The 363314-nt window shown below is 59.4% G+C and carries 351 protein-coding genes, 7 tRNA genes and 2 riboswitches; of the genes, 167 read left to right on the forward strand and 191 right to left on the reverse strand.

Features of this window, described 5'->3' with window-relative positions:
• The first annotated feature begins 279 nt into the window (after positions 1 to 279).
• A complete protein-coding gene (locus tag THS5294_RS07070; RefSeq protein ID WP_058123455.1) occupies positions 280 to 846 on the forward strand; it encodes a tyrosine-type recombinase/integrase in 567 nt (188 codons plus the stop codon).
• A 193-nt stretch (positions 847 to 1039) separates the two neighbouring features.
• On the opposite strand, the gene THS5294_RS07075 is transcribed toward THS5294_RS07070, so the two are convergent.
• Positions 1040 to 2329, reverse strand: coding sequence for a tyrosine-type recombinase/integrase (locus THS5294_RS07075; RefSeq protein ID WP_058123199.1), 1290 nt, complete (start codon positions 2327 to 2329; stop codon positions 1040 to 1042).
• 85 nt (positions 2330 to 2414) lie between these two features.
• Positions 2415 to 5117: a preprotein translocase subunit SecA gene (secA, locus tag THS5294_RS07080; RefSeq protein ID WP_058123200.1), complete on the reverse strand. Its 2703-nt coding sequence runs from the start codon at positions 5115 to 5117 to the stop codon at positions 2415 to 2417.
• A 248-nt stretch (positions 5118 to 5365) separates the two neighbouring features.
• Between secA and THS5294_RS07085 the strand changes: the two genes are divergently transcribed.
• The 4 genes from THS5294_RS07085 (at position 5366) to THS5294_RS18690 (ending at position 8352) form a co-directional block, all read left to right on the forward strand.
• Entirely contained in the window at positions 5366 to 6196 is an 831-nt protein-coding gene (locus tag THS5294_RS07085) for a peptidylprolyl isomerase (protein ID WP_058123201.1), read from the forward strand.
• Positions 6197 to 6201: 5 nt separating this feature from the next.
• Positions 6202 to 7539 carry a bifunctional glutamate N-acetyltransferase/amino-acid acetyltransferase ArgJ gene (gene argJ, locus THS5294_RS07090; protein WP_233486430.1) on the forward strand — a complete coding sequence of 446 codons (1338 nt, stop codon included), beginning with the start codon at positions 6202 to 6204 and terminating at the stop codon, positions 7537 to 7539.
• Positions 7540 to 7559: 20 nt separating this feature from the next.
• The gene (gene mutT / locus THS5294_RS07095; protein WP_058123202.1) at positions 7560 to 7958 is read left to right on the forward strand and encodes an 8-oxo-dGTP diphosphatase MutT; all 399 of its coding nucleotides are present in this window, start codon (positions 7560 to 7562) and stop codon (positions 7956 to 7958) included.
• A 262-nt stretch (positions 7959 to 8220) separates the two neighbouring features.
• On the forward strand, positions 8221 to 8352 hold the full coding sequence (locus THS5294_RS18690) for a hypothetical protein (protein WP_255347910.1): 132 nt from the start codon (positions 8221 to 8223) through the stop codon (positions 8350 to 8352).
• A gap of 28 nt (positions 8353 to 8380) precedes the next feature.
• On the opposite strand, the gene hemH is transcribed toward THS5294_RS18690, so the two are convergent.
• Positions 8381 to 9460, reverse strand: a complete 1080-nt coding sequence (gene hemH, locus THS5294_RS07100; RefSeq protein WP_058123457.1) for a ferrochelatase — start codon at positions 9458 to 9460, stop codon at positions 8381 to 8383.
• Positions 9461 to 9468: 8 nt separating this feature from the next.
• Positions 9469 to 10320, reverse strand: a complete 852-nt coding sequence (locus THS5294_RS07105) for a methyltransferase domain-containing protein (protein ID WP_058123458.1) — start codon at positions 10318 to 10320, stop codon at positions 9469 to 9471.
• 27 nt (positions 10321 to 10347) lie between these two features.
• Here THS5294_RS07105 and THS5294_RS07110 point away from each other — a divergent pair, with 27 nt between their 5' ends.
• The 4 genes from THS5294_RS07110 to THS5294_RS07125 all read left to right on the forward strand — a co-directional run bounded on the left by THS5294_RS07110 (position 10348) and on the right by THS5294_RS07125 (position 12705).
• Entirely contained in the window at positions 10348 to 11064 is a 717-nt protein-coding gene (locus THS5294_RS07110) for a ComF family protein (RefSeq protein WP_058123203.1), read from the forward strand.
• A gap of 86 nt (positions 11065 to 11150) precedes the next feature.
• A complete protein-coding gene (gene grxC, locus THS5294_RS07115) occupies positions 11151 to 11408 on the forward strand; it encodes a glutaredoxin 3 (protein WP_038006295.1) in 258 nt (85 codons plus the stop codon).
• A 9-nt stretch (positions 11409 to 11417) separates the two neighbouring features.
• Positions 11418 to 12248: a carbon-nitrogen hydrolase family protein gene (locus tag THS5294_RS07120; protein ID WP_058123204.1), complete on the forward strand. Its 831-nt coding sequence runs from the start codon at positions 11418 to 11420 to the stop codon at positions 12246 to 12248.
• A 13-nt stretch (positions 12249 to 12261) separates the two neighbouring features.
• Positions 12262 to 12705, forward strand: a complete 444-nt coding sequence (locus tag THS5294_RS07125; RefSeq protein WP_058123205.1) for a MarR family winged helix-turn-helix transcriptional regulator — start codon at positions 12262 to 12264, stop codon at positions 12703 to 12705.
• 92 nt (positions 12706 to 12797) lie between these two features.
• On the opposite strand, the gene THS5294_RS07130 is transcribed toward THS5294_RS07125, so the two are convergent.
• Complete coding sequence (locus tag THS5294_RS07130) at positions 12798 to 13433, reverse strand: VPLPA-CTERM sorting domain-containing protein (protein ID WP_058123206.1); 636 nt, start codon at positions 13431 to 13433, stop codon at positions 12798 to 12800.
• Positions 13434 to 13614: 181 nt separating this feature from the next.
• Positions 13615 to 14352 carry a bifunctional 2-polyprenyl-6-hydroxyphenol methylase/3-demethylubiquinol 3-O-methyltransferase UbiG gene (gene ubiG / locus THS5294_RS07135; RefSeq protein ID WP_038006299.1) on the reverse strand — a complete coding sequence of 246 codons (738 nt, stop codon included), beginning with the start codon at positions 14350 to 14352 and terminating at the stop codon, positions 13615 to 13617.
• A 63-nt stretch (positions 14353 to 14415) separates the two neighbouring features.
• Between ubiG and pip the strand changes: the two genes are divergently transcribed.
• On the forward strand, positions 14416 to 15408 hold the full coding sequence (gene pip, locus THS5294_RS07140) for a prolyl aminopeptidase (protein WP_038006300.1): 993 nt from the start codon (positions 14416 to 14418) through the stop codon (positions 15406 to 15408).
• Here the strand turns inward: pip and THS5294_RS07145 are convergent.
• From THS5294_RS07145 to THS5294_RS07180, 8 genes are all read right to left on the reverse strand, one after another.
• Complete coding sequence (locus THS5294_RS07145; protein WP_058123207.1) at positions 15405 to 15872, reverse strand: hypothetical protein; 468 nt, start codon at positions 15870 to 15872, stop codon at positions 15405 to 15407. The two genes, pip and THS5294_RS07145, sit on opposite strands and share 4 nt — an antisense overlap.
• 52 nt (positions 15873 to 15924) lie before the next feature.
• Positions 15925 to 16404, reverse strand: a complete 480-nt coding sequence (locus THS5294_RS07150) for an RNA pyrophosphohydrolase (protein WP_058123208.1) — start codon at positions 16402 to 16404, stop codon at positions 15925 to 15927.
• Between the two features lie 4 nt (positions 16405 to 16408).
• Positions 16409 to 17743, reverse strand: a complete 1335-nt coding sequence (locus THS5294_RS07155; protein WP_058123209.1) for a S41 family peptidase — start codon at positions 17741 to 17743, stop codon at positions 16409 to 16411.
• A gap of 32 nt (positions 17744 to 17775) precedes the next feature.
• Positions 17776 to 18918: a murein hydrolase activator EnvC family protein gene (locus THS5294_RS07160; RefSeq protein WP_233486431.1), complete on the reverse strand. Its 1143-nt coding sequence runs from the start codon at positions 18916 to 18918 to the stop codon at positions 17776 to 17778.
• Entirely contained in the window at positions 18903 to 20429 is a 1527-nt protein-coding gene (gpmI, locus tag THS5294_RS07165) for a 2,3-bisphosphoglycerate-independent phosphoglycerate mutase (RefSeq protein ID WP_058123211.1), read from the reverse strand. Before gpmI ends, THS5294_RS07160 begins: the two co-directional genes overlap by 16 nt.
• Positions 20430 to 20483: 54 nt before the next feature.
• Positions 20484 to 20954 (reverse strand): 23S rRNA (pseudouridine(1915)-N(3))-methyltransferase RlmH, encoded by a 471-nt coding sequence (gene rlmH / locus THS5294_RS07170; protein WP_058123212.1) that lies wholly within the window; start codon positions 20952 to 20954, stop codon positions 20484 to 20486.
• Positions 20954 to 21382, reverse strand: a complete 429-nt coding sequence (gene rsfS, locus THS5294_RS07175; RefSeq protein ID WP_082644972.1) for a ribosome silencing factor — start codon at positions 21380 to 21382, stop codon at positions 20954 to 20956. Before rsfS ends, rlmH begins: the two co-directional genes overlap by 1 nt.
• 168 nt (positions 21383 to 21550) lie before the next feature.
• Positions 21551 to 22906 (reverse strand): mechanosensitive ion channel family protein, encoded by a 1356-nt coding sequence (locus THS5294_RS07180; RefSeq protein ID WP_058123460.1) that lies wholly within the window; start codon positions 22904 to 22906, stop codon positions 21551 to 21553.
• Positions 22907 to 23194: 288 nt separating this feature from the next.
• Between THS5294_RS07180 and leuC the strand changes: the two genes are divergently transcribed.
• The gene (gene leuC / locus THS5294_RS07185; protein ID WP_038006306.1) at positions 23195 to 24601 is read left to right on the forward strand and encodes a 3-isopropylmalate dehydratase large subunit; all 1407 of its coding nucleotides are present in this window, start codon (positions 23195 to 23197) and stop codon (positions 24599 to 24601) included.
• Between the two features lie 128 nt (positions 24602 to 24729).
• Here leuC and fdhF read toward each other — a convergent pair whose 3' ends face one another.
• Entirely contained in the window at positions 24730 to 27492 is a 2763-nt protein-coding gene (gene fdhF / locus THS5294_RS07190) for a formate dehydrogenase subunit alpha (protein ID WP_058123213.1), read from the reverse strand.
• Between the two features lie 175 nt (positions 27493 to 27667).
• Here fdhF and THS5294_RS07195 point away from each other — a divergent pair, with 175 nt between their 5' ends.
• Genes THS5294_RS07195 through THS5294_RS07210 form a run of 4 tightly spaced genes read left to right on the forward strand, consistent with a single transcriptional unit; the run spans position 27668 to position 31002 of the window.
• Positions 27668 to 28318: a histidine phosphatase family protein gene (locus THS5294_RS07195; RefSeq protein WP_058123214.1), complete on the forward strand. Its 651-nt coding sequence runs from the start codon at positions 27668 to 27670 to the stop codon at positions 28316 to 28318.
• 57 nt (positions 28319 to 28375) lie between these two features.
• A complete protein-coding gene (locus THS5294_RS07200) occupies positions 28376 to 29440 on the forward strand; it encodes a saccharopine dehydrogenase (protein ID WP_058123215.1) in 1065 nt (354 codons plus the stop codon).
• On the forward strand, positions 29437 to 30630 hold the full coding sequence (gene lhgD, locus THS5294_RS07205; RefSeq protein ID WP_233486432.1) for an L-2-hydroxyglutarate dehydrogenase: 1194 nt from the start codon (positions 29437 to 29439) through the stop codon (positions 30628 to 30630). Before THS5294_RS07200 ends, lhgD begins: the two co-directional genes overlap by 4 nt.
• A 42-nt stretch (positions 30631 to 30672) precedes the next feature.
• Entirely contained in the window at positions 30673 to 31002 is a 330-nt protein-coding gene (locus THS5294_RS07210) for a DUF2059 domain-containing protein (RefSeq protein ID WP_058123217.1), read from the forward strand.
• 136 nt (positions 31003 to 31138) lie between these two features.
• On the opposite strand, the gene THS5294_RS07215 is transcribed toward THS5294_RS07210, so the two are convergent.
• Positions 31139 to 32737, reverse strand: coding sequence for a GMC family oxidoreductase (locus THS5294_RS07215; RefSeq protein ID WP_058123218.1), 1599 nt, complete (start codon positions 32735 to 32737; stop codon positions 31139 to 31141).
• Between the two features lie 131 nt (positions 32738 to 32868).
• Here THS5294_RS07215 and THS5294_RS07220 point away from each other — a divergent pair, with 131 nt between their 5' ends.
• From THS5294_RS07220 to THS5294_RS07235, 4 genes are all read left to right on the forward strand, one after another.
• Positions 32869 to 34098: a TRAP transporter substrate-binding protein gene (locus tag THS5294_RS07220; RefSeq protein WP_038006313.1), complete on the forward strand. Its 1230-nt coding sequence runs from the start codon at positions 32869 to 32871 to the stop codon at positions 34096 to 34098.
• Between the two features lie 139 nt (positions 34099 to 34237).
• Positions 34238 to 34906, forward strand: a complete 669-nt coding sequence (locus THS5294_RS07225) for a TRAP transporter small permease (protein WP_058123219.1) — start codon at positions 34238 to 34240, stop codon at positions 34904 to 34906.
• Entirely contained in the window at positions 34906 to 36273 is a 1368-nt protein-coding gene (locus tag THS5294_RS07230; protein WP_038006315.1) for a TRAP transporter large permease, read from the forward strand. The genes THS5294_RS07225 and THS5294_RS07230 overlap by 1 nt, the downstream gene beginning before the upstream one ends.
• A gap of 15 nt (positions 36274 to 36288) precedes the next feature.
• Positions 36289 to 37074: an IclR family transcriptional regulator gene (locus THS5294_RS07235; RefSeq protein ID WP_058123220.1), complete on the forward strand. Its 786-nt coding sequence runs from the start codon at positions 36289 to 36291 to the stop codon at positions 37072 to 37074.
• Position 37075: 1 nt separating this feature from the next.
• Here the strand turns inward: THS5294_RS07235 and THS5294_RS07240 are convergent, their stop codons facing one another.
• From THS5294_RS07240 to THS5294_RS07270, 7 genes are all read right to left on the reverse strand, one after another.
• Positions 37076 to 37375 carry a DUF4387 family protein gene (locus tag THS5294_RS07240; protein WP_058123221.1) on the reverse strand — a complete coding sequence of 100 codons (300 nt, stop codon included), beginning with the start codon at positions 37373 to 37375 and terminating at the stop codon, positions 37076 to 37078.
• Positions 37368 to 38705, reverse strand: coding sequence for an acyclic terpene utilization AtuA family protein (locus THS5294_RS07245; protein WP_233486433.1), 1338 nt, complete (start codon positions 38703 to 38705; stop codon positions 37368 to 37370). Before THS5294_RS07245 ends, THS5294_RS07240 begins: the two co-directional genes overlap by 8 nt.
• On the reverse strand, positions 38705 to 40210 hold the full coding sequence (locus THS5294_RS07250; protein WP_038006319.1) for a tripartite tricarboxylate transporter permease: 1506 nt from the start codon (positions 40208 to 40210) through the stop codon (positions 38705 to 38707). The genes THS5294_RS07245 and THS5294_RS07250 overlap by 1 nt, the downstream gene beginning before the upstream one ends.
• Before the next feature lie 12 nt (positions 40211 to 40222).
• A complete protein-coding gene (locus tag THS5294_RS07255) occupies positions 40223 to 40663 on the reverse strand; it encodes a tripartite tricarboxylate transporter TctB family protein (RefSeq protein WP_038006320.1) in 441 nt (146 codons plus the stop codon).
• A gap of 81 nt (positions 40664 to 40744) precedes the next feature.
• Positions 40745 to 41728, reverse strand: a complete 984-nt coding sequence (locus THS5294_RS07260) for a Bug family tripartite tricarboxylate transporter substrate binding protein (RefSeq protein WP_058123223.1) — start codon at positions 41726 to 41728, stop codon at positions 40745 to 40747.
• Positions 41729 to 41829: 101 nt separating this feature from the next.
• Positions 41830 to 42171 carry a RidA family protein gene (locus THS5294_RS07265; RefSeq protein ID WP_038006324.1) on the reverse strand — a complete coding sequence of 114 codons (342 nt, stop codon included), beginning with the start codon at positions 42169 to 42171 and terminating at the stop codon, positions 41830 to 41832.
• Positions 42168 to 42950: a hydroxypyruvate isomerase family protein gene (locus THS5294_RS07270; protein ID WP_058123224.1), complete on the reverse strand. Its 783-nt coding sequence runs from the start codon at positions 42948 to 42950 to the stop codon at positions 42168 to 42170. The genes THS5294_RS07265 and THS5294_RS07270 overlap by 4 nt, the downstream gene beginning before the upstream one ends.
• A gap of 254 nt (positions 42951 to 43204) precedes the next feature.
• Here THS5294_RS07270 and THS5294_RS07275 point away from each other — a divergent pair, with 254 nt between their 5' ends.
• Genes THS5294_RS07275 through THS5294_RS07285 form a run of 3 tightly spaced genes read left to right on the forward strand, consistent with a single transcriptional unit; the run spans position 43205 to position 45431 of the window.
• Positions 43205 to 43909, forward strand: coding sequence for an ABC transporter permease (locus THS5294_RS07275; RefSeq protein ID WP_038006327.1), 705 nt, complete (start codon positions 43205 to 43207; stop codon positions 43907 to 43909).
• Complete coding sequence (locus THS5294_RS07280; RefSeq protein WP_058123225.1) at positions 43906 to 44619, forward strand: ATP-binding cassette domain-containing protein; 714 nt, start codon at positions 43906 to 43908, stop codon at positions 44617 to 44619. Before THS5294_RS07275 ends, THS5294_RS07280 begins: the two co-directional genes overlap by 4 nt.
• The gene (locus THS5294_RS07285) at positions 44616 to 45431 is read left to right on the forward strand and encodes an ABC transporter substrate-binding protein (protein ID WP_058123226.1); all 816 of its coding nucleotides are present in this window, start codon (positions 44616 to 44618) and stop codon (positions 45429 to 45431) included. Before THS5294_RS07280 ends, THS5294_RS07285 begins: the two co-directional genes overlap by 4 nt.
• A gap of 19 nt (positions 45432 to 45450) precedes the next feature.
• On the opposite strand, the gene THS5294_RS07290 is transcribed toward THS5294_RS07285, so the two are convergent.
• From THS5294_RS07290 to THS5294_RS07310, 5 genes are read right to left on the reverse strand one after another with little or no spacing between them, the layout of a single operon-like run.
• Positions 45451 to 45942 carry a DUF6505 family protein gene (locus THS5294_RS07290; protein ID WP_038006331.1) on the reverse strand — a complete coding sequence of 164 codons (492 nt, stop codon included), beginning with the start codon at positions 45940 to 45942 and terminating at the stop codon, positions 45451 to 45453.
• The gene (locus tag THS5294_RS07295; RefSeq protein WP_058123227.1) at positions 45939 to 46658 is read right to left on the reverse strand and encodes a biotin/lipoate--protein ligase family protein; all 720 of its coding nucleotides are present in this window, start codon (positions 46656 to 46658) and stop codon (positions 45939 to 45941) included. Before THS5294_RS07295 ends, THS5294_RS07290 begins: the two co-directional genes overlap by 4 nt.
• Positions 46655 to 47737 carry an Mrp/NBP35 family ATP-binding protein gene (locus THS5294_RS07300; RefSeq protein ID WP_038006333.1) on the reverse strand — a complete coding sequence of 361 codons (1083 nt, stop codon included), beginning with the start codon at positions 47735 to 47737 and terminating at the stop codon, positions 46655 to 46657. The genes THS5294_RS07295 and THS5294_RS07300 overlap by 4 nt, the downstream gene beginning before the upstream one ends.
• A 1-nt stretch (position 47738) precedes the next feature.
• Complete coding sequence (locus THS5294_RS07305) at positions 47739 to 47927, reverse strand: DUF6494 family protein (RefSeq protein WP_038006335.1); 189 nt, start codon at positions 47925 to 47927, stop codon at positions 47739 to 47741.
• A gap of 51 nt (positions 47928 to 47978) precedes the next feature.
• On the reverse strand, positions 47979 to 49925 hold the full coding sequence (locus THS5294_RS07310) for a 4Fe-4S binding protein (RefSeq protein WP_058123228.1): 1947 nt from the start codon (positions 49923 to 49925) through the stop codon (positions 47979 to 47981).
• Between the two features lie 225 nt (positions 49926 to 50150).
• On the opposite strand from THS5294_RS07310, the gene THS5294_RS07315 reads away from it, so the two are divergent.
• From THS5294_RS07315 to THS5294_RS07365, 12 genes are all read left to right on the forward strand, one after another.
• Positions 50151 to 50717 (forward strand): DUF3305 domain-containing protein, encoded by a 567-nt coding sequence (locus tag THS5294_RS07315; RefSeq protein ID WP_233486434.1) that lies wholly within the window; start codon positions 50151 to 50153, stop codon positions 50715 to 50717.
• Positions 50714 to 51319, forward strand: coding sequence for a DUF3306 domain-containing protein (locus THS5294_RS07320; protein WP_058123229.1), 606 nt, complete (start codon positions 50714 to 50716; stop codon positions 51317 to 51319). Before THS5294_RS07315 ends, THS5294_RS07320 begins: the two co-directional genes overlap by 4 nt.
• Positions 51319 to 51924: a TorD/DmsD family molecular chaperone gene (locus THS5294_RS07325; RefSeq protein ID WP_058123230.1), complete on the forward strand. Its 606-nt coding sequence runs from the start codon at positions 51319 to 51321 to the stop codon at positions 51922 to 51924. Before THS5294_RS07320 ends, THS5294_RS07325 begins: the two co-directional genes overlap by 1 nt.
• Before the next feature lie 70 nt (positions 51925 to 51994).
• Complete coding sequence (locus THS5294_RS07330) at positions 51995 to 52180, forward strand: twin-arginine translocation signal domain-containing protein (protein WP_038006343.1); 186 nt, start codon at positions 51995 to 51997, stop codon at positions 52178 to 52180.
• A gap of 150 nt (positions 52181 to 52330) precedes the next feature.
• Entirely contained in the window at positions 52331 to 55228 is a 2898-nt protein-coding gene (locus tag THS5294_RS07335) for a formate dehydrogenase subunit alpha (protein WP_058123231.1), read from the forward strand.
• 12 nt (positions 55229 to 55240) lie between these two features.
• A complete protein-coding gene (gene fdh3B, locus THS5294_RS07340) occupies positions 55241 to 55834 on the forward strand; it encodes a formate dehydrogenase FDH3 subunit beta (RefSeq protein ID WP_038006347.1) in 594 nt (197 codons plus the stop codon).
• Positions 55835 to 56065: 231 nt separating this feature from the next.
• Complete coding sequence (locus THS5294_RS07345; RefSeq protein WP_058123232.1) at positions 56066 to 57259, forward strand: formate dehydrogenase subunit gamma; 1194 nt, start codon at positions 56066 to 56068, stop codon at positions 57257 to 57259.
• A gap of 12 nt (positions 57260 to 57271) precedes the next feature.
• Entirely contained in the window at positions 57272 to 57397 is a 126-nt protein-coding gene (locus THS5294_RS18695; RefSeq protein ID WP_255347911.1) for a hypothetical protein, read from the forward strand.
• A gap of 401 nt (positions 57398 to 57798) precedes the next feature.
• Positions 57799 to 59355: a class I SAM-dependent DNA methyltransferase gene (locus THS5294_RS07350; protein ID WP_058123233.1), complete on the forward strand. Its 1557-nt coding sequence runs from the start codon at positions 57799 to 57801 to the stop codon at positions 59353 to 59355.
• Positions 59352 to 60713 carry a restriction endonuclease subunit S gene (locus THS5294_RS07355; protein ID WP_058123234.1) on the forward strand — a complete coding sequence of 454 codons (1362 nt, stop codon included), beginning with the start codon at positions 59352 to 59354 and terminating at the stop codon, positions 60711 to 60713. Before THS5294_RS07350 ends, THS5294_RS07355 begins: the two co-directional genes overlap by 4 nt.
• A 143-nt stretch (positions 60714 to 60856) precedes the next feature.
• Positions 60857 to 61405 (forward strand): hypothetical protein, encoded by a 549-nt coding sequence (locus tag THS5294_RS07360; RefSeq protein ID WP_158508585.1) that lies wholly within the window; start codon positions 60857 to 60859, stop codon positions 61403 to 61405.
• Positions 61406 to 61487: 82 nt separating this feature from the next.
• On the forward strand, positions 61488 to 64628 hold the full coding sequence (locus THS5294_RS07365) for a type I restriction endonuclease subunit R (protein ID WP_058123236.1): 3141 nt from the start codon (positions 61488 to 61490) through the stop codon (positions 64626 to 64628).
• 195 nt (positions 64629 to 64823) lie between these two features.
• On the opposite strand, the gene THS5294_RS07370 is transcribed toward THS5294_RS07365, so the two are convergent.
• The 31 genes from THS5294_RS07370 to THS5294_RS07525 all read right to left on the reverse strand — a co-directional run bounded on the left by THS5294_RS07370 (position 64824) and on the right by THS5294_RS07525 (position 91815).
• Positions 64824 to 65225, reverse strand: coding sequence for a hypothetical protein (locus THS5294_RS07370; protein ID WP_058123237.1), 402 nt, complete (start codon positions 65223 to 65225; stop codon positions 64824 to 64826).
• Positions 65226 to 65724: 499 nt separating this feature from the next.
• On the reverse strand, positions 65725 to 66954 hold the full coding sequence (locus THS5294_RS07375; RefSeq protein WP_058123238.1) for a radical SAM/SPASM domain-containing protein: 1230 nt from the start codon (positions 66952 to 66954) through the stop codon (positions 65725 to 65727).
• Complete coding sequence (locus THS5294_RS07380; protein ID WP_058123239.1) at positions 66954 to 67586, reverse strand: hypothetical protein; 633 nt, start codon at positions 67584 to 67586, stop codon at positions 66954 to 66956. The genes THS5294_RS07375 and THS5294_RS07380 overlap by 1 nt, the downstream gene beginning before the upstream one ends.
• 276 nt (positions 67587 to 67862) lie before the next feature.
• A complete protein-coding gene (locus THS5294_RS07385) occupies positions 67863 to 68603 on the reverse strand; it encodes a hypothetical protein (protein WP_058123240.1) in 741 nt (246 codons plus the stop codon).
• Entirely contained in the window at positions 68603 to 69508 is a 906-nt protein-coding gene (locus tag THS5294_RS07390; protein WP_058123241.1) for a hypothetical protein, read from the reverse strand. Before THS5294_RS07390 ends, THS5294_RS07385 begins: the two co-directional genes overlap by 1 nt.
• Positions 69505 to 70791: a tail fiber domain-containing protein gene (locus THS5294_RS18755; RefSeq protein ID WP_058123242.1), complete on the reverse strand. Its 1287-nt coding sequence runs from the start codon at positions 70789 to 70791 to the stop codon at positions 69505 to 69507. Before THS5294_RS18755 ends, THS5294_RS07390 begins: the two co-directional genes overlap by 4 nt.
• On the reverse strand, positions 70788 to 71381 hold the full coding sequence (locus THS5294_RS07400) for a tail fiber domain-containing protein (protein WP_058123243.1): 594 nt from the start codon (positions 71379 to 71381) through the stop codon (positions 70788 to 70790). Before THS5294_RS07400 ends, THS5294_RS18755 begins: the two co-directional genes overlap by 4 nt.
• Before the next feature lie 65 nt (positions 71382 to 71446).
• Complete coding sequence (locus tag THS5294_RS07405) at positions 71447 to 72262, reverse strand: phage tail fiber repeat family protein (protein WP_058123244.1); 816 nt, start codon at positions 72260 to 72262, stop codon at positions 71447 to 71449.
• Positions 72263 to 72466: 204 nt separating this feature from the next.
• Positions 72467 to 72817 (reverse strand): hypothetical protein, encoded by a 351-nt coding sequence (locus tag THS5294_RS07415; protein WP_058123246.1) that lies wholly within the window; start codon positions 72815 to 72817, stop codon positions 72467 to 72469.
• Positions 72818 to 72931: 114 nt separating this feature from the next.
• Positions 72932 to 73207: a hypothetical protein gene (locus THS5294_RS18230; RefSeq protein WP_058123247.1), complete on the reverse strand. Its 276-nt coding sequence runs from the start codon at positions 73205 to 73207 to the stop codon at positions 72932 to 72934.
• Positions 73204 to 74142, reverse strand: coding sequence for a C40 family peptidase (locus THS5294_RS07425; RefSeq protein ID WP_058123248.1), 939 nt, complete (start codon positions 74140 to 74142; stop codon positions 73204 to 73206). Before THS5294_RS07425 ends, THS5294_RS18230 begins: the two co-directional genes overlap by 4 nt.
• 111 nt (positions 74143 to 74253) lie before the next feature.
• Positions 74254 to 74577, reverse strand: a complete 324-nt coding sequence (locus tag THS5294_RS07430) for a hypothetical protein (RefSeq protein ID WP_058123249.1) — start codon at positions 74575 to 74577, stop codon at positions 74254 to 74256.
• Between the two features lie 128 nt (positions 74578 to 74705).
• On the reverse strand, positions 74706 to 74936 hold the full coding sequence (locus THS5294_RS07435; protein ID WP_058123250.1) for a hypothetical protein: 231 nt from the start codon (positions 74934 to 74936) through the stop codon (positions 74706 to 74708).
• On the reverse strand, positions 74936 to 77530 hold the full coding sequence (locus tag THS5294_RS07440; protein ID WP_058123251.1) for a phage tail protein: 2595 nt from the start codon (positions 77528 to 77530) through the stop codon (positions 74936 to 74938). The genes THS5294_RS07435 and THS5294_RS07440 overlap by 1 nt, the downstream gene beginning before the upstream one ends.
• A gap of 3 nt (positions 77531 to 77533) precedes the next feature.
• A complete protein-coding gene (locus THS5294_RS07445; protein WP_058123252.1) occupies positions 77534 to 77941 on the reverse strand; it encodes a DUF6950 family protein in 408 nt (135 codons plus the stop codon).
• Complete coding sequence (locus tag THS5294_RS07450; protein ID WP_058123253.1) at positions 77938 to 78498, reverse strand: hypothetical protein; 561 nt, start codon at positions 78496 to 78498, stop codon at positions 77938 to 77940. Before THS5294_RS07450 ends, THS5294_RS07445 begins: the two co-directional genes overlap by 4 nt.
• A complete protein-coding gene (locus THS5294_RS07455; protein WP_233486435.1) occupies positions 78495 to 79088 on the reverse strand; it encodes a hypothetical protein in 594 nt (197 codons plus the stop codon). The genes THS5294_RS07450 and THS5294_RS07455 overlap by 4 nt, the downstream gene beginning before the upstream one ends.
• Positions 79085 to 81502: a phage tail tape measure C-terminal domain-containing protein gene (locus tag THS5294_RS07460; protein WP_058123254.1), complete on the reverse strand. Its 2418-nt coding sequence runs from the start codon at positions 81500 to 81502 to the stop codon at positions 79085 to 79087. Before THS5294_RS07460 ends, THS5294_RS07455 begins: the two co-directional genes overlap by 4 nt.
• Positions 81495 to 81737, reverse strand: a complete 243-nt coding sequence (locus tag THS5294_RS07465) for a DUF7697 family protein (RefSeq protein WP_233486436.1) — start codon at positions 81735 to 81737, stop codon at positions 81495 to 81497. Before THS5294_RS07465 ends, THS5294_RS07460 begins: the two co-directional genes overlap by 8 nt.
• Positions 81738 to 81820: 83 nt before the next feature.
• Positions 81821 to 82180 carry a phage-derived protein YdaY family protein gene (locus tag THS5294_RS07470; protein WP_058123255.1) on the reverse strand — a complete coding sequence of 120 codons (360 nt, stop codon included), beginning with the start codon at positions 82178 to 82180 and terminating at the stop codon, positions 81821 to 81823.
• Positions 82180 to 83121, reverse strand: a complete 942-nt coding sequence (locus THS5294_RS07475) for a phage tail tube protein (protein ID WP_058123256.1) — start codon at positions 83119 to 83121, stop codon at positions 82180 to 82182. Before THS5294_RS07475 ends, THS5294_RS07470 begins: the two co-directional genes overlap by 1 nt.
• A gap of 24 nt (positions 83122 to 83145) precedes the next feature.
• A complete protein-coding gene (locus THS5294_RS07480; protein ID WP_058123257.1) occupies positions 83146 to 83568 on the reverse strand; it encodes a hypothetical protein in 423 nt (140 codons plus the stop codon).
• Positions 83541 to 84200 carry a DUF6441 family protein gene (locus THS5294_RS07485; protein WP_058123258.1) on the reverse strand — a complete coding sequence of 220 codons (660 nt, stop codon included), beginning with the start codon at positions 84198 to 84200 and terminating at the stop codon, positions 83541 to 83543. Before THS5294_RS07485 ends, THS5294_RS07480 begins: the two co-directional genes overlap by 28 nt.
• A gap of 23 nt (positions 84201 to 84223) precedes the next feature.
• Positions 84224 to 84622 (reverse strand): hypothetical protein, encoded by a 399-nt coding sequence (locus tag THS5294_RS07490; protein WP_058123259.1) that lies wholly within the window; start codon positions 84620 to 84622, stop codon positions 84224 to 84226.
• Positions 84623 to 84656: 34 nt separating this feature from the next.
• Positions 84657 to 85691, reverse strand: a complete 1035-nt coding sequence (locus THS5294_RS07495; protein WP_058123260.1) for a major capsid protein — start codon at positions 85689 to 85691, stop codon at positions 84657 to 84659.
• 28 nt (positions 85692 to 85719) lie between these two features.
• Complete coding sequence (locus THS5294_RS07500) at positions 85720 to 86091, reverse strand: head decoration protein (RefSeq protein WP_058123261.1); 372 nt, start codon at positions 86089 to 86091, stop codon at positions 85720 to 85722.
• A gap of 28 nt (positions 86092 to 86119) precedes the next feature.
• Positions 86120 to 87448 (reverse strand): S49 family peptidase, encoded by a 1329-nt coding sequence (locus tag THS5294_RS07505; RefSeq protein WP_058123262.1) that lies wholly within the window; start codon positions 87446 to 87448, stop codon positions 86120 to 86122.
• Entirely contained in the window at positions 87445 to 87705 is a 261-nt protein-coding gene (locus tag THS5294_RS07510) for a hypothetical protein (RefSeq protein WP_058123263.1), read from the reverse strand. Before THS5294_RS07510 ends, THS5294_RS07505 begins: the two co-directional genes overlap by 4 nt.
• Positions 87705 to 89372 carry a phage portal protein gene (locus THS5294_RS07515; protein ID WP_058123264.1) on the reverse strand — a complete coding sequence of 556 codons (1668 nt, stop codon included), beginning with the start codon at positions 89370 to 89372 and terminating at the stop codon, positions 87705 to 87707. Before THS5294_RS07515 ends, THS5294_RS07510 begins: the two co-directional genes overlap by 1 nt.
• A 3-nt stretch (positions 89373 to 89375) precedes the next feature.
• Positions 89376 to 91406: a terminase gpA endonuclease subunit gene (locus THS5294_RS07520; protein WP_072936660.1), complete on the reverse strand. Its 2031-nt coding sequence runs from the start codon at positions 91404 to 91406 to the stop codon at positions 89376 to 89378.
• Positions 91312 to 91815, reverse strand: a complete 504-nt coding sequence (locus tag THS5294_RS07525) for a hypothetical protein (protein WP_058123266.1) — start codon at positions 91813 to 91815, stop codon at positions 91312 to 91314. Before THS5294_RS07525 ends, THS5294_RS07520 begins: the two co-directional genes overlap by 95 nt.
• 109 nt (positions 91816 to 91924) lie before the next feature.
• Here THS5294_RS07525 and THS5294_RS18700 point away from each other — a divergent pair, with 109 nt between their 5' ends.
• The 3 genes from THS5294_RS18700 to THS5294_RS07535 are packed head-to-tail and all read left to right on the forward strand — an operon-like array spanning position 91925 to position 92590.
• Positions 91925 to 92056, forward strand: a complete 132-nt coding sequence (locus tag THS5294_RS18700) for a hypothetical protein (RefSeq protein ID WP_268873757.1) — start codon at positions 91925 to 91927, stop codon at positions 92054 to 92056.
• Positions 92057 to 92108: 52 nt separating this feature from the next.
• Positions 92109 to 92327, forward strand: a complete 219-nt coding sequence (locus THS5294_RS07530) for a hypothetical protein (RefSeq protein ID WP_058123267.1) — start codon at positions 92109 to 92111, stop codon at positions 92325 to 92327.
• Positions 92328 to 92347: 20 nt separating this feature from the next.
• Positions 92348 to 92590 carry a DUF3489 domain-containing protein gene (locus THS5294_RS07535; RefSeq protein WP_058123268.1) on the forward strand — a complete coding sequence of 81 codons (243 nt, stop codon included), beginning with the start codon at positions 92348 to 92350 and terminating at the stop codon, positions 92588 to 92590.
• Positions 92591 to 93162: 572 nt separating this feature from the next.
• Here the strand turns inward: THS5294_RS07535 and THS5294_RS18235 are convergent.
• From THS5294_RS18235 to THS5294_RS07600, 13 genes are all read right to left on the reverse strand, one after another.
• On the reverse strand, positions 93163 to 93492 hold the full coding sequence (locus THS5294_RS18235) for a hypothetical protein (RefSeq protein WP_139278627.1): 330 nt from the start codon (positions 93490 to 93492) through the stop codon (positions 93163 to 93165).
• A gap of 306 nt (positions 93493 to 93798) precedes the next feature.
• On the reverse strand, positions 93799 to 95097 hold the full coding sequence (locus THS5294_RS07545) for a hypothetical protein (protein ID WP_058123270.1): 1299 nt from the start codon (positions 95095 to 95097) through the stop codon (positions 93799 to 93801).
• 338 nt (positions 95098 to 95435) lie between these two features.
• Positions 95436 to 96749: a site-specific DNA-methyltransferase gene (locus THS5294_RS07550; protein WP_306434209.1), complete on the reverse strand. Its 1314-nt coding sequence runs from the start codon at positions 96747 to 96749 to the stop codon at positions 95436 to 95438.
• Positions 96750 to 97393: 644 nt separating this feature from the next.
• The gene (locus THS5294_RS07555) at positions 97394 to 97651 is read right to left on the reverse strand and encodes a hypothetical protein (protein ID WP_058123271.1); all 258 of its coding nucleotides are present in this window, start codon (positions 97649 to 97651) and stop codon (positions 97394 to 97396) included.
• A gap of 527 nt (positions 97652 to 98178) precedes the next feature.
• The gene (locus tag THS5294_RS07560; protein ID WP_058123272.1) at positions 98179 to 98949 is read right to left on the reverse strand and encodes a hypothetical protein; all 771 of its coding nucleotides are present in this window, start codon (positions 98947 to 98949) and stop codon (positions 98179 to 98181) included.
• A 4-nt stretch (positions 98950 to 98953) separates the two neighbouring features.
• A complete protein-coding gene (locus THS5294_RS07565) occupies positions 98954 to 99376 on the reverse strand; it encodes a YbjQ family protein (RefSeq protein WP_233486437.1) in 423 nt (140 codons plus the stop codon).
• Between the two features lie 364 nt (positions 99377 to 99740).
• Positions 99741 to 100166 carry a hypothetical protein gene (locus THS5294_RS07570; RefSeq protein ID WP_058123274.1) on the reverse strand — a complete coding sequence of 142 codons (426 nt, stop codon included), beginning with the start codon at positions 100164 to 100166 and terminating at the stop codon, positions 99741 to 99743.
• Positions 100163 to 100657 (reverse strand): hypothetical protein, encoded by a 495-nt coding sequence (locus tag THS5294_RS07575; protein WP_058123275.1) that lies wholly within the window; start codon positions 100655 to 100657, stop codon positions 100163 to 100165. Before THS5294_RS07575 ends, THS5294_RS07570 begins: the two co-directional genes overlap by 4 nt.
• Complete coding sequence (locus THS5294_RS07580; protein ID WP_058123276.1) at positions 100647 to 100859, reverse strand: hypothetical protein; 213 nt, start codon at positions 100857 to 100859, stop codon at positions 100647 to 100649. Before THS5294_RS07580 ends, THS5294_RS07575 begins: the two co-directional genes overlap by 11 nt.
• A 9-nt stretch (positions 100860 to 100868) precedes the next feature.
• A complete protein-coding gene (locus tag THS5294_RS07585; RefSeq protein ID WP_058123277.1) occupies positions 100869 to 101570 on the reverse strand; it encodes a hypothetical protein in 702 nt (233 codons plus the stop codon).
• Entirely contained in the window at positions 101558 to 102424 is an 867-nt protein-coding gene (locus THS5294_RS07590) for a helix-turn-helix domain-containing protein (protein WP_058123278.1), read from the reverse strand. The genes THS5294_RS07585 and THS5294_RS07590 overlap by 13 nt, the downstream gene beginning before the upstream one ends.
• Before the next feature lie 8 nt (positions 102425 to 102432).
• Complete coding sequence (locus THS5294_RS07595) at positions 102433 to 102993, reverse strand: hypothetical protein (RefSeq protein ID WP_058123279.1); 561 nt, start codon at positions 102991 to 102993, stop codon at positions 102433 to 102435.
• 142 nt (positions 102994 to 103135) lie between these two features.
• Positions 103136 to 103477 carry a hypothetical protein gene (locus THS5294_RS07600; RefSeq protein ID WP_058123280.1) on the reverse strand — a complete coding sequence of 114 codons (342 nt, stop codon included), beginning with the start codon at positions 103475 to 103477 and terminating at the stop codon, positions 103136 to 103138.
• Positions 103478 to 103512: 35 nt separating this feature from the next.
• Between THS5294_RS07600 and THS5294_RS07605 the strand changes: the two genes are divergently transcribed.
• The 14 genes from THS5294_RS07605 to THS5294_RS07665 all read left to right on the forward strand — a co-directional run bounded on the left by THS5294_RS07605 (position 103513) and on the right by THS5294_RS07665 (position 110905).
• Positions 103513 to 103935, forward strand: a complete 423-nt coding sequence (locus tag THS5294_RS07605) for a hypothetical protein (protein ID WP_058123281.1) — start codon at positions 103513 to 103515, stop codon at positions 103933 to 103935.
• A gap of 340 nt (positions 103936 to 104275) precedes the next feature.
• Positions 104276 to 104533 (forward strand): helix-turn-helix domain-containing protein, encoded by a 258-nt coding sequence (locus THS5294_RS07610; RefSeq protein ID WP_058123282.1) that lies wholly within the window; start codon positions 104276 to 104278, stop codon positions 104531 to 104533.
• Positions 104534 to 104777: 244 nt separating this feature from the next.
• Positions 104778 to 104939: a hypothetical protein gene (locus THS5294_RS18335; RefSeq protein WP_158508586.1), complete on the forward strand. Its 162-nt coding sequence runs from the start codon at positions 104778 to 104780 to the stop codon at positions 104937 to 104939.
• Positions 104940 to 105136: 197 nt separating this feature from the next.
• On the forward strand, positions 105137 to 105514 hold the full coding sequence (locus THS5294_RS07615) for a hypothetical protein (RefSeq protein WP_058123283.1): 378 nt from the start codon (positions 105137 to 105139) through the stop codon (positions 105512 to 105514).
• A complete protein-coding gene (locus THS5294_RS07620; RefSeq protein WP_145974157.1) occupies positions 105511 to 105732 on the forward strand; it encodes a hypothetical protein in 222 nt (73 codons plus the stop codon). Before THS5294_RS07615 ends, THS5294_RS07620 begins: the two co-directional genes overlap by 4 nt.
• A 2-nt stretch (positions 105733 to 105734) precedes the next feature.
• Positions 105735 to 106478 (forward strand): hypothetical protein, encoded by a 744-nt coding sequence (locus tag THS5294_RS07625; RefSeq protein WP_139278628.1) that lies wholly within the window; start codon positions 105735 to 105737, stop codon positions 106476 to 106478.
• Positions 106475 to 107638, forward strand: coding sequence for a recombinase RecT (locus tag THS5294_RS07630; RefSeq protein WP_058123286.1), 1164 nt, complete (start codon positions 106475 to 106477; stop codon positions 107636 to 107638). The genes THS5294_RS07625 and THS5294_RS07630 overlap by 4 nt, the downstream gene beginning before the upstream one ends.
• Positions 107635 to 108015: a hypothetical protein gene (locus THS5294_RS07635; RefSeq protein ID WP_058123287.1), complete on the forward strand. Its 381-nt coding sequence runs from the start codon at positions 107635 to 107637 to the stop codon at positions 108013 to 108015. Before THS5294_RS07630 ends, THS5294_RS07635 begins: the two co-directional genes overlap by 4 nt.
• Positions 108009 to 108242, forward strand: coding sequence for a LexA family protein (locus tag THS5294_RS07640; protein ID WP_058123288.1), 234 nt, complete (start codon positions 108009 to 108011; stop codon positions 108240 to 108242). Before THS5294_RS07635 ends, THS5294_RS07640 begins: the two co-directional genes overlap by 7 nt.
• On the forward strand, positions 108242 to 108715 hold the full coding sequence (ssb, locus tag THS5294_RS07645) for a single-stranded DNA-binding protein (RefSeq protein ID WP_058123289.1): 474 nt from the start codon (positions 108242 to 108244) through the stop codon (positions 108713 to 108715). The genes THS5294_RS07640 and ssb overlap by 1 nt, the downstream gene beginning before the upstream one ends.
• Before the next feature lie 40 nt (positions 108716 to 108755).
• The gene (locus THS5294_RS07650) at positions 108756 to 109274 is read left to right on the forward strand and encodes a hypothetical protein (protein WP_058123290.1); all 519 of its coding nucleotides are present in this window, start codon (positions 108756 to 108758) and stop codon (positions 109272 to 109274) included.
• Entirely contained in the window at positions 109271 to 109525 is a 255-nt protein-coding gene (locus tag THS5294_RS07655; protein WP_058123291.1) for a hypothetical protein, read from the forward strand. Before THS5294_RS07650 ends, THS5294_RS07655 begins: the two co-directional genes overlap by 4 nt.
• A gap of 160 nt (positions 109526 to 109685) precedes the next feature.
• Complete coding sequence (locus THS5294_RS07660) at positions 109686 to 109874, forward strand: hypothetical protein (RefSeq protein ID WP_058123292.1); 189 nt, start codon at positions 109686 to 109688, stop codon at positions 109872 to 109874.
• 8 nt (positions 109875 to 109882) lie between these two features.
• A complete protein-coding gene (locus THS5294_RS07665; RefSeq protein ID WP_072936671.1) occupies positions 109883 to 110905 on the forward strand; it encodes a tyrosine-type recombinase/integrase in 1023 nt (340 codons plus the stop codon).
• A gap of 74 nt (positions 110906 to 110979) precedes the next feature.
• Here the strand turns inward: THS5294_RS07665 and THS5294_RS18340 are convergent.
• Positions 110980 to 111063: transfer RNA gene (locus tag THS5294_RS18340), tRNA-Tyr, on the reverse strand.
• A 137-nt stretch (positions 111064 to 111200) separates the two neighbouring features.
• Between THS5294_RS18340 and THS5294_RS07670 the strand changes: the two genes are divergently transcribed.
• From THS5294_RS07670 to THS5294_RS07680, 3 genes are all read left to right on the forward strand, one after another.
• Positions 111201 to 111986 (forward strand): TrmH family RNA methyltransferase, encoded by a 786-nt coding sequence (locus THS5294_RS07670; RefSeq protein WP_058123465.1) that lies wholly within the window; start codon positions 111201 to 111203, stop codon positions 111984 to 111986.
• 1 nt (position 111987) lies between these two features.
• The gene (locus THS5294_RS07675; protein ID WP_058123293.1) at positions 111988 to 112287 is read left to right on the forward strand and encodes a hypothetical protein; all 300 of its coding nucleotides are present in this window, start codon (positions 111988 to 111990) and stop codon (positions 112285 to 112287) included.
• A 177-nt stretch (positions 112288 to 112464) separates the two neighbouring features.
• The gene (locus THS5294_RS07680; RefSeq protein WP_058123294.1) at positions 112465 to 112887 is read left to right on the forward strand and encodes a CoA-binding protein; all 423 of its coding nucleotides are present in this window, start codon (positions 112465 to 112467) and stop codon (positions 112885 to 112887) included.
• On the opposite strand, the gene THS5294_RS07685 is transcribed toward THS5294_RS07680, so the two are convergent.
• The 11 genes from THS5294_RS07685 to THS5294_RS07735 form a co-directional block, all read right to left on the reverse strand.
• Entirely contained in the window at positions 112884 to 113633 is a 750-nt protein-coding gene (locus THS5294_RS07685; protein WP_058123295.1) for an ABC transporter permease, read from the reverse strand. The genes THS5294_RS07680 and THS5294_RS07685 overlap by 4 nt on opposite strands.
• Positions 113630 to 114373, reverse strand: a complete 744-nt coding sequence (locus THS5294_RS07690; RefSeq protein WP_058123296.1) for an ABC transporter ATP-binding protein — start codon at positions 114371 to 114373, stop codon at positions 113630 to 113632. Before THS5294_RS07690 ends, THS5294_RS07685 begins: the two co-directional genes overlap by 4 nt.
• Positions 114370 to 115062, reverse strand: a complete 693-nt coding sequence (gene tenA / locus THS5294_RS07695; protein WP_058123297.1) for a thiaminase II — start codon at positions 115060 to 115062, stop codon at positions 114370 to 114372. Before tenA ends, THS5294_RS07690 begins: the two co-directional genes overlap by 4 nt.
• Positions 115059 to 115994 carry an ABC transporter substrate-binding protein gene (locus THS5294_RS07700; protein ID WP_058123298.1) on the reverse strand — a complete coding sequence of 312 codons (936 nt, stop codon included), beginning with the start codon at positions 115992 to 115994 and terminating at the stop codon, positions 115059 to 115061. The genes tenA and THS5294_RS07700 overlap by 4 nt, the downstream gene beginning before the upstream one ends.
• A complete protein-coding gene (locus THS5294_RS07705) occupies positions 115991 to 116953 on the reverse strand; it encodes a HesA/MoeB/ThiF family protein (protein ID WP_058123299.1) in 963 nt (320 codons plus the stop codon). The genes THS5294_RS07700 and THS5294_RS07705 overlap by 4 nt, the downstream gene beginning before the upstream one ends.
• On the reverse strand, positions 116950 to 117546 hold the full coding sequence (locus tag THS5294_RS07710; protein ID WP_038006358.1) for a thiamine phosphate synthase: 597 nt from the start codon (positions 117544 to 117546) through the stop codon (positions 116950 to 116952). Before THS5294_RS07710 ends, THS5294_RS07705 begins: the two co-directional genes overlap by 4 nt.
• Positions 117543 to 118316: a thiazole synthase gene (locus tag THS5294_RS07715; RefSeq protein ID WP_058123300.1), complete on the reverse strand. Its 774-nt coding sequence runs from the start codon at positions 118314 to 118316 to the stop codon at positions 117543 to 117545. Before THS5294_RS07715 ends, THS5294_RS07710 begins: the two co-directional genes overlap by 4 nt.
• A gap of 1 nt (position 118317) precedes the next feature.
• Complete coding sequence (gene thiS, locus THS5294_RS07720) at positions 118318 to 118515, reverse strand: sulfur carrier protein ThiS (protein WP_038006360.1); 198 nt, start codon at positions 118513 to 118515, stop codon at positions 118318 to 118320.
• Positions 118499 to 119497, reverse strand: a complete 999-nt coding sequence (gene thiO, locus THS5294_RS07725) for a glycine oxidase ThiO (protein ID WP_058123301.1) — start codon at positions 119495 to 119497, stop codon at positions 118499 to 118501. The genes thiS and thiO overlap by 17 nt, the downstream gene beginning before the upstream one ends.
• Entirely contained in the window at positions 119498 to 120295 is a 798-nt protein-coding gene (gene thiD / locus THS5294_RS07730; RefSeq protein WP_058123302.1) for a bifunctional hydroxymethylpyrimidine kinase/phosphomethylpyrimidine kinase, read from the reverse strand. It lies immediately after the preceding gene.
• 70 nt (positions 120296 to 120365) lie between these two features.
• A riboswitch (TPP riboswitch) is annotated at positions 120366 to 120465 on the reverse strand.
• Between the two features lie 66 nt (positions 120466 to 120531).
• On the reverse strand, positions 120532 to 123780 hold the full coding sequence (locus THS5294_RS07735; protein WP_058123303.1) for a chemotaxis protein CheB: 3249 nt from the start codon (positions 123778 to 123780) through the stop codon (positions 120532 to 120534).
• A gap of 194 nt (positions 123781 to 123974) precedes the next feature.
• Between THS5294_RS07735 and THS5294_RS07740 the strand changes: the two genes are divergently transcribed.
• The 5 genes from THS5294_RS07740 (at position 123975) to betA (ending at position 129254) form a co-directional block, all read left to right on the forward strand.
• Positions 123975 to 124793: a hypothetical protein gene (locus THS5294_RS07740; RefSeq protein WP_058123304.1), complete on the forward strand. Its 819-nt coding sequence runs from the start codon at positions 123975 to 123977 to the stop codon at positions 124791 to 124793.
• Positions 124794 to 124921: 128 nt separating this feature from the next.
• A complete protein-coding gene (locus tag THS5294_RS07745) occupies positions 124922 to 125899 on the forward strand; it encodes a cupin domain-containing protein (RefSeq protein WP_058123305.1) in 978 nt (325 codons plus the stop codon).
• A 3-nt stretch (positions 125900 to 125902) separates the two neighbouring features.
• Positions 125903 to 127360, forward strand: coding sequence for a betaine-aldehyde dehydrogenase (betB, locus tag THS5294_RS07750; RefSeq protein ID WP_058123306.1), 1458 nt, complete (start codon positions 125903 to 125905; stop codon positions 127358 to 127360).
• Positions 127360 to 127593, forward strand: a complete 234-nt coding sequence (locus THS5294_RS07755) for a DUF6552 family protein (RefSeq protein ID WP_058123307.1) — start codon at positions 127360 to 127362, stop codon at positions 127591 to 127593. Before betB ends, THS5294_RS07755 begins: the two co-directional genes overlap by 1 nt.
• A 2-nt stretch (positions 127594 to 127595) precedes the next feature.
• Positions 127596 to 129254 (forward strand): choline dehydrogenase, encoded by a 1659-nt coding sequence (betA, locus tag THS5294_RS07760; RefSeq protein ID WP_058123308.1) that lies wholly within the window; start codon positions 127596 to 127598, stop codon positions 129252 to 129254.
• Between the two features lie 3 nt (positions 129255 to 129257).
• On the opposite strand, the gene THS5294_RS07765 is transcribed toward betA, so the two are convergent.
• The 6 genes from THS5294_RS07765 to phaZ all read right to left on the reverse strand — a co-directional run bounded on the left by THS5294_RS07765 (position 129258) and on the right by phaZ (position 133975).
• Positions 129258 to 130244: a P1 family peptidase gene (locus THS5294_RS07765; RefSeq protein WP_058123309.1), complete on the reverse strand. Its 987-nt coding sequence runs from the start codon at positions 130242 to 130244 to the stop codon at positions 129258 to 129260.
• A 91-nt stretch (positions 130245 to 130335) separates the two neighbouring features.
• Positions 130336 to 130650 carry a hypothetical protein gene (locus THS5294_RS07770; RefSeq protein WP_058123310.1) on the reverse strand — a complete coding sequence of 105 codons (315 nt, stop codon included), beginning with the start codon at positions 130648 to 130650 and terminating at the stop codon, positions 130336 to 130338.
• Positions 130647 to 131393 (reverse strand): SDR family oxidoreductase, encoded by a 747-nt coding sequence (locus THS5294_RS07775; protein ID WP_058123311.1) that lies wholly within the window; start codon positions 131391 to 131393, stop codon positions 130647 to 130649. The genes THS5294_RS07770 and THS5294_RS07775 overlap by 4 nt, the downstream gene beginning before the upstream one ends.
• Positions 131390 to 131938 carry a hypothetical protein gene (locus THS5294_RS07780; RefSeq protein WP_058123312.1) on the reverse strand — a complete coding sequence of 183 codons (549 nt, stop codon included), beginning with the start codon at positions 131936 to 131938 and terminating at the stop codon, positions 131390 to 131392. The genes THS5294_RS07775 and THS5294_RS07780 overlap by 4 nt, the downstream gene beginning before the upstream one ends.
• A 90-nt stretch (positions 131939 to 132028) precedes the next feature.
• Positions 132029 to 132622: a DUF6151 family protein gene (locus THS5294_RS07785; protein WP_058123313.1), complete on the reverse strand. Its 594-nt coding sequence runs from the start codon at positions 132620 to 132622 to the stop codon at positions 132029 to 132031.
• Positions 132623 to 133975, reverse strand: coding sequence for a polyhydroxyalkanoate depolymerase (gene phaZ / locus THS5294_RS07790; RefSeq protein WP_082644974.1), 1353 nt, complete (start codon positions 133973 to 133975; stop codon positions 132623 to 132625).
• Between the two features lie 118 nt (positions 133976 to 134093).
• Here phaZ and THS5294_RS07795 point away from each other — a divergent pair, with 118 nt between their 5' ends.
• The 3 genes from THS5294_RS07795 to phaR all read left to right on the forward strand — a co-directional run bounded on the left by THS5294_RS07795 (position 134094) and on the right by phaR (position 137280).
• Positions 134094 to 135914: a PHA/PHB synthase family protein gene (locus THS5294_RS07795; RefSeq protein ID WP_058123314.1), complete on the forward strand. Its 1821-nt coding sequence runs from the start codon at positions 134094 to 134096 to the stop codon at positions 135912 to 135914.
• Positions 135915 to 136064: 150 nt separating this feature from the next.
• Positions 136065 to 136508: a hypothetical protein gene (locus tag THS5294_RS07800; RefSeq protein ID WP_038006382.1), complete on the forward strand. Its 444-nt coding sequence runs from the start codon at positions 136065 to 136067 to the stop codon at positions 136506 to 136508.
• Between the two features lie 199 nt (positions 136509 to 136707).
• Positions 136708 to 137280 (forward strand): polyhydroxyalkanoate synthesis repressor PhaR, encoded by a 573-nt coding sequence (gene phaR / locus THS5294_RS07805; RefSeq protein WP_038006385.1) that lies wholly within the window; start codon positions 136708 to 136710, stop codon positions 137278 to 137280.
• A 48-nt stretch (positions 137281 to 137328) separates the two neighbouring features.
• On the opposite strand, the gene THS5294_RS07810 is transcribed toward phaR, so the two are convergent.
• Positions 137329 to 138699 carry an aminotransferase gene (locus THS5294_RS07810; RefSeq protein ID WP_058123315.1) on the reverse strand — a complete coding sequence of 457 codons (1371 nt, stop codon included), beginning with the start codon at positions 138697 to 138699 and terminating at the stop codon, positions 137329 to 137331.
• Between the two features lie 171 nt (positions 138700 to 138870).
• Here THS5294_RS07810 and otnK point away from each other — a divergent pair, with 171 nt between their 5' ends.
• The 5 genes from otnK (at position 138871) to THS5294_RS07835 (ending at position 146227) form a co-directional block, all read left to right on the forward strand.
• Positions 138871 to 140136 carry a 3-oxo-tetronate kinase gene (otnK, locus tag THS5294_RS07815; RefSeq protein ID WP_058123316.1) on the forward strand — a complete coding sequence of 422 codons (1266 nt, stop codon included), beginning with the start codon at positions 138871 to 138873 and terminating at the stop codon, positions 140134 to 140136.
• Positions 140136 to 140786 (forward strand): 3-oxo-tetronate 4-phosphate decarboxylase, encoded by a 651-nt coding sequence (gene otnC, locus THS5294_RS07820; RefSeq protein WP_058123317.1) that lies wholly within the window; start codon positions 140136 to 140138, stop codon positions 140784 to 140786. Before otnK ends, otnC begins: the two co-directional genes overlap by 1 nt.
• A gap of 204 nt (positions 140787 to 140990) precedes the next feature.
• Positions 140991 to 142214 (forward strand): NAD-dependent epimerase/dehydratase family protein, encoded by a 1224-nt coding sequence (locus THS5294_RS07825; RefSeq protein ID WP_058123318.1) that lies wholly within the window; start codon positions 140991 to 140993, stop codon positions 142212 to 142214.
• A 97-nt stretch (positions 142215 to 142311) separates the two neighbouring features.
• Entirely contained in the window at positions 142312 to 144339 is a 2028-nt protein-coding gene (locus tag THS5294_RS07830; protein ID WP_058123319.1) for a cellulose biosynthesis cyclic di-GMP-binding regulatory protein BcsB, read from the forward strand.
• A 4-nt stretch (positions 144340 to 144343) separates the two neighbouring features.
• Positions 144344 to 146227, forward strand: a complete 1884-nt coding sequence (locus THS5294_RS07835; protein WP_058123320.1) for a glycosyltransferase family 2 protein — start codon at positions 144344 to 144346, stop codon at positions 146225 to 146227.
• Here THS5294_RS07835 and dtd read toward each other — a convergent pair.
• The 8 genes from dtd to THS5294_RS07875 form a co-directional block, all read right to left on the reverse strand.
• On the reverse strand, positions 146205 to 146642 hold the full coding sequence (dtd, locus tag THS5294_RS07840; protein WP_058123321.1) for a D-aminoacyl-tRNA deacylase: 438 nt from the start codon (positions 146640 to 146642) through the stop codon (positions 146205 to 146207). The genes THS5294_RS07835 and dtd overlap by 23 nt on opposite strands.
• Positions 146639 to 147538: a carbohydrate kinase family protein gene (locus THS5294_RS07845; RefSeq protein WP_058123322.1), complete on the reverse strand. Its 900-nt coding sequence runs from the start codon at positions 147536 to 147538 to the stop codon at positions 146639 to 146641. The genes dtd and THS5294_RS07845 overlap by 4 nt, the downstream gene beginning before the upstream one ends.
• A 3-nt stretch (positions 147539 to 147541) precedes the next feature.
• On the reverse strand, positions 147542 to 148636 hold the full coding sequence (locus THS5294_RS07850) for a TFIIB-type zinc finger domain-containing protein (protein WP_058123323.1): 1095 nt from the start codon (positions 148634 to 148636) through the stop codon (positions 147542 to 147544).
• A 21-nt stretch (positions 148637 to 148657) separates the two neighbouring features.
• The gene (locus THS5294_RS07855) at positions 148658 to 149770 is read right to left on the reverse strand and encodes an SPFH domain-containing protein (RefSeq protein WP_058123324.1); all 1113 of its coding nucleotides are present in this window, start codon (positions 149768 to 149770) and stop codon (positions 148658 to 148660) included.
• Positions 149771 to 149798: 28 nt separating this feature from the next.
• A complete protein-coding gene (locus THS5294_RS07860; protein ID WP_058123325.1) occupies positions 149799 to 150785 on the reverse strand; it encodes a DUF2927 domain-containing protein in 987 nt (328 codons plus the stop codon).
• Positions 150782 to 151975: a toxic anion resistance protein gene (locus tag THS5294_RS07865; protein WP_038006401.1), complete on the reverse strand. Its 1194-nt coding sequence runs from the start codon at positions 151973 to 151975 to the stop codon at positions 150782 to 150784. The genes THS5294_RS07860 and THS5294_RS07865 overlap by 4 nt, the downstream gene beginning before the upstream one ends.
• A 9-nt stretch (positions 151976 to 151984) precedes the next feature.
• Positions 151985 to 152869 (reverse strand): 5-bromo-4-chloroindolyl phosphate hydrolysis family protein, encoded by an 885-nt coding sequence (locus THS5294_RS07870; protein ID WP_058123326.1) that lies wholly within the window; start codon positions 152867 to 152869, stop codon positions 151985 to 151987.
• Positions 152870 to 153064: 195 nt separating this feature from the next.
• Complete coding sequence (locus THS5294_RS07875) at positions 153065 to 153778, reverse strand: glutathione S-transferase N-terminal domain-containing protein (protein ID WP_058123327.1); 714 nt, start codon at positions 153776 to 153778, stop codon at positions 153065 to 153067.
• 118 nt (positions 153779 to 153896) lie between these two features.
• A riboswitch (SAM riboswitch) is annotated at positions 153897 to 153973 on the forward strand.
• Between the two features lie 53 nt (positions 153974 to 154026).
• Between THS5294_RS07875 and metZ the strand changes: the two genes are divergently transcribed.
• From metZ to THS5294_RS07895, 4 genes are all read left to right on the forward strand, one after another.
• Positions 154027 to 155238, forward strand: a complete 1212-nt coding sequence (gene metZ, locus THS5294_RS07880; protein ID WP_058123328.1) for an O-succinylhomoserine sulfhydrylase — start codon at positions 154027 to 154029, stop codon at positions 155236 to 155238.
• 174 nt (positions 155239 to 155412) lie between these two features.
• On the forward strand, positions 155413 to 156510 hold the full coding sequence (folE2, locus tag THS5294_RS07885) for a GTP cyclohydrolase FolE2 (protein WP_058123329.1): 1098 nt from the start codon (positions 155413 to 155415) through the stop codon (positions 156508 to 156510).
• Positions 156511 to 156543: 33 nt separating this feature from the next.
• Positions 156544 to 157797 carry a chromate efflux transporter gene (gene chrA, locus THS5294_RS07890; RefSeq protein ID WP_058123330.1) on the forward strand — a complete coding sequence of 418 codons (1254 nt, stop codon included), beginning with the start codon at positions 156544 to 156546 and terminating at the stop codon, positions 157795 to 157797.
• 48 nt (positions 157798 to 157845) lie between these two features.
• The gene (locus tag THS5294_RS07895; RefSeq protein WP_058123331.1) at positions 157846 to 159294 is read left to right on the forward strand and encodes a TrkH family potassium uptake protein; all 1449 of its coding nucleotides are present in this window, start codon (positions 157846 to 157848) and stop codon (positions 159292 to 159294) included.
• On the opposite strand, the gene THS5294_RS07900 is transcribed toward THS5294_RS07895, so the two are convergent.
• Genes THS5294_RS07900 through THS5294_RS07910 form a run of 3 tightly spaced genes read right to left on the reverse strand, consistent with a single transcriptional unit; the run spans position 159291 to position 162383 of the window.
• Positions 159291 to 159878, reverse strand: coding sequence for a retropepsin-like aspartic protease family protein (locus THS5294_RS07900; RefSeq protein WP_058123332.1), 588 nt, complete (start codon positions 159876 to 159878; stop codon positions 159291 to 159293). The genes THS5294_RS07895 and THS5294_RS07900 overlap by 4 nt on opposite strands.
• Positions 159879 to 159901: 23 nt before the next feature.
• Positions 159902 to 160516, reverse strand: a complete 615-nt coding sequence (locus tag THS5294_RS07905; RefSeq protein WP_058123333.1) for a MarC family protein — start codon at positions 160514 to 160516, stop codon at positions 159902 to 159904.
• 7 nt (positions 160517 to 160523) lie between these two features.
• Entirely contained in the window at positions 160524 to 162383 is a 1860-nt protein-coding gene (locus tag THS5294_RS07910; protein WP_038006670.1) for an ABC-F family ATP-binding cassette domain-containing protein, read from the reverse strand.
• A 124-nt stretch (positions 162384 to 162507) separates the two neighbouring features.
• Between THS5294_RS07910 and ndk the strand changes: the two genes are divergently transcribed.
• Positions 162508 to 162930: a nucleoside-diphosphate kinase gene (gene ndk / locus THS5294_RS07915; protein WP_038006416.1), complete on the forward strand. Its 423-nt coding sequence runs from the start codon at positions 162508 to 162510 to the stop codon at positions 162928 to 162930.
• 57 nt (positions 162931 to 162987) lie between these two features.
• Here the strand turns inward: ndk and THS5294_RS07920 are convergent, their stop codons facing one another.
• Both THS5294_RS07920 and bhcR read right to left on the reverse strand, forming a co-directional pair.
• Entirely contained in the window at positions 162988 to 163317 is a 330-nt protein-coding gene (locus THS5294_RS07920) for a TfoX/Sxy family protein (RefSeq protein ID WP_058123334.1), read from the reverse strand.
• A gap of 358 nt (positions 163318 to 163675) precedes the next feature.
• Complete coding sequence (gene bhcR / locus THS5294_RS07925) at positions 163676 to 164494, reverse strand: HTH-type transcriptional regulator BhcR (RefSeq protein WP_058123335.1); 819 nt, start codon at positions 164492 to 164494, stop codon at positions 163676 to 163678.
• Between the two features lie 178 nt (positions 164495 to 164672).
• Here bhcR and bhcA point away from each other — a divergent pair, with 178 nt between their 5' ends.
• The 4 genes from bhcA (at position 164673) to bhcD (ending at position 169056) form a co-directional block, all read left to right on the forward strand.
• Positions 164673 to 165863, forward strand: a complete 1191-nt coding sequence (gene bhcA, locus THS5294_RS07930) for an L-aspartate--glyoxylate aminotransferase BhcA (RefSeq protein ID WP_058123336.1) — start codon at positions 164673 to 164675, stop codon at positions 165861 to 165863.
• A 5-nt stretch (positions 165864 to 165868) separates the two neighbouring features.
• Positions 165869 to 166837, forward strand: a complete 969-nt coding sequence (gene bhcB / locus THS5294_RS07935; RefSeq protein ID WP_058123337.1) for a beta-hydroxyaspartate dehydratase BhcB — start codon at positions 165869 to 165871, stop codon at positions 166835 to 166837.
• 61 nt (positions 166838 to 166898) lie between these two features.
• A complete protein-coding gene (gene bhcC / locus THS5294_RS07940; RefSeq protein ID WP_038006426.1) occupies positions 166899 to 168059 on the forward strand; it encodes a 3-hydroxy-D-aspartate aldolase BhcC in 1161 nt (386 codons plus the stop codon).
• A 31-nt stretch (positions 168060 to 168090) separates the two neighbouring features.
• Positions 168091 to 169056, forward strand: coding sequence for an iminosuccinate reductase BhcD (gene bhcD, locus THS5294_RS07945; RefSeq protein WP_058123466.1), 966 nt, complete (start codon positions 168091 to 168093; stop codon positions 169054 to 169056).
• A gap of 4 nt (positions 169057 to 169060) precedes the next feature.
• Here bhcD and THS5294_RS07950 read toward each other — a convergent pair whose 3' ends face one another.
• From THS5294_RS07950 to THS5294_RS07970, 5 genes are read right to left on the reverse strand one after another with little or no spacing between them, the layout of a single operon-like run.
• On the reverse strand, positions 169061 to 169414 hold the full coding sequence (locus tag THS5294_RS07950) for a hypothetical protein (protein ID WP_058123338.1): 354 nt from the start codon (positions 169412 to 169414) through the stop codon (positions 169061 to 169063).
• Between the two features lie 25 nt (positions 169415 to 169439).
• Complete coding sequence (locus THS5294_RS07955) at positions 169440 to 170438, reverse strand: endonuclease/exonuclease/phosphatase family protein (protein ID WP_058123339.1); 999 nt, start codon at positions 170436 to 170438, stop codon at positions 169440 to 169442.
• A 3-nt stretch (positions 170439 to 170441) separates the two neighbouring features.
• Entirely contained in the window at positions 170442 to 171128 is a 687-nt protein-coding gene (locus THS5294_RS07960; protein WP_058123340.1) for a molecular chaperone DjiA, read from the reverse strand.
• Positions 171129 to 171140: 12 nt separating this feature from the next.
• Positions 171141 to 171626 (reverse strand): GNAT family N-acetyltransferase, encoded by a 486-nt coding sequence (locus THS5294_RS07965; RefSeq protein ID WP_058123341.1) that lies wholly within the window; start codon positions 171624 to 171626, stop codon positions 171141 to 171143.
• Positions 171623 to 172225, reverse strand: a complete 603-nt coding sequence (locus THS5294_RS07970) for a VOC family protein (RefSeq protein ID WP_058123342.1) — start codon at positions 172223 to 172225, stop codon at positions 171623 to 171625. Before THS5294_RS07970 ends, THS5294_RS07965 begins: the two co-directional genes overlap by 4 nt.
• A 62-nt stretch (positions 172226 to 172287) precedes the next feature.
• On the opposite strand from THS5294_RS07970, the gene THS5294_RS07975 reads away from it, so the two are divergent.
• Positions 172288 to 172845 (forward strand): 5-formyltetrahydrofolate cyclo-ligase, encoded by a 558-nt coding sequence (locus THS5294_RS07975; protein WP_058123343.1) that lies wholly within the window; start codon positions 172288 to 172290, stop codon positions 172843 to 172845.
• Positions 172846 to 173054: 209 nt separating this feature from the next.
• Here THS5294_RS07975 and THS5294_RS07980 read toward each other — a convergent pair whose 3' ends face one another.
• On the reverse strand, positions 173055 to 173285 hold the full coding sequence (locus THS5294_RS07980) for a hypothetical protein (RefSeq protein WP_058123344.1): 231 nt from the start codon (positions 173283 to 173285) through the stop codon (positions 173055 to 173057).
• Between the two features lie 164 nt (positions 173286 to 173449).
• Between THS5294_RS07980 and THS5294_RS07985 the strand changes: the two genes are divergently transcribed.
• The 16 genes from THS5294_RS07985 to trpB all read left to right on the forward strand — a co-directional run bounded on the left by THS5294_RS07985 (position 173450) and on the right by trpB (position 191689).
• Positions 173450 to 174634 (forward strand): MFS transporter, encoded by a 1185-nt coding sequence (locus THS5294_RS07985; RefSeq protein WP_072936664.1) that lies wholly within the window; start codon positions 173450 to 173452, stop codon positions 174632 to 174634.
• Between the two features lie 94 nt (positions 174635 to 174728).
• Complete coding sequence (locus tag THS5294_RS07990) at positions 174729 to 175811, forward strand: Mrp/NBP35 family ATP-binding protein (protein WP_058123346.1); 1083 nt, start codon at positions 174729 to 174731, stop codon at positions 175809 to 175811.
• Positions 175812 to 176396: 585 nt separating this feature from the next.
• Positions 176397 to 176843, forward strand: coding sequence for a division/cell wall cluster transcriptional repressor MraZ (locus THS5294_RS07995; RefSeq protein ID WP_139278629.1), 447 nt, complete (start codon positions 176397 to 176399; stop codon positions 176841 to 176843).
• A 3-nt stretch (positions 176844 to 176846) separates the two neighbouring features.
• Positions 176847 to 177818, forward strand: coding sequence for a 16S rRNA (cytosine(1402)-N(4))-methyltransferase RsmH (gene rsmH / locus THS5294_RS08000; RefSeq protein WP_038006448.1), 972 nt, complete (start codon positions 176847 to 176849; stop codon positions 177816 to 177818).
• Between the two features lie 3 nt (positions 177819 to 177821).
• Positions 177822 to 178247: a cell division protein FtsL gene (ftsL, locus tag THS5294_RS08005; RefSeq protein WP_072936665.1), complete on the forward strand. Its 426-nt coding sequence runs from the start codon at positions 177822 to 177824 to the stop codon at positions 178245 to 178247.
• The gene (locus THS5294_RS08010; protein WP_082644975.1) at positions 178244 to 180097 is read left to right on the forward strand and encodes a peptidoglycan D,D-transpeptidase FtsI family protein; all 1854 of its coding nucleotides are present in this window, start codon (positions 178244 to 178246) and stop codon (positions 180095 to 180097) included. Before ftsL ends, THS5294_RS08010 begins: the two co-directional genes overlap by 4 nt.
• Positions 180098 to 180157: 60 nt before the next feature.
• Positions 180158 to 181606: a UDP-N-acetylmuramoyl-L-alanyl-D-glutamate--2,6-diaminopimelate ligase gene (locus THS5294_RS08015; RefSeq protein ID WP_058123347.1), complete on the forward strand. Its 1449-nt coding sequence runs from the start codon at positions 180158 to 180160 to the stop codon at positions 181604 to 181606.
• On the forward strand, positions 181603 to 183018 hold the full coding sequence (locus tag THS5294_RS08020; protein WP_058123348.1) for a UDP-N-acetylmuramoyl-tripeptide--D-alanyl-D-alanine ligase: 1416 nt from the start codon (positions 181603 to 181605) through the stop codon (positions 183016 to 183018). The genes THS5294_RS08015 and THS5294_RS08020 overlap by 4 nt, the downstream gene beginning before the upstream one ends.
• A 5-nt stretch (positions 183019 to 183023) precedes the next feature.
• Entirely contained in the window at positions 183024 to 184106 is a 1083-nt protein-coding gene (gene mraY, locus THS5294_RS08025) for a phospho-N-acetylmuramoyl-pentapeptide-transferase (RefSeq protein ID WP_038006454.1), read from the forward strand.
• A gap of 108 nt (positions 184107 to 184214) precedes the next feature.
• A complete protein-coding gene (murD, locus tag THS5294_RS08030) occupies positions 184215 to 185624 on the forward strand; it encodes a UDP-N-acetylmuramoyl-L-alanine--D-glutamate ligase (RefSeq protein WP_058123349.1) in 1410 nt (469 codons plus the stop codon).
• 229 nt (positions 185625 to 185853) lie between these two features.
• On the forward strand, positions 185854 to 187533 hold the full coding sequence (gene rpsA, locus THS5294_RS08035) for a 30S ribosomal protein S1 (RefSeq protein WP_038006458.1): 1680 nt from the start codon (positions 185854 to 185856) through the stop codon (positions 187531 to 187533).
• A 194-nt stretch (positions 187534 to 187727) separates the two neighbouring features.
• A complete protein-coding gene (locus THS5294_RS08040; RefSeq protein WP_058123350.1) occupies positions 187728 to 188759 on the forward strand; it encodes a fatty acid desaturase in 1032 nt (343 codons plus the stop codon).
• 293 nt (positions 188760 to 189052) lie between these two features.
• Positions 189053 to 189340 (forward strand): integration host factor subunit beta, encoded by a 288-nt coding sequence (gene ihfB / locus THS5294_RS08045; RefSeq protein ID WP_058123351.1) that lies wholly within the window; start codon positions 189053 to 189055, stop codon positions 189338 to 189340.
• A gap of 3 nt (positions 189341 to 189343) precedes the next feature.
• A complete protein-coding gene (locus THS5294_RS08050) occupies positions 189344 to 189694 on the forward strand; it encodes a LapA family protein (RefSeq protein WP_058123352.1) in 351 nt (116 codons plus the stop codon).
• An 8-nt stretch (positions 189695 to 189702) separates the two neighbouring features.
• A complete protein-coding gene (locus THS5294_RS08055; RefSeq protein WP_058123353.1) occupies positions 189703 to 190350 on the forward strand; it encodes a phosphoribosylanthranilate isomerase in 648 nt (215 codons plus the stop codon).
• Between the two features lie 106 nt (positions 190351 to 190456).
• Entirely contained in the window at positions 190457 to 191689 is a 1233-nt protein-coding gene (trpB, locus tag THS5294_RS08060; protein WP_038006468.1) for a tryptophan synthase subunit beta, read from the forward strand.
• Positions 191690 to 191825: 136 nt separating this feature from the next.
• On the opposite strand, the gene THS5294_RS08065 is transcribed toward trpB, so the two are convergent.
• The 6 genes from THS5294_RS08065 to truA form a co-directional block, all read right to left on the reverse strand.
• Entirely contained in the window at positions 191826 to 192209 is a 384-nt protein-coding gene (locus tag THS5294_RS08065) for a DUF2237 family protein (RefSeq protein WP_058123354.1), read from the reverse strand.
• Between the two features lie 18 nt (positions 192210 to 192227).
• Positions 192228 to 193274: a DUF2332 domain-containing protein gene (locus THS5294_RS08070; RefSeq protein ID WP_058123355.1), complete on the reverse strand. Its 1047-nt coding sequence runs from the start codon at positions 193272 to 193274 to the stop codon at positions 192228 to 192230.
• Complete coding sequence (gene pth, locus THS5294_RS08075; protein WP_058123356.1) at positions 193271 to 193963, reverse strand: aminoacyl-tRNA hydrolase; 693 nt, start codon at positions 193961 to 193963, stop codon at positions 193271 to 193273. The genes THS5294_RS08070 and pth overlap by 4 nt, the downstream gene beginning before the upstream one ends.
• Positions 193964 to 194103: 140 nt before the next feature.
• The gene (locus THS5294_RS08080; RefSeq protein ID WP_038006476.1) at positions 194104 to 194736 is read right to left on the reverse strand and encodes a 50S ribosomal protein L25/general stress protein Ctc; all 633 of its coding nucleotides are present in this window, start codon (positions 194734 to 194736) and stop codon (positions 194104 to 194106) included.
• Positions 194737 to 194909: 173 nt separating this feature from the next.
• Complete coding sequence (locus tag THS5294_RS08085; RefSeq protein ID WP_058123357.1) at positions 194910 to 196076, reverse strand: alpha-hydroxy acid oxidase; 1167 nt, start codon at positions 196074 to 196076, stop codon at positions 194910 to 194912.
• Positions 196077 to 196348: 272 nt separating this feature from the next.
• Complete coding sequence (gene truA / locus THS5294_RS08090; protein WP_058123358.1) at positions 196349 to 197119, reverse strand: tRNA pseudouridine(38-40) synthase TruA; 771 nt, start codon at positions 197117 to 197119, stop codon at positions 196349 to 196351.
• Between the two features lie 96 nt (positions 197120 to 197215).
• Here truA and THS5294_RS08095 point away from each other — a divergent pair, with 96 nt between their 5' ends.
• The 3 genes from THS5294_RS08095 to ileS all read left to right on the forward strand — a co-directional run bounded on the left by THS5294_RS08095 (position 197216) and on the right by ileS (position 202776).
• Positions 197216 to 198616, forward strand: a complete 1401-nt coding sequence (locus tag THS5294_RS08095; protein WP_058123359.1) for a YcjX family GTP-binding protein — start codon at positions 197216 to 197218, stop codon at positions 198614 to 198616.
• 10 nt (positions 198617 to 198626) lie between these two features.
• The gene (locus tag THS5294_RS08100) at positions 198627 to 199664 is read left to right on the forward strand and encodes a YcjF family protein (RefSeq protein ID WP_058123360.1); all 1038 of its coding nucleotides are present in this window, start codon (positions 198627 to 198629) and stop codon (positions 199662 to 199664) included.
• Positions 199665 to 199872: 208 nt separating this feature from the next.
• Complete coding sequence (gene ileS / locus THS5294_RS08105; RefSeq protein WP_058123361.1) at positions 199873 to 202776, forward strand: isoleucine--tRNA ligase; 2904 nt, start codon at positions 199873 to 199875, stop codon at positions 202774 to 202776.
• Between the two features lie 95 nt (positions 202777 to 202871).
• On the opposite strand, the gene THS5294_RS08110 is transcribed toward ileS, so the two are convergent.
• Both THS5294_RS08110 and THS5294_RS08115 read right to left on the reverse strand, forming a co-directional pair.
• Positions 202872 to 206828, reverse strand: a complete 3957-nt coding sequence (locus THS5294_RS08110) for an efflux RND transporter permease subunit (RefSeq protein WP_058123362.1) — start codon at positions 206826 to 206828, stop codon at positions 202872 to 202874.
• Positions 206825 to 208081, reverse strand: a complete 1257-nt coding sequence (locus THS5294_RS08115; RefSeq protein WP_038006485.1) for an efflux RND transporter periplasmic adaptor subunit — start codon at positions 208079 to 208081, stop codon at positions 206825 to 206827. The genes THS5294_RS08110 and THS5294_RS08115 overlap by 4 nt, the downstream gene beginning before the upstream one ends.
• A 223-nt stretch (positions 208082 to 208304) precedes the next feature.
• Here THS5294_RS08115 and THS5294_RS08120 point away from each other — a divergent pair, with 223 nt between their 5' ends.
• The 3 genes from THS5294_RS08120 to der all read left to right on the forward strand — a co-directional run bounded on the left by THS5294_RS08120 (position 208305) and on the right by der (position 211857).
• Positions 208305 to 208952 carry a tetratricopeptide repeat protein gene (locus THS5294_RS08120; RefSeq protein ID WP_058123468.1) on the forward strand — a complete coding sequence of 216 codons (648 nt, stop codon included), beginning with the start codon at positions 208305 to 208307 and terminating at the stop codon, positions 208950 to 208952.
• A gap of 73 nt (positions 208953 to 209025) precedes the next feature.
• Complete coding sequence (locus THS5294_RS08125) at positions 209026 to 210330, forward strand: PQQ-like beta-propeller repeat protein (RefSeq protein WP_058123363.1); 1305 nt, start codon at positions 209026 to 209028, stop codon at positions 210328 to 210330.
• Positions 210331 to 210384: 54 nt separating this feature from the next.
• Positions 210385 to 211857, forward strand: coding sequence for a ribosome biogenesis GTPase Der (der, locus tag THS5294_RS08130; protein ID WP_038006487.1), 1473 nt, complete (start codon positions 210385 to 210387; stop codon positions 211855 to 211857).
• A gap of 436 nt (positions 211858 to 212293) precedes the next feature.
• Here der and THS5294_RS18705 read toward each other — a convergent pair whose 3' ends face one another.
• From THS5294_RS18705 to THS5294_RS08180, 11 genes are all read right to left on the reverse strand, one after another.
• Entirely contained in the window at positions 212294 to 212425 is a 132-nt protein-coding gene (locus THS5294_RS18705) for a hypothetical protein (RefSeq protein WP_268873758.1), read from the reverse strand.
• Between the two features lie 68 nt (positions 212426 to 212493).
• Complete coding sequence (grxD, locus tag THS5294_RS08135; protein WP_038006488.1) at positions 212494 to 212856, reverse strand: Grx4 family monothiol glutaredoxin; 363 nt, start codon at positions 212854 to 212856, stop codon at positions 212494 to 212496.
• Entirely contained in the window at positions 212856 to 213128 is a 273-nt protein-coding gene (locus tag THS5294_RS08140) for a hypothetical protein (protein ID WP_038006489.1), read from the reverse strand. The genes grxD and THS5294_RS08140 overlap by 1 nt, the downstream gene beginning before the upstream one ends.
• Entirely contained in the window at positions 213125 to 213361 is a 237-nt protein-coding gene (locus THS5294_RS08145; RefSeq protein ID WP_058123364.1) for a BolA family protein, read from the reverse strand. The genes THS5294_RS08140 and THS5294_RS08145 overlap by 4 nt, the downstream gene beginning before the upstream one ends.
• A 199-nt stretch (positions 213362 to 213560) precedes the next feature.
• Positions 213561 to 215720 carry a phosphoribosylformylglycinamidine synthase subunit PurL gene (purL, locus tag THS5294_RS08150; RefSeq protein WP_058123365.1) on the reverse strand — a complete coding sequence of 720 codons (2160 nt, stop codon included), beginning with the start codon at positions 215718 to 215720 and terminating at the stop codon, positions 213561 to 213563.
• Positions 215721 to 215795: 75 nt separating this feature from the next.
• Complete coding sequence (locus THS5294_RS08155) at positions 215796 to 216422, reverse strand: DUF1638 domain-containing protein (RefSeq protein ID WP_058123366.1); 627 nt, start codon at positions 216420 to 216422, stop codon at positions 215796 to 215798.
• Positions 216413 to 216961: a thioredoxin family protein gene (locus tag THS5294_RS08160; protein WP_058123367.1), complete on the reverse strand. Its 549-nt coding sequence runs from the start codon at positions 216959 to 216961 to the stop codon at positions 216413 to 216415. Before THS5294_RS08160 ends, THS5294_RS08155 begins: the two co-directional genes overlap by 10 nt.
• A gap of 6 nt (positions 216962 to 216967) precedes the next feature.
• A complete protein-coding gene (locus THS5294_RS08165; RefSeq protein ID WP_058123469.1) occupies positions 216968 to 217672 on the reverse strand; it encodes a cobalamin B12-binding domain-containing protein in 705 nt (234 codons plus the stop codon).
• A gap of 146 nt (positions 217673 to 217818) precedes the next feature.
• A complete protein-coding gene (bmt, locus tag THS5294_RS08170; RefSeq protein ID WP_058123368.1) occupies positions 217819 to 218841 on the reverse strand; it encodes a betaine--homocysteine S-methyltransferase in 1023 nt (340 codons plus the stop codon).
• A gap of 84 nt (positions 218842 to 218925) precedes the next feature.
• Positions 218926 to 220875 carry a phosphatidylglycerol lysyltransferase domain-containing protein gene (locus THS5294_RS08175; RefSeq protein ID WP_058123369.1) on the reverse strand — a complete coding sequence of 650 codons (1950 nt, stop codon included), beginning with the start codon at positions 220873 to 220875 and terminating at the stop codon, positions 218926 to 218928.
• 299 nt (positions 220876 to 221174) lie between these two features.
• Positions 221175 to 221489, reverse strand: coding sequence for a DUF1476 domain-containing protein (locus THS5294_RS08180; protein WP_038006495.1), 315 nt, complete (start codon positions 221487 to 221489; stop codon positions 221175 to 221177).
• Positions 221490 to 221663: 174 nt separating this feature from the next.
• Here THS5294_RS08180 and purC point away from each other — a divergent pair, with 174 nt between their 5' ends.
• The 7 genes from purC (at position 221664) to THS5294_RS08215 (ending at position 231134) form a co-directional block, all read left to right on the forward strand.
• Positions 221664 to 222425, forward strand: coding sequence for a phosphoribosylaminoimidazolesuccinocarboxamide synthase (gene purC, locus THS5294_RS08185; RefSeq protein ID WP_038006496.1), 762 nt, complete (start codon positions 221664 to 221666; stop codon positions 222423 to 222425).
• Between the two features lie 11 nt (positions 222426 to 222436).
• Positions 222437 to 222667 carry a phosphoribosylformylglycinamidine synthase subunit PurS gene (gene purS, locus THS5294_RS08190; RefSeq protein ID WP_038006497.1) on the forward strand — a complete coding sequence of 77 codons (231 nt, stop codon included), beginning with the start codon at positions 222437 to 222439 and terminating at the stop codon, positions 222665 to 222667.
• 58 nt (positions 222668 to 222725) lie between these two features.
• Complete coding sequence (locus THS5294_RS08195) at positions 222726 to 223763, forward strand: zinc-binding dehydrogenase (RefSeq protein WP_038006498.1); 1038 nt, start codon at positions 222726 to 222728, stop codon at positions 223761 to 223763.
• A gap of 12 nt (positions 223764 to 223775) precedes the next feature.
• The gene (gene purQ / locus THS5294_RS08200) at positions 223776 to 224441 is read left to right on the forward strand and encodes a phosphoribosylformylglycinamidine synthase subunit PurQ (RefSeq protein WP_058123370.1); all 666 of its coding nucleotides are present in this window, start codon (positions 223776 to 223778) and stop codon (positions 224439 to 224441) included.
• 90 nt (positions 224442 to 224531) lie between these two features.
• Entirely contained in the window at positions 224532 to 226304 is a 1773-nt protein-coding gene (locus THS5294_RS08205) for a sensor histidine kinase (RefSeq protein WP_082644977.1), read from the forward strand.
• Positions 226305 to 226325: 21 nt separating this feature from the next.
• Positions 226326 to 227654: a sigma-54-dependent transcriptional regulator gene (locus tag THS5294_RS08210; protein WP_058123371.1), complete on the forward strand. Its 1329-nt coding sequence runs from the start codon at positions 226326 to 226328 to the stop codon at positions 227652 to 227654.
• Positions 227655 to 228122: 468 nt separating this feature from the next.
• Positions 228123 to 231134, forward strand: coding sequence for an Rne/Rng family ribonuclease (locus THS5294_RS08215; RefSeq protein WP_058123372.1), 3012 nt, complete (start codon positions 228123 to 228125; stop codon positions 231132 to 231134).
• Positions 231135 to 231201: 67 nt separating this feature from the next.
• Here THS5294_RS08215 and THS5294_RS08220 read toward each other — a convergent pair whose 3' ends face one another.
• Complete coding sequence (locus THS5294_RS08220; protein ID WP_058123373.1) at positions 231202 to 232542, reverse strand: M48 family metalloprotease; 1341 nt, start codon at positions 232540 to 232542, stop codon at positions 231202 to 231204.
• Between the two features lie 52 nt (positions 232543 to 232594).
• Here THS5294_RS08220 and THS5294_RS08225 point away from each other — a divergent pair, with 52 nt between their 5' ends.
• The 5 genes from THS5294_RS08225 to THS5294_RS08245 all read left to right on the forward strand — a co-directional run bounded on the left by THS5294_RS08225 (position 232595) and on the right by THS5294_RS08245 (position 239808).
• The gene (locus THS5294_RS08225) at positions 232595 to 233737 is read left to right on the forward strand and encodes a pyridoxal phosphate-dependent aminotransferase (protein WP_058123374.1); all 1143 of its coding nucleotides are present in this window, start codon (positions 232595 to 232597) and stop codon (positions 233735 to 233737) included.
• A 1-nt stretch (position 233738) separates the two neighbouring features.
• On the forward strand, positions 233739 to 234953 hold the full coding sequence (locus THS5294_RS08230) for an N-acetylmuramoyl-L-alanine amidase (protein WP_058123375.1): 1215 nt from the start codon (positions 233739 to 233741) through the stop codon (positions 234951 to 234953).
• A 142-nt stretch (positions 234954 to 235095) separates the two neighbouring features.
• Positions 235096 to 237612, forward strand: a complete 2517-nt coding sequence (locus tag THS5294_RS08235) for a penicillin-binding protein 1A (RefSeq protein ID WP_058123376.1) — start codon at positions 235096 to 235098, stop codon at positions 237610 to 237612.
• A 73-nt stretch (positions 237613 to 237685) separates the two neighbouring features.
• On the forward strand, positions 237686 to 238810 hold the full coding sequence (prfB, locus tag THS5294_RS08240; protein ID WP_058123377.1) for a peptide chain release factor 2: 1125 nt from the start codon (positions 237686 to 237688) through the stop codon (positions 238808 to 238810).
• A 185-nt stretch (positions 238811 to 238995) separates the two neighbouring features.
• Complete coding sequence (locus THS5294_RS08245) at positions 238996 to 239808, forward strand: DUF2189 domain-containing protein (RefSeq protein WP_052068288.1); 813 nt, start codon at positions 238996 to 238998, stop codon at positions 239806 to 239808.
• Positions 239809 to 239867: 59 nt separating this feature from the next.
• Here the strand turns inward: THS5294_RS08245 and THS5294_RS08250 are convergent, their stop codons facing one another.
• The 4 genes from THS5294_RS08250 to THS5294_RS08265 all read right to left on the reverse strand — a co-directional run bounded on the left by THS5294_RS08250 (position 239868) and on the right by THS5294_RS08265 (position 243201).
• Positions 239868 to 240353, reverse strand: a complete 486-nt coding sequence (locus THS5294_RS08250; protein ID WP_038006509.1) for a bactofilin family protein — start codon at positions 240351 to 240353, stop codon at positions 239868 to 239870.
• On the reverse strand, positions 240343 to 241668 hold the full coding sequence (locus THS5294_RS08255; protein WP_082644978.1) for a M23 family metallopeptidase: 1326 nt from the start codon (positions 241666 to 241668) through the stop codon (positions 240343 to 240345). Before THS5294_RS08255 ends, THS5294_RS08250 begins: the two co-directional genes overlap by 11 nt.
• A 194-nt stretch (positions 241669 to 241862) precedes the next feature.
• Positions 241863 to 242708: a ferritin-like domain-containing protein gene (locus THS5294_RS08260; protein WP_058123378.1), complete on the reverse strand. Its 846-nt coding sequence runs from the start codon at positions 242706 to 242708 to the stop codon at positions 241863 to 241865.
• 34 nt (positions 242709 to 242742) lie between these two features.
• Entirely contained in the window at positions 242743 to 243201 is a 459-nt protein-coding gene (locus tag THS5294_RS08265; protein ID WP_058123379.1) for a peroxiredoxin, read from the reverse strand.
• A gap of 120 nt (positions 243202 to 243321) precedes the next feature.
• On the opposite strand from THS5294_RS08265, the gene THS5294_RS08270 reads away from it, so the two are divergent.
• The 7 genes from THS5294_RS08270 (at position 243322) to uvrA (ending at position 255480) form a co-directional block, all read left to right on the forward strand.
• Positions 243322 to 246687 (forward strand): YhdP family protein, encoded by a 3366-nt coding sequence (locus THS5294_RS08270; RefSeq protein ID WP_058123380.1) that lies wholly within the window; start codon positions 243322 to 243324, stop codon positions 246685 to 246687.
• 24 nt (positions 246688 to 246711) lie between these two features.
• Positions 246712 to 247788 (forward strand): tRNA preQ1(34) S-adenosylmethionine ribosyltransferase-isomerase QueA, encoded by a 1077-nt coding sequence (gene queA / locus THS5294_RS08275; protein WP_058123381.1) that lies wholly within the window; start codon positions 246712 to 246714, stop codon positions 247786 to 247788.
• A gap of 103 nt (positions 247789 to 247891) precedes the next feature.
• Positions 247892 to 249163: an MFS transporter gene (locus tag THS5294_RS08280; protein ID WP_058123382.1), complete on the forward strand. Its 1272-nt coding sequence runs from the start codon at positions 247892 to 247894 to the stop codon at positions 249161 to 249163.
• A gap of 75 nt (positions 249164 to 249238) precedes the next feature.
• On the forward strand, positions 249239 to 249814 hold the full coding sequence (locus tag THS5294_RS08285) for a DUF924 family protein (RefSeq protein ID WP_058123383.1): 576 nt from the start codon (positions 249239 to 249241) through the stop codon (positions 249812 to 249814).
• Positions 249815 to 249904: 90 nt separating this feature from the next.
• Complete coding sequence (lpdA, locus tag THS5294_RS08290; protein ID WP_038006519.1) at positions 249905 to 251302, forward strand: dihydrolipoyl dehydrogenase; 1398 nt, start codon at positions 249905 to 249907, stop codon at positions 251300 to 251302.
• A gap of 99 nt (positions 251303 to 251401) precedes the next feature.
• Positions 251402 to 252532, forward strand: coding sequence for an MFS transporter (locus THS5294_RS08295; protein WP_058123384.1), 1131 nt, complete (start codon positions 251402 to 251404; stop codon positions 252530 to 252532).
• Between the two features lie 89 nt (positions 252533 to 252621).
• On the forward strand, positions 252622 to 255480 hold the full coding sequence (gene uvrA / locus THS5294_RS08300; RefSeq protein WP_058123385.1) for an excinuclease ABC subunit UvrA: 2859 nt from the start codon (positions 252622 to 252624) through the stop codon (positions 255478 to 255480).
• Positions 255481 to 255482: 2 nt separating this feature from the next.
• Here the strand turns inward: uvrA and THS5294_RS08305 are convergent, their stop codons facing one another.
• The 4 genes from THS5294_RS08305 to THS5294_RS08320 all read right to left on the reverse strand — a co-directional run bounded on the left by THS5294_RS08305 (position 255483) and on the right by THS5294_RS08320 (position 258328).
• Positions 255483 to 256400: a cytochrome P450 gene (locus THS5294_RS08305; protein ID WP_306434211.1), complete on the reverse strand. Its 918-nt coding sequence runs from the start codon at positions 256398 to 256400 to the stop codon at positions 255483 to 255485.
• A gap of 239 nt (positions 256401 to 256639) precedes the next feature.
• Positions 256640 to 257371 carry a triose-phosphate isomerase gene (tpiA, locus tag THS5294_RS08310; protein WP_058123387.1) on the reverse strand — a complete coding sequence of 244 codons (732 nt, stop codon included), beginning with the start codon at positions 257369 to 257371 and terminating at the stop codon, positions 256640 to 256642.
• 35 nt (positions 257372 to 257406) lie between these two features.
• The gene (locus tag THS5294_RS08315; RefSeq protein ID WP_038006524.1) at positions 257407 to 257775 is read right to left on the reverse strand and encodes a HesB/IscA family protein; all 369 of its coding nucleotides are present in this window, start codon (positions 257773 to 257775) and stop codon (positions 257407 to 257409) included.
• A 199-nt stretch (positions 257776 to 257974) separates the two neighbouring features.
• The gene (locus THS5294_RS08320; RefSeq protein WP_038006525.1) at positions 257975 to 258328 is read right to left on the reverse strand and encodes a DUF59 domain-containing protein; all 354 of its coding nucleotides are present in this window, start codon (positions 258326 to 258328) and stop codon (positions 257975 to 257977) included.
• 224 nt (positions 258329 to 258552) lie between these two features.
• Here THS5294_RS08320 and tgt point away from each other — a divergent pair, with 224 nt between their 5' ends.
• The 5 genes from tgt (at position 258553) to THS5294_RS08345 (ending at position 263464) form a co-directional block, all read left to right on the forward strand.
• Entirely contained in the window at positions 258553 to 259683 is a 1131-nt protein-coding gene (gene tgt / locus THS5294_RS08325; protein ID WP_058123388.1) for a tRNA guanosine(34) transglycosylase Tgt, read from the forward strand.
• 355 nt (positions 259684 to 260038) lie between these two features.
• A complete protein-coding gene (gene lon / locus THS5294_RS08330) occupies positions 260039 to 262435 on the forward strand; it encodes an endopeptidase La (RefSeq protein WP_038006529.1) in 2397 nt (798 codons plus the stop codon).
• Between the two features lie 207 nt (positions 262436 to 262642).
• Positions 262643 to 262717 (forward strand) — tRNA-Val (locus THS5294_RS08335).
• A gap of 47 nt (positions 262718 to 262764) precedes the next feature.
• Positions 262765 to 263346 carry a histidine phosphatase family protein gene (locus THS5294_RS08340; RefSeq protein ID WP_058123389.1) on the forward strand — a complete coding sequence of 194 codons (582 nt, stop codon included), beginning with the start codon at positions 262765 to 262767 and terminating at the stop codon, positions 263344 to 263346.
• A 42-nt stretch (positions 263347 to 263388) separates the two neighbouring features.
• A tRNA-Val gene (locus THS5294_RS08345) sits at positions 263389 to 263464 on the forward strand.
• A gap of 456 nt (positions 263465 to 263920) precedes the next feature.
• Here THS5294_RS08345 and THS5294_RS08355 read toward each other — a convergent pair.
• Positions 263921 to 264676: an SDR family NAD(P)-dependent oxidoreductase gene (locus tag THS5294_RS08355; protein WP_058123391.1), complete on the reverse strand. Its 756-nt coding sequence runs from the start codon at positions 264674 to 264676 to the stop codon at positions 263921 to 263923.
• Positions 264677 to 264827: 151 nt separating this feature from the next.
• On the opposite strand from THS5294_RS08355, the gene THS5294_RS08360 reads away from it, so the two are divergent.
• On the forward strand, positions 264828 to 265775 hold the full coding sequence (locus tag THS5294_RS08360) for a DMT family transporter (protein WP_058123392.1): 948 nt from the start codon (positions 264828 to 264830) through the stop codon (positions 265773 to 265775).
• A 41-nt stretch (positions 265776 to 265816) separates the two neighbouring features.
• Positions 265817 to 265893 (forward strand) — tRNA-Asp (locus THS5294_RS08365).
• 93 nt (positions 265894 to 265986) lie between these two features.
• On the opposite strand, the gene mmsB is transcribed toward THS5294_RS08365, so the two are convergent.
• The 3 genes from mmsB to THS5294_RS08380 all read right to left on the reverse strand — a co-directional run bounded on the left by mmsB (position 265987) and on the right by THS5294_RS08380 (position 269498).
• Complete coding sequence (gene mmsB, locus THS5294_RS08370; RefSeq protein WP_058123393.1) at positions 265987 to 266859, reverse strand: 3-hydroxyisobutyrate dehydrogenase; 873 nt, start codon at positions 266857 to 266859, stop codon at positions 265987 to 265989.
• A 13-nt stretch (positions 266860 to 266872) separates the two neighbouring features.
• Positions 266873 to 267904: an enoyl-CoA hydratase/isomerase family protein gene (locus THS5294_RS08375; RefSeq protein WP_233486438.1), complete on the reverse strand. Its 1032-nt coding sequence runs from the start codon at positions 267902 to 267904 to the stop codon at positions 266873 to 266875.
• A gap of 94 nt (positions 267905 to 267998) precedes the next feature.
• Entirely contained in the window at positions 267999 to 269498 is a 1500-nt protein-coding gene (locus tag THS5294_RS08380; RefSeq protein ID WP_058123394.1) for a CoA-acylating methylmalonate-semialdehyde dehydrogenase, read from the reverse strand.
• 212 nt (positions 269499 to 269710) lie between these two features.
• Between THS5294_RS08380 and THS5294_RS08385 the strand changes: the two genes are divergently transcribed.
• From THS5294_RS08385 to THS5294_RS08400, 4 genes are all read left to right on the forward strand, one after another.
• Positions 269711 to 270145: a CBS domain-containing protein gene (locus tag THS5294_RS08385; RefSeq protein ID WP_038006541.1), complete on the forward strand. Its 435-nt coding sequence runs from the start codon at positions 269711 to 269713 to the stop codon at positions 270143 to 270145.
• Between the two features lie 114 nt (positions 270146 to 270259).
• A complete protein-coding gene (gene coaD / locus THS5294_RS08390) occupies positions 270260 to 270781 on the forward strand; it encodes a pantetheine-phosphate adenylyltransferase (protein ID WP_058123395.1) in 522 nt (173 codons plus the stop codon).
• 67 nt (positions 270782 to 270848) lie between these two features.
• Entirely contained in the window at positions 270849 to 271361 is a 513-nt protein-coding gene (locus tag THS5294_RS08395) for a peptidylprolyl isomerase (RefSeq protein ID WP_038006547.1), read from the forward strand.
• Positions 271354 to 271902, forward strand: a complete 549-nt coding sequence (locus THS5294_RS08400; RefSeq protein ID WP_058123472.1) for a peptidylprolyl isomerase — start codon at positions 271354 to 271356, stop codon at positions 271900 to 271902. Before THS5294_RS08395 ends, THS5294_RS08400 begins: the two co-directional genes overlap by 8 nt.
• A 68-nt stretch (positions 271903 to 271970) precedes the next feature.
• On the opposite strand, the gene THS5294_RS08405 is transcribed toward THS5294_RS08400, so the two are convergent.
• Both THS5294_RS08405 and tyrS read right to left on the reverse strand, forming a co-directional pair.
• Positions 271971 to 272681, reverse strand: coding sequence for a VPLPA-CTERM sorting domain-containing protein (locus tag THS5294_RS08405; protein ID WP_038006551.1), 711 nt, complete (start codon positions 272679 to 272681; stop codon positions 271971 to 271973).
• 145 nt (positions 272682 to 272826) lie between these two features.
• Entirely contained in the window at positions 272827 to 274080 is a 1254-nt protein-coding gene (tyrS, locus tag THS5294_RS08410) for a tyrosine--tRNA ligase (RefSeq protein ID WP_058123473.1), read from the reverse strand.
• A gap of 64 nt (positions 274081 to 274144) precedes the next feature.
• On the opposite strand from tyrS, the gene THS5294_RS08415 reads away from it, so the two are divergent.
• The 5 genes from THS5294_RS08415 (at position 274145) to THS5294_RS08435 (ending at position 279811) form a co-directional block, all read left to right on the forward strand.
• Positions 274145 to 275239: an anhydro-N-acetylmuramic acid kinase gene (locus tag THS5294_RS08415; RefSeq protein WP_058123396.1), complete on the forward strand. Its 1095-nt coding sequence runs from the start codon at positions 274145 to 274147 to the stop codon at positions 275237 to 275239.
• 133 nt (positions 275240 to 275372) lie between these two features.
• Positions 275373 to 276824, forward strand: a complete 1452-nt coding sequence (gene zwf / locus THS5294_RS08420; protein ID WP_058123397.1) for a glucose-6-phosphate dehydrogenase — start codon at positions 275373 to 275375, stop codon at positions 276822 to 276824.
• The gene (gene pgl / locus THS5294_RS08425; RefSeq protein WP_058123398.1) at positions 276821 to 277495 is read left to right on the forward strand and encodes a 6-phosphogluconolactonase; all 675 of its coding nucleotides are present in this window, start codon (positions 276821 to 276823) and stop codon (positions 277493 to 277495) included. The genes zwf and pgl overlap by 4 nt, the downstream gene beginning before the upstream one ends.
• Positions 277492 to 279090, forward strand: a complete 1599-nt coding sequence (pgi, locus tag THS5294_RS08430) for a glucose-6-phosphate isomerase (RefSeq protein WP_058123399.1) — start codon at positions 277492 to 277494, stop codon at positions 279088 to 279090. Before pgl ends, pgi begins: the two co-directional genes overlap by 4 nt.
• A 103-nt stretch (positions 279091 to 279193) precedes the next feature.
• Positions 279194 to 279811, forward strand: a complete 618-nt coding sequence (locus THS5294_RS08435; protein ID WP_058123400.1) for a LysE family translocator — start codon at positions 279194 to 279196, stop codon at positions 279809 to 279811.
• A 3-nt stretch (positions 279812 to 279814) separates the two neighbouring features.
• On the opposite strand, the gene THS5294_RS18005 is transcribed toward THS5294_RS08435, so the two are convergent.
• The 6 genes from THS5294_RS18005 to THS5294_RS08465 all read right to left on the reverse strand — a co-directional run bounded on the left by THS5294_RS18005 (position 279815) and on the right by THS5294_RS08465 (position 285299).
• Positions 279815 to 280297 carry an acyl-CoA thioesterase gene (locus THS5294_RS18005; RefSeq protein WP_158508587.1) on the reverse strand — a complete coding sequence of 161 codons (483 nt, stop codon included), beginning with the start codon at positions 280295 to 280297 and terminating at the stop codon, positions 279815 to 279817.
• Between the two features lie 84 nt (positions 280298 to 280381).
• A tRNA-Gly gene (locus THS5294_RS08440) sits at positions 280382 to 280455 on the reverse strand.
• A gap of 128 nt (positions 280456 to 280583) precedes the next feature.
• Positions 280584 to 282620, reverse strand: coding sequence for an ASKHA domain-containing protein (locus THS5294_RS08445; RefSeq protein ID WP_058123401.1), 2037 nt, complete (start codon positions 282618 to 282620; stop codon positions 280584 to 280586).
• Positions 282621 to 282962: 342 nt separating this feature from the next.
• The gene (locus THS5294_RS08455) at positions 282963 to 284042 is read right to left on the reverse strand and encodes a methyltetrahydrofolate cobalamin methyltransferase (protein ID WP_058123403.1); all 1080 of its coding nucleotides are present in this window, start codon (positions 284040 to 284042) and stop codon (positions 282963 to 282965) included.
• A gap of 3 nt (positions 284043 to 284045) precedes the next feature.
• Complete coding sequence (locus tag THS5294_RS08460; RefSeq protein WP_058123404.1) at positions 284046 to 284972, reverse strand: methylenetetrahydrofolate reductase; 927 nt, start codon at positions 284970 to 284972, stop codon at positions 284046 to 284048.
• 30 nt (positions 284973 to 285002) lie between these two features.
• On the reverse strand, positions 285003 to 285299 hold the full coding sequence (locus tag THS5294_RS08465) for a virulence factor (RefSeq protein WP_038006575.1): 297 nt from the start codon (positions 285297 to 285299) through the stop codon (positions 285003 to 285005).
• A gap of 335 nt (positions 285300 to 285634) precedes the next feature.
• Here THS5294_RS08465 and THS5294_RS08470 point away from each other — a divergent pair, with 335 nt between their 5' ends.
• From THS5294_RS08470 to alaS, 7 genes are all read left to right on the forward strand, one after another.
• A complete protein-coding gene (locus tag THS5294_RS08470) occupies positions 285635 to 286789 on the forward strand; it encodes a Ppx/GppA phosphatase family protein (RefSeq protein WP_038006577.1) in 1155 nt (384 codons plus the stop codon).
• Between the two features lie 15 nt (positions 286790 to 286804).
• Positions 286805 to 287560 (forward strand): RlmE family RNA methyltransferase, encoded by a 756-nt coding sequence (locus tag THS5294_RS08475; RefSeq protein WP_058123405.1) that lies wholly within the window; start codon positions 286805 to 286807, stop codon positions 287558 to 287560.
• Positions 287561 to 287757: 197 nt separating this feature from the next.
• Positions 287758 to 289209 carry an IMP dehydrogenase gene (guaB, locus tag THS5294_RS08480; RefSeq protein ID WP_058123406.1) on the forward strand — a complete coding sequence of 484 codons (1452 nt, stop codon included), beginning with the start codon at positions 287758 to 287760 and terminating at the stop codon, positions 289207 to 289209.
• Positions 289210 to 289212: 3 nt separating this feature from the next.
• Positions 289213 to 290379 carry an RsmB/NOP family class I SAM-dependent RNA methyltransferase gene (locus tag THS5294_RS08485; protein ID WP_058123407.1) on the forward strand — a complete coding sequence of 389 codons (1167 nt, stop codon included), beginning with the start codon at positions 289213 to 289215 and terminating at the stop codon, positions 290377 to 290379.
• A gap of 99 nt (positions 290380 to 290478) precedes the next feature.
• Positions 290479 to 292899 carry a hybrid sensor histidine kinase/response regulator gene (locus THS5294_RS08490; protein WP_082644991.1) on the forward strand — a complete coding sequence of 807 codons (2421 nt, stop codon included), beginning with the start codon at positions 290479 to 290481 and terminating at the stop codon, positions 292897 to 292899.
• 268 nt (positions 292900 to 293167) lie between these two features.
• A complete protein-coding gene (gene recA / locus THS5294_RS08495) occupies positions 293168 to 294238 on the forward strand; it encodes a recombinase RecA (protein WP_038006587.1) in 1071 nt (356 codons plus the stop codon).
• Positions 294239 to 294370: 132 nt separating this feature from the next.
• The gene (gene alaS / locus THS5294_RS08500; RefSeq protein WP_058123408.1) at positions 294371 to 297028 is read left to right on the forward strand and encodes an alanine--tRNA ligase; all 2658 of its coding nucleotides are present in this window, start codon (positions 294371 to 294373) and stop codon (positions 297026 to 297028) included.
• Between the two features lie 59 nt (positions 297029 to 297087).
• Here the strand turns inward: alaS and THS5294_RS08505 are convergent, their stop codons facing one another.
• The 3 genes from THS5294_RS08505 to gyrA all read right to left on the reverse strand — a co-directional run bounded on the left by THS5294_RS08505 (position 297088) and on the right by gyrA (position 301947).
• Positions 297088 to 298296 carry an NADP-dependent isocitrate dehydrogenase gene (locus tag THS5294_RS08505; RefSeq protein WP_058123409.1) on the reverse strand — a complete coding sequence of 403 codons (1209 nt, stop codon included), beginning with the start codon at positions 298294 to 298296 and terminating at the stop codon, positions 297088 to 297090.
• Positions 298297 to 298409: 113 nt separating this feature from the next.
• Positions 298410 to 299006, reverse strand: coding sequence for a transglycosylase domain-containing protein (locus THS5294_RS08510; RefSeq protein ID WP_058123410.1), 597 nt, complete (start codon positions 299004 to 299006; stop codon positions 298410 to 298412).
• A gap of 196 nt (positions 299007 to 299202) precedes the next feature.
• Complete coding sequence (gene gyrA / locus THS5294_RS08515; RefSeq protein ID WP_082644981.1) at positions 299203 to 301947, reverse strand: DNA gyrase subunit A; 2745 nt, start codon at positions 301945 to 301947, stop codon at positions 299203 to 299205.
• 192 nt (positions 301948 to 302139) lie between these two features.
• On the opposite strand from gyrA, the gene THS5294_RS08520 reads away from it, so the two are divergent.
• Positions 302140 to 302400, forward strand: a complete 261-nt coding sequence (locus THS5294_RS08520; protein ID WP_116903983.1) for an usg protein — start codon at positions 302140 to 302142, stop codon at positions 302398 to 302400.
• Here the strand turns inward: THS5294_RS08520 and THS5294_RS08525 are convergent.
• Both THS5294_RS08525 and THS5294_RS08530 read right to left on the reverse strand, forming a co-directional pair.
• A complete protein-coding gene (locus THS5294_RS08525) occupies positions 302387 to 302971 on the reverse strand; it encodes a nucleotidyltransferase family protein (protein ID WP_058123411.1) in 585 nt (194 codons plus the stop codon). The genes THS5294_RS08520 and THS5294_RS08525 overlap by 14 nt on opposite strands.
• Positions 302968 to 303894 carry a DMT family transporter gene (locus tag THS5294_RS08530; protein ID WP_058123412.1) on the reverse strand — a complete coding sequence of 309 codons (927 nt, stop codon included), beginning with the start codon at positions 303892 to 303894 and terminating at the stop codon, positions 302968 to 302970. Before THS5294_RS08530 ends, THS5294_RS08525 begins: the two co-directional genes overlap by 4 nt.
• 176 nt (positions 303895 to 304070) lie before the next feature.
• Here THS5294_RS08530 and THS5294_RS08535 point away from each other — a divergent pair, with 176 nt between their 5' ends.
• Positions 304071 to 304664, forward strand: a complete 594-nt coding sequence (locus THS5294_RS08535) for a YceI family protein (RefSeq protein WP_058123413.1) — start codon at positions 304071 to 304073, stop codon at positions 304662 to 304664.
• Positions 304665 to 304864: 200 nt separating this feature from the next.
• Positions 304865 to 305452 carry a hypothetical protein gene (locus tag THS5294_RS08540; protein WP_058123414.1) on the forward strand — a complete coding sequence of 196 codons (588 nt, stop codon included), beginning with the start codon at positions 304865 to 304867 and terminating at the stop codon, positions 305450 to 305452.
• A 72-nt stretch (positions 305453 to 305524) separates the two neighbouring features.
• Here THS5294_RS08540 and ilvC read toward each other — a convergent pair whose 3' ends face one another.
• The gene (gene ilvC, locus THS5294_RS08545) at positions 305525 to 306547 is read right to left on the reverse strand and encodes a ketol-acid reductoisomerase (RefSeq protein WP_038002451.1); all 1023 of its coding nucleotides are present in this window, start codon (positions 306545 to 306547) and stop codon (positions 305525 to 305527) included.
• 134 nt (positions 306548 to 306681) lie between these two features.
• Between ilvC and THS5294_RS08550 the strand changes: the two genes are divergently transcribed.
• From THS5294_RS08550 to THS5294_RS08560, 3 genes are all read left to right on the forward strand, one after another.
• Entirely contained in the window at positions 306682 to 307137 is a 456-nt protein-coding gene (locus tag THS5294_RS08550) for an Lrp/AsnC family transcriptional regulator (protein WP_058123415.1), read from the forward strand.
• A complete protein-coding gene (locus tag THS5294_RS08555; protein ID WP_058123416.1) occupies positions 307134 to 307586 on the forward strand; it encodes an Lrp/AsnC family transcriptional regulator in 453 nt (150 codons plus the stop codon). The genes THS5294_RS08550 and THS5294_RS08555 overlap by 4 nt, the downstream gene beginning before the upstream one ends.
• Positions 307587 to 307736: 150 nt before the next feature.
• Positions 307737 to 308876, forward strand: a complete 1140-nt coding sequence (locus THS5294_RS08560) for an aminotransferase class V-fold PLP-dependent enzyme (RefSeq protein ID WP_058123417.1) — start codon at positions 307737 to 307739, stop codon at positions 308874 to 308876.
• Between the two features lie 6 nt (positions 308877 to 308882).
• Here the strand turns inward: THS5294_RS08560 and THS5294_RS08565 are convergent, their stop codons facing one another.
• Together THS5294_RS08565 and THS5294_RS08570 are read right to left on the reverse strand one after the other, a co-directional pair.
• Complete coding sequence (locus tag THS5294_RS08565; protein ID WP_058123418.1) at positions 308883 to 310073, reverse strand: UbiH/UbiF family hydroxylase; 1191 nt, start codon at positions 310071 to 310073, stop codon at positions 308883 to 308885.
• A gap of 64 nt (positions 310074 to 310137) precedes the next feature.
• Positions 310138 to 310800 carry a pyrimidine 5'-nucleotidase gene (locus THS5294_RS08570; protein WP_058123419.1) on the reverse strand — a complete coding sequence of 221 codons (663 nt, stop codon included), beginning with the start codon at positions 310798 to 310800 and terminating at the stop codon, positions 310138 to 310140.
• Between the two features lie 121 nt (positions 310801 to 310921).
• On the opposite strand from THS5294_RS08570, the gene THS5294_RS08575 reads away from it, so the two are divergent.
• Positions 310922 to 311578: a GntR family transcriptional regulator gene (locus THS5294_RS08575; protein ID WP_038002464.1), complete on the forward strand. Its 657-nt coding sequence runs from the start codon at positions 310922 to 310924 to the stop codon at positions 311576 to 311578.
• 14 nt (positions 311579 to 311592) lie between these two features.
• On the opposite strand, the gene THS5294_RS08580 is transcribed toward THS5294_RS08575, so the two are convergent.
• Positions 311593 to 313653 carry a glycosyltransferase gene (locus tag THS5294_RS08580; protein ID WP_058123421.1) on the reverse strand — a complete coding sequence of 687 codons (2061 nt, stop codon included), beginning with the start codon at positions 313651 to 313653 and terminating at the stop codon, positions 311593 to 311595.
• Positions 313654 to 313750: 97 nt separating this feature from the next.
• On the reverse strand, positions 313751 to 314899 hold the full coding sequence (carA, locus tag THS5294_RS08585; RefSeq protein ID WP_038002465.1) for a glutamine-hydrolyzing carbamoyl-phosphate synthase small subunit: 1149 nt from the start codon (positions 314897 to 314899) through the stop codon (positions 313751 to 313753).
• A 176-nt stretch (positions 314900 to 315075) separates the two neighbouring features.
• Between carA and THS5294_RS08590 the strand changes: the two genes are divergently transcribed.
• On the forward strand, positions 315076 to 315528 hold the full coding sequence (locus THS5294_RS08590; protein ID WP_038002466.1) for a GatB/YqeY domain-containing protein: 453 nt from the start codon (positions 315076 to 315078) through the stop codon (positions 315526 to 315528).
• Between the two features lie 177 nt (positions 315529 to 315705).
• On the opposite strand, the gene THS5294_RS08595 is transcribed toward THS5294_RS08590, so the two are convergent.
• Positions 315706 to 316218: a DUF2244 domain-containing protein gene (locus tag THS5294_RS08595; protein WP_058123422.1), complete on the reverse strand. Its 513-nt coding sequence runs from the start codon at positions 316216 to 316218 to the stop codon at positions 315706 to 315708.
• Positions 316219 to 316223: 5 nt separating this feature from the next.
• Positions 316224 to 317897: a cytochrome c oxidase subunit I gene (ctaD, locus tag THS5294_RS08600; RefSeq protein ID WP_038002469.1), complete on the reverse strand. Its 1674-nt coding sequence runs from the start codon at positions 317895 to 317897 to the stop codon at positions 316224 to 316226.
• On the opposite strand from ctaD, the gene THS5294_RS18345 reads away from it, so the two are divergent.
• Positions 317896 to 318066, forward strand: coding sequence for a hypothetical protein (locus THS5294_RS18345; protein ID WP_158508588.1), 171 nt, complete (start codon positions 317896 to 317898; stop codon positions 318064 to 318066). The genes ctaD and THS5294_RS18345 overlap by 2 nt on opposite strands.
• A gap of 65 nt (positions 318067 to 318131) precedes the next feature.
• Here the strand turns inward: THS5294_RS18345 and lipB are convergent, their stop codons facing one another.
• On the reverse strand, positions 318132 to 318854 hold the full coding sequence (gene lipB, locus THS5294_RS08605) for a lipoyl(octanoyl) transferase LipB (protein WP_072936674.1): 723 nt from the start codon (positions 318852 to 318854) through the stop codon (positions 318132 to 318134).
• Between the two features lie 175 nt (positions 318855 to 319029).
• On the opposite strand from lipB, the gene THS5294_RS08610 reads away from it, so the two are divergent.
• Positions 319030 to 319116, forward strand: a tRNA-Leu gene (locus tag THS5294_RS08610).
• 304 nt (positions 319117 to 319420) lie between these two features.
• On the opposite strand, the gene THS5294_RS08620 is transcribed toward THS5294_RS08610, so the two are convergent.
• Entirely contained in the window at positions 319421 to 320077 is a 657-nt protein-coding gene (locus tag THS5294_RS08620; RefSeq protein ID WP_058123424.1) for a GntR family transcriptional regulator, read from the reverse strand.
• Positions 320078 to 320214: 137 nt separating this feature from the next.
• On the opposite strand from THS5294_RS08620, the gene dctP reads away from it, so the two are divergent.
• The 5 genes from dctP (at position 320215) to THS5294_RS08645 (ending at position 325911) form a co-directional block, all read left to right on the forward strand.
• Entirely contained in the window at positions 320215 to 321195 is a 981-nt protein-coding gene (dctP, locus tag THS5294_RS08625; protein ID WP_058123425.1) for a TRAP transporter substrate-binding protein DctP, read from the forward strand.
• Between the two features lie 77 nt (positions 321196 to 321272).
• Entirely contained in the window at positions 321273 to 321818 is a 546-nt protein-coding gene (locus tag THS5294_RS08630) for a TRAP transporter small permease (RefSeq protein ID WP_038002483.1), read from the forward strand.
• Positions 321819 to 321820: 2 nt separating this feature from the next.
• On the forward strand, positions 321821 to 323137 hold the full coding sequence (locus THS5294_RS08635; protein WP_058123426.1) for a TRAP transporter large permease: 1317 nt from the start codon (positions 321821 to 321823) through the stop codon (positions 323135 to 323137).
• Positions 323134 to 324381, forward strand: a complete 1248-nt coding sequence (locus tag THS5294_RS08640) for a malonyl-CoA decarboxylase (protein WP_058123427.1) — start codon at positions 323134 to 323136, stop codon at positions 324379 to 324381. The genes THS5294_RS08635 and THS5294_RS08640 overlap by 4 nt, the downstream gene beginning before the upstream one ends.
• A 9-nt stretch (positions 324382 to 324390) precedes the next feature.
• Entirely contained in the window at positions 324391 to 325911 is a 1521-nt protein-coding gene (locus THS5294_RS08645; RefSeq protein WP_058123428.1) for a malonate--CoA ligase, read from the forward strand.
• Here THS5294_RS08645 and THS5294_RS08650 read toward each other — a convergent pair.
• The 6 genes from THS5294_RS08650 to pepN form a co-directional block, all read right to left on the reverse strand.
• Positions 325908 to 326426, reverse strand: a complete 519-nt coding sequence (locus THS5294_RS08650; protein ID WP_072936668.1) for a pyridoxamine 5'-phosphate oxidase family protein — start codon at positions 326424 to 326426, stop codon at positions 325908 to 325910. The genes THS5294_RS08645 and THS5294_RS08650 overlap by 4 nt on opposite strands.
• Positions 326423 to 327340 (reverse strand): ornithine cyclodeaminase family protein, encoded by a 918-nt coding sequence (locus THS5294_RS08655; protein WP_058123430.1) that lies wholly within the window; start codon positions 327338 to 327340, stop codon positions 326423 to 326425. The genes THS5294_RS08650 and THS5294_RS08655 overlap by 4 nt, the downstream gene beginning before the upstream one ends.
• Complete coding sequence (locus THS5294_RS08660) at positions 327337 to 328509, reverse strand: aminotransferase class I/II-fold pyridoxal phosphate-dependent enzyme (protein WP_058123431.1); 1173 nt, start codon at positions 328507 to 328509, stop codon at positions 327337 to 327339. The genes THS5294_RS08655 and THS5294_RS08660 overlap by 4 nt, the downstream gene beginning before the upstream one ends.
• 80 nt (positions 328510 to 328589) lie before the next feature.
• Complete coding sequence (locus THS5294_RS08665; RefSeq protein ID WP_133244368.1) at positions 328590 to 328979, reverse strand: hypothetical protein; 390 nt, start codon at positions 328977 to 328979, stop codon at positions 328590 to 328592.
• A 66-nt stretch (positions 328980 to 329045) separates the two neighbouring features.
• Positions 329046 to 329480, reverse strand: coding sequence for a hypothetical protein (locus THS5294_RS08670; RefSeq protein WP_058123433.1), 435 nt, complete (start codon positions 329478 to 329480; stop codon positions 329046 to 329048).
• The gene (pepN, locus tag THS5294_RS08675) at positions 329473 to 332007 is read right to left on the reverse strand and encodes an aminopeptidase N (RefSeq protein WP_058123434.1); all 2535 of its coding nucleotides are present in this window, start codon (positions 332005 to 332007) and stop codon (positions 329473 to 329475) included. Before pepN ends, THS5294_RS08670 begins: the two co-directional genes overlap by 8 nt.
• A gap of 196 nt (positions 332008 to 332203) precedes the next feature.
• Here pepN and THS5294_RS08680 point away from each other — a divergent pair, with 196 nt between their 5' ends.
• The 5 genes from THS5294_RS08680 to THS5294_RS08695 all read left to right on the forward strand — a co-directional run bounded on the left by THS5294_RS08680 (position 332204) and on the right by THS5294_RS08695 (position 337447).
• The gene (locus THS5294_RS08680; protein WP_058123435.1) at positions 332204 to 333712 is read left to right on the forward strand and encodes an FAD-binding domain-containing protein; all 1509 of its coding nucleotides are present in this window, start codon (positions 332204 to 332206) and stop codon (positions 333710 to 333712) included.
• A 1-nt stretch (position 333713) separates the two neighbouring features.
• Positions 333714 to 333887: a DUF2256 domain-containing protein gene (locus tag THS5294_RS18015; RefSeq protein ID WP_072936669.1), complete on the forward strand. Its 174-nt coding sequence runs from the start codon at positions 333714 to 333716 to the stop codon at positions 333885 to 333887.
• Between the two features lie 91 nt (positions 333888 to 333978).
• Complete coding sequence (locus tag THS5294_RS08685) at positions 333979 to 336120, forward strand: malate synthase G (RefSeq protein WP_058123436.1); 2142 nt, start codon at positions 333979 to 333981, stop codon at positions 336118 to 336120.
• Between the two features lie 24 nt (positions 336121 to 336144).
• Complete coding sequence (locus tag THS5294_RS08690) at positions 336145 to 336573, forward strand: GlcG/HbpS family heme-binding protein (protein ID WP_038002504.1); 429 nt, start codon at positions 336145 to 336147, stop codon at positions 336571 to 336573.
• A gap of 97 nt (positions 336574 to 336670) precedes the next feature.
• Positions 336671 to 337447, forward strand: coding sequence for a gamma-glutamyl-gamma-aminobutyrate hydrolase family protein (locus tag THS5294_RS08695; RefSeq protein ID WP_058123437.1), 777 nt, complete (start codon positions 336671 to 336673; stop codon positions 337445 to 337447).
• On the opposite strand, the gene THS5294_RS08700 is transcribed toward THS5294_RS08695, so the two are convergent.
• The 8 genes from THS5294_RS08700 to purB all read right to left on the reverse strand — a co-directional run bounded on the left by THS5294_RS08700 (position 337444) and on the right by purB (position 345340).
• Positions 337444 to 338331: an amidohydrolase family protein gene (locus tag THS5294_RS08700; protein ID WP_058123438.1), complete on the reverse strand. Its 888-nt coding sequence runs from the start codon at positions 338329 to 338331 to the stop codon at positions 337444 to 337446. The genes THS5294_RS08695 and THS5294_RS08700 overlap by 4 nt on opposite strands.
• 9 nt (positions 338332 to 338340) lie before the next feature.
• Complete coding sequence (locus tag THS5294_RS08705; RefSeq protein WP_058123439.1) at positions 338341 to 339933, reverse strand: ATP-dependent DNA ligase; 1593 nt, start codon at positions 339931 to 339933, stop codon at positions 338341 to 338343.
• The gene (locus THS5294_RS08710) at positions 339930 to 340946 is read right to left on the reverse strand and encodes a ligase-associated DNA damage response exonuclease (RefSeq protein ID WP_058123440.1); all 1017 of its coding nucleotides are present in this window, start codon (positions 340944 to 340946) and stop codon (positions 339930 to 339932) included. Before THS5294_RS08710 ends, THS5294_RS08705 begins: the two co-directional genes overlap by 4 nt.
• Positions 340947 to 341009: 63 nt before the next feature.
• A complete protein-coding gene (locus THS5294_RS08715) occupies positions 341010 to 341996 on the reverse strand; it encodes a flagellar motor switch protein FliG (RefSeq protein WP_233486439.1) in 987 nt (328 codons plus the stop codon).
• 183 nt (positions 341997 to 342179) lie between these two features.
• Positions 342180 to 342713: a tetratricopeptide repeat protein gene (locus THS5294_RS08720; protein WP_058123441.1), complete on the reverse strand. Its 534-nt coding sequence runs from the start codon at positions 342711 to 342713 to the stop codon at positions 342180 to 342182.
• Between the two features lie 65 nt (positions 342714 to 342778).
• Entirely contained in the window at positions 342779 to 343672 is an 894-nt protein-coding gene (gene argC, locus THS5294_RS08725; protein ID WP_058123442.1) for an N-acetyl-gamma-glutamyl-phosphate reductase, read from the reverse strand.
• Positions 343673 to 343799: 127 nt separating this feature from the next.
• The gene (locus tag THS5294_RS18240) at positions 343800 to 343964 is read right to left on the reverse strand and encodes a chitin-binding domain-containing protein (protein WP_116903986.1); all 165 of its coding nucleotides are present in this window, start codon (positions 343962 to 343964) and stop codon (positions 343800 to 343802) included.
• A gap of 74 nt (positions 343965 to 344038) precedes the next feature.
• Complete coding sequence (gene purB / locus THS5294_RS08730; protein WP_038002517.1) at positions 344039 to 345340, reverse strand: adenylosuccinate lyase; 1302 nt, start codon at positions 345338 to 345340, stop codon at positions 344039 to 344041.
• 114 nt (positions 345341 to 345454) lie between these two features.
• Here purB and THS5294_RS08735 point away from each other — a divergent pair, with 114 nt between their 5' ends.
• Positions 345455 to 345871 carry a DUF6314 family protein gene (locus tag THS5294_RS08735; protein WP_058123443.1) on the forward strand — a complete coding sequence of 139 codons (417 nt, stop codon included), beginning with the start codon at positions 345455 to 345457 and terminating at the stop codon, positions 345869 to 345871.
• Positions 345872 to 346185: 314 nt separating this feature from the next.
• Here THS5294_RS08735 and THS5294_RS08740 read toward each other — a convergent pair whose 3' ends face one another.
• Positions 346186 to 347433 (reverse strand): bifunctional alpha/beta hydrolase/OsmC family protein, encoded by a 1248-nt coding sequence (locus tag THS5294_RS08740; protein ID WP_058123444.1) that lies wholly within the window; start codon positions 347431 to 347433, stop codon positions 346186 to 346188.
• A gap of 112 nt (positions 347434 to 347545) precedes the next feature.
• Here THS5294_RS08740 and THS5294_RS08745 point away from each other — a divergent pair, with 112 nt between their 5' ends.
• Positions 347546 to 348448: an endonuclease/exonuclease/phosphatase family protein gene (locus THS5294_RS08745; RefSeq protein WP_082644982.1), complete on the forward strand. Its 903-nt coding sequence runs from the start codon at positions 347546 to 347548 to the stop codon at positions 348446 to 348448.
• 8 nt (positions 348449 to 348456) lie between these two features.
• Here THS5294_RS08745 and THS5294_RS08750 read toward each other — a convergent pair whose 3' ends face one another.
• The gene (locus tag THS5294_RS08750) at positions 348457 to 349314 is read right to left on the reverse strand and encodes a hypothetical protein (RefSeq protein WP_133244369.1); all 858 of its coding nucleotides are present in this window, start codon (positions 349312 to 349314) and stop codon (positions 348457 to 348459) included.
• An 85-nt stretch (positions 349315 to 349399) separates the two neighbouring features.
• Complete coding sequence (gene dddP / locus THS5294_RS08755; protein WP_058123447.1) at positions 349400 to 350725, reverse strand: dimethylsulfonioproprionate lyase DddP; 1326 nt, start codon at positions 350723 to 350725, stop codon at positions 349400 to 349402.
• Positions 350726 to 350811: 86 nt separating this feature from the next.
• Here dddP and THS5294_RS08760 point away from each other — a divergent pair, with 86 nt between their 5' ends.
• Entirely contained in the window at positions 350812 to 351579 is a 768-nt protein-coding gene (locus THS5294_RS08760; RefSeq protein WP_058123448.1) for a heme-dependent oxidative N-demethylase family protein, read from the forward strand.
• Between the two features lie 93 nt (positions 351580 to 351672).
• On the opposite strand, the gene THS5294_RS08765 is transcribed toward THS5294_RS08760, so the two are convergent.
• The 9 genes from THS5294_RS08765 to THS5294_RS08805 all read right to left on the reverse strand — a co-directional run bounded on the left by THS5294_RS08765 (position 351673) and on the right by THS5294_RS08805 (position 358915).
• Positions 351673 to 352740, reverse strand: a complete 1068-nt coding sequence (locus tag THS5294_RS08765) for a 2'-deoxycytidine 5'-triphosphate deaminase (RefSeq protein WP_058123449.1) — start codon at positions 352738 to 352740, stop codon at positions 351673 to 351675.
• Positions 352741 to 352801: 61 nt separating this feature from the next.
• Positions 352802 to 352878: transfer RNA gene (locus THS5294_RS08770), tRNA-Pro, on the reverse strand.
• 105 nt (positions 352879 to 352983) lie between these two features.
• Positions 352984 to 353772, reverse strand: coding sequence for a MerR family transcriptional regulator (locus THS5294_RS18760; RefSeq protein ID WP_082644983.1), 789 nt, complete (start codon positions 353770 to 353772; stop codon positions 352984 to 352986).
• 60 nt (positions 353773 to 353832) lie between these two features.
• Complete coding sequence (gene ihfA / locus THS5294_RS08780) at positions 353833 to 354135, reverse strand: integration host factor subunit alpha (RefSeq protein WP_038002530.1); 303 nt, start codon at positions 354133 to 354135, stop codon at positions 353833 to 353835.
• A 99-nt stretch (positions 354136 to 354234) separates the two neighbouring features.
• Positions 354235 to 355212 carry a beta-ketoacyl-ACP synthase III gene (locus THS5294_RS08785; RefSeq protein ID WP_058123450.1) on the reverse strand — a complete coding sequence of 326 codons (978 nt, stop codon included), beginning with the start codon at positions 355210 to 355212 and terminating at the stop codon, positions 354235 to 354237.
• Between the two features lies 1 nt (position 355213).
• On the reverse strand, positions 355214 to 356326 hold the full coding sequence (plsX, locus tag THS5294_RS08790; RefSeq protein ID WP_058123451.1) for a phosphate acyltransferase PlsX: 1113 nt from the start codon (positions 356324 to 356326) through the stop codon (positions 355214 to 355216).
• 34 nt (positions 356327 to 356360) lie between these two features.
• The gene (gene rpmF / locus THS5294_RS08795; protein ID WP_038002534.1) at positions 356361 to 356567 is read right to left on the reverse strand and encodes a 50S ribosomal protein L32; all 207 of its coding nucleotides are present in this window, start codon (positions 356565 to 356567) and stop codon (positions 356361 to 356363) included.
• 375 nt (positions 356568 to 356942) lie between these two features.
• Positions 356943 to 357824 (reverse strand): polyphosphate kinase 2, encoded by an 882-nt coding sequence (ppk2, locus tag THS5294_RS08800; RefSeq protein ID WP_058123452.1) that lies wholly within the window; start codon positions 357822 to 357824, stop codon positions 356943 to 356945.
• A gap of 401 nt (positions 357825 to 358225) precedes the next feature.
• The gene (locus THS5294_RS08805) at positions 358226 to 358915 is read right to left on the reverse strand and encodes a dimethylsulfonioproprionate lyase family protein (RefSeq protein ID WP_058123453.1); all 690 of its coding nucleotides are present in this window, start codon (positions 358913 to 358915) and stop codon (positions 358226 to 358228) included.
• A 208-nt stretch (positions 358916 to 359123) separates the two neighbouring features.
• On the opposite strand from THS5294_RS08805, the gene parE reads away from it, so the two are divergent.
• The 3 genes from parE to THS5294_RS08815 all read left to right on the forward strand — a co-directional run bounded on the left by parE (position 359124) and on the right by THS5294_RS08815 (position 362063).
• On the forward strand, positions 359124 to 361082 hold the full coding sequence (gene parE, locus THS5294_RS08810) for a DNA topoisomerase IV subunit B (protein ID WP_058123454.1): 1959 nt from the start codon (positions 359124 to 359126) through the stop codon (positions 361080 to 361082).
• Entirely contained in the window at positions 361079 to 361444 is a 366-nt protein-coding gene (locus THS5294_RS18025; RefSeq protein ID WP_133244370.1) for a winged helix-turn-helix domain-containing protein, read from the forward strand. Before parE ends, THS5294_RS18025 begins: the two co-directional genes overlap by 4 nt.
• A 169-nt stretch (positions 361445 to 361613) precedes the next feature.
• Positions 361614 to 362063 carry a restriction endonuclease gene (locus THS5294_RS08815; RefSeq protein ID WP_199484381.1) on the forward strand — a complete coding sequence of 150 codons (450 nt, stop codon included), beginning with the start codon at positions 361614 to 361616 and terminating at the stop codon, positions 362061 to 362063.
• On the opposite strand, the gene tnpC is transcribed toward THS5294_RS08815, so the two are convergent.
• On the reverse strand, positions 362045 to 363314 hold a 1270-nt coding region (tnpC, locus tag THS5294_RS08820; RefSeq protein WP_058123476.1), incomplete at its 5' end, for an IS66 family transposase. The genes THS5294_RS08815 and tnpC overlap by 19 nt on opposite strands.

Here is a 363314-nt window from a genome sequence, read left to right on the forward strand (position 1 = left end):
TCTGAATCGCAGATCACGCACTATGCCGTAAGTGTGGGGCGGAAACACCGCTTACTGTGGAACTGCGTAGCAGTGACGCAAACAAAAATCCAAATGCAAATACAAACTGTAAAATGAACAGCTATGGCTCAAACTCAAATGTCATAGAATATGTATTGTCTGATATTTACACATAACCAACTGTTATCGAACAGGATTGTTAATCTCAGTATTGTGGTTGCTCATCTGCAATATCAGACTTTACGCTTGTGCTTAACCAACGTGATATTTGAGGTTGATATGGCACAAGCTAAGACACTCACAGACGCTCAGCTGAAGCGAGCCTTACGCTACTGCGCAACTCGCAAACATACGGTGCGTGACAAAACGATACTGCTGTTGGCGATGAACACAGGGCTAAGGGCAAAGGAAGTTGCAGCACTGCGCTTTGGTGATGTGTTTGACGAGGAACAAAAGCCACGCAGCCAGTTCACACTGTCAAAGACACAAACCAAAGGCGCATGTATACGCACAGTGTTTGTAAACAAGCAGCTTAGCCAAGCACTTGCTGAGTATCAGCACTGTACACGCTGCGTAGACGCTGCAGCGCCATTGTTCCGCAGTCAGAAAGGGGGACACTTTAGTGCCAACACCATGTGTCAGCTGTTCCTCAACATATTCCACGCATGTGGATTGCAAGGCGCAAGCAGCCACAGTCCTCGCAGAACATTCATCACACGTTTGGCGAACAAGGGAATTGGAGTTCGTGTGTTGGCTGAACTTGCTGGGCACAGCTCAATAGCTGTCACACAAAGGTATATTGATGTGAATGATGAGCAGATGGCAAATGCTGTGGAGTTGCTTTGATTAGGGCATTGGATTAGTATCTTTTTGGAACTCAATAGATAGGACATCAGTATGCGTAAAATCAGCTCACTACTCATCCTCTGCAGCGTAATCGCTGTGTCAGCTTGCACACCACCAGCCACCACAATGGTTGAGCCAGAGATTACAAGCAACAAGCTATAACATTCAAAAGGGTAGGTTCGAACCTACCCTTTTATCCACCCAGCCTCGTAGCCAATTCCTGCGCAGTAGCGTGTTTGCCGTAGTAACTTTCAATAATCTGCACACTGGTGCCCATGTTACGGGCGATATCAAACACATTAACTTTGCCATGTCTCAGCATCTGCACAGCGTAAAAGTGCCTTAGGCTGTACAGCGTGTATTTCTCACCATCAGCATTATGGGTGATATTTTCACGCTTAAGAACTTCGTTAAATTGATCAATTAGCGTGATAATCTTGTTGCCATCTGGCATTCTAAACAGCCAATCATCATGCTGTGCTGTTTTACGACTGTGTTGTTTTGCACCAACTGCTGCTGTACGTGCCCACTCTTCTTGCCAACGAGAATTGCGTTCAAGTGTACGTTCCACATATCTTGCAGCGTTAGCACGTAGAATAACATAACGCTTTCCAGTCTTACCGTTGACGTTAAATGCGTAGTTTTCTCTACCACGTTCGTCTGTAAATCGCTCTAAGTCGCCAATACGTAGGTTGTTAGCTTCGCCTACACGCATGCCACTGTTGGCAAGGACAAGCACATAGTCACGCAGTAGCTCACGTGTGTAGCGCCAACGAGCATTGTCTTTCTCCTCATGCATCCAGCGCCTAATACCTTTGTACAGCACACTGTATTCACGCAGTGTGAATGCTGGGCGTGTTTTAGTACGCTGTGCTTTGTGCCTAAACGTTGGTGTTGGTTTGTTACCTCTGTATCCACGTTCTTGTGCAAACTTCAGCACAGTGAGCGCAAAGGTTGTTTCCCACTCAAGTGTTTTATCTGCTGGATTTAAGCTGTGGTTCTTTGGACGCTGTTCAACTGGCATGCGATGATAGTAGTCACGTCGCCAATCCACATAGTCACGCAGCAGTGCGTTATCTATCTTATCAACAGGCTTCTTGCCACAATACTCGTGCCAGAACTTGCTCACACGCACTATCTGACGCAGCATGTAATCACTGGTTTGCTGTTGATTGGCTTTGTTACTGTGTTTGTAAGTGCCACGTGCGTTTTGGCTCTCACGCAGTTTGGCATATTCGTTGAGCACATCACTGAAACGTTTAATCTGCAGTGGTAGCTGTTCTTCTTTGCGGAACTCTAACTCGTAGTGCGCACGTACTGCCAAATCACGTGCCTTAGCCAAGTCTCGTGTCTTAAGGCTTTTGTAGATGTACTGACGCTTACCTTTGTACAAACGCACTTGAAAGATGCCATTGCGCGAGAACAGCAGCACCCTTCCGTCAAGCAGCTTTTCTTCAAACTCACCCTCAGTTTTGCCTAACAAATGCCTAACAACCTATGCAAAATCGCCATTTGCATAACATTTTATGCTTTGCAATTGATTGTTAAATCACTGTTATTAAACAGATTTATATGCGCCCGTGACAGTGCTTGAACTTTTTGCCTGACCCGCAGGGGCATTTGTCGTTGCGGCTTGGATTTCCCCAAGTGCTTTGATCGTTCTCGTTAAAGTCCGGTGCCGCAGCTTCGGCTCCGTCAGCCGCCTCTGCCGGGGCGTTTCCTGATGCGGCAGCCTGTTGGGCGGCTTGCTGCGCCATAAGCTGCGCGATCAGGGCTTTTTGCTCTTCCTCCGTGCGGGGGCGGATGGTCGACAAAATCTTTGTCACCTCGGCGCGCAGACTATCAAGCATCGAGGCAAAGAGCTGGAAGCCTTCGGTTTTATACTCATTCAGAGGGTCGCGCTGCGCATAGCCGCGGAAGCCCACAACTGAGCGCAATTGTTCCAGCATCAAAAGATGCTCGCGCCATTTGCTATCAATCGTCTGCAAAAGCACCTGCTTTTCGATGGTGCGCATCGCATCGGGGCCAAACTGAGCCGCCTTCGCAGCCATGTATTCGTCGGCCGCTTTTACGATCCGCTCACGCATGACATCTTGGTCCACGCCGTCTTCTTCGGCCCAGTCTTTGACCGGCATATCGATGTTCAGATGTGCCGTGATATCAGCGTTCAGAGCCTCGGTATCCCACTGCTCCGAATAGCTGCGAGGGGGCATATGCAGGTCGATCAGGTCGTCGATCACCTCATGACGCATGTCGCGCGCCACTTCCGAGATATCCTCGGCTTCCATGATCTCAAGACGCTGCTCAAACACCGCTTTACGCTGGTCATTCATGACGTCGTCGAACTTCAACAACTGTTTGCGGATATCAAAGTTACGGCCCTCGACCTTGGCCTGTGCCTTTTCAAGCGACTTGTTGACCCAAGGGTGCACGATGGCCTCACCCTCTTTCATCCCAAGCGTTGAGAGCACTTTTTCCAGCCTTTCAGAGCCGAAAATCCGCATCAGGTCATCATCAAGTGAGAGAAAAAAGCTGGACCGACCGGGATCACCCTGACGGCCTGAACGGCCGCGCAGCTGGTTATCAATCCGGCGGCTTTCGTGGCGCTCCGTGGCAAGCACAAATAGCCCGCCCGCATCCAGAACCTTCTGCTTTTCCTCAGCGACTTCGGCTTCGATCCGGGCACGGGTTTCCGCAGGATCGGCGTCGGGGGGGTCAGCCATGGCCTGCAAAACGCGCATTTCGACGTTGCCACCCAGTTGGATGTCGGTGCCACGGCCCGCCATGTTGGTGGCAATAGTGACCTGACCCAGTTTGCCTGCGTCCGCTACGATTTGGGCTTCTTGCTCGTGCTGGCGAGCGTTCAAAACGTTGTGCGCGATGCCCTCTTTGGTCAGCAACTGGCTCAGCATTTCTGATTTTTCGATCGAAGTGGTGCCGACCAAAACGGGCTGGCCCTTGGCGTTCGCTTCTTTGATCGAAATTACCACGGCGCCGAATTTTTCTTGTGCCGTGCGATAGATTTGATCGTGCTCGTCTACACGTGCGATGGGCTTGTTGGTGGGCACTTCGATCACGCCCAATCCGTAGATGGACGCGAATTCTTCGGCCTCGGTCGCCGCCGTCCCGGTCATGCCGGACAGTGTGTTGTACAGGCGGAAATAGTTCTGGAACGTCACCGAGGCGAGTGTCACGTTTTCGGGCTGAATTTGGCAGCCTTCTTTTGCCTCAATCGCTTGGTGTAGACCGTCGCCCAAACGTCGCCCGGCCATCATGCGGCCCGTGAATTCGTCGATCAAAACGACCTCGTTGTTGCGCACGATATATTGTGTGTCTTTCAAGAACAGCTTGTGCGCGCGCAGACCCTGATTGACGTGATGCACCAGTGTGACGCTTTCGGGATCGTACAGGGACTGCTCGGCATCCAGAAGACCAGCTTCGTGAAGGATCTCCTCAAGGAATTCGTTGCCTTCGTCAGTAAAGGTCACGTTCCGGGTCTTTTCGTCGAGCGTGTAATGCTCTTCGCGGACCTGTGGGATCAGTTCGTTTACCTTGATGTATAGGTCAGAGCGATCCTCAGAGGGGCCCGAGATCACCAGTGGTGTCCGCGCCTCATCGATCAGGATTGAGTCGACTTCATCCACGATGGCAAAGAAATGCCCGCGCTGCGCCATATCTGATTTGTTGGCGCGCATGTTGTCGCGCAGGTAGTCAAAACCCAACTCGTTGTTGGTCGCGTATGTGATGTCCGCCGCGTAGGCCGCTTGCTTTTCGGCCTCGGGCTGCTGGGGGTAAACGACGCCGGTGGTCATGCCCAATTGCGCGAACACTTTGCCCATCCATTCGGCGTCACGTTTTGCGAGATAATCGTTAACGGTCACGACGTGGACGCCCTTGCCCGCAAGCGCATTCAGGTACGCGGGCAGGGTGGACATGAGGGTCTTGCCCTCACCGGTTTTCATCTCGGCGATGTTGCCTTCGTGCAGGAAAATCCCGCCTAAGAGCTGTACGTCAAAGGCGCGCAGGCCAAGCGCGCGTCGCGCCCCTTCGCGGCAGTTGGCAAAAGCTTCGGGCAGTAGCGCATCCAGGCTTTCGCCGTTCTGGGCCCGCTCTTGCAATGTGCGGGTGCGTGCGATGATCTCTTCGTCTGACAGGGCCTGAAATTCAGGCTCCAGCGCATTGATTTGAGCGACAATCTTGCGGGTTGCTTTTACTTTGCGATCGTTCGGCGTGCCAAAAACCTTTTTGGCAATAGTTCCCATCCCCAACATCAGCGTCGCATCCCCAATCGTAAGTTGCACGCAATCGCATGCGTGCGAAAAGTTTGGTGACAGTCCGCTTGTCCCTGTCGCGCGTGACCAGTATCAATGACATGAGCGCTGTTGATAAGGGCGGACTGACTTCGTCTATCGGCACATAAGCGGCTGTCTATGGGCTGTCAACGTGACGAACCCGACATGTGCGCAGGATTGACACTATCACCTGCGCACCGCGCGGTTCCAAACCTCAAAGGATCTTCATGAAACATCTTCTCGCTTCTGCCGCCATGATCGCCTTTCTTACTGCTCCCGCCGTGGCGCAGGATGCCGACACAGTTCTTGTGACGGTGAACGGCAAGGACATCACCCTTGGCCATATTATTGCGGTTGCCGATAATCTGCCTGCCCAGTTTCAGCAGTTGCCCGATGAGCAGCTTTATAACGGGTTGTTGGAGCAATTGATCCGTCAGGAAGCACTGGCATCGGGCGTGCGCGACGATATGAGCCGGGCGTTGCGTCTGTCGCTAGAGGCGCAGGAAACCGCGCTTATCGCGAATTTCGTGGTGGACCAGGCCGGCAGCGGCGAAGTAAGCGAAGCCGACCTGCGTGCCCAATATGAAGCGCAATTCGGTAACGCGGAGCCCACGCCAGAGTTCAACGCCTCTCATATTTTGGTCGGAACCGAGGCGGAAGCTGCGTCGTTGGTGAGCCAATTGGCTGAGGGTGCGGATTTCGTGGAACTGGCGAAAACCTTCTCGACTGGCCCGTCGGGGCCCAACGGCGGCAACTTGGGCTGGTTTGGTTTGGGCCAGATGGTGCCCCCCTTTGAGGCCGCGGTGCAGGCACTTGAGGTAGGCGAGGTGTCCGCGCCCGTTGAGACCCAGTTCGGCTGGCATGTCCTGATACTGAATGACCAGCGGGAAGTTGGAGGCCCGACCTTTGATGAGGTTCGGGATGCACTGGCCGAGTCTGTACGGGAAGCACGTGTGGCGGCCGCCGTTGAGGGCGCGATGGCTGCGTCGACGGTCGTGCGCGCCGAAGTGGAAATTGATCCCGCCCTTGTCCGCAACAGCGATCTGATCGCTGACTAAAGCCCATGAAAACGGTTGAGCGTCCTGAGATGTCGAAGAAAAAACAGAAAATCAAGGCGCTGAAGGCCGAAGTTAAACGCCTTCGCCGCGCGTTAGAGGCGCCAAAGGGGCCGTTGGTCTCCCCCTTGGCGCCTGCCGCATTTCCGGAATTGCCCATTGTGCCCGGTGTGCGCTTTGCCACGGCTGCGGCGGGTGTTAAATACGCGGGCCGCACGGATGTGATGCTGGCGGAATTGGCGCCGGGAACAGCGGTGGCTGGCGTGTTCACGCGTTCTGCCACGCGGTCGGCGAACGTGCTGGATTGTCAGGCCAAGATCGGTAGCGCGCCTGACGCAGGGGCCGCAATCATCGTGAATTCCGGCAACTCCAATGCGTTCACAGGGGCGGCGGGCGATGCATCAGTCGCGGCGATTTGTGATGCGGTGGCGCAAGGCTTGGCGTTGCCTGTGGACCGGGTCTTTACGGCCTCAACCGGGGTGATTGGGCAGCGTTTGCCACATGATCGGATCACTGCGAAGGTCACGGAATTGGTCGATGCGCTGCATCCGGATGGTGTGGCCCAAGCCGCCGCTGCAATCATGACGACCGATACTTTTGCCAAAGGCGCTAAGGCGACGGCCGACATTGCGGGCACGCCCGTGCAGGTTGTGGGTATCGCCAAAGGCTCAGGCATGATTGCGCCGGATATGGCCACGATGTTGGTCTATATCTTCACCGATGCTGCGATTGCACAGCCCACCTTGCAGGCTATGTTGGCGCGTCTTACGGACCGGACGTTCAATGCGATTACGGTTGATAGCGACACCTCTACCTCCGATAGCTTGATGCTCGCTGCGACTGGTGTGGCTGAACATGCGATGATCGACGACCTCACAATACCTGAAGCCGCCGCGTTTGAAGCTGCTTTGCACACCGTGATGCATGATCTTGCCTTGCAGGTGGTGCGCGACGGTGAGGGCGCGACCAAGCTGGTTGAGGTCCAAGTCACCGGTGCCGCAAGCGAAGCGGATGCCCGCAAAGTGGCCTCTGCGATCGCGAATTCACCCCTTGTGAAGACAGCGATCGCTGGCGAAGACCCCAACTGGGGGCGCATCGTGATGGCCGTGGGCAAGTCGGGCGCGGTTGCGGACCGCGACACGCTTACGATCCGGTTCGGCGATATCGTGGTCGCGGAAAAAGGCTGGGTCAGCCCCGAGTACACCGAGGAAGCAGGCGCCGCCTATATGAAAAACGACCAGATCACTGTCGCGGTCGATCTCGGCGTTGGGGCTGCGCGCGATACAATGTGGACCTGCGATTTGACGTATCGCTACGTCGAGATAAACGCAGACTACCGGTCCTGATCCGGATTTAGGGGAATAGTATGAAGGTCGTTTTGGTTTCGGCCGTCGCGTTGATTGATGTCGATGGGCGGGTTTTGTTGGGGCAACGCCCCGAAGGCAAAAGCATGGCGGGTCTGTGGGAATTTCCAGGGGGCAAGGTTGAGCCCGGTGAGACGCCCGAAGCCGCATTGGTGCGGGAACTAGAGGAAGAACTGGGCATCAACACGTGGTCGTCCTGCTTGGCGCCGTTAACGTTTGCCAGTCATACTTATGAGGATTTTCACCTCTTGATGCCTCTGTTTGCCTGCCGCAAGTGGGAGGGGCAGGCCCAATCCCGTGAAGGCCAGGCGCTAAAATGGGTTCGGCCCAACGCTTTAAAGGATTATCCAATGCCTGCGGCTGATGTGCCGCTCATCCCGATCCTGCGGGATTGGCTGTAGGCCGCAGTTTCAAAATTCACGGACATTTAACCGACCTGAATCGATTTAGGCGTGAGTAAATGTGTATGCCTAATACTGCAGCGGGTGCCTCAAAATAAGGCGATAGTGGCCGGTGTGCATACTAGATGTGCCTCTGAACTATGCGCAGATGCGTTTAAATCGGCAAAAATACGCGCAAAAGGCGAGCGATCGGAACTTAAATTAATAGATGCTTAACTTGTGGGCACTATAACGTTTGTGAGGTTGAGGAGGAGCCTGCACAATGATCAAAACCATAATGATTGGATCGACCGTATCCGTGCAGGGCATCTTCGTGAAGCTGCTTCCCAACAAACTGATGCAGGTCCGGGTCGGTTCTCGGATATTCACGGGGCGCCCAGTGGGGGCTGGCTGACCACGTTTCGTAGTCAGCCGATCGGGATTTAGACCCAGCCACCAAGGTTATCGCGTACGATGTCCGCGAGAGCATCCATGTGGACATCGTCATCGTTCAGGCATGGGATATAGGTGAATTGCTCACCGCCGGCCTCTTCAAAGCTCTCTTTGATCTCCTCGTTGATCTCTTCCAGTGTCTCGATGCAGTCGGCTGAGAACGCGGGCGCGATGACGGCGATCTTCTTCTTGCCGTCCTCTTCCGCAAGGCGCGCGACCTCTTTGACCGTGTAGGGCTTCAGCCATTCTTCAGGACCGAATTTCGACTGGAAGGTCGTCATAATCTCGCTCTTGTCCCAGCCCAACCGTTCGCGCAGCAGACGCGTCGTTTTCTGGCACTGGCAGTGGTAGGGGTCACCCTCCATCAGGTACCGTTTTGGCACGCCGTGATAGGAACAGACCAAGATGTCAGGTCGGTCTTCGATGTTGGCGTAGGCGCGTTCTACGGATTGCGCGAGGGCCTCGATATAGCGCGGGTCGCTCGAATACGCAGAGATTGTGCGCACTGCTGGTTGCCACTTGGGGGCCATCAACGCGCGGAAAAACTGGTCGTTTGCCGTGGCGCTCGTGGCACCTGCGTATTGCGGATAAAGCGGGAAAAACAAGATCTTATCACAGCCAGCGGCCAGCATCTGCTCGACCTTGGATTTGGTCGATGGGTTGCCGTAGCGCATGCAATAATCCACCACCACGCGGTCGCCAAAGCTTTCGGCCATCCTCTGCGCCATTTTTGCGGTTTGCGCTTTGGTGATTGTGGCCAAGGGGCTTTCGCCTTTGTCCTCGTTCCAGATGGATTTGTACGCCGCACCAGAGCTAAAGGGCCGCTTGGTCAAGATCACGAGCTGCAACAGCGGCTGCCACAGCCAAGGGGAATAATCGATGACGCGGCGGTCGCTCAGGAACTCACCCAGGTAGCGGCGCATGGGCCAGTATGTATAGTGATCCGGCGTGCCCAGATTGGCCAGCAGCACACCGACTTTGCCAAACTTCACCTTTGGGTGATCCGCATCGGCATGGGTCAGCGAGCCGTCGGGCTTGAAGTCGGGCAGGGTGTTGCTTGGGGAATGCATCGCGTCTTTCATGTCGTCTCCGGTGGGGGGTAGCTTGTCTCAGTATACTCGACGGTGCCAAGCGCGTCAGCAAGGCGGGCGGTTGCCGAGCCGGGGCGCAGCGGTTTGGGTTGATCGGCAGAGGGTGCCCAGCCGGTTAGAAAGGCCAGCTCAAAGGTCGCCTGGATGCGACCGCCCTCTGCGGGAAAGGCTTGGCTATAAATATGGGCCGCTCGTGGGAAAAGGCCACGTTTGGGCGGTGTTTTGTGTCGATCGGCCAGCGCGTTGGTCTCGCCCATGGCGCGCAGGTCACCGATCAGGTGGGTCAGATCGCGGTAGGTTACGGCGCGTGTCAACACATCGGCCACAGGCAGGGCCAGCCCTGCACGCCCCAAAAGCGCGCCCAGATCACGGATGTCACCCATCGGTGCGACCCGCGGCGATAGCCCGCCCATTTCGGCGGCTTCAGCTTCGGACATCGCGGCGCGCAGTTCGCGCAGGGTTTGCCCGCCAAAGGCCACGCACAACAACAGCCCATCAGGTTTGAGCGCGCGGCGCGCCTGCACCAACTGCCCGACCGGGTCATTGGCCCAGTGCAGGGCCATCGCGTGGATGACCAGATCATGCGCACCAGGCGTCAGATCCAGCTGGTCAGTGTCGGGCACAATATGCGCATCAGGAAAGGCAGGGCCCCAAATTTGCGGGGCACCGGTCACAATCGCAGGCTCTGTAAACGTTCTATTAACGTCGATGAGTCTTTCTTTGATCTCATCAATGGCGTCGTGGTGCAGAAACCACGCGCCGACATCACCGTGCCGGGCGGCGCGCGCACGGGCATGGGCCAGTGCGGTTTCATCGGTTAGTCGGGGCGTTTGGGTCATCATAACCAGCGTAGATAGGAGAAACCTTTGGGTTTGCAAACCGTCATCCGTGCGCTTTTCCCGCCGCAATGCCTTCTGTGTGAGGCGTGGGTGGCAGAGGCGGGTGGTTTATGCCCGGAATGTTGGCGAGAGACAGAGTTTCTGACGGGCGTGCTATGCGACAGTTGTGCCGCCCCTCTGCCGGGCTTGGAGGCTGATATCGCTGTACAATGCGATACGTGCTTGTCCACGCCGCCACCATGGCGACATGCGCGCGCGGTGATGCGCTATTCAGGGCGGGGGCGGCATTTGGTCTTGGCGCTCAAGCACTCCGACAGGACCGATATTGCGCCGGGTGCGGCGAGCATGATGCACCGCGCTGCCCATGACATAATCACCACAGAAAGCGTTTTCGTACCGGTCCCGCTGCATTGGACCCGGTTGGCCAAGCGACGCTATAACCAGGCGGCTCTTTTGGCGCAGGCTTTGGCGAAACAGACGGGCGCTCAGGCAGCGGTGGGCGCGCTGCATCGATCGAAACGAACACGCTCACTGGGTGGGTTAAATGCAGATGCCCGCGCGCGGGAGTTAGATGCCACGATTGTCGTTGCGCAGCCGCAAGCTGTTCTGGGCCGTCACGTCGTTATTGTGGATGACGTTCTGACCTCTGGGGCCACGTTGCGGGCCTGTGCCCGTACGATACTGCAAGCCGGTGCGGCCCATGTTGATATTGTGGTTTTGGCGCGCGCGGCACCTCAGGCCTGATGGCCCTTGTGGCCTCCCGACTGGACCTTTGGGTGCGGCCATGCTTTAGGACTGTGTAACCCAACGCCCCTGCGAGAGGAGTGCACATGCAACCCGTCGAAATCTATACCTCCCCCACATGTGGTTTTTGCCATGCGGCCAAGCGGCTGTTGTCCTCCAAGTCGGTGAATTTTGTTGAGTTCGACGTCTCGCGCACCCCTGAAAAACGTCAAGAAATGATGTCGCGGGCCCATGGTGGCCACACCGTTCCGCAAATTTTCGTCGGCGACATCCATGTGGGTGGATGTGATGATCTTTATGCCTTGGACCGCGCCGGAAAGCTGGACGCGCTACTTGCTGGGTAGCGAAGCCCGATGAGGCTGGGCCTGATCCAACCCACCGCGAGCGATACGCCCGCCGACAACCTTGCGGCCACGCTGGCTGATATTGAGCGGGCGGTTGAGCAGGGCGCCGAATGGGTGCTGACCCCAGAGGTCACCAATTGTGTGTCCGCCAGCCGTACCCGTCAGGTTGAGGTGCTAGAGTTGGAGGAGCATGACACCACCCTGCCTGCTTTGCAAAAAGCGGCGGCGGATCATGGGATTTGGCTGCTGATTGGATCACTCGCGATCAAGACAAACGACCCTGATGGGCGCTTTGCCAACCGATCCTATCTGATTGATCCCTTTGGTGAAATTACGGCCCGCTACGACAAGATCCATATGTTCGACGTAGACGTGTCCGCGACCGAAACCTACCGCGAAAGCGAAGGCTACCGCCCGGGTGACAAGGCTGTGCTTGCGCAAACCCCTTGGGGCGCTGTGGGCATGACGATCTGCTACGACGTGCGGTTTGCGCATTTGTATCGGGGGCTGGCGCAGGCGGGGGCGACGTTCTTGACTGTGCCGTCTGCGTTTTCGCCCGTTACGGGGGCGGCGCATTGGCATGCTCTCTTGCGGGCGCGGGCGATTGAAACGGGCTGTTTCGTGATTGCGCCCGCGCAAACCGGTACGCATCCGACGACGCGCGGCCGCGCGCGGGCTACCTATGGTCATTCACTTGTCGTCACGCCATGGGGCGACGTGGCGCTGGATGCGGGTGAGGCATGCGGTGTATACCTATGCGATATCGCGCCTGAAGAGGCGGCCGCGGCGCGCGCACGCGTGCCCTCAATCACAAAGGATGCGCCCTTTACCGGGCCCTAATGCAGCAAAAAGCATGACGACCGACACCGAAGACCTCGCCGTATCGCTCTTTTCGGAGATGCTCACAGCAGATCAACTGCTGCGCAGTCGGCTGTCAAAAGTGCTGCCCAAGGGGATGGAGTTGAGCCATTTTGCCGTGCTCAACCACCTTGCGCACATCCAAGAAGAGCGGTCCCCCGCGCAGCTGGCTCAGACATTTAATGTCACCCGTGGGGCGATGACCAATACGTTGGGAAAGTTGGAATGGGCCGGTCACGTGCACATTCGCCCCGACTGGGATGATGCCCGTCGCAAGATGATCGCGATCAGCCCCGCCGGGATTAAGGCTCGGGATGCCGCTGTGGCGGCCCTTCTGCCGTTGATTGTGGATTTGGTCGAAAGCATCGGGCGCCAAAAGGCGCGTGCGACCGTGCCGGTCCTGCGGGAGATGCGCAATCGGCTGGCTAGGGACGATTGATCCCATCAGTGCCCGCAGCGTAAAAAGGGCGCCCCGAGGAGCGCCCTTTCTTTAAAATGCATGTCATAAATAATTTTTAGAGGGACCTGAGATCAGGACTTCTTGCGACGGCTCCGCATAAAGGCGATGCCACCCAGACCTGCAAACAGCAGGGGCAGGGATGCTGGCAGCGGAACAGCAGCCATTGTCAGGTTAGCGAATTCAAACGCGGGCAGACCAACCGACTTGAATGTGATCGAGTCGAAACCAGCACCTGTTGTGTCTGTGATCGTGACCAGCACCGCACCACGGCCAAGACCGGGCGAAGGGAAGATCGGCTGCAGAGCAGGGTCCGCACCGTTGATCACAGTCGTGGCGCCGCCACCGGACAATGTGATTTCGAGATCATTGTATGTGTCTGGCGAGCCCCAGATGAACGAAACCACGCCCATCGAGTTACCTGTCAGGCTGTATGTCGCCGTCGAGTCGCGGGAAACCGCCGTGTAAAGTGCGGATGGATCGTCGACATTGATGATGCCTGTCCATGGGCTTAGGCGTTGGTTCGGGAACACGGAGGAGTTACCCACCACGTTCTCGGCCACAAAGCCAGTTGTTGAGTCCGCAAGCGGGTTTGCAACGGGTGTGGTGGGAATGACATTGGATTGCGTGATCGTCACGGCGAATGCCAGTGACGCAGAGGCAGCCAACATCCCCGCAGCAACTAAAGTGGTTTTTAAAGTTTTAAACATGATTTCCTCATCAGTAACTAATCTTAAGATACATTACATGAGGTGTTTAAAATCTTCAACGTTTTCGTGCAAAAACGACCATAACCCTTAAAAATGGACAAATTTGAGTGAAAACAAGGCACTTATAGGGCAAAGTTGCGCAGTCGTTAAGCACATGACGCTTCGTGACGTTAACGTTTTGTTATCTTTTGATACTCGCGGTCACATAATTGACCGAAAGATCCTTGGCGGAGATTCGCCACTTCCACGTTACCGGGTTGAACTGAAATCCCTTGCGATCAACGGGTGTGAGGCCGGATTGTTCAATGAGTTGAAACAGTTCGTCAGGGGTGATGAACTTGCGCCAGTCGTGGGTACCTTTGGGCAGCCAGCGCATCACATATTCGGCGCCGATGATCCCCATGACAAAGCTTTTGGGGTTCCGATTCAGGGTGGAGCAGATCATCAGTCCACCCGATTTCATCAATTGCTGGCAGGCTGTCAGATAGGCGAGGGGATCGGCCACATGTTCGACGACCTCCATGTTCAGAACAACGTCAAACCGGGGCTCATCACTGGCGGCCAAATCTTCGGCCGTGGTGCAGCGGTAATCGATTTCGAGGCCGGATTGCTCTGCGTGTAGCTGTGCCACGGGGATGTTCCGTTCTGCGGCATCAACACCCACTACGGTTGCACCCAACCGCGTCATTGGCTCAGCCAAAAGGCCGCCTCCACAGCCAATATCCAGCAGGCGCAGGCCCTTAAACGGCTCTGGCTGGGTCAAGTCACGGTCAAATTCCATCGCGATCTGCTGGGTGATGTAGTCCAACCGGCAGGGGTTCAGCATGTGCAGGGGCTTGAACTTGCCATTGGTGTCCCACCACTCGGCGGCCATGGCTTCGAATTTTGCGATCTCGGCGGCGTCAACTGTTGTGGTCATGGGGGCAACTCTTCGGTAGGGTTTGTGTGGTGCAAGGTTTCCAAAGGGCTATATAGAGCACCCATGGACAGATACCCGAGTCAAAAGCGCGCAGGCGCATACCTGTACCCGCCGTTGGACCCCTGGGACCAGCGAATGTTAGAGGTAGGCGAGGGGCACCGCATCTATGTAGAGCAGTGTGGCAACCCCGAAGGCGCGCCGGTGATTGTGCTGCATGGTGGCCCCGGTGGCGGCTGTAGCCCATCTATGCGGCGCTATTTCGACCCCAATGTGTGGCGGATCATTCTGTTTGATCAGCGTGGATGTGGCCGCTCGCGCCCCCATGCGGTGGTCAAGGACAATACAACTTGGCACCTTGTGCGCGATATTGAGGCCATTCGAAACACGCTGGGCATCGATCGGTGGGCGGTTTTCGGCGGCTCATGGGGGGCGACGCTGGCGTTGATCTACGCGATCACGCATCCCGAGCGCGTCGGTTATCTCGCGGTGCGTGGTGTTTTCCTTATGATGCAGCGAGAGTTGGATTGGTTTTACGGCGGCGGAGCGGGGCAATTCTGGCCCGAGCAATGGGCGCGGTTTGTCGGCCTCATTCCCGAGGAAGAGCGGGACGACCTGATTGCGGCCTATCATTCTCGGCTATTCTCCGGTGATCTGATGCAGGAGACCCGCTATGCGCGGGCTTGGGCCGCGTGGGAAAATGCGTTGGCCTCGATGGCGAGCCAAGGCCACGGTGGGGATAGCCCCGCGGAATACGCCCGGGCGTTTTCGCGGCTTGAGAACCATTATTTCGTGAACAAAGGTTGGCTCGAATCCGACGGTTGGATCTTGAACAACCTTGGCCGGATTGCAGGCACACCCGGTGTGATCGTGCAGGGCCGGTATGATATGATCTGCCCGCCCTATTCGGCGCAGGCTTTGTCGGATGCATGGTCGGGCAGCACCTTGCATATGATCCCTAACGCAGGCCACGCCCTGTCAGAGCCGGGGATCAGTGAGGCATTGGTCGAGGCGATGAACCGCGCCGGCCAACGGACCAAATCGCTCGGGTTGCTTTAACGCGGGCATTGCCCAGCAAGGCAGGCGCGCACTTCGGCGCGCGCGGCTGGGCTGTCACGGTGGAGTGCGTAATCGGGGCAGGGACCGGACCGCAACACGTGGGTGTCGCCGCGCCGCTCTAGAAACACGATGAACCCGCCTTGGGGCACGGCCCCGCATCGCAGTCCTGCGCAACTCACTTCAACTGTGATGATTTCATTGAAGCGTTGGTTCAGCCCGCCTGCACCTGCGCGAACGCCGGTAAATCGGGCCTTGGCCTCAAAGGATTGCGGCACACCGCGCAGATCCGTGCGTGCGGTGCTTTGCTGTCCACCCAGCCGGTCCACAATGCCAGCCGCAAGCACATAGGCCCGGTCCGAGCCTGCGGCGAAGCGAAAACTGTCCGATAGGGTGGGCGCCTCCCGGCAGGACTGCGCCTGCGCCGAAGACGCGACTATCAGGGCAGTGAAAGCGATGCGCAACATAACGCACAGCCTGCGCGCTCAGAGGGGCGCAGGCCAAGGGGGTATATCGTCGCTACAGCAGTGCGAATTCCCGTAAGACATCGCGGTAAATGTCGCGCTTGAACGGAACGATGGCATCTAGCAGGTCAGGCCCACGCATCCACTGCCAGCGCAGGAATTCCGGGTGCTCGGTTTCGATCACGATGGCCGTGTCGGGCGCGAGCATGCGCATGCGAAACCATGTCTGCTCTTGGCCGCGAAACCGGCCCTTCCAAAGCTTGGGCAACAGATCCAGTGGCAGGTCGTAGCGCAGGGGTGTCGCGGTTTGGCCCAGCACGTCGACCTGATCGGCGCGCAGGCCGGTCTCTTCCTCCAGCTCGCGCAGGCCAGCGGTGCGCAGGTCTTCGCCTGCGTCCACGCCGCCCTGTGGCATCTGCCACGCGCCGGGAGTGTCAATCCGCTCACCCGCCCAGATTAACCCATCAGGGTTGAGAAGGCACAGGCCTACGTTGGGCCTGTACGGCAGCTTGGCTGCGTCTTCTAATGTGATCATCGGTTTATTGCGCCGCCATGTCGATGGCGCTGAGGCCTTTGAGGATATCAACAGCATACGCCAGTTGGTAATCGTCGGTGCGCAGTTGCGCAGCCTGCTCAGCGGCTTCCTGCTCTTGCAGGATTTGCTGTTGCTGATCTTCGCTCAGGCTGTCGTTTGAGATGGACCCACGCAGACCCGCCTCAGAGCGGCGGGGGCGATCATCGGCCTCTTCTTCGGTCTGCTGCACGCGTGGCGGTTGCTGCACGACGATATCGGGGGATACGCCCAAGGCTTGGATCGAGCGACCCGAAGGGGTGTAGTAGCGCGAGGTCGTCAGGCGCATCGCCCCGTCACCCTGCACCGGCATGATCGACTGCACCGACCCTTTGCCAAAGCTTTTGGTGCCCACAACCACAGCGCGGCGGTGGTCCTGCAATGCACCTGCCACGATCTCAGACGCGGAGGCCGAACCACCGTTGATCAACACGACCAGCGGCAGGCCGTTGATCGTATCACCGGGGCGCGCGTTGAACCGGTCGCCGTCACGCGGGTTGCGCCCCCGGGTTGAGACGATTTCACCCTGCTCAAGGAAGATATCGGCCAGTTCGACGCCTGCCGTTAGCAGGCCACCGGGGTTATTGCGCAAATCCAGCACGACGCCGTTGATGCTGTCCAAACCGCCCGCGGCTTCGATCTCACGCTCCATGCCGTCGCGCACGTTGGGCAGGGTCTGTTCGTTAAAGGTCGAGACCCGCACCACGACGCTGTCGCCTTCGGTGCGCACGCGCGCGGCGGTCAGCTTGATGTTACCGCGGGTAACGCCAATCTCCAGCGGCTCCTCTACGCCTTCGCGCCGCACGGTCAGCTCAACATCGGTGCCCACAGGGCCCTTCATCAACTCAACCGCTTCGCCAAGCGTCAGGCCAAGTAGGCTTTCGCCATCTACTGCGGTGATAAAATCGCCCGCCTCAATGCCCGCTTCTAGCGCGGGGCTGCCGTCCATCGGTGTGACAACCTTCACAAAGCCGCTTTCCTGTTGGACCTCAATGCCAAGGCCACCGAATTCACCCCGGTTGTCCACCTGCATGGCCGTAAAGGCCTGGGGCGGCAGGTAGCTGGAATGCGGGTCAAGTGAGGTCAGCATGCCGTTGATGGCGGCTTCAATCAGTTCACCCTCATCGACTTCCTCGACGTATTGGGTGCGGATACGCTCAAAAATTATGCCGAACAGGTCGAGCTGTTCATACACACTCGCTCTATCGCCAGCTTCTTCGGCAAGCAAAGGGCCAGCGATGTAGGTTGTCGCGCCAATCCCGGTAATCGTGCCGACTGCGGCGGCCATGAGCATCTTTTTCATATGATCTCTCTTTTATGCATCAAGCGGCGGGCCTATTGGGCAAACCAATCCGCGGGGTCCACCGGTGTGTTCCGGTCTCTTACCTCTATATAAAGCGTCTCGGAGCGGCCTGCGCCACCACCTTGTCCCACCTCGCGCAGAAAATCCTGCGCGCGTGGCAAGGTGCCGCCCATCACGCCGACGGGTGCGCCTTGGTTCAGGATCGTTCCGGATGTGCCATAAGCCTCTGACATTCCAGCAAGAATGATCAATTCGTTGGGGCTGGGTTCAAGGATGATCACTTGCCCCTGGTCCAACAAGGGCCCAGCATAGCGAATGGTCGCGTCTAACGGAGATGTGACCAAAGCGCCGGGTGTTGTGGCGATAAGCCAGCCGTTGCGGACAATTCCGGCGGCATCTGCCTCGCCAAAGGTGCGCAGCACTTGGCCGGTGACGGGCAGGGGCAGGGCCGTGGTTGCGGCCTCGGGCGCGGGCGTCATGCCTGCACTAGACAACGTGCTCAGCCCATCGGCAAAGCCGGACAAAGTATCGGCGTTTTGCACAAGGGTCGCCATGGCGTCCGCGTCCTGTACAAATCGTTGGGGCCTGTCCGTGCGGTTGGATAGGGCGGTTGCCAGCTCGGTGCGTGCGGTCTGCACCTCGGCCAATCCTGTCTCTAGCGTTGTGCGGGCGTGGTTTTGCAGGTCCCGCAAAAGCGCAAGGTCAGCCAAATCTGTGCTGAGTGTGTCGACCTTTGCCTGTAAGGCGGGGGTGATCGCGGCCACCATTTGCCCCGCTTGGGCCGTGCCAACAGGCCCCGAAGGATGCAGGTTCAAAAGGGGCGCGGGCGTATGCCCAATCCGTGCAAGCACACCCAACAGTTGGGCCACCTCGGCGCGGCGGTCCTCAAATTCAGCCGTTAGCACCCGTTCGCGGGCATTGACCTGCCGCAGGCCATCGCGCAGCGCGGACAGCCCGTCCTCATAGGCGCGAACGGTCCGGGTAAGGGCCGCAATCCGGTCCGAGGCGCGGTTGGCATCCGCAAGCAGATCACCCGCTGCGATCAACTGCTCGGCTGCGGCGCGGGCCGTTTGTTCCAGCGTTTGTGCGCGGGCAGGCCCGATGGATAGCGCGCCCAACGTGCCCGCCAGTGTGGCGGCCATGATGACCGCGCGCAGGGTCATCCGAACAGGCACCGGCCTGTCATTTCGGGCGGTGGTTGCAGCCCCATCAGGGCCAGCACTGTGGGCGCGAGGTCGGCCAAACGCCCGTCCTGCATCGTCGCGCCTGTGGGGCCGCCGACCATGATCACCGGAACAGGGTTGAGCGTATGGGCGGTGTGCGGCGCGCCTGTCGTCGGCTCAACCATGGTTTCGCAATTGCCGTGGTCGGCGCAGATAATCGCGGCGCCGCCTTTGGCTTCTAGGGCCGCTAGGGCCGCACCAAGCCCGGCATCCACCGCTTCGCAGGCCTTGGCTGCCGCCGCGAGGTCCCCGGTGTGGCCGACCATATCGGGGTTGGCGTAGTTCACAACGATCAGGTCATAGCCTGCATTGATTGCGCCGATGAAATGCTCGGTCACTTCGGCTGCAGACATCTCGGGTTGCAAGTCATAGGTCGCGACTGCGGGTGATTTCGGCATGAACCGATCCTCGCCCGGTTCTGGCGTTTCCTTGCCGCCGTTCAAAAAGAACGTGACGTGTGGGTATTTTTCGGTCTCCGCGAGGTGAAATTGCCGTTTTCCGGCCTGAGCCACCCATGCGCCCAGTGTGTTTTCGACCTGTTTTTTGGGGTAGACCGTCGCCATAAAGGCGTTGTGCGCCTCGGAGTAGTCGACCATGCCCAACATATGCAGCGGCGTTTGTGTCCGCGCGAACCCGTCGAACGCAGGATCGGCCAGCGCGCTGAGGATTTCGCGGGCACGGTCGGCACGGAAGTTGAGGCAAAAGAACCCGTCGCCCGCGGCTATCCCGGTGTGACCGGGCAAGACCGTTGGTGCGATAAATTCGTCTGTTTCCCCTTTGGCATAGCTTTGCGCGACGGCGGTGGCTGCATCCGGGGCCGCATCGCCTTTGGCATAGACCATCGCATCATAAGCGCGCTCAACACGGTCCCAGCGTGTGTCACGGTCCATCGCCCAGTAGCGGCCGATGACTGTCGCGATCTGCGCGCCAGAGGGCAGGGCGGATTGAAGTTGGCCAAGAAAGCCATCAGCGGATTGCGGGGCCACATCGCGGCCATCGGTGATGGCGTGAATGGCCACGGGCACTCCGGCTGCGGTGATCGCATCAACGGCGGCGATGATGTGGGACAGGTGCCCATGCACGCCGCCATCAGACACAACGCCCATCAGGTGCGCAGTGCCGCCCGATGCCTTGAGGCTGTCGATCCAAGCCGTCAGAGAGGGCGCGGTGGCAAAGCTGCCATCCTCAACCGCCAGATCAATCTGGCCCAAATCCATCGCAACGACCCGGCCTGCGCCGATATTCATGTGCCCCACCTCTGAGTTGCCCATTTGCCCGCGGGGCAGGCCCACATCAGGGCCATGGGTAATGAGCGTGGCATTGGGGCAGGTCGCCATCAGGCGGTCCATCGTGGGCGTATGCGCCACATCAGGGGCCGATGTTGCGGGCGTGTCGGATAGGCCCCATCCATCCAGAATACACAGGACGACGGGCGCTTTGGCGGGGGTGGTTTGTTTGGTCATGGGCATCTTTTGGACCAAGGACCGTGGCGGGACAAGTCCCGGTAGCGGCGCGGCTTAGACCCTGTGGTAGGGGCTGCCTGCCAAAATGCTTGCGGCGCGGTACATCTGTTCGGCCAGCATGACCCGGACCAACATATGCGGCCAAACCATCGCGCCAAAGCTGAGGGTCATGTCCGCTTGCGCCCTGAGGCTTGAATCGATGCCGTCCGCGCCGCCAATCACAAAGGCCAGATCACCCCGGCCCTGATCGCGCACGCGGCCTAACCGGTCGGCGAACGTAGGTGATGTCATCACCTCACCACGTTCATCAAGACACCAGAGTGCGGCACCGGTCGGCAGCGCACGGCGCAGCAACTCGGCTTCAGCAGCCATGCCGCCGCCGCGTTTATCCTCAACCTCAACGACACGCGCAGGACCCAGTCCTAGACTGCGCCCCGTGCGGTCAAACCGGGTGAGATAATCATCGATTAACGCTTTTTCTGGCCCCTTACGGAGCCGGCCCACAACGCACAGGTGGACGCGCATCAGACCTTCGCGGCGTTCGCCGAGGCGGGGTCAGAGGGGCTGGCTTGCCACATCTTTTCCAGTTGGTAGAACTCGCGCACTTCAGGGCGGAACACGTGGACAATTACGTCACCTGCGTCGAGCAGCACCCAATCACCGGCGCCTTTGCCTTCGATTTTGCAGCTCCGGCCCAGTTGGACCTTAAGAACTTCGGCCAGCTTTTCGGACAGGGCGCTTACTTGACGGGTCGAGCGGCCCGAGCAAACCACCATGTGGTCCGCCATCGAGGTTTTGCCGCGCAGGTCGATCTGCACAATATCTTCGGCCTTTTCGGCCTCCAGCGATGTCAGGATAAGAGCAAGCGTAGCGTCCGAAGCGGCCGTGTCGCTGGTTGCGTGTGGCGCTGTCGTGGCGCCCGGGGTCTGAGCAGACAGGGTCTGATCCTCCAAAAAATGGTGCGCCTCTCGCGCGTCCTGTCCGTAGGCTACCAAAGGTTGAGCCGCAAAACAATGATATCCGCAGGTGTGCGGAAGCGGCCTGATGCCCTGTGATGGGCGGAATGTCCAGCCCCCATGGGTTAAGGCTACTGCGAACGGCGTATCGTGGGGCCTTAAACGTTAGGCCGGTGGTTGATCCGCGTCATGTTGTGCGGCGGGCAGCATCGTGACCTCTCGCTGAGGGAAGGGGATGGAAATGCCATGCTCGCGGAAGGCATCCCACAAAGCCAAGAACACATTGCCGCGAATGTTGGTCAGCCCGCCGGTGGGGTCTTTGATCCAAAACCGCAGGATATAATCCACCGAACTGTCGCCAAACCCCACGACATGGCAAACAGGCGGGCGGTGGCTGAGGACGCGGTCCACACCTTGCGCGGCTTCTATCGCGACCTTGCGCACCAGATGGGGGTCGTCGTTGTAAGCGGTGCCAAAGTGGATATCGAGGCGCACGAACTCATTGGAGTGGGACCAGTTCACCACTTGGCCTGTGATCAGGTCCTCATTCGGGATCAGATATTCCTTGCCGTCGCGGGTGACCACACTGGCGTAGCGCGCACCCAGCGTTTGGATCCAGCCAAAGGTGTCCCCAAGGGAAATCACGTCGCCGGGTTTGATCGACTTGTCCAACAGAATGATGACGCCCGACACAAGGTTCGACACGACCTTTTGCAACCCGAACCCAAGCCCGACGCCGATCGCCCCGGACAAAACCGCAAGCCCGGTCAGGTCGATCCCGACGGTTCCCAACCCGATAAAGATCGCTGCCCCATAAAACACGACTTGGATGACCTTGATGGCCAAAACCCGCATCGAGGGGGACATGTCCTCATTGGTTTGCAGCCGCTCAGCGGTGGTGCGGGTGATAAAGCGTGCGCCCATCACCAGAACCGCCAGAAGGGCCGCGCCTTGCAGGATTTGCCACAAGCTGATGGAGCTATCGCCCATCCCGATGCGGGCACTGTCCAACACGACCTGCGTGTCGTCATCCAGTTGCAGAAGGCGCAGTGTGATCCATATCCAAGCGGCCCAATTCACAATGCGGCGTAAGGCATTGTTTTTGATGAGCCGTGTGGCAAAGGCCACGATCAGCCAAGCGGTGGCCAGATTGGCCGCAATCGCAATCAGGTAGTAGCGCGAAGGAAACCGAAACATCTCTTGCATGATGGCCAAGGCGCCCCACGCAAGAAGGACAAAGACGATCCCACGCAACCGGTTGCGCACCACGACCAGCCAACGCAATTGCCACTTTGGCATGCCCTCGCGGGTGCGGACCCATGCCTCTAGCTTTGGGGTCAGGACCCTGCGCGCGCCTTCGGCAACCAACAACAGCACCACAAGGATTACGATCTGGGTCAGGCTTGAGATGCGCAAAAGTCCCGATGCGAAAAGCTCCGCCTGCCGCAGGATCATCTGCGCCGTGTCGCTGGCGACCTCTAGGGTGGTTGCGTCGGTTTGTGGACTGTCATGATTGGCCATTTGGGCAGAGTGCGCCACAGATGTGCCCGCGGCAAGGGCCATGGCTCCTCAGGTCGGCGCGCCGGATCTGAGGCTTGCGAAGGCGGTGTGAAACGCGTCCCTTGCGAAGGGCGCGATCCGGTTGTATCTCAGCGTCATGACGACCTTTATTCTCATGGATGATCGCGCCCGACTGCGTGAACGCTTTTACGGCGCCTCCATGAGCGTGCGCGCGCGGCTCGGCTGACCCGCCCACCCCTGAACAGACCACAGACGCTCACCAACAACATCACGGGAGAGGACCCCATCATGTCCCCCAAAACGCTCTACGACAAAATCTGGGACGCGCACCTCGCGCATGAAGCCGAAGACGGCACCAGCCTGCTATATATCGACCGCCACCTTGTGCACGAAGTGACCTCGCCGCAGGCGTTCGAAGGCCTACGCCTGACGGGCCGCACGGTGCGCGCACCAGAAAAAACCATCGCGGTGCCTGATCATAACGTCCCGACGACCCCGGGTCGTGAAGACCCCGCCAACATGACCGAGGATTCGGCCATTCAGGTGGCCGCGCTCGACAAGAACGCCAAGGATTTTGGTATTCACTACTATCCCGTATCTGACGTGCGTCAGGGTATCGTGCACATCGTCGGCCCCGAGCAGGGCTGGACATTGCCCGGCATGACCGTTGTGTGCGGCGACAGCCACACCGCGACCCACGGCGCATTTGGCGCGCTGGCCCACGGCATCGGCACATCCGAGGTTGAGCACGTTCTGGCCACGCAAACGCTGATCCAGAAAAAATCCAAGAACATGAAGGTCGAGATCACCGGCAAGCTGGCGCCGGGCGTGACCGCCAAGGACATCGTTCTGACCATCATCGGTGAGACCGGGACCGCAGGCGGCACCGGCTACGTGATTGAATACTGCGGTGAGGCGATCCGCGATCTGTCCATGGAAGGTCGTATGACCATCTGTAACATGGCCATCGAGGGCGGCGCACGCGCAGGCCTGATCGCACCAGATGAAACCACATACGCATATGTCGAAGGCCGCCCCCACGCCCCGAAAGGTGCCCAGTGGGAAGCCGCGATGAACTGGTGGAAAACGCTCTATTCCGACGATGATGCGGCATGGGACAAGGTCCTGACGATCCGGGGCGAAGACATCGCACCGACCGTCACGTGGGGCACCTCGCCCGAGGATGTTTTGCCCATCACTGCAGCCGTGCCATCCGCATCTGACTTCAAAGGCGGCAAGGTCGATGCAGCGCAACGTTCGCTCGATTACATGGGGCTAACTGCGGGCACGCCTCTGGCTGAGGTTGCCATTGATACGGTCTTTATCGGGTCTTGCACCAATGGCCGGATTGAGGATCTGCGTGCCGCTGCCGCGATCCTGAAGGGCAAAAAGAAGAAAGACGGGATCCGCGCGATGGTCGTGCCAGGGTCTGGCCTTGTGCGCGCGCAAGCCGAAGAAGAAGGCTTGGCCGACATCTTCAAAGAGGCCGGTTTTGAATGGCGCCTTGCGGGCTGTTCGATGTGTCTAGCGATGAACCCGGACCAATTGGCACCGGGCGAGCGGTGTGCCGCGACCTCTAACCGTAACTTTGAGGGTCGTCAGGGCCGGGGTGGGCGCACGCACTTGATGTCGCCCGCAATGGCAGCTGCTGCCGCGATTACGGGCCGTCTGACGGATGTCCGCGAGCTGATGTAGGCTCTTATCGGGCGCCTCGTAGGAGGCGCTCTTTAACTGACTAAAGCAAAACGCCGCCCATGATGACATGGGCGGCGTTTTGTATTTTGGCCTTGCTTGATGGGTTAACGGGCAGAGCGCCCATTAGCTTATTCGGCTGCTATCGCCGCCGGCTTTTCGGCTCGCACAGCGCTGAATTTGAACTCGGGGATCTTGCCGTATGGATCAACCGCCGAGTTGGTCAGCAGGTTCGCCGCCGCCTCAACGTATGCAAAGGGCAGGAACACCATGTCCGGGGCCACGGCGCGGTCCGCCCGCGCCATGATCGTGACCGATCCGCGACGTGTGGTCAGTTGCACCATCTCACCGGGGTTTACCCCAATTTTTCTGAGGGTTGAGGGGTGCAGCGATGCGTTCGCTTCCGGCTCAACCGCGTCCAAAACGCTCGACCGCCGGGTCATGGAACCGGTGTGCCAATGCTCAAGCTGCCGCCCGGTGGTCAGGATCATCGGGTAATCCGCATCGGGGGCTTCGGCCGGTGGGATCACATCAGCGGGTGTGAAGCGCGCGCGCCCTTCGGGCCGTGGAAACCCGTCTGAGAAAACAATGGCTTGACCGGGGTCCGTGGGCGAAAGGGACGGGTAAGTCACCGCATTTTCGCCCTCAAGCCGATCCCATGTGATGTTGTCGAGGGACTTCATAAAGCCCTTCATTTCGGCGAAAATCTCGCTTGGATGGGTGTAGGTCCAGTCCAGCCCGCAACGTTTCGCAAGTTCGGTTGTGATCCACCAATCCTCTCGCGCCTCACCTGGAGGTGCGACGGCGGGCCGTCCCATTTGGACCTGTCGGTTGGTGTTGGTCACAGTGCCAGATTTTTCTGCAAAGGCAGAAGCGGGCAGGATCACATCAGCGTAGTTCGCTGTTTCCGTTATGAAAATATCCTGGACCACGAGGTGATCCAGCTTGGCGAGGGCTGCACGCGCGTGATCCACATCCGGGTCCGACATGGCGGGGTTCTCACCCAAGATATACATCGCTTTGATCTGATCGGCGTGGATGGCATCCACAATTTCGGTGACCGTCAGGCCCTTTTCAGCCGAAAAATCGCCGCTGCCCCAAACGTCGGTAAATGCGCTGCGCACACCGTCGTCGGTGACGGTCTGATAGTCGGGCAGGAACATCGGGATAAGGCCCGCATCAGATGCGCCCTGCACGTTGTTTTGCCCACGCAGCGGGTGCAAGCCAGAGCCGGGCCGCCCCACTTGACCGGTCATAAGCGCAAGTGAAATCAAGCACCTAGAGTTGTCTGTGCCGTGGATGTGCTGGCTGACGCCCATACCCCAGAAGATCATCGCGGCTTTGGCGCCTGCGAATGTGCGGGCCACCTCGCGTAGGGTTTCTGCGTCGATCCCGCAGATCGCCTCCATCGCTTCGGGGGCAAAGCCTGCGAGGTGCGATTTCTCCGCTTCCCAGTTTTCGGTGTAGGCGTCGATGTATTGTTGATCGTAGAGTTTTTCTTCCACGATTACGTGCATGATCGCGTTCAGCATCGAGACGTCCGCTCCGGGGCGGAATTGCAGCATGTGGCTCGCGAACCGTTTCAGTGCTTGTCCCCGTGGGTCCATCACGATCAGCTTGCCGCCGCGCTTGGTGAATTGCTTGAAGTACGTCGCTGCAACGGGGTGGTTTTCGATCGGGTTCGCGCCGATGACGATGGCCACATCGGCGTTTTCAATTTCATTGAACGTCGCCGTGACCGCGCCCGAACCCACGTTTTCCAATAAGGCCGCAACCGATGACGCATGGCACAGCCGGGTGCAGTGATCGACGTTGTTATGGCCAAACCCTTGGCGGATAAACTTCTGGAACAAATAGGCTTCTTCGTTGGTGCATTTGGCAGAGCCAAAGCCTGCAACATCGCGCCCGCGTCCCTTGAGGCCCGCGCTTGCGGCCTCTAGCGCTTCTTCCCAAGTGGCTTCGCGGAAGTGTGTTTGCCAGTTTGCTGGATCCACATTCAACCCCTTGGCAGGGGCGTCATCGCGGCGGATTAGTGGTTTGGTCAGGCGATGATCGTGGTGGATATAGTCAAACCCAAATCGCCCTTTGACGCACAAACGCCCTTCGTTTGCGGGACCATCGATGCCCTCAACAAACTTCACGCGGCCGTCTTTGACCTTGAGAGAGACCTGGCAGCCGACGCCGCAGAAGGGGCAAACGCTCTTAACTTCTTCGTCATAATCCTTGCTGTCGCCGACCTGTTCTGCGTCCACCACAGTGGCGGGCATCAACGCGCCCGTGGGGCAGGCTTGCACACATTCACCGCACGCCACGCAGGAGCTTTCGCCCATAGGGTCGGCGAAATCGAACGTTGGATAGCTGTCGTGCCCGCGACCGGCCATGCCGATCACGTCATTGACCTGCACCTCGCGGCAGGCGCGCACGCACAAGCCACATTGGATACAGGCGTCCAAGTTGACGGACATCGCAACGTGGGTGTCATCGAGCAGGGGGATGCGCTCAGCCTCTAGGGTCGGCAGGCGGCTGGTGGTGACGCCATTCGCCTCGGCCATGTCCCACAGGTGGCTGGATTTATCATGGGCCACATCGCGCTCGGGCTGGTCGGCCACAAGCATTTCCATGACCATTTTGCGTGCCGCCACCGGACGCGCCGAGGCAGTATTCACCACCATACCTTCGGCCGGTTCGCGGATACAGGATGCGGCCAAGGTCCGCTCGCCTTCAATCTCGACCATGCAGGCGCGGCAGTTTCCGTCGGGGCGGTAGCCCGGCGCGGGCTTGTGGCACAGATGCGGTATCACGAGGCCGCGGCCATTCGCGACCTCCCAAATCGTCAGCCCAGCGGGTGCCTCGATCTGTTCGCCGTCAAGCGTGAAACGGATGGTGTCGGTCATGTCTAGCGCTCTCCCGGTCGCATTTCGTGAAACCCTAGCCCATTTTTTCACTTCCACAAAAGGACATCCGCGACGCGCCATCGTCCGTTTACGCCCTGTGTGGCAGCTATCGGCCATTGGCTTTTCCGATAAGAAACGGCATGACCCTAAGGGAGCCAAAAGAGGGCAGGAAAAGATGGCAGAAATCGTGTTGGTGCGCCACGGTCAGGCGAATTCAGCGGCAAAAGATGAGCTGAGCTACGACAGGTTGTCGGACCTCGGTCATCAGCAGGCGCGCTGGTTGGGAGAGCATTTGTCCGCCACCAACGGGCATTTTGACAACGTTATTTGTGGCGACATGCGGCGGCATCGTGAAACGGCTGCGGGCATCGGGTTCGACAACCCCCAAGTCGATGCGCGCTGGAATGAGCTGAGCTATTTCGCCCTGTCCGAAGCCCTTGAACGGAAAACAGGCGCGCCCCATCCGGGCGACACGGGCGGGTTTATCACGCACGTGGATGAGGTGTTTTCGCATTGGAAGGCCGATGGGTTGGACGACGTGCCTGAAACCTACGCCAACTTTGATGCCCGCGTTACGGCCGCGTTAGAGGATGCTGCGCAATTGGGTGGGAGGAGCTTGGTGGTGACGTCCACCGGGGTGATCGCGATGGTGTTGCGCCATGTGCTAGACCTAAGCCACCATGGCCACATGAAGATGATCGTGCAGACTGCAAATACATCGCTGCACCGGGTCGAGCGGTTACATGATACGTTTTATGTGGCCGAATACGGGGCGACGCCGCATTTGGATGCGCCAGAACGGCGCGCCGCGCGCACGCACTACTAACGACGGCTGCAACGGATCGCCTTTGCAAAAGGCGGACGCCTTGGGGGAGGAGATCACATGGTACATTTATGGGTACGCGCCGAGAGCCGCGAACATGAACAACGCGTTGGCGTCACGCCAGAGGGCTGTGCAATCCTCATCGCGCGCGGTTTTCAGGTCACGGTTGAGCAAAGCCCAACCCGGATCATCGAGGCCGAAGCATACCGCGCCGCCGGGTGCGCCATCGCACCCGAGGGGGCTTGGACTGGGGCGCCCAAAGATGCGATTATTTTTGGCCTCAAGGAGTTGCCCGAGGATGGCACACCTCTGATCCATCGCCACATCATGTTTGGTCACGCCTACAAGGGACAGCCCGCAGGGCAGGTCTTGTTGCAGCGTTTTCGTACAGGTGGTGGGGCGCTCTATGACCTCGAATATTTGGTCGATGCCCAAGGCCGCAGGGTGGCGGCGTTCGGCTATTGGGCGGGATACGCAGGAGCGGCCGTGGCCTTGATGTGCTGGGTCGCGCAGCAGCGAGGTGCCCTGTGTGGGCCCGTGGATGCCTATGGGACCGCTGACGATATGCGCGCCGCATTGCGCGCGGATTTGGCGGACATCAACGCGGCCCCGCCCACCGCCCTAATCATCGGGGCCTTGGGGCGTGTGGGCGCAGGGGCCGCAGATTTGTGCGCCGCGATGGGCGTGGCCGTGACGAAATGGGATATGGATGAGACCGCCCATGGCGGCCCCTTCCCAGAGGTCTTGGCCCATAACATCTTTCTGAATTGCATCCTTGCACGGCCCGGCACCCCGGTCTTTGTGGCCAGTGACGCAGGTGCCGCGGCACGGCAATTGTCGGTCATCGGCGACATTGCCTGCGACCCGGACAGCGCGTTTTCCCCGATCAAGGTTTATGACCGTGTCACCACGTGGGAAACACCGGCGCTGCGCGTCCACGATGCCCCGGCGTTGGATGTCACAGCTATTGATAACCTTCCCTCTATGCTGCCGCTCGAATCCTCTGAGGATTTTGCCGCACAGCTTTTGCCGGTCCTGATGGGGTTGGATCAGCTGGATGTGGACATCTGGGGGCGGGCGGCACTAGCCTTTCGGGAGGCAATTGGGGGGCTGGGCGCGGAATGAGCCAGATGTACGATTATCTTGTGATTGGCGGGGGTATTGTTGGCGCCTCAACCGCGATGCAACTGGGGCAAACATACCCCGACGCGCGCATCGGCCTGATCGAGAAAGAGCCCGATTTGGCCGCACATCAGACGGGCCACAACAGCGGGGTCATTCACGCAGGCGTCTATTATGCGCCGGGCAGCATGAAGGCGCGGTTTTGCCGGGCGGGTGTGGATGCGACCCTCGCGTTTTCGCGCGCCCACAACATCCCGGTAGAGCAAAGCGGCAAGATGATTGTCGCCACTGAACACAGTGAGCTGGCTCGCATGGCCGACCTGCATGAGCGCGCCACGCAAAACGGGCTTCAGATCACGCGCCTCGGGGCCGAGGAATTGTCGGAGCGAGAGCCTAACGTGCGCGGGGTTGGGGCCTTGTTCGTGTCGGTCACGGGCATCGCGAACTACCCCGCGATCACGGTCGCGATGGGTCGGGAAATCACCGCACAGGGTGGCGATTTGCATCTTGGCCAAACCGTGCGCGCCATCGCAGAGCGGGCCGATAGCGTCACGGTTGAGACGGATATGGCCACGTATCAAACCCGGCAACTGGTCGTGTGCGGCGGGCTGCAAGCGGACCGTTTGGCACGCATGGCAGGCCTTGAGGCGGATTTCGCGATTGTGCCGTTTCGTGGGGAATATTTTCGGCTCGCGCCACGCCATGACGACATCGTTCGCAGCCTGATTTACCCGGTGCCCGATCCGTCGGTCCCCTTTTTGGGTGTGCACCTGACGCGAATGATCGGCGGTTACGTGACGGTCGGTCCGAACGCGGTGCTGGGGCTGTCGCGTGAAGGTTATGCCAAGACAGATGTGTCCTTGCGCGATATGGCCGAGATGGCGGGCTACGCGGGGTTCTGGCGTGTAATGGCCAAAAACCTAAGCCACGGCGTAGGAGAAATGCGCAATTCGCTCAGCCGAAAGCGGTACCTTAAACTGTGCCAGCGCTATGCTCCGGGGTTGGAGCTAGAAGATCTGCAACCCTATCCTGCGGGCATTCGGGCGCAAGCGGTCGCGCGCGACGGTACGTTGGTGCATGACTTCTTGCTCAAGCGGACGGCGCGGATGCTGCATGTGTGCAACGCGCCGTCTCCCGCGGCCACATCCGCGTTACCGATTGGCGCGCATATCGTTGAAACGCTGGCGGGCTGACAAACCCCAAGTCCCAATTTGATGACCGAAAAAGGATATTTCATGAAGCTTTTCCCCTTGGCAGTAGCATTTGCTCTGATGGCTTTTCCCGCGGCGTCGCAAGACAACCGGGCCCTCGCGCAGCAGTATGTTGAGCTGCCCACTGTGCAGAAAATGATGGACGATCTTTTCGCCCCCGAGGCTCTCGCAGGTGGTGTTTTGGCGCAATTGCCGCCCGGCATGCAGGTCAGCCAAGACCAAGCGACCCGGCTGGGTGAGACGATGGCCAAATCAATGGCGAGCCTTCGTCCGCGTATGGTGGAGTTGATGATCACCGGGTCCGCCGCGACGTTTTCGGCCGCTGAGCTAGAGGCGCTGATCGCCTTTTATTAATCCGAACATGGCGCAGAGATCATGGCCAAGATGCCTGTTTTGATGCAGTCCACGATGCAGCAAATGGCCCCAAATATTCAGGCCCTCCAGATGGAGCTCGGCCCCCAGATTGAGGCGATCTTGCGCGAATAGCCGCTTAGTTTACCTCTGATAGGATCAGGTCGGCGCATTTCTCACCGATCATGATCGCGGGCGCGTTTGTGTTGCCCGACACGATTTCCGGCATGATCGAGCAATCCGCCACGCGCAGCCCGTGGATACCGTGTACGCGCAAGGCCGCATCCACCACCGCCGTCTTGTCGGTGCCCATTTTGCAGGTGCCCGTCGGGTGATAGATCGACGCCGTGTTCGAGCGCGCCCAATCAAGCGTCGCGTCATAATCATCCATCGGCAGGTCGGCATTGGGCCGAAACTCTTGCGATATCTTCTCGGTCAGGGGGGCGTGGCGTGCGATCCGGCGGGCGATGTTGACGCCTTCAACCACGGTATCGCAGTCGGTCTTGGTGCTAAGGTAATTGGGGATGATTGCGGGATATGCGCGCGGATTGCGCGACTTGAGCCGAATCTCACCCTTCGATTCGGGGCGAAGCTGGCACACCGACATCGTAAAGGCCGAAAACGGGTCCGCACCTTTGCCTGGGTTTTCGGCCGATAGGGGTTGGACGTGGAATTGGATGTCAGGTGTTTCAACCGTTTCGCGCGTTTTCAAAAAACCAGTCGCAAGGCTTGCGGCCATGGTCATTGGCCCCGTGCGGTTGGCCACATAGCGCAGCCCGATCTTGGCCTGCCCCCAAAGAGAGCGGACCTCGTCGTTCAGCGTCGGCTCGTTGCATTTGTAAACCAACCGCGCCTGTAGGTGGTCTTGCATGTTTTTGCCAACGCCGGGCAGGTCGGCCTGCACCTCAATCCCGTGCTCGGCCAGTTGGGCTGCCTCACCAATGCCCGACAGCATCAGCAGTTGCGGCGAATTGATCGCGCCGCCAGAGAGGATCACTTCGCGCGCAGCTTTGACATGATGCACGACACCGCCGCGATCCGTGTATTCGACCCCTGTGCAGCGGCCGTTCTCTAGCGTGACGCGGTCAACCTGCGCATGGGTGACGATTCGCAGGTTGGGCCGCTTGCGCGCCGGGTTCAGATAGGCCACCGCCGCCGAACATCGCCGCCCATTGCGCGCGGTCAGCTGGAAAAAGCCCACGCCCTCTTGGCTTGCGCCGTTGTAATCGGGGTTGAACGGATACCCTGCGGCCTGCGCGGCCTTGACCCATGCGTCGGTAATCGGGCGCTCAATCCGCATGTTGGAGACGGACAGGGGACCATCGCTGCCGTGAAATTCATCTGCGCCGCGCTCATTGCTTTCGGCGCGTTTGAACAGTGGCAGGACATCATCCCATGACCAGCCTTTGTTGCCCATCTGGGCCCAGCGATCGTAGTCTTGCGCTTGGCCGCGCACGTACAAAAGCCCGTTCAAGGAGGACGATCCGCCTAGCACTTTGCCCCGTGGCCACTCGATTGAGCGGCCATTCAGACCCGGATCGGGTTCGGTTTTGTAGCACCAATCGACTGCCGGATTGTGGATTGTCTTGAAGTACCCAACGGGAATGTGAATCCACGGGTTCAAATCACGTCCACCGGCCTCTAGCAGAATCACGCGATTTTTTGGGTTTGCACTCAATCGGTTAGCGACAACACACCCAGCGGAGCCTGCGCCCACGACTACATAATCTGCTTCCATTGAGAACTTTCCCTCCTCAAAATCGCCTAAAAGTGCGACCTTCTGTCAAAAATCTCTATACAAACCAAAAATCATATACTAGCCTTTTTTGAAACTATAAGTCTCAATAATGGGTCAAATGGGAGGACCACATGAAAGTAAGCGATAAACTCGCGCGCATGACGCGTCGGGATCTGTTTAAGGTCGCGGGGAGCTACGGTATGAGCTCCACGCTGCTGGCGGCAGGGACCTTCGGTGGCGCAATGACGGTTGCTGAGCTGGCGAAAGCGGCTGAGTCGACCTACGAAAAGCGCTTCGCGAAAGAAGCTAAGCACGTGCTGAAGTTTGGCGCGGCTGGCTTTAACCAGCGCAACCTGCTCATCGAGCGGGCTGGTTGTCTTGAGTTCGCACGCGACCTCGAATCCCGCACGGATGGGGAGATCCGTGTTGAATTCATCGGCGACAACCAAATCTGTGGTCAGCTTTCTTGCGTTGAAAAAGCGCAGCAGGGCATCATCGACATCTACGCCGCCTCCACGCAGAACTCTGCTGGTGGTGCGCCTTATCTGAACGTTCTGGATTACGCGTACATGTTCCGTAACCGCGCGGATCAGTACCACTTCCTCTACTCGCCAGAATCGCAGCGCATCCTGCGTGAGCCGTTTGAAAAGCGTCACGGGCTGAAATTCCTGTTCTCGCACGCGGAACTGCGCGGCATCCAGATGGGTCTGGCATGGGAAGATCGTCCCACGATCACCAAACTGGAAGAGATTTTTGGCACCAAAAACCGCGTGACGGGCACCCAGCTGGGTCGGATCGCGATGCAGGCGCTGAACCTCAACCCAGTGCCAATCGCGTGGGAAGAAACCCTCGATGGCCTCAAGCAGGGTCTGATCGATGGTGCTGAGACATGGGCATCCGCCGTGGCATACGCCAACATGGGTCCTGTTGTGTCTCAGTCGGTGAACCTGAACTTCTTCTGCGGTACCGAGCACACAGCCATGAACGCAGAATCGTTCGACGGTCTGTCCGGTGATCTGCAGGATGCGGTGATGGAATCGTCCTACCTTACGCAGGTTCATGTCCAAGCGGCCAACGAAGCCGCCCTCGTGAACACCGTGGGTCAGTCCGATCCGATGCTACCAAACACGATCTTTGCACAAAACAACGTGCGCAACGTGTTCCTGCCCGACAGCGAGATCAAAATGGCCGAGGAAATGTGCTCGCCCGAGTTCCAACCACAGCTCTGGGAGCAGTGGCGTGAGCGGATCAACGGCTGGGCCGGTGGTATCGATACATACCAGGACATCTACAACGAAGTCCGCACCAACACCCACACACTGGCCGAAAACGTCGAACCCCGCCGTTGGTGGAAAGCGTAATCGCCTAAATATGCCAAAGGGCCAATCCCCGTGTGTCGGGGGTTGGCCTTTTTTTTCGGTAAAACCATGATCCGGACAACCGGACGGGTTCGGCCCTGAAAAGGGGCCTTTTTTAGAGTTGGAATAGGAGGGACGACCCATGGAAATGGTGTCGGATATGGGGACCATCATCTCGGCGATGATCTCCGGGGATGTCTGGGCGATCAGGCAGGCGCTGCGGGCGGATGCCGCCTATGCGCTGGGCGCCATTACGGTGACCGTCGCGGGATATGGGATGATGATGCTCTACCGGGCAGTGCCCGTTATCGAGCGTCAGCTGGAACGCACGGTTATGGTGGGCAGCTACTTGGCGATTGCCTACATTATCTTTTCGGGCGTGATCGAGCGGTTTGTGTTTAACGACCAAGAGCCTTGGTCCACGACGATCCCGCCGTTCCTGTTCATGATCATGGCGTGGTTTGGCGCGTCCTATAACGTGCGGCTGCGCACGCACCTCAGCTTTAACGAATTTCGCATGAACATGCCACGTGCCGCACAGTACATGTGCCTGTGGCTGGATGCGGTTTTGTGGTTCGTCTTTGCTGTCATCGTCTTTGTGACGACGGCGCGGCAAACCGCACTTGTGGCCGATAACTTTGCCATCGTGATGGGGACCGACAATGTGATGCAGTGGTGGTTCCTAACGGCCGCACCTATCGCGTTTGTGCTTTTGGTCACCCGTGTCTTCCAAAACCTAAGCGACGATATCCGCGCGTGGCGCAACAATGAGCCGCTGATCAAACAAGCTGTTATCGGGGGGGATACGTAATGGCTGAATGGACTGATGGAACCTGGGTCACGCTGATCTCATTGACGGTGACGTTCCTGTTTATGCTCGGCGTGCCGGTGTTGTTGGTGATCTCGTATTGGATCATTGGCTGCTCGTTCGTGCTGGGCCTGACGCTTGATAACATGGGCGCTGAGCTGTTGAACGTGTTCAACAAGGGCTTTGCGCTTCTGGCGATGCCGCTGTTCATTTTGACGGGGGACCTGATTAACAAATCAGGCATCGCGCGCAGGCTGTCTGATTTTGCGTATTCCTGCCTTGGTTGGCTGCGGGGCGGTCTGGCGATGGCGGCGATTGGGGCCTGTGGTCTGTTCGCGGCGATCTCTGGGTCAAACTCTGCGACGACGGCGACGATCGGCTCGATGCTGCACCCCGAGATGGTCAAAGGTGGCTATGATGAGCGTTTCTCGGCCGCGACTGCTGCGGCAGGCGGCACGGTCGGGATCATCATCCCGCCCTCGATCATCTTCATCGTGTATGGCTTCTTGATGAACCTGCCCATCTCGGACCTGTTCGTGGCGGGCATCTTGCCCGGTGCGCTGATGGTCTTTGGCATGCAGTTCGCCTGCTGGCTGATCTGCCGTGCAAACGGCTGGGGCTACCTGATCCCGATCCAACTGAACCGCATCTTGAAAACGGCGTTCGGAGCATGGCTTGGGTTCTTTGCTATTGGTCTGGTGCTTTGGGGCATCTACACCGGCAAATTCTCACCCACCGAGGCGGCGGGTGTGACAGTGGGCTTCTGCATCATCGCAGGCATCCTCAGCTATTATGCGACTAAGTTCTTGCACGTGGACAACACGCAAGCGCTTGAGCAGAAGAGCTTTGCCTCCATGTTTGTGGTCGAAGGCTTCAATGTGGGTGACATCCCGTCCATCGTGATCCGCTCGGCGCAGATCACCGGCATTCTGGCGCCGCTGATCGCGGTGTCGGTGGTGATGCAACAGATCCTGTCGCTGTTGGGCGCACAGGAGGTCATTGGCGGATTCCTCACGGCGATGGGCGGCTACTACGCGGTTCTGTTCACGGCGATGATCATTGTGTTCATCTCGGGCATGATCCTCGAGTCGCTGCCGGTCACGATTATCCTTGCCCCGATTTTGGCCCCGATTGCGGCCAGCGTGGGGGTCGATCCGATCCACTTTGCGGTGATTTTCTTGGTCGGTGCGTCGATTGGTTTCATCACACCTCCCTATGGTTTGAACCTATACGTCGCCTCCGGAGTGACCGGGGTGCAGTATTTCCGCATCTTGCGGTACATCTTTCCGTACCTTATCGCTCTGATCTCGGTATGGATTTTCGTAGCACTGGTGCCGTCAACGGCTCTGTCGCTGCTGCCCAACAGGTAACTGGGACGCATAGGTATGGCTGAGGACACCGCAAAATCGAATGCGGACGAACATATTCCCACTAACCTCCGGTTGCTTCGGCTGCTGGAGGAGGTGGCCAAAGCGGGCACGCCCGTGACGCCATCTAATGTGAATGATACCCTCGGCCTGCCCAAGCCCACCCTGCACAGGCTGTTTCACACCGCCGAACAGGAGGGCTTTTTACAACGGGATCTCGACGGGCGGAGCTATAGCCCCGGCCGTCGTCTGCGCCACCTCGCGGTGGATACGCTCAGCTCGGAGAGGGTGCGCACCGTGCGCATTGCCGTTCTCCGTTCAATCGTCGATGCCGTAGGTGAGACCTGTAACATCGCCATCGCCGACCGTGACGGAATGTACTACCTCGACCGGATCGAAAGCGCGTGGCCCCTTCGGATCGCTATGCCGGTGGGCACGATTGTGCCCTTCCACTGCACCGCATCGGGTAAACTATATCTGTCGTCGCTTCGGCCGGACTATCTGGATCGCTATCTGCGCAATGCACCGCTTGAGGCGCATACAGGCAACACCGTAACCGATCCGGCTGCGCTCAAGACGAGCATGGCGCAAATTCGGGCGAAAGGGTATTCGGTCGATGATGAGGAATACATGGAAGGCATGTGCGCCATCGCCGTGCCCATCAAAAGCGATCAGGGGCGGCTGCTATGTACCCTATCGATCCACGCTCCGACCCAGCGGCAGTCAGTGCATGATCTGATGCACCACCTCGATCGGTTGATCGACGGCGCCGCAGAACTCGCGTCTGTTGTGTCCGAGGCTTAGGCTAAATCTGCATTTCACCCACAAGGGCGGCCCATGAGGCACCGTGCATGTCGCGGTCTTCAATCGCGCCCTGAATAGTGGGGCGAGGCAGGCTGATTTTGATCACATGCAGGTCTGGAATATCGAAGCGTTTGAACGTTGCGGGATCTTTGTCAAAAACCCGCGCCACAGCCGCCGTGTCCAGCCGGGGCTGCACCACCGTGTAGGCCGCCGCACTGCCGCAGAATATATCAATCGTCAGCCAAAACGGCCCTGCATTCTTGGACCGGACCTTTTGGACGAGGGCGCGTAATTCAGCCATGCTCATGCACCTCTAGGCGGAACGCCTCCATTGGGTCGTTCAATGTCATCGTGTGATGCAGCGTGAACGCATAGGTCGCGCCGCGTTTCATTTCGGGAGGAGAGAAGAGGAAGGCAAACGTGGGCTGCTCTTCTTCTTGGGTCAGCGGGTGATGCAGCAGATAGGGGTTTAGGATCTTGGCGATTTCTTCGGCGCGGGCCTCGGTTGGGGCGGTCACAATGGCGGTGACGCCGATCTCATTCGGGGCGCTGGCCTTGGTTTCCAGCGGGCCAAAGCTGGCGTTCTGGCCAATGAGGCGCAGCTCAATGTGAAAATCGGTGGTGCCGAGCCGGGCCTCAACTTTGGCGCGGGCTTTGGTGGCGATATCATCGGCCCAGACCTGCGCGTTGGCGACATAGCGGGTGTCGCGCAACAGCGCCATGGCCACGACCTGATAGCCTGCCACACGCGCGCCCTCTAACTTAACGGTGTAGTCCTCTGACGGGACCCAAGCCGAGCCTTCGACCCGGACACGGCGATCGTCCAGCGCGGTGTAGGTGGCGTCACGGACATCCAAATAACCGCCCGGTTCATACAGGATAAAGGGGTCAGAATTTTCGTACAGCATATGGGCATAGACCGTGTGTGGCGTGGCGTGGGCCCCGTCAGCAAGCGGCGTGATGGTGAAGCCCGTCGCGTCAAAATCCACCTGCAGAACGCCGGATTGTGGGTTGGTCGCACACAACGCGCCGCATTCGCCGATCTTGGCCCCATGCCATGCCGCGCCCGCGTGGTCGCCCTTTTGCAACGGCAGGGCGGCGATGATGGCCGTGTCCGTCGCCCGGCCACAGATGACGATATCCGCACCTGTGTTCAGGGCCTGCGTGACCTGCTCGGCCCCGGCGAGGGCCACGATGTTGCTGCACGCGGCGATATCCTCGGCCGTGACGTCGGGTGCACCGGGCAGGGGGCTTAGGTTGGCCTTGGCGATGGCCTCCGGGTCTTGGCCGGATTTCAGGGTCGCGATCTTGACGGGCGTACCTTGCTCAGCCGCGATTTCTCGGGTCAGCTCTAGCATCCAGTCGACCGCCGTGTCGGCCCCGCAGGTGCCCGCCGTGCCGATCACCAGCGGCACATCAGCCTTGGCGCGCGCGGCCATCAGCCCCGCCCATTCCACCTTGGTGGAGGCGCGGGCGTATTTCGACACGCCGCGGCCCAGATACGCAGGTCCGCTGTCGGTGCTGCCTCCGTCGATGACGATGATGTCGGGGCCATTGGCGATACCCCGCTCTAACGCGGCTTGGTCATAATTCAGCCCAAGGGCACCGGAGGGGATCAGAACGCGTGTCATCAGTCAGTCGGCAGTTGTGGTTTTTTGAGGAACTTGCGCAGGAACATCGGCGCGATGAAGCCAAGGAACGCCGCCACAAACAGCCCGATGGAAATCCCGCTCGACAGCAGATAGGTCCAGTCGCCGTCGCTTAGGACCATTGCGTCGCGCAATTGTTTCTCCATCTTGCCGCCCAACAGAATGCCAAGGATGACGGGTACCGTAGGGATATCCAACTTGCGCAGGACGTAGCCAAGAATGCCAAACAGGACGACCAAAAGTAGATCAAAGTAGCTGCCCGTGAGCGAGTAAATCCCCACAAAGCTGACCATCGTCACGCCGGGCATCAGGATGGCGGGTGGCAGTTCCAGCAGCTTTACGAACACTTTCACCATTGGCACGTTCATCGCCAGTAGCACAAAGTTCGCGATCAGCAGCGATGCGATCAGCCCCCAAACCACGTCGGGTCTGTCGGTAAACAGCGTCGGCCCCGGGGTGATGTTGAGGGTGACAAGTACCGCGAGCAACACGGCTGTTGTGCCAGATCCGGGCACACCAAGGGTCAGCATCGGCACCAGCGCGCCACCTGCGGCCGCGTTATTGCCGACCTCAGGGGCGGCAATGCCCTTGGCCACACCGGTCCCGAACTTGCCCTTTTCACCGGCAATGGATTTCTCGGTCACATAGGTCAGGAACGAGCCAAGAGAGGCCCCCGCGCCGGGCAAAACCCCAGCAATAAAGCCCAAGACGGAAGACCGCAGCATGACCCAGCGTGTGGACCAAATCTCTAGCCACGGGACAGTGACCTTGTCGATCTTGATGTTGAGCGCGCCCTGTTTGCCGTGCTTTTCGATGAAAAAGAATACCTCGGACACGGCGAACAAGCCGACGATGGCCACAAGGAAATCGATCCCGTCATAAAGGTGCAAATTGCCCCCCGTCAGCCGCGCCATGCCGGAGTTCGGGTCCAGCCCGATCATCGCAATCATGATCCCCAAGCAGGATGCAAAGGCGGCCTTGGCTTGGTTGTTCGAGGCAATGCCCCCCAGTGTGCAGAACGCCAACAGGTATAGGGCGAAATATTCTGCCGGGCCGAATTGATACGCAATCCGCGAAAGTGCGGGTGCCAGCAGCATCAACCCGATGGTTGACAGGAACGCCCCCACAAATGATGCCACGCCAGAGATGACCAAGGCATCACCGGGGCGGCCGTTCTTGGCCATTGGGTGACCATCCAGACAGGTCATCATTGCGGGCTCATCGCCGGGGATGTTCAGCAGGATCGAACTGATCCGTCCGCCGTACATCGCGCCGTAGTAAATAGAGGTCAGCAGGACCAACGCGGCGACCGCATCAAGGCCCAGCGAAAACGTGATTGGGATCATGATCGCCACGCCATTTGCAGGGCCAAGGCCCGGCAGGGCGCCGACGATCGTGCCGATGAAGCAGCCCAAAACGGCCAGCATCAAAGTATAAGGCGACAGCGCGATGCCAAAGCCGAGGGAGAGATTTGCCAAAAGGTCCATGCGCGCGCGCCCTTAAAACCAGCCGCGCGGGAAGCCAAACAGGCTCAACCCCAGCACGAAACGAAATAGAACAAAAAGCCCAACCGACAGGCCCAATCCAGCGAGGATCGCGGGCACAACGCGCGGCGCGATTTGATAGCTCAGGATTGCAGACACGACCGCCGTGGGCAGCAAGAACCCCATGGGCTTGAGCGCGTAGGCATACCCCACCAACGCAATCGTCGCGACCAACAGCGCCCCGAGGGAGGCAAGGCCGGGCCACTCTGGCTCTGCGTCCGGGCGCCAGACCATCATCGCACCGCACAGCGCTGCACAACTGCCCACAATCATCGGAAACGCACGCGTCCCGAGCGGGTCAGAGAAAAACGGGGCGGGGATTTGGGCGGCAGTTGCGACGTAGCCAAGGGCTCCGAGCACGACCACCGCACCGAATATGCGGTCGCTAGCAAGCATGGGATATCTCCAGAGTGTCGGAGGAGGGGGGGGGCTGGGCGCGCACACGAAGGCGCGCCCAGCGTTAGAATAAGCGTGCGCCTATTGGATGATGCCGATTTCTTTGGACAGCTTGGTCACATCGGCCATGTTTTGGGCGATGAAGCTTTCAAAGTCGCCACCGATCACGGTGAACGGGGCAAGGCCATTTGCCTTCATTGCGGCTTGCCACTCGTCGGACTCGCCCACGGCTTGCAGCTTTGCGACCCAGTCGTTGAACCGCTCGTCCGAGATGTCCTTGGGCACGTACAGACCGCGCCAGTTCACGGCGACGACGTCAAAGCCTTGCTCAACAGCCGTTGGGATGTCGTCAAAACCTGGCACACGCTCGTTCGACAGCACAGCCAGTGCACGCACTTCGCCGGTGCCAAGGAAGCCTACGATTTCGGACATGTCGCCGGTCATGCCTTGGGTAAAGCCGCCAACAGTTTGGGTGATTGCGTCTGCGCCACCGTCCACGCCGATGTAGCGGATTTTGGTGACGTCAGCCACGCCGCCCGCTTGGGCCACTTGCAGCACCTTGAGGTGGTCAAAGCCGCCCGCCGCAGAACCGCCCGCAAAGGCCACCGAACCGGGATCAGCCTTCATAGCTGCGACCAAATCGCCGAGGTTTTGGAATGGGCTGTCCGCAGAGACAACAATCACGCCGGGGTCAGCCCCGATGGCGCCCAAAAAGCGCACTTGGTCAGGTGTCGCGCCGCCGTAGGCGTTTTGCGCAAGGCGGGTTGCGGTGGCTTGGCTTGCGGCCACGATCAGGTTCGCATCATCGGTCCGCTCATTGGCAACGGTGCCATAGGCCAGACCGCCGCCGCCACCGGCCATGTTGGTGATCTGTACGGGTGCATCGACAAGACCGATATCGTACATGATTTTGCCGATCTGACGGCAGGTAAAGTCCCAGCCGCCGCCGGGGTTGGCGGGTGCAATACATTCAGCGGCGTGTGCGCTGGTTGCGGTGAAAACACCGCCAGCGGACGCGGCTACTACGGCGCTCGTAAGCACCGCCTTAAAAAGACGTTTGGTCATAGTTTCCTCCCAGATGTTGGCGGGTGGATCCCGCCTTTTGACGTCTGGAAGGTGACTATTGATCTCGCTCGTTGTCAAGCTGTTAGCGGTAACAAGTCCGCCTAGGCTTGCGCTGCGGTCACGATGATTTCGACCTTATATTCAGGGGTTGCCAGCTTGGCTTCGCCGCAAGCGCGGGCCGGGGTGTGACCTTGGGGGACCCATGCATCCCACACGCCGTTCATTTCCGCAAAATCCGCCATGTCCGCGAGCCAAATAACCACCTGCAGCATGTTGGTATTGTCCGACCCGGCCTCAGCCAAAAGGGCGTCCACTTGGGCAAGGCACCCGGCGGTCTGCTCGGCCACGGTCGCGCCTTTGGCGACCTGTCCTGCCAAGTAAACTGTGCCGTTGTGGGTGACGATCTGGCTCATGCGGGGGCCGGATTGGTGGCGGGTGATCATGTGCGTTTCTCCTGTTGTAGCCACGCAAGGGTGGCGTCTGTTGGTCCGTTGGGTTTGTACTCTGCGCCCAGCGGGTGATCCCAGCCAAGGGTCGCGAGGTGGGCGTATATGTGGGGGTAGTGCAGCTCACCGTGATCGGGTGCGCCGCGATCCGGCACAGAGGCGATTTGAACGTGACCAATGTGCGGCAGACATGCTGTGAGGCGACGGCTCAGGTCGCCCTCCATGATCTGAAGGTGGTAGCAGTCAAACATCAATTTCAGGTTGGGCAGGTTCAACCTTTCAATGATTGTAACGGCTTGACGGGATGTCTTGAGGTAATATCCCGGCGCATCGTAGCTGTTGAGCGGCTCGATAAGGATGGTCATTCCCATATCCGCAGCCTTGGAGCAGGCGTAGCGCAGGTTATCCGCAAAGGCGGCGTCGGCCTCGGGGCCTTCGGCAAAACCGGCCATCACGTGGACCGCCCCAGCGCCAATTTCAAATCCATAGGTTAGGGCCTGATCAATGGCTGCGCGGGCTTCATCCTCGCGGCCGGGCAAAGCCGACAGCCCGTTTTCACCGGGATTGCCGCGCACGGTGTTCAGGCCGAGCATGGTTAGGCCCGTTTCTTTCAGAGCCGCCAACACATCAGAGGGGGGCGTGTCATAGGGCCAGTGGCATTCAACCGCGTCAAACCCCGCGGCTTTGGCTGCGCGGATGGCATCGGGCAGGGGCAGGTCTGCCCATAAAAACCCAAGATTGGCCGAAAAACGCTGGTGTTGTGTGTGATTGGTCATATGCGTATCCCCCTGAAAAACTGGGTAAAGCTTGCTTGCCCCTGAGGCAATCCACAAAGGCGACCTAGCGGGCCAAACCGCGTACCTCTGCCGGTGTTTTCACCGTTGAGAGGTGGACACCAGCGACCGCTGCTATATTCCCAGCGCACCACCTAAGTGGCATCCGGTAAGCCATGCAGACGCACGCCATGGTAGATGTTGGCTTCGCCGCGCATTCGGATAAAGTGTAAAACAAAATGGAGGCCCTCGCGCCCATGGCAGATATCTGGCTCGGCTTATCGCAGGCGTTTTGGCTTGTGATCACCTTTGACGCAGAGTTGATGGAAATCACTCTGCGTTCCTTGATGGTGAGCCTGAGTGCGCTTGTGATCGCAAGCGCCATTGCGCTGCCGCTTGCGGCCCTATTGGCCGTTCGGCGGTTCCGGTGGCGGCGCTGGGTGATTGCGATCTTGAACGCGCTTATGGGGCTGCCGCCGGTTGTGGTGGGGCTGATCGTGTATGTGGTCCTCTCGCGCTCCGGCCCGCTGGGCGTGTTGGGCTTGTTGTTCACGCCGACAGCGATGGTCATTGCGCAGGTCATCATTATCGTGCCGCTGATTGCCTCTGTCGCCCATCAGGCACTGCGCGATTTATGGAGCGAATATCACGATCTGCTGATTTCTATGCACGTGACCCAAGGCCAAAAGGTCGCCACGCTTTTGTGGGATGCGCGCCGCGCGCTGCTCACGGCATCGCTGGCTGGGTTCGGTCGCGCGATTGGTGAGGTCGGGGCGATCATGATTGTGGGCGGCAATATCGACAACGTTACCCGCGTGCTGACCACGGCCATCGCACTTGAAACCGGCAAGGGAGAATTCGCGCTGGCTCTTGGCCTTGGCTTTGTGTTGATCGGATTGGCCATTGCGGTGAACCTGTCGATCCACGCGTTGTCGCGCACGGAAGTGGAGGCCCGCTGGTGAGCCACCTTCTGCCACTTACGGTCCAAGGGGCCGAAACGACCCACCGCGGTAAGCGGCTTGTGGGGCCGATTGACCTGACGATCGAAGGGGCCGGGGCCACGGTTATTGTGGGGCCAAACGGTTCGGGCAAAACCACGCTGCTGCGTCTTTTGCACGGGGCGGCACGGCTGACACACGGTGAGATCGCGTGGAATTGTCCGATGGATGAGGCGCAATTGCATCAGGCTTTCGTGTTTCAGCGGCCCGTGATGCTGCGCCGGACCGTGTTGGAAAACCTGATCTATCCGCTCAAGGTGCGGGGCACCTCCAAGCGTGAGGCGCGCAAATCTGCGGTGGCTTGGGCGGCCAAGATCGGCCTGTCCGATATGATTGATCGCTCCGCGCTGGTTCTATCAGGGGGGGAGCAGCAGAAGCTTGCGCTGGCCCGTGCTTTGATCACCGCGCCTAAGGTTCTGTTTCTGGATGAACCCTGTGCCGCTCTTGATGGTCGCGCCACCCGCGAGGTCGAGGTGATCTTGCAAGCGGCCAAGCAAAACGGCACCCGGCTGATCCTATCGACCCACGACATGGGGCAGGCCCGCCGCCTTGCCGATGAAATGCTGTTCATGCTGGGCGGTAAAATCCATGAATTCGGCCCAGCCGATACGTTTTTTGAGGCGGCGCAAACCGCCTCTGCCCGTGCATTCCTAAAAGGAGATATCGTCGAATGAAACGCTTTGTCCTAACCCTTGCGACCCTCGCTATGACCGCAACGGCCAGTGCCGCTGACACCATGAAAATGGCTGTCACGACGTCCTTCCATAATTCGGGGTTGTCTGAGATTTTGCTGCCCGCGATTGAACAAGACCTAGGCCTTGAAGTGCAATTGTTGGTGGTTGGCACGGGCCAAGCGCTGCAATTGGGCCGTTCCGGCGACGTAGACGCGATCCTTGTGCATTCGCGCAGCGCAGAGGAGGCGTTTGTGGCCGAGGGGGCAGGCACCCACCGGCGTGAAATTATGTACAACGATTTCGTTGTGATCGGCCCTTCGGAGGATCCCGCGGATGTGGCGAGCGCCGAAACCGTGCTGGACGCTTTGCAATCCATCGCCGCAAGCGAGGCGCGTTTCGTCAGCCGCGGTGATGACAGCGGCACCCACAAAAAGGAACTCAGCCTATGGGCCGCAGCCAGCCAAACGCCCGAAGGTGCTTGGTACAACGCGGTCGGTGCAGGCATGGGGGCCGCGCTCAACACGGCATCTGGGCTTAACGCCTACATCCTATCGGATCGGGCCAGCTGGCTGAACTTTGGCAACAAGGGTGACCTTGCGCTGTTGTTCTCAGGTGACCCGGTGCTGTTCAACCAATACGCGTTTTTGCCCGTGAACCCAGAGGTTCATGCACATGTGGCCAATGGCTTGGCGCAGAAATTGGAGGGGTGGTTGGTGTCAGATCGCGCAGCCGACCTGATCAATGGCTACCGTCTTGGGGGCGAGCAGTTGTTCGTGTTCAACGCCACGCCGGATGCCAGCCCCCAAGGGTAATGTCCCAACGGACCGCTGGTTATTCGTCCAGCGATCCGTGAATGGCAAATTGGTCGAGCCCGGCATCGTTGGGCTCAATCATTCTAAAGCTTTCGCGCACACCAACGTCAGACAGCTCCCGCAGGACCGTGAGCAGGGTGTTGGGGCCGTGCTCTGCGCATAGGTCGGCCATCTGATCCAGCTCTTCTTGGGCGGTGGGCAGGGCGGCCTCTACGCTGGGTGCGCCGTAGTAGGTGACAAAATGCTCCGCCAACATTTGCGCCAATGACGCCATTTCACCGGGCTCTACCTGGGTGACAGCCACAAATGTGACCCGCCCGCCGGTTTCCAAGCCGAACCAACCGTTCGAGAACGCCTGACGGTTTTTGCCGGACAGATCGCCCTCGGACCAGTTCGAAAACTCAAACCCGCCGGAAATACACCATTCGCCCGTGCGCGCAGGCACGTGAAACACGCGCTGATCGCTTTCGTCAAAGTGAATGGCGCGGGCCAGTTTTAGGGGAGCGGTCATGGCGTTGTCTCCAGCAAGCGCGTCAAGGGAATAAGCTGCGTGGCGCCATCGGCGTCGCGCAAGAGCAGGCCGAAATTCTCGTCCACGCCCAAAAATGTGCCGGTTGTGCCAAGCACGGTGACGTCTTCACCGATTTGCCATGCCAAGCCCCGCCACGCTTCGTGCAGGGGTTTGATCCCGTCATCTTCCCATGAGCGGACCCATGTGAGCGTGTGCCGGGACCACGACTCCAATAGCTGCGGCGCCTGCACATCGGTACAGCCTTCGGCATAGAGGGCGGTATCCTCGGGGTGCTCGCCGGGGGCATCGCTGAGCGGCCAAAGCGGCAGCGTGAGGTCAATCACCATCCAGTCGGGCACTTCAGTGGGGTTATCGGTGCTGGCGTGGATGCCAAACCGGCCACAGCGCGCGGCGTTCAGGCGGATACCGCCATCCCATTCCAGCTGCACGGCGGTTTCGGGTGGGCCGAGCGCACCTAGGGCGTTCTGAAAGCCCACGGCACATAGCGGCAGCATCACAGCCGCCTCCGCCAAGGTCACGTCAGGGGCGAAAACAATCGCCGCCTGAAGGGTGCTTTGCCCAAGGTCATAGGCCACAAGGCCGGCATCACAGCCCTGAATGGCCCGCATCTGCGCGTGTGTGACGGGGTCGGCCGCAGCCTCCCCGTACATCAGCGGCGGGAAGGTCGGCGTATGCGGGGCATCAAGCGTGCTCATGCAACGCCCTTCTCCACGAGGGTGGCCGCGATCGTACGGAACACCTCAGCCTGTGGGCTGTCGGGGGCGCTGGCGACGATGGGTGCGCCACCGTCTGCGGCTTGGCGGATCGACATGTGCAGCGGTACTTCGGCCAGCAGGTCGATGCCCAGCTTTTCGGCCTCGCTTGCGACGCCGCCATGCCCGAACAGATGTTCTTCGTGGCCGCAGTTCGAACAGATATGCGTGGACATGTTCTCGATCATCCCGACAACGGGGATGTTCATCTGGTTGAACATATCCAGACCCTTGCGGGCGTCGATCAATGCTATGTCCTGCGGGGTTGAGACCACCACAGCGCCATCCACCTTGAACTTCTGGCCAAGGGTCATCTGCACGTCACCGGTGCCGGGTGGAAGATCCACGATCAGCACATCCAGCGCGCCCCATTGGACCTGCGTCATCATCTGTTGCAGCGCGCCCATCAGCATCGGTCCACGCCAGACAACGGCTTGGTCGTCATTGGTCATGTAGCCGATCGACATGGAGGTCACGCCATGGTTGCGCAGGGGCAGAATGGTGGTGCCATCCGGGCTTGCGGGACGGCCCGTGATGCCAAGCATCCTAGGCTGCGAGGGGCCATACACATCGGCGTCCAGCAACCCGACCCGGCGGCCTTGCTGCGCAAGCGCCACGGCCAAGTTGGCAGACACAGTGGATTTGCCCACACCGCCCTTGCCCGATGCAATCGCTAGAATGCGTGCCACGCCCGGTACAGGCTGCGGCCCGGCGGGTGCGGTTTTTTGCGGCTTCAGGTCGGGGGGCGCTTCGCCTGTCGGGGCGGCGGGTTTTGACGGCGCGCTGTGGCCCGTCATCACGATTTGCACGGCCTCAACCCCGATCCCTTGCAGGGCGGTTTCGGCAGCGGTTTTGACTGCGCCATAGGCTTCGGCATCCGACGGGGCGATTTCCATCACAAAGCGGACATTGCCCTCATCCACGTTCAACGCCCGAACGACGCCTGACTCTACCAAATCTGTGCCGCTTGGGGTGCTGACACCCTTGAGGGCCTCAAGGACGGCGTCTCTTGTAATTGTCACGTTATTCTCCCGAAACGTCGCCGGTGACTGTGTGTTCCAGCCCCAACTCTTCGCATGTGAGTGTCATCTTCAGTGTGTAGCTTTTGCCCGCTTCGCCTTTGTTGCGCAACGCGGCCTCAATCTCTTGTTGGCTTGTTACGCCGACTTGCTTGAGGAATTTGCGCATCGACATGTTGAACGCATCACTCATTCGCTCTCTCCCTGGTGATCTGGTGTTTGGCCGATGGTGCGGCCCAGAATATCAATGGTCACGACGTTTGCTTAGATAGTCTTCGGTCGTGCGTGGCTTGGGCCGGGGCGCACTGGTGAAGGGGTTGTTCTGGCTGTGCATCTGCGCGCGCACACGGCAGTCATCACACATCTGGATCAGGCGCAACTTATCTTCGTCGAACATGGAATGCCCGGCCAGCCGTTCTGTGATCTTGTCGATGGTGGATTTGACGCCGAACAGGCTGTTGCATTCTACGCAGGCAAACGGCTCTTCTTCGTGGATCACCCGTTGTTCCAACGCGGCGTCCGTCAGGTCCAGACGAGGTTCCAGCGTGATAGCCGTTTCGGGGCAGGCCGAGGCGCAGATCCCGCATTGCAGGCAAGCATCCTCTTGGAAACGCAACTGCGGCAGATCCGGGTTGTCACCCAGCGCGCCCGAGGGGCAAAGCGAAACACACGACAGGCACAGGGTGCAGGCGTCGGTGTCGACCAGAACCGCACCGTAGGGCGCGCCTTCGGGCAGGGGCAGAACCGTGTCCGAGCCGAGTGTGGCGCGCGCGGCCTGCCGGGTGATCTGACGCCGTGTGCCCATGGGGCGGACAGGGCTGTGGGCCGCGTAGGACCGAGGCGCGTCATACAATGCGTCGCTCATGGCGTCGGGGTCTGGCGTATCGATCAGGGTGATCGTCTCCGCGCCAACAATCGCGCGGGCCAGCTCCATCTGGGTGTCCAGCGCATCACGGTCGGAGTTTGGCTCTGGTACGATGCTGACGCGTGTAAATCCGGCACCGTGGGCGGCGACCATCTCGGCATGACCAAACCCGTTTAGCGCGGTGATCTCCATTGGGATGACATGGCTGGGCAGACCGCGCCCAAACCGTGCGGCCATGCGGATCATCTCGGACCCGTTGGAGCCGGTCACCAACAGGTGGGGCGTTGCACCGCCTGCATCCGAATAAGCCTTGGCCAACGTGTTGATGCGGACGAATGTATGGGACGCCGCGGGCGCGTCAAAACTTATCGCGCCAGAAGGGCAGGCGGCGGAACACGCGCCGCACCCGGCACAGACCAGCGGGTCGATGACCACATGTTCACCCGCGGATTGGATCGCGCTTGTGGGGCACAGGTCGAGACAGCGGGTGCAGCCGGTCTGTTCGGCGCGGCTATGGGCGCACAACAGGGGCTCGGATTTGATATGGAGCGTTTTCTCAAAAGTGCCGACCATGTGGCTGGCGGCCAATATCGCGGCGGACACCGATCCGGGATGGGAGGGGTCTGCGCGTAGGTAGCCGTCCCGCTTTTCGGGGGCGGGGAACAGCGGCGTGCCACCGGTTAGGTCCAGCAGAATATCACACTCGGACTGTGCACCGTTGCGAGCAGGCGACAGGGTTGGTGTGCCGCGTCCCTCGGGGGCAGGTTGCTGTAGTGCGTCGATTGAGACCGAGAATTGCCCGAACGAGCCTGTGGCCCGCCGTAGCGTGCCAAAGATGATGTCAGCCTCGGTCGTGCCGGGATGCTCTTCGCCAGGGGCCAGCAAAACCGTTACAGATAGGTAAGGTGTCAATGCCTCGGCCGCGGCAAGGGCGGTTGCAGCTGGCCCAACAATTAAGCATAGTCCGTCGGATACCACGTCGATGGTCTTGTCTGGGTGGGTCGGAAGCAAGCCTTCGGCCACCAAAGCGGCCATCTTGGGACCCGTTGAGGTTGTATCCTCGGTCCAGCCACCCCGGTCGCGGATGTCGATCAATGGGGCGGATGCGACCTCCAGCTCATCGGCCAAAGCGTCGAAAATCGCGCTTTGCTGGGTGCAGCAAATTGCGGCGTCTCCGGCCTGCAATGCGTCCGCCGCAATTTGCAACTGTGAGGTGCAAAGCGCCGTGCAGGTCCGCGGGACCGCAAGTCCGGTCGCTTGTGCAAGTGCGTCGCTATCTACGGTTTGGCTGCCGCCACAATCGCACGTTATCAATGACTTGATCACGTTAATCCTCCCAGATCCGTCCCTTTGGGGCCAGTTGGGCGCCCGCTTTGTTCGCGCAGTTTAGACGTGTTGCGCAGGGGTCTACAACCGCTTTCGCAATTTGCAGTTGTTTGTAATTTTGCATTCAATGCAATTTCAGGCTTCTGATTTCGGAAATTATGGTCTAACAATTTGGTATGCCGTTGTGTCCTGATGGGGGCATGGCGGTTAGGATCGGGAGGGTCCATGATATACAACCCTGACCAGTATTGCGCGTTGCCGTTGGGAATCGTGCTGCGTAGAACGCCCGGCCAGACGCGCTGGGCTAAGTACTACTGGCGAGTCAGTGGTGTCCTTCCGGGTGCGGGGCCTGCCGCCGGGCAGGTTTTGCGGTCCGAGGGCGATGCGGTTGAGGTTCATGCGGCCACCGTTACCCTTGAAATGCACGGCGCCGAGACGGAGGCCTATGTGCACGAGTTGCAAGCCGAGGTTCCCAGCGTGTACGTGATTTTGCGCGAGGGCGACACGCCCGCCGACGCGCCCGAGGCGGTTTTGGCCACGCCCAGCCCCTATGAGGCGCAAGACTACTGTGACAGCGGCGAAGAGCTGGTTGAGAAGATCGCCATGCCCCCATCTGTTCGCGTGGCCGTTGAGGCCTTTATCGAAGATTTCCACGCCGAAGAAACGTTCAAGAAGCGTAAGCGCGACAAGCAGCGCGTTGACCTGAAGGCCGACGGCATCGGGGATCGGCGCATCGCGGGCATGACGGATGTCTATGCATCCCCTGCGCGCAAGCGGGAGCGTCTGATATGATGCGCTCTTGGTCGGATCGTAAAGCCGCCGTCGCCGCAGAGGCGCAGGCTGAGGTTGCTGCCGAAGAGGCGGCACAGGTTGAGGCGTTTGAGGCTGAACAGGCCGAGCGCACAGATGCTGAGATCCTTGAGGAGCTCGGCCTGCCTGATCCCGACACACTAGAGGAGGGGGCCGATTTTAAAGGTTTCCTTAACAAAAACGTCCCCGAGAGGATCAAGACCCGCGCGCTCAGACGCCTTTGGCGACTGAACCCCGTTTTGGCGAATGTCGATGGCTTGGTCGATTACGGCGAGGATTACACCGACGCTGCTTGCGTCATTGAGGGTATGCAAACCGCCTATCAGGTCGGAAAAGGCATGCTGAAGCATATCGAGGCGTTGGCTGAGCAGTCCGAAGCTGATGCCGCCGCGCCCGAGGTAGCCGATGCAGACGCCGAAGACACACCCGAATATGTAACCGGCGAAGCTACCGATCCCGTAGAACCTGCCGAAGACATCCCCGCACCCGTATATTCCGCGGCAGACGTCCTTGAGGATGATGCCGCCGCTGTGGCCCCTCCGTTGCGGCGCCGCATGACATTCACCTTCGAGGAGACCGCCTGATGAACGCCGCCGCCGATGTCACCCTGCCCGAGGAGGACCGCCTGCGCGCGGACCTTTATAACTACCTTGGGCTGATCCTGTCGGCGCCACCCGATCAAACGCTGTTGGACCAAACCGCAAGCCTCGCTGGCGATGAGGGTGATCTGGGGGCGGCGATCAACACGTTGGCCAAGCTGGCGCGCATCACCAAGCCCGCCGCGATTGAGCGTGAGTTCAACGCGCTGTTCATCGGTCTGGGCCGGGGCGAATTGCTGCCCTACGCGAGCTTTTACCTCACGGGCTTTCTTAACGAAAAGCCGCTGGCCGCGCTGCGCCAAGACATGGCGCGCAAGGGTATTGGCCGGTCGGACACAGTGTTTGAGCCCGAAGACAACATCGCCAGCATGATGGAGATGATGGGCGCGATGGTTGCGGGCCGCTTTGGCAAGCCCGTGCCGCTGAACGAGCAAAAAGAGTTCTTCAACAAACACATCGGCCCTTGGGCCCCTCACTTCTTTAGTGATTTGGAAGGTGCGAAAACCTCACTCTTTTACACACCGATCGGAACGATCGGGCGTGTGTTCATGGAGATTGAGGCCGAAGCCTTCCGGATGAGCGCGGAGTAATCCGCATTTCGAGTGGCGCAAGCACCGTAAAGGGCTGGTGTCAGAACCCCATGAAACCCACGGAGATTTCATGACAGAGAAAGCCACAAAGGCATCACGCCGCGACTTTCTGAAACTTGCAGGCACTGCGGCACCCGTTGCTGCGGTTGCAATGGCAGCAGGGGACACGGCTGAAGCCGCGGCACCCGACCTGACCAGCGAGACCATTCAGGATACCGCACACACGCGTGCCTATTTTGAAAGCGCCCGTTTCTAGGCGCAGATGATTTCGGCGTCCGGTTTTCGGGCGTGGGAGGAAACGATCCAAGCGACTGGTTGCGTGACGCCCGACTGCGACAGATCACACTTTAACACCAAGCGCGTGAGGCCCTCGAACGGGGTCGAACAAGCACGGAAGGAATGAAATATGCTTAGGAAAAAGACCAATGGGGTTGCGCGACGCCCCCAGCGGACCACTCTCCTGTCTGAAGCAGCCAACGCCACGGTAGACCGGCGCGCTTTCTTGCGCGGTTCGGGTCTGGCCATCGGCGGTCTGGCGGCCATCGCAGCCACTGGTGGTGCGGTGAAACCCGCATCCGCAGCAGCGGGCGCAGTTTCAGGCAACGTTGAAACCATTAAATCGGTCTGCACCCACTGTTCCGTGGGTTGTTCCGTTGTGGCCGAAGTGTCCAACGGCGTGTGGACTGGGCAAGAGCCCGGCTGGGACAGCCCCTTCAACCTCGGTGCGCATTGCGCCAAGGGGGCCTCGGTTCGTGAGCACGCCCACGGCGAACGCCGCCTCAAGTACCCTATGAAAAAAGAGGGTGGTGAGTGGAAGCGCATTAGCTGGGAACAGGCGATCAATGAGATCGGCGACGGCATGACGTCCATCCGCGAAGAAAGCGGCCCGGACAGCGTTTACTGGCTCGGCTCCGCCAAGCACAACAACGAACAGGCTTACCTGTTCCGCAAGTTCGCAGCCTACTGGGGCACGAACAACGTGGATCACCAAGCCCGTATTTGTCACTCCACGACTGTGGCTGGTGTTGCGAACACATGGGGCTACGGCGCCATGACGAACTCGTACAACGACATCCACAACTCCAAAGCAATCTTCATGATCGGCTCCAACGCCGCCGAAGCGCACCCGATTTCGCTGCTTCACATCCTGAAGGCGAAGGAAGAAAACAACGCACCCGTCATCGTTTGCGACCCGCGCTTCACGCGGACTGCGGCACACGCTGATGAGTACGTTCGCTTCCGTCCCGGCACCGACGTGGCGCTGGTTTGGGGTATTCTGTACCACATCTTCGAAAACGGTTGGGAAGACAAAGAGTTCATCCGCACCCGCGTTTGGGGCATGGACCAGATCCGTGACGAAGTGGCCAAATGGACACCCGAAGAAGTTGAGCGCGTAACCGGCACCCCCGGTGAGCAGCTGCGCCGCGTTGCTAAAACGCTCGCAAACAACCGCCCCGGCACCGTGATTTGGTGTATGGGTGGCACGCAGCACACCAACGGTAACAACAACACACGTGCATATTGCGTGCTTCAGCTGGCGCTGGGCAACATGGGCACGACGGGTGGCGGCACCAACATTTTCCGTGGCCACGACAACGTGCAAGGCGCAACCGACCTTGGTGTTCTGTCGCACACGCTGCCAGGTTACTACGGTCTGTCCAACGGCGCTTGGGGCCACTGGGCCCGCGTTTGGGGTGAAGATCCCGAGTGGCTTGCAGGTCAGTTCGGTTCCATCACTGGCGCCGACGGCAAGGAAAAGTCGCTTCAGAACCTCACGGGTATTCCTGTGTCGCGCTGGATCGATGGTATCCTCGAAGAAAAGGACAACATGGACCAGAACGACAACGTTCGTGCCATGGTGCTCTGGGGCCACGCGCCCAACTCGCAAACCCGTCAGGTCGAGATGAAGACCGCGATGGAGAAGCTGGACATGCTGGTCGTTATCGATCCGTATCCCACCGTCTCTGCCGTTCTGCACGACCGTACCGATGGTGTTTACCTGCTGCCCGCGTGTACGCAGTTCGAAACACGCGGCTCGGTGACGGCCTCCAACCGTTCGCTTCAGTGGCGTGACAAGGTTGTTGACCCTCTCTTCGAGAGCAAAACAGACCACGAAATCATCGGTTTGTTGGCGAAGAAGTTCGGCTTTGCCGACCGTTTCTTCCGCAACATCGAGATGGAAGACGAAGTTACGCCAAACGTTGAAAGCGTCACGCGTGAGTTCAACAGCGGTTTGTGGACAATCGGCTACACGGGTCAAAGCCCTGAGCGGATCAAACTCCACATGGCCAACCAGCACACCTTTGATCGCACGACGCTCAAAGCCGTTGGTGGACCCGCTGATGGGGACTACTACGGTCTGCCATGGCCTTGCTGGGGCACCGCCGACATGAAGCACCCCGGTACGCCCAACCTCTACGATATGTCGAAGTCGGTTGCTGATGGTGGTCTGACCTTCCGCGCACGTTTCGGCGTTGAGCGGGACGGCGACAACCTGTTGGCCGAAGGCGTCTACTCCAAAGACAGTGAGATCAAGGACGGCTACCCAGAGTTCACCATGCAGATGCTGATGGACCTTGGTTGGGACGGCGATTTGACTGCGGACGAACGTGCCGCGATCGACGCTGTTGCAGGCCCCAAGACCAACTGGAAAACCGACCTTTCGGGCGGCATCCAGCGGGTCGCGATCAAGCATGGTTGTGCGCCCTTCGGGAACGCAAAAGCCCGTGCAGTCGTGTGGACCTTCCCTGATCCGGTACCAACACACCGTGAGCCGCTCTATACGCCACGTCGTGATCTGGTTGCGGATTATCCCACCTATGAGGACCGTAAGTTCTATCGTCTGCCGACGATGTACGCCTCGATCCAAAAGAACGACTTCAGCAAGGATTACCCAATTATCCTGACCTCTGGTCGTCTTGTGGAATATGAAGGTGGCGGTGATGAAACCCGTTCGAACCCCTGGCTGGCTGAACTTCAGCAAGACATGTTCGTTGAAATCCACCCACGTGACGCCAACAACCTTGGTGTGCGGGATGGGTCTCAGGTTTGGGTCGAAGGCCCAGAGGGCGGCAAAGTCAAAGTCATGGCGATGGTCACCGAGCGGGTGGGTGAGGGCGTTGCCTTCATGCCGTTCCACTTCGGCGGTCACTTCCAAGGCCAAGACCTGCGAGCGAAATATCCAGAAGGGGCAGACCCCTATGTTCTGGGTGAATCGTGTAACACCGCGCAAACCTACGGCTACGACTCGGTCACTCAGATGCAAGAGACCAAGTCCACGCTTTGCAAAATTATGCCTGCGTAAGGAGAGAGAAAAATGGCAAGAGCAAAATTTCTCTGTGACGCCGAGCGCTGCATCGAATGCAACGCCTGTGTGACGGCCTGTAAGAACGAGCACGAGGTGCCTTGGGGCATCAACCGGCGCCGCGTGGTGACCATCGAAGATGGTAAGCCCGGGGAACGTTCGATCTCGGTCGCATGTATGCACTGCTCGGATGCGCCGTGTATGGCTGTGTGTCCTGTGGATTGCTTCTACCAGACCGATGACGGTGTGGTTCTGCACTCCAAAGACCTGTGCATCGGGTGTGGTTACTGCTTCTACGCGTGTCCCTTCGGCGCGCCGCAGTACCCACAGGCTGGCAACTTCGGTTCGCGCGGCAAGATGGACAAGTGTACATTCTGTGCCGGTGGCCCAGAAGAAACACACTCCACAGCCGAGTTCGGCAAATACGGTCGTAACCGGATTGCAGAAGGCAAACTGCCTATCTGTGCCGAGATGTGCTCTACTAAGGCGCTTCTGGCGGGCGATGGCGACACAGTGTCGAACATCTACCGTGAGCGTATCGTGGCGCGCGGCTTCGGTTCCGGTGCTTGGGGCTGGGGTACAGCCTACGAGCGTAAAGGCGGCTAAGCCGCTCAGACGTTCGGCCCGCTTTGTTCGGGCCGGACTCTGAGATTGGAGAGGCCGCACACAACCGTGCGGCCTTTTTTCGCTGTTTCATGCAGGAGCGTGGCGCGCCTTATCGATCTGGCGTCGCTCTGCTTTCGCAGCCTTTGCGGGGTCTTGTGGTGCTCATACACGGAGCCGACCGCTTGGGTTGTTTGGATAAAAATAGGGGTGGATGACCCCAAGGAGACAGACATGCTGAACCGATTACTATCGATTGCGCTGCTCGTTATGACAGTGTCGGTCACCGGCGTTTGGGCGCAGGATACTGACCGCACGTCGACTGGCGGCGCGCAAACTCTTCAGGACATTCTCGCGCGTCAAAACGCAGAAAAAGTCGACAACTCATTCCGCAGCGAGGCGACGGGTGATCCGTCGATCGCGGCACCGATCACCGAAAACCTTGGCACGCTCGGCGGCCAGTCGGACCCCGAACTGTGGCGTGCGCTCCGCTTTGGCAGTGCCGACGTCACCGTCAGCTCAGGCGGTGAGGTGGCAGAGGTCATCATGCAGGACACAGGCTCTGCTTGGTTGCAGTTCCGCCAAGGCCCGCTGCTGAGCTATGGCGCTTACATCCTTGGCGGCACGCTTTTGGCGCTGTTGGTGTTTTACCTGCTGCGTGGCCCGGTCAAAGTGGATGAGCCCTTCACGGGCCGCACCGTCACGCGCTTCAAGGCGGTTGAGCGGTTTGCGCACTGGCTCTTGGCCAGTTCATTCATCGCGCTGGGTATCACCGGGTTGTTGGTGCTGTTCGGGCGGCTCTACATTGCGCCGTACCTTGGCAAAGATACCAACGCGCTGCTGCTGGGCTATTCCAAGCTTGTGCACAACAGCATTGGCTGGGCCTTTATGGTCGCGCTGGTGATGATCTTTGTGTTCTGGGTCGCGCACAACCTGCCTGACCGTACAGACATCAAATGGTTCGCGCAGTTCGGCGGCATCGTCGGCAAAAACCACCCCCCCGCGAAAAAGTTCAATGGCGGTCAAAAGATTATCTTCTGGTCTGTGATTGTTTTTGGCTCCGTGATCTCGCTAACGGGTGTGTCGCTGCTGTTCCCCTACGAGGTGCAGATTTTTGCGCAGTTCAACCCGCTGATGAACCAGCTGGGTCTGGCTGAGATGATCTGGGGCACCACTCTGCCCGAGGCACCGCTGCCGCACCAAGAAATGCAAGCTTCGCAGATGATGCACACAGGCGCTGCATTGGTTCTGATGGCGATCATCGTGGCCCATATCTACATCGGTACGGTGGGGATGCAGGGCGCGTATGACGCGATGGGTTCGGGTGAAGTCGATGAGGCATGGGCCCATCAACACCACTCGCTCTGGCTCGAAGAAGTAAAAGAAAAAGAAGGCGCGGCACCCAAAAGTGCAACGCCCGCAGAGTAGAAAGACAGATCCATGAAAGCACTTTTACTCGGCGTATTGACGACCTGCGTGATCGGTGTTGTGGCCTATTATGGCCTCAACAACGCAGGCTGGTCGTCGCAGGACGTCTATAGCAGCGAGAACGTGCGCCTCGACTAAACGGGCCACGATCAAGACGAAAAATCAAAGGCGCGGGTCTCTCAGGAGGTCCGCGCTTTTTCGTATGGTCGTAACGGATAAGTGGGCAGGCTTGCGAAAAAGGGTAAACCCCCACAGCCGACCGCAGTCGTCTTTTTCGCAGTATTAACCTGAAAAGGGGGTGGATGGTGGGCGACCCTGCCGGTTAGAAAAGCCCGTTGTTTTCGAAGGTTAGGCTATAGGTGCGGGAGAGTTGGCCCCTTTGAAATCTTTGATGAATTTTCGCGCAGTCCCGCACCCTTATTGGCGGTTATTGCTCCGATAAAAAGGGCCGGATCGCGTGCGTACATATCAGATGGACAGTCAAAGCGGAGTCGGATTAGGCTCCGCTAAGAAGCAGAATAAAATTCGAGAATTAATTTATGTCCAGTCATGCGCGCCAATCCGACCTCGACTTCGCGGCGGATCTCTTCAAAGCAGCCGATAAAATGCGTGGGGGGTTGGAGCCGTCAGAATATAAGCACGTAGCACTTGGCCTGATCTTCCTAAAATACATCTCAGAGGCCTTTCAGGCGATGCATGACAAGCTCGCTGAAGATGAACTCGCCGACCCCGAAGACCCCGAAGAATACTTGGCGGAGCGTGTCTTCTGGGTTCCAGAAACGGCGCGCTGGTCCCATCTCCAGCAAAACGCGCGCTCAGAAAACATCGGTAAAATTATCGATGACGCGATGGAGGCCATCGAAGCCGAACCAGCCAACGAGACACTGAAAGGTGTTCTGCCCAAGAACTATGCGCGCCCAACGCTCGACAAGACCATGCTGGGGGAGTTGGTTGATCTCTTTTCCAATGTCAAAATGCACGACGACGCGGATCGAGCGCGTGATCTCCTTGGCCGGGTCTACGAATACTTCATCTCGGGCTTTGCGAGCGCCGAAGGCAAGCGCGGTGGGGAGTTCTTCACGCCCCGCTCTGTCGTCCGCACGCTGGTCGAGATGCTCGAACCCTACCAAGGCCGCGTCTATGATCCCTGCTGCGGCTCAGGCGGCATGTTTATCCAGTCTGAGAAGTTCATCGCGGACCACGGCGGCAACCCTCTGAACCTCTCGGTTTATGGGCAGGAGATCAACCACACGACATGGCGACTGGCCAAGATGAACCTTGCCGTCCATGGCATAGACGCGGATATCGCCTGGGACAGTGCGGGGACATTTCATAAGGCCGCGCACCCTGGGTTGAAGGCTGACTACATTCTCGCCAACCCACCCTTCAACATCTCGGATTGGGGCGGTGAGCGGTTGTTGGAAGATGACCGCTGGCAATATGGCATCCCGCCCAAGGGCAACGCGAACTTTGGCTGGATACAACACATCATCCACCACCTCGCCCCGCGCGGCCATGCGGGCGTGGTGCTCGCCAATGGCTCCATGTCGTCGCAGTCCAGCGGTGAGGGCGAGATCAGGAAACGCCTAATCGAGGAAGACCGCGTCGATTGCATGGTCGCCCTGCCGGGGCAATTGTTCTATTCCACGCAAATTCCCGTCTGCCTATGGATTTTGAGCCGGGACAAATCTGCCAACGGGCTGCGCGACCGGCGCGGCGAGGTGCTGTTCATCGACGCCCGCAACAAAGGCCATATGGTGGACCGAGTGCGGCGCGAGTTCTCAGACGACGACATAGAGAGTATCGCAGGCACCTACCGCCGCTGGCGTGCCAAGCCCGAGACGCTGGAGGAGAAAGGCTGGGAGGGCTACACCGACACGCCGGGGTTTTGCAAATCCGAAGGGCTGGAGACCATCCGCAAGTTCGACCACGTGCTGACGCCGGGGCGGTATGTGGGCGCGGCGGATGTAGAGAGTGACGGGGTGTCGTTTGAGGAGAAGTTTGGCGTTCTTGCGTCTCAACTGTCGGACCAGATTGCTTCAGGAGATCAACTGTCAGAGCGTATTCGGGATATGGTCAAAGGCGTAGCGCAATGAGCGCCGAAGCTTTGTTCCCTTTGAAGCAAAATTGGGAGGTTACGACGCTCGGTGATGTTGCTGTTCGTGGTGGCGGATCGATACAAACAGGGCCATTCGGCAGTCAACTGCACGCGTCTGATTATGTTGATCAAGGAATTCCGTCGATAATGCCTCAAAACATTACGACGGATCGAATATCGGCAGAAGGCATTGCCCGGATTACCGAGCAAGATGCAAATCGACTATCCAAGTATAGAGTTCGAAAAGGCGACATTGTTTATAGTCGACGTGGTGATGTTGAGCGTCGTGCTTTGGTTCGGCAGGAAAACGATGGGTGGCTTTGTGGCACTGGATGCTTAAAAGTAAGCTTTGGATACGGTGTCGTCGTTCCTGAATATGCAGCGTTCTACTTGAGCCATCCCGCATCCAAAGCTTGGGTCGTGCAACACGCGGTGGGCGCGACCATGCCCAATCTAAATACTTCCATTCTTTCCGCACTACCATTCGTGTTGCCACCAATCGAGATTCAGGAAGATATCGCGGCTGCGCTAAGTACCCTCGAAGACAAGATCGAGCTGAACCGGCAGATGAATGAGACGTTGGAAGAGATGGCGCGGGCGTTGTTTCGGGATTGGTTTGTCGATTTCGGCCCCACCCGCCGCCAGATGGAGGGCGCAACCGACCCCGCCGTCATCATGGGCCAAGCCTTCCCCCCCGAAAAAGCCGCCACCCTCGCGCCGCTGTTTCCTGTAGAGTTGGGGGATGATGGCTTGCCGGTGGGGTGGGAGGAGCGCCCGCTGAGCAGTGTTGTCGAGCAGCAAAAGCAATCAGTTAAACCAGATCAGTACCTCCACGAGGTATTCGAGCATTTTAGCTTGCCAGCCTTCGACAAGGCCAAATGGCCGACGCTCGAAAAAGGTTCAGAGATCAAGAGTAACAAAACGTCAGTTCCGCCAAACGCGCTATTGGTCTCCAAGCTCAACCCACGCATTGAGCGCGTGTGGGTCCCTCAGTCTGCAGGTCAACATCGTCTGATTTGCTCGACTGAGTTTCTGTGCTTCAAGCCGTCATCGGACCTAGGGCTGGCGACGGTAGAAGCGTTGTTCCGCTCGGACAAGATGCGCGAGAAAATGGCCTCAATGGTCACGGGAACGTCGAACAGCCATCAGCGCGTGCCGCCTAAGGTTTTGATGCAGGCGGACGTGTTACTGCCAGAAGACTGCGGAGCGGCATTTGAGGCGGTAGCTTTGCCGCTGCTGCAAAAACGCCAAGCCAACGAACAAGAAAACCAAACCCTCGCCGCCCTCCGCGACCTTCTTTTGCCCAAGCTCATGTCCGGCGAAATCCGCCTGAAAGACGCGGAGGCGCTGGTGTGAGCGTCCCCTCCCCAACGCTTCAGTTACTGCTTCGCCTTGGGTTTGTTGAGCAAGCGCCGGAGTGGGGAATGCCCTGTGTCTCCTACGAGCTGCCACATTTAACCCTGACATGTTGTGATGGGATCAATAAGCATTTTCGGGAGGTGGTTTTAGTTTCAGGCATCTACAATAACGGTCGCTCTCTGTCCGAAATCAGTTATCAAATCCCGCCTGATCTTTCAACGGACGAAAACGCGGCGGCTTGGTTGGTCTACGTCTTGAGACGAGACCTGGACGAGATTGGTCCCTTGCCTGATTGGGTCTCGCTTGGGCGCGCCAATCAGATGCTCGTCCCGATGGTCGCTGAGCAAGAGGCATATAGGAACAGGCCTGCTTGCAACATCGAGGCCGATTTTGCCCGCATTCTCCGTGCGCGTATGACCGCCCTGATTGCGGAACTTGCAAGCGATGCCTCGCTTCGGATCGAGTTTGACGGATCAATGCTGCAAGCTGTTGTGAACAAGGAAGCTGTCAAAGTTCCCGCTGAAGGCATTGCATGGACCGGACACATCGTCGTTCCTAGTGCAAATGCCTTTAAGTTTCCAAAGCGGATAGCGGCGCAGGGAACCACTTTGGACTTTTGGGACGGTTTGATGGGTCTTGGCAGACGAGGTTACCACGCGGAATGGGTGGAGGATGGTGGTCATGGCTGACCTGGTGCGCATATGCTCTCTAGATAGGTGGCAGGGGACAAGAACTAACACCGGCTTGGCCATTTTCTGAGGAGAAACCGATTTGAGCTTCACTGAAGACCTTGTCGAACAAGTGGCTCTGGGCATCCTCCAGGAGTTGGGTTGGCGCTATGAGAACCCTGTTTCGATTGCTCCGGATGGGCCGGAGAGGCTGCGGGTGTCCAACACAGAGACTGTCTTGTCCGGGGTGCTGGAAGCCGCGGCGAGGCGGCTGAACCCAAGCATCCCGGATGACGCTCTACACGTCGCGCTAAAGCAAGTGCAGGTGTCCGAGACGCCATCGCTGATAGAAGAGAACCGCCGCATCCACCGTATGCTCGTAGATGGCGTCGACGTCGAGTATCGCCGCCCTGATGGCTCGATCAAAGGCGACAAGGTGCGTCTGATCGACTTTGGCGAACCTGCCAACAATGACCTGATGGTCACGAACCAGTTCACCGTAGTTGAGGGGGGGCACAATCGCCGCCCGGATGTGGTGGCTTTCGTGAACGGGCTGCCCCTGGTGGTGATCGAACTCAAGAACGCCGCCAGCGAAAACGCGACAATCGAAGATGCTTTCAATCAGCTACAAACCTACAAGGCCCAAATTCCATCTCTGTTCCGCACCAATGCCGCTCTAATCACCTCAGACGGGCTGCTGGCTCGTGTTGGTTCGCTGAGTGCGGGTGAGGACCGTTTCATGCCCTGGCGGACCGTGACGGGCGCGCAGGATGACTTCACACCTGAAGGGCCGAAAGAGATGGAGACGCTCCTTCGTGGTCTCATGCAGCCAGAAAACCTGCTGCAGTTGGTGCGGGACTTCACCGTGTTTGGCGACAAGGGTGATGGAGTTTTCAAGATCATTGCCGGGTATCACCAGTTCCACGGCGCGCGGAAGGCTCTCACCAGCGCAGTCAAAGCGGTGGATGAACACGGAGACCGCAAGGTCGGCGTGATCTGGCACACACAAGGCTCCGGTAAAAGCTTTTTGATGGCATTCTTCGCGGGGCTTCTGGTCAGAGCACCTGAGATGCAAAACCCGACTATCCTTGTTGTCACCGATCGCAATGATCTGGATGATCAGCTTTACGGCACCTTTTCTTTATGTCGTGACTTGGTTCGCCAGACCCCGGAGCAGATCGCAGATAGGGATGATCTACGCCAAAAATTGGATCGGCGATCTGGTGGCGTTATCTTTTCTACGCTGCAAAAGTTTTCGCCGATGGCAGGGGAGGAAGACTTCCCGATGCTCTCTGACCGCCGCAACATCGTTGTTATCGCGGACGAAGCGCACCGTAGCCAATATGGGTTTGATGCTAAGCTAGATCGCACCACTGGCGCCCGCAAATATGGTTATGCGCATTATTTGCGGCAGGCCTTACCAAATGCTTCTTTCGCCGGGTTCACGGGAACGCCAATCGAAGCCGCTGACGTAAACACGCCAGCCGTTTTCGGCGACTACGTCGATGTGTACGACATCAGTAGAGCTGTGGAAGACAAGTCTACCGTTCCGATCTACTACGAGAGCCGTCTTGCGCGGGTAGAGCTCGAAACAGAGAAGCTGCCTGAGATTGACGCCGCCGTTGACGCATTGTTCGACGATGAAACTATCTCTGAACAGGAGAAGGCTAAATCGAACTGGAGCAGCGTAGAGCGCCTTGTTGGCGCACCACCAAGACTGGACATAGTCGCTCAGGACATAGTCGATCATTTCGAAGATCGGCTTGAGGCCATGGCCGGTAAGGGCATGATTGTCTGCATGAGCCGCGCTATTTGTGTGGATCTCTATAGTCGAATAACAGCACTACGCCCTGATTGGCATTCAGAGGATGACAAAGAGGGGGCGATCAAAGTCGTGATGACTGGGTCGGCTTCTGATCCGCTGGAGTGGCAGCAGCATATTGGGAGCAAGATGCGCCGCGACCTCTTGGCTAAGCGAGCGCGCAATCCGGCTGATCCTCTGAAGATGGTGATTGTTCGCGATATGTGGCTGACAGGTTTCGACGCGCCTTGCATGCACACAATGTATATCGACAAGCCGATGCGTGGTCATGGTCTAATGCAGGCGATTGCGAGGGTGAACCGAGTGTTCAAAGATAAGCCCGGCGGGCTTGTAGTGGACTACATCGGTATAGGCCAGAACTTGAAGAAGGCTCTTCAGAATTACACAGCAACTGACCGCGACCAAACCGGAATTGATGAGGAGGAAGCCGTTGCGGCGCTTCAGGAGTTGGTCGAGCGAAGTCAAAACTTCTTTTCAGGCTTTGACTATCGTGCAGGTATCGATGGGGCGCCCCAGGACCGCCTACAGGCCCTCGCTGGAGCCATGGAGTGGGCTTTAGAAAAGCAGAAGGCGCGTGCTGATAGCGCTCGTGACGAGAAGGCCAAGAAAGCGGAGCTGACGTACTACGCCGACTTGGTCTCAAACCTGTCCAAGGCCTTCGCGCTGGGATCGGCTAGCGACTATGCCCAATCGGTCAAAGAGGAAGTTGGGTTTTTCCAAGCCGTGCGTGCGGCTTTGTCAAAGACATCACCAAAGTCTGGGATGAGTAAACGTGAGAAAGAGTTCGCTATTGGTCAGTTGATTTCTGATGCCATAGCGGATGCCAGCATCATCGATGTCCTTGCTGCGGCAGGCATGCGCACGCCTGAAATCTCTGTGCTGTCTGAAGAATTCTTGTCCGAAATCCAAAACATGGAGCACAAAAACCTCGCACTAGAGGCGTTGCGCAAGCTATTGGCTGGAGAAATCAAGGCGCGGCAGCAGAAGAACGTCGTCGAGGCAAAAGCCTTTTCAGAGCGGCTAGAAGCCGCTGTCGCGCGCTATCATGCAAACGCCATCACGAGCCTTGAAATGATCCAAGAGCTGATTGACATGGCCAAGGATTTGCAAGCGTCTGTCCAGCGTGGTGACGATCTTGGCTTGGGCGAGGAAGAGCTAGCTTTCTATGACGCACTTGCTCAAAATGAGAGCGCCGTCGAAATGCTGGGCAACGAAGAATTGCGGAAGATTGCCCACGTCTTGGTCGAGCAGCTTCAGAAAAACGTGACAGTCGATTGGCACCTTAAGGAAAGCGCACGGGCAAAGCTCCGCATCTTAGTCCGCCGTATCCTCAAAAAGTACGGCTACCCCCCGGATTTAGCTCCGATTGCCATCACGACGGTCCTCGGGCAGGCAGAGACGCTGTTGAAGTGGGGCACATGACCCAAACTGTTACCGCTATATTCTTCCTGAACTTCAGTATGAGGTTGCTAGCGAGGTCCGAGGAGCCCCCTCGACCATCTCTCGACAGTTCGATCGGCAGCGCCAGAACCTATAAAGTGTCGGGCCAGTAGCGCAGTGATTACGCAGCCGGCACTCGTGACTATATAATCTACAGTGTTACCGTTTGATTGGCGATCATGACGACACTTTCATCTTTCCGCTAGCTGCCTGTGTACAAGCTGTCGTTACCCACTTCATGCCAATGCCGGCATCGTCGCCCTCAGAAGGCACATGAAAGGAAACGAGAGTGTTTCCACGGAGGCGTGCATAATATTGTTTGTAGCCTACATAGCCGCCCATCGCATTCTTTGCGTTTACGGTACCACAAACTATGATGTCCCCGGCACTAGTTTGGTAAATGACTGCGTCATCTTTGAACCGTGTTGCTTCTGGATCCCTCATTTTGTCGGCTACCAAACTTTGAACTGCCTTAACATGTCGTTGGTCGTTCGTTGGAGTTGTAGTCACCTCGATGGTATTGGGATCCACGCAAGCTGAAACCGTTAAAAGGAATGGTAATAAGAATAACTTTTTCATTATATCTCTCCTCTAAGCTGATACGCACATGAACCTTCTATCTAGTTGATATCAAAATGGTGGTGCGTCGCAACCCTGCGTATAAATTCTTGGCAATAGCGGAACCTTTAATGAAGCGACTGGCACCGTGCTTTGATATCGTAGGGGCTCCGAAGAAAATTATTACGTGATCTATTGCCGTTTTAAACGAAAATTGCTTCTCAGACCCTGCTAGCGAATGCTGACGAAAGTGCGCCAGGAATAATCTAAAGCAAGTTGCCCACTTTATGCGGTCAACTGAAGAGGGGGAAATGAACGCATTAATTTGCGTCGAAAAACTGGCGCATCACTAACATGTTAAGTAGCCGAAACAAAGTGGCTGGGTGGCTTCCCACGGCACGTTCGCCTCGAGACCTGCGTGAGAACAAAGGCCGCCGCGCCTGTTTCTCTCAACCCCAGCCGACTGACTGGACCGAGGGAGAGAAACCCAAAGGCCGCTTAAGAACAACGGTACGGAGCTTTACGCGGCTTTGACGTTTTCGATCTCCACCACAACCATCCCCGTCAGGTGCCACACGGCCGCCATCAAGATCCCCATATTAAACGCAAACTCGTTGGCGCAGCTCTGCTTGAAGAAGTCCCCCTCGAGGAACATGCAGGACCCCTTGCAGAGCTGGACAACGGGGCAAGCCATGCATTCCTCCCGAAACGAAAAGTGCGTCGAGGTGTTTAGCGCAATCGCGTCGAAGTCCTCGACGTGACCGATCTTGTGCTCGCCCTTTGCCCCGGTGTTTTGGCAAGTCATCACATTGCCGCGCAAATCGACCGCGATTGTGTCCTCCCGGTCCATCCCGCATTTCTGCCCGAGGCCATCAATGCTGCGGCGCCGTTGGATCGATTGGTAGAACTCGTCGATACGATCTCCGAGCCCAAAGGCTTGTGGGTCGTTTGCCAAGGCCTCAAACATCGATTGCGTGAGGCCTCGGAGCTGGGCTGGCTCAAACCGTCCTGTGCCGAGCGCTGTGGCCGCGTCGTAGACGTTTACAACGCCCTCAAGGCCCACAAAAGCCTCAGGGCCCACCTTGTTAGCAAACCAATCTTGCAGCTCCTTCAGATCGTGGTGCTGCTGTGTGATCACGGCGTTAAAACCGACCATCCCCGGCCGTTCAGCTAGTAGCGCGTCGATCCAGCGGCGCTTCTCAGGTTCGTCCAAGGGATCAGGCCCGCGCAGATGCTGGCCCGGCCCGTCGTGCGAAATCGTGATGCCGATGTCGTACTTTGCGATGAAGTCGAGCTTTTCGCGGTCAAAGAGCGAGCCATTGGTGATGATGGAAAACCGGGCGTTGGGGAACCGCTCGGCTAGAGCCGGCAAAAGGCGTTTGATCTTTGCCCAGTAAACAAAAGGCTCGCCGCCCCACACCTCGATCTGCTCCGGTGCGTCCATCATCCAGCCTTCGAGCTTCGTGAGGAAGTTTTCAACGTCGCTGAGCTTTGAGATGGTTGCATCGGAGATTTGGAAGGCTTGGTTGCAATAGCTGCAGGCGTAGTTGCACGACAGGCCAAGCTGGATTTTCAACACGCGGGGCGCCCGGGATTTGCCGAGGGGCTTGTCTCTAGCCACCTTCGGCACCGAGGGAAACTCGCCGGGATCGACAGGCAGGGGCAGCCCTTCGCATTCGGAGGTGTGCGCGTTGTAGCGGATGGAACTTCTGGCACCATCAGGCGCCTCGAGGGTCAGATCAAACCACATCAGTCAAAAAGCCTTTCTTCGAGAGCATCTGGTAGGGTGACGCGGAAGTTCGCGACCACCTGCACATGGGGGGTGCAGCCCGCATGGGGGTGCTGGTTGTGAGGAACGTGGGAAGGAAAGAAGACCGACAGCCCAGGTCGCGGATTGACAGAGAACCCATGACGGCTCTCAAAGGGCAGCCGGGCTTCGTCAAAGTAGCGCGAGGGGTCCTCGATCACAAAGCGCGGGGTCCCAACGCTGTTGATAGGCTGGCCTGCTCCACCTCCTGTTAGGAAGTGGACACAAGTCAGATCGCCCTCCCGACTGTCTTTATGCGTGGAGATGAACCCGCCGGGGGCAATAACGAGTGCGCGGTTTTCGCAATGGTCGGGATCGAGGTATTTGGCCCAGGGACCAAGCACGGTCCGTGCACAATCAAAAAGATGGGCCTTGAGCGCTTGGCCAGCATCACTGCGCTCCAAGATCCCGCGCACCCGCCGCTTGGAGGCAGACGGGACGTCATGAGCTTCACTCCAACCAACAGCCGCAATAGCCTCATCCGCCAGCTGTCGGTTCACCGCCCAATCCACGGGCGTCTCAAAGAAGCTAACCCGGGTAGGCCAAAGCTCGAGGCTGGTTCTGCGCACCTCCATGCTCAGCACCGGCAATTACAGTTGCAATTGAAGTATTTCCGAACAGTTGAAACCGTAACCGCGCCACTTGTGCCGCCTCCAGAAAGACTTTCGACGTAGCAGTTTGGAGTGCAATTGCAGTTGCTATTATAATGTTGCGGAATTCGAACGCCTGAACCGGAGTTGCCATTACTAACGCTCACGCTTGTAATGTCACCCGCACCAATGGCTGGCTTCCCGCTGATGCGGGACCAATCGATGGTACCGCTGTCGCTGATCACGATGGTTGAGCCGACTTTATAGGCCATGGGGGCCTCCTTGCGTTTGATGGGCTAGGATCTCGGTGAGCCCAGCCTTGCAGTGAGAATTGGGCAGGTTGATCGAGCAAAGCACCGGAATGCACATGCGCTCTTCACCCTCGAAATACGTGCTGTCGTGGGGCACGTGGCCCTCGAAGACGATCATGGAGCCGGTGCAGGGCTCGACCGCGTACCAGCCGCCGACGTAGGCGTCGGGGTTGTTGCACGGCCAGAGGCGCTTGCCGATGTTTGCCGGATCGTAAAAACGCACTGCGCCTCGATGCAGGGACGTGTCTGGGCAGTCCGCGTCCAGCGTCACCCGGGGATAATAGGTACAAACGATGTCGGTCTGGATATGGGTGTGGGTGTTGATCCCCACGTTTTCCTTGTCAGCCCGGCGCTGCCAAAAGGTGTCGGACATCATCGAGATATCCCCGGTGTGCGCGTATCCATAGGCGAGTTGCAGATATTCGCGCACCGCCGCCGAAACCATTTGTGCAAGAGCTGCGACTTCTGGGCCTTTACGGTCCATCAGGAAGTTGTGGCGTAGATGACCGAGGTGGTTGGTTTGATCCCCCACATTGCGCCCGTCACCGGCGTCTTGAATGCGGTTGGCCACGGCATCCTCGGCCGCCAGCCCATAGAGCCGGTCGTTGAAGCCCTCGGGCATGTCCCAATGCTTGTGCATCACAAAGGCCGGGTAAATCATCTGCAGTTCAGTGGTGGTGGCGATCTCCATCACACGACCTCCACAATGATCTTGCCGATGGCGGTGTAATGTTCGGTGTTCACCTTGACCGAGATCCGGTCGCCGGGGCGGAGGCCCAGAGCCTCAATCGCAAAGCTTCCTTGCCCCTGCGCGTCGGTCGCTAAACGGCGTTTAGGCAAATACCCTGCGTCGCTGTCCAGCTTAAGTGTCAGCGCATGGGGGCAGGGCGCCCCATCCCCGTTCCACTTTAACGTAATGGGCACATCTGCTCGGCCGCCGGCGGGCACAGGCACGACCTCCGTTCCCACCGCGTGGAAGTAGAACTGCTTAAACCAGACCCCATCGTTCGGGATCGTCGCATCATCAATGCGCCCGGCGACCGAGGTTCCGTTCAGCAAGATCGGGTCTTGATCGCAGAGCAACTCGACGCGCGCTCCGGACAATGGCCCGGCGATAGGCATAAAGATCACAAGGGCGTTTGACGCCTGTGTCCGTGCCCGGTGCCGGAAAGAATAGTCCACCTTCTCGCGCGCAGATTGGGCAAAGCGGTTGCGCCACGGCAAAGGGAAGCCGTTGTTGTCGGTCATGATATCGATCAGGGCGTAGTCGGTCAGCTCATCGTGCCCGACCATGCCGTCGAGGAAGATGTAGGAGCGGCCCTTGTAGACCGCGCCACGGGGGCACCCGGGCAGGTCGCGCACAAAGACACCATTGCCCTCCAGATCGACAAAGCCGGCCTTGTTAAAGCTGTCCTGCGGCTTCTCGAGGGCCTCCTTCAAGTCTTGCCAAGCAATCTCGCCGATATAGTCAGGCGCGACCTGACCCTCTTGGCATGGCTCAAAAACACAGATGCCGGCGTAGGTATCCTGAACATCCACCGCGTAATGCAGCCGCGCTGTCGTGTTGTAGATGACGTGCAAACCTGTCTCGATCATCGGTCTTTGCCTTTCAGCTGCTCGACCTCGGCCGAGAGGTCTTTGATTGCCTCGACGAGAAGCCCTACGAGGTTGCCATATGCCAGTCGCAGCACGCCCTCTGCCTCGACGACGGCTTCAGGGGCGACGGCTTGGACGTCCTGAGCGATCAGGCCGATTTCTCGGCTTCCGCCCTCGATCATGTTGTAGGTAACGCCTCTTAGGGCCTGCACCTTTTGGAGCGCGTCAGAGATTGGCGTGACGTTTGTCTTCAGGCGCGCGTCGGAGGACGACACGAAGTTTGGGGCCGTTACGGTGCCGGAAAAGGTGGCACCTGAGAGCCGCGCAAATGAGCCGGCGTGCAGGCCATCTAGCTTGTCGGCATCGATGCCAGAACCAGAGCCGTCCACAGTTTTGAGCTTGTCGCGCACTTGAGCGGCTGTGTCTGGCGATCCGTTTGAACCCGCTGGCCCTTGAGGACCGACGGGGCCGGTCGCACCGGTGTTGCCCTTTGGTCCTGTGGCGCCTGTCGCCCCCTTCAGGTTTACATACCCACCCCAGGTCGATCCGGTGTAGAACCGCAGACTGGTCCCAGACCACTGATGCGCGGGTGTTGGGCCGGTTGCGCCCGTCGCGCCTTGCGGCCCGGTGGCACCGGTGTTTCCTTTCGGACCAGTGGGTCCTGTTGGACCGGCAGGGCCCTGCGGTCCTGTGGGGCCCGTTGCGCCGGTATTACCAGTGCTGCCTTTCGGACCGGTAGCACCCGTCGCGCCCTTGAGGTTTACGTAGGCTCCCCAAGTCGCCCCGTCGTAAAATCTCAGGCTTGTCCCTGACCATTGGTGATCTGGCGTCGGCCCTGTTGGTCCCGTTTGGCCTGTGTTTCCTTTATCACCTTTAGGCCCGGCCGCGCCGGCTGGCCCAACTAGGCCTTGTGGCCCGGTTGGTCCCGCTGCGCCCTGCTGTCCAGTGGCGCCCGTAATTCCCTTAGGCCCGGTTGCTCCAACTGGTCCTCGGGGGCCAATTGGGCCGTCGTCGCCCTTGGCTCCTTTGGCACCGGTGGCACCAGCGGGACCGGTAGCGCCTTGAGGGCCGGTCGGGCCTTGTGGGCCTTGCGGCCCTTGTGGGCCGGCCGATCCCGCTGGCCCTGTTTGGCCGAGTTCAATGATGCTTTCTGAGCCCGCCACTCGCTTGAGAAACAGCTTACCGTCCCGGACGTTGACCGCGAGCTCACCTTCTCCCAATTGGGCGGTGCTGGGAACGCGCCCTGCAACCGTTGTGCGCTTAAGACTGATGGTATTTGTCATCGCGCGTCCTCCTTGAACTTTTCGAATTCAGACGACAGCTCCTTAATCGCTTCGACCAAGAGCCCGACGAGGCTCCCGTAAGCGACCCGGAGCAGGTCATCGACTTCAAAGACCGCCTCGGGGGCGACGGCCTCCACATCTTGCGCGATGAGGCCCATTTGACGGCCTGCGCGGTCGTTCATCAAAAAGGTTGCGCCGGTCAAACGCTTAACCTTCTCAAGCGCGTCGGTGATCTCGGCAATGTCAGACTTCAGGCGAACATCGGACGAAGAGACAAAGTTTGGCGCCGTCACGACACCGGAAAATGTCGCCCCGGAAAGTTGAGCGAAGTCAGCTCCTTGCTTGCCATCCAAAAGGTCAGCATCGAGCCCAGAGCCCGCCCCATCGAGGCCTTTAACTCTGTTGAAGACGTCCTGCGAAGACAACGGCGGCGGGGTCGCATCGACGATGGTCTCCGTGCCGCTGACGTTGCGCTTAAAGAACATCTTGCCGTCGTGCGTGTTGACCGCCAGCTCCCCCAGCTCGAGCTGGGACGTTGTTGGAACCTTGCCCGGCACGGCTGAGCGCCGCATTTTAATCGTGCTTGCCATATGGCTGCCCTCTGGTTTCCCGCATGTGGGATGAAAGGGGCTTTAGCCGGCCCCTTTGTTTGGCTTCAGAATGTTCCGAAGTCGAAGTTGATGCCTTTGATTGCACCGCCCGAGATCGAAACGTTGCTCGAGGACTGCGTTGCCATCGTCCCAAGGCCAAGATTGCCTCGCGCGGCTCCGGCGCTGGTCAGGTCCGAAAGATTGGACGACTTGGACAGCTTTGAGGCCAACGCGTTTGTCACGGTTGCCGCAAAGTCTGGGTCGTCGCCCAAAGAGGCGGCCAGCTCGTTGAGCGTATCCAGCGCACCCGGGGCTGCATCGATCAGGGCGCTTATCGCGGCCTGCACAAACGCGGTGTTGGCGATCTGCGTGGTGTTTGTTCCTGCGGCCGCATTTGGTGCAGTTGGCGTCCCTGAAAGCGCAGGAGATGCTAAAGAAGCCTTGGCGTTGATCGCCGCCTGTAAACCTGACACGTTGCTGATTGCGTGGCCGTGGCTGTTTGCGGCTTTTCCGTCCAGCGCGCCTTGCAGCCCGGAAACTTCGGAAATGCTGTGACCATGGCTTGCATCAGATTTGTCCGCGAGGCCGTTATCAAATTGCGATTTGCGCACAAGGTCTGTGGAGCTCGAAGCATCTTGTGACGAGCGCGGCGCCGACGAAAAGGTCTTGCGACCGCTGATCGCCTGCGAGGTCGTGGCATCGACAAAGGCACCGCGCCCTGCGACGGGAACAACGGAAGTCGCACCGCCGGAGCCATCATCGCCCTTGCCGATGTAGAGCGTGTCATCGACCTCGTTGTGCGCGACTTCGCCTGATTTGAGGGATGCGGGGGCTCCCGCGTTGCCGGATACCCGGCGCTTAAACTGGATCGTGTTGGCCATCAGAAAAAGCCTCCGTTAATTGGTGCATCGGTTGGTAGGATTGTAATGCCCGGCTCGCCTTGGTCGCCGCGTTCGCCCTGTGGCCCCGGCGCTCCGTCTGGGCCCGGAAGGCCAAGAACTTTGACCCTGCTTGCGGCTTGCGCAACGCGTACCTTGACGCGCGAGGCGAGAACTGGGCCGGTTGAAGAAAAAACTTGGATTTCGTCAGTCATTGCGCCCCCGTGTCACTGGAAGCATCACCGGGACCTCGACAAAGAAATTGAGGTGCAACCGCGGTGACAAATCCTCCCGCACGACGTCAAAGATCACGCTGCCCGGCCGGATGTTTTCGGTGTCGGCCGCAGGGATCACAATTCTGATTTCCTTGTCTGAAAGGCGCACGATCCCGCCGTTGTCGGATGTGAGATCAGACGCGATCTGCTCAGAGGAGATCTTCTCCCGAACATGTGCCCGAAACTTACCGGCCTCCGGAAACAAAGCCGCGTCAGCCTCAACTTCAAGCGTGTAGGCGTAACCAATCAGGATGGAGGGGCCTTCAAAGGTGTTCGTGGTCATGGTTCCCATCCGCAATTTTGCTCGCCGAGCTCGTTATGGGCTACGATTTGGCCCATAGTCGTGTCGGTAAGCCGGTCATTTATTGAGGGTCGAATTGGATCAGCCCAGTCGCATTCACTCAGAAGGGGGCGAAGGTCTTTGCACCCAGCGGTTAAGCCTGCGCTTAAGATCAGCGCGATCTGCATTAAGAACCTCATGGCGGGTCTCCTTTGCGGCCTGCATCGCGCGGATGCGCGCGTCAGCCTTCCGAATTGCGAGCTCGGCCTCGGCCTCAAGTCGACCTTTGCGCACAAGCGCCATGGCGGCGAATGCAACGGCCGCTGCGAGCCCGATCCAGAGGGCCGTTTTCCGCCCGATCTCGAGCAAGAAGCTTGCGATCATCATGCTCATAAGGTCCGCCCCGTTCGGTGATCTTGAATGCGCGCGCTTCGCGCCTTCACTGCGTAGAGGATCAGGCCAATAAAAACGGCCGCACCGACCCAAGGCAGTGCCGCCGGCAGCCAAGCATCGAGGCCCAACGCGACGAAAACGCGGCTTGTCACATCGCGGGCGTTTTCTGCTTCGCTTAGCGCTGGGGCGATTTGAGAGCCCATGGAGCCGACAGCGCCGCACAAACCCAGACCAATTTGGGCGTTTGACGCTGCGATGATGCGGCTGTTGACCGGCACGCCGGTCTGGCGCTCTTTTGAAACCGCCCGGGGCTGGGCATTTTGCAGAGCATCCGAAAGCGTCCCGTCTATGATCGGTATAAGAGGCAAAGCATTGTCGTCACGAAACGCGAGGATCGCTGCTCGTGTTCGTGGACCCAGCAGGCCATCAGCCTCGCCCACCTCGTGGTAACCAAGCGCACGCAAGCGCGTTTGCACGCCATAAACGCTCATGGTGGCGGAAGGCGCAACGTTGCCAGCCCGCCGAATGCCTAAGAGCCGTGAGGTCGCGTATCTCTTCACATTGACCGCGTCTCCTTGATTACCACCAAGCACCGCAATGGACGCATCGCCAACCGGCCGAACGAAGAAGGCAACATGCCCCTGCCATCCGCTTGGATCGCCGCGCGAAAAGACGACTATGTCGCCTTCCTGAGCTTCGGAAAGCTCCACCGGCACACCCCAATCGAGATAGGATCGTGCGTTAAGCTTTCGGGTTGAGCGCAACCCTGCTTGCTCGATGCAATGTCCGACAAAAGCCGCGCACCAAGCGACGGCATCGTGCTCGACCCAATCGTGGCCGACCGTTGCGTACATCCCTAGAATTGTGGGGTTATTGGCCGCATCAGGCCCCTCTGTGGTGCCGATGTAGCTCTGGGCGATCTGAAACGGTGTCATGTGATCTCCAATCACCTCAACTGGCCGCTGAAACGGGGCAGGAGGCTGTTTGTGGCCTTTGTTGCATGGGGGTGGGTACGGAAAGCGTAGTGCGAGGCTGTAGAGACGCCTCTAGCGCCGCGAATTGTGGGACCCGTCGGAAAAGCGGTCGAGCAGAAACTCGTAGAGCCGGTCGATCTTGCCCTCGATCCCATCAAAGCGTTTTACGATTGCCGGCTGGTCGATCTTGGCGACCTCGATCTCTAGTGCGACGACCCTGCCACGAATGTCACCGACGTCGGTTTTGATCATTTCAATCTCACGCTCGGTAATGTCGTCGTCTGGCCGAATGGTGTGCCATAATTTGACGATGGCCAGCAGCGCGCCGGCCAAACCCCCAAGTCCGATGATGAAGTAAATCACTGTTGGAATGTTTCCGACCCAATCCTGCCCCATGTCTAAGTCCTTTGTCGTGGAAGTGCCCGCCTGCGCGGGGGTATTGGGGCCGGTCGAGCTGCGCCGGGCCCTCAATCGCCTGCCGCTAAAGGGCAAAGCATCCTTTTGGTGAGTGAAGGGCGGAAGCTTTAATAGCCGCCGCCATCCATTAGCGCTTCAAAGGTACTGTCCGAGCTGTCCCGGTAACGCAGCGTTGGCGGGCTTGTGCTTGTATCAAGCCAAAGCATGCCTGGGGCCGTGTCTGCGGGTTCCTGCGCGCCCGAGCTTAGGGTCTGTAGGGCCGCGATGACTTGATTGAGCTGAGCCCGGACTGCGGCACCGCTGTCGTTGACGATAATAAAGCTGGGCACTTGGGCCATTACGCCACCTCATCCGCTATGAGCCGCAATTCTGAAACGATTGGCGTAAACGCCGGGTCGTTCGTTGAAAGCCGGGCCCGGGCTTCAACCGCCCACGCCTCGATCTCGCTGTTGTCGATGCGCCCCCAAGGCCCCCATGTGGGGTTTGGTTGGCTTGGATTGTCGTCGGTCTCTCTGACTTCAAGAACCACGTCGATTTCAGCGCCGGCGGACCCGTCAAAATCGGCCCATGTGTCGATGTAGGCTGCCCGATCATCGATGAAGTCCGATAGTGCTGCCGCTCCGACCAGAATATCTGACCGCAAACGGATGCGCTTGAGCGCGCCAAAATCAAGGCGGCCTGAGAAGTTGTAGAGCCCCTCTGTCGCTTGAACAATGGGCGAGCCAGTGCCGTCCACGCCTGTTGCCAGCCGCAGCGTATTGGCCGCATCAACAACCCCAACTTTGGCCCCAGCAAAGACCGGGTCCGCCGCGAGAGTGTTGAGCTGGGAAAAGCGCAGGATCTGCACACCCTTGGTCGAGACCGAAGTCATCGGCCCTGCGCGCCCTTCACTATCGACCGCGCGCAGCAGATAGCTGCCCGGCTTGAGGGGCACGACCGCAATCGCCTCGCCCCCTGAAACTTGATCCATCAGCGTTGAATTGGCCCAAGAGGAGCCGACTTCTTTGCTGTGGCGGATGAGCACGTTTCCGCCGACGCGAACGTCAACATCCACAGACCTTTGCCACTTGAGAATGGCAAGTCCGCCCGCGCTTTGAATGGTCAGGCCCTGCAACATCGCTGGTGGCGCGGTTAAACCGACCACCTCGCGCGTGCCCTCTCTCCAGATCGAGGAAACACCAACCACCGAAATTGCTTTAACCCGGAATTCCCATTGGCCGGGGGCAATGTCGCGCAACTCCATTAAAGTGCCTGTTGTTCGCCCGTAGTCTTGCCACGCGCCGCCATTACGCCGCGCTTCAAACTGGTACGTGTCGACAAAGCCGCTCTGCGCCTCTTCCCAAGTTACGCGAAGCAAGACCTTAACGGCCGAGCCGTCTCGCGTGACGTAGAGCTCCTCGGCGCCCGAGGGCCGGCCGGGAGGTGGCACATCGAAAGCCGAGGGCAGGTTTGTGCGCGGCGCGGCCGCATAGATTTGCTCTTCAGAAGCCGACCAATCGTAGACCAGCGGAGAGGTTTCGCGCAGGATCAACTCCGGTGCGATCCGTGCGCCATTGCCGATCTGGGTCAGATCTAGCCGCACAGATTGAACCTCAAAAGGCTTGCCGGCCTGCGTGTGATCACCGGTAAAGCCCCAACGCTTGTATTTAAAAAACGCGGTTTCTCCGGCCGACACCCGCCAAGCTTTCAATTTGCCGCTGATCTTGACCATCTGCTGGCGGCGATTGGTTTCCAGCTCGATCTTTGCGAGCCGTTGTGCGGCCGAAGCCGAGATCGTGAATGGCAGGGAAATGTCTCGCCAAACCTGCTCGCCCTCGTCTTCCTCACGGTAGAAGTCTGAGGCGTAAGCCGGAAAGTCGTCTGGCTGCCAGTTATTCTCCGGGCTCACAAATTGGCCCCGCACCGCGTTGAAGTTGGAGGTGCGGCTTTGCCGTGTGGTTAAGGCAACCCCGCCTTCGCGCACGTCGTCGCTTGTGAGGACTTCTGTGGGGATGCGGTATGCGCCCGCGCGCAGGCGCCACTGCCCGGACTGCCAGACCGTGCGGCCCGCCATAGCGGTCAACATGGCCTCAATAATGGTCTTGGGAGGCTCAGAAAGAGACACTACCCCGTTGCATGTGTAGCGGCGCTCCGTGGAGCCGTCCGATAGGGGGACGGTTTCGTCACAGATGTTGGCTGCTTCCACTAGGCTGTCGGCCTCGATGCCGTCATCCGCGCCAATTCCAGCGCCAATGCCGAATTTCGGGTGCGCCATGTAATCTGCCACGCACAGCGCCGCGTTGCTGGTATAGCTCCGGGTGTTTGTGCGCGGGTCCAGAACGTCGCTTTTGCCCTCCATATCGACCGTGATGTTTGGAATGCCCCCGGGGAAGGCGTCCTGATCGTAGGTCAGGCGCAGATAGATGGCGGCGCACCCGGCGATCCGGTGCTGCTCTGTCCAAAGATCAGGCGCGGCCTCAATAAGACCAGCAAAGGCCTCTTGGTCCAAATCGCCTAAGCGCTTTTCGACAGTGACCTTGTCCTCCCAGCGGCCTTGCGCGGCCCCTTCGGCGTCAACGGCCTCCTCGCCCTCAAAGTAGATCGATCCGATGGATTTTACTTTGTGGCCGGCAAGCACGATCACCAGATGCAGGTATTTGTCTTTCTCCCCTGTCGAATGGAGAAACGTGATCACCCCACCTTTGCGCGCGCGGCCATAAACCAGCTCTCGTGGCATGGCCGGCTGGCGGACGGTGACCGTGCGCGCCTGCATCTCGATCTGGCCCATTGAGGGCTTTGGCATCATCGATGCTGCGGCGGCTGATAACAGCATTGAAGCGCCGAAGTTGGCCGCGAAGGCGATGAGACCGCCAGCCGCGAATGCCGCAGCTACACCACCCGCCGCAATTGCAGCGCCCCCAAGGGCTACAGCTCCAACGACAACAGGGGGCACGTGCTAAGTCCTCCACGCCAAACGGCACTTTGAAAGGGGTAAAAAACTCAGGCCATCAGGCCCGACAAAAGCGACGCCCGCCCCAAGGCAGACGCCGAAAGCCTCAGGATCGCTCCCGAGCACCAGATCCCCACGTTGTGCCAGCAGCACGAACCTGAGGGGGTCTCCGAGTAAATTCCGCCCGCCGGTCTCGAGGTCTGACCACCCAAGCTTGCGCAGGACACGCTGTGCGCCCAAAGGCGTTGTGTATCGGCCGCGCCAAAGGGCGGCATCGTCTGGGCCGCCGGTCAGCTCGCGACGGACGTCAAACGCCCAAGTTGCGCAATCGTGGTTGCCCCATTCAAAGGGCTGAGTGCGCGCGTGCGCCACAGCGGCCGCGAGGCGTTGCTCCCAGTCAGAAAGTCGGCTCATCCTCGGCCCCACGTGATCTCTTTGTCTTGGATTGAAGTGACGTGCTCAAACCCCCGGTCGCCCGGGTGCAGCACCTGCTGGCTTTCATGCGTGTACCGCCAGCTCCGTGCGGTCCCCAAATCGATCAACCGGCTCTCATAGGAGATCGTGATCGTACAAGATGCCCCATCTTCGCTGATCTCCGGCACGTCGAGGCGGCCTGAGAAAGCCTGCACCGGGTTTGCGATAACCTCTCGGTCGGGCGTCAGCATGGCCAGCCAAATGCGGCCGGGCTTGCCTTGACGCGCTTCCTCAATCGCAAGGCCGATCAGGTTCATCGGGACGCCTGATAGCGAAACCGTCGTGCCAGAGGCGACAACCTCAGAGGTCTCCTCTAACGCACCAAGCCCGATCAGCGCCCCGGCGCCGGTCCAAATGTGATCATTCCACTCAATGTCGTGGGGGCCGGTCCACAGTCGCACCCAGCCCGAGGCAAACTCACCCTCAAAGAAGATCGCAGGTAAAAGGTCCCCACTTTCGATTGCCGCGAGATAGCCTTGGGTCGCTTCACGGGTCATAGGGCTTCTCTTGCACTAAAGGTGATTTGATACTTTCCAGCCCGGCCCACCTGCGCGGACACCGGCTCGTTCAAACGGAGCACCGCCTTTGGTCGCCCGACGTTCAACTCAGCGCCCGCCGGTGGAGAGGACCGCAATCTCGGCACAAAGCGCAGCGTGGCTTCGCCGGTGGCGTCTGAGGACACATCCTCGGTCACTTGATAGAGCCGCGTTGCCGCGTCTTGGCCCAGAGAAAAGAAATCGCCCGCCTTCAGCAAAGGCCGCTCCGAAAGCCAGCCCATAGTGAGCAAGGCGTTGCCGGTTTGATTGTTGGCTGCGACCACGCCCTCACCGGTTTGGCCCGGCGGCTCGATGCTTGGGTCATGGAACAAGAACCGGCCACGAGACCCGCCGAGGGCAGCAAAGAAGGCCGACAATCGCCGCCCATCTGCTGGCTTCATAAGGGCCAAAGTGACCTGATATTCCCACCATTCGCCGCCCCAATCTTGCACCTCTTGCGTGCCGGTGAATGGGGAGGTTGTCGCTGTCACGGCAGTGGCCAGCCGGCGGTCAAGCCGGCTGACGAGGTTTAAGGGGAGCTCCGGGATCATACCGCGTATCCTCGCCGACGATTGTCTGCGACATTTTGGGTCGCGATGCGTGCAATCTCGGGCACGGCGGCCCGAAGTTTCAGTTCGATTTGCTCGGCGACGCCCATCTGCGCGCCCCGGGCATCGATGCTGATGCTCATGCCGCCCGCAGACCCAGCGCTGCCATACCCAGCCGCCTCACGGCGATTGAGCACGCGCTCGCCCCTTTGGAGGATCGTAGGAACCTCGTCGGGACGCAGGCCCGCCCAGCCTCCGCTGTGCATCTTAGGAGCCCCGGCAAAGACTGGAGCCGGCACCGAGCGCGTGTGGCCCGAGACCCCGACCATGCCGCCGCTGTGCGAGACCGCAGCCGTGACGTTCGCCCCGCCGCCAAAGACACCGCCCAGAGCGTTAGCAAGAGGTCCCAAGACAGCGTTGCGAAACGCGAGGACCGCGAGGTCCGCAAGAATGGCGCTTACGAAGCTCTTAAAGTTGATCTTGCCGGTTTCGACAAAGCTGCGAAACGCGCTCTCCGCACCGGAAAACGCCTTCGTTAAAACGTCACCGAGGCCCTTGCCCCAATTCATCGCATCGGCGGCATATTGGTGAAGCCTTTGGTTGACCGCATCAAAGCCGGTCAGCTCGGTTTTTGTCTCGTTCGCCTTTTTTCCCGCATTTGCCACAGACGTGCCAAGCCGGTCAGCCGCTGCAGTCGCTTTATCAAGCGCCTCTGCACCTTCCTCGCCACTGCCGGCCACAGCCTCGCGCAATGCCGCCCAGGAGGTCAAAGGCAGCATCGAGCCGGTCGCGAGATCGCTGGCCGCCGTACGATAGGTATTGGCCGTGGCCAAGGCGTCGGATGCGATCACATCCAGCCCCAAATCGGGGCCCGTCAGTGGGTTGTCCTCAAAGGCGCGCTTGAAGGCTTCCGCTGCCGCGGTGCCGGCGTCGCTGGTCGCGCCTGCAAACGGGTTTTCAATATCGCCAAGGCTGATATCGTCGATTTCACCAAAGGTCGTCTCGATCCCGACCGCAGCCAGCGCGTCACGGATTTTGCCAGTGAAGGCATCGATCCGAGAGATTGCGCCATTTAGCATGGCCTCAACGCCGTCGAGCATTCGATTGGCCGCGTTGAATACCAAATCCCCGATGACCGTTGGGAGCCGAGACCAGATTTCCTTGATCGCGTTTAAGGCGCCTTGAAACGTGTTGGCCGTCGCGTTGCCAAATTCCACGATGCGCTCGATGGCAGCGCCCATTCCGGTAGCGGCATCAGATTGCAGATCGTAGAACATGGCCGTGGCCGCAGCTCCTGCGGCAGCGGCACCCATCTTGATCCGGCCCCAGACTTCGGCAGCGACGTCTTTCAAAAGAGCCAGAGCGGCCCCAAAACTACCGGCCCCCGAGACGAGCAAACTGAATTTGTAGACCAGTTCGCCGGCCCCCACGATTAGGGCGCCGATCCCGGTGCGGATGAGCGCACCGCGCAGGACCAAAAGCGTTGTCGCCAGCCCGCGTACAGAAAGCGCTGCTGCGGCAAAGCCCGCGACCCAGCGCCCGGATAGAAAGGCTACAAATGTGCCCGCGATGCTCGCGATGCGGCCGAGGTTGCCAAACAGGCCTTGGATCGCCTGACCCAAAGGACCGGTTGTGCGCGAGATCGCGGCAAAAGCCTCCGCCAATCTTTCCAAAGCAGGCGCCGCAGCGACAGCGAGTTGGTTCGCCAGCCCGCGAAAGATCAGCCCAAGGCGCGAGATCGCATCGTTTGTGCGCTCGATCTGGGCCGCGTCTTGATCAGAAACCACAACGCCGAAATCCTCGACATCTTTGGTCGCTTGGCGAAGCGTCGCGCTGTCCACGCGCGTAAACACAAGACCAGCCCGGTCGCCGAACAATTGCGAGGCAACGGCGGCCCGCTCGGCCTCTGGCACGAATTCACCGAGGGCGTTTTGAATGGCCGCGATCCGCTCGTCGAGCGGCATGGCTTGTAAATCGGAAGCCGAAAGCTGCAAGCGGTCGAGCGCCTTTGCGGCGGGGCCGGCGCCTGCGGCAGCTTGCGACAGACGGCGTGTTAGCTGCAGCGTCGCTTGCTCGATTTCGCCCATGGAAACCCCGGCCAGATCGCCTGCGCGCTCGAGAACCTGAATGCTGGCCACTGTTGTGCCAAGCGAGGCCGCCAGCTTTGCTTGCGCATCGACTGTTTGCAGGCCGGATCGCATCAACGCGACACCTGCCGCCACGCTGGCCGCAGCAGCGGCCGCAGAAGCGACGGCCGCGCGCCGTGCAAAGGCGGCCAGCCGGCGGTTTGCGATCTCCATCTCGGCGCTAAGCCGACCGAAGCCGCGCTTGCCAGCGCCACCGACACCTTCGAGCTCGTTGCGAACCTGACGGCCTCCGGTAGCGGCAAGGCGAACACTGACACGTTTTTCAGCCATCTGCTTCTTCTCCTTGCGCGCTCATTTTACGGACCATCGCCGCCTCTATCGGCGGCAAAAGCTCTCCGATCACGCGCGCCCTAATGCCAAGCGCGGCGCCCAGTTGAAGCGCCGCGCCAATATCCCAGCCGATAACGGCCCCGCCGCCTGCGCCCGAAACGACCCGGAGTTGACCACCAAGCCGCTGGACAAGGTCCCAGACCTGCCAGCCTTCAATCGATTGTGGGAGGTTCACTCTGCCCGGGCACTCGTCGCAGACCCCCGGGCACGATGCGCAATACTCTCCGCCCCCGCCAAATTCCCATTCAGCAAGAGCGGTCAGTCGTTTTTTTCCGCATCTACCATCATTGCGCCGGCTACGACCTCTACTTGGAAGGCTTCGAACATCGGCCAAATGTCGAACAAGGCGTCGACCCATTCCTGCGAAACATCGACAGGGTTGCCGTCCGCATCGCCGACGCCTTCCCATTCCTCAATCAACATCCCGCCGATGATCTTGGCCACCTCAAGCGCCAAGTCCTGATCCGGCTCAGGCGTGTCAACGTCGCCCAAGGCGACAACCCGTGGGTTACTTCTTGCGGCCAGCATCATAGCCGACGAGAGCGGATTGACCTTGATCCTGACGCCGCCCGCAAGGTCGACCCAGCGCGCGTCATCAGAGAGATTTAGCTTGAGCATCAGTAGGTCTCCACGGCGTTTTCCAGAGTGACAGTGACCATCGGTGAGCCGTCCGATTGTTGCGCGGCTTGCCAATCGAAGGTGACCTGAACGCCTTGCGGCCCGGAGATTTCGCGGCGCGGACGAGGCAAAAAGACCCGAGGCACAGAGACCGTCAAAGTCTCCCCTGTGGGGAGCTCATATCCGAAGGTCAAAGCGCAAGAATTGCCCCCGATTGCCTGATTGAGCAAAGTCGTGTCAGCGAAGCGCACGCCGATGCTGCCTGTCATGGCCGCAATGGACGCGTCGGCGCCCTCGATCTTGCCATCTGCCCGAATGGTCTCCACTCGGTCGAGGTTGTTTTGGTAGTTTAATTCGGCGCTGATGATGTTGCCGATATCCACCCCGTCGCGCTTCACAGAGCCGTTGAAATGGCCGAAGCGCTTGAGTGCGAGCGTAGACGGCGTGCCTGCTTGGCTCGATGTGGCCAAGTCTTCGCCCTGCGCAACGATCTCGACCGTTGAGGTCAAAAGACCGGAGCGGGCCATCGACCAGCTAAAGCTGTCGACCATGCAGCCCGAGTACATTGCGAAGCTGGGCACCTCAGGCATCCCCACTTCCACAGAAAAGCTTGGCAGGTTCCAGCTTCCGCTTGTGAAGACGTGCTCAAAGTCGCCGGTACCTTCGGTGGTGGTGGGCGCGCCAAAGGCTCCTTTGAGCCAATACCCGTAAGCCTCCGCATCCAAGGGGACCACGACATTGCCATCGGCCGTTAGAGCGTCCTTGATCGGCTCAACCGGATCTCGGCCGTATCCCAAAAGCTCCGAGGCCAACAATGGCTGCTCGGCGCCCAGCGACGCTGTAGCGAACGGCATCTTGACGTAGCCGCTGGCCGGCGCGGTGCCGTAGGTGGTTTCAAACGCAAGCGCCAACTGCGCCCGTGCACCTTGTGCTCGTGCCATATCAGGTCTCCAATCTTTATAGGTTCAGGCGAGCGGGTCGGCGCTCGTGTAGTGCAAAACAACGGTGATCGACGCGGCCTTGAAGGCCGAAGCCCCCTCAACCGGTAGATCGACTTCCTGAGGCGCCTCGGCCTCAACCCAATCACACAGCCCACCAAGCGTGCGGTCTGCGTGCAGCGCGACGCCAAGCGCCGCGATCATATCGTCAAAGGCCGCGTCCCGATGATCAGCGCCGTGGCGCATGGCCTCGATCTCGGCTTTGTGCTCGTAGTGGTAGGCGAGCGGCGAGAGCGTCACCTCCGGGTCTCCCGGCTCGCCGTCGCGCAGGATGAATAGGCCCGCGCCCGGTAGCCTTTCTGGCAGCGCACCGCCTCGCATCGTGACTTGCGGCAGGGTTTCCATTTTCTGATGCAGCGCCCTTAGGACCTGCTCACGTTTGGTGGCCATTTTGTGCGGTCCTCCACCCATTGTGCGACAATTGCGCTTGGGACCGAGTTAAGAGCGCGGTCAGCGTCACGCTCCAAATCCAGCCGTTTGCGAAGACGAACCTGCGGCACCAAGATAAAAATCGGAGCCGTAACTTGGTTGCGCCCGGTTTTTGACTTCGAAAGGACCGCGAGGCCCTTTTTGTTCATTCGAGCCTTGTCTGCGACCAGAAGGCTTGGCGCACCGCGCCGGTAAACAAAGCGCAACCGGATGCCCCGGCGGCGCTCCCATTCCCCGGGCGACATGCGGCGGCCACCAGCGGCGCGGCCGGCAGCCTCGGTTGGGATCGCAAGGTAGAAGCCGTTTTTGGAGCGGATGGTCGTGCCTTGATCGTGCGCGGAGACGATCTTTGGCGCCTTCGACCAAACAAGAGCGGCAGCCCGCAGACTTTCGCCTGACTTTGGGTAGGTCGCGCTGCGCACGGAGTTTGCGAGCCGTGTGCCAAGGCCAGCGCCGTTAATCTGACGCCGCCAAGCAAGCTTAAGATCGGTCCCGACGTTTGCCATGGCCCGGGTCGTCGCCTTTTCCCCGGCAAGGACCTCTCGGCGCATGGCCTCGGCGATGTCGGGGGAGGTTTTGATCGACAAACGCATCGTGAACCTCTGATTTGGGTGGCTTAGTCTTCGCCGTGTTCCACAAGGATCAAAAGCAGCTCGCCTTGGCTGGTGCGATGGAGCCCTGAAATCATGAAGGCTGGCTGACCCGGCCGCGAGACCATCGAGATTTGGTCGCCTTTCTCAGGCTCAAACGGCAACTGCGCAACATCGCGCGCCGCAATCCAAAAGTCGGCGATCATATCTTGGACAAGCGGAGCGGAGAAATATTGGCCGCCAGAAGCCTTCGCCTCCGGGCCATCCGAAAACACCCCGCGAAAAGAAAACGAGGCGCGATCGACATCAACAGATCGCGCCTCGTAGGATCGTGTTGCCCGCGGAAGGAGAACCGCGACCTCGGCCATAACTTCGCCAATGGCCTCTGAAAGAGACGCATCCAGTTCGTCAAAGATTGAGGCCACGGTTGGTCTCCTTCCGCAAGTTTTAGCGTGCCAATTAGGTGCGCTTGCCGGGGATGAGCACGCGAGGACGGGTACAATATTGCAGGGCATTCATCTGGAATTCCAGATTGACGCCTTTCCCGTTTTGCATCTCGTATTGCTTGGCGTAGAGGCGCTGACCCAGCGTGTTGACCGTCTCGATATAGTCGGCCGGCGCATAGGCGGTGCGGAACAGGCCCGGCACACCCAGAGGGAAGATGTGACACTTGTTGGTGTCGACGCCGATGGAACCGCCACCGCGATAGTTCTCAAAGGTGATCCCGCCGAACTCAAAAGTGCTAAAGCTTGATTGTTGGCCGTTTGCGCCAGCGTATGCGGAGCGCAGGGCAGAGGCTTCTGCATGACCCTTGTAGGTCTCGCGCACCTCGGGGTGGGCGATCAGGTCATCAAAGAAAGCATCGCCGCAGAAAGCGTGGATGCCAGAGTAGGGAAGACCATCCAAAATTGCGGCAACCCGGCGAATCACTTCCGCGCACTTTTTGCGCAGCGCGCCCTCGGTTGGCGTCGCCTTATCCAGATCAAAGTCGACTTCGGCCGGCGCGGATTCATCAAACTCGCGGAAATAGTCGAACATCACACCACCATCTTTGTCGAGGAGCTTGCCGCTCTTGATGATGTTGAGGCGGTGATATTCCTCGGTCAGGGCAAAGCCTTGGCTCACCTCTGCAGCGCGATCAGCAATCTTTTGCTGCAACCGTTCAACGGAGGTCTCCGAGGCGAACGCGCGCACCTGTTGCACTTCATCGGCCATCATCGCATCGTCGACTTGGAAGTGTGGGACCCGAAGCGTGCGCACGGTCCGCTTGTTCTTCCCAAAGGTGTCGCCGACACCACCGCGCGGCGAAGCGCCGACGATGATCTGGTTCTGCTCACGGTCGGTTTCAATCGCAATGTCGAGCGTGTCGATACTGGTCGTCTGGAAGAGGCCCAGCTGACCAATGCGCGACGGCGCGTACTTGATCTCACGCAGGGCATCGGTGAGGCGCAGAACGCTGAATGCGTCCTGCTTGAATACGTTTAATAGAGACATTTAGGTGTCCTTTCTCGATGAGCCGCGCTTAGCGGACAATGATGCCGGCGGCTTCAAGCTGGGTGTTTGCGGCGGTCTTCTCAGAGACCTCGTTTCGGTCGGCGTGATAGGTCAGCACGCTGCCGTTGATTTCAGCGTCGCGGACGATCGCTGCAATGTCTGCAGTCGCGGCGGTCGCGTCGCAGCCATACAAGGCCACGGCGACAGCAGCTTCGGAGCCGTCTTCAGCGGTATTGGAGGAAGCGAGGTACTCGCCGCTGGCTGTGACTTTGCCTAAGACGGTGCCTGGCACGATTACGCCGGCGCCGCTTGCGACGGTGATGTTGCCCCGCGAGCGCTGGCCTTGGGCTTCGCTCATCAGGAATTCGCCGGGGTGCCGGCCTTCGTTCAAAACGGTCATATTGTGATCTCCTCAGACCCTGCTCGGATTAACCGAAGCGCTTGTTTGCGTTGTTGATGGCAGCGGCCCATCCGCCGGCAACTTTGTCAGACGCGGAGCCGAACCCATTGCTGGCATCGCCACCAAATTCCGGCTCGCCGGCTGCGCGGCTTTCGATAGAAGCAACACCGGAGGACTTGGGCGATGTCGCCAGAACCTTCGCCGCATCCTCTGCGCTCATGTCCATATCGAGCGCCAGAACCATAGCCTGCGGCTCGCGGCCTTCAGCTTCTTCGCACGTCAAAATGCTTTTGATGCGCGCACTTGCTTGAGCGGCACCGGTGGCCATGCCTTCGGCACGCGCGGTCTCTACGGCCGCATCCATTTGCGCCTCGGTGATGCCCGCGTTTTCAGCCTGCGGTGCTCCGGCTTGTGTGGTTTTGGTCATACCAAATCCCGTCCTTTGCGTTTGGGGCCCGGGGGCCGTTGTTGATTGTTCAGAAAGCACCGCGTCCAACGTCGCGATGCGGTCGGCAAGGCCTGCATCAATTGCATCCTGTCCGATGTAGGTCCGAGCCTCCGTGCCCCGGATGGTTGTGTCGTTCATGGCTGCGCGGCCGCGATCCACAAGCCCGACAAACTGGTCGTAGAACTTGAGAACTTCGGTTTGGAGATCGGCTTGAACCGCCTCCGACAATCGGCCGAACGCATTCCCGTCGACCTTGTGCTTGCCTGCGTAAATCAGCGTCGCCTTAACGCCTTTTTGCTCAAGCTCTGCCGATCGGTCGAGGTGGGTTAAAACGACCCCAATTGAGCCCACAATCGAAGTTGGAGAGACCACGATCTCGGTTGCGGCGCTGGCGATCCCGTAGGCTGCGGAGGCGGCCATATCGTTGACATAGGCGGTGACAGGCTTGGTTGCCGCAAGCGCGCGCACCTGCTCGGCAATCGTAAACATGCCCGTGGCTTCCCCGCCGGGGCTGTCGATATCCAAAACGACAGCGGTGACGCTCGGATCGGCCGCAGCTTCTCTAAGCTGGTGGCTCAGGCCCTCGTAGGACACCATCCCAGAGTTGGCTCCAATCCAACTGCCTCGGTTGACCAGTGAGCCGACAATCGAGACGATTGCGATGCCATTGGCCACGCGATAGCTTTTGCGCCGCCCCTCGTCGTCCGTAGCGCTGCCCATGAACCGGCTGGCATTGGGCCTCAGGCCCTCCATCTTTGCCCCATCCATTGGCAAACGACCCTGCAAAACCTGCAAGATGATCTCAGCTTTTGTCGGGTGAAGAAGCAGCGGCCTGTTGAGCACCCGAGACGCGATTTGCGTCAAAGAAGCCCCTTCAGCTGCTTGCATAACGATGGGTTGATCATTCATCGGACACCTCCTGTGGCGACCGCACGGCGGGCAGGTTTGAGCCCGCGCAACGCCTCACACTTTTGCTCAAACCCTCGAATGACCATCAAAAGACGCTCTGGGTTTGCCGCGTGATAGGTTGCAGAACGGGAGACGCCGGATGGACCACTTGAAAACGACACGGTTGCGGCTGCCTGCCCAGCAACAAGCCGGATGTAGACCTGGCGGAGCGATTTTGCCGCTGCGCAAGGACTGTCCTCATCGATAGTTAGAGCCATTACAGCGCGTCCTCTTCATCATCAGGATCGTTGTCAGTGTCATCCTCGGCGTCGCCTTCAGGGCCTTCATCGGCCTCTGCTCCGTCGGGTGCCTCCAAGGCCCCACCGGCTGCCCCCATGAGCATTGGATCTGGGAGCCGGTACTCTTGGCGCATATCTCGCTCTTGCGAAATCTGCTGGTAGACGTCGTCCACATCGACGCCGATGTCGTTGCAGATCATTGCGTCGGACATCACACCAAGACGCTTCCACACTTCGTGCGCTTTGGCTTTTTTGAGGTCGTCGGTCGTGGGACGGGCCGCACCCAACCACTCCGCTCGGCAGGCTGCCGCACGATTGGCAAGAAACGCTTGATACCCGCCGGGAAAGGCGATCCGCCCAGATGCGATTTCTTCCTCAAGCCATGCCTCGTAGACCGGCTGGCAAAACGGAGCGACAATGTTCTGTCGCCGCGCCTTGGTGATGGCAAAGATCTCCGTCGTGGCCGCCTGCAATGAGGAATAGGTCGCGCCGTTATTGTCGCCGGTCGCGCTCTCGTAGGTCAGACCAAGGCACCGCGCCAGTTCGCGCAGGAGGTGCATTGAGAAGTCTTTGTAATCCGAGGATGGCTGGTTGCTCGTATGGAACTTGAGCTCTTGCCCGGGGAAAAGGTGCGCTAGCCGGCCATTGATCCCGACGTTGAGCGACGAGCCCTCGTAGTAGCCCGCCACCATGTCGATGTAGGCTTCCATTGGGGCCACGCCTTGGGCCGACATTTGCGCCTGCTCTTGAGGTGTCAAAAGCCCGGCCAGAACTTCCTCGGTCGGCTCGTCCGACGTGATTGTGACGGCAAACAGCGTCTGCACAATCGACGCCATCAAAGTTGCGTCCGCGAGCTGGTCAAACTGCCGCGCGACCTGCAAGGCCGGCGTCATTGGTGAGATGCCGCGGTGCGTACCGGGCAGCCCATCAAAGACGTGGATCACCCGAGGCCGCCCGGCGCGATCCCGTGCGCGAACATCGTACTCGACGTCATACTTAAACATATCTTTGCGGATCGCCAGGTAACCGACAGGCATACCGTCCGCATCGAGGTAGACGCCGTTCACAAGACGCGCCAAGTTTTCTGTTTTGCGCGACAGGCGGTGAGGCGGCAAAAGCCGAACCTTTGTCCCATAGGTGTTCCAAGAGCGGCGGCGAAACGGCAGCTCCGCGAGGATTTCGCCAGAAATCAGCCAAGAGCGGAAAGCCGCGCTTTGCATCTGACCGAAGGTCCGCATCCCTTGGATATCGCATTCCTGGGCGCTGCGAGCCCAGAGCTCAAAACGGCGCTCAACCGTTTTTGACCAATTGGACGCCTCGGTAGAGGACATGCCAAAGGTCTCGTTTTCAGGCAGAGCCTTTAAGCGCAGCCCCGTACCCACGGTGTTGGCAACCGCCTGATCGACCGCGCCGGCAAGCCAGCCGCTGTTGTGGATCAGGTCAGCAACACGCGCTGCGGCATCATCCCAAGCTTCGGAAATGTCGTCTTGGCTTTCTCGCAGAGCGGGGCGCCATCCGGAGAAAGTTACCCCTCGACCACCGCGCATGTACTGGCTGCCATGCCGAGGGGCTGCATCGCCGCTGTCAGCAGGCGCAGTCAAATTTTGACCAACGAGCAGGTCGCGGACTTTTGAAATTATTGACATGGTTTATCCGTTCAGCCTGCTCCCGGATCGTTGGAAGCGGTTACGATACGTGCCACCGCCGCCGCTCTTTTGGGGCGGAGACGGTGGCGGATCACCCTCTGCGGTGTCGGCTTCTGGGGTTAAGGGAGGAGATCCCCCGTCAGACCGTTGAACACCCTCGGGGATGCGTTGGACGTTGAGCGTGTAGCCAATTGCAGCACACAAAGCCTCGCAATCAAGGAGGTGGTTGTCTCGGGATCGCTTGACCCATTGTGGCTTACCCCCCTTGAGGATACGCGCCTCCGACGTGACCTGCCGGCAGTAGTCTTCGTCCACGTCGCTGTGGACGTAAAAGGCCCCGGGCACATCAATTGGCGTCCGCAGCCTCGAAACCACCAGCGACTTGAAAAAGTCAGTCGAAAGTAGGGCAAGATTTACCGAGTAAAGCGCCCGCTTTCCGTCTGGTTTCACCTCGATCTTTGAGATCCGGTAGGGAGGTGTCATGACGTCGCGACCCTTGGTCGGCCAGCAGAGCCACGAAAACCGGCGGCAAAACTCGTAAACCTTGTGCTCGTTGCCCTGCTCGGGCTTGTCCGGCCGGAACCCAGAGTCGATAAAGACCCGCTCGATCTGCATTCCCGCGATCGGCTGAAGCATCATTTCAGCCAGTTGCGACCAGACCTCATCCGTTTCTGTGGGGCCATGCAGCTGGCCATAGTCGACAAGCCAAGAAGTACCTCGGGCGCCGAACGCCCGGATCACAAAGTACAAAGAGAACTTTTGCACATCGACGCCCATAACAAGCCGCAGGCCGCCGGAGGGCACGGTTCCGGGCTCGTAAGGTAACCGGCGCTCCCAAACCTCCTGCCATTCTGGGACATCGCCGGAGGCGGTCATGGAATAGCACTCGCCGAAGCTCGCGTTCATTGCAGTTTGCACGCGGTCTTCATCGCCAGATTGTAGCGCGGTCAAATAGGTTTCAGCGCGCTGTCCCCAAGAAACAAACGGAGAGCACAGACCAGACGTCCACATCGAGAGTGTGGAGCTATCCGTTGGAGCGCCGGTGACTGACGGTCCATCATCGACAAGTGCAATCTGTTGCCCGGGAGCGACCATTGCTCCCCTTGCATTCATCCATTCCTTGTCATCGTTCGTGTGCACACCCCCGCAACGGGGGCAGCTCAAGTAAACAGAACGCTTCGCCTGAGAAGGCGTGGCGCCCTTGGGCCACTGCAACTGACGAAAGCGCGGCACAAAGTATTCGGAACAATGCCGGCATGGCCAAGCCCAATGGTGCCGGGTGCCTTCTTGAAAGAGCTTCCAGATGGGGCTCTCCAGATCGTCCGTGTCCGAGATCCCCCAAAACTCCAAACCCGTGTCTTCGTCCAACTCGACCTCCACGAGCCCCCGAGCTGGCGTGCTTGTGATCGCGGTGACAAAATCCGCATACGTTTCACCGCGCGCTTCAACGAGGCCCAGCACGTCACCTTGGCCTTTGACGTTTGCCATCATCTCGTCAAACTCATCGATCAAAGCGAGCGCCGCTGGGTCTGACTTCAACGCCGACGATGAACCGGCGTGCGCGAGACGGATGCGAACACCGGCTACGTGCTTCAGTGTTTTTTTCATGCGGCGTCCACGAACCACTTTGTTCGTTAGGCTTTCCGCTTCGTCCAAAAGCCCCATGAGGCGGGGCTCAAATTGGTCGGTAAGAAAGTCCTTTGTCGGCCCGACGTAAATGATCGGGGCAGGGCGCTGGTCAAGGCGCGCTCCGATGATGTCGAGCATGCTGTCGGTCTTGCCCGACTGCGCCGAGGTCACCGCGACAACGCGGCGATAGCCCCCGTTGTGGGCCGCAGACGACCATGGGATCATGTAAGGCGTCAGCCACGGGTTCCGGGGGCCCGGAATGCCGGAAGTCTCGGGATAAACGCGATTGTTCGCCGCCCAATCTGCGGGGTCACGCTTCTGACTTGGCCGACAAATCTCGTTCAGGGTCTGCCAGAGCAGCTTCTGATCTTCGCGCCGCTGCTGATATGCGTTCGAACGATCCATTAACTTCCTGTTCCAGCTTGCGCCGCTCGGTCATTTCCCGAGTGTATCTCGCGGGCAAAGCGCCAAACTCTGATTTTACAATAGCTCCGAACTCCAACACCACGGCGCGCGCGTCCTCGACCGCGATCAGTTCGCGACGCCGCTCCGCGATCCGCAGCTCGATTTCGCGCGTGCGCGCCTCGGTTGCCCTGCTGGCCGCCACGGTCTTGCTGCTCTTGGATTGGAGGTCTTCGTAATAGGCGATTACCCCGCGGACCACGGAGACAAGCGTGTATTGGTTCTTGCCCTGCTTCTGGACAAAGCCGTCCTTGACGAGCTGGTGGACCCACTGTGTGCTGCGGCCGCAGAGCGCGGCAACTTGATTGACGGTCAGGGTGTTGCCCCTCGGCTTTTCATCCTCGTTCGTCATGCGATTAAGTCTCTGAAATTAATTATTTTTATGTTGATAAGCGTCGGCGGTAGAGCGAACGTGATTACAGAAGCGCCGCACCCCGCGACGCACCAACACGGAGGTCGCCATGACCCTTTTGCTTTCCGCCACCTGCCTCGCGATTGCCCTCGCAGACGAGCGCGGCGCGATCGAGATCGCCGATAACCTTGAGGCTGCGCAGAAGCGGGTCAACGACCTGCGGATGCGCGCAGCAGCCTGAACTCAAACGGGCCTTGGCAAAAACCGGGGCCGCTTTCGACAGAGACACCGCCATGACCAACACAACCATCCGCATCGCAATCAGCAGTTTGCCTGATTACCTCGACCGCAGCCGCATGGATGCCATTCTCGACGACATTGAAATCACCATTGCCGATGAGGGCGGCGTCTACGGCACGGTCAGCGCCGACAGTAACTTGATCAACATCGAGGTGCCGACCGGCCAGCTTGTGGACGCGGCCGCTGCCCTCGCTGAAGCAAAATACATCTAAATCTGATCAAGGAGATCACTATGTCCCGCCTCCACCTTTCCGAACCTGAAACCAAATCCAAAATGGTCACCAAGCAGCAAACCCTGATCGATATGCTCAAGCGCCAGCAAGGCGCCACGCTGGACGAGATAGTCGAAGCCACAGGCTGGCAAAAGCACACCGCTCGCGGTGCAATGTCGGGGGCCCTCAAAAAGCGCCTCGGGCATTTGATATCTTCTGAAAAAGAAGAGCGTGGCCGCGTGTATCGGATCGAGGAGGCCTAAGCCGCACGGCTTCCTTCTGGGCTGACGTCATTGTCATTTCAACAGACGCGAAGCTGAGGCCCCCTTATGCAGTTTAACCCGCATCCCTTTGGGGCTCGCCTTCAAGGCGGGCAAGCCGGATCAATCGAATCGTGCTGATACACCCACTGAGCCGCTCCTAGACCGCAACGCCAAGCCTGACGATCAGGACATTGCCCTGCGTCTTACCCGTGCTGAGGCGGGGCTTGATGCCGAGCGCGAAAAAACTGCAATGCTAGAGCGTCATCTTGATGCTGTACGTCGAATGTTGCCGCCACCGGATACAAAGCCACGACGTCGCTGGTGGTCGTGGTGAGGGACGACTGAGTCGTCGAAATGGATACTGCCTGCGGTTTCGCCAGTGCTTTCTGGTGGCATACGTCACGCCTACTCGAAGAGTAGAGAGAGAACTACAGCCACGCAAAAATTCCTTGGCATTTTCTAATGCCTCTTTCCCGTCGCTACGGAGTATAGGGTAACGGGGTGAACGCACATATTAATGTCAGCGGGTAAGCTGGCTCAGACTTTATACCTGCAATCCATTTGCGCGAATTTCATTCGCACGTAAACACCGCTGATATTGCTTGCATACGCTGGAAGATCGCTTCTTTGTCATATTCACGACAATGTCTACTGGCCAACGGCTGTGCTGCTCCAGCATCCCATACATTAAAGACGCTGACCCCATTCTCATCACCTGTTACCGACTGAGGAACGAGGCCGAGACCATACACTTGGTTCGGGTTGCCACAGGCTGTGAGCAAGATGCATGTCGAGCAGACAAAGAATAATTTTTTCATGCGAACCTCTAACTTTTGATTTGTTTGGAGGTTGGTGTCCTCTGTTAAACCTGTCAACGCTGGAAATCCAAAATTGCGCATCATTCAACAGCTATCACTGTCCCCATTGTTGGCAGTTTTGACTTCAATCCTAAATTAATTATAAGCCTTTGTTAAATAATATAATTTTTAAATTCAGCTAACACGTAACATAATTTCGCGAGGTCTAAAAATGGGCGTATATGAGGTTTTTGGAGCCTAATAATTTGAATTCGTTGATTAAATCTGAATTCATAATGCGCCTTATTGGCGATTGATGCTCCCTCGCATGTGAGGCGTTATCGCTCAGCAGATTTTATACCAATGATACGAATAAGGGAGCGCAGCGCTCTAGCACGATCATCAGCCTCCTCAATCTGTTGAGCTGTGCTCAAAGCTCCAGCCACTAGCACGATCATCAGCCTCCTCAATCTGTTGAGCTGTGCTCAAAGCTCCAGCCACATCTCCTGCTTTAGCCTGAGCCTCAGAAATGGAGCGCAGCGCTCTAGCACGATCATCAGCCTCCTCAATCTGTTGAGCTGTGCTCAAAGCTCCAGCCACATCTCCTGCTTTAGCCTGAGCCTCAGAAATGGAGCGCAACGCACTAGCACGATCATCAGCCTCCTCAATCTGTTGAGCTGTGCTCAAAGCTCCAGCCACATCTCCTGCTTTGGCCTGAGCTTCAGCAATGGAGCGCAACGCACTAGCACGATCATCAGCCTCCTCAATCTGTTGAGCTGTGCTCAAAGCTCCAGCCACATCTCCTGCTTTGGCCTGAGCTTCAGCAATGGAGCGCAACGCACTAGCACGATCATCAGCCTCCTCAATCTGTTGAGCTGTGCTCAAAGCTCCAGCCACATCTCCTGCTTTGGCCTGAGCTTCAGCAATGGCGCGCAACGCACTAGCACGAGTGGCACCCTCAATCTGCTGAGCTGTGTTCAACGCTCCAGCTACGTCTCCTGCCTTAGCCTGAACCTCAGCAATGAAGTACAGTACCTCAGCACGGCCATCTGCATCTTCAACTTGTTGAGCAGCTTGCAAGGCCAGCGCAATCGTCACACGTGAACCAGACACGTCTCCGGCCTCAGATTGCGCATTAGAAAAAGACGCAAGCGCCACAGCACGGAACCAAGCCCTATCAATCTGCTGAGCTGTGTTCAACGCTCCAGCCACGTCGCCTGCTTCAGCCTGCGCCTCCGCAATGAAAAACAGTGCCTCGGCGCGGCCATCTGCATCTTCAATCTGTTGAGCTGTCAAAATAGTGGCCTTCACCAATGCCACTCGAGCGTTGCCAATCTCGCCGTTTGCAAGATGCGCTTTAGCCATCGTTAGTTGTTCATTGCCGCGAAACACCAGGATTGGTCCTTCAGCTTCTGCAATCTGTTCAGGAAGGTCATCGAGACTCAGCGGCCCAACAGGCCCAATTAAAAGTTGCACAGCGAGATTACTGCTGGGGTTCTCTGTTATGATGAGATTTAAATTCTCATCAACTAAAGTTAACAGATCGAGCCGTTCTTGAGCTTGCTCTAAGCTGTCATTCGTCAGTTGCTCTGATTGTTTCCACGCTTGCATTGCTTCAACGAATAAGCGGTTGGCATCAGCATTTACGTCAGCGCAAGCAGGCATAACACTTGCAATGAGCGTGGCCACTAAAGCGATTAACTTATTCATATGGACACGCACTTCTTCGTCAACAGCTTCAAATTCTGTATCCTATTGATATCAAAAATTTGTGATATGACTACATCTTTTGTACCCTTGGGAAAAAGGAGCGAACAACACACCTCTTCGTGTGTTTTAGCAAACTACCGTGAATGCATTGAAGATACGATATACTCAACGGTGCTGCGGGCGTTTGATTGCAGGCCGAAGCTTCCCTTCCTCATAGTGATTACTGACATCCCCCTGTTTTTTCTCTCGCTAAAATGACTTAGCAGTCTTTGCGTGTCCGCATGGAACATCGACGAACGAACCCATCACGTCCGCTGAGATATGGGATGTCAGAAAACTCATATAGCGGCTTCTCCAAGGCGAGCTGTCAACGTTTCATCAAAAGTTTCCCCGGAAGCCTCTAAGGCTGCAGCTTTGCCGGTGTATTCCTGCCAACGACGGACCGCGACATCGACGTAAGCAGGGTTCAGCTCCACTGCATGACACCGACGGCCGGTCATTTCGGCGGCAATGATCGTCGTGCCTGAGCCAGAAAACGGCTCATAGATCGCGTCGCCTTTGTCGCTGTTGTTTTCGATTGGCCTCTGCATGCACTCGACAGGCTTCTGAGTGCCGTGACCGGTCTCGCTTTTGCGCGGTTTTTCAATCTGCCAAACCGTGACTTGTTTGCGATCCCCGGCCCAGTGCCCGGTTTTGCCCTCGCGCACGGCGTACCAGCAAGGCTCGTGCTGCCAATGGTAATCGCCGCGGCTGAGCACCAGCTGGCCCTTGTCCCAGATGATTTGAGACCGAAGCTTAAACTTGGTCGCAATCAGGCTCTCTCCTACGACGCCTGCGAACAGCCCCGCGTGCCAAACGTAGGCAACGTCCCCGGGGAACAGGGCCCACGCTTCGCGCCAGTCGGCGTTGTCGTCGTTGAGCACTTTGCCCTTTGCGTAGTCACTGCCTGCAACGCCGGCTTTTTCACGCCACCCGGGATCGTATTCCACACCGTAGGGCGGATCGGTCACCATCAGGTGAGGCTTTGCACCGGCAAGAACGGCCTGCACGGTTTTCTTTTCAGTAGAGCTGCCGCAGATGATACGGTGCGCGCCCAAGATCCAAACGTCACCGGGCTGGCTGACCACCTTCGTTTCGTCCGCTTCTGGAGTGTCGTCCGGGTCAGTCAGGCCGCCCGAGGCTTCAAGCAGGGCGTCGGGCAGAACGCCTTTTAGATCATCTTCAGAAAACCCAATCATCGAGAGGTCTTCGCCGAGACCCATCGCGCTTAGCTCATCCCATTCGACCTGCAGGGTTTCGGGGTCCCATTCAGAGGTCTCAGCCAGCCGGTTGTCCGCCAGCGTGTAAATTCGGCGGTCCTCGTCAGACCAGCCCCGCGCCACCATCACCGGGACCTCGGCCATTCCGATTTGCGAAGCGGCCATAAGCCGGCCGTGACCGGCGATGATTGTTCCATCCTCGGCCGCTAGCATCGGCATCGTAAACCCAAAGCGCGACATCGAGGCGGCGATCTGATCGACTTGTTCTTGCGGGTGTGTTCGGGCGTTTCGCGCGTAAGGAATGAGATCTGCAATCTGCCACATTTCGATTTTTGAAGCAGGCCATCGCGACGCATCGGTGCGGTCGCGGGCAGTTTTTGTGGTGGGGCTCACAGTCAACTCCATTGGATTTTTTGAAAAATAAAAAACGCGAAAATATCGGGCCAAGGCGCGCCGCATGCACCTCATGCCCTGGAGGGGACCCAATGGGGGGGCTGCGCCAGCCTGTTGCGCTCTCAGAGCGTCGAGTGCGTTTTTGGTAGGGTGGTTGCTAACGGCTTGTCAGACTCACCAGAGCGCAGGACAGCGCGTCTAGTGTTTGGAGTTTGTGCGAAGGCTAGCGGGCTATGAGGATGCTTGTTGGCTCCCCCATTGTTTAGGCGGCACCAGTCCCCGCACGTGAGGAATGGCTGAAACTGAGGGTCGTTTGCAACAATAGGTGTTTGTGACCTAGCAATCCGAATGCGGTACTTTTGGGCGCATCTGGCCTTTTGGCAATGGCATCTGCATGCGCTCGGGTGCTCTGTAAGGCACCTAGCAATTGGGATGTCCAATATAATTCAGAAACCGGGCGCTTGGGGGCTAGGCCGCCAGACACCTGCGCTGATTCCTGACTAATTCTGTGGATTTACATTCGTCCGTATCAAAATGTTCTTGTCAGACTGCGCGCAGGTTAGGTGAGCAGAACTAAGGCTGGCTCAGATTTTTTTCGAACAAAGTCATTGCCGGTCATATCTTATAAGAACTTGAAATTTTTGTTAAAAAAATGTTTGGGCCACCATCCAAAGAAAACCGCCGCCACCCAAAACTACCGCAGCCACAATTACCATCACACTGCTAGCATTTTCCAGTTTAGACTGATGCTTAATCTCGTCTTGCGTGACCCACTTGTGCTTTGCTGGGTCATAATAACGAGTTACACCATCATCAAACTTTTTTCCCTTTTCGTGAATGCCGCCCAAAATACCCTCCAGCTCTACAAAGTCATGGTCACTTCTCACATACTTAACCGCCATTCGTTACATAGCCTGCCGGTGCATGTCACGATCAACTGAGTCGAGAATAGAAACAAGCTTTTTTTGCCATTCGAGGCCCTTGCAGATGCATGGTTCACTGGACCAAGAAGGATCGAACCACTGGGCTTCTGCCGCTGATTTGGAGGCCTGGCCTTAAGTGCTCCAAGCGAGAATACGTTTGATGCGCTTGCCGCTCCTACAATCCTGATGAAATGGCTGCTATCGCTTTGACTGCCGGTTTTTAAGACCAGATCTTCATATCCAATAGTGGGCTCGTAAAGCAATTAGAGCTTCGTGAGAGGCTTGATGCTTGGTTCTAGCCTGCCATCTTGAATTGTATTGCTTGGTTTTCCCCTAGTTGGTTTGGTTCTGCGTTCCAAACGATGCTTTCCGGTGCAGGTCAGATTGTCTTTTATGTACACTTTCACTTGATCCCACGGAGGATGGTAATGTCGTTGACCCTTGAGGTGGGGTGTGTGGGTTTTTCCCAAGTACGCAGAGGCGTTAGCCGCAGCTAATCCAACGGTTTAATTTGTTTCAAAGCAATCCAGTCTCGTTAGTTCATTTGGATAGTCCAACAAGTTGACATTTGGATCCCTGAGGAAACGTCCCTCGTAGTCTCTAACGTCAACTACTTCCAATTCTATGGATAGTGGTTGTGAAACACGGTCATCATAAAGATCATGAACAAAAATCGTATCGGCAATAGTCTCGTTTGGCTCAATCCCGCCACTCACCTCATTGAAGTAGTAGTCATCGGTTTCCCATGGAACGGTGCGTCCATCGGTGCTCAGTGCATATGATACCGCAAATCCAGATATTGCAAATGGGCCCGTGTTTGTAACTGATACCGTCACCTTGGCGGTTGGGCCCATTAAATCAATAAGTTCAATATCCTTAATTAGTACCGCAACATGTTGGTCTAAGTCGCAGTGTTTTTCATTTGCCACTTGTTTATCTTTGTCACTAGACGTCGTCTTAGTATCTATTGATGAAAGTATTGTCCTTTCAATCTCACTCTGACTTACTCCATCTAACGTCACATGCATCGTTTCGGTTGCCTGTAGTACTCCTGCTAAGCGATCAAACCCGGACAAGTTTGCGGTTAGCGGGTCAGTGTCCATCAACTTTTGAAGTAGAGCCTCGCTAAAAGCTTCTTTCATTTCTGAGCTGGCATAACTGTTGAGCATTTCTTCGATGGATTGCTTGAAAGTCGCTTCAGACGAGCCGTCAATAATCATTTCTGCATGTGCTGGAAGCGTAAGAACAGCCGCTGCTAAAGCTAACACTTTCTTCATACCATTATCCCTCAATCACAACGGCAGTACCACTCGCCACCAGCATCACCATAGACCCTGACGACGACAACTCCACGTAATCCAAATCAACGCCCACAACAGCGTTGGCACCGACTTCGTAGGCTTCCTTCTTGAGCTCATAGAGTGCAGTCCTGCGACTATCACGCATGGTCTTCTGTACAGCCTCAGATCGCCCCCCAACGACATTACGAACCCCTGCGAACAAGTCTTTAAAGACGTTCATTCCAAAGGCACACTCAGCCGTAACGATCTCAATTCGCTTGGAGATGTTCAGGTTCGGGGCTGTTTCTGTCGTAAGGAGGATTGCGTCTATCTGACTGTTTACCTGCTTCGTTTTGCCCTTTGGCCTATCACGCTCTGCACGCTCAGCTTCTGACCGACAAGAGGGGCAATGACCTTGCCTCATCTCCAAGAGCCCAAAACCAGACTTACCACATTTCTGACACGTTGCCATTTTCAATGCCCTCCATCCGTTCAACAAAGCTTAACAGACTACACTCTAATGCCAAGCTGAGACTAAACTGCCCCCTCAGACAGCACAACAGCACCCCCAACATAGCCTCAGCAGCCATTGAGATTCGCCATATTGACCAGTGAGCGGGGGCAGTGTGGGTTGCTAGGGGGGTATGGACTTTGTTGCGCTTATTTGTTTGGGGGGCTGTCTCTAAGCGCTTGGTCCACCGAAAACATGGCGTGATGGCAACGAACCCTAAAATTAAACCACTAGGGCCGCCGAATGATTAAGGCTTAATCCGCCGCCCATGCGCGTATCATAAAGCTTGGCCTTGAGTGTTCCAAGCGAGGATGCGTTGGATCCGCTTGCCTCGCTCAACAAGCTCGTAGGCTAAATCTGGATCCAACCGCGCGTTGGTTTCAACAAGGTCGATCAGCTCGTCGACCACGTCGCAGGCTCGGCGCGAGGCCCAGCGGGCATCATTTTCATCCTCGGGCTCACCTAGCCATGGTATGTTGAGCATGCTTGCAGCCTCCCGATTAGTGATCTTCATTTGCTTGAGCGATTTCCAATCCGCCTCTAGGCGCGCAGGAACATCGCAACCCCGCTTGGCTATGTTTGCCATCCGCTGTAGTCTGTCGTTTTCGGCCTTGAAGCGCTCCCGCGCACGCTGGTCGCGCTTGGCTGCAAACTCAGGGTCCGCGTTAAGGCGTTTCATGTTGTCGGCACGATTGTCAGTCATGGTTTTGATCCTTCACGGTCGAGGCGCTGCGAGATTGTGGAAAGGGCCCGGTCTTTCATCCTGTCGGCATGGCGACGGCTCATGGGGTATCCCCTGGACTTGAGGGCGGCTTCGAAATTGAAGCGATGCACCTTGCACCGAAGCCACAGGTTCAACATTACGGCGTCGCCGGGGCAGTCCTTTGCCAGATACAGCCGGCACCAATCCAAGACCCAAATCATCTCATCGACGCGCTCGGGGGACATTGTGACGCGCTTGCTGCGCTCAGCCTCCGCAACACCCTCTGCCTTTTCTGGGAGGCCCCACCCGTAAGCGAGGTGGTCTTCAAGCGTGGGGGTGTATTCGGGCATCGAGGAGCGGATCTGCGAGGGCCCTGGAGAGCCTGCGTTGTATCGCGCCCAGCGCACGGCCTCGATCATCCGGTCCCGCACCAGCTCAGGTGTCCAAGTGTGCGCTTCCTCCTTAAGGTGCGCGGTTCTGTCACTTCGCATCGCGCCGCCCCCCGTAGAGCCGGTTTGCGATGTTGGTGACGGCCTGCCGGTCCCAATCGCTGACCAAGTCGTCAACCGGGATCATTGCTATGCCGCGCTCGCGCCACGCCTTTTGACTTTGCTCTTGGACAATGCGCGCCCTGCGCTCAGCGGAATAGTCGCTGGGCCCTTTGGAATAGATACCTGAAATAAGTTTGCTCATGAGGCGCCCTCAAGCATAGCGACGCATCGAGGACGAGCGGCGGTCCATTGATCGAGCGGCTGCCTTGAGCTCTTCTTGCCCTTCCCGGAGGACTTCTTCCGAGATCGCGCCATCGCCTTCACGGCGTGACCGGAAAGCCTCCTTTGCCAACCGATGCCGCTCCTTTGCCTCGTCCTCCCAAGTCAGCGCCTTTTGCTCGCCGTAGTGCGCCCTCCGCGTCAAGAAGGCGCCCGACCGGTACTCCCCCATGGTTTCGCTATCGATGAGCCCCCGGGAGATCATCTCCACCGCGTGCGCGCCCCAGAGGAATTGCTCCCCCACGGGTTGCTTGGCCTTCATTGCAGCAGCAGCGGCCTCAAATGGGTCAAGGGGCCCGGAGCGAGCGGTCTTATTGGCTGCCTTGGCTTGAGCTGATGCAGCAACGGCATCCTCGGTTGCGGCAATCATCACCTTAGCGGGGGGCCACCCTTGCGCGCCGTGCCGTCGGCGAACAGCGCCGTTGATTTCGGGGGTCAGCAACGTCATGTCGGTCTCGGCGTAATCACTGGGAATGATCCCGTTGATATCCTCGACCAGCAGATTGACCTCGTCGCGAAGCGCGTTGTCTGAAAGATGCTCAGGGAGGCGGTAGCGGTGCAGCAGCCCGCCCGGGTCGCGGTATAGGAATTCAAAGATCGCGCGCTTTCGCCGCTCATAGGTCATTGCCGCCATGGGTCCATCCTCAGTTCAATTTGTGGGGGAGTGCGTCGTGGACGGGCGATCGCGTCGCACCGGTCCTCCGTGGAAGCTGATCCGAGCCGGTTGAGCCGGTCGGTCGTAGTCTCGGCCCGGTTCCGGGCGTGCGTCTGGTCGTCAAGCCAGCGCTCCTGATTGAGCCACGTTGTGAAGTGAGGGGTTTTCTCGACTGGCGTGCCGCGCTGCAGCTTGATCCAAACGCCGAGCGGGCCGGTGACCTCGGCATAGGTTGCCCGCTTCCGTGCTTTGGCCCATGCCTTCCGAGCCGCGCCCTTGCCCACCTTGCGCGGGTAGTGCTCCCATACCCTTTCGAATTCTTCCTCGATGCTGAGGCAGCCTTCGCGCAGGCCGCCTGATGCCTTCGCGACGTCGCTTCCGATATTTCCTTCAAGGGGAGGTTCCGATACCTGGATTAGACCGCCTTGAGCGGGCTGATCCGCCTTGATCGCCGCATCGCGGTGATCATCTTCTGGTTCAATTCCAAGGTTAATATTTCCAAGGTTATGGGGGTCGCGTTTTGCAACAGGGGCCTGTTGCGTTTTCCCACAGGGGCTGTTGCGTTCTGCAACAGGGGGCAGATGGAGAATATACGCCGTGCTGGTTTGCGATCCATTGTCGCGCTCGCGCCGATTGCGCTTGATCAGCCCCAGCTGTTCCAAAGCCTCGAGGTGCCGCACAACGGTTGATCTGTTCATCTCGCATTTGCGCTCCAGGGTCTTGAGGCTGGGAAAGCATGCGCCTGTTTCGCCGTTGTGGTGTTCAGCCAGCCAATAGAGCACAATCTTTGTGGCGGGTTTCAGGCCAGGCTGCTTCATGGCCAGCGCGGTCATGTAGTGGCTCATTTGGCGCTTTCTGGTTGTGCGCTTCTTGTTTCATGGTCTTTGCTCTGCTGATGGAAAAGAGGCACCGTGGCGGCTGCGTGTGCGCCACACAGGCGCGTGCAGGCGAGATCCCACAAGGCGGCGGCATCAGCCTGATTGTCGTCCTGAGGCGCCCAGCCGCGCTCTTGGCATTCCGCAAGGATCGCGGCTTTCTTTGCGCTGCGTTTCATCTTGCCAGACCCGATGAAATACCGTGCAACGGTTTGCGCTGGGATCAGGTCAAAGGGCACGCCTTTGCGCTCGGCCCAGCTGATCACGTTTGCTGTCAGGCCAATCGTCAAAAGCGTTGTTTCGAAGTTGTTATGGCCTGCTACAAAAGGCTTCTCGATGAAGATTTTGGTGACGTCCATCTCGACGATCAGTCGTTGCGTGAGCCCCTGAATTTCCATCAGCCGGGACGCGTGAAACTTGGCCTCATGCTTTGACTTTAGGTCGAGCGTCCACAGCTCCGGCTGGCCCCCGCAGGGACCAACCGCGACGCCGGTCTTCGTGGCAAGGTCCAGCGCGGCTACGATCATCAGGCAGCCTTCCAGTCGCGTGTCGCGTACAGGGCAAAGGTTTTCACCAGTCCGCAGCGCAAGACGACTTTTTCGCATCTAAGAAGGCGATGCTTGCCCCATCCGGGTTGCTGCGCGAACCGGCCGTGGTAGGAACCCGCCATTAGTTCACCCCCATGTCGGCTTCCATCCCGGAGGACTCCGCGCCCTTGCGGTCGAGTAGGTCGGAGATGCGGCTTTCGGCCTCGATCTTGTAAGCCTCGTAGCAGGCGGACATGGTGCGCCAATAATCAGCGAACTTTTCGTCCGACATGGCGTGCATGGCTCGGAAATCAGCAAAAGCCTTTTTGTGGTAGCCGCGCTCGTCAAGGATGCCCTTGATGTTGGAACGGTGCTCGCCGTTCGCCTCGGAAATCGTTTGAGCCGTGTCGTCGGCGCTGGCGATATCTTGAAGCAGATCTTCAAGCGTGATGGCGAAGCCTTTTTCGTTTTTGGGATAGCTCATGCGTTTATGCCTTTCGTGTTGGTAGGGGTCGTTTCTTGTTTGCTGGGCGTGGGCCGGCCGTACGCTTTGGCGATAGCGTCGAGACGGCGCTGTTCGCCGGCAGGGCGGTGTTCGCCGCATGTGCGGAGGTATCCGCACTTATCTGTTGGTTTTTGCGAACGGGGCCCGGGCCAGCCAAAGCCAAAGGGGGCGACTGGGTTGCCGCAAACAAAGCATTGGCTTGTCATGGCGATGATGCCTCCGGGCTTGGCTTCAAAACCGAAAAAACGACCGGCAGCCAAAGCCACCGCCCTTTGCAGAAGATGTTTTGTTTTGGCGTAACGTGCGGTTTGAAACTTCAAGGCCAATCCCTTGATCGCGCACTGGAAATTGTGCGATCGAAACGCACTGTTTCCATAAAAAAGCTTCATATCCGCGTCGATGCGAGCATGTATGACGTGTCGGAAGGACGTCATTAGGATGGCTTCCCAGTACGTAAAAACTCTCGAGAAGGGAGAAGTTCTAAATGATCATTGCTCTGCGCTCGAAAATTAAACGCGGCCTCTGGGCATATAATCCCTTCAGCCTCGCAGATTTGGCGGATGACGGGGAACCATGCAGGTGGGAACTTGCCCCGTACCACAGCGTTGTTGACTGCAGACGCCCCAACGCCCAATCTCGTAGCGATGCGCCTTTGTCCAAGCTGTGCAGCAATGTATTTTGCTTTGTTCATAGCCCTACTTTCCACAATAAGTGGATTACTACAAGACCACGATTAGTAGATTGCAAAGAAATTCACATTCGGTGGATCAGTAGGCCATGAATGAACGTCCAGAATTTTATGAGATCGGCGTGCGCCTGGAGCGCATACGGCAGGCTTTTTCAGACGACAGCCAAAAGGCTTGGGCTGAGAAGAACCGCTTTAATATAACTCAATACAACAACTGGGAAAAAGGTAACCGCCGAATTCCAGTAGAACGCGCCATGGACCTTTGTGATCGCTACGGTGTTACACTGGATTTCGTGTATCGCGGAAGAAGCGACGGATTGCCGGAAAGCCTGCGGAAGTCACTTTGAGAACACCAGCCCATGTGCTCGACAACATGATCAAGAGGGACGTTAAGTTGATCAGCCACCTCGATCATGCGATCGAGACGGCGGTCTACTTCGGCTTGATGCGCTAAGTCTCCCATGAGAACGAATTAGCAACACGCTGCATTCTTTGTCTAGTCTGAAAAATTAAAATCCACACATTGTGAATTTACACTTGATCAATCCACAATATGTGGATTAATGTTCCTCCAGAACAAGGGGTGAACACATGTTTCTGAAACAGTCCAAAATTACAAAGTACGCGATCAAAGTCCCCCACATCGATTGGCGCGAAATGCGCCTGATCATCGAGGACTGTATCGGCGCAATTTCGATTTTCGGGACCGGCTACTTCATTCTCCTGATCGGTCACGGCCTCGGCCTCAACTAATCCGAGCTTTGGGCGCTCCGGCGCTTAAAACCCACTTCAGAGAGAACAAAGAGATAACATGAGCCAAGGTTTTATAGAAATTTGCGCATTCGCCTCTGCTCGCATCGCGATGATGACTGAGTGGAAGCAGCACCAACGGCATGTAGCCTCTTTCGTCCGCACCGCGCCACATATTTGCGCGCAGAATTAGGCAAGTGATGCGGCAGCCCACCACCCTTGCGCGCCTTTACGCGTGGCATCGCGCCGCGCTGGCCGGAAAGGCCGTCCCAATTCATGAGGGAGAGCCTGAATGCGGATGGTTTAAAACCCGGATGGTTAAGGGAGGGCCTTTTGTCCCGGCCTCGATCAGCGTCAAGCGCGAAGTTGACGAGAACGGTGAGCTGGCCGGCGACGAGCGGATCGTCTGCGAGGTGAATGGCGAGCGCTGCGATCCGGCCAAGGCGTGGCTTTCGATCTGCAAGAACCCAATCAGCAGGGTTGAATACCTCGATCTCCAAGACCTCCAGCGTCGGCATCCCGAGATGGCGGCGACCCACGCACCGATCCGGCTGCGCGCCGGGCAAATCAGACCATGAAAGGAACCAAAATGTTCGTCTCTGTGAAATTCAGCCCGCGGCACCACCGCACCTATACCTACACCTTTGACGGCGACCAGCCGCTGCGCCCCGGCGATATGGTCAAGGTCGAGACCAATGACGGCACTAAGGCCGTCACAGTAGCGGCCGTTGATGTGAAGAAGCCGCCTTTCGCTTGCAAGCCCATCGTTTCCGTTATGGCTGAAGGGGAGCTGTGATTGTGTTTGACAACGAAACCGCTGGCATCGGCCACAACAAGGGCCCTGTTTTCAACGCCGAGATTGTGGAGGCTTTTGCAAAGGAGGCGGCAGAGATTGCTGACGCGGCCAGCGTATGGGGGGAAAAAAACATTTCGACCCCGGCTGAAGCAGGCAAGCTGAAAGACTTTCTCGATACCGCCCGCAGTAGCCTCAAAGAAATTGAGGCGCGTCGCCAAGAGGAGAAAAAGCCGTTTCTTGATGCTGGGCGTGAGATCGACGCAGCTTTCAAGAAGATAACAGGCGTGATTGAAGCGGCCGGCAAGATCGCAAAGGCGCCGCTTCAAGAGTATCTCGACGAGCAGGATCGTATCGCCGAGGAGCAGCGCCGGGCCGAGCAGCAGGCGGCACGTAAGGCTGCCGAGGAAGCGGAAAACGAGCGTCGGATCGCAGAGCGTAACCGCAACGCGGCGGCTATCGCTGAGGCAGAGGAAAAAGCCGCTGCCGCAGTGGAGGCAGCTAAGGCTTCGGAGGCTGAACGCAAAACGCGCATCTCCTCGGCCACCGGAACAGGTAACAATCGCACAAGCCTGCGGACGGTACTTGTTGGGCGCCTAAGCAACATCAATCAAGCGATGCTTCACTACCGGGAGCGCCAAGAACTGCACGATTTAATCGTGCGCATGGCCAATGCCGATATTCGCGCGGCCAAAGGCCAACCAATTAAAATTCCCGGCATTGAAATCTTTGAGGAGAAAAAGCTGTGAGCACGGCGATTGAAAAGGTGAAAACCAAGCCATTGACCCAAGTGACAAACGTCAAAGAGCTGCTTTGGAACGATGCGGCGAAAGCCCAGCTCCAACAGGTCGCGGCGGCGCACATGAAGCCCGAGCGCATGATGCGGCTTATGGCAAACGCTATGCGGACAACGCCAAAGCTTGCAGAGTGCGATCCTATGAGCCTCTTGGGCGGTTTAATGACCTGCGCGGGGTTAGGGCTGGAGCCCAATACGATCATGGGGCACGCCTACCTGATCCCGTTCAAAAACAACCGCAAAAAGATTACCGAGGTCCAGCTGGTGGTCGGCTACAAGGGACTGATCGACCTTGCCCGGCGCTCCGGGCATATCTCGTCCATCTCGGCCAATATCCATTACTCAGACGACGAGGTTTGGGAGTACGAGGAAGGCACGGAGGCGCGCCTACGCCACGTCCCGGGGGCGCAGGAGGGCGACAAGCTGCACGCCTATGCCATCGCTAAATTCCGGGACGGCGGGCACGCTTATGTCGTTTTGCCATGGGCCAAGGTCACAAAGATCAGAAATGGATCCCAAGGCTGGCAGACGGCGGTCAAGTACGGGACGACGGAACGTAACCCTTGGAGCACCCATGAAGACGAAATGGCCAAGAAAACGGCCATTCGCGCGCTTTCAAAGTATTTGCCCCTCTCGGTGGAATTCCGCGACGCAGTAACCGTAGACGGTGGGCAAGCAGACTTTGCGTCCTTTGCGATGAACCCTAGCGAGGCGCTTGATGCGGTCCCGGGTGATCAGGACGGAGAGATGATTGAGGCCGAGGCCGTCCAAACCGCCGAAGACGAGAGCGGCTCCCAATCGGACCACGAGCAAACCGAACAGACGCCCAATGAGGATGCAAAGCCCGCCAAAACACGCGCCGCTGAGGCCAAGCCTGCAAAGTCGGAAGCAATACCCCAGAAGAAGGAAGAGGGCGCCCCTGACCCAGCTGACGAGGCCGCAGCGGGCCTTGTCGCTCGGATCGTCGGTGACCTGGTCGATTGCGAAGATGCTGATGCGGTCGATGCGGTGATGGCCCTTTGGGAAGACCAAATCGCGACGCTTTCCAACGCCGCAAAAGCGCAGGTTAACAAGGCGGCCAACAGCGCAACCAACGGGGGGGTAAATTCATGACCATGGATGCATACCGCAGATCCGAATTGTCTCAAGAAACCTTTGATGACCCGGTGGAGGCCTACAGCAAATACGCAGGCGGCGAGCTAGGAGAGGGGCTTCGCCGCTGGATCCCGGCACACATGCGGGCGGGCCTCGCGCGCTACATCCTACTTGGGATTTTGCCCGGCTCTTTTCTCCGCTCGGTGCTTCAAACCGATTTGATCCAAGCGACAGCCAAAGCCGACGAGGTCAACCGAGAGCAGCTCTACAAGTACGTGTTGTTTTTGGTGAACTACGCTCCTGCCGGATGCTGCGGCTCTTTGGAAGCGATCCAGCAATGGTCGGTGCGTGGCGGTCTCGTCAATCAGCCAGCGCGGGGAGGGGCACCATGCTGACACCCCGCCAGCACGAGGCCCTTGTGTTTCTCGCCGCTTACACCAAGCGCACTGGGTATTCGCCCTCCTTTGGTGAGATCGCCGAAGCGCTCGAGCTCGCTTCAAAGTCTAACGTCCATCGGTTGATTAAGGCTTTGGAAGAGCGCGGCTATATTCGCCGACTTCCGAACCGCAGCCGGGCAATCGAAATCTTGAAAAAGCCGCAAGGCCAAAAGGAGCAGTCATAATGGCGGGCAGCGTCAACAAGGTCATAATTATCGGCAATCTCGGTCGCGATCCCGAGGTCCGCTCCTTCGATAATGGCGGCCAGATTTGCAACCTGCGCATCGCGACCTCCCAGACTTGGAAAGACAAGAACACAGGTGAGCGCAAAGAGCGCACCGAATGGCACTCCGTGACGATCCACAACGATGCGCTCATCCGGTTGGCAGAGCAGTATTTGAGCAAAGGCTCAAAGGTCTACATCGAGGGGCAGCTTGAAACCCGCAAATGGCAAGATCAAAGCGGGCAGGACCGGTACACGACGGAGATTGCGCTCCGGCCCTACCGCGGTGAACTGACAATACTTGACGGCCGCCGGGATGGCGTCGGTGGGTGCGGCGGCCAGGGTGGTGGCTATTCAGCCGGTGCCAGCGGCGGTGGCCGGCCGGGTGGAGACCTGGACGATGAGATCCCCTTTGCCCCGGAGTGCCGCATATGACCGAGCGCTTGGATCTTTGCTTTGAAAAAGGAGCGGCGTGATGGGCTCCCCCTTTTTCATCCGGCGCGACGGAAACGTTTTGGTGCCGACCTCGAAGGCAGGCCAGCTTGCGATAGAAAAGCTGAAGTTTGGCAAGCTCTACAAGATCGATCCCAAGCAGCCGCGCAACATTGATCAAAACCGCATGTTTTGGGCGTTTATGACCTACGTCGCAGAGGCCTTGAACGACGGGCCAGCTAGCGTTGAATGGACGGCTGATAATATCAAGGAGGATCTTCTTGTCGCCACAGGGCGCGCGCGCATCCGCTCGATGACGCGCACAGAGCGCCTGCGCCATGACGTGCCGGAGGATGCCATCGCAATTATTGCGCGCCCGGTGTCGATCAGTTTTGCATCCATGAGCGGCGATGAGTTTTCCGCATTCATAGACGACGCGATGGCCTACGTCCGCGATCACCTCGTCCCTTGGATCGAGGGCAGCGATCACTGGCCAGAGATCGAGAAAATCCTCGTGGCGAGCTTCATGCTCAAAGGCGATCAAAATGGGAGTGCCCAATGAGCATTTCCTCATCCCTTCCGACCCCATTTGAGGGCACAGCCCCGATGCAGCGGCTTTGGAACCCGCAGACTGGCTGCTACTTGCACCTCTCGGGGCACGGCGAGACCAAGGACGAAACCTACTCTTGGCTGGGATACAAATATCAGGCGAACAACCTGCGCATCCAGACACTCAAAAGAGGCGACCCGTGGCCCTACACGCTCCAATCCCGCGAGGATTATGTGCCGGTCAAAGAGTGGGGCGGGGCGTGACGGAAAGCTTCAAAGCGCGCATTACGGTCTCGCCCGCGATCCGCAAGGCCTCGGCCGCGCGTCGTTGCATCGGCCCCTTGGTGCAAAGACATTCTTTCCACGGAGTATCGTTTGCAGAGCCTTGGCGATTGCATGCCTCAATACAGAAGAAGGGCTGACGATGCCACGTAAGCCTGCAACAATTACCCAAGCTGACGTCGCGCGCACCCTTCGCGCGTTTGATCAGGTCGGCATTCCCGTCGAAGTGACCCTTGAGCCAGACGGGCGCGTTCGCTTCACGCCAGTTGTCGACGGTGGGGCGCCGCCTTCGTCGAGAGCGCTTGACTACGAGGCGAGGATTGAGCTGTGACGGACGTCATGCCACGCAAATTGCCACACCTTCACCGCGAAAAAACCCGGCACGGAACGATTACTTGGTACGTCCGGATCGGGCACGGTCCTCGGGTTCGCCTTCGGGCCGCGCCGAACAGTCCTGAGTTTATGGAGCAGTATCGGGCTGCAATTAGCGGTGATGCGCCTTCGCCTGCGTCGGTAAAGCCTTCGGACGATCCGCGCACGCTGACATGGCTGGTGGATCAATGGCGCAAGTCCTCCGATTGGGGCAGCAAGGCCAACGCGACGCGGCGACAGCGTGAAAACCTGCTCCACCACGTGCTTGAGAAAAGCGGGCGGGTGCCGTTTCGGGCGGTGCGCAAGGAACATATTGTCGAGGGCCGCGAGCGGCGGCAGGCAACGCCCTTTGCTGCAAACAACTTCATCAAGACGATGCGGGCTCTCTTTCGCTGGGCGGTTGAGGCCAAGTTTTTAGATGAGGATCCCACGGAAGGCGTGACGTTTATCAAGACCAAGACCGATGGGTTTCTGGCTTGGACGGTAGACGATGTGGAGCGGTTCCGGGCGCGCTGGCCTTTAGGCACGCGGGAGCGGTTGGCCTTGGAGCTGCTTTTGAACACGGGCCTGCGCCGTGGTGATGCGGTACGGCTTGGTCGCCAGCATGTGCGCGAGGGGGTGGCCACGTTGCGGGCTGAGAAGACAGGGGTGGAATTGTTCATCCCGATCCTTCCTGCGCTTGCGGAGGCGTTGAAGCATGGCCCGACGGGGGATTTGACATTTATCTGCGGCGCGAACGGTCGGCCGATGGTCAAGGAGAGCTTTGGGACGTGGTTTAAGAACGCGTGTAAGGCGGCGAAGGTCGCGGGTTCTTCGCATGGTTTGCGCAAGCTCGCGGCGACGATGGTGGCGGATCGTGGCGGTTCAGAGCACGAGTTGCAGGCTCTTTTTGGTTGGCAGACGGGTGATCAGTCGGCGGTTTACACGCGCAATGCGAACAAGCGTAGATTGGCCATTAAGGCGGCGATGCGGCTTGCGAGCGGGGGTTAAAATTCCCGCACCTTGTGCTAGGTGCGGGATTTAGCCGGAAAAATCTAAAGAAATCAAAGGGAGAGGGGGTAGGATGGTGGGCGACCCTGGAATCGAACCAAGCGTGGGTCTCCCCGGCGGAGTTACAGTCCGCTGCCGCACCTTGCAGCCCGTCGCCCATCCTGCGGGTCAGATACAAAGCGGGGCGGGGGGCGTCAATGGTGTTTCGGGTCTTTTCTTGGGGCGGGTCGATTTTTTCGTCACCTTGCCAAAAACGCCCGTCTGGCGCATGAGGGGGCAACAGAAGGATATCACGATGAAAAAGCCCAAGTGGGTTGTTGAGAAAGAACGCAGCAAGCGTGCGGCGGCAGCGGAAACGGTTTGGCTGTTCGGCCTGCACGCGGTGCGTGATGCCCTGCAAAACCCGGCGCGCGACCGTCTGCGCCTAGTTGTGACCAAAAACGCGGCCGATAAACTGGCCGAAGCGATTGCAACCTCGGGCATGGAGCCTGAGATTGCCGATCCGCGCAAATTCCCTGTGCCGCTTGATCCCGGCTCGGTGCACCAAGGTGCGGCCCTAGAGGTCAAGGCGCTGGATTGGGGCGCGTTACGTGATGTGTGCCGCCCCGGTGCGGGGCAATCGCCGCGCGTGGTGTTGTTGGACCGTGTGTCTGATCCACATAACGTGGGCGCGATCCTACGCTCGGCTGAGGTGTTTGGCGCGCGTGCGGTTATCGCTCCCTCGCGCCATTCGGCCCCCGAAACAGGGGCTTTGGCAAAAACGGCCTCCGGCGCGTTGGAACGCCAGCCCTATTTGCGGATCGGGAACTTGGGCGACGCGATGGAGGCCCTGAAGGACTTGGGATACACCATCATCGGCATGGACGGCGAAGCGCCCGAGACATTGGCCGCCCTTGCGCCGCAGATGTCTGACCGGCCCGTCGCGGTTGCGTTGGGCGCCGAGGGGCCCGGCTTGCGCGACCGGACCAAATCGCTTTGCGACTATCTGGTGCGGATCGACCCGGCTGGTGGTTTTGGCTCGCTGAACGTTTCAAATGCGGCGGCAGTGTCCCTATATGCATTGGGCACACAAGGAAGCTAGCATGGCCCATCAGATCAAACTCGCCACGTGTTGTTATTGTGGGCGGCGTACTGCGCTGCGCCCAACGGCACGTGACGGGCATGAACTGGCCTGCGGTGCCTGCGGCGCGCCCCTGCACAACATGAAGGCGATGCCGCTTGACCCTCAGGTGGGGGCTTCGCGCAAAAAGGCATCAGTGCCGAAGCCAACACCGGGCTTCAGCCCATCCGGCAAGAAACGCAAGAAGCCGAAGAAAAGCAAACCTCTGTGGCGCAAAGCCTTGGAGGAGGTTTGGGATGTGGTCGAGGACGTGTTTGACTGACACATAGGGGGGGCGATCACGGCTGCGTGAACCAAGCCTTTAAACCAAGTCCCGCGTGCCTATGTATTGGATATGAAGCGACGAGACTGGAACGTTCGTCACACCTTCACTGTCCCTCGTTCCACACCTATCCGCCCGATGCTTGCGCGTCGGGCTTTTTTTTGGGACGGTCGCGCCATGTTAGAGAACCCCTCAGACGCCGAGATCTATGATCTGCTGGCCACACCGCTCCGCATCGCCCTTGTTGGGGCGTCTCTCAACCCTGCGCGGGCCAGCCATTCCGTGGGGAACATGCTGGCGGGGCGCGGTCACCATGTCGTGGGCGTGAACCCCGGGCATGCGGGCACGCCCCTGTTTGGTCAGCTCATCGTCGCCCGCCTAGAGGACGTGCCCGGACCTGTCGACATGGTGGATGTCTTTCGCCAAAGCGACGCGTTGCCTGCCATTGTTGAGACGGTGATCACCCAGATGCCATCGGTCAAAGTGATCTGGACCCAGCTTGATGTTGTGCATGAAGAGGCCGCTGCCCGGGCGCGTGCTGCAGGGCTTATGGTCATCCAAGACCGCTGCCCCGTCATCGAATACCGCCGGTTGTTCTAACGCAGACGGCGGCCTTCGGAATAGGCCACAAGTTGGCGCGACAGCACCCCAATGGCCGTGTGCAGAAGAACCGTCAGGCAGGCCAGAACGATGAGGCTTGCGAACATCAGGTCGATCTTGGCGCGGCCATTGGCCAGTAGCATCAAGTAGCCAAGGCCCTTCGACGCCCCAACCCATTCGCCGATTACCGCGCCGATGGGCGCATAGACCGCAGCCAACCGGAGGCCCGTGCCAAGCGAGGGCAGGGCGTGGGGCACTTGGATCCGCAAAAGCGTCTGCAAAGGGCGCGCCCCCATTATCTTGGCCTGATCCAGCAGCCCCCGATCCACCCGCGTCAGGCCGTCGTGAAAGGCGGACGTGACGGGGAAATAGATGATCAAGACCGTCATCACGATCTTGGAGGCCATCCCATAGCCGAACCAAAGCGTCAGCACGGGGGCAAGGGCAAAGACCGGCACGGCCTGGGTGAACACAAGGATCGGCAACATCAACCGTTCCGCCGTTTTGGACAGGGTCAGTTGGATGGCCGTGGCCACGCCCAAAAGGGTGCCAAGGATCAGGCCCGCAATGATTTCTTGCAGGGTCACAAGTGCGTTGTCCGCGATCACTTCGCGGCTGTGGATCAGGGCGTTGGCTACTCGCAGGGGCGAGGGCAGGATGAAATGGGGCGCTCCTGTGATCCAGACGAGCGCCTGCCACAGCCCAAGCCCGACGGCGAGGGCGGCCAGTATATCGCGCTTTCTCATGCGGCTTGGACCTCCCGTAGGTGGGCCAAGAGCGCGGATTGGCAGGCAAGGGTGTCTGGCGCTTCGATGGCGCGGATCGGGGGCGTGCTAGGCGCGGGCCAAGGGGTGGCTTCTTGCGCCGACATCACCAAGATCTGATGGCCAAGGCGCGCCGCTTCTGCGGGATCATGGGTCACAAGCAGGACGGTTTTGCCGTGCAAAACCTCGGCGGCCAGCTCCTGCATATCGGCGCGGGTTCCTGCATCAAGCGCTGAGAACGGCTCATCCAGAAGGACGATGGGGCGGTCCTCCATCAAGACACGGGCAAGGGCCGCGCGTTGGCGCATCCCGCCGGACAAAGCCGCGGGTGTTTTGTCGGCGTGGGCGCGTAGGCCGACGCGGTCCAAAAGGGAACGAGCGCGCGCGTGGTCCGGTGCCTCACCACGCAGCTTGGCACCGATCACGACGTTATCCATGACCGAAAGCCACGGCATCAAAAGGTCCGATTGCGCCATATAGCCAAGCCGTCCTTCGATGGGGGCCGCGTCGCTTGCGGTGATCGTACCGTCAAACGCGCCCCCCGTGTCGAGGCCCGCAATCAGGCGCAGGACCGTAGATTTCCCGACCCCAGACGGCCCCAGCAAACAGGTCCATTCGGCAGCCCCTAGCGCGATATCCGCGTCGAACAGCACGCTTTGCGCGATGCCGTGGGTGCCGCACAGCCTGATGCCGGGAGCCGCAGGATCTGGGTTGCGCGTCATGCGCCGCGCAACCCCATGCCCCAAAAGCCAACCTCAAGTTGGGTGGCCAATGTGAACCGCGCTTGAAGAGCATTTGCGCGGGGGCTGGCGTCCAAACACCCCAAACGCCGTGCAACGGCGGCGTCCAACATCCCACCCACTGTGGTGCAGATGCCTTGGTATTCGGCACCTGAATAGGTGTCGATCCAGTCGGTATAGGGCGTGTTGGGGGCAGCCTCTGCCTTGAGCCGCAGGCCGATTTCGCCGTAGCCCATAACGCATGGGGCCAGTGCCGCCATGAGGTCCAAGAAATCCCCTTGTAGGCCCGCGTCCATCACATAACGGGTGTAGGCAAGGTTCTCGGGGGCCTCGGTGGCGTTGAACAACGTGTCCTCGGAGATACCCACGGCGGCACATGTTTTGACGTGCAAGGCCATCTCGTGATTGACGAGCCCATCAACAGTGTTCGCACAAACGGTCATCTCTTCGAGGATTTCTGATTTCACCACGCCGAGCGACCACGCCCGCGCAAAGTGGACTAAGAAAACGTAGTCCTGCACGAGGTATTGGAGGAACGACGCATGTGGCAGGGACCCATCCCGGAGACCTTCGACAAAGGCGTGCCGCGTGTATTGGTGCCAAGGGGCATCGGGGGTCTCACTGGCGCCTGCGCGCCAGTGTTTGAAGGTTTTTCCGTAATCTGGTGTCATTGTGCGGTCACATCGATGGCAAGTTTGGAGACTGGGTTTACGCTGGGGATCAGGCCTGCCTCGAACAAGAATTGCTCATATGTGGCGTAGCGGCCTGCGCTCATGGCTTGGGGACGGGTTGCGAAACGGGGCAGCGTATCGACCCATGCGCGCGCGTTAAGTTCGTCATCCAACTCTTTGGATGTACTGCGGAAAATATCCCATGCAGCCTCGGGGTGGTTGACGATGTACTGCGTGGCTTTTTCCACTGCGCCCAAGAAACGGGTGATTTTGTCGGCATCCATCGTGTTGGGATTGGCCACAAAGATCAGCTCGTCGTAGGCAGGCAGCCCGATTTCCTCAACCGCAAAGCAGCGGCCCGCCACGCCCTCGATATCCATCTGGTTCAGCTCAAAATTCCGATAAGCGCCCAAGACGGCATCCACCTGACCCGACATCAGCGAGGGCGACAGCGACCAGTTCACATTGACCAGCTCGACTTCATCCAGCGCAACGCCGTCCTCGGCGAGGATCGCGGCCAGCATGGCTTCCTCTACGCCGCCCACCGAAAAGCCGATCTTTTTGCCCTTTAGGTCACCGGGGGTTTGGACGGGGCTGTCTTCTAGCACCAAAAGGCAGTTCAAGGGTGTGGCGATCAGCGTGCCAACCCGTTGCAGGGGCAGACCTTCGTGGACCTGAAGGTGCAGTTGCGGCTGGTACGACAGGGCCAGATCACCGCGACCCGCAGCCACCAGTTTGGGTGGGTCCGAGGGGTCCGCGGGGGGAATCACCTCAACCTCAAGACCAGCATCGGCAAAGTAGCCACGCTCTTCGGCAATCACGATGGGGCCGTGGTTTGGGTTCACAAACCAGTCCAGCAGGAGGGTCATTTGATCCTGCGCAACGGCAGGTGTGGCCGCCAAGAATGCGGCGGCTGTCAGGAGGTGTTTCATGATGATGTGTCCTTAGTGACGTGTGTTGTGGTGGCCGCAGCGAGGGCGATTTCGCCCGGCCACGTTTTGGAGAATTCTTCGGCGGTGCGCCAAGCACGCAATCCCGTGGCACAGGCCAAAACGAGGCGGCGTGGGTCGGGCGCGTCGGGCAACGTGCGCCGCGCGCTGGGGTGGACCGGGGTCGGGGCCTCAGCCTCGGGGCGCAGCTCAACGATGAGGTCGCCGGAGCCGGGCGTGACGAAGGCAAAGGCGCGGGTGGGTTCCGGCGCGTCGTGAAAATCCATCCGCGCATGGTGCCAGCCGGTCGTGTTGACCTGTACCAATGTGCCCAGCGGAGACGGCTCCGCACCCAGCAAAACTTGTAGAGACATTTGCGCCTGCATCGCACCGATTTGCGCGACGACCGGGCCCATAACGCCCGCAGTTGCGCAGGACGCGCCGCTGTCGGGCGCATCCGGAAACACGGCGCGCAGACTGGGTGCGCAACCGCAAAATCCACCGACGTATCCGCCGTGGCCCAGCACGGAGGCTGAGATCAAAGGCACCCCTGCGGCAAGGCACAGGTCCGAGGCGAGGTAGCTTGCCGCATAGCTGTCGGCGCAATCCAGTACGATGTCATGATCAGCGATCAGCGCGGGGGCCATGTCGGGGGAAAAGGCGTCCTGCAGAGCTGTGACCGTGATCTCGCTGTTCAAGGCCCGCATCCGCGCGGCGGCGATTGCGGCTTTGGGGGCGCCGACGTCGGCCTCGGAAAATAATGTCTGGCGGTGCAAGTTGCTGAGCGCGACTGTGTCGGGGTCCAGCACAGTGATCCGCCCCACGCCCGCGCCCGCCAACAGCGGCAACGCAGGCGCGGCCAGCCCGCCTGCGCCCACTACCAACACGGACGCCGCAGCCAGCCGTTGTTGGCCGGTGGCCCCCACGGCGGGCAGTTGCATTTGGCGGGCGTAGCGGCTCATTTCGCGACCTCAAGCCACGCGCGCACGCGGGCCTCTGGGTCGGGGTTCAGGGTGATATCCGTCACCGCTGAGACGACGTCGGCCCCGGCGGCAAAGGCCCCCGGCGCGCGCTCAACACTCATCCCGCCGATGGCGACCAAGGGTACGTCTCCCATTTCTGATTTCCAGCGGGTTAAGCGCTCGGTGCCTTGGGGATCCCACTTCATTTGCTTTAAGATCGTCGGATAAACTGGCCCTAACGCTAGATAATCTGGTTTGTGGTCCAAGGCGCGTCGCCGTTCTGGTCCATCGTGGGTGCTGAGGCCAAGGCGCAAGCCTGCGGCGCGGATTGCGTCGAGATCGGCGGTATCAAGGTCCTCTTGGCCAAGGTGCAACCACGCGCAGCCTTCCTCAATCGCGAGCTGCCAATAGTCGTTCACCACCAGCTGACAATCATGGGCGGCGCAGATGGTTTTGGCGCGGCGGATTTCGGCGCGGACCTCATCCAATGTGCGGTCTTTAACGCGCAACTGGACCAGTTTGATGCCCAGTGGCACCAATCGCTCAATCCAATCAGCGCTGTCAAAGATGGGGTAAAATCGCGGCAGGCTCATGACAGGAATGCCTTTCCGATGACGGGTGTCGAAGGGGCAGCCATGTCGCGTGGCTCCATCGGGTCTGCCTCAGCCGCGAGGGTGCCTGCGGCAACGGCCTGCGCAAAGGCCAACGCCATTGCGGCCGGGTCGCCTGCCTTGGCCACAGCCGTGTTCAACAGAACCGCGTCAAAGCCCATTTCCATTGCGGCAGCCGCCTGCGACGGCAGGCCAAGGCCTGCGTCGATCACCAAAGGCACGTCCGGGAAATGCGCCCGCATCGCGCGCAGGCCAAAGACGTTGTTCAACCCCTTGCCCGAGCCGATGGGCGCGCCCCAAGGCATCAAAACCTCGCAGCCTGCGTGCAGCAGGCGGTCGGCCACCACAAGATCCTCGGTCGTGTAGGGGAAAACCTGGAAGCCGTCCTCGGTCAGGATGCGCGCAGCCTCGACCAAGCCAAAGACGTCGGGTTGCAGCGTGTCTTCCTCGCCGATGACCTCAAGCTTGATCCATTTGGTATCAAACACTTCGCGGGCCATATGGGCTGTGGTGACCGCTTCTTTCACGGTGTGGCATCCGGCAGTGTTGGGCAGGACGTGCACGCCCAAGCTTTGAATCATCTGCCAAAAGTCTTGGCCGGCGCGGTCCTGCCCGCTTTCGCGGCGCAAGGATACGGTGGCCACTGACGCGCCTGAGCGTTGGAACGCATCCGCGAGAATGGCGGGGGACGGGGATTGCGCCGTGCCCAGCATGAACCCATTGGAAAGGTGGGTGCCGTAAAATGCGCGCATCTTATCCTCCCTGCATGGGGGCGACAATTTCAACGGCGTCGCCGTCGCGCAGCTCGGTCGTGGCGCGTAGCCCTGCGGGCACAAAGCTGCCGTTGACCGCCGTGGCGACCTTGGCGGTGCCCAAACCTTCCGCGAGCAGCACATCGGTCAGCGTGCGCGCGTCGATCTCGCGGGGGGTGCCGTTAAGCAATAGCTTCATCCATCATCTCCGGAGTGGCGTTTTCAAAAATCACGTCGGCGACCATCTCGCCCAAGGCGGGCGCAAGCAGGTAGCCGTGGCGGAACAGCCCATTGGCGCGGATCACCCGGCCATCCGGGCCATCGCGCCGAATGCGGGGCAGGTTGTCGGGAAAAGCCGGGCGTAGGTCCACACCGACCTCGATCACCTCGGCCTCGCCGAAGGCGGGGTTCAGGGCATAGGCCGCGCTGAGCAGTTCCAGCAAGGATCGGGCGGTGACATGGTCACTGGCAGAGCTTTCGATCATCGTCGCGCCCAGCATAAAGATGCCATCGCCACGCGGCACAACATACAGCGGGATACGTGGGTGCAGCAGGCGCACGGGGCGGGTCAGGTCGACGTCCGGGCAGCGCAGCACGAGCATTTCGCCCTTTACACCGCGCAATTCCGGGGTCGCGTCGCGCGCGGCATAGCCCCGGCAGTCCACGACGAGGCCGTCTTGTGCTTCGAGGGCCACTTCTGCCACCTCAAACTGTGCGCCGTCCTTGGTGACGCTTTCGAAGAGGGCCGCAAGGGCCGCGCGGGGGCTGAGGTGGGCCTCAGTATCAAAAAACAGGCCCCGGCTGAACCGCGTGCCCAGATCAGGTTCGAGGGCTGTGATCTCGGGGCCGGAAACCTCACGAAAATGGTCTGTGCGCCGGGCGAAGCGCTTGAGGTCACTATGGTCGCGGGCCGCACTCACAACCAAAGAGCCGTGGCGCTGGACCAAACCGGTGTGTTTGTCCCACCAATCGGCGGAGCGCTGGCCCAGACGCACGACAGGTTCTTCGGCGCTTTCGCCCTCACAAAACGGGGCAAGCATGCCGCCCGCCCACCATGAACAGCCATGCGCGCCGGGTGGGCCGTTGCGGTCCACCAGCCGCACCTGTGCGCCACGATCCAAGAGCGCGCGTGTAACGGCAAGCCCCGCAACACCTGCGCCAATGACGGTGACTTCGTTCATCTACCAGACCTCATGGAAATGATGCACAGGGCCGTGGCCCGCCCCGATGCTCAGCGTATCGGACGCCACAATCGCCCGGTGCAAGTAGGCGTGCGCCGTGGTCACGGCATCGGTCAGGGCCGCGCCCTTGGCAAGTTCGGCGGCGATGGTGGAGGAATAGGTGCAGCCCGTGCCGTGGGTGTTGCGGGTGTCGATGCGCGCGGCCTCTAGGGGCAGGGGGGCGGCATCGCTCCATAACAGGTCGGTGCATGTGGCGCCGGTGCTGTGCCCGCCTTTGAGCAATACGGCACCGGGTCCAAGGTCCCGCAGGGCCTTGCACTGGGCGACCATCGTTTCATGGTCGGTGGCCTGTGTGGTGCCCAACATTTGCGCGGCCTCGGGCAGGTTGGGTGTGACCAAAGTGGCCAGCGGCATCAAGCGGCGCAAAAGCGTATCTACGGCGGCTTCTTGCAATAGGGCATCGCCGGATTTGGCGATCATCACCGGGTCCAACACGATGGCCCCCGAAAAACCCGAAAGCCGGTCTGCGACAACGTCAATGATGGCCGGGGAAAACAGCATGCCCAGTTTGATCGCTTTGACGTCAAGGTCGCTGAGGACTGCGTCGATTTGGGCCGCGACGACATCAGCCGGGATTTCATGTACCGCCGTCACGGAGGTGGTGTTTTGCGCGGTGACCGCAGTGATCACGCTGGCGCCGTAAACCCCGCGCGCGGACATCGCCTTTAGATCGGCCTGAATGCCTGCGCCGCCCCCACTGTCGGAGCCTGCGATGGTCAATGCGATGGCGGTGGGCATGAACGACGCCTCCTCAAGAATTGGGGGCGTTACGGTCGGTTCGGGAGGTGGGTGTGTCGGGCCATTGATCTGGCCATATGTACCCGTTCCCTACGCCGGCATTGCCCGGATCAGGTTCGACGGGTCAGTGCAAGCACCTCTCAGCCCAATTGGCCCCCCGACGGATGCTCTATACCTAGGGCAACCCATCCAGGGGATCAATGGCAAACGGTCGTGGCTTTGCAGCCGGGCTGGGGCTATTCGTGCGCTTCCACCTCGCGGAAGACACCAATCATTTGATCAACAACACCCTTTTCGTTGGCAATGGGTATCCCCTTTGCCGCGACAGGCACCATTGTGCCATCCCGCCGGACGATGCGCAGTTGAAAATCAAACGGTTCATTCATGCTGATGGCGTTCTCAACGCAGGAGGTCACATGGGCCACGTCATCAGGGTGATAGAACTGGATGCCTTCCTCTAACATCGGGCTGTACGTTTCGGGGTCTTCGCCGTGAATGCGATACACTTCTTCTGACCACGTGACCTTTTGGGTGACCAGATCGAGGCTCCAATATCCAATGCCGGCAAGGTCTTGCAACAGTTCTAGCTGCCTGAGGCGCGATTGCGCTTGGAAGGTCGCGCGCCGCCGTTCGGTGACATTCGTGCCGACCGAGATGACAGAGGGCGCTTCCTCTGGGCCGCGCCGGAACCGGAACCGTTCCATCGACAGCCAGAGTGGGGCGGCATCTTCGTGAAACTGTACTTCGCTTTCTTCGCGGATGGGCTCATCTGAGTCCTTCTCAAGGACCTCTTTGGTCGTTTCCAAAAAGCGTTTAGCGGCTTTTCGTGGCATGATGTCGGCCACGTTTTTGCCGACAGCTTGGTGGCGGTCTACGCCCAGCATTTCTGCGACTTGCTGGCTTAGGCGCAGAATTTCACCGTTCGCGTCGCGGTGGATCACGAGCAGCTGAGAACTGTCGAGGATCGTTTCCATTTCTCGTGCAAGGCCTGTGTATTCGGAGACACACAGCGTCACACCCATGATCTGCCCGTTGGTGTCAAAATAGGGGGCGCAGGTCAGGACAACCCGGTCGGTCCCGGCGGTAAATTCGCGGGTGTCCGTGAGGCCCGTGCCCAAACATTCAAGGCAGATCGGACCCAGTGCCGGGAAGCCATCAGGCAGGGTGCATTGGCTGATGTGGGGTGTGCTGAGCGGGCGGCGCAGGCCAAATCGGTCCCGTGCCTTATAGGTGGCTTGGGTAATTTGAAGCGCCGTGTCCATCACGAGTACGGCAATCGGTGCGTTTTCGAGCACACTTGTCAGTTCCGAGGTACGGTCCCGCAACTCAGAGGCCGTGACCTCTAACTCTTCGTTAACACTGATTAATTCTTCGTTTGTTGATTGCAGCTCTTCGTTGGAGGTTTCCAGCTCTTCGTTGGTGGCTTGCAACTCCTCGTTCGTGGATCGCAGTTCCTCGTTGAGGGATTGCAATTCGTCGTTGGAATTCTCCAACTCCTCGTTGCTTTGCTGCAATGCCTCGCGGGTTGTGTCGACCTCACGTTCCAGCAGTTTGATCCGCTGCTCAACGCTGGTTTCGGGTTCTGACGGGTGGCCGTCGGTCACGTTTTCTTCGGGTGGCTCCACAGGGGTGAACGTCAATAGCGCTACGTTTTCCTCCAGCGCGTCCGAGATGATGGGATAGACATCAAGGCGTACATCGCTCTCACCAGAGGTGTCCAGCAAATGGCGCACACCTGTCCGTTGCTGGTTGTTTTTAAACGCAATTGTCACCAGTGACCGCGCTTCTTCCCGCAAGGGGGGGCGCAACAGGTCAAGGTGCATCTTGAGCGCTGATTTCTCGGTCATCTGCACATAGCCGCTGACGTCACCATAGACCCGTTCAATGCTGAAATCGCGGGTAACCAGTAGCGCGTCTTTGCCCAGCGATTGCGCCAAGCCGTCGAACAGGGCCTTCTCTTTCGCGTCCTCCGGTGGGGGGGCGGGCTTGGTGCGGGTTTTGCGCCGCGATGGTTCCCCCTGATAGGACGCGTATTGCATGGCCCCCGTCAGCCGCAGCCCACGTTTGCGGAAGATATGCGAAGAGGTCCGGTCGGGCATGAACATATGGTCCGAGCCGCCCGCCGTTTCGGCCTTGCCCACGAACAGCAACGCATTGTCCTTGAGCGCGTAGTGAAAGCGCGACATGACCTTGGCCTGCAAAGCCGCCCCAAAATAGATCATCATGTTGCGGCAGCACAGCAGGTCAATTTTTTGGAACGGTGGGTCCTGCGCCACGTTGTGTTCCGAAAACAGAATGACGCCGCGCAGAGGCTCAATGATTTGGACCCCGTCGGGGTGTTGCGTGATGTATTTGTCGGCCAAATCCTTGGGGATATCGTCAAGCACGCTAGCATTATAGACGCCGCGTCGCGCGACTTTGAGAGCATCAACATCAATATCGGTGGCGAAAATCTGGATGTGGGATTTGAGCGCGTCGTCCTGTACGCCAAGCGCTTCGGCCAGCATCATAACGACGGAATAGGCCTCCTCACCGGTGGCGCAGCCAGCAATCCAAACCCGCAGTGGACCTACATCGCGGGTGGCCAACACTGCCGGCAACAGGCGGCGCAGCGATTCAAATTCCTCCGGATCGCGAAAGAACCGCGTGACCGAGATCAGCAGATCCTTGAACAGATCATCCACCGCCTCGGGTGTGTTGCGTAGGAAGGTGGCGTATTCTTCTTTGGTCGGAATGCCCAAAGCCATCATGCGCCGCCCAATCCGCCGCGATACCGTGGTTTGCGCATACTCACGGAAATCCATCCGCGTGCGCGCTTGCACAATTTTCAACACGTCTGAGTTGGTTTGTAGGGGTTCGCGGTTCGAGCGAAGCCCGTCAAAATCACGCGGTACCGCGAGGATTTTTTCCAAATGTTTGCCGATATCCTTTGGTTCCATAACCAAATCAACGCAGCCGGTTTGAACGGCCGCACGGGGCATGCCGTCGTACTTGGCACTATCGTTGTCCTGCGCGATGGTGATGCCCCCGGCCTCATGGACGGCCTGCAATCCGTTGGCGCCATCGCTGCCGGTGCCCGACAGGATAATACTCATCGCGTTCTCACCATAGCTTTCGGCAAGGCTCATCAAAAAGCGGTTCACTGAGGGTTTGGGCGCTGCGGGTTCCACACTGGCAGGTAAAAGGCGCAGTTTCCCATCGGCAATGATAATGTCGTTGTTGGGTGGCGTGATGTAGATCACGTTCGGCCGGGGTACGACGCCGTCAGTGACTTTTTCGACCTCTAGCTGGGTTTGCCGGGCCACCAATTCGGTCATCACCGACTTGTAGTTTGGCGACATGTGCTGAACCACCACGTAGCTGGCGGGCACATCCATCGGCAAAGCCGCAACCAATTCGCGCACGGCCTCTAGCCCCCCCGCAGAGGAGCCTATCCCGATAAGCATTTTTACGGCCCGCATTGGGCTGGTTTCGTCTAAAGTCATGGTCACAATAATCCTTATGAACACATCCTAAGGCGGAGCGCTCGCGGCACACAACAATTTTAATGCGTAATAGTATTGCTGTGTGCAGTTACTGGATACAGTTTGTTAACTATAAAGTGCCAACAGTTTACAGTTTATTAACATATTATCCATATTGTCTTAATGGAATGGTCTTGAAGTAGGGGGTCTCGCCCATGTTGAACGCAAAGCAGATTGCAGAGAGAGCCTTTACCAGCCGAAAGCTCATGATGTCTTTGACGGTAGAGGCTGATGGCACCCCGCGGATCGCATCGTGTGAGGTACTGGGCGACTCGTATCGCAACAGAACCTCTTGGTATCGACCCTGCTTGATCGATGAGGTGATGCAACCCCCCATCGCCGAAACCATTCGCAATTGCCTTGCAAAAATTTCAGGCACCTCCGGGGTCGTCTCGTTGCCGTCGTTGTTGCACGAACAACAAGGCCTTTTGCTCAGTCATGCTCATGTCATCTCGTCAAAAGACGATCACGGCAAACTTTCGGTTATCCTTCGGTTTAAAACTTTTGTCGGCAGCTTGTCAGAGGTTTTTAGACCGCACGTAGATTTGGTCAATGGCCTGCCTGATGCAACGCTGGATCTGGCGGACCGGATCATGATGGACATCTCGATGCCGCTTCTGAACTTCCTCGCGCTGGACGAGGTTGGTGGCGTTTTGGGGCAAGAGGACGCAGAGCGTGTCGTTGCCCAGCTGACCGAACAAAGCCACGCTCTGCGGTTTCAGATTGAATTGATCAAACGCCACGTCGCCCGGCTTGAGGCATCCCGGCGGGCTCCAACCGCACGCTCGCGTGTCGGCGTAAGCGGGACCTTCGAGACGATTGCGGAACTTCCTGCCGATGGCGTTTCGCAAAACGCGCATGATGCGGCTTCCAGCGTGGCCAAAACCGGGCCGCCTCCGAAACAGACTAACGCCAGCAGCCAGAAGCCTGATGATGATATCGCCTATGTTGAGGCACGCCCCTCCGGCAACTGATACCCCCTCGGCACTGTTTTTTGCATACGATTGCATAGCTCCTCAAAATAGCTAATCTACCGGCAACGCCCTGCCAATCGGTCGGGTTTATCCTCGTGTAATTTCGCACGCCCAGCCGGAGCTTTTTCATGACGCCCTCTCTTTCGCCTGCGCAAATGTCTGCGCGCATCGTTCGTTACGGCGAGTTGCGGCCCTGCAAAACCGCCTTCATCGACGCCCATACCCCCGGATCTGATCAGAAAGAGAACTTTACGATCATCGGCGGCGGTGTGTCCGAAAGCCCGGATCAGCATGTGCATATCAACGACACGCCGGGCTTTAACATCGGCGCGGCGGGCCAGCCGCCCAAATGCCGCAACTCGCTCCATTCCCACCGCACGGCCGAAGTATTCTTTGTGCTCAAGGGCCGGTGGCGGTTTTTCTGGGGCCGTTGGGGTACTGCCGGTGAGGTCGTCCTTGAAGAAGGTGATATCATCAACATTCCCACGGGCATCTTTCGCGGATTTGAAAATATTGGCACGGATTACGGGATGATCATGGCCGTTCTGGGCGGTGATGATGCGGGCGGCGGTGTGATTTGGGCACCTCAAGTGATTGAGGACGCAAAGGATCACGGGCTGGTTCTGGGCGACAATGGCGCGCTCTATGACAGCCACAAGGGTCAAGATTTGCCTGAGGGCGTAGCGCCCATGCCCCTGCTGAGCGAGGCAGAATTGCAGTCGTTCCCTGAGCCTACAACCGCTGAGGTCGTGCCCCATCACGTCGCACGTTACTGGGATCTGATGGCGCTGGCGGATCGGCAGCCTGCCAAGGTCATCGGCGCCGACGCTTGCCTGCGCGACCGCCCCGGGTTTGAGGTTGATTTCTTGACCCGTGGCTCCGCCCCCGACGCGGCCGAAACCCATGATACCCACACCGTGTTGATGCCGATGCGTGGGCACTGGCGTCTGACGTGGGATGGTGGCACAGATGTGCTGAACCCCGGGGATACGTGCCTGTTGCCACCGGGTTTGCCGCACCACGTGGCCCCCGCTGTCACCGGCGAGGCGAGCCTTTATCGTGTGCGGGCCACGGATGATCCAGCGGGCGCAACGTTAAGGACCTGATATATGCAAGACCCACAGCCCACCGCGAGCCACTTCGTCAACGGCGCCTATCTAGAAGACACCGCAGGCACCCTGATTGATGTGGTTTATCCGGCCACGGGCGCGGTCATTGCACAGGTCCATGCGGCCACTCCGGCGGTGATCGATGCAGCCCTAGAGGCCGCGGCCGCAGGCCAAAAGGTCTGGGCCGCTATGACAGGGACAGAGCGGGGGCGCATCTTGCGCCGTGCAGCCGATATGATGCGCGACCGCAACCGCGCCCTGTCTGAGCTAGAGACCTTGGACACCGGTAAGCCCATGCAAGAAACGCTCGTGGTCGATGCGACCTCGGGCGCGGATGCGTTGGAATATTTCGGCGGCTTGGCCGGAAGCCTGACGGGCGAACATATCCCACTGGCGGGGGGGGATTTTGTGTATACCCGCCGCGTCCCCTTGGGGGTCTGTGTCGGGATCGGCGCATGGAACTATCCCACCCAGATTGCCTGCTGGAAGGGTGCGCCTGCGCTGGCTTGCGGCAACGCGATGGTGTTCAAACCCTCCGAGACAACGCCGCTGTGCGCGCTTAAGGTTGCCGAAATCCTGCACGAAGCGGGCCTGCCCGCAGGGGTCTATAACGTGATCCAAGGCATGGGGGAGGTCGGCGGCGCGCTCGTGACGGACCCACGTGTGGCTAAGGTTTCGCTCACCGGGTCGGTGCCCACAGGCCGCAAGGTCTATGCCGCTGCCGCTGAGGGCATGAAGCACGTCACGATGGAGCTGGGCGGCAAATCTCCCATGCTGATTTTCGATGACGCAGACCTCGAAAACGCGGTCTCCGGCGCGATCTTGGGCAACTTTTATTCTTCGGGGCAGGTGTGTTCCAACGGCACCCGCGTGTTCGTGCAAAAGGGTATCAAGGAGGCGTTTTTGGCCCGGCTCAGCGAACGCCTCGCGGACGCAAAGATCGGTGACCCGATGGATGAGGACGTCAGCTTTGGCCCCATGGTGTCGGAACGGCAGATGCGGATCGTCGAAGGCTATATCGATGCGGGCCTAAATGAAGGCGCGCGCCTTGTAACTGGCGGCAAACAGCTTGAGCAGGAGGGGTTCTATCTGCCACCCACGGTTTTTGCCGACGTCACGGATGATATGACCATCGCGCGCGAAGAAATCTTTGGCCCCGTCATGGCGGTGTTGGATTTCGAGGATGAGGCCGAGGCCATTGCCCGCGCCAACGACACGCCCTTTGGTTTGGCCGCAGGGGTATTCACCCAGGATCTGACGCGCGGCCACCGGGTCATCGCGGCCCTCGAGGCGGGCACAGGCTATATCAACACCTACAACCTCGCGCCAGTTGAGGCCCCGTTTGGCGGCACCAAAGCATCGGGTGTGGGGCGCGAAAACTCAAAGCTGGCGATTGATCACTATTCCGAGATGCGCTCGGTCTATGTGGCGATGAACGATGTAGAGGCCCCATACTGATGGAGAATGTGAAACGGTTTGCGCCAGTTGATGGCGTCAAATGGGTGGCGACGGCTGTCCAATTGGTGGGCTATGGGCTGACGGGCATGAACCTTGCGCCATGGAATGTGTATGCGTTTATCGTGGGCATTGCGCTGTGGTTTGCTGTGGGCGTCATGTGGAAGGATCGCGCCATTATGGTTGTGCATGTGGGCGCGTTCGTGTCGCTTGTGGCCGGGTACCTGAGCGCATGAGCATGATTGCCGATTACGTTATTGTCGGTGCGGGCTCGGCGGGGTGCGCGATGGCGTACCGGTTGTCAGAGGCGGGGGCCTCCGTTCTGATCATCGAATATGGCGGCACGGATATCGGGCCGTTCATTCAGATGCCCGCCGCCCTAAGCTATCCGATGAATATGTCGCGCTACGATTGGGGTTATCAGTCCGAGCCGGAGCCGCATTTGGGCGGGCGCAAGCTGGCCTGCCCGCGGGGCAAGGTGGTCGGGGGCTCTTCCTCAATCAACGGGATGGTCTATGTGCGCGGGCACGCGCGGGACTTTGACCATTGGGAAGAGAGTGGCGCACAAGGCTGGGCCTATGCCGACGTCGCCCCCTATTACAAGCGCATGGAGACATGGCACGACGGCGGCCACGGTGGCGACGCGAGTTGGCGCGGCACGGATGGTCCGCTGCACGTGAGCCGGGGTCCGCGCCGCAATCCGCTGTTTCACGCCTTTGTCGAGGCGGGACGGCAAGCGGGCTATGAGACAACGGGCGACTACAACGGCGCGCAGCAAGAGGGCTTTGGCCCGATGGAGCAGACCGTGCATAAGGGCCGGCGCTGGTCGGCGGCGAACGCGTATCTGCGGCCTGCTCTTAAACGCGAAAACTGCGACCTTGTGAGTGGATTGGCCCGCCGTATCATCATGGAAGACGGCCGCGCCGTTGGTGTTGAGATTGAGCGTGGCGGCAAGATCGAAGTGATCTCTGCTCGGCGTGAAGTGATTGTGTCGGCGTCCTCGATCAACTCGCCCAAGCTGTTGATGTTGTCGGGTATTGGACCTGCGGCGCATCTGGCCGAGCACGGGATTGAGGTGGTCGCGGACCGCCCCGGGGTGGGCCAAAACCTGCAAGACCATCTGGAGTTGTATATCCAAATGGCCGCCTCCAAGCCGATTACGTTGTATCGGTATTGGAACCTTGTGTCCAAGGCGGGCATCGGGGTGCAATGGTTGCTGTGGAAGGCGGGTTTGGGCACGTCGAACCAGTTCGAGTCGGCCGCGTTCATTCGGTCGCGCGCAGGCGTTGAGTACCCTGATATTCAGTATCACTTCCTTCCGCTTGCGGTGCGCTATGATGGCCAAGCCGCGGCAGAAGGGCATGGATTTCAGGCCCATGTGGGGCCGATGCGCTCTTCCTCGCGAGGGGCGGTGACGCTGTCGAGCAGTGATCCCGCGCAGGCGCCAAAAATCCAATTCAACTACATGTCGGACCCGCAAGACTGGGAGGATTTCCGCACCTGTATCCGCCTGACCCGAGAGATTTTTGGCCAAGACGCGTTCAAACCCTTTGTAAAGCATGAGATCCAGCCCGGTGAAGCCGCGCAGACGGACGCCGAATTGGATGCCTTTATCGCCGAACACGTTGAAAGCGCTTATCACCCCTGTGGCACCTGCAAGATGGGTGCGGTGGATGATCCGATGGCCGTAGTTGATCCGGCATCTCGGGTGATCGGGGTCGATGGTTTGCGCGTGGTCGACAGCTCAATTTTCCCGCGGATTACCAACGGCAACCTGAATGCGCCCTCGATCATGGTGGGGGAAAAGGCGAGTGATTTGATTCTTGGCCGCGACCCGCTGCCCCGCGCGAACGCAGAGCCTTGGGTGCATCCCGATTGGAAAACCGCGCAGCGCTAGGGGCTAAAGGCTGCTCCAACACGGGAGCGTGTCGCCAGGCGCGGGCGTGGCCGCGTGTACGCCACGCGCAATCGCACGCGCAAGGCATGTGGCGGCCGCGTGACCCAGCCGGAGCGGATCCCACACTGGGTCCGGCAAGGGGTACGTACCTGTAGCGGCAGCAAACACAAGATCACCATCCATCGGCGTATGACTGGGTACAAGTGCGCGGGCCATTCCGTCATGGGCGGCTGTGGCCATGCGCTGGGCCTGCGCTTGGGTCAGGACTGCGTCTGTGGCCACGATTGCGATGGTGGTGTTTTCGCCCAAACGGGTCTCGGGGTAGGGTTCTTGGGTTGGGTCGGGCAGGGGACCTTGACCCAAGCCGCCAAATTCTGCGCCCATCTCCCACGGGGCGGCCCAAAAGTGCCGCGTGCCCGGCTGGGTTGCAGAGCCCAATGCGTTGACCGCCACGAGGGCTGCGACGGTCGCGCCGCATTCCAGTATAAGTGACGCCGTGCCCAAGCCGCCCTTGAGCGTTTGGGTTGTCGCGCCCGTGCCTGCGCCAACCGTACCGATGGGAACTGGGCTATCTGATGCGGCGTTGAGGGCTGCGCGGCCGAGGGCCTTGTAGGGGTTTTCAGCCCAGTCCTTGGTGCCGCCGTTAAGGAGATCAAACAGGATCGCTCCGGGAACAATCGGCACTTTTTGCCCGCCCACGTCGAAGCCACGGCCTTTTGCGCGAAGGGCGTCCGCCACGCCGGATGCGGCATCAAGGCCAAAGGCCGAACCGCCCGAGAGGACAAGTGCATCAACCTCTTGTACCATCTTATCTGGTGCAAGGAGGTCCGTTTCGCGCGTACCGGGGGCGCCGCCCATAACATGGACCGAGGCCACGAAGGGCTGCGCGCCGAGCAGGACCGTTACGCCGGACTTAAGCTCTGCGTCCTGCGCGTGGCCCACTGTGAGGCCCTGGATATCAGTGATCGAGTTTTTGGGGCCGGGGCGCATGATGGGCGGATCCTTGTGGTGGGTGATAGGCCGGAACTGGGGGCTCGCCCCCAGACCCCGAGGATATTTGGAAACCAAAGAGGGGTTTGCGTCAGTCTTTGGGGAGCGGCGCGCGAGTGATTTGGGCAGGGAATGTGCCCAAGGGGCGCAGGTGGTCTGTGGGAGCGAGGGGCCCGCCGGATGCGGGCAAAAAGGCGATGAGGGTTTGGGTTGTCGGAATGCTTTGGCATGTGTCGGGCGTGAACCACTGGGCGAGGCGGGCCGGTTGGTTGGACTGGATCACTTCGACATGATCGAGATCAAGGCTGATGCCTTGGGCCTGTGCAGCGTCCAAAAGGTGGGCAAAGGCAAGGGGTTGGGAGGCGAAGGTGCCGCCCATGAGGGTGATATCACACTCGAGTTTCATATGCAGCGTCCTCCGTCGACTTCGAGTGCGACGCCGGTGATCATGCTGGCCTCTGGGGAGCAGAGGAATGCAGCGGCGTTGCCCATGTCTTGTGGTGTTGAGAACCGACCTAGGGGGATTGTGGCGAGGAACTTGGCGCGCATTTCTGGGGTGTCTTCGCCCATGAAGCTGGCCAGAAGCGGGGTATCGCCTGCCACTGGGTTTAAGCAGTTTACCCGGACGCCGAAGGGGGCGAGTTCGACGGCCATGGCCTTGGTTGCTGTGATCATCCAGCCCTTGGAGGCGTTGTACCAGTTGAGATGCGGCCGCGGCGAGACACCTGCGGTGGAGGCAATGTTGAGGATTGCGCCTGTGCCTGCGGCCTTCATATCGGGGACGAAGGTGCGCGCGCTGAGGTAGACGGATTTGGCGTTTACTGCGAGGACACGGTCGAAGTCATCCTCGGTTATCGTCTCCATCGGGGCGGGTAGATGGGTGATGCCTGCGTTGTTAACGAGGATGTCGAGGTGCCCCCAGTGCTGTGCCACAAGGGTTTTGAGGGCTGTCCAATCATCACTAAGGGTCACATCAGCCTGAGCCGCGATGCCGTTGATTTGTTCTGCAATGCTCTGTGCGCCATCGAGGTTGACGTCGGCGATGAGGACGCGCGCGCCTTCTTTTGCAAATGTGCGCGCGATGCCTGCGCCAAAGCCGGAGGCGCCGCCGGTGATGAGGGCGGTTTTGCCACTGAGACGACTGCTCATGTGGGCGTTCCGGCGGTGGGTAAGCGTGTAGCGCGGGCCATTGGGAAGAAGGCGAAGAGGGTGCCGAGAATGCCACCCAAGTAGCTGGCATCGTGCATGAAACCCGCGCGGAAGTATTCCGCCTCAGGGACATTTGCCGGTGGGGTCAATAGATCGAACCCAGTAGCGACGTAGGCAAAGCCCGCGCCCAAGCCCAGCAGCGCACAGATTGCGGCGGTCATCACGACAGTGATGATGGCGCCGATGCCGCCTGCCCAAAGCGCGCCGGTGGTGGGCGCGCGCATCAGCCCATAGCCAAGCACCGGAAGTCCTGCGATGAGGCCCATCCACCAGCTGGCTTGCCATCCGACGAGGGCGGCCCCAGCGCGAGGCGAAAGATCGGGTGGAGTTCCGAATTGAACGAATTTGAAGTCGGTGAAGTAGCCCGGGCCGACAGAATAGCTCAGCTGGTTGTGGACGGCCCCAAAGATGCCTGCTGACAGGGCGGCCAACAGCATCAACACGGCAAATGCGCCGATCTTTCCACCTGGTGTTTGCTTGGACATAATCCACCCCCGTTTATGCCAAACACGCTAGCAAGGCCCCGCGTGTAGGGCAATCGGGCAAAGACTATGGGTCAGGTTAGGCGGGCAAAATCAGGTTTGTGACAGGCCCATGAAGGCTGCGGCGCGTTCTTCGCGGGTCAGGACGCGGGCTTCTCGGACGGGGGTGCCGGTTTCATCGAAAAAGGGCGTGTCACGCCATGTCCCTTTGATCCAGGATTTGCCCATCCGCCCCATCATCGAAGTCAGCATTGGGCGCAGGCCTTCGTGTGTGACCTTGCCGGACGGGGTTTTGATAAAGCCGCGAGCGATAACCGGGCCTAGCTCCGCCTCATGGTTTTTGATGATCTCGGCAGAGACGCCGGTGAACGCCATGCCCCGGCGGCTTGTGGTGTTGAACAGTGGTGTCGAGCAGCATTTGGCGTACCAGCGCATCAACCCTTTGGGCGACAGGCGCAGGAGCGCGAGGTTTTCGCCGCCCTGATCGATTTTGATTTTGTCCGGGGTGGTTTGAAACAATTCAACCCCTTCCGCGCCGGGATCAGTGTGCCCCAGCGCGACTAGATTGGCGCGGCAATCGTTGCAATGGCACACGATGTGTGTGCCGTCGCGCGCGTCCACGTCGACCAGCCGCCCCGCCAGTTCGCCGCAAGAGCAGGCGAAGTGGAGAGTGCGGCCGCCGCTCATTTACTTGACGGCCTTCAGGGTCGGCTTGTCGGTCGTTGCAGGCTCAGGGGCGGTGGCCTCATTGCCCGCGGCTTGTGCAGGCTTTGATTTGGCTTTTGCCTTGGCCGCGGGCTTGGCAACATCCGCGGCGTTTGCGTCGATGAAGTCCAGCACGAGCGGGCGGATGTTGTTGCGCCAGCTTTTGCCCGCAAAGATGCCGTAGTGACCAGCCTCAGGCTCAAGGTAGGAGGCTTTCTTGCTGTCGGGCAAGCCGGTCAGCATGTCGAGGGCGGCCACACATTGGCCCGGGGCAGAGATGTCGTCTTTGCCACCTTCTACCGTTTTCACCGCCACGGTGGTGATTTGGCCGATGTCGATCCGCTTGCCCTTAACGGTGAATTTGTTTTGCGCGATCTCCAGGCCCTTAAAGATACGCTCAACCGTTGAGAGATAGAATTCGGCGGTCATGTCCATCACGGCGAGATATTCGTCGTAGAACTTATTGTGCTTGTCATGCTCGGCGGCGTCGCCGTTGGCCACACGCATCACCTGATTATAGAAAGCTTTTGAATGGGTCTCGGCGTTCATGGACATAAAGGACGCAAGCTGTAGCAGGCCAGGATAGACCTTGCGACCAACGCCTGCGTATTTGAAGCCGACCCGTTGGATCATGCTTTCTTCGAGCTGGCCCATCGTCACGCGGCGGCCAAAGTCGGTCACGTCGGTTGCGGCGGCATCAGGGTCGATTGGCCCGCCGATAAGGGTCAGGGTGCGGGGCTGCGCGGCGGGCTCTTCTTCGGCCAGGTAGGCGGTCGCGGCCAGCGTCAGGGGGGCGGGTTGGCACACGGCGATCACGTTCACGTCGGGGCCAAGGTGTTTCATGAAATCAACGAGATAGAGGGTATAATCCTCAACATCGAATTTACCTGCAGACACCGGGATATCGCGCGCATTGTGCCAGTCGGTCACATAGACCTCTGCATCGGGCAGAAGGGACACAACGGTGGACCGCAGGAGCGTCGCGTAGTGGCCGGACATGGGCGCGACCAACAGGACCTTGCGGGGCATTTCGGCCCGGCCCTGTACTTGGAAATGGATCAGGTCTCCAAAGGGTTTGGCCACGGCGGTTTCGACGTCCACAAGGTGGTCACGGTTGTCGGTGCCCACAACGGAACCGATGTTCCAGTCGGGCTTGACGACCATGCGGTCAAAGCTGCGCTCTGTGACCTCGCCCCACGCAGCCATCATTTTGAACGCTGGATTGGGGACCATCGCAAGCGCGGGGTACGAGGCCATCGCCCGTGCGGACGCACCCATCCATGCGTTGGTGTTGCGCATGGTTTCCATCATTTCGTAGGGAATTAGGTACTTCATCAAGGGGACTCCGGCTTGTGGGGCACCAACTTCTTTACCCCGGGTTAATTCGTCGCTTTGCCCCCTCGCCAAGGCTCTGCTAGTTAGCAGTCGCAGCATTGGGGAAAAAAAGCAAGTCATGACTGACGATTCATCAGCCGACACCGAAACTGGCGACACACAAGATCATGCGGCTTTGTCCCGTTTGAACGAGAATATCCACAAGATGGAGGAGCTGTCCAAGCGGTTGGCCGTTGCTTTGTCGGCGCGGCAAAGCTCCGATCAGGGGCTGCAGGGACCGGGCAATGATGTCTATGTCAAGGCCGCTGCGGCCTACATGGCCGAGATGATGACAAACCCCGGCAAGTTGATTGAGCGGCAGGTGAATTTCTGGGGTCAAAGCCTGAAACACGCCGTTGAAGCGCAGACCGCACTCTCTGAGGGTAAGCCCAAAGCCCCCCACGATGAACAGCCGGCGGATCGACGCTTTTCGAACCCTTTGTGGTCCTCTCACCCCTATTTTAACTTTGTAAAACAGCAATATCAGATCAGTTCGCAAACGATTTCGGACATCGTACGTGACCTTGAGGGGCTGGACCCAGCAGATAAAACGCGGGTTGAGTTCTTTAGCCAACAGATCATCGACCTGTTTTCGCCCACCAACTTTCTGGCGACGAACCCTGATGCGCTTGAGCGTGCGGTTGAAACCGAGGGCGACTCACTTGTGAAGGGGCTTGAGAACCTTGTGGCCGATATTGAGGCGAACAATGGGGACTGGCTCGTCAGCCTTGCGGATCGCAAGGCGTTTGAGGTTGGCAAAAACATCGGCGCGACCGAAGGTTCGGTCGTGTTTCGCAACAAGATGTTTGAGCTGATCCAATACGCGCCCACAACGGACGAAGTGCACCGCACCCCGCTCATTCTGTTTCCGCCGTGGATCAACAAGTTTTATGTGCTGGATCTGAAGGAGCGGAATTCGCTGATCAAATGGATCGTGGATCAGGGTTATACGCTGTTTGTCGTGTCGTGGGTGAACCCGGATGAGACTTATGCCGACGTCAGCATGGAAGACTACATTGAGCACGGGTATCTGGCCGCCGTTGACGTGGTCAAAGAGATCACGGGCGAAAAAGAGGTCAACGCGGTTGGGTATTGTATTGCAGGGACCACGCTGTCGCTGACGCTATCGCTCATGAAAAAGCGGGGCGATACTTCGATCAAATCTGCAACGCTGTTCACCACGATGACGGATTTCTCGGACCCCGGTGAGATGGGCGTTTTCTTGAATGATGATTTCCTTGGCGGGATTGAGCGTGAGGCCGCAAAGCGCGGCTATCTGAGCAAATTCTTCATGTCGCGCACATTCAGCTACCTGCGGTCCAACGACCTTGTCTATGGCCCCGCCATCAAAAGCTACATGCTGGGCGAGGCGCCGCCCGCCTTTGATCTGCTGTATTGGAACGGGGATGGGACCAACCTGCCGGGCAAGATGGTGGTGCAATATCTGCGCGATCTGTGCACCGGCAACCGCTTGGCCGAAGGGACGATTGAATACTTTGGTGAGACGCTATCACTGAAGGATGTGACCGTGCCGGTTTGTGCGATTGCTTGCGAAACCGACCATATCGCCGCGTGGAAATCCAGCTATGCGGGCGTTCGCCAGATGGGGTCGCGTAACAAGACGTTCATTCTATCCCAATCGGGGCACATCGCGGGCATCGTAAACCCACCCAGCAAAAATAAGTATGGCCACTATACCAACGACGGTCCGATGATCGATGATCCGGATGCATGGTTAGAGGACGCGATTTTTAATGAGGGGTCCTGGTGGCCACGTTGGGATGGCTGGCTCAAGAAACGGTCAGGCAAAAAAGTGCCGGCACGGGTGCCCGGAGAGGGTGCGCACAAGGTTTTGGGACCAGCGCCCGGGACATATGTGGTCGCTAAGCCTGCGGAATAATTGATGGATTAGCCCTGCATCGCAGCTTGTCGGTTTGTCGCATGCTGCGGTGCAGAAAAAACTTGAAATGCTGCAGTGCAGCGTGTATCTATATTCCAGACACAGCGAATAACTCGGGTGGTCCGGGTGAATATTCAAGGAGTAGAGACAATGGCTAACACACAAGATTTTACAAAATACATGACCGACATGATGGGTTCTTTCCCCGTAGACACCGCTGCCGTTACGGACGCGATGAAGTCGCAAACGGCCATGGCTGAAAAAATGTCCAAGCTGGCTCTGGAAGCCGCTGAGAAATCCGCTGAGATTTCCAACAAATGGACCAAAGAAACACTGGCGAAAATCGCACCAGTTACGACTGCAAAAGAAGAGCCTGCTGACTACGCAAAAGCAATGACCGACTTCGCATCCGCGACAGCCGAAGTTGCTGCTGAAAACATGGCTGCTTTCGCTGAAATCGCGAAAAAAGTGCAGATGGAAACTGTTGAGCTGATGCTGGCTGCTGGCAAAGAAGCCACCGAAGATGCAACCGCAGCTGTTAAAAAAGCCACAGCTGACGTGTCCGCTGCGACGAAAAAAGCCGCCGCTAAATAAGCGACGCAAGAACACTTCTGCCGACGTCCTCCCTGTCGGCAAAAAAGTGGGGCGGGGTGTTATTAGCACCTCGCCTTTTTCGTTTGTACGCCCAAATGCGGGCTGCGGTGTCCGCTTGGGGCAATCGATTGTGCGCTTGCCTTTTTGCGATGCAGCAGCGTAGGGTTGCTGCACCGCAAAGAAGCCTGGGAGGCACATCGTGGCCGAAACGGACAAACCGCTCCTCATCAAACGCTATGCCAGCCGCCGGCTGTATAATACTGAAACGTCCGACTACGTGACGCTAGAGGATATCGCGGGCTTTATCCGTGCAGGACGCGAAGTGCAGATTGTCGACCTTAAATCCGGGGATGATCTGAGCCGCCAATACCTTCTTCAGATCATCGCAGAGCATGAAAGCCGGGGCGAAAACGTCCTGCCGCTGTCGGTTCTGACGGACTTGGTGCGCAGCTACACGACGCAGGCACAATCGGTTGTGCCGGACTTCTTGGCACAAAGTTTTGATATGCTTCGTTCGGGCCAGTCCAAGATGATTGAGAACGCGAGCGTGATGAACCCATTGGCCAAGATGCCGGGGTTCGAAGTAATGCAGGCGCAGCAAAAGGCGTTTTTTGCAGCGATGACTGGCGGCTGGACCCCGGGTGATGAACCCGCAGCCGAGGCCAAACCTCAACCCGCCGCTGAGGACGAAAGCGCCGCCGAAGAGTTGGACGCGATCAAGAAGCAACTGGCCGACATGCAGGCCATTCTGTCCAAAATGAACAAGACCTAATCAGGTTTGGGGCGGTCTTCGGATCACGAAATCCGCCCCTTTGCAGTGCTAGCCGACCTCTTTGAACACTTGGGTCAGCGCGCCTTCTAGCTTTTCGAACATCTCATCCATGTGCGCGTCGGTCATGATGAACGGCGGGCACAGCACGATGCTTTGGCCCAAGGGGCGGCAGATCAATCCGTGATCGGTGCAGGTGTTCGCGATCCGCTCTGAGATCGACAAGTCGGCAGCAAAGGGCGTGCGTGTGTCCTTGTCGTGCACGGCCTCTAGGGCCCCCATCAACCCCTTGCCACGCCATTCCCCGATATGGGGATGCTTGGCCAATTCAGCCATACCGGCCTCAAACCTGGGGGTCAGGGTGCGGACGTTTTCCATCAACCCCTCGTTCATTACGACGTCAATCGCCTTGAGCGCGATGGCACAGCCCACAGGGTGGCCTGATGCGGTGAACCCGTGGGGGAATTCCTCAATCGCTTCGGCCGCGTTTTGCATCCTGTCGGATAGCTCAGGCCCCAAGATGACCGCCCCCATAGGAAAGAACCCAGCCGTGAGGTTTTTGGAGGAGATCACCGCGTCGGGCATAAAGTCATAGGTTTCGCAGCCCCATGTGTTGCCCGTTCGGCCAAAGCCGCAGATGACCTCATCGCTGATGATCGGGATACCATGACGGCGCAGGATCGGGACGATGGCCTGAAAATACCCCTCGGATGGGGGGATCACGCCGCCCGCTCCCATCACCGGCTCGGCAAAGAACCCCGCGATGGTGTCGGCGCCTTCGCGCGCGATTGTGTCCTCTAGCTCTTGGGCCATGCGGGCGGTGAATTCGGCCTCGGTTTCATTCGGGCGACCTTCGCGCCAATAATGCGGACAGCTGAGGTGGACAAACCCCGGCAAGGGAAGGCCGAAAACGGAGTTGTAGGGCTTGCCCGTCATGGACGCCGAAACTGCTGTGACCCCGTGATAGCCGTTCTTGCGGGTCAGGATTTTGCGGCGCTCCGGCTGGCCCTCTGCGGCCCATAGGAACCACAGCATTTTGACCATTGTGTCGTTCGCCTCAGACCCGGAATTGGTGTAGAATACCTTGCCGCGCTCAAAGGGTGACACCTCAACCAGCTTTTCGGACAGTTGCACTGTTTGATCCGACATCCGCCCAAAGAAGGCGTGATAGCCGGGGAAACGGGCATATTGCGCTTGGGCGGCTTCGATCAAGCCGGGGTGGTCAAACCCCGCGACCATGTTCCAAAGCCCTGAATTCGCGTCCAGATATGTCTTGCCGTTCGTGTCATGGACATACGGCCCTGTGCCGTGGGTCAGCACAACGGTGCCACGCGCGTGGATCGAAGGCAGGTCAGTGAAGCCAAAGAATGAGGCGGCCTCTGCGCGGGCCTCCCAGCTTTGAGGAATGGTGGTGTCGGGCATGATGCGCTCCTGATCGGATTCGCCGCGATGCTACGCCCAACCTGCGGCGCGAGCAATCTCACGCGACTTTGCATTTCTGCATCACTTGTCACAATCGCAGGCGTGGGCAAAAGACAGTTCTTGTGGTTGGCGCGTGCCAGACTACAATTTGTGCGTCCTTGGGAGGGTCTTATGTCAGTGTTTTTTGGCGCTATTGCGGATGATTTTACGGGTGCTACGGATTTGGCCGCCATGTTGGCGCGGGCCGGTGTGGCAGTAAACTTGCGGATTGGTATCCCAGACAGCACCGATGATTTGGCCCCGTTTGAGGTAATCGCCCTCAAATCCCGAACCCTTCCACGCGAGGACGCGGTCAGCCAAGTGCGCGCGGCACTTAAGTGGCTGCGCGGTGCGGGGGCTGAGCGGATATTTTGGAAATATTGCTCAACCTTTGACAGCACGGCGCAGGGCAATATCGGTCCGGTGGCCGAGGCGATGATGACCGACATGGGCGTGAGCCAGACAGTGTATTGTCCCGCGTTCCCCGAAAATGGCCGGACTGTTTATAACGGCTACTTGCATGTGGGCGACCAACTGCTGAGCGAGTCGCCGATGAAGGACCACCCGCTGACCCCTATGCGCGACGCGTCACTCACGCGTCTTCTGCGCCCGCAGGTCCGTCGTGAGGTTGGTGCAATTCACCTGCCCACCATTCGCGCCGGGGCCGAGGCGATTGAGGCCGCGATGATGCGGCTGGCTGAGGCGAATGTGGCCCACGTCGTGGTGGATGCTATCGCGTCCGAGGATCTGGATGCGATTGCTGCAGCCGTTCATGACCTGCCGCTGTTGACCGGGGGCAGCGCGATTGCCCAGAGCCTGCCGGAACTGTACGCGCAGGCCGGCGCGCTTTCGCGACCCGCCGCACCCGCCACTCCGCCCAGTTTGAGCGCGGGGTCGGTGGTCTTGTCGGGCAGTTGTTCGGCCATGACCCGGGTGCAAGTCGGCGCCTATCTGGATCAGGCCAAAGGCTTTCGGTTGGACCCGCTGGAACTGGCCAGCGAAGGCGTGCTGCCCGCGCGCCGTTGGTTGGCCGCGCAGGACATTGACGCCCCAAAGATCATCTACGCCACAGCGGAACCCGCCACAGTGGCCGCGGCCCAAGAAAAATTGGGTGTCGCGCGTGCCGGCGTGTTGGTTGAGGACGCGCTGGCGCAATTGGCGCTGGATGCGCGCAACCTAGGGGTGGGGCGCATCGTGGTCGCGGGGGGCGAAACCTCTGGGGCTGTGACCCGCAAACTGGACATTGATCGCTTGGCCATCGGCCCCGAGATCGCGCCGGGCGTGCCGTGGACGTTCTGCAAAAGCGATGACAAAGACCTCGCGATTACGCTGAAGTCTGGCAACTTTGGCAGCCCCAATTTCTTTGCAGAGGCGCTTGCGCTGTTGGAGCGCGTATAATGTCGGCAGAGGCCAAACTGCGCGAAGATATCTGCACGCTCGCGGCCTCGATGTTCAATCGGGGGCTGACGTCGGGGTCTTCGGGCAACATCTCGGCCCGGTTAGAGGACGGCCGCCTGTTGGTGACGCCGACGGGGCATTGTTTTGGCCGCTTGGACCCCGCCACATTGTCGGTGATTGACGCGGACGGGCGACACCTGGATGGTGATGCGCCCACCAAAGAGGTCCCGCTGCACACCGCATTTTATGAAACGCGTGCCGCGCAGACCGGCGCGGTTGTGCACCTGCATTCGACCCATTCCGTCGCGTTGTCGCTTTTGCCGGAAACGGACCCCGACAACATGCTGCCCCCCCTGACGGCCTACGGGATCATGCGGCTCGGCAAGGTGAAACTGCTGCCCTACTACATGCCCGGAGACCCGGCTATGGGGGATGCGATCCGCGGGCTTGCGGGCAAACGAACAGCCGTGGTTTTGGCCCATCACGGTCCTGTTGTTGCGGGCAAATCGCTTGAGGCTGCGTGCTACGCGATGGAAGAATTGGAAGAGGCGTCCAAGTTGGCAATCCTGACCCGTGGGCTGTCGCCAAAGATGCTCAATGCGGCTGAAATCAACGGATTGGTGACAAAATTTAACGTTGATTGGGACTAATCAAGTCCACCTCTAGCTATCCAGTGCAATAAAGGCCCCACATGTAGTGCGTGCCGCCCGATTAGGGCGGGCGTGAGGCGTGGGCGTCTGAAAAGGCCATAGTTTGGCCGAATAAATTCAAAATTCGTTAACCATACTGATCTCAGCAAGGGCATCGAGGGATGTTCTGACCACTGGGGGCGCTCTGCAATGAAAGGCAGCAGTATGAAGAACGTAGTCATTATCGGGGGAGACGGGTTTTGCGGCTGGCCTACGGCGCTGCACCTGTCGGCACAGGGGCATCGGGTTGCAATTGTGGACAACCTGTCCCGGCGCAAGATTGACCGAGAGTTGGGCGCGTCCAGCCTAACGCCCATCGCTCATATCTCGGAGCGTGTTCAGGCGTGGAAGGAAGTCACGGGCAACCGGATCGACTTTTTCCAGATCGACGTGGCGCGGGACTATGGCGCGCTTGAGGATCTCTTGGCGATGCTCAAACCCGATACGGTTGTGCATTTCGGTGAACAACGCGCAGCCCCATATTCCATGCGCAACGTGTCGGCAAAACGCTACACGGTGGACAACAATATCCGTGGTACGCACAACCTGATGGCTGCTATTGCGGGCCTTGAGTTGGACACGCATGTGGTCCACCTCGGCACGATGGGGGTTTATGGCTACGCGGGCGAAGGCTTTACCATCCCCGAGGGGTATCTGCCCGTAAAGGTCGCCAACGATGAGGGGCAGTGGTCCGAGCGTGAGATCCTGTATCCGACCAATCCTGGCTCGGTCTATCACATGACCAAGTCGATGGATCAGCTGCTGTTTCAATTCTATGCGCGTAATGATGAAATTCGGATCACGGACCTCCATCAGGGCATCGTTTGGGGCACGCAAACCGATGAAACGCGTCTGCATCCCGCGCTGATTAACCGTTTTGATTACGACGGGGACTACGGCACGGTTCTGAACCGCTTTTTGATGCAGGCGGCCGTTGGTCATCCGTTGACGGTGCACGGCACCGGGGGCCAAACGCGCGCGTTCATTCATATCCGCGACACGGTGCGCTGTGTGGCTTTGGCCGTGGCGCATCCCCCCCAAAAGGGCGCGCCGGTCAAAATCATGAACCAAGTGACCGAACAGCACCGGGTACGAGATTTGGCCCATCTGGTGGCTGATCTGACAGGGGCCCAAATTGCGATGGTGGACAATCCGCGCAAAGAGGCCGCCGAGAACGATTTGGTCGTTTGCAACGATAGCTTCCTTAAACTGGGGCTGAACCCGACAACCCTCCGCGAAGGCTTGATGGCCGAAACCGTTGAGATCGCGCAGAAATATTTGCACCGCTTCGATGTCGACGCTGTGCCGTGTGTCTCCACTTGGACGGGTCAACAAAAGGCCGGGATCGTCACTGAAGAGGCGCTGCACCGTCAGATCGCGGCGGAGTAGGGACCAAGGATCGCTCTGTCAGCCCTGCCCCAACAGGCAATCACGCTCTGCGTAACAGGGCAGGGGCGGGCTGGCAGGCGGATGAAAGGAAACGCAGATGAGGCTTTTGGGTTTAGCACTTTTCACGCTCCTTGTGATGGGGCTGATCCAGTTTGCGTTGTGGACGGATCGTGACACGACCTCCCGGGGGCTTGGGCCTTTGGCGCAAGCGGACCGTGTGCTGCACGATTTTGCCTCCGACGTGGGCGGGCGCGATGCGCGTCCCGGCAGCCGTCATCATACGATTGTTGTTCGTGAAGAAGACACTTGGGGCGCGCTGGCTGGGTCACCGGGGTATCATCGCGCGCGGTTTAACCTGCCGCGTGAGGCGCGGGTTGAGGCCGGCACCCTAACGCTTGATCTGACTGCGCAGCTGCAAGAGGAGGGCGTGGCCCGGCTGAAAATCAACATCAACGGTCAGCGCCGGGGTGAATTGGTTCTGCCCGAAGGCAAATCTGAGCACCGCGTCACGCTGAACCTTTTGCCCGCCGACCTGACCCAATCCGTGGTTGAGGTGACGCTTGCCGCCAATGGCCGTTTTCCCACCGCTGTGTGTACGGCGCGGTGGTCGGGCGGGATGGTCCTGCGGGTCGAGCCCACAAGCCATTTGGACATCACGACTGAGGCGCCTTTGACCTCCCTTGGGGATCGGATGCGCGTCTCTGGCGATCCGGCGCGTGTTGTGTGGGACGCGGGGCTTGAGCCAGACACCATGGCACGGATGCTGCGGTTTGCAGTTCACAAAGGTACTCTGGGCGGGAATGTTGGATTTGTTGCACCACAGGCCGCAGAGGGCGGTGCCGTAGTGCTCAGCTCGGATGATCTGGATGTCGCCGATGAACAGGTCGCGGCGACCATCGCCCCCGCGCCGAGCCAGTGGCCCATGCAGCCTGCGGCGGGCTCGTCCCTGTGGGATGCGAAGTTCTTTGAATATCGGACCAACTGGCGCATTCCCTACGATCTGCGCAGCACCCCGAATGGCACGCTGCCCACGCATTTCGATTTTGATATGTCGCTTGTGGGTCTGGATCAGGCCGACCGCTGGATGCTGTCGGTGGTCTTGAATGGCCGCGCGATCCATACCGAACGTCTAAGTGAGAACGTCACGCGGATTGCCCGCAGTGTGGCCCTTCCGGCGGAACATCAGGGTTATGCGAATGTGTTAGAGCTGCGGGTCATGAATGATGAGCCGCGCAGTGGGGTGACATGCCTGTCGGGCACTCCTGTAATGGCCCAGTTAGAGGCCGGGACCCGCCTGCGGGGTGGGGCGTTGTCTGCGGATGCCGACGTCGCCGATTTTGGTGCGGCGTTGCCGGATAATCTATCGCTGGTCGTCGCCTCTGCGTTCAACGCCGCTGAGGCGACGAGTGCTGTGCAGTTCCTGTCTGAAGCGTTTGGCCCAGCGACGCGTTGGACACTGGGGGCAGCCTCTGAACGGCACGCGCCTGGCACAGTACAGCTAATTCTGCGCAATACTTTAGCGCAGGCCGTCGCGCAGGCCCGCGATGCTGGAGCGCACGATCTGTGGGTGTTGTGGCCGCGCTTGGGCGATGAGACGGACGCGCCTTACGCCTTGGTGCGGATTACGCCGGAAACGGATCTTGGGGCACATATCCGTGCGGATGGGGGGCGGATTGCGGCGCTTGTGTCCTTGCGGCCTGTGGTGCAAACGGTAAAGCCCGCGCAAACCGCTGACACGGCCCCAAGGGTGGTGCTGAGCACGCAGGTGGCGCGCCTTTCGGCACCATCAACCGGCTTGGCCCCTCGTGTGCCGGTTGCCGCTGCAGGGGCTTTTCTTGGTGGCGTATTCCCCAAACGGCCTGTGATGGCTGTGTTCGCGTCTAACTTCGCCCCCAAGACCACTGCACACACACGCCGCCCGCGGGCGCTTGGGCTGGGCAATCGGCCGGTTCCTCGGCCCGATGTCTTGGCCACAAAGACCATGATTGCTGCGCCTGATTTGGTCCCGATGCCAAACCCCATACGCCCGCATCTGATCGCGCCGCTTCAGGGGCCGTTGCAGCCGCAAGGGCCTGCGTTCATGGCCACCGTCGCGACACCGCGCACGAAGCCCGTGGTGAACTAGACCCATGATCGCTCAGCGCCCCAAAGATGCCCCTGCCAAACGCTCAACCCATGAGTTTTGGTCCGTGGACAGCGCGCCCAAGCAGTTTTCGCATCAGGTGCCCCAAAGCCGCGCACCACTGTTGTTGGTGGTGTTTTGTGTCCTGTCCACCGCGTCGCTTTGGGGGCTGGGAAATATCCCCTTGCTCGCGGCGCTGTTTCCGCAACACGACATCTACTTTTTCCAAGGATATCAGGGATACTACACCGTTTCGGTTCGGACGTTCATCCTATGCTTTTACATCTCATTCGCTGTCTTCATGGACCGTCGCCCGGGCCATATGTTTGGCATGATGGTGGACATGTGCCTTAGCTATTTGGCGTTCTGTGTTCTGCTCGACGGGGCCTCAGCCGTGATACACCTGTGGTTGGGCGTGGCGTTGCACGTGAATGTTGTGGCCATCGTGTCGGGTGTTGCGGGCTTTGCGATCTATTCGTTCAAGCTGTTGGAACGGGGCCGCATGCCGCCCCCCATCGCAATGGAGATCGACACCCGCCGCAACTGGCAAACCATGGCGACCGTGGGGTGCGTGGCCTTGCTGTGCGCGGGGCTTTCGGTCTGGGTGACGCTGCTGGACCTGAATGCTGTGCACGCGCTGCGCAATATTGCGCTGTTGGGCGGGATCGGGCCGGGGGTTTTCCTATTTTTGCCCAGCTTTTTCGTGACGCTCTATCTGGTGTCCAGCCTGATGCTATTGCGCGACAGGCACCGGACGTTCATGCCACCGGTCACGATCTTTGTGCCCGCCCATAACGAAGCCCACATCATCGCGCGAGTGATCGCCGCCGCCGATGCCTCCGCCGCGCAGTATGCGGATGCGGTGCATATGATCATCGCCAACAACAACTCAACGGATGATACCCATGCCCTTGCGGACCGCGCGCTGGGCGCGTGCGCGCATATGACTGGCGAGGTGTTTCTTGAGACACGGGCCGGAAAATCCCACGCGCTGAACGCAGCGATCGATAGGGTGCAGACCGAGTATATGATCCGGCTCGATGCGGACACGATCATGTTCCCTGATGCGTTGGTCAAGGTCATGCGCCACTTTCGTGACCCTCTTTGCGGAGCGGTAGGCGGGCTGCCATTTTCGCCCGGCGGAGGACTGTTTGACCGCGCCCGGTTCCTAGAGGCACTGGTCAAACATGGCTTCTATTCGGTGGGCTTTACGACGATCAATTCCGTCGTCGGTGTGCCCGGCATGTTCGCGGCCTACTGCACAGAATTGCCGCGCAAACTGGGTGGCTTTGTGAACGGCATGAACGGCGAAGACACCGATATGTCCTTGCGGATCGGGGAATTGGGCTACCGCCTTGTGTGCGACCCGGACGTGCAATTCGAAAGCGAAGTGCCCGGCACATACCACCACATGCGTGAGCAACGGATGCGGTGGTTTCGATCCGTTTATCATATCTCTTCGCGGTGCCGAGCGTTGATCTTTTCGGCGCACGCTACGGTGCGGGGCAAGGTCGTTCTGCCCTATATGCTCGTGAATTCTGGCCGCCGTGCGATGGTTGTCCCGCTCGTTCTGTTTGGGTTGATCGAATACTTCGGCGGGTTTCACACGCTGCGCCCGCTTGAGGTGCAGGCGGTGATCGCCGTGGCGGTGGGCGCACCTGCGTTGTTGGCGTGTTTCGCGTGTTTGATAAACGGCAAGCCAATGGCGCTGTTGTACCTGCCGGAGTATTTGATCTTTCGTATCCTTCGGGCGTATTTCACGCTTGAGTCCATGCTCTCAATCTCAATCAAGAGCTATGCGGAAAGTCTGGATGAACCGGTGCTGGACGTGGCCACAATCCGGGGATGGTTTGGACGGGGTCCCGCGCCTAACGCTCAATCTGAATCGTAACGGGGCCGTCATTCACGAGGCTCACGGCCATATCCGCGCCAAACTGACCTGTCTGGGTTGGAACACCCTGCGCCGCCAATCGTGCGGCAAAGTATTCGTACAGCTTTTCGCCCTCATCCGGGGCGGCGGCTGCTGAAAATCCGGGGCGATTGCCGCGCGATGTATCAGCGGCCAGCGTGAACTGGCTGATCACAAGCGCGCTTCCTTCCGCGTCCAAAAGCGAGCGGTTCATTTTGCCCGCGTCGTCCTTGAAAATGCGCAGCTTGGCGATTTTGTCGACCAGTGCATTGGCGTTGTCGGTCGTGTCGCCTTGCATCGCGCAGACCAAGATCATCACGCCGTGACCGCATTCACCGATCAGCGCGCCGTCCACATGAACCTGCGCGTGGCGGACGCGTTGGACAACGGCCCTCATAGCTCGGACCGGTGGGGCGGGTTGGCGCCTGCGCGCGATACCGTGATGCCGGCCGCCTGTACCCCAAGGGTGAGGGCATTGCCGAGGGTATCATCGCTGAGCGTGGCCAGCGCCGCTTTGGACAGAGCGTTCGCATCCGAAAGCCCCGCCATGAAGCCCGCGTTAAACGTATCGCCCGCGCCGATGGTATCGACGACATCCACGCGCGTTGCAGGCACCGAAACCATTCCCGAGGCGCGGATCGCAACAGCGCCCTCCGGGCCCTTGGTCATCACCAGCATCTTGGGGCCCGAGGCCAAAAGCGCATCGATATCACCGCCGTTCCACCAGTCCAGATCTTCGTCCGACAGCTTGACGATATCAGCCACCGCCATCATTCGGGTCAGCCGCGCGCGGTAGCGGGCCTCATCGCTGATAAACAGGGGGCGAATGTTGGGATCAATCATGACCAGCTTGTCGGGCGCGGCACGGGTGCACAATGTTTCAAACGCGTCGGCGCACGGTTCAACCGCCAATGAAATCCCCCCAAGTGCAACGGCTTGGACATCGTCCAGCGCGGGCAGATCGTCCGCGGTCAGCATCCGCCCTGCGGTGTTCTCATCAAAAAATGCATAGCGCGCGCTGCCATCGACCAGCTCGACAAAAGCCAGCGTTGTTGGCCGGTCAGATGTTGCAGCCCGGTCGCCCACACCCGCCGCCGCCAAAGTGGCACGCAGTTGGTTGCCGAACATGTCCGTCGAAAGCCCCGTGAACAACGACACCGGCGTGTCGAGCCGTGCCAAAGCCACCGCCATGTTCAACGCAGCCCCGCCTGTGCAGGGCATGAATGTGGCCTCACCCAACGCCGTCTGGCGCGGCAACATATCGATCAAGGCTTCGCCCGCACAAAGTATCATAGCTTAAAACCTTCCCTGTTCGCTTAGGGCAATCGCGTAGCCCACTGCCGCCGCAAGTACCAGCCCGGCCAGCACCGCAAAGCCGATTTTCCATGCCGAATAGGGACGCTCCCCCTGCACGCGGCCAGTTTGGCCATTCACCACAAAGCGGTAACTTTTGCCCCTGTATTTGTAGGCTGCCAGCCAAACCGGCAGCAGGACATGTTTGAACGTGACATTGCGCATCTGTGTGCGGGCATGGTCGATCCGTTGTTTGTCACCGCCGATATCAAAGCGGATGTCACGGTTGATCACGGCGTCCATTTGCTGCTTGGCGTCCTCGAAACCGTCCTCAAGCGTGACGGTGTATCCTTCGGCGCGGAACCCGGCCAAAAACTCGGGCGTATAGGGGGTTAGCGCGGACAGATCCCATGGGCTAAGTGCCTTGGTGAACCGCGCCGGAAGCGAGCGAGAGGCCAGCACCAGCACATCATCAAAAAACCGCGCCACCCGCCCCGAGACCGTCCGCCAGCGCGTGCGCGGCACCTGTTTGCGCACAGGTTTGCCATCACGCATGACAGTCACGGTTTGATAGTAAACGGTACCGCGTTGGCCCGTGTAATCCGTCGTCGTATCCGCATCAAACGTCCAGTAGGGCACGTAGATGCCCTGCATTTTGCGTCCCTTGCGGGCATAGGCTTGCAACCCGTTCGGCGCGAACCAAAGGCCGCCCAACCAATCTGACATGGCCTCTTTGGCGGCGGTTTCCTCAAGCGCAAAGGGCAGGACGCCGGCAGGTTTGATATGCCGGTGCGCGCCCGTGTCGGTGACCACCGGGGTGGCGCAAAACGGGCATTCGGCGGCATGGATGTCGGGATCAAACTCGACCTGAGCCGCACAATTGGGGCAGGTGGAAACCCGCGTTTCCTCCATCAGGTCAGAGCCACCTTGGCTGAGGCCTGTGTGCAGGTCAATTTCCTGCAATGTCGCGACACGGCGACCCTCCATCGGGACGGTGTTTCCGCAGTGGTCACAGACCAATTGGCCTGCGGCGGGCGTAAACCGCAGGTCCGCCCCGCAGGCGTCGCAGGGAAATCGGTGGTCGAGAACGTCAGTCATGTGTGGCCGCGTAAAGGCACCCTAGTCGCCGGGGGGCGGAGGTGGCGGCATCACGGTGAACAGCTGCGCCAGTTCGCGCACGTCCTCGGCGCGCAGCCAGCCATCTTGGCCCGGTGTCCAAACATGCGTATCGCGGGTGAGGCTGCCCTCGGTCACCATTTTGCCCATCGCTGCCTTGGAAAACGGCCCCGTTGTCTGGCCATTGCGGGCGATGTGCCAGATATGCTCGACCGGAGGGGGCGGTGGTGGTGGCGCTGCCTGGGGCACAGCCCCCCACGGGCCGCTGCGCGGTTGGGCCATGGATTGCGCCATTCCCATGCCCATGCCCATTCCAAGCCCCGCACCCATGCCAGAGTTCGGCGTGGTCGCGGCCGATTGCATCGCCTCGGCGGTGGCAAAGCGTTGGTATTCCGTAAGATCGCCCAAGACACCCATCGAGGTCCGCTTATCAAGCGCCTTTTCCACCGCCGCAGGAAGCGAGACGTTTTCGATGTATAGCTCCGGCAAGGTCAGCCCATAACCGGTGATGGTTTCGCTGATCTGCTCTGCAATCAGCTTGCCTAGATCGCGGGTATTGGCCGCCATATCCAGCACCGGGATGCGCGAATTGGCCAACGCGCGCGAGGCTTCCTGGACAATGATGTTGCGGATCTGAAAGGTAATCTCATCGGTGGTAAAATCGCCATCCGTGCCCACGATTTCCGTCAGGAACCGGGCAGGGTCGGTTACCTTAACAGTATAGGTGCCAAAGGCCCGCAACCGCACAGCGCCAAACTCAGGATCGCGCAGGGTGATCGGGTTTTTGGTGCCCCACTTCAGGTCAGTAAAGCGGTTGGTGTTGACGAAATAAATCTCAGACTTGAAGGGCGATTTGAAGCCGTGATCCCAGTGCTGAAGACTGGTCATGATCGGCATGTTGTTGGTTTCGAGCATGTAGAGCCCGGGGGTAAACACATCGGCCAGCTGGCCTTCGTGAATGAAAACAGCGGCTTGGCCTTCGCGTACGGTCAGCTTGGCGCCGTATTTGATCTCATGGCCCTCGCGTTCAAACCGGGTGACCATGGTGTCGCGGCTGTCGTCGGTCCAATGAATGACGTCAATAAACTGGCCGCTTAGAAAATCGAAAATGGGCATGCGTGCCTCCTGAGGCGGGAAAATCAGATCAGATGGAGCCGCTGGGCGCACGCTCGCTTGCAAGGCGCGCGACGATGGGGCGGGCTTGGTCAGGGGTCATCCCGGGGCGAAGCCGGGGGTCATACAAAATGCTCAAAAGCCGTTCATCATGTGAGGTCAGAAAGGCGAATTCTTCGTCGTCGTTGAAAATAGAGGGGCGTGCCTTGGGGCTGTCGTTGGCCAGCCCAAGGCCTTGGGCGATTTCCTCATGATAGCACGCGTCGCGCATCAGGTCGGGGTGTTCCGTCCGGATCAGGGCGATGGCCGAGGCATAGACATAGGGTGCCGACCGCGTGGAGGAGGCATAGACCGCGCAGAAATTGTTGCGCGTCAGGCTCGTCATTTCCTTGATGGTTGCCGCGCCCAGCTTGGGTTCAACCGCCTTGATCAGAGCGCCAAGGTTGCGCTGCTCATCCACGCTCACCACGAACACGTGGTAATTCGCGCGCTTGGGGTTGGACACGAGGCTGATCGGGTGGCCAGTGACGCGCGCAAGGCGTTTGACGTAGTTCTGGACAAGGGTTTTGTCACGCGCCTGCTGGGCCTCTGGCAGGCTTGGCCCGAAGTGAAGGGCGATGCGCACAGGACCCTCCCAGCGGCGCAATTGAGCCGCCGTTTGCGCCGCCACAAACCGGCCACCGATTTGTGTGTATTCGTTGAACAAAGCCACGCGTTCAAAATTGCGGCTCAGGTCATCGGCGTCATAGGGCACGTCCGGCCCACCGCCGTCCACGCGCATCAAACCCCGCGCAACCTGCTCTTTTTCGATCCGGGTATAATATTTGCGGGCCGATTTGCTTTCGTATGAGGGGCCGCGCACGGCGGGGATCGCCGGGATCGTGCCGGGGGCCACCATCGGGCTGGTAGCGATCGGCTCGGGCGGGGCACCCGCACAGGCGCACATCAGGGCGCATAGCCCAAACCCCGCGGCAAGCCGCGTCATGGTCGTCGAAAAAGAGCGGCGCGTTAGGATCATTCGATGGGCACCGAAGTCCCTGCCGTGTCGCCCACGCCGTCCTTGCGCGCCTTGGCCGAAGCGAGCGTGTCGCGCAGCTCTGCCTCCATCTTTTGCAGTTCCACTTCGGCGGCTGCGCGGCGGGCTTTGCCCTCATCCGCGATCTGGAGGCTTTCGTTGATCGTGGCGACCAGATCGTCATTGGCCTGTTTCACGGCGTTGATATCAAACACACCACGTTCCATTTCCTCACGCACGATTTTGTTGGTTTCGCGCAAGTTGGCGGCGTTTTGCGTGAGAAGTTGGTTGGTCAAATCGTTGGCCTCGCGCACGGCTTCGGCCGCCTCGCGGGAGCGTTGGATCGTGACGGCTTGCGCCAGTTGGGTTTCCCATAGGGGCACGGTATTCACGAGGGTCGAGTTGATCTTGGTCACCAACGATTTGTCGTTTTCTTGCACCAACCGGATCGAGGGCAGGGATTGCATCGTCACCTGCCGGGTCAGCTTCAGGTCGTGCACTCGGCGTTCCAGATCATCGCGCGCCGCCCGGATATCGCGCAATTCCTGCGCGAGGATCATTTGGTCATCGGGGTCGGCAGCGGCGACCGCAGAGGCCCTGGCAGGAATGACGTTGGTGTCCAGCTCTTTGATTTTCTCCTCACCGGCGGTGATATACAGACCGAGCTCGCGGTAAAAATCTAACGTCTTTTCATAGAGTTTATCGAGGGACTTAATGTCCTTCAGAAGCGTCTGTTCATGGCCCTCAAGGGTCTCGGTGATCTTGTCGATCTGTTCTTGTACGTCCTCATAGCGCGCAAGGAAATTGGCAAAGGGCGCGACCCGCCCGGTGAGCCGTTCCCACCACGAACGTTTGCGCCGCACGTCCAGTTCACTCACGGAGAAACCCCGGATCGTGGTCACCATCGTCCGCAGACTGTCGCCGGCGGGGCCAACGTCCTTGTTCTTGACGTCGGCCAACATGGCTTGGGAAATCTCTTGTAATTCAACCTGCGCAGCAGAGCCAAACGCGATGATGCTGTCGGTATTGTTCAGGTCGATTTCATCCATGCGCTTGCGGATGTCAGCGGCCACGGGGGCCTCGGCAGTGGCCAGCGGGATCAGCTCGGCGGTGGGCTCGGGCAGGACCACGGCACTTATAGCTTCGACCTCTTTGAGGGCGGCTTTTGCTTGTTCGTGTACTGATTTTTCCATGATAAATTCCTAATCGTTAATAAGTAGGCCGTCACGCTTAAGACGGTCTCGTAATACTTCAATTTCAATATCTAAATCACTGCGATCCGCCACTAAAAGTTTTTCGCGTTTGGCTTCAAAGCTGGCCTCTAGGTCGGTGAGTAAAGCATCGTAGTCGGCCAAGGTTTGCGCGTCGCGTGTTTGGGCAAACAGATCCGCGAATTTGACCGTCGCATCACGGGCCGCCACCAGGTAGATGCCCAGAAACTTGCGCGCAGCAGATAGGTCGCGCGGGTCCTCTTCGACGGTGCGAAACATCACGCGGGCCGTGGTTTGAAACCGATCCACCCGCGCCATGACACCGCGGTCACCGGCGCGTAGGGCGGCATCTTTCATCTCGGCCAGATAACCCTCGGCTTTGTCGAGGGCGGTGGCCACGCGCTCGGTCTGAAAGGTATCGATCCCCTCCATGCCTTTGTCGCGCAGGGGGTCGATGCCAAACGAAAAGCTGTGCAAAATTCCGCCGACAATCCCGTAAAGGGCGGCGCCGGGGATGCCAGACAGCCCGTCCATCGTGGCCAAGGCGATGCCGATGCCTGTTAGAACGCTGGCGCATATTTTTCGTGGAAAGGCAGGGCGGCGCGCGATTTTGCGATCATTGAACGCGTTTTCGGCCTTTAGCCCCTCTTGCAACAGCCAAGCGGCAAAGATCAGCGTGGCGGCGGCGGTGAAATCGACGGCCATCGCGAGCGGTGGTTTGCCCAAGCCTAGAAACAACAGCGGTAACGGCAGGAGGAATAGGATCAGCAGTCGCAATCTGTGGCGGCTCGGCTTGGCGCTGGCCAGCGGGCTGGGCTTAGCCCCCGGTTGGCTGCGCCCATCGGGGCTGAATTCTCCACCAAAGCGTTTCGCCATGCTCAGATCTGCCCATCCAGCACGCCAAATGACGCCAAACCCATCAGGATCATCAACGCTACAAAGCCGAATTTCTGCAAACTCTCTGACTGCATAATGCGCCCCACTTAAAATACCTTAACAAAGTTTAATCAGCGCGCCGCCGTTTTGCGAGTCCCCCCGGGCGATTGTGACGTAGCGTGGGCAACTTTCCCCTCACTTTGCCGATTTGAATAGCGTCTTGCTGCGCGCAAGGTCTTTGGCCGCCCCGCGTTTTTCCGCCGCAAGTGCGCGGCCTGCGATCACACCGGGCCGTGCGCCAACCTCTGCGAGCCAGCGGGCAAAGTGGGGCTTGTCGTCAAGCGTTTGCTGCTGCCCCTCCCACAGGGATGCCCATCCCCAGATCGACATGTCCGCAATCGAAAAAAAGTCGCCAGCCACATAGCGGTTGTTGGCGAGCTGCCGATCCAGCACCCCATAAAGCCGTGCCGTTTCCGCGCCGTAACGGTTTTTGGCGTATGGAATGTCGTTGGGCGGATCCATCGCGGGGGCATATTTCATAAAGTGGTGCGCCTGACCCGCCATTGGCCCCAGCCCGCCCATTTGCCACATCAACCATTGCTCAACGGCAATACGTTCCCGTTCGGTCGTGCCGCCGAATTGACCGGTTTTGCGCGCAAGGTATTGCAGGATCGCGCCGGATTCGAAGATCGAGATGGGGCTGCCGTCCGGTCCCTGCGGGTCCACGATGGCGGGCATACGGTTGTTGGGCGCAATCGCGAGGAACTCTGCCGCAAATTGCTCACCGGCGCCGATGTTGATCAGCTTGAGCGTGTAGGGCAGGCCCATTTCCTCTAGCGCGATAGAGACTTTCCAACCGTTCGGAGTGGGCCAGAAATATAACTCAATCGGGTCTTGGGGCGTGGTCATGGCAGTTCCTCCTGTTGGGGCGGAGGGTTGCCCGAATTCATCTGCGCCGCAAGGGCTAGGTGCTGTGCAGGGGTGGCATTGCAGGCAAATTGACACCAACGCCCCAGCCCTTTATGCCAGCTGTCAGAGAGGGGATTTGTACCGGATTGTGGCCCTCTATAAATATGCCGCTAAAGAGGTTGGTCATGGAGCGTTGGCTCCACCCGCACCTCCAATTGCCGGTTTAGGCCAGATGCAGGAGCGATGCCATGAAAGACACACCTCAAACCGCCGCAGGGTCCAAACGCGCGCTGTCCAAGCGGACCCGTGCTGTGCACGCAGGCACCCGCCGCAGCCAATATGGCGAGGTGTCAGAGGCGATGTTCCTGACCCAAGGCTTCGTCTATCCATCGGCTGAAGCAGCAGAGGCGCGCTTCATCAAAAGCGGGCGTGAGGAGTTCATCTACGCCCGCTACGGCAACCCAACCGTCGCGATGTTTGAGGACCGGATCGCCGCGATGGAGGGCACCGAAGACGCCTTTGCCACAGCCAGCGGCATGGCCGCGGTGAACGGCGCGATGATGAGCCTGTTGAAAGCCGGGGATCATGTGGTCTCGGCCAAGGCGCTGTTTGGCTCCTGCTTGTATATCCTCGAAGAAATCCTGACCCGATTTGGGGTTGAGGTGACGTTTGTCGATGGCACCGACCTTGCCGCGTGGCAGGCCGCGATCCGCCCGGATACGAAGGTGGTGTTTTTTGAATCGATCTCGAACCCCGCGTTAGAAGTCATTGATATCAAATCGGTCTGTGATCTGGCGCATGCCTATGATGCCACTGTCGTGATGGACAATGTCTTTGCCACGCCTTGTTTTCAGGATTCGGTGGCGATGGGCGTGGATGTGGTCGTGTATTCCACGACCAAGCACATCGACGGGCAGGGGCGCTGCCTTGGGGGCGTGATCTGTGGCACCCAAGAGTTCGTGCGCAAAACGGCGGAGCCATACCTCAAACACACGGGCGGCGCGATGAGCCCGTTCAACGCTTGGGTAATGCTCAAGGGGCTGGAACATATCGACCTGCGGGTGAATGCCCAAGCCGACACGGCGCTCGCGATTGCATCGGCGCTTGAGGGGCATGCAGCCCTTGAAAACGTCTTGTTCCCCGGTCTGCCGAGCCACCCGCAACACGCGCTTGCGATGCATCAGATGGAAAAGGGCGGCACGGTTTTGGCGCTCGATATCAAGGGCGGCAAAGAGGCGGCTTTCCGGTTCCTGAACGCGCTTGAGATCGTCATTATCTCAAACAACTTGGGTGATGCGAAATCCATCGCGACCCACCCGGCCACGACGACTCACCAACGGCTTAGTGTGGATCAGCGGACGCACTTGGGCATCACAGACGGTTTGGTGCGGCTTTCGGTCGGGCTTGAGGGCACTGAGGACCTGATTGCGGACATTATGGGCGCGCTAGAGGCGGTTTGAAGCGCAACCGGGGTTCCCTTGTTTTTATGGGGAATCCCGCCAAAGGTGCGTTTTTCTCGGAAAAGTGTCGTAAAATTGTAAACCAACTCTGACACTTGGTCGTATATATCACACCATCGCAAAAAGCGGGGGGTGCCCGCACTGCTGATCGCGCGAACCACAAGGGGGGGTGGCATGAACATCCACGCACCGGAAATTGACCGCCAACCGAATGATGATCAAGCCGCCGAGGCGCTTGTAACGCTACAGCGCTGGGCCGCTGCGGCGTCTGAGGCTGAGATTGCCGCTCTTGATCCCAAAATTGCGCAGCTTTTGCCCGGTGCCGAGGCTACGGGCAGGGCGCTGAGCCGTACGTATCCCGATGATTTCCGCGTGGATGATGCGTACCGCGCCACCCTCCCGGACCTGCAAAACGGGCCATCCAGCCTGATCCGTGGAGAAAAGGCGCTCATCCAACACGTTGGTATCTCTAACTTTCGCCTGCCGATCCGTTATCACACCCGTGAGGGCGCCGAACTGACGCTAGAGACGTCGGTCACGGGATCCGTCAGTCTTGAGGCGGAGAAAAAGGGCATCAACATGTCGCGCATCATGCGCACGTTCTATGCCCGCTCCGAAGAGCGATTTTCGCTCGGCGTGATCGAAGCCGCGTTGAGCGATTACAAAACGGACCTCGAAAGCTTTGACGCCCGTATTCAGATGCGGTTCAGCTTTCCGATGAAGGTGGATAGCCTGCGGTCCGGCCTGTCGGGATATCAGTATTACGACATCGCCATGGAGGTCGTGGACACTGGTGGCGTGCGCCAGAAATTCATGCACCTCGATTACGTATACTCCAGCACCTGCCCATGCTCGCTTGAGCTATCGGAGCATGCACGTCAGGCCCGTGGTCAGTTGGCAACACCCCATTCGCAACGTTCCGTGGCGCGTGTGTCCGTTGAGGTGACAGGGCCATCCCGCCTTTGGTTTGAGGACCTGATCGAGATGTGCCGCGCGGGCGTGCCCACGGAAACGCAAGTGATGGTCAAGCGTGAGGATGAGCAGGCCTTTGCCGAACTAAACGCTGCCAACCCGATTTTTGTCGAAGACGCGGCGCGCTCATTTTGTGCGCAACTGAAGGCCGATCCGCGCATCGGGGATTTCCGCGTTGTCGCTAGCCACCAAGAAAGCTTGCATAGCCATGACGCGATTTCGGTCCTGACGGAGGGTGATACGTTCGCCGCCCGCTCGCTTGACCCGCGCTTGTTCCAATCGCTGTTTCACGTCGGCTAATCGGCGCATTTGCCGTGCCGCGTTGACACTGCCATGATCCCGATGTCCGATCTTACGCGGGCCTTTTTGCGCATTGGCCTTTTGTCGTTCGGCGGGCCAGCGGCGCAGATCGTGGTGATGCACGACACGCTTGTCAAAGATCGACAGTGGCTGACGGAGGCGGAGTTTCTGCGCGCCCTCAGCTTTTGCATGATGCTGCCGGGGCCGGAGGCGATGCAGCTGTGTACCTATGCCGGATGGCGGCTGCGGGGCACATTGGGCGGCGTTGTTGCGGGCTTGTTGTTCGTGCTGCCCGGGGCCGTGGTGGTGGGCGCGTTGACGGCGATCTACATTGCATTTGGCGCGCTGCCCGATGTGCAGGCGGCATTTTTGGGCATCAAGGCGGCAGTTCTGGTCATTGTCGCGCTGGCGCTTCGGCGGCTTGCGGCCAAGACTTTGAAGGGCGCGGCGGCCTATCTGCTCGCGTTCGGGGCCTTTGCGGCCCTGTTCGTCTTTCAAGTGCCGTTTCCCGTGATTTTGGGCGTAGCCGCGGGCGTCGGGGCGATTTGGTGTTCGCCCTCGGACGTTTCGGCACCCGCATCCCCGGCCATCCCGTGGCAGGGGACCGTGGTGCGCATCGTCACATGGGGGGCGGTTTGGCTTTTGCCGCTTGGGGCTGTCGCTTTGGCATTTCCACAGACGGTGCTGCCCGAGATCGCGGTGTTTTTCAGCTGGCTTGCCGTCATCACATTCGGCGGCGCCTACGCGGTGCTGGCCTATATGGCGCAGGTCGCGGTTGAGGGGCAGGGGTGGCTGAGCGCGGCCCAAATGGTCGATGGCTTGGGCCTTGCGGAGACGACACCGGGCCCGTTGATCCTTGTGACGCTGTTTGTGGGCATCATGGCCGGTGCATACACATGGGGCATGGGGCTTGCGGCGGGTTTGGTTACGCTGTGGGCGACCTTTGCCCCCTGTTTTCTATGGATATTTGCGGGCGCGCCATACATCGAACGGCTCGCCCACGCGCCGCGATTACAGGGCGCATTGGCGGGGGTGTCCGCCGCTGTTGTCGGGGTGATTGCGAACCTATCGTTGTGGTTTGCGCTGAATGTGGTGTTTGCGGGCGGCGAACGCCTGCAATGGGGGCTGGTCCGGGTGTGGGTGCCTGATTGGGCCGCGTTCGTGCCACTGGCTCTTGTGCTGGCGGGCTTTGCGGCTGTGTTGATGATGTGGCGTGGGTGGGGGTTGGCGCGGGCGCTGCCTGCCTGTGCTGCTGCGGGCTGGGCCTTGGGTGCGATCATCGGCTAGAAGAGCCCCGGCTTGACACCCTCGCGGCCCCGCCCCAAAGCTGCGCGCATGGTAGACGTTCGCCCGGTTGGATATGTCATTGGCCAGCTTTTGGCTGTCTTCGGCCTTGCGATGCTGGCGCCGATGATGCTCGACCTGTGGGAAGAAAACGGCCATTGGATCGTTTTCCTCGAGTCCGCAACCGTGACGTTTTTGATCGGGGTCGGCATGGCGTTGGCTTGTGCGAATGCCCAACGCGCCCGCCTGTCCCTGCAACAGACCTTTTTGCTGACGACGGGCGTCTGGTTCGTTCTGCCGATTTTCGCGGCTCTGCCGTTTTGGATGGGCGCCACAGAGGCCCGCATCGTGGATGCCTTCTTTGAGGCGATGTCGGGCCTGACCACCACCGGCTCCACCGTGTTCACAGGGCTTGAGGCATTGCCCCGTGGATTGCTGTTGTGGCGCGGCATGTTGCAGTGGTTTGGGGGCATCGGGGTGATCGTGGTCGCGATGGTGTTCCTGCCCGAACTCAAAATCGGGGGGATGCAAATCTTCCGCTCAGAGGGGTTTGATACGTTTGGGAAAATCCTGCCGAGGGCCACGCAAATCGCGGGCTCTATTTCGGTGATTTACCTTGGGATTACGGCCGCCTGCGCGCTGGCCTATGCCGCCGCAGGCATGGAGCCATTTGACGCCATCGTCCATGCCATGACCACCGTGGCCACGGGCGGGTTTGCGAACACCGATGCCTCATTCAGCGCGTTTGGGCCGTTGGTGCAATATGTGGCGGTGGTCTTCATGGCGCTGGCGGCTCTGCCGTTTGTGCGGTTCGTACAATTGGCGGCCGGTACGGCGCAGCCGTTGTTGCAAGACAGTCAGGTGCGGTTGTTTTTCGGGATCGCGGGAGTGTTGGTCGCGGTCATGGTTGGGGTGCGTTTGCTGGACCAAGGCCAAATGTCTGAGGCCGCGTTTCGCGCTGCATTGTTCAACTCGGTCTCGATCCTGACCGGGACGGGCTACGCAAGCGCGGACTATATGCAGTGGGGCAGCCTCGCGGTGGTGATCCTGTTCTTTGCAGGGCTGATAGGCGGCTGCGCTGGGTCGACGGCGTGTTCGATCAAGGTCTTTCGCTACCAGTTGCTGTTCAAAGCCATCGTGATGCAGATCCGGCAAATCCACTCGCCCCACGGGATATTCGCGATCCGTTATGACGGGCGGCGCGTGGGGCCGGATGTCTTGTCCTCGGTCATGGCGTTCTTTGTGGTGTTTGTGGTGTCCATCGGAGTGCTGTCGGTGCTGCTGGGGATGACGGGCCTCGATTTCACGACGTCGCTGTCGGGCGCTGCGACCGCCCTTGCGAACGTGGGCCCCGGCTTGGGGGATACCATTGGCCCGGCGGGATCCTTTGTCAGCATCAACGACACGGCCAAATGGCTGCTGGCCGCAGGTATGCTGGTCGGACGGCTTGAGTTAATGGTGGTTTACGCGCTCTTTACGCTGCAATTCTGGCGGCGCTAACGGATCAGCGTCAGGCGGTTGCCCTCAATCTGAATGCGCCCGAATTTTTGCAGATAGGTCATGCCCAAAAGGCTTTCGCGCATGTCGCCTTCGTTGACAACGGCGCGAACGTCTTGATCCGTGATATCACCCAGTTGCACGCTGTCTAGGCGCACGCGGGCCAGACGAACTTGGCCATTCGCGGTGTTCGCAATACTCAGATAGGCAAGTTGTTTGGGGTCCAGCCCAACGCGCGCCGCGTCTTCTTTGGTCAGGACCAAATCCGTGGCGCCTGTATCCACCACAAACCGGATGGGCGCGTCATTGATGATAAGCGACAGGTAGTAGTGGCCATCACGATCCCTAGGGGCGGATACGATCGTGCTGCCATCCGTTTGGATCACGGATTGGCGTGGGAATGACGTTGTGCCCATCTCGCTCCAAAGGCCCGCAACCGTAATGGCCCCGATAAAGATGAACACCCAAATGGCGCCTTGCTGCAGCATTTTAGGCAGGTTCGTGCGGCTGACCGCAATGAAATAGCCGCCGATCACAAGGATCAGAACGGACAGGTAGATGAGGTTTGCAATATCGTCGCCAGTCATGACCCATCATATAGGGCCGCAGATCAGTTTGGCCAAATGGCGAGGATGCCGTTCAGCACGAATTGCACCGAAAGTGCGGCCAAAAGCATGCCCAACAGGCGTGTCACTACGTTAATGCCGGTGGGCCCAAGCAGCCGTTCCACCGGGCTCGCAAGGCTAAAGAGCAGCAAAACACCGCCAAGAACCAAGGCCGCGACCCCCATGACTTGCGCCAAATAAAGCGGATCACCCTGCGCCTGACCGGACAACAAGATCACCGTTGCAATCGCACCGGGGCCTGCGATCAGCGGCATGGCGAGGGGAAAGATCGAGGGGTCTTCTTCCAGCGTATGCGCCTGATCTTCGCGCCGCTTGGTGCGACGGTCGAACAACATGTCGAGCGCGGTGAGGAACAGCAAAATGCCCCCTGCGATCTGAAATGCGGGCAAAGATATCCCGAGGAAATCAAGCACCGCCTCACCCGCGAGGCCGAACAATAGCAAGAGTGCCGCAGCCACTGCGACAGCGCGGGCGCCGATGATGAACCGCGCACGGGGTGCCGCGCCACGGGTCAACGCGATGAACAAGGGGGCCAACCCAATGGGGTCGATGACCACGAACAAAGCCACAAAGGCTGTGATGGCTTCGGCTTGGGTCATGGCCCTGTCACGCGCGCTTCTGCGCGGCGTCTAGCTTTTCTTGCGCCGCAAGCCACATGGCCTCCGCCCGATCAAGCCCGTCCATGACTTCGGCGTATTTCTTGTTCCATGTCTCCAGCTCACCCTTTTTGTCGTCCTCATACAAGGCGGGATCGGCGAGCTTTTTGGCAAGTTTGTCCTGCATCTGGCCAATCTTGCTGACCCGTTCTTCGCATTTGCGCAGCTCGGACTTTAGCGCGAGGATTTGATCGCGCGACGGTTTGGGCGCCTTGGGCTTATCCGTCTTGTTGGGCTTCTGCGGTTTAGTGTCTTTTTGCAGCAAAAGCGCGCGGTAGCTTTCCAGATCACCCTCGTAGGGGGCGACATTGCCGTCTTTGACGAGCCACAGCCGGTCCGCAACAAGGCTGAGCAGGTGCATGTCGTGGCTGACCAAAACCACCGCGCCCGAATACGCGGTCAGCGCCTCAACCAGCGCCTCGCGGCTTTCGATATCAAGGTGGTTTGTCGGCTCATCGAGGATCAGCAGGTGGGGGGCATCAATCGTGGCCAGCAGCAAGGACAGACGTGCCTTTTGCCCACCAGATAGGCGGCCAACCTCGGTGTCGGCTTGGTCGGCCATAAGACCAAAGCCCGCAAGCCGGGCGCGCAGCTTTGGTGGCATCTCGCCGGGGCGCACACGTTGGATGTGCTGAAGCGGGGTTTCTTCGATGTGCAGCTCGTCCACTTGGTGCTGCGCGAAATAACCGATCCGCAGTTTTGACGACGCCGTGCGCTTGCCTTCAATCACGCTAAGTTTGTCGGACAACAGCTTGGAAAGTGTGGATTTTCCTTCACCGTTCTTGCCCAGCAAGGCAATGCGGTCATCTTGGTCAATCCGCAGGTCCATACGGCGCAAAATCTCTACGCCGCCATACCCGGTTGAGGCTCCTTCAAGCCGCACAATCGGCGGGGAAAGCTCTTCGGGTGTGGGGAAAGTGAACACCATCTGGCGCGCTTCTTCGGGCGCTGTGATGGGGGTCATTTTCTCCAGCATTTTGACCCGTGACTGGGCTTGTTTCGCCTTGGACGCCTTGGCCTTGAACCGGTCCACAAAGCTTTGCAGGTGGTCGCGGCGCAGGGCTTGTTTCTTGGCCTCTGCGGCTTGGATCAACAATCGCTCAGCGCGTTGGCGCGCGAATTGATCGTATGGGCCTTGGTAATAGGTGAGCTCTTTGTTTTCCAAATGCAGAATGCCGCCCACAGCGCGGTTCAACAGGCCGCGGTCGTGCGAAATGATAAGCACCGTGTGGGGGTATTTGGCCAGATATGCTTCAAGCCACAACGCGCCCTCAAGGTCGAGATAGTTGGTCGGCTCATCGAGCAGAAGCAGGTCAGGCTGGGCAAACAGAACACCCGCAAGGGCCACGCGCATCCGCCAGCCGCCTGAATAATCCGAACAAGGGCGCAACTGGTCGCTGGGGGAAAAGCCCAGACCGCGCAGAATGGTTGCGGCGCGGGCCTCGGCGGACCATGCATCGATGTCAGCCAAACGTGCCTGGACCTCTGCGATGCGGCCGGGGTCGGTCGCTGTGTCCGCCTCTGCCATGAGCGACGCGCGCTCGGTATCGGCGGCCAGCACCGTGTCGATCAGCGACGTGGATGAAGAGGGGACCTCCTGCGCGACGCCGCCAATGCGGGCCTTGCTGGGCAATGACAGCGCGCCAGAATCGAGCGCCAATTCCCCCCTGATCAAACGAAACAGCGTGGTTTTACCCGCGCCGTTTTTGCCAACGAGGCCCACTTTGTGACCAGCGGGAATGGTCGCGGTCGCGCCCTCAAACAGGGGGCGGCCAGCGATAGAATACGAAAGATCGGAGATTTGGAGCATGGGGGCGGTGTGACGCGGGCGCGTGGGCTTGTCAATTGCAGGCACGCAGGTGATTTCATCTGGCTTTCCATCCGCGTCCGCCAGTGCTAAGGCGCGCGAGACAATTAACCCCGGAGTATGACCCATGGCCATTCAGCGCACTTTTAGCATCATCAAACCCGACGCCACCAAACGCAACCTGACTGGCGCAATCGTCGCCAAGTTCGAGGCCGCTGGCCTGCGCGTCGTTGCATCCAAGCGTATCCAAATGACGCTGGCCCAAGCTCAGACGTTCTACGGCGTCCACAAAGAGCGCCCTTTCTTTGGCGAACTGTGTGAATTCATGATCTCTGAGCCGATCGTTGTTCAGGTTCTCGAAGGTGAAGACGCTATCGCGAAAAACCGCGAAGTTATGGGCGCAACAAACCCAGCCGAAGCTGCCGAAGGCACAATCCGCAAAGAGTTCGCGCTGTCGATCGGCGAAAACTCGGTTCACGGATCCGATGGCGAAGACACAGCTGCAGAAGAAATCGCATACTTCTTCTCGGGTCTTGAGCTGGTTGGCTAAGGCACCTGACGCTTTATAACCGAATAAAAGCGGCGCCTTTGGGCGCCGTTTTGCATTTTAGGGTCGGTCGAGCACGCCGATGGCGTCCATGATGGCCTCAAAGGCCGCGCGGTCGGTGTCATGGTTGGCGGCTTTCACAGCTTCGAACCGAACGCGCAGCGCTTCTTTTTCGCGGCCTTTGCAATCATTCCAGGGTCGGCCCTGTAATGCCATCTCAATCACGTAAAACGGGATGAAGTGTGGGCGCTTGCCAGTGCGCAAGAGCGCCCCGTAGGCCGCGTCCGTGCCCATATCGCGCAAGGTTTCAGCGTCGTGAATGTCAGCTTTCGCAAACATATCCGCCATTGCGGGGCCAATGTTTGGCAGGTTTGTCAGTGGCGTAGGCATGCGTAAGCCTAAGGGCCGTCGCCTATATTTGCCAATGCTGAAATAGGTGTGCGGGGGAAAAATGCGGCTCCGACGAAGCGCTCAATATGCGTTCGAAGGAGCCGCGTAGTCCTGCAAGACACAAGAACAGGCAAGGGAGGAGGAGAAGCTGTTCCGTGCTTGATAACATCAATATTGGGTCTCGGTGCATGTGGGTCAATGCTGCGACTGCATAATTCTCAAAGAATTTTTCTGCAACTGCACGGTGGCGCATTTTACTCTGGCTGGGTGCTCAATATTCGGGCGAGATGCGCCCAAAGCAAGCAGCTAAATCACGCGGCGCACTCAAATTATTACCTAATCTTAACCGCTGGTTGCCCTACGATTCGACCGGCATGGCTGGGCCGCCGATGGCTTCGGTCAGTTTGTGTGCGGCCTCGGTGACGGCGCGGCTGATCTCAGGCACACGGTCCTGCGATATCCGCACCACTGGGCCCGAGATGGACAAACCGGCGATAGCTTCACCCTCAGAGTTGAAAATCGGTGCTGCAATGCAGCGCATTCCCAATGTCCGCTCCTCATTGTCCACGGCGAACCCGCGCGTCCGGGTGAGCGCCAAGTCATCCGTCAGCGCGTCTAGCGTCCCTAGGGAATGGGCTGTGAAATACGTTTCTGCCTCACTCTCAAAGATTTTGTGTACGCGGTCCGGTCCAAAATGCGACAGGATCGCTTTGCCGATGCCCGATGTGTGCATTGGCGCCTGTGTGCCCGGCGGAAAAAACGCTCGGATACTTTCGTGTGTTTCGACTTGCCCCAAAAACAGAACGCGGCCGTTTTTTTCAATCCCGATATTGGCGGTTTCACCTGTGCGCTCCATCAGGTGGCGCATCACGGGGCGGGCCCGTTCCACCAGCGAACTGCGCCGCAAAAACGCGGATCCGAGCCGAAATGCACCGGCACCGATGTGCCAAGTCTGCTCGGCTGGGTCCATTTCCACCATCTGATGGCCCGCGAGTGTCACCAGCACGCGGTAAACCGTGGCTGGTGATTGCTCGAGGGCTGTGGCGATTTCGGTCAGGCTGCGATCCGGGCTTTGGGCGACGTAATTCACCACATGCAAGGCACGGTCCAGCGACTGAATGGTGTTCTGTTCTGTGGTGTCGTGAAAGGCCTTGGGGCGTCCGCGTTTCGACTTCATCTGATGGCATCCAATGATTATTTTTCGCTTAATGAAAAAGTATATCGTAATTTGAAAAATACAAGCCTCTAAAATTGAATGATAATTTCCCACTGTGCATAAATGAAATACTTTTTCAAAAAAATAGACCGATGCCGTGCGGGTCTTTAGAACGGAAAGGGAAGTGGAGGAATTTTCAATGATTAGCCAAAACCCTGTTTTCATCCCGGGCCCGACGAACATGCCCGAAGTTCTGCGTAAATCCTGTGATATGCCCACGCTCGACCACCGGTCCGCGGCGTTTGCTGGCATTCTGCACCCCGCGCTTGAGGGCGTGAAAAAGGTGCTCAAGACGACTTCGGCTGAAGTGTTCGTGTTTCCATCGACTGGGACGGGCGGCTGGGAAACGGCGCTGACCAACACACTCAGCCCTGGTGATACGGTTCTGGTGGGTCGTAACGGCATGTTCTCGCACCGTTGGATTGATATGTGCGAACGCCACGGGCTGGACGTGATTGTTTTGGACACCGCTTGGGGGCAGGGGCTGCCGGTCGATCGCTACGGCGAGGTTTTGGCACAAGACACCGAACACCGGATCAAAGCCGTGCTCGCCACCCACAATGAGACCGCGACCGGCGTTGTGTCCGACATTGCGGGGCTGCGTGCGGCGATGGATGCGTCTGATCACCCCGCGTTGTTGTTGGTAGATGGGGTCAGCTCCATCGGTTCCATGAACTTTGAAATGGACGCATGGGGCGTGGATATCGCAGTCACCGGCTCGCAAAAGGGTTTTATGCTGCCAGCGGGTTTGGCGATCGTTGGGGTGAGCCAGCGGGCCTTGGGGGCGATGGCAACGGCCAAACTGCCGCGCACGTTCTTTGATCTGCGCGACATGCAAAAGGGCTACGCCGTGAACGGCTATCCTTACACGCCACCCGTAGGTCTTTTGAACGGCCTCAAACTGGCGTGTGATATGCTGCTGGAAGAGGGCTTGGAAAATGTGTTTGCCCGCCACCGCCGCATTGCGGATGGGGTCCGGGCGGCAGTTGCCGCTTGGGGCCTCGAGTTATGCGCGGAGCGGCCTGAATGGCAGTCCGATACGGTCAGCGCAGTGCGCACGCCCGAAGGCTTTGACGCGGGCGAAATCGTGACCCACGCCGCCGAGGTCTATGACATGGCCTTTGGTGTCGGCATGGGCGAGGTCGCGGGCAAAGTGTTCCGTATCGGCCATTTGGGCATGTTGACCGAGGCACAAGCGCTTTGCGGTTTGGCCACAGTTGAAATGTGTATGGTGGATCTGGGGCTTGATATTCAGCTCGGCAGCGGCGTTGCTGCGGCGCAGGGTGTGTATCGTCATGGGACACGCCAACAGGCCATGGCAGCGGAGTAATTCGGATGAAAGACTTGGCAGAACTTGTGATCCCGACGTTCGATGATGTGAAGGCCGCGCATGAGCGGATCAAACCGCACATCCACCGCACGCCTGTCCTGACATCAAGCTATTTCAATGAGCTGGTCGGCGCGGAATTGTTCTTTAAGTGTGAGAACTTTCAAAAAGCGGGTGCGTTCAAAGTACGCGGTGCCACGAATGCCGTGTTCGGACTGAGCGAGGAAGACGCGGCCAAGGGGGTGTGCACGCATTCCTCCGGCAACCACGCCTTGTCGCTGTCTTACGCGGCGGGCCGCCGTGGCATCCCGTGCAACGTTGTGATGCCCCGCACCGCGCCAGAGGCGAAAAAAGCCGCCGTGCGTGGGTACGGCGGGATCATAACGGAATGTGAACCCTCGACCACATCAAGAGAGGCCGTGTTCGCCGAAGTGCAGGCCGCAACGGGTGGCAACTTTGTGCATCCATACAACGATCCGCGCGTTATTGCGGGGCAGGGCACGTGCTCGGTCGAGTTTATGGAGCAGACAGGCGGCGTTGATATGATGGTCGCCCCCATCGGTGGCGGCGGCATGATTTCAGGCACCTGCCTGACGTTGTCGAACATCGCCCCCAAGGTGGAGATCATCGCCTCGGAGCCCGAGCAGGCCGATGACGCCTATCGCAGCTTTAAGGCAGGTCACATCATCGCCGACGATGCGCCGGTCACGATTGCCGATGGGCTGAAGGTGCCTCTCAAGGAACTGACGTGGCACTTCGTGAGCAACCACGTCACCGAAATCCAAACCGCCTCGGAGCAGGAAATCATCGATGCGATGAAGCTGACGTGGCAGCGGATGAAGATCGTGATGGAGCCGTCGTGCGCCGTGCCTCTGGCCACGATCCTCAAGAACAAAGACCGCTTTGCCGGCAAACGCGTTGGTGTCATCGTGACTGGTGGCAACGTGGATATGGACAAACTGCCCTGGATGCTCTGAGCACCAGTGGATTTCTGGGTGCGGCCCCCGCCCACCCGTCATGAGTTATGGGAGAGATCAGATGAAAGATATGAACGTAAACGACTTAGAGGTTGGATACGACGTGCCCGCGCTGCCCGGTATGGATGAGGCGGACATTCAAACACCCTGTCTTGTGCTGGATTTGGACGCGCTCGAGCGGAATATCAAAAAGATGGGCGATTGGGCCAAGGCGCATGGCATGCGCCACCGGGTCCACGGCAAGATGCACAAATCCGTTGATGTAGCTTTGTTGCAGGAATGTCTGGGCGGCTCCGTGGGTGTGTGCTGCCAAAAGGTGTCTGAGGCGGAGGTTTTTGCCCGTGGCGGGATCAAGGATGTGCTGGTCTCGAACCAAGTGCGCGACCCGCAAAAGATCGACCGCCTAGCGCGCCTGCCCAAGCTGGGTGCCCGAGCGATCTGTTGTGTGGATGATGTGGCCAACGTCGCGGACCTATCTGCCGCCGCCGTCAAGCATGGCACCCAGATTGAGTGCATCGTGGAAATCGACTGTGGCGCGGGCCGCTGTGGCGTGACAACCACCCCCGCCGTTGTGGAAATCGCCAAGGCAATTGATGCCGCTGAGGGGCTGAAATTTGCGGGTTTGCAAGCCTATCAAGGTGCGATGCAGCACATGGATAGTTACGCGGACCGCAAAGCCAAGATTGAGATTGCCGTGGCACAGGTCAAGGATGCGGTCGATACGCTCAAGGCCGAGGGGCTGGAGTGTGATATCGTCGGTGGTGGTGGCACAGGCTCCTATTATTTTGAGGGCACATCAGGCGTTTATAACGAACTGCAATGCGGCTCTTACGCGTTTATGGACGCGGACTATGGCCGCATTTTGGACGCCGATGGCAACCGGATCGACCAAGGTGAATGGGAAAACGCGCTGTTCATCCTGACGTCCGTGATGTCCCACGCAAAGGCCGACAAGGCGATTGTTGATGCGGGCCTCAAGGCGCAATCCATCGACAGCGGCCTGCCGGTGATTTTTGGGCGTGATGACGTAGAATATGTCAAATGCTCCGATGAACACGGCGTTGTGGCGGACCCCGATGGGCTGCTCAAGGTCAATGACAAGCTGAAACTGGTGCCGGGTCATTGTGATCCAACCTGCAACGTCCACGATTGGTACGTTGGCGTGCGCAACGGCAAGGTCGAAACGCTTTGGCCAATCTCCGCACGCGGGAAGGCATTCTAGAATGGACGGCTCCCCTATGAAATCGCATGAAATTATCATCGTCCCGGAGGCGGAGATCGCCGGGCTGATGACACCAGAGGCCGCGTTTGACGCAGTTGAGGCCATTTTTGGCGCGATGGCGCGCAAAGATGCCTACAACTTTCCCGTCATCCGCGAGGCCATTGGCCATGCTGACGCGCTTTATGGCTTTAAGTCGGGCTTTGATCGGGCAGGTGGGGCGCTGGGCCTCAAGTCCGGTGGCTATTGGCCGGGCAATGAGGCGAAGGGCCTAACCAACCACCAATCCACCGTGATCCTGTTTGACCGGGATACCGGACGGCCCAAGGCGATGGTGGGGGGCAACCTGCTCACTGCGTTGCGTACGGCTGCCGCGTCCGCGGTGTCGATCAAACATCTGGCGCGCGCGGACAGCAAAGTGTTGGGCATGATCGGTGCAGGCCATCAGTCCGCATTTCAGATGCGCGCGGCCCTTGCGCAGCGCCCGTTTGAAAAGGTCATCGGCTGGAACTACCACCCCGAGATGCTCAGCCGGCTGGAGGCTGTCGCGACCGAGGCGGGCTTGCCGTTTGAGGCCGTCGATCTGGACCGTTTGGGCGCGGAGGCTGACGTGATTATCTCAATCACGTCCAGCTTTGATGCCATCCTGCATGACGCCCAAGTCACCGCAGGCACCCACGTTGCCTGCATGGGCACGGACACCAAAGGCAAGCAAGAGGTCGAGGCTGCTCTTGTGGCCCGCGCGACCGTGTTCACGGATGAAATCGCCCAAAGCACCACCATCGGTGAGGCGCAGCACGCCATTGCAAGCGGCCTGATCACGGAGGCCGCGATCACCGAGATTGGCGCCGTGATCAACGGCACCCATCCGGGCCGTACCTCAGCCGAAGAGGTGACGTTGTTCGACGGCACTGGCGTGGGGCTACAGGATTTGGCGGTGGCTGAGGCCGTGGTGGATCTGGCGCTCAAGACCGGCGTCGCGACCCGCGTTCCGTTCTAAAAGCTCACAGCTCAATCGGAGCTTCAATCGGCGCCTCATCCCCTTCGGGTTGGGGCGTCTTTTGCTTTTTGCGTAGGATTATATCGCCATTGGGCAGGATTTCGGGCGGATGATAGGCATTGAGGCCTTCAAAGGCATCGCCAAGATGCTCTCGCAAGTCGTTCACAAAGGGGGCCATCTGTGCGCCCAACTCACCCACGTCGTCCAACAACGGCGCCAGTTCGCCCATCAATCCCTCCATCAACAGGCGGCTGCCCTCGCCCAAACGGTCCAACCCCTCTTGCATCGGGTCGTCGGCATCTTGGGCGATGGCTGGGCTGGCGCAGCTAAGCGCGGCGATCAGAATAAGGTGTTTCATACCCCAAAAGGTGGGTCTGGCTGGGTCAGATGTCAATTTCCACCACAACCGGAAAGTGGTCAGAGGCAAGAAGCAGCGCATCGCGCAAATCCGCGTCATCAAAACACGCAGGGTCGTCAAAAGGGTGAAGTATGCGCCATGTTGTAAGCGGACGTAGGCGCTGTGACACCATCACGAAGTCAATTAACGCATTGAAATAGCGCTTGGTTTGCCTGTTATAAAAGCGCGCAGAGCTGGCCTGTGCCGCGCCGGGCCGCAGGGGAAGCAGCGCGTTGGGGTCATACAGCGGGTGCGCCCCGTCCGCGCCCAAAACGATCTCAACCCCCGAGCGGCCAAACAGCTCTTCGAACTGATCAAGGCCCGGGCCATCGTTGAAGTCACCCAGAACAATCATATCCTCCCCGGCTGCTAAATCCGCATCCAGCCGGGCACGCAACCAAAGACACTGTGCGTGCTGCTTGCGCCGGTTGGCGATGCTGAGCCGCATGGCGTCCGCATCATTCCGCGCGCCGTGGGGGGCTTTGGATTTGGCATGCACGCCGATCAGCCGCAGCGCCGTGCCGCGTGCAGTTGTCAGGGCCAATTCGCAGGGTGGCTTTGACCAAACGACGGTCTCGGGCCTGTCGTCCACATCGAGGTCGCGCTTGAATTTCTTGTCAAACCTTGGGGCGGCCTCACTTTCGCGGGGATCATGCTGGGCGCTCAGCACAGTGGGGTCGAAAAGCAGGGCGATCTCTTGCTGGGTATGGCTTTCAAACCCGGTCACAGCTTTGGTGGTGCGTAGCCCGGCCCATTCCGCAAAACGTTCCAGCGCTTGGGTGCAATTGCGAGAGGGGCTCTGATCAGGGGCCTCAATCACCATCACCGCATCGGCATCCATCGCGTGGAAAACGGATTTCAAAGCCGTCAGTTGTGCCGCGCGCGTGATGTTCCATCTGCCGGACCATTCCTCAGATGGGTCAGGCTTATTTGCATCGGTAAACAGGTTGGAAAACCACTCGATGTTATAAGTGGCCAGCCGCATCGCTTAGGCGTCGGGGTGGGAGTTTGAGATTTTCTCCCACGCGGCGTTGATCGCAATCAGCCGGTTTTCGGCCAGTTTGATCGCCTCTTCCGGCAGGCCACGGGCCATCATCCGGTCGGGGTGGTTTTCACGCACCATGGCGCGCCATGCCGCACGGATTTCGGGCAGGGGGGTGTCGGGGTCTACACCCAGAACCGCGTGGCAATCAGGTTCGGCGCCCGGCACGAAACGGGCTCGGATTGCGGTAAATTCACGCTCCGTCAGGCCAAAGATGTTGGATACAGCGGCCAGAAACTCATCCTCCAGCGGATGGTACTGGCCGTCGGCCATGGCGATGTAAAACAACCCCTCCAGCAGATCGCGTAGCGTTTCGGACCCGGTGGTGAACATGCGCGCAATTTGGCGGGCATATGCATCAAAGCCCGCCACATCTTGGCGCGCGAGGTCAAAAACGCGCGCTGCGTGATCCATTTGTGAGGGCGGGATGGTGAACACGGCGCGAAAGGCGGCGACCTCATCGCGGGTCACTTGGCCGTCGGCCTTAGCCATCTTGGCCCCCAGCGCGATTGTGGCGATGGTAAAGGCCACGGACATCTCAGGCGGGGATCGCAGGCGATCCAACACATCGCGCAGCCCCTCGCCAGAGGCGAGGGCGGCAAGCGCGTCGGCGATGCGGGACCAAATCGACATGTCGGTATGAAACTACGCGCCTTGGGCGGGGGCAAGGGCTTTGGTCATGAAAATCAGATCATGCCATGCGCCTGCCTTGTACCCCACATTTGGCAAGGTTCCTGCCGGGACAAACCCGACTGCGGTGTGAAAGGCGATGCCCGCCGGGTTGCTGCCCGAAATCCCGGCCACGAGGGTGCGAATGTTATCGCGCTGTGCGGCCTCCTCAAGCGTGGACATCAATGCACGGCCAAGCCCGGTCCCATGTGCCGCGTCCGTGATGGCGATGGAATGCTCTGCGGTGTGGCGATACCCGTCCGAGCCGCGAAAGGGACCGTAGGCGGCGTAGCCCACCACATGACCATCGCGCTCTGCGACCCAAGCAGGCCCCGCAATAAGGGCCTCAATCTCGGCGTCGGTCTTGGGGGCCGCGCGAAAGGTTATATGCGGCTGCGCAATCACATCGTTGATCAAGGTCATAAGGGCCGCGTGATCCGAGGGTGTCGCGCGCCGGATCACTGTAGGACCCGTTGCCCGTTGGGGGTGTCGATGATTGCGCGCAGGGCTTTGGCCGGGCCTGTTTCAAACCGCACGCGCGGGTCGTTCAGGGCCAGCTGGGCGGCCAGCGCATCGGCCTGCGGGTGCGTGATGATCAACTCTGCCAGTCGCGCGCCGCTGTCGGGCAGCACGGGTGGCGCGCTTTGCCATGAAATCAACGCCGGGTGCGTATCATCAAACGGTAAGCGCCCTGTGTCAGGCACGGCCATTTGCCACCGCAAATGCGCGCGCGATAACGACAGGGGCGTGCCTGTGCCCGCTGGCGCCTGCGCAAGGGCTGCGGGCAGGTCGGGAGTGCGGCAAATCCAATGGCTCAGAGAGGGGGCCACTGGCCCGCTGTCAAGGTCAAACCAGCGGGTGCGCGCGGGTGCTGGTGCGTTGGGGTCAATCGAGATAACCTCCATGTAAAAATCAGGGCCCAACGAAAGTAGGCGATTGTGCGTGCCCATGTCGGGGTGTTGTCCCCCGGGGCCTAGTGTCATGCCCAATTGTGCTTCGGTATGTGCGACACCCGTTGCAAGGTCGGGGGCGGTGATGGCGATATGATCGAGACTAAGCATGGTTGCACAAAAGCACGTTGTCGGGGCATGAGAAAGCAGATTGGCGCAAGGGAGAGCAGACCATGACATCACAACAGCCCGCAAAGGCTGAATTGCGCGCAGCCACCATGGCCAAACGCGCTGAGGATCATGGCAAGGGCTATGACGCGGCGGCCGTCACGCGGTTGTTGGAATGGATCGGTCCCGTCAAGGGCGCGGTCATCGCGGGTTACATGCCCATCCGGACCGAAATCTCGCCGCTCAACGCCATGTCCGCACTGTCGCAAGATAACACGCTGTGCGTGCCTGTGGTGCAGGGGGCGGGCCTGCCGCTGGTGTTTCACCGCTGGTTCCCGGAGGCCGAAATGATCCCCGGCGCGTTCGGTGCATCGGTCCCCAAATCCGCTGAGGTCGTGACCCCAGACATCGTGATCGTTCCGCTTGTGGCCTTTGATCTGAGCCGGGGGCGCCTTGGCTATGGCGGCGGATTCTATGACCGAACGCTGGAAAAATTGCGCGCGGTTAACGCCAAGCTGCGGGTGGTTGGTTTTGCCTATGATGCTCAACAGGTATCCCATGTTCCGCTGGAGCCGACGGATCAGCCGTTGGATGCCCTGATCACTCCAACACGCTGCCTCTGAATCAAAAAATGGCGACCCCAGGGAGGAGGGGTCGCCACTTTAGGTTTGGACGGGACCCTCAGGGAGGAGGGAGAGTACCATCCGATTGGCCCCAAATGGGAGGAAATCGGGCCAAATGTGTACAGCGCCGCGTGGTAAAGGGAGGAGAACCTCGCTTTGCTGCTATCCCGGGGCAATGGGAGGAGAACCCCGGTATCTCTGCGTTTGCCTCAGACCTGATGACCGTTCCCGGCCACCTGAGTGAGGCGGCGAATGTCCCTGCGTCTGGTGCCCGTCAGGTTGCGGTCGTCCGCACCGAGGGCTTGCAGTTCTTTCACCTTGCCGCGATAGAGACGCCAGCGTGCGTAATCGACACGCGCCTCTGCCACGATTTCCGAAAGGCGGGCTATAAATCCGCCAAACCCGGAGAGCTTTGGGCGCGTTTCTCTGAAAGGGACCATCGTGATGATCCTCGTACCTGAGTTGTGCACCCGTGCCTTGGAGTGACAATGCCCCGAATTGCTGCAGGCGCACAACGCACGTTTTTCGAATGCCGCTATGCAGCAATTGCATGGGTTGCAGAGCGATCAATTTTCGGTTGAGTTGACTTAGGGAGAACACACGTTTGCAGGCTTTGCGCTCACCCATGTTCCGCCGCTACTACGCGGCGTCGGCCGCCTCGGTCCAAGCGCTTTGGGCGCAGCGGGTGGCGTTGGGGTGGCTCGCGTGGGAGGTCAGTGCCTCACCCGCGTATGTCGGTGCAGTGGCCGCGTTGTCGATGGCGCCGACGTTGATCTCGGGGCCGGTGTTCGGCGTGCTAGTGGACCGCGCGGATATCCTGCGCGCGGCGCGGTGGACCACACTGACGATGGCGGTTGTGTTGTTTGTTGCGGTGCTGTGGCAGGCGATGTGGGGCTTTGGGTTGGTGTCGCTGGCGGTGGTGGCTTTGCTGATCGGGGTGATCAGTTCGGCGCATCACCCGGTGCGCATGTCGCTGGCGCCGCGCCTTGTGCCGTATGATCTGGTGGCCAGTGTCGTTGCCTTGAGTTCGGTTAACTTTAACACCGCACGTCTGATTGCCCCGGTCTGGGCAGGGGTGTTGCTGGCGGTTGCTGATCCCGGCTGGACCCTGTTGGCGGCGGCGGTGTTGTACCTGCCGATGATCGTTGTCTTGCCGGGCCTGACGGCGCGGCCCCTGCCAACCCGTAGTGAACAGCCCAGCATTCTGCGCGCCCTTGGCGATGGTATTGCCTACGTGTGGCGCGCGCCGCTGGTGTTGCAGGCCATTATGCTGACGGCTGCCTTTGCGACGATCCTGCGCGGTTTTCTCGAAATTCTACCCGTCTTGGCGGAGGGTGTGCATGGCCGTGGGCCGACGGGCCTTGGCGTGCTGACGGCGTCTGCGGGTGCCGGGGCTTTGCTCGCGGCGGCGGCCAAGACGGCGGGCTGGGGTGTGGTGGCGGACCGGATCACACCGACCCTAAAGGTCATGCTGGTCGCGGGTGTTGGCGCAATGAGTGCAATTGGCCTCGTGCCGCGCTGGGATGTGGCGGTGGGCGTTGTGATGATCCTTGGTTTTGCCTCAACTTACTGCGGTGTGACTTTGCAATCCGTGGTGCAGTCTAATGTGCCCGATGATTTTCGCGGCCGCGTCATGAGCCTTTGGGTCGTCGTCGGCTTTGGTGCTGTGGCGGTGGGTGCGCTGGGGCTGGGGGTGATCTCGGACCTGATCGGCCTGTCCGCGACGCTGATCTGGGCGGGGCTGATTGGCGCGTTTTTGATGGCTGTGCTTAGCCTGCGGAGCGGCTAAACCCCCAATGAACCCGTGCGCTAAATCCGCCGACTTTCTTGTCTTTTCGTTTCACGCGCCCACCTAAGGCGCACGCCAGTTACCGGAGCCTGCAATGCCACTCACCAAAGAAGACATCCACCGCGCCCTTGAGGACATTACGCTTCCGGACGGTGGCACCTTGATCAGCCGCGATATGATCCGCGCGCTGGGGATCGCGGGGGGCGACGTGCGCTTTGTGATCGAGGCCCCCACGGCCGAGGTCGCCAAGATGATGGAGCCGCTGCGCAAAGCCGCAGAAGCCACCGTGGCACGCTTGCCCGGCGCGGGCACGGTGCAGGTTAGCCTGACGGCCCCTGCGCCCGGTGGCATGGGCGCCAAGGCAAAATCACCGTCCAGCCTTAAGATCGGGGGGCATGCCAAACCCCAAGAGGACGGCCAAAGGGTCAAAGGGGTGGCGCGCATTTTGGCCATTGGTTCGGGCAAGGGCGGGGTGGGCAAATCCACGGTTTCGTCGAACCTCGCGGTGGCGCTGGCGCGGCAGGGGCGCAAGGTTGGGCTTTTGGATGCTGACATTTACGGCCCCTCACAGCCGCGCATGATGGGCGTCAATAAACGCCCCGCGTCTCCGGACGGCAAAACCATCATCCCGCTCAAGGCGCACGGGGTGACCATGATGTCGATCGGCTTGATGCTGGCCGAGGACAAGGCCGTGGTCTGGCGGGGGCCCATGTTGATGGGCGCGTTGCAACAAATGCTTGGGCAGGTCGAATGGGGCGAATTGGACGTTCTGTTGGTCGATCTGCCGCCCGGCACGGGCGACGTTCAGCTGACGCTTTGCACCAAGACCGAACTGACAGGGGCTGTTGTTGTTTCAACTCCGCAGGACGTGGCACTTCTCGATGCGCGCAAGGCGCTGGATATGTTCGCGACGCTCAAAACGCCGGTGCTGGGCTTGATTGAGAATATGTCGACCTTCACCTGCCCGCACTGCGGTGGCGAAAGCCATCCGTTCGGGCAGGGCGGCGTCGCCTCTGAGGCGGAGCGTTTGGGCCTGCCTTACCTTGGTGCTCTGCCGTTGGATCTGGACACGCGCATCGCGGGCGATGGTGGCACGCCAATCGCGGCAGGCGAGGGGCCAGTGGCTGACGCCTTTGGCGCGCTGGCCAAGCGGCTGATTGATGGCGGGATGGCCTGACGCCCCTCAACATCCGAATCAAACAGCAAAAGCGGCGGGGGAAACCTTGCCGCTTTTGCCATTTTTGGGCGGCGGTGCAGGCGCGCCACGGGCGCACGTAGAAATCCGATGAAAAAACCTCTGACGTCCGAGTCCATCTGGACACAACATATCGGTGTTTCGCTGATCGGCGGGACTATATGGGCGATACGTTAGGTGTGGGTGTGTCTTTGTGGCAAGAATTGGCATAAAAAACCTTGATTAGGCATAGTCTTCCATGGCACACCATACGTGCAGAGCAGGGTCAAGAACGCGGCGCAGATCGCAGGACCAAAGACCAAAAGGCAGGTTCATACAGGCAATCCCCATACGCTCTGAAATGGAGACCCGCGCGCAGCGAGCAGACATCCCCCCAGGTGGCAGCGCATAGGTCAGACCCGGAGACGGGACAGTGACGGCGGATCGGGCAGTGGCAGCAGCTCGATCCGCCGTTTTCATTCAAGGCCCGGCGGGCCGAAACATTTGATTGAGGGGCACGCGAGGACAGTGATCCGGCGGTTCACAGGGACATCCACCAATAAGGTGGACGCAAAGGGGCGGGTTTCCGTGCCTGCGCCCTATCGTCGTGTGCTAGAGGCGCTTGACCCCGAATGGTCCGAGGGCAAGCAGCCCAGCGTATACCTTTTTTGGGGTGATCCCCGCGCCAAACACCTGACAGCGTATTCTGCCGCCGCAATGCTGGAGATCTGGAAGCAGATCGACCTTTTGCCCCGTGGGTCTGAGGATCGTCGCAGGCTCAACACGCTATACTATAAGATGACGTACCACACGACCGTGGATGACAGCGGCCGTCTGACCCTGCCCAAAGAGCTGCGCGACCGGGTTGAGATTACCGACAGTGCCGCATTCAACGCAGCCGGTGACACGTTTGAGATCATGCGCCCTGAGGCCGACGCCCCCGCCCAAAACGATTTGGACGCTTGGCTTTTGGCGCAGCCTGATACATTTGATCCTGCGTCGTTGCTTCCTCCTCTTCCTCCCGCATCTGAGTAATTCATGGCCACTGCCGACCCCCATATCCCCGTCCTCATCGATGCCCTGATCGAGGCGACTGCACCCGTGTCGGGCGTTTGGATCGATGGCACGTTCGGTGCGGGCGGCTATACGCGCCGCTTGCTTGAGGCGGGTGCTGATCAGGTCATCGGGCTGGACCGTGACCCGATGGTGTTTGAAATGGCCAAGCCATGGGCTGCGGACTATGGCGACCGTCTCAAGATGGTTGAAACAGTGTTTTCCAAGATGGATGAGGTCAGCGCGCCTGTTGACGGCGTCGTACTGGACCTTGGGGTTTCGTCCATGCAGTTGGACATGGCGGAGCGTGGCTTTTCGTTTATGCGCAGCGGCCCGTTGGATATGCGCATGGGGCGGGACGGGATCACTGCGGCTGAGCTGATCGATCAAAGCGATGAGGCCCATCTGGCCGACATTCTGCACCACTATGGCGAAGAGCGCGCGGCGCGCCGCATTGCACGCGCCTTGGTGCGGGATCGCCCGTTTAAGACCACCGCGCAACTTGCGGAAACAATTGAAAAATGTCTGCCACGCAGCAAACCTGGGCAAAGCCATCCCGCGACCCGCAGTTTCCAAGCGCTGCGCATCGCGGTGAATGATGAGTTCGGCGAACTTATCCGTGGCCTCGCCGCCGCTGAGCGTGTGTTGAAGCCGGGCGGTCAATTGGCTGTGGTGACGTTTCACTCGCTTGAGGATCGCGTGGTCAAACGCTTCTTTACCGCACGCTCTGACACAGGCGGTGGCGGTAGCCGCTACGCCCCCGAGACCGCAGCACGTGAGGCTGAGTTCATCCTGACCCCACGCAAGGCCATCGCTCCGCGTGAAGATGAAGTCGCGCGCAACCCGCGGGCTCGCTCCGCCCGCTTGCGGGTCGCAAAGCGTACCGAAAAAATGCCTGGGCCGCTGGATGTCTCCAAGATGGCGCTGCCGAAAATCACCGAAACACAGGGGCTCTAGGGGATGCGCGGGCTGTTCTACATTCTGTCGATCCTAGGCGTGGTTGGGCTGGCCTATTGGGCCTACCACCAAGGCTATGAAACCCGGCAGACCGCCCGCGAGGTTCAGCAGCTTCAACGTGATATCGGCAAGGCGCATGAGCGGTTGGCCGTTTTGCGCGCCGAATGGGCCTATCTCAACCGCCCCGACCGGCTTCGTGAATTGGCCGAAATGAACTTTGAGCGGTTAGAACTGATGCCGCTGTCCGCCGATCAATTCGGGACCATCGCGCAGGTGGCCTATCCGCCCGTCGCCCCACCGGTCGAAACGTTGATGGCAAATTCGTCGGGCCCAAGTGCGCCGCGTGCGGGTCTTGAGCAGGTGCACGGTGCCGATCACCGCTTGATCGCGCCAGAAAAGCCCGTGACCCAGCCAGAGCAGTTTCCATGACCGACGACCGCCGCGAAATCGGGGACACCCATGGGCAAACGCCCGAGGCTGAACCGTTTGAGCGGCGTACGCCTTTGCGGCCTCTTGCGCGGATTTTGCGCGCCCGGGACCGGGGCCAAAACCCCGATGCGATTGAGCGTGAAAACATCCGTTCCCGGCACGAAAGCATGCGCGACACCCTGCGCGCCCGCGCCGAAACGCGTTTGTTCGTGGTGGGCATGGCGTTTTTCATCGGCTTTCTGGTGGTCGCAGTTCGGATGGGGGCCATCGCCTCGACCGAGGCCGAAGAGCCGCGCATTGCCGATAATTCTGGCGCGTCGATCACCGCCGCCCGCGCCGATATCGTGGACCGCAGCGGCCGCGTGCTGGCCACCAATCTGATCACCAATGCGCTTTATGCGCAGCCACATCACATGATCGACCCGGTAGCCGCCGCCGAGGGACTTGGCCGGATTTTCCCCGACCTTGATGTCGAGGACCTGCAAAAGCGCTTCACCGGCAACCGCAAATTTCTGTGGATCAAACGCAATATCTCGCCCGAGCAACAGCAAGCGGTCCATGATCTGGGTGAGCCGGGCCTGCTGTTCGGCCCCCGTGAGATGCGGTTGTATCCCAACGGGCGCTTGGCTGCGCATGTTTTGGGCGGCGCAGGTTACGGGCGCGAAGGTGTGCGTGCCGCCGAAGTTGTGGGCCGTGCGGGTATCGAAAAGTCGTTTGACGCCTACCTGCGGGACCCAATCAATGAGGGCAAGCCCCTCGAATTATCCCTCGATCTGACGATCCAACACACCGTCGAAGAAGTCCTCGATGGTGGTATGCGCTTGCTTAACGCCAAGGGCGCGTCGGCCATTTTGATGGATATTCACACTGGCGAAGTGATCTCAATCGCGAGCCTGCCTGACTATGATCCCAACGCGCGGCCCGGTCCGGTGCAGGGCACGGATCCATCCCTTGATCCGACGTTTAATCGCGCGGTGCAGGGGGTCTATGAGCTTGGCTCGACCTTCAAGATTTTCCCCGTGGCGCAGGCGATGGAACTGGGCATGGTCGCGCCCGAGACGATCATCGACATCAAGGGTCCCATCCGGGTTGGCGGGTTCCGCATTCGCGATTATCGCAACTACGGCAATGAGCTGTCGGTGTCGGATATCATCGTGAAATCTTCAAACATCGGCACCGCTCGGATCGCGATGGAGATCGGCCCGGAACGGCAACAAGATTTCCTGCGTCGCCTCGGCTTTTTTGAACCGACTGATTTTGAACTGATCGAATCCGCGACAGGTCGGCCGCTGTTGCCCAATCCGTGGCGCACGGTGAACACGATGACGATCAGCTATGGCCACGGCCTATCCGCGTCGCCTTTGCACCTTGCGGCGGCCTATGCCAGCACCCTGAACGGTGGCACGTTGATCAAGCCGACGCTTCTGCGCCAAGACGGCCCCCAAAACGGAGAGCGCCTGATCTCGGAGGAAGTGTCCGCCGCGACCCGCGAAATGCTGCGCGACGTTGTTGTCAGCGAAAAGGGGACGGCCTCGATGGCGCGTATGCCTCTTTATACGGTGGGCGGCAAAACCGGGACGGCGGACAAACCCAATCCGCGCGGAGGCTATTACGAAGACAAGGTGATCACAAACTTTGCATCGGTCTTTCCTGCGCTGGACCCGAAATATGTGCTGGTCGTCACACTGGACGAGCCAGAGGATCGCACCGGGCCTGAGCCACGCCGCACCGCTGGCTGGACGGCCGTGCCTGTAGCTGCGGCGATTATTTCGCGCGTCGCACCCTTGTTGGGGCTGCGGCCGGATATTGAACCCTCCGGGGCATTCGCGCTACCAGTGGCGGCGAACTGAACGCACGACAAGGGGCGGCTTGTGGCACACGACAAGGGCAAGAGGCTCTCGGATTTAGGGATGCAGGCACGCGGTGGCGCGGCCCCCGTGATCACCGGGATTTCGGTAGACAGCAGGACGGTTAAGCCGGGGCATCTGTTCGCGGCATTGCCGGGCAGTCGAGTGCATGGTGCGACGTTCATCCAATATGCATTGCGTATGGGGGCAGTGGCCGTTTTGACGGACGCAAAGGGGGCGCAGATCGCCGCCGCCGAGATCGCGGAACATGACCCTGCGGTGGTAATCGCTGAGGACCCGCGTGGTGTTCTTGCAGGGGCAGCGGCCCTGTTTTTCGGTGGCCAGCCCGAGACGATGGTCGCGATCACCGGCACCAATGGCAAAACGTCGGTCGCCAGCTTTACCCGCCAATTGTGGGAGGCCTTGGGCCTGTCAGCGGCCAACATCGGCACCACCGGTGTTGAGGGCGCGTTTTCCGCCCCCGGCGTGCACACCACGCCCGAACCGATCACCTTGCACCGGGTGTTGTCCGAGATGGCTCGCGCAGGCGTGACCCACGCCGCGATGGAGGCATCAAGCCACGGTCTGGACCAGCGGCGCATGGATGCGGTGCATCTGGCGGCGGCGGGATTTACGAATTTCACCCAAGATCATCTGGATTACCACGGCACGTTTGACGCGTACTTCGCGGCCAAATCGGGTCTTTTCATGCGGGTGCTGCCCGAAAATGCCGTGGCCGTTTTGAACCTTGATGACCCAAAGGTCGCGACACTTGTCGCGCAGGTTGAGGCGCGCGGCCAAGAGGTGCTTGGCGTCGGGCATGGGCCTGATGCGCGGCTGCGCCTGCGGGCACAACGGTTCGATGCGACGGGCCAAGAGGTGCTGTTTGACTGGCAGGGGGCGTCGCATCAAGTGCGGCTCAATCTGATTGGCGGGTTCCAAGCGGCGAATGCGCTGATGGCCGCGGCTTTGGTGATTGCGGGTGGTGAACCCGCCGCTGAGGTGTTCGCAGCCTTGCCAAAGCTGGGCACTGTACGCGGCCGGATGCAAAAGGCGGCGGTGCGTGAAAACGGGGCGGCGGTGTTTGTCGATTACGCTCATACGCCGGACGCCGTTGAAACCGCGCTTCGCGCACTGCGGCCCCACGTGATGGGGCGCATCATTGCGATTGTGGGCGCGGGCGGGGACCGCGATACCGGCAAGCGGCCCTTGATGGGGGCTGCGGCCGCTGCTCATGCGGATGTGGTCTTTGTGACCGATGACAACCCACGCTCCGAAGATCCTGGGGTGATCCGTGCCGCCGTAATGGAAGGCGCGCCCGAGGCGACTGAGGTTGCGGACCGGGCTGAGGCGATCCTGCGCGGCGTAGATGCGCTTGGCCCCGGCGACGCGCTGTTGATCGCGGGCAAGGGGCACGAAACCGGACAAATCGTTGGCGACGACGTTTTGCCGTTTGATGATGTGGAACAGGCAAGTGTGGCGGTGGCCGCGCTTGATGGGGGGCTGGCATGACACTTTGGACCGCCCAAGAGGCAGCGGCCGCAACTGGGGGCGAGGCGCGCGGCGATTGGGCCGTTTCCGGCCTGTCGATCGATACCCGCACGCTTGAGCCGGGGGATTTGTTCATCGCGCTCAAGGCCGCGCGCGACGGGCATGATTTCGTGGCCGATGCACTTGGCAAAGGGGCGGGGGCGGCATTGGTGTCGCGTGTTCCAGAGGGTGTGGCGGATGACGCTCCCCTTTTGGTGGTGGCGGATGTGCAATCCGCGCTCGAGGATTTGGCACGTGCTGCGCGGGCGCGCACATCGGCCAAGGTCATTGCGATTACGGGTTCGGTTGGCAAAACCTCTACCAAGGACATGATGGCCCATGCGCTGCGCCCGCAGGCCAAGGTTCACGCGGCGGAGAAAAGCTATAACAACCATTGGGGCGTGCCGCTGACATTGGCGCGGATGCCGCGCGACGCCGCCTACGCCGTGATCGAGATCGGGATGAACCACCCCGGCGAAATCGCGCCTTTGTCGGCGTTGGCCCGCCCGCACGTGGCCGTCGTGACGACGGTTGGCCCTGTGCACCTAGAGGCATTTGAAGACGGCGTGCCGGGGATCGCTCGTGAAAAGGCCGCGATCTTTAGTGGCCTGATTGAGAGCGGCGTCGCGATCTATAATGCGGACTTGGATGTCAGCCCGATTTTGGCGCAGATTGCAGGCGCTGAGGCCGTGTCCTTTGGCGAAAGCGATGGGTGCGATTGGCGTCTGACTGCTCTGACGGCGGGTGCGGCTGGCATTAATTGCGTCGCGCAAGCAGCTGAAGGCAAAATATTTTTCAAGTTGGCGGCGCAAGGCGTACACTTTGGTACAAATGCGCTGAGCGTTCTGGCGGCTTGCCACGCTGCGGGGGCGGACTTGGCGCAATGCACCCTCGCGCTTGGCTCGTGGACACCGCCAGCGGGGCGCGGCGCGCGGATATTTGTCTCGCTTGATCCGGCACATCCAGAGCTGGGCATCGACCTGATTGATGACGCCTATAACGCCAATCCGTCTTCGGTCGGTGCGGGGCTTGCGCTTTTGGCGGCGAGCACGCCGGGGCCGGGCGGGCGGCTCATCGCAATCCTTGGGGATATGAAAGAGCTTGGCCCAACCGAAGTCGCGATGCACGCCGACTTGGCTCGCCACCCTGCGATGGACGCAATCGACACCGTTCATTGCGTCGGTCCGTTGATGGGCGCGCTTCATGCGGAGCTGCCGGGCGATCAACAGGGGCAACATACACCAGATGCGGCCACGCTTGCCGGACAGGCCCATCATCTCGTTGGCCCCCACGATATCGTGTTGGTAAAGGGCTCTTTGTCCATGAATATGGCCCTTCTTGTTGACGCCATCGCGGAATTGGGTCACTCCGAAGGGGCTAATTCAAAGAGGTAGATGCGATGTTATTCTGGTTGACTGAGTTTTCCGACGGCGGAGACGTCTTCAACCTGTTTCGCTATATTACCTTCCGGGCCGGGGGCGCGTTCTTTACGGCGCTCATTTTTGGGTTCCTGTTCGGGCGTCCGCTGATCAACCTGCTGCGCCGTCGCCAATCCAATGGCCAACCCATCCGCGACGATGGCCCCGAAAGCCACTTTGCCAAGGCGGGCACTCCGACCATGGGCGGCGTTCTGATCTTGGGCGCGGTGTGCCTGTCGACGCTGATGTGGGCACGGTTGGACAATGCCTATGTTTGGATCACGCTGTTGGTGACCATGGCGTTTGGCGCGATTGGCTTTGTGGATGATTACGCCAAGGTCTCAGCGGGCAACACCAAGGGCGTTTCTGGCAAAATCAGGCTGGCTCTTGGGTTTACCATCGCCGCTGTTGCAGCCGTCAGCGCGATGCTGCTGCACCCCGAAACGCTGTCGGGATACCTGGCCGTGCCCGTGTTCAAAGACGTGCTATTGAACCTTGGCTGGTTTTTTGTGCCGTTTGTGATGATTGTGATCGTCGGTTCCGCAAATGCGGTGAACCTGACGGACGGTCTGGACGGGCTTGCCATTATGCCGGTGATGATTGCGGCGGGCACGCTGGGCGTGATTGCCTATGCGGTCGGTCGGGTCGATTTCACCTCATACCTTGATGTGCATTACGTGCCGGGCACGGGCGAGTTGTTGATTTTCGCCGCCGGGTTGATTGGCGGGGGCCTTGGGTTTTTGTGGTACAACGCCCCGCCTGCTGCCGTGTTCATGGGCGACACAGGCTCTCTGGCCCTTGGTGGCGCGCTGGGAACCATCGCCGTTATCACCAAGCATGAGCTGGTCTGGGCGGTCATTGGTGGTCTGTTCGTGATTGAGGCCTTGTCGGTCATCATCCAAGTGCTCTACTTCAAGCGCACCGGTAAACGCGTTTTCCTGATGGCTCCGATCCACCACCATTTTGAGAAAAAGGGCTGGGCCGAGCCGCAGGTTGTGATCCGGTTTTGGATCATCTCGCTGATCCTCGCGCTGATCGGTTTGGCGACGCTCAAAATCCGCTAGGATTGGCGTTTGCGGCTGACTTGATCCAACGCCTTTCCCGGGCCAATCTGCGCCTAGATCTAGAGGGTCCCCTGATATGATTTTCAATACAGCCAAAGGTGCGCGCGTATGATCCCGGTCACTGGTTTTGTGGGCGAAACGGTTGCAGTTCTTGGCCTTGGCCGGTCGGGCCTTTCTGCGGCGCGCGCGCTGCGGGCTGGGGGGGCTGAGGTCATCGCGTGGGACGACGGCGAAGCCGGGCGCGCCGCCGCAGAGGCTGAGGGCTTTGTCCTGCGCGATCTGTCCAAGCAGGGCGCTTTGGATGCTGTGACTTGGTTGGTTACGTCACCGGGCATTCCTCACCTGTACCCTGCGCCGCACCCCGCGATCGCCAATGCCCTGCGCGCAGGGGTGCCAGTGGACAATGATATCGGCTTGTTTTTCCGCTCCCTCGGGCAGGGCACTTGGAGCGAGATGGAGCAGCCCCCCCGGGTCGTCGCAATCACGGGCTCGAACGGTAAATCCACCACATCTGCGCTGCTCCATCACATCCTGACGGAGGCTGGTCGCCCGGCGGAACTGGCAGGAAACATCGGGCGTGGCGTTCTGGATCTGGACCCGCCTGAGGACGGTGCGGTCATTGTGCTGGAGCTGTCGAGCTATCAAACCGAGCTTGCGCGCTCTTTGACGCCGGACGTTGCAGTCTTTACCAACCTGTCGCCCGATCACCTTGATCGGCATTACGGTATGGGCGGGTATTTCGCGGCCAAGCGTCGTTTGTTTGCCGAAGGTGGACCGGACCGGGCCGTTATTGGCGTGGACGATCTAGAAGGCCTGTTTTTGGCGGGGCAACTGGCCGAAGGTGCCGCTGATGATCGGGTGATCCGCATCTCAAATACCCAAAAGCTGGGCGGTCCGGGGTGGACGGTTACGGCCCGCAAAGGGTTCCTGAGCGAGATGCGCAAAGGTCGGCAAGTCGCCTCGATTGATCTGCGCAAAATCGCGGGCTTGCCCGGGGCGCATAACCACCAGAATGCTTGTGCGGCCTACGCGGCTGCGCGTGCATTGGGGCTTGGGCCACGCGACATTGAAAAGGGGCTGCACAACTATCCCGGCCTACCGCACCGTTCACAGGTGATCGCGCAGCGGGACGGTTTGACCTTTGTTAACGACAGCAAGGCCACCAACGCCGATGCCGCTGCCCAAGCGCTTGCGGCTTTTCCAAAGGTGCGTTGGATTTGTGGTGGGCTGCAAAAGGAAGGCGGGCTTGATGTTCTCAGGCCGCATCTGGGTCATGTCGTCAAAGCCTATGTCATTGGGCGCGAGGCTGCGGCGTTTGGGTTGCAGCTGGGGGATGTGCCGCAAGATATCTGTGGTGACATGGAAACGGCAGTGGTCCGTGCCAGCGCCGAGGCCCAACCGGGGGAGGTCGTGCTCCTTGCACCGGCAGCGGCCAGCTTTGACCAATATGATAGCTTTGAACGCCGGGGCGCGCATTTTACCGCCCTTGTTTTGGGCGAAACACCGCAGGCCGAATAGGCCGCGATCCGCCATCCAAAAAGGCGGGCGCGGGACCTCTTGCGCCTGATCCCTAGCGCCGCTATACGGCGAGGGTCTTTGGGTCAGGAGTTTTCTGGCCCATTTATCGTTGCACCCTGATGTCAAATCTTAACGGCATCACGAGTATAGGGTGCCAAGACCAACCCCAAAGACCGGCGGAGACAACCGCACGGCCAGTAAACCCAGATGAATAGGAACCGAGAGCCACATGGCCACTAATGCAATGATGGAGGAATTCGAAGCCCTCCTTAACGAAAGCTTCGAAATTGACACACCCCAAGAGGGTTCTGTTGTCAAAGGCAAGGTTATCGCAGTTGAAGCGGGCCAAGCCATCATCGACGTGGGCTACAAAATGGAAGGTCGCGTCGACCTCAAAGAATTCGCAAACCCCGGTGAAGCACCCGAAGTCGCTGTTGGCGACGAAGTGGAAGTGTACCTGCGCACCGTGGAAAACGCTCGTGGTGAGGCAGTTCTGTCCCGCGAAATGGCGCGCCGCGAAGAAGCTTGGGATCGTCTGGAGAAAGCCTACGGCGCCGAAGAGCGTGTCGAAGGTGCAATCTTCGGTCGCGTCAAAGGCGGCTTCACGGTTGACCTCGGCGGTGCAGTGGCATTCCTGCCCGGCTCCCAGGTTGACGTGCGCCCCGTGCGTGATGCTGGCCCATTGATGGGTCTCAAGCAGCCGTTCCAAATCCTCAAGATGGACCGTCGCCGTGGCAACATCGTTGTTTCGCGTCGTGCAATCCTTGAAGAATCCCGTGCCGAGCAGCGCGCAGAAGTCATCGGCAACTTGGCCGAAGGTCAAGCGGTTGACGGTGTCGTCAAAAACATCACCGAGTACGGCGCATTTGTCGACCTTGGCGGCGTTGACGGCCTGCTGCACGTCACCGACATGGCATGGCGCCGCGTGAACGATCCACGCGAAGTGCTCTCCATCGGTGAGACGATCAAGGTGCAAGTCATCAAGATCAACAAAGACACGCACCGCATCAGCCTCGGCATGAAGCAGTTGCAAGAGGACCCATGGAACCTGGTGGAAGCCAAGTACCCACTGGAATCCAACCACACTGGCCGCGTCACGAACATCACCGACTACGGTGCATTCGTCGAGCTGGAGCCCGGTGTCGAAGGCCTCGTGCACGTCTCCGAGATGTCCTGGACCAAGAAAAACGTCCACCCCGGCAAGATCGTCTCCACCTCGCAAGAGGTCGAAGTCATGGTGCTGGAAATCGACAGCGCGAAGCGTCGCGTCTCGCTTGGTCTCAAGCAGACAATGCGCAACCCATGGGAAGTGTTCGCTGAAACACACCCCGAGGGCACGCAGGTCGAAGGCGAAGTCAAGAACATCACCGAATTCGGCCTGTTCGTGGGTCTGCCCGGCGACATCGACGGCATGGTTCACCTGTCCGACCTCACGTGGGAAGGCCGTGGCGAAGACGTCATCGGCGACTACCGCAAGGGCGACATGGTCAATGCAGTTGTGTCCGAAGTCGACGTTGAGAAAGAGCGCATCTCGCTCTCGATCAAAGCAGCGGATGGCGACCCCTTTGCGGAAGCTGTTGGCGGCGTGAAGCGCGGTTCGATCATTACTGTCGAAGTGACCAAGATCGAAGAAGGCGGCATCGAAGTTGCGTACGAAGGCATGACGTCCTTCATCCGCCGCTCGGATCTGTCGCGTGACCGTGCCGAGCAGCGCCCTGAGCGTTTCGGCGTGGGCGACAAGCTCGACGTGCGCGTGACCAACGTGGACAACAAGTCCCGTCGTCTGGGTCTGTCGATCAAAGCCCGCGAAATCGCAGAAGAGAAAGAGGCCGTCGAACAGTATGGTTCCTCCGACTCCGGTGCATCGCTCGGCGATATCCTCGGCGCAGCCCTCAAGGGCGACGAGTAAGTCTTACCGGACTGAAGAAATTAAAGGGGTCCCGCTGGCAACGGCGGGGCCCTTTTTCTTTGAAAAATGAGGGATTTGCGGCGCGGGTGCGTGATGGGAATACAATCATGAATTGACGCGGCTGGGCCAATTCGCTTTTAGATAATAAATCGATGCTATATGCAGCGTACCGAAGCACTAAAAAAAGCAGGCACATGTTAAATACCGCTGAGACGTCGCGCCCCCAGACCGAAACAAAGCCGGCCCGGGACTGGGTTAAAACACTTGCCAAATATCGCGAGCCGAACATGTCGCGCAGTTCCTTTGAACTTGCGGTGACGGTGGGTCCGTTTTTGATGCTGTGGGTTCTTGCGTGGTACGCAATGTCCTACAGCTATTGGCTGACGCTGATGATTTCGTTGGTAAATTCCGCGTTTCTGCTGCGGTTGTTCTGTATTCAGCACGACTGTGGGCATGGCTCGTTCTTTGCGAACCGCACTGTAAACGATTGGCTGGGGCGCGTGATCGGGGTGTTCACGCTGACGCCTTATGATGTGTGGCGCCGGTCGCATTCCATTCATCATAGTGCGGCAGGTAATCTTGCACGCCGCGGTATCGGGGATGTCGCGACTCTGACAGTTGCTGAATACCATGCGCTGCCGCCGTTGAACCGGATGATGTATCGCCTGTACCGGAACCCCATTGTTCTGTTCTGCCTTGGGCCTGGATACTTGTTCTTTATCCAAAACCGGCTGCCGCTAGGCCTAATGGGGCACGTCAAATACTGGGTAAGCGCGATGCTTACGAACCTAGCGATCGTCGCTTGGGTTGCCCTTTTGGTGTATTTCGGCGGGCTCGTTCCGGTGGTTCTGATCTTCTTGCCGTCGACACTGTTGGCCGCAACCGCTGGGGTTTGGCTGTTCTACGTCCAACACCAGTTTGAAACGACACATTGGGAAGTCGAAGAAAGCTGGGACCTGCACGACGCAGCCCTGCATGGCAGCTCGCAATACATGTTGCCCCCGGTTTTGCAGTGGCTGAGTGCGAACATCGGCATCCACCACGTACATCACCTTTATAGCCGCATCCCGTTCTACAGGCTCCCAGAAGTCATCCGAGATCACGGTGAACTGGCTGAGATCAACCGTATGACAATCCGCGAAAGCCTAGCTTGCGTGCGTTTGCACCTGTGGGATGAAAAGGCAAAGCGTCTTGTGTCCTTTGCACAGGTTCGCGCACCAGCCTAGGCAAGTGCCTTGGGCTGCGCGCGGTCGTCGCGCGGCCCCTGCTGAGCGGTGAACTGGAGGGCGACTCACATGGCTGTGATTCTCCCTTTTGACGCCTCAGCGTTCACTGAGATGCCTAGATTTGCTCCCCTAGTGGTTGTATTTGCAGGCAAACCCCTGCGGAACGGCAATTTTTCGGCCCTAAACTTCCATTAGGGCGTTCCGTTAACACGTCAATAATGTCTAAAGTGTTGCAGCAGGACGGGTTCTATTGATCGAACCTCGCCTGGGGTGACTTTGGGAGGACACACCACATGATACGCTCTGAGCTCATTCAAAAAATTGCAGATGAAAACCCCCATCTGTACCAACGGGACGTGGAGCGGATTGTGAACACGATCTTCGAAGAAATCATCGAGGCTATGGCCGATGGTGACCGGGTTGAGCTTCGTGGCTTTGGTGCATTCTCTGTGAAAAAGCGCGATGCACGTTTGGGGCGTAACCCCCGGACCGGTGACGCCGTCGAGGTTGAAGAAAAGCATGTGCCATTCTTCAAAACCGGCAAGCTGTTGCGCGATCGTTTGAACGGACATGAGGACTAAGATATGCGCCTAATCCGCTACGCAGTGTTGGCCGTTATCGCGATTTGCCTGTTGGTGATCGCGCTTGCGAACCGGGGGGAAGTGACCCTCAACCTGCTGCCTGGCGAATTGTTGCAATTCTGGCCCTTCGCGAACTCTGTCACAGTCCCGCTCTATGCGGTGATATTTGCGGGCATCGCGATGGGTGTGCTTTTGGGCTTCGTGTGGGAATGGGTGCGTGAGCATAAGCACCGCGCAGAAGCCTCCCGCGCCAAGAAGGAAGCTGCGAAGCTTCAGCGCGAGATTAAGAAGGTCCAAAAGGCCGATGGCACGACGGCGGATGACGTTCTGGCTATTGTGGATGGGACGCGCTAGGCCGGGCCATGCCAACTGATATTCGTGTAAAGATCTGCGGCTTGTGCCGCCCCGAGGACGTGACTGCCGTAGCAGACGCAGGCGCCTCGTATGGTGGCTTCGTTTTCTTTCCCAAGTCGCCGCGGAACGTTTCAATCGCTCAGGCGCGGGACCTCGCGCTGGGTGCGCCGGTGGGCTTGGCTAAGGTTGCCTTGGTGGTGAACGCGGATGATGCCATGTTGGACGCGATCACCGCAGAGGTGCCGCTGGATATGCTGCAATTACACGGCTCCGAAAGCCCTGCGCGCGTGGCCGAGGTCAAGGCGCGCTATGGTCTGCCTGTGATGAAAGCTGTGGGCGTCGGTGGTCCCGAAGATTTAGCGGCGATCGACGTTTATGCCGAAGTGGCCGATCAGTTGTTGATCGACGCAAAGCCGCCCAAAGGGGCGGACCTGCCGGGCGGCAATGGCCTGGCGTTTGATTGGCAGCTGCTCGCGGGGCGCAAATACTGGTCCGTGCCGTGGATGCTGGCAGGGGGGCTGACGCCCCACAACGCCGCCGAAGCCGTCTTGCGGACCGGCACCCGACAGTTGGATGTATCATCCGGTGTCGAAAGCGCCCCGGGCGTCAAAGATGCCGCGCAAATCGCCGCTTTTGTAGCGGCCGCACAGGCCTAAACTAGGGCACAAAACTCCCGAATATTGCGACCAGTTCACTGCTGGTCCCTTGCCCCCTCGTGCCCGCTGCCCTACACCCAATTCAACGCGCAACGGGGAGACGACCATGGCCGAAGATTTCGTGAATTCCTACTTCACCGGACCTGATGAAAATGGTCGCTTTGGCGACTTTGGGGGGCGTTTCGTATCCGAGACGCTGATGCCGCTGATCCTAGAGCTGGAAGCTCAGTATGAGCACGCCAAGACTGACGACAGTTTCTGGGCCGAGATGCACCACCTGTGGACCCATTACGTGGGTCGGCCCAGCCCGCTTTATCATGCAGAGCGGCTGACCGAGATGCTGGGCGGGGCCAAGATTTACCTCAAGCGGGATGAGCTGAACCACACCGGCGCGCACAAGATTAACAACGTTCTGGGGCAGATCATTCTGGCCCGTCGCATGGGCAAGACACGTATCATTGCCGAAACTGGCGCGGGTCAGCACGGCGTTGCGACCGCGACGGTTTGCGCGAAATTTGGTCTCAAGTGTGTGGTTTACATGGGCGCGCACGACGTGGAACGTCAGGCACCAAACGTGTTCCGCATGCGGCTTTTGGGAGCGGAAGTTATCCCAGTGACCTCTGGCCGTGGCACGCTCAAGGACGCGATGAACGACGCGCTGCGCGATTGGGTGACCAATGTGGCCGACACGTTCTATTGTATTGGTACCGTCGCGGGGCCGCATCCGTACCCCGCCATGGTCCGCGATTTTCAGGCCATTATCGGTCAGGAAACGCGTGAACAGATCATGCAAGCCGAGGGGCGTCTGCCCGACACGATCATCGCGGCCATCGGTGGTGGCTCGAACGCGATGGGCCTGTTCTACCCGTTCCTCGACGACAAAGATGTTGCGATCATCGGGGTTGAGGCTGGCGGCAAGGGCGTCAACGAAAAGATGGAGCATTGCGCGTCGCTTACTGGTGGACGTCCCGGCGTTTTGCACGGCAACCGGACATACCTTCTGCAAGATGACGATGGCCAAATCCTCGAAGGGTTTTCGATCTCGGCGGGGTTGGATTATCCCGGCATCGGACCAGAGCACGCTTGGCTGCATGATATTGGTCGCGCTCAATACGTGTCGATTACGGATGTTGAGGCGCTGGACGCGTTCCAAGTCTGTTGTGCGCAAGAGGGGATTATCCCCGCGCTTGAGCCGTCTCATGCCTTGGCACACGTCCTCAAGATTGCGCCGACCCTGCCCAAAGACCACCTGTTGGTCATGAACATGTGCGGTCGCGGTGATAAGGATATCTTTACGGTAGCTGCCGCCTTGGGCATGGAAATGAACAACGGCGCCTAGGCTTCAAACGAATTGCAGGGTCCATCAGGCGAGTGATGGACCCTGCAACAGGCGCAAGCCTCAGATATCAAACCAGGCTATCCCGGTTGATACGTTCGACTGTACCCACGCAACCCAAGGTTGCAATCCACCAAAATCAAATAATTGAATATTGCTCGAGGATCTCGAGAGGCACGATTTCCGTCGCGGCGAGGTGCGTGCTTGCTAGTTTTACGTGCGGTGCAACGCCTTCATCGTGTGCCTGCATGAACCGCGTGGCGCACAAGCACCATTGATCACCGGCTTTGAGACCTGGAAAATTGAACTCTGGGCGTGGGGTGCTTAGATCATTTCCAAGGTATTTCGAATAGGCCAAAAACGCATCTGTCATCACGGCACAAACCGTGTGACTGCCTCTGTCCAGCAAAGACGTATCGCAGCACCCGTTGCGATAGAACCCGGTCACAGGGTCAAGTGAGCAGGCCTGCAATGTCTCCCCCAAGACGTTGGTCGAGGGAAATGGATCGGTTTGATTTACCATAGTATTTCCTTTTTTGTCTCAGGTAGGCGACGGCAGCGCCCAGTCCACCCAGCGGCCGTGAAAACATGCCCGTCCGGCGGCATAAGTCTCATTCCCGGGCCAGCAGCGTAGCGTGAGGCAGGCCCCCGGCGCCTCTGAGCCATCAGCCTCCATTGCGAACCAGATAAGCGGATCCGCAGCCGTGGCCTTTTCGCCCGCAGCCTCAATCGCGATGCGCGCGCGGTGTTGAACAGGTGCGGGGAAATACTGCCAAGCAATCGTGTGAAAAATCAGCCGTGTAGCCGCCGGGGCGGGGAGGTCCAATTGTGCCTCGATCCAATCTGCCGCGTCGCCTGCGTCCACGTGGGCAGGGGGCAACGCCATCGCCGCGCGGGTGCGGGTCAGTCGCTCAGGCTGATCCGGCCACAGGTAAGCCAACAGTCGCAACCGATCGTCGGCCGCGTGTAGGTTGGGTGGTGCAAGGTCCACACCTCGTCGCGCCATAACAATCGGCTCTGCATTTGGCGGCAGCGCGCCGCGCCAATCGGGGGCTAACTCAACAGGGGCCCCTAGTGGGCCAAAGCGTACATTCTGCGCCTCTAACCCGTATGCGTCCCAGTGCAGGTTTAAACCCGCGCTTGCGCCCAATTCCAACAAATGCAGTGGCAGGCCAAAACGGGCGGCTGCCCACTGGCCCGCGGCCCTTACAACAGCTGCGCGGCGGATTTCGTTGGTTTGCGGAGCAGACTTCATCCAGTCGGTTAACCACGTATCATGCCCCTGAAGTGCCGCAAAAACAGCGGCCCAAAGTGTGCTATCGGCCACTTCATGGGGCGGGTACACCGCCTCTAACTCCGGGGCAATCCCGCGCAAAACAAGCGCATGCAAGCCACCCGCCAGCCGCAGTGGAATGGACGCTCCCGCAGGCCCCACATCACCCGGCCAAGCGTACAGCTTGGCCATCATAGGCGACGTTTCTGGCGCTAATTTCTCGCTGAGTATTGTCATGAGGCGCGCCATAAACGGCGACCCCAATGCGCTGCAATGGGCCGCCTGTGCGGCGAATGCGGCGTTCAGCGGTGTCACTTGAAACGGTCCATCAGCCGCTGCAAAGGAGAGGCGCTTGGGCTATCCCTCTCGGCCTTCGCTTGCACACCAGTTGGCGCATCACTGACCTGTTTCGGCTTCGAGCCGGTTGAGGGGCGCGGCGGTGCCACACGCAAAGCCACCGCATTTGAGAACCGCGCAGGATCGCCCCCCGCCAACGCAGCCGCCCCGTCTGAGCATCCACGCAAGACATCATCCAGCCAATCCGCCTCGGCCTTGGCAAAGTCCGACAACACATAGCCCGACACACGGTCCTTGTGCCCCGGATGGCCAATCCCCATCCGCACACGCTCATATTCGGGCCCAATATGTTGATGGATCGACCGCAGCCCATTGTGCCCCGCATGTCCGCCCCCAACCTTGATCCGCACTTTTCCGGGCGCAAGGTCCAGCTCATCATGGAACACCGTCACATCACCGGGCTCTAGCTTATAAAACCGCATCGCCGCACCGACAGATTGCCCGGACAGGTTCATAAACGTCTCAGGCTTCAACAGAACGACCTTCTCAGATCCAAGCCGCCCTTCACTTACACTGCCCTGAAACTTGCCCCGCCACGGCGCAAAGCCATGATCGTCCGCAATCCGATCTAGCGCCATGAATCCAATATTGTGCCGATTGTGCGCATACTTCGACCCCGGATTGCCCAACCCAACAAACAGACGCATCGCTCACCAATCCTTTGTTCCAGAAATACTCCGGGTGCGCGAGGGCTGGCCCTCGCTCCCGCACTCTACCAAGGGCACACCCAAAGAAAAAGCGCGCGAGGCTGACCTCACGCGCTTTCAAATCTCACAGCCAGAAGCGCTTACGCTTCAGCAGCAGCCTCATCAGACGCTTCGTCGTCAGCTTCGTTGTCAGCGGACCGCAGCCCCGAAGGTGCAGAGATGTTTGCAATCACAAAGTCACGGTCAATCGTTGCTGTGGCGCCTGCGGGCAGGTCCACACCGGAAATCGTCAGTGTGTCACCAACGTCCGCACCTTCCAGATCAACAACGATCTTTTCGGGAATGTCGCCAGCGGTCACAGTCAGTTCGACCTCAGGACGTACAACAGTCAAAACACCGCCGCGTTTGATGCCGGGGGCTTTGTCCTCGTTGATGAACTCAACGGGAATGAACAGCGCGATCTTGGACGTGCGACGCAGACGCATCAGGTCAACGTGTGTGGGCAGGTCTTTGACAACGTGACGCTGAACGCCGCGGCAGATGACGCGTACGTCTTCTTGGCCTTCGACCTTCAGGTTCCAAAGTGTCGACAGGAAACGGCCTGCCTTCAGCTTTTTCAACAGCTCGTTGAACGGGATGTTGATCGCCAATGGATCAGTGCCACCACCGTAAACTACGCCCGGCACCATGCCGTCGCGGCGTGCTTGACGGGCGGCTCCCTTGCCTGTCCCCGTACGTTCGTGTGCGATAAGATCAGGAATCTCTCCGGCCATATCGAATCTCCTTTAAGTTAAGGGCTTCCTCCAGGGTGCAAGCCCATGAAGGGCACGCGTTAGACGCCATTGCCCCATTTTACAAGGCCCATACTGCCCAAACCTGCGCAAAACACTCCAAAAACCAAAGGGCACGCCGCAGCGCACCCTTTCGCAATCCAGATACGGGGGGATCAGGCCTCCCAGCGGCCGCGGAAGTCGGCAGGGATCAACAAGTTGGAACGGCTCAATGCGTTCACGTCTGTCTCCCCACATAGGCCCATCGTGGTGTCCAACTCTTTGTGGATGACCTCCAACGCCTTGGTCACACCCGCCTCACCGGCGGCCCCCAGGCCATAGACAAACGCGCGGCCCACATAGGTGCCCTTCGCGCCCATCGCCATAGCTTTGAGCACGTCTTGGCCCGAGCGGATGCCACTATCCATGTGGACTTCAATCTGCTCGCCCACGGCGTCGACGATATCTGGCAACATACGGATGGACGACAACGCGCCATCCAACTGACGCCCGCCATGGTTGGACACAATAATCGCATCTGCCCCAACATTCACGGCCTTCCGGGCGTCCTCGACGTCCAAGATGCCTTTGACGATTATCTTGCCGCCCCACATCTTGCGCAACTGCGCGATCCGGTCCCAATCGAGCGCTTGATCAAACGCTTGCGCCGTCCATGACGATAGGCTGGATGGATCGGTCACCCCCTTTGCGTGGCCGACGATATTACCGAAAAACCGCCGCTTGGTGCCCAACATTCCAAGGCCCCAGCTCCACTTGGTCATCATGTCCGCAACACTGCGCACGGTCAGCTTTGGCGGAGCGGATAGACCATTTTTCAAATCCTTGTGCCGCTGGCCAAGCATCTGCAAGTCCACAGTAATCACGAGGGCCGAACAATTTGCGGCTCGTGCCCGGTCCATCAGGCGCTGCATAAAATCGTCGTCTTTCAGGGTATATACCTGAAACCAAAACGGCTTGGTCGTATTCTCTGCAACGTCCTCAATCGAACAAATCGACATGGTCGACAGCGTGAACGGCACGCCAAATTTTTCCGCGGCGCGGGCGGCCTTGATCTCACCATCGGCGCTTTGCATGCCGGTCAGGCCCACAGGAGCAAGGGCCACGGGCATTGCCACATCTTCGCCCAGCATCTGCGTTTTGGTCGTGCGGCCGGTCATATCCATGGCTACGCGCTGACGCAGGCGGATCTGATCAAAATCAGTGGTATTTTCGCGAAACGTCTGCTCGGTCCAGCTGCCGCTTTCGGCATAGTCATAAAACATTTTCGGAACGCGACGCTTATAAATACGCTTAAGATCGTCCACAGTCGTGATAACAGCCATTTCTCGCCCCTTAGTCTTAATTGGTAAGCCTATCTAACCAATTATGCCGCTTTCCTCAACGTGACACAAGCGCCGCGCTTTGGCGCAGAGTTCATCATTCCAAATCATGCCCCGCAACAGAAAAACGCGCCACAATCCCCTGTTAACTCAGCCAAAAGTACATTGAAATCCGCGATACGCGCAGCCCAATAGCTCCACGCCGCCTCCTTTGTTCCCAAAATACTCAAAAAACCGCGCAGCGCGTGCATCATGCACCCACCGTGCACAACAGATCAGCTGGCAAACGGGTCCACGTCGTAGCCAACGCCAACAAGGCTCAACCCCTGCGGCGGGGACACAGGCCCGCACCGGCTGCGATCGGCACTGGCCAAAACCTCGGCCACGTCCTCTGGTGCCCACGCACCGGCGCCGACGCGTTCCAAGGTTCCCACCATGGAACGGACCTGATTGTGCAAAAACGACCGTGCGCGGAACCGAAACTGAAATTCGCGACCTCCGGGGTAGGGGTGTTCGGTGACAATGACCTCATCAAGCGTTTTAACTGGCGACTTGGCTTGGCAAATCGACGCGCGGAAGGTCGTGAAATCATGCAGCCCCTCCAACATGCGTCCTGCGGTTTGCATCGGCTCCAAGGACAGGGGCCCCGGCACTTGCCACACGCGTCCTCGGTCGAATGTTACAGGCGCACGGCGCGCGATCAGCCGGAACAGATACCGCCGCTCGCGCGCAGAAAATCTGGCGTGCCAATCATCCGCAACAGGCTCAAGCGCTGTGATCGCGATGGGCGCGGGCTTGAGGTGATAGTTCAGCGCCTCACGCAGGCGAAACGGCTCCCACGGGCGGGTCATATCCGCGTGGGCCACCTGACCCGTCGCATGAACGCCTGCATCGGTGCGCCCCGCCGCCGCAATCGAGGGCACATCAGGGTCAAGCCGCCGCAGCGCTTCCTCCAGCGTTTGTTGCACACTGGCGGGGCCATCTTGGCGTTGCCACCCTGCAAAGGGGCCGCCGTCGTATTCCACTATCATCGCATATCTGGGCATGGCGTGGGCCTAGCCTGCGAAACTGCGCGCGACAAGACCCTACACAAAACCGGCCCCCCATGCTTATGTTCCAATGGGGCCAAAGAAAGGGCTGATATGGTAGTGGATCGAGTGGCGGACGCGCTGTTGCGCGGCGTTGAAGGAGTGTCTGACAAAGTTTCTGGTGCGCTCTTTGAACCGACGATCCGCCTCGGTGTTACTGGGCTCAGCCGCGCGGGCAAAACCGTCTTTATCACCTCACTGATCGCCAATCTGATCGAGCGGGGGCGCATGCCCGGGCTCAGTCCCCAGATTGAAACCGCCTTTCTTCAGCCGCAACCAAACGACACTGTCGCGCGCTTTGACTATGAGGCGCATCTCGCGGCCCTCACCGGTCCCACGCCGCATTGGCCCGAGGGCACGCGCACGGTGTCTGAGTTGCGGTTGTCGATCAAGGTTCGGCCTGGTGGGCTGCTCGGCGGGCTGCAAGGGCCGCGCACCGTACATCTGGATATCGTGGATTATCCCGGCGAGTGGGTCTTGGATTTGGCGTTGCTGGATATGGACTATGCGGCGTGGTCGCATCGTACGATGGCACGGCTGGCCGCGTGGGGGGCAACGGACACGCTTGCGGAGCTGCGCGGTGTCGATAGTGCCGCCAAACATTCTGAGCCAACGGCGCAGAAACTGGCGCAAACCTACACCGCGGCTCTTCATGCGGCGCGCGCGCAAGGCGCCCAAGACTGTACGCCGGGTCGCTTTATTTTGCCCGGTGATCTTGCGGGTTCACCCGCGCTGACGTTTGTGCCGCTTGATGCGCCGACCATGGCGCGCGGCTCATTGGGGCGCGAAATGGCCCGCCGGTATGAGGCTTACAAAGCGCGCGTCGTGCAGCCGTTCTTTCGCGATCATTTTGCGCGCTTGGACCGTCAGATCATTCTGATCGACGTTTTGGGCGCGCTGCACGCAGGCCCGCGTGCGGTGGATGAATTGCGCGTCGCCATGGCCGATCTGCTGGGCGCATTCAAACCCGGGCGCAACGCGTTTCTGAGCCGTTTGTTGATGCGGCGGCGTGTGGATAAGGTCCTTTTTGCCGCGACTAAGGCCGACCATCTTCATCACACACAACACGCGCAATTGACGGCGTTGACCTCCGCACTCGTGCAGGAGGCTCGCGCCCGCTTCGATTTTTCCGGCGCAAGAACCCATGCGATGTCCATCGCGGCCTTACGGACAACATCCGAGGAACTCCGCACCCATGGAGGCCATGAGTTGGGCGTTGTGCGGGGCCATTTGTTGGATACCGGCAAGGAGGCCGCGCTATACCCCGGCCTGTTGCCGGCCAACCCGGATCAACTGCTGAACCCCGCGCGCAGCGGCGCGCCGACGTGGTTGGATGCGGAGTATAACATCATGCGGTTTCAGCCCGCGCCGAACAGCTTGCGGCCCGGTGCCGGCCCCCCACATATCCGCATGGACCGCGCCGCGGAGTTCCTGCTCGCGGATCGGTTGCGGTAAGGAGATCGCGATGCCCAAGTCCAAAGGCCCCAAGTCCGGTCCGGTCTTTTTTGACCTTGATGCAGAGGGTAACGCCGATACGTTTGCAGGCGGACAGTCCCATCCGGCGGACGCGCCGCCCGTGCCCGAGACGATGCCCGAAATGGCCCCCGACGGGCACGCGATGCAGAGTGTCGCAGCATTAGCCGCGCGGCGACCTTCGGTTTTGGCACGGCTGTTCTGGGGCCTGCTCCTGTCGCTTTTGACGTTTGTGATATCAGTTGCGGCATGGGGTTTCGTGACGGACCTATTGGCCGCAAACCCTGTTCTGGGCTGGATCGCGACCGGCTTAGGCGCGTCCTTTGTTACGGTTCTGGCGGTGATCGCGGTGCGCGAGTTCGCGACACTTGCGCGGCTCAAGCGGATCGATGGGATCAAGGCGGCTGCCGCAGAAGTGACCGACCTGACCGCTGCGCGCGCGCTGACGGCGCGGTTGACCGCGCTTTATGCGGGGCGCGCGGATATGCGGTGGGGGCAGGACCGTCTGGCAGAGGCAAACGCCGATGTGTTCGACGCCGACGCGCAACTCGCGCTGGCTGAGACCGCGTTGCTCGCCCCCTTAGATGCCCGCGCCACCCGTGAGGTTGAAGCCGCCGCCCGCCAAGTTGCAACCGTAACGGCCTTGGTCCCGCTTGCGCTGGCGGATGTGGTTGCCGCCCTTGTCGCGAACCTTCGGATGATCCGCCGCATCGCTGAGATTTACGGCGGGCGCGGGGGGGTGCTGGGCAATTTGCGGCTGACGCGCTCGGTGCTCACGCACCTTGTGGCGACGGGGGCGGTGGCGGTGGGTGATGATCTGATCAGCTCGGTCGCCGGGGGCGGGTTACTGTCCAAGGTGTCACGTCGGTTTGGCGAAGGCATCGTGAACGGGGCGCTGACCGCGCGTGTGGGTGTGGCCGCGATTGAGGTGTGCCGCCCTCTGCCCTTTGTGGCGCAATCCCGACCTTCGGTTTCGGGCGTCGTGGGCCGGGCGTTGACTGGGTTGTTCGGGTCTAAAGCCGAAGGCTAATGGCCCATAAAACGGCAGACAGAACTGGCGGTGTTCTTGGGTTGTCGGGTCGCGGATGGGTGCCTATAAGGGCTTCCATGTTGGGTCGCTTGATTATTTTTCGAATTATGTCCCCGGCGCTCTGAACGTTGAGCCGCCGGGCAAAGGCGTATGAGACCTCGCGCCGCCGCACCCCAAAACCCCTTTATGACATTTAGGATGACGCGCGATGACCGCCGAGACCCCCGACACACCCCTTGACTACAAAGACACCCTGAACCTGCCAAAAACGGATTTTCCGATGCGGGCAGGTCTGCCCAAGCGTGAGCCCGAGTGGCTGGCACGCTGGCAAGCGCTTGACGTATATGGCCAGTTGCGCCAGCGCCCGGGCCGCACACCCTTTACGCTGCACGACGGCCCGCCCTATGCCAACGGCAACCTCCACATCGGTCACGCGCTGAACAAAATCCTTAAGGATATGGTTGTCCGTTCGCAGCAAATGCAGGGCCGCGATGCGCGCTATATCCCCGGCTGGGACTGCCACGGTTTGCCCATCGAGTGGAAGATCGAGGAAAAGTACCGCCAGAAGGGCCGTGATAAGGACGCTGTGGATGTCATTGAATTCCGTCAAGAATGTCGGGATTTTGCGCGCGGTTGGGTTGATATCCAGCGCGAAGAATTCAAGCGGCTCGGGATCACGGGCAACTGGGACCAACCCTACCTGACGATGGATTTCCACGCCGAGCGCGTGATCGCAGAGGAATTTCAGACCTTTGTGATGAACGGTTCGCTCTACCAAGGGTCCAAGCCGGTGATGTGGTCCCCGGTTGAAAAAACCGCGCTGGCGGAGGCTGAGGTCGAATACCATGAGCGTCAGTCAGAGGCGATCTGGGTGCCGTTTGAAGTGGTCGCAGGTGGTGCCGATCTGGGCGCGCGGTGCAAGGTCGTGATCTGGACGACCACGCCATGGACCATCCCACAGAACCGCGCGATCTGCTTTGGGTCGCGCATCTCGTATGGTTTGTATGAGGTCACTGGCCGGCCCGAGGAATGCTGGGCTACCATCGGGGCGCGTTATTTGCTGGCTGACGATCTGGCCGAAGAGGCACTGGGTGCCGCCCGTTTGACGCCCGATATGTATCGCCGTGTGCGCGATGTATCGGCGGATGAATTGGCCAAGATCACCTGTGCTCACCCCCTGCGCGGTGCCGAAGGCGCGGCGGGCGAATGGGATTTTGACGTGCCGCTTTTGGCGGGGGATCACGTCACGGATGATGCGGGTACGGGCTTTGTCCACACTGCGCCCAGCCACGGTGACGATGACTATGCCATCGGCGTGACGCACAAACTGCCGATGACCTACAACATCCTTGATGACAGCTCTTTCCGGGCTGACCTGCCGTTTTTCGCGGGCGAGCAAGTGATCCGTCCCAACGGCAAACCCGGTGGCGCGAACAAAGCTGTCATTGCCAAGCTGATCGAGGTTGGGGGCATCTTGGCCTCGCGGCGGATCACGCTGAAGGATGCGCATTCGTGGCGCTCTAAGGCGCCGGTGATCCGGTTGAACCGTCCGCAATGGTTTGCGGCGATCGACGTACCGCTGAACGATGGCATGGACGAGTATGGCAAAACCATCCGCGAACGCGCCCTGACGTCCATTGATCAGTTGGTGACGTGGACGCCTCAAACCGGGCGCAACCGGTTGCATTCGATGATCGAGGCGCGCCCCGACTGGGTGCTGTCGCGCCAACGCGCTTGGGGTGTGCCGCTGACCTGCTTTACCAAGGTCGGTGCGGCGCATGACGATCCCGATTTCTTGTTGCGCAACGCTGAGGTCAACGCCCGCATTAATGCCGCGTTTGAGGCCGAGGGCGCGGACGCGTGGTACAAAGACGGGGCCAAGGAACGCTTCCTTGCGGGGATCGTAGATCCGAATGAATACAATCAGGTAATGGACATTCTTGATGTATGGTTCGATTCCGGTTCGACCCATGCCTTTACCCTGCGCGACCGCACCGACGGCTCGGATGATGGTTTGGCGGATCTGTACCTAGAGGGCACCGATCAGCACCGCGGTTGGTTCCATTCCTCTATGCTTCAGGCTTGCGGTACGCGGGGGCGTGCGCCCTATCGTGGCGTGCTGACCCACGGCTTTACGCTGGATGCCAAGGGCAACAAGATGTCCAAATCTGTTGGCAACACGGTTGCGCCTGAAAAGGTGGTCAAGCAGTACGGCGCCGACATCCTGCGGTTGTGGGTGGCGCAAGCTGACTACACTGTTGATCTGCGCATCGGTGACGAAATCCTCAAGGGCGTGGCCGATAGCTATCGGCGTTTGCGCAACACGATGCGGTTCTTATTGGGGGCGCTCTCGGATTTTTCCGACGCGGATCGCGTGGAGCCGGCCGATATGCCAGAGTTGGAACAATGGGTTTTGCACCGTCTGTCGGAATTGGATGAACAGGTACGCGCGGGTTATGATGCCTACGACTTCCCCGGTGTCTGGAACGCGGTGTTCCAGTTCTGTACGGTTGAGTTGTCGGCCTTCTATTTCGACGTGCGCAAAGATGCGTTGTATTGCGACGGTGATACGGCGCGACGTCGCGCGGCGCGGACGGTGTTGGACATCCTGTTCCACCGCCTGACCACGTGGCTTGCACCTGTGCTGGTGTTCACGATGGAAGAAGTCTGGTTGGAACGGAACCCCGGTGAAGGGGCCTCGGTCCACCTAGAGGACATCCCCGAGACACCCAGCACATGGCGCAATGAAGCGCTGGCCGCGAAGTGGTCCACCATCCGCGCGGTCCGCCGGGTCGTGACCGGCGCGCTAGAGATTGAGCGCCGCGAAAAGACCATCGGTGCGAGCCTAGAGGCGGCCCCGAGCGTGCACGTCGATGCGGCCACCAAGGCCGTGCTGGACACAGTGGACTTTGACGACATCTGCATCACCTCGGCGATCTCTGTCGCGGATGCGGGTGAGGGCGCGTTCACGTTGGACGATGTGCCGGGCGTGTCGGTGACCTTTGCCAAGGCAGAGGGCGAGAAATGCCAGCGGTGTTGGAAAATCCTGCCTGACGTCGGTACCCATGCGCACACCGGCGTGTGTGGTCGGTGTGACGACGCCCTTGGCTGACATCCGCCCAGTGGGCGCGCGCACCGCGCACTCCAAGTGCTTTGATCTCATTGAAAAGGCCCCCAAGAGGTAAACTCTTGGGGGCCTTTGTGTCTTTATTCAGCGGCGCGTAGCGGTGAGGGTGGTTTTGGATCATCAGCCCCCTCGGCCTCTGGCTCTGTGCTTGGCTCGGGCTCTTCGGGTGGTGCCTCTGCAACGGTTTCGTCCTCTGGCTCCTGCGGAGCCTCTTCAGTCGCGGCGTCCTCTGTCCAGATCATTTCGGGCAGGCCCCTGCGGCGGGCTGCGCGGCGTAGGGCAAAATCCTCAGCCGCTTGTGAACTGCGCCCAAGGCTGAGCCGCCCCAATAGACGCGCGAGCGCGAGCACGTAGTGCGTGGCCCAATACCGGATCGCCAGCATTGAGGGGGTAAAGATCAACGTCAGGATCGTTGCGATCCCGAGGCCGAACACCACCGCTGTTGCCAGCTGGATCCACCACAGGGCCGTCGGGCTTTGGAGCGAATACCCCCCGCCGATAAAGTCGAACGACAGGCCGAACATCATGGGGGCAAGGCCCGCCATTGTTGTTAGAGTTGTCAGCAGAACGGGGCGAATGCGTGCCTCCGCCGTGCGGGTGATCGCCTCAATCCGTGGCATGTAGCGCGCGTATTCTTGATAGGTGTCGATCAGCACAATGTTGTTGTTCACGACGATCCCCGCCAACGCGACGATCCCGGTCCCGGTCATGATGATCGAGAATGTCTGCCCCAAAAGCAGCATGCCCCACAACACACCCGCCGTAGACAAGACCACCGCAAGCAGGACCAAAACGGCGTTATAGACTGAGTTAAACTGCGCCAGCAGGATGATGAACATTAGGCCCAAGGCACCGATAAAGGCTTGGCTGAGGAAGGCTTGGCTTTCGGCTTGATCTTCTTGGTCGCCGGTCCATTCCCACGCGACAGTCGCGGGGAATGGATTGGTGTCGAGCCATTCGTTAAGGGTGGCGATCCGCTCATTCGGAGTGAGGGGAACATAAGTAACCTGTGACTTACCATCCGCAACGTCACGGCTGATTTGGTCCAGATTTGCGGTGCCGCGCAGCTCGGTGATGTTGTGATACGCCACGCTGTCCTGTGAGAGGCCCAGCAAGGCGCCGATCCCGGTGGCGCGGGTCACGAGTTGCAGGTTATACGGCTCACCCGCTGCGACCTGTTCGGGCGTCAGTTCGGAGCCCAGCCCGAGCGGGGCGGTGCCATCCTCAAGCGGTGCGCCGTCTGCGTCCAAGGGCGTCAGATCATAGATCAGAACGCCAGTCACGGCATTGGCCTTCACGTCGAAATAGCGTTTGCCGTCAAAGCGGTTGATCTCTGCCAAGCGCGGCACGGGCTGCCGGGTGATGAAGTTGGCAAGGGGCACCAGCCCGCCGGACGTGCGCACCTTGAGGCTATCGAGCGTCGAGAGAACGCGGTCTTTTTCCGGCAGGCGAACGCGGATCTCGATCTCTTCATCGGAGGAGGGGACCCGCATCGTATCGAGCAAGAGCCCCCGCGTGACCAATTGCACCATCGCGCCGACGGTCGCAACGTCCGCGCCAAAGCGGCCCGCCTTTTCGACGTCGACGGTGATTTCCCAGTCGATGCCGGGCAGGGGCAGGCTGTCTTCGATGTCGATGACGCCGGGAGTGGCGTTGAACTGGGCCAGCGTGCTTTGTGTGGCCGCTTGCAGGGCGATGGGATCATCGCCTGATAGCCGCAGGTGGATGGGCTTGCCGCTGGCGGGGCCACGGTCCTGTGCAATCAGGTCGGCCTTGATGCCCGGAATTGCACGCACGCGGGCCAGCAAATCCTCGGCGATTGTGTCCCCGTCAAACGCGGGGTCCACGATGGTTTTGTTCACCGTGTAGCCGATCAGGGGAATGTCGAACCACGGGGCCGAAACGGTTGGGCGATCTTCCCATGGGATCATTTCAATCGAGATTTGGCCGATGGTGTCGCGGGGCGGGGCGGAGCCGCCTGTGTTTTGGTTCAACCCGCCATCACCTGCGAAGGCAAAGGCCGATTGAATGCCCGAGGTTGCAAGCACCTCTGCCTCGGCGCGTTGGAGCAGACGGTCCTTTTCATCGAGCGAAAGGTTCCCGCGGGCACGAACATAAACGATTGCGGCTTCGGTCTCAGATTCGACGAAGAACTCAACACCGTTGTTGTTTTTGCCAAAGTAGCTGAACGTCGAAACCACAAAGATGATCACAGCCATCACCGCGACAATCGGCATGACAGGGTTGCCGACGATAGCGTGCATCAGCGTGCCAAAGGGCGTGCGGCGATAGCCCTGCACCTTGCGCGCCTTGCGGGCAATCGTGACCGAGCCAAGCGCCGTCGACATCAGCATCGCAGAAGCCACAAACAACAGCGCGCCGGGCAGGGTGGCGAGGACCGCAGGGGTCTCAGGCGATATGCCCAGGATGTAGCCGGGGTTGATGGTTTGCAGCGCAAAGGTGAACATCAGCCAGCCCGCAAAGACCGCGAGGATCAGGCGCGCCCAATAGGGCAGGATAGCCCGCAGGACGGCTGAGCCGCGCTCAAAAATGCGGCTAAGGCGGGCTGAGACGCCCCCGATCACAGGCAAGTAAACCAGGGCCACCACAAGGCTCGCCGAGAGGACGAAGATCAGCGTGACGGGCAGCATCCCCATGAATTCGCCGGGAACGCCGGGCCAAAATAGCATCGGAAGGAAGGCGCAAAGCGTGGTGGCAGTGGAGGAAACGACGGGCCAGAACATTCGCTTGGCCGCCTCGACAAAGGCCTGCATTGGGCCTTTGCCCTCTTGGATTTTCTTATCCGCGTATTCGACCACGACAATCGCGCCGTCCACGAGCATGCCGACCGCAAGGATCAGCCCGAACATCACGATGTTGGAAATCGCGATGCCCATGACTGCCAGAAGCGCAAAGCACAACAGGAATGAGGTCGGGATCGCGAAGCCCACCAGCAAAGCGGACCGGGTGCCTAGTGACGCCAGCACCACGATCATCACCAGTGCGATGGCCGTCAGGACCGAGCCTTCGAGCTGGGAGATCATCGAGCGGACCGTGCGTGACTGGTCCAACGTGGCCGAGACGCTGACCGCGCGTTGCAATTCGGTGGGCCATTGGGCGACTTCTGCGTCCACAACCGCGCGCACTTCGGCGGCGGTATCCATGATGTTGAACCCCTTGCGCTTGATCACCTGCAACGCAACCGTGGGCGCGCCGTTGTAGCGCGCGGTGCTGATGGGGTCTTCGAACGTCAGGTTGATCTGCGCCAGATCACCGAGTGTTACGACACGGTCGCCGTTGGTTTTGACCGGCAGGTTATAGACGTCTTCGGGGGCATCGAAGGAGGACGGGATTTTGACCGGGAACGCGCCTTGGTCGGTTTCTACCGCGCCCGCTGGCACCAAAAGGTTGTTGTTGGTTACGACGTTGATCAACTCACCAGCGGTGACGTTGTAGGCCTCTAGGGCGAGGGGGTCGATAATGACCTCCAGCATCTCATCGCGGTGACCGGCAAGTCCAACCTCAAGCACCGCGCCCATGCCTTCCAATTCTGTCTGTAGGTCTTGGGCCAGCCGCAGCAGGGTGCGTTCGGGCACCGGACCCGAGAGGCTGACGACCAGAATGGGGAACTCGGAGAAGTTAATCTCAGAGATTTCGTATTGCTCGCCACCCTCGGGGAATTCCGCCTCGGCTTGGTTCATCTTGTCGCGCACATCGGCGATGGTCGCGCTTTTGTCCCAGCCGAATTCGAACTCAAGGAAGATGCCCGCAAAACTCTCAGATGCGGTGGCCGTCATGCTTTGTAGGCCGTCTAGCTCTTTGAGCTTGGTTTCCATCGGCTTGACCAGCAGCTTTTCGCTGTCCGTGGCCGAGATGCCGGGGAAGGGGACCGAGACGAAGACGCCCGGAATGTCGATGTCCGGCTCACCCTCTTTGGGCAGGCCCACATAGGCCAACGTGCCCGCCATGATCGACAGGATCACGAAGGCTATGACCATGCGGGCCCGTTCAGCGGCCCAATCGACGATGCCTGTCATTGGCTGAGTTCCTCAAAACTGGGCACGACGGGCACGCCATCGGTCACGTATTCCTGACCGATCAGGATGACGTCTGCCGCCTCTGGTAAACCGCTAACCCATACGCCGTTGACTGTGTCGCGGATGACGGTGACGGCGGCAAACTGTGCGCGGCGTTCGGCATCAATGATGCGCACGCCCAGAACGCCCCGGTCATCCAGCGTCAGGGATGAGGCGGGCAAAAGATGCGCGCGCATCCCGCCCCCGGTGATCACGATTTCGGCCGTTTGGCCGTCACGCAGGGACCAGTCGGGGTTGGGCACGGTGACTTCGACGCGGAAGGTGCGGGTGGTTTCATCCGCCGAGCGGGCCAGAAACGTAACGTTGCCGCGCAAATCCTCGCCAGAGGCAAGCTGTGCGCCGGCATTCGCCCCGACCTCAATGAGGCCAAGCTGCGTTTCAGGGACAAAGCCCACCAGTTTAATGGGGTCCAACTGGATGACAGTGGCGCAAGGGTCACCCGCCTGCAAAAGCGATCCCAACTCGGCGCTATCGCTTTCCAACAGGCCAGAGAACGGTGCGCTGATGTCGAGTTTCCCGAGATCATCCTGCGCGCGGTCCACGGTGGCTTCGGCGGCACGGATACCCGCACCCGCACTTTCGAGGCCCGATTTGGCGGCACTCAGCGTGGCCTTGGCAGAGCTAAGCGCGGCTTCGGCGTTGGCCACGCGGGTGGCAGAGGCAAAGCCGCCCTCGGACAATTGGCTCGCTGCGACTTCATTGATTTCGGCTTCATGGACGCGGGCTTCCGCTTCGGCCACGCGTGCGGCGGCTTCTGGGACGCGGGCGCGAGCTTCGGCCAAACGCGCCTCGGCTTCCGCCAGTGTCGCGCCGCGGGTGCCGGGATCAAGGCGGCACAGCAATGTGCCCTGATCGACCCGGGCGCCCTTGCGCAGGGGTTCGGAGACAACCGTGCCACTCGTTTCGGCGCGCACGATAACATCGCGAGCCGCTTCGGTCTGACCGCGCAACAAAACAGCGTTTTCGATGTTCTGCGCGACAGAGGCGCGGGCCATCACGGCAATACCACCCGCTTCTGCGGTGCTTGAATTCGTCTGGGCGACCGTCTGCTGCGGTTGCGGTGCGGGCCCCTCAGGCGCGGCCTCTGCATCGGTATCCCGCCCGGCGAAATCAAACAGCACGTCCCGCTGGAGGACTGCAAAGAACAAAATAACGGTCACAAGAACGGCTGTAACCAGCGGAAAGAATTTCATTTAGGGCTCCAACGTAGGCGTTATGGCACGACCCGTGGGCTCAGGGTGCGGCTAAGCCTGCACTTTCTGAACCGGTCAGTTCAGGTTTATGCACTGTTGTCGTTTTTTGCAAGGTGTCGCGACGGATGCCTTTCGCCTTGGCATCCTTATGCCGGCTGGGCTAAATGCGAGATGAGGATCGGGTGGCCCAAGGGGCTGTCTCGTGGCGTTTGGGGAGCAGATCATGTCCAATACAGACAGTTTTATCGAAGAAGTCACCGAAGAGGTGCGCCGCGACAAGCTGTTTGCGCTGATGCGTAAATGGGGCTGGCTTGCGGGATTGATCATTTTTGGCCTCGTTGGCGGGGCAGCATATAATGAATGGAGCAAGGCGCGCGCCCAAGCGCAGGCGCAGGCCTTTGGGGACGCGGTTTTGGCCGGGCTGGCCGGGGATGCAAACCCAACCTTGCTAGAAGAATTGCCCACCGCCGACGCGAACCAAGAGCTGGTCAAGACCTTGCTGTTGGCCAGCACAGGGGCGGTGGATGGGGCTGATCGTGCTGAAACGGCTGCGGCTCTACAAGCCTTGGCCGAGACGGATGGCCTGCCGCCGCTGTATCGCCAATTGGCACTGTTAAAGGCGCAGATGTCGGGCGGCACCGGTGACGGGGCACGGGACACACGCATTCTTGAAGAATTGGCCACACCGGGCACGCCGTTCCGCCCGCTGGCGATCGAGCAACAGGCTTTGCGTCAGCTTGAGGCGGGCAATGCTTCTGGTGCGATCACATTGTTGCAACAACTGCTAGAAGAGCCGGGCGCGACAGACACCTTGCGCCGCCGTGCGTTGCAGGTGATTGTTGCACTTGGGGGCAACCCAACACCTGCATAACGCAGTATCGGGGGTCACACCCGGGGATGAAACCGCCGCGTGACGGCAAAGACGACGAACCGAGGGCACAGGCATGAAACACGTAGCGATCCTAGGGGTGGCCTTGGTGCTGATGTCGGCATGCTCACAGCGTGCCACGATCCTGCCGGGCACACGCGAACCGGTGCGGGCGGATACGGCCGTAGCGCTCAGCCAAGAGGCCCTTGCGCAGGTGCAGGCCACAACGCTTCCGGCGGCTCAAACCATTGATGCTTGGCCTGTGCGGACTGGCTCTGCGGCAGGGGTGATGCCCCATGCCGCGCTGTCATCTACGCCCGAACGCGTCTGGTCGGTTGGGATCGGCAAAGGCAATGGGCGCCGCACGCTTTTGACGGTTGATCCTGTCGCAGCGGATGGTCGGATTTTTGCGATGGATGCAGAGGGCGCAGTCACGGCCGTGTCTGAGGCCGGTGATGTGCTTTGGCGCGCTGATCTGACCCCTGCGTATGAGCGTGATGGCGATGCATCGGGCGGTGGGCTTGGGCTGCACGATGGTGTGCTCTACGCGACCACGGGATTTGGTAATTTTCACGCGCTGGACCCTGAGACGGGGGCAGAGCAATGGGTGCAACGTCTTGATGCGCCGCTGACCTCACCCACGTTTGGTGGTGGGTTCGCCTATCTGGTTAGCCGCGATAGCCGGGCTTGGGCGATTGATTTGAGCGATGGCCGCATCCGCTGGGAATTGCCCGGCGCGCCGGTTGTTGCAACACTTGCAGGTGCGCCTGCACCCGCTTTGACGGATCGTTTGGTTATTTTTCCGCTTGGTTCGGGTGAGTTGATTGCCGCCCTGCGTCAGTCCGGCATCCGCGTTTGGGGCAGCACCGTTGCCGGCAACCGCCGTGGCGTGGCCTATAGCAACCTGTCGGACATCGCGTCTGATCCCGTGGTCGCGGGCCGCACGCTGTACGCGGGCACGCCAGCGGGCCGCATGGTTTCGATGGATGCGTTCTCGGGCGCCCGCAACTGGACAGCGACCGAGGGTGCGCTGAGCCCGGCACTGCCCGTGGCGGGTTCGGTCTATTTCGTGACTGACCGCAACCAACTCGTCCGCCTTGATGCCGAAACAGGCGCGCAAATCTGGGCCGCTGATCTGCCTTTCTTTGCGGCCAATCGCCTGAACCGCCGCAAAACCGTTTACGCCCACTTTGGGCCTATCCTTGCGGGCGGACAGGTGTGGCTGGCCGCAACGGACGGTGTTTTGCGCGGATTTGACCCCGAAACTGGGGCCCAGACCCACGAAAGCGACATTCCCGGTGGCGGCGCGTCCCGTCCGATTGTGATGAACGACACGCTCTATGTGCTGGGTGGTCGCGGGACTTTGCACGCCTACCGTTGAGATCGCCGCAGGAGTGGGGTAAGGGCGGGGTCTTATTCCTGCAGTGAGTCCATCATGTCTCTGACCCTCGCCATTGTCGGCCGCCCCAATGTGGGTAAATCGACCCTGTTTAACCGCCTTGTGGGCAAACGTCTTGCGTTGGTCGATGACCAGCCGGGTGTGACCCGCGACCTGCGTGAAGGTGAGGCACGGCTCGGTGATCTGCGCTTTACCGTGATCGACACGGCAGGCCTAGAAGAGGCGACCGACGACAGCCTGCAGGGGCGCATGCGCCGCCTGACGGAGCGCGCGGTTGAGATGGCCGATGTTGCGCTGTTCGTGATTGATGCTCGCGTGGGCGTGTCGCCTGCGGACGAAGTGTTTGCCGACATTCTGCGCCGCAAAGGGGGCACCGTTTTGCTCGCTGCCAACAAGGCGGAGGGCCGTGCCGCTGAGGCCGGTCTGCTAGAGGCATATGCGCTTGGTCTCGGGGAGCCGCTTGCCTTGTCGGCTGAGCACGGTGAGGGGATGGCCGAGTTGGCCGGCATGCTGCGTCCGCTGATTGAGGCCGCCGAAGAAGCTGCCGAAGTTGATGAGACCGAGACAGATGTCGAGATTGATTGGGACATTGAAGACGGCGAAGAGCTGCCCGATTTCGCCCCAACCGTAAAGAAGCCGTTAAAAATCACGGTTGTAGGGCGGCCGAACGCAGGCAAATCAACACTGATTAACAAAATCATCGGTGAAGAGCGTTTGCTGACCGGTCCTGAGGCGGGGATCACGCGTGATTCTATCGCGCTGCCTTTCGATTGGGACGGTGTCCCAATGCGGATTTTCGACACCGCCGGTATGCGTAAGCGCGCCAAGGTCGTGGAAAAGCTCGAAAAGCTTTCGGTGTCCGACGGGTTGCGTGCGGTCAAGTTTGCGGAGGTTGTTGTTGTTCTGCTGGACGCGGAAATTCCGTTTGAACAACAGGACTTGCGTATCGCCGATCTGGCCGAACGTGAGGGCCGTGCCGTTGTTGTGGCTGTGAACAAATGGGACATCGAGCCAAACAAACAAGAAAAGCTGCGCGACCTGAGAGAGCAGTTTGAGCGTCTCTTGCCGCAGCTGCGGGGCGCGCCGCTTGTGACAGTTTCGGCCAAGACTGGGCGTGGGTTAGACCGGCTGCAACAGGCCATCATGAAAGCCCATTCGGTTTGGAACCGCCGCGTCAGCACATCGCAATTGAACCGCTGGCTCACGGGCATGGTTGAGGCGCACCCGCCCCCCGCGCCACAAGGAAAACGTATTAAACTCCGCTACATGACCCAGGCAAAGACCCGTCCGCCGGGCTTTGTGGTGATGTGTTCGCACCCTGACAAAATGCCCGCAAGCTATACGCGTTACCTTGTTAACGGTCTGCGTGAGGATTTTGATATGCCCGGCACACCTGTACGGTTGTTCCTGCGGTCGCAGTCGGATGCTAACCCCTTCAAAGGCAAGACAAGATCGACGCCGTCACGTTTGCGCAAGCACCTTGGCAAAGGCCGCGCGGACGAAAGATAGGGCTCAATGCGGTCGGGCAGCTGAGTAACCTTGGTAAAGAAGAAAAATGCCCGACTTAGAGGTTCATTAAGCATGAGGGGCTAGGCCTGTGGCAGTGATTGACTGCCGCGACTGAGGGAGCCCCCATGCGTGCCTTTTTACTACTTGGATGTATGTTTCTACTGGCGTGGCCTGTGCAGGGTGCGGCGTCTCTAATCCAGCCTGACGTTGGTGCGAGTTGGCAGGTGCCTGACCCTTTCTCAGTTACCAAAAAACGTGGTCGTGCGGAATTGGTCCGGAAGGGACGGGGGGCTGATGCTAAACCGGTCGCCCACCATTCAGTGAAGCATTACGCGCAGCGGCCTGCGGGAGTTGATCGTTTAGGCGCGGGGAAATGGGGGCTGGCAAAGGGGCTCATCTTTTCGGATAGCCACCGAAAAGGGATATCGCTGATCGGTCAGATCCAGCTCTTGCCACCACCCGACGGGCCGTTTTCGGCACCATCGCCGTGGAATTTCGGTGTGGTTCGGGTGATTGCAGCAGTCGTTGTGGGCGTGTTGGGATTAACCACGATCGGACTTTTGGCCACGCACAAACCCGTTCGGTATCGTCGCCGAAAACGCGGGCCATATACACGGCCCGCGCACAGCCCACATGCTAGGCGTTGGCTTCGCGAATCTTATCCGCAGCCTCTTTGTTGAAGGTCACGCCGTTTTCTTCCAGCATGCTGTCCAACTCACCCGACAGGGTCATCTCGGTGATGATATCGCAGCCGCCCACGAACTCACCTTTGACATAAAGCTGAGGGATTGTTGGCCAGTCGGAAAAGTCCTTGATGCCTTGGCGGATATCTTCGTCCGCAAGCACGTTCACATCGGTATATTCAAGGCCCATAAAGTTGAGCACACCGGCCACGCGGCTGGAAAAACCGCACTGGGGCATGGACTTGGTCCCCTTCATGAACAGTACAACGTCACTGCTTTTGACCAGTTCTTCGATCTTGGTGTTGGTGTCAGACATCAGTCGTTCCTCTCATTTGGTCCGTCTTGGGACGCATCCTTTGGCACAAAGGCCTTTGCATATTCCTGCGGGTCTTTGGGGACCCGGATTGTCGTAGAATGGCCACCGCCACCGCCGCCCGAAGCATAGTTAACGTCGATTAAGGTGTCGCCACGGCCCGGATCGATCCCGCGCTTTGACTTGTGTTCGGTGCGCACGGCTTGAACGGCGCGGGCGGCCAGTAGGACCAGCACGAGAACGCTCATGCCTGCCAGAAGGCCGCCAAGTGTCATTCTGGTGCTTTTGTGGTTAACGCCAGAGCATGCAGCTCCCCGGAGGGGCCGTCCATTTTGCCTTTGAGCGCGGCATAAACGGCGCGCTGCTGTTGTACGCGGTTTTTGCCCTTGAAAGAGGCATCAACGACCATGGCGGCCATATGCACGCCGTCATCGCCCTGCACTTCGATGGTCGCGTCGGGAAAACTCTCACGCAGTAGGCTTTCAATTTCATGGGCTTGCATTGGCATGTGCGGTCTCCGGATGTTGCCTGCCCTAGATGTAGATGGGCAAGCGCGGCCCCGCAAGGGGATGGGGCGCGACTTCCGGCGCGGGTGGGGCCATATACGGATAAAAAACCGTGACCCCAAAGCCGGGAAACGAATGAGTGGCCTGCAACTGCTGATGGAGTAGGGCGCACCGCCTAAAGGCGCGCCCGAGTATGCTGTGTTAAGCGAAAGTAGCCGCGAACGTAGTGCGATACACCTCAGCGAGTTCGGCCAGCGGGACACTGGTGCCACCAAGGGTCACGTCGCTGCCCGCGAAGCGGCCAACTGTCGTGAGCGGAACCCCGGCTTGAGCTGCGGCAACCATCAAAGCTTCGGCCTTGTCGAAGGAGCAGGCGATCAAGTATCGAGCTTGGTCTTCTCCGAACAAGGTCGGGGTATCGCTCGCGTCCAATGTCACGCCAACGCCGCTGGCTTCCGCCAACTCAAATGCCGCCATCGCGAGGCCACCATCGGACAAATCGGTACACGCATTGATGTTCGCGGCGTTGTCGAGGATGAACTGACCATTGCGCGCCTCGGCCTCTAGGTCGACGTGGGGCGCATCGCCGTCTTCACGGTTAAACACCTCAGCCAAAAGGGCGGATTGCCCCAAATGACCCGTCGTTTCACCGACCAAGATCGCCATGTGGCCTTCGCGGACATCACCGAGGATCGCATCGTCGAGCGAGTTGAGCAGACCCACAGCGCCAATCGTAGGCGTGGGCAAAATCCCTTGACCGTCGGTTTCATTATAAAGCGACACGTTACCCGAAACGATGGGCATGTCGAGCGCGGCGCAGGCGGCACCGATCCCTTTGATCGCGCCCACAAATTGGCCCATGATCTCGGGCTTTTCGGGATTGCCGAAGTTCAGGTTGTCGGTGCTGGCCAGCGGTTTGGCGCCCTTTGACACAAGGTTGCGATAGGCTTCGGCGACGGCTTGTTTGCCGCCTTCTTCGGGGTTGGCTTTGACGTAGCGCGGCGTCACGTCAGAGGTGAACGCCAGCGCCTTGTCGGTGCCATGCACCCGGATCACGCCCGCGCCTGTGCCTGGAAGGCAGGCACTGTCGGCCATGACCATAGTGTCGTATTGCTCAAATACCCAGTTGCGGGCGCAATAGTTGGGGGATGCCAAAAGCGCCTTGAGGCCATCAATTGGGTCGATCCCGGGCACATCCTCCAACGGTTCAGCGGCTGGTGTGGGCACCCAAGGGCGGTCATATTCAGGGGCCGAGGACGCCAGCTTTGACAGCGGCAGATCAGCCTTAGTTTCACCGTTATGCATGATCAAGAAACGGTCTTCGGCGATAGTTTCACCCACGATCGCAAAGTCGAGGTCCCATTTGTCGAACACGGCCTTTGCCTCGGCCTCAAGCTCAGGCTTGAGAACCATCAGCATCCGCTCTTGGCTTTCGGAGAGCATCATTTCGTAGGCCGTCATTGCGTTTTCGCGGACGGGCACGCGCTCTAGGTCGAGGCGGACGCCAAGCCCGCCTTTATCGCCCATTTCAACGGCCGAGCAGGTCAGACCCGCAGCGCCCATATCTTGGATTGAGATAACAGCGCCGGTTGCCATCAACTCTAGCGTGGCTTCCATCAGGCGTTTTTCGGTGAATGGGTCACCGACCTGAACCGTTGGGCGTTTTTCTTCGATCGTGTCGTCGAACTCAGCCGAGGCCATTGTCGCCCCGCCAACGCCGTCACGCCCGGTTTTCGCGCCCAAATATACCACTGGCATTCCTACGCCGGAGGCTGCCGAGTAAAAAATCTTGTCCGCATCCGCGAGGCCCGCGGCGAACGCGTTCACCAGGCAGTTGCCGTTATAAGCTGCGTGGAACCGGACTTCGCCGCCAACGGTTGGCACGCCAAAGCAGTTGCCGTAGCCGCCGACGCCTTCGACGACGCCGTGAACCAATTGGCGGGTTTTATGGTGTGCGGGTTCGCCAAAAGATAGCGCGTTCATCGCGGCAATCGGGCGGGCGCCCATTGTGAACACGTCCCGCAGGATGCCGCCAACGCCGGTCGCAGCACCTTGGTAGGGTTCAATGTAGGACGGGTGGTTGTGGCTTTCCATCTTGAAAACAACGGCTTGGCCGTCGCCAATATCCACGATGCCAGCGTTTTCACCGGGGCCACAAATGACTTGGGGGCCCTCGGTGGGCAGGGTGCGCAGCCATTTCTTGGAGGATTTGTAGGAGCAATGCTCATTCCACATCGCCGAGAAAATACCTAGCTCGGTGAAGGTCGGCGCGCGGCCGATGATGTCCAGAATGCTGTCGTATTCGTCGGGCGTAAGGCCGTGGGCTGCGATCAGGTCTGGGGTGATGGCTGGCTCTTGCATGTCGGCTCCCGCGTCTGTGTGCGGGCCTTCTAAACCGGGCGTGGCCCGAGGGAAAGGGGCAAGCGCATCCAGCTTCTAAAGTGCGCGCAGAACAGGGTCCAAATCGCCATAGCCGGTAAAGCGCCGCTCAAACCGCAGCCCAAGGCGGTCGGCACAGATTTGCGCCTTTTTTGTTAGCTCGGGATCGTCGGTTTGGGCCTGATATACGAGCGTTTCATAGTGGGCGAAGTACATTTCGCGCAGTTCGGGGTGGTGATCGAGGCCAAGGGGCTTGGTCACAAAAGCGTCGAATTGGCGCACAAGGAAGTCCGTCAAGTAGAAGGCCGTGAACTCTTCGCGGGCGGCAAAAGCGGCGTTGCCCTCAAAAAAGCTGTAGCAATGGGGGCCCTCGATCATCTCAACCCCAAGCTCGGCACAGGCCTTTTGCAGCATCCCGCCAGTGCCGCAATCCGCATAGACAACCAAGATCGTCTCATACCCGGCGCGGTGTTTTTCCACGGCCGCACGCACAGCATCGGGGATGCGGTCCGGTGTGTTGTGCAGGATTGCAGGCAGGCAGTGCAGATCCATGTGATCCCACCCGTTGGCATCGCGCAGGTCGATCAGCTCACGCGCCAAAGCCCCGCAGGCCAACAGCAGAATGCGGCCCGCGCCCTTGGCGGTGAGCCCGTGATCGGTCAGTGCATCATCATCTAACGCCATTTGAGTGAACATCCCATTGAAGCGATTTGATCCCGTGGCCCGGTGCCCGTATCCGCGATTTGGAGCATGGCATCGCGCAGTTCCGGACGGCGTGGGGCATTGGCCCCGTGTCCGCCATCATCTAGCCGCCCGCGGTACTGCAACGCGCCGATGGCGTTAAAGCCAAAAAAGTCGGGCGTGCAGACGGCCCCGAACGCGCGCGCAACCGATTGATCCGTATCCACGAGATAAGGAAAGTCGAAGCCATGCCTTTGGGCAAAAGTGGCCATCTTGTCCGGAGTATCTGCGGGGTAGGTGTCATAGTCATTGGACATGATCGCCGCGACGCCCACGCCCTGTCCCTGAAGGGCATTTAGGTCCATCGCAAGCCGCTCTGCGATGCAAATAACATAGGGGCAGTGATTGCAAATGAATGCGACCAATAAGCCGCCGGGGCCCATAAGGTCCCGGCTGTCGTATAATTTTCCGCTTGGATCGCTGAGTGCGAAGCGCGGGGCGGGCCAGCCAAAGTCGCAGACAGGTGTATCTGCCAGCGCCATTGCGCCTTAGCCTGCGGCCATTTGGTTGTGCTTGCGCGCGACCCATTCCTTGGCCGTTTCGACGGCGACAGCCGCATCACGGCAGTAAGCGTCCGCACCGATGGCCTTGCCGAATTCCTCGTTCAAAGGCGCACCCCCCACGAGGACGATGTAATCGTCGCGGATCTGCTTTTCGACCATCGTGTCGATGACGACCTTCATATAGGGCATTGTCGTGGTCAGCAGGGCGGACATGCCAAGGATGTCGGGCTTTTCGGCTTCGAGCGCCTCAAGGTAAGTCTCAACAGCGTTGTTGATGCCTAGGTCGACAACCTCAAAACCCGCGCCTTCCATCATCATGGATACGAGGTTTTTGCCGATGTCGTGAATGTCACCTTTAACGGTGCCAATAACCATTTTGCCGACGCGGGGCGCGCCGGTTTCGGCCAGAAGCGGCTTGAGGATGAACATCCCACCCTTCATGGCATTCGCGGCCAGCAAAACCTCTGGCACAAACAAGATACCGTCGCGGAAATCGTTTCCGACAACGGTCATGCCGCCCACCAAAGCCTCGGTCAGAATGCGGTAAGGGGCCCATCCGCGTTCCAGCAGAATTTCAACGGCTTCCTCAATCTCTTCCTTCAGGCCATCGTACAGGTCGTCGTACATCTGTTGGACGAGTTCATTGTCATCCAGTTCACTCAGGATGATGTCATCTTCTTGTTCAGACATGGCGCGGTCTCCCCCTAGCGCGATTGGGTCAGGTTCGGTGTGCCGGAGTGTCGCAGAAACGACGCTCTCGTTTGCGACATTGCCCGTTCTCGCACCGACGCTTTCGGTCATTTTGATGTGTATTTCATGCTTTCCGTCACGCCAACTTAGGCGCGGCGGCGGCGGCGTGTGGGTCGCGGCTGGGGCGTTGTGTCTGCGTTGGTGCCGTCGCTTTCGGATGAAAACCCACCCAAGGCCTGCGCGATGGCGTCCATGTCCGGCGCGTCGCTTTTGGGCTGTGTTTCAAGTGCTTGGCGCATGGCGCGCAGGTGTTCGGGCATGGTCCCACAGCAGCCACCAATGATGTGCGCGCCACTGTCGCGGGCCATTGTTGCATAGGTGGCCATCACTTCGGGCGTGCCGTCGTAGTGGATGTGCCCATCATGGTATTTGGGGATGCCTGCGTTGCCTTTGGCGATGATCGGGCGGGTCGTGCCGGTGGCCGCAAACCCTTGGACGGTTCGTAGCAAGTCCGATGCGCCAACCCCACAATTTGCACCGAATGCCACGGGTGGATGGTCCAATTTTTCGACCATCGCTGCCATCGCGTTTGAGGTCATGCCCATCATTGTGCGTCCTGCGGTGTCAAAGCTCATGGTGCCGCACCACGGCATACCGGCCAGTTTCGCGGCCTCGGCGGCAGCGGCGTATTCCTCGGGGGCCGAGATCGTCTCAACCCATAAAACGTCTGCGCCGCCTTCCTTCAGGCCCTCTGCCTGTTCATGGAACATCTCGACCGCGTCTGCGTGGGTGAGGGGGCCGAGGGGGGCCATGATTTCGCCCGTTGGCCCCATTGAACCCGCAACGATTACTGTCCGCCCGGAGGCATCTGCGATGTCACGGCCAATTTCAGCTGCGATGCGCGACAGTTCACGGGCGCGGTGGCCTGCGTCGTGCAATTTAAGCCGCGCTCGGTTGCCACCGAATGAGTTGGTCAAAAAGATATCCGAACCCGCATCGACCGCGCCGCGATAAAGCGTGCGGATATTTTCTGGGTGTGTTTCGTTCCACAACTCGGGCGCATCACCAGATTGCAGCCCCATGTTGAATAGGTTCGTGCCGGTCGCACCATCCGCCAAAAGCCAGTCGCGTTCGGACAAAAGTGTGGTGAAGGCATTGCGGTCGGTCATGGGGGAGGGCTTTCTAAATACGTCGGCGTTGGCCGTGCCTGCCATGCACCACATCATGCATCAAGTGCATATTGTGCATGATTATTATGAGTTAGGTTGGGATTGGGTGTGAGGGCGGCTTTGGGAAGTGGGCCGCAAAGCCTTACCGATCTCAAAACACCCAAGCAGCAATCCGCCGGGTCCCTTTACCATCAAGTACCGAGGTGTCCACAAAGGTGCAAAGCTGTTTTTGAATTGCAACAAGCCGCGCGCGCCGGGTGATCGTTTGTGCGCCCAATTAAAAATACGGGCCGTGATACCCTTTGCTGAAGGCGCATGAAATGGCACGCAATCGAGCGAAAGTTGGGCGATGTTTTGATCGGCGGCATCAGTGATTGCTGTGCAAATAAGCGCGTGCATCGTCCCATCGGGGCAAGTTTTGGTGTGCCGCACTAGGTCCAGCATCCAGCCCCTTTCGGTCACGTGAAAACTGACGAAGGCGATCAAAGCCCCCTTGTGGTGTGCGGTATACACACGCTGGGCGCGCAGCAGTTGCGGCGCGAAACGGCCCATGGATAGTCCGCGTTCCCCGCCGTGATCCTTGGCCCATTCTTGCGCAACGTTCGTCATTTCCCGCATGGGCAGGTTTTGGGCGTGGGTGATGACCACATCGGCTTTGGTCACATGGCGCAGTTTGCGGCGCAGTTGGCGGTGGCTTGGCCCCGAGAGGTCAAATTGCGCGGGCAAAACAATCGCCTCTGCGCCAAGGGGCAGTTGCCACCATCCGGATGTTCGGAGCTGAGATGCCAAGGCTTGGGGCGCCTTATACACCACCGCCGGCACGCCGGCTTCGCGAGAGGCCACATCAAGCGCGGCGTCCATTTGCGTGTGGTTAGCCCCAAAGGGTGCTCCAATCGCTATCACTGCCTGATTGCCGCGATGCACCAGCCAGTGGCCTGTGTTGTCCGCGTTAGAAATGGCCTCACGACCCGGCTCAAACAGCAAGGCGGACAGGGGGTCGTGCGCGTTTCGGATTGTTGTTGTGTTGGGGGGGGTACCCGTCTTGCTTAGCCCGTGGCGCAGGACCTGCGGCGTATCGAGTGGGGCAAGCGCTTTGTCCGCGGGCCACAGGACATGACCGGCAGCGAGCATCGCGGGCAGGACATAATATGTCAGGCGAAAGCCGACGATTGCGGCCAAGACGGCTGGTGCGGCCTCGGGCGGGGTCATGCTAAGTAGTGTCAGCTCAAACGCGCCGAACCCGCCGGGTGTGCCGGACATGATCCCGCACCCAAGCGCCAGCAAGAACGCAGGGATCAACAACGCGAACGACAGGTCCACGTCAGGCGGCAACAAAACATAGAGCGCCCCCGCCGCCGCAATCGTGTCAATCGCGGCCCAGAGCACCAATGCCAAAAGCGTTGGTAGTCCGGGTATGGTTATCTGACGGCCAAACACTGTGAACCGTGGCAAAAACAAAGAGGCACCGCACAAGGCCAAGGCCAGCGGCCCCACGATCCAACCGATCCACGCCACATCGCCTGCCAAAGTGGGCAGCGTTGCAAAGGCGATCAGAGTTGTGATTGCCCAGCCGAACAAAAAGCCCGCAGTCACAAGGCCTGTGATCGACATTGCCCGACCGGGGTGATCTTGTCCCGGCATGCCGGAGCGTAACAATCGCCAGCGCACCAATGATCCGGTCACCACGCCTAGGCCCAACATTTGCGCCAAGGCGGTCGCCGATGCGCCGGAGGCCAGGACGCGACCACGGGGCAGGCCCGTGCCCAGCAATCGATGCGCAATGAGGTCATACTGGGCCACAGCACGAAAGCTGATCACGGTTAGGGCCATCGATGTGGCCCATGCCAACGGGCTGATCTGCGCCAAGGCGTCGCGCACCTGTACAAGGTCGAAATCGGCCAGCTTTTGGGCGAGCAGCACTACCATGACGCCGCCGATGATCAGCGGCAGGATCTGTTTCAGGCTGAGCGAGAGGCTAGGCCGCGCACGGGTTCGCGCGGCTGGTGTCGCCTGCGTCGTTCGGGGATGTGCCATACAGTCTGTCTCCGCCCAAAGCCCGTGAACCGGTGCGAGGGATATCAAAAGCCCCATCATCGGGAAGGGCATACGGGCATTCGCGCGTCTGGAACCGCAAAGCGGCAGCATCAGTGTGGCGCGAGGAAAGTCGTGGCGGATTCTCCGCCGACCGATCGCACAACCACTGCAATGGGTGAGTGTGAAACAGTGATTTGCCGAACCCACCGTCGAAAGTGGGCTGGCCAATGATCGGTTTCACAGTGTTAGCAGCAGGCGCCTACTAATTCGTTAATTTTCGCGTGCACCTGAGGCGTTTTCTAGGCGTCTTTCATGATCTGGGCTTTTGCCTCGGCCAGGCACTCGGCCATTTTGGCGCGAATGGTGGCCTCATCGGCTTTGCCACCCAAGTCCCCAGACACCTTGCGAAAGACGTCTTCGTGGCCGGCTTCTTCAAAGTCGGATTTCACGACTTCTTGGGCATAGGTTTCGGCGGCGGCGCCCTCTAAGCCCATCAAACCTGCGGCCCACAGGCCCAGCAGCTTGTTGCGCCGTGCGTCTGCTTTGAATTGCATCTCAGCATCATGGGCGAACTTGTTTTCAAAGGCGTTTTCGCGATCGTCAAACGTGGTCATGGTGAACTCCTGGCTCTATCCCCATTTTTCTTATCTTAATATGGGCGTAACCCCCCTCACATTGCAAGCGTGCCACATGCCGCAGGTGCGCCATAGACGCCATGCGCGCGGGCAAAGCCTTGCGGTAGGCAAGCGCATGGCGTAAGCGGTGCGCACATTATCCCGGAGGCCACCATGGCACGTCGCAAGCTCATCTACGAAGGCAAAGCCAAGATCCTGTACGAGGGTCCGGAGCCGGGCACGCTGGTCCAGTATTTCAAGGATGACGCCACCGCGTTCAATGCCGAGAAAAAGGCAGTGATCGAGGGCAAGGGGGTTTTGAACAACCGCCTGAGCGAATTCTTTATGACGGGCCTGATGCAGATCGGAGTGCCAACGCACTTTATCAAACGCCTCAACATGCGCGAGCAGTTGATCCGTCAGGTGGAAATCATCCCACTTGAGGTCATCGTGCGCAACTTTGCGGCCGGAACAATCGCCAAGCGCCTCGGCCTTGAAGAAGGCACGCCACTGCCGCGTCCGATCATCGAGTTTTGCTACAAAGACGACGCGCTGGGTGACCCGCTGGTCTCGGAGGAGCATATCGCCGCCTTTGGCTGGGCCTCGCAGCAGGACCTAGATGACATGGTCAGCATGGCCCTGCGGGTCAACGACTTTATGTCCGGTCTTATGCTGGCTGTTGGCATCCGGCTTGTGGATTTCAAAATCGAGATCGGCCGTGCGTGGGACAACGATTTCATGCGTCTGATTTTGGCGGATGAAATCTCGCCCGATAGCTGCCGCCTGTGGGACATCGAGACGGGTCAAAAGCTCGACAAAGACGTGTTCCGTCGTGATCTTGGCGATTTGGCGGACGCTTACACAGAAGTTGCGCGCCGTTTGGGCGTGCTGCCCACCAATGCGCCTGCGCCCAGCAAGCCTACGCTCATCAATTAAGGAGTGGCCGAATGAAAGCCCGCGTAACTGTTATGTTGAAAAACGGTGTTCTGGACCCGCAGGGAGAGGCAGTGCGCTCGGCGCTGGGCAATCTCGGTTTTGCGGGTGTTGAGGGCGTGCGCCAAGGCAAGTTGATCGAACTTGATCTGGCGGATGGCACCTCTGAGGCGGACATTAACGACATGTGCGAAAAGCTTTTGGCCAACACGGTCATCGAAAGCTACAGCGTAGAGCTGGCCTAAGGTTTGGTCCGGGGCGCGCTGCGTCCCGACCGTATCTGAGCGTATCGGGAGGGAAGACATGCGCGCAGCGGTATTGAGGGAATACAACGCCCCGTTGTCCATTGAGACTGTGGCTGATCCTGCCTGTCCCGATGACGGTGTGGTTTTGAAAGTCGAAGCCTGCGGTGTGTGCCGCTCTGACTGGCATGGCTGGGTGGGGGAACACCCCAAGGTCAAGCCGGGTCAAATTGGCGGCCACGAATACTGCGGCGAAGTGATCGAGGCCGGCCCTCGCGCAAAACACAAAGTGGGCGATATGGTTGTGGCGCCCTTCATTCTGGCCTGCGGCTCTTGCCCGTCGTGCCAGTCGGGCGCGCAGAATACCTGCCCAAACCAACGCTTGCCGGGCTTTGTTGAGCCGGGCGCGTTTGCCGAATACGTCGCGGTTCCGTTCGATCACAACCTGTCGCTCCTGCCCGAAGGCTTGTCCGCTACGGTTGCCGCCGGTCTTGGCTGCCGTGTGACGACGGCTTGGCATGGTCTGACCGGGCGCGCCGGATTGCAAACCGGCGAATGGCTCGCGGTGCATGGCACTGGTGGGGTAGGGCTGTCGGCCTTGATCCTTGGCCAAGCGCTGGGCGCGCGGGTCATTTGCGTTGATGTCGTCCCTGAAAAGCTTGAGCACGCCAAATCCCTCGGGGCGGAGCATGTCATTGACGCCCGCGACGGCGACGTTGGCGCGCGGATCAAAGAGCTTACGGGCGGTGGTGCGCAGGTCTCGATGGAGGCTCTTGGCATCCCGGCGACCGTTAACAGCTCGCTCGAATGTCTGGCCCCCTTGGGACGGCACATCCAACTGGGTCTGCCCACCGGTCATACCGCTACGATGGAGGTCAACATGGCCGCTATCTATCAAGGCAACCTCGCGGTTTATGCCTCGCGCGGGATGCCCAGCTGGCGGTACCCGTCCTTGCTGGACCTGATCACTCGCGGGGCTGTCGATATGTCCCCGCTCATTGCGCGTGAAATCGGCTTGTCCGAAACCTCGCGCGAACTTGCTGCGTTTAACGGTCCAACGTCTCCGGGCGTGGCCGTGATTACCGATTTCACCGCCTAAAGGAACCCGCCCATGAAAGCCGCCGTCCTCGTTTTCCCTGGCTCAAACTGTGACCGGGATCTTGCCGTTGCCCTGAGGGGTGCGGGCTTTGATGTTGAGATGGTTTGGCACAAGGAAACCGCGCTCCCGAAGGTGGATGTTGTCGGTGTGCCAGGTGGTTTTTCCTACGGGGATTACCTGCGGTGCGGCGCGATTGCGGCCCAGTCGCCGATTGCCACGGCACTCAAGGCCCATGCTGAGGCCGGCGGCTACGTGATGGGGGTCTGTAACGGGTGCCAAATCCTTGCGGAAACGGGTCTGTTGCCCGGCGCACTTTTGCGTAATGCGGGCCTGAAATACATCTGCAAAACCGTACCATTGGTGGTCGAGACTGCTGACAGCGCCTTTACCAGCGGCTACGCGCAGGGCGACACGATCGACATTCCGATCGCGCACCACGATGGCAATTACACCGCGGATGCCGACACGCTTGCGATGCTCAAGGCTGAGGACCGGATTGCCTTTACCTACGGCGATAACCCCAACGGGTCGGACGCGGATATCGCAGGTATCCTCAGCGCGAACCGCCGCGTATTGGGCATGATGCCCCACCCAGAGCGGCGCGCAGAGGCCGTGCATGGCGGGACCGACGGTGCGGCGATGTTCACAGGCCTCGCAGACGCGCTCGTCAGCGCATAAGGTCCAGCGGGCCTGCCACACAATCAGCGCAAAGTCGCGCGTGATGCGCGCGACGCTTGAGCCTTGGGCGGCCGCAAGGTACCTTAGGGTATGAGCGCGCTCCCACCCCCTGATGCTGCACAACCCACCGGCCCCAAGCCGCGTTTGCCCGCTTCGCAACGCGCGCTGATCGTGGGTGTTGTGATGTTGGCGGCGATTGTGGTGTGGGTCTCGAACCAAGTTTTGACGCAGCGGTTCACAGAAACGACCAAGCAACGGACCGAGGTGCGCCAAGCACTCTATACCGGGGCAATCCTATCGGAATTGCAGCGCCATACGGTTGTGCCGCTGTTGCTGTCGCGCGATCCGACCATGATCTCGGCCCTCAACACGCAGGACTATACCAATACCTCGCAGCGGTTGATTTCCTACGTTGATGAGATCGGGGCGGCCTCTATTTTGATGCTCGACATGGATGGGCGCGCGGTTGCGTCCTCAATCCGTGAACAACTGGGCACGATCCATCGCAACCAACCCTACATGGTTGAGGCGCTTCGCTCGGACGGGACGGTTTTCACCATTACGCCGCTGGAAAGTGGCGGCTATGAGTTCAGCTTTTCGCGCCAAATCCGGGATGCAAACGCGCCCCTTGGGGTGATCCAGGTCAAGGTTGATCTGGCCAAGTTTGAAACCCGTTGGCGCGGGGCCTCCGAGGCGGTTGTGGTCACGAATTCCGAAGGCACCGTCATCCTTTCGACCGAGCCGCGTTGGCGGGGCCTGTCCACTGAGTTAGCGCTTGAGGAAATTTCGGCGCCCTCTGCCATTGCTCGCGCGATTGAGGCGACAGCACGGTGGGCGCCCTATGTCGACCGGGCCTATTTCTCGGGTGATGCCATCATGGAACTTGAGGCGCGCATCCCGTTCCGAGGCTGGCGTTTGACGACCTTCACGACCTACGATTCCGTGCGCGAGCGGGTGAATGCGGTGTTGGCATTGCAGATCATGGCGTTTGCGCTGTTGCTCGCAGGTACCTTCTACATGCTGAGCCGCCGGGCACAGTTCCGGTCGCTGCTGTTCCAGCGTGAAAGCGCAGAGTTGCGCCGTCTGAACGACCGTCTGAGCCGGGAAATCGCGGAGCGTAAAAAGGTCCAAGAAACTCTGAAGGAGGCGGAGCAAAGCCTCGCGCAGTCCTCTAAGCTCGCGGCCCTAGGGGAGATGTCTGCCGCCGTCAGCCATGAGTTGAACCAGCCCCTCGCGGCCATGAAAACCTACCTTGCGGGGGCGAAACTGCTGCTGCAACGCAAACGCCCCGAAGAAGCGATGTCGAGCTTTCAACGGATCGATGATCTGATTGAGCGGATGGGCGCGATTACTCGGCAGCTGAAAAGCTATGCGCGCAAGGGCGGTGAGGCGTTTGAACCTGTGGATGTGCGCGCCGCGATCTCGGGCGCGCTGACGATGATGGAGCCGCAGATCAAAGCGCACCGCGTCGTCCTCAGCCGCACCACGCCCGAGCGGCCCGTAATGATCATGGCGGATCGGTTGCGGCTTGAGCAGGTGATCATCAACCTTGTACGCAACGCGCTGGATGCGATGAAGGGCTCGGACACGCGGGAGTTGGATATCCTTCTGACGATGGGGGACAGCGCCGTTTTGGCCGTGCGGGATACGGGGCCCGGGATCGAAAACCTCGAAACATTATTTGAGCCATTTTATACGACGAAAAAGCCGGGGGACGGTGTTGGACTGGGGCTTGCGATCTCATCAGGGATCATCACAGACCTCGGCGGGCGGCTTTCCGCCCGCAATGGGGTCGACGGGGGCGCTGTGTTTGAAATCGTCTTGCCGATGCTAGAAAGTCGCGACGTTGAAGCCGCCGAGTAACGGCTGAGTAAGGGACACATTATGGGACACGCCGCAAAAATTGCGATTGTCGATGACGAACAGGACATGCGTCAGAGCATCAGCCAATGGCTGGCTCTGTCCGGGTATGAGACCGAAACCTATTCCAGCGCCGAAGACGCGCTCAAGGGGCTGGGGTCGGATTTTCCGGGTATTGTGATTTCGGACATCAAGATGCCGGGTATGGACGGCATGGCGTTCCTTAAGCGGTTGATGGGAATGGATTCCAGCCTTCCGGTCATCATGATTACCGGACATGGCGACGTGCCGATGGCCGTAGAGGCGATGCGCATGGGGGCCTATGATTTTCTGGAAAAACCGTTCAACCCGGACCGCATGTCGGATCTCGCCAAGCGCGCCTCAAACGCGCGCCGACTGACGCTTGATAACCGGGCACTGCGCAAGGAACTCTCGGACGGGACGGTCTTGATGCGCAAGCTGATTGGCTCTTCCCCCGCGATGGAGCGGCTGCGTGAGGATATCCTCGATCTGGGGCAGGCGGACGGCCACGTCCTGATCGATGGAGAAACGGGCACGGGCAAAACGCTGGTGGCCCATGCTCTGCATGCTGTTGGTCCGCGCCAGGGGAAAACGTTCTCGCTCATTTCCTGTGCGTCGCTCGCGGAGGACGCGTTGGAGGAGCGGCTGTTTGGGCCCTGCGCCGACGGGCTGCCCTTGGTCGAAGAGGCTCGGGGCGGAACACTGGTTCTTGAGGATATCGACGCGCTGCCCCACGCGCTACAGGCGCGGCTGCTGACGTTTATCAACGACCAAGGCGCCCCGGCCGAGACCCGGATCATCGCCATCGCAGGCGGGGCAGATCCTTCGAAGACCTGCGAAGAACACCTGCGGTCGGACCTTTATTTCAGGCTCGCGGCAATGCGGTTGGCTCTGCCGCCCTTGCGCCAGCGCGGCGAAGACATCTTGAGCCTGTTTACCCATTTCGCGGAACAATTTTCGGATGATTACGGTTCGGAGGCGCCCACGGTCACGGCCCAAGAGGCCGCGCAACTGCTGCAAGCGCCGTGGCCCGGCAATGTGCGCCAGTTGATCAATCTGGCGGAGCGCGCGGTGCTGCAACAGCGCCGTGGCACCGGGTCCATTGCCTCGCTTCTGATGGCCGATACTGAGGAAACGACGCTGCATGCGGTCTCGACCGAAGGCAAGCCGCTCAAGGAATACGTTGAGGCGTTTGAGCGGATGCTCATCGACAACACGATGCGGCGGCATCGGGGGTCTATCGCAAGCGTGATGGAAGAACTCAGCCTGCCGCGCCGAACTCTCAATGAGAAGATGGCGAAATACGGGCTCAGCCGGTCCAACTACCTCTGAGGTAGGTATCAATCGCGAATTTGGATTGTCTTTCCCCCAAGGTTAGCGCTAAGAGGGAAGTGTCGGCCATCGCATTTGCGCGGTGTCCTACACAAGAGATTCACTGTGACAGGACTGAGACGCCCGACTGCGCCAGCCCTGACACAGCTTGATAGCGGGCCGGAAACGGCCCACCCCGACTGCTCCGGCGCGCGACATACGTGTGCTAGGGCCCATAAACCGGACACGCCCGGCCTTGCTAGGATCGTGTCGGAGACAAACCGCGATGCAGAGCGCTGCAATACTACAACAGGCCCCCCCGACAGAGATAGCTCTGCCGCGCTTGGGCTTGCGCAGCTGCCGGATCGCCCCATCCAGACCTGATGCCGCACGAGCGGCCCCACCACCCTCGCGCGTTGGATCGATCCGTTCGATCACCCGACGCGGCAGGGCGGGACCCCCCTTTGCGGTGTCTTGCAGAAAGACACAATGGCTAAAAAAATGCTCATCGACGCCACCCATCCCGAGGAAACTCGGGTTGTCGTGGCAGACGGAAACAAGGTTGAGGAGTTCGACTTTGAATCCATGAACCGTCGCCAGCTTGCTGGCAACATCTACCTCGCAAAGGTGACGCGCGTTGAGCCGTCCTTGCAGGCAGCGTTCGTGGATTATGGCGGAAATCGCCACGGTTTCCTCGCGTTTTCGGAAATCCACCCCGATTACTATCAAATTCCTAAGGCGGATCGTGATGCGATCTTGGCTGAAGAACAGGCCGATGCAGAGGCCGCAGCGGAAGAAGACGAAAAGCCCGCCGCGAAGCCCAAGCGTGCGCGTCGTTCGCGGTCACGCAAGAAGTCGGACGAAAACGGCGATGTAACGGCCGAGGGTCAGGTAGACGCAGCCGAAGAGGGCGCTGAACAGCCCGCGCCGGAAGCCGTTGCCGATGATGCGCCTGCTGCTGAGGCGGAAGCCGTAGCAGAGGCTCCGGTAGAGGCTGCTGAAGCTCCGGTTGCTGAGGCCGAGGTTGAAGCGCCCGCGGCTGAGGCCAGCGAGGAAGAAGCCCCCGCTGAGGCAGCCGCCGACGGTGATGACACGCCCCCCACTTCAATCGCCGAAGACACCGGCATCGAAGACGCCGTAATCTCGCAGGACCCCGAGGATGCAGGCGGCAGCGATGCTGACGAAGCTCCAGCGGGCGACGTTGTCGCGGACCCCGAGCCAGTGGCTGAGACCGCACCCGAAGTGGCCGAGTCTGTGGCGGCTCCTGCCGAGACTGCACCCGAAGTGGTTGAGGCCGAAGCCTCGATTCCCGGCATGGACGTGGTCGAGCCTGACGAAGACACCGCTTCGGATGAGGTCATTTCAGACGACGCAAATCCCGTGGACACCCCGGAGGCCGCGCCCGCAGGTGAGCGCCCCAAGCGTGGCCGTCGCAAGTCGAGCGCTGCTGAAAAGGATAGCTCCGTCGAGACTGTGGCCGATGACGACGACGTCGAAGAGATCCGTCCGGTGCGCAAACCCCGCGCACGGCGCTACAAGATCCAAGAGGTCATCAAAGTCCGTCAGGTCATGCTGGTGCAGGTCGTCAAAGAAGAGCGCGGCAACAAGGGCGCGGCCCTGACGACGTACCTCAGCCTTGCAGGTCGGTACTGCGTCCTGATGCCGAACACCGCACGTGGTGGCGGCATTAGCCGCAAGATCACCAACGCGCCGGACCGCAAAAAGCTCAAAGAGATCGCCAATGAGATCGACGTGCCAAAGGGCGCGGGCCTGATCATTCGCACGGCAGGTGCCAAGCGCACCAAGACCGAGATCAAGCGCGACTACGAATACCTGCAGCGCCAGTGGGAGCAAATTCGCGCCCTGACGCTGCAATCCATCGCGCCCGCGCAGATATATGAAGAAGGCAACCTGATCCGTCGTTCGATCCGCGACTTGTACAACCGCGATATCGACGAGGTCATTGTTGAAGGCGAAGCAGGCTACCGCCACGCCAAAGACTTCATGAAGATGATCATGCCGTCGCACGCCAAAAACGTGAAGCACTACAACGAAGGCATGCCGCTGTTCGCGCGTCATCAGGTCGAAAGCTACCTGTCGGGGATGTTTAACCCCACGGTTCAGTTGAAATCCGGTGGCTACATCGTGATCGGCGTGACCGAGGCCTTGGTAGCGATTGACGTGAACTCTGGCAAAGCGACCAAAGAAGGCTCGATTGAGGACACCGCGACCAAGACCAACTTGGAGGCTGCCGATGAGGTGGCGCGCCAATTGCGTCTGCGCGACCTTGCGGGTCTGATCGTCATCGACTTCATCGACATGGATGAACGCCGCAACAACGCTGCTGTTGAAAAGCGGATCAAGGATGCGCTGAAATCTGACCGCGCCCGCATTCAGGTTGGCCGGATTTCGGGCTTTGGCCTGATGGAGCTGTCGCGTCAGCGCCTGCGTCCGGGCATGCTTGAGGCGACGACACAGCCGTGTCCCGCGTGTCACGGCACCGGTCTGATCCGCTCGGACGATAGCCTCGCGCTGTCGATCCTGCGCGCCTTGGAAGAAGAGGGCACGCGCAAACGGTCCCGCGAAGTGCTGTTGAAGCTGCCGGTTGATGTGGCCAACTACATAATGAACGACAAGCGTGAGCATCTTGCGATGATCGAGGCGCGTTATGCGATGGCCGTGCGTATCCAAGCCGACCCGCATCTGATCGCCCCGGATTACACCCTCGAAAAGTTCAAGACCGCCACGCGCGTTCTGCCCAAGATTTCGAGCAACGTTGTGTCGATGGACTCCGCTTTGATGGATGAGATCGATGACGCGGATGTGGTTGATGAGACCGCCGCTGAGACCGAAGCCACTGAGGCAAACGGTGAGAGCACGTCAAACCCAACGCCTGAGGCTACAGACGGCGAGGGCGCACCCAAGAAGCGCCGCCGTCGCCGGTCGCGTCGTCGTAAGAGCGGCAATGGGGATGAGACATCGGGCACAGAGACCGAGGGTCAGCAGGATGCGCCTGCAGCTGAGGGGGAGGCCCAAGAAGCTCCCGTCGAGCCCGCGGCAGACCCCGCACCCGAGGCTGAGGCCGAGGAAAAGCCCGCCAAGAAGCGGCGGACACGGTCGCGTCGCAAAAAGACGGACACGCCTGTGGATGAGGCGGGCGAAGCAGCACCGCAAGAGGCCGCAACACCAGCTGAACCTGCTGCGGCTACGGACACAGCTGTAACGCCTGAGCCTGCGGTTGACACTCCGGTCGAAACCCAAGCAGAGGCCCCAGTGGCTGAAAAGCCCAAGGCGAAAAAGCGCGTGCGCGCCAAAGCTCCGGCCCCTGTCGTGGCTGCGGTTGCGGACGTGGCTGACGTAGTGTCGGAGCCCGTCGCGGAGGACGAGCCTCAGGTCAGTGTGGAACTGGTCGAGGCGATTGCGGCACCTGAACCCACGCCGGAGGCCCCTAAAGAGGCGCCAGCGCCTAAGCGCCGTGGTTGGTGGTCCAAGAAAAGCTAAGACTGCGTTCTTGGGTCTATGACCTTCGCTTACATTCTAAGCCCCGTGCGCCATCTGCGTGCGGGGCTTATTTATTTGCGACACCGGCCTGTTTGGCGGCGGATAGAACGTCTTGGGCGCGCAGCCATCCTGATGAGCCTTGCGGCAATAGCCCTGCGGCCCGTTGTGCATGGGTCGCGGCATCCTTGAACCGGCGCAGGATTGCATACCGTTCCGCCGTGGCGACTGAGGCCAAACCGTTCTGCCCCGCGCGCGCATGGGCCAGTGCCAGATCGCGCAAAAGGCCGGGGTCAAACGCATCGCGTCCACGCGCCTCGGTCAGGACCTGCAAGGCCTGCGCATTGCTGCCGGCCGTATCCGCACCCAAAAGCGCGCGGCCCAGCCCGCGCAGGATCAGCGGCTCACGTGGGCGTAGCTCAATCGCTCGCCTATAGGATGCGATGGCGGCGTCCACACGGCGGGACTCAAGCAGTATCTGCCCCTTCAACTCATGATAAAACGGATCGTTCGGGCGCATCCCGATCACCCGATCGATGGTTTCAAGTGCGCGGCTTGTGTCAGGCTTGCGGTGGTAGGCGACGGCCCGGCGCATCGTGGCGATTTCGTCAGTGTCGTTGCGCACTCGGCGCAGGGTCCAACTGGGTGCGCGAGAAAAAGCCGACAATTTGCCCACTGCGCGCGCATACCAATAGGCGGTTGTGGGGTTGGTCTGTACATCACCCGTGGTGCCTGCGGCAAACGCCTCCACCGCGCGCAGCCTGTCGCGGGTTAGGGGGTGGGTGACGGCATAGGGGTCTTGGCGACCCCGGCTCAGCGCCTCTTGGCCGCGAAAAATGTCCAGCACGTCAACCATCGCTTTTGGGTCCACGCCCGCTTGGCGCATATAGCGTAGGGCGGCTTGGTCGGCAGAGGCTTCCTCGGCCCGGGTGTGGGCGAATAGCGCGCGCTGCGCGGCACTGCCCGCCCCAATCGCAAGGCCTGCTGCCGCATCGCCTGAACCGCCAGCTGCCGCGGCGGCCGCAGCCAACAAAAGGCCCAATTGTGCCGCCGTACTGGCCGCCCCAATGTTGGACCTACGACGTGAGATATGGCCATTGGCGATATGCGCAGCCTCATGGGCAATGACGGCCTGCACCTTGGCGGGGGTATCGAGCTTTAACAGCAACCCTGAGTGGAAAAAGATCGATTTGTTGTCGACCACGAACGCATTGAGCGAGCTATCAAGGATTACGAAAATGCGTGTGCTAGACGGCAGGCCCGCTGCCTGAAGGATCGGTTGGGCCACCTGTTGCAGGGCGTATTCGATCTCTGCGTCTCGCACGAGGGTTTGCGCCGCCGCGATCATCGGTGCGAACGCGAATGTCAGGGCCAAAGTTGCCCGTGCCGCCCATCGTTGCAGTGTCACCATTGACCTTGCCTCCCGGGGCTGGTTTTTGATGCTTAACCATATGGAGTGTCTTATGCGCAACGCAACCCGAGCCTTGGTCGATCCGTTTATTGTGATGGACGTGATGGAGGCCGCCCGCGCCGCCGAAGCGCAAGGGCGATCCATTATCCACATGGAAGTGGGTCAGCCCGGCACCGGCGCACCTGAGGGCGCGCGTGCCGCTGTGGCGCAGGCCATTCACACGGATGCGTTGGGCTATACCGTCGCGCTGGGGCTGCCAGAGTTGCGGGCGCGGATCGCGGGCCTTTACAAAAAGTGGTACGATGTCGATCTGGACCCCGCGCGTGTGGTCGTGACGTCGGGGTCGTCGGCGGGGTTTATCCTTGCGTTCACGGCCCTGTTTGAGGCCGGCGAAAAGGTCGGGCTGGGGGATCCCAGCTATCCAAGCTACCGTCAAATCCTGAAGGCGCTTAGCCTTGATCCGACCCGGATCGAAACAAGCAAAGATACGCGATTTCAACCTGTTGCAGGCAACCTTTCATCTGACTTGGCAGGGTTGATCGTGGCCTCGCCCGCGAACCCCACGGGCACGATGTTGGACCATGCCGCACTCAGTGAATTGATCGCAGCATGTGACGCGCGCGACATCGCGTTCATCTCCGATGAAATCTACCACGGCATCCAGTACGAGGGCCGCGCAATCAGCGCGCTTGAGGTGTCGGACGACGTATATGTCATCAACTCGTTCTCAAAATACTTCTCCATGACTGGGTGGCGTGTGGGTTGGATGGTGGTGCCACAGGACCATGTCCGGGTGATTGAGCGGCTTGCGCAGAACATGTTCATCTGCCCGCCCCACGCCAGCCAAGTGGCGGCTTTGGCTGCAATGGACTGCGAAGAAGAGCTGACCGCGAACCTGTCGGTCTACGCGGAAAACCGCCGCCTGATGTTAGAGGGTTTGCCCGCCGCCGGCTTTACCCAGATCGCGCCGCCTGATGGGGCGTTCTACATCTATGCCGACGTCAGCGACCTGACCGATGACAGTCGCGCATTCGCCGCGGAGATTTTGGAACACGCGGGCGTTGCGGTGACTCCGGGCCTCGATTTCGATCCGGTGCGCGGACACGGTACGTTGCGGTTTTCCTACGCGCGGGGCACCGAGGATATCATCGAAGGTTTGGCCCGGTTGAAACAGTTCATGCAGGCGCGGGGCTGAGATGCGTGCGCTTCGGCTCCTTGTCGTGTGCGGGCTATGGCTGCCCTTTGCGGCCAGTGCGCAGGACTTGAGAGCCTTGGCGCGGTTGGACGTTACGGCGTCTAGCATTGCGGACGTGCGCGGCGGGGTAGAGGTCACACTCGCGCTAAGCCAAGCGGTACCGTGGCGGGTGCTGACCCGCGATGATCCGCGCCGCATTATCCTCGATTTTCAAGAGGTCGCTTGGGCAGGCGTGTCACCGAAAGCACTTGGCACAAGCAAGCGCGTGCAGGCCGTGCGCATCGGGACCTTTCGGCCGGGATGGTCCCGGATGGTGCTGGAACTGACCGCGCCCCTGATTGTCGACACAGCCGGGATGCGCACCGATCCCAGCAGCGGGGCGGCAGTGATCTCGTTGCGATTGGCGCGCACAGATGCGGCGGGTTTCGCGCAGGCCGTCGCGGCGCGCCCGTCCGAAGCGGACCTTTGGGCGCTGCCAGCACCGGTGCCCCAAACACCAAAAGTGGACAGCGGGGATACCATTGTTGTGCTGGACCCCGGCCATGGCGGCATCGACCCCGGCGCGCAGCGCGACGGCCTGCGCGAGGCGGACCTGATGCTGACCTTCGCCCGTGAGGTCGAGGAGGCCTTGATCCGCCAAGGCGGCTATCAAGTCATTCTGACCCGCACCAACGATGTGTTTGTCCCCTTGGCGGAGCGGGTCGCGATCGCGCGGGCGGCCAAGGCTGATGTGTTCCTGTCGCTGCACGCCGATGCGATCACACAAGGGGAGGCGTCGGGCGCGACGGTCTATACCCTTTCGGATCAGGCAAGTGACCCGGCCTCGGCCCAACTGGCTGAGCGTAAAAGCCGCGAGGACGTTTTGCTGGGCGCAGATGTGACCGAAAAAGGCGACCAAGTCGCAGATATCTTGATGGACCTCGCACGGGTCGAGGTCACGCCCCGTGCAGATGCCCTCGCTGATGCGCTGGTCGAAGGGCTGCGCGGCACGGTTGGTCGTCTGCACAAACGCCCACGGCTAGAGGCCGAGTTTGCGGTTCTAAAGGCCCCCGATGTGCCAAGTATCCTTCTGGAGGTCGGGTTTATGTCCGACGCGCAGGACCTGTCGGACCTGCAAAAACCGCAGTGGCGCGCGCAGGTTGCCCTCGGGATTGTCCAAGCGCTTGAGACATGGGTGGTCGCTGATGCCTTGCGCGCGGAGCGTGTCCGGCAGTAAGCCCTGTCCAACTGCCCCGCGTCCGTGTGTTTCGACGTCGCGCGGGTTTTGACGCCACCGCGCGAAAGGCCTATGTTTGCCCCACCGCCAGCCAAGAGGTACGCCTGTGGTCCTTGTCCGCTCCGCCCTATCGGGACTTATCATGTTCATTCTGTCCACTTTGGGCGGAATTTTCAGCTTTATCACGCTGGGCATTGTCGGGGCGGCGGTCAGCGTGGGCGCGGTTTTGTGGATTTATTCCCACGATCTGCCCAATGAGGAACAATTGGCCACCTACGCGCCGCCGACGATCAGCCGGATTTATTCCGGTGAGGGTGTCTTGATGGATGAATTCGCCCGCGAGCGGCGTCTTTTTGCTAGCGCAGAAGAAATTCCTGACCTTGTGAAGCAGGCGTTTATCTCGGCGGAGGATAAGAATTTTTATAACCACGCGGGCTATGACCCACGGGCTATAACGGCTGCGGTGGTTGAGGCGGTGCGCACGCGCGGGCGCGACGTGCGCGGGGCCTCCACGATCACGCAACAGGTGATGAAGAACTTCCTGCTGTCGTCTGACCGCAACGTTGAGCGCAAGATCAAAGAGATCATCCTTGCCGCGCGGATCGAAAAGACCCTGAACAAAGAGCAAATCCTTGAGCTGTACCTCAACGAGATTTTCCTAGGCCAGAATTCCTATGGGGTGGCGGCTGCGGCACAAACCTACTTCAACAAATCGCTTGAGGAATTGGCGGTAGAAGAGGCGGCTTATCTGGCTGTGCTGCCAAAGGCGCCGTCCCGCTATCACCCTGTGCGCCAGAATGAGCGTGCCGTGATCCGTCGCGATTTCGTCCTGCGTGAGATGTACGAAAACGGCTACATCACGCGCGGTGAGTATGAGGTCGCGGTGGCTTCACCGCTGCGCACCGTGCAGTCCGGTGATTTTGTGCCGTTCACGGCCCAGATGCCCCCGCGGGATTACTTCACTGATGAAATTCGCCGCCAGTTGAGCCGAGATTTCGGAGAGGAAGAGTTTTTCACCAGCGGTCTGACCGTGCGCGCGACCATCGATCGGGAGCTTCAGGGCGTGGCTGCACGCGCGCTGCAACGCGCACTTGAAACTTATGACCGAGAGCAGGGGATTTGGCGGGGCACGAACGTGACGTTGCCCTCTGAGGTGCTTGGGTCTGAGACGGCGTGGCGCGATGCCCTGTCGGATGCAGACGTCCCCCGCGACGTGAATTTGGATGGGCCTTGGCAGGTTGCCGTCGTACTGGACCGAGGGGATCGGGCCATGCGTATCGGGGTTGAGGATGGCCCCGCCCGCGCCGAGGTGCCGCGCAGCGACATCGCGTGGATGACAGGTAATTTTTACGACAATTTTGAACTGGGTGACGTGGTTCATGTCCGCGCCGAAGGGGACGGTTGGACCCTGCGCCAAATCCCCGAAGTGCAGGGCGGCTTTATGGCGATGGACGTCAACACGGGCCGGGTTCTGGCGATGCAGGGCGGTTTTAGCTACCAGCAGTCGGTGTTTAACCGCGCGACACAGGCCACGCGCCAGCCGGGGTCAAGCTTTAAGCCATTTGTCTACGCGGCTGCGTTGGATTCGGGCTATGCGCCGTCGACCATCGTGATCGACGCCCCGATTGAGATTGATCAAGGCAATGGCGAAATCTGGCGCCCTAAGAACGCCTCCAACAAGTTCTACGGGCCTTCGCCGCTGCGCACGGGGATCGAACGCTCTCGGAACCTGATGACAGTTCGATTGGCGCAGGACGTGGGCATGGACACCGTCGCGCGCTATGCGGAACGCTTTGGTGTTTACGATGGCATGGAGCCGCTTTTGGCCAATTCTCTAGGCTCTCAGGAAAGCACGCTGTACCGCATGGTGGCCTCATACGCGATGTTCGCCAACGGGGGGGAGCGGGTTGAGCCGACCCTAGTGGACCGTATTCAGGACCGCTATGGCCGCACGGTTTATCGCCACGACCAGCGCATATGCGAAACCTGTGCGGATGCAGTGATTGAGGCGGGGCGGGGGCCTCGGATCATTTCGAACCGCTCACAGGTGATGGACGCGATCACAGCCTATCAGTTGACCTCTATGATGACCGGGGTGGTTGAGCGGGGGACGGCCGCGCGCACCGTGAACCTGCCCGTGCCTATCGCTGGTAAGACCGGAACGACGAACGACGCCAAGGATGTGTGGTTTGTTGGGTTCTCAAGCTCAATCGCGGCGGGGTGCTACATCGGGCACGATCAGCCCCGTTCGCTGGGGCGTGGTGCGTCGGGGGGCGGCATGTGTGGCCCGGTGTTCAACGAATTCATGGCTGAGGCGATCAAAACCTACGGTGCAGGCCCATTCGAAGTGCCACCCGGTGGGTATTTCGTAAAGATCGACCGGTTCTCAGGCGCGCGCTTGCCTGATGATGCGGAGGGGGATTTCGTTGTATCCGAGTATTTCCGTGAGGGCGAAGAGCCGTTGTTCGGGATGCTGGCGGTGGTTGACGGGGGCTTTGGGATGGCGTCCGACCTGCCGCTGTTTGCACGGGGTGAGGGCGAGGTCGAAGGCCAATTGCCCGTGCCTGAGGATCAACGCGTTCAAACATCCACTGGCGAGGCCGTTGTGGTGCCCGGCCGCGCGACCTTTGGCACGCTCAGCTCGGGCGGGTTGTACTAGGCCACGTACCATCCGCTCCCTTGCGGGGGGCAGGGGCGCAGGTTAGAACGTGGCTTCCAACCTGAGGGATACCATGCGCGCAGAGACCACCAACCAGATCGAGGCGATCCGCAAATCCATTGCACTGCTTAAGCGGCGTATGGACTGGGAGACTGCTGGCCACCGCATGGAAGAATTCGATGCGATGACCGAGAACCCGGATTTGTGGAATGACCCGGACCGCGCACAAAAGCTGATGCGCGATCGGCAGGCCCTGTCCGACAGTATTTCGGGCGTTGAGGGGCTGGAGCAAGACCTGAGCGACAGTATCGAGTTGATCGAACTGGGCGAGATGGAAGACGACGCCGAAATAGTCTCGGAGGCCGAGGCCACGATCGCGAACCTTGTTGACGTGTCAGCCGCCAAAGAGTTGGAAGCCCTCCTGAACGGTGAGGCGGATGGCAACGATACCTTCCTAGAGATCAACTCAGGCGCAGGGGGCACTGAATCCTGTGATTGGGCATCAATGCTCGCGCGGATGTACGTTCGCTGGGCCGAGAAGAAGGGCTATGAGGTTGAGCTGCAATCCATGACCCAAGGCGAAGAAGCCGGGATTAAGTCGGCGGCCTACAAGATTTCTGGGCGCAATGCTTATGGTTGGCTCAAGTCCGAGAGCGGCGTGCACCGCCTTGTGCGAATTTCGCCCTATGATAGCTCGGCGCGGCGGCACACGTCATTTTGTTCGGTTTGGGTCTATCCCGTGGTGGATGACAACATCGAGATCGATGTGAACCCTGCGGATATTCGTATTGATACCTATCGGTCCTCGGGCGCTGGTGGTCAGCACGTGAACACGACGGACTCGGCCGTGCGGATCACACACCACCCAACGGGGATCGTGGTGACGAGTTCTGAGAAGTCTCAGCACCAAAACCGCGACATCGCGATGAAAGCTCTGAAATCGAGGCTTTATCAGATGGAGCTGGACCGGCGGAATGCCTCTATCAACGAGGCGCATGCAGCGAAGGGCGACGCAGGCTGGGGCAACCAAATCCGGTCCTATGTGTTGCAGCCCTATCAGATGGTAAAGGACCTGCGCACCGGGTTTGAAACATCGGATACGGGCGGTGTGCTGGACGGTGATCTGGACGGGTTGATGGCAGCAACGCTGGCAATGGATGTGTCGGGAAAGACCCGAGCGGAAGCGCAAGCCGAGTAGGCTTTTCCTTTTGTTGTTAGATGGGTTGCGCCGCGCTTTGCGCGTCGCCTGGTGGCGCGCGACCGCTGCGCGGCCTCGCGCCAGTTGAGTATTTGGGGAACAAAGGAGCTGGGTTCTTGCCTTGTGAATTTCGTTTTGGTGGAGCGGCGAAAACAGAGTAGAATGGGGGCACAGGGAGAGGACAGATGACCACCACATCCGCCACGATTGACCGTGAACCACCTGCGGCATCCGCAGTACCATCCATCAACACGCTGACATCTCAGGACCTACGGGCGAGCTTTGCTGCCGGGTGGCAGGATCTAAAAGCCGCGCCGGTGTATGGGCTAGTGTTTGCCTCTGTTTACGTCGCGGGGGGATGGGCGCTGTATCTGTTTTTGGCTGTGACCGGACAGATTTGGTGGGCCTTGCCGATCACGCTCGGCTTTCCGCTGTTGGGACCTTTTGCGGCCGTGGGGCTATATGAGGTATCGCGGCGTTTGGAGCAGGGTGAGGCGCTGACGTGGGGCGGTGTGATGGGGGTGGTCCTCGATCAGCGTCACAGGCAGTTGCCCACGATGGCTTGGGTGGTTTTGGTGTTCTTTCTGTTTTGGAACTTTCTCGCGCATATGTTGTTTGCGCTGTTCATGGGTCTTGAGGCAATGGTGAACGTCTCATCTTCGCTTGGGTATCTGCTGACGATCAACGGGGTGAGCATGTTGGCCGTGGGCAGCCTTGTCGGCGGAGTTTTGTCGTTTGTCCTGTTCTCGATCACCGTACTGAGCCTGCCGTTGTTGCTGCACAAAGAACTGGATTTTGTGACTGCGATGATTGTGAGCTTTCAAGCCGTGCAGGCGAACTTGGGGCTGATGTTGGGATGGGGCATGACCGTCGCTACACTTTTGTTTGTGGGCATGCTGCCGGGATTTTTGGGGTTGTTCTTGGTGTTGCCGCTTTTGGGGCACGCGTCTTGGCATCTGTACCGGCGGGCGTTGTCGCACCCCGCGCCAGACGTTTGAAAACGCAAAACGCCGCCCCGAGAGGAGCGGCGTTAGATGAGGTGTTCTTAGTCTAAGGCTTAGGCGCTGGCAGGTTTGGGTGCCGGTGTCTTGGAGGCGCCCCCCAATGGGTCGTCCTGACGCTGCACGGAACCTTCGAAATGGGCGCCGCTTTCGATTGCGATGGTCTTGTGGATGATGTCACCCTCGACCTTAGCCGTGGACGTCAGGCGCACCTTGAGGCCGCGCACGCGACCGATCACACGGCCGTTTACGACCACGTCGTCGGCGACAACTTCGCCGCGCACTGTGGCGGTTTCACCGACGGTCAGCAGGTGGGCATGTACGTCGCCTTCGACCTGACCTTCGATCTGAATGTCGCCAGTGGATTTCAAATTGCCCTTCACCAACAGGTCCGAGGACAGGATGGATGGTGCGGCTTTGGGCTTCATCGCGGCAGCGCCTGCACCCATTTCAGCGGGCTTGGGGGGCGTCGGAGCGGCGGAGCTGGTGGCTGCGGTGTCGGCCTTGGGGCCGGGCTCATTGATTTTGGATTTAGAAAACATTTCTACCTGCGTCTACGAAGGGTTTCGGGTCTAGGGCGGTGCCGCCACTGCGAATCTCATAGTGAAGATGGGTCCCCGTGGACCGTCCGGTCGATCCCATATCACCAATATGTTGCCCGCGCGAGACCCTTTGGCCCCGCTTCACGCGGATGGTCGTGAGGTGAGCGTAGCGGGTTTCAAAGCCAAAGGCATGGCGGATTTTAACTATTTTGCCATAACCCGATTGCCAGCCTGCAAAGGTCACTGTGCCGTCTGCCGTTGAGACGATATCGGTGCCGTGAGGACCTGCGAAATCATGGCCGTTGTGCATGCGGCCCCAGCGGGGCCCAAAGCCTGACGTTTTACGATAAGACCCACGGATTGGGTGCCCAAGCGGAGAGCGTTCGGCGGCGAGCCGATAGAGATCAACCTCTTGCATCCGGTTGAGGATGTCGTTTGCCCGTGCCGTATCACCGTCGATCAGGGCGTTGCCGCGGGTCGAAAAGCTGATGGGAGTGAGGGGGCCACCTTGGCCGGTGTAGCCGCGGCGCACTTCGTTCAGGATGCGATCGGTGGGCAGGCCCGCCCGATTGAAAACCTTACGCAGGGGCTCGAATGAGACCTCAACGGCCGCCTCAAGCTGGGCAAAGATCTGGGCGTTTCGATCCGCCATGATGCGGATTTCACGCTCCAGTGCTTCGGTTTCTGCCTCGGCGGAGCCGGCGATCTGGATAGCCTCATCACGTTTGACGGCGACTTGGTCGAGGGCTTCGGTCAGAAATGCGAGGGTTGTCTGCGCATCCTGCATTTGGCCGGTGCCAGTGCGACTTGTCCCAGTGTCTGCCTCAAGCTCGGTACGGAATAACTCGGCACGGCTACGGGCCTCATCACGTTCAGCGATGGTGCGGCGAAGCGTGGCTTGGATCACCTCAATGCCGGTCTCCAACTCGCGGCGACGATCCTCGGACGCCAGCAAGATTTCCTGCATTTTGCTCACTTCGTCGAGGGCAACGTAGAACCGCTCCAGCGCTTGTTCAGCCTCGGACGCACGGGCGTTGCGTTCCTCAGACAGGGCGTTGAGCCGGGCCTCATAGGCGTCCTGACTGCGGGCGATTTGATCCCGGGTTGAGCCTGCCGAAATCGCTCCAAGAAAGAAGAATGCCGAGACGATAATCGTCCAGCCCACAAACGCCGCACAGCCCGTTAAGGCAACCGCTTGCGTGCGCGGGCTAAGACGAATGAATCGCGTGCCTTGGTCAGATTTGAGAAAGAGGCGTTGCTCGGGCAGGACACCCTCAAGCCACGCGTTCAGCCGATGCAAGATGCGTAGTTTCACGCGGTGTGTCCCTTTTCCCCACTGCTCCGCTTGGCGCGGACGTCCGTTTTTGCGCCCCCGCGCAAAGTTGTGGTTTTTTACGGAAACCCTGTTGGCGGGGCAAGGCTGGGTTGGCGCGCAGGCTCTATCCCGTGTCAATTCGCCCTAAGCGCCCCCTTGATCGGCGGTTTTTTGCCGAAAAAGGGCGGGGTGTTTTAGCCTGTGCTGCGGAACCGATCGGGGGTGGTTGGGTGGTCATCCGCGAGGGGCCAGTAGAAGTCGGGCGGGATGCCCGCGTCGGCGCGTTTTTCGACGTTGAATGGGGCCTTGAGTGCGCCGTGGAAGTACTTTTGGACGAGGGTGTGAAACTGCTCTTTCGGGTCGTGGTCGTGACGCCCGCACAGAAAGTGGAACCACTTCGAGCCGTATGCGACGTGGGCGACTTCTTCGGCATAGATGATTTCAAGCGCATCAACGGCCGATTGCGCTTTGGCTTTGCGGAAGACGTCGATCATGCCCGGTGTCACGTCGAGGCCGCGCGCCTCTAGGACCATTGGAACCACGGCTAGTCGTCCGAATAAATCATCCGCCGTGTCTTGGGCCGCACGCCACATGCCTGCGTGGGCGGGAAGGGCGCCATAGTGGCTGCCGATCTCTTCAAGACAGTCTGCCATGAGATTGAAATGCTTGGCTTCTTCGTCACCTGCCTGCACCCAATCGTCATAGAACCCTAAGGGCAGGGGCGTGTCGGTGAACCGGGCAATGATATCCCAATGCAGATCGACAGCATTCAGCTCAATGTGGGCGACCGCGTGCAACAGCGCCTCACGCCCCTCAGGCGTGCCGGGGCGACGACGCGGCACGTCGCGGGGGTGCAGCAATTCGGGCAGGGCGGGACGTGCGGGCGTATCGGGTGGGGCTGCGTGCCCCACCTCTAATTGTTCGCCGGACGCACGTGCCGCGCGCCACGTGGCAGCATGTTGCCGGGCCAGCGCGGTTTTCGCCCGCCCGTTTGCGGTGCTAAGCACTTCAACGGCCATTTCGGCCAGCGTCTTGTCCATCGTGTCCTCCTTCGTCCGAGGCACGCTGGCGCATTTAAAGCGCCTTTACGGCGTCCAAAACGGCTTCGACGTGGCCCGGTACTTTCACTTTGCGCCATATCTGGCGCACCACGCCGGTGGCGTCGATCAAAAAGGTGGCCCGTTCGATCCCCATGTAGGTTTTGCCGTACATGTTTTTCTCAACCCACACGCCGTAATCTTCGCACATCGTGCCCTCTGCGTCGGATACAAGTGTGACGGCCAAGTCGTGCTTGGCGATGAACTTGTCGTGCTTGGCGGCGGTGTCCTTGGATGCGCCCACAACAATCGCGCCGGCCGCTTCAAAGTCCGCAAGGTGTTCGGTGAAGGCGATGGCCTCTTTGGTGCAGCCGGGGGTGTCATCTTTGGGGTAGAAATACAGCACAACGGCTTTGCTTTGCTCGGACAATGTGAAGGTGCCGCCGCCATTGGTGGGTAGGGTGAAGTCGGGAGCGGATTGGCCAAGATCAGGCATCGAGAGGTCCTTTTTGTGAATTTGACCGAAAGGGTCATGTTACGGTTTGAAACCTAGCCCTTGGGGCGGCACAATAAAGGGGCGATGCGCGCAAATCCGCGCGACAGGAGAGACCCTTCAATGGCGCCCGGCACCGACCTGCCCCCCGATAGTGAGCCGACCCCAACCCGTCCCGCACGTGTGCATGGCCGTAAGCGCAAGGTGTTGGCCGTGCGGTTGATCGAGTTCGCGATTGTCTTGCCTTTGATTGCGGTGATCACGCTTGTGTTTGTGGCTAATTACCGGGTGCTTACGGTGCCTGCGTGGATGGTCGAGCGGGTCGAGGCGCGACTTAACGCTCAGGTGCCTCAGGGCGACCGGGTGCGGCTTGAGCAATTGGGCATCGGGTTGGATTTTCGGGATCGGGCGATCATTGTCGATGTGCTGGATGCGCGGTTAGAGCGTCGCGCGCTTGCGGATCGGGTGCATCTGCCGAAGCTGAGCCTAGAGTTCAACTTAGCCGGGATTTCGCAGGGGTTGCTACAGGTGCGCCACGTGCGCGTGGCCGGGGGCACTTTGCGCCTGACGCGGGCCGAAGATGGGCAGTTCGACCTAGGGTTTGGGCGCGACGCAGAAACGATTGCACAGCTGCCTGCCAGTTGGGCGGAGGTGCTTGACGCAGTGGACGCGGTGTTGATGCACCCGCTGGCCGCCCAGCTCAGCAGCGTTGAGGCTGGGGCGCTGCGCGTTGTGCTGTCGGATGCAGTGTCTGGGAGGCGATTGTCGCTGAGCGAGGGGGCCGTCACCTTGCGCCGGGATGGGCGCAGCACTGAGTTGGTCATTGCCGCGGATTTGTCCCGCGCGCGGGGCGGGGTCGCACCCGGCACGTTCCGCCTTGCGCTGAGCCGAACACCGGGGGCAGGCGCGGGCCTTGACCTGCGGATGATCGGCGGGCGCAGCGATGACCTACGCATGGTATTCAACGTAGATGCAGGCACGGCGCAAGATGCCACGGGCCGTGTCGATGTTTTGTCGGTGTTGCAGGCCGGGGTCGACATGTGGGCGGTGGGTGAGGTGCGCGAGGACGGCATGCTATCGCCGCTGGAGGCCCGTGTCGCGCTCGAAAACGGTGTGATCCCCGGCTGGGAGGGGGCCGCGTTTGATCTCGCGACACTCGAAGTCCTGCTGGACCCGGCTACGCGCCGATTGGAGATCCGGAGGGCAGAAGTCCGCGCGCCCCAAGCCAAAGTGACGGCGACAGGCCAAATCCTTGCGGGAGATACGCTGAGCGATCCGTTGGTGGTCCAGCTGGCCCTATCAGATATTGTGGTCGACCCGGAGGGTGTCTTGCCCAACCCGGCGGCCTTTGACACGGGCGTGTTGGAGGGGCGGTTGCACATGGCCCCCCTGCGGTTTGAGATCGGGCAGGCGATGGTTGCCGCAGGCCCTTCCGTGGCGCGCGCCAGTGGTCAGGTTTGGGTGCCAAGGCCAGGCGCGATTGCAGCAAATCTGTCGCTGTCCGCAGATCGGGTTGCGGCGAGCACGGTGACCTCGCTTTGGCCCGATGCGGTGGCGCAAAAAACGCGGACTTGGATCACCGAGAACATCTCGGGCGGGACTATCACTGATTTCGCTGCGGCCCTGCGCAAAGACGCAGATAACCCACGCCCCGCGATAACCGGCGGCTTTGGGTTTGAGGGGGCATCGGTACGCTACTTGCGGGACATGCCCGTGGCCCAAGACGCATCGGGCATCGCCAATTTCCACGACAACAGGTTTTCGCTCCGCATTGATACCGCCCGTGTCCCTGCCGAGCCTTGGGGCGATGTGGACATCGGTGGGACCAGTTTCACGGTGCCTAATACGCGGATAAAACCGGCGGTGGGGGAGGTTGACCTGATGATCTCTGGCCCGATCCCTGCGGTCTTGTCGGTGCTGGATAACAAGCCGCTGTCGGTGTTGGAACGGGCCAAGCGCTCGGCTGATTTTGTGAAGGGGCAGGCGTCGGTCCAAGGTTGGTTAGAGGTGCCGCTCGTCAAGGGCGTCCCATTGGAGAACTTGGATTTCGCTTTTGACGGCGTGTTGACGGATGTCTCTAGCGGCGTGTTGGTGCCGGGGCGCCAGATCACGAGCGCAGAGTTGGCTTTACGGGTGACGCCCGATGCGGTTGAAGTACGCGGACCGTTGGAATTGGATGCCGTGCCGATGCGCGCAACGTGGCGACAGCCCTTGCCGCAATCAAAAGGTACGGAGCCGGGGCCGGGGGCGTTAACGGGGCGGTTCGCGATATCACCGCAGACGCTGGCTGCGTTTGGGATTGATTTGGCGGGGTTTGGCCTGTCGGGGCAGGCCCCCGCAGAGTTTGAGATGTCGCTGGATCCGGCGCGCCCACAACGGTTACAGCTTCGTTCCTCACTCGAGGGGTTGGGCGCCAATATCCCCGCGCTGAGCTGGCGCAAGACGCCGGAAGCCACAGGCGAATTGCGGCTGGAAATCGCAACCGGCGAGCAGCCTGTTGTAGTGCCCGTGATGGCGATCTCAGCGCCGGGGCTGGCGGTAGAGGGCGCTATTTCCTTGGCCGAGGGCGGCGGATTAGAACGTGCCCTGTTATCGCGGCTAGAGGTGGGCAATTGGCTCAGCGCAACTGCCGACATCCGGGGGCGGGGACCGGGGCGCGCACCAAACGTTGCGATTACGTCAGGCACGGCCGATCTGCGCCGCGTGGATTTTGATACTGGGGCAAGCGCTTCTGCGGGCGGACAATCCGTGCCGCTCAACATTGTGCTGGACGCAATCACGATCTCGGATGGGATTGTCCTCAACAATGTGTCCGCTGAGGTATCGACCCAAGGGGGCACAAACGGGCGGTTTACCGGGCTTTTGAATGGTGGCGCACCGATTGCGGGTACTCTGGTGCCGTCCGCGCAAGGGACCGCAGTGCGCATAAGGGGCGATAACGCAGGTGCGACGCTCGCCTCGGCTGGGGTGTTTCGCAACGGCAATGGCGGCAGTTTTGATCTCCGGCTCGTGCCACGCGCAGGGCAGGGCCGCTACGCGGGTCGCCTTGATATAGAGGACATGCGGGTGCGCGACGCGCCTGCGCTGGCCTCTTTGCTATCGGCTGTCTCGGTCGTTGGGCTGCTGGAGCAGTTGGGCGGTGAGGGGTTGTTTTTCTCAGATATTGAGGCGGATTTTGAGCTGGAACCCGGCGCGGTCCGGGTGACGCGCGGGGCGGCGTTTGGCCCGTCACTTGGGCTGACGCTGGATGGAACCTATGGGCTGAGCTCGCGCGCGCTAGACATGCAAGGCGTGGTGTCGCCATTCTATTTGGTGAACGGCCTATTTGGCGGGCTTTTTGCCCCGCGCGACGAGGGTTTGATTGGCATCAGTTATGCGTTAAGTGGCCCGGCAAGTGCACCGCAGGTGCGGGTCAACCCGTTGTCGGTCCTGACGCCGGGCCTTTTCCGAGAGGTCTTTCGCCGGGCTCCACCTGCGCCAACCCAATAGTGACGACCAATTACGGGGCCTTCCATGCAGCTGTCAGACTTTGATTTCGACCTTCCTGAGGGGCGTATTGCGACGCGTCCGGCGCGGCCTCGGTCTTCCGCACGGCTGTTGGTTTCGCACGGCGAGACGTTGCACGACCAGCGTGTCACGGATTTGCCCAAGTGGCTGCGCCCCGGTGACCGGTTGGTGTTGAACAACACCAAGGTGTTGCCCGCGCGGCTAAACGGTCTGCGTCCGCGCAACAGTGCCCAAGGCCCGGTTGAGGCCAAGGTGGAAATCACCCTGCTGGAACCCACGCCCGAGGGGCACTGGTCGGCGCTGGCCAAGCCTTTGCGCAAATTGGTGGATGGGGATCGCGTGGTGTTTTCGGACGCGCTTGAGGCGGAGGTTGTCTCGCGGCGCGAGAGTGATGTTGTTTTGCAATTCAACTGTGCGGGGGATGATTTTGATGCGGCTCTGAATGCGGCGGGCGCTATGCCACTGCCGCCCTATATCGCGGCTAAGCGCCCCGCTGATGCCCAAGACATGGATGACTATCAAACTGTGTTCGCGCGCCATTCTGGGGCTGTGGCGGCACCCACGGCTTCGCTGCATTTTGATGCGGCCCTGCTGCAAAAGCTGCGTGACCACGGCGTTACGTTTACCGAAGTGACCCTGCACGTCGGGGCGGGGACGTTCCTGCCGGTCAAGGTCGATGACGTGACCACGCACAAAATGCACGCAGAACGGGGCAACATCACGCCTGAGGCCGCCGCTCAAATCAATGAGACGCGGGCCGCTGGTGGGCGGATCATCCCGGTGGGTACGACGGCGCTGCGCCTGCTAGAGAGCGCAGCAGCCGAGGACGGAACTCTGTCTGCATGGGAGGGGGCGACGGAGATCTTTATCTATCCCGGTTATCAGTGGAAAATCACCGACGCGCTGATGACCAATTTCCACCTGCCCAGATCGACGCTGATGATGCTGGTCGCCGCCCTGATGGGGCATGAGCATATCATGCGCATCTATGATCACGCGTTGGCGGAGCAATATCGCTTTTTCTCATATGGTGACAGTTCGCTGTTGATCCCGCCGCGCACTGCCGCAAAAGGTGGCGCGTAGGGTCTGGTAAATCCGACCCTACTGTGTCGCACGCAAGACAGAATCCCTGTCTATGCCCTGCGACACAAAATAGGTGTACCCCCGCGCTTAAGGAGCTGTGGCGATGGTTGAAGTAATGCGCGGAACGTGGGCTTTGATGCTTGGGATGATGCTTTTGATGGTCGGGAACGGCCTTCAAGGCACCCTGTTGGGCGTGCGCGGCAACATCGAAGGCTTCTCTACAACGGCGATGTCGATTGTGATGTCTGGCTACTTCTTGGGCTTTTTGCTCGGCTCCAAGGCCGTGCCCGAGATGATCCGCCGGGTGGGCCATGTGCGGGTCTTTGCGGCGCTGGGCTCTTTCATCTCGGCGTGTCTGATCCTGTTTCCGGTGTTCACCGATCCGATCAGTTGGACGATCTTGCGCATCGCGGTGGGGTTCTGTTTTTGTGGTGTGTATATCACGGCCGAAAGCTGGCTGAACAATTCCACGACGAACGCGACACGGGGCCAAGCGCTGTCGCTTTACCTGATCGTGCAAATGTTGGGCATCGTTGCAGCGCAAGCCTTGTTTGCGCTGGGCGACGCGGGGGGCTGGATCCTGTTCATCTTGCCATCGGTCTTGGTGTCGATCGCGTTTGCGCCAATTTTGCTGACCATCTCTCCGGTGCCGCCGTTTGAGGCGACCAAGCCGATGTCTTTTCGAGAAATCTATGCAGTGTCGCCACTGGGCTGCGTGGGCATTTTCCTGCTGGGGGGGATATTCTCGGCGCTGTTTGGGATGTCGGCGGTTTATGGGGCGTCGATCAAGCTGTCTTCGGGCGAAATCGCGACGTTCATTGCGGCGATCTACTTGGGCGGAATGCTGCTCCAGTTTCCGATTGGTTGGATTTCGGATCGGATGGATCGGCGGAGCCTGATCTTGATCCTCGCTGTGATCGGGTTGTTGGCCTGCGCGCCGACGGCTTTTGGTTTGGGTGGCTTTACTGGCCTGCTGATTACATCGTTCTTTATCGGCGGCATGGCGAACCCGCTCTATGCGCTGTTGCTGGCGTATACCAACGACTACCTTAACCCAGAGGACATGGCGGCCGCCTCCGGTCAGCTTTTGTTCATCAATGGCCTTGGGGCCATCACCGGCCCATTGATCACGGGCTATTTGATGGAAACGATCGGCCCCTCTGGTTTCTTTTTGTATCTGGCGATCCAGTTGGGCGCGCTTGCGACCTATGCGGCGTGGCGGATGACACAACGTGCTATGCCGGATGATGACGAAAACTACGAAATCGTTTCGATGACGCCGATGTCACCGGCTTCGACTGCTGTGACCATGGAAGCCGTTGTTGAAGGTTGGGAAGAACAGGCCGAAGAAAACGCCGAAGACACTGCTGCGTGAATTTCTTGCGCAATGCCAATGAATTGGGCAAGGTGAAGGGGCCTGGTGGGGGATAAGGCTAGGGGAGGACCGGTCATGGACCGATTTGAAGAGGTGTTGGAATTCTGGCTGGAGACCTGCAGCGAGAAGGACTGGTACCAAAGCACACCAGAGCTGGATGCAGATATATCCACGCGTTTTCAGGAGCTTTGGGAGGCAGCGCGTCGTGGTGAGTTAGAGGCTTGGGCCTTATCACCGCGTGGGGCGCTGGCATTCTTGATCCTGACGGATCAGTTTTCACGCAATATGTTCCGGGGTGAGGCGACAGCCTTTGCCACAGATGCCCAAGCGCGGGCCGTGGCCAAAAAATCGATTGAGCGTGGTTTTGATCTGCAAGTCGAAGGGCCGGCGCGTCAGTTCTTTTATCTGCCGCTCGAACACTCAGAGTGTCTGAGCGATCAGGATCGCGCTGTGCGGTTGATTGCGACCCGCTTTGAAAGCGAACAGACCCTGCTACACGCTCGCGCGCACCGTGAGATTATTCGTCAATTTGGTCGGTTCCCGTTTCGAAACAAGGCCTTGGGCCGCACTGGAACCACGCAAGAGGATGCGTTTATGACGGCTGGTGGGTACGGCACGTTTGTCGAGACCCTCGCGGCAGATGCGGCATAGGCACATAACTGCTGTTGCGACCATTCGCGCGGGTGACGTTCGATTTCAATTTAGTTTAAGGGTAAACTAAATTTCGAATTGGAGAATCTGATGGCGGCGAAAAGCTTTGATATGGTCGTAATTGGTGCGGGCCCCGGCGGCTATGTTGCTGCGATCCGGGGGGCGCAACTGGGGCTGAACGTGGCCGTGGTTGAGAGAGAGCACCTTGGCGGCATTTGCCTCAACTGGGGCTGTATCCCAACCAAAGCGATGCTGCGCTCCTCTGAGGTGTTTCACCTGATGCACCGCGCCAAGGAGTTCGGCCTCAAGGCGACGGGTATCGATTATGATCTCGACGCAGTGGTCAAACGCTCCCGCCAAGTGGCCGGGCAGCTGTCTGGTGGCATCGGTCACCTGATGAAGAAAAACAAGATCACGGTCATCATGGGTGAGGCGCGGATTGCGGGCAAAGGTAAAGTCTCGGTCAAAACCGAAGGCGGCACTGAAGATCTGAGCGCGAAGGCGATCATTCTGGCAACCGGCGCGCGGGCGCGTGAACTGCCGGGCCTTGAGGCTGATGGTGATCTGGTTTGGACCTACAAAACTGCCCTTACGCCGCCCCGCATGCCCAAAAAGCTGCTTGTGATCGGTTCGGGCGCGATCGGCATCGAATTCGCGAGCTTCTACAATACTTTGGGTGCCGACACGACCGTCGTCGAGGTGATGGACCGTGTCCTGCCAGTAGAAGATGCCGAGATCTCGGCCTTTGCAAAAAAGTCGTTCGTAAAGCAGGGTATGAAGATCATGGAAAAAGCCATGGTCAAAAAGCTCGACCGCGCCAAGGGCAAGGTCACCGCGCATATCGAAACGGGCGGCAAGGTCGAGACGCATGAGTTTGATACCGTCATTTCTGCCGTTGGGATCGTTGGCAATGTTGAGGGTCTCGGCCTTGAGGAATTGGGCGTTAAGATTGACCGCAGCCATGTTGTGACTGACCCCTATTGCCGGACTGGCGTCGAGGGGCTGTATGCGATTGGCGACATCGCGGGCGCACCTTGGTTGGCGCACAAAGCCTCGCACGAGGGGGTTATGGTCGCTGAACTGGTCGCGGGCAAAGGCAATCCGCACCCGATCAAGCCCGAAGAGATTGCAGGCTGCACCTATTGCCACCCGCAGGTGGCATCGGTGGGCTATACCGAAGCGAAGGCCAAGGAGCTGGGTTTCGACATCAAGGTCGGGCGCTTCCCGTTTATTGGCAACGGCAAGGCCATTGCATTGGGTGAAACCGAAGGAATGGTCAAAACCATTTTTGATGCAAAGACCGGCGAATTGCTGGGCGCGCATATGGTCGGGGCAGAAGTGACCGAAATGATCCAGGGCTACGTCGTGGGCCGCAAGCTGGAAACGACCGAGGCTGATCTCATGGAAACCGTGTTCCCGCACCCGACACTGTCGGAAATGATGCACGAATCCGTTTTGGACGCCTACGATAAAGTCATCCACATGTAGGCCGCGTTACGCTCAACACTCCCATGCAGCGCCCCAACCGGGGCGCTGTTTGCGTTTTGGGGCCTTGCGGTGGCTTGGGGCATCGGTCACTGAACAGACATGGAACGCACGCGTTGGGGCCTTGTCGCTCTTCTTTTTGTTATGGGTATGTTTGCGGCGGCGCAGTTTGGCAAAGTCTCGCTGACGCTGAACGAACACGCGGCGGTGTTTGATCGCTCCCCCACGGGGGTGGCGTTGTTCGTGTCGTTGGTGGGTTTGGTTGGGTTGTTTTGCGGGGCGGCAGCTGGTGCGATTGTGGCGTGGCTTTCGCCCCGAACCAGTCTGCTGATCGGGCTTGTGTTGAGCGCGGCGGTCTCATTGGCGCAATCGTTTTTGCCCCCCGCAGAGGTCTATGCGGCTTTGCGCCTGCTGGAAGGGGTGCCGCATTTGACATTGGTGGTTGCAGCACCACCGATCATGGCGATGATAGCCACGGACCGAGACCGCCCCGTTGTGATGTCGATCTGGGCGATGTTCTTTGGTTTGTCCTTCGCGCTGTCGGCGCTGATTGTGCCGGCGCTGTTGGAATGGGGTGGCTTGTCGCTGGTGTTGCGGGCGCATGGGGTTGGTTTTTTGATCTTGCTGGTTCTGTTGTGGGGACAATTGCCCCGCACAGGTCGCACAGGACTTTCGTTAAATATCATCCGCTTGCATCGCGATATCTACACCTCACTTCCTATTGTGGCGCCGGGGGCTGGCTTCGTGTTCTACACGGTGACCTACATCGCTCTTCTGACTTACTTGCCCCTCGCTTTAGAACGGCCTGAATTGTTCGTCAGGCTGCCGTTGGTGAGCTTATGCTCAACCCTTTTGGCGGGCTACGTGTGCCGCAGCGTGGCGCCTGATCGGGTGGCGGTTGTCGGCTTCTTGGGTGGGGCTGTGGCAAGCATCGGCATTGGGATTGGCCTTCCGCTTAGCCCTGATTTGGCGTTCTTCTTTCTGGGGCTGGTGCCTGGGGCATCGTTTGCGGCGATCCCCTTTTTCAATGCAGGCCTAGCGGATCGAACCCGCTCAACGGGCGCAATCGCTCAGCTCGGAAATTTGGGCACCGTTTCGGGCACCCCGATATTCGCCGGCCTTCTGGCTGGCTTTGGCTTGTCCGGCATTCTACTCGGACTTGCGGGCTTTTGCCTCGCGGGAGCGGGTGTTTTGCTGCTAATTGGCCGCTCCTTAGGGGATCATAAAAGATAACTGGTAAATGTTCCGCTAATGTTCCAAAATTAGGTTTGAGAGTAGCCGCAATCCACTTAGATAGTGTCCTGTGAACGGATGAGGGTATCATGGCAGAGCTGAAAAACATCGAGGTGCGCGGCGCGCGCGAGCACAACCTCAAGAGCATCGACGTAGATATTCCCCGTGACAAGCTGGTGGTGATTACAGGGTTGTCCGGCTCTGGCAAATCGTCATTGGCCTTTGATACGATCTACGCCGAAGGGCAGCGGCGCTATGTCGAGAGCCTGAGCGCCTATGCGCGTCAATTCCTTGATATGATGCAGAAACCTGACGTCGATCACATCTCAGGCCTTAGCCCTGCCATCTCAATTGAACAAAAGACAACCTCGAAAAACCCACGCTCCACCGTCGGGACCGTGACCGAGATTTATGATTATATGCGGCTGCTTTTCGCACGGGCAGGGACCCCGTTTAGCCCCGCCACCGGCGAGCCGATTGAGGCCCAGCAGGTCCAAGATATGGTTGACCGTGTCATGGCCATGGAGGAAGGCACGCGTGGCTATCTACTTGCGCCAATCATCCGGGACCGGAAAGGGGAATACCGTAAGGAATTCCTCGAATTGCGTAAGCAAGGTTTCCAGCGGGTTAAGGTTGATGGGGTGTTCTACGATCTTGATGAGCCACCAACGCTTGATAAAAAGTTCCGCCACGACATTGATGTCGTGGTTGACCGGATCGTGGTGCGCGAGGGTGTTGAAACCCGCCTAGCCGACAGTTTTCGCACGGCTTTGGATCTCGCGGATGGGATCGCCATCCTTGAAACCGCGCCGAAAGAGGGCGATCCCGACCGCATTACCTTCTCCGAGAAATTCGCCTGTCCGGTGTCCGGCTTTACGATCCCGGAGATTGAGCCGCGTTTATTTTCCTTTAACGCTCCTTTCGGGGCGTGTCCTAAATGCGATGGGCTTGGGCACGAGTTATTCTTTGACGAACGCCTTGTGGTTCCGGATGTGACACTGTCCCTTGCGAACGGTGCTCTGGCTCCGTGGAATAAGGGTAAAAGCCCGTATTTCCTGCAAACAATCGACGCTATCGCTGCTCATTTCGGTTTTGACAAAAAGAAAGCCTGGAAGGATTTGCCGCAAGAAGTTCAGCAGGTTTTCCTGCGCGGTTCGGGCAAGCAAGAGATTAACTTCCGTTACGATGAAGGTGGCCGCATTTACCAAGTACAACGCGTGTTTGAAGGCGTCATTCCCAACATGGAACGCCGCTACCGCGAGACAGACTCAGCGTGGATTAGGGAAGAATTCGAGCGTTATCAAAACAACCGTTCTTGTGGCGCGTGCGATGGCTATCGGCTGCGCCCCGAAGCGCTGGCTGTCAAGATCGCGGACGTTCATGTCGGTCAAGTCGTACAGATGTCGATCCGCGAAGCCTTTGACTGGATATCGTCTGCGCCCGAGCATCTGAGCGTTCAGAAAAATGAGATCGCAAAAGCGATTTTGAAGGAGATTTCTGAGCGTCTTGGTTTTCTAAATAACGTGGGTTTAGAATATCTTACGCTTAGCCGTTCCAGTGGTACGTTGTCGGGTGGTGAAAGCCAGCGGATCAGATTGGCAAGTCAGATCGGCTCGGGGCTGACAGGTGTTCTTTATGTGCTGGATGAGCCGTCCATTGGCCTGCACCAACGGGACAATGATCGACTGCTCGGCACGCTAAAAAACCTACGAGACCAAGGCAACACAGTGATCGTTGTCGAGCACGACGAAGAAGCTGTGCGCGAGGCTGATTATGTTTTCGATATTGGCCCGGGCGCTGGTGTGCACGGGGGGCAAGTTGTGGCCCACGGAACGCCAAGCGAAATCGAGGCTCATGAAACCTCTATTACCGGAGCGTATCTAAGCGGACGTCGCGAAATCGCCGTGCCTGCGACGCGGCGTAAGAAGGGCAAGAAAAAGTTGACGGTCGTTAAAGCGACGGGCAACAACCTTCAAAACGTGACCGTCGACTTTCCGCTTGGCCAGTTTGTGTGCGTTACAGGTGTCTCGGGCGGTGGTAAATCAACTTTAACGATTGAGACTTTGTTTAAGACCGCTTCAATGAAGCTAAACGGTGCACGGCAAACGCCGGCACCGTGTGAGACGATCAAGGGCCTGGAACACCTTGATAAGGTGATCGACATTGACCAGCGCCCCATTGGGCGAACGCCGCGGTCAAACCCAGCGACTTACACCGGCGCCTTTACACCCATCCGGGATTGGTTTTCGGGTCTGCCCGAGGCCAAAGCACGCGGATACAAACCCGGCCGTTTCTCGTTTAACGTCAAAGGCGGGCGTTGTGAGGCGTGCCAAGGTGATGGTGTCATCAAGATAGAAATGCATTTCCTGCCAGATGTTTACGTGGAGTGTGAGACGTGTAAGGGACAACGCTACAACCGTGAAACTCTTGAGATTAAGTTCAAGGGAAAATCCATTGCGGACGTGTTGGACATGACTGTGGAAGATGCCCAGAGTTTCTTCCAAGCTGTTCCATCTATTCGCGAAAAAATGGATGCTTTGATGCGTGTTGGCCTTGGCTACATCAAGGTCGGCCAACAGGCGACAACCTTGTCCGGAGGGGAGGCGCAGCGCGTTAAACTTTCGAAAGAGTTAAGTAAACGTTCGACGGGGCGTACCCTATACATTCTGGACGAACCGACCACGGGTTTGCATTTTGAAGATGTGCGTAAGTTGTTGGAAGTACTGCATGAACTTGTGGATCAGGGGAACTCGGTCGTGGTGATTGAGCATAATCTTGATGTGGTTAAGACGGCTGACCACATCATCGACATTGGACCGGAGGGTGGCGATGGCGGCGGGCGCATTGTTGCTGAAGGTACGCCTCAGAAAATCGCTGAAATCCCCGAAAGCCATACCGGTCACTATCTTAAGCCGTTGTTGCAAAAGCGCTCATTGGCTGCTGAATAGGCTTAGGTCGTGACACGCAGGCTCTCTAAGCCATGAAAATGGTAAATGTCTGCGTACTGCGGCGTGCCTAAAAGCTTTAAATTAGGTTTTCGCTCCCACAGGCGATTGAGCGAAATCTCAAGTTCTAGGCGAGCAAGCGGAGCCCCAATGCAAAAGTGAATGCCTGCGCCGAAGCTTAACGGTTGCGCGTCGCTTCTGTCAGGATGAAACGAATTGGGGTTCTTGAAAGCGTTGGCGTCGCGGTTGCCCGAAGCCAAAAGAAGCGCGACGCGATCACCGGGATTAAATGTATGGCCCGCGATCTCAACGGTTTCATATGCGATCCGCTCAAACAGATGCAGCGGAGGATCGAACCTAAGGATTTCATTGATGAACGTCTCACCGATTTGAGGTGAAACTCCTAAGTCTAAGAGCGTCTTAACCGTATTTCCGAATGTATGAACGGTCGCTTCATGCCCTGCATTGAGCAACAGAATGCAGGTGCTGATGACCTCATGCTCGCTAAGCTTTTCTGCGGTGTGGGCTGTTAACAAGGTTGAGATCAGGCTGTCGTCGGGGGTCGCTCGTTTAGCCTCAATTTGGATCTTGATATACTCTGAGAAGCTTTGTGCCGCTGCCGCCGCGACATCCTCCTGCTCGCGTGTGCGATTAGATTGATACATCGCAACCATTCTTTTTGACCAGTCCACGAGGCGTTGCCAGTCCCCTTCGGGGACACCTAGGAAGCGCGCGATTATGCGCGCTGGTAGCGGACGTCCGTAGGTTTCGAGCAGGTCAAATGGCCCATTAGGAAAGGTATCGATGAGTTCGTCGCACAGTGCCTCGATTTCTGGGCGCAGGGCCTTTATGCGTCTGTTCGTAAATGCCCGCAAAACTGCGCCGCGCAGACGGGTATGATCCGGCGGCTCAAGTTCTAGCATCGAGTGTGCCTCTACCGCATAGAATGGTTTGAGGTGCGGTGGGACCTGGATGGGGGCCATAGGCGCGCGGCCAAATCGGCGATCGCGCAAAATGGTGTCGATCGTAGCGTAGTCCGTGGCGCATATGACATCGTAGTCTTGCCAGTGGACTAACGGCCCAGCCGAGCGCATTTTTTCATAGAATGGGTAGGGATTTTGAACAAAGGCTGGATCGCGAGGCGATTGTGACAAGCTTTGCATCACTGCGCGGCGAGGGCCTCAATGATTGGACAGAAATCTGCGGCCTTTAGGGACGCTCCGCCAACCAATGCGCCGTTCACGTTTGCGCAGCTGAAAATCTCACTGGCATTGGCCGCTTTGACGGAGCCGCCATAAAGCAGCGTAAAGTCTTTACCATCGTTAAACCTCACACACAGGTCGACGCGTAGGGCATCGTGGACCTCTGTTATCTGTTCGATCTCAGCTACGCGGCCTGTTCCTATGGCCCAAACGGGTTCGTAGGCTACGACTGTGTTGGCTGCAGTTGCGTCGTCCGGCACGCTGTTACGAAGTTGTTTCGCAAGAACGTCGAGGCAGTTACCAGCCTCGCGCTGAGCCAAGGTTTCGCCAATGCAAACAATGGCAATCAAGCCGGCGGACCAAGCGGCCTTTGCTTGTGCCTCAATGTCCTTATCAGTCTCGTTGTGATCGCTGCGTCGTTCAGAATGGCCAACGATAACATGCGAGGCGCCGGCATCGCACAGCATTTGGGCTGAGACATCGCCGGTATGTGCACCTTGGTTCGCAATGTGGCAATTCTGACCGCCGATGTGCAGCCCGGGTGTTGCTGCCGCCGCAATCAGTGTGGCTGGTGGGCAGATCAGCGCCGGAATGCTCGTCGCCGTAGCTGTATCTGCGATAGCCGGAAGTTCGCTCAGGTCGGACTTAAGCCCGTGCATTTTCCAATTGCCAGCGGCGAGTTTAGAGGGCATGCGCGGATCTCCTGAGCCAATGTGTTCAGGAGAGGTTAAGGCTTATCAACGGCCAATGCATCATCAAATTTGATCGACTCACCGCATCCGCACGCGTCGACGACATTGGGATTACGGAACTTAAAGCCTGCCTCAAGTAGGCTGACTTCGTAGTCAATTTCTGTTCCGAACAGGAACATCTGTGCCATAGGCGCGATCATCACACGCGCACCCTCGACTTCCACGACTTCGTCATTTTTGTCTATCTCAGAGACGTATTCCATCGTGTATTCCATCCCTGCGCAGCCACCTTTTTTGATGCCGATGCGCAAGCCCATGGAGTTATCTTTCTCCATTAGCTTTGAAATCTGGCCCGCAGCGGCGGGTGTTAGGGATACAGGTGGGTTGCCGGGAATGCCGAACATGAGCGATCTCCTTTGGGAGCAAGATAAGCCTGAGTGCATTTAGGCTCAAGAGGCAAGGCAGTGGTAAGTGAAGCGTTCAACCAGTTCAGCTATGTACAGCGTTCCAATGAGCGAGCCATTAACATGACCCTCAAGATCTTAACGCTGCGGTCCCGCTTTGAAAAAGCACACTCAGGGCTTTAGCACATCTGAACGGTTTCTACATGAAGCCCAATTCAAGCCGCGCTTCGTCGGACATCATCTCCATGCCCCATTGCGGCTCCCACGTTAGGTCTACGTCTACCTGCTTTACGCCTGGCAGGGGTGCTACAGCGTCAGCAACCCAGCCGGGCATTTCGCCAGCAACGGGGCAACCTGGCGCTGTAAGCGACATGATGATCCGCACTTCGCTTTCCGCATTGATATCAATGGTGTAGATCAGGCCAAGGTCATAAATATTGACGGGGATCTCTGGGTCGAACACCGACCGGCAGGCGTTAACGATGCCTTCATAAAGAGGGTGATCCGTGGAGGAGGGCGCGATCAGCGGCGTGCCTTCAAGAGCGTCTGACATGGAGAGATGAGCCTTCGACTTGTTTCCTTACCGAAAATATAGGGAATAGGATTGACGGCGTCCAGCCGTGAGGCGCGCATTAACCAATGCTGCGTAGTATTTTGGTTAACGGGCAGCGTTAAATAAAGAGTATAGTCGATAAACACCGGCAGCTTGAAACGTAAAACTGAACCTTTGGGCCACGCATCTTGCATGCCAACGCGCGCAGGCGTATCCGCCAGAGTATGACACAGACTTTTTCATTTAGCCTTCACGGCACTGACGGCCGCGCACGCACCGGCACCGTGCACACGCCACGCGGCGACATTCGGACACCTGCTTTCATGCCTGTCGGCACCGCGGCAACCGTCAAAGCAATGATGCCCGAAAGTGTTCGCGCGACAGGGGCCGACATCCTGTTGGGAAACACGTACCATCTGATGCTGCGCCCGACGGCGGAACGCGTGGCGCGCTTGGGTGGCTTGCACAAGTTTATGAATTGGGACCGACCGATCTTAACGGATTCGGGTGGTTTTCAGGTGATGAGCTTGGGCGCACTGCGTAAGCTGACGGAAGAAGGTGTGACCTTCAAATCTCATATCGATGGATCCAAGCACCATCTGACGCCCGAACGCTCCATGGAAATCCAGCGGCTTCTCGGATCAGACATTGTGATGTGTTTCGATGAATGCCCGGCTCTGCCTGCGGATCGCGCACGTATCCGGGAAAGCATGGAGCTGTCGATGCGGTGGGCAAAGCGGTCGCGCGATGCGTTTGGGGATCGGCCCGGCCATGCTTTGTTCGGGATCCAACAGGGCGGGTTAGAAGAAGACCTTCGCGCCGAAAGCGCAGAAGCGCTGCGCGGGATTGAATTCGACGGCTACGCGGTTGGTGGGCTTGCAGTGGGCGAGGGCCAAGAGGCAATGTTTTCTTGTCTTGATTTCGCGCCAGAGCAATTGCCGAAGGACAAGCCCCGCTACCTGATGGGAGTGGGAAAGCCCGATGATTTGGTGGGCGCGGTGAAACGCGGCATCGATATGTTTGACTGCGTCCTGCCATCGCGTTCCGGACGGACGGGCCAAGCGTTTACGCGCCGCGGCGTTGTTAACATTAAAAACGCGCGCCACATGGATGACCCGCGCCCACTGGATGCCGAATGTACGTGCCCTGCGTGTTCAAATTACTCACGGGCATATCTGCACCATGTTTTCCGGTCTCAAGAAATCCTCAGCTCAATGCTGCTGACCTGGCACAACCTGCACTATTATCAGGAGCTTATGGCAGCGATGCGGGCGGCAATTGCCTCGGGCACGTTTGCCGATTTCGAAACAGGTTTTCACGCCGCGCGGGCGCAGGGTGATATTGAGCCGGTCTAGGGGTGGGCAACCGTGGTCTATAGTGATGGGCGGGTGAATTTGGTGAAAGCCCGTCTAAAAGCCGAGGGCCCGGGCGGTATACTTTGCCCAAGCCAACACCAGAAAAATCTGCGTATGCACGGCTCAACCCTTGGCGTCACGTCAGCACGGTTTACTTGCGGAGGAGTTGTCTAAAACTGTCTCGATCGCTTGCGGCGGCGGGGCGGTGCATGGCACAGTATGACAAAGACGTAACGGGACTGAGTCCTTGAAGCGTTAACGGTTGGACCCCAAGTATTGGGGCACAAGACCGGAAGAGCACCACTGCTGCCGCCGAGCGGGGCCGGGGCTCTTTGCGAAACATAAAGGAACCAAGATGGATCATACCTCTTACCCTGTCCTGCCGCTGCGCGATGTTGTGGTTTTCCCCCATATGATCGTGCCACTGTTCGTGGGGCGCGAAAAATCGGTACGCGCGTTGGAAGAAGTGATGCGCGACGACAAGCAAATCTTGTTGTCCAGCCAGATCGATCCTGCGGTCGATGACCCGACCAGTGATGGCATCTATCGCACAGGTGTGCTGGCTAACGTGCTGCAATTGCTCAAGCTTCCCGACGGCACTGTAAAAGTGCTGGTCGAGGGCCGTGGCCGCGTGCAGATCACCGAATTCATCGAAAACGAGAACTTCTTTGAAGCCGAGGCTGCGCCGCTTGAGGAAACCTTGGGAGATGAGGCCATCGTTGAGGCGATGATGCGCTCCGTGGCTGAGGAATTTGAGCGTTATGCCAAGGTTAAGAAGAATGTCCCCGAAGAAGCGCTGACAGCCGTTTCGGAAACACAGGAGCCCGCCAAGCTGGTGGATCTTGTCGCAGGCCACTTGGGTATCGAAGTCGCGGACAAGCAGGAACTGCTGGAATTGCTCGTCGTGGCAGAACGGTTGGAGCGTGTCTACGGCATGATGCAGGGCGAGATGTCGGTCCTCTCGGTTGAGAAAAAGATCAAATCCCGCGTCAAAAACCAGATGGAGCGTACGCAGCGCGAATACTATCTGAATGAGCAAATGAAGGCTATTCAGAAGGAGCTGGGCGACGGTGAAGAAGGCGGCGGCGAAGTGGCCGAGCTGGAAGCGCGGATCGCGGAAACAAAGCTCTCCAAGGAGGCCAAAGAAAAGGCCGATGCGGAGCTGAAAAAGCTCAAGAATATGTCGCCTATGAGCGCTGAGGCGACCGTGGTGCGCAACTATCTTGACTGGATGCTGTCCATTCCGTGGGGCACGAAATCTCGTGTTAAGAAAGACCTTAACCGCGCGCAGAACGTCCTCGACAACGATCACTATGGCTTGGAAAAGGTTAAGGAACGCATCGTTGAATACCTTGCGGTCCAGCAACGCTCGGCCAAACTGCGCGGTCCGATCTTGTGTCTGGTCGGACCTCCCGGCGTGGGTAAAACCTCGCTCGGAAAGTCCGTGGCAAAGGCCACTGGGCGTGAGTTCATCCGTATTTCCCTTGGCGGTGTGCGGGATGAAAGCGAAATTCGCGGCCATCGGCGCACATATATCGGCTCAATGCCTGGTAAAATTATCCAAGCCCTGAAAAAGGCGAAAACCACGAACCCACTGATCTTGCTCGATGAAATCGACAAGATGGGTCAGGATTTCCGTGGTGACCCGGCCTCAGCCATGCTTGAGGTGCTTGACCCTGAGCAGAACGGCACGTTTGTCGATCACTACCTTGAGGTCGAATATGACCTTTCGAACGTGATGTTCCTCACGACGGCGAACTCCTACAACATGCCCGGGCCGCTGCTGGACCGGATGGAGATCATCAGCCTCGCAGGGTACACCGAGGAAGAAAAAGCCGAGATTGCCAAGCAGCACCTCATCTCAAAACAGGTTAAGAACCACGGCCTGCGCAAAGATGAATTCGCGCTGTCGGACGAAGCGCTGCAAGAGATGATCCGCACCTACACCCGTGAGGCGGGCGTGCGGAATCTGGAGCGTGAGATTGGCAAACTGGCCCGGAAAGCCGTCACCAAAATCGTTCGCAAAGAAGCCGACAAGGTTGAGGTGACGCCGGACAATTTGGATGATTTCCTTGGCGTGAAAAAGTACCGCTACGGTCTGGCCGAAAGCAAAGATCAGATCGGTGTTGTGACGGGCTTGGCCTATACTTCCGTTGGTGGTGATTTGCTGCATATTGAGGCGCTGAAGCTGCCCGGTAAGGGGCGGATGAAGACCACGGGTAAACTGGGCGATGTGATGAAGGAGTCGATTGATGCGGCGTCTTCCTACGTTCGCTCGATTGCGCCAAAAATTGGTGTGAAGCCGCCGATGTTCGACACGTTCGATATCCACGTACACGTTCCCGACGGTGCCACGCCCAAGGACGGTCCCTCCGCTGGTTTGGCGATGGTGACGTCCATTGTGTCGGTCCTGACCGGTATCCCCGTGCGCAAAGATATTGCGATGACGGGTGAGGTTAGCTTGCGCGGCAATGCGATGCCCATCGGTGGTCTTAAGGAAAAGCTCCTTGCGGCTTTGCGTGGTGGGATCACGACCGTGCTAATCCCTGAGGAGAATGAAAAAGACCTCGCGGATATTCCGGATAGTGTCAAAAATGGTCTTAAGATCATTCCAGTCACGCATGTGTCCGAGGTGATTGAACGTGCATTGGTCTCTGCACCAGAGGCGGTGGAATGGGACCAAGCCGCAGAAGAAGCCGCGGCCTTGGCGCGGATCACCTCCGACAAGGTGACTACAGCTACGACGCACTAGGCGCCTATCTGCTACAGACAGAATATCAGCCGTCCGCGCCCGTCGCGGGCGGCTTTCATTTTTGTAACTCAGGTTTCGGGTCCTTTGACACCGGATCGGCGCTTCAAGCGCGCCTCAGGAGGCGTAAAATTCCGCCTATACTCGGTTCAGTTTTTGCCTGAACAGCCTCTTGCATCCGACCCACAGCCTCGCTAGACCACCGTCCAAGGGTGATTAGCTCAGTGGTAGAGCGCTTCGTTCACATCGAAGATGTCAGGAGTTCAAATCTCTTATCACCCACCATTCTTTCTCGAATATGCGCGGCAAACCACCTGCAAGAGAGGGCCTTCATGACAGTCGAACTCTTCGTTTTGCGCCATGGGGAAACAACCTGGAATCGCGAAGGCCGCATGCAGGGCCATCTTAATGCGCCTTTGACCGAATTGGGTGTGGAGCAGGCGGTTACACAGCGCAATATCATGGCTGAACAGGATCTTAGCGGCTTTTGTGTGCTATCCAGCCCGTCTGGCCGTGCGGTGGAAACAGCCGCTATCGCGCTGGGGCCCCTCGTCACCGAAATCACCACAGATACCGATCTGCGTGAGGTGGGCGTTGGCGAATGGACTGGCCGTTTGCGTGCCGAATTGATCGATCCGACAGAGTGGCAGGTGACGGCCGACGGTGTGCTGGAGTTGTATGATATGGCGCCGGGTGGCGAAGGTCTTGCGGGCCTAGAGGCGCGTTGCGCCCGGTTTTTGGCGCGCCTTGAGGGGCCGCATGTGCTGGTCACGCACGGGATCACCAGCCGCATGATCCGGGCTCTCGCACTCGGTCACGGGCCGAATGTGACGCTTGCGACGTTGAGTGAAATGCCAGGCGGGCAGGGCGTTGTTTACCATGTGAAAGATGGTCAACAAAAACGTCTCTCTTAGGGCTTGCTCCTCCCTAATCTTTGACGTATTGCCTCGCGTAACGGGTCGTTAGCTCAGTTGGTAGAGCGCTTCGTTTACACCGAAGATGTCGGGAGTTCGAGCCTCTCACGACCCACCATTACCCCAGACCAAAGCTCTGCCTCAGTCCTTGAGATTAGACCGCGTGCGAGCCACCCACACTCCACCTAAAATCATATAGACCATCCCCCCAAGGACGTATCCCAGGATTACAGCCCACACTGGCCCGCCAACCAGCCATACGGCTAATGCGGTTAATAGGGCACCAAGAATGCCAATGCCTATGAGGGCGCCAAGGGTCGTGATCGATTTCATACCCAATCGTCGCAAGCAAAGCTTAATACACCCTTTACAAGCGACATGCCGAGTTAAGCTTTTACGGCGAATTTTAGGAAATTCGCAGGGCAGTTCGGTCGAAAAAAGGCGTCGCAACGGACTTTATGGCCCCTCGCGCGGGCGGTCACGGCGATTCTGTGTGTGTCAGCCCGGAACAACCACCAAAACCGGGCCGTAACATGACGGCCCAGTTCACTTCATTCATCTTCAAATTTGCGCGCTAGCCTCGCAACGCAGGCAGGCCAATGCCCGTGCTCTCAAATCCGCCGTCCACGGCCAGGGTTTGCCCGTTTACATAGCTCGCTTTGTCCGAGCAGAGCCAACAAATTGCTTCTGCCAATTCTTCTTCCTGCCCATAGCGGTTTAGGGGAATCGCATCGTGGTAGGCGGCGATGATTTCGGGGGTGTGGACCGCCATCGCCAGCTTGGTGCGCACGGGGCCGGGGGCCACGCAGTTGGCACGCACGCCAAACTCACCCAGCTCGGCCGCTTGTTGTTCGGTCAAATGCGCAACGGCTGCCTTTGACGTGCCATAGGCCACTCGCAGTGTTGAAGCCCGTAGCGCCGAGATGGAGGCGATGTTCACAATCGCGCCCCTGCGCGCTTTGAGCAGTGGAATGAACCCTTGGGACATCAGGAACGTTCCATCAAGGTTGATCGACATAATTCGACGCCACCGCGCGAAATCGGTGTCCTCCATCGGGCCAAAATCCGCGATGCCGGCATTGTTCACCAAGGCGTTGATACCACCACCTGTCAGCTCGGTGACATTGGCCACAAGCGCGTCTACGTCAGCCTCAAGGCTGATGTCGGCCACGATGTCATGCACGTCGCCCAACCCTTCGGCTGAGGCCTCCAGGGCGGGGGCATCCCAGTCCACCCGGACGACTTTCCACCCATCTTCCAAGAACTTGGCAGTGGTCGCCAAGCCGATGCCCCGTGCTGATCCCGTCACGAGCGCTACTTTTTGTGTCATGTTTTCCTCCCGTTTTGCGGCAGCCTGCCATGCGTTGCAGGGGCTTACAATTGGGGATCGTTTGGGGTGGCCAAAGCATCGCCGCGTGCTCGGAAGGGCGATAAGACTTGTTTCCGTCCCTACGGCCCCTAGGGTGACGCAGGAGGCGCGCATGGGACATCTCACTCGCAATCAAATCGGTATTTTGATGATCTGCTTGGGTACCGGGCTGATCACGCTGAATGACATGATGTTCAAGGCGCTGTCGGGGGACTACGCGCTCTATCAGATCGTCTTTGCGCGCTCACTTGGTGGGCTGATGTTCTCGCTTATTATTCTACAGATCGAAGGGGGCTGGCGGCTTCTGCGGACCGCAACGCCGTGGCAGCACGCCGCGCGCGCGATGATGGTGGTTGTGGCGAATATGTCCTTCTTTCTGGCCATCGCGGCGATGCCACTGGGATTGGTGTCGGCGCTGTTCTTCGTAGCCCCGTTGTTGATTACGATTCTTTCGATCCCGGTGTTGGGCGAACAGGTTGGCATCCATCGCTGGGCCGCGGTTGGGGTGGGGTTTGCAGGCGTTGCGGTGATGTTCGTGCCTGAACTGCTTGGCCAAGGTCTTGGCGTCCCGGGGTGGAGCTATGCCTTACCGCTGGTCGCCGCGCTCAGCTACGCTGGCAATCAGGTGATGACCCGCAAATTGGGGGTAACTAGCCGGGCCAGCGCACTCGCCATCTATATCCAAGTTATGTTTCTGGTGGTGAGCATCGCTTCCTGCGGGGTGCTGGGGCAGGGGCAGTATGCGCAAGGAATCACGAACGAAAGTTTGGTGTTTTTGCTCCGCGCATGGGTCTGGCCGGCGCCCGGTGACATCTGGGTGTTCCTTGCGCTCGGACTTAACGTAGCGGCAATTGCCTATTGCCTGTCGCAAGCCTACCGGATGGCGGAAGCAGGTGTTGTGGCCCCGTTCGAATATGTGGCCCTTCCGCTCGCGGTTTTCTGGGGTTGGAGCGTTTTTGGAGAGATTCCGGGGCCATTTACATGGGCCGGAATGGTGCTAATCGCGGGGGCGGGACTTTATATTGTCTGGAGAGAAAGAAAGTCGCGAAAAAGGGATTGACCCCCCCGTGCGGTAGCATTATCCCCCTCCACACGCAGTACGCGGTTGTAGCTCAGTTGGTTAGAGTACCGGCCTGTCACGCCGGGGGTCGCGGGTTCGAGCCCCGTCAACCGCGCCACTGCTGTATGACCTTTAGGTCACGTAAGAAAGCCGCCCCTCGGGGCCGCTTTTTCGTTTCATACTAAATGGTTAGGTTAGGTTAGCCCTAGGGCTAACCACGTGATTTCCGCTCAAACCTTGGCAGCATAGCTGAGAAATCCTGCCCTGCGCCGCCTTCCGATTCCACAAAGGTTTCGTATAGCGCAGTGGTGGCTTGGCCCAAGGGCGTGTCCGCATCTACGGCCTCTGCCGCTTGCTGGCTCAACCGCAGATCTTTGAGCATCAGCTCGGCCGCGAATCCCGGTTTGTAGTCGTTGTCCGCCGGAGAATCGGGGCCAACACCGGGGGCCGGGCAATAGGCGTTCATTGACCACGAATATCCGGACGAAGTTGACACAACGTCAAACATCGCCTGCCGGTCGAGCCCCAGTTTGTCGGCCAAGGCAAACGCTTCACAGGTGGCTGTCATGGTCACGCCAAGAATCATGTTGTTGCAGATTTTCGCCGCTTGGCCGTTGCCCGCGCCACCGCAATGTACGGCCTTTTGCCCCATGATCTCAAACAGAGGTTGCGCGGTGGCGAATGCGTTCTGTGGGCCGCCGACCATAAAGGTCAAAGTGCCTGCATCCGCGCCACCCGTGCCGCCAGAGACAGGTGCGTCTAGCGCGGCAAGGCTTGCGGCCTCAGCCTGTTCGGCAACCGCCCGCGCGCTGTCCACATCCACGGTTGAGCAATCGAGCAGCACGGCCCCCGGCTTCATCGCCGCAATGACCTCGGCTGCGACCGCGCGCAGGATCGCGCCGTTGGGCAGCATCGTGATCACAACATCCGCACCCTGTGCGGCTTCGGCCCCAGAGGCCGCCGCCGTCACGCCCGCAGGGCAGGGCGCGTGCAGGTCAAACCCCACAACTGTGTGGCTCGCAGACGCCAAGTTGCGCGCCATATGGTGCCCCATATTCCCCAGCCCGATAAATCCAATCTGCATAGTGTCCCTCCTTCTAAATTTTCAAAGCATCCGGCCCTAATGGCATCAGCATGCGGGCGACGTCCGTGGCCGGAACAGCCTCGGGGCCCGAGTGGCGCCATTTGGGGGATTTATCCTTGTCGATAATCTGTGCGCGAATCCCCTCGACGAAATCGCTGTGCTCAAGCGCGCGGTGGGTAAAGCGGTACTCAAGCCCCAGCGCGTCTGCCATCGTGGTGGCATCATTCATCCGGTGCAGCATTTCAACGGCGCAGGCCATGCCCAGCGGCGCATTGCGCGAAAGCGCCTTGGCAGCGCGTTCGGCCAGCGGCCCGTCTGCGGCTGCAACACTTCGTACGATGTCGCCTAGCGTCTCGCCGCTAAACAGGGCGTCAATTTCGGCCTGTGCCGCAGCCAGCGGCGCGTCGGGCGGTGGCGCAGCTGCCGCGGCAATGACAGTAACATCTCCTGTCGTACACAAGGCGGCCTTTAGGTCATCCCAGCCGTTAGGCACGTAGTTATCCGCAAATCCGGCATAGATGGCATCCGCGGCTCCCATTCGCGCCCCGGTGGTGCCCAAGTATTCGCCCAAACGTCCCGGCGCGAGGTGCAATAACAACGATCCCCCCACATCCGGAACAAGGCCGATCGCGCATTCCGGCATCGCAATCTGACTGGTGTCATCCACAATGCGGTGCGAGCCATGGCACCCAACGCCAACGCCGCCGCCCATGGTAAACCCCTGCAAAAACGCGACGACAGGCTTGGCATAGTGAAAAATTTTAGCGTTCATGCGGTATTCATCCGCCCAGAACCGCTGCCCGTAACCGTACTCGCCTTTAATTCCTGCGGCATACATCTCTGCGATGTCACCACCGGCGCAAAAGGCGCGTGAACCCTCGGCATCAATCAGTACAAGGTCAACGGCATTGTCTTCGGCCCAAGCATCAAGGGCGGCCTCAATGGCGAGACACATTTCCCACGTCAACGCGTTCAACGCGTCCGGGCGCCGCAACGTAATCCGACCAGCGCGGCCCTCAATTCGGCACCAGATATCCTCTTGCAAGGCTGTCCCTTCCTTTGTTCCCAAAATACTCAAAAGGGGTGCGGGGGGCATCGCCCCCCGCGGGTCGTCGCGCAAAGCGCGGCGAAATCCCTTATTATTCCATCACAGGAATAGAGAAGGCAGCCCCGTCTTTAATGCCCGAGGGCCAGCGTGCCGTCACCGTTTTGGTCCGGGTGTAAAACTTGAACGCATCCGGACCGTGTTGGTTCAAGTCGCCAAACACGGATTTCTTCCAGCCGCCAAACGTGTGGTACGCCAAAGGCACTGGGATCGGGACGTTAATACCGACCATGCCGACGTTAATGCGCGCGGCAAAGTCACGTGCGGCATCACCATCACGAGTGTAAATCGCGGTGCCGTTGCCGTACTCGTGATCCATTGCAAGGCCGATGGCCTCTTCATAGTTTTGGGCACGCACGACCGACAGAACCGGGCCAAAGATCTCTTTTTGGTAGATCTCCATGTCCTTGGTCACGCGGTCAAACAGGTGCGGGCCTACAAAGAACCCGTCCTCATAGCCCTGCAACGAGAACCCACGGCCGTCCACGACCAGCTCCGCCCCGGCTTCAACGCCCGACTGGACCAAGCGCTCGATGTTGGCCTTTGCGGCGGCCGTTACAACGGGGCCGTAGTCCACATCCGCGCCAGAAGTGTAGGGACCCACCTTCAACGCTTCAATCCGCGGCACGAGTTTCTCGATCAGTTTGTCGGCGGTTTCTTCACCCACGGGAACTGCGACAGAAATCGCCATGCAGCGTTCGCCAGCCGCGCCGTAACCCGCGCCAATCAACGCATCCGCTGCTTGATCCATGTCCGCGTCAGGCAGGATGATCATGTGATTCTTGGCGCCACCAAAACACTGCACGCGCTTGCCGTTCGCACAGCCACGCTCATAGATGTAGGCGGCAATCGGGGTTGAGCCGACAAAGCCCACAGATTGGATGATTTCATTGTCCAGAATCGCGTCAACGGCCGTTTTGTCACCGTTCACGACCTGGATCACACCCTTCGGCAGACCCGCTTCTTCTAGCAGCTCTGCCAGCATGATCGGCACGGATGGATCGCGCTCGGAGGGCTTGAGGATAAAGCTGTTACCGCACGCGATGGCGGGGGCAAACATCCACATCGGGATCATCGCGGGGAAGTTAAACGGCGTGATGCCGGCGGTCACACCCAAGGGCTGACGCATCGAATACATGTCGATGCCGGGGCCTGCATCGGTGGTGTAATCCCCCTTCAGCAATTCGGGTGCGCCGATGCAGTATTCGACGACCTCAAGGCCGCGCTGCACATCGCCTTTGGCGTCGGGCAGGGTCTTACCGTGCTCGCGGCTCAGCGCTTCGGCCAATTTGTCCATGTCGCGGTGCAAAAGTCCGACAAAAGCCATCAAGACCCGCGCGCGACGCTGAGGGTTCACTGCAGCCCATTTGGGTTGTGCGGCCTGCGCGACGGCGACTGCATGTGCCATTTCTTCACCATTGGCGAGCGGAACGCGTGCCTGAACCTCACCGGTGGCCGGATTGTAGACATCGGCAAAGCGCCCAGATGAGCCCGCAACGCGCGCGCCATTGATATAGTGACACAGGTCTTCCATGACCGTTCCTCCCAAGTGAATTAAATCCCTGACCTTGAGTGGCAAATTCGGCGGGCGGGTGCAAAGGGGTTTTGACAACAAATGTGTCGCATTCGAATGCGCTCTGCTTTTTGCGCGCATAGGTTGTGTTTTCGCGCAGCTACACACCTTGACAGAAGCCCTTCTCGCGCGCACGCTTTCCCTAAAGAAAGTTACGACAGGGAGGTTTAGGGATGCTTGTTCATCAAATTCTGAAATCAAAGGCCACGACTGATGTTTTGACAATTGCGCCCGATGCACTTGTGTCGGATGCTGCAGCCGAACTGTCGTCACGCAAAATCGGCTCCTTGGTGGTCTCCAGCGGTGATGGAACGGCAGCTGGCATCCTGTCAGAGCGGGACATTGTGCGCGAAATCGGCCGTCGCGGCACCATCTGCCTGAGCGAAAAGGTCTCGGATATGATGACCAAAACGCTCGTGACCTGCGCTCCAAACGACGACGCGCAAAGCGTGCTTGAAAAAATGACCAACGGCCGGTTCCGCCACATGCCTGTGCTGGACAACGGCAAAATGGTCGGCCTCGTGACGCTGGGCGACATCGTCAAAGCGCGTTTGTCTGAGGTTTCTATGGAAAAAGAAGCCCTTGAGGGGATGATTATGGGGCACTAGCCCCTGCGCCTCGCACGATAATATCGCGGGACAGATGGACGCGGGTCTCTTGCTTTTTGCCCGCGCATCAGGTCTGCCTAGAGGACTTGATAGCACAAACCCCCGGAGGTGCCGATGCGCACTGGACTTTATCCCGGCACCTTTGACCCGATCACGTTGGGTCATATCGATATCATCAAACGGGCCTGTTCCCTGGTGGATCGCCTTGTCATTGGCGTGGCGATCAACCGCGATAAGGGGCCTTTGTTCTCGCTCGAACAGCGCGTTGCGATGGTTGAAGAAGAATGCGCCTTTTGGGCGAAAAAGACCGGTGTTGAAATTGTCGCGCATCCCTTTGAGAACCTGCTGATCGATTGCGCCCGCGATGTGGGCGCGCAGGTGATTGTGCGGGGGCTGCGGGCTGTTGCGGACTTTGAGTATGAGTTCCAGATGGTTGGCATGAACCGCCAACTCGACAACAGCATCGAGACCGTTTTCCTAATGGCTGAGGCAGAGCATCAGGCGATTGCCTCCAAGCTGGTTAAGGAAATCGCGCGGCTCGGCGGGGATGTGTCAAAGTTTGTCACGCCGCCTGTCAAAGAAGCGCTGCATCAGATGTACCCAAGCGACCGCGCGGTCCTGCGCCGAGAGGCCTGAAGCCCCCTTTCCCTTTCCGTCCAAGGCCCCTAGGGTGCCCGCCAAACGGACACGGAAAGGGAGCCACATGGCCGATATCAAAGATCCAGAAAACACGATTCTGATGGAACTCAAGGGCGGCACAGTCGTTATTGAGCTGCTGCCGGACGTTGCCCCCGGGCATTGCGACCGCATGAAAGAACTGGCCCGCGAAGGTGCCTATGACAACGTGGTGTTCCACCGCGTGATCGAAGGTTTCATGGCGCAAACCGGTGACGTACAGCACGGCAACCTCGATGCGGGCGGCAACATTCGTTCCGCAGGTACTGGCGGGTCCGACAAACCGAACCTGAAGGCTGAATTCTCTGGCGTACCACACGATCGTGGCACACTGGGCGCTGCCCGCTCGTCCAGCCCGGACAGTGCAAACTCGCAGTTCTTCATCAACTTCAACGACAACCACTTCCTTAACCGCCAGTACACGGTCTACGGCCGGGTCATCAGCGGTATGGATCATGTCGATGCGATCACCCGTGGCGAGCCACCTGCGAACCCCGATGTGATGATTTCGGTCAAGGTCGCAAGCGATGCCGATGCGTAGTCTTGCCTTGGCACTGGGGTTGGCGGTCGCCACGCCAGCGCTTGCAGTCGAGATGACCATCACGGTTGAGGGGGAGGCCAACGGCGCGATCACAATCGATCTGCTGGAAGAGGTCGCCCCCAACCACGTGGCGCAAATCAGAACACTGGCTGAACAAGGTGCCTACGACAACGTGGTGTTCCACCGCGTAATCGATGGTTTCATGGCGCAAACCGGGGATGTCGAATTCGGCAAACTCGGTGCAGATATGCGTATGGCTGGGCGCGGCGGATCGGATTTACCCAATATTTCGGCTGAGTTCTCGGATATCCCGTATGAGCGTGGCACGGTCGGTATGGCGCGGGCGCAAAACCCCGACAGCGCGAATTCTCAGTTCTTTATCATGTTTGAGCCAGGTCCGTTCTTGAACGGTCAGTACACAGTGATTGGCCAAGTGACAGAGGGTCTTGACGTATTGGACGCGATCAAACGTGGGACTGGATCGAACGGTGCGGTTGTTGGTCGTCCGGATGTGATGACGACGGTCACGATCTCTCGCTAAGACTTGAATATTGTAAACGAAGACGGGCGGCCTTTGCGGGCCGCCCGTTTTGCATTTAGTCTTAAGTCTTAGCTGGGTTTGCGCCGTCGCTTGCGGCCAATAGCCATCAAGCCTGCCAAACCCGTCATCGCCAGCACCGCGCCTGCGGGCAATGGCACCGCCGCGGCGGTTGCGGCGTCGATTGTAAAGCCGTCGTTCAGCCCGCTGTGGCGCATCTCGACGGATGCGGAGGTCACAAAGCCGCTGAAATCGACCACCACCAGTTTTTCGTTTCCGTTTCCGGCACCGGGCCCGAAGGTCGCGGTTTCGCCGCCCGCTGATACGGTCAGGCTCTGAAACTCACCGCCGTCACGTAGGCCAAAAATCAAGCGGTTAAATGAGGCACTGCCCACCCGGCTGACGTCCCACTTGATCCCAAGCGTATCGTTGGAGTTGAGCGATTTGCTCCCCGCGATTGGTACGAGGTTGCCCTGGCCGTTGATGCCATCGTCCTGAATGGCCAGATCCGCAGAGCACGTCCCGCCGCCGTTCGACCGACATGTGGAGCCACTCCCAACGCCGCCAAGGCTCGAAAAAGTCCCAACGCTTGTCCCGGTGAGGGGGCCGTTTAGCGCGCCGCCAGAATATGTTTCAAAGTCTTCGAGTGAGAAGTTTCCGCCCATCGATGACGCGAAAGCTGTCAGGTCAAAGGTTGCAACCGATATCGATGAAGCCTGCGCTGATGCCCCAAATGAAAGGGTGATGGCGCAAAGTGCCGCTAAGAACCGTTTTGTTTTCATGTCAAAATTCCGAAAGATATACTTTAGATATAAATCTGATACTAACGGTGATGTTTTGGCCTGAAAAGATACAATATGGCAAAAATTAGGTAAGTTACCCTACGTCACTTGGGCTTATGACGTAGGGCTAAGTCTCAGCAGGACGTTAGGATTGGAGCTGCACAAGCGCGTGGCGCTTCTTGCCAGCGCTTAGCTTTATAGGCGTCGCTAGGTCATCGGATGTCACCATTACGCCCGGATCGGTCAGTGCGGCGTCATTCATCTGCGCCCCACCGCCCGAGATCAGGCGCTTTGCCTCTTTGCCGGAGCCCGCAAGCCCGGACCGAGTGATCAGTTGCACGATGGAAATGCCATCGCCGACCTCATCGGCGGAAAGGGTTAAGGTCGGCAGATCGTCGCCCGCACCGCCTTTTTCAAACACTTCGCGTGCAGTTGCTTCGGCGGTTTTCGCGGCCTCGGCGCCGTGCAGGAGGGTTGTGACCTCATTGGCGAGAATAATTTTCGCCGCGTTGATCTCTGACCCCTCAAGCGCGCCAAGACGATCACACTCGTCAACGGGCAGTTCGGTATACAGCTTCAGGAATCGCCCAACGTCTGCGTCAGTCGTATTGCGCCAGAACTGCCAAAACTCATAGGGAGACAGCATCTCACCGTTCAGCCAGATCGCGCCGCCTTGGCTTTTGCCCATCTTTTTGCCGTCGCTCGTCGTCAACAGGGGGGTCGTCAGGCCGTAGACTTCTGAATCGATCACGCGGCGGGTCAGGTCGATCCCGTTAATGATGTTGCCCCACTGATCCGAGCCACCCATCTGCAACAAACAGCCGTAGCGGCGGTTAAGCTCCATGAAGTCATAGGCTTGCAGGATCATGTAGTTGAATTCGAGAAAGCTGAGCGATTGTTCGCGGTCCAGGCGGGACTTAACGCTTTCAAAGCTGAGCATCCGGTTCACGCTAAAATGCCGCCCGATGTCGCGCAAAAAATCGAGGTAGTTGAGCCCGTCCAGCCATTCGGCGTTGTTGCGCATGATCGCCTGACCGGGCGCGTCGCCGTAGTCTAGGTATTGCGCAAAGACTTTCTGCATTCCGGCGATGTTGGCATCAATCTGTTCGGGTCCGAGCAGGGGCCGCTCGTCCGAGCGGAACGACGGGTCGCCCACCTTGGTCGTGCCGCCGCCCATGAGGGTGATCGGCTTATGGCCCGTTTTCTGGAACCACCGCAGCAGCATGATGTTCAACAGGTGCCCCACATGAAGCGAGGCGGCCGTGGCATCATACCCGATATAGGCCGGGACAACCCCGGCGATCAGGGCGTCATCCAACGCTTGCAGGTCGGTGCAGTCGGCCAGAAAGCCGCGCTCGATGATCACGCGGAGAAACTCGGATTTGGGCTGGTAGGTCATCGGAATTGGGTCCATCTTTGGGGTGAGGTGTGCATAAGCAAAAGCGCGCGCAAGGGAAAGAGCCATGGAACGGATTTGGGCGGTTGGTGCCATGTCGGGCACGTCGATGGACGGTGTGGACACGGCTGAGCTGTTGACCGACGGGTCTGATATCTTTGCATTCGGCGAAACGGGGTACCGCCCGTATACCGAGCCTGAGCGCGCCGTTCTGCGTGCCGCCATGGGTAAATGGCAGGGTGATCCCGGCGTGGCTGAGGCCGCAAATGTCGTGGAAACGGCACATATTGAGGCGCTGCGCCTCTATGGCAAAAAGCTGATCGGTTTTCATGGGCAGACGCTGGCCCATGCGCCCGGCGGGCAAGGCACGCACCAAGCGGGCAGTGGCGATGTCTTGGCCGAGGCTCTCGGCGCGCCCGTTGTCTGGGATTTTCGCACCGCCGACGTGGGGCTAGGCGGGCAGGGTGCGCCGCTGGCGCCTGCGTTCCACTTTGCCTGTGCGCGTTGGATCGGGGCAGAGGCGCCGGTGGTGTTCCTTAACCTTGGCGGTGTTGCGAACATCACATGGGTCGATCCGCGTGTCGATCAAATGGACGCGCCGGGTGCGATGCTCGCGTTCGACACCGGCCCTGCGAATGCTCCGCTTGATGATCTGGTGCGCGCGGCCACGGGCGCAGACTATGATGCGGCTGGGCAATTGGCCGCTGGCGGGCGGTGTTATGCCGCCCTGTCCGAAGCCGTGCTGGAGCATCGCTTCTTTGGTGAATTGCCGCCAAAATCATTGGACCGAAATGAGTTGTCTCACGTCCTAGAGCCAATAACCACATTGCCCCTCGCGGATGCGCTGACCACGCTTGCCGATGTTGTCGGACGTTCAGTCGCGCGCGCACTGGCCTTTTGCCCCGAGATGCCAGCGCAGGTGTTGGTGGCGGGTGGCGGGCGGCAGAACCCGACGTTGATGGCGGCCCTTCACGCGCACATTTCATGCCCCGTAAACCCCGTCGAAACCGTGGGCCTAGATGGTGATATGCTTGAGGCGCAGGCCTTTGCCTACCTCGCTGTGCGGGTCCAAGCGGGCTTGCCGACATCCTTCCCGAGTACAACGGGTGTGGGGGCCTCAGTCGGGGGTGGGCGGATATCGCGCCCAACCTCTGAGGTCTAAATCTAGGTTTGAACCCGGATCACGGGCTGTTACACAAGCCGTATAGACAAATTGATTTTGCGTGTTAAAACGGCGTCGTTAGCGCTAACATATCGCGAGCGCGTTCCATTTTCTGCCTGCGGAGACCTAAACTATGGTTTCAAGAGTTATCCCCGTCGATGCCTTCGATCTCGTGATCTTTGGGGGGACCGGCGATCTGGCCCGCCGCAAAATCCTGCCTGGGTTGTACCGTCGCTTTTGGGCCGGTCAGATGCCCGATGAGGCGCGCATCATTGGTGCCGCCCGGACCGACCAAGACGTTGCAGCGTTCCGCACGATGGTCGCTGAGGCGATTGCCGAGTTTGTGTCTGAGCGCAAACGCGATGCGGATTGCATCAAACGGTTCCTCGACTGCATCGACTACGTCACCCTTGACGCGCGCGGTGAGGCGGGTTGGAAGGAACTGAAATCCAAGTGCCGGGCGAACACCGTACAGGCGTTCTACTTCTCAGTGGGTCCGGGTCTCTTTGGTGACATTGCAGAGCGGTTGCGCAGCTTTAAGATCGCACGGCAAGATGCTCGTATCGTTGTGGAAAAACCGTTTGGTCGTGACCTTGCGACAGCCAAGGAATTGAATCGCGAACTGAGCGCGAATTTCGACGAATCGCAGATTTACCGCATCGATCATTACCTTGGCAAAGAGACGGTGCAAAACCTGATGGCTGTCCGTTTTGGTAACGTTCTGTTTGAGCCGCTGTGGAACGCGCAATATGTGGATCACGTCCAGATCACCGTGGCCGAGACCGTTGGCGTTGGCGGGCGCGGGGCCTATTACGACAAATCCGGGGCGATGCGGGACATGGTGCAAAACCACCTGATGCAGTTGTTGTGCCTCACGGCGATGGAACCACCCGCCAAGTTTGATCCCGACGCCGTGCGCGATGAAAAGCTCAAAGTGATCCGCGCGCTGGATCCGGTAGAGGCTGACGATATCGTGCGTGGCCAGTACCGTGAGGGCGCAGAGCCGGGGTATCTACAGGATGTCGAAAATCCCGACAGCCGCACCGAAAGCTTCATCGCACTCAAATGCCACATCTCTAACTGGCGCTGGAAAGGCACACCTTTCTACCTGCGCACGGGCAAACGTATGGCCGCGCGGATGTCGGAAATCGTGGTGCATTTCAAACCCACCCCGCACAGCATTTTCGGTGAAGAGGCTGGGACCAAGGCTAATGTTCTCAGCATCCGGTTGCAGCCTGATGAGGGGATCGACCTGTCCGTGACGATCAAGGAACCCGGGCCCGGGGGGATGCGCTTGATGGACGTGCCGCTGGATATGTCCTTTGCCGAAGCCTTGGGCGAAGAGGCTGCCGACATGCCCGACGCCTATGAGCGGCTGATCATGGATGTGATGCGCGGCAACCAAACCCTGTTTATGCGGGGTGACGAGGTTGAGGCGGCTTGGGCGTGGACCGACCCCTTGATTGAGGCGTGGACCCGGCGCGGCAGCAAACCATGCAGCTACGCCCAAGGGAGCACAGGCCCAGAAGAAGCAATGATGTTAATGCACAAGGACAGACGCCGCTGGCGCGAGTTGGAGCAATGAAAGACCTAATCGAATACCCCGACGCCGACATGATGATGTTGGATCTGGCCAACACGATTGCCGGATCCCTCGAAATGAACCTGCAAACCCATGAAACGGCCTCGCTGTGTGTGCCCGGTGGAACAACGCCGGGTCCGATTTTCGATAGCCTATGCGCCGCGGATCTGGATTGGGCGCGGGTTACGATCATGCTGAGCGATGAGCGGTGGGTCCCCGAAAGCTCGCCTCGGTCGAACACCGCGCTGTTGATGCACCGGTTGTGCGTCGGGCGCGCGGCGGCGGCCAAGATCGCGCCGCTCTATATGCAGACCGACACCCCCGAGGATGCCTTGGACGAACTGATTGAGGGTCTGAAACCCGCGCTGCCGATCTCGGTTCTTTTGCTGGGTATGGGCGCGGATATGCACACGGCCTCGCTGTTTCCGGGCGCGGATCAACTGGATGCTGCGTTGCGTGACGACGCGCCCGCTTTGATGGCCATGCGGGCCCCAGGCGCGCCTGAGCCGCGCATCACCCTGACGGCCCCGGTTCTTGCCGGCGCGATGGAGACGCATATCGTGATCATCGGTGATGAAAAGCGCGAGGCGCTGGAACGCGCCAAACACCTCAGCCCACAGGCCGCGCCCGTTTCGGTCGTTTTGCCAAAAGCCACGGTTCATTGGGCACCATGAATACGTTTTGGAAGGCCGTTGCGCAGGCCAAGCAAGAAACAGGCGCAGACATCCAAACACTGCTGAGCGATCCGGCGCGGGACTTTACCGTGTCGCAAGGCGATGTGATCTTTGACTACCGCAAGACGGCGATGACACAGGCTGCGCGCACGACTCTTTTGGCTGCGGCCGAAGCCGTCGTGCCTGCCGCGCGTGCCGCGATGTTTAACGGTCAGCCGATCAACGATACCGAAGGCCGCGCCGTGTTGCACACCGCGTTGCGTGCCGGTCCCGACGCCGAAATCCACGTAGACGGCGCCGATATCATGCCCGGTATTCGCGCGACATTGGACCGTATGGGCGCATTCGCGGACCAAGTCCGCAGCGGCGCGTTCACTGGCGCTGGTGGCAAAATCACGGATGTTTTGAACATCGGGATTGGGGGCTCGGACCTTGGGCCTGCGATGGCAACTCTCGCGCTGGCACCCTTTGCGGATGGCCCGCGCGTGCACTTTGTCTCGAACGTGGATGGCGCCGATTTTGCGGACAAAACGCGCGGGTTGAACCCTGCGACGACGCTCGTGATCGTGGCGTCCAAGACATTTACAACGATCGAGACGATGACCAACGCGGCCACGGCAAAGGCGTGGATGGCGGATGTGCCGAACCTTGATGCGCAGTTCGTCGCGCTCAGCACGGCGGATGACAAGGTCGCGGCCTTTGGCATTCCGCCCGAACGGATGTTCGGGTTTGAGGATTGGGTCGGTGGACGCTATTCGATGTGGGGGCCGATTGGCCTGTCGCTGATGCTGGCCATCGGGCCAGAGCGGTTTGAGGCGATGCTGGCGGGTGCGCGCGCTATGGATGACCATTTCCGCACGGCCCCCTTGGCACAGAACATGCCGGTGATACTGGCGCTGGTTGGCATCTGGCATCACCAAGTGTGTGGGTTTCCGACGCGTGCGGTGCTGCCCTACGACAACCGCCTTGCGCGGCTGCCTGCCTATCTCCAACAGCTTGAGATGGAGAGTAACGGCAAGCGCGTCACCATGGATGGCCAAAACAGCGAAGGCGTGACAGGCCCCGTCGTCTGGGGCGAGCCGGGCACAAACGGCCAGCACGCGTTTTACCAGCTGATCCACCAAGGCACGACGCCGGTTCCGTGCGAATTCATGATCGCCGCGCGCGGTCATGAGCCTGATCTGGATCACCACCATCGACTTTTGATCGCCAACTGCCTTGCCCAGTCCGAGGCGTTGATGCGCGGGCGGTCCTTGGAGGAAGCGCGGGCGATTATGGCCGCAAAGGGTTTTGAAGACCCCGAGCAAGATCGCCAAGCGCGCCACCGGGTATTCCCGGGCAACCGTCCGTCTACGACGTTGATCTATCCGCAGCTAACCCCCGAGGTTTTGGGCCAGATCGTGGCGCTTTATGAGCACCGTGTGTTTGTCGAAGGTGTGATGCTGGGCATTAACTCTTTCGATCAATGGGGCGTTGAGTTGGGCAAAGAGTTGGCTACAGCTTTGGGGCCGTTGGTCGATGGCGCGGACGCGAGCACTAAGGATGCCTCAACCCAAGCGCTGCTTTTGCAATTGCGCGCTTGGCGGGGGGACTAATCTGTCCCGCTACAGGCCAAAATCAGCGCGCAGAGCGGTTGCAGTAGCAATTGCTCTGAGCAAAATATCAGGCCAAGGATGTTAACTTATATGGCCCTGACAGATGATTGATTGGCTGCTCTTCATTCCCGCTTGTTTCGCGCTGAACCTCGCGTTTGGACCGAACAACTTGTTGGCGTTAACCCATGGGGCAAGGCGGGGCGTTGGTTTTGCTGCGCTGGCGTCGCTTGGGCGATTGCTCGCCTTCGCCCCCATGATCGCGCTCAGCGCGCTGGGGTTGGGTGTGATCCTAACGGCGTCATCCGTGGTGTTTGGCATCGTCAAGATTATCGGTGCGGCCTATCTGATCTGGCTTGGTATCTCGCTTTTGCGCAGCGCGTCATCCATAGATGCACGATCCCTGTCCGGGGGCGATATCACCTTGCCGCGCGCTCTTCGGTCCGAGGCTTTGGTCGCCCTAAGCAACCCCAAAGCCATCCTCATCTTTGCCGCCTTTTTCCCGCAGTTCATCAGCCTTGAGGCCTATTGGTCGGGCTATGCGATGTTGGGCGCGGCTTTCTTGATGTTGGAGGTCATGGCGATCCTCGTCTACGCACTGCTTGGCAAGGTCGCGTCACGCTTTGCCGCTGGCGGCTTGCCGATTTTTCAGCGCCTATCAGGGGCCATGATGTGTGTGTTTGGGGCTGTTTTGCTGTTTAGCCCGCAGCCAAGCCCGCGCTAGGGGCTAGCTCTCAAACACCGCGCCATCCTTTTCGGTGATCACGTCGATGAACGCTTGGGGCAATGCTTTGCGGGTCACGGCGTCCTCTTCCATCAGCACGATCACCGCATGCCCCACCGCGCAGACTTGGCCACGGGCGACAACGGCGTATTGCATCTTCCACGACGTGCGCCTGTAGCTGAGGGACCGGCCGACGACGATGTATTCCTCATCGAGGTGCAGGGGGGCTTTGTATTCTACATCGACGTTGCGCAGAACCAGAACTGGACGCTCGCCTGACGCGACAAAATTGGCGATGCCGTAGTCGCGCATATAGGCCACGCGAAAGCTTTCGAACCAGCTGAGATAGACGGCGTTGTTGACGTGGTTGAGCACGTCCAATTCATGGAACCGCACCCGGTCTGCTTGGCCGATGTTGAACACATCCGGCACCCCGCGCGCGCGCAAGGTTGGGATATCAAGCGGGGTTAGTAGGGGCAGGGACATCAGAGGGCTCATGGCTAGAACAGTTGGCGGCCAAACTGCACCATCTGCTGCTGGGGTCAACCAGTTCGCGATGTTTGGAGGGACTGGAGCGGGTAACGAGAATCGAACTCGTAACTTAAGCTTGGGAAGCTCGCGTGATACCTTTTCACCATACCCGCGTCCGTGGGATTACTTAGGCCGGGTCGCGGGGGGATACAAGCGGTGTTGATACGATTGGGGATCGTTCTTTGTGGAATGTTTCGCATGGCCAGAGCCTCTCGTGGCTCTGGCTATTGGTCTGTTGGCACTAGGCGCGGCGGCGGCGTCGCCCTGAGCTGTTCTTTTCTCCTCCCTGCCCAAAATGCGTCGCAGGAAGCGGCGCAATCGCGGCAAGATGCGGAAAGGGGTCCGTGGCGTGCGGGATCGCGTTCGCGTTGACGAAATGCTCTTGGAACTTCGGTTCAATCGCGGTTTCGATCTTTTCGATCCGGCTGACCAGCCCTTCGATGTGGGCGCGGGCGCCTGCGTTGCATAGCGCCATGCGCGCGCCATGGCCCGCGGCGTTGCCCGCACTGGTGACATTTTCAAGCTGTGCATCGGGGATCATCCCCAAAACCATCGCGTGCTTGGGCGAGATATGCGCCCCAAACGCCCCGGCGAGCGTGACGCGGTCAACCGTGTCGACGCCCAGCTCATCCATCAACAAACGCGCCCCGGCATAGAGCGCAGATTTAGCAAGCTGGATCGCGCGGATATCGCCTTGAGTGACAGTGATGCGGGGACCGCCCGCCTCGGTGCCGTCCCACAGGAGGTATTCATTGGTGCGCCCGGTGGCGACTGCACGCGGCGTGCCGGTTTGCGCCTCTGACCCGATCAGGCCTGACGGATCTAAAAGGCCAGCCATCCGCATTTCAGCGACGGCCTCAATGATGCCCGAGCCGCAAATCCCGGTGATCCCGGTCTCGGCGGTGGCTTCTGCGAATTCGGGCGCGTCGGACCAAACGTCTGAGCCGATCACGCGGAAACGTGGTTCTTTGGTGACGGGGTCAATCTCAACCCGCTCAATCGCGCCGGGGGCCGCCCGTTGGCCCGCGCTGATCTGGGCGCCCTCAAACGCGGGGCCTGTTGGGGAGGAACACGCCAAGACCTTGGAACGATTGCCCAAAAGGATCTCCGCATTGGTCCCCACATCAACGATCAGGACCAAGTCATCCGAGGTTTCGGGAGATTCCGACAAAGCCACCGCAGCGGCGTCGGCACCCACGTGTCCGGCGATACAGGGCAGCAGATAAGTCTGAGCGTTGGGGTTGAGGTTACTCAGCTCCAGCTCGCGCGCGTGCAGCGAAAGACTGCCCGAAGTCGCTAGCGCAAAGGGCGCTTGGCCCAACTCAACAGGGTCAATCCCCAAGAGAAGGTGGTGCATGACCGGGTTGCACACGAACACGGTTTCAACGACTTGGCGCAGTTCAACATCTGCTTCACGGGCGAGTTCCGCAAAAAGGGTGTTGATGCCTTCGCGCACGGCGCGCGTCATCTCAACATCGCCACCAGGGTTCATCATCGCATAAGATACGCGTGACATGAGGTCTTCGCCAAAGCGAATTTGAGGGTTCATCAAGCCAGATGACGCGAGGACGGATCCATCCGAAAGGTCGCAGAGGTGTGCCGCGATCGTGGTTGAGCCAAGGTCAACAGCAAGACCATAGAGCGGGCCCTCAAAGAAACCCGGCCACACATCAAGGATTTCGGCGCGCCCATGAGGCGGCTGGAACACCGCGAGCGTGACGGTCCATTGCCCCTTGCGCAGAGCGGGTTGAAGCGCGCGCAAAACACCGAGTGACGCAGTAACACCGGTGATGTTCCACTGCGCCTCAAGCGCTTGTCCGACGCGCTCAAGATCCCCGGTCGGTTCATCCATGTCGGGCTGCGCGACCTCGACATAATAGAGGCGTGTTGCCGGATCCATCGTGATAGGCCGCTGGCTCGCGGATTTGCGGATAACCTGTTTATGCACTTGGCTTTCTGGCGGGACGTCCACGACCACATCGCCTTGCACTTTGGCCTGACAGCCCAAGCGCCGGCCGTCAATCAAGCCACGCTTGTCTTTGTAGCGCTGCTCAACGGCGTTCCAGTCCGATAGCGCATCGGACGCGACCGTGACCCCATGCTTTGGAAAATCTCCCAAACCCGGCTGAATTTGACACTTAGAGCAGATACCTCGGCCACCGCAGACGCTATCAAGATCGACGCCAAGCTGCCGTGCAGCCGTCAGGATCGGCGTGCCAACCGCAAAACGGCCGCGTTTGCCAGAAGGGGTGAACACAACAAGGGGGTCTTGGGCCATATGCAATTCGGTGTGCCGCGAGAAGACTTTTCAAAAAAGTCTTCGTGGCCGAAAAATCTTGGAAGATTTTTTCGATGTCACACGATGAGGTGGAGGGGGTCGCGTGTGCAGATAATGATGAACTGTCCGCCTGCTTCGATGAGATGGAACCCGCGTCTTCGGACTTCCAGTTCAAAGGTTTTTCGCCCCACTTTTCGCTCTACGTCTGCCACTTTACGGCGCACAACTCCTCCATTTTGCGCAGATTTTGCCAGAAAAATCTGGTGCATCCACTGGTCATCTTGGAAAGTGAGGGGCAAATCAGGCATAGGCCCAGTTTGCCGCCTCAGGGTTAATAGTCGCTTAAGCGCGGCGGCGACGACCGCCACCGGCCCGGCCCGCACGACCGCCTTGCGGGGCGGCGTCTGGGTCTTTGTTAAAGTTGATCCAGGCCGCACCGGACGGATCCTTGTCGCTTAGGAAGTTAGCGGCGCGAATGGCCTCCATTTCCTTGCCCGCACGAGGTTTGGTCGACCCCATCCCGAACAGCTTTACAAAGGTCTCGTCGTCCATGCCCTCGGGCAGAATAATACCCGCAGCCTCGATCAGAGCCTTGCGTTCGGCGATCTTTTTGGGGCCAACGGGCAAGGCAACAGGGTTCATGATTGCAGAAGTCATGCCCGCCTGCATCGCCATAGGCAGGAATGCGTTGTTGATCCCGTGACGGTTGGGCAAACCAAAGCTGATGTTGGAGGCACCGCAGGTTGTGTTCACGCCCAACTCATCGCGCAGACGGCGCACAAGTGTGAATACCTGCAGGCCAGCGGTGCCCATGGCGCCTACGGGCATCACAAGCGGATCCACAACGATATCATGTGCGGGGATGCCAAAGTCAGCGGCGCGTTCCACGATTTTCTTCGCCACGGCAAAGCGGACTTCGGGGTCCTCTGAGATGCCGGTGTCGTCGTTCGAAATCGCCACAACTGGCACGTTGTATTTCTTGACCAGAGGCAGGACCAATTCCAGCCGCTCCTCTTCTCCGGTGACGGAGTTCAGAAGGGGGCGGCCCTCGGCGGCCGCGAGACCATTTTCCAACGCGCCGGGGACGGAACTGTCGATGCAAAGGGGCACATCCACGACGGCCTGCACGCGCTCAACCAATTCCTTCATCAATGTTGGTTCGACAAAGTTGTTGTCTGCGTAGCGGGGGTCTTCGGCCATTTTGTTGGAGAAGACCGCGCCGGAGTTCACATCCAGCACGCCCGCGCCCGCGGCGACCTGTGCAATCGCGTCGGCTTCCACGCGGCTGAAATCGCCGCGCTCTAGTTCTTCGTTCAGGATTTTGCGGCCCGTCGGATTGATCCGCTCACCGATCACGCAGAACGGCTCGTCAAAGCCCATGACGACTGTTTTTGTTTTTGATTCCAGAACCGTACGGGTCATTGTTTATCCTATGTTTGCGGCTGGAACGCCCGAGGCGCCACCGTTGTCTTTGGCCCAATTTGCATTTGTCTTGATCCCGCCCAGCGGGAAGAAATGCACGTTGGTGATGTTGAAGTCTGGGTTGGCGGCCTTGTGCACAGCCAAATCCGACAGGAACTCTGTAGGCTCGTAGGGCAGCAGCAGTTTCGTGACGTCCATCGCCCGCTTTTGCAGAACCTTGAGCGATGCGCCGACACCACAGGCGATCGAGAACTTAATCAGCGTTTGCAGCTTTGCAGGACCCGCGACACCGATGTGGATCGGTAGGTCCATGCCCGCGGCTTTGAGGTCATCAGCCCATTTGATCACGGGACCGGCCTCAAAGCAGAACTGTGTTGCGATGGCCATCTCGGCATCGGTGCGTTCGCGGGCGAAATCTGCTTTCCACATGATCGCCTCGTTCACGGCTTTCATGCCGCCATCGGGGTCGATGTCTTTGTTGCCCTCGGGGTGACCCGCAACATGTAACCGCTTGAACCCGGCTTTGTCGAACAGCCCCGTTTCCAGCAATTGCATTGAGCTGTCGAAGTCGCCGTGGGGTGTGGTCACACCACCGGCCAGCAGCAGCGCTTGGTCCACGCCTGCTTCGCCTTGGTAGCGCGCGATCCAATCGGCCAATGTGTCCGCGTCCTTGATGATGCGGGCGGGAAAGTGCGGCATCACCGGATAGCCAGCCTCGGACAGGCGGCGCGCCGTGGCGACCATGTCATCAATCGGCGTGCCTTCGATGTGGGCAATGTACACGCGGGTGCCTTTGGGCAGAAGCGCGGTGAAATCCTCAATCTTTTCGGCGGTGCGTGGCATCACCTCGATGGAGTAATCCGCCAAAATAGCCTCAAGGTCGGCGCCTTGAGTTGCATCAGACTTGCGTTTGAAATTCAGCAGGGCCATCAGGCTCTCCCTCCAGGTCATTGCCGGCGCTCAGGCGCGGCCATCATTGGCGATCAGCGTTTTGATACGCTCTTGATCATACTCGGCGTCCAACCGTGCGGCCTCTTGGGTCGCGATATCGGCGGGGTCGCCCTCTACGGGGTAGGGCGCAGCTTTGCGCCATTCGGCCAAGTAGTCATCTGTCTCGGCGGCGCCTGATTTCATCGCCGCCCGGTCAATCGCTTGCTCGAACCGTTCGGGCAGTTGCGCTTTTGCGCCCCGACGGCCTTTGCCCACAATCACCTGTGCGGGGATATCGCGCCAAAATACTACTGTTACGTCTGGCATGGATGAATCCTCCCTTGCCCCCTGATAGGGCCTTGCGCACCGCGCGCTGTGCTTGATTTCGACACGTCCTGTCGCACCTGCGACAACAATGCGTCGCAGGTCGGTTTTAGGCGTTTTTTATATGCGGCGCGAGGGGCGGGTGCTCTCGTAATTCTCATCATGTTCATGAGCCGCTGTGGATAGGGGCGCAAACATTAACGGATGCTTAAGCGGGCAGGGGGTATGCTGAGGGCAATCCGTGCAATGATCCAAGGCGATACAACCTAGACGTATACCTTGTGCGCGCCTGCTCGCGGGCGTAAGTATTGGGTAACCAGTTATGAAAGGCGCGTTTCATGTCGCCGAAACACCCCCGGCCGGGCGCGGGGCACTTGAACCCCGGTGCGCAGGCCCCAAAGGGCCCTCGCAGGCGGCCCGCTGCCGTCCCGCGCAAAGACAAACCCGATCCCGCGGATCTGTATGCCGCGCTGGATCTTGGCACCAACTCGTGCCGGATGCTCGTGGCGCAGCCCAAGGGCAACCAATTGCATGTCGTCGATAGCTTTTCCAAATCGGTTCAGCTGGGCAATGGGCTCGAAAGCTCGGGTCGGCTGAGCCGTGCGTCCATGGCGCGCACGGTTGGCGCGCTTAAGATTTGCAAACGAAAGCTGCAAAAGCACGATGTGCGCCAGATGCGTCTTGTTGCGACCGAGGCCTGTCGCCGCGCGACCAATGCGGCCGACTTTATCAACGTTGTTGAGCGGGAAACCGGCCTGCGGCTTGAGATCATCAAACCAGAGGAGGAGGCGCGGCTTGCCGTTGTCTCCTGTGCGCCGCTGGTTTCGACCAAGACGGAGCAGCTTTTGGTCGTGGACATCGGCGGCGGCTCGACCGAGCTGGTCTGGATTGACCTAAGCGGTGTGCCCCGGATTGAACGTCCCCGGGCTATCATGCGGCTGCACGCGGGGTTCTTGCCCGCCAATGACTTGTTCCCCGCGGCCAAAGTGGTGGACTGGATTTCGATCCCCTTGGGGGTCGCGACGCTCAAGGACCAATTCAACGATGTCAGCGACGATGCCGCGCGCTTTGCGCTGATGTCGTGGTTCTTTGAGGAAAAGCTGGCCGAGTTTTCACCCTATGAGGACGCAGCCGATCAGGCCCGTGAGGGGTTTCAGATTATTGGCACATCAGGGACGGTCACAACTGTGGCGGCGACACACCTTGGGCTGAAACGTTACGACCGTAACAAAGTTGATGGGTTGCGTATGACCTCGGATCAAATAGATCGGGTCATTCAGGAATACTTGGCGATGGGTCCCACGGGTCGGAGGAATGATCCGCGCATCGGGCGGGATCGGCAGGCGCTGATCATGTCGGGGGCCGCGATCTTGCAAGCGCTCTTGCGGGCATGGCCCACAGATCGGCTTAGCGTGGCGGACCGTGGTCTGCGCGAGGGGCTTCTATATGCACAAATGTCGGCAGACGGCGTTTTGGAGGACGGCCCTTTTTAGGGGCTGCACGGAATTATGGTAAAAAAGACAAGCGGTGCTGGCGGCAGCGGTAGCGGTAGTGGCAAAAACAACAGTGGACGCGGGCAACGTGATCTGCGCGTGCGGGTCAAGACGGCGCGGGGGCGCAAGCTTTCCTCAACGCTCTGGCTCGAGCGGCAGTTGAACGACCCTTACGTCCAACGCGCTAAGGCCGAAGGGTACCGGGGGCGCGCGGCGTTCAAGATATCCGAGATCGATGACAAATTCCGCTTTCTCGTGCCGGGTGCGCGGGTGGTGGACCTTGGCTGTGCGCCGGGGGGCTGGTGTCAGATCGCGGCGCGGCGTGTGAATGCCCTGGGCGAGAAGCAGGGCAAAAAAGTTGGCTCTATTCTGGGCGTGGACCTGCAAGAGGTTGAGCCGATTGCCGGGTGTGAGCTGCACGTTCTCGACTTCCTTGAGGATGACGCCGATCAAAAAGTCAAAAACTGGCTTGGCGGGCAGGCCGATGTGGTGATGTCTGACATGGCGGCCTCTGCGTCGGGTCACAAGCAAACCGATCACATTCGCATCATGGCGCTGTGTGAGGCTGCGGCCTATTTCGCATTTGATGTGCTATCGCCGGGCGGTACCTTTGTGGCCAAGGTGCTTGCAGGTGGGGCGGAGGCTGACTTGCAAAAGGTGCTCAAGCAGAACTTCACCAAGGTGCAGCACTTCAAACCCGGCGCAAGCCGCGCGGACAGCTCTGAAAAGTTTGTCGTGGCGACTGGTTTCCGCGGGCTTGAGGCCGAGTGAGCAAATCTTAACGCCGCGCGCCAAGTCTTAACGCAGGTAGGGGCAGGGTCCCTGCCTGTGCGGTGCCGTCGCCTTTATGTCCCAAAGGTCGTATCGATGCGGAATAGGGGCGCAAACACCGCAGATTGTGCCTTTCCCTCCTCGGTCTTCCGTGAAATAGGGAGATGCCAACCGATGGTCCTTCCAAGGAGACTGGAATGAAGATTCGTGAGGCTCTCACCTTTGATGATGTACTGCTTGTTCCAGGCGCGTCTAGCGTCCTGCCGAGCACCGCTGACACGCGCACGCGGGTTACGCAATCCATTAGCCTGAACATCCCGCTGCTCAGCTCTGCGATGGACACAGTGACCGAAGGGCGCATGGCGATTGCGATGGCTCAATCGGGCGGTATGGGCGTTGTGCACCGTAATTTTGACGTCGATGGTCAGGCCCGTGAAGTCCGCCGGGTAAAGCGCTTTGTCTCCGGGATCGTCTATAAGCCACACACGCTGACCCCCAACCAAACGCTTGCGGACGCTAAGGCCCTGCAAGAACGCTACCGCGTCACTGGCTTTCCGGTGGTGGGCGAGGGTGGCCAACTTTTGGGCATCGTGACGAACCGCGATATGCGCTTTGCCCATGACGATGCGACCCCCGTGTCCGCGATGATGACCTCGGATGATCTGGCCGTTCTGCGTGAGCCGGTTGATCTCGGTGAGGCGCGCTCGTTGATGCATGCGCGTCGGTTGGAAAAACTGCTGATCGTGAACGAGGCGGGTCACCTGACCGGGCTTTTGACGATTAAGGATATTGAACAAGCCGTTCTCAACCCCGATGCCTGCAAAGACGATCTGGGCCGCCTGCGGGTTGCTGCCGCGACGACCGTAGGGGACGCGGGCTTTGAACGCTCTGAGGCGTTGATCGACGCTGGATGTGACCTGATTGTGGTTGATACAGCCCACGGCCACTCCGAAGGGGTGGGCATTGCTGTCAATCGTATCAAGAAGCTATCGAGCAAAGTTCAAGTTGTTGCAGGCAATGTTGCAACCGCCGAGGCGACGCGCGCACTGATCGGTGCGGGTGCGGACGCGATCAAGGTCGGTATCGGCCCGGGCTCTATTTGCACAACTCGGATTGTGGCGGGTGTTGGCGTGCCTCAGCTGACCGCCATTATGGATTGCGCGGCGGCCGCCGGCGACACACCCGTTATTGCGGACGGCGGGATTAAATTCTCGGGCGATTTTGCCAAGGCCATCGCGGCAGGTGCGTCCTGTGCCATGGTCGGCTCCATGATCGCGGGCACCGACGAAAGCCCCGGTGAAGTCATTTTGTACCAAGGTCGTAGCTTCAAATCCTACCGCGGTATGGGTTCGCTTGGCGCAATGGCGCGCGGCTCTGCGGATCGGTATTTCCAAAAGGATGCCGCCAGCGACAAACTGGTCCCCGAGGGCATTGAGGGCCAAGTTCCTTACAAAGGTTCTGCGGGCGCGGTTGTGCACCAATTGGTTGGCGGTCTGCGCGCGGCGATGGGCTACACCGGCTGCGCGACGGTCGATGAAATGCGTGAAAACTGCGAGTTTGTGCGGATTACCGGCTCAGGCCTCAAGGAAAGCCATGTTCATGATGTCCAAATCACGCGTGAATCGCCCAACTATCGCAGTGGCGGGTAATCGATGACCCCTGCCGCGCGCTACGGGGCCGCGATTGAAATCCTCGACGCCATCAACACTGGCACCCCGGCGGAGCAGCAGCTGACGCGCTGGGCGCGGGGTGCGCGGTATGCGGGGTCCAAGGACCGTGCTGCTGTGCGTGATATCGTGTTTGATGTGCTGCGCAGGCGGGCGTCGAGCGCGTTTTTGGGTGGTGGTGACACGGGCCGCGCATTGGTGCTGGGCCTGTTGCGCGGGCAGGGCGCGGATCTAGATGCGGTTTTCACCGGACAGGGCCACGGGCCCAGCCCGTTGGACCCGTCTGAGGATGTCTCATCCGCTTTGGCGGACGCTCCGCGTGATGTGCAACTGGATCTGCCCGAGTGGGTTTTGAGCGCGTTGGATGCCGATCACGGGGATGATGCCACCGGCATCGCTCAGGCCCTGCGGGACCGCGCCCCGGTCGGGTTGCGCGCCAACCTGCGCCACGGGACCCAAGAAGATTTGACCACAACGCTCAAGGCGCTCGGGCACAATTCGATCCCGCACGATGCCGCCCCCGGTGCACTGGTTTTGCCGAGTGGAACCAGAGGGTTGCACCTGACCGAAGCCTATCTGTCTGGCCTGTTTGAACTGCAAGACCCCGGGTCCCAAGGGCTTGTCGCGCGGTGCCCCGCGCAGCCAAACACGCGCATTTTGGACTATTGCGCAGGCGGCGGCGGCAAAGCGCTTGCGCTGGCGGATGCATATGATCTGGACATCACCGCACATGACGCCGATCCCAAACGCATGAAAGACCTGCCAGAGCGCGCGCGCCGCGCGGGTGTCTCGGTTCAGATCGCAGAGCAGGTGCCATCCGATGCCCAGTTTGACGGGATTATTTGCGATGTTCCCTGTAGCGGGTCGGGCGCCTGGCGACGTGCGCCAGAGGCGCGTTGGCGGTCCACACCCGAACAGCTTGAAACGCTGTGTGCGACGCAGGCTCAAATCGTGGATGATTGCGTGCCGATGCTCGCGCCCGGCGGATGGTTGGCCTATATGACCTGCTCGCTTTTTGCCGCCGAAAACGCGGATCAAGCGGCTGCAATCTTGGCTCGCCACCCCCACCTGAGCACCGAGGCGACGTGGTCCACGACGCCCTTGAACGGCACGGATGGCTTTTATCTCCACGTGTTTCGCGCAGCATCCTGAAAATTGTGATATAAAGTTAAGTGGACGTGTCACGCCTTAAGGTGCCGTTAACCATTTCGATGGCCTAATGTGGCGTGCGAACTTGATTTGGAGAAACGCGTGAGCGTTGGTTTTGACAGCACGGCACGCAGGCAAGCGTTGGACCGTGTTAATAATTACATCTGGGTGCTGGGCTTGGCTGCGTTGGGCGCACTTGCACTGGCGTTTTTGGCGTCCTCTGCGTTGGAGCAGACGGCGCTTTTGGCCGTGGCGTCGGCACTTGGGCTTCAGATCGTTTTGGTGCGTGGCATGGTTATCGTGCGCAACGTGGCTGCCCGCCGCGACATGCGTGCCGTGATGCGGTTTCTTGAACATGACGTTGCACCCAGTTTTTTAACCAACGCGCAGGGTGAAATTCTGTTTCAAAACAAGGCCTCAATTGATCGGTTCGGCGGATGCCGTGGCAAGACGGTTAACCGTTCTGTGGCATCTCTGTTCGCAAACCCCGATGCGGTAGTTTTGCGCCTGCGATCCGTCGCGGCAGAGGCGGGTGCCGCGCGCGAAGATATCGTCACGTGGCGCGGTCACATTCGCCTAACGGTGCAGCACGTGCAGCCTGGATTTTTGTGGCGGCTAGAAGACATCGCGGAGCGGCCAGATCGCGCGGGCGATGGCATCGCGATCCCGATGATGACGGTCAGTCGATCCGGCGCGATTTTGCACATGAACGAACCCCTTCGCCTTGCGCTGGGGCGCCGGGTGAAACGCCTACAGGATATTTTTGAGGAATTGCCTCTGCGCGATGGATTTGTGCACAATTTGGTTCTGGACGGCAAAACCTTGCCGATGCGGGTGTTCCAGACGGAGGGTAATGTCGGCCGGTCCGAGGTGTATTTGTTCCCTTCAGAGGCCCCGAGTACGGATGATGTCGTGGGCTTTCTGCCGGTGTTGGACGATTTGCCGGTGCCGTTGCTGCACCTTAACCCTGATGGGTCGATTATTGGTGCGAACCGTTTGGCGCATAACCTGTTGCCACAACTGTCCGAGGGCACCGCGACGGTGCAATCACTGGTCGAAGGGCTTGGTCGCTCAGTGGGGGAGTGGATTGGCGACGCCGCGCGTGGGCGGGGGCTGAGCCGATCAGAGGTTGTGCGCGTAGCCCGGTCCGTGCCGGAGCGGTTCTTGCAGATCGCACTTGGCCGGGTTCAGATTGATGGGCACGCGTCATTGGTCGCGGTGTTAACAGACGCGACTGAGCTGAAAACACTTGAGGCGCAGTTCGTTCAAAGCCAAAAAATGCAAGCGATTGGGCAGCTTGCGGGCGGCGTGGCGCATGACTTTAACAACCTGCTTACCGCGATTTCGGGGCATTGTGATCTGCTGCTATTGCACCACGATAAAGGTGATGGTGACTACGCGGATCTGGTCCAGATCAGCCAAAACGCCAACCGCGCCGCGGCTTTGGTTGGTCAGCTTTTGGCATTTTCACGGAAACAAACCCTCCAGCTCGAACGTCTTGATCTGCGCGATACACTCGGCGACCTGACCCATCTCTTGAACCGTCTCGTGGGGGAGCGTGTGCAGCTGACGCTCTCTCATGACCCGGGATTGATCCCTGTGCGCGCGGATCGACGGCAGATGGAACAAGTCATGATGAACCTCGTCGTGAACGCACGCGATGCGATGGCCGATGGCGGTGAAATCCGGATCGAGACGCGCTGCGAATACCTCGAAGACGACCTGTCCCGTGATCGGGTCACCGTGCCGGGCGGCCAATACGTTGTGGTGAGCGTGTCGGACGTGGGCAAGGGCATTCCTAAGGACCAATTGAACCGCATTTTTGAGCCGTTCTTTACGACAAAGCGCACCGGTGAAGGGACGGGGCTTGGTCTATCGATGGTCTATGGGATCGTTAAACAGACGGGTGGATTTATCTTTGCCGACAGCGTCGTCGGTGAGGGGGCGACATTTTCACTGTATTTCCCCGCAGATGACGGAGACGACGAGCTTGATGATGCATCGGTCACAGCGCTCCCGCCACGGCCGTCAAATGCGTCGCAGGTGCCCGCTGATCCTCGGATGCTTATCCCGCTTTCGGCTAAGTCGGCGGAAGGGGATGCTCAGGATGTGCATGCGCCGATGAAGGCGGAAAACCCCACAAGCGCCCCTCGTCATAAAGAACAAGTTGTGTTGTTGGTTGAGGATGAGGCGCCTGTTCGTGCCTTTGCATCGCGCGCGTTGCGCCTGCGTGGCTATACCGTCCTAGAAGCCGCCAGCGCGGAGGACGCGCTCGAACAGCTCTCGGACAAGGAATTGAACGTCGATTTGTTTGTCACGGATGTGATGATGCCGGGAATGGATGGCCCCTCGTGGGTCAAGCTTGCGCTCAAGGACCGGCCAGCGGTCAAGACTGTGTTTGTGTCGGGCTATGCGCAGGAAACGTTCGATGATGATCGCGCGGGCGTTCCAAATTCGGTCTTTTTGCCTAAACCGTTCTCTCTCGCGGAGTTGACGCAAACGGTTCAAAAGCAACTGCACTGAGGCGGTAGCGGGAGTGTGCCCAAGAGAGCTGACCTTGAACGCTTGCTGACAAGGGATGAATTAACATTACTTAACAGTAGCTTGGCTGCAGCTGGGGTATTTTTCAACAATCCACATGCGCGGTAACTATTCATTAACTGTGCATACGCAAAAATGAATAATACAGATTTATCTTGAATTGTTCTTGTTTTGATCTCATTAATTGAACAATACCAGAACAAATGCTTCATTGCTGGCCGCATGGGGCTATGGAATAAGGGGCTAACTCATGGCAACAGGCAACCTTCTCGACATGGCAGATAAACGTTCAGGCGATAAACAAAAGGCGCTCGACAGCGCATTGGCTCAGATTGAGCGGCAATTCGGCAAGGGCTCGATTATGAAGCTCGGGGCTGAGGGCGCCATCCAAGAGATTGAAGCGACATCAACGGGGTCTCTGGGCCTTGATATTGCGCTTGGCATTGGCGGTATCCCTAAAGGTCGGATTGTTGAGATTTACGGTCCAGAAAGCTCGGGTAAAACGACGCTCACGCTGCATTGCATTGCGGAAGAGCAGAAAAAGGGCGGCGTTTGCGCCTTTGTCGACGCGGAACATGCGCTTGATCCGCAGTATGCGAAGCGTCTTGGCGTGGATCTGGATGAGCTGCTAATTTCCCAGCCCGATACTGGTGAACAGGCTCTCGAAATCGTTGATACGTTGGTGCGTTCCGGCGCGGTCAGCATGGTTGTTGTCGATTCGGTTGCGGCTTTGACGCCCAAATCGGAACTCGAAGGCGACATGGGCGACAGCTCGGTCGGCGTGCACGCCCGCCTGATGAGCCAAGCTATGCGCAAGCTGACCGGTTCCATTAATCGTTCCGGCTGTACCGTGATTTTCATTAACCAAATTCGGATGAAAATTGGCGTGATGTTCGGCTCGCCCGAAACCACGACGGGTGGTAATGCGCTCAAGTTCTACTCTTCGGTTCGGCTTGATATTCGTCGCATCGGCGCTCTCAAGGATCGTGACGAAATCGTGGGCAACGCGACCCGTGTGAAAGTCGTCAAAAACAAAGTTGCGCCACCCTTCAAACAGGTGGAATTCGACATCATGTACGGTGAAGGCATCTCCAAAATGGGTGAGCTGCTTGATCTGGGTGTCAAAGCAGGCGTGGTCGACAAGTCCGGTGCGTGGTTCAGCTACGGTGATGAGCGGATCGGCCAAGGTCGCGAAAACGCCAAGAATTTCCTCAAGGAAAACAGCCATATCTCGATGGATATCGAGGATAAAATCCGCGCCGCCCACGGGTTAGATTTTCAGATGGATGATAAAGATAAAGATGAAATCCTCGACGAGTGATCTGACCCAGTGATTAACAGTGTTAAGGGCGCCGCAGGGCGCCCTTTTTCGTGGCCCTACGCCTTCGCCTTATGGACAGCCCCGCGCCGCGCAGCTACATCTGCGTGACGCTAGACACCCGTAGGATCCACCATGGCCAGCCTGAACGATATTCGCTCCACTTTTCTTAACTATTTCGAAAGAAATGGGCACCAAGTGGTGGACAGCTCCCCCCTTGTGCCGCGCAATGACCCGACCCTCATGTTTACCAATTCGGGCATGGTGCAGTTCAAAAACGTGTTCACTGGGTTGGAGCATCGTGATTACAAACGCGCCACGACCTCGCAGAAATGCGTACGCGCCGGGGGCAAACACAACGACCTCGACAATGTGGGCTACACCGCCCGCCACCACACGTTCTTCGAGATGCTGGGCAACTTTAGCTTTGGGGATTACTTCAAAGAGGACGCCATCCGTTTCGCGTGGGAATTGATCACCAAAGACTTCGGGATCGACAAAAACCGTCTTTATACGACTGTTTACCACACCGACGACGAAGCCTTTGAAATCTGGAAAAAGGTCGGTGTCCCCGAAGAGCGGATCATTCGGATCGCGACGTCTGATAACTTTTGGCAGATGGGGCCCACCGGTCCCTGCGGCCCCTGCACCGAGATTTTCTACGATCACGGTGAGCATATTTGGGGCGGTCCTCCCGGCTCTGCGGACGAAGATGGCGACCGTTTTATCGAGATTTGGAACATCGTTTTCATGCAAAACGAGCAGTTTGCTGACGGCTCGATGACGCCACTGGAAATGCAATCCATCGATACTGGCATGGGGCTGGAACGGATTGGCGCGCTGCTTCAGGGCAAGCACGACAACTACGAAACCGACCTGATGCGCGACCTGATTGAGGCCTCGGCAAACGCCACGAGCGTGGATCCCGATGGGCCGAAAAACGTGCACCACCGGGTAATCGCAGATCACCTGCGTTCGACCTCATTCCTGATTGCCGACGGCGTGATGCCCTCGAACGAAGGTCGTGGGTACGTACTGCGACGGATCATGCGCCGCGCGATGCGTCATGCCCACCTTTTGGGCGCGCAGGATCCGCTGATGCACCGTTTGGTCCCCGCTTTGGTGCGCCAGATGGGGCAGGCGTTCCCTGAGTTGGTGCAGGCCCAGTCGATGATTTCCGAGACTTTGTTGCTTGAAGAAGAACGCTTCCGCACCACACTGGATCGCGGTCTAAAGCTATTGGACGAAGAGCTAGCAGGCCTTGGCGCGGATGACGCGCTGCCTGGTGCATCCGCGTTCAAACTGTACGACACCTACGGTTTCCCGCTCGATCTGACCCAAGACGCTCTGCGTGAAAAGGGTCGCTCGGTCGATACTGAAGGTTTCGATGCCGCGATGGAGGCCCAGAAGGCCAAGGCCCGCGCGGCGTGGTCCGGTACTGGCGAGACTGCCGACGCCGCCGTTTGGTTTGAGATTGCCGACACCCACGGCGCGACTGAGTTCCTGGGCTACGATACCGAAAAAGCCGAAGGTCAGCTGCTCAGCATCGTTAAGGATGGTGCAGAAATCGCAAACGCGGCGGCAGGCGATAGCGTCGCATTCGTCCTGAACCAGACCCCGTTCTACGCCGAAAGCGGCGGCCAGGTGGGGGATACGGGTACCCTCAAAACCGACACGGGTGTTGCGTGCATCACCGACACGCGCAAAGCGCACGGTGTGTTCATGCACATCGCAGAGGTCACAGAGGGCACGATTTCCACCAGCCAAGCGGCTGAGTTGGAGGTGGATCATTCCCGCCGGACTGCGATCCGTGCTAACCACTCTGCCACGCACCTTTTGCATGAGGCGTTGCGCGAAGCCTTGGGTGATCACGTTGCACAGCGTGGCTCGCTCAACGCTGAGGACCGTCTGCGGTTCGACTTCAGCCATGGCAAGGCTCTGACCCCAGAACAGCTTAAGACAGTTGAGCAAGAGGTTAACGCCTATATTCGCCAGAACACCGCCGTTGAGACACGCGTGATGGCGCCGGATGATGCGCGTGCGCTTGGGGCGCAGGCGCTGTTTGGTGAGAAATATGGTGACGAAGTGCGTGTGGTGTCGATGGGCACACAGGCGGGTTCGGGCAAGGGGACGTCAGGTGCGACCTACTCACTGGAACTGTGCGGCGGGACCCATGTGCGCCAAACCGGCGACATCGGGTTGTTCGTCACGCTTGGCGATAGTGCCTCTAGCGCGGGAGTACGCCGGATCGAAGCTCTGACAGGGGCCGCCGCTTTCGAATACCTTGTGGCGCAGGATCAGCGTTTGGCCGACGCCGCGTTGGTCATGAAGGCGCCCGCCGCCGAAGTGCCAGAGCGTGTTAAGGCCCTCATGGAGGAGCGTAAGGCGCTGCAAAATGAAGTGGCAACCTTGCGTCGTGAGTTGGCCATGTCTGGTGGTGCTGGCGCACCCAAGGCCGAGGCGCGTGAGGTCGCGGGCATGCCCTTTATGGCGCAGGTCCTGTCCGGCGTGTCGGGCAAAGATTTGCCAAGCCTTGTCGATGGTTACAAAGAACAGCTTGGCTCCGGTGTGGTCCTGTTAATCGCGGATGCGGACGGCAAAGCCGCTGTTGCCGCGGGTGTCACCAAGGACCTTACGGCGAATGTATCGGCCGTTGATCTGGTCCGCGCCGCAGTCGCAGAATTGGGTGGTAAGGGCGGCGGTGGGCGCCCCGACATGGCCCAAGGCGGCGGCAAGGATGCCGCAAACGCCGAGGCCGCAATCAAGGCCGCCGAAGCGGTTTTGGGCAGCTAACACTCTAATCAAAAAAAGCGCCCCGTCTGGATCAGACGGGGCGCTTTTTATTTCATCGCTCAAAGGGCGGCTTGCAGGTTTTCGTCGATCTTTTCGAGAAACCCCATCGTCGTGAGCCACCCCTGATCCGGCCCCACCAATAGCGCCAGATCCTTGGTCATAAAGCCGCTTTCGACCGTATCGACAATCACCTTTTCAAGTGTTTCGGCAAAGCGCATCAGCTCTGCGTTGTGGTCCAGCTTGGCGCGGTGCTTTAGGCCCCCAGTCCATGCGTAGATCGACGCGATGGAGTTGGTTGACGTCTGCTCACCGGCTTGGTGCTGGCGGTAGTGGCGGGTGACGGTGCCGTGTGCGGCCTCGGCCTCTACGATCGCGCCGTCGGGGGTCATGAGCTGCGATGCCATCATTCCGAGGCTGCCAAAACCCTGCGCTACGGTGTCGGATTGCACGTCGCCATCGTAGTTTTTGGTGGCCCAAACAACCCCGCCGTTCCATTTCATCGCGCAGGCGACCATGTCGTCGATCAGGCGGTGTTCATACCAGATGCCGGCGTTTTTGAATTGGTCCGCGAATTCGGCATCGAAGACCTCCTGAAACAACTCAAGAAACCGTCCATCATATTGTTTTAGAATGGTATTTTTTGTGGAAAGATACACGGGCCATCCGATGTTGAGCCCGTAGTTGAACGATGCGCGCGCAAAATCACGGATGCTATCGTCAAGGTTGTACATCCCCATGAACACTCCGGCGGAGGGGGCGTTAAACACCTCGCGCTCATCCACAGTGCCGTCTTCGCCCACGAATTTCATCGTCAGTTTACCCGGCCCGGGGAACTTCATATCCGTGGCTTTGTATTGGTCGCCAAAGGCGTGACGGCCGATCACGATCGGCTTGGTCCAGCCGGGCACAAGCCGCGGCACATTACGGCAAATGATCGGTTGGCGGAACACGACGCCGCCCAGAATGTTGCGGATCGTCCCATTCGGTGATCGCCACATCTGCTTGAGTCCAAATTCCTCAACACGCGCTTCGTCCGGTGTGATGGTCGCACATTTGACGGCGACCCCAACTTCTTTGGTCTTTTCAGCGGCGTCGATGGTGATTTGGTCGTTCGTTGCGTCGCGGCTCTCGATCCCAAGATCGTAGTACAGCAGATCAATATCGAGATAGGGCAGGATCAGTTTGGTCTTGATGAAATCCCACATGATGCGGGTCATCTCATCGCCGTCCATCTCAACGATGGGGTTGTCTACCTTGATTTTGGTCATGCAATGCGCCTTTGGGTTATGCGCACACATGTTTGCGCGCATCAGAACGAGTGATGCGCGTATCTGTATGTATACGACGGTATACAGTCAAGTGTTTTGGGGAGGGCGCAGTGTCAGTCCCGCAAAACACCCAAATAGGCAACGCGGGATGGGGTGGGGGCAGCGGCGGGTGAAATCGCGCGACCACCGCCCATTGCTGCCACAAGACTGCGGAATTCGTCATCCGTCAGTTCGGCAGGGGACCGATCAAATGCCACCTCCGAAGCCTTAAAGAACCCGATGATCCACGTCCCGTCAGGCGCGTGGCCCATATCAACGCGATCAAGAAACAACGCAAGTTGCGCCGTTTTTGGCAAGCGCTCATCAAGAGCGAGGGTGTAGGTCAGGCGGCTGACTTTCCCAACGCCGGGCACCATACTGGCAATTGAGACAGGGCGGGCGAGGGTTTGTGTCACGGTGCCATCGGTCGCGGGACCGCGGGTTTTGAGGTCGACACCATTATGGCGAAAGAAATTGGGGTCTTGGGTCGCAAGCACCTGTTCGACCCGGCCGGGGCCCAGATCATGCGCGCCGCGGCCCTGAGCGATCAAGGAAGCGGCCTCAACAATGAGGTCAGGTGCATCTGTGCGGGCCTGATGCCAGCCGGTATAGGCTTTCGCCACAACCAAAATCGCCAACACACTCAGACAGCCGGTAAACCAACGTCCCATGTACAACTCCTCCTATGCGGTGCCAATTTCGGCTCTCACACTGTATGCGGTAGTATACGGGTTTGGGTTGAAAATCAATAATAGGATGCGACAATCTGCCATGTGCATATCTGCCATGCCTAAAAGACATGGCACGATGCCCATGTTTTCAAATGTTTGCGCTAAAGGGGGGGGCTAACTGCCCGCCACCTCGCCGCTATTCTGCGGCGGGTTCGTCTTCGGTTTGCTCTGCAATCCACGCAACAGAGACGACTTCCTCGTCTTTGCTGGTGTTGAACACCTTCACGCCACCCGCACTGCGCGAGCGGAACGAAATGCCTTCAACAGGGCAGCGGATGGACTGACCCTTGGATGTCGCGAGCATGATCTGATCTTCGATCTCAACCGGGAAGGAGGCAACGACCGCCCCACCGCGCATGCCTTTGTCGATGGCTTGCACGCCCATGCCGCCACGCCCGCGGACGGGATAATCGTGCGAGGACGACAGTTTGCCCGTGCCCTGCGCCGTAATCGTCAGGATCAAATCCTCAGCGGCGGACATCTGGGCATAGCGTTCTGGATCGATCGTGGCATTGGCGCTGACGTCTTCGTCGTCGGTGCCAACCTCGGCGTCGTCCGCAAGGCCCGCAACCGCGCGGCGCATCTTGAGGTAGGCGGAACGTTCGTCTGGCGTGGCCTCAAAGTGGCGGATCACGGCCATGGACACGACGGTGTCATCGCCCGTCAGGCGAACGCCGCGCACCCCGGTTGATTTGCGCGATTGGAAGACCCGCACATCCGTTGAGCGGAACCGGATCGCGCGACCCGACGAGGTCATCAGCATGACGTCGTCATCCTCGGTGCAGATGCGCGCGTTCACCATGGTGACGCCCTCGGGCAGTTCCATCGCGATCTTGCCGTTGCGCATGACTTTGGCAAAATCGGACAGGCTGTTGCGGCGCACATCCCCGGCAGAGGTCGCGAAGACGATTTGCAGGTCCGACCAGTCCTCTTCGGGGCGGTCCACGGGCATCACGGCGGCGATTGAGACGCCCGCGCCAATCGGCAGGATGTTGACCAGCGCCTTACCTTTGGAGGTGCGGCCGCCTTGGGGCAGGAGCCATGTTTTCAACTTATAGACCATGCCGTCCGTTGTGAAAAACAGAAGCGGTGTGTGTGTGTTGGCGACGAACAACGTGGTGACCACGTCTTCTTCCTTGGTGGCCATGCCAGCCGTACCCTTGCCGCCGCGCTTTTGCGCGCGGAAATCCGCAAGCGGCGTGCGTTTGATGTAGCCGGCCGAGGTGATGGTCACGACCATATCCTCACGCTCAATCAAATCCTCATCGTCCATGTCGCCGGACCAATCGACGATCTCGGTGCGACGGTCGACGGCAAAGGCTTCGCGCACTTCGCGCAACTCGTCCGAGATGATCGACAGGATCCGCGTGCGGGAGCTGAGGATATCGAGGTAGTCTTTGATGGCCGCCGCGAGGCTTTCCAGCTCATCCGTGACTTCCTTAACGCCAATTTGTGTGAGGCGTTGCAGGCGCAGTTCAAGGATCGCACGGGCCTGCGTTTCGGACAGGTTGTAGGTGCCGTCCTCATTCATCTTGTGGGTCGGGTCGTCGATCAGCGTGATGTAGGCGGCGATTTCGCCTGCGGGCCAGCGGCGTTCCATCAGGGCGGCGCGCGCCTCAGCTGCATCGGCTGAGCGGCGGATCGTGGCGACCACTTCGTCGACGTTCGACACGGCCACGGCGAGACCGCACAAAATGTGCGACCGCTCGCGCGCCTTGCGCAGATCATAGGCCGTACGACGCGCGACCACGTCTTCGCGGAAATCGATGAACGACGTCAGGAACCGGCGCAGGGTCAGCTGCTCAGGGCGGCCACCGTTAAGGGCCAACATGTTGCACCCAAACGAGGTTTGCATGGGCGTGAACCGGAACAACTGGTTCAGAACGACCTCTGCTGTGGCATCACGCTTAAGCTCAACCACGACGCGCACACCAATCCGGTCGCTTTCGTCCTGCACGTGGGCGATGCCCTCGATGCGTTTTTCCTTGGCCATTTCGGCGATCTTTTCGATCATCGTGGCCTTGTTCACCTGATAGGGGATCTCATCGATGATGATGGCGTAGCGGTCCTTGCGGATCTCTTCGACGCGAGTTTTCGCCCGGATCACAACCGAGCCGCGCCCTTCAAGGTAGGCTTTGCGCGCGCCGGACCGACCCAGCATAATCCCGCCCGTGGGGAAGTCGGGGCCGGGGATGTAGTCCATCAATTCCATGGAATCGAGATCGGGCTTTTCGATCAGAGCGAGGGTCGCATCAATCACTTCGCCAAGGTTGTGCGGCGGAATGTTTGTGGCCATACCAACGGCGATACCACCCGCGCCATTGACCAGCATGTTGGGGAACCGCGCAGGCAGAACCGTAGGCTCGCGGTCTTTGCCGTCGTAGTTGTCCTGAAAATCGACCGTATCCTTGTCGATATCCGCCAAAAGCGAAGCGGCGGGTTTGTCCATCCGCACCTCGGTATAGCGCATGGCCGCAGGGTTATCCCCGTCCATGGAACCAAAGTTGCCCTGACCATCGAGCAAGGGCAGTGACATGGAGAAATCCTGCGCCATCCGCACAAGCGCGTCGTAAATCGCGCTGTCGCCGTGGGGGTGGTATTTCCCCATCACGTCCCCAACCGGCCGCGCCGATTTGCGGTAGGATTTTTCATGCGTGTTGTTGGTTTCGTGCATCGCATAAAGGATGCGACGGTGAACAGGCTTGAGGCCGTCGCGCAGGTCCGGAATGGCCCGCGAAATGATCACCGACATGGCATACTCGATGAACGAGTTCTTCATTTCATCGGTGATATTGATCTGTGGTCCGGCATGGGTGCTGATTGGCCCGCCGCCCTCTGAATTTTCATCATTGTTTTCAGGGGTTTGTGGGGTATCGGTCACGCGGCCTCCGTGGACCTGTCGGTCCCGCTAGATTTGGTTCCCCGCACTATAGCAGCCCCTTTATATGGGGTGCAATGCCCAAGAACACCGCCCTTGGCACCGGTCTGAGCGGAGTGCTAACACTTTGTGTTTATTGACTATTCACCAATTTGTGGCAGGCTGGTGGGATAAGGCAACACATTGGAGTGTCTGATGGAAACTGAATTGATGCTGAAGGGGTATGGATTAACCACCGCGCAGATGTATTATCACATGCCGGATTATGCCCATGTTCTCAATACCTTCACCTGGCAGGAATATGATATTGGGCCGGATTATCCCAAGCTATTTAAGTTCATTGAATTTTGGCAGCGAGAGATTGAAGGCCCGCTTCATTCTGTCGAATTCACCCACCGGAAAATGATCGCACCGGGGGAATGGCGCAACGTAACGGGCGAATTTACGCTTCATTAACGCGGGCGCGCCAGGTCGCCCAATCCTCAGGCGTATCAAGGTCGGTGATCGCGTGCTCGTCGGGGAGGGCGATGCGTCGGGCGCCGTTGGCCTGCACGATAGGTTTTGCGCCCGCGTCACCCGTCAATCGCGCAATGTCTGCGTAGTATTTCGCGGGAAAGATCACGGGTTGGCCGGGGCGGCCATCGGCGGTGGTGGCTTGGATGATATCCTGCGGGTGGGCGCGATGTGCGGCCAACAAGGTCTCCATGTCTTGGGTCGTGATGTCGGGCATATCTGCCAGAACAACCATGGCCGCAGGGGCCGTACAGCCCGCAATCCCGGCCCGAAGGGAGGCCGACATGGCCCGCTCTGGCGTTGTGATAATCCGCGCGGGGCTATCGGTGATCCAAGCGCGCCGCTTTGCGTCCCGCGCATGCAGGACCACGGTGACGTTCCCACTGGCCGCACAACACCGCCGTAGCTGCCGCAGGATTAGGGGTGTTCCGTCAATGAATTCAAGAAGTTTGTCGGCGGGCTTCATCCGGTTTGAAGCGCCCGCCGCCAAGAGGATAATGGCCACGTCTGTCATGTTGTCACCCGTGTGCGTAGGTCGCGCAATGTGGCCCACTGGCTGATCGCGAGCCCTGTTAGGATAAGCATAAGGGCCGCGAAAAACCGCCCCGGTAGCGCCTCGGATAGGATCAGCGCGCCGAGGATCATAGACCAAACGGGCACCTGATAGTTGACCAGCGTCATAAAGCTGGGCCCTGCTGTGCGGATCACCGCGACCCGTAAAAGAGCGGCAAACGCGGTGGGCAGTAGGCCAAGAAGGATGATCGCCAGCGTTGGGATTGTGGCCGTTGGGGTGGGCACACCCTCGGTCAGCAGCATCAGCGGGATCAGGACAACCGCCCCCAGCACGAGACCCACCGCAGACAACACGATGGCATCAATTGCAGGGGTCAAGCGTGTCGCGATGGATGAGATCGCATAGCACATCGCGGCCGCAAGGCACGCAAGCCGTCCCAAGGCCACCAAATCTCCGCTGCCAGCGGCAAAGATGCCGGGTCCAAGCAACACCAATGCCCCTGCAAACCCCATCAAGAAACCAACCGTTTTGCGCAGGCTCAGCTCATCGCCCGGCACCATGAAGTGGGCAAACGGCAGAACGAACAAAGGCACCGCCGCCATCGAAAGCCCAGCAAAAGCTGAAGGCACATGTTGCTGTCCCCACGCGAGCAACACAAACGGGATCGCCGTAGAAAACAAAGCGCCGACAACCACATAGACGAACAACCGCCATGACCAACGCGGCCAAGGCCGCCGCAATGCCACGCACAGCGCCAGCAGGGTCAACGCGCCCAATGTGGTGCGCGCACAGGCGACTGTGATCGGGCCGTATCCGCGCAAGGCGACTGAAATCACCATGAATGTGCCGCCCCAAATCAGGCCAAGGACCGCGATAGAGAGCCAGTTTGTCGGGGTGGGTGCAGAGACGGGAGTGCTATTCATAAATGCGATGTACCCTGCGCGCGACGCCTGCGCCAGTGCCGCATTTTCGGGCTCAGACTTGCCTCACGCTAACGTAAGGTCAATTGTTTGGCGGCACGCCGCGCTTTCGGGTTATTATCTTGGGCAGGGCCCCGCAGAAGCGCCCACCTTTATTCATATTTTTGGGAGGATCCCTCATGACTTTATTCAACATCACGGCGTCAGCCATGGCGCTGGCCCTCATGGCCCCCATGGCTGTGGCAGAGACATGGACCCTGAACGGCGACATGTCGAACATCGCGTTTGGCTCGGTCAAGAACGAGTACAATGGCGAGGTGCACCACTTTAGCACCCTGTCGGGCAGCGTCGATGCGCAGGGGCAGGTGGTGGTGTCCGTGCCGCTCGCCTCGGTCGAGACAATGATCGACATCCGCAACGAACGCATGCGCGAGTTGGTGTTCAAAAATAGCCCCACGGCGACTGTTTCGGCCACCGTTGATATGGTGGCTCTGGACAAGCTGGGCGTGGGCGAGAGCATGGTCGCTGAGACCGAGGGCACCCTGTCTCTCTTGGGGCAGGAGGTTGCGCTGTATAGTGACCTCTTCGTGATCCGCGTGGGTGAGGACAAAGTGATGGTGACGACCGATGGGATGCTGATGCTCGCCACCGATGAGTTGGGCGTCGACGCGGCGATCGATCAGCTTCAGGACATCGCGGTCCTAGACAGCATTACGCGTGTGTCACCTGTCACCGTGCGGCTGGTTTTCGATTCTGACACGCCCGATAGCTAAGCATATAGGCGGCGTATTTTGCCCGCCACGTGCACAATCCCGCTGGGATCATGGCTTTGATCCCAGCGGCTGACCAAACCTCCACAGTTTTGCCGCAAAGGGTCTTGAAACTTATTGTTTTCAAAGAATTATCTTTGTTGTGCCACATTTGCTCTCTACTCGTTCAAACCAATTAACCACGTTTGAAGAAAGAGAATTCAATGATCGTGATAAAGCCAATTTTGGCATCCGCATGTCTCGCGGCGTTCATGGCTTTGGCCAGCTCAGCGTCCGCTGCAACCGTCGTGTCCGGCACCGTGTGTGAGGGCGGCGTCGCGCCCGCGATTTCCGCCTCTGCGTGCGATATGACGCTGGGCGATTTTGGGAACACGCCGTCTAGGTTTATCCTAACGCCGGGCGGGGCTTTTGGCCTTTATGGCGGTGTGGCGAATGGCAGTCGCGCGGACCAGTACCTTGATACTTGGATGATCGATTTCGGTGCGGACCGCTATAATCTGTCGTTCAACTGGGCGCCCAAACGCAACAGTAATTTTGACGGGTTCTTGTTTGTAAACAATGCGTCTTACGCGTTTGATACGGCGATTAATCCCACGGGTGCGAGCATTTCGCTCGGCGCGCTTAGCGGTTCGGTCGCGTTCATTGTGAACCCGATCTTGGGCTCATTCGTGCCGCAGGAGCGCGGCACATGGGATCTGCAGGTATCACCGGTGTCATTGCCCGCAAGCTTGCCGCTTCTTGCGCTGGGTCTGGGTGGTTTGGCCTTTGCGCGCAGGCGGACTGCGGCTTAGTCCCAAAGCCTGTCCATCAAACAAAAAGGGCGCCCCAATCGGGACGCCCTCTCGCATGTCTCAAGCGCGGTCTTAGTTGCGCTCTTTGTCGACCATTTTGCCTGCGGAAATCCAAGGCATCATGCCGCGGAGTTTCTCACCGGTGGCTTCGATCTGGTGCTCATCGTTAATGCGACGGGTCGCTTTGAACGAAGGCTGGCCAACAGCGTTTTCGAGCATGAAGTCGCGCACGAATTTGCCGTTTTGGATGTCGGTCAGAACCGCTTTCATCTTCGCTTTGGTTTCTTCGTAGGGGAGGATCCGTGGGCCGGACACATACTCGCCGTACTCAGCTGTATTCGAGATCGAGTAGTTCATGTTCGCGATGCCGCCTTCGTAGATCAGGTCTACGATCAGCTTCACTTCGTGCAGGCACTCGAAGTAGGCCATTTCGGGTGCGTAGCCAGCTTCTACAAGGGTTTCGAAGCCCATGCGGATCAGTTCAACCAGGCCGCCGCACAGAACAGCTTGCTCACCGAACAGGTCGGTTTCGCACTCTTCGCGGAAGTTGGTTTCGATGATGCCGGAGCGGCCGCCACCGATGGCGGAACAGTAGGACAGACCGATTTCCAGCGCTTTGCCGGATGCGTCTTGGTGAACAGCCACAAGGCAAGGCACGCCGCCGCCTTTGGTGTATTCGCCGCGCACGGTGTGACCGGGGCCTTTGGGGGCCATCATGATGACGTCAACGCCGGGCTTGGGCTCGATCAGGCCGAAGTGTACGTTCAGGCCGTGGGCGAATGCGATAGCCGCACCTTCGCGCAGGTTGTCGTGGACGTACTTTTTGTAAGTCTCAGCCTGAAGCTCATCGGGCATGGTCAGCATGATGACATCACACCAAGCAGCGGCTTCCGCGATACCCATTGTTTTCAGGCCTTCGCCTTCGGCTTTTGCGATCGAGGGCGAGCCTTCGCGCAGAGCAACAACAACGTTCTTCGCGCCGCTGTCGCGCAGGTTCAGCGCGTGGGCGTGGCCCTGCGAGCCGTAGCCGAGGATGGCAACTTTGAGGTCTTTGATCAGGTTCACATCGCAATCGCGATCGTAGTATACGCGCATGTCAGTCCCTTGCGGTAAGAGTTTCGATTGAGGGCAGCATAGGCATGCATACAGGGAATTCGAGGGTAAATACCCCAAAATTTACGCATTATGCGCGACTTTTATTCATCCATATTATACTATATGCAGGTTTCATGCTTGATGATGCCGACCGTCGCCTCTTGCGCTATTTGCAATCCGATCCCGAAGCACCGGTATCGGACATTGCGGATCGCGCGGGCCTGCAACCCACCACCGCCGCCCGTCGCTTGGACCGGTTGCGCGCCCAAGGCGTGCTGCGGGGCAGTCACGCGGTGATCGATTGGGCCGCCCTTGGCTACGCAGTTGAGGTGTCTCTCCGCTTTACCCTCGAAAAAACCCAAGCCCGCGCATTTGACGAATTTCAGGCCGCGGCTCGCAACATCCCCGAAGTGATCGCGATCCAGACATTCCTGGGCCGCGTCGACGTGCGCCTGTCCGTGATCGCACGCGACATGGCGGATTACCAACGGCTTTACCGTGATAGCATTCTCACGCTGCCGCATATCGCAGACATTGAGGCGCTGATGCATGTGGCGACCCTCAAAACCTCGGAAACCTTGCCGATATGAGTTGGGACGAAACCGATATGGCGATTTTGCGCGTGGTCCAACAGGACGCGACGCTGGGGGCAGGCGCCGTTGGCCGCGCCGTTGGGCTAAGCCAACCTGCGGTTTGGCGGCGGTTGCAACGGTTGCGCGAAGCGGGGGTGATTGCCGGACGCCGCGTTGATCTGGACGTCGAAAAACTGGGTTTCGGTGTGACAGTATTTTTGGGGGTTAAGCTGGCCACCAAGGGCCGGGTCAGCCTTGAGGATTTTGAGCGCGCTTGCATGTCCATCCCCGAGGTGCAGACGGTGCAGCACGTCCTTGGCCTATATGATTACCGCTTGCGCGTCGTGGCCCGCGACCTGAGCGATTTTGAACGGGTGCTGCGTCGGCGGATCATGACATTGCCCGGTGTGGGCAACGTTGAGGCGAATGTGCTGCTGAGCGAAGAACGCCGCCCCGGCCCGATCTGAGCAAATCGCAAGCCGCCACAATCCGCACGCCGTGTAGCGGATCGGAAACCATCGCAGCGCAATTCCCGCCAGAAACGCGAATGTATACCCAAATAGACTTTGCGCGACGCGACCTCCGCGCGTATCGCTGAAAAAAATGGAGGAACTTTCATGGCTGCCTTGCTGGACACAGTGGACCCCGATGGTCTCGAAGAATTTTCGGTCGTGTTTACGGACCGTTCGCTCAATTCAATGTCGACCGCGTTTCAGGGTGTCATGACTGACATCTCGGGGATGCTCAAAGACGTCTATAATGCTGACCACGTCGCGTTGATCCCCGGTGGCGGCACCTTCGGGATGGAGGCCGTTGCCCGCCAACTTGGCACTGACGCCCATGCAATCGTCGTGCGTAACGGGTGGTTCTCATACCGCTGGAGCCAGATTTTTGAGACCGGGCATTTCACGAGATCCTGCACCGTGATCAAGGCGCGCCAACAGGGCAACACGGTCACAGCACCCTTCGCGCCCGCGCCGATTGAGGAAGTTGTGGCCAAGATCCACGAAGAAAAACCCCAAGTGGTTTTCGCCCCTCACGTTGAGACATCCGCCGGTGTGATCCTGCCCGATGACTACATTACGCAATTGGCGCAGGCGGCCCACGCCGTCGGCGGCTTGATGGTGCTCGATTGTATCGCCAGCGGCTGCGCATGGGTCGATATGAAGGCCACTGGCGTCGATGTCCTGATCTCTGCCCCGCAAAAAGGCTGGTCCGCGTCGCCATGTGCTGGGCTCGTGATGATGTCCGACCGGGCCCGCGAAGTTGTGATGGCCACCCAGTCCAACAGCTTTGCGATTGATCTCAAAAAGTGGCTCCAAATCATGGAGACATATGAGAACGGCGGCCACGCTTATCACGCAACGATGCCCACCGACGCCCTGCGGGTGTTCCGCGATACGATGATCGAAACCCGCGACTACGGCTTTGCAAAGCTTAAAGACCAGCAATGGGCTTTGGGCGATGGTGTGCGCGCTATTTTGGCGGCACGCGGGGTCAAATCCGTTGCGGCCGAGGGTTTTGGCGCGCCGGGCGTTGTTGTGAGCTACACCGACAACCCTGAGGTTCAATCGGGCCGGGCGTTCCTTGCGCAGGGCACGCAGATTGCGGCAGGCGTCCCGCTGGAATGTGATGAGCCTGAGGGCTTTGCGACCTTCCGCATCGGGCTGTTCGGTCTTGATAAACTATACGATGTCGAGGCGACCTTAACTCGGCTGACCCGCTCGTTGGATGCGGTCATTCCGGCCAACACCTAAGGGCATTTACCCCCGCGCGCCGAGGCCAAGTTCCATCATGGCCCGGCGCACCGGCGTCACGTCGTGCAACATCTGCATGCCGCGTGCGCGCAATGCTTGGACCATCGGTTGACCGGCCTGCGAGGTGCGGTTCAGGGTCGTAATCCCCGCCACCCGCGTCGCGACATCCTTATACCGGGCGCGGTGATAAGCCTCTAGCATCCCAGCGCTGCCCATTTCGTGGGTCGTGCTCAGATCCAGAAGGGCGCGAATATCTGCAAGGCTCATGTTCAAACCCTGCGCGCCGATGGGGGGCACGACATGCGCGGCCTCGGCCATCAAGGCTGTTCGTTCCGCATCAAACCGTTCAGCGATTTGGCTGATGATCGGCCAGATCGTCAGACGTGAGGCCAGCTTGAGCCGCCCCATCACACCGGCGGATCGGTCGTTCAGCTCAGCCTCGAACGCATCAGGCGCAAGGTTCATCCGGCGCAGGCTTTCGGGGCCATCATCCATCCACACAATCGCAGAGCGCGGCTGCCCATCACGGTCGGGCAGGGGCACAAGCGTGAACGGCCCGCCGGATCGGTGCACCTCGGTTGAGACATTGTCGTGGGGCATCGGGTGCGTGACCGCAAACGCCAATGCCTTTTGGCCATAACGCGTGGTGCGCACCGAAATGCCCGCCTGTTCGCGCACGGGACTGTTGCGGCCGTCGGCGGCGATCACAAAGGGGGTCGTGATCCTGGTGCCGTCCGATAGGGTCACGCGCGCCTCATGGGTGCGGGTCTGAACGCGGGCCGTGGCGGTGCCGGGGCGGAAATCGACGTTTGGCAAATCGGCCAAGCGGGCCACCATTTCGCGGCGCAGTAACCAGTTGGGCAGGTTCCAACCAAAGGGCGCGTCGCCTAGATCACTGCTTTCAAAATCGCGCACAACAGGCTCACGCGCGGGGTTTGAGGCATCGACGATCCGCATCGTGTGCAGCGCGCTGGCAAAGGGGGCAAGCCGATCCCATAGCCCGGCTTCCTCTAGCAAGGCGCGGGCCGGTTGCAGAAACGCGGTACTGCGCAGGTCCGCGCCAACCGCGTCGCCGTCGGTGATCGGCGGTGTCGGGTCCACAAGCGTGACGCGGTGCCCGCAGGCGCCAAATGCGGCCGCTGCGGTCAAACCGGCCACACCGCCGCCCGAGATCAGAATGTCGGTGGTATCATGCATGGATACTGCCTCCCTTCCGCACACCTAGGCCGCGGGCGTTGAGACGGCCAGTGCGCAGGCCGCCTCAATCAACAATCTGCGCCAGAAAGTCGCTCAGATCGTGGGTGTGATGGTGGATGTGCTCGCCGCGCGGGCGGGTTTCGGCAACCAGTACCGTGGCCATGCCCAGTTCGTGCGGGACCTGTAGGTTGCGCGGTTCATCCTCAAACATCGCGGCACGGCGCGGGACGAGGTTGTCCTTGGTAAAGACGGTGTCAAAGGCGGCGGCATCAGGCTTGGGCTGATAGCCCGCGTGTTCCACCCCATAAAGCGCGTCAAACAGATGGCTCAGGCCGCGTGCCTCAAGGACGCGCGCGGCGTAGGGCGCAGTCCCGTTGGTGTAGACGATGCGTCGCCCCGGCAGGCGCGCGATCCGGTCTGCCAAAGTCGCGTCACGGGGCAGGACAGAAAAATCAATGTCGTGCACATGGTCCAGAAATGGGTCCGGATCGATCGCGTGTTCGCGCATCAATCCCGCAAGGGTGGTGCCATGGGTGCGCCAGTAATGCGCGCGCAATCGGTCCGCCTCGGCGAGATCGACACGCAGGGTACGGGCCACGTAGTCCCGCATTCGGACCTCGATTTGATCGAACAGGCGCACGTGGCTGGGGTAAAGCGTGTTGTCCAGATCGAACACCCACGTGGTGACATGTTCAAACGGCAGCGGCAGGGTGGTGGATATCGTCATAGCGCTGCACCTTAGGCGCTAGGATGCGGGGGGCAACCCGTCCTTTGGGTCTTGTTCTGCGCTTGATCCCGCGCGGGCAGTCTGCATATCATGGTATACGATTATGGCAGGCGGGGTTCACGTGGAAAAAACATCGCAAAAAGACGCCTATGGGCTGATCCTAGAGGCGATCGATGTGGGCACGTATCGCCCCGGCGACCGCTTGGTCGAGAGCGAACTTGCGGAGCGGTTTGGCGTCTCCCGCACCCCCATTCGTGAGGCATTGCAACGGCTTGAGACCCAATCGTTACTGACGCGCGATGGGCGGTCCTTGATCGTGGCGTCGTTGGACCACGACCAGATTGCTGAACTGTATATCGTGCGTACCGAGCTGGAGGCGCTGGCCGCCAAGCTGGCCGCAAAACACGCAGCCCCCGAAGAGATCAAGGTCCTCTTCGACATGGTCGAAGATGACCGCGCGCTGATTGATGACCCCAAGGCGCTGAGCCGGGCCAATCGTCGGTTCCACACGCAGATCCATCTGGCCAGCCACAACCGGTATCTGGTGCAACAATTGGACTTGGTGCATCGCTCCATGGCGTTGATGGCCACGACGTCGCTGGCCGCAGAGGGCCGGGGAGAGTTGGCATTAGAAGAGCACAGCCGCGTCGTGCAGGCCATTGCCGATGGCGACGGAGAGCGCGCGGCAGAAGAGCTGCGCGCGCATCTGAGCGTGGCGTTTGAGGTTCGGCTTAAGGAAGAATCCGAGCGGATCATGGCCTCGGGCGGGCGACGGTAGAACTGCCCGCGGGTTCACGAAATTCGCCGGATCGTCCCATCGGTGCCAACCTTGATCACGGGCACCTTGGTCAACTGATCGGGCAGGGCTTGGATGTTGGGGCCTCGGTCCTTGATGGGCGTGCCAAAGATCACCGGTTTACGTTCAATCCCCGCAGCTTCGGGCGTCTGAACGTCGTGATCGGCCCCGCCAAATGCGCCATGCTCGGTCTTGTCCCAATAGAACGGTTTGCGCACAGTTTCGAAGAGCGCCTTGTAGGTCGATAGCGTCGTGAGCTGAAAATATGGCAGCGTCAGGGGCACCCATGGCCGCAAAAATCTAAGGTGGCTGGCGCGGCACGCGACGAGGGCAAGCGTGATCGTCAGAACCGTGGCCATCGTAAAGACCAGCGCCATCGGCCACACGGCCCACTCCGGCAACAACGTCATGATCGGATGATGCGTCCCAAAGGCAACGACGACCGTGCTCCATAACAAGGGGGCCAAGGCTGCGTTCAGGATCATGCCCAAAAACATCATGTGAAACCCCAGCCATTTGCGCAGGCCAAGGTCGCGAAGTAGTTGAATTGGCTGGCGATTATGGACCACCCAAGTCATAAAATAGCCCTTGTTCCAGCGTGAGCGTTGCTTGACCCAAGGCCAAGTGGCGGCGTTCGCTTCCTCATGGGTGGTGATGTCGACCATCTCCGTTTCATAGCCCAACCGGGCAAGGCGAATGCCCAGATCGGCATCCTCGGTCACGTTGTGCGCATCCCAGCCGCCCAGTTCACGCAACACATCTCGGCGGAAAAACAGCGTGGTCCCGCCCAAGGGTACGGCCAAACCCATGCGTTTGATCGCGGGTAAAAACAGGCGAAACCACGTGGCGTATTCGATGGTAAAGCAGCGAGAGACCCAATTTTGCCGGGGGTTGTAATAGTCCAGACGGCCTTGCAGGCAGACGACCTTTTTGGGCGCGATGGCAAAGCGGTTGGCCACCGCATGGAGTTGCCGGGCCTCGGGGGCGTCTTCGGCGTCGTAGACCCCAACGATGGAGCCGCGCGCGAAGTTGAGCGCGTAGTTCATGGCACGCGGTTTGGTGCGGGGCGTGCCATCGGGCACGACGATGACCCGAAACCACGAAGGGATTGCCGCACGGGCCAGCGCCATGCGCGTTTCGATATCGTGTTCCTCAACAATCAGGCAGATGTCGAGCAATTCGCGTGGATAATCGAGCCGCGCCATGCGTTGCACCAACGGCCCCGCGATCCTTGGCTCTTTGAACAGAGGTACGAACAGCGAAATGATCGGCCGCTTGGTTTGCGATCCGTGGTCGCGGTGTGAATGGAACTCGCTCTTGTCCTCTGTCAGGTGAAACCAAAGCGCTGTGCCCTTGAAAATCACGTTGCTGATCAAAAGGGCGCAGGCCAGCAGTGACAGGACCGCCAGCGTCATCGTCGTATAAAACAAAAGGTTAAAGATCAGCACGATACACAGGGTAGGCACCACCAAGCTAGACAAGCTGGTTGCCCAATTGCGACACGACATGCGTTCGGGGACCTTCGCCTCGGCCCGGCGGGCAAGGGCTTTGCCGTGACCAAGGGCGATGGCCTTTAACACCTCAACCTCAGGGGCGAGAGTGAACAAAACGTTGCCCAAACCGGGGGGCAGTGCGGCGCGGATCTGGGGGATTTTGTCCGGGTTCGACGTGGCAAGGATCAACATCCCGCCGGTCTGCGACCACGGCACCACTGTGTGTTGGAGGCACAATTCCCAAGGGACAGACCGGATCATATCCAAATCGTGCGGGGGCAGGGCGGTGTCCGCAAACCCGATGCCGTATTGCGCCGACAACGCCATCATCAAGTCACGCTCGGTCACCCATCCGTTCGCAATCAGGATGTCGCCCAAACGGGCATCCTCGCGCAGTTGCAGCGCTAAAGCCTTGGCCAGATTGCCGGGTGAAATCGCCCGTGCGTCAAGCAGATACGCCCCAAGGGGCGAGGCGTGCTCCGCAGTGGACGCGGCGCGCTTTTTGGGGCCCATCAATGGGGGAACGCGCGTCGCTTGGACGAGTTTTAGAAACTGGGTGGACATCAAGAACCTTTACAATCAGGTCCTTGAAAGACGCTATTGGTAAACAGAGAGTTAATGAGACCGTTAAATTAACGCATTAACTCAATATGTTAACCAATTAGGCGGGTAACTTTAACGCGTTCCTGAAACGTTCGAAAAGATACATTGAGTCCATGGGACCCGGGCTCGCCTCTGGGTGGTACTGCACAGAGTACACCGGACGGTCCGCCATCCTGATTCCGCAGTTCGATCCGTCAAACAGCGACACATGGGTTTCGATCACGCCTTCAGGCAGCGATTGGCTGTCGACGGTGAACCCGTGATTCATAGAGGTGATCTCTACCTTGCCGCTTTCGAGGTCCTTGACCGGGTGGTTCGCACCGTGGTGGCCGTGGTTCATCTTGATGGTCTTGGCGCCCAGTGCCAGCGCCAGCATTTGGTGCCCGAGACAGATGCCAAAGATCGGCAAATCCGTGGTGTCGAGGATTTCGCGGATCATGGGCACGGCATATGCCCCCGTGGCCGCCGGATCACCAGGGCCGTTGGACAGGAACACGCCGGCGGGGGAATGGCTTTTGATGTCGGCGGCAGTGGCCGATGCGGGCAGCACGGTCACATCACAACCGGCCCACGCCAAACAGCGCAGAATGTTGCGTTTTGCGCCGTAGTCGATGGCCACAACCTTGGGGGCTGGGCCTTCGCGCTTGGGGTAGCCTTCGGGCCATGCCCAGCGGCTTTCGTCCCATGTGTAGCTCTGGGCGCAGGTTACCTCTTTGGCCAGATCCAGACCCTCAAGGCCTTTGAATGCGCGGGCGGCTTTGACCAAGGCTTCGATGTCGAAATTGCCCTCGGGGTCGTGGGCCAGTGCCACGTGCGGCGCGCCCTGTTGGCGGATCGCGCGGGTCAGACGGCGGGTATCAACGCCGCCCATGCCAATGCGGCCCTGTGCAGCAAGCCACGTGCCCAGATCCTGGGCGTTGCGCCAGTTGGACGGCGCGGTCGGGTCCCATTTGACAACCATGCCCGCGGCGGCGGACTGTCCGGTTTCGTCATCCTCGGGCGTGGTGCCAGTGTTGCCCACGTGGGGGAAGGTAAAGGTCACGACTTGGCCCGCATAGGACGGGTCCGTCATGATTTCCTGATATCCGGTCATTGCGGTGTTAAAGCACAATTCGGCGACGGACAGGCCCGTGGCGCCAAACCCGTGTCCGTAGAACACGGTGCCATCCGCAAGGGCCAGACAGGCTGTGGGGCGGGGGTCTGACATGATGGTCTCCTAGCGGCTGATGGGGTTCGGCAAATTGGCCACGGTTTAGGCGCGCGGGGCAGAGGGGTCAAGCGTCAAAGGACCTTGATCGGTGGGTTCAGACGCGCTTGGGTTGTTTGTCGCGGGGGGCTGATATATGTGACGCCCTTTCTCGGGTGTGAGCAAGGAACAAGACGATGGATATGCGCGCTAAAATCACCGCAGCTTTGAAAGACGCCATGAAGGCGAAAGACGCCACACGGTTGTCGACGCTGCGGCTTATCAATGCGGCGATCAAGGATCTGGACATTGCCAAGCGGACCGAAGGCAGCACCGTGGGTGATGCGGACGTGCTGCAAATCCTTGGCAAGATGGTTAAGCAGCGGCAGGAAAGTGTGCGCGCCTATGAAGAGGGCGGGCGGCTTGAACTGGCCGAGCGGGAGCGTGAGGAAATCGCGATTCTTGAGGATTACTTGCCGCGCCAACTGTCTGAGGCAGAGATTGACGCCGCCGTCGCGACCGCCATTGCCGAAGTGGGTGCGACCAGCATTCGCGACATGGGCAAGGTCATGGGCGCGCTCAAATCTAAGTACACCGGCCAGATGGATTTCGGAGCGGTAGGTCCAATGGTCAAAGGCCAACTGTCCTAAGGGCTATCTGCTCATGTGAACAGGGCGCGGGCCAAGCGGCCCCTGCCGACCCTTTCGCGGTTTATTCATAGGGGCGACAACGCCCCGGTAAATAAGCGCATCTTTTCTTCTGAGTATGTCGAATGAAAAAGCCCCGCGCCCTGCCGTAGATCCGGCAAAGGTGCGGGGCTTTCAGAGCTATTGCGCGGTCTTGGTCCGCGCGAGCGCATCTAGCAACAGATTGTGCAACTCGGCCCGTTCGTCTGGGGTCAGAAAACGGCCCAGCTCCACATCACGTGCGCCACCGCGCAGGGTCAGATAGTTCTCAACTGGTTCGGAGTGCAGCTCGGCCCGGACCCAGAACGGATTGGCCTCCCACGATTGCTTTGGCGCGCGGGGGTTGGTCCGTAGGATCGAGATCAGCTCAGGCGTGAGGGTCAGCTGTTCGCGCAGCGTGCCATCCTTCCATGAGCGTTTGAGCAAGCACCACACAAGCGTGACGGTCGCCGCGATGAACGGCAGCAAGAACCACAGGGCCGCTGTACCAACCACCGACAAAAGCGGCAGCGCAAACAGCATGGATGTCGCCCCGATGAATATCACAAACCCCTTGGGGGTCAGGCTTTGGTGCGGCCACAGCGTGATTTCGAGGGTGGGTGTGGAAAGGGCCCCGGAATGATCCGGAGCCCCCTTTGTAACCTGGAAAGGCATTGTGCCTAGTGCCCCGGCTGCTTGTCCCACATGTCGCGGGTCGGCAGTTGCTCGAAGGTGTGCTCCGGGGGTGGGTTGGGCAGGGTCCATTCCAGCGTATCGGCATATTCCCCCCAGTAGTCGGCCTCTTTGATCTTGCGACCGGCGACGAGCGTGTAGGCCACGATGCCGATGAAGAACAAGAAGGAGGCAAAGCTGAGGAAGGCGCCGTAAGAGCTAATCTGGTTCCAGTAGGCGAATGCCTCTGGGTAGTCGATGTAGCGGCGTGGCATGCCTTGGTTGCCGAGGAAGTGCTGTGGGAAGAACGTGATGTTGGTCCCGATGAAGAAGGTCCAGAAGTGCAGTTTCCCGGCCCACTCAGGGTATTGGCGACCCGACATCTTGCCGATCCAGTAGTAGATACCGGCAAAGATACCGAATACAGCACCCAAGCTCATCACGTAGTGGAAGTGCGCCACAACGTAGTAAGTGTCGTGATAGGCGCGGTCGATACCAGCTTGGCTGAGCACGATCCCTGTCACACCACCAACGGTGAACAAGAAGATAAAGCCCATCGCAAACAGCATCGGTGTGCGGAAGCTGATGGAGCCGCCCCAGATCGTTGCAATCCAAGAGAAGATCTTAACGCCTGTAGGCACCGCGATGATCATAGTGGCGATCATAAAGTACGCTTGCTGGCTGAGGCTCATGCCGACGGTGTACATGTGGTGCGCCCAGACGACGAAGCCGAGGGCCCCGATGGCGACCATAGCGTAAACCATGGGCAGGTAGCCAAAGATTGGCTTGCGCGAGAAGGTTGCAACAATGTGGCTGACGATGCCGAAGGCAGGCAGGATCACAATGTACACTTCAGGGTGACCAAAGAACCACAGGATGTGCTGGTACAGAACCGGATCACCGCCACCCGCTGGGTCAAAGAAGGTTGTCCCAAAGTTACGGTCCGTCAGCAGCATGGTGATCGCACCAGCCAGAACGGGCAGAGCCAGAAGGATCAGCCATGCGGTCACAAAGATCGACCAAGCAAACAGCGGCACTTTGTGCAGCGTCATGCCGGGGGCGCGCATGTTGAGGAAGGTTGTGATGATGTTGATCGCACCCAGGATCGAAGAGGCGCCCGATACGTGCACCGCAAAGATCGCAAGATCCATCGACATACCGCCTTCGTTCACCGACAGCGGCGGGTACAGAACCCAACCAACGCCAGAGCCCGCTTGACCGTTACCGCCTGGCGCCAACACAGAGGCCACAGCCAGTGTTGTACCTGCGAAAAACAGCCAGAACGACAGGTTGTTCAAACGCGGGAATGCCATGTCCGGCGCACCGATGTGCAGCGGCATGAAGTAGTTTCCGAAGCCGCCGAACAGTGCGGGGATCACAACAAAGAACATCATCAAGATGCCGTGCCCAGTGATCAGCACGTTCCAGAGGTGTCCGTTGGGGGTACATTCGCCAATAGCCGCCGCCGTCAGGCGCGCGCCTTCAAGGCACATGTATTGCACACCGGGTTCCATGAGCTCGAGGCGCATGTAAACCGTGAATGCAACAGAGATAAAACCGGCAATGCCGGAGACGATCAGGTACAGAACCCCGATGTCTTTGTGGTTTGTCGACATGAACCAGCGGGTGAAAAACCCAGGTTTCGCGTGGTCGTCGTGTCCCGTAAGGGCTGCGTCCGCCATGGAAAGCTCCCAATTGTTATGTGGCAGTGGTGCGGGGGTCCTTCCCGCACAATTTATTGAGTGTTCTTCTAGTGATCATATGCGCCAAGAGCAATATGAGTGGCAGAATTTAGTGGCGCAAAATGTCGCGGTTTTGATCTGGATCAAAGTGCCGACCGACCTGTTGTGAGTGAGGTGCGCACGACCGTGTTATGGGCGGTTATCCACAGGTTTTTGGGGTCTGCGCGCCCTATTTTAGGCGGTGACCTGCGTCCGGCGGGCAGGGGCGGGGCCCATTGCGGGCTCAAAAGTTCGGCGCAAAGCCACATCCACATCTTCAAGAGTGACGGGCAGACCCAGATCAACCAGAGATGTCACGCCATGCTCGGCAATCCCGCAGGGGACGATTCCCTCAAAGTGGCTCAGGTCGGGTTCAACATTGATTGAGATCCCATGAAAGCTGACCCATTTGCGCAGACGAATGCCGATGGCCGCGATCTTGTCCTCGGCCACTTCGTCATGCGCTGTGCGGGGCCTGTCGGGGCGCGGCACCCAAACACCCACGCGACCCGGTCGGATTTCGCCGTTGACGTTGAATTCTTGCAGCGTGGCGATGACCCAATGCTCCAACTGTTCGACAAACAGCCGCACGTCGCGCCCGCGCGCGGCCACATCGAGCATGACATAGACAACGCGCTGCCCCGGCCCGTGATACGTATATTGTCCGCCGCGTTTGCTGGTGTGGACGGGAAACCGTTCGGGATCGACCAAATCGCTCGGCTTTGCGGATGTGCCAGCCGTATAAAGGGGAGGGTGCTCCAGCAGCCAAATCGCCTCATCCGCTGTGCCGGCGGCGATCTCGGCGGCGCGCGCCTCCATCTGGGCGACGGCGGTTTCATAGGGCACAAGGCCGTCTGACGTTATCCATTCGACCACGATGCGTGTCTCTCTTTGTCTTGGAGTCCTTGAAGAGCCGATATTACGCTCAAATCCCGCGTCGTTCAAGCAACCGCAGGGCGGTCTCGCGGCGCAGTTCACACGCCTTTTGCAGGCCGAAAAGCTCCGCCATGCACAGGATTGCGATCCGCGTGCATTTTCCTCTTTCCTTCGCTTTTTGGCTGAGCTAAACGCCCCCCATACCAAGTCAAGACGTGCGGTCGTGGCGGAATTGGTAGACGCGCAGCGTTGAGGTCGCTGTGGGGTAACACCCGTGGAGGTTCGAGTCCTCTCGACCGCACCATTTGGATCGATCGACGATCTACTCCCTTGAAAACATGTAAGTTAAACGCGCTGCCCAGCATCGCTGTCTGGGTTGTTTAACCGCGCTTATACCCCACCGCCAAGTTGTGATCCGTTTCACAGGTGTCACCGGAACAGCACTCAAAGATGTTGGATTTGCAGATCGCGCATTGCTCATGGCCGTGCACGACGACTGTTTTCAACGGGGACTGGCACCGGGGACAGCGTTGTTTGTGCGCGTTTGAGGGGTCGAGATGGTTGTCCATGTGCGTCCTCTTATCGGTGATGCGAATAGGGTGGGCGGTCTATTCCGCCGCTGGTTTTAGCGACGCCATCAACATATGGAACTTTTCACCCTGCACGGCAACATGGCCTCGGATCACTGCGGCGGCGGTGTCACCGTCGCCAGCCTCCAGTGCTGTGACGATGGCTTCATGCTCGCTCATGGATTGGCTCAGGCGCCCGCGAAAACGCAGCTGCATCCGGCGAAACGGTTGGAGCCGTCTTTGCAGGCGCAGGCACTCTTGTTCCAAGAACGCGTTGCCGGATTGCCGGTAGAGGGCTGCGTGGAACTGTTCATTCTCACGGTAGTAGCCGTCACTATCTTTGGTGGCGACGGCGGCATTACACCGTGCGTTTGTTTCATGCAGGGCCTGCAACGCGGTCTCCGTGATGCGCGAGGCGGCAAGCCGGGCGCATACGGCCTCTAGCTCCGCCATGACCTCGAACATCTCCAGCAGTTCAACAGGGCCAGGCTGTCGCACGAACACCCCACGTCGCGGGATCGCTTCAACCATGCCGCTTTGTGCAAGCCGTTGAAATGCCTCGCGTATGGGGGTGCGTGATACGTTGAATTGTTCTGCCAACTGCACCTCATCCAGCCGCATTCCGTCGGTGTAGGTACCGTCGAAAATCAGCTGCTCAAGAGCCACTGCAATGCTATCTGCGCGTCGTTTATCCATGTTCTGTATATGATAGCATACTGGATCACACACAAACAATTATTTTTTGTATACAAAAATATTGATTTAAAAAACACGACGTGTGACAACCTGTCCAGCCCTGATAGGAATCGGGGAATGTTTCTGGGAGGATTCCAATGAAAAATATGCTGATTTCCACCGCAGTGGGTCTTGGGCTCATGGCTGGTGCTGCATCCGCGACCGAGCTGCGCCTGTCGCACCAGTGGTCCACAAAAGACATCCGTCACCAAGTGGCGCAGATCGTGGCTGACGAAGTCGCCGCTGCTGACGTTGACCTTGAGATTACGATTTTCCCGTCGAAGTCGCTGTTTGCGCCGCGGGAGCAATACAACCCCGTGAGCCGTGGCCAGCTGGACATGACGGTTCTGCCGCTCAGCTATGCGGGCGGCCAACAGCCTGCCTATAACCTGACGCTGATGCCCGGCCTCGTGCGCAACCACGACCACGCCGCGCGCTTGGTGGACAGCCCCTTCATGGATTCGCTCGAAGAAATCATGGCCGAAGATGACGTCAAAGTGCTTGTGCATGGCTACCTTGCCGGCGGTTTTGCGGGTGTAGACAAATGCATCACCTCGCCAGACGATATCCAAGGCCTGCAAACCCGCGCCGCTGGCCGTGCGTTTGAGCAGATGTTGGCAGGGGCAGGGGCGTCGATCACGTCCATGGCGTCGTCCGAAATCTACAACGGGATGCAAACCGGCGTGCTGCAAGCCGCAAACACCTCGTCCTCGTCGTTCGTGTCCTACCGTATCTATGAGCAGGTCAAATGCTACACACCTGCCTCTGAAACGGCGCTTTGGTTCATGTACCAGCCGCTGCTGATGAACCTGACAACCTTCAATGATCTGTCGCCCGCACAACAAGAAGCTCTGACCGCCGCCGCCGCTAAGGCCGAAGCGTTCTACTTGGAGCAAGCCAAGGCAGAGGACGCGGCTTCGGTCGAGACCTTCAAAGCCGCAGGCGTTGAGATCGCTGAAATGACACAGGACGATTTCGACAAATGGCGCGCACTGGCGATGGAAACCTCCTACGCTGAGTTCGTGGCGGGCTACCCTGCGGGTCAAGATCTGCTCGATAAGGCCCTCGCCGTCGAGTAAACGCACTTTGGTCGGGCGGCCTGAACGGTGCGCCCGACCCATCGACCACATCCAACAAGAATAATCAGGAGGCTGGTATGTCTGGCCAAACAACGGGCGCGTCCGCGCGCACGGGGGATAACCCTTTTCTAAAAGGCGTGGCGTTTCTGTCGCTCCTGTCGGGCTGGACGGCGGCGACGTTGATCGTGGTGTCGGTGATGATCACCTGCCAAATGATCTTTGTCCGCTTCGTTCTGAACCAATCGACGATCTGGCAAACTGAAGCCGTCGTTTACATGATGATCGCGGCCACGATGTTGGGCTTGCCTTATGTGCAATACCTGCGCGGGCACGTGAACGTAGACCTGATCCCACTGGCTCTGCCGCCGCGTCTGCGAAAAGCGTTGTTTTTCGTCACCATGCTGACGGGCATCGCGATTATCTGTGTGATGACGTTTTATTCCTATGAATACTGGCACATCGCGTGGGAACGGAACTGGCGGTCTGACACAGTTTGGGGCGTGCGCTTGTGGATCCCATACTTGGCGTTGCCCATCGGGTTCGCGCTGTTCGTTCTGCAAATGATCGCCGATACGGTCGCGGTCGCCATCGGCGTTGATACGCCCTTCGGACTGGAGGAGTAGGGATGGATCCGCTCTTGCTCGGCCTTCTGGTCGCATTCTTCACCATTTTTGTCCTGTTTTCGGGCGTGTCCGTGGCCACAGGCCTGCTGATCGTCTCGGCGGGTTTCCTGATCGCCTTTGATGGGATGCGCTCGCTGGAACTGATGCCAGAAATCATGTTCGGCAAGCTCAACAACTTTGCGCTTTTATCGATCCCGATGTTCATCATCATGGGGGCGGCGATTGCCTCAACCCGCGCAGGCGCAGACCTCTACGAAGCGCTGGAGCGGTGGTTGACCCGCGTGCCCGGTGGCCTCGTAATCTCAAACCTTGGGGCCTGCGCGCTGTTTTCGGCAATGTCCGGGTCCAGCCCCGCAACCTGTGCGGCCATCGGCAAAATGGGCATCCCCGAGATGCGCAAGCGTGGCTACCCCGATGAGGTGGCTTCCGGCTCAATCGCGGCGGGCGGGACCTTGGGCATTCTGATCCCACCGTCGGTCACGATGATTGTCTACGGCATCGCCACCGAGACCTCGATCGGGCGTCTGTTCCTTGCGGGTGTTCTGCCGGGGCTGATGTTGGTGGCGTTGTTCATGGCGTGGTCGCTCTATTCCACGGCACGCTCGGGCAACATGCAGGTGTTGGCCAAGGTGAGCTATACGTGGAAGGAGAAATTCGAAATTCTCCCTCGCGTGACACCGTTCATCCTGATCATCTTTGGCGTGCTCTATGCCATGTATGGCGGTGTCGCGACCCCGTCTGAGACCGCGGCTGTGGGCGCACTTTTGTGCCTTGTGATCGCGATGATCATCTACAAGCTCTGGAACCCAAAGGACCTGTGGGTTGTCCTGCGCGACAGCACCAAGGAATCCGTGATGATCTTGTTCATCATCGGGGCGGCTGGTGTGTTCAGCTTCATGCTTTCGTCGCTGTTCATCACGCAGTCGATTGCGGCATGGATCGGTACATTGGACGTGAACCCATGGGTCTTGATGCTTGCGGTGAACATCTTCTTGCTGATCGCGGGTTTCTTTTTGCCACCGGTTGCGGTGATCTTGATGGCGGCTCCAATCTTGTTGCCGATCATCACGACCGCAGGGTTCGATCCGATCTGGTTTGCCGTGATCCTGACCATCAACATGGAAATCGGTCTGATTTCGCCACCCGTGGGTCTGAACTTGTACGTCATCAACGGCATTGCGCCTGATATCAAGCTCAAGACCATCCTGATGGGCTCGCTGCCTTATGTGGCCTGTATGGTCATCGCGATCCTGTTGTTGTGCTTCTTTCCGGGGATCGCAACGTGGTTGCCAGACTACGTGATGGGGCCAGCGGTATGAGCCTTCTCGGTGGCCTTCTTTCGACTGTTTTTGAGCGGCGCTACCGAGGCGACAAGGGGGCGGGTCAAGTGTCTCGCCCCTTCGCCGACCTCACCGTGGACCTTATGCGGACCACGGGTGAGGGGACGGGCATGGCAGTGGCCCGTGCCATTCTTGATAAGTTCGCAGCTAGTGACGATGACGAAAAGCTCGCGTTTTTCCGGCATCTGGCTGAGGACCTGACAATTTCACCCGAAGATGTCCGCACCGCGCTGGACGCCTATGAGCAGGGCCAGACCAAGGCCAGCTACCGCAAGTTTATGACTGCGGCTGAACCACCCCGCCAAGAGCTGATCCGCCGCCTTAATCAGGTGCCCGGTGCCACGCGGCAGTTGGTGGCAATGCGCGCGGACCTGCTGCGTCTGGGCAGAGGCGAGGCTGCACTTGATGCGCTCGATCTCGATTTCCGGCACCTTCTGTCCAGTTGGTTTAACCGAGGCTTTCTGGTCCTGATGCCGATCACGTGGGAAAGCCCGGCGCATATTCTTGAGAAAATCATCGCCTATGAGGCCGTGCACGCGATTGATAGCTGGGGTGCCCTGCGCGCCCGGCTTGAACCTGCGGACCGCCGCTGTTTTGCGTTCTTTCACCCCGCCATGCCCGATGAGCCGCTGATCTTTGTCGAGGTCGCGTTGACGGGCGGCATTCCCGGCTCGGTCCAAGGTGTTTTGTCCGAAGACCGCCCCGTGCTTGAGGCAGAGGGCGCCGACACGGCCGTGTTCTATTCGATCTCAAACTGTCAGGCAGGTCTTGCGAGCATCTCGTTCGGCAATTCCTTGATCAAACAAGTGGCGGCGGACCTGTCGACAGCACTTCCAAACCTCAAGACGTTTGTCACGCTTTCGCCGATCCCCGGGTTCGCGGCTTGGCTGCAAGAGGCTGGGTATGACGTGCCTGAGGGTGATCCTGCGCGCTTGACGGGGCTGACGGCCCTTTATCTGACGACGGCCAAACGCCCCGACGGATTACCCCGTGATCCGGTTGCTCGCTTTCACCTTGGGAACGGGGCAGAGGTCCACCGCCTGCACGCGAATGCCGATGTGTCCCCCAAGGGGATGCAGCAATCCCACGGCGTGATGGTCAATTACCTCTATGATCTATCGCGCGTGTCGCAAAACCATGAACGCTACGCCGCCTCGTCTGAGATCGCGGCATCCCCTGAAATTCGCGCGCTCACCATCGCCGCCGAGAAGGCCAAAGCCTAGGAGCCTCCGATGTCCAACCCCCTTTATGATACGCTCTTTGGATGCCACGCCGAAAAGGCCACGCCGTTTTTACATCTTGCAGATGGCATCACATGGACCCACGCGCAGTTTTTGGAATTGGCCGCGCAATACGCCCATGTGATCACAGATCATGGGCTGGTGCCCGGTGACCGGCTTGCGGTACAGATCGAAAAATCGCCCCAAGCACTGGCGCTTTATGCGGCCTGCGTGCAGTCGGGCGTGGTGTTTTTGCCGCTGAACACGGCCTACACCGTGGATGAGCTGACCTATTTCATTGATAACAGCGGCGCATCCCTTGTGGTGTGTGACCCTGCGCGCGCGGCGACCTTGGGTCCGGTTGTGGCACAGCTTGGCGCGCAGCTCGCGACCTTGGGGGCCGACGGCTCTGGCTCGCTGAGCGATGCGGCGAGCGGCAAGCCGACCCAATTCGCGACGGTGGCGCGCACGGGCGATGATCTGGCCGCGTTCCTTTACACCTCTGGCACAACGGGCCGCTCGAAGGGGGCGATGCTCACGCAGGACAACTTGCTGTCAAACGCGCAAACCTTGGCAGAGGTGTGGAAGTTCACAGCCGATGACGTGCTGCTGCACGCGCTGCCCATTTTCCACACCCATGGCCTGTTCGTGGCCACAAACGTGACGCTGATCGCGGGCGGGGCAATGATCTTTTTGCCGAAGTTCGACATCGACGTGGTGTTGGACCGGATGGCGGATGCCACGACGATGATGGGGGTTCCGACGTTCTATACCCGGCTCTTGGGGGATGCGCGGTTCACCCGTGAATGCGCGGCCCACATGCGGCTGTTTGTGTCAGGCAGCGCGCCTTTGCTGGCCGAAACCCATGACGATTTTGCCGCCCGGACTGGCCACCGCATCCTTGAACGCTACGGCATGACCGAGACGAATATGAACACCTCGAACCCCTATGATGGTGATCGCCGCGCGGGCACCGTCGGCTTTCCGCTGCCGGGGGTTGAGCTGTTGATCACCGATCCCGCTACGGGGGCCGAACTGCCCCAAGGCAAGGTGGGTCAGATCGAGGTGCGCGGCCCCAACGTGTTCAAAGGCTATTGGCAGATGCCCGAAAAAACCGCCGAAGAGCTGCGTGAGAACGGATTCTTCATAACCGGTGACTTGGGCAAGCGAGATGCTGATGGCTATGTGCATATCGTTGGGCGCAACAAGGATTTGATCATTTCGGGCGGTTACAACATCTATCCCAAGGAGATTGAGTTGGTTCTGGATGAGCAACCCGGTGTGCTCGAAAGCGCCGTGATCGGTGTGCCCCACGCTGACTTTGGTGAGACGGTTTTGGGGCTGATCGTGCCGCAGCCGGGGGCCACGCCCGATACCGATGGGATTGCGGCTGCGGCTGCCGGTGCGCTTGCGCGGTTCAAACATCCTCGCAAGCTGATCGTGATTGACGCCTTGCCGCGCAACACCATGGGCAAGGTGCAAAAGAACGTCTTGCGCGAAGCCTACGCTGATACGTTCCAGCCCGCGACCTAGGGCGCGACCCAATCCATGCGCGCTGTGGCCAAGTCCACCAGCGCGCGTGTGTTACCGTCCCGCGATAGGCGTAGCCAATCAAGGGTTTGCGCCGTGAAGATCAGCACGCCAAAGGCGTTTTTCCCTGTGCCGGACGTGGCCTCCAGCGCTCCGCCGGGGGCTGCACCGGCGTATGTTTCCTTGGTGTGCGGGGGCAGTTGATCCCACGCGCTGTTTGCTAGCTCACTGCCGGGGGCATGGCGCGTGATCTGACCAGAAAACCGCATTTGGATTTGCTGTTCAGGGTCCCAGGTTAGCACGCTAGCGGCGGGGTTTTCGTCCAGTTGGGTCCATTTCGCGCTGCGCGTATCGGTGTGAAAAACCAGCGCGTATGCCTCGGGTTGGACCGCCCGCAAAACGACCATACGCAGGCTGGGCGTTGTTCCGTCGACAGTGGCGAGAGTTGGCGTGCGCAGCGGGTGGCCGGGGGTGGTACAGGCCACGCTTAGGGTCCTCCAAATTTGATCTGGCGTCATGCTAGGCGTTCCCACGCGAGGGCGGCAAGTGCCAGATCCCCCAACGCATGACCGCGAAACACAAACGCGCTGCGTTCGGTATCGCTTTGCCGGGGCGACGCGTTGCCCATCACGAGCCCTGAGATATCGCCGTGGATATGGGCAGGCTCCGCGAGCTTGTTGGGCAGGGTGGCTTCTTGTTCAAGATCGTCAATAATGACGCGGTCCAATGCGCCAAAGCTCTGTTTGTGCCACGGCACTGCGAGGTCAACGACCGACAGAAACGCCCCCGCATCAAGCCAGTTGGCATCGAGAAATGGGGCCTCCACGGCTGTGTGCGTCACGCTTGTAACGGCCAGATCGACCCCTTCGAGGGCGGCGCGCGGCGTGTCCACCACTTCGGCGTCCAACCCGTCGGCGGCTTCGACTAGGGCGTCAATATTTGCCCGCCCACGGCCTGAGATCTTGATCCGGGTCAGAGGGAACATCTGCCGAAAAAACGCCAAATGACTGCGGGCCTGAAGCCCTGTGCCCACAAACCCGACGCTGCTTGCGTCCGGGCGGGCCAAGTAAGACGCGGCCAAGGCGGACAGTCCGGCGGTGCGCACGCCCGTGAGCCAATTATTGTCTAGTGTCGCAAGCGGTAGGCCCGTTTCCGCATCCAAAAGGGAGACGAGGCCATTGATCTGCGCCAACCCGCGCGCAGAATTCGCGGCGTTTAGTACCAGTGATTTGGTCACGGCGATGGGGGGGCTGTCCATCGCGGCCAGCGTCGACATGATGTAGCGTCCATCCGGCGGGGTGAGGGCGGCTTTGGGCGCTGCGTGCACCGTCCCTTCGGCGGCGCCACGGATCAGTTTTTGCAACATCGCAATGATGTCCTGCGCGCTGATGTTAAGGGCAGCGAGGGCCGCGGCGTCGTAGTGGGGGATCATGCGGCGAACTCCGCTTTGTGGTCTTCGAAATAGCGGCGCAATGCGGTGATCCCGTCGGCGACGGCTCGGTCCCGACCGAGGCCAATACGAAAACGGTCGTCTGGCGTCGCGCCCAGATCGGAGCGGTATAGGGCGGCGGGCAACAGCAAAATACCGTGGTTTTCGATCAGGTCTGCGCAGAAGGTTTCGACAGTTCCGGGACCGGTATAGCGGGGATAAGCGACGCAGCCGCCCTCAGGCGCGGAGAAGTCGATCAGCCCGGGGAAATCGTCCAAAAGCGCCTCAAATGCTGTAAGGTTGCGTCGCAAAAGCGCGCGGTTGCGGGCAAAGATTTGTTCCCGCGCGGCGAGCGCGATCATGCCGAGCCGCTCTGCAGGGGCCGCGTTGCAGATCGATAGGTAGTGTTTGTACCGCTCTACGCGTTGCAGCACGTCGAGATCAGGCGAGGCTAACCACCCGATCCGAAGCCCTGGCAAACCGTAGGCTTTGGACAACACGTTGAGTGAAATCCCCCGCTCATACACGTCCGCGATTTGCGGCATCTGTAGGTTTGGGTCCAGTTCGACGCCGCGATAGACCTCATCACACAGGATGTAGATGCCATCGGCGCGAGCGAGCGTGATCAGAGCATTGAGGTCCGCACGTGGCATGAGCGCGCCGGTGGGGTTGTGCGGAAAGTTGAGCGAAATTAGCCGGGTGTTTGGGCGAATGGCATCCTTGATTGCGTCGATATCCAGCCGCCATTTCCCGCCCTCAATTCGCATCGGTACGCCGGTTGTTTCGCAAATTGCGGCCGGAACGGTCTCAGCGCTTTGATAGTTGGGGGTGGGGACGATGGCGTGGTCATTCGGCCCAAGCAGCACCCTTGCCAGCGCGTAGAGACCTTCGCCCGCGCCTGCGAGTGTGAGGATGTTGTCTTGGGCCATCGTGTCATAGGTCGCCGCAATGGCCGTGCGCAGATCGGGCGCACCCCATGTTTCGGTATAGCCGAGGGATGTGGCCTCAAACGCCTCTCGGTCCGCATCGGTGCCCAGCGCGAGCAGATCGCGCAAGGAGAGGCTTTCCATATCGGAGGCGGTCAGGTGATGACGGGCATTGAATTCCCACTTGGAAAAATGAACTTCCAGCGCAAAGTCGCGCAAGGGGCTGGCAGGGGGCTGTTTGTTCATAACGCGTTCCTTGGGTTGCTTTCCCAAGGTGTAGCGCAGGCGTCAGGCCTTCGCCACTGTGACTGTGTCTGTGATGGGCGTTAGGATTGGTAAACGGTGACGTTCCGGGCGCGTAGCGCATCCGTTAGGGTACGGGGGTCGGGCAGGGCCGCATCTGGCAGCGGGACGCAAAGACCGTTTGTCATGAGGACCTGCACCCTATCTGGCCCGTTATGGGGATGGTCAATCCGTACCTCGGTGATCCGGTCCAACGGTAAGGCCGTGACCTCAGCCCCGTAGCGCACAGTCCAGGTCGAGCCACCGATGCGCGATGATGCCTCCGGCCGGGGGGCGCGTAGGATCGCGAAGCTGGCCGCCATCAGGACAACGCAGAACCCGATGGCTAAGCTGTGCGGCAAGAGCATAACACCCACGACCGCAAGTCCCGCACAAAGGCCCGGCGCGAGCCGTGTTAGAGGAATATGTGTCAAAGCAACCATAGGCTCCTTCTAGCACGCAAGAATGAAGAAAGTATGACCGAACAGCGACTTGTCGGCCTAACCCAAGGGTTGGCGGCCCCGGACGACCTTGATGTTTCGGTCCAACAGTGCCCGCTCCAGCCGGTGTGGCCCGGGCAGGCACGACAAAGGCACCGTGATCAGCCGACCATCCGTCAGGCGCAGGCCCAGCTTGGCCGACAGATCCAGCCGAAACGTCAGATGTGCCTGCACGACTGACGCCAGCGCGACCTCACCGCTGCCGTTCGGAACCTCCCAGCTAAGGGTATCGGGGCTGATTTCAAACTGGCTCTGACGGTCGCGAATGAGGTCGTAGGCCAGCGGTATTCCCGCGACAAACAACACCAGCGTAATGACCGGCAGCGCGCCCAGCCCGAGCAATAACAAGAACGCGCAGCCCCAAGTGGCCGCCAAGGCCAGCACGCCGCGCGCAGATCGTGCGCGCGCGACGTGTTGATACGTGCCCTCAGGCATCACGCATCCGGCCGACCATCTCAGCGGTATCGCGGCTAAGACCGGGGTGGGTGGCGATGCGGGCCAGTTGCTCTTGGATCAGGGCCTGACGGTCCACGTCGTACCTGCGCCAAGTTTCAAAGGCGGTGGACATACGTGCGGTAGTCTGGGGGTTGAGCGCGTCAAGCTTTAGCAGCCAATCGGCTAGGAACCGGTAGCCCGCACCAGATGGGTGGTGAAAACCCGCGGGGTTCATGGCTGTCATTCCGGCAATAACCGACCGGAACCGATTGGGGTTTTTCCAATCGAAATCAGCGTGCTGGGTGAGGGCGGTTGCCACCGCAACAGCATCATCTGGGTCGGCCTCTGCTACGGACATGGCAAACCATTTATCCATTACAAGGCGGTCCGTGCGCCACTGCGCCTCAAACGCAGCAGCGACCGTCGTATCACCCGCTGACAGCAGACAGCCAAAGGCCGCCAGTTGGTCAGTCATATTGGTGGCCGCGTCATAGGCCGCACGGGCCATTGTGCCGCCATCCAGCCGGGTTTGCAGTCGCAACAACTGCGCGCGCAAGCTGCGTTTGGCAGCATCATTCGCAGCGGGGGAATAGGGCCCGGGTGTGGCAGTCGCCGCGATCAATGCGGGAAGGGCCTCACCCATGTGCTGGGCAATCGCCAGATGCACCGCTTTGCGCGCAGAGTGGATGGCGGTTGGGTCCGGCACGATGCCTGCGGCGTCGCAAGCGTTGGCAAGGTTATCCTCGGACGGCAGCGCCAACACCAGCGCGCGAAACGCAGGGTCCAGCGTGTCATCGGTGATCACCTTGGTCAAAGCGTCAAGCCATGCGGTCGCGGGCGCGGACCCGGCCGTTAGATTGGCCATCAGGTTGCTCTTGGCCAGAAGGGTGCTCGCCTCCCAACGGTTGAACGGATCGGTGTCGTGGGCCAGCAAGACAAGACGGTCGGCCTCGCTTTGCTCAGTTTCAAGAATGACCGGGGCCGAGAACCCGCGCAGGAGCGAAGGGATCGGCTTGGCATCCAACTCATAGCGGAGCGTCAGCTCGGCCTCAGACATCTCAACCACTTGGGTGGGCAGGACCTCGGCACCGTCTGCACCGATCAAGCCCATCGCAATTGGAATGACTTGTGGGGCCTTGTCAGGTTGGCCTGCGCTGGGCTTTGTTTTCTGTTTTAAGTGAAGGGTATATTCACCATTCTTAAAGTCATCTGTGACAGTCAGATGCGGTGTGCCGGCCTGTGCGTACCACCGTTTGAACTGGCTCAGGTCGCGGCCGGTGCTGTCCTCAAACACCTGTATCCAATCCTCGATCGTGCAGGCTTGGCCGTCATGACGGTCAAAGTAGAGCGTGAGCGCCGCGTCATAGGCCGCAGGCCCCACAAGGGTACGCAGCATCCCGATGACCTCCGCGCCCTTTTCATAGACGGTGGCGGTGTAGAAATTGTTGATCTCAACAAAGGCTTCGGGCCGGACGGGGTGCGCAAGGGGGCCCGCGTCTTCGCGGAACTGACGCGCGCGCAGTTGCAACACGTCCTTGATCCGTTGCACCGGCGCGGAGCGCATGTCTGCGCTGAATTGTTGGTCGCGGTAAACCGTCAGCCCTTCTTTGAGGCAAAGTTGGAACCAGTCGCGACATGTGATCCGGTTGCCGGTCCAATTGTGGAAATACTCATGAGCGACGATCCCCTCGATCATGGCATAATCGGTGTCGGTCGCCGTTTCGGGTGAGGCAAGCACGTATTTCGAGTTGAAGATGTTCAACCCTTTGTTTTCCATAGCACCCATGTTGAAATCATCGACCGCCACGATGTTGAACACATCGAGGTCGTAGGGGCGGCCATAGACGTCCTCTTCCCATTTCATCGATCGCTTCAGTGCATCCATCGCGTAGTCGGTTTTGTCCTCATCCCCTGGGCGAACATAGACGTTGAGCGTGACCTCGCGCCCCTCCATCGTGGTGAAATGATCCGTTGTCGCGACCAAATCCCCGGCCACAAGGGCGAACAGGTAGGTGGGTTTGGGGTGTGGGTCGGTCCAGCACCCTGGGGCTGTGGGGTTGCCGTTGGACAATTGCACGGGGGTGTCGGCGTGGATCGTGACCTCATAGGGGGCCATCACATCGGGGCGGTCGTACATGTAGGTAATCTTGCGAAAGCCCTCAGCCTCGCACTGGGTGCAATACATGCCGCCGGACATATAAAGCCCCTCAAGGGCTGTGTTGGTCTGGGGCGAAATCTCGACCTCGACCTCAAGGGTGAACGCGTCGCTGAGATGGGCGGCAGGGATGGTCAGATGCGTCTCGGACAACTCATGCGGGACCTCAGCACCATCAACGCGCAGAGATTTCAGGATCAGATCCTCACCGTTGAGCACCAAATCCTCTGCCCGGACGCGGGTGAATGTGATGCGGCTTTGGACGCGCGTCGCAGTGGGATGCAGCGTGAAATCCAGCGCGACATGGGCCACGTTATAGGGCGTTGGGGTGTAGTCTTTTAGATAGATCGTCTGAGGGGCGGCGTCGCGCATGGGGCACTCCTTTGGGCTGGTGCAGAGCCTAGTGCCTTGGGGGCTGATCGCAAGCCCTGGAGCCGCGCATATCGCTGGTATTGTGAGGGGCGTGCCCTATGTCTGCGGCGTGGGCGGATGTGTCCGGCATATGGGCAGGGTTCTACGGCTTGACCACATGGCATGTTCTTGAAATGTTCACGTCCACGGAGGGGCTATGACGACGATTCTTTGGTTCAAGCGGGACTTGCGGGTGGCGGATCATCCGGCGCTGGCGCTTGCGGCTGAGCTGGGGTCTGCAGTCGTGCCTGTTTACATCGCGGAGCCGGAGATGTGGGCGCAGCCCGACGCCTCTGCGCGGCAGTGGCGGTTTGTGGCCCAAAGCCTTGAGGCGCTGGGCGTTGAGCTGGCCGCCATCGGGGCGCCGTTGCAGATCCACTTCGGGGAGGCGGCTCAGGTGCTGGCCACGCTGGCGCAGGACTATGGGGCCACCCATTTGGTCAGTCATGAGGAAACCGGCACGCAGTGGAGCTTTGACCGCGATCTAAGGGTGGCGGCATGGGCCAAAACTGCGGGCGTAATTTGGCACGAGGTGCCGCAATCAGGCGTTATGCGGCGGTTGAAAACCCGCGATGGTTGGGCGGCGACCCGCGAAACATGGTTGCGCCAAGAAACAGCGACACCGCCGCGTGCCCTGTGCGGTGTGGGTGAGGGCGTGTGGCACATGCCTGATGCGCGCGATCTGGGCCTTGGGTGGGACCCGTGCCCGGACCGCCAGCCGGGGGGGCGCAATTCGGGGCTCACGCTGTTGGGCAGTTTCCTGACGGAGCGGGGGCGGACCTACCGCGCGGCGATGGCCACCCCGATTGGGGGAGCGGTCGCATGCTCTCGGCTCAGTCCACATTTGGCGTGGGGGACCCTCTCGATCCGAGAGGCGCATCACGCAGGGCTGGCCCGTCGAGCCGAAGCGCCCAAAGGGGATTGGCGCCAAGCGATGCAGAGCTTTGTCAGCCGCCTCGCGTGGCGCGACCATTTCATGCAAAAGCTAGAGGATGCCCCCGACCTAGATCGCCGCTGCCTGCATTCCGCCTATGAGGGGTTGCGCGGCAGTGATGCCGCGCGTTTGGCCGCGTGGGAGCAGGGGGAAACCGGGCTGCCGTTTGTGGATGCGTGTATGCGATCACTGATCCACACAGGCTGGCTGAATTTCCGGATGCGGGCGATGCTGGTCGCAGTGGCCAGCTATCACCTGTGGCTGGATTGGCGTGCAACCGGTCCGCATTTGGCGCGCATGTTCACGGATTATGAACCGGGCATCCATTGGTCGCAGATGCAGATGCAATCGGGCACGACTGGGATCAACACACCGCGTATCTATAACCCGATCAAGCAGGGCCAAGAGCAAGACCCAGACGGCCGGTTCACCCGCCGCTGGCTTCCGGAATTGGCCAGCGTGCCGGATGCGTTTTTGCAGACCCCATGGGATTGGCCGGGGGCGGAACGGCTGAGCTATCCACCGCCCATCGTGGATGTGGCCGCCGCTGCCCGCGCTGCGCGGGACAGAATTTGGGCCGTACGCCGTTCGGATCGGTTTGGCGCGGAGGCGGGCGAAATCATCCGCAAACATGCCAGCCGCAAGGATGGCACTGGGCGCTTCGTGAATGACCGCGCCCGTGCGGCCAAACGGTCAAAATCACCTCCCAATCAGATGAGCTTCGATCTGTAATATGCCGAAAATGCGTAAAAAATCCGATTTACCATCCAAGGACTGCGCCCACTGCGGATTGTCCTTTGCATGGCGCAAAAAGTGGGCGCGCGATTGGGACAATGTCCGCTTTTGCTCGGACCGGTGCCGCAGCGCATCCAAGGGCGGAGCCAAGCGCGCTCAGGACGACCGTTAAAATTCTCATCGGAATTTTCCGTGATCTTGTTGCCTATCGGAAACAAACGCCCTAGGTCGCGTCCACAACGGTATACCAAGGGAGCATACACATGGTCGCACGTATTGAAGTTGCGGGGCTACAGGTCGCTGAAGAGCTGCACGCATTCGTTGAAACACAGGCGCTGCCCGGCAGTGGGGTTGAGGCTCAGGCGTTCTGGGACGGACTGTCCAAACTGATCCACGACTTTGGCCCGCGCAACCGCGCGCTGCTGGAAAAGCGTGAAGACCTCCAAGCCAAGATCGACGCCTGGCACATAGCCAACCGCGGCACGGCCCACGATCATGAGGCCTACAAAGCCTTTCTGACGGAAATCGGTTATCTGCTGCCCGAGGGCGAAAGCTTTGAAATCGATACCGCGAACGTTGACCCCGAAATCGCGACCGTTCCCGGCCCGCAGCTGGTGGTGCCGATCACCAATGCGCGCTACGCGCTGAACGCGGCGAACGCCCGCTGGGGCAGCCTGTACGATGGGTTCTATGGCACCGATGCCATGGGCAGCCCCGCGCCAAAAGGCGGCTACGACATCGGTCGTGGCGCCCGTGTTGTGGCCCGTGCGCGCGTGTTCCTCGATGAGGCATTCCCTGTTGAAGGCACCAGCCACGCAGACGCCCGCCGCTATCACATTCAAGGCGGTGCGCTGCTGATTGATGATCAGCCTTTGGCCCAGCCCGAAAAGTTTGTGGGCTACCGTGGTCATCCCAAAGCACCCGATGCGATTGTCCTGAAGAACAACAACCTGCATGTTGAGTTGGTGTTCGATCGGACCCACGCAATTGGTGCGCGGGACCAAGCGGGTCTTGCGGACGTTCGGCTTGAGTCCGCGATCTCTGCGATCATGGATTGCGAAGATTCCGTCGCCTGCGTTGACGCCGAAGACAAAGTTCAGGCGTACTCTAACTGGCTCGGCCTGATGCGCGGCGATCTGCAAGAGACCTTCCAGAAGGGCGACGCAACCGTCACCCGCGCGCTGAACCCTGATGTGGTCTACACCGGCCCCGATGGGGGTGAGGTCACGCTGAAGGGTCGCGCACTTTTGTTGGTGCGTAACGTCGGTCACCTGATGACCAACCCCGCGATCTTGGACCGTGACGGCAACGAAGTGTACGAAGGCTTGATGGACGCGATGATCACCGCGCTCATCGCTAAGCACGATCTGGCTCAGGCTGGTGGCAACTCGGTTACGGGCTCGATGTACGTCGTGAAGCCCAAGATGCACGGCCCCGAGGAAGTGAGCTTTGCGAATGAGACCTTCACCTTTGTTGAAGGTGTGCTGGGCATGGCGGCCAACACCGTCAAACTGGGCATCATGGACGAAGAGCGCCGCACGAGTGTGAACCTGAAGGAATGTATCCGCGCTGCCAAATCGCGCGTTGCGTTCATCAACACCGGGTTCCTCGACCGTACGGGCGACGAAATCCACACCTCGATGGAAGCTGGGCCGTTTTCGCGCAAGGACTTCATCAAGCGCAAAGCTTGGATCAGCGGCTACGAAAACCAGAACGTGGATATCGGTCTGGAATGTGGTCTGTCCGGCAAGGCGCAGATCGGCAAAGGCATGTGGGCCATGCCCGACATGATGGCTGCGATGATCGAGCAAAAGATCGAGCATCCGAAATCCGGCGCAAACTGCGCTTGGGTTCCTTCGCCCACCGCCGCGACCCTACACGCGTTGCATTACCACAAGGTTGACGTCTTTGCCGTTCAGGCCAAGCTGAAAGCCGGCGGTCGTCGCGCATTTGTGGACACCGTGCTCGACATTCCGGCGGCCAGCTATCGCAAGTGGGGCCGGGAGCAGATCATCCGTGAGGTCGAAAACAACGCCCAAGGCATCCTTGGCTACGTTGTGCGCTGGATCGATCAGGGTGTTGGCTGTTCCAAAGTGCCCGACATCAACAACGTTGGCCTGATGGAAGACCGCGCAACCTGCCGGATTTCGGCGCAACACATTGCCAACTGGCTGCATCATGACGTGGTCAGCGAGGCTGACGTGCGCGCAGTCATGGAGAAAATGGCAGCCGTTGTAGATGGTCAAAACGCGGGCGACCCGCTGTACCAAGCTATGGCACCCAGCTTCGACAGCATTGCCTACAAGGCCGCTTGTGATCTGGTGTTTGCAGGCCGTGTGCAGCCCTCGGGCTACACTGAGCCAGTCCTTCACGCCCGCCGCCTAGAGCGCAAAGCCGCCAGCTAAGCTGCGGATAACAGGAGATATAATATGTCTGAGATTTCATTGCGCAAAGCGCGTAGCATCATCAAAACTACTCTCGCAAAAGGCCGCGAGATGGACCTTAAGCCATTGTCGGTCGTCGTTCTGGACGCCGGTGGTCACATCAAAGCGTTCGAACGCGAAGATGGCGCGGCCGCAGGTCGTTTCCAGATCGCGCACGGCAAGGCCTATGGTGCAATCATGCTGGGCATGCCCGGTTCCGCGCAAATGGCGCGGGCTGAACAGCAGGCCTATTTCATGGCCGCTGTGAACGGCGTGTTTGGTGGGCAGGTTATCCCCGTGCCCGGTGGCGTTTTGGTCCATGACAAACGCGGCAACCTTGTGGGGGCCGTTGGCGTGACCGGCGACACCTCCGACAATGATGCGACGGCTGCTCTTGCGGGCATCGAAGCTGCCAATTTGGTAGGCACCGCCTAATTTGTGCGCAGGCGCGCAGTCTATCGCGCGCCTGCACCCCTTTACGATGCGTTAGGGCCCGGTATACCTTTGGGAAAGCATTCTCCTTGAGGTTTCTATGACGCGCCCCATCGTTGGCATTATTTCTAACAGCTATTTGATTAACGATCAGTATCCGGCCCACGCGGGCGGAACGATGAATTCTGAGGCAATCGCTGAGGTAAGCGGCGCGCTGCCGCTTTTGGTGCCTGCAAACCCCCAGTTTTGCGATGTTGAGGCGCTGCTTGCGCGGTGTGATGGTTTCCTTCTGACCGGGGGGCGGCCCAATGTGCACCCCGAAGAATACGGTGAAGCCGAGACGGAGGCTCACGGCACTTTTGACCGGGATCGCGATAGCCTTGTGTTGCCGTTGATCCGGTCCTGCGTGGAACGCGGTCAGCCGATTTTGGGGATTTGCCGCGGCTTTCAAGAGGTGAACGTCGCGATGGGGGGCACGCTACACCCCGAGATCCGCGACCTTCCGGGGCGGATGAACCACCGGATGCCACCCGATGGGACGCTTGAGGAAAAGTTCGAAATTCGCCACGACGTGACCTTTCGCGAGGGCGGCGTGTTTGAACGGCTCTATGGGCAGCGCATCGTGCGTACCAACACACTGCACGGGCAGGGGATCAAGACGGCAGGTCCCCGTGTCGTCGTGGACGGCTACGCCGATGATGGCACGCCAGAGGCGCTGTATATCGCCGAGGCACCCGGATTTACCCTGTCTGTTCAATGGCATCCCGAATACCGCGCGGCAAAGGACCCTGTGTCGCGCCCGCTGTTCGAAGCCTTTGGGCAAGCCGTGGCGGACTGGGCATCGGGCGCACGGCCCAACACCCGGGCGATTGCCTAAAACTGATACAGCGCGGCTGGGGTATCGACCAGAATTTGGTGCCACGTTTCCTCATCGGGGCAGACGCGGGCCAAGGCCTCTAGGAGGGTGGCACTGTCGGGCTGCTCCGCATCGGCGAGCATGATATGCGGCCAGTCTGAGCCCCAAAGACACCGCGTCGGGGCAGCTGCAACCAAAGCCGCGGCAAACGCGTCAGCGGCCGTGTAGGGCGGTGGGCAAAACCGGTATAGACCTGACAGTTTTACAAATACGTTGCCGGTTTTCAGTAGGTTGAGCAGGGCCTGAAACCCCGGCTCATCCGGGCCAAGCGCCAGATCGGGCCACCCAATATGATCCAGCACCACCGGCACCGGGAGGGCGGCGATTTGTGGCGCAAGCTCAACCATATGGCGATGCGTGTTGATCAGCATTTGCACATGCAAACCGCGCGCAGCAAGGCGTGGGGCCATGGCCTGAACCCCGGCCCACGACAGCACGCCGCCATGCACATAGTTCAGCCGTACGCCGACCAGGTTTTGCTCCACCAGACGGTCCAGATCGGCGTCCGTGGCGGCATCCGTCACCAAACCGATGCCCCGCGCAGCGTACCCGTTTAGCGCGTTCAAGTCGGCAACCGCCCGTGCGGTCACAGAATTATCGGTGCCATAGAGGATCGATTGCACCACCACCGTCCGGCTGATGCCCAAATCCTGCATTTGTTTGATGTAGGCGGCCATGAAATCAGCGTAGCGCAGGTTCGGGGCCGGGTCCTCAACGCGACCTTCCCACAAGGGGGCCTCATCACGGCCAGCCAGCATGTGAATATGGCTGTCGCAAGCGCCATCAGGGGCGGGTGTTTTCGGGATGCGGCTGGGGCGGGGCACAAGGCCTTGGGGAAGCGTCATGGGAACTGCCTAGCCGTATTGGTCCAACATTTCCAGCAGGTCAGCGTGTGTATTGGCCTCAGCCGCGGGTTTGTCCCGCCGCCAGCGGGCCATGCGCGGAAACCGCAGCGCGAGCCCCGATTTGTGCCGCGAAGACGCTTGGATGCCTTCAAACGCGATTTCAAACACCAGTTCCGGTGGCACGCGGCGCACGGGCCCGAACCGTTCAAGGGTATTTTTACGGACCCATTTGGTGATGTCTCGAAACTCAGCGTCCGTCAGCCCAGAGTAGGCCTTGGTAAAGGGGACCAGTTCGTTACCCTTCCAGCAGGCAAAAGTGTAATCCGTATAAAGGTTTGCGCGCCGTCCGTGGCCGGCTTGCGCATAGATCATCACCGCATCAACGGTCAGTGGATCAAGCTTCCATTTCCACCAATCGCCTTTGTGCCGCCCGCCGACATAGGGTGCGTCCAAGCGTTTGATCATCAACCCCTCAGCCTGTGCGTCACGTGCGGCGGCGCGGGTTGCGGCGTGGTCCTCCCACGTCCCCTCAAGGCCGCGTGAGAGGCGGAGTGGGATGTCACTAGGGAGTGTGTTTATAAAATTCAAATGCTTGCGGCGATGTCTTAAAGTATTCTCTCGTAGATCAGCGCCCTCAAATTCCAAGACATCATACGCGCGCAGGACGACGGGCGCGTCGCGCAGAACCGTCTTGGGGACGGTTTTGCGTCCAATCCGTTTTTGGAGGGCTGCAAAGGGTAGCGGTTGATCGGCTGCGAAATCCCACGCCAAAAGTTCGCCGTCAATTACCGTCCCGTCGGGCACATGATCGAGCACGGGCGCAAGATCAGGAAAGCGGTCGGTCATCAATTCCTCACCGCGGGACCAGATGAACATCTGCCCGCCGCGTCGGATCAATTGCGCGCGAATGCCGTCCCATTTGTGCTCAACCAACCAGTCTTGGGGTGGACCAAGCTCTTGGGGGGGATGCTCCAACCCGTAGGCTAGCTGAAACGGGTACGGCCGCGACAGGTCGGCTTGCGGATCGGGGGCTTCAATGAGGGCCTCCCAGGTCGTTGTATCGGGCGTCCATCCCCCCATCAAGCGGTGCGCGAGGGCAGCTTCGTCCTGTGCAGTTGCCAACGCCAATGCTCGGGTCATCAGTTTTTGACTGACCCCAACGCGGAAGCCACCGGTCAAAAGCTTGTTGAAAACAAAACGCTCCGAGCCGTCCAACGTGTCCCACGCAGTTAAGATGGCGGGTTTTTTAGTGGTATCGTCTTGGGTTTGCAGCGCTTGGATTGTCTTGATCCAGTCGCTGAGCGGGCGATCATCGTATTTGCTGGCGGGGGGCAGGACGAGGCCGATCGTTTCGGCCAAATCCCCAACAACGCTGTAACTTTCCTCAAACAGCCACAGCGGCAGGCCCGCGCGCTCAGCTGCCCATTCGCGCAAGCGCGTCGCGGTCACAGTGCGTTTTGGCCTGCGTCCAGACAAAAGGGCCACGCACCACAGACGGTCCGCGCTGGCCGCAGCGCTTAGATATCCGGCTAGGGCTTCGGTTTTCGCCTTGGTCGACGTGGTACTGTCGAGGGCGGTGAAAAGATCTGCAAAATCTCTCATGACGCGATCTTTTCTGGGTCTGCTTCTGGGTCTGCGTCTTCGCCGGTGAACTCGGTTTCTAGAATGCCTGCATCATACCCCAACGTGTCGAGGTATTTGGAAAATGTTGCGGTGTAGCCGTGTGTTGCAAGGACTTTTTCCGCACCCGTGGCTTGGATCGCCTCCAGAAGGCCGGGCCAATCTGCGTGGTCGGACACGATAAAACCCGTGCTCAAGGCGCGTCGCCGCCGCACACCGCGCAGGGCCATCCAACCGGAGGCAAAAGCCTCTGCGCGCGGACCAAATTTGCGTGCCCAAGCGGAGCCAAGTGCGGCGGGCGGAGCGATGACCAACGCGCCCGGATAGGCTTTGCGGTCGGTGTCCTTGGTGACAACGCATGTGTCGGGCAGGGTGATGCCATGCTCGCGCAGGACTTGGTTCGTGGCCTCCACCGCGCCGTGGGTGAGGATCGGGCCGAGGTCGGGGTTGAGGCCGGCCATCAACCGCTGGGCCTTGCCTAAAGCGTAGGCGCCTAGGATTGCGATCTTACCCTCTGCTGCGCATCGTTGCCACCATGCGGTGATGTCTGCGCGCAACTGGTCCTCTGGGGTCCAGCGAAAAATTGGCAACCCAAACGTGCATTCCGTGATGAAACCATGGCAGCGCACAGGCTCAAATGGGGTCGAGAGGCCATCATCGGTGGTTTTATAGTCACCGGAGACGACCCATACCTCCCCCCCGACTTCTACCCGTATTTGCGCCGAGCCCGGCACGTGACCGGCGGGATGATAGCTGACCGTCGCGTCGCCAATCTTTTGCTTCGTGGCGTAGTTGATGGTTTGGCAGGTGAGATCGCCCAATCGGTGGCGCATCACAGCCTTGGTCAGCGGCGTGGCGAGATAGCGTTTATGCCCGGGGCGCGCGTGATCGGAATGGGCATGGGTGATCAGCGCGCGATCCACCGGGCGCCACGGGTCGATAAAAAAATCCCCCGCCGGACAATATAGCCCCTGTGGTTTGAGCGTTAGCACCATGCGCCTCTCCTTCGTGATCTCAACACTTAGGGCGCGTGGTTCGGTTGTCTTGTGGTCCTTTTGTTATTCGTCTTCTGACAGCAGCAAGATCTCCCCGGAGGTTTCCATTTCGCGAATAGCGGTGACGATCTCTTGCATGGCGGCCTCACCCTCAGCCGGCTTGATCGCGCCCTTTTCGTTGATTTCGTCTTCTAGCTGGGCAGATAGCCTTTGGGACATCGCCCCGAGGATATATGTGACCGCATCTGGCGCAGTGGCTTTGCCGTGGCCCAAAGCCACGATCAACACCTCTTGGTCGACGGCGCGCGCGACTTTGGGAATATCGCGCCCCGCGATCCGTGCGGGAATATTTTGGAAGGTAAAGATCGCCTTACGGACCTTTTGCGCGAACACCGCATCCTCTTGGTCAAGCCCGTCAAGGACCGCGTCACGGGTCGCAGCAGGGGAGGCGTTGAGGATCGCGCCAACACGCTCAACCGGGCCATCGCGGAACGCCTCACCGGGTTGCGCGTCCAGCTGACGACCAAGGGCAAGGCCGATACGCGCGACGGTTTCGGGGTCAATCTCACCTGTGAGGGATACGGCATAGGCGATCCGGCGGCCGCGTTCGGGCGGGATTTCCGCCAACAACTCTGCCGCTTTGGGCACGGATAGTTTTGACAAAAGCACGGCGCAAATCTCAATGCTTTCTTGCTCGACGATTGGGCGAAGTTTGGCGACCTCAAGCCCTGCGAGCCGTTCCCACGGGTTGCCCGAGATTTCTGCACCGGATTCGTCGCGTAGAACATCCGCCGTGTTGGGTGAAATGAAGCCATCCAGAACCGACAGCGCACCGGACAATCCGGGGGGGAAGTGCAGCCCCACACTGTCCAGCTCGGACGCAAATTCACTGACGATCCAGCGCAGCGTATCCTTGGTGATATACCGCATGTCCGCCATTTCGCGGGCAAGCACTTCTTGTTGGTTGTCTTGCAACTTGTTCAGGCCGGGGTCGACGCCTTCGGCCAGCAGCAGGCGCACAATCACAGCGGCCTTTTGTTGGGGCGTCATAGCGGGTGCGCCCGGGCGCGGCGCGATTTGTTGCCGCCGGGGGTTGGGAGATTGCGCTGGTACCACCAAGTTTGCCCTCATGAGTGTCTGAGGGGATATTGGCGCGCTAAGGTTAAAGTTTGGTCAACATAAGGGCACTAACCTAAGCCAAACTGCATCGAATGTGACGCAGTTTTCCATGCCCTAGTAACTGTAGCCCGCCCCGCGTGCGATGGCTTGGCGCAGAGACACCTCGGCCCATGTGCCGCGCCCGCCTGTCGTTCGGATTAGGGTCAGTTGCGCCCGCGCGGCGTCGGAATTTCCGGCCTCAACAAAGCCTTGGCCCATGTAGCTGCGGGCCTGCCAATGGTTTGGATCTTGCTCCAGTGCGGCCGTGTAATAGGTCATTCCCGTCTCAAAATCGCCCATCTTGCGCGCGACGAACCCACGAAGCGTGAGCGCGTCGGCGGTGCCCGGCGCGTTCAATGCCGCGAGCGCCTTGTTTGCCGCGTCATAATCGCCGGCGTAGGCGAAATAGCGCGCCGCGTTCAGCCGATCCTCATCCAAAAGGCTGCCACTTTGACTGGCGATGCAGGTCTTGGTTTTGGTGTCAAACACCTCACCCGCTTTGCAGTCCTTGTTTGGATTGGTCGCTGCCGGCACGCCCGATCCTGCCGCAAAAGCGGTCATGGGCAGGCTCAAAATGGCTGTCATGGTCAGGGCAACGAGGGTTTTCATGGCGCGCGCTCCTTTGGGTTTGCATCCCAAAACATAGGGCGCGCGCGCCTGAAACAACCCGTTTGTTACAGTCCGGCGGTTTCCGGCGCACCGATCATCAGGTTGAGGTTCTGCACCGCCGTGCCGCTGGCGCCCTTGCCCAGATTGTCCAACGTTGCCGAAACCGTGATGCGGTCCGCACCGTTGCCCAAGACCGAAATCTCCATCCGGTTGGTCCCATTCAGCGCCGTCGCTGAGAGCCGATCAGGGGCGTCAACAACATCCACAAAAGGGGCGTTGGCATAGAATGCGGCATAAATTTCAGCCAGTTGCGCCGCAGAGACCTCTGCGCCGGACAGGTGCAGCTGAACAATCATCCCTTGGGCATAATTGCCAACGGCGGGTTGGAAAAATGGTGTCTGCGAAAGGCGACCGTATTCCATGATTTCGGGCACGTGTTTGTGGTTTTGGCCCGTGGCATAGAGGAAGTGATCGGGGGCTGTGCCAGCCTCATATTCCGCGATCAACGCTTTGCCGCCGCCGGTGTAGCCTGACACCCCGGTCAGGGTGGCGACGTAGTCTGCGGGCAGGGCGTCTGCATCGCGTAAGGGGCGCAAAAGAGCAATGGAACCCGTGGCATAGCAGCCGACGTTCGCCACCCGGTCAGAGGCTGCAATGGCCGCTTGCGCGCCGGGCAATTCGGGCATGCCATAGGTCCAACCGTCCGCGATCCGGTGCGCGGTTGAGGCGTCGATGATCCGGCAATCTCCGGCCAAGGCAACGGCCTCAATTGCGGCGGCGTCGGGCAGGCACAAAATACCCACATCCGCGGCGGCAAACGCGGCTGCGCGGGCTTCGGGCGATTTGCGTTCAGCAGCATCCACCGAGATCAGTGTGATGTCGTCGCGCGCCTCAAGACGTTCGCGGATTTGCAGCCCCGTTGTGCCAGCTTCGCCGTCGATGAATACTTTTGCCGTCATGGTTCGGTCCTTCGGTTCTTGGCCCGTAATGAGTGTGGGGGGCTTAGGTCAATTTTACCCGCCACACAAACGAAAAGCGCGCGCTGGTCCCCCAGCGCGCGCTTTGATGCGAGTATTTGGTGCGGGATCAGCTGTTGATTGCGGTCACGCAGCTTCGGCTTGCAGCATCCCAAACAGTCCCGGTGGCACAGGACATCGCAGCCTGCTTGGCACTGTTGCATTCATACGCGAGCGCAAGGCTCGGCGCGGCTGCCAGGATGGCGGCGATAGAGAGGGTCTTCCACGTCTTCATTGTCGTCTCCTGTTGCGGTTTACGCCAAGGAAGCTAGCAGATTTCCCTCATTTGTCACCAGATTTGCGCGCAGCTTACCCGAACACACGTTTAAAAATCGTGTCCACGTGCTTGGTGTGATAGCCCATATCGAATTTTTCGTTGATTTCCTCAACGGATAGGGCGGCGCATACCTCTGGGTCGGCCAGCAGTTCCTCACGGAAATCTGTGCGGTGTTCCCAGACCTTGAGCGCGTTGCGTTGCACCATGGAGTAGGCGTCTTCGCGGCTGACACCGGCTTGCGTCAGGGCAAGCAGAACCCGCTGAGACATGACCAAACCCGGAAATTTGTTCATGTTATCGAGCATGTTGTCAGGGAAAATCAGCATTTTGTCGATCACGCCGGTCAGGCGGTGCAGTGCGAAATCAAGCGTAATAGTGGCGTCTGGGCCAATGTTCCGCTCAACCGAGGAGTGCGAGATATCACGCTCATGCCAGAGGGCCACGTTCTCCATCGCGGGGACCACGGCGGAGCGGACCATACGCGCAAGACCGGTCAGGTTCTCGGTCAGAACAGGGTTTTTCTTGTGCGGCATCGCGCTGGAGCCTTTTTGCCCCATCGAGAAAAACTCAGCGCCCTCAAGGACTTCGGTCCGCTGCATGTGGCGGATTTCGGTGGCGACGTTCTCGATCGAGGAGGCGACGACACCAAGGGCGGCAAAGAACGCGGCGTGACGGTCGCGCGGGATAACTTGGGTGCTGATTGGCTCAGGCGAGAGACCAAGCTGCGCACACACATGCTCTTCTACGCGGGGGTCTACGTTGGCAAAGGTGCCGATGGCGCCAGAGACGGCCCCGGTCGCGATCTCAGCGCGGGCGGTTTTCAGACGCGCAAGGTTGCGGTCCATTTCGGCGTAGAACCGCGCAAACGTCAGGCCCATGGTTGTGGGTTCTGCGTGGATGCCGTGGCTGCGACCGACGCGCAGGGTGTCTTTATGCTCAATCGCGCGGCGCTTAAGGGCGGCCAGCAAGCCGTCCATGTCTGCAATCAGAATGTCCGCAGCGCGCACGAGCTGTACGTTGAAACAGGTGTCCAGCACGTCCGAGGACGTCATGCCTTGGTGGACAAAACGGGCCTCATCGCTGCCCACATGTTCGGCCAAGTGGGTCAGAAATGCGATAACGTCATGCTTGGTCACGGCTTCGATTTCATCGATGCGCGCGACGTCGAATTCGACATCTTTTGCCTTCCAAACCGCTTGTGCGTTTTCGCGCGGGATCACGCCCAGATCGGCCATCGCATCGCAGGCGTGCGCCTCGATCTCAAACCAGATGCGGAATTTCGTCTCGGGGGACCAGATGGCGACCATGTCGGGGCGGGAATAACGGGGGATCATCGGCTCTCATCTCTTGCGTTGCTGCGGCTTGGCGTTTCTCTTAGGGTCCGCTCGGGTGATGTGCAACACGGGGACGGGCTGCGGTGAAATATGCCGCGCCTGTAACGGGCTTTGATGACGAAAACGGATGGCAAAGCGCGCACATTGGACGATTTTGCAGGTGTTTGGGCGCTGAGCCGGGTGATTTCGCAGGACGGAATGCCGCCGGGACAGTTCATCGGGACCGCAATTTGGGCGCCGCACGCCGACGGCTTGGCCTATGTCGAAGAGGGCACCCTGACGATCCGAGGGCAAACCCCGATGGCCGCGACCCGTCGGTATCTGTGGAAACCGGACCTGAGCGTTTGGTTCGACGATGGGCGCTATTTTCACACCGTACCCGCACAGGGCGGCGACACGGACCATTGGTGTGATCCGGATGATTACCGCGTCCACTACGATTTCGCGGACTGGCCTGCGTTTGTGGTGACGTGGCGGGTTCAGGGTCCGCGCAAATCCTACACGATGACGAGCCGCTATAGCCGGGTTTGAGGTTTGGCGGAGTGATTATGTTCGCCGCTGAGCGCGGGTGGTAGAAAGACCATGGTCAGGCCGCTTTCAACCTCACACACCTTTGCGCGAAGATGTTGGACGTTCCTGGGGGGTGGTGATTTGGTTTGTGCTGTCCTGAGCCGGGCCGCAACATCGGCGGCGAGGCGCGGGGATAGGATCAAACGTTCAAGGGTGTGCATTCTGTGCCCTCCATTCGTGGGCACAGATTATCTCGCAAGGCTGGCGCGCACCTTGATCTGTCGCAAATTATTAATGCCTTACGGGCCGCTAGGTCTGTTCGCTTTCGCCGCCGGTCAGGCGTCTTGGGGCGCCGGTGCAGCTTCATTTTCCGCAACGCGCAGCACGGTTTTTACTTTAGCGCCTGCCTCTAACGTTTTATGAACAGGGCATTTATCTGCAATTTCAACAAGGCGCTTATGCTGGTCATCTGACAAATCACCGGCCAACGTGATCACGCGGGTAAACCGATCAATCCGCTCATTCGGGGTGCCCGCGTCTTGGGCATGCATCCGGTCGTGGGTGACGTCCACGCTGATGTGGCTCAGCGGCCAGCCCTTGCGTCGGGCGTACATCCGCACGGTCATCGACGTACAGGCGCCCAATCCCGCCGCAAGGAATTGATAGGGCGACATGCCTTTGTTCGTGCCGCCATAGGCCACGGGTTCATCCGCCAGCGCGTGATGCGCATTGCCAGATGTGACGTCTTGCAAAAAGCCGTTCGCATCCGCTTCTGATACGCGGGTCACGCCTTCGGGCGCGCCGATGGGGGGGGCTGGCGCACGCAGGTCCAGATACCGTCCCGCCCATGCAGCGATTACGTCGGCTACGTATTCTGCGTCCGCCGGGCGGGTGATCAGGTGGTCTGCATTATCCAGCGTGACAAAGCTTTTGGGGTGTTTGGCGGCGGCAAAAATCGCCGTGGCGTTTTCGATGCCGACGGTTTCGTCGCGCGGCGCGTGCAGCACCAAGAGCGCGCGGTTCAACGCGCCAATCGCCGGGGTAAGGGCCGCGGCACTCACGTCCTCCACAAACCCTTGGCCGATCATAACCGGGCGGCCGCCCAGCATTACGGGGGCTTTGCCATCCGCTTTGATCCGGGGCAGGGCGTCGGCGAAATTATGAGTGACGTGGCCCGGGTCTGAGGGCGCGCCAATGGTTACCACTGCTTTGGCCGAGGCGATGGCCCCCGCTGCGCGCAAAACCGCTGCCCCGCCAAGTGAGTGGCCGACCAGCAGGCTGGGCGCGAACCCTTCGGATTTGAGATGCGCGGCGGCGGCTACGATATCATCCACGTTTGAGGTGAAGGAGGTGTTGGCGAACTCTCCCTCCGAGTGGCCAAGCCCGGTGAAATCAAACCGCAACACCGCGATCCCCATGGCCGCCAACCGCCCCGAAATCCGGCGCGCGGCAGGGATATCCTTGGAACACGTAAAACAATGCGCAAACAGCGCCGTCGCAAGGTGCGGCCCCTCGGGCAAATCCAGACGTGCGGCAAGTTGCGCGCCATCATGGCCGGTGAATGTCAGTTTGCGGCTTGGCATGGAACAGGTCCGATCATTAGGGTTGAGACTGACAATGGGCGCGCGGGCAGGCGGGCTCAAGCGTAGGCGGGCCGCGATCACGCAGCCGTGACTTGAGGCGAGGTTTCGACCCATGTTCCGTGACATATGCTACAGAATGGCGTGGTTTTTCACTGTCGTTTGGGGGGCGTCGTGGCTGGGGGCGGTGCATGATTTGGGCGACTCGCTGGCGACCTTCCGCCCCATTTGGCTGGCCGCAGCCCTGATATGTGCGGGGCTTGCGTGGCCGATCCGGCGGCGCGGGGCGGCTATCGTGGCGATGCTTGGCACGGTCGGTTTTGGCGTTACGGCGATGACCTGGGGCGTGGGCCTGCCCGGGCTTCAGGTGCAGGCGCAAGGGGCCCCCAGTTTTCGTCTGTACCAGAACAATTTGTTCTTCGCACAAAGCGATCACAGCCTGACGCTGGCCAATATCGCGGCCCTGTCGCCCGATGTCATCACGTTTCAGGAAGTGTCCCAAAACAAGCGTTCCTTGTTGGAGGAATTGCGCGCCGACTATCCGCATCAGGCGTTTTGCCGATACGGCGCGGTGGGCGCCGTGATGGTCCTGAGCCGGTTGCCCGCGACGGATACCAAGCCTCTGTGCCTGTACCCCATGGGCTTGGTCGCCCTGCAGGTCGAGACGCCGGGTGGCCCGGTGTGGGTCGTCTCGGTCCATGCTAAGTGGCCCTATCCGTTCAACGATCCTGCACAAGTGGACTACATGGAGACCGCTTTGGCCAAGTTGGAGGGTGAGATCGTCATGGCTGGCGATTTCAACATGGTGGCGGGCACGTACCGTCTGCGCCGTTTGGCGCGCGCGGCGGGGGTGACGCGGATGGGGCCTTGGGTGCCCACGTTCCGTTTGCCCAGCGGGCCGGAATGGTGGCGATATCCGATCCAGATTGACCACGTATTCACCACGATGGATGCAAAGGTCCGCCGCGCGCCCGATTCCGGATCGGACCATGTCCCGCTGGTGGCGGACCTGTGGTGAGGGGGCGATCACTCCCGCTCATGCGCGCAGGAAAATGTGCCCGGCACCTGTGACTTGGTCCAAATAAATGCGCCGACACCGCGATCCGGGTCCAGATAGGTGACGCGCCGCACCCCGCGCGTGACATGCCAGCCGGGCAGCTGCCTGCCAACGAAGAAACCTGCGCAAGCTGCGTTGCCAGGTGGTCCATCACGGGCCAGCGCCAAGGCGCGCTTTTGATCGGCGGCGCGGGTCGAAAGGTCATCGCCTTCACGGGCATTTTCCGCCTCTGCAGCGGCGATGCGGGCGGCCCGCATTTCGGACCACAGCTGATCCATTGAAACTTCTGGCGGATCAAGGCGGGGTTGTACGGTGCCGGTACTGACCACCCCGAACGCGAGAATAATGGACAAGAAACACCCCGCAATTAGCAGTTTATGTTGAAGAAATTGCTGCGCCAGCCCCTCGGTGTCCACCGGATGGGATACATCATCCGTGGTGCGCCCAAGCAGGCGGATGGGGGTGATCGGGAGGCGCGGCGGTGCGGGGGCGACCTCGGCCTCCAGTGTCTCAAGCGCTATGCGGCGCACGGCCCCGGTTAAGGGCGCATCCGCAGGATTGGGCCGTCTGGCCACAAAGATCGAGGCAAGCTCCGTCGGGCCAGTTAATTCATCGCCAATCCGGACACGCACGGCCTTGATCTGGCCCGCAGCCTCAGTCGCGATCAGACAGACCCACCGGCCCGAGGGTTCAAGCAGTTCGGCAATACGCTCCCCCTCGCGGAGCATTTGCCCCGGAGCCACGCAGATCGTGCGCACGGTCATCGGATAGCTGCCCCTTTGCGGGGATTGCACCGAAATCACGGGGTCATGGGGATGAAAACTCAAGGGGCCTGCCTATCCATCGAAGCCCGTGCACCGCACGGATCACGACAGCCTAGCAGGCCCGCATTAACAATCCCCTTCCGGAGGGCTAGTGCCCCATCAAACGGGGATCGAAGGGGTATTTGGTCAGGTTTTCGTACCCATCTTCGGTGATCAGGACTTGATCCTCTAGCTTGATAGAGAAATCACCGCCTTTGGGGGAAATTAACGCCTCAACACACAGGACCATCCCGGCCTCTAGGTGGCCATCAAACGCCCCCTCAACGTGGTGGTCGGGATAGCGGATCAGAGGCCATTCATCGCACAGGCCTACGCCATGCATCAGGCAGCCGTACTTCAACTCCTGATACTCTGGCTTGAGTTTGTGTGCATTGAACGTCAGATCACGCAAAGGCACGCCGGGTTTGAGCATCTCCATGTTGGTTTGGATGTGCTCGACCCCGTGGCGCATGGCTTCAATCATGTCGGGGCGAGGGTCAGCGTCGCCCACCCACCACGTGCGCGAAATATCCACGCAAATCCCGTATGACCCCACCAGATCGGTGTCAAAGGCCACGATTTCATTGTTTTGAATGATGCGCGGGCCGCATTCTTGGAACCAAGGATTGGTGCGTGGGCCAGAGGACAAGAGCCGCGTTTCGATCCATTCACCGCCGCGTTTGATGTTTTCGGCGTGCAGAACGGCCCAAACCTCGTCCTCGCTCAGGCCCGGCGCGCAGGCCTTTTCCATCTCATAGCACGCGGCCTCACAGGCATGAGAGGCACAGCGCATGGCCAAAATCTCATCCGGACCTTTGATGGACCGGGCTTTTTCGGTCAATTCTTCGCCGTCCGTGACCTCAAACCCCTGCGCCTCAAGCGCGCGCAGGCCGTGCACCATCGGCTTGTCCGCGGCCAGCCGCATGTTGCCGCCGCCGTGGGCTTCGATCAGGGTGCGGACCTCATTGCTAAAGGTGTCAGCGGCGATGTCGATTTTGTCGCCACGTCCAAAGTAGAACAGATCCGCGCCAGAGCGTTGTTCTTGGACCAACGGGTTGAAGGCACTGAGGAACTTGGCATTCTTATAGTCCCAGATGACCATATAGCCATCGGCACAGACCAACACCGCGCGGAACGGGTTGTGTGTGTTCCACAGCTGCATGTTGGTGCTGTCGGTGGCATAGCGGATGTTGAGCGGGTCGAACATCAACACACCGCCCAAATCCCGGGCTACGACTGCATCAACGAGCCGGCGGTGGCGATAGGCGCGCATGGCGGCCAAATCGGGCAGGATCAGATCGGCGGCTTCCCATTCATCATAGGCCAGCTTGGTGGGTCCAATCTCCATCCGGTCATTGTCGTTTGGCGTCCCGTCTAAAAGGTGGGTGCCTTTGCTGGGGTCAATCTTGCGGGTGGTGCGATAATGCTGGTTCATGGGGGCCTCCTTATCCATGAGTGTGCCGTGCATTTCGGCGCCTTCTGCGGCATAAGCGACACGATTCACCGGCCAAGAGGGCGCAAATGGACATTTTGCAGAAACATCTGCCCTTTACGCCGTGGTCTGACCCCGCGCTTGCGCGGCTGCCGGGGATGCGCCCGGTTGAGGGCGATTGGCTGATTGTGGATGAGGCATATGCCGCACAAATGGCCCACAAAACGCGGTTGATAAAGGCACGTAGACCCCAGGTTTTGGCGCTTGATCCTGCCGCAGAAACCGCTGCGCGTGAAGCGTTGGAGGTGGTTCTGGGGGCATTGCCCGCGGGGTTTGAGCGGCAGGGCGATGCTGTGCGCTGTCCCGATGGACGGGTGGTCGTACCCACGTGCGACGCGCCGCTAGAGAGCTTGGGCGCGTTGATCCAAGAGGATGTCGTTGTGCTACAAAAGCGCGAGGGTGCGTTCGTTTTGACGGGGGCTTTGTTGTGCTTTCCGGCGGCGTGGACCTTGGCCGAGAAGTTTATGCAGCCATTGGAGGCGATACACCGCCCCGTGTCCAGCTACGCGCCCGTCGCGGCAAGGGTTGAACGCATGTTCGAGCGTGTGCGCGTGGGCCAACCGCTGTGGCGGGCGAATGCGCTGATGTATCACGATGCAGAGCTGTATCAGCCCCATTCCGAGACCGCGCCGCGGATCCCGCCCAAGGGAACGCCGCGCTATTTGCGGGCCGAGCGTCAGACGATTTTGCGCCTGCCTCGGACGGATGCGCTGGTGTTTTTGGTGCATACCTATGTGCTGCCGTTTGATCGGTTAACGTCCGAGCAGCAGGCGAGTTGCCCGTTTCATCAGGCGTGAGGTTTTGCGCCGCCTGACGGCGTCGCCAAAGCGAGAGATCCTCTCTCGCGCTCTGGGGAGTATTTAGGGAACAAAGGAAGCGGCGGGCGTGGCCTAGGGGGCGGCGAAGTGTTTGGACAGTTTGAGACCTTGGCCCTGATAATTGCTTTTCATATCTGCACCGTAGAGGACATTTGGGACCTCGGTCATGCCTTCATAGACCAAACGCCCAACCACTTGGCCATGTTCGAGGACGAAGGGGGCTTCGTGGCAGCGGACCTCAAGAACGCCGCGGGCCGGGACGCCGTGGCCAAATCCGGGGTCGAAGAAGCCCGCGTAATGGACCCGGAATTCGCCGACCATAGCCAAATAGGGCGCCATTTCGGCGGCGTATTGGGGGGGGATCGTGACGGCTTCGCGGCTGACGAGGATGTAGAACGCGCCAGGGTCTAGGATGATGCGGCCATCGGATGTGCGGACTTCTTCCCAGTAGTCGCGCGGCGTGTAGTGGCCAATGTTGTCGAGATCGATCACGCCGGTGTGCGGTTTGGCGCGGTAGCCGACCAGATCGCCTTCGCTGGGTTTGAGATCGACAGAGAAGCCCAAACCTTCGGAGATGAGTGGCGTGCCATCCACCAGTGGCGTTTGTGTGTGCAGGGCGGCCATCGCACTGTCGGACAGGACGGCCTCGCCTTGGCGGAAGCGGATTTGGTTGAGGCGCATGCCGGGCCGGACCAAAACGCTGAACGAGCGGGGGCAGATTTCGGCGTAGAGGGGACCGGCGTAGCCTTCGGGGATACGGTCGAATTCGGTGCCGCCATCGGTGATGACACGGGTCAGGAGATCTAGCCGTCCTGTGGAGGACTTTGCGTTCGCCACCGCAGTGATCCCGGTGGGGAGGGCGAGGCTTTCCATCAGGGGAACAAGATAGACGCAGCCCTTTTCAAGGACTGCGCCACCGTCAAGCGACATGCGGTGCATCTCAAAATCTGCGAGGCGGTCTGCCACCGGCGTGCCAGCACCCGCAAGAAACGAGGCGCGGACGCGGTAAGCCACTGTGCCAAGGCGTAGATCGAGCGATGCTGGCTGTACCTGACCGTCGACCAGTGGTGCGGTCACGGCGATTTCACCGCGGTCCAACATCGCCTCTAGGGCCTGAGAAGGGAGAACCCCGTGTGTCATTTTCTTACCCCTATGAACAGCAAAAGCCGCAGTGCCAAATGGCCTGCGGCTTTGCAGTCGGTGGTCGGGCTAGCAGGACTCGAACCTGCGACCTTCCGTCCCCCAGACGGACGCGCTACCAGGCTGCGCCATAGCCCGACTATGCGGTCCGTATAAGGTATTTTTTCGGGGCTGCAAGCGGCAATTGCCCCGAATGTCCGACCTTTTTTCGTCGTGTTTCCCTGTGCGAAAGCCAGCGTCACGTCAGGATTTCAGCTCGGCACTGATCCGGTCGCTCAGAAGCTTGATCCGGCGGGCCACAAGGTCAAGCTTGGCGCGGTTTTGGACGCTGAGCGCGGTGTTTGTGTCCCGCTTGGCGGCGGCTTTTGCGGTCAGCGCGCGGGCCATAGCGTGTTCAGTGATTTCGGGCGATGGTGGCTCTAGCGGGAGTTCGGGGGCGATTGCGTCGTCCACGATTTGGTGTGCGCTGTCGAGGATAAGTGGCTCTTCTGCCGGCTCAGGCACCTCTTCAACTGGTGCGGCGTTCTTTTGCAAGGCATTGGCAAAGCTGAGAACTTCGGCCTCAACCGGTTCAGGCTCAACATGCACCATGGGAGCTTCGGATGGGGCAGGCGGGGTTTCTTCGGACAAAGCATCGAGGTCATAGAGACCGCCGCGTCCGGTCCCGCCCGCATTCGCGTCCTCTTTGACGACGCGCCGATTGGCGCCGCGCCGTGCGGTCCGTGAGGAAGAGGGTTTGGTCTTTGGGTCCGCAAAGGCCGGCTCGGGCGAGAGAGCCTCAATCGGGGCGACCCCATCCTCGGAGATCATCTTTTGCACGCCACGAATGGTCATGCCCTGATCATGCAGTAGCACGCGGATACCGCCCAAAAGGCGCATGTCATTGGGGCGGTAATACCGACGGCCGCCGGGCCCCTTTACGGGACTGACGACGTCAAATTTGCTTTCCCAAAACCGCAAAACATGGGTCGGCACGCCCAACCAATCCGCAACCTCGCGGATCGTGCGAAAGGCATCAGCGCTTTTGCTCATAACTCCCCCTCAACTGTTGGATGGAGGCGGCACTTTGGGCCGCTCCGCGTGAACAGTTTGTTAGGCTTTGTTACCAGTCGCGACGCGATCTTTCATCAGGTGCGATGGGCGGAAGGTCAGCACGCGACGTGGCGGGATGGGGGCTTCTTCGCCGGTTTTGGGGTTGCGACCCACGCGGGCGGATTTCTCACGGACGGAGAACGTCCCGAAGGAGCTGATCTTGACCTGCTCGCCCTGGACCAGCGCGTCGGACATGTGCAGCAAAACCTGCTCAACCAATTGTGCGCTTTCGTTGCGCGACAGACCGACTTCGCGGAAAACCGCTTCGCTCAGATCCATGCGTGTCAGTGTTTTTGAAGTCATATCCGGGTCCCTCGCCATGTTTTACCCACATTGGGGCACAGCGGTTTTCGAGTCAATAACAAGCACTTGGCAGATGTTCTTCGCGCATCAAATGAGCGGTTACCAGCGTAGCACCACAGCGCCCCATGCAAGGCCGCCGCCAATGGCTTCGGTTACGACCAAATCGCCCTCACGAACCTGACCGCGCTGCTTGCCCACAGACATCGCAAGCGGAATGGACGCCGCCGACGTGTTGCCATGATCTTGGACGGTGATGACAACTTTGCTCTCATCAATGCCCAGTTTGTCGGCGGTGCGTTTGATGATCCGCAGGTTTGCCTGATGGGGGATCACGCAGTCGATATCGTCGGTCGTAAGGCCCGCTTTGGCGACGACATCAACGGTACAAGTGGCAAGCTTTTCAACGGCATGGCGGAAGACTTCCTTGCCTTCCATAATCAGGTGGCCGGTGCTTTGGGTGGCGGATGGCCCCCCCGAAACGTACAGAATTTCGCGGAAGCGACCGTCGGAATTGAGGTCCGTGGCAAGGATGCCGCGGTCGTCTGAAGTGCCTTCGCCTTCGGCTTTTTCCAACACCAAGGCGCCCGCGCCGTCGCCGAACAAAACGCTGGTGGTGCGGTCTTCCCAGTTCATAATCCGGGAGAATGTTTCTGCACCGATGACCAAAACGCGCTCAGCTTGGCCCGACAGAATCAGACCGTTCGCGTTGGTCAGGGCGTAAACAAAGCCCGCACATACCGCTTGGATATCAAAGGCAAAGCCGCGCTCCATCCCAAGGGCGCCTTGGACCATTGTCGCCACGGACGGGAAGGTGAAATCGGGGGTAGATGTCGCGACGACAATGGCGTCGATCTGCGAGGCATCCATGCCAGCGTCCGCAAGGGCGGCCTGTGCTGCGCGGGTCGCAAGATCAGATGTGGTTTGCCCCTCGGCCGCGAAATGACGCCGCTCAATCCCTGAGCGGGATCGAATCCAAGCGTCGGATGTCTCGACCCAAGTCTCAAATTCTGCGTTCTCCACAACGCGGTCGGGCAGATAGTGGGCCACACCACGCACAACGGATCGGATTACGCTCATGTTAGATGCCTTGATCGGTCTTTTCGGGGGTTAACCCAGCCTCGGTTTTGTTAACACTTTGACCTGTAGACTGAGTAGATGCAAGACGCGCTGCGAGGCGGTCAGAAAATCCGGTTTGCGCCAAGTCCCACGACAGTTTGATCGCGGCGGAAACGCCGGTCGCATCTGCGGATCCGTGGGATTTTACGACTGTCCCGTTCAGGCCCAGAAAAACGCCACCATTGACGCGCCGCGGATCGATCCGCTTTTTGAGCCGTCTTAGGGACGTCATCGCCAGTAGAGCCGCGATTTTGGACAGGGGCGTGGCTTGGAACGCGGTGCGCAGTGCCTCAGAGATGAAACTGGCCGTACCTTCGGCTGTTTTCAGCGCGACATTCCCGGTGAACCCGTCCGTGACAATCACGTCCACGCGGTTCGAGGGGATGTCGCCGCCCTCAACAAAGCCGACAAATTCATATTTGTTGGCATCGGCTGAAGCGGCGATGATGTCATGCGCCTCATGCAATTCGGGGCGGCCTTTGTGTTCTTCGGTGCCGACATTCAAAATGCCAACACGGGGCCGTTGCAGACCCAGACCGTTGCGCGCATAGGACATGCCCATCAACGCGTATTGGTGCAGGTCCTGCGCCTCAGCCCGGATGTCCGCGCCTACATCCAGCATGACGTTAAAGCCCCCCGGATTGCGAGAGGGCCAGAGGATCGCGATGGCAGGCCGGTTCACGCCGGGCAGTTTGCGTAACCGCACCATGCTAAGCGCCATAAGCGCCCCAGTGTTCCCGCAGGACAGGCACGTTTCAGCCTCGCCTGCGCGCACGGCTTCTAGTGCGGACCACATCGAGGTCCCCTTTCCGTGACGCATCACGTGGCTGGGTTTGTCATCCATCGAGACGACATCGTCCGCGTGACGAATTTCAACCCGGCCATCCAAAACGCGCTTGCGGGCCACAAGCTCTGAAAGCTTGGGCCCGTGGCCATGCACGATGAACTTAATGTCCGGATTTTTACTGGCAGAGATAGCCATACCTGAAACAACGGCCTTGGGCCCAAGGTCGCCGCCCATCGCGTCGATGGAAATCACAGCTGGACGCTGTGCCGGGCCGGGCCGTTTTGCCAATGTTGTCTCCGGAGGCTCTCCGCGCAGTATGCGCTTAGGCTGCGTCGTCGTCTAGATCGATGTCAGTGGCCTGTGCGACCACTTCGCGGTCTGCATAGTGACCGCATGCGCCACACACGTGGTGGGGGCGCTTCAGCTCACCACAGTTGGAGCATTCAGCGGGGTTATCAGCCACGAGCGCATCGTGTGCACGACGCATGTTGCGGCGCGATTTCGTGATTTTATTCTGAGGGACTGCCATGGGACACCCTATTCGTTGTGGGGGGCAGATGCCCCCGAAGTGGAAATTTCGGGCACCCCTACACTGGCTCGCCTATGCGGTCCAGCCCGCTTGTAACGGCGTGGGGCGTGAGCGCGCACCGATAGGGTGAATCGAGGTGTGTTGCAAGGGAGAACTACCAACAAAGCCAAGCTTTCCTCCAGCGCATCCGTATGTGGGCCGAACGGCCCGGGTCATTTGCTCAAAACCCGTGGAGCAGGGCGGATATTGGACGCACCCTAGGGCATGATCGTAGCAAGGGCCGGGGACGAGATCAAATGCCTTGGCCGCTCGTCTCGCTTGGGATGGATAAAACGCGCGGGCGGCTCTCCTCAACCAGCCCGCGCGGCGGCGCGCCTAGTTGGTCAGGCGCGCGGCAAGCAAATGATCAGACTTTTGGATCACATGACTGGCGTGCCCCACGATCAGCGGATCGGGTGGGGTGGCGACATTCGTGTCCTTGTCGGGATAATCGAGGGTGCTGAGGAAATGACGCATACAGTTCAGCCGTGCGCGCTTTTTGTCATTGGATTTGACAATCGTCCAGGGCGCATCTGCGGTGTCGGTATAAAAGAACATTGCCTCTTTGGCTTCGGTATACGCGTCCCACTTCCCGAGCGAGGCTTTGTCGATAGGCGATAGCTTCCACCGTTTCAGGGGGTCCGTCTCACGGCTTTCAAAGCGGCGCTTTTGTTCGGCCTGCGTGACCGAGAACCAATACTTATAGAGCCTTATGCCCGACCGGGTCAGCATCCTCTCCAACTCAGGGGTTTGGCGCATGAATTCGAGGTATTCGGCAGGCGTGCAAAACCCCATGACCCGCTCAACCCCGGCGCGGTTGTACCACGACCGATCATACAGAACCATTTCGCCGTCCGTCGGCAGGTGATGCACATAGCGTTGATAATACCACTGCCCGCGCTCCCGATCGGTGGGTTTGTTCAGGGCGACAACACGCGCAGAGCGAGGGTTGAGGTGTTCGGTGAACCGTTTGATCGTTCCACCTTTGCCTGCCGCATCCCGGCCCTCAAACAGCATCACAAATTTCTGGCCCGTCTCAGCCGCCCAAAGCTGCACCTTCAGCAGTTCCGCCTGCAGAGCGGCCTTTTCGGCCTCATACGTCCGGCGCGCGATCTTGTGGCTGTAGGGGTATTTGCCCGTCTCAAACGCCTCGCGGATTTTGTCGGCGGTCACGGTGGGAAAGGTGCCGGGTTCAGGGGCAGGGGGGATGCCGTCCATCAGTGTCTCCTGTCATCATGTGCGATGCAGGTGTGACAGGTCGGAGCGCAATGCGCTTTGCGCTATGTCAAACGACTAGGTGCCAAGGAGAGGGCAGTCCGGCCGGTGCTCAATAAATTCAGGTGGCTATTGATTTAGCGCGACAGAATTCATTGACGTAGGTTAATTAATTGTTAACGCACCATTACAGGGAGCAAGAAATTAATGCGTCATTCTTTGATTGTTGCCACTTTTGCAATGTTTTGCCTGACCGGGCCCGTTGTTGCTTTTGCTGTACAATTGCCACTCGCTACTACGGCCTCAACGCCGGAGCATGGAGGCGGCTGTCGCAAAGATAGCCCATCCGGCCAGTGCTGCCACGCCGGTTCCAAGCCTTATCACTGTCACTAGTGTCGTGACGACTAAGCCTTGGGCCCCCGGGGGCGTGAGAAGTTCATCTTTTGCCCAGCCAAATCCTCGCGGGCGCCGCACCACGCATAGGCCAGCAGGGCGGGTTCATCGCGCCCAACCGTGATCCGGTGCAAATGCTCTGGCGGGTTATGGATCAGCGAGCCCGCCGCATACACGCCTTGGTGGTTTTCCGAGACAGCGCCGCTGAGGCAGATGTAGCTTTCAGTGATGCCCTTGTGCGCATGGGCCGGATAGGTGCAATCTGGGGCGAACAGAACCACCCCAAGGATGATCTCATCGGTCACAATCGGCCCGCTCGGCCCCGCGATCTCGGCGTAGCCATAGCTGCGCGCCAGCCCGCGTGGGACCTTTTCGTACCCATAGCGCCAGCTCAGCTCGGGCGCGACACGCTCCAGCGTGCGCACAACAGGGGCCATGCGGTCCTGACGTCCCTCATCGAGCGCGCGCCCCAGATGATCCGTCACCGGCAAATTGCAGGGCGGGTCAAAGGACATCTCTGGGTTGGCTTTCTGAACCCGGCTGATCGCTTCGCGCGCGTTGCGCAGGTGCGCACGGATCCGGTCCGACCCACCCGAAGGCAGGTGGCGATACATCTCATAGAATTCCTTGAGCAGGTATCGCCAGTTCGCAGCATCCTTGAGGCGTGCGTTCGGGGCAGGGATCGGGTCGGTATTTAGCATCAGTCGGGTCCGGTTTGCGCGTTTGCCCCACAGCTACAGCCCAAACCGCGTGGGTCAATGATTAATGCGCCCAGCCCTCGGGCGGTACGTCGGGTCATGCGCCCCCAGAAAACCACGCCATCGGCACACCCGCATCACCGCACCATCTTTCCCCGCGCCCCAACATGGGCCATACTGCCCCAAACCTCACACAAGAAGCAGTACCTCCATGGCCGACGACCTTCTCTCAGGCGCAAATGCCGACACATATGACGCGACCTCCATCGAAGTCCTTGAGGGGCTGGAACCCGTCCGCAAACGCCCCGGTATGTATATCGGCGGCACGGACGAACGCGCCTTGCACCACCTTGTGGCCGAAGTCCTCGATAACTCTATGGATGAGGCGGTCGCAGGCCACGCCAACCGCATCGAGGTGGAACTGCACGCCGACTACTCTGTCACGATCAAGGATAACGGGCGCGGCATCCCAATCGACCCACACCCCAAGTTTCCCGACAAATCCGCGCTAGAGGTGATCTTGTGCACCCTACACGCGGGCGGCAAATTCTCGGGCAAGGCCTATCAGACGTCGGGCGGTTTGCACGGGGTGGGGGCCTCGGTTGTGAACGCGCTATCGGACCTGATGGTTGTCCAAGTCGCCCGTGATCGTGAGCTGTGGGAGCAACGCTTTTCCCGCGGCATCCCCCAAGGCCCGGTAGAGAAAATCGGTGCAGCCCCCAACCGGCGTGGCACCCAAGTGACCTTCCATGCGGATGCACAGATTTTCGGCGCGCATCGGTTCAAACCCGCACGCCTGTTTAAATCCATCCGCTCCAAGGCCTATCTGTTCTCAGGCGTTGAAATCCGTTGGAAATCGGCGATTGAGGATGGTGAGACCCCGACCGATGCGGTCTTTCACTTTCCTGGCGGGCTGGCCGATTACCTGCGCGAAACGCTGGGCACAGCGGCGACTTACGCCGATACGCCTTTTGCGGGCACCGTCGATTTCAATGAGAAATTCGGCCAACCCGGTAAGGTCGAATGGGCAATCAACTGGACCCCATCGCGCGATGGTTTCATCCAGTCCTACTGTAACACCGTACCCACGCCCGAGGGCGGCACCCATGAGGCAGGCTTTTGGGCCGCGATCCTGAAGGGCATCAAAGCCTACGGTGAGCTGTCGAACAACAAAAAGGCCGCGTCCATTACGCGCGATGACCTGACCACGGGCGGCTGCGCCTTGGTCAGCTGTTTCATCGCAGAGCCTGAGTTCGTGGGTCAAACCAAGGACCGCCTTGCCACGACCGAAGCGGGGCGGATGACCGAAAACGCCGTCCGCGATCACTTTGACAACTGGCTGGCCGCAGATACCAAAGCGGCGGGCGCGATCCTCGATTTCCTCGTGCTGCGCGCCGAAGAGCGGCTTAAGCGGCGGCAGGAAAAGGAAACGGCGCGGAAATCCGCGACCAAGCGCCTGCGCCTCCCGGGCAAACTGGTTGATTGCTCGAACGCCAACCGCGAGGGCACGGAGCTGTTCATCGTCGAGGGCGACTCGGCGGGTGGTTCGGCCAAAATGGCCCGGGACCGCAAGACCCAAGCGCTCCTGCCTTTGCGCGGCAAAATCCTCAACGTCTTGGGGGCCGCGTCGAACAAACTGACCTCAAACGCCGAGATTTCGGATCTGACACAGGCGCTGGGCGTGGGGCTGGGCAGTAAGTTCAACGTTGAGGACCTGCGGTACGACAAGATCATCATCATGACCGATGCGGACGTCGACGGCGCCCACATCGCCTCACTGCTGATGACGTTCTTCTTTACGCAAATGCGCCCGATGATCGACATGGGCCATCTCTATCTTGCCTGTCCGCCGCTGTTCCGCCTGACCCAAGGCGCCAAGCGGGTCTATTGCCTAGATGAAGCCGAACGCGACGCGTGGATGGAAAAGGGCGTGGGCGGCAAAGGCAAAATCGACGTAAGCCGCTTCAAGGGTCTGGGCGAGATGGACGCGAAGGACCTGAAAGACACGACAATGAACCCCGCAACCCGTAAGCTGATCCGCGTGACGGTGGATGAGGACATGCCGGGCGAAACCGGAGACTTGGTCGAGCGCCTGATGGGCAAGAAGCCCGAGAAGCGGTTTGAGTATATCCAACAGAATGCGAGGTTCGTGGAGGAGTTGGATGTTTGAGTGAGGAAAGAAACGACATGATGGGCCGCACATTTTTGATTGAACCTGACGGGTTGCCAGATTTGCCTGCAATGATGCTTGTGACGCTTGGTGCTCTTCGAGATTTGGGCGGGTCGGCAAATATCAACGAGTTAGACGAAAAAATCTTAGAGCTTGAGGGTGTAACTGAAGCCGAGCAAGCCATCCCGATGAAAGGTGACGATCCGAGGCTCAGAGCGAACTACTACCTAGCTTGGGCCAGAACTTTTTTGCGGAGAGGAGGTGCCATAGAAAACTCTGCGCGGGGGATATGGAATTTAACTTCTCAAGGTTCAACAATCGAGAACAATCGAGAACAAGCGCGAAACGCAAACAATCTATGATCAGGTCAATCAAGAAGAGCGCGAGCGAGCACGAGCCAAGCGGAGAGACGCGCAAAAGAAGAAAGCGCAAAAGAAGTCATCACCAATCAACCAGCAACAACTTGAGTTTGAAGGCACTTCGGTCAAAGAAGACGAGGAACAGCAGAACTCGCACTGGCAGCAGTCGCTCTTGTCGACTTTACTTGAGATTGAACCGGACGCATTTGAAAGACTCTCACAACGACTATTGCGGGAGTCGGGTTTTACGAAGGTGGAAGTCCGAGGTAAGACGGGTGATGGCGGCATCGACGGTGTAGGCGTCCTACGCGTCAACCTAGTTTCGTTCCAGGTTTACTTCCAATGCAAACGCTGGAAAGGAAGTGTTGGCTCGAGAGAAATTCGGGACTTTCGTGGCGCGCTACAAGGCCGAGCCGACAAGGGCCTCTTTATAACCACTGGAACTTTCACGGCTCAAGCTTCTGACGAGGCAACACGAGACGGTGCAATTGCTATTGATCTGATCGACGGTGAGAGGCTTTGTGATCTGCTGAAGGAAAATGGTCTGGGCGTTACTTCAAAAATGATCGAACACGTTGAGATTAACTGTAAGCGGTGCGCCAGTCACACGGGCTTCGCGTAGTTCCAGGGCAATAGGTCGTTGATGTCAGTTTGTTTGTGCCCTGCGGCGATGGCCGTCAGTACGCCGGACAAATAGTCATGCGGTGCGATCCCGTTGAGTTTACAGGTCTCGATCAGGGACGCGATGACGGCCCAGTTTTGTGCGCCTGCATCATGTCCTGCGAAGAGCGCGTTTTTACGGCTCAGAGCGATGGGGCGGATGGTGCGCTCGACAGGGTTGTTGTCGAGTTCGATGCGGCCATCGCCGAGGAACAGGCACAGGCCGTCCCAGTATTTGGCGATATATTTCAGTGCTTCTCCGGTCGGCGATTTGGCCGAGACGCGGGCGCGGCTTTGGGCGAGCCAAGTACCGAAGGCTTCGACAATGGGTTTTGAGCGTTCCTGCCGTACAGCGCATCGTTGGTCGGCGCTCTGGCCACGCAGGTCTTTTTCGATACGATAGAGCGCCTGGATTTGGCCCAAGCCCTCCTGCGCGATCGGGGCTGCGCCGGACTGGGTAACATCGTGCAATTTACGCCGTGCGTGCGCCCAGCAATAGGCCAATGTCACATCCTGCGCAGGACGTTTGAGCAGGCGGTTATAGCCTGCGTATCCATCGACCTGCAGGGTGCCGCTGAAGCCTTTCAGAATGTCGTCTGCATGCTGCCCCGACCGACCGGGCGCATAGGTGAACGCCACACTAGGTGGATCATCGCCACCCCATGGCCTGTCATCGCGGGCAAGGGCCCAGAAGTATCCCGTTTTGGTGCGTTTACGCCCGGGCGCCAGAACGGGTGCAGGGGTTTCATCCATGAAGAGCTTTGTTGAGCGCTTCAGATCGCCCATCAGCGCCTCATAGACCGGGGTCAGTTCGAACGCCGACTTACCAACCCACGCAGCTAGGGTCGAGCGATCCAGATCGATCCCCTGGCGGCTATAGATTTGCGCCTGCCGATAAAGCGGCAGATGGTCCGCGTATTTTGAGACGAGCACATGGGCCAAGGTGGCCTCGGTTGGCATACCGCCCGCGATTATGTGGGCTGGTGCCGAGACCTGAGCAATCCCGCCCTCGCAGGACCGGCAGGCGTATTTGGGACGACGGGTGACAATCACCCGGAACTGTGCGGGAATGATGTCCAGCCGTTCGCTGACATCTTCGCCAATGACATGACGCTCGGCTCCACAGGCACAGGAATGTTCAGGTTCGATGACCACCTCAACCCGTTCCAGATGTTTGGGCAATGATCCCCGATTGGTCTGGCGCGGCTTCGGT

Source organism: Thalassobacter stenotrophicus (assembly GCF_001458315.1).
GTDB lineage: Bacteria > Pseudomonadota > Alphaproteobacteria > Rhodobacterales > Rhodobacteraceae > Thalassobacter > Thalassobacter stenotrophicus.

What these genes read in the sequence shown, in the direction of transcription:
- THS5294_RS07250 (WP_038006319.1), bottom strand. Translation starts at nt 40,210, where the DNA reads ATGGACCTTTTGGCAAATCTCTCCCTCGGCTTTGGCATCGCGCTGTCG.
- grxC (WP_038006295.1), top strand. Translation starts at nt 11,151, where the DNA reads ATGCAACCCGTCGAAATCTATACCTCCCCCACATGTGGTTTTTGCCAT.
- THS5294_RS07585 (WP_058123277.1), bottom strand. Translation starts at nt 101,570, where the DNA reads ATGGCGGCAATGACCTATGAGCGGCGAAAGCGCGCGATCTTTGAATTC.
- THS5294_RS07980 (WP_058123344.1), bottom strand. Translation starts at nt 173,285, where the DNA reads ATGGTCCCTTTCAGAGAAACGCGCCCAAAGCTCTCCGGGTTTGGCGGA.
- THS5294_RS08570 (WP_058123419.1), bottom strand. Translation starts at nt 310,800, where the DNA reads ATGACGATATCCACCACCCTGCCGCTGCCGTTTGAACATGTCACCACG.
- THS5294_RS07240 (WP_058123221.1), bottom strand. Translation starts at nt 37,375, where the DNA reads ATGGCTGAATTACGCGCCCTCGTCCAAAAGGTCCGGTCCAAGAATGCA.
- THS5294_RS08050 (WP_058123352.1), top strand. Translation starts at nt 189,344, where the DNA reads ATGCGCCTAATCCGCTACGCAGTGTTGGCCGTTATCGCGATTTGCCTG.
- THS5294_RS07520 (WP_072936660.1), bottom strand. Translation starts at nt 91,406, where the DNA reads ATGGATCGTTCGAACGCATATCAGCAGCGGCGCGAAGATCAGAAGCTG.
- THS5294_RS08125 (WP_058123363.1), top strand. Translation starts at nt 209,026, where the DNA reads ATGAAACACGTAGCGATCCTAGGGGTGGCCTTGGTGCTGATGTCGGCA.
- ilvC (WP_038002451.1), bottom strand. Translation starts at nt 306,547, where the DNA reads ATGCGCGTATACTACGATCGCGATTGCGATGTGAACCTGATCAAAGAC.
- THS5294_RS08555 (WP_058123416.1), top strand. Translation starts at nt 307,134, where the DNA reads ATGAGTTGGGACGAAACCGATATGGCGATTTTGCGCGTGGTCCAACAG.
- THS5294_RS08270 (WP_058123380.1), top strand. Translation starts at nt 243,322, where the DNA reads ATGGCGCCCGGCACCGACCTGCCCCCCGATAGTGAGCCGACCCCAACC.
- THS5294_RS07195 (WP_058123214.1), top strand. Translation starts at nt 27,668, where the DNA reads ATGGCAGAAATCGTGTTGGTGCGCCACGGTCAGGCGAATTCAGCGGCA.
- THS5294_RS07425 (WP_058123248.1), bottom strand. Translation starts at nt 74,142, where the DNA reads ATGACACCGTTTCAGATCGCCCAGAGCTACATCGGCACCACAGAGGGG.
- prfB (WP_058123377.1), top strand. Translation starts at nt 237,686, where the DNA reads ATGCGCGCAGAGACCACCAACCAGATCGAGGCGATCCGCAAATCCATT.
- THS5294_RS08220 (WP_058123373.1), bottom strand. Translation starts at nt 232,542, where the DNA reads ATGGTGACACTGCAACGATGGGCGGCACGGGCAACTTTGGCCCTGACA.
- THS5294_RS08520 (WP_116903983.1), top strand. Translation starts at nt 302,140, where the DNA reads ATGGAAACTGAATTGATGCTGAAGGGGTATGGATTAACCACCGCGCAG.
- purC (WP_038006496.1), top strand. Translation starts at nt 221,664, where the DNA reads ATGGCACGTCGCAAGCTCATCTACGAAGGCAAAGCCAAGATCCTGTAC.
- pip (WP_038006300.1), top strand. Translation starts at nt 14,416, where the DNA reads ATGGACAGATACCCGAGTCAAAAGCGCGCAGGCGCATACCTGTACCCG.
- THS5294_RS07330 (WP_038006343.1), top strand. Translation starts at nt 51,995, where the DNA reads ATGACAGAGAAAGCCACAAAGGCATCACGCCGCGACTTTCTGAAACTT.
- THS5294_RS08085 (WP_058123357.1), bottom strand. Translation starts at nt 196,076, where the DNA reads ATGGCTGTTATCACGACTGTGGACGATCTTAAGCGTATTTATAAGCGT.
- THS5294_RS07665 (WP_072936671.1), top strand. Translation starts at nt 109,883, where the DNA reads ATGCCACGCAAATTGCCACACCTTCACCGCGAAAAAACCCGGCACGGA.
- THS5294_RS07555 (WP_058123271.1), bottom strand. Translation starts at nt 97,651, where the DNA reads ATGGCGGTTAAGTATGTGAGAAGTGACCATGACTTTGTAGAGCTGGAG.
- THS5294_RS07180 (WP_058123460.1), bottom strand. Translation starts at nt 22,906, where the DNA reads ATGGCCAATCATGACAGTCCACAAACCGACGCAACCACCCTAGAGGTC.
- THS5294_RS07460 (WP_058123254.1), bottom strand. Translation starts at nt 81,502, where the DNA reads ATGGCTGAAAAACGTGTCAGTGTTCGCCTTGCCGCTACCGGAGGCCGT.
- THS5294_RS08550 (WP_058123415.1), top strand. Translation starts at nt 306,682, where the DNA reads ATGCTTGATGATGCCGACCGTCGCCTCTTGCGCTATTTGCAATCCGAT.
- THS5294_RS07770 (WP_058123310.1), bottom strand. Translation starts at nt 130,650, where the DNA reads ATGAAACTCGAGTGTGATATCACCCTCATGGGCGGCACCTTCGCCTCC.
- THS5294_RS08670 (WP_058123433.1), bottom strand. Translation starts at nt 329,480, where the DNA reads ATGCCTGAGGGCACGTATCAACACGTCGCGCGCGCACGATCTGCGCGC.
- ppk2 (WP_058123452.1), bottom strand. Translation starts at nt 357,824, where the DNA reads ATGGACGGCATCCCCCCTGCCCCTGAACCCGGCACCTTTCCCACCGTG.
- THS5294_RS07900 (WP_058123332.1), bottom strand. Translation starts at nt 159,878, where the DNA reads ATGACTGGCGACGATATTGCAAACCTCATCTACCTGTCCGTTCTGATC.
- THS5294_RS18690 (WP_255347910.1), top strand. Translation starts at nt 8,221, where the DNA reads ATGATCAAAACCATAATGATTGGATCGACCGTATCCGTGCAGGGCATC.
- lon (WP_038006529.1), top strand. Translation starts at nt 260,039, where the DNA reads ATGGATCATACCTCTTACCCTGTCCTGCCGCTGCGCGATGTTGTGGTT.
- THS5294_RS07785 (WP_058123313.1), bottom strand. Translation starts at nt 132,622, where the DNA reads ATGAGCGGCGGCCGCACTCTCCACTTCGCCTGCTCTTGCGGCGAACTG.
- THS5294_RS08265 (WP_058123379.1), bottom strand. Translation starts at nt 243,201, where the DNA reads ATGCCTGATCTTGGCCAATCCGCTCCCGACTTCACCCTACCCACCAAT.
- THS5294_RS07295 (WP_058123227.1), bottom strand. Translation starts at nt 46,658, where the DNA reads ATGAGCACGCTTGATGCCCCGCATACGCCGACCTTCCCGCCGCTGATG.
- THS5294_RS08695 (WP_058123437.1), top strand. Translation starts at nt 336,671, where the DNA reads ATGACGCGCCCCATCGTTGGCATTATTTCTAACAGCTATTTGATTAAC.
- truA (WP_058123358.1), bottom strand. Translation starts at nt 197,119, where the DNA reads ATGCCCAGATATGCGATGATAGTGGAATACGACGGCGGCCCCTTTGCA.
- THS5294_RS07505 (WP_058123262.1), bottom strand. Translation starts at nt 87,448, where the DNA reads ATGAATGATCAACCCATCGTTATGCAAGCAGCTGAAGGGGCTTCTTTG.
- tyrS (WP_058123473.1), bottom strand. Translation starts at nt 274,080, where the DNA reads ATGACCTACCAGCCCAAATCCGAGTTTCTCCGCGTGATCATCGAGCGC.
- alaS (WP_058123408.1), top strand. Translation starts at nt 294,371, where the DNA reads ATGGCCAGCCTGAACGATATTCGCTCCACTTTTCTTAACTATTTCGAA.
- ileS (WP_058123361.1), top strand. Translation starts at nt 199,873, where the DNA reads ATGACCGCCGAGACCCCCGACACACCCCTTGACTACAAAGACACCCTG.
- tenA (WP_058123297.1), bottom strand. Translation starts at nt 115,062, where the DNA reads ATGACACCAGATTACGGAAAAACCTTCAAACACTGGCGCGCAGGCGCC.
- THS5294_RS08470 (WP_038006577.1), top strand. Translation starts at nt 285,635, where the DNA reads ATGTCGCCGAAACACCCCCGGCCGGGCGCGGGGCACTTGAACCCCGGT.
- zwf (WP_058123397.1), top strand. Translation starts at nt 275,373, where the DNA reads ATGGTTTCAAGAGTTATCCCCGTCGATGCCTTCGATCTCGTGATCTTT.
- THS5294_RS07800 (WP_038006382.1), top strand. Translation starts at nt 136,065, where the DNA reads ATGGCTAACACACAAGATTTTACAAAATACATGACCGACATGATGGGT.
- otnK (WP_058123316.1), top strand. Translation starts at nt 138,871, where the DNA reads ATGTCAGTGTTTTTTGGCGCTATTGCGGATGATTTTACGGGTGCTACG.
- THS5294_RS07910 (WP_038006670.1), bottom strand. Translation starts at nt 162,383, where the DNA reads ATGCTCCAAATCTCCGATCTTTCGTATTCTATCGCTGGCCGCCCCCTG.
- THS5294_RS07335 (WP_058123231.1), top strand. Translation starts at nt 52,331, where the DNA reads ATGCTTAGGAAAAAGACCAATGGGGTTGCGCGACGCCCCCAGCGGACC.
- THS5294_RS07455 (WP_233486435.1), bottom strand. Translation starts at nt 79,088, where the DNA reads ATGATCCCGGAGCTCCCCTTAAACCTCGTCAGCCGGCTTGACCGCCGG.
- phaZ (WP_082644974.1), bottom strand. Translation starts at nt 133,975, where the DNA reads ATGAAGTACCTAATTCCCTACGAAATGATGGAAACCATGCGCAACACC.
- THS5294_RS08690 (WP_038002504.1), top strand. Translation starts at nt 336,145, where the DNA reads ATGTCTGAGATTTCATTGCGCAAAGCGCGTAGCATCATCAAAACTACT.
- THS5294_RS07830 (WP_058123319.1), top strand. Translation starts at nt 142,312, where the DNA reads ATGAGGCTTTTGGGTTTAGCACTTTTCACGCTCCTTGTGATGGGGCTG.
- THS5294_RS08120 (WP_058123468.1), top strand. Translation starts at nt 208,305, where the DNA reads ATGTCCAATACAGACAGTTTTATCGAAGAAGTCACCGAAGAGGTGCGC.
- THS5294_RS07920 (WP_058123334.1), bottom strand. Translation starts at nt 163,317, where the DNA reads ATGCCTACGCCACTGACAAACCTGCCAAACATTGGCCCCGCAATGGCG.
- der (WP_038006487.1), top strand. Translation starts at nt 210,385, where the DNA reads ATGTCTCTGACCCTCGCCATTGTCGGCCGCCCCAATGTGGGTAAATCG.
- THS5294_RS07655 (WP_058123291.1), top strand. Translation starts at nt 109,271, where the DNA reads ATGAGCATTTCCTCATCCCTTCCGACCCCATTTGAGGGCACAGCCCCG.
- THS5294_RS08340 (WP_058123389.1), top strand. Translation starts at nt 262,765, where the DNA reads ATGACAGTCGAACTCTTCGTTTTGCGCCATGGGGAAACAACCTGGAAT.
- THS5294_RS07255 (WP_038006320.1), bottom strand. Translation starts at nt 40,663, where the DNA reads ATGCTTGCTAGCGACCGCATATTCGGTGCGGTGGTCGTGCTCGGAGCC.
- THS5294_RS08685 (WP_058123436.1), top strand. Translation starts at nt 333,979, where the DNA reads ATGGTCGCACGTATTGAAGTTGCGGGGCTACAGGTCGCTGAAGAGCTG.
- gpmI (WP_058123211.1), bottom strand. Translation starts at nt 20,429, where the DNA reads ATGACCAAACAAACCACCCCCGCCAAAGCGCCCGTCGTCCTGTGTATT.
- THS5294_RS07870 (WP_058123326.1), bottom strand. Translation starts at nt 152,869, where the DNA reads ATGGCGAAACGCTTTGGTGGAGAATTCAGCCCCGATGGGCGCAGCCAA.
- THS5294_RS18240 (WP_116903986.1), bottom strand. Translation starts at nt 343,964, where the DNA reads ATGAAGACGTGGAAGACCCTCTCTATCGCCGCCATCCTGGCAGCCGCG.
- bhcA (WP_058123336.1), top strand. Translation starts at nt 164,673, where the DNA reads ATGATTAGCCAAAACCCTGTTTTCATCCCGGGCCCGACGAACATGCCC.
- THS5294_RS08065 (WP_058123354.1), bottom strand. Translation starts at nt 192,209, where the DNA reads ATGGTAAATCAAACCGATCCATTTCCCTCGACCAACGTCTTGGGGGAG.
- THS5294_RS07635 (WP_058123287.1), top strand. Translation starts at nt 107,635, where the DNA reads ATGACCATGGATGCATACCGCAGATCCGAATTGTCTCAAGAAACCTTT.
- THS5294_RS07500 (WP_058123261.1), bottom strand. Translation starts at nt 86,091, where the DNA reads ATGACCGTTTTGAACGAAGGCCGGCACCCCGGCGAATTCCTGATGAGC.
- argC (WP_058123442.1), bottom strand. Translation starts at nt 343,672, where the DNA reads ATGACGGCAAAAGTATTCATCGACGGCGAAGCTGGCACAACGGGGCTG.
- THS5294_RS07350 (WP_058123233.1), top strand. Translation starts at nt 57,799, where the DNA reads ATGTCCAGTCATGCGCGCCAATCCGACCTCGACTTCGCGGCGGATCTC.
- parE (WP_058123454.1), top strand. Translation starts at nt 359,124, where the DNA reads ATGGCCGACGACCTTCTCTCAGGCGCAAATGCCGACACATATGACGCG.
- THS5294_RS08475 (WP_058123405.1), top strand. Translation starts at nt 286,805, where the DNA reads ATGGTAAAAAAGACAAGCGGTGCTGGCGGCAGCGGTAGCGGTAGTGGC.
- grxD (WP_038006488.1), bottom strand. Translation starts at nt 212,856, where the DNA reads ATGTCTGACACCAACACCAAGATCGAAGAACTGGTCAAAAGCAGTGAC.
- THS5294_RS08010 (WP_082644975.1), top strand. Translation starts at nt 178,244, where the DNA reads ATGACCGACGACCGCCGCGAAATCGGGGACACCCATGGGCAAACGCCC.
- THS5294_RS07650 (WP_058123290.1), top strand. Translation starts at nt 108,756, where the DNA reads ATGGGCTCCCCCTTTTTCATCCGGCGCGACGGAAACGTTTTGGTGCCG.
- THS5294_RS08560 (WP_058123417.1), top strand. Translation starts at nt 307,737, where the DNA reads ATGGCTGCCTTGCTGGACACAGTGGACCCCGATGGTCTCGAAGAATTT.
- THS5294_RS07865 (WP_038006401.1), bottom strand. Translation starts at nt 151,975, where the DNA reads ATGGAAAAATCAGTACACGAACAAGCAAAAGCCGCCCTCAAAGAGGTC.
- ihfA (WP_038002530.1), bottom strand. Translation starts at nt 354,135, where the DNA reads ATGACTTCAAAAACACTGACACGCATGGATCTGAGCGAAGCGGTTTTC.
- THS5294_RS07260 (WP_058123223.1), bottom strand. Translation starts at nt 41,728, where the DNA reads ATGACCAAACGTCTTTTTAAGGCGGTGCTTACGAGCGCCGTAGTAGCC.
- THS5294_RS07595 (WP_058123279.1), bottom strand. Translation starts at nt 102,993, where the DNA reads ATGATCGTAGCCGCGCTGGACCTTGCCACGAAGACCGGCGTCGCGGTT.
- THS5294_RS07385 (WP_058123240.1), bottom strand. Translation starts at nt 68,603, where the DNA reads ATGGAGATCGCCACCACCACTGAACTGCAGATGATTTACCCGGCCTTT.
- THS5294_RS08590 (WP_038002466.1), top strand. Translation starts at nt 315,076, where the DNA reads ATGGATATGCGCGCTAAAATCACCGCAGCTTTGAAAGACGCCATGAAG.
- THS5294_RS07565 (WP_233486437.1), bottom strand. Translation starts at nt 99,376, where the DNA reads ATGAGGCAAGGTCATTGCCCCTCTTGTCGGTCAGAAGCTGAGCGTGCA.
- THS5294_RS07875 (WP_058123327.1), bottom strand. Translation starts at nt 153,778, where the DNA reads ATGACCACGCCCCAAGACCCGATTGAGTTATATTTCTGGCCCACTCCG.
- THS5294_RS07320 (WP_058123229.1), top strand. Translation starts at nt 50,714, where the DNA reads ATGATGCGCTCTTGGTCGGATCGTAAAGCCGCCGTCGCCGCAGAGGCG.
- THS5294_RS08110 (WP_058123362.1), bottom strand. Translation starts at nt 206,828, where the DNA reads ATGACAGGCATCGTCGATTGGGCCGCTGAACGGGCCCGCATGGTCATA.
- THS5294_RS07775 (WP_058123311.1), bottom strand. Translation starts at nt 131,393, where the DNA reads ATGAGCAGTCGTCTCAGTGGCAAAACCGCCCTCATCACCGGCGGCGCC.
- pgi (WP_058123399.1), top strand. Translation starts at nt 277,492, where the DNA reads ATGAATACGTTTTGGAAGGCCGTTGCGCAGGCCAAGCAAGAAACAGGC.
- guaB (WP_058123406.1), top strand. Translation starts at nt 287,758, where the DNA reads ATGAAGATTCGTGAGGCTCTCACCTTTGATGATGTACTGCTTGTTCCA.
- THS5294_RS07130 (WP_058123206.1), bottom strand. Translation starts at nt 13,433, where the DNA reads ATGTTTAAAACTTTAAAAACCACTTTAGTTGCTGCGGGGATGTTGGCT.
- THS5294_RS08595 (WP_058123422.1), bottom strand. Translation starts at nt 316,218, where the DNA reads ATGCCTTTCCAGGTTACAAAGGGGGCTCCGGATCATTCCGGGGCCCTT.
- THS5294_RS08360 (WP_058123392.1), top strand. Translation starts at nt 264,828, where the DNA reads ATGGGACATCTCACTCGCAATCAAATCGGTATTTTGATGATCTGCTTG.
- THS5294_RS08355 (WP_058123391.1), bottom strand. Translation starts at nt 264,676, where the DNA reads ATGACACAAAAAGTAGCGCTCGTGACGGGATCAGCACGGGGCATCGGC.
- THS5294_RS07810 (WP_058123315.1), bottom strand. Translation starts at nt 138,699, where the DNA reads ATGCCCGACACCACCATTCCTCAAAGCTGGGAGGCCCGCGCAGAGGCC.
- thiD (WP_058123302.1), bottom strand. Translation starts at nt 120,295, where the DNA reads ATGCCCACCGCCATCGCATTGACCATCGCAGGCTCCGACAGTGGGGGC.
- THS5294_RS08435 (WP_058123400.1), top strand. Translation starts at nt 279,194, where the DNA reads ATGATTGATTGGCTGCTCTTCATTCCCGCTTGTTTCGCGCTGAACCTC.
- THS5294_RS07600 (WP_058123280.1), bottom strand. Translation starts at nt 103,477, where the DNA reads ATGAGCTATCCCAAAAACGAAAAAGGCTTCGCCATCACGCTTGAAGAT.
- dctP (WP_058123425.1), top strand. Translation starts at nt 320,215, where the DNA reads ATGAAAAATATGCTGATTTCCACCGCAGTGGGTCTTGGGCTCATGGCT.
- purS (WP_038006497.1), top strand. Translation starts at nt 222,437, where the DNA reads ATGAAAGCCCGCGTAACTGTTATGTTGAAAAACGGTGTTCTGGACCCG.
- THS5294_RS08095 (WP_058123359.1), top strand. Translation starts at nt 197,216, where the DNA reads ATGGTAGTGGATCGAGTGGCGGACGCGCTGTTGCGCGGCGTTGAAGGA.
- THS5294_RS08710 (WP_058123440.1), bottom strand. Translation starts at nt 340,946, where the DNA reads ATGGTGCTAACGCTCAAACCACAGGGGCTATATTGTCCGGCGGGGGAT.
- THS5294_RS08140 (WP_038006489.1), bottom strand. Translation starts at nt 213,128, where the DNA reads ATGACACTTGGCGGCCTTCTGGCAGGCATGAGCGTTCTCGTGCTGGTC.
- THS5294_RS07355 (WP_058123234.1), top strand. Translation starts at nt 59,352, where the DNA reads ATGAGCGCCGAAGCTTTGTTCCCTTTGAAGCAAAATTGGGAGGTTACG.
- THS5294_RS07700 (WP_058123298.1), bottom strand. Translation starts at nt 115,994, where the DNA reads ATGAAACACCTCCTGACAGCCGCCGCATTCTTGGCGGCCACACCTGCC.
- fdh3B (WP_038006347.1), top strand. Translation starts at nt 55,241, where the DNA reads ATGGCAAGAGCAAAATTTCTCTGTGACGCCGAGCGCTGCATCGAATGC.
- THS5294_RS08540 (WP_058123414.1), top strand. Translation starts at nt 304,865, where the DNA reads ATGATCGTGATAAAGCCAATTTTGGCATCCGCATGTCTCGCGGCGTTC.
- rpsA (WP_038006458.1), top strand. Translation starts at nt 185,854, where the DNA reads ATGGCCACTAATGCAATGATGGAGGAATTCGAAGCCCTCCTTAACGAA.
- THS5294_RS08235 (WP_058123376.1), top strand. Translation starts at nt 235,096, where the DNA reads ATGTTCATTCTGTCCACTTTGGGCGGAATTTTCAGCTTTATCACGCTG.
- THS5294_RS18005 (WP_158508587.1), bottom strand. Translation starts at nt 280,297, where the DNA reads ATGTCCCTGCCCCTACTAACCCCGCTTGATATCCCAACCTTGCGCGCG.
- THS5294_RS07085 (WP_058123201.1), top strand. Translation starts at nt 5,366, where the DNA reads ATGAAACATCTTCTCGCTTCTGCCGCCATGATCGCCTTTCTTACTGCT.
- pgl (WP_058123398.1), top strand. Translation starts at nt 276,821, where the DNA reads ATGAAAGACCTAATCGAATACCCCGACGCCGACATGATGATGTTGGAT.
- THS5294_RS18345 (WP_158508588.1), top strand. Translation starts at nt 317,896, where the DNA reads ATGGAAAGCTCCCAATTGTTATGTGGCAGTGGTGCGGGGGTCCTTCCC.
- THS5294_RS08715 (WP_233486439.1), bottom strand. Translation starts at nt 341,996, where the DNA reads ATGACGCCCCAACAAAAGGCCGCTGTGATTGTGCGCCTGCTGCTGGCC.
- THS5294_RS08205 (WP_082644977.1), top strand. Translation starts at nt 224,532, where the DNA reads ATGAGCGCGCTCCCACCCCCTGATGCTGCACAACCCACCGGCCCCAAG.
- THS5294_RS07850 (WP_058123323.1), bottom strand. Translation starts at nt 148,636, where the DNA reads ATGACTGACGTTCTCGACCACCGATTTCCCTGCGACGCCTGCGGGGCG.
- THS5294_RS08655 (WP_058123430.1), bottom strand. Translation starts at nt 327,340, where the DNA reads ATGATCCCCCACTACGACGCCGCGGCCCTCGCTGCCCTTAACATCAGC.
- THS5294_RS07970 (WP_058123342.1), bottom strand. Translation starts at nt 172,225, where the DNA reads ATGCTTAGTCTCGATCATATCGCCATCACCGCCCCCGACCTTGCAACG.
- THS5294_RS08705 (WP_058123439.1), bottom strand. Translation starts at nt 339,933, where the DNA reads ATGAGAGATTTTGCAGATCTTTTCACCGCCCTCGACAGTACCACGTCG.
- bmt (WP_058123368.1), bottom strand. Translation starts at nt 218,841, where the DNA reads ATGACCGACCGCAATGCCTTCACCACACTTTTGTCCGAACGCGACTGG.
- THS5294_RS08080 (WP_038006476.1), bottom strand. Translation starts at nt 194,736, where the DNA reads ATGGCCGGAGAGATTCCTGATCTTATCGCACACGAACGTACGGGGACA.
- THS5294_RS07315 (WP_233486434.1), top strand. Translation starts at nt 50,151, where the DNA reads ATGATATACAACCCTGACCAGTATTGCGCGTTGCCGTTGGGAATCGTG.
- THS5294_RS07590 (WP_058123278.1), bottom strand. Translation starts at nt 102,424, where the DNA reads ATGACCGCGCTGGCCATGAAGCAGCCTGGCCTGAAACCCGCCACAAAG.
- THS5294_RS07155 (WP_058123209.1), bottom strand. Translation starts at nt 17,743, where the DNA reads ATGAAAAAGATGCTCATGGCCGCCGCAGTCGGCACGATTACCGGGATT.
- THS5294_RS08295 (WP_058123384.1), top strand. Translation starts at nt 251,402, where the DNA reads ATGGAACGCACGCGTTGGGGCCTTGTCGCTCTTCTTTTTGTTATGGGT.
- THS5294_RS07145 (WP_058123207.1), bottom strand. Translation starts at nt 15,872, where the DNA reads ATGTTGCGCATCGCTTTCACTGCCCTGATAGTCGCGTCTTCGGCGCAG.
- THS5294_RS08195 (WP_038006498.1), top strand. Translation starts at nt 222,726, where the DNA reads ATGCGCGCAGCGGTATTGAGGGAATACAACGCCCCGTTGTCCATTGAG.
- THS5294_RS07400 (WP_058123243.1), bottom strand. Translation starts at nt 71,381, where the DNA reads ATGGCAAGCACGATTAAAATGCGGCGCTCAGCCGTGCCGGGCAAGGTT.
- THS5294_RS18695 (WP_255347911.1), top strand. Translation starts at nt 57,272, where the DNA reads ATGAAAGCACTTTTACTCGGCGTATTGACGACCTGCGTGATCGGTGTT.
- THS5294_RS07685 (WP_058123295.1), bottom strand. Translation starts at nt 113,633, where the DNA reads ATGAGAAAGCGCGATATACTGGCCGCCCTCGCCGTCGGGCTTGGGCTG.
- THS5294_RS07955 (WP_058123339.1), bottom strand. Translation starts at nt 170,438, where the DNA reads ATGCGGCTGGCCACTTATAACATCGAGTGGTTTTCCAACCTGTTTACC.
- THS5294_RS07275 (WP_038006327.1), top strand. Translation starts at nt 43,205, where the DNA reads ATGGCAGATATCTGGCTCGGCTTATCGCAGGCGTTTTGGCTTGTGATC.
- THS5294_RS07580 (WP_058123276.1), bottom strand. Translation starts at nt 100,859, where the DNA reads ATGAGCAAACTTATTTCAGGTATCTATTCCAAAGGGCCCAGCGACTAT.
- THS5294_RS07560 (WP_058123272.1), bottom strand. Translation starts at nt 98,949, where the DNA reads ATGAAGAAAGTGTTAGCTTTAGCAGCGGCTGTTCTTACGCTTCCAGCA.
- mraY (WP_038006454.1), top strand. Translation starts at nt 183,024, where the DNA reads ATGTTATTCTGGTTGACTGAGTTTTCCGACGGCGGAGACGTCTTCAAC.
- ubiG (WP_038006299.1), bottom strand. Translation starts at nt 14,352, where the DNA reads ATGACCACAACAGTTGACGCCGCCGAGATCGCAAAATTCGAAGCCATG.
- THS5294_RS07150 (WP_058123208.1), bottom strand. Translation starts at nt 16,404, where the DNA reads ATGATCACATTAGAAGACGCAGCCAAGCTGCCGTACAGGCCCAACGTA.
- THS5294_RS07125 (WP_058123205.1), top strand. Translation starts at nt 12,262, where the DNA reads ATGACGACCGACACCGAAGACCTCGCCGTATCGCTCTTTTCGGAGATG.
- metZ (WP_058123328.1), top strand. Translation starts at nt 154,027, where the DNA reads ATGAAAGACACACCTCAAACCGCCGCAGGGTCCAAACGCGCGCTGTCC.
- purQ (WP_058123370.1), top strand. Translation starts at nt 223,776, where the DNA reads ATGAAAGCCGCCGTCCTCGTTTTCCCTGGCTCAAACTGTGACCGGGAT.
- THS5294_RS07235 (WP_058123220.1), top strand. Translation starts at nt 36,289, where the DNA reads ATGGCTGAGGACACCGCAAAATCGAATGCGGACGAACATATTCCCACT.
- THS5294_RS07120 (WP_058123204.1), top strand. Translation starts at nt 11,418, where the DNA reads ATGAGGCTGGGCCTGATCCAACCCACCGCGAGCGATACGCCCGCCGAC.
- THS5294_RS07670 (WP_058123465.1), top strand. Translation starts at nt 111,201, where the DNA reads ATGAAAAAGCCCAAGTGGGTTGTTGAGAAAGAACGCAGCAAGCGTGCG.
- THS5294_RS07430 (WP_058123249.1), bottom strand. Translation starts at nt 74,577, where the DNA reads ATGGGGCAGGATTGGGTCGGAAACATTCCAACAGTGATTTACTTCATC.
- THS5294_RS07545 (WP_058123270.1), bottom strand. Translation starts at nt 95,097, where the DNA reads ATGAATAAGTTAATCGCTTTAGTGGCCACGCTCATTGCAAGTGTTATG.
- THS5294_RS08740 (WP_058123444.1), bottom strand. Translation starts at nt 347,433, where the DNA reads ATGCCAAGCCGCAAACTGACATTCACCGGCCATGATGGCGCGCAACTT.
- THS5294_RS18335 (WP_158508586.1), top strand. Translation starts at nt 104,778, where the DNA reads ATGTTTCTGAAACAGTCCAAAATTACAAAGTACGCGATCAAAGTCCCC.
- THS5294_RS07510 (WP_058123263.1), bottom strand. Translation starts at nt 87,705, where the DNA reads ATGGCTCTAACTATCGATGAGGACAGTCCTTGCGCAGCGGCAAAATCG.
- betB (WP_058123306.1), top strand. Translation starts at nt 125,903, where the DNA reads ATGCAAGACCCACAGCCCACCGCGAGCCACTTCGTCAACGGCGCCTAT.
- THS5294_RS07215 (WP_058123218.1), bottom strand. Translation starts at nt 32,737, where the DNA reads ATGGAAGCAGATTATGTAGTCGTGGGCGCAGGCTCCGCTGGGTGTGTT.
- THS5294_RS07070 (WP_058123455.1), top strand. Translation starts at nt 280, where the DNA reads ATGGCACAAGCTAAGACACTCACAGACGCTCAGCTGAAGCGAGCCTTA.
- THS5294_RS07905 (WP_058123333.1), bottom strand. Translation starts at nt 160,516, where the DNA reads ATGACCCAAGCCGAAGCCATCACAGCCTTTGTGGCTTTGTTCGTGGTC.
- THS5294_RS07450 (WP_058123253.1), bottom strand. Translation starts at nt 78,498, where the DNA reads ATGACCCGTGAAGCGACCCAAGGCTATCTCGCGGCAATCGAAAGTGGG.
- THS5294_RS07950 (WP_058123338.1), bottom strand. Translation starts at nt 169,414, where the DNA reads ATGAAACACCTTATTCTGATCGCCGCGCTTAGCTGCGCCAGCCCAGCC.
- THS5294_RS07755 (WP_058123307.1), top strand. Translation starts at nt 127,360, where the DNA reads ATGGAGAATGTGAAACGGTTTGCGCCAGTTGATGGCGTCAAATGGGTG.
- THS5294_RS07325 (WP_058123230.1), top strand. Translation starts at nt 51,319, where the DNA reads ATGAACGCCGCCGCCGATGTCACCCTGCCCGAGGAGGACCGCCTGCGC.
- THS5294_RS08455 (WP_058123403.1), bottom strand. Translation starts at nt 284,042, where the DNA reads ATGACCCGTACGGTTCTGGAATCAAAAACAAAAACAGTCGTCATGGGC.
- THS5294_RS07825 (WP_058123318.1), top strand. Translation starts at nt 140,991, where the DNA reads ATGAAGAACGTAGTCATTATCGGGGGAGACGGGTTTTGCGGCTGGCCT.
- murD (WP_058123349.1), top strand. Translation starts at nt 184,215, where the DNA reads ATGATCCCGGTCACTGGTTTTGTGGGCGAAACGGTTGCAGTTCTTGGC.
- THS5294_RS07225 (WP_058123219.1), top strand. Translation starts at nt 34,238, where the DNA reads ATGGAAATGGTGTCGGATATGGGGACCATCATCTCGGCGATGATCTCC.
- mutT (WP_058123202.1), top strand. Translation starts at nt 7,560, where the DNA reads ATGAAGGTCGTTTTGGTTTCGGCCGTCGCGTTGATTGATGTCGATGGG.
- THS5294_RS08720 (WP_058123441.1), bottom strand. Translation starts at nt 342,713, where the DNA reads ATGAAAACCCTCGTTGCCCTGACCATGACAGCCATTTTGAGCCTGCCC.
- rsmH (WP_038006448.1), top strand. Translation starts at nt 176,847, where the DNA reads ATGGCCACTGCCGACCCCCATATCCCCGTCCTCATCGATGCCCTGATC.
- THS5294_RS07640 (WP_058123288.1), top strand. Translation starts at nt 108,009, where the DNA reads ATGCTGACACCCCGCCAGCACGAGGCCCTTGTGTTTCTCGCCGCTTAC.
- THS5294_RS08620 (WP_058123424.1), bottom strand. Translation starts at nt 320,077, where the DNA reads ATGGATAAACGACGCGCAGATAGCATTGCAGTGGCTCTTGAGCAGCTG.
- leuC (WP_038006306.1), top strand. Translation starts at nt 23,195, where the DNA reads ATGTCCCCCAAAACGCTCTACGACAAAATCTGGGACGCGCACCTCGCG.
- THS5294_RS07390 (WP_058123241.1), bottom strand. Translation starts at nt 69,508, where the DNA reads ATGATCGAGACAGGTTTGCACGTCATCTACAACACGACAGCGCGGCTG.
- THS5294_RS07780 (WP_058123312.1), bottom strand. Translation starts at nt 131,938, where the DNA reads ATGTCCAAGCAAACACCAGGTGGAAAGATCGGCGCATTTGCCGTGTTG.
- THS5294_RS18700 (WP_268873757.1), top strand. Translation starts at nt 91,925, where the DNA reads ATGACCCTTTTGCTTTCCGCCACCTGCCTCGCGATTGCCCTCGCAGAC.
- THS5294_RS07710 (WP_038006358.1), bottom strand. Translation starts at nt 117,546, where the DNA reads ATGAGCCTGCCGCGATTTTACCCCATCTTTGACAGCGCTGATTGGATT.
- rlmH (WP_058123212.1), bottom strand. Translation starts at nt 20,954, where the DNA reads ATGCGCGTCCACCTGTGCGTTGTGGGCCGGCTCCGTAAGGGGCCAGAA.
- lhgD (WP_233486432.1), top strand. Translation starts at nt 29,437, where the DNA reads ATGAGCCAGATGTACGATTATCTTGTGATTGGCGGGGGTATTGTTGGC.
- THS5294_RS07380 (WP_058123239.1), bottom strand. Translation starts at nt 67,586, where the DNA reads ATGGAGGTGCGCAGAACCAGCCTCGAGCTTTGGCCTACCCGGGTTAGC.
- THS5294_RS08145 (WP_058123364.1), bottom strand. Translation starts at nt 213,361, where the DNA reads ATGCCAATGCAAGCCCATGAAATTGAAAGCCTACTGCGTGAGAGTTTT.
- THS5294_RS07495 (WP_058123260.1), bottom strand. Translation starts at nt 85,691, where the DNA reads ATGTCTCTATTAAACGTATTCAAGCAGGACGCATTCAGCGTTCTGCGC.
- dddP (WP_058123447.1), bottom strand. Translation starts at nt 350,725, where the DNA reads ATGAACCAGCATTATCGCACCACCCGCAAGATTGACCCCAGCAAAGGC.
- THS5294_RS08180 (WP_038006495.1), bottom strand. Translation starts at nt 221,489, where the DNA reads ATGACCACGTTTGACGATCGCGAAAACGCCTTTGAAAACAAGTTCGCC.
- secA (WP_058123200.1), bottom strand. Translation starts at nt 5,117, where the DNA reads ATGTTGGGGATGGGAACTATTGCCAAAAAGGTTTTTGGCACGCCGAAC.
- THS5294_RS08745 (WP_082644982.1), top strand. Translation starts at nt 347,546, where the DNA reads ATGTTCCGTGACATATGCTACAGAATGGCGTGGTTTTTCACTGTCGTT.
- ndk (WP_038006416.1), top strand. Translation starts at nt 162,508, where the DNA reads ATGGCCATTCAGCGCACTTTTAGCATCATCAAACCCGACGCCACCAAA.
- THS5294_RS07975 (WP_058123343.1), top strand. Translation starts at nt 172,288, where the DNA reads ATGACATCACAACAGCCCGCAAAGGCTGAATTGCGCGCAGCCACCATG.
- THS5294_RS08630 (WP_038002483.1), top strand. Translation starts at nt 321,273, where the DNA reads ATGTCTGGCCAAACAACGGGCGCGTCCGCGCGCACGGGGGATAACCCT.
- THS5294_RS07415 (WP_058123246.1), bottom strand. Translation starts at nt 72,817, where the DNA reads ATGACCACGAACACCTTTGAAGGCCCCTCCATCCTGATTGGTTACGCC.
- THS5294_RS07835 (WP_058123320.1), top strand. Translation starts at nt 144,344, where the DNA reads ATGATCGCTCAGCGCCCCAAAGATGCCCCTGCCAAACGCTCAACCCAT.
- THS5294_RS07515 (WP_058123264.1), bottom strand. Translation starts at nt 89,372, where the DNA reads ATGTCAATAATTTCAAAAGTCCGCGACCTGCTCGTTGGTCAAAATTTG.
- THS5294_RS07690 (WP_058123296.1), bottom strand. Translation starts at nt 114,373, where the DNA reads ATGACGCGCAACCCAGATCCTGCGGCTCCCGGCATCAGGCTGTGCGGC.
- THS5294_RS07735 (WP_058123303.1), bottom strand. Translation starts at nt 123,780, where the DNA reads ATGACTTTAGACGAAACCAGCCCAATGCGGGCCGTAAAAATGCTTATC.
- THS5294_RS08645 (WP_058123428.1), top strand. Translation starts at nt 324,391, where the DNA reads ATGTCCAACCCCCTTTATGATACGCTCTTTGGATGCCACGCCGAAAAG.
- THS5294_RS08580 (WP_058123421.1), bottom strand. Translation starts at nt 313,653, where the DNA reads ATGTCCACCCAGTTTCTAAAACTCGTCCAAGCGACGCGCGTTCCCCCA.
- THS5294_RS07200 (WP_058123215.1), top strand. Translation starts at nt 28,376, where the DNA reads ATGGTACATTTATGGGTACGCGCCGAGAGCCGCGAACATGAACAACGC.
- betA (WP_058123308.1), top strand. Translation starts at nt 127,596, where the DNA reads ATGATTGCCGATTACGTTATTGTCGGTGCGGGCTCGGCGGGGTGCGCG.
- THS5294_RS07305 (WP_038006335.1), bottom strand. Translation starts at nt 47,927, where the DNA reads ATGAGTGATGCGTTCAACATGTCGATGCGCAAATTCCTCAAGCAAGTC.
- THS5294_RS07765 (WP_058123309.1), bottom strand. Translation starts at nt 130,244, where the DNA reads ATGCGCCCCGGCCCCAAAAACTCGATCACTGATATCCAGGGCCTCACA.
- ctaD (WP_038002469.1), bottom strand. Translation starts at nt 317,897, where the DNA reads ATGGCGGACGCAGCCCTTACGGGACACGACGACCACGCGAAACCTGGG.
- folE2 (WP_058123329.1), top strand. Translation starts at nt 155,413, where the DNA reads ATGAACATCCACGCACCGGAAATTGACCGCCAACCGAATGATGATCAA.
- THS5294_RS08210 (WP_058123371.1), top strand. Translation starts at nt 226,326, where the DNA reads ATGGGACACGCCGCAAAAATTGCGATTGTCGATGACGAACAGGACATG.
- THS5294_RS08635 (WP_058123426.1), top strand. Translation starts at nt 321,821, where the DNA reads ATGGATCCGCTCTTGCTCGGCCTTCTGGTCGCATTCTTCACCATTTTT.
- THS5294_RS08155 (WP_058123366.1), bottom strand. Translation starts at nt 216,422, where the DNA reads ATGGCGTTAGATGATGATGCACTGACCGATCACGGGCTCACCGCCAAG.
- THS5294_RS07675 (WP_058123293.1), top strand. Translation starts at nt 111,988, where the DNA reads ATGGCCCATCAGATCAAACTCGCCACGTGTTGTTATTGTGGGCGGCGT.
- thiS (WP_038006360.1), bottom strand. Translation starts at nt 118,515, where the DNA reads ATGAAGCTATTGCTTAACGGCACCCCCCGCGAGATCGACGCGCGCACG.
- THS5294_RS07470 (WP_058123255.1), bottom strand. Translation starts at nt 82,180, where the DNA reads ATGCTCAAGCTAAATCTCTCTGATGACGCGCGCTGGGTCGACCTTGCG.
- THS5294_RS08100 (WP_058123360.1), top strand. Translation starts at nt 198,627, where the DNA reads ATGCCCAAGTCCAAAGGCCCCAAGTCCGGTCCGGTCTTTTTTGACCTT.
- THS5294_RS07370 (WP_058123237.1), bottom strand. Translation starts at nt 65,225, where the DNA reads ATGAAAAAGTTATTCTTATTACCATTCCTTTTAACGGTTTCAGCTTGC.
- chrA (WP_058123330.1), top strand. Translation starts at nt 156,544, where the DNA reads ATGATCCCGATGTCCGATCTTACGCGGGCCTTTTTGCGCATTGGCCTT.
- THS5294_RS08320 (WP_038006525.1), bottom strand. Translation starts at nt 258,328, where the DNA reads ATGTCAGACGCTCTTGAAGGCACGCCGCTGATCGCGCCCTCCTCCACG.
- THS5294_RS08650 (WP_072936668.1), bottom strand. Translation starts at nt 326,426, where the DNA reads ATGACGCCAGATCAAATTTGGAGGACCCTAAGCGTGGCCTGTACCACC.
- THS5294_RS07270 (WP_058123224.1), bottom strand. Translation starts at nt 42,950, where the DNA reads ATGACCAATCACACACAACACCAGCGTTTTTCGGCCAATCTTGGGTTT.
- THS5294_RS08735 (WP_058123443.1), top strand. Translation starts at nt 345,455, where the DNA reads ATGACGAAAACGGATGGCAAAGCGCGCACATTGGACGATTTTGCAGGT.
- THS5294_RS08285 (WP_058123383.1), top strand. Translation starts at nt 249,239, where the DNA reads ATGGACCGATTTGAAGAGGTGTTGGAATTCTGGCTGGAGACCTGCAGC.
- THS5294_RS08215 (WP_058123372.1), top strand. Translation starts at nt 228,123, where the DNA reads ATGGCTAAAAAAATGCTCATCGACGCCACCCATCCCGAGGAAACTCGG.
- THS5294_RS08660 (WP_058123431.1), bottom strand. Translation starts at nt 328,509, where the DNA reads ATGAACAAACAGCCCCCTGCCAGCCCCTTGCGCGACTTTGCGCTGGAA.
- THS5294_RS18760 (WP_082644983.1), bottom strand. Translation starts at nt 353,772, where the DNA reads ATGAGCAAAAGCGCTGATGCCTTTCGCACGATCCGCGAGGTTGCGGAT.
- THS5294_RS07610 (WP_058123282.1), top strand. Translation starts at nt 104,276, where the DNA reads ATGAATGAACGTCCAGAATTTTATGAGATCGGCGTGCGCCTGGAGCGC.
- pth (WP_058123356.1), bottom strand. Translation starts at nt 193,963, where the DNA reads ATGCGTCTGTTTGTTGGGTTGGGCAATCCGGGGTCGAAGTATGCGCAC.
- THS5294_RS07285 (WP_058123226.1), top strand. Translation starts at nt 44,616, where the DNA reads ATGAAACGCTTTGTCCTAACCCTTGCGACCCTCGCTATGACCGCAACG.
- THS5294_RS07680 (WP_058123294.1), top strand. Translation starts at nt 112,465, where the DNA reads ATGTTAGAGAACCCCTCAGACGCCGAGATCTATGATCTGCTGGCCACA.
- THS5294_RS08415 (WP_058123396.1), top strand. Translation starts at nt 274,145, where the DNA reads ATGGAACGGATTTGGGCGGTTGGTGCCATGTCGGGCACGTCGATGGAC.
- THS5294_RS07405 (WP_058123244.1), bottom strand. Translation starts at nt 72,262, where the DNA reads ATGGCCAACACGATCCAGTTTAAGCGCCGGGTATCCGGCAACGCGGGA.
- THS5294_RS08305 (WP_306434211.1), bottom strand. Translation starts at nt 256,400, where the DNA reads ATGCTAGAACTTGAGCCGCCGGATCATACCCGTCTGCGCGGCGCAGTT.
- THS5294_RS08160 (WP_058123367.1), bottom strand. Translation starts at nt 216,961, where the DNA reads ATGGCGCTGGCAGATACACCTGTCTGCGACTTTGGCTGGCCCGCCCCG.
- THS5294_RS07105 (WP_058123458.1), bottom strand. Translation starts at nt 10,320, where the DNA reads ATGACCCAAACGCCCCGACTAACCGATGAAACCGCACTGGCCCATGCC.
- tpiA (WP_058123387.1), bottom strand. Translation starts at nt 257,371, where the DNA reads ATGCCCTCTAAACTCGCCGCTGGCAATTGGAAAATGCACGGGCTTAAG.
- THS5294_RS07245 (WP_233486433.1), bottom strand. Translation starts at nt 38,705, where the DNA reads ATGACACGCGTTCTGATCCCCTCCGGTGCCCTTGGGCTGAATTATGAC.
- THS5294_RS08245 (WP_052068288.1), top strand. Translation starts at nt 238,996, where the DNA reads ATGACCACCACATCCGCCACGATTGACCGTGAACCACCTGCGGCATCC.
- uvrA (WP_058123385.1), top strand. Translation starts at nt 252,622, where the DNA reads ATGGCAGAGCTGAAAAACATCGAGGTGCGCGGCGCGCGCGAGCACAAC.
- recA (WP_038006587.1), top strand. Translation starts at nt 293,168, where the DNA reads ATGGCAACAGGCAACCTTCTCGACATGGCAGATAAACGTTCAGGCGAT.
- THS5294_RS08465 (WP_038006575.1), bottom strand. Translation starts at nt 285,299, where the DNA reads ATGCCAGACGTAACAGTAGTATTTTGGCGCGATATCCCCGCACAGGTG.
- THS5294_RS07445 (WP_058123252.1), bottom strand. Translation starts at nt 77,941, where the DNA reads ATGAGCCGACTTTCTGACTGGGAGCAACGCCTCGCGGCCGCTGTGGCG.
- THS5294_RS08280 (WP_058123382.1), top strand. Translation starts at nt 247,892, where the DNA reads ATGGTTGAAGTAATGCGCGGAACGTGGGCTTTGATGCTTGGGATGATG.
- THS5294_RS08525 (WP_058123411.1), bottom strand. Translation starts at nt 302,971, where the DNA reads ATGACAGACGTGGCCATTATCCTCTTGGCGGCGGGCGCTTCAAACCGG.
- THS5294_RS07480 (WP_058123257.1), bottom strand. Translation starts at nt 83,568, where the DNA reads ATGGCCACCAAACGTGAGCAGGTCCTAAGGGCGCTGCATCAGAAAATG.
- queA (WP_058123381.1), top strand. Translation starts at nt 246,712, where the DNA reads ATGCAGCTGTCAGACTTTGATTTCGACCTTCCTGAGGGGCGTATTGCG.
- THS5294_RS08405 (WP_038006551.1), bottom strand. Translation starts at nt 272,681, where the DNA reads ATGAAAACAAAACGGTTCTTAGCGGCACTTTGCGCCATCACCCTTTCA.
- dtd (WP_058123321.1), bottom strand. Translation starts at nt 146,642, where the DNA reads ATGAGGGCCGTTGTCCAACGCGTCCGCCACGCGCAGGTTCATGTGGAC.
- THS5294_RS08115 (WP_038006485.1), bottom strand. Translation starts at nt 208,081, where the DNA reads ATGAAATTCTTTCCGCTGGTTACAGCCGTTCTTGTGACCGTTATTTTG.
- THS5294_RS08175 (WP_058123369.1), bottom strand. Translation starts at nt 220,875, where the DNA reads ATGGCACATCCCCGAACGACGCAGGCGACACCAGCCGCGCGAACCCGT.
- THS5294_RS08680 (WP_058123435.1), top strand. Translation starts at nt 332,204, where the DNA reads ATGACGACGATTCTTTGGTTCAAGCGGGACTTGCGGGTGGCGGATCAT.
- THS5294_RS07620 (WP_145974157.1), top strand. Translation starts at nt 105,511, where the DNA reads ATGAAAGGAACCAAAATGTTCGTCTCTGTGAAATTCAGCCCGCGGCAC.
- THS5294_RS08760 (WP_058123448.1), top strand. Translation starts at nt 350,812, where the DNA reads ATGGACATTTTGCAGAAACATCTGCCCTTTACGCCGTGGTCTGACCCC.
- THS5294_RS07375 (WP_058123238.1), bottom strand. Translation starts at nt 66,954, where the DNA reads ATGTGGTTTGATCTGACCCTCGAGGCGCCTGATGGTGCCAGAAGTTCC.
- THS5294_RS08020 (WP_058123348.1), top strand. Translation starts at nt 181,603, where the DNA reads ATGACACTTTGGACCGCCCAAGAGGCAGCGGCCGCAACTGGGGGCGAG.
- argJ (WP_233486430.1), top strand. Translation starts at nt 6,202, where the DNA reads ATGAAAACGGTTGAGCGTCCTGAGATGTCGAAGAAAAAACAGAAAATC.
- THS5294_RS07485 (WP_058123258.1), bottom strand. Translation starts at nt 84,200, where the DNA reads ATGCGTTTGTCGATCAAAACCTCCCCCGACATCGCCGAGGCCATGCGC.
- THS5294_RS08040 (WP_058123350.1), top strand. Translation starts at nt 187,728, where the DNA reads ATGTTAAATACCGCTGAGACGTCGCGCCCCCAGACCGAAACAAAGCCG.
- THS5294_RS07745 (WP_058123305.1), top strand. Translation starts at nt 124,922, where the DNA reads ATGACGCCCTCTCTTTCGCCTGCGCAAATGTCTGCGCGCATCGTTCGT.
- THS5294_RS07530 (WP_058123267.1), top strand. Translation starts at nt 92,109, where the DNA reads ATGACCAACACAACCATCCGCATCGCAATCAGCAGTTTGCCTGATTAC.
- THS5294_RS07220 (WP_038006313.1), top strand. Translation starts at nt 32,869, where the DNA reads ATGAAAGTAAGCGATAAACTCGCGCGCATGACGCGTCGGGATCTGTTT.
- THS5294_RS08395 (WP_038006547.1), top strand. Translation starts at nt 270,849, where the DNA reads ATGGCCGATATCAAAGATCCAGAAAACACGATTCTGATGGAACTCAAG.
- THS5294_RS08485 (WP_058123407.1), top strand. Translation starts at nt 289,213, where the DNA reads ATGACCCCTGCCGCGCGCTACGGGGCCGCGATTGAAATCCTCGACGCC.
- THS5294_RS18755 (WP_058123242.1), bottom strand. Translation starts at nt 70,791, where the DNA reads ATGACAAATACCATCAGTCTTAAGCGCACAACGGTTGCAGGGCGCGTT.
- mmsB (WP_058123393.1), bottom strand. Translation starts at nt 266,859, where the DNA reads ATGCAGATTGGATTTATCGGGCTGGGGAATATGGGGCACCATATGGCG.
- bhcB (WP_058123337.1), top strand. Translation starts at nt 165,869, where the DNA reads ATGAAAGACTTGGCAGAACTTGTGATCCCGACGTTCGATGATGTGAAG.
- THS5294_RS07290 (WP_038006331.1), bottom strand. Translation starts at nt 45,942, where the DNA reads ATGACCGCTCCCCTAAAACTGGCCCGCGCCATTCACTTTGACGAAAGC.
- THS5294_RS08260 (WP_058123378.1), bottom strand. Translation starts at nt 242,708, where the DNA reads ATGGACAAGACGCTGGCCGAAATGGCCGTTGAAGTGCTTAGCACCGCA.
- lpdA (WP_038006519.1), top strand. Translation starts at nt 249,905, where the DNA reads ATGGCGGCGAAAAGCTTTGATATGGTCGTAATTGGTGCGGGCCCCGGC.
- THS5294_RS07615 (WP_058123283.1), top strand. Translation starts at nt 105,137, where the DNA reads ATGCGGCAGCCCACCACCCTTGCGCGCCTTTACGCGTGGCATCGCGCC.
- hemH (WP_058123457.1), bottom strand. Translation starts at nt 9,460, where the DNA reads ATGCATTCCCCAAGCAACACCCTGCCCGACTTCAAGCCCGACGGCTCG.
- carA (WP_038002465.1), bottom strand. Translation starts at nt 314,899, where the DNA reads ATGTCAGACCCCCGCCCCACAGCCTGTCTGGCCCTTGCGGATGGCACC.
- ftsL (WP_072936665.1), top strand. Translation starts at nt 177,822, where the DNA reads ATGCGCGGGCTGTTCTACATTCTGTCGATCCTAGGCGTGGTTGGGCTG.
- THS5294_RS08015 (WP_058123347.1), top strand. Translation starts at nt 180,158, where the DNA reads ATGCAGGCACGCGGTGGCGCGGCCCCCGTGATCACCGGGATTTCGGTA.
- THS5294_RS07960 (WP_058123340.1), bottom strand. Translation starts at nt 171,128, where the DNA reads ATGTCGATTTGGTCCCGCATCGCCGACGCGCTTGCCGCCCTCGCCTCT.
- coaD (WP_058123395.1), top strand. Translation starts at nt 270,260, where the DNA reads ATGCGCACTGGACTTTATCCCGGCACCTTTGACCCGATCACGTTGGGT.
- THS5294_RS07265 (WP_038006324.1), bottom strand. Translation starts at nt 42,171, where the DNA reads ATGATCACCCGCCACCAATCCGGCCCCCGCATGAGCCAGATCGTCACC.
- THS5294_RS08225 (WP_058123374.1), top strand. Translation starts at nt 232,595, where the DNA reads ATGCGCAACGCAACCCGAGCCTTGGTCGATCCGTTTATTGTGATGGAC.
- THS5294_RS08230 (WP_058123375.1), top strand. Translation starts at nt 233,739, where the DNA reads ATGCGTGCGCTTCGGCTCCTTGTCGTGTGCGGGCTATGGCTGCCCTTT.
- THS5294_RS07705 (WP_058123299.1), bottom strand. Translation starts at nt 116,953, where the DNA reads ATGAGCCGCTACGCCCGCCAAATGCAACTGCCCGCCGTGGGGGCCACC.
- THS5294_RS07860 (WP_058123325.1), bottom strand. Translation starts at nt 150,785, where the DNA reads ATGATCCTAACGCGCCGCTCTTTTTCGACGACCATGACGCGGCTTGCC.
- THS5294_RS08535 (WP_058123413.1), top strand. Translation starts at nt 304,071, where the DNA reads ATGACTTTATTCAACATCACGGCGTCAGCCATGGCGCTGGCCCTCATG.
- ihfB (WP_058123351.1), top strand. Translation starts at nt 189,053, where the DNA reads ATGATACGCTCTGAGCTCATTCAAAAAATTGCAGATGAAAACCCCCAT.
- THS5294_RS07535 (WP_058123268.1), top strand. Translation starts at nt 92,348, where the DNA reads ATGTCCCGCCTCCACCTTTCCGAACCTGAAACCAAATCCAAAATGGTC.
- THS5294_RS07345 (WP_058123232.1), top strand. Translation starts at nt 56,066, where the DNA reads ATGCTGAACCGATTACTATCGATTGCGCTGCTCGTTATGACAGTGTCG.
- THS5294_RS08380 (WP_058123394.1), bottom strand. Translation starts at nt 269,498, where the DNA reads ATGGAAGACCTGTGTCACTATATCAATGGCGCGCGCGTTGCGGGCTCA.
- thiO (WP_058123301.1), bottom strand. Translation starts at nt 119,497, where the DNA reads ATGAACGAAGTCACCGTCATTGGCGCAGGTGTTGCGGGGCTTGCCGTT.
- THS5294_RS08460 (WP_058123404.1), bottom strand. Translation starts at nt 284,972, where the DNA reads ATGGCCCTGCTGAATTTCAAACGCAAGTCTGATGCAACTCAAGGCGCC.
- purL (WP_058123365.1), bottom strand. Translation starts at nt 215,720, where the DNA reads ATGCAAGAGCCAGCCATCACCCCAGACCTGATCGCAGCCCACGGCCTT.
- fdhF (WP_058123213.1), bottom strand. Translation starts at nt 27,492, where the DNA reads ATGACCGACACCATCCGTTTCACGCTTGACGGCGAACAGATCGAGGCA.
- trpB (WP_038006468.1), top strand. Translation starts at nt 190,457, where the DNA reads ATGGCCGAAGATTTCGTGAATTCCTACTTCACCGGACCTGATGAAAAT.
- THS5294_RS08700 (WP_058123438.1), bottom strand. Translation starts at nt 338,331, where the DNA reads ATGACGCTTCCCCAAGGCCTTGTGCCCCGCCCCAGCCGCATCCCGAAA.
- THS5294_RS08315 (WP_038006524.1), bottom strand. Translation starts at nt 257,775, where the DNA reads ATGTTCGGCATTCCCGGCAACCCACCTGTATCCCTAACACCCGCCGCT.
- tgt (WP_058123388.1), top strand. Translation starts at nt 258,553, where the DNA reads ATGACACAGACTTTTTCATTTAGCCTTCACGGCACTGACGGCCGCGCA.
- THS5294_RS07660 (WP_058123292.1), top strand. Translation starts at nt 109,686, where the DNA reads ATGCCACGTAAGCCTGCAACAATTACCCAAGCTGACGTCGCGCGCACC.
- THS5294_RS07990 (WP_058123346.1), top strand. Translation starts at nt 174,729, where the DNA reads ATGCCACTCACCAAAGAAGACATCCACCGCGCCCTTGAGGACATTACG.
- THS5294_RS08385 (WP_038006541.1), top strand. Translation starts at nt 269,711, where the DNA reads ATGCTTGTTCATCAAATTCTGAAATCAAAGGCCACGACTGATGTTTTG.
- otnC (WP_058123317.1), top strand. Translation starts at nt 140,136, where the DNA reads ATGTCGGCAGAGGCCAAACTGCGCGAAGATATCTGCACGCTCGCGGCC.
- THS5294_RS08055 (WP_058123353.1), top strand. Translation starts at nt 189,703, where the DNA reads ATGCCAACTGATATTCGTGTAAAGATCTGCGGCTTGTGCCGCCCCGAG.
- THS5294_RS07230 (WP_038006315.1), top strand. Translation starts at nt 34,906, where the DNA reads ATGGCTGAATGGACTGATGGAACCTGGGTCACGCTGATCTCATTGACG.
- THS5294_RS08565 (WP_058123418.1), bottom strand. Translation starts at nt 310,073, where the DNA reads ATGCATGATACCACCGACATTCTGATCTCGGGCGGCGGTGTGGCCGGT.
- THS5294_RS08765 (WP_058123449.1), bottom strand. Translation starts at nt 352,740, where the DNA reads ATGACACACGGGGTTCTCCCTTCTCAGGCCCTAGAGGCGATGTTGGAC.
- THS5294_RS07210 (WP_058123217.1), top strand. Translation starts at nt 30,673, where the DNA reads ATGAAGCTTTTCCCCTTGGCAGTAGCATTTGCTCTGATGGCTTTTCCC.
- THS5294_RS08640 (WP_058123427.1), top strand. Translation starts at nt 323,134, where the DNA reads ATGAGCCTTCTCGGTGGCCTTCTTTCGACTGTTTTTGAGCGGCGCTAC.
- THS5294_RS07795 (WP_058123314.1), top strand. Translation starts at nt 134,094, where the DNA reads ATGACTGACGATTCATCAGCCGACACCGAAACTGGCGACACACAAGAT.
- THS5294_RS07570 (WP_058123274.1), bottom strand. Translation starts at nt 100,166, where the DNA reads ATGACTGACAATCGTGCCGACAACATGAAACGCCTTAACGCGGACCCT.
- THS5294_RS18230 (WP_058123247.1), bottom strand. Translation starts at nt 73,207, where the DNA reads ATGAGCATGATGATCGCAAGCTTCTTGCTCGAGATCGGGCGGAAAACG.
- purB (WP_038002517.1), bottom strand. Translation starts at nt 345,340, where the DNA reads ATGATCCCCCGTTATTCCCGCCCCGACATGGTCGCCATCTGGTCCCCC.
- THS5294_RS08805 (WP_058123453.1), bottom strand. Translation starts at nt 358,915, where the DNA reads ATGCTAAATACCGACCCGATCCCTGCCCCGAACGCACGCCTCAAGGAT.
- THS5294_RS08505 (WP_058123409.1), bottom strand. Translation starts at nt 298,296, where the DNA reads ATGACCAAAATCAAGGTAGACAACCCCATCGTTGAGATGGACGGCGAT.
- THS5294_RS07715 (WP_058123300.1), bottom strand. Translation starts at nt 118,316, where the DNA reads ATGCGCGCATTTTACGGCACCCACCTTTCCAATGGGTTCATGCTGGGC.
- THS5294_RS08250 (WP_038006509.1), bottom strand. Translation starts at nt 240,353, where the DNA reads ATGTTTTCTAAATCCAAAATCAATGAGCCCGGCCCCAAGGCCGACACC.
- THS5294_RS07475 (WP_058123256.1), bottom strand. Translation starts at nt 83,121, where the DNA reads ATGGCACGAGCACAAGGTGCACGGGCGCAGTTGGCGCTTGCGTTTGAA.
- THS5294_RS18235 (WP_139278627.1), bottom strand. Translation starts at nt 93,492, where the DNA reads ATGATGCGCAATTTTGGATTTCCAGCGTTGACAGGTTTAACAGAGGAC.
- THS5294_RS07575 (WP_058123275.1), bottom strand. Translation starts at nt 100,657, where the DNA reads ATGCGAAGTGACAGAACCGCGCACCTTAAGGAGGAAGCGCACACTTGG.
- THS5294_RS08400 (WP_058123472.1), top strand. Translation starts at nt 271,354, where the DNA reads ATGCGTAGTCTTGCCTTGGCACTGGGGTTGGCGGTCGCCACGCCAGCG.
- THS5294_RS07855 (WP_058123324.1), bottom strand. Translation starts at nt 149,770, where the DNA reads ATGCCCATTTTCGATTTTCTAAGCGGCCAGTTTATTGACGTCATTCAT.
- THS5294_RS07895 (WP_058123331.1), top strand. Translation starts at nt 157,846, where the DNA reads ATGGTAGACGTTCGCCCGGTTGGATATGTCATTGGCCAGCTTTTGGCT.
- THS5294_RS08510 (WP_058123410.1), bottom strand. Translation starts at nt 299,006, where the DNA reads ATGGGACGTTGGTTTACCGGCTGTCTGAGTGTGTTGGCGATTTTGGTT.
- THS5294_RS08530 (WP_058123412.1), bottom strand. Translation starts at nt 303,894, where the DNA reads ATGAATAGCACTCCCGTCTCTGCACCCACCCCGACAAACTGGCTCTCT.
- THS5294_RS08165 (WP_058123469.1), bottom strand. Translation starts at nt 217,672, where the DNA reads ATGTCTGAACAAGAAGATGACATCATCCTGAGTGAACTGGATGACAAT.
- THS5294_RS08785 (WP_058123450.1), bottom strand. Translation starts at nt 355,212, where the DNA reads ATGAGCGTAATCCGATCCGTTGTGCGTGGTGTGGCCCACTATCTGCCC.
- THS5294_RS07525 (WP_058123266.1), bottom strand. Translation starts at nt 91,815, where the DNA reads ATGACGAACGAGGATGAAAAGCCGAGGGGCAACACCCTGACCGTCAAT.
- THS5294_RS18015 (WP_072936669.1), top strand. Translation starts at nt 333,714, where the DNA reads ATGCCGAAAATGCGTAAAAAATCCGATTTACCATCCAAGGACTGCGCC.
- THS5294_RS07740 (WP_058123304.1), top strand. Translation starts at nt 123,975, where the DNA reads ATGTTGAACGCAAAGCAGATTGCAGAGAGAGCCTTTACCAGCCGAAAG.
- THS5294_RS08445 (WP_058123401.1), bottom strand. Translation starts at nt 282,620, where the DNA reads ATGGCCCAAGACCCCCTTGTTGTGTTCACCCCTTCTGGCAAACGCGGC.
- bhcC (WP_038006426.1), top strand. Translation starts at nt 166,899, where the DNA reads ATGAAAGATATGAACGTAAACGACTTAGAGGTTGGATACGACGTGCCC.
- rpmF (WP_038002534.1), bottom strand. Translation starts at nt 356,567, where the DNA reads ATGGCAGTCCCTCAGAATAAAATCACGAAATCGCGCCGCAACATGCGT.
- bhcR (WP_058123335.1), bottom strand. Translation starts at nt 164,494, where the DNA reads ATGAAGTCGAAACGCGGACGCCCCAAGGCCTTTCACGACACCACAGAA.
- pepN (WP_058123434.1), bottom strand. Translation starts at nt 332,007, where the DNA reads ATGCGCGACGCCGCCCCTCAGACGATCTATCTAAAAGACTACACCCCA.
- THS5294_RS07845 (WP_058123322.1), bottom strand. Translation starts at nt 147,538, where the DNA reads ATGATACTTTGTGCGGGCGAAGCCTTGATCGATATGTTGCCGCGCCAG.
- ssb (WP_058123289.1), top strand. Translation starts at nt 108,242, where the DNA reads ATGGCGGGCAGCGTCAACAAGGTCATAATTATCGGCAATCTCGGTCGC.
- THS5294_RS07435 (WP_058123250.1), bottom strand. Translation starts at nt 74,936, where the DNA reads ATGGCCCAAGTGCCCAGCTTTATTATCGTCAACGACAGCGGTGCCGCA.